At 72.8% G+C, this 457,586-nt stretch carries 408 protein-coding genes, 6 tRNA genes, 2 pseudogenes and 2 riboswitches (2 of these 418 running past the window's edge); of the genes and pseudogenes, 194 read left to right on the top strand and 222 right to left on the bottom strand.

The annotated features are described in order from the left end of the window. The 9 genes from ATJ97_RS03980 to ATJ97_RS03940 form a co-directional block, all read left to right on the top strand. On the top strand, window positions 1-245 hold the end of the coding sequence (locus ATJ97_RS03980; RefSeq protein ID WP_098482632.1) for an NAD kinase. 595 nt of this gene lie to the left of the window's left edge; only the last 245 of its 840 coding nucleotides appear in the window; its start codon lies beyond the left edge, outside the window; the stop codon is at window positions 243-245. Beyond that, complete coding sequence (gene recN, locus ATJ97_RS03975; protein ID WP_098485208.1) at window positions 242-1,963, top strand: DNA repair protein RecN; 1,722 nt, start codon at window positions 242-244, stop codon at window positions 1,961-1,963. The genes ATJ97_RS03980 and recN overlap by 4 nt, the downstream gene beginning before the upstream one ends. Window positions 1,964-1,967: 4 nt before the next feature. Next, complete coding sequence (gene steA / locus ATJ97_RS03970; protein ID WP_245862095.1) at window positions 1,968-3,173, top strand: putative cytokinetic ring protein SteA; 1,206 nt, start codon at window positions 1,968-1,970, stop codon at window positions 3,171-3,173. Between the two features lie 21 nt (window positions 3,174-3,194). Next, a complete protein-coding gene (locus ATJ97_RS03965; RefSeq protein ID WP_098482630.1) occupies window positions 3,195-4,235 on the top strand; it encodes a copper transporter in 1,041 nt (346 codons plus the stop codon). Further along, entirely contained in the window at window positions 4,232-5,095 is an 864-nt protein-coding gene (locus ATJ97_RS03960) for a hypothetical protein (protein WP_098482629.1), read from the top strand. The genes ATJ97_RS03965 and ATJ97_RS03960 overlap by 4 nt, the downstream gene beginning before the upstream one ends. A 4-nt stretch (window positions 5,096-5,099) precedes the next feature. Beyond that, a complete protein-coding gene (murJ, locus tag ATJ97_RS03955) occupies window positions 5,100-6,707 on the top strand; it encodes a murein biosynthesis integral membrane protein MurJ (RefSeq protein WP_098482628.1) in 1,608 nt (535 codons plus the stop codon). Window positions 6,708-6,760: 53 nt separating this feature from the next. Continuing rightward, a complete protein-coding gene (locus ATJ97_RS03950) occupies window positions 6,761-7,924 on the top strand; it encodes a glycosyltransferase family 4 protein (protein WP_098482627.1) in 1,164 nt (387 codons plus the stop codon). Window positions 7,925-8,000: 76 nt separating this feature from the next. Further along, window positions 8,001-9,779 carry a CTP synthase gene (locus tag ATJ97_RS03945; protein WP_281254923.1) on the top strand — a complete coding sequence of 593 codons (1,779 nt, stop codon included), beginning with the start codon at window positions 8,001-8,003 and terminating at the stop codon, window positions 9,777-9,779. Beyond that, the gene (locus tag ATJ97_RS03940) at window positions 9,776-10,441 is read left to right on the top strand and encodes an NUDIX domain-containing protein (RefSeq protein ID WP_098485207.1); all 666 of its coding nucleotides are present in this window, start codon (window positions 9,776-9,778) and stop codon (window positions 10,439-10,441) included. The genes ATJ97_RS03945 and ATJ97_RS03940 overlap by 4 nt, the downstream gene beginning before the upstream one ends. 183 nt (window positions 10,442-10,624) lie before the next feature. Here the strand turns inward: ATJ97_RS03940 and ATJ97_RS03935 are convergent, their stop codons facing one another. From ATJ97_RS03935 to ATJ97_RS03925, 3 genes are all read right to left on the bottom strand, one after another. Then, window positions 10,625-11,623 (bottom strand): COX15/CtaA family protein, encoded by a 999-nt coding sequence (locus tag ATJ97_RS03935; RefSeq protein ID WP_245862093.1) that lies wholly within the window; start codon window positions 11,621-11,623, stop codon window positions 10,625-10,627. Window positions 11,624-11,721: 98 nt separating this feature from the next. Next, on the bottom strand, window positions 11,722-12,465 hold the full coding sequence (locus tag ATJ97_RS03930) for an ABC transporter permease (protein WP_098482626.1): 744 nt from the start codon (window positions 12,463-12,465) through the stop codon (window positions 11,722-11,724). Beyond that, the gene (locus ATJ97_RS03925) at window positions 12,462-13,481 is read right to left on the bottom strand and encodes an ABC transporter ATP-binding protein (RefSeq protein WP_098482625.1); all 1,020 of its coding nucleotides are present in this window, start codon (window positions 13,479-13,481) and stop codon (window positions 12,462-12,464) included. Before ATJ97_RS03925 ends, ATJ97_RS03930 begins: the two co-directional genes overlap by 4 nt. Window positions 13,482-13,705: 224 nt before the next feature. Between ATJ97_RS03925 and ATJ97_RS03920 the strand changes: the two genes are divergently transcribed. From ATJ97_RS03920 to ATJ97_RS03880, 9 genes are all read left to right on the top strand, one after another. Continuing rightward, window positions 13,706-14,494, top strand: a complete 789-nt coding sequence (locus tag ATJ97_RS03920; protein ID WP_098482624.1) for a helix-turn-helix transcriptional regulator — start codon at window positions 13,706-13,708, stop codon at window positions 14,492-14,494. Window positions 14,495-14,538: 44 nt separating this feature from the next. Continuing rightward, window positions 14,539-15,948: a Fe-S cluster assembly protein SufB gene (gene sufB / locus ATJ97_RS03915; RefSeq protein ID WP_098485205.1), complete on the top strand. Its 1,410-nt coding sequence runs from the start codon at window positions 14,539-14,541 to the stop codon at window positions 15,946-15,948. Further along, complete coding sequence (gene sufD / locus ATJ97_RS03910) at window positions 15,948-17,168, top strand: Fe-S cluster assembly protein SufD (protein ID WP_098482623.1); 1,221 nt, start codon at window positions 15,948-15,950, stop codon at window positions 17,166-17,168. Before sufB ends, sufD begins: the two co-directional genes overlap by 1 nt. Continuing rightward, window positions 17,165-17,512, top strand: a complete 348-nt coding sequence (locus ATJ97_RS03905) for a non-heme iron oxygenase ferredoxin subunit (protein ID WP_098482622.1) — start codon at window positions 17,165-17,167, stop codon at window positions 17,510-17,512. The genes sufD and ATJ97_RS03905 overlap by 4 nt, the downstream gene beginning before the upstream one ends. 45 nt (window positions 17,513-17,557) lie before the next feature. Beyond that, the gene (sufC, locus tag ATJ97_RS03900) at window positions 17,558-18,316 is read left to right on the top strand and encodes a Fe-S cluster assembly ATPase SufC (protein WP_098482621.1); all 759 of its coding nucleotides are present in this window, start codon (window positions 17,558-17,560) and stop codon (window positions 18,314-18,316) included. An 11-nt stretch (window positions 18,317-18,327) separates the two neighbouring features. Then, window positions 18,328-19,671: a SufS family cysteine desulfurase gene (locus ATJ97_RS03895; protein ID WP_098482620.1), complete on the top strand. Its 1,344-nt coding sequence runs from the start codon at window positions 18,328-18,330 to the stop codon at window positions 19,669-19,671. Further along, the gene (gene sufU / locus ATJ97_RS03890) at window positions 19,664-20,149 is read left to right on the top strand and encodes a Fe-S cluster assembly sulfur transfer protein SufU (protein WP_098482619.1); all 486 of its coding nucleotides are present in this window, start codon (window positions 19,664-19,666) and stop codon (window positions 20,147-20,149) included. Before ATJ97_RS03895 ends, sufU begins: the two co-directional genes overlap by 8 nt. Continuing rightward, a complete protein-coding gene (locus ATJ97_RS03885) occupies window positions 20,146-20,496 on the top strand; it encodes a metal-sulfur cluster assembly factor (protein ID WP_098482618.1) in 351 nt (116 codons plus the stop codon). Before sufU ends, ATJ97_RS03885 begins: the two co-directional genes overlap by 4 nt. Before the next feature lie 264 nt (window positions 20,497-20,760). Then, on the top strand, window positions 20,761-22,236 hold the full coding sequence (locus ATJ97_RS03880; RefSeq protein WP_170037116.1) for a nucleobase:cation symporter-2 family protein: 1,476 nt from the start codon (window positions 20,761-20,763) through the stop codon (window positions 22,234-22,236). Window positions 22,237-22,441: 205 nt separating this feature from the next. Here the strand turns inward: ATJ97_RS03880 and ypfJ are convergent, their stop codons facing one another. Next, window positions 22,442-23,323, bottom strand: coding sequence for a KPN_02809 family neutral zinc metallopeptidase (gene ypfJ, locus ATJ97_RS03875; protein ID WP_098482617.1), 882 nt, complete (start codon window positions 23,321-23,323; stop codon window positions 22,442-22,444). 147 nt (window positions 23,324-23,470) lie between these two features. Here ypfJ and ATJ97_RS03870 point away from each other — a divergent pair, with 147 nt between their 5' ends. Further along, on the top strand, window positions 23,471-25,084 hold the full coding sequence (locus ATJ97_RS03870) for an ABC-F family ATP-binding cassette domain-containing protein (RefSeq protein WP_098482616.1): 1,614 nt from the start codon (window positions 23,471-23,473) through the stop codon (window positions 25,082-25,084). Between the two features lie 251 nt (window positions 25,085-25,335). On the opposite strand, the gene ATJ97_RS03865 is transcribed toward ATJ97_RS03870, so the two are convergent. The 3 genes from ATJ97_RS03865 to ATJ97_RS03855 are packed head-to-tail and all read right to left on the bottom strand — an operon-like array spanning window position 25,336 to window position 26,971. Next, window positions 25,336-26,433, bottom strand: coding sequence for an SURF1 family cytochrome oxidase biogenesis protein (locus ATJ97_RS03865; RefSeq protein WP_098482615.1), 1,098 nt, complete (start codon window positions 26,431-26,433; stop codon window positions 25,336-25,338). After that, on the bottom strand, window positions 26,430-26,645 hold the full coding sequence (locus ATJ97_RS03860) for a hypothetical protein (RefSeq protein ID WP_098482614.1): 216 nt from the start codon (window positions 26,643-26,645) through the stop codon (window positions 26,430-26,432). Before ATJ97_RS03860 ends, ATJ97_RS03865 begins: the two co-directional genes overlap by 4 nt. Beyond that, complete coding sequence (locus tag ATJ97_RS03855; protein WP_211287037.1) at window positions 26,642-26,971, bottom strand: DUF3099 domain-containing protein; 330 nt, start codon at window positions 26,969-26,971, stop codon at window positions 26,642-26,644. The genes ATJ97_RS03860 and ATJ97_RS03855 overlap by 4 nt, the downstream gene beginning before the upstream one ends. A 162-nt stretch (window positions 26,972-27,133) precedes the next feature. Here ATJ97_RS03855 and fabG point away from each other — a divergent pair, with 162 nt between their 5' ends. From fabG to ATJ97_RS19660, 5 genes are all read left to right on the top strand, one after another. Next, on the top strand, window positions 27,134-27,850 hold the full coding sequence (gene fabG, locus ATJ97_RS03850; protein WP_098482613.1) for a 3-oxoacyl-ACP reductase FabG: 717 nt from the start codon (window positions 27,134-27,136) through the stop codon (window positions 27,848-27,850). A gap of 41 nt (window positions 27,851-27,891) precedes the next feature. Beyond that, window positions 27,892-28,659, top strand: a complete 768-nt coding sequence (fabI, locus tag ATJ97_RS03845; RefSeq protein ID WP_098482612.1) for an enoyl-ACP reductase FabI — start codon at window positions 27,892-27,894, stop codon at window positions 28,657-28,659. 1 nt (window position 28,660) lies between these two features. Then, window positions 28,661-29,161 carry a SixA phosphatase family protein gene (locus ATJ97_RS03840; protein ID WP_098482611.1) on the top strand — a complete coding sequence of 167 codons (501 nt, stop codon included), beginning with the start codon at window positions 28,661-28,663 and terminating at the stop codon, window positions 29,159-29,161. 101 nt (window positions 29,162-29,262) lie between these two features. Further along, entirely contained in the window at window positions 29,263-29,868 is a 606-nt protein-coding gene (locus ATJ97_RS03835; protein WP_098482610.1) for a dihydrofolate reductase family protein, read from the top strand. A 92-nt stretch (window positions 29,869-29,960) separates the two neighbouring features. After that, window positions 29,961-30,119, top strand: coding sequence for a hypothetical protein (locus ATJ97_RS19660; protein WP_170037113.1), 159 nt, complete (start codon window positions 29,961-29,963; stop codon window positions 30,117-30,119). A gap of 74 nt (window positions 30,120-30,193) precedes the next feature. On the opposite strand, the gene serB is transcribed toward ATJ97_RS19660, so the two are convergent. After that, entirely contained in the window at window positions 30,194-31,096 is a 903-nt protein-coding gene (gene serB, locus ATJ97_RS03830) for a phosphoserine phosphatase SerB (RefSeq protein WP_245862091.1), read from the bottom strand. 65 nt (window positions 31,097-31,161) lie between these two features. Continuing rightward, the gene (gene glgC / locus ATJ97_RS03825; RefSeq protein ID WP_098482609.1) at window positions 31,162-32,403 is read right to left on the bottom strand and encodes a glucose-1-phosphate adenylyltransferase; all 1,242 of its coding nucleotides are present in this window, start codon (window positions 32,401-32,403) and stop codon (window positions 31,162-31,164) included. Between the two features lie 154 nt (window positions 32,404-32,557). On the opposite strand from glgC, the gene glgA reads away from it, so the two are divergent. Next, the gene (glgA, locus tag ATJ97_RS03820; RefSeq protein ID WP_098482608.1) at window positions 32,558-33,784 is read left to right on the top strand and encodes a glycogen synthase; all 1,227 of its coding nucleotides are present in this window, start codon (window positions 32,558-32,560) and stop codon (window positions 33,782-33,784) included. A 40-nt stretch (window positions 33,785-33,824) separates the two neighbouring features. Here the strand turns inward: glgA and ATJ97_RS03815 are convergent, their stop codons facing one another. Then, window positions 33,825-34,628, bottom strand: coding sequence for a hypothetical protein (locus ATJ97_RS03815; RefSeq protein ID WP_098482607.1), 804 nt, complete (start codon window positions 34,626-34,628; stop codon window positions 33,825-33,827). Between the two features lie 124 nt (window positions 34,629-34,752). Between ATJ97_RS03815 and ATJ97_RS03810 the strand changes: the two genes are divergently transcribed. From ATJ97_RS03810 to ATJ97_RS20250, 9 genes are all read left to right on the top strand, one after another. Beyond that, window positions 34,753-35,547 (top strand): ABC transporter ATP-binding protein, encoded by a 795-nt coding sequence (locus ATJ97_RS03810; protein WP_098482606.1) that lies wholly within the window; start codon window positions 34,753-34,755, stop codon window positions 35,545-35,547. A 187-nt stretch (window positions 35,548-35,734) separates the two neighbouring features. After that, on the top strand, window positions 35,735-36,184 hold the full coding sequence (locus ATJ97_RS03805; RefSeq protein WP_098482605.1) for an NfeD family protein: 450 nt from the start codon (window positions 35,735-35,737) through the stop codon (window positions 36,182-36,184). 46 nt (window positions 36,185-36,230) lie between these two features. After that, window positions 36,231-37,595 carry an SPFH domain-containing protein gene (locus ATJ97_RS03800; protein WP_170037110.1) on the top strand — a complete coding sequence of 455 codons (1,365 nt, stop codon included), beginning with the start codon at window positions 36,231-36,233 and terminating at the stop codon, window positions 37,593-37,595. A 261-nt stretch (window positions 37,596-37,856) separates the two neighbouring features. Next, the gene (locus tag ATJ97_RS03795; protein WP_098485201.1) at window positions 37,857-39,605 is read left to right on the top strand and encodes an ABC transporter ATP-binding protein; all 1,749 of its coding nucleotides are present in this window, start codon (window positions 37,857-37,859) and stop codon (window positions 39,603-39,605) included. Beyond that, window positions 39,602-41,542, top strand: coding sequence for an ABC transporter ATP-binding protein (locus ATJ97_RS03790; protein WP_098482604.1), 1,941 nt, complete (start codon window positions 39,602-39,604; stop codon window positions 41,540-41,542). The genes ATJ97_RS03795 and ATJ97_RS03790 overlap by 4 nt, the downstream gene beginning before the upstream one ends. Before the next feature lie 46 nt (window positions 41,543-41,588). Further along, window positions 41,589-42,467: a TrmH family RNA methyltransferase gene (locus ATJ97_RS03785; RefSeq protein ID WP_098485200.1), complete on the top strand. Its 879-nt coding sequence runs from the start codon at window positions 41,589-41,591 to the stop codon at window positions 42,465-42,467. A gap of 120 nt (window positions 42,468-42,587) precedes the next feature. Then, window positions 42,588-43,049 (top strand): MmcQ/YjbR family DNA-binding protein, encoded by a 462-nt coding sequence (locus ATJ97_RS03780; RefSeq protein WP_098482603.1) that lies wholly within the window; start codon window positions 42,588-42,590, stop codon window positions 43,047-43,049. A 261-nt stretch (window positions 43,050-43,310) separates the two neighbouring features. After that, window positions 43,311-44,723, top strand: a complete 1,413-nt coding sequence (locus tag ATJ97_RS03775) for a DUF222 domain-containing protein (protein WP_098482602.1) — start codon at window positions 43,311-43,313, stop codon at window positions 44,721-44,723. A 186-nt stretch (window positions 44,724-44,909) separates the two neighbouring features. Continuing rightward, a complete protein-coding gene (locus ATJ97_RS20250; RefSeq protein ID WP_245862089.1) occupies window positions 44,910-45,188 on the top strand; it encodes a hypothetical protein in 279 nt (92 codons plus the stop codon). Between the two features lie 161 nt (window positions 45,189-45,349). Here the strand turns inward: ATJ97_RS20250 and ATJ97_RS03765 are convergent, their stop codons facing one another. Next, entirely contained in the window at window positions 45,350-45,733 is a 384-nt protein-coding gene (locus ATJ97_RS03765) for a nitroreductase family deazaflavin-dependent oxidoreductase (protein ID WP_098482600.1), read from the bottom strand. Window positions 45,734-45,865: 132 nt separating this feature from the next. Here ATJ97_RS03765 and ATJ97_RS03760 point away from each other — a divergent pair, with 132 nt between their 5' ends. Together ATJ97_RS03760 and ATJ97_RS03755 are read left to right on the top strand one after the other, a co-directional pair. Then, the gene (locus tag ATJ97_RS03760) at window positions 45,866-46,144 is read left to right on the top strand and encodes a DUF2277 domain-containing protein (protein ID WP_098482599.1); all 279 of its coding nucleotides are present in this window, start codon (window positions 45,866-45,868) and stop codon (window positions 46,142-46,144) included. Between the two features lie 140 nt (window positions 46,145-46,284). Then, window positions 46,285-46,860 carry a hemerythrin domain-containing protein gene (locus ATJ97_RS03755; protein WP_098482598.1) on the top strand — a complete coding sequence of 192 codons (576 nt, stop codon included), beginning with the start codon at window positions 46,285-46,287 and terminating at the stop codon, window positions 46,858-46,860. Window positions 46,861-46,878: 18 nt separating this feature from the next. Here the strand turns inward: ATJ97_RS03755 and ATJ97_RS03750 are convergent, their stop codons facing one another. Both ATJ97_RS03750 and ATJ97_RS03745 read right to left on the bottom strand, forming a co-directional pair. Further along, window positions 46,879-48,615 carry a SulP family inorganic anion transporter gene (locus tag ATJ97_RS03750; protein WP_245862087.1) on the bottom strand — a complete coding sequence of 579 codons (1,737 nt, stop codon included), beginning with the start codon at window positions 48,613-48,615 and terminating at the stop codon, window positions 46,879-46,881. Next, on the bottom strand, window positions 48,612-48,959 hold the full coding sequence (locus ATJ97_RS03745; protein WP_245862085.1) for an ArsR/SmtB family transcription factor: 348 nt from the start codon (window positions 48,957-48,959) through the stop codon (window positions 48,612-48,614). Before ATJ97_RS03745 ends, ATJ97_RS03750 begins: the two co-directional genes overlap by 4 nt. Before the next feature lie 234 nt (window positions 48,960-49,193). Between ATJ97_RS03745 and ATJ97_RS03740 the strand changes: the two genes are divergently transcribed. Beyond that, a complete protein-coding gene (locus ATJ97_RS03740) occupies window positions 49,194-50,135 on the top strand; it encodes a hypothetical protein (RefSeq protein ID WP_098482596.1) in 942 nt (313 codons plus the stop codon). Here the strand turns inward: ATJ97_RS03740 and ATJ97_RS03735 are convergent. The 6 genes from ATJ97_RS03735 to ATJ97_RS03710 all read right to left on the bottom strand — a co-directional run bounded on the left by ATJ97_RS03735 (window position 50,062) and on the right by ATJ97_RS03710 (window position 53,408). Beyond that, entirely contained in the window at window positions 50,062-50,532 is a 471-nt protein-coding gene (locus ATJ97_RS03735) for a tRNA (cytidine(34)-2'-O)-methyltransferase (RefSeq protein WP_098482595.1), read from the bottom strand. The two genes, ATJ97_RS03740 and ATJ97_RS03735, sit on opposite strands and share 74 nt — an antisense overlap. A 16-nt stretch (window positions 50,533-50,548) precedes the next feature. Then, window positions 50,549-51,091, bottom strand: a complete 543-nt coding sequence (locus ATJ97_RS03730; RefSeq protein ID WP_098482594.1) for a ferritin — start codon at window positions 51,089-51,091, stop codon at window positions 50,549-50,551. Between the two features lie 34 nt (window positions 51,092-51,125). Further along, complete coding sequence (locus ATJ97_RS03725; RefSeq protein ID WP_098482593.1) at window positions 51,126-51,593, bottom strand: hypothetical protein; 468 nt, start codon at window positions 51,591-51,593, stop codon at window positions 51,126-51,128. Window positions 51,594-51,622: 29 nt separating this feature from the next. Next, entirely contained in the window at window positions 51,623-52,105 is a 483-nt protein-coding gene (locus ATJ97_RS03720; RefSeq protein ID WP_170037104.1) for a GyrI-like domain-containing protein, read from the bottom strand. 62 nt (window positions 52,106-52,167) lie between these two features. Then, complete coding sequence (locus tag ATJ97_RS03715) at window positions 52,168-52,758, bottom strand: YbaK/EbsC family protein (RefSeq protein WP_098485197.1); 591 nt, start codon at window positions 52,756-52,758, stop codon at window positions 52,168-52,170. 122 nt (window positions 52,759-52,880) lie between these two features. Continuing rightward, a complete protein-coding gene (locus tag ATJ97_RS03710; RefSeq protein WP_098482592.1) occupies window positions 52,881-53,408 on the bottom strand; it encodes a YbhB/YbcL family Raf kinase inhibitor-like protein in 528 nt (175 codons plus the stop codon). Window positions 53,409-53,574: 166 nt separating this feature from the next. Here ATJ97_RS03710 and ATJ97_RS03705 point away from each other — a divergent pair, with 166 nt between their 5' ends. Genes ATJ97_RS03705 through ATJ97_RS03690 form a run of 4 tightly spaced genes read left to right on the top strand, consistent with a single transcriptional unit; the run spans window position 53,575 to window position 58,208 of the window. Next, entirely contained in the window at window positions 53,575-54,171 is a 597-nt protein-coding gene (locus ATJ97_RS03705) for a 2-oxoacid:acceptor oxidoreductase family protein (protein ID WP_098482591.1), read from the top strand. Then, window positions 54,164-55,402, top strand: coding sequence for a pyruvate ferredoxin oxidoreductase (gene porA, locus ATJ97_RS03700; RefSeq protein ID WP_098482590.1), 1,239 nt, complete (start codon window positions 54,164-54,166; stop codon window positions 55,400-55,402). The genes ATJ97_RS03705 and porA overlap by 8 nt, the downstream gene beginning before the upstream one ends. A 9-nt stretch (window positions 55,403-55,411) precedes the next feature. Continuing rightward, window positions 55,412-56,590, top strand: a complete 1,179-nt coding sequence (locus tag ATJ97_RS03695) for a thiamine pyrophosphate-dependent enzyme (RefSeq protein ID WP_098482589.1) — start codon at window positions 55,412-55,414, stop codon at window positions 56,588-56,590. Between the two features lies 1 nt (window position 56,591). Then, window positions 56,592-58,208, top strand: coding sequence for an NAD(P)-binding protein (locus ATJ97_RS03690; protein ID WP_098482588.1), 1,617 nt, complete (start codon window positions 56,592-56,594; stop codon window positions 58,206-58,208). Here the strand turns inward: ATJ97_RS03690 and ATJ97_RS03685 are convergent. From ATJ97_RS03685 to ATJ97_RS03660, 6 genes are all read right to left on the bottom strand, one after another. Then, a complete protein-coding gene (locus ATJ97_RS03685) occupies window positions 58,133-59,461 on the bottom strand; it encodes a HAMP domain-containing sensor histidine kinase (protein WP_098482587.1) in 1,329 nt (442 codons plus the stop codon). The genes ATJ97_RS03690 and ATJ97_RS03685 overlap by 76 nt on opposite strands. Further along, window positions 59,454-60,182, bottom strand: coding sequence for a response regulator transcription factor (locus tag ATJ97_RS03680; RefSeq protein ID WP_098482586.1), 729 nt, complete (start codon window positions 60,180-60,182; stop codon window positions 59,454-59,456). Before ATJ97_RS03680 ends, ATJ97_RS03685 begins: the two co-directional genes overlap by 8 nt. Further along, on the bottom strand, window positions 60,097-60,567 hold the full coding sequence (locus tag ATJ97_RS03675; RefSeq protein WP_098482585.1) for a hypothetical protein: 471 nt from the start codon (window positions 60,565-60,567) through the stop codon (window positions 60,097-60,099). Before ATJ97_RS03675 ends, ATJ97_RS03680 begins: the two co-directional genes overlap by 86 nt. Continuing rightward, a complete protein-coding gene (locus ATJ97_RS03670; RefSeq protein WP_098482584.1) occupies window positions 60,567-62,378 on the bottom strand; it encodes an Ig-like domain-containing protein in 1,812 nt (603 codons plus the stop codon). Before ATJ97_RS03670 ends, ATJ97_RS03675 begins: the two co-directional genes overlap by 1 nt. After that, a complete protein-coding gene (locus ATJ97_RS03665) occupies window positions 62,375-62,959 on the bottom strand; it encodes a signal peptidase I (RefSeq protein WP_098482583.1) in 585 nt (194 codons plus the stop codon). Before ATJ97_RS03665 ends, ATJ97_RS03670 begins: the two co-directional genes overlap by 4 nt. Before the next feature lie 125 nt (window positions 62,960-63,084). Beyond that, window positions 63,085-63,675, bottom strand: a complete 591-nt coding sequence (locus tag ATJ97_RS03660; protein ID WP_098482582.1) for a TasA family protein — start codon at window positions 63,673-63,675, stop codon at window positions 63,085-63,087. A gap of 189 nt (window positions 63,676-63,864) precedes the next feature. On the opposite strand from ATJ97_RS03660, the gene ATJ97_RS03655 reads away from it, so the two are divergent. Together ATJ97_RS03655 and ATJ97_RS03650 are read left to right on the top strand one after the other, a co-directional pair. Further along, on the top strand, window positions 63,865-65,499 hold the full coding sequence (locus tag ATJ97_RS03655; RefSeq protein WP_098482581.1) for an SNIPE associated domain-containing protein: 1,635 nt from the start codon (window positions 63,865-63,867) through the stop codon (window positions 65,497-65,499). Between the two features lie 15 nt (window positions 65,500-65,514). Continuing rightward, window positions 65,515-65,748, top strand: coding sequence for a hypothetical protein (locus ATJ97_RS03650; RefSeq protein ID WP_098482580.1), 234 nt, complete (start codon window positions 65,515-65,517; stop codon window positions 65,746-65,748). Here ATJ97_RS03650 and ATJ97_RS03645 read toward each other — a convergent pair whose 3' ends face one another. Next, complete coding sequence (locus ATJ97_RS03645) at window positions 65,749-66,219, bottom strand: NUDIX domain-containing protein (protein ID WP_245862081.1); 471 nt, start codon at window positions 66,217-66,219, stop codon at window positions 65,749-65,751. 172 nt (window positions 66,220-66,391) lie between these two features. On the opposite strand from ATJ97_RS03645, the gene ATJ97_RS03640 reads away from it, so the two are divergent. The 4 genes from ATJ97_RS03640 to ATJ97_RS03625 all read left to right on the top strand — a co-directional run bounded on the left by ATJ97_RS03640 (window position 66,392) and on the right by ATJ97_RS03625 (window position 70,882). After that, the gene (locus tag ATJ97_RS03640; RefSeq protein ID WP_098482578.1) at window positions 66,392-67,342 is read left to right on the top strand and encodes a hypothetical protein; all 951 of its coding nucleotides are present in this window, start codon (window positions 66,392-66,394) and stop codon (window positions 67,340-67,342) included. A gap of 1 nt (window position 67,343) precedes the next feature. After that, entirely contained in the window at window positions 67,344-68,969 is a 1,626-nt protein-coding gene (locus ATJ97_RS03635) for a Y-family DNA polymerase (RefSeq protein ID WP_098482577.1), read from the top strand. A gap of 97 nt (window positions 68,970-69,066) precedes the next feature. Then, entirely contained in the window at window positions 69,067-70,002 is a 936-nt protein-coding gene (locus ATJ97_RS03630; RefSeq protein ID WP_098482576.1) for a hypothetical protein, read from the top strand. A gap of 58 nt (window positions 70,003-70,060) precedes the next feature. Next, window positions 70,061-70,882, top strand: coding sequence for an MBL fold metallo-hydrolase (locus ATJ97_RS03625; protein WP_098482575.1), 822 nt, complete (start codon window positions 70,061-70,063; stop codon window positions 70,880-70,882). 164 nt (window positions 70,883-71,046) lie between these two features. Here ATJ97_RS03625 and ATJ97_RS03620 read toward each other — a convergent pair whose 3' ends face one another. Beyond that, the gene (locus ATJ97_RS03620; protein ID WP_143426869.1) at window positions 71,047-73,056 is read right to left on the bottom strand and encodes an LTA synthase family protein; all 2,010 of its coding nucleotides are present in this window, start codon (window positions 73,054-73,056) and stop codon (window positions 71,047-71,049) included. A gap of 442 nt (window positions 73,057-73,498) precedes the next feature. Between ATJ97_RS03620 and ATJ97_RS03615 the strand changes: the two genes are divergently transcribed. Both ATJ97_RS03615 and ATJ97_RS03610 read left to right on the top strand, forming a co-directional pair. After that, window positions 73,499-74,836, top strand: a complete 1,338-nt coding sequence (locus ATJ97_RS03615) for a hypothetical protein (protein WP_211287035.1) — start codon at window positions 73,499-73,501, stop codon at window positions 74,834-74,836. 34 nt (window positions 74,837-74,870) lie between these two features. Continuing rightward, a complete protein-coding gene (locus tag ATJ97_RS03610; protein ID WP_143426867.1) occupies window positions 74,871-78,380 on the top strand; it encodes an error-prone DNA polymerase in 3,510 nt (1,169 codons plus the stop codon). Between the two features lie 5 nt (window positions 78,381-78,385). Here ATJ97_RS03610 and ATJ97_RS03605 read toward each other — a convergent pair whose 3' ends face one another. Continuing rightward, the gene (locus tag ATJ97_RS03605) at window positions 78,386-79,786 is read right to left on the bottom strand and encodes an LTA synthase family protein (protein WP_170037100.1); all 1,401 of its coding nucleotides are present in this window, start codon (window positions 79,784-79,786) and stop codon (window positions 78,386-78,388) included. Between the two features lie 751 nt (window positions 79,787-80,537). On the opposite strand from ATJ97_RS03605, the gene ATJ97_RS03600 reads away from it, so the two are divergent. From ATJ97_RS03600 to ATJ97_RS03590, 3 genes are read left to right on the top strand one after another with little or no spacing between them, the layout of a single operon-like run. Next, window positions 80,538-80,852 carry a WhiB family transcriptional regulator gene (locus ATJ97_RS03600; RefSeq protein WP_098485196.1) on the top strand — a complete coding sequence of 105 codons (315 nt, stop codon included), beginning with the start codon at window positions 80,538-80,540 and terminating at the stop codon, window positions 80,850-80,852. A 10-nt stretch (window positions 80,853-80,862) separates the two neighbouring features. Further along, window positions 80,863-82,284 carry an amidase gene (locus ATJ97_RS03595; protein WP_098482570.1) on the top strand — a complete coding sequence of 474 codons (1,422 nt, stop codon included), beginning with the start codon at window positions 80,863-80,865 and terminating at the stop codon, window positions 82,282-82,284. Window positions 82,285-82,296: 12 nt separating this feature from the next. Next, window positions 82,297-83,658, top strand: a complete 1,362-nt coding sequence (locus ATJ97_RS03590) for a wax ester/triacylglycerol synthase family O-acyltransferase (RefSeq protein WP_098482569.1) — start codon at window positions 82,297-82,299, stop codon at window positions 83,656-83,658. Between the two features lie 36 nt (window positions 83,659-83,694). Here ATJ97_RS03590 and ATJ97_RS03585 read toward each other — a convergent pair whose 3' ends face one another. Genes ATJ97_RS03585 through ATJ97_RS03575 form a run of 3 tightly spaced genes read right to left on the bottom strand, consistent with a single transcriptional unit; the run spans window position 83,695 to window position 87,090 of the window. Then, the gene (locus ATJ97_RS03585; RefSeq protein WP_098482568.1) at window positions 83,695-85,338 is read right to left on the bottom strand and encodes an AI-2E family transporter; all 1,644 of its coding nucleotides are present in this window, start codon (window positions 85,336-85,338) and stop codon (window positions 83,695-83,697) included. 28 nt (window positions 85,339-85,366) lie between these two features. Beyond that, complete coding sequence (locus ATJ97_RS03580) at window positions 85,367-86,377, bottom strand: aminoglycoside phosphotransferase family protein (protein WP_098482567.1); 1,011 nt, start codon at window positions 86,375-86,377, stop codon at window positions 85,367-85,369. A gap of 14 nt (window positions 86,378-86,391) precedes the next feature. Further along, window positions 86,392-87,090: an HAD hydrolase-like protein gene (locus ATJ97_RS03575; protein WP_098482566.1), complete on the bottom strand. Its 699-nt coding sequence runs from the start codon at window positions 87,088-87,090 to the stop codon at window positions 86,392-86,394. Between the two features lie 172 nt (window positions 87,091-87,262). Between ATJ97_RS03575 and ATJ97_RS03570 the strand changes: the two genes are divergently transcribed. The 6 genes from ATJ97_RS03570 (at window position 87,263) to ATJ97_RS03545 (ending at window position 92,195) form a co-directional block, all read left to right on the top strand. Continuing rightward, a complete protein-coding gene (locus ATJ97_RS03570; RefSeq protein ID WP_143426866.1) occupies window positions 87,263-87,658 on the top strand; it encodes a hypothetical protein in 396 nt (131 codons plus the stop codon). Further along, entirely contained in the window at window positions 87,643-88,488 is an 846-nt protein-coding gene (locus ATJ97_RS03565) for an HTTM domain-containing protein (RefSeq protein WP_098482564.1), read from the top strand. The genes ATJ97_RS03570 and ATJ97_RS03565 overlap by 16 nt, the downstream gene beginning before the upstream one ends. Window positions 88,489-88,581: 93 nt before the next feature. Next, entirely contained in the window at window positions 88,582-89,034 is a 453-nt protein-coding gene (locus ATJ97_RS03560) for a hypothetical protein (protein WP_098482563.1), read from the top strand. A 104-nt stretch (window positions 89,035-89,138) separates the two neighbouring features. Beyond that, window positions 89,139-90,053, top strand: a complete 915-nt coding sequence (locus ATJ97_RS03555) for a D-hexose-6-phosphate mutarotase (RefSeq protein ID WP_170037097.1) — start codon at window positions 89,139-89,141, stop codon at window positions 90,051-90,053. Between the two features lie 184 nt (window positions 90,054-90,237). Further along, window positions 90,238-90,678, top strand: a complete 441-nt coding sequence (locus ATJ97_RS03550) for a Fur family transcriptional regulator (protein WP_098482561.1) — start codon at window positions 90,238-90,240, stop codon at window positions 90,676-90,678. Beyond that, on the top strand, window positions 90,675-92,195 hold the full coding sequence (locus ATJ97_RS03545) for a catalase (protein WP_098482560.1): 1,521 nt from the start codon (window positions 90,675-90,677) through the stop codon (window positions 92,193-92,195). Before ATJ97_RS03550 ends, ATJ97_RS03545 begins: the two co-directional genes overlap by 4 nt. Before the next feature lie 140 nt (window positions 92,196-92,335). Here the strand turns inward: ATJ97_RS03545 and ATJ97_RS19380 are convergent, their stop codons facing one another. Beyond that, entirely contained in the window at window positions 92,336-92,698 is a 363-nt protein-coding gene (locus ATJ97_RS19380; RefSeq protein WP_143426865.1) for a hypothetical protein, read from the bottom strand. On the opposite strand from ATJ97_RS19380, the gene ATJ97_RS03535 reads away from it, so the two are divergent. Both ATJ97_RS03535 and ATJ97_RS03530 read left to right on the top strand, forming a co-directional pair. Next, a complete protein-coding gene (locus ATJ97_RS03535; RefSeq protein WP_098482558.1) occupies window positions 92,697-93,464 on the top strand; it encodes an enoyl-CoA hydratase-related protein in 768 nt (255 codons plus the stop codon). The genes ATJ97_RS19380 and ATJ97_RS03535 overlap by 2 nt on opposite strands. Window positions 93,465-93,650: 186 nt before the next feature. Continuing rightward, a complete protein-coding gene (locus ATJ97_RS03530) occupies window positions 93,651-95,642 on the top strand; it encodes a SpoIIE family protein phosphatase (protein ID WP_098482557.1) in 1,992 nt (663 codons plus the stop codon). 31 nt (window positions 95,643-95,673) lie between these two features. On the opposite strand, the gene ATJ97_RS03525 is transcribed toward ATJ97_RS03530, so the two are convergent. Continuing rightward, window positions 95,674-96,273, bottom strand: a complete 600-nt coding sequence (locus tag ATJ97_RS03525) for an SACE_7040 family transcriptional regulator (protein WP_098482556.1) — start codon at window positions 96,271-96,273, stop codon at window positions 95,674-95,676. Between the two features lie 69 nt (window positions 96,274-96,342). Here ATJ97_RS03525 and ATJ97_RS19985 point away from each other — a divergent pair, with 69 nt between their 5' ends. Genes ATJ97_RS19985 through ATJ97_RS03510 form a run of 4 tightly spaced genes read left to right on the top strand, consistent with a single transcriptional unit; the run spans window position 96,343 to window position 102,076 of the window. After that, window positions 96,343-97,920, top strand: a complete 1,578-nt coding sequence (locus ATJ97_RS19985; RefSeq protein WP_143426864.1) for a carboxyl transferase domain-containing protein — start codon at window positions 96,343-96,345, stop codon at window positions 97,918-97,920. A gap of 5 nt (window positions 97,921-97,925) precedes the next feature. Then, complete coding sequence (locus ATJ97_RS03520) at window positions 97,926-99,860, top strand: ATP-binding protein (protein WP_245862079.1); 1,935 nt, start codon at window positions 97,926-97,928, stop codon at window positions 99,858-99,860. Beyond that, complete coding sequence (locus ATJ97_RS03515; RefSeq protein WP_098482554.1) at window positions 99,860-100,909, top strand: hydroxymethylglutaryl-CoA lyase; 1,050 nt, start codon at window positions 99,860-99,862, stop codon at window positions 100,907-100,909. The genes ATJ97_RS03520 and ATJ97_RS03515 overlap by 1 nt, the downstream gene beginning before the upstream one ends. 15 nt (window positions 100,910-100,924) lie before the next feature. Then, window positions 100,925-102,076, top strand: a complete 1,152-nt coding sequence (locus tag ATJ97_RS03510; RefSeq protein ID WP_098482553.1) for an NAD(P)H-dependent flavin oxidoreductase — start codon at window positions 100,925-100,927, stop codon at window positions 102,074-102,076. Window positions 102,077-102,300: 224 nt separating this feature from the next. On the opposite strand, the gene ATJ97_RS03505 is transcribed toward ATJ97_RS03510, so the two are convergent. The 8 genes from ATJ97_RS03505 to ATJ97_RS03470 all read right to left on the bottom strand — a co-directional run bounded on the left by ATJ97_RS03505 (window position 102,301) and on the right by ATJ97_RS03470 (window position 109,198). Then, entirely contained in the window at window positions 102,301-103,188 is an 888-nt protein-coding gene (locus ATJ97_RS03505; RefSeq protein WP_098482552.1) for a type II secretion system F family protein, read from the bottom strand. Window positions 103,189-103,216: 28 nt separating this feature from the next. Next, window positions 103,217-104,167: a type II secretion system F family protein gene (locus ATJ97_RS03500; RefSeq protein WP_245862077.1), complete on the bottom strand. Its 951-nt coding sequence runs from the start codon at window positions 104,165-104,167 to the stop codon at window positions 103,217-103,219. Beyond that, window positions 104,164-105,651, bottom strand: a complete 1,488-nt coding sequence (locus ATJ97_RS03495; RefSeq protein ID WP_098482551.1) for a TadA family conjugal transfer-associated ATPase — start codon at window positions 105,649-105,651, stop codon at window positions 104,164-104,166. The genes ATJ97_RS03500 and ATJ97_RS03495 overlap by 4 nt, the downstream gene beginning before the upstream one ends. Next, on the bottom strand, window positions 105,648-106,868 hold the full coding sequence (locus ATJ97_RS03490) for a CpaE/TadZ family protein (protein ID WP_098482550.1): 1,221 nt from the start codon (window positions 106,866-106,868) through the stop codon (window positions 105,648-105,650). Before ATJ97_RS03490 ends, ATJ97_RS03495 begins: the two co-directional genes overlap by 4 nt. Next, window positions 106,865-107,560 carry a Flp pilus assembly protein CpaB gene (cpaB, locus tag ATJ97_RS03485; protein WP_143426863.1) on the bottom strand — a complete coding sequence of 232 codons (696 nt, stop codon included), beginning with the start codon at window positions 107,558-107,560 and terminating at the stop codon, window positions 106,865-106,867. The genes ATJ97_RS03490 and cpaB overlap by 4 nt, the downstream gene beginning before the upstream one ends. 60 nt (window positions 107,561-107,620) lie before the next feature. Then, window positions 107,621-108,565, bottom strand: a complete 945-nt coding sequence (locus ATJ97_RS03480; RefSeq protein ID WP_098482548.1) for a pilus assembly protein TadG-related protein — start codon at window positions 108,563-108,565, stop codon at window positions 107,621-107,623. Further along, entirely contained in the window at window positions 108,553-108,909 is a 357-nt protein-coding gene (locus ATJ97_RS03475) for a TadE/TadG family type IV pilus assembly protein (protein ID WP_245862075.1), read from the bottom strand. Before ATJ97_RS03475 ends, ATJ97_RS03480 begins: the two co-directional genes overlap by 13 nt. A gap of 112 nt (window positions 108,910-109,021) precedes the next feature. Beyond that, a complete protein-coding gene (locus ATJ97_RS03470) occupies window positions 109,022-109,198 on the bottom strand; it encodes a Flp family type IVb pilin (RefSeq protein WP_483866840.1) in 177 nt (58 codons plus the stop codon). A 443-nt stretch (window positions 109,199-109,641) separates the two neighbouring features. Between ATJ97_RS03470 and ATJ97_RS03465 the strand changes: the two genes are divergently transcribed. After that, window positions 109,642-110,274, top strand: coding sequence for a TetR/AcrR family transcriptional regulator (locus ATJ97_RS03465; RefSeq protein ID WP_098482546.1), 633 nt, complete (start codon window positions 109,642-109,644; stop codon window positions 110,272-110,274). 66 nt (window positions 110,275-110,340) lie between these two features. Here the strand turns inward: ATJ97_RS03465 and ATJ97_RS03460 are convergent. Both ATJ97_RS03460 and ATJ97_RS03455 read right to left on the bottom strand, forming a co-directional pair. Continuing rightward, a tRNA-Leu gene (locus ATJ97_RS03460) sits at window positions 110,341-110,426 on the bottom strand. Between the two features lie 138 nt (window positions 110,427-110,564). Next, entirely contained in the window at window positions 110,565-111,425 is an 861-nt protein-coding gene (locus ATJ97_RS03455) for an SDR family oxidoreductase (protein ID WP_098482545.1), read from the bottom strand. Between the two features lie 77 nt (window positions 111,426-111,502). Between ATJ97_RS03455 and ATJ97_RS20245 the strand changes: the two genes are divergently transcribed. The 3 genes from ATJ97_RS20245 to ATJ97_RS03440 all read left to right on the top strand — a co-directional run bounded on the left by ATJ97_RS20245 (window position 111,503) and on the right by ATJ97_RS03440 (window position 115,902). After that, entirely contained in the window at window positions 111,503-112,615 is a 1,113-nt protein-coding gene (locus ATJ97_RS20245; protein WP_098482544.1) for a bifunctional GNAT family N-acetyltransferase/nucleoside triphosphate pyrophosphohydrolase family protein, read from the top strand. A gap of 89 nt (window positions 112,616-112,704) precedes the next feature. Beyond that, window positions 112,705-113,643, top strand: a complete 939-nt coding sequence (locus ATJ97_RS03445; protein ID WP_170037094.1) for an NYN domain-containing protein — start codon at window positions 112,705-112,707, stop codon at window positions 113,641-113,643. Window positions 113,644-113,781: 138 nt separating this feature from the next. Next, on the top strand, window positions 113,782-115,902 hold the full coding sequence (locus tag ATJ97_RS03440) for a M3 family metallopeptidase (RefSeq protein ID WP_098485193.1): 2,121 nt from the start codon (window positions 113,782-113,784) through the stop codon (window positions 115,900-115,902). A 55-nt stretch (window positions 115,903-115,957) separates the two neighbouring features. Here ATJ97_RS03440 and ATJ97_RS03435 read toward each other — a convergent pair whose 3' ends face one another. Continuing rightward, window positions 115,958-116,308, bottom strand: a complete 351-nt coding sequence (locus ATJ97_RS03435) for a hypothetical protein (RefSeq protein WP_143426862.1) — start codon at window positions 116,306-116,308, stop codon at window positions 115,958-115,960. A 294-nt stretch (window positions 116,309-116,602) separates the two neighbouring features. Between ATJ97_RS03435 and ATJ97_RS03430 the strand changes: the two genes are divergently transcribed. The 3 genes from ATJ97_RS03430 (at window position 116,603) to ATJ97_RS03420 (ending at window position 119,280) form a co-directional block, all read left to right on the top strand. Continuing rightward, on the top strand, window positions 116,603-116,884 hold the full coding sequence (locus ATJ97_RS03430) for a hypothetical protein (protein WP_143426861.1): 282 nt from the start codon (window positions 116,603-116,605) through the stop codon (window positions 116,882-116,884). 87 nt (window positions 116,885-116,971) lie between these two features. After that, window positions 116,972-117,298 carry a hypothetical protein gene (locus tag ATJ97_RS03425; protein ID WP_098482540.1) on the top strand — a complete coding sequence of 109 codons (327 nt, stop codon included), beginning with the start codon at window positions 116,972-116,974 and terminating at the stop codon, window positions 117,296-117,298. Between the two features lie 224 nt (window positions 117,299-117,522). After that, window positions 117,523-119,280, top strand: coding sequence for a PxKF domain-containing protein (locus ATJ97_RS03420; RefSeq protein WP_143426860.1), 1,758 nt, complete (start codon window positions 117,523-117,525; stop codon window positions 119,278-119,280). A gap of 103 nt (window positions 119,281-119,383) precedes the next feature. Here the strand turns inward: ATJ97_RS03420 and ATJ97_RS03415 are convergent, their stop codons facing one another. Both ATJ97_RS03415 and ATJ97_RS03410 read right to left on the bottom strand, forming a co-directional pair. After that, window positions 119,384-120,031, bottom strand: coding sequence for a response regulator (locus tag ATJ97_RS03415; protein WP_098482538.1), 648 nt, complete (start codon window positions 120,029-120,031; stop codon window positions 119,384-119,386). Then, window positions 120,025-121,449 carry a sensor histidine kinase gene (locus tag ATJ97_RS03410; RefSeq protein WP_098482537.1) on the bottom strand — a complete coding sequence of 475 codons (1,425 nt, stop codon included), beginning with the start codon at window positions 121,447-121,449 and terminating at the stop codon, window positions 120,025-120,027. Before ATJ97_RS03410 ends, ATJ97_RS03415 begins: the two co-directional genes overlap by 7 nt. Window positions 121,450-121,790: 341 nt before the next feature. Between ATJ97_RS03410 and ATJ97_RS03405 the strand changes: the two genes are divergently transcribed. Next, the gene (locus tag ATJ97_RS03405; RefSeq protein ID WP_098485192.1) at window positions 121,791-123,134 is read left to right on the top strand and encodes a M20/M25/M40 family metallo-hydrolase; all 1,344 of its coding nucleotides are present in this window, start codon (window positions 121,791-121,793) and stop codon (window positions 123,132-123,134) included. Between the two features lie 21 nt (window positions 123,135-123,155). On the opposite strand, the gene ATJ97_RS03400 is transcribed toward ATJ97_RS03405, so the two are convergent. Then, the gene (locus ATJ97_RS03400) at window positions 123,156-123,395 is read right to left on the bottom strand and encodes a DUF5703 family protein (RefSeq protein WP_245862073.1); all 240 of its coding nucleotides are present in this window, start codon (window positions 123,393-123,395) and stop codon (window positions 123,156-123,158) included. A gap of 104 nt (window positions 123,396-123,499) precedes the next feature. On the opposite strand from ATJ97_RS03400, the gene ATJ97_RS03395 reads away from it, so the two are divergent. Beyond that, complete coding sequence (locus ATJ97_RS03395; RefSeq protein WP_098482536.1) at window positions 123,500-123,775, top strand: DNA primase; 276 nt, start codon at window positions 123,500-123,502, stop codon at window positions 123,773-123,775. 8 nt (window positions 123,776-123,783) lie between these two features. Here the strand turns inward: ATJ97_RS03395 and ATJ97_RS03390 are convergent, their stop codons facing one another. From ATJ97_RS03390 to ATJ97_RS03380, 3 genes are all read right to left on the bottom strand, one after another. Next, a complete protein-coding gene (locus ATJ97_RS03390; protein WP_211287029.1) occupies window positions 123,784-125,217 on the bottom strand; it encodes a serine hydrolase domain-containing protein in 1,434 nt (477 codons plus the stop codon). Further along, window positions 125,195-126,664 (bottom strand): serine hydrolase domain-containing protein, encoded by a 1,470-nt coding sequence (locus ATJ97_RS03385; protein ID WP_098482535.1) that lies wholly within the window; start codon window positions 126,662-126,664, stop codon window positions 125,195-125,197. Before ATJ97_RS03385 ends, ATJ97_RS03390 begins: the two co-directional genes overlap by 23 nt. A gap of 135 nt (window positions 126,665-126,799) precedes the next feature. Next, window positions 126,800-127,777, bottom strand: a complete 978-nt coding sequence (locus ATJ97_RS03380; protein WP_098482534.1) for an aldo/keto reductase — start codon at window positions 127,775-127,777, stop codon at window positions 126,800-126,802. Between the two features lie 547 nt (window positions 127,778-128,324). Between ATJ97_RS03380 and ATJ97_RS19370 the strand changes: the two genes are divergently transcribed. After that, complete coding sequence (locus ATJ97_RS19370; protein ID WP_143426859.1) at window positions 128,325-129,125, top strand: hypothetical protein; 801 nt, start codon at window positions 128,325-128,327, stop codon at window positions 129,123-129,125. 61 nt (window positions 129,126-129,186) lie between these two features. On the opposite strand, the gene ATJ97_RS03370 is transcribed toward ATJ97_RS19370, so the two are convergent. Next, entirely contained in the window at window positions 129,187-129,411 is a 225-nt protein-coding gene (locus ATJ97_RS03370) for a hypothetical protein (protein WP_170037088.1), read from the bottom strand. A gap of 315 nt (window positions 129,412-129,726) precedes the next feature. Between ATJ97_RS03370 and ATJ97_RS03365 the strand changes: the two genes are divergently transcribed. Continuing rightward, on the top strand, window positions 129,727-130,545 hold the full coding sequence (locus tag ATJ97_RS03365; RefSeq protein ID WP_245862072.1) for a rolling circle replication-associated protein: 819 nt from the start codon (window positions 129,727-129,729) through the stop codon (window positions 130,543-130,545). Between the two features lie 188 nt (window positions 130,546-130,733). On the opposite strand, the gene ATJ97_RS03360 is transcribed toward ATJ97_RS03365, so the two are convergent. Further along, complete coding sequence (locus ATJ97_RS03360; protein ID WP_245862070.1) at window positions 130,734-132,125, bottom strand: recombinase family protein; 1,392 nt, start codon at window positions 132,123-132,125, stop codon at window positions 130,734-130,736. A gap of 193 nt (window positions 132,126-132,318) precedes the next feature. Between ATJ97_RS03360 and ATJ97_RS03355 the strand changes: the two genes are divergently transcribed. The 3 genes from ATJ97_RS03355 (at window position 132,319) to ATJ97_RS03345 (ending at window position 135,729) form a co-directional block, all read left to right on the top strand. Beyond that, window positions 132,319-133,203: an undecaprenyl-diphosphate phosphatase gene (locus ATJ97_RS03355; protein WP_098482530.1), complete on the top strand. Its 885-nt coding sequence runs from the start codon at window positions 132,319-132,321 to the stop codon at window positions 133,201-133,203. Between the two features lie 161 nt (window positions 133,204-133,364). Then, window positions 133,365-134,636, top strand: coding sequence for a cysteine--1-D-myo-inosityl 2-amino-2-deoxy-alpha-D-glucopyranoside ligase (gene mshC / locus ATJ97_RS03350; protein WP_098482529.1), 1,272 nt, complete (start codon window positions 133,365-133,367; stop codon window positions 134,634-134,636). 124 nt (window positions 134,637-134,760) lie between these two features. Next, complete coding sequence (locus ATJ97_RS03345; protein ID WP_098482528.1) at window positions 134,761-135,729, top strand: Gfo/Idh/MocA family protein; 969 nt, start codon at window positions 134,761-134,763, stop codon at window positions 135,727-135,729. A 9-nt stretch (window positions 135,730-135,738) separates the two neighbouring features. Here ATJ97_RS03345 and ATJ97_RS03340 read toward each other — a convergent pair whose 3' ends face one another. From ATJ97_RS03340 to ATJ97_RS03330, 4 genes are all read right to left on the bottom strand, one after another. Beyond that, complete coding sequence (locus ATJ97_RS03340; RefSeq protein ID WP_098482527.1) at window positions 135,739-135,969, bottom strand: sulfurtransferase TusA family protein; 231 nt, start codon at window positions 135,967-135,969, stop codon at window positions 135,739-135,741. A gap of 45 nt (window positions 135,970-136,014) precedes the next feature. Then, window positions 136,015-137,073 (bottom strand): YeeE/YedE family protein, encoded by a 1,059-nt coding sequence (locus ATJ97_RS03335; protein ID WP_098482526.1) that lies wholly within the window; start codon window positions 137,071-137,073, stop codon window positions 136,015-136,017. Between the two features lie 219 nt (window positions 137,074-137,292). Continuing rightward, window positions 137,293-137,379 (bottom strand): putative leader peptide, encoded by an 87-nt coding sequence (locus ATJ97_RS20740; RefSeq protein ID WP_425432782.1) that lies wholly within the window; start codon window positions 137,377-137,379, stop codon window positions 137,293-137,295. Window positions 137,380-137,580: 201 nt separating this feature from the next. Continuing rightward, window positions 137,581-138,528: a proteasome assembly chaperone family protein gene (locus ATJ97_RS03330; protein WP_098482525.1), complete on the bottom strand. Its 948-nt coding sequence runs from the start codon at window positions 138,526-138,528 to the stop codon at window positions 137,581-137,583. A 32-nt stretch (window positions 138,529-138,560) separates the two neighbouring features. On the opposite strand from ATJ97_RS03330, the gene ATJ97_RS03325 reads away from it, so the two are divergent. Further along, the gene (locus ATJ97_RS03325; RefSeq protein ID WP_245862068.1) at window positions 138,561-139,268 is read left to right on the top strand and encodes an HAD family hydrolase; all 708 of its coding nucleotides are present in this window, start codon (window positions 138,561-138,563) and stop codon (window positions 139,266-139,268) included. Between the two features lie 7 nt (window positions 139,269-139,275). Here ATJ97_RS03325 and ATJ97_RS03320 read toward each other — a convergent pair whose 3' ends face one another. Next, on the bottom strand, window positions 139,276-140,271 hold the full coding sequence (locus ATJ97_RS03320) for a RecB family exonuclease (RefSeq protein ID WP_211287027.1): 996 nt from the start codon (window positions 140,269-140,271) through the stop codon (window positions 139,276-139,278). 131 nt (window positions 140,272-140,402) lie between these two features. On the opposite strand from ATJ97_RS03320, the gene ATJ97_RS20240 reads away from it, so the two are divergent. Together ATJ97_RS20240 and ATJ97_RS20235 are read left to right on the top strand one after the other, a co-directional pair. Beyond that, window positions 140,403-141,545, top strand: coding sequence for a site-2 protease family protein (locus tag ATJ97_RS20240; RefSeq protein WP_098482524.1), 1,143 nt, complete (start codon window positions 140,403-140,405; stop codon window positions 141,543-141,545). A 158-nt stretch (window positions 141,546-141,703) separates the two neighbouring features. Beyond that, the gene (locus ATJ97_RS20235) at window positions 141,704-142,732 is read left to right on the top strand and encodes a tRNA (adenine-N1)-methyltransferase (RefSeq protein WP_245862802.1); all 1,029 of its coding nucleotides are present in this window, start codon (window positions 141,704-141,706) and stop codon (window positions 142,730-142,732) included. A 31-nt stretch (window positions 142,733-142,763) separates the two neighbouring features. On the opposite strand, the gene ATJ97_RS19655 is transcribed toward ATJ97_RS20235, so the two are convergent. Next, on the bottom strand, window positions 142,764-142,940 hold the full coding sequence (locus ATJ97_RS19655) for a hypothetical protein (protein ID WP_170037085.1): 177 nt from the start codon (window positions 142,938-142,940) through the stop codon (window positions 142,764-142,766). 127 nt (window positions 142,941-143,067) lie between these two features. Between ATJ97_RS19655 and arc the strand changes: the two are divergent. The 6 genes and pseudogenes from arc to ATJ97_RS03280 form a co-directional block, all read left to right on the top strand. Then, window positions 143,068-144,678, top strand: a pseudogene (gene arc / locus ATJ97_RS03305) (proteasome ATPase); the annotation flags it as partial. A 262-nt stretch (window positions 144,679-144,940) separates the two neighbouring features. After that, window positions 144,941-146,578, top strand: coding sequence for a depupylase/deamidase Dop (gene dop / locus ATJ97_RS03300; RefSeq protein WP_098482523.1), 1,638 nt, complete (start codon window positions 144,941-144,943; stop codon window positions 146,576-146,578). Window positions 146,579-146,610: 32 nt separating this feature from the next. After that, window positions 146,611-146,802 carry a ubiquitin-like protein Pup gene (locus ATJ97_RS03295; protein ID WP_098482522.1) on the top strand — a complete coding sequence of 64 codons (192 nt, stop codon included), beginning with the start codon at window positions 146,611-146,613 and terminating at the stop codon, window positions 146,800-146,802. After that, window positions 146,799-148,238: a Pup--protein ligase gene (gene pafA / locus ATJ97_RS03290; RefSeq protein WP_098482521.1), complete on the top strand. Its 1,440-nt coding sequence runs from the start codon at window positions 146,799-146,801 to the stop codon at window positions 148,236-148,238. Before ATJ97_RS03295 ends, pafA begins: the two co-directional genes overlap by 4 nt. A 78-nt stretch (window positions 148,239-148,316) precedes the next feature. After that, on the top strand, window positions 148,317-149,282 hold the full coding sequence (locus tag ATJ97_RS03285; protein ID WP_098482520.1) for an FKBP-type peptidyl-prolyl cis-trans isomerase: 966 nt from the start codon (window positions 148,317-148,319) through the stop codon (window positions 149,280-149,282). Window positions 149,283-149,305: 23 nt separating this feature from the next. Beyond that, window positions 149,306-150,307: an FUSC family protein gene (locus tag ATJ97_RS03280; RefSeq protein WP_098482519.1), complete on the top strand. Its 1,002-nt coding sequence runs from the start codon at window positions 149,306-149,308 to the stop codon at window positions 150,305-150,307. Between the two features lie 56 nt (window positions 150,308-150,363). On the opposite strand, the gene ATJ97_RS03275 is transcribed toward ATJ97_RS03280, so the two are convergent. Next, window positions 150,364-151,008, bottom strand: a complete 645-nt coding sequence (locus tag ATJ97_RS03275; RefSeq protein ID WP_098482518.1) for a uridine kinase family protein — start codon at window positions 151,006-151,008, stop codon at window positions 150,364-150,366. A 73-nt stretch (window positions 151,009-151,081) separates the two neighbouring features. On the opposite strand from ATJ97_RS03275, the gene hisF reads away from it, so the two are divergent. The 3 genes from hisF to ATJ97_RS03260 all read left to right on the top strand — a co-directional run bounded on the left by hisF (window position 151,082) and on the right by ATJ97_RS03260 (window position 153,224). Next, entirely contained in the window at window positions 151,082-151,852 is a 771-nt protein-coding gene (gene hisF, locus ATJ97_RS03270) for an imidazole glycerol phosphate synthase subunit HisF (RefSeq protein WP_098482517.1), read from the top strand. A gap of 3 nt (window positions 151,853-151,855) precedes the next feature. Next, on the top strand, window positions 151,856-152,650 hold the full coding sequence (locus ATJ97_RS03265; protein WP_098482516.1) for a hypothetical protein: 795 nt from the start codon (window positions 151,856-151,858) through the stop codon (window positions 152,648-152,650). Window positions 152,651-152,759: 109 nt separating this feature from the next. After that, a complete protein-coding gene (locus tag ATJ97_RS03260) occupies window positions 152,760-153,224 on the top strand; it encodes a hypothetical protein (RefSeq protein WP_098482515.1) in 465 nt (154 codons plus the stop codon). 141 nt (window positions 153,225-153,365) lie between these two features. Here ATJ97_RS03260 and ATJ97_RS03255 read toward each other — a convergent pair whose 3' ends face one another. Next, window positions 153,366-155,798 (bottom strand): HelD family protein, encoded by a 2,433-nt coding sequence (locus ATJ97_RS03255; RefSeq protein ID WP_098482514.1) that lies wholly within the window; start codon window positions 155,796-155,798, stop codon window positions 153,366-153,368. A 97-nt stretch (window positions 155,799-155,895) separates the two neighbouring features. Between ATJ97_RS03255 and ATJ97_RS03250 the strand changes: the two genes are divergently transcribed. Continuing rightward, window positions 155,896-157,821 (top strand): hypothetical protein, encoded by a 1,926-nt coding sequence (locus ATJ97_RS03250; RefSeq protein ID WP_098482513.1) that lies wholly within the window; start codon window positions 155,896-155,898, stop codon window positions 157,819-157,821. Here the strand turns inward: ATJ97_RS03250 and ATJ97_RS03245 are convergent. The 4 genes from ATJ97_RS03245 to ATJ97_RS03230 are packed head-to-tail and all read right to left on the bottom strand — an operon-like array spanning window position 157,812 to window position 164,248. Further along, window positions 157,812-158,951 (bottom strand): ABC transporter ATP-binding protein, encoded by a 1,140-nt coding sequence (locus tag ATJ97_RS03245; protein WP_098482512.1) that lies wholly within the window; start codon window positions 158,949-158,951, stop codon window positions 157,812-157,814. The genes ATJ97_RS03250 and ATJ97_RS03245 overlap by 10 nt on opposite strands. Then, entirely contained in the window at window positions 158,948-160,570 is a 1,623-nt protein-coding gene (locus ATJ97_RS03240; RefSeq protein WP_098482511.1) for an ABC transporter permease, read from the bottom strand. Before ATJ97_RS03240 ends, ATJ97_RS03245 begins: the two co-directional genes overlap by 4 nt. Further along, window positions 160,554-161,582 (bottom strand): extracellular solute-binding protein, encoded by a 1,029-nt coding sequence (locus tag ATJ97_RS03235; RefSeq protein WP_483866839.1) that lies wholly within the window; start codon window positions 161,580-161,582, stop codon window positions 160,554-160,556. Before ATJ97_RS03235 ends, ATJ97_RS03240 begins: the two co-directional genes overlap by 17 nt. Next, window positions 161,579-164,248, bottom strand: coding sequence for an AMP-binding protein (locus ATJ97_RS03230; protein ID WP_143426858.1), 2,670 nt, complete (start codon window positions 164,246-164,248; stop codon window positions 161,579-161,581). Before ATJ97_RS03230 ends, ATJ97_RS03235 begins: the two co-directional genes overlap by 4 nt. 53 nt (window positions 164,249-164,301) lie before the next feature. Between ATJ97_RS03230 and ATJ97_RS03225 the strand changes: the two genes are divergently transcribed. Beyond that, entirely contained in the window at window positions 164,302-164,898 is a 597-nt protein-coding gene (locus ATJ97_RS03225) for a 4'-phosphopantetheinyl transferase family protein (protein ID WP_143426857.1), read from the top strand. 13 nt (window positions 164,899-164,911) lie between these two features. Here the strand turns inward: ATJ97_RS03225 and ATJ97_RS03220 are convergent, their stop codons facing one another. Continuing rightward, complete coding sequence (locus tag ATJ97_RS03220) at window positions 164,912-165,553, bottom strand: TIGR03085 family metal-binding protein (protein WP_245862066.1); 642 nt, start codon at window positions 165,551-165,553, stop codon at window positions 164,912-164,914. Window positions 165,554-165,672: 119 nt separating this feature from the next. On the opposite strand from ATJ97_RS03220, the gene ATJ97_RS03215 reads away from it, so the two are divergent. The 18 genes from ATJ97_RS03215 (at window position 165,673) to ATJ97_RS03130 (ending at window position 188,959) form a co-directional block, all read left to right on the top strand. After that, window positions 165,673-167,622, top strand: coding sequence for an ABC transporter ATP-binding protein (locus tag ATJ97_RS03215; protein WP_098482507.1), 1,950 nt, complete (start codon window positions 165,673-165,675; stop codon window positions 167,620-167,622). After that, a complete protein-coding gene (locus ATJ97_RS03210; RefSeq protein ID WP_098482506.1) occupies window positions 167,619-169,508 on the top strand; it encodes an ABC transporter ATP-binding protein in 1,890 nt (629 codons plus the stop codon). Before ATJ97_RS03215 ends, ATJ97_RS03210 begins: the two co-directional genes overlap by 4 nt. A 356-nt stretch (window positions 169,509-169,864) precedes the next feature. Next, window positions 169,865-170,230: a phosphoribosyl-AMP cyclohydrolase gene (gene hisI / locus ATJ97_RS03205; RefSeq protein WP_098482505.1), complete on the top strand. Its 366-nt coding sequence runs from the start codon at window positions 169,865-169,867 to the stop codon at window positions 170,228-170,230. 92 nt (window positions 170,231-170,322) lie between these two features. Next, complete coding sequence (locus tag ATJ97_RS03200) at window positions 170,323-171,867, top strand: anthranilate synthase component I (protein ID WP_245862799.1); 1,545 nt, start codon at window positions 170,323-170,325, stop codon at window positions 171,865-171,867. Continuing rightward, window positions 171,864-172,496 (top strand): Trp biosynthesis-associated membrane protein, encoded by a 633-nt coding sequence (locus tag ATJ97_RS03195; RefSeq protein ID WP_098482503.1) that lies wholly within the window; start codon window positions 171,864-171,866, stop codon window positions 172,494-172,496. Before ATJ97_RS03200 ends, ATJ97_RS03195 begins: the two co-directional genes overlap by 4 nt. 63 nt (window positions 172,497-172,559) lie before the next feature. Beyond that, window positions 172,560-172,844, top strand: coding sequence for an HGxxPAAW family protein (locus ATJ97_RS03190; protein ID WP_098482502.1), 285 nt, complete (start codon window positions 172,560-172,562; stop codon window positions 172,842-172,844). Between the two features lie 72 nt (window positions 172,845-172,916). Further along, entirely contained in the window at window positions 172,917-173,408 is a 492-nt protein-coding gene (locus ATJ97_RS03185; protein ID WP_098482501.1) for a DUF4190 domain-containing protein, read from the top strand. A 138-nt stretch (window positions 173,409-173,546) separates the two neighbouring features. Beyond that, on the top strand, window positions 173,547-174,362 hold the full coding sequence (gene trpC / locus ATJ97_RS03180; RefSeq protein ID WP_098482500.1) for an indole-3-glycerol phosphate synthase TrpC: 816 nt from the start codon (window positions 173,547-173,549) through the stop codon (window positions 174,360-174,362). Continuing rightward, the gene (trpB, locus tag ATJ97_RS03175) at window positions 174,359-175,699 is read left to right on the top strand and encodes a tryptophan synthase subunit beta (protein ID WP_245862063.1); all 1,341 of its coding nucleotides are present in this window, start codon (window positions 174,359-174,361) and stop codon (window positions 175,697-175,699) included. The genes trpC and trpB overlap by 4 nt, the downstream gene beginning before the upstream one ends. After that, a complete protein-coding gene (gene trpA, locus ATJ97_RS03170; RefSeq protein ID WP_098482499.1) occupies window positions 175,696-176,526 on the top strand; it encodes a tryptophan synthase subunit alpha in 831 nt (276 codons plus the stop codon). Before trpB ends, trpA begins: the two co-directional genes overlap by 4 nt. A gap of 132 nt (window positions 176,527-176,658) precedes the next feature. Further along, on the top strand, window positions 176,659-177,282 hold the full coding sequence (locus ATJ97_RS03165) for a dienelactone hydrolase family protein (RefSeq protein ID WP_098482498.1): 624 nt from the start codon (window positions 176,659-176,661) through the stop codon (window positions 177,280-177,282). Window positions 177,283-177,291: 9 nt separating this feature from the next. Next, window positions 177,292-178,371: a prolipoprotein diacylglyceryl transferase gene (gene lgt, locus ATJ97_RS03160; protein ID WP_425432724.1), complete on the top strand. Its 1,080-nt coding sequence runs from the start codon at window positions 177,292-177,294 to the stop codon at window positions 178,369-178,371. Between the two features lie 421 nt (window positions 178,372-178,792). Then, the gene (gene gltB / locus ATJ97_RS03155) at window positions 178,793-183,370 is read left to right on the top strand and encodes a glutamate synthase large subunit (RefSeq protein WP_098482497.1); all 4,578 of its coding nucleotides are present in this window, start codon (window positions 178,793-178,795) and stop codon (window positions 183,368-183,370) included. Further along, window positions 183,363-184,847, top strand: coding sequence for a glutamate synthase subunit beta (locus tag ATJ97_RS03150; RefSeq protein ID WP_098482496.1), 1,485 nt, complete (start codon window positions 183,363-183,365; stop codon window positions 184,845-184,847). The genes gltB and ATJ97_RS03150 overlap by 8 nt, the downstream gene beginning before the upstream one ends. Before the next feature lie 218 nt (window positions 184,848-185,065). Further along, window positions 185,066-186,499 (top strand): pyruvate kinase, encoded by a 1,434-nt coding sequence (gene pyk / locus ATJ97_RS03145; RefSeq protein WP_098482495.1) that lies wholly within the window; start codon window positions 185,066-185,068, stop codon window positions 186,497-186,499. Between the two features lie 125 nt (window positions 186,500-186,624). After that, window positions 186,625-186,706 (top strand) — tRNA-Leu (locus ATJ97_RS03140). Between the two features lie 145 nt (window positions 186,707-186,851). Then, window positions 186,852-187,469, top strand: coding sequence for an ANTAR domain-containing response regulator (locus tag ATJ97_RS03135; protein ID WP_245862796.1), 618 nt, complete (start codon window positions 186,852-186,854; stop codon window positions 187,467-187,469). A gap of 218 nt (window positions 187,470-187,687) precedes the next feature. Then, window positions 187,688-188,959 carry an ABC transporter substrate-binding protein gene (locus ATJ97_RS03130; RefSeq protein WP_098482494.1) on the top strand — a complete coding sequence of 424 codons (1,272 nt, stop codon included), beginning with the start codon at window positions 187,688-187,690 and terminating at the stop codon, window positions 188,957-188,959. Between the two features lie 65 nt (window positions 188,960-189,024). Here ATJ97_RS03130 and ATJ97_RS03125 read toward each other — a convergent pair whose 3' ends face one another. The 5 genes from ATJ97_RS03125 to ATJ97_RS03105 all read right to left on the bottom strand — a co-directional run bounded on the left by ATJ97_RS03125 (window position 189,025) and on the right by ATJ97_RS03105 (window position 193,791). Continuing rightward, window positions 189,025-189,903, bottom strand: coding sequence for an ABC transporter ATP-binding protein (locus ATJ97_RS03125; RefSeq protein WP_098482493.1), 879 nt, complete (start codon window positions 189,901-189,903; stop codon window positions 189,025-189,027). A gap of 10 nt (window positions 189,904-189,913) precedes the next feature. Beyond that, on the bottom strand, window positions 189,914-190,789 hold the full coding sequence (locus tag ATJ97_RS03120) for an ABC transporter ATP-binding protein (RefSeq protein WP_098482492.1): 876 nt from the start codon (window positions 190,787-190,789) through the stop codon (window positions 189,914-189,916). After that, a complete protein-coding gene (locus ATJ97_RS03115; RefSeq protein WP_098482491.1) occupies window positions 190,779-191,765 on the bottom strand; it encodes a branched-chain amino acid ABC transporter permease in 987 nt (328 codons plus the stop codon). The genes ATJ97_RS03120 and ATJ97_RS03115 overlap by 11 nt, the downstream gene beginning before the upstream one ends. A gap of 13 nt (window positions 191,766-191,778) precedes the next feature. Next, window positions 191,779-193,218, bottom strand: coding sequence for a branched-chain amino acid ABC transporter permease (locus tag ATJ97_RS03110; protein ID WP_098482490.1), 1,440 nt, complete (start codon window positions 193,216-193,218; stop codon window positions 191,779-191,781). A 141-nt stretch (window positions 193,219-193,359) separates the two neighbouring features. Then, a complete protein-coding gene (locus tag ATJ97_RS03105) occupies window positions 193,360-193,791 on the bottom strand; it encodes a hotdog fold thioesterase (protein WP_098482489.1) in 432 nt (143 codons plus the stop codon). On the opposite strand from ATJ97_RS03105, the gene polA reads away from it, so the two are divergent. Continuing rightward, window positions 193,790-196,492, top strand: a complete 2,703-nt coding sequence (gene polA / locus ATJ97_RS03100; RefSeq protein ID WP_098482488.1) for a DNA polymerase I — start codon at window positions 193,790-193,792, stop codon at window positions 196,490-196,492. The genes ATJ97_RS03105 and polA overlap by 2 nt on opposite strands. A 22-nt stretch (window positions 196,493-196,514) precedes the next feature. Here polA and ATJ97_RS03095 read toward each other — a convergent pair whose 3' ends face one another. Then, window positions 196,515-197,333, bottom strand: a complete 819-nt coding sequence (locus tag ATJ97_RS03095; RefSeq protein WP_098482487.1) for a class I SAM-dependent methyltransferase — start codon at window positions 197,331-197,333, stop codon at window positions 196,515-196,517. A gap of 223 nt (window positions 197,334-197,556) precedes the next feature. On the opposite strand from ATJ97_RS03095, the gene rpsA reads away from it, so the two are divergent. After that, a complete protein-coding gene (gene rpsA / locus ATJ97_RS03090; protein WP_098482486.1) occupies window positions 197,557-199,035 on the top strand; it encodes a 30S ribosomal protein S1 in 1,479 nt (492 codons plus the stop codon). A gap of 110 nt (window positions 199,036-199,145) precedes the next feature. Here rpsA and ATJ97_RS03085 read toward each other — a convergent pair whose 3' ends face one another. Beyond that, entirely contained in the window at window positions 199,146-199,577 is a 432-nt protein-coding gene (locus tag ATJ97_RS03085) for an OsmC family peroxiredoxin (RefSeq protein WP_098482485.1), read from the bottom strand. Window positions 199,578-199,728: 151 nt separating this feature from the next. On the opposite strand from ATJ97_RS03085, the gene coaE reads away from it, so the two are divergent. After that, window positions 199,729-200,406: a dephospho-CoA kinase gene (gene coaE / locus ATJ97_RS03080; protein ID WP_245862061.1), complete on the top strand. Its 678-nt coding sequence runs from the start codon at window positions 199,729-199,731 to the stop codon at window positions 200,404-200,406. Here coaE and ATJ97_RS03075 read toward each other — a convergent pair. Further along, the gene (locus ATJ97_RS03075) at window positions 200,385-202,058 is read right to left on the bottom strand and encodes a BCCT family transporter (RefSeq protein WP_098482484.1); all 1,674 of its coding nucleotides are present in this window, start codon (window positions 202,056-202,058) and stop codon (window positions 200,385-200,387) included. The two genes, coaE and ATJ97_RS03075, sit on opposite strands and share 22 nt — an antisense overlap. Window positions 202,059-202,155: 97 nt before the next feature. On the opposite strand from ATJ97_RS03075, the gene ATJ97_RS03070 reads away from it, so the two are divergent. Further along, window positions 202,156-202,776 (top strand): cob(I)yrinic acid a,c-diamide adenosyltransferase, encoded by a 621-nt coding sequence (locus ATJ97_RS03070; protein WP_170037080.1) that lies wholly within the window; start codon window positions 202,156-202,158, stop codon window positions 202,774-202,776. Between the two features lie 10 nt (window positions 202,777-202,786). Here ATJ97_RS03070 and ftsH read toward each other — a convergent pair whose 3' ends face one another. Further along, the gene (ftsH, locus tag ATJ97_RS03065; RefSeq protein ID WP_098485181.1) at window positions 202,787-204,634 is read right to left on the bottom strand and encodes an ATP-dependent zinc metalloprotease FtsH; all 1,848 of its coding nucleotides are present in this window, start codon (window positions 204,632-204,634) and stop codon (window positions 202,787-202,789) included. 266 nt (window positions 204,635-204,900) lie between these two features. Here ftsH and ATJ97_RS03060 point away from each other — a divergent pair, with 266 nt between their 5' ends. The 3 genes from ATJ97_RS03060 to ATJ97_RS03050 all read left to right on the top strand — a co-directional run bounded on the left by ATJ97_RS03060 (window position 204,901) and on the right by ATJ97_RS03050 (window position 208,971). Further along, window positions 204,901-205,428: a MarR family winged helix-turn-helix transcriptional regulator gene (locus ATJ97_RS03060; protein WP_098482482.1), complete on the top strand. Its 528-nt coding sequence runs from the start codon at window positions 204,901-204,903 to the stop codon at window positions 205,426-205,428. 47 nt (window positions 205,429-205,475) lie between these two features. Beyond that, the gene (gene uvrB, locus ATJ97_RS03055) at window positions 205,476-207,572 is read left to right on the top strand and encodes an excinuclease ABC subunit UvrB (protein ID WP_098482481.1); all 2,097 of its coding nucleotides are present in this window, start codon (window positions 205,476-205,478) and stop codon (window positions 207,570-207,572) included. A gap of 313 nt (window positions 207,573-207,885) precedes the next feature. After that, a complete protein-coding gene (locus ATJ97_RS03050; RefSeq protein WP_098482480.1) occupies window positions 207,886-208,971 on the top strand; it encodes a TerC family protein in 1,086 nt (361 codons plus the stop codon). Window positions 208,972-209,094: 123 nt separating this feature from the next. Here the strand turns inward: ATJ97_RS03050 and ATJ97_RS03045 are convergent, their stop codons facing one another. Genes ATJ97_RS03045 through ATJ97_RS03030 form a run of 4 tightly spaced genes read right to left on the bottom strand, consistent with a single transcriptional unit; the run spans window position 209,095 to window position 213,056 of the window. Next, on the bottom strand, window positions 209,095-210,057 hold the full coding sequence (locus ATJ97_RS03045; RefSeq protein WP_098482479.1) for a bile acid:sodium symporter family protein: 963 nt from the start codon (window positions 210,055-210,057) through the stop codon (window positions 209,095-209,097). Then, window positions 210,057-210,344 carry a YciI family protein gene (locus ATJ97_RS03040; protein WP_098482478.1) on the bottom strand — a complete coding sequence of 96 codons (288 nt, stop codon included), beginning with the start codon at window positions 210,342-210,344 and terminating at the stop codon, window positions 210,057-210,059. Before ATJ97_RS03040 ends, ATJ97_RS03045 begins: the two co-directional genes overlap by 1 nt. Before the next feature lie 46 nt (window positions 210,345-210,390). Further along, window positions 210,391-211,071 carry an MBL fold metallo-hydrolase gene (locus tag ATJ97_RS03035; protein ID WP_211287025.1) on the bottom strand — a complete coding sequence of 227 codons (681 nt, stop codon included), beginning with the start codon at window positions 211,069-211,071 and terminating at the stop codon, window positions 210,391-210,393. A gap of 8 nt (window positions 211,072-211,079) precedes the next feature. Beyond that, entirely contained in the window at window positions 211,080-213,056 is a 1,977-nt protein-coding gene (locus tag ATJ97_RS03030; RefSeq protein ID WP_098485180.1) for a glycoside hydrolase family 15 protein, read from the bottom strand. Between the two features lie 112 nt (window positions 213,057-213,168). Between ATJ97_RS03030 and uvrA the strand changes: the two genes are divergently transcribed. The 11 genes from uvrA (at window position 213,169) to ATJ97_RS02975 (ending at window position 226,264) form a co-directional block, all read left to right on the top strand. Continuing rightward, window positions 213,169-216,027, top strand: coding sequence for an excinuclease ABC subunit UvrA (gene uvrA / locus ATJ97_RS03025; protein WP_425432722.1), 2,859 nt, complete (start codon window positions 213,169-213,171; stop codon window positions 216,025-216,027). Between the two features lie 40 nt (window positions 216,028-216,067). Further along, window positions 216,068-216,547 (top strand): OsmC family protein, encoded by a 480-nt coding sequence (locus ATJ97_RS03020; RefSeq protein WP_098482475.1) that lies wholly within the window; start codon window positions 216,068-216,070, stop codon window positions 216,545-216,547. A 69-nt stretch (window positions 216,548-216,616) separates the two neighbouring features. Continuing rightward, window positions 216,617-218,929 (top strand): excinuclease ABC subunit UvrC, encoded by a 2,313-nt coding sequence (uvrC, locus tag ATJ97_RS03015; RefSeq protein WP_098482474.1) that lies wholly within the window; start codon window positions 216,617-216,619, stop codon window positions 218,927-218,929. A 4-nt stretch (window positions 218,930-218,933) separates the two neighbouring features. Next, the gene (gene rapZ / locus ATJ97_RS03010) at window positions 218,934-219,884 is read left to right on the top strand and encodes an RNase adapter RapZ (RefSeq protein WP_098482473.1); all 951 of its coding nucleotides are present in this window, start codon (window positions 218,934-218,936) and stop codon (window positions 219,882-219,884) included. Beyond that, window positions 219,881-220,906 (top strand): gluconeogenesis factor YvcK family protein, encoded by a 1,026-nt coding sequence (locus tag ATJ97_RS03005; RefSeq protein WP_098482472.1) that lies wholly within the window; start codon window positions 219,881-219,883, stop codon window positions 220,904-220,906. The genes rapZ and ATJ97_RS03005 overlap by 4 nt, the downstream gene beginning before the upstream one ends. A gap of 17 nt (window positions 220,907-220,923) precedes the next feature. Then, complete coding sequence (gene whiA / locus ATJ97_RS03000) at window positions 220,924-221,904, top strand: DNA-binding protein WhiA (RefSeq protein ID WP_098485179.1); 981 nt, start codon at window positions 220,924-220,926, stop codon at window positions 221,902-221,904. A 369-nt stretch (window positions 221,905-222,273) separates the two neighbouring features. Beyond that, window positions 222,274-223,281 carry a type I glyceraldehyde-3-phosphate dehydrogenase gene (gap, locus tag ATJ97_RS02995; protein WP_098482471.1) on the top strand — a complete coding sequence of 336 codons (1,008 nt, stop codon included), beginning with the start codon at window positions 222,274-222,276 and terminating at the stop codon, window positions 223,279-223,281. 168 nt (window positions 223,282-223,449) lie between these two features. Continuing rightward, window positions 223,450-224,640, top strand: coding sequence for a phosphoglycerate kinase (locus tag ATJ97_RS02990; protein ID WP_098482470.1), 1,191 nt, complete (start codon window positions 223,450-223,452; stop codon window positions 224,638-224,640). Next, window positions 224,641-225,438 carry a triose-phosphate isomerase gene (gene tpiA, locus ATJ97_RS02985; RefSeq protein ID WP_098482469.1) on the top strand — a complete coding sequence of 266 codons (798 nt, stop codon included), beginning with the start codon at window positions 224,641-224,643 and terminating at the stop codon, window positions 225,436-225,438. Between the two features lie 222 nt (window positions 225,439-225,660). Beyond that, window positions 225,661-225,906: a preprotein translocase subunit SecG gene (secG, locus tag ATJ97_RS02980; protein ID WP_098482468.1), complete on the top strand. Its 246-nt coding sequence runs from the start codon at window positions 225,661-225,663 to the stop codon at window positions 225,904-225,906. Window positions 225,907-225,916: 10 nt separating this feature from the next. Continuing rightward, window positions 225,917-226,264: an RNA polymerase-binding protein RbpA gene (locus ATJ97_RS02975; RefSeq protein WP_098482467.1), complete on the top strand. Its 348-nt coding sequence runs from the start codon at window positions 225,917-225,919 to the stop codon at window positions 226,262-226,264. Window positions 226,265-226,610: 346 nt separating this feature from the next. Here ATJ97_RS02975 and ATJ97_RS02970 read toward each other — a convergent pair whose 3' ends face one another. The 6 genes from ATJ97_RS02970 to tkt form a co-directional block, all read right to left on the bottom strand. After that, a complete protein-coding gene (locus ATJ97_RS02970; RefSeq protein ID WP_098482466.1) occupies window positions 226,611-228,479 on the bottom strand; it encodes an HNH endonuclease signature motif containing protein in 1,869 nt (622 codons plus the stop codon). A 163-nt stretch (window positions 228,480-228,642) separates the two neighbouring features. Then, on the bottom strand, window positions 228,643-229,566 hold the full coding sequence (locus ATJ97_RS02965) for a glucose-6-phosphate dehydrogenase assembly protein OpcA (RefSeq protein ID WP_098482465.1): 924 nt from the start codon (window positions 229,564-229,566) through the stop codon (window positions 228,643-228,645). Window positions 229,567-229,681: 115 nt separating this feature from the next. Continuing rightward, complete coding sequence (zwf, locus tag ATJ97_RS02960; RefSeq protein WP_245862057.1) at window positions 229,682-231,199, bottom strand: glucose-6-phosphate dehydrogenase; 1,518 nt, start codon at window positions 231,197-231,199, stop codon at window positions 229,682-229,684. After that, window positions 231,196-232,875 (bottom strand): glucose-6-phosphate isomerase, encoded by a 1,680-nt coding sequence (locus tag ATJ97_RS02955; protein ID WP_425432721.1) that lies wholly within the window; start codon window positions 232,873-232,875, stop codon window positions 231,196-231,198. Before ATJ97_RS02955 ends, zwf begins: the two co-directional genes overlap by 4 nt. Continuing rightward, window positions 232,872-234,011 (bottom strand): transaldolase, encoded by a 1,140-nt coding sequence (gene tal / locus ATJ97_RS02950; protein WP_098482463.1) that lies wholly within the window; start codon window positions 234,009-234,011, stop codon window positions 232,872-232,874. The genes ATJ97_RS02955 and tal overlap by 4 nt, the downstream gene beginning before the upstream one ends. A gap of 44 nt (window positions 234,012-234,055) precedes the next feature. Beyond that, window positions 234,056-236,236: a transketolase gene (gene tkt / locus ATJ97_RS02945; protein ID WP_098482462.1), complete on the bottom strand. Its 2,181-nt coding sequence runs from the start codon at window positions 236,234-236,236 to the stop codon at window positions 234,056-234,058. Window positions 236,237-236,697: 461 nt separating this feature from the next. Between tkt and ATJ97_RS02940 the strand changes: the two genes are divergently transcribed. After that, entirely contained in the window at window positions 236,698-237,597 is a 900-nt protein-coding gene (locus tag ATJ97_RS02940) for a heme o synthase (RefSeq protein WP_098485177.1), read from the top strand. A 10-nt stretch (window positions 237,598-237,607) separates the two neighbouring features. Continuing rightward, window positions 237,608-238,540, top strand: coding sequence for a site-specific tyrosine recombinase XerD (xerD, locus tag ATJ97_RS02935; RefSeq protein WP_098482461.1), 933 nt, complete (start codon window positions 237,608-237,610; stop codon window positions 238,538-238,540). 113 nt (window positions 238,541-238,653) lie between these two features. On the opposite strand, the gene ATJ97_RS02930 is transcribed toward xerD, so the two are convergent. Further along, window positions 238,654-239,625: a type IV toxin-antitoxin system AbiEi family antitoxin domain-containing protein gene (locus ATJ97_RS02930; protein WP_143426855.1), complete on the bottom strand. Its 972-nt coding sequence runs from the start codon at window positions 239,623-239,625 to the stop codon at window positions 238,654-238,656. A gap of 299 nt (window positions 239,626-239,924) precedes the next feature. Here ATJ97_RS02930 and ATJ97_RS02925 point away from each other — a divergent pair, with 299 nt between their 5' ends. The 9 genes from ATJ97_RS02925 (at window position 239,925) to ATJ97_RS02885 (ending at window position 248,497) form a co-directional block, all read left to right on the top strand. Continuing rightward, window positions 239,925-240,752, top strand: coding sequence for a ParA family protein (locus ATJ97_RS02925; RefSeq protein ID WP_098485176.1), 828 nt, complete (start codon window positions 239,925-239,927; stop codon window positions 240,750-240,752). An 8-nt stretch (window positions 240,753-240,760) separates the two neighbouring features. Next, window positions 240,761-241,720: a segregation and condensation protein A gene (locus tag ATJ97_RS02920; RefSeq protein ID WP_211287023.1), complete on the top strand. Its 960-nt coding sequence runs from the start codon at window positions 240,761-240,763 to the stop codon at window positions 241,718-241,720. After that, complete coding sequence (gene scpB, locus ATJ97_RS02915) at window positions 241,717-242,343, top strand: SMC-Scp complex subunit ScpB (RefSeq protein WP_098482458.1); 627 nt, start codon at window positions 241,717-241,719, stop codon at window positions 242,341-242,343. The genes ATJ97_RS02920 and scpB overlap by 4 nt, the downstream gene beginning before the upstream one ends. After that, window positions 242,340-243,083: a pseudouridine synthase gene (locus ATJ97_RS02910; protein WP_098482457.1), complete on the top strand. Its 744-nt coding sequence runs from the start codon at window positions 242,340-242,342 to the stop codon at window positions 243,081-243,083. The genes scpB and ATJ97_RS02910 overlap by 4 nt, the downstream gene beginning before the upstream one ends. Before the next feature lie 16 nt (window positions 243,084-243,099). Further along, window positions 243,100-244,230 (top strand): prephenate dehydrogenase, encoded by a 1,131-nt coding sequence (locus ATJ97_RS02905; RefSeq protein ID WP_098482456.1) that lies wholly within the window; start codon window positions 243,100-243,102, stop codon window positions 244,228-244,230. Window positions 244,231-244,331: 101 nt separating this feature from the next. Then, window positions 244,332-245,072 carry a (d)CMP kinase gene (gene cmk, locus ATJ97_RS02900; protein ID WP_245862055.1) on the top strand — a complete coding sequence of 247 codons (741 nt, stop codon included), beginning with the start codon at window positions 244,332-244,334 and terminating at the stop codon, window positions 245,070-245,072. Further along, window positions 245,069-245,809, top strand: coding sequence for a lysophospholipid acyltransferase family protein (locus ATJ97_RS02895; protein WP_245862053.1), 741 nt, complete (start codon window positions 245,069-245,071; stop codon window positions 245,807-245,809). Before cmk ends, ATJ97_RS02895 begins: the two co-directional genes overlap by 4 nt. Window positions 245,810-245,813: 4 nt before the next feature. Then, complete coding sequence (gene der, locus ATJ97_RS02890) at window positions 245,814-247,457, top strand: ribosome biogenesis GTPase Der (RefSeq protein ID WP_245862051.1); 1,644 nt, start codon at window positions 245,814-245,816, stop codon at window positions 247,455-247,457. Then, window positions 247,457-248,497: a hypothetical protein gene (locus ATJ97_RS02885; protein WP_098482455.1), complete on the top strand. Its 1,041-nt coding sequence runs from the start codon at window positions 247,457-247,459 to the stop codon at window positions 248,495-248,497. Before der ends, ATJ97_RS02885 begins: the two co-directional genes overlap by 1 nt. A 13-nt stretch (window positions 248,498-248,510) precedes the next feature. Here ATJ97_RS02885 and ATJ97_RS02880 read toward each other — a convergent pair whose 3' ends face one another. Further along, complete coding sequence (locus tag ATJ97_RS02880; RefSeq protein WP_098482454.1) at window positions 248,511-248,798, bottom strand: zinc-ribbon domain-containing protein; 288 nt, start codon at window positions 248,796-248,798, stop codon at window positions 248,511-248,513. 326 nt (window positions 248,799-249,124) lie between these two features. Here ATJ97_RS02880 and ATJ97_RS02875 point away from each other — a divergent pair. Both ATJ97_RS02875 and ATJ97_RS02870 read left to right on the top strand, forming a co-directional pair. Then, a tRNA-Pro gene (locus ATJ97_RS02875) sits at window positions 249,125-249,198 on the top strand. Window positions 249,199-249,357: 159 nt separating this feature from the next. Beyond that, window positions 249,358-250,131, top strand: a complete 774-nt coding sequence (locus tag ATJ97_RS02870) for a ribonuclease H family protein (RefSeq protein WP_098482453.1) — start codon at window positions 249,358-249,360, stop codon at window positions 250,129-250,131. A 34-nt stretch (window positions 250,132-250,165) separates the two neighbouring features. Here the strand turns inward: ATJ97_RS02870 and arr are convergent, their stop codons facing one another. After that, window positions 250,166-250,594 (bottom strand): NAD(+)--rifampin ADP-ribosyltransferase, encoded by a 429-nt coding sequence (arr, locus tag ATJ97_RS02865; RefSeq protein ID WP_245862049.1) that lies wholly within the window; start codon window positions 250,592-250,594, stop codon window positions 250,166-250,168. Window positions 250,595-250,742: 148 nt separating this feature from the next. On the opposite strand from arr, the gene ATJ97_RS02860 reads away from it, so the two are divergent. The 5 genes from ATJ97_RS02860 (at window position 250,743) to ATJ97_RS02840 (ending at window position 257,199) form a co-directional block, all read left to right on the top strand. Next, complete coding sequence (locus ATJ97_RS02860) at window positions 250,743-251,387, top strand: hypothetical protein (protein WP_098482451.1); 645 nt, start codon at window positions 250,743-250,745, stop codon at window positions 251,385-251,387. A gap of 257 nt (window positions 251,388-251,644) precedes the next feature. Continuing rightward, complete coding sequence (locus tag ATJ97_RS02855) at window positions 251,645-252,862, top strand: sugar ABC transporter substrate-binding protein (RefSeq protein ID WP_098482450.1); 1,218 nt, start codon at window positions 251,645-251,647, stop codon at window positions 252,860-252,862. Between the two features lie 102 nt (window positions 252,863-252,964). Further along, the gene (locus ATJ97_RS02850; RefSeq protein WP_098485172.1) at window positions 252,965-253,747 is read left to right on the top strand and encodes an ATP-binding cassette domain-containing protein; all 783 of its coding nucleotides are present in this window, start codon (window positions 252,965-252,967) and stop codon (window positions 253,745-253,747) included. A gap of 5 nt (window positions 253,748-253,752) precedes the next feature. Further along, window positions 253,753-255,033 carry a sugar ABC transporter permease gene (locus ATJ97_RS02845; protein ID WP_098482449.1) on the top strand — a complete coding sequence of 427 codons (1,281 nt, stop codon included), beginning with the start codon at window positions 253,753-253,755 and terminating at the stop codon, window positions 255,031-255,033. Window positions 255,034-255,039: 6 nt separating this feature from the next. Beyond that, complete coding sequence (locus ATJ97_RS02840; protein ID WP_245862044.1) at window positions 255,040-257,199, top strand: multicopper oxidase family protein; 2,160 nt, start codon at window positions 255,040-255,042, stop codon at window positions 257,197-257,199. A 15-nt stretch (window positions 257,200-257,214) separates the two neighbouring features. Here the strand turns inward: ATJ97_RS02840 and ATJ97_RS02835 are convergent, their stop codons facing one another. Beyond that, window positions 257,215-257,529, bottom strand: a complete 315-nt coding sequence (locus ATJ97_RS02835; RefSeq protein WP_170037036.1) for a hypothetical protein — start codon at window positions 257,527-257,529, stop codon at window positions 257,215-257,217. A gap of 203 nt (window positions 257,530-257,732) precedes the next feature. On the opposite strand from ATJ97_RS02835, the gene ATJ97_RS02830 reads away from it, so the two are divergent. Continuing rightward, complete coding sequence (locus ATJ97_RS02830) at window positions 257,733-258,389, top strand: dihydrofolate reductase family protein (RefSeq protein WP_098482447.1); 657 nt, start codon at window positions 257,733-257,735, stop codon at window positions 258,387-258,389. 68 nt (window positions 258,390-258,457) lie between these two features. Here the strand turns inward: ATJ97_RS02830 and ATJ97_RS02825 are convergent, their stop codons facing one another. The 6 genes from ATJ97_RS02825 to ATJ97_RS02800 are packed head-to-tail and all read right to left on the bottom strand — an operon-like array spanning window position 258,458 to window position 265,098. Then, complete coding sequence (locus ATJ97_RS02825; RefSeq protein WP_098482446.1) at window positions 258,458-259,279, bottom strand: HpcH/HpaI aldolase family protein; 822 nt, start codon at window positions 259,277-259,279, stop codon at window positions 258,458-258,460. After that, on the bottom strand, window positions 259,264-260,049 hold the full coding sequence (locus ATJ97_RS02820) for a 2-keto-4-pentenoate hydratase (protein WP_098482445.1): 786 nt from the start codon (window positions 260,047-260,049) through the stop codon (window positions 259,264-259,266). The genes ATJ97_RS02825 and ATJ97_RS02820 overlap by 16 nt, the downstream gene beginning before the upstream one ends. Window positions 260,050-260,103: 54 nt before the next feature. Continuing rightward, complete coding sequence (gene hpaD, locus ATJ97_RS02815; RefSeq protein ID WP_170037073.1) at window positions 260,104-261,270, bottom strand: 3,4-dihydroxyphenylacetate 2,3-dioxygenase; 1,167 nt, start codon at window positions 261,268-261,270, stop codon at window positions 260,104-260,106. A gap of 35 nt (window positions 261,271-261,305) precedes the next feature. After that, window positions 261,306-262,877: a 5-carboxymethyl-2-hydroxymuconate semialdehyde dehydrogenase gene (hpaE, locus tag ATJ97_RS02810; RefSeq protein ID WP_245862041.1), complete on the bottom strand. Its 1,572-nt coding sequence runs from the start codon at window positions 262,875-262,877 to the stop codon at window positions 261,306-261,308. Next, window positions 262,874-263,617: a GntR family transcriptional regulator gene (locus ATJ97_RS02805; RefSeq protein WP_098482444.1), complete on the bottom strand. Its 744-nt coding sequence runs from the start codon at window positions 263,615-263,617 to the stop codon at window positions 262,874-262,876. Before ATJ97_RS02805 ends, hpaE begins: the two co-directional genes overlap by 4 nt. Continuing rightward, window positions 263,599-265,098 carry a fumarylacetoacetate hydrolase family protein gene (locus tag ATJ97_RS02800; protein ID WP_098482443.1) on the bottom strand — a complete coding sequence of 500 codons (1,500 nt, stop codon included), beginning with the start codon at window positions 265,096-265,098 and terminating at the stop codon, window positions 263,599-263,601. The genes ATJ97_RS02805 and ATJ97_RS02800 overlap by 19 nt, the downstream gene beginning before the upstream one ends. A gap of 153 nt (window positions 265,099-265,251) precedes the next feature. Between ATJ97_RS02800 and ATJ97_RS02795 the strand changes: the two genes are divergently transcribed. Next, on the top strand, window positions 265,252-266,631 hold the full coding sequence (locus ATJ97_RS02795; RefSeq protein WP_098482442.1) for an MFS transporter: 1,380 nt from the start codon (window positions 265,252-265,254) through the stop codon (window positions 266,629-266,631). Between the two features lie 137 nt (window positions 266,632-266,768). Beyond that, a complete protein-coding gene (locus ATJ97_RS02790) occupies window positions 266,769-267,962 on the top strand; it encodes an MFS transporter (protein WP_098482441.1) in 1,194 nt (397 codons plus the stop codon). A gap of 10 nt (window positions 267,963-267,972) precedes the next feature. Here the strand turns inward: ATJ97_RS02790 and ATJ97_RS02785 are convergent, their stop codons facing one another. Continuing rightward, window positions 267,973-268,689, bottom strand: a complete 717-nt coding sequence (locus ATJ97_RS02785; RefSeq protein WP_098482440.1) for an IclR family transcriptional regulator — start codon at window positions 268,687-268,689, stop codon at window positions 267,973-267,975. Between the two features lie 194 nt (window positions 268,690-268,883). Between ATJ97_RS02785 and ATJ97_RS02780 the strand changes: the two genes are divergently transcribed. The 3 genes from ATJ97_RS02780 to ATJ97_RS02770 all read left to right on the top strand — a co-directional run bounded on the left by ATJ97_RS02780 (window position 268,884) and on the right by ATJ97_RS02770 (window position 274,259). Beyond that, window positions 268,884-270,794, top strand: a complete 1,911-nt coding sequence (locus ATJ97_RS02780; RefSeq protein WP_098482439.1) for an FAD-binding monooxygenase — start codon at window positions 268,884-268,886, stop codon at window positions 270,792-270,794. A gap of 134 nt (window positions 270,795-270,928) precedes the next feature. Continuing rightward, window positions 270,929-272,398, top strand: coding sequence for an NAD-dependent succinate-semialdehyde dehydrogenase (locus ATJ97_RS02775; protein WP_098482438.1), 1,470 nt, complete (start codon window positions 270,929-270,931; stop codon window positions 272,396-272,398). A 217-nt stretch (window positions 272,399-272,615) separates the two neighbouring features. Continuing rightward, entirely contained in the window at window positions 272,616-274,259 is a 1,644-nt protein-coding gene (locus ATJ97_RS02770) for a thiamine pyrophosphate-binding protein (RefSeq protein WP_098482437.1), read from the top strand. Window positions 274,260-274,313: 54 nt separating this feature from the next. Here ATJ97_RS02770 and ATJ97_RS02765 read toward each other — a convergent pair whose 3' ends face one another. Then, on the bottom strand, window positions 274,314-274,706 hold the full coding sequence (locus ATJ97_RS02765) for a VOC family protein (RefSeq protein WP_098482436.1): 393 nt from the start codon (window positions 274,704-274,706) through the stop codon (window positions 274,314-274,316). A 585-nt stretch (window positions 274,707-275,291) separates the two neighbouring features. On the opposite strand from ATJ97_RS02765, the gene ATJ97_RS02760 reads away from it, so the two are divergent. The 7 genes from ATJ97_RS02760 (at window position 275,292) to ATJ97_RS02730 (ending at window position 284,628) form a co-directional block, all read left to right on the top strand. Then, entirely contained in the window at window positions 275,292-277,640 is a 2,349-nt protein-coding gene (locus tag ATJ97_RS02760) for a coiled-coil domain-containing protein (RefSeq protein ID WP_098482435.1), read from the top strand. A gap of 210 nt (window positions 277,641-277,850) precedes the next feature. Continuing rightward, a complete protein-coding gene (locus ATJ97_RS02755; RefSeq protein ID WP_098482434.1) occupies window positions 277,851-278,621 on the top strand; it encodes a cyclase family protein in 771 nt (256 codons plus the stop codon). Between the two features lies 1 nt (window position 278,622). Continuing rightward, window positions 278,623-280,317 (top strand): thiamine pyrophosphate-binding protein, encoded by a 1,695-nt coding sequence (locus tag ATJ97_RS02750; RefSeq protein WP_098482433.1) that lies wholly within the window; start codon window positions 278,623-278,625, stop codon window positions 280,315-280,317. A gap of 31 nt (window positions 280,318-280,348) precedes the next feature. After that, the gene (locus ATJ97_RS02745; protein WP_098482432.1) at window positions 280,349-280,774 is read left to right on the top strand and encodes a DUF1810 domain-containing protein; all 426 of its coding nucleotides are present in this window, start codon (window positions 280,349-280,351) and stop codon (window positions 280,772-280,774) included. Window positions 280,775-280,795: 21 nt separating this feature from the next. Next, window positions 280,796-281,920, top strand: a complete 1,125-nt coding sequence (gene rlmC, locus ATJ97_RS02740) for a 23S rRNA (uracil(747)-C(5))-methyltransferase RlmC (RefSeq protein ID WP_098482431.1) — start codon at window positions 280,796-280,798, stop codon at window positions 281,918-281,920. 70 nt (window positions 281,921-281,990) lie between these two features. Beyond that, window positions 281,991-283,124: a serine hydrolase domain-containing protein gene (locus ATJ97_RS02735; RefSeq protein WP_098482430.1), complete on the top strand. Its 1,134-nt coding sequence runs from the start codon at window positions 281,991-281,993 to the stop codon at window positions 283,122-283,124. Between the two features lie 82 nt (window positions 283,125-283,206). After that, a complete protein-coding gene (locus ATJ97_RS02730) occupies window positions 283,207-284,628 on the top strand; it encodes a pyridoxal phosphate-dependent decarboxylase family protein (RefSeq protein ID WP_098482429.1) in 1,422 nt (473 codons plus the stop codon). Here the strand turns inward: ATJ97_RS02730 and ATJ97_RS02725 are convergent. Together ATJ97_RS02725 and ATJ97_RS02720 are read right to left on the bottom strand one after the other, a co-directional pair. Then, on the bottom strand, window positions 284,625-286,148 hold the full coding sequence (locus ATJ97_RS02725; RefSeq protein ID WP_143426854.1) for a SpoIIE family protein phosphatase: 1,524 nt from the start codon (window positions 286,146-286,148) through the stop codon (window positions 284,625-284,627). The two genes, ATJ97_RS02730 and ATJ97_RS02725, sit on opposite strands and share 4 nt — an antisense overlap. Then, window positions 286,145-286,942, bottom strand: coding sequence for an alpha/beta fold hydrolase (locus tag ATJ97_RS02720; protein ID WP_483866791.1), 798 nt, complete (start codon window positions 286,940-286,942; stop codon window positions 286,145-286,147). Before ATJ97_RS02720 ends, ATJ97_RS02725 begins: the two co-directional genes overlap by 4 nt. 169 nt (window positions 286,943-287,111) lie before the next feature. Between ATJ97_RS02720 and hrpB the strand changes: the two genes are divergently transcribed. Both hrpB and ATJ97_RS02710 read left to right on the top strand, forming a co-directional pair. Next, window positions 287,112-289,697, top strand: a complete 2,586-nt coding sequence (gene hrpB, locus ATJ97_RS02715; protein WP_098485167.1) for an ATP-dependent helicase HrpB — start codon at window positions 287,112-287,114, stop codon at window positions 289,695-289,697. Window positions 289,698-290,267: 570 nt separating this feature from the next. Continuing rightward, on the top strand, window positions 290,268-291,971 hold the full coding sequence (locus tag ATJ97_RS02710) for an HNH endonuclease signature motif containing protein (RefSeq protein ID WP_143426853.1): 1,704 nt from the start codon (window positions 290,268-290,270) through the stop codon (window positions 291,969-291,971). On the opposite strand, the gene ATJ97_RS02705 is transcribed toward ATJ97_RS02710, so the two are convergent. The 5 genes from ATJ97_RS02705 to ATJ97_RS02685 form a co-directional block, all read right to left on the bottom strand. After that, window positions 291,955-292,917, bottom strand: coding sequence for a ferredoxin family protein (locus ATJ97_RS02705; protein ID WP_098482426.1), 963 nt, complete (start codon window positions 292,915-292,917; stop codon window positions 291,955-291,957). The genes ATJ97_RS02710 and ATJ97_RS02705 overlap by 17 nt on opposite strands. Window positions 292,918-292,927: 10 nt before the next feature. After that, window positions 292,928-294,250 carry an AI-2E family transporter gene (locus ATJ97_RS02700; RefSeq protein WP_098482425.1) on the bottom strand — a complete coding sequence of 441 codons (1,323 nt, stop codon included), beginning with the start codon at window positions 294,248-294,250 and terminating at the stop codon, window positions 292,928-292,930. A gap of 166 nt (window positions 294,251-294,416) precedes the next feature. After that, entirely contained in the window at window positions 294,417-296,729 is a 2,313-nt protein-coding gene (locus tag ATJ97_RS02695; protein WP_098482424.1) for a transglutaminase TgpA family protein, read from the bottom strand. Beyond that, the gene (locus tag ATJ97_RS02690; protein WP_098482423.1) at window positions 296,726-297,955 is read right to left on the bottom strand and encodes a DUF58 domain-containing protein; all 1,230 of its coding nucleotides are present in this window, start codon (window positions 297,953-297,955) and stop codon (window positions 296,726-296,728) included. Before ATJ97_RS02690 ends, ATJ97_RS02695 begins: the two co-directional genes overlap by 4 nt. Continuing rightward, a complete protein-coding gene (locus ATJ97_RS02685; RefSeq protein ID WP_098482422.1) occupies window positions 297,952-298,929 on the bottom strand; it encodes an AAA family ATPase in 978 nt (325 codons plus the stop codon). Before ATJ97_RS02685 ends, ATJ97_RS02690 begins: the two co-directional genes overlap by 4 nt. Before the next feature lie 126 nt (window positions 298,930-299,055). Here ATJ97_RS02685 and ATJ97_RS02680 point away from each other — a divergent pair, with 126 nt between their 5' ends. Together ATJ97_RS02680 and ATJ97_RS02675 are read left to right on the top strand one after the other, a co-directional pair. Next, complete coding sequence (locus tag ATJ97_RS02680) at window positions 299,056-299,418, top strand: VOC family protein (RefSeq protein ID WP_098482421.1); 363 nt, start codon at window positions 299,056-299,058, stop codon at window positions 299,416-299,418. Window positions 299,419-299,601: 183 nt separating this feature from the next. Then, window positions 299,602-301,341 (top strand): helix-turn-helix transcriptional regulator, encoded by a 1,740-nt coding sequence (locus ATJ97_RS02675; protein WP_143426852.1) that lies wholly within the window; start codon window positions 299,602-299,604, stop codon window positions 301,339-301,341. A 53-nt stretch (window positions 301,342-301,394) separates the two neighbouring features. Here ATJ97_RS02675 and ATJ97_RS02670 read toward each other — a convergent pair whose 3' ends face one another. The 5 genes from ATJ97_RS02670 to ATJ97_RS02650 all read right to left on the bottom strand — a co-directional run bounded on the left by ATJ97_RS02670 (window position 301,395) and on the right by ATJ97_RS02650 (window position 304,408). After that, complete coding sequence (locus tag ATJ97_RS02670) at window positions 301,395-301,844, bottom strand: methyltransferase family protein (protein WP_098482419.1); 450 nt, start codon at window positions 301,842-301,844, stop codon at window positions 301,395-301,397. A 16-nt stretch (window positions 301,845-301,860) separates the two neighbouring features. Then, window positions 301,861-302,286, bottom strand: coding sequence for a VOC family protein (locus tag ATJ97_RS02665; RefSeq protein ID WP_098482418.1), 426 nt, complete (start codon window positions 302,284-302,286; stop codon window positions 301,861-301,863). Between the two features lie 67 nt (window positions 302,287-302,353). Further along, window positions 302,354-302,779 carry an alternative ribosome rescue aminoacyl-tRNA hydrolase ArfB gene (gene arfB / locus ATJ97_RS02660; RefSeq protein ID WP_098482417.1) on the bottom strand — a complete coding sequence of 142 codons (426 nt, stop codon included), beginning with the start codon at window positions 302,777-302,779 and terminating at the stop codon, window positions 302,354-302,356. Further along, a complete protein-coding gene (locus ATJ97_RS02655; protein ID WP_342746855.1) occupies window positions 302,776-303,429 on the bottom strand; it encodes a DUF6328 family protein in 654 nt (217 codons plus the stop codon). Before ATJ97_RS02655 ends, arfB begins: the two co-directional genes overlap by 4 nt. Before the next feature lie 91 nt (window positions 303,430-303,520). Next, window positions 303,521-304,408 carry a universal stress protein gene (locus tag ATJ97_RS02650; protein WP_098482416.1) on the bottom strand — a complete coding sequence of 296 codons (888 nt, stop codon included), beginning with the start codon at window positions 304,406-304,408 and terminating at the stop codon, window positions 303,521-303,523. A 189-nt stretch (window positions 304,409-304,597) separates the two neighbouring features. Here ATJ97_RS02650 and pepN point away from each other — a divergent pair, with 189 nt between their 5' ends. The 3 genes from pepN to ATJ97_RS20230 all read left to right on the top strand — a co-directional run bounded on the left by pepN (window position 304,598) and on the right by ATJ97_RS20230 (window position 309,550). Beyond that, the gene (gene pepN, locus ATJ97_RS02645; RefSeq protein WP_098482415.1) at window positions 304,598-307,246 is read left to right on the top strand and encodes an aminopeptidase N; all 2,649 of its coding nucleotides are present in this window, start codon (window positions 304,598-304,600) and stop codon (window positions 307,244-307,246) included. A gap of 46 nt (window positions 307,247-307,292) precedes the next feature. Continuing rightward, the gene (locus tag ATJ97_RS02640; protein ID WP_098482414.1) at window positions 307,293-308,447 is read left to right on the top strand and encodes a glucose-1-phosphate adenylyltransferase family protein; all 1,155 of its coding nucleotides are present in this window, start codon (window positions 307,293-307,295) and stop codon (window positions 308,445-308,447) included. A gap of 158 nt (window positions 308,448-308,605) precedes the next feature. Then, window positions 308,606-309,550, top strand: coding sequence for a ribonuclease H family protein (locus ATJ97_RS20230; protein WP_245862037.1), 945 nt, complete (start codon window positions 308,606-308,608; stop codon window positions 309,548-309,550). A gap of 55 nt (window positions 309,551-309,605) precedes the next feature. Here the strand turns inward: ATJ97_RS20230 and ATJ97_RS02630 are convergent, their stop codons facing one another. Beyond that, complete coding sequence (locus ATJ97_RS02630) at window positions 309,606-310,595, bottom strand: TIGR03560 family F420-dependent LLM class oxidoreductase (RefSeq protein ID WP_098482413.1); 990 nt, start codon at window positions 310,593-310,595, stop codon at window positions 309,606-309,608. 28 nt (window positions 310,596-310,623) lie between these two features. Beyond that, window positions 310,624-311,256, bottom strand: a complete 633-nt coding sequence (locus ATJ97_RS02625; protein ID WP_098482412.1) for a DUF4126 domain-containing protein — start codon at window positions 311,254-311,256, stop codon at window positions 310,624-310,626. Between the two features lie 81 nt (window positions 311,257-311,337). Here ATJ97_RS02625 and clsA point away from each other — a divergent pair, with 81 nt between their 5' ends. From clsA to ATJ97_RS02585, 8 genes are all read left to right on the top strand, one after another. Then, window positions 311,338-311,949, top strand: a complete 612-nt coding sequence (gene clsA, locus ATJ97_RS02620; protein ID WP_245862033.1) for a cardiolipin synthase ClsA — start codon at window positions 311,338-311,340, stop codon at window positions 311,947-311,949. A 2-nt stretch (window positions 311,950-311,951) separates the two neighbouring features. Further along, on the top strand, window positions 311,952-312,941 hold the full coding sequence (locus ATJ97_RS02615; RefSeq protein ID WP_170037067.1) for a DUF881 domain-containing protein: 990 nt from the start codon (window positions 311,952-311,954) through the stop codon (window positions 312,939-312,941). Next, window positions 312,942-313,274 carry a small basic family protein gene (locus tag ATJ97_RS02610; RefSeq protein WP_098482409.1) on the top strand — a complete coding sequence of 111 codons (333 nt, stop codon included), beginning with the start codon at window positions 312,942-312,944 and terminating at the stop codon, window positions 313,272-313,274. Beyond that, the gene (locus ATJ97_RS02605; RefSeq protein ID WP_098482408.1) at window positions 313,271-314,263 is read left to right on the top strand and encodes a DUF881 domain-containing protein; all 993 of its coding nucleotides are present in this window, start codon (window positions 313,271-313,273) and stop codon (window positions 314,261-314,263) included. The genes ATJ97_RS02610 and ATJ97_RS02605 overlap by 4 nt, the downstream gene beginning before the upstream one ends. Before the next feature lie 145 nt (window positions 314,264-314,408). Then, window positions 314,409-314,900 (top strand): FHA domain-containing protein, encoded by a 492-nt coding sequence (locus ATJ97_RS02600; RefSeq protein ID WP_098482407.1) that lies wholly within the window; start codon window positions 314,409-314,411, stop codon window positions 314,898-314,900. A gap of 110 nt (window positions 314,901-315,010) precedes the next feature. Beyond that, a complete protein-coding gene (gene ftsR, locus ATJ97_RS02595) occupies window positions 315,011-315,679 on the top strand; it encodes a transcriptional regulator FtsR (RefSeq protein ID WP_098482406.1) in 669 nt (222 codons plus the stop codon). Between the two features lie 73 nt (window positions 315,680-315,752). Continuing rightward, entirely contained in the window at window positions 315,753-316,316 is a 564-nt protein-coding gene (locus ATJ97_RS02590; RefSeq protein ID WP_098482405.1) for a bifunctional nuclease family protein, read from the top strand. 298 nt (window positions 316,317-316,614) lie between these two features. Then, on the top strand, window positions 316,615-317,136 hold the full coding sequence (locus ATJ97_RS02585) for a MerR family transcriptional regulator (RefSeq protein ID WP_170037599.1): 522 nt from the start codon (window positions 316,615-316,617) through the stop codon (window positions 317,134-317,136). A 60-nt stretch (window positions 317,137-317,196) separates the two neighbouring features. Here the strand turns inward: ATJ97_RS02585 and ATJ97_RS02580 are convergent, their stop codons facing one another. Next, entirely contained in the window at window positions 317,197-318,306 is a 1,110-nt protein-coding gene (locus ATJ97_RS02580) for a hypothetical protein (RefSeq protein WP_098482403.1), read from the bottom strand. A 93-nt stretch (window positions 318,307-318,399) separates the two neighbouring features. On the opposite strand from ATJ97_RS02580, the gene ATJ97_RS02575 reads away from it, so the two are divergent. From ATJ97_RS02575 to ATJ97_RS02565, 3 genes are all read left to right on the top strand, one after another. Beyond that, window positions 318,400-319,323: a S1C family serine protease gene (locus tag ATJ97_RS02575; protein ID WP_098482402.1), complete on the top strand. Its 924-nt coding sequence runs from the start codon at window positions 318,400-318,402 to the stop codon at window positions 319,321-319,323. 251 nt (window positions 319,324-319,574) lie between these two features. Then, on the top strand, window positions 319,575-320,477 hold the full coding sequence (locus tag ATJ97_RS02570; RefSeq protein ID WP_098482401.1) for an ornithine carbamoyltransferase: 903 nt from the start codon (window positions 319,575-319,577) through the stop codon (window positions 320,475-320,477). Between the two features lie 81 nt (window positions 320,478-320,558). Beyond that, window positions 320,559-320,978, top strand: a complete 420-nt coding sequence (locus ATJ97_RS02565) for a DUF2695 domain-containing protein (protein WP_098482400.1) — start codon at window positions 320,559-320,561, stop codon at window positions 320,976-320,978. A gap of 60 nt (window positions 320,979-321,038) precedes the next feature. Here ATJ97_RS02565 and ATJ97_RS02560 read toward each other — a convergent pair whose 3' ends face one another. The 6 genes from ATJ97_RS02560 to ATJ97_RS02535 form a co-directional block, all read right to left on the bottom strand. After that, on the bottom strand, window positions 321,039-321,962 hold the full coding sequence (locus ATJ97_RS02560; RefSeq protein ID WP_098482399.1) for an RNA polymerase sigma-70 factor: 924 nt from the start codon (window positions 321,960-321,962) through the stop codon (window positions 321,039-321,041). A gap of 44 nt (window positions 321,963-322,006) precedes the next feature. Next, complete coding sequence (locus ATJ97_RS02555; RefSeq protein WP_098482398.1) at window positions 322,007-323,023, bottom strand: NAD-dependent epimerase/dehydratase family protein; 1,017 nt, start codon at window positions 323,021-323,023, stop codon at window positions 322,007-322,009. A 75-nt stretch (window positions 323,024-323,098) separates the two neighbouring features. After that, a complete protein-coding gene (locus ATJ97_RS02550) occupies window positions 323,099-324,244 on the bottom strand; it encodes an RNA polymerase sigma factor (protein ID WP_098482397.1) in 1,146 nt (381 codons plus the stop codon). Between the two features lie 2 nt (window positions 324,245-324,246). Next, window positions 324,247-324,654 (bottom strand): YciI family protein, encoded by a 408-nt coding sequence (locus tag ATJ97_RS02545; protein ID WP_098482396.1) that lies wholly within the window; start codon window positions 324,652-324,654, stop codon window positions 324,247-324,249. A gap of 163 nt (window positions 324,655-324,817) precedes the next feature. Further along, a complete protein-coding gene (locus ATJ97_RS02540; protein WP_098482395.1) occupies window positions 324,818-325,072 on the bottom strand; it encodes a hypothetical protein in 255 nt (84 codons plus the stop codon). A gap of 276 nt (window positions 325,073-325,348) precedes the next feature. Further along, window positions 325,349-325,741, bottom strand: a complete 393-nt coding sequence (locus ATJ97_RS02535; protein WP_098482394.1) for a hypothetical protein — start codon at window positions 325,739-325,741, stop codon at window positions 325,349-325,351. Window positions 325,742-325,854: 113 nt separating this feature from the next. Between ATJ97_RS02535 and ATJ97_RS02530 the strand changes: the two genes are divergently transcribed. Further along, on the top strand, window positions 325,855-326,418 hold the full coding sequence (locus ATJ97_RS02530; RefSeq protein WP_098482393.1) for an RNA polymerase sigma factor: 564 nt from the start codon (window positions 325,855-325,857) through the stop codon (window positions 326,416-326,418). Beyond that, window positions 326,415-327,263, top strand: coding sequence for a hypothetical protein (locus ATJ97_RS02525; RefSeq protein ID WP_098482392.1), 849 nt, complete (start codon window positions 326,415-326,417; stop codon window positions 327,261-327,263). Before ATJ97_RS02530 ends, ATJ97_RS02525 begins: the two co-directional genes overlap by 4 nt. 856 nt (window positions 327,264-328,119) lie before the next feature. Here ATJ97_RS02525 and ATJ97_RS02520 read toward each other — a convergent pair. After that, on the bottom strand, window positions 328,120-328,398 hold the full coding sequence (locus ATJ97_RS02520) for a putative quinol monooxygenase (RefSeq protein ID WP_098485166.1): 279 nt from the start codon (window positions 328,396-328,398) through the stop codon (window positions 328,120-328,122). Between the two features lie 216 nt (window positions 328,399-328,614). Here ATJ97_RS02520 and ATJ97_RS02515 point away from each other — a divergent pair, with 216 nt between their 5' ends. Further along, window positions 328,615-329,268, top strand: coding sequence for an FMN-binding negative transcriptional regulator (locus ATJ97_RS02515; RefSeq protein ID WP_098482391.1), 654 nt, complete (start codon window positions 328,615-328,617; stop codon window positions 329,266-329,268). 481 nt (window positions 329,269-329,749) lie between these two features. Here the strand turns inward: ATJ97_RS02515 and ATJ97_RS02510 are convergent, their stop codons facing one another. The 9 genes from ATJ97_RS02510 to ATJ97_RS19650 form a co-directional block, all read right to left on the bottom strand. Next, window positions 329,750-331,105 carry an ABC transporter permease gene (locus ATJ97_RS02510; RefSeq protein WP_098482390.1) on the bottom strand — a complete coding sequence of 452 codons (1,356 nt, stop codon included), beginning with the start codon at window positions 331,103-331,105 and terminating at the stop codon, window positions 329,750-329,752. Then, window positions 331,105-331,818 carry an ABC transporter ATP-binding protein gene (locus ATJ97_RS02505; RefSeq protein ID WP_245862788.1) on the bottom strand — a complete coding sequence of 238 codons (714 nt, stop codon included), beginning with the start codon at window positions 331,816-331,818 and terminating at the stop codon, window positions 331,105-331,107. Before ATJ97_RS02505 ends, ATJ97_RS02510 begins: the two co-directional genes overlap by 1 nt. 167 nt (window positions 331,819-331,985) lie before the next feature. Next, a complete protein-coding gene (locus ATJ97_RS02500) occupies window positions 331,986-333,560 on the bottom strand; it encodes an efflux RND transporter periplasmic adaptor subunit (RefSeq protein ID WP_211287021.1) in 1,575 nt (524 codons plus the stop codon). Between the two features lie 69 nt (window positions 333,561-333,629). After that, on the bottom strand, window positions 333,630-334,598 hold the full coding sequence (locus ATJ97_RS02495; RefSeq protein WP_098482388.1) for a hypothetical protein: 969 nt from the start codon (window positions 334,596-334,598) through the stop codon (window positions 333,630-333,632). Window positions 334,599-335,148: 550 nt separating this feature from the next. Next, the gene (locus tag ATJ97_RS02490) at window positions 335,149-335,439 is read right to left on the bottom strand and encodes a hypothetical protein (RefSeq protein WP_098482387.1); all 291 of its coding nucleotides are present in this window, start codon (window positions 335,437-335,439) and stop codon (window positions 335,149-335,151) included. Window positions 335,440-335,962: 523 nt separating this feature from the next. Continuing rightward, complete coding sequence (locus tag ATJ97_RS02485) at window positions 335,963-336,397, bottom strand: hypothetical protein (protein ID WP_143426849.1); 435 nt, start codon at window positions 336,395-336,397, stop codon at window positions 335,963-335,965. Window positions 336,398-336,487: 90 nt separating this feature from the next. After that, window positions 336,488-336,886 carry a GNAT family N-acetyltransferase gene (locus ATJ97_RS02480; protein WP_245862027.1) on the bottom strand — a complete coding sequence of 133 codons (399 nt, stop codon included), beginning with the start codon at window positions 336,884-336,886 and terminating at the stop codon, window positions 336,488-336,490. Window positions 336,887-337,288: 402 nt separating this feature from the next. After that, complete coding sequence (locus ATJ97_RS02475) at window positions 337,289-337,837, bottom strand: hypothetical protein (protein ID WP_098482385.1); 549 nt, start codon at window positions 337,835-337,837, stop codon at window positions 337,289-337,291. A gap of 230 nt (window positions 337,838-338,067) precedes the next feature. Then, a complete protein-coding gene (locus ATJ97_RS19650) occupies window positions 338,068-338,223 on the bottom strand; it encodes a hypothetical protein (protein ID WP_170037064.1) in 156 nt (51 codons plus the stop codon). A 156-nt stretch (window positions 338,224-338,379) separates the two neighbouring features. On the opposite strand from ATJ97_RS19650, the gene ATJ97_RS02465 reads away from it, so the two are divergent. Beyond that, window positions 338,380-338,697 (top strand): hypothetical protein, encoded by a 318-nt coding sequence (locus ATJ97_RS02465; RefSeq protein ID WP_143426848.1) that lies wholly within the window; start codon window positions 338,380-338,382, stop codon window positions 338,695-338,697. A 94-nt stretch (window positions 338,698-338,791) separates the two neighbouring features. On the opposite strand, the gene ATJ97_RS02460 is transcribed toward ATJ97_RS02465, so the two are convergent. From ATJ97_RS02460 to ATJ97_RS02405, 12 genes are all read right to left on the bottom strand, one after another. Then, window positions 338,792-339,181, bottom strand: a complete 390-nt coding sequence (locus tag ATJ97_RS02460) for a cupin domain-containing protein (RefSeq protein WP_098482382.1) — start codon at window positions 339,179-339,181, stop codon at window positions 338,792-338,794. A 77-nt stretch (window positions 339,182-339,258) separates the two neighbouring features. Continuing rightward, window positions 339,259-339,753 (bottom strand): hypothetical protein, encoded by a 495-nt coding sequence (locus ATJ97_RS02455; RefSeq protein ID WP_098482381.1) that lies wholly within the window; start codon window positions 339,751-339,753, stop codon window positions 339,259-339,261. A gap of 51 nt (window positions 339,754-339,804) precedes the next feature. Continuing rightward, window positions 339,805-339,990, bottom strand: coding sequence for a hypothetical protein (locus ATJ97_RS02450; RefSeq protein WP_098482380.1), 186 nt, complete (start codon window positions 339,988-339,990; stop codon window positions 339,805-339,807). Window positions 339,991-340,148: 158 nt separating this feature from the next. Beyond that, complete coding sequence (locus ATJ97_RS02445; RefSeq protein ID WP_098482379.1) at window positions 340,149-341,051, bottom strand: DMT family transporter; 903 nt, start codon at window positions 341,049-341,051, stop codon at window positions 340,149-340,151. A gap of 80 nt (window positions 341,052-341,131) precedes the next feature. Then, entirely contained in the window at window positions 341,132-343,540 is a 2,409-nt protein-coding gene (locus ATJ97_RS02440) for an ATP-binding cassette domain-containing protein (RefSeq protein WP_098485165.1), read from the bottom strand. A gap of 14 nt (window positions 343,541-343,554) precedes the next feature. Further along, complete coding sequence (locus ATJ97_RS02435; protein ID WP_098485164.1) at window positions 343,555-343,965, bottom strand: VOC family protein; 411 nt, start codon at window positions 343,963-343,965, stop codon at window positions 343,555-343,557. 5 nt (window positions 343,966-343,970) lie between these two features. Next, window positions 343,971-344,420, bottom strand: a complete 450-nt coding sequence (locus ATJ97_RS02430) for a helix-turn-helix transcriptional regulator (protein ID WP_098482378.1) — start codon at window positions 344,418-344,420, stop codon at window positions 343,971-343,973. A gap of 61 nt (window positions 344,421-344,481) precedes the next feature. After that, entirely contained in the window at window positions 344,482-345,054 is a 573-nt protein-coding gene (locus ATJ97_RS02425; RefSeq protein ID WP_098482377.1) for an MOSC domain-containing protein, read from the bottom strand. Between the two features lie 162 nt (window positions 345,055-345,216). Further along, the gene (locus tag ATJ97_RS02420; protein ID WP_098482376.1) at window positions 345,217-345,903 is read right to left on the bottom strand and encodes a hypothetical protein; all 687 of its coding nucleotides are present in this window, start codon (window positions 345,901-345,903) and stop codon (window positions 345,217-345,219) included. A 16-nt stretch (window positions 345,904-345,919) separates the two neighbouring features. Further along, window positions 345,920-346,300, bottom strand: coding sequence for a VOC family protein (locus ATJ97_RS02415; protein ID WP_098482375.1), 381 nt, complete (start codon window positions 346,298-346,300; stop codon window positions 345,920-345,922). A gap of 1 nt (window position 346,301) precedes the next feature. Then, on the bottom strand, window positions 346,302-347,069 hold the full coding sequence (locus ATJ97_RS02410) for an alpha/beta hydrolase (RefSeq protein ID WP_098482374.1): 768 nt from the start codon (window positions 347,067-347,069) through the stop codon (window positions 346,302-346,304). A gap of 28 nt (window positions 347,070-347,097) precedes the next feature. Next, entirely contained in the window at window positions 347,098-347,706 is a 609-nt protein-coding gene (locus tag ATJ97_RS02405; RefSeq protein ID WP_098482373.1) for a biotin transporter BioY, read from the bottom strand. Window positions 347,707-348,009: 303 nt separating this feature from the next. On the opposite strand from ATJ97_RS02405, the gene ATJ97_RS02400 reads away from it, so the two are divergent. Next, window positions 348,010-348,363: an RNA polymerase-binding protein RbpA gene (locus tag ATJ97_RS02400; protein ID WP_098482372.1), complete on the top strand. Its 354-nt coding sequence runs from the start codon at window positions 348,010-348,012 to the stop codon at window positions 348,361-348,363. A gap of 101 nt (window positions 348,364-348,464) precedes the next feature. Here the strand turns inward: ATJ97_RS02400 and ATJ97_RS02395 are convergent, their stop codons facing one another. From ATJ97_RS02395 to tatA, 6 genes are all read right to left on the bottom strand, one after another. Beyond that, a complete protein-coding gene (locus tag ATJ97_RS02395; protein WP_098482371.1) occupies window positions 348,465-349,229 on the bottom strand; it encodes a polyprenol monophosphomannose synthase in 765 nt (254 codons plus the stop codon). Continuing rightward, entirely contained in the window at window positions 349,226-351,013 is a 1,788-nt protein-coding gene (gene lnt / locus ATJ97_RS02390; protein ID WP_211287020.1) for an apolipoprotein N-acyltransferase, read from the bottom strand. Before lnt ends, ATJ97_RS02395 begins: the two co-directional genes overlap by 4 nt. A gap of 394 nt (window positions 351,014-351,407) precedes the next feature. Beyond that, window positions 351,408-354,266: a DEAD/DEAH box helicase gene (locus tag ATJ97_RS02385; protein ID WP_098482370.1), complete on the bottom strand. Its 2,859-nt coding sequence runs from the start codon at window positions 354,264-354,266 to the stop codon at window positions 351,408-351,410. Beyond that, window positions 354,263-355,279: a diacylglycerol/lipid kinase family protein gene (locus tag ATJ97_RS02380; protein WP_098482369.1), complete on the bottom strand. Its 1,017-nt coding sequence runs from the start codon at window positions 355,277-355,279 to the stop codon at window positions 354,263-354,265. The genes ATJ97_RS02385 and ATJ97_RS02380 overlap by 4 nt, the downstream gene beginning before the upstream one ends. A 2-nt stretch (window positions 355,280-355,281) precedes the next feature. After that, entirely contained in the window at window positions 355,282-356,061 is a 780-nt protein-coding gene (gene tatC, locus ATJ97_RS02375) for a twin-arginine translocase subunit TatC (protein ID WP_342746851.1), read from the bottom strand. A 3-nt stretch (window positions 356,062-356,064) separates the two neighbouring features. Beyond that, window positions 356,065-356,442, bottom strand: coding sequence for a Sec-independent protein translocase subunit TatA (gene tatA / locus ATJ97_RS02370; protein ID WP_098485163.1), 378 nt, complete (start codon window positions 356,440-356,442; stop codon window positions 356,065-356,067). Window positions 356,443-356,629: 187 nt separating this feature from the next. Between tatA and ATJ97_RS02365 the strand changes: the two genes are divergently transcribed. Then, window positions 356,630-357,613 carry a glycerophosphodiester phosphodiesterase family protein gene (locus ATJ97_RS02365; protein ID WP_170037061.1) on the top strand — a complete coding sequence of 328 codons (984 nt, stop codon included), beginning with the start codon at window positions 356,630-356,632 and terminating at the stop codon, window positions 357,611-357,613. Window positions 357,614-357,699: 86 nt separating this feature from the next. On the opposite strand, the gene ATJ97_RS02360 is transcribed toward ATJ97_RS02365, so the two are convergent. The 7 genes from ATJ97_RS02360 to ribD all read right to left on the bottom strand — a co-directional run bounded on the left by ATJ97_RS02360 (window position 357,700) and on the right by ribD (window position 363,783). Next, entirely contained in the window at window positions 357,700-358,059 is a 360-nt protein-coding gene (locus tag ATJ97_RS02360; protein WP_098482366.1) for a hypothetical protein, read from the bottom strand. 24 nt (window positions 358,060-358,083) lie between these two features. Then, window positions 358,084-359,058, bottom strand: a complete 975-nt coding sequence (locus ATJ97_RS02355; RefSeq protein ID WP_098482365.1) for a helix-turn-helix transcriptional regulator — start codon at window positions 359,056-359,058, stop codon at window positions 358,084-358,086. Beyond that, the gene (locus ATJ97_RS02350; RefSeq protein ID WP_245862024.1) at window positions 359,051-360,100 is read right to left on the bottom strand and encodes a helix-turn-helix transcriptional regulator; all 1,050 of its coding nucleotides are present in this window, start codon (window positions 360,098-360,100) and stop codon (window positions 359,051-359,053) included. The genes ATJ97_RS02355 and ATJ97_RS02350 overlap by 8 nt, the downstream gene beginning before the upstream one ends. Before the next feature lie 140 nt (window positions 360,101-360,240). Continuing rightward, window positions 360,241-360,744, bottom strand: coding sequence for a 6,7-dimethyl-8-ribityllumazine synthase (gene ribH / locus ATJ97_RS02345; protein ID WP_098482364.1), 504 nt, complete (start codon window positions 360,742-360,744; stop codon window positions 360,241-360,243). After that, window positions 360,741-362,033, bottom strand: coding sequence for a 3,4-dihydroxy-2-butanone-4-phosphate synthase (ribB, locus tag ATJ97_RS02340; protein ID WP_245862020.1), 1,293 nt, complete (start codon window positions 362,031-362,033; stop codon window positions 360,741-360,743). Before ribB ends, ribH begins: the two co-directional genes overlap by 4 nt. After that, a complete protein-coding gene (locus ATJ97_RS02335; RefSeq protein ID WP_098482363.1) occupies window positions 362,030-362,623 on the bottom strand; it encodes a riboflavin synthase in 594 nt (197 codons plus the stop codon). The genes ribB and ATJ97_RS02335 overlap by 4 nt, the downstream gene beginning before the upstream one ends. Beyond that, window positions 362,623-363,783 (bottom strand): bifunctional diaminohydroxyphosphoribosylaminopyrimidine deaminase/5-amino-6-(5-phosphoribosylamino)uracil reductase RibD, encoded by a 1,161-nt coding sequence (gene ribD / locus ATJ97_RS02330; protein ID WP_245862017.1) that lies wholly within the window; start codon window positions 363,781-363,783, stop codon window positions 362,623-362,625. The genes ATJ97_RS02335 and ribD overlap by 1 nt, the downstream gene beginning before the upstream one ends. An 84-nt stretch (window positions 363,784-363,867) precedes the next feature. Continuing rightward, a riboswitch (FMN riboswitch) is annotated at window positions 363,868-364,002 on the bottom strand. Between the two features lie 133 nt (window positions 364,003-364,135). Between ribD and ATJ97_RS02325 the strand changes: the two genes are divergently transcribed. Then, window positions 364,136-365,284: a DUF3866 family protein gene (locus ATJ97_RS02325; protein WP_245862013.1), complete on the top strand. Its 1,149-nt coding sequence runs from the start codon at window positions 364,136-364,138 to the stop codon at window positions 365,282-365,284. 147 nt (window positions 365,285-365,431) lie between these two features. Here ATJ97_RS02325 and ATJ97_RS02320 read toward each other — a convergent pair whose 3' ends face one another. From ATJ97_RS02320 to fmt, 9 genes are all read right to left on the bottom strand, one after another. Then, complete coding sequence (locus ATJ97_RS02320) at window positions 365,432-365,896, bottom strand: PH domain-containing protein (protein ID WP_170037055.1); 465 nt, start codon at window positions 365,894-365,896, stop codon at window positions 365,432-365,434. Window positions 365,897-365,900: 4 nt separating this feature from the next. Beyond that, a complete protein-coding gene (hisG, locus tag ATJ97_RS02315; protein ID WP_098482362.1) occupies window positions 365,901-366,743 on the bottom strand; it encodes an ATP phosphoribosyltransferase in 843 nt (280 codons plus the stop codon). A 54-nt stretch (window positions 366,744-366,797) separates the two neighbouring features. Continuing rightward, a complete protein-coding gene (locus ATJ97_RS02310) occupies window positions 366,798-367,061 on the bottom strand; it encodes a phosphoribosyl-ATP diphosphatase (RefSeq protein WP_098485157.1) in 264 nt (87 codons plus the stop codon). A gap of 10 nt (window positions 367,062-367,071) precedes the next feature. Next, a complete protein-coding gene (locus ATJ97_RS02305) occupies window positions 367,072-368,112 on the bottom strand; it encodes an ABC transporter substrate-binding protein (protein ID WP_211287019.1) in 1,041 nt (346 codons plus the stop codon). 95 nt (window positions 368,113-368,207) lie between these two features. After that, window positions 368,208-369,113: an ABC transporter permease gene (locus tag ATJ97_RS20525; protein ID WP_281254910.1), complete on the bottom strand. Its 906-nt coding sequence runs from the start codon at window positions 369,111-369,113 to the stop codon at window positions 368,208-368,210. A 91-nt stretch (window positions 369,114-369,204) separates the two neighbouring features. Then, window positions 369,205-369,330, bottom strand: a riboswitch (FMN riboswitch). Window positions 369,331-369,600: 270 nt separating this feature from the next. Continuing rightward, window positions 369,601-371,124 (bottom strand): sodium/proline symporter PutP, encoded by a 1,524-nt coding sequence (gene putP, locus ATJ97_RS02295; RefSeq protein ID WP_098482360.1) that lies wholly within the window; start codon window positions 371,122-371,124, stop codon window positions 369,601-369,603. Between the two features lie 220 nt (window positions 371,125-371,344). After that, window positions 371,345-372,010, bottom strand: a complete 666-nt coding sequence (gene rpe, locus ATJ97_RS02290; RefSeq protein ID WP_098482359.1) for a ribulose-phosphate 3-epimerase — start codon at window positions 372,008-372,010, stop codon at window positions 371,345-371,347. A gap of 62 nt (window positions 372,011-372,072) precedes the next feature. Further along, the gene (locus ATJ97_RS02285; protein WP_281254982.1) at window positions 372,073-373,656 is read right to left on the bottom strand and encodes an RsmB/NOP family class I SAM-dependent RNA methyltransferase; all 1,584 of its coding nucleotides are present in this window, start codon (window positions 373,654-373,656) and stop codon (window positions 372,073-372,075) included. Window positions 373,657-373,778: 122 nt separating this feature from the next. After that, complete coding sequence (gene fmt, locus ATJ97_RS02280; protein ID WP_098482357.1) at window positions 373,779-374,723, bottom strand: methionyl-tRNA formyltransferase; 945 nt, start codon at window positions 374,721-374,723, stop codon at window positions 373,779-373,781. A 333-nt stretch (window positions 374,724-375,056) separates the two neighbouring features. On the opposite strand from fmt, the gene ATJ97_RS02275 reads away from it, so the two are divergent. Further along, on the top strand, window positions 375,057-376,976 hold the full coding sequence (locus tag ATJ97_RS02275) for an HNH endonuclease (RefSeq protein WP_098482356.1): 1,920 nt from the start codon (window positions 375,057-375,059) through the stop codon (window positions 376,974-376,976). Here ATJ97_RS02275 and ATJ97_RS02270 read toward each other — a convergent pair. From ATJ97_RS02270 to ATJ97_RS02125, 31 genes and pseudogenes are all read right to left on the bottom strand, one after another. After that, window positions 376,952-377,626: an HAD family hydrolase gene (locus tag ATJ97_RS02270; RefSeq protein ID WP_098482355.1), complete on the bottom strand. Its 675-nt coding sequence runs from the start codon at window positions 377,624-377,626 to the stop codon at window positions 376,952-376,954. The two genes, ATJ97_RS02275 and ATJ97_RS02270, sit on opposite strands and share 25 nt — an antisense overlap. Before the next feature lie 102 nt (window positions 377,627-377,728). Next, window positions 377,729-379,234, bottom strand: a complete 1,506-nt coding sequence (locus ATJ97_RS19965) for a primosome assembly protein PriA (protein ID WP_211287418.1) — start codon at window positions 379,232-379,234, stop codon at window positions 377,729-377,731. A 579-nt stretch (window positions 379,235-379,813) separates the two neighbouring features. Then, window positions 379,814-380,206: pseudogene (locus ATJ97_RS20220) on the bottom strand (primosomal protein N' family DNA-binding protein); the annotation flags it as partial. A gap of 357 nt (window positions 380,207-380,563) precedes the next feature. Beyond that, entirely contained in the window at window positions 380,564-381,763 is a 1,200-nt protein-coding gene (gene metK, locus ATJ97_RS02260; protein WP_098482354.1) for a methionine adenosyltransferase, read from the bottom strand. After that, entirely contained in the window at window positions 381,760-382,992 is a 1,233-nt protein-coding gene (coaBC, locus tag ATJ97_RS02255; protein WP_098485154.1) for a bifunctional phosphopantothenoylcysteine decarboxylase/phosphopantothenate--cysteine ligase CoaBC, read from the bottom strand. The genes metK and coaBC overlap by 4 nt, the downstream gene beginning before the upstream one ends. A 104-nt stretch (window positions 382,993-383,096) precedes the next feature. Then, window positions 383,097-383,360 (bottom strand): DNA-directed RNA polymerase subunit omega, encoded by a 264-nt coding sequence (rpoZ, locus tag ATJ97_RS02250; RefSeq protein WP_043503010.1) that lies wholly within the window; start codon window positions 383,358-383,360, stop codon window positions 383,097-383,099. An 83-nt stretch (window positions 383,361-383,443) separates the two neighbouring features. Next, complete coding sequence (gene gmk, locus ATJ97_RS02245) at window positions 383,444-384,040, bottom strand: guanylate kinase (RefSeq protein WP_098482353.1); 597 nt, start codon at window positions 384,038-384,040, stop codon at window positions 383,444-383,446. A 302-nt stretch (window positions 384,041-384,342) separates the two neighbouring features. Beyond that, window positions 384,343-384,654, bottom strand: coding sequence for an integration host factor, actinobacterial type (mihF, locus tag ATJ97_RS02240; protein WP_098482352.1), 312 nt, complete (start codon window positions 384,652-384,654; stop codon window positions 384,343-384,345). A 194-nt stretch (window positions 384,655-384,848) separates the two neighbouring features. Continuing rightward, window positions 384,849-385,655, bottom strand: a complete 807-nt coding sequence (pyrF, locus tag ATJ97_RS02235) for an orotidine-5'-phosphate decarboxylase (protein ID WP_245862782.1) — start codon at window positions 385,653-385,655, stop codon at window positions 384,849-384,851. Window positions 385,656-385,783: 128 nt separating this feature from the next. After that, the gene (gene carB / locus ATJ97_RS02230) at window positions 385,784-389,116 is read right to left on the bottom strand and encodes a carbamoyl-phosphate synthase large subunit (protein ID WP_098482350.1); all 3,333 of its coding nucleotides are present in this window, start codon (window positions 389,114-389,116) and stop codon (window positions 385,784-385,786) included. Then, entirely contained in the window at window positions 389,116-390,294 is a 1,179-nt protein-coding gene (gene carA / locus ATJ97_RS02225) for a glutamine-hydrolyzing carbamoyl-phosphate synthase small subunit (RefSeq protein ID WP_098485153.1), read from the bottom strand. The genes carB and carA overlap by 1 nt, the downstream gene beginning before the upstream one ends. A gap of 164 nt (window positions 390,295-390,458) precedes the next feature. Further along, complete coding sequence (locus ATJ97_RS02220) at window positions 390,459-391,772, bottom strand: dihydroorotase (RefSeq protein ID WP_098482349.1); 1,314 nt, start codon at window positions 391,770-391,772, stop codon at window positions 390,459-390,461. Further along, window positions 391,769-392,755, bottom strand: coding sequence for an aspartate carbamoyltransferase catalytic subunit (locus ATJ97_RS02215; protein ID WP_098482348.1), 987 nt, complete (start codon window positions 392,753-392,755; stop codon window positions 391,769-391,771). Before ATJ97_RS02215 ends, ATJ97_RS02220 begins: the two co-directional genes overlap by 4 nt. Further along, window positions 392,752-393,348, bottom strand: a complete 597-nt coding sequence (pyrR, locus tag ATJ97_RS02210) for a bifunctional pyr operon transcriptional regulator/uracil phosphoribosyltransferase PyrR (protein ID WP_098482347.1) — start codon at window positions 393,346-393,348, stop codon at window positions 392,752-392,754. Before pyrR ends, ATJ97_RS02215 begins: the two co-directional genes overlap by 4 nt. A gap of 172 nt (window positions 393,349-393,520) precedes the next feature. Next, window positions 393,521-394,030: a CinA family protein gene (locus tag ATJ97_RS02205; protein WP_098482346.1), complete on the bottom strand. Its 510-nt coding sequence runs from the start codon at window positions 394,028-394,030 to the stop codon at window positions 393,521-393,523. A gap of 143 nt (window positions 394,031-394,173) precedes the next feature. Beyond that, entirely contained in the window at window positions 394,174-394,596 is a 423-nt protein-coding gene (nusB, locus tag ATJ97_RS02200) for a transcription antitermination factor NusB (protein WP_098482345.1), read from the bottom strand. Between the two features lie 296 nt (window positions 394,597-394,892). Further along, window positions 394,893-395,453 (bottom strand): elongation factor P, encoded by a 561-nt coding sequence (efp, locus tag ATJ97_RS02195; protein ID WP_098482344.1) that lies wholly within the window; start codon window positions 395,451-395,453, stop codon window positions 394,893-394,895. Window positions 395,454-395,535: 82 nt separating this feature from the next. Continuing rightward, window positions 395,536-395,913: a hypothetical protein gene (locus tag ATJ97_RS02190; protein ID WP_098482343.1), complete on the bottom strand. Its 378-nt coding sequence runs from the start codon at window positions 395,911-395,913 to the stop codon at window positions 395,536-395,538. Continuing rightward, window positions 395,910-396,530 carry a hypothetical protein gene (locus ATJ97_RS02185; RefSeq protein ID WP_098482342.1) on the bottom strand — a complete coding sequence of 207 codons (621 nt, stop codon included), beginning with the start codon at window positions 396,528-396,530 and terminating at the stop codon, window positions 395,910-395,912. Before ATJ97_RS02185 ends, ATJ97_RS02190 begins: the two co-directional genes overlap by 4 nt. A 165-nt stretch (window positions 396,531-396,695) precedes the next feature. Further along, window positions 396,696-397,265, bottom strand: a complete 570-nt coding sequence (locus ATJ97_RS02180) for a shikimate kinase (RefSeq protein ID WP_098482341.1) — start codon at window positions 397,263-397,265, stop codon at window positions 396,696-396,698. 4 nt (window positions 397,266-397,269) lie between these two features. Further along, window positions 397,270-398,994, bottom strand: coding sequence for a 3-dehydroquinate synthase (gene aroB / locus ATJ97_RS02175; RefSeq protein WP_098482340.1), 1,725 nt, complete (start codon window positions 398,992-398,994; stop codon window positions 397,270-397,272). Then, window positions 398,991-400,208, bottom strand: coding sequence for a chorismate synthase (gene aroC, locus ATJ97_RS02170; RefSeq protein WP_098482339.1), 1,218 nt, complete (start codon window positions 400,206-400,208; stop codon window positions 398,991-398,993). The genes aroB and aroC overlap by 4 nt, the downstream gene beginning before the upstream one ends. A 232-nt stretch (window positions 400,209-400,440) precedes the next feature. Beyond that, window positions 400,441-401,208, bottom strand: a complete 768-nt coding sequence (locus tag ATJ97_RS20210) for a prepilin peptidase (protein ID WP_098482338.1) — start codon at window positions 401,206-401,208, stop codon at window positions 400,441-400,443. After that, window positions 401,201-402,172, bottom strand: a complete 972-nt coding sequence (locus ATJ97_RS02160) for a shikimate dehydrogenase (protein ID WP_098485152.1) — start codon at window positions 402,170-402,172, stop codon at window positions 401,201-401,203. The genes ATJ97_RS20210 and ATJ97_RS02160 overlap by 8 nt, the downstream gene beginning before the upstream one ends. 120 nt (window positions 402,173-402,292) lie before the next feature. Continuing rightward, window positions 402,293-403,456: an endolytic transglycosylase MltG gene (gene mltG / locus ATJ97_RS02155; RefSeq protein ID WP_211287018.1), complete on the bottom strand. Its 1,164-nt coding sequence runs from the start codon at window positions 403,454-403,456 to the stop codon at window positions 402,293-402,295. Beyond that, window positions 403,453-403,926: a Holliday junction resolvase RuvX gene (gene ruvX, locus ATJ97_RS02150; RefSeq protein WP_098485150.1), complete on the bottom strand. Its 474-nt coding sequence runs from the start codon at window positions 403,924-403,926 to the stop codon at window positions 403,453-403,455. Before ruvX ends, mltG begins: the two co-directional genes overlap by 4 nt. Before the next feature lie 80 nt (window positions 403,927-404,006). After that, complete coding sequence (gene alaS / locus ATJ97_RS02145; protein WP_098482337.1) at window positions 404,007-406,709, bottom strand: alanine--tRNA ligase; 2,703 nt, start codon at window positions 406,707-406,709, stop codon at window positions 404,007-404,009. A gap of 34 nt (window positions 406,710-406,743) precedes the next feature. After that, a complete protein-coding gene (locus tag ATJ97_RS02140; RefSeq protein ID WP_143426847.1) occupies window positions 406,744-407,100 on the bottom strand; it encodes a hypothetical protein in 357 nt (118 codons plus the stop codon). Next, window positions 407,097-407,453 (bottom strand): DUF948 domain-containing protein, encoded by a 357-nt coding sequence (locus ATJ97_RS02135; RefSeq protein WP_098482335.1) that lies wholly within the window; start codon window positions 407,451-407,453, stop codon window positions 407,097-407,099. The genes ATJ97_RS02140 and ATJ97_RS02135 overlap by 4 nt, the downstream gene beginning before the upstream one ends. 235 nt (window positions 407,454-407,688) lie before the next feature. Continuing rightward, on the bottom strand, window positions 407,689-408,312 hold the full coding sequence (rpsD, locus tag ATJ97_RS02130; protein ID WP_098482334.1) for a 30S ribosomal protein S4: 624 nt from the start codon (window positions 408,310-408,312) through the stop codon (window positions 407,689-407,691). A 132-nt stretch (window positions 408,313-408,444) separates the two neighbouring features. Next, window positions 408,445-409,800: a replication-associated recombination protein A gene (locus ATJ97_RS02125; RefSeq protein ID WP_098482333.1), complete on the bottom strand. Its 1,356-nt coding sequence runs from the start codon at window positions 409,798-409,800 to the stop codon at window positions 408,445-408,447. 97 nt (window positions 409,801-409,897) lie between these two features. Between ATJ97_RS02125 and ATJ97_RS02120 the strand changes: the two genes are divergently transcribed. Both ATJ97_RS02120 and ATJ97_RS02115 read left to right on the top strand, forming a co-directional pair. Beyond that, window positions 409,898-412,165 (top strand): MMPL family transporter, encoded by a 2,268-nt coding sequence (locus ATJ97_RS02120; protein WP_245862007.1) that lies wholly within the window; start codon window positions 409,898-409,900, stop codon window positions 412,163-412,165. 241 nt (window positions 412,166-412,406) lie between these two features. After that, window positions 412,407-414,272 carry an FAD/NAD(P)-binding protein gene (locus ATJ97_RS02115; RefSeq protein WP_098482332.1) on the top strand — a complete coding sequence of 622 codons (1,866 nt, stop codon included), beginning with the start codon at window positions 412,407-412,409 and terminating at the stop codon, window positions 414,270-414,272. 243 nt (window positions 414,273-414,515) lie between these two features. Here the strand turns inward: ATJ97_RS02115 and ATJ97_RS02110 are convergent, their stop codons facing one another. The 4 genes from ATJ97_RS02110 to aspS form a co-directional block, all read right to left on the bottom strand. Continuing rightward, complete coding sequence (locus tag ATJ97_RS02110; RefSeq protein WP_098482331.1) at window positions 414,516-415,136, bottom strand: L-threonylcarbamoyladenylate synthase; 621 nt, start codon at window positions 415,134-415,136, stop codon at window positions 414,516-414,518. Between the two features lie 83 nt (window positions 415,137-415,219). Beyond that, window positions 415,220-416,563: a glycoside hydrolase family 3 N-terminal domain-containing protein gene (locus ATJ97_RS02105; RefSeq protein WP_170037049.1), complete on the bottom strand. Its 1,344-nt coding sequence runs from the start codon at window positions 416,561-416,563 to the stop codon at window positions 415,220-415,222. Then, entirely contained in the window at window positions 416,560-417,429 is an 870-nt protein-coding gene (locus ATJ97_RS02100) for a GNAT family N-acetyltransferase (RefSeq protein WP_098482329.1), read from the bottom strand. Before ATJ97_RS02100 ends, ATJ97_RS02105 begins: the two co-directional genes overlap by 4 nt. Beyond that, window positions 417,426-419,234: an aspartate--tRNA ligase gene (gene aspS, locus ATJ97_RS02095; protein ID WP_098482328.1), complete on the bottom strand. Its 1,809-nt coding sequence runs from the start codon at window positions 419,232-419,234 to the stop codon at window positions 417,426-417,428. Before aspS ends, ATJ97_RS02100 begins: the two co-directional genes overlap by 4 nt. A gap of 227 nt (window positions 419,235-419,461) precedes the next feature. On the opposite strand from aspS, the gene ATJ97_RS02090 reads away from it, so the two are divergent. The 5 genes from ATJ97_RS02090 to ATJ97_RS02070 all read left to right on the top strand — a co-directional run bounded on the left by ATJ97_RS02090 (window position 419,462) and on the right by ATJ97_RS02070 (window position 427,952). Next, window positions 419,462-420,895, top strand: coding sequence for an MFS transporter (locus ATJ97_RS02090; protein WP_170037048.1), 1,434 nt, complete (start codon window positions 419,462-419,464; stop codon window positions 420,893-420,895). Between the two features lie 259 nt (window positions 420,896-421,154). Further along, window positions 421,155-422,975: a glycosyltransferase family 2 protein gene (locus ATJ97_RS02085; protein ID WP_245862005.1), complete on the top strand. Its 1,821-nt coding sequence runs from the start codon at window positions 421,155-421,157 to the stop codon at window positions 422,973-422,975. Beyond that, on the top strand, window positions 422,972-423,703 hold the full coding sequence (locus ATJ97_RS02080; RefSeq protein WP_098482326.1) for an efflux RND transporter periplasmic adaptor subunit: 732 nt from the start codon (window positions 422,972-422,974) through the stop codon (window positions 423,701-423,703). Before ATJ97_RS02085 ends, ATJ97_RS02080 begins: the two co-directional genes overlap by 4 nt. 56 nt (window positions 423,704-423,759) lie before the next feature. Then, window positions 423,760-425,739, top strand: coding sequence for a glycosyl hydrolase (locus ATJ97_RS02075; RefSeq protein WP_143426846.1), 1,980 nt, complete (start codon window positions 423,760-423,762; stop codon window positions 425,737-425,739). Window positions 425,740-426,008: 269 nt separating this feature from the next. After that, window positions 426,009-427,952: a DEAD/DEAH box helicase gene (locus tag ATJ97_RS02070; RefSeq protein ID WP_211287295.1), complete on the top strand. Its 1,944-nt coding sequence runs from the start codon at window positions 426,009-426,011 to the stop codon at window positions 427,950-427,952. Between the two features lie 303 nt (window positions 427,953-428,255). Here ATJ97_RS02070 and ATJ97_RS02065 read toward each other — a convergent pair whose 3' ends face one another. Genes ATJ97_RS02065 through ATJ97_RS02050 form a run of 4 tightly spaced genes read right to left on the bottom strand, consistent with a single transcriptional unit; the run spans window position 428,256 to window position 433,797 of the window. Beyond that, entirely contained in the window at window positions 428,256-429,881 is a 1,626-nt protein-coding gene (locus ATJ97_RS02065) for a GTPase (RefSeq protein WP_098482323.1), read from the bottom strand. Beyond that, window positions 429,878-431,647, bottom strand: a complete 1,770-nt coding sequence (locus tag ATJ97_RS02060) for a dynamin family protein (RefSeq protein ID WP_098482322.1) — start codon at window positions 431,645-431,647, stop codon at window positions 429,878-429,880. The genes ATJ97_RS02065 and ATJ97_RS02060 overlap by 4 nt, the downstream gene beginning before the upstream one ends. After that, window positions 431,644-432,993 (bottom strand): histidine--tRNA ligase, encoded by a 1,350-nt coding sequence (gene hisS, locus ATJ97_RS02055; RefSeq protein WP_098482321.1) that lies wholly within the window; start codon window positions 432,991-432,993, stop codon window positions 431,644-431,646. The genes ATJ97_RS02060 and hisS overlap by 4 nt, the downstream gene beginning before the upstream one ends. A gap of 60 nt (window positions 432,994-433,053) precedes the next feature. Next, window positions 433,054-433,797 (bottom strand): MBL fold metallo-hydrolase, encoded by a 744-nt coding sequence (locus ATJ97_RS02050; protein ID WP_098482320.1) that lies wholly within the window; start codon window positions 433,795-433,797, stop codon window positions 433,054-433,056. A gap of 243 nt (window positions 433,798-434,040) precedes the next feature. Between ATJ97_RS02050 and ATJ97_RS02045 the strand changes: the two genes are divergently transcribed. Then, complete coding sequence (locus ATJ97_RS02045) at window positions 434,041-435,975, top strand: DUF349 domain-containing protein (RefSeq protein ID WP_211287017.1); 1,935 nt, start codon at window positions 434,041-434,043, stop codon at window positions 435,973-435,975. Between the two features lie 237 nt (window positions 435,976-436,212). Here the strand turns inward: ATJ97_RS02045 and ATJ97_RS02040 are convergent, their stop codons facing one another. The 22 genes from ATJ97_RS02040 to ATJ97_RS01935 form a co-directional block, all read right to left on the bottom strand. Then, window positions 436,213-438,552 carry a RelA/SpoT family protein gene (locus ATJ97_RS02040; RefSeq protein ID WP_098482319.1) on the bottom strand — a complete coding sequence of 780 codons (2,340 nt, stop codon included), beginning with the start codon at window positions 438,550-438,552 and terminating at the stop codon, window positions 436,213-436,215. Window positions 438,553-438,752: 200 nt separating this feature from the next. After that, the gene (locus ATJ97_RS02035; protein ID WP_098482318.1) at window positions 438,753-439,301 is read right to left on the bottom strand and encodes an adenine phosphoribosyltransferase; all 549 of its coding nucleotides are present in this window, start codon (window positions 439,299-439,301) and stop codon (window positions 438,753-438,755) included. After that, window positions 439,301-440,416, bottom strand: coding sequence for a protein translocase subunit SecF (secF, locus tag ATJ97_RS02030; RefSeq protein WP_098482317.1), 1,116 nt, complete (start codon window positions 440,414-440,416; stop codon window positions 439,301-439,303). Before secF ends, ATJ97_RS02035 begins: the two co-directional genes overlap by 1 nt. Then, window positions 440,416-442,611: a protein translocase subunit SecD gene (gene secD, locus ATJ97_RS02025; RefSeq protein ID WP_098482316.1), complete on the bottom strand. Its 2,196-nt coding sequence runs from the start codon at window positions 442,609-442,611 to the stop codon at window positions 440,416-440,418. The genes secF and secD overlap by 1 nt, the downstream gene beginning before the upstream one ends. 54 nt (window positions 442,612-442,665) lie before the next feature. Continuing rightward, window positions 442,666-443,112: a preprotein translocase subunit YajC gene (yajC, locus tag ATJ97_RS02020; RefSeq protein WP_098482315.1), complete on the bottom strand. Its 447-nt coding sequence runs from the start codon at window positions 443,110-443,112 to the stop codon at window positions 442,666-442,668. A gap of 102 nt (window positions 443,113-443,214) precedes the next feature. Continuing rightward, on the bottom strand, window positions 443,215-444,216 hold the full coding sequence (gene ruvB / locus ATJ97_RS02015) for a Holliday junction branch migration DNA helicase RuvB (protein WP_098482314.1): 1,002 nt from the start codon (window positions 444,214-444,216) through the stop codon (window positions 443,215-443,217). Between the two features lie 13 nt (window positions 444,217-444,229). Next, entirely contained in the window at window positions 444,230-444,838 is a 609-nt protein-coding gene (ruvA, locus tag ATJ97_RS02010; RefSeq protein WP_098482313.1) for a Holliday junction branch migration protein RuvA, read from the bottom strand. Between the two features lie 85 nt (window positions 444,839-444,923). Then, window positions 444,924-445,544, bottom strand: coding sequence for a crossover junction endodeoxyribonuclease RuvC (gene ruvC / locus ATJ97_RS02005; protein WP_098482312.1), 621 nt, complete (start codon window positions 445,542-445,544; stop codon window positions 444,924-444,926). A gap of 102 nt (window positions 445,545-445,646) precedes the next feature. Further along, on the bottom strand, window positions 445,647-446,408 hold the full coding sequence (locus ATJ97_RS02000) for a YebC/PmpR family DNA-binding transcriptional regulator (RefSeq protein WP_098482311.1): 762 nt from the start codon (window positions 446,406-446,408) through the stop codon (window positions 445,647-445,649). 10 nt (window positions 446,409-446,418) lie between these two features. Then, window positions 446,419-447,087 (bottom strand): pyridoxal 5'-phosphate synthase glutaminase subunit PdxT, encoded by a 669-nt coding sequence (pdxT, locus tag ATJ97_RS01995; protein WP_098482310.1) that lies wholly within the window; start codon window positions 447,085-447,087, stop codon window positions 446,419-446,421. Window positions 447,088-447,281: 194 nt separating this feature from the next. Then, the gene (locus ATJ97_RS01990; protein WP_245862003.1) at window positions 447,282-447,836 is read right to left on the bottom strand and encodes an NUDIX hydrolase; all 555 of its coding nucleotides are present in this window, start codon (window positions 447,834-447,836) and stop codon (window positions 447,282-447,284) included. Beyond that, window positions 447,833-448,750, bottom strand: a complete 918-nt coding sequence (gene pdxS / locus ATJ97_RS01985; RefSeq protein WP_098482308.1) for a pyridoxal 5'-phosphate synthase lyase subunit PdxS — start codon at window positions 448,748-448,750, stop codon at window positions 447,833-447,835. Before pdxS ends, ATJ97_RS01990 begins: the two co-directional genes overlap by 4 nt. Before the next feature lie 123 nt (window positions 448,751-448,873). Further along, complete coding sequence (locus ATJ97_RS01980; protein ID WP_098482307.1) at window positions 448,874-450,175, bottom strand: PrsW family intramembrane metalloprotease; 1,302 nt, start codon at window positions 450,173-450,175, stop codon at window positions 448,874-448,876. Between the two features lie 39 nt (window positions 450,176-450,214). Then, the gene (locus ATJ97_RS01975; RefSeq protein WP_098482306.1) at window positions 450,215-450,826 is read right to left on the bottom strand and encodes a hypothetical protein; all 612 of its coding nucleotides are present in this window, start codon (window positions 450,824-450,826) and stop codon (window positions 450,215-450,217) included. Further along, a complete protein-coding gene (locus ATJ97_RS01970) occupies window positions 450,817-452,007 on the bottom strand; it encodes a glycosyltransferase family 4 protein (RefSeq protein WP_098482305.1) in 1,191 nt (396 codons plus the stop codon). Before ATJ97_RS01970 ends, ATJ97_RS01975 begins: the two co-directional genes overlap by 10 nt. Beyond that, complete coding sequence (locus ATJ97_RS01965) at window positions 452,007-452,987, bottom strand: phosphatidylinositol mannoside acyltransferase (protein WP_098482304.1); 981 nt, start codon at window positions 452,985-452,987, stop codon at window positions 452,007-452,009. The genes ATJ97_RS01970 and ATJ97_RS01965 overlap by 1 nt, the downstream gene beginning before the upstream one ends. Further along, window positions 452,984-453,634, bottom strand: coding sequence for a phosphatidylinositol phosphate synthase (gene pgsA / locus ATJ97_RS01960; RefSeq protein ID WP_098482303.1), 651 nt, complete (start codon window positions 453,632-453,634; stop codon window positions 452,984-452,986). The genes ATJ97_RS01965 and pgsA overlap by 4 nt, the downstream gene beginning before the upstream one ends. Continuing rightward, on the bottom strand, window positions 453,634-454,218 hold the full coding sequence (locus ATJ97_RS01955; RefSeq protein ID WP_245862000.1) for an HIT family protein: 585 nt from the start codon (window positions 454,216-454,218) through the stop codon (window positions 453,634-453,636). The genes pgsA and ATJ97_RS01955 overlap by 1 nt, the downstream gene beginning before the upstream one ends. Further along, window positions 454,215-456,239 carry a threonine--tRNA ligase gene (thrS, locus tag ATJ97_RS01950; RefSeq protein WP_245861998.1) on the bottom strand — a complete coding sequence of 675 codons (2,025 nt, stop codon included), beginning with the start codon at window positions 456,237-456,239 and terminating at the stop codon, window positions 454,215-454,217. The genes ATJ97_RS01955 and thrS overlap by 4 nt, the downstream gene beginning before the upstream one ends. 244 nt (window positions 456,240-456,483) lie before the next feature. Further along, a tRNA-Val gene (locus ATJ97_RS01945) sits at window positions 456,484-456,555 on the bottom strand. A gap of 18 nt (window positions 456,556-456,573) precedes the next feature. Beyond that, window positions 456,574-456,644, bottom strand: a tRNA-Cys gene (locus ATJ97_RS01940). A gap of 33 nt (window positions 456,645-456,677) precedes the next feature. Continuing rightward, a tRNA-Gly gene (locus ATJ97_RS01935) sits at window positions 456,678-456,750 on the bottom strand. A 117-nt stretch (window positions 456,751-456,867) separates the two neighbouring features. Here ATJ97_RS01935 and ATJ97_RS01930 point away from each other — a divergent pair. Further along, window positions 456,868-457,586 carry the 5' portion of an aminotransferase class IV gene (locus ATJ97_RS01930; protein ID WP_098482302.1) on the top strand. The gene runs 127 nt beyond the window's last position, so 719 of the gene's 846 nt are visible here — the first part of the coding sequence; it begins with the start codon at window positions 456,868-456,870; its stop codon lies off the right edge, out of view.

Raw genomic sequence — 457,586 nt, 5'->3', positions numbered from 1 at the left:
CCATGGTCGTCGGGCCGCGCTCCGTGCTGGAGGTCGAGGTGCTGCCGTACGAGAACAAGCACGCCGTGGTGTGGTGCGACGGCCGGCGACGCATGGACGTCGTCGCCGGGTCCCGCATCACCGTGTGCCGCGGCGCCCAGCCCGTCCGCCTGGCCCGCCTGACCGAGGTGCCGTTCTCCGGGCGGCTCGTCGCCAAGTTCAACCTGCCCGTGCAGGGGTGGCGGGGGGTGCGCACGCGGCCGTGATCGAACAGGTCCGGATCGAGAACCTCGGGGTCATCGCGGCCGCCGAGCTCGACCTCGCGCCCACCTTCACCGTCATCACCGGCGAGACCGGTGCGGGCAAGACGATGGTGCTCACCAGCCTCGCGCTCCTGCTGGGCGGCAAGGCCGACCCGGCGCTCGTGCGCCGCGGGGCGGAGCGCGCGGTGGTCGAGGGCACGTTCGCCGTCGCCCCCGCCGGTCCTGCCGCCACCCGGGCGGAGGAGGCCGGCGCCGCCGTCGAGGACGGCGAGCTCATCGTGGCCCGCACCGTCCCGGCCGCGGGGCGCTCGCGCGCCCACCTCGGGGGACGCACCGTCCCCCACGCCGTGCTCGGCGAGATCGGCGAGCAGCTGGTCACCGTCCACGGGCAGTCCGAGCAGCTGCGCCTGCGCGCACCCGCCCAGCAGCGGGCCGCCCTGGACGCGTTCGGCGGCGAGGACCACGCCGCGCTGCTGGCGGCCTACCGCACCGCCTGGGCGACGGCCGTCGCCGCCCGCGAGGAGCTCGCCGCCTGGGAGGAGGCCGCGGGGGTGCGCGAGCAGGAGATCGCGCAGCTCCGTGCCGGCCTGGCGAGGATCGAGGAGCTGGACCCGCAGCCCGGCGAGGACCACGCCCTGCGCGAGGAGGCCGGCCGGCTCGGGAACGTCGAGGAGCTGCGGGAGGCAGCCGGCCGTGCCTACCAGGGGCTCACCGGCGGCGACGACGTCACCGGGCCCGGCGCGGTCGACGCCACCACGCTCATCGAGGACGCCCGCCGCAGCCTCGAGCAGGGCGCCGACGACGACGCCGCGCTCGGCGGCTGGGCGGAGAGGCTCGCCGAGGCCTCCTACCTCGTCTCCGACGTCGCCACCGAGATCGCGTCCTACCTCTCCGGCCTCGACGCCGACCCGCAGCGCCTCGCGTGGGTCAACGAGCGCCGCGCCGTCCTGGCGGAGCTGACCCGCGTCCACGGCCCCGACGTCGACGGCGCCCTCGCCTGGGCGGAGCGGGCGCGGGAGCGTCTGGCGTACCTCGACGGGCCGGAGGACACCGCCGAGAAGCTGCGGTCAAGGGTCGCGGACGCCGAGGAGGGCCTGGCACGGGCCGCGGCAGCCCTCACCGACTCCCGTCGAGCCGTGGGGGAGCGCCTGGCCACCGCCGTCGACGAGGAGCTCGCCGGCCTGGCGATGGCCGGGGCGCACCTCAGCGCCCGCCTGACCCCGCTGGAGGAGCCGGGCCCGTCCGGCGCCGAGGCCGTCGAGCTGCTCCTGGCCGCCCATCCGGGCGCCCCGGCGCGGCCTCTCGGCCAGGGCGCGTCGGGTGGCGAGCTGTCCCGGGTCATGCTCGCCATCGAGGTGGCGCTGGCCGCGGTGCCGGGCGGCGAGCCGGAGTCGCGCACGTTCGTCTTCGACGAGGTCGACGCCGGGGTCGGGGGCAAGGCCGCCGTCGAGGTGGGCCGGCGACTCGCCCGGCTCGCCCAGGGGGCCCAGGTGGTGGTGGTCACCCACCTGGCCCAGGTCGCCGCGTTCGCCGACCGTCACCTGGTGGTGAGCAAGCACACACCGGGCTCCGGCGACGCCATCACGGCCACCGACGTGACCAGCGTGGACGGCGAGGATCGCCTGCGGGAGCTCGCCCGGATGCTCTCCGGGCAGGAGGAGTCGGAGACCGCGCTCCGGCATGCCGCTGAACTGCTCGAGCGCGCGACCGTGCAACGATGAGGCGGTGAGTGCTCTTTTCCGGCGTCGTCGTGATGCCGTCGTCAACGGCTCCGGGACCACCGGGCCCGCCCGTGTGGACGCGCGCACGAAGAACCTGACCAAGCGGCTCCAGCCCGGCGACGTCGCCGTCATCGACCACGAGGACATCGACCGCGTCTCGGCCGAGGCGCTCGTCGCCTGCCGGCCGGCCGCGGTGCTCAACGCCGCCCGCTCGACCTCGGGGCGTTACCCCAACCTCGGCCCGGAGATCCTCCTGGAGGCCGGGATCCCGCTCGTCGACGACCTCGGCCCTGCCGTGATGTCGCTGCGCGAGGGCCAGCCCCTCCTCGTCGACGGCGCCGAGGTCCGCTCCGGCGACACCCTGGTGGCCGAGGGCACCGTGCAGGACGCCGCCACGGTCGAGGCGAACATGGCCGCCGCGCGCGAGGGCCTCTCCGCCCAGCTCGAGGCGTTCGCCGCGAACACCATGGACTACGTCCAGCGTGAGAAGGACGTCCTCCTCGACGGCATCGGTGCGCCCAAGCTGCGCACGAAGCTGGAGGGCCGGCACGTCCTGGTGGTGGTGCGCGGCTACCACTACAAGGAGGACCTGGCCATGCTGCGGTCCTACATCCGCGAGTACCGGCCCCTGCTCCTCGGGGTCGACGGCGGGGCCGACGCCATCGTCGAGGCCGGGTACAAGCCGGACCTGATCGTCGGCGACATGGACTCCGTCTCCGACCAGACCCTGCGGTCGGGTGCCGAGATCGTCGTGCACGCCTACCGCAACGGCAAGGCCCCCGGGCAGAAGCGGGTCGAGGACCTCGGCGTCGAGCACGTCGTCTTCCCCGCCACCGGCACCAGCGAGGACGTGGCGATGCTCATCGCCGACGACTCCGGCGCCGAGCTCATCGTCGCCGTCGGCACCCACAACACGCTCATCGAGTTCCTCGACAAGGGCCGCTCCGGCATGGCGTCGACCTTCCTCACCCGCCTGCGCGTGGGCAGCAAGCTCATCGACGCCAAGGGCGTCTCGCAGCTGTACCGCACCCGGATCTCCACCTGGCAGCTGGTGCTGCTGGCGCTGGCCGGCCTGCTCGCGCTGTTCGTCGCGCTCTCCGCGACGGTGGTGGGGCAGACCATCTTCGGGCTCTCCGGCGCCTGGCTCGACGACCTCGTGAACTTCTTCCGGTCGCTGGTGGGGCTGGCCCCCTCCGCACCGACGACCTGAGCAGCTGGAGAGAGAACTTCCATGATCGACTTCCGTTACCACCTCGTCTCGCTCATCGCGGTGTTCCTGGCGCTCGCCGTCGGCATCGTGCTGGGGGCGGGCCCGCTGCGCGACACCATCGCCGAGACCCTCACCGGGCAGGTGCAGGACCTCCGCGAGGACCGCGAGCGGCTGCGCGCGGAGCTCGAGACGGCGCAGGGGGACGTCAACGAGCGCAGCACCTACCTGGAGGAGTCGGCCCCGGTGCTGCTGGCGGGCGCGCTGACCGACCAGCGGGTCGCCGTCGTCACCCTGCCGGGCACGGACGCCGCGGACGTCGAGGCCGTCCGGGAGCGGCTCGTCCAGGCCGGCGCCCAGGTGGTGGGCCAGGTGGCCGTCACCGAGGCCTGGACCGACCCGGAGAGCCAGTCCTTCCGGCAGACCTTCGCCGGGCAGCTCGCCGGCTACCTCGAGCCGGCCCCCGCCGACGACGCCTCCACCGAGGCCGTCATGGGACTCGCCCTGGGGGCCGCGCTGACCGGCGCCACCGGTGACGCCCTGAGCGAGAACGCCACCACCCTCATGGACCTGCTCACCTCCGCCGACGCCCCGCTCGTCTCCGTCGACGAGGAGATCGCCGGCCCCGCCGACGCCACCGTCCTCGTCGGGCCCCGTGCCGCCCAGCCGCCCGCCGGCGAGCCGGACCCCGAGGAGACGCAGGCGGCCACCGACGCGCTCGCCGCGCACGTCGCCCTCGCGGAAGGACTCGCCGACAGCGGCCGCGGGTCCGTCACCGTCGGGGCCGCCGCCGGCGACCAAGACCTCGTGTCCGCCGTGCGCGCCGACGACCAGGCCCGCGAGGTCGTGACCACCGTCGACTCGGTCGGCGAGGTCACCGCGACCGTCTCCACCCCGCTCGCCCTGGCGGTGTCCATCTCGGGCAGCACCGACGCGTACGGCTTCCAGAACGGTGCCGAGCAGCCCGTGCCGCCGCGCGTGGAGCTCCCGGCCGAGGAGCCCGCCGCGAGCGGGACGGCGCCGCCCGCGGCGGAGGAGCCCACCGAGGAGCCGACGGACGCATGAGCCGGCTCGTCGACGTCGCGCTCCCCGCGGCCCTGGGGGCGGCAGCCACCACGGCGGCGACCGCCGTGCTGGAGTCCCGCCCGCCCGCCGGCCGGGAGCGCTGGGAGCGGACCAACTACGCCGGGCGGACCGTCACCCTGCTCGGCGGCGCCGCCGTCGGCGCGGGGGCCTGCGCCGCCGCGCTCGCGACGACGGCGACCGCGCCCGCCGCCGGACGGGCCGCCGTCGCCGGGGCCGTCGCAGCCGGCGCCGGGGCCGCGATGGGACTGGTCGACGACCTCCGCGAGGACACCGCCGAGCCCGCCAAGGGCCTGCGCGGCCACCTCGGCGCGCTGGCACGCGGCCGCGTGACCACCGGCGCGCTGAAGATCGCCGGCATCGGGGCGGGCGCGCTCGTCGCGTCCTGGCTCGTCACGCCCCGGCAGGGCGCCGGCGTCGCCCGCGCGGCCGAGGTGCTCACCGGCGCCGCGCTCGTGGCCGCCACCGCCAACCTGCACAACCTCTTCGACCTCCGGCCGGGCCGGACGCTGAAGGTGGCCACGCTCGTGTCGGCGCCGCTCGCCGTCGGCGCCCCCGGCACGGCCCCGGGCGCGCTGGCCGCCGCCGCGTTCGGCGTGGCTGGTGCCGCGCTGCCCGACGACCTCCGCGAGACCGCCATGCTCGGCGACACCGGCGCGAACGCCCTGGGCGGGCTCGTCGGCACGGCCCTCGCGGCGCAGCCCTCCCGCGCGGTGCGTGGCGGGGCGCTGGCCGCCGCCGTCGCCCTGACGCTGCTCAGCGAACGGGTCAGCTTCTCCCGCGTGATCGAGCGCACGGGACCGCTGCGCCGGCTGGACGCACTGGGCCGCCGGGCCCGCTGACACGATGACCGCTCGCAGGCTGGCCGGCGGGGTCCTCGGCGCCGCGGGACTCATCACCGTCCTGACGCTCCTCTCGCGCGCCGTCGGGTTCGTCCGCTGGCTCGTGCAGTCCTGGACGCTCGGCTCCTCGGCCTCCGCACAGGCCTACGAGACGGCGAACCGCATCCCCAACGTGCTCTTCGAGGTGGCCGCGGGCGGGGCGCTCGCCGGCGCCGTCGTCCCGCTCCTCGCCGTCCCGCTCGCGCGACACCTGCGCGCGGAGGTGGACCGCACCGCCTCGGCCCTCCTCACCTGGACCCTGACGGTCCTGGTGCCGCTCGCCGCGGTGGTCGCCCTCGCCGCCGGCCCGGTCGCCCGCGCGCTGCTGGGGGACGACGCCGGGGCGGGCACCCTGAACCTGACCGTCACCTTCCTGCGCATCTTCGCGATCCAGATCCCGCTCTACGGCGTCGGCGTGGTCCTCTCCGGCGTCCTGCAGGCCCAGAAGAGGTTCTTCTGGCCCGCCTTCGCCCCGCTGCTCTCCTCCGTCGTCGTCATCACCACCTACGTGGCCTTCGGCGCGCTGGCCGTCGGCCGGCAGGACGACCCCGCGGCCCTGCCCGGGGCGGCCGTCGCCTGGCTCGCCTGGGGGACGACGGCGGGCGTGGCGGCGATGAGCCTGTGCCAGCTCGTCCCCGTGCTGCGCACCGGCGTCCGCCTGCGCCCGGCGCTGCGGATGCCGCCCGGGGTGGGACGGCGCGCGCGCCACCTCGCCGCCGCCGGCCTCGGGGCGCTCCTCGCCCAGCAGGCGAGCGTCCTGGTGGTGCTGTACCTGGCGAACACCCACGGCGAGACCGGCACCATCAACGTCTACGGGTACGCCCAGGCCGTCTACTTCCTGCCCTACGCGGTGCTGGCCGTGCCGTTGTCCACGGCGGTGTTCCCGCGGCTGTCCGAGCGGGCCGGCACCGGGGACCGCGCCGGGTTCGCCCGGATGGCTGCCGGGTCCACCCGGCTCGTCGTAGCCGCCTCCCTGGTCGGGCTGGCGCTGCTGGTCGCTGTCGCCCCCGCCGCGACCGCCGTGTTCTCCCTGCGCGACGAGATGGCGGGGATGACCGACGCCATCACCTGGTTCGCCCCGGGGCTGGTCGGCTACGCCCTGATCTTCCACGTCTCCCGCGCGCTGTACGCGGTGGACAACGGGCGGGCGGCGGTGGCGGCGACAGCGACCGGCTGGCTGGTCGTCTCCCTCGCGTCTTGGGCGCTCGTGTCCCTGCTCGCGCCGGCCGACGGCGACGGACCCGCCACGCTCACCGCGCTGGCGGTCGCGTCGAGCGTGGGCATGACGGTGGCGGGCGTGCTCCTCCTGGCGGCCCTGCGCCGGACGGCCGGTCCGGGCGTGCTGGCCGGCCTCGGGCGCACGGTGGTCGTGGGCGCGGCCGGGGCCGCGGCCGGGGCGGTCCCGGGGCGTCTGTGCGTGGACGCCGTCCTGGCGGCCCTGGGCAGCGGGCCGGGAGGCGCGGTGCTCGCGGCGGCGGCGGGCGCCGTCGTCGCCGTGGCGGTGCCGGCGGCGGCCGTGCTGCTGCTCGACCGCGGGACGCTGCGGGTGGGGCGCTGGAGCCGGGAGGCCTGAGGCGCGCCGCCTCCTGGGCGATACTGAAGGCCGACGAGGAGAGGCGGGCGAGCATGCGCGTGCTGCAGGTGACCGGGTCGAGCGCGGGCGGCGTGGGGCGTCACGCCCGGGAGATCAGCGCGCTGCTGGCCGCGGGGGAGCGTGCCCTCGGGGAGCTCCCGAGCCCCGACGACAGCCCGGACACGGTCGTCCTCGCCGGTCCCGCCGAGGTCGTGGAGCCGCTCGCCGACGAGCCCTTCCGGGGCGCGGACCGGGTGCGCACCGCCGTCGTCGACATCGCCGACCGGCCCCGCCCGCACGACCTCGCCGCCGTGCTGCGGCTCCGCAGGCTCGCGGCCGGCGCGGACGTCGTCCACGCGCACGGGCTGCGCGCCGGTGCGCTGACCGTCGCGGCCCTGGCCACGCTGCCGCGCCGGCCGCGGCTCGTGGTGACCCTGCACAACCTCCCGGTCGGCGGCCCACGGGTGAGGGCGGTGGCCGCCGTGCTCGAGCGGATCGTCGCCCGGGGCGCCGACGTGGTGCTGGGGGTCAGCGGCGACCTCGTCGAGCGTATGCGCCGCCGCGGTGCCCGGGAGGTCGACCGCGCCCTGGTGCCCGCGCCCGTCCGCCGGCCCACCGGCGCGGAGCCTGCCGCCGTGCGTGCCTCCCTCGGCCTGGCCGACGGCGAGCACCTCGCCCTGACGGTCGCCCGCCTGGCCCCGCAGAAGGGGCTGGGCCTCCTCCTGGACGCCGCCGCGCTGGTCGCCGGCCCGGCCGAGGAGGCCCGGCCGGGCCGCCACGCCGCCTCCGCGACCGGCTGGCGCTGGGTCGTCGTGGGGGACGGGCCGCTGCGGGCGGAGCTGTCCACCCGGATCCGGGCCGAGGACCTTCCCGTCCTCCTGGCCGGCCGCCGCGACGACGTGCCGGACCTCCTCGCCGCGGCGGACGTCGTCGTCTCCACGGCCACCTGGGAGGGGCAGCCGATCGCCGTCCAGGAGGCGCTGCGGGCCGGCGCCGCCATCGTGGCCACCGACGTCGGCGGGACGCGGGAGGTGACCGGCGACGCCGCGGTCCTGGTGCCCGGCGGCGACGCCCACGCCGTCGCCGACGCGGTGCGTACGGTGCTGGCGGACCCGGCGCGCCGGGAGGAGCTGCGGACCCGCGCCCGGGCGCGGGCGGAGGAGCTGCCGAGCCCCCACGACGTGGTGGCGCAGCTGCGCAGGATCTACGCGGCGTAGGCCGTGGGCCAGCCCACACACGCAGTCTGCGGAGGACGCGGGCGTGTCGCCGGAGCGGGTGATAGTTTCTAAGTCCGTGGTCAACCATTCGACCCGGCTCCCCGGGAACCAGGCCAGCATCCCCCGCCAGATCTTCGTGACGGGCGGCGTCGCCAGCTCGCTGGGGAAGGGACTGACGGCCTCGAGCCTCGGTCATCTCCTCCGCGCCCGAGGGCTGCGGGTGGTGATGCAGAAGCTCGACCCCTACATCAACGTCGACCCCGGGACGATGAACCCGTTCCAGCACGGCGAGGTGTTCGTCACCGACGACGGCACCGAGACCGACCTGGACATCGGTCACTACGAGCGCTTCCTCGACGTCGAGCTGTCCGGCAAGGCGAACGCCACCACCGGGCAGGTGTACTCCACCGTCATCGCCAAGGAGCGGCGCGGCGAGTACCTCGGCGACACGGTCCAGGTCATCCCGCACATCACCGACGAGATCAAGGCGCGCATGCGCGCCCAGGCCGAGCCGGCCGACGGCGAGGAGCCGCCGGACGTCATCATCACCGAGATCGGCGGCACGGTCGGCGACATCGAGTCCCTGCCGTTCCTCGAGGCCGCCCGTCAGGTCCGCCAGGACATCGGCCGTGACAACGTCTTCTTCCTGCACGTCTCCCTCGTGCCGTACCTCGCAGCCTCCGGCGAGCTGAAGACCAAGCCCACCCAGCACTCCGTCGCCGAGCTGCGCTCGATCGGCATCCAGCCCGACGCCGTCGTCTGCCGTTCCGACCGGGACCTCCCCGAGGGCGTCAAGGCCAAGATCGCGGCGATGTGCGACGTCGACCGCGAGGCCGTCGTGACCTGCCCGGACGCGCCGAGCATCTACGAGATCCCCGCGGTGCTGCACCGCGAGGGCCTGGACGCCTACGTGGTGCGCCGCCTCGGCATGAGCTTCCGTGACGTCGACTGGACGGTGTGGGACCGGCTCCTCGAACGGGTGCGCCACCCGAAGGACGAGGTCGAGATCGCCCTGGTCGGGAAGTACATCGACCTGCCCGACGCCTACCTCTCGGTCACCGAGGCGCTGCGGGCCGGCGGGTTCCACCACCGGGCGCGCGTGCACCTGCGCTGGGTCGCCTCCGACACCTGCAACACCCCCGAGGGTGCTCGCAAGGCGCTCGAGGGCGTGGACGCCGTCCTGGTCCCCGGCGGGTTCGGCGTGCGCGGCATCGAGGGCAAGCTCGGCGCCCTGCGCCACACGCGCGAGAACCAGATCCCCACGCTGGGCATCTGCCTCGGCCTGCAGTGCATGGTCATCGAGGCGGCCCGCAACCTGCTGGGCCTGCCCGAGGCGAGCTCGACCGAGTTCGACCCCGGCACCCCCGACCCGGTGGTGGCGACCATGGAGGAGCAGCTGGCGATCGTGGGCGGCGAGGGCGACCTGGGCGGCACGATGCGCCTGGGCCGCTACGAGGCCGTCCTCGAGCCCGGCTCCCTCGCCTCGGAGGTCTACGGCTCCGAGCGCGTCACCGAGCGCCACCGCCACCGCTACGAGGTCAACAACTCCTACCGCGAGGCGCTCGACGGCGTCGGCCTGAAGATCTCCGGCCGTTCGCCCGACTCCTCCCTGGTGGAGTTCGTCGAGCTCGACCGCGCCCTCCACCCGTACTACATCGCCACCCAGGCGCACCCGGAGTTCAAGTCCCGGCCCACCCGCGCCCACCCGCTGTTCGCGGGCCTGGTGGGGGCGGCCCTGGAGCGCCAGCGCGCCACCCGCCTGCTCGAGGTCGACGAGCCCGAGGTGATCGGCGAGGAGCACGAGCGCGTCGCGGAGGAGGCGCTCGCCGTCGCCGCCGAGCGGGACGAGGCGTGAGCCGCCCGGAGGGCGGGACCACGTCCGACGACGCCGCCCTCGCCGACGTCAAGGACGAGGGCCGGGAGGTCGTCGAGCGCACGCGCCTGCACGAGGGCAAGGTCTTCGACCTCGTGGCCGACCGCGTCCGGCTCGACCCGGACGACGGCGACCCCGTCGTGCGCGAGTACCTCGACCACCCCGGCGCGGTGGCGGTCGTCGCGCTGCGCGGCGAGCCAGGGGAGGAGGAGGTCCTGCTCATCCAGCAGTACCGCCACCCCGTGGGCGCGCTGCTGTGGGAGATCCCGGCGGGCCTGCTCGACGTCGAGGGCGAGGACTACGTCACCGCCGCCGCGCGCGAGCTCCACGAGGAGGCCGACCTGCGCGCCGAGCGGTGGGACGTCCTGGTGGACTACTTCACCTCCCCGGGCGGTTCTGACGAGTCGCTGCGGGTCTACCTCGCCCGCGACCTCACCGAGGTGCACGAGGACGACCGGCACGAGCGCGAGGACGAGGAGCGGGACATGCCCACGCGGTGGCTCCCGCTCGACGAGGCCGTCGCCGCCGTCCACGCGGGCCGGGTGCACAACCCGAGCGCCGTCGTCGGCATCCTCGCCACGGCGAGCGCCCGGGCCCAGGGCTGGGCGCCGCTGCGGCCCGCCGGCGCGACCTGGATGCGCTGAGGGACGCCGGAACCCGCAGCGGCCCGGCCCCCCCTGCTTCACCCGCCGCCTGGTGACTCACCCGACACCTGGTGACCCAGGCGACGCCTGGTGACATGTCAACTCCTCCGTGAGACGTCAGGAATTCATGACGTCTCACGGAGGAGTTGACGTCTCGCGGGAGGGGGAGCGGGGAGTGTAGGGTCAGGCGGCGAGCTCGCGGCGCGCGTACAGGGCGCTGCACGCGAACGTCGTCGCCACGACGACCAGCGCGGCGCCGAGCATGTGCAGACCGACGAGGATCTCCGGCAGGCCGGTGAAGTACTGGGTGTACCCGATGACCCCCTCGAGCACGGTCACCGCGAGCAGGCCCCACCAGGCACGGCGGGCACCGTCGAGCGAGGTGTCGCCGCGGCGGCGCACCAGCAGCACCGCGCCGGCGGCGATGACGGCCACGAAGACCCACACCGACGCGGCGTGCGCGCGCGTGACAGGCAGCGGGTCGACGGCGTAGCGGAAGGCCTGCTCCTGGTCGCCCGAGTGCGGCCCGGCCCCCGTCACCACGGTGCCCAGGACGACGACGGCCGCGGCGGCCAGCGCGAGCACCCACGGCAGCGGCCGCCAGGACGACGGCATCAGCGCCGCGGCCGGCCCGTCCGCCGACCGCAGCCGCACCAGCAGGTAGGCGGAGACGGCCACGAGGGCCAGCGAGATGAGCATGTGCGACCCGACGATCGCGGGGTGCAGGTCGTACCAGACCGTGATCCCGCCGATGACGGCCTGCAGCGCGATGCCCACCAGCGGCACCCACGCGAGGCGGCGCAGCCGTGCGGGCCGGGACGCCGTGGGCTCGCGGCGGTAGACCGCCACCAGCAGGGCGACGGCGATGACGCTCAGCACCCCGGTGAGGGTGCGGTTGCCGAACTCGATGTAGGGGTGGATCGACGTGGCCTCGTGGAAGACCGGCGTGAAGGAGCCCGGCTCGCACATCGGCCAGGACGAGCACCCGAGCCCCGAGTCGGTCAGGCGCACCGCGCCGCCCGTGACGATGATGCCGATCTGAGCGACGAGGTTCGCCACCGCCAGGCCCCAGGTCAGACGGTCGACCCGGACCGCGCGGTCCGACGGCGGGACGCGGTCGGCCGGTGCGGTGAGGTCGGCGGGACGCCCGTCGCGGCGGGTGGGATCGGTCGCGGTGCTCACCCGACAAGGGTACGTGTGCGCCGGGCGGGGAACCGGGCTCCGGCGGCGTGGTCCGCACCACCGCCGGCACGGTCCGTGACCCGCGTGCGGCTACGCGCTCACTCCCAGCGGAAGGTGCGGGAGGCCACCCACGCGCACAGTGCGGCCCACACCGCGAGCACCACGGCCGCGCCGACGTCGAACGCGCCGGTCGTCGCCAGCCCGCGCAGCCCCTCGCCCAGCGCCCCCGAGGGCAGCAGCCGCACGACGGCGGCGAGCGGCCCGGGCAGGGAGTCCACGGGGATGAGCAGACCGCCCCCGGCCGCCATGAGGACCCACAGCAGGTTCGCGACGGCGAGCACGGCCTCCGGCCGCAGCGTCCCGCCGACCACCATCGCCAGGGCGACGAAGGCCGCGGTGCCCAGCAGCATCAGCGCGGCCGCGCCGAGGAAGGAGCCCAGGGACAGGCCCTGCGCCCGCCAGCCCAGCAGCGCAGCGGCGGCCACGAGGACCGCGGACTGCACGAGGAGGACGCACAGCACCGCGCCCAGCCGCCCCGCCAGCAGCCCGCCGCGTCCCAGCGGCGTGGTGGCCAGCATCCGCAGCACGCCCCACCGGCGGTCGAACGCGACGGCGATGGCCTGGGAGGTGAACGTGGACGCGACGGCGAGGGCGAGCACGCCGGCCAGCGCGGCGGCGGTGCGCTCGTCGCCGGGCAGCGGCACGACGTCGGTGCGGACCAGGACCACCAGGGCGATCAGCGGGAGGACGAAGGTGAGCAGCAGCTGCTCGCCGTTGCGCAGGATCGCGGCGGTCTCGAACCGGGTCTGGGCGAGGACGCGGCGGACGGCACCGCGGGTCATGACGGCTCCTCCTCGCCGCGCAGCTGGCGGCCGGTCAGGTCCAGGAAGGTGTCCTCGAGGGTGCGGCGGTGCGGCGCGACGGTCGCGTCGTGGTGGCCGGCGTCGTCGAGCGCGGTCGCGACGCGCGCGAGGGTGCGGGCGTCGACGGCGGACCCGGTCGTGCCGGGGGCGTCGGTGGCGACGGCGACCCAGCGTTCCGCCACGCGGACCTGCAGGTGGCCGTCGGACGCCAGCGCGGCGGTGAGCGCGCCGGCGAGGGCGGCGGGGGAGGACCCCGGCGGCGGCGTGACGCGCAGCTCGGGCGGCCCGACGAGCTCGGCGGGGGTGCCCTCGGCGACCACCCGGCCGGCGTCGATGATCACGACGTGGTCGGCGAGCTCCTCGGCCTCGCTCATGAGGTGCGTGGTCAGCACGAGCGAGGTTCCGCCGTCGCGGAGCTCGCGCAGCAGGTCCCACACCGCCAGGCGCGACTGGGGGTCCAGGCCGGCGGAGGGCTCGTCGAGGAAGACCAGCTCCGGGCGGCCGACCAGCGCCACAGCCAGGGCCAGGCGCTGGCGCTGCCCGCCGGAGAGCCGGCGGACCGGCGTCGCGGCGACGTCGGTCAGCCCGAGCCGGGCGAGGAGCTCCCCGGGGTCCACGGGCCGGTCGTGCAGGCGCGCGACGTGCGCGAGCACCGACCGTGCCCTTGGCGCGAGCGGCAGGCCGCCGTCCTGCAGCATGACCCCGACCCGGGACCGCAGCGGGGCGTCCGAGGAACGCTGCAGCCGGTCGAGCCCGAGGACCTCCACGGATCCGCCGTCGGGACGCCGCAGGCCCTCGCAGCACTCGATCGTCGTCGTCTTCCCCGCCCCGTTCGGTCCGAGGACCGCGGTGAGCTCGCCGCGCGCGGCGGTGAGGGACAGGCCGCGCACCACCTCGCGCGAGCCGTAGGTCTTGCGCAGACCGGACACGCGCAGGGCGGGGGCCGGCGCGGCACCGGGAGGCGCGCCGGCAGGGGAGTCGAGCGGGAGTGGCACGCGGCCAAGCGTAGGCAGATTTGCGCCACCCCCGGTCCAGGCGGTGGAGCGACGAGGGGCCCGGTGCGGAGCCTCACAGGCGAGGTGAGGCTGACCTTCCTTGCGGGGAAGGATTTAAGGAAGGAGACTGTTACCTAAAGAGTGCCAGGGGTAGGCATGCCCCGCGGACCACCGTCCGGCGTCACTTGCGGCAAGACCCACGGGACCGAGGGGAGGAGAACGCTTTGACCACGGCCGAGCGCCACACCCCCGAGATCGAGGCTTCCACGCGTGAGCGCGTCCTCGAGCTCGTCGTCGAGCAGGGGCCTGTCTCCGCCGCGACCCTCGCCCGCGTCCTCGACCTGACCCCGGCGGCCGTGCGCCGCCACATCGCGCACCTCGAGGACGCCGGGCAGATCGTCGTCCACGAGCCCGGCGGTCCCGGCGTGCGGCGCCGCGGCCGCCCCGCCCGGCACTACGTGGCCACCGACGCCGGCAGGGCCGTGCTGACCAACGCCTACTCCGACCTCGCGACCCACGCGCTGGACTTCATCGTGCAGGTGGCCGGGCCCGAGGCGCTGGAGAACTTCGCCGAGGCCCGGGTCACCGAGCTCGAGCGTCGGTACCGGCCGCTCGTCGAGCAGGCCGGCCGCTCGCTGCCGGACCGTGTCCACGCCCTTGCCGGCGCCCTGACCGCCGACGGGTACGCGGCGACGACCCGCACCGTCGGCGCCCAGGGCCTCGCGCTGCAGCTGTGCCAGGGGCACTGCCCGGTCCAGGACGTCGCCGAGGGTTTCCCCCAGCTGTGCGAGGCTGAGACCCAGGCGTTCTCCCGGCTCCTCGGCGTGCACGTCCAGCGCCTCGCCACGCTCGCCGCCGGCGGCCACGTGTGCACCACGCACGTGCCGCTCGCCGTCGCCCCGGCGAAGATCCCGGTCCGACCGGGCGCGGCGCCGGAGAGCAGGCCGGCACCGAACCCGTCCGCCACCTCCCAGACCACGTCGCCGAACGCCGGCGTCACGGAAGGAAACTGATGACAAGTCCCACCCAGCAGGACGTCACGGCGCCCGACGCGTCGATGACGGACGACGAGAAGATCATCGCCTCGATCGGCAGCTACAACTACGGCTGGCGCGACTCCGACGACGCCGGTGCGAACGCCCGACGTGGTCTCAGCGCCGACGTCGTGCGCAACATCTCGGCCCTGAAGAGCGAGCCCGAGTGGATGCTCAAGCGCCGCCTGAAGGGCCTGAACCTCTTCGACAAGAAGCCCATGCCGGGCTGGGGCGCCGACCTGTCGGGCATCGACTTCGACAACATCAAGTACTTCGTGCGGTCCACGGAGAAGCAGGCCACCAGCTGGGAGGACCTGCCCGAGGACATCAAGAACACCTACGACCGCCTGGGCATCCCCGAGGCCGAGAAGCAGCGTCTCGTGGCCGGCGTCGCCGCGCAGTACGAGTCCGAGGTCGTCTACCACCAGATCCGTGAGGACCTCGAGGCGCAGGGCGTCATCTTCCTCGACACCGACACGGGCCTGAAGGAGCACCCGGAGATCTTCGAGGAGTACTTCGGCTCCGTGATCCCCGCCGGCGACAACAAGTTCGCCTCGCTCAACACCGCCGTGTGGTCCGGCGGCTCGTTCGTGTACGTGCCCAAGGGCGTTCACGTCGAGATCCCGCTGCAGGCCTACTTCCGGATCAACACCGAGAACATGGGCCAGTTCGAGCGGACGCTGATCATCGCGGACGAGGGCTCGTACGTGCACTACGTCGAGGGCTGCACCGCCCCGATCTACCAGTCCGACTCGCTGCACTCGGCGGTCGTGGAGATCATCGTGAAGAAGGACGCCCGCGTCCGGTACACGACGATCCAGAACTGGTCGAACAACGTGTACAACCTCGTCACCAAGCGCGCCACGGTCGAGGCCGGCGGCACCATGGAGTGGATCGACGGGAACATCGGTTCCAAGGTGACCATGAAGTACCCGGCCGTCTACCTCATGGGCGAGCACGCCCGCGGGGAGACGCTGTCCATCGCCTTCGCCGGCGAGGGCCAGCACCAGGACACCGGCTCCAAGATGGTGCACCTCGCGCCGAACACCTCCTCCTCGATCGTGTCGAAGTCGGTGGCCCGCAGCGGCGGCCGTGCCTCGTACCGCGGCCTGGTGCAGGTGCTCGAGGGCGCCACGCACAGCAAGTCCAACGTGCTGTGCGACGCGCTGCTGGTGGACCAGATCTCCCGGTCCGACACCTACCCGTACGTCGACGTCCGCGTCGACGACGTCGAGATGGGCCACGAGGCCACCGTCTCGAAGGTGAGCGAGGACCAGCTGTTCTACCTCATGTCCCGGGGCATGGAGGAGACCGAGGCCATGGCGATGATCGTCCGCGGCTTCGTCGAGCCCATCGCCCGTGAGCTGCCGATGGAGTACGCCCTCGAGCTCAACCGCCTGATCGAGCTGCAGATGGAAGGATCCGTCGGCTGATGACCGCCACCACCGAGAAGAACCTGAGCACCGACCACACCCGCGCCACGGCCGACACCGCCCACAGCCACGGCGGCGGCACCGTGCCGGAGGCCTCCCGCGCCGACCGTGCGTCGTCGTTCGCGCTGGCCGACTTCCCCGTGCCGACCGGGCGCGAGGAGGACTGGCGCTTCACCCCCGTCAACCGCCTGCAGAAGATCTTCGCCGGCGAGCTGCACGGGACCGGCCCGGTCGTGACGGTGGACGCCGACGAGCAGGTGCGCGTCGAGCGCGTCGGGCGCGACGACGCCCGTCTCGGCGTCGCCGGCGCCCCCGGCGACCGCTCGGCCGCCGCGGCGTGGGAGTCCTTCGGCGAGGCCCTGGTCCTCACCGTTCCCCGCGGCCACACCGGCGGCCGGCACACCACGGTGTCGGTCAACGGCGACGCGGCGGCGGCCGAGGAGGCCTCGGCCCAGCACGTCCTCGTGGTCGCCGAGGAGCTCAGCGAGTCCCTCGTCGTCCTCGACCACCGCGGCTCCGCGCAGGTCTCGCAGACCGTGGAGATCGACGTCCGCGACGGCGCCCACCTCACCCTGGTCTCCGTGCAGGACTGGGAGGACGGTGCCGTGCACCTGTCCTCGCAGCGGGCGAAGGTCGGCCGGGACGCGCGCCTGAAGCACATCGTCGTCACCTTCGGCGGCGACGTCGTCCGGATGACCACAGACGCGGCGTTCACCGCCCCCGGCGGGGACGTCGAGCTGCTCGGGCTGTACTTCACCGACGCCGGCCAGCACCAGGAGCACCGCCTCTTCATCGACCACGCGGTGGAGAACTGCAAGTCCCGCGCCACGTACAAGGGCGCGCTGCAGGGCCAGGACGCGCACGCCGTGTGGGTCGGGGACGTCCTGATCCGCAAGGAGGCCGAGGGCACCGACACCTACGAGCTCAACCGCAACCTCGTGCTGACCGAGGGTGCCCGCGCGGACTCCGTGCCGAACCTGGAGATCGAGACCGGCGAGATCGAGGGGGCCGGGCACGCCTCGGCCACCGGCCGGTTCGACGACGAGCAGCTGTTCTACCTGCGCTCGCGCGGTGTCCCGGAGGCCGACGCGCGCCGGCTCGTGGTGCGCGGCTTCTTCGCCGAGCTGATCAACCAGATCGGCGTCCCGCTGGTCCAGGAGCGGCTGATGGCGGCCATCGAGGCCGAGCTCGACCGCACCATGGAGGCAGCCCGCCGATGACCGCCGAGCACGTCGCCGACGTCGCGGACCTCGAGCCCGGGGAGGCCATGCGCCTCGAGCTCGACGGTCCGGACGGCTCGCCCCTGCCGGTCGCGCTCGTGCGCGACGAGGAGGGTGCGTTCCACGCCATCTCGGACATCTGCTCCCACGGGCAGGTGAACCTCTCCGACGGCGAGGTCGAGGGCTCGACCATCGAGTGCTGGCTGCACGGGTCGACCTTCGACCTGAGCACCGGCCGACCGCTCAGCCTGCCCGCCACCCAGCCCGTCCCCGTCTACCTCGTGACCGTGGACGGCGAGCGAGTGCTGGTCGACGTCGACGCCACCGCCGACGTCACCAGCTGACCGCCGCCGCCCGCCCCCAGACCCCAGGAAGAGAAGAAGCCACAGATGTCCACCCTTGAGATCAAGAACCTCCACGTCTCCGTCGAGACCAACGACGGCCCGAAGCCGATCCTGCGCGGCGTCGACCTCACCATCAACTCGGGTGAGATCCACGCCATCATGGGCCCCAACGGCTCCGGCAAGTCGACCCTCGCCTACTCCATCGCCGGGCACCCGAAGTACACCGTCACTGAGGGCGAGGTGCTCCTGGACGGCGAGAACGTCCTGGAGATGAGCGTCGACGAGCGCGCCCGCGCCGGCCTGTTCCTCGCCATGCAGTACCCGGTCGAGGTCCCCGGCGTGACCGTGTCGAACTTCCTGCGCACCGCCAAGACCGCCATCACCGGCGAGGCCCCCGCGCTGCGGCAGTGGGTCGGCGACGTCAAGGACGCCATGGGCAAGCTGCGCATGGACCCCGAGTTCGCCCAGCGCGACGTGAACCACGGCTTCTCCGGCGGTGAGAAGAAGCGCCACGAGATCCTGCAGATGGAGCTGCTGCAGCCGAAGTTCGCCGTGCTCGACGAGACGGACTCCGGTCTCGACGTCGACGCGCTGCGGGTCGTCTCCGAGGGCGTCAACCGCGTCCACGAGAACACCGGCCTCGGCGTCATGCTGATCACGCACTACACGCGCATCCTGCAGTACATCAAGCCCGACTTCGTCCACGTCTTCGTCGAGGGCAAGGTCGCCGAGCAGGGTGGCGCCGAGCTCGCCGACCAGCTCGAGGCCGAGGGCTACGACAAGTACCTGACCGCCACGGTCTGAGAGGTATCCGCATGAACGCTGCCGGAACCCCGGTGGCCGGTCAGCTCGCCGCACCGGCCGCCAGCCCCTCCCGCTCCCTGAGCGCGGAGGAGCTGGCGGCCGTGCGCGCCGACTTCCCGCTGCTCGGTCGCACGGTGCGCGACGGCAGGCCGCTGGTCTACCTCGACACCGCCGCCACGTCCCAGAAGCCCCAGTGCGTCCTCGACGCCGAGCAGGACTTCTACCTCCGTCGCAACGCGGCGGTGCACCGCGGGGCCCACCAGCTGGCGGAGGAGGCGACCGAGGCCTACGAGGCCGCCCGCGCCGCCGTCGCCGCCTTCGTGGGGGTCGAGACCGACGAGATCGTCTGGACGAAGAACGCGACCGAGGGCATCAACCTCGTCGCGTACGCCATGTCCAACGCCTCGCTCGGGCGCGGCGGGGACCGTGCGCGCGAGCTGTTCGGGCTCGGACCGGGTGACGAGGTCGTGGTCACCGAGGCCGAGCACCACGCCAACCTCGTGCCGTGGCAGGAGCTGTGCGCCCGCACCGGCGCCACCCTGCGGTGGATCTCGCTGACGGACGACGGCCGCCTCGACCCGGCGACCTTCGACGTGATCACCGAGCGCACCCGCGTCGTCGCGCTGACGCACGCGTCCAACGTCACCGGCGCCGTCAGCCCCGTGGCCGACGTCGTCGCGCTGGCCCGCAGGGCCGGCGCCCTGGTCGTCCTCGACGCCTGCCAGTCGGCGGCGCACCTGCCGCTGGACCTGAGGGCGCTCGACGTCGACTTCGCCGTCTTCTCCGGGCACAAGATGCTCGGCCCCACCGGGGTGGGGGTCCTGTACGGGCGTCGCGAGCTGCTCGAGGTGCTCCCGCCGTTCCTCACGGGCGGGTCCATGGTGCAGGTGGTGACCATGGAGTCCACCACCTACGCGGACGCGCCCACCCGCTTCGAGGCCGGCACCCAGATGGTCTCCCAGACCGTCGGGCTGCACGCCGCGGTCGGCTACCTCGCCGAGCTGGGGATGGACGCGCTGGCCGCGCACGAGGCCGAGCTGACCCGGCTGCTGCTGGACGGCGTCGCCTCCGTGCCGGGCGTCCGGGTGCTGGGCCCCACGGACCCCGCCGACCGGCTCGCCGTCGTGGCCTTCGAGGTCGACGGCGTGCACCCGCACGATGTCGGGCAGGTGCTCGACGACGCCGGGATCGCCGTGCGCGTCGGTCACCACTGCGCCCAGCCCATCCACCGCCGCCTCGGCGTCAACGCCTCGGCACGTGCGTCGGCCGGCGTCTACACGACGGCGGAGGAGATCGAGGCGTTCGTCGACCAGCTCGGTCGCGTGCGCCGGTTCTTCGGGGTGGACCATGGCTGACGCGATGGAGCAGCTCTACCAGCAGGTCATTCTCGACCACTCGCGCGAGAAGCACGGCGCGGGGGAGATCGACCCGTTCGACGGTGAGTCCTTCCAGGTCAACCCGACCTGCGGGGACGAGGTGCGACTGCGGGTCCGCCTCGACCACGCCGACGGCCCGCCCAGGGTCGCCGGGATCGGCTGGGTCGGCCAGGGGTGCTCGATCTCCCAGGCGTCGCTGTCGGTGCTCAACGACCTGGTCACCGGCCAGGACATCTCGACCGTCGACCGCCTCAACGAGACGTTCCGCGAGCTCATGCACAACCGTGGCAAGGAGCTGGCGGCCGAGAAGCAGGACTCCCTGGAGGACGCCGCGGCGTTCGTGGGCGTCGCCCGTTACCCTGCCCGCATCAAGTGCGCCCTGCTCGGCTGGATGGCCCTGCGCGACGCCCTCGCCCACGCCCTGACGGCAGAGCCGTCCCAGAAGGAGGATTCATGAGCGAGACGACCAACCCGCCCTCGGCGACGAACCCGTCGCCCACCACCGCGGCCGACGTCGAGGAGGCCATGCGCGACGTCATCGACCCCGAGCTCGGGATCAATGTCGTGGACCTCGGCCTCGTCTACGGCGTGACCGTGGACCAGAACAACCACGCCGTCATCGACATGACGCTGACCTCGGCGGCCTGCCCGCTGACCGACGTCATCGAGGACCAGGCAGCGCAGGCGCTCGAGGGCCTCGTCGCCGGCCAGCGCATCAACTGGGTCTGGATGCCGCCGTGGGGCCCGGAGAAGATCACGCCCATCGGGCGCGAGCAGCTCCGCGCCATCGGCTTCAACGTCTGAGTCCTGCGCCCTGAGCCCGGCGCCCGTCGCTGCGCGGGCCCCCGCTCGGTAGCTCTGGGACGCGTAACTGCGGCCCCGCACCTCCTCACGAGGTGCGGGGCCGCAGCACTTTGTCGGCATTTCCCTCTTCACGTGCGCAGCCGGACGCTGTAGCGTTCCCTCTCGCATGCCGGAATAAGACTTTCACCACCGCGGGGCTTCACCCGGGCCCACGCGGTGCGCTGGACGTCTCGCCGATCCGGCGGGCTTCAACGAGGAGGTCATGTGTCCACCAGCAGTGCCGTCAAGTCCAGACATCCTGTCGACGAGATCCCCCGCCTCGACAGGCTCTTCCCCCTGGGGCTGCAGCACGTCCTGGCGATGTACGCCGGCGCCGTCGCGGTCCCCCTGATCGTCGGCGGTGCCCTGGGGTACTCGCCCCAGGACATCGCGTTCCTCATCAGCGCCGACCTCTTCGTGGCCGGCGTCGCCACCCTGATCCAGTCGATCGGCTTCTGGCGCTTCGGGGTCCGCCTGCCCCTGATGCAGGGCGTGACGTTCGCCGCCGTCGGCCCGATGATCGCCATCGGCAACCAGTACGACATCACGGCGATCTTCGGCGCCACGATCGCCTGCGGCCTGTTCATGATCGCCCTGGCGCCGGTGTTCTCCTCGATCCTGCGGTTCTTCCCGCCCCTCGTGACCGGCACGGTCATCATGATCATCGGCCTGTCGCTCATGGGCGTGGCCGGAGGGTGGATCACCAACAACCAGGACACGGCGGAACCGCGTGACCTCGCGTTCGCGGCCGGGACCCTGATCTTCATCATCCTGCTGGAGCGGTTCGCCCCGCCCGCGGTCGCGCGCGTCTCGGTGCTGCTCGGCCTCGTCGTCGGCACCATCGTCGCGATCCCGTTCGGGCTGGTGGACTGGTCCGGGGTGGGGGCGGCCGGCTGGTTCGCGGTCATCACGCCGCTGCACTTCGGCCTGCCGACGTTCCCGATCGCCGCCGTCATCTCCATGCTCGTCGTCGGCCTCGTGATCATGACCGAGACCACCGGTGACATGGTCGCCGTCGGGGAGATCGTCGACCGCCCGGTCGGCAAGCGTCAGCTCGCCGACGGCCTGCGCGCCGACGGCCTGTCCACGATGCTCGGCGGGTTCTTCAACACCTTCCCGTACACGGCCTTCGCGCAGAACGTGGGCCTCGTCAGCCTCACCCGCGTGAAGTCGCGGTGGGTCACCGCCATGTCCGGCGTCATCCTGATCGCGCTCGGCCTCGTGCCCAAGGTGGCCGCCATCGTCGAGGGCGTGCCGCGGTCGGTCCTCGGCGGCGCCGGGATCGCCCTGTTCGGGATGGTGGTCGCCTCCGGCGTCCGCACCCTGGCGCGGGTGCACTTCACCAACACGAACATCCTCGTGGTGGCGATCTCGGTCGGCGTGGCGCTCATGCCCACCGTCCGGCCGGACATCTACGCCGCGTTCCCCGACTGGTTCCAGCTGATCTTCGACTCCGGCATCAGCGCCGGTGCGCTCACCGCGATCCTGCTGAACCTGCTGCTCAACCCGGCGCAACGTGCTGTGGACGACGCCGAGGCGGTCCAGGACGCCCGGCGCATCACCAAGAGCCTCAACAGGCCGGAGGTGGTGCGCGACGCGGAGGCCGCTCAGGCAGGGCGTGCGTCGGCTCGGGAGGGCAACGGTCATCGCGAGCGTGAGGTGGTCACCACCGAGAGCCCGGAGGCGGACCCCCACCGCTGATCCCCGCTCGGCCGCCCTCTTCGCCGAGTGAGCCCGTAGGCGGTGCCCCCGCACCGACTGCGGGTGAGAACGCCCACCGCGTGCAGGAACGCCGACCGCTACCGGAACCCCCGGTAGCGGTCGGCGTTTCTCACAGCAGTGGGCGACTCACAGCAGTGGGCGACTCGCGGCGTGGAGCCGGCCGCGACGCCCCGCGGCCGTCGGCTCAGAGCTGTCCGGCCGAGAACGTGTCGCAGGCGGCCAGCGAGCCCTGCTCGTAGCCGGTCGTGAACCAGCGCATGCGCTGCTCGGCAGAGCCGTGGGTCCACGCCTCGGGGTTGACTGCCTGGCCGGCGCCCGCCTGGATGCGGTCGTCGCCCACCGCGGCCGCGGCGTCGAGGGCGTCCGAGATCTGTGCGGCGGCGGGCTGCTGCAGCAGCGGTGCGCCGTCGGGGGAGTCCGGGTCCGGCACCGTGGCCGCGTGTGAGAGCCACATGCCCGCGTAGCAGTCGGCCTGCAGCTCGAGACGCACGCCGTCGGACGTCGGGCCGGTGTCCTGCCGGTCGATGGCGTCCATGATGCCCTGCTGGTTGGAGATGTGGTGGCCCCACTCGTGCCCGACGATGTACAGCTGCGCCAACGGGGCGTTCTCGGCACCGAGCTGCGTCTCGAGCTGGTCGAAGAAGCCGGTGTCGAGGTAGACGCTCTCGTCCGGCGGGCAGTAGAACGGGCCGACGGCGGAGGTGGCGTTGCCGCAGCCGGTCGCCACCGAGCCCTCGAACACCTCGAAGCCCGGCTCCCGGTACTGCACGCCCGCCTGCTCGGGCAGCGCCGTCTGCCAGAACGCGTCGAGCGACTCGGCTCCCGCCACCATGCGGCACTCGACGTACTGGTTGGCGTCCGCGCCGGTCCGGCAGTGCTCGAGACTCATCCCGGTCTCCTGCTGAGAGGCGTCCCCGCCGCCGACGACGCCGGAGAGGTCCTGCCCCGTGAACAGGTAGACGAGCAGCACGAGCACGCCCGCGCCGCCCCCGACCGCTATCCCCTTGCCGCCACGCGACGTGCGCACCCGGCTGGAGTCGATCCGGCCGCCCCTGTTGAAAGTCATGCGCCTCAAGGTAGTTCGGCCGGCGCGACCCGGCGCGTCGGCGGGGGTGAGAGCAAATTCTCTCGGCCCGCCCGGGGCGGCCACGTAGACTGGAGCGCGCACCACATCGGTGCCCCACACCCCCGTCTGCGTCTTGAGGTCTGCCCTGTGATCACCGCCCACGACGTCTCCATGCGCATCGGCGCTCGTGAGCTCCTCCACGAGGCCACCTTCCGCATCGACGCCGGCATGCGCATCGGGCTCGTCGGGCGCAACGGCGCCGGCAAGACGACGCTGACGAAGCTGCTGTCCGGCCAGGACGAGACGGCCTCGGTGGTCCAGCACACCGGCCAGATCGTGCGGTCGGGCGAGATCGGCTACCTGCCGCAGGACCCGCGCACGGGCGACCTGCAGGTGCTGGCGCGGGACCGCGTGCTCTCCGCCCGCGGCCTCGACGAGATCGTCCGGCGCATCCGCCGCGCCGAGCACACCATGAGCACCGCCGAGGGCGCCGCCCAGCAGAAGGCCATGGAGAAGTACGTGCGCCTGGACGCCGAGTTCGCGGCGCAGGGTGGCTGGGCCGCGGAGTCGGAGGCCGCCCGCATCACCTCGAACCTCGGGCTGCCCACCCGGGTGCTGGAGCAGCCGCTGGAAACCCTCTCCGGCGGTCAGCGCCGCCGGGTGGAGCTCGCGCGGATCCTGTTCTCCGGGGTCGACACCCTGCTGCTCGACGAGCCGACCAACCACCTGGACCACGACTCGATCATCTGGCTGCGCGACTACCTGAAGAGCTACTCGGGCGGCTTCGTGGTGATCTCTCACGACGTCGAGCTGCTGCGCGAGACGGTCAACCACGTGTGGCACCTCGACGCCAACCGCGGCGTGCTCGACGTGTACAACATGGGCTGGGACGCCTACGTCAAGCAGCGCGAGGCCGACGAGCGTCGTCGCCGCCGCGAACGGGCCAACGCGGAGAAGAAGGCCGGTCAGCTGATGGCCCAGGCCGACAAGATGCGTGCCAAGGCCACCAAGACCGTCGCCGCGCAGAACATGGCCCGACGGGCCGAGCGGCTCCTGTCGGGGCTCGACGAGGTCCGCCGCGCCGACAAGGTCGCGCACCTGCGCTTCCCCGACCCGGCGCCGTGCGGGAAGACCCCGCTCACGGCCGAGGGGCTGAGCAAGTCCTACGGCTCCCTCGAGGTCTTCACCGACGTCAACCTCGCCATCGACCGCGGCTCCAAGGTGGTCATCCTGGGCCTGAACGGCGCGGGCAAGACCACCCTGCTGCGCATCCTCGGCGGCGTGGAGGAGCCGGACACCGGCGAGGTGATCCCCGGGCACGGCCTGAAGGTCGGCTACTACGCCCAGGAGCACGAGACCCTCGACGTCGAGAGCACCGTGGTGGAGAACCTCCGCTCGGCGGCCCCCGACCTCGACGACACCGGTGTGCGCAGCGTGCTCGGCTCGTTCCTGTTCTCCGGGGAGGACGCCGACAAGCCCGCCAAGGTGCTCTCCGGCGGCGAGAAGACCCGTCTCGCGCTCGCGGTCCTCGTGGTCTCCTCGGCGAACGTGCTGCTGCTGGACGAGCCGACGAACAACCTCGACCCGGCCAGCCGCGAGGAGATCCTCGGCGCGCTGCGCTCCTTCACCGGCGCCGTCGTCCTCGTCACGCACGACGAGGGCGCGGTCGAGGCGCTCAACCCCGAGCGGGTGCTCCTGCTGCCCGACGCGGACGAGGACCTTTGGAGCGACCAGTACCTCGAGCTCGTCACCCTCGCGTGAGGAGCGTGCGACCTCGCGTGAGCCGAGTCCGGACTCACGTGAGCCGCGGTCAGGTTCGCTGATCAGTCAACGGTGAGGATTCGGTGCCCCAGAGGCATCGGATCCTCACCGTTGTTCGTCCAACGCCGAGTGGGGATCACGGCGAAGGTTTGGCGGCCGACGCTCCGCGGCGAAGATTGGCCGGCGACGCGCTCCGTCGGCGATAGCGGGCGGGCCGGGCCGGGACGACGGCGGAGCAGGGTTCCGGGCGGTCAGCTCTCGGGCCGCGACGACGGCGGAGCCTGACCTGACCGGCCGGCGGACCGGTCGGCCTCGGCCTCGGGCGAAACCTCGAACGCCGTCGCCTCGATCACCCGCTGCCCGCGCAAGGTGTCGTCCGGCGCACTCGATGCGTCGACGAGCCGGTCACCTCGAGGGGCGCCGGCACCGAGATCGGCGCCACGGGCCCCGGCCGGGAGCGCGGCCCGCGCCTGCAGCTGCGTGTAGATCTCCAGGTCCTCGTCGAACTCCGCGCGGCTCAGGCGCCGCACGGGCCCGTGCCCGGACCGCTCGGCGGCCTCGCGCCGCGCCAGGACCACCAGCGACAGCAGGAACCCGGCCGCGAAGATCCACCACTGGAACGCGTACGAGATGTTCATGACGTGCTTCGACTCCGGCCGCGTGTAGCCGCCGACCGCCACCGCGGGCGCCGGGTCCTCGGCGGACGCCACCACGTACCCGTCGAGCACCGGCAGGCCGGCGACCGGGGCGAGGTCCGTCACCCCGCGCACCGCCTGGAGCACCTGACCCGGGTCGAGCGTGTACACCTGCCCGTGGGGCTGGTCGCGGTCGCTCGGCTGCTCCGGCTCGCGCAGCCGGGCGGTGAGCGTCACCTCTCCGGCCGGTGGCCGGGGCACCTCGCCGCCGGTGTCGGCGACCTCGGCGGGGATCCACCCGCGGTCGACGACGACGAGCACCTCACCCGCGCCGGTCTCCGCGACGAACGGGGCGATCACGTGCACCGCCGGGGTGCCGTCGACGGGCCGGTTGCGCAGCAGGACGGTGCCGTCCTCGACGTAGTGGCCGCGCAGGCGAACCGGCTGCCACTCGTCGCCGGGCCCGACCGTAGGGGTGGGCGAGCCGCCGGCGGCGGTGCCGAGCGCCTCGTCGAGGGGCAGCGGCTGCGCGTCGTACACGGCGTTGACCTGCTCGGCCTCCGCGTGCCGCTCGACGTACCGGCCCCACTGCCAGTGCCCGAGCAGCACGCACGCCACCGAGGCGGTCACCAGGAGCGCGATCAGGCCGACCCAGCGACGGGTGCGCAGGAACGCGTACCGCCCGCTCGGCGCCGCCTCACCGTCTGCGCTCACCCGTGCGTCTCGTCCAGCTCGCCGACCCCGACGACGTCACGCAGGAAGGACCGGTCGGACAGGAACCGGCTGAGGTGCTCGCGGTGGGCGTCGCACGCCAGCCACACCTTGCGGCGGCCGGTGGTGTGCAGGCGGGGGTTGTTCCACAGCAGGGCGTGGACGGCCTCGGCGCCGCAGCCCTTGGCGCTGCAGCGCAGAACCTCCTCGGTCATCGCAGATACTCCGTCGTGGGGTCGTAGGGGAGCTGGGGCGGGGGCGGGGGCCCCGGCGGCCCGATCAGCGTGGTCGGAGGCTGCGGTCGCTCGCGGCCGGCGTTCGCCACCAGCACCGCCACGGCCGGCAGCACCACGGCGCCGGCCACGCACACCCACTTCCACGGTCCCGGAACCACCAGGAGAAGCAGGAAGCAGGCGGTGCGGATCCCCATGGAGATCAGGTAGCGCACGGTGCGGTCGTGCACGTCGTCAGCCAGGGCGCGGGGGGCCGAGGTGATCGCCTGGACCTGCGATCCCCGTGCGCGACGACCGGGCATCCTCATCCCTCAAGGCTACGCCGCACAGCGCCCGCAGGGACCTTCGTCCCCTCCAGCCCGGACGGCTGTGGGATGCCCCACTGGCCCGCCGCCGGGACGCCTTTTCGCCCTCGCCCGGGCGTCGGCTACGGTTTCCCCGCAGCGACAGGCGGATGAAGAGGAGATGTCGTGGCCGAGAAGGTCGGACGCAGTGTCCTGGTGACCGGGGCGAACCGGGGCATCGGCCGCGCGATCGCCGAGCGGTTCGTCGCCGCAGGCGACAGGGTCGCCACCATCTACCGCTCCGGCGACCTGCCCGACGGCGTCCTCGGCGTCGTCGGCGACGTGCGCGACACCGCCTCCGTCGACGCGGCCTTCACCAAGGTCGAGGAGGAGCACGGGCCGGTGGAGGTCGTCGTCGCCAACGCCGGCGTCACCCGCGACCAGCTCCTCATGCGCATGAGCGACGAGGACTTCGACACGGTCCTCGACACCAACCTCGCCGGCGCCTTCCGCGTGGCCCGCCGCGCCTCCAAGGGGATGATCCGCGCCCGCGCCGGGCGGATCGTGCTCATCTCCTCGGTCGTGGCCCTCTACGGCGGCCCCGGCCAGGTGAACTACTCCGCCTCCAAGGCCGGCCTGGTCGGCATGGCCCGCTCGATCACCCGCGAGCTGGGCGGTCGGGGGATCACCGCCAACGTCGTCGCCCCCGGCTTCATCGACACCGCGATGACCCAGGCCCTGCCCGAGAAGCAGCAGCAGGCCTACCTCGGGGCCATCCCCGCCGGCCGGTTCGGCACCGTCGACGACGTCGCGTCCGCCGTCCACTTCCTCGCCTCGCCCGAGGCCGCCTACATCTCCGGGGCCGTCGTCCCGGTCGACGGCGGCCTGGGCATGGGCCACTGACCACAACCACCGGCGCCCGCCGCGCCAGCGAAAGGAGACCCATGGGACTGCTCGAGGGCAAGACGATCCTGGTGACCGGGGTGCTGAAGGACAACTCGATCGCCTTCCACGTGGCGCGGCTCGCGCAGGAGCAGGGCGCCAAGGTCGTCCTGACGTCCTTCGGGCGCCAGTTCCGGCTCACCGAGATCACCGCCCGGCGTCTGCCCGCGCCGGCCCCGGTGGTCCAGCTGGACGTGCAGAACCAGGAGGACCTCGACAACCTCGCCGACGCCGTCCGCGAGCACGTCGACCACCTCGACGCCGTCGTCCACTCCATCGGCTTCGCCCCGCAGTCCGTCATGGGCGGGAACTTCCTCGCCGGGCAGTGGGAGGACGTCGCCACCGCCGTGCACGTCTCCGCGTTCTCCCTCAAGGCCCTCGCCGTCGCCGCCCAGCCGCTGATGGTGCCGGGTTCCGCGCTCGTCGGGCTCACCTTCGACGCGAGCTTCGCCTGGCCGGTCTACGACTGGATGGGCGTGGCCAAGGCGGCCTTCGAGTCCACCGCGCGCTACCTCGCCCGCGACCTGGGACCGTCGGGCATCCGCGTCAACCTCGTCTCCGCCGGCCCGGTGCGCACCACCGCGGCGACGTCGATCCCCGGCTTCGACCAGGTCGAGGGCGGCTGGGACGAGCGCGCCCCGCTCGGGTGGGACGTCTCCGACGCCGAACCCACCGCCCGGACCGTCGTCGGGCTGTGCTCGGAGTGGTTCCCGAAGACGACGGGGGAGATCGTCCACGTCGACGGCGGCGTCCACGCCATGGGGGTCTGACGTGGCGCGGACCCTCGTCCTGCTGCGCCACGCCAAGGCCGAGCCCGAGGCCGACCTCGGCGACGCCCGCCGTCCGCTCGCCACGAAGGGCCGCAAGCAGGCCACCGCGCTCGGCCCACGTCTGGCGGAGGTGACCGGCACGGTCGACGTCGCGCTCGTCTCCTCGGCGCTGCGCACCACCGAGACGTTCAAGCTCGTCAGCCAGCAGCTGCGCGTGCGCACGCACGAGGTCCGCGACGAGCTCTACGAGGCCGGTCCCCGTCAGGTGCTCGCCATGCTCCAGGAGCTCGACGCCGAGACCGCGACCGTGCTCGTCGTCGGCCACGAGCCCACCATGTCGCACCTCGCGTTCCTCCTGCACGACACCCAGGACGACCTCGCCCGGCAGGTCAGCCTCGGCATCCCGACCGCTGCCGCGTGCGTCATCGAGGTCCCGACGGCGTGGGCCGAGCTGGACCGGTCGACGGCGCACCTGACCCAGCTGGTCCGCCTCGCCGACTGAGCCGGGGAACGCCACGACGACAGCGTGGCGAGCGGGGCCGCCGGTCCGGTCTGCCGGAATTCTCGTGGACGACGGCGCAGCCGGCCGGGCACGCTCGCGGCATGGAGCCCCAGCCTGCGCCGTCGTCGTCACCGCGTCCCGAGGGCGGGCCGCGGTTCGTCTACTACACCGCCTCGACCCTCAACGGGTTCCTGGCCGACGAGGACAACTCCCTGGCCTGGCTCTTCGCCGTCGACTCCGCGGAGATGCCCGACCTCTCCGCCCAGCTCGGCGACGTCGGCGTGAACGTCATGGGCTCGACCACCTACGAGTGGGTGCTGCGCGAGGAGAAGGTCCTCGAGACGCCCGGCCGTTGGCAGGAGCTGGACTACCTCGGTGACCGGCCCGCGTTCGTCTTCAGCTCCCGGGAGCTGCCGCGGCCCGACGGGGCGGACGTCCGCCTCGTGCACGGCGACGTCGCGCGGGCCCTCCCGGAGATCGTCGACGCCGCGGACGGCCGGGACGTCTGGCTGCTCGGTGGTGGTGACCTGGTGGGCCAGTTCTGGGAGGCCGGTGCTCTGGACGAGCTCCAGGTCACCTTCGCGCCCGCCACGGTGCCGTCCGGCAAACCGTTGCTGCCCCGGCGCATCGGCCCGGACGGGCTGTCGCTGCGGAGCGTGGAGCGGTTCGGCCAGTTCGCGCACCTGACCTACGACGTGGGGCGCTGACGGCGCTGCCAGCGCTGACGGCGCTGCCGGGCCTGGTGCGTGCGCGCCCGCGGGTGGACAATCGGAAGTGCCCCGCAGGGAAGGAGTCCGCGATGTGCTACGACCGGTACTACACCGAACGCTGGGCAGAGAGGGAGCGGGAACGCCGCGCCCGTGAGAGCGGTCCGGCCGAGAAGCCGGCGGACGGCACAGAGGTACCGTCCGAGGTCCCGACCGAGATGGTCGAGGAGCAGCTCGAGAAGACGCGCTGACCTGCGCCACCGACGCCGGACCGGTGCCGACCGGTCCGGCGTCCCACGTCCCGGGAGTGCTGAGCGGACCGAGCTCAGCGGCCCAGCAGCCCCAGCACGGCGTCCAGGCGCGGGAAGGTCACGGCCGCGTCCGCCTGCTCCTGGACGACAGGCTTGGCGCAGAACGCGACCCCGAGGCCCGCGGCGTCGAGCATGTCGAGGTCGTTGGCGCCGTCGCCGACGGCGACGACCCGGTCCAGCGGCACGCCGTCGGCCTCGGCCCACGCGCGCAGATGACGCTCCTTCGCGGCCCGGTCGACCACCGGGCCGGACGTGCGTCCGGTGAGCCGGCCGTCCACGACCTCGAGGGTGTTCGCCACCACGTGCCGGATGCCCAGCGACGCCGCGAGCGGCTCCACCACCTCGGCGAAGCCGCCGGAGACCAGGCCGACGCTGCCGCCCGCCTCGTGGACCGCGGCCACCAGCTCCCGGGCACCCGGGGTGAGCGCCACGCGGGCGCGCACGTCCTCCAGCACGCCGGCGTCCAGCCCGGCCAGGGTCGCAACCCGCTCGCGCAGGCTGGCGGCGAAGTCCAGCTCGCCGCGCATCGCGCGCTCGGTGACGGCGGCCACCTGCTCGCGCGTGCCGGCGTGCTCGGCCAGGAGCTCGATGACCTCCGCGGTGATGAGGGTCGAGTCCACGTCGGTGACGAGCAGCCCGACGCCCTCGGCGGCGAGCGGGCCCGCGGTGACGGCGACGTCGACGCCGAGCGCCGTGGCCGGTCCGCGCAGCTCGGCGGAGGCGGCGTCGGCGCTGGTGCCGGGGCGCAGGGTGCCCGTCAGGGCCAGTCCGAACCAGCCGTCCCGCGAGGTGTCCGCCACGGTCACGTCGTCGGCCACGCGGGCGAGGACGGCCGACGCGTGGCTCACCAGGGACTCGGGGACGGGGCGGGGGGAGACCAGGCCGGCACGGACCAGGGAGGGGACGGGATCGTTCACGACCGGAACCCTACGGGCAGATTCGGGACGGGGACGCGCCCGTCCGTCATCGTGCGCCCGTCGGCTCAGCGCTCGACGGTCCAGCCCTTCGGCACCACGGTGATGCCCGACTCCGTGACGGTGAACCCGCGGGCGAGGTCGTGCTCGTGGTCGATCCCCACCTGTGCGCCCGGCTCGACCCGGACGTTCTTGTCCAGGATCGTGCGGTTGACGGTGGCGTTGCGGCCGACGTCGACACCGTCGAAGAGCACCGAGTCGCGCACGGAGGACCAGGAGTTGACCCGGGTGCCGGGGGAGAGGACCGAGCCGATGACCTCACCGCCCGAGATGATCACCCCGGGGGAGATGAGCGAGTCCAGGGCGTGGCCGAGCCGCTCGCGGTGGGCGTAGACGAACTTCGCCGGCGGCAGCCCCGTGTAGCCGGTGAACAGCGGCCAGGAGTCGTTGTAGAGGTTGAAGACCGGGTAGACGGAGATCAGGTCCTGGTTGGCGTCGTAGTACGCGTCCACCGTGCCGACGTCGCGCCAGTAGTTCCGGTCCCGGTCCGTGGAGCCGGGGACGTCGTTGAACGTGAAGTCGTACAGGCCCGCGGCGCCGTCGGCCACGAACGCCGGGACGATGGAGCCGCCCATGTCGTGCTTGGAGGACTCGTCCTTGGCGTCGGAGGTGACCGCCTCGACGAGGGCGTCGGCGTCGAAGACGTAGTTGCCCATCGAGGCCAGGACCTCGTCCGGGGAGTCGGCCAGCCCGACGGCGTCCTTCGGCTTCTCGAGGAACTCACCGATCTTGTGCGGGTTGTCCGCGTCGGCCTGGATGACCCCGAACTGGTCCGCCAGGGACAGCGGCTGACGGATGCCGGCCACCGTCAGCGGGAAGCCGGAGTCCATGTGCTGCTCCACCATCTGGGAGAAGTCCATGCGGTAGATGTTGTCCGCGCCCACGATGACGACGATGTCGGGCCGCTCGTCGTCGATGAGGTTGAGCGACTGGTAGACGGCGTCGGCGCTGCCCAGGAACCAGTGCTTGCCGACGCGCTGCTGCGCCGGCACCGGCGCGACGTAGTTGCCGAGCAGGTTCGACATGCGCCACGTCTTGGCGATGTGCCGGTCCAGGCTGTGGGACTTGTACTGCGTCAGCACGACGACCCGCAGGTAGCCGGAGTTGACGATGTTGGACAGCGCGAAGTCGATGAGGCGGTAGATGCCCCCGAACGGCACAGCGGGCTTGGCACGGTCGACCGTGAGCGGCATGAGCCGCTTTCCCTCGCCGCCGGCCAGGACGATCGCGAGGACGCGTGGGGCTGCCATGCCCCGACCATAGGGCCGGTCCGCGGTTCCCGTCGTCCGGTGGCAACAAATTGCTGCGTGTTGCGTGGATCACGGGCGGACCGGGCATGCTGGACCCCTCGCACCGGTGCGACGGGGCTCCGCGGCTCCCGTCCGACGAAGGAAAGCAGGAAGCATGAGGGTCGACCTCCTCACCCGTGAGTACCCGCCGCACGTCTACGGCGGCGCCGGGGTGCACGTGACCGAGCTGGCGCGGGTGCTGAGCCGCAGCGTCGACGTGCGCGTCCACGCCTTCGACGGCCCGCGCCCGGCGGACGACGCCGACGGCGAGGTGCCGGTCACGGGCTACGACGACCTCCCCGAGCTCCAGCAGGCCAACGCCGCGCTGCGCACGTTCGGCACGGACCTGACGATCGCGGCGAACCTCGCCGGCACCGACCTCGTGCACTCCCACACCTGGTACGCCAACCTCGCCGGGACCCTCGGGGCGCTCCTCAACGACGTGCCCCACGTCCTCACGGCGCACTCGCTCGAGCCGCTGCGCCCCTGGAAGGCCGAGCAGCTCGGCGGCGGGTACGCGCTGTCGAGCTGGGCCGAGCGCACCGCCTACGAGGGGGCCGCCGCCGTCATCGCCGTCTCCGGCGGCATGCGGGAGGACATCCTGCGCGCCTACCCCCAGATCGACCCGGACAAGGTCGTCGTCGTCCACAACGGCATCGACCTGCAGGGCTGGCAGCGCCCCACCACGGACGAGGAGCGGGACGCCGCGGCCGCCACCCTCGCCCGGCTCGGCATCGACGCCGACCGGCCCACGGTCGTCTTCGTCGGCCGCATCACCCGCCAGAAGGGCCTGCCGCACCTGCTCCGCGCCGTCGAGCACCTTCCGGAGGACGTGCAGCTCGTGCTGTGCGCCGGGGCGCCGGACACCCCCGAGATCGCCGCCGAGGTCACCGGCCTGGTGAGCAAGCTGCAGGAACGGCGCCAGGGCATCGTCTGGATCGAGGAGATGCTCCCGCGCCCCGAGCTGGTGGCCGTCCTGGCGGCCGGTACCGTGTTCGTCTGCCCGTCCGTGTACGAGCCGCTCGGCATCGTCAACCTCGAGGCCATGGCGGTCGGGCTGCCGGTCGTCGGCTCGGCCACCGGCGGCATCCCGGAGGTCATCGACGACGGCGTGACAGGCACCCTGGTCCCCATCGAGCAGGCCGACGACGGGACGGGCACGCCCATCGACCCCGCCAGGTTCGAGCGGGACCTCGCCGAGGCGCTCACCGCGCTGGTCACCGACCCCCAGCGCGCCGCGCAGATGGGGGTGGCCTCACGCCGCCGCGTCGAGGACCACTTCTCCTGGGACGCCATCGCCGACCGCACGTTCGAGGTCTACGAGAGCGTGCTGCGCGGGTAGCTGCGGGGAAAGCCGCGCACCGCCCCGAGGGCGGCCGCCCTCAGGCCCGGCGCGTGGCGCTGGCGGCCGCGAGAGCGTGGCGCGCGGAGCGGGCGACGTGGGCCAGGGCGCCCGCCCGGGCGCCGGCCTGGCCGGCGGTGACGGCCGCGCCGTCGTCGCTCGTCGCGAGGTCGACGATGGCCAGGAGGCGCGCCGCCCGCTCGAGGACGTCCAGGCGGCGTGGGTCGAGGTGCGGCGGGAGGAGCTCGTCCGGGATCGTCGCCAGCGACAGGTCGAGCAGCTCCTCGGCGAGGTCGGGCCGGTCGCGGGCGACGTCGAGCGCCTCGAGGGCGTCCACGGCCTCCGACATCGCGAGCTGGATGTCCCGGCGGGCCTGCGAGAGGGAGTCGACGCCCGCCAGGAGCAGACTGGGGGCCGGCAGGTGCTCGGTGATGTCGTGGTCGACGACCCATGTGACGAGCTCGCCCTGCTCCAGGACGCTGCCGTAGACCTCCCGCTCCGGGACGACGACGCCGCAGCGTTCCGTCGGGTTCCCCGGGCGGCGCAGGAGCAGCCCCTCGCCCGCGTCGAGCAGGTCCGCCGACCGGATGGCGGGCGCGCCCATCGGGTCGCCCGGGCGGGGCAGGATCGCGGCGACCTCGTCGGCCGCGGACAGCTCGACGAGAAGCTCACCGAGCGTCGTCGTCCCGGTCAGCACGGCGCCGCGCTCGCGCACGTGGTGCACCTCGTCCGCACCGGTGACGGCCAGGGCGGCGCGGCGCGCGGCCTGCGGTCCGTCGACCGCGGGCAGCCACAGCGCGAGGACCACCGACGCGGGGAGGGTGAGGATCGCCGGACCTGACATGGGGAACAGCGTAGTTCTGCGTCCGTCGCTCCCCGGCACGCGGTGGCGGCGCGGGACCGACGGTACGTCCGTCCTTCGGCGTGCACGCGCGGCCGGGGGCCGCCGGTGTTCTAGGGTCGAGCCCATGGGTGATGTGCTGGAGCTGAACGACGTCCTCGTCCGCCGCGGGAGCAAGACGATCCTCGACGGCGTCGACTGGTCCGTGAACGAGGGCGAGCGCTGGGTGGTGCTCGGGCCCAACGGCGCCGGCAAGACGACCGTCATCCAGCTCGTGGCCGGACGCCTCCACCCGACCAGCGGCACCGTGCGGATCATCGGCGAGGAGGTCGGGAAGACCGACCTGAACGAGCTGCGGCCCCTGGTGGGACTCGCCTCGGCCGCCCTGGACCAGCGGCTGCCGGCGGGGGAGCGGGCGATCGACGTCGTCGTCACGGCCTCCTACGGCATCACGGGCCGCTGGCGCGAGCAGTACGACGAGCTCGACCTGGACCGCGCCCAGGTGCTCCTTGACGTGTTCGGCGTCGGCCACCTCGCCGAGCGGACCTACGGCACCCTGAGCTCCGGGGAGCGCAAGCGCGTCCAGATCGCCCGCGCGCTCATGCCCGACCCCGAGGTGCTGCTCCTCGACGAGCCCGCCGCCGGGCTCGACCTCGGCGGGCGCGAGGAGCTCATGGCCGCCCTGTCCGAGCTCGCCGGTGACGGCCGCTCCCCGGTGATGGTGCTGGTCACCCACCACGTCGAGGAGATCCCCTCCGGCTTCACCCACGCCCTGCTGCTGCGTGACGGCACGGTGGAGGCGGCCGGGCCGATCGAGGACGTGCTGACCCCGCAGCACCTCTCCGCCGCCTTCGGGCTCGAGCTCGAGGTCGAGCGTCACCGGGACCGCTACAGCGCGCGGGCGGCCGGCTCGGCGCGCTGACTCGCGCACGGCAGCAGCTGCCGCACGGACGCCGGCCGTTACGGACGCGGCCCGTTACCGACCCGAGACCTGGCCCGTGCGCGTCGGCGGACAGGCGTGTCACCCGGCCCGACTAGGATCGTTCTCACAACGACGACGTCGGCGCTGGTCAGCCGCGCGCGAGGTGCGCGGCGGGGAGTGAGGGAACATGGCCTGGCTCTGGTGGCTGGGGGCCGCGCTCGTCCTCGGCGTCGTCGAGATGCTGACCGTGGACCTGATCTTCCTCATGTTCGCGGGCGGCGCGCTGGCGGCCATGCTCGTCTCCCTGCTCGGGGCGCCGTTCTGGGTGCAGATCATCGTCTTCGCCGGCGTCTCCGCCGCCCTGCTGTTCGTCGTGCGGCCCTGGGCGAAGAAGCTGCTCGACCGCTCGACGCCGGACACCGCCACGAACATCGCCGCGCACGTCGGCCGTGAGGCCACCGTGCTGATCGACGTGACCGAGCACGCCGGGCGCGTCAAGCTCGCCGGCGAGGTCTGGACCGCACGGGCGGCCCAGCGGGGCGCCGTGCTGCCGGCCGGGACCACCGTGCGCGTCGTCCGCATCGACGGCGCGACCGCCGTCGTCGACGCCGTCGAGGACCGCTCGTACCTGCCCTGACCCACCGAACCGACCGACCTACCGACCGACCCGCAAGAGGAGCACCATGGCCGAGAGCATCGGCGGCATCATCCTGATCATCGTCCTGGTCCTCATCGGGATCTTCGTCATCGTCGCGATCACGCGCGCGGTCCGGATCGTGCCGCAGGCGGTGGCGCTGATCGTCGAGCGCCTGGGCAAGTACCAGACGACCATGTACGCCGGCCTGCACTTCCTCATCCCGTTCGTGGACAAGGTGCGCGCCGGCGTCGACCTGCGCGAGCAGGTGGTCTCCTTCCCGCCGCAGCCCGTGATCACCTCCGACAACCTCGTGGTCAGCATCGACACGGTCATCTACTTCCAGGTGACCGACCCGAAGTCCGCGACCTACGAGATCGCCAACTACATCACCGGTATCGAGCAGCTCACCGTCACCACGCTGCGCAACGTCATCGGCTCGATGGACCTCGAGCAGACCCTGACCAGCCGCGACCAGATCAACGGCCAGCTGCGCGGGGTGCTGGACGAGGCGACCGGCCGCTGGGGCATCCGCGTCAACCGTGTCGAGCTCAAGGCCATCGACCCGCCCGCCTCGGTGCAGGGCTCCATGGAGCAGCAGATGCGTGCCGAGCGTGACCGTCGCGCCGCGATCCTGACCGCCGAGGGTGTCAAGCAGTCGCAGATCCTCACCGCCGAGGGTGAGAAGCAGGCCGCGATCCTCCGGGCCGAGGGGCAGGCGCAGTCCGCGATCCTCAAGGCCCAGGGTGAGTCCCGGGCGATCCTGCAGGTCTTCGACGCGATCCACCGCGGCAAGCCCGACAGCCGCCTGCTCGCGTACCAGTACCTCCAGATGCTCCCGGAGATCGCGAACGGCTCCTCCTCGAAGCTGTGGGTCGTCCCCACCGAGTTCACCGCGGCCCTGGGCGGTATCGCCAAGGGCTTCGGGGTCGACGGCAAGGCCGACGGCGGACCGGACCTCGACGGCGGCGAGCACCCGACCGTCGACTTCGGCGACTACGGCTCCGGCATGTCGAAGAATCTCCAGGAGACGACCCTGCAGGACCCGGACGAGGCGCTCGCCCAGGCGCGTGGCGAGGCACAGCGCGCCACGTCCGAGGCGACCCATGCGGGCGAGGCGTCCGGCGCGCCGTTCTCGCGGTCTGCCGAGGTGGGCCAGCGGCCTGCCGAGTCCGGGCCCACCCGCGCGCAGCGGAGGGCCGCCTCCGAGGCAAGGGTCGAGGAGGCCATCGCGGCCGGCGGCGAGCGGGCGCGCCGGGAGGCGCAGCGCCAGGCCGAGGAGCTGACCGAGCGGGCGCACACCAGCCCCGCCGGGCCCGGGCCGCAGGAGGGTGCGCCGGACGACACCTCTCGCTTCGCGCCGCCGCAGCAGCAGCGGCCGGAGGACCAGGGCGAGGAGCCCGGGCAGCGCTGAGGCTACTGCGACGCGGCGGCGGGCTCCGGCCCGCCGCCGTCGGTCGTCCCGGCGGTGTCAGTCGTCCCGGCGGTGTTGGTCGTCCCGTCCCTCTCGCCGGTCAGCAGAGCCGTGGGCTCGCGGACCAGGAGCCGCTCGGCGGTGATTCGGCATCCGTCCGTAATCACCCGCGGAGCGCCCGGAAACGTGATGACGGACGTCATCCGTGGCGCGTACGCTGATGCGGCCGCGGCAGCCCGTGGCAGTAGAGAAGTGGGTCCGATGCTCCTCAGAGTCCTGCGACGCTTCCTGCGCCCCTACCGGCGCGACGTGGCGGTCATCGTCGTGCTGCAGATGGTGCAGACCATCGCCGCACTGTCCCTGCCCACCCTCAACGCCGACATCATCAACAACGGCGTGGTGCAGGGCGACACCGGCTACATCGTCCGCATCGGTGGGCTGATGCTCGGCATCAGCGCGGTGCAGGCGGTCTGCGCGGTCGCGGCCGTCCGCCTCGGTGCCCGGACGGCCATGGCGGCGGGCCGGGACATGCGCGCCGCCGTCTTCGACCGCGTCCAGCGGTTCTCCGCCGCCGAGATGGGCCGCTTCGGCGCCCCCAGTCTCATCACGCGCACCACCAACGACGTCCAGCAGATCCAGATGGTCACCGTGCTGACGTTCACCATCATGGTGATGGCCCCGATCATGATGGTCGGCGGCGTCTTCATGGCCCTGCAGCAGGACGTCGGCCTCTCCGCGCTGCTGCTGGTCGTCATCCCGGTGCTCGCCGCCGTGATGGGGCTGGCCATCTGGCGGATGGCCCCGCTGTTCAAGGTGATGCAGAAGCGCATCGACCGGATCAACCTCGTGCTGCGCGAGCAGATCGCCGGCGTGCGGGTGGTCCGGGCGTTCAACCGGCAGCCCACCGAGCGGGTCCGCTTCGACGAGGCCAGCACGGAGCTCATGGCGACGGCGCTCGGCGTCGGGAAGATCATGGCGGTGGTCTTCCCGGCGGTGCAGCTGATCATCGGGGCCTCGTCGGTGGGCGTGATCTGGTTCGGCGCCGGCCGCATCGACACGGGCGAGATGGAGGTCGGCTCCCTCGTCGCGTTCCTCAACTACCTCATGCAGATCCTCATGTCCGTGCTCATGGCGGTCATGATGTTCGTGATGGTCCCGCGCGCCGAGGTCAGCTCCGAGCGCATCAAGGAGGTCCTGGACGTCGAGCCCGAGATCGTCGTCCCGGCGGAGCCCGTGCCCCTGCCGGTACCACCGAACGGGAACCGCGGCCTCGTCGTCGAGCTCGACGGCGCGAGCTTCGGGTACGCCGGCGCGGAGTCGCCGGTGCTGTGCGACGTCGACCTGCGTCTCGAACCCGGACGCACGACGGCGGTGATCGGGTCGACCGGCTCGGGCAAGACGTCCCTGGTCAACCTGATCCCGCGCCTGGTGGACGTCACCGCCGGTGCGGTGCGGGTGGCCGGGGTCGACGTGCGCGAGCTCGACCCCGGTGCGCTGCGCGCGCGGGTGTCACTCGTGCCGCAGAAGGCGTACCTGTTCTCGGGCACCGTCGCCTCCACGCTGCGGCACGGGCGGCCGTCGGCCACCGACGCCGAGCTGTGGCGGGCGCTCGAGATCGCCCAGGCCCGGGACTTCGTCGAGGCGCTGCCCGGTGGGCTGGACGCGCCGGTCGAGCAGGGCGGCACCAACTTCTCCGGCGGGCAGCGGCAGAGACTCGCGATCGCCCGGGCCCTGCTGCGCCGCGCGGACGTCTACCTGTTCGACGACTCGTTCTCGGCCCTCGACTTCGCCACGGACGCCCGCCTGCGGGCCGCCCTGCCATCGGCCACCGGCGGGGCCACCGTGCTCGTCGTCGGCCAGCGGGTCGCCTCCATCCGTGACGCCGACCAGATCGTCGTCCTCGACGAGGGGCGCGTGGTCGGCGTCGGGACGCACCACGAGCTCATGGAGACCTCGGAGACGTACCGCGAGATCGTGCTCTCCCAGCTCAGCGCGGAGGAGGCGGCATGAGCGGGCACGGGCCGGGGCCGCGCGGTCCGGGCATGGGACCGGGCATGGCACCCGCGCAGAAGTCGCTGCACTTCGGCGACTCCCTGCGGCGCCTGATCGGCGAGCTGCGGCCGGAACGGGCGTGGATGGTGCTCGTCGTCGTCCTCGGGGCGGGGTCGGTCTTCCTGCAGGTGCTCGGGCCCAAGCTGCTCGGCGACGCGACCAACATCGTCTTCAACGGCGTCGTCGGCAAGATGCTGCCGGAGGGCGTCAGCAAGGCGCAGGCGATCGCCGGCCTGCGTGCGGCCGGGCAGGACCAGGTCGCTCAGATGGTCTCCGGGATGGACGTGGTGCCCGGGCAGGGCATCGACTTCGGCGCGCTCGGCACCACCGTCCTCGTGGTCCTCGCGGTCTACGCGGCCGCCGCCGTGCTCGGCTGGGGGCAGGGGTTCATCCTGGCCCACGTCGTCCAGCGCACCGGTTACCGGCTCCGGCGTGACGTCCAGGCCAAGATCGACCGGCTCTCCCTCTCGCATCTCGACTCCCAGGCCCGCGGGGACACGCTCTCCCGCGTCACGAACGACATCGACAACGTCACCCAGTCGCTGCAGCAGACCCTCTCGCAGCTGATCGTCTCGCTGCTCACCGTCGTCGGGGTGCTGGGCATGATGTTCTACCTGTCCTGGCAGCTGGCGCTGATCGCGCTCGTCACCGTGCCGCTCTCCGCCTGGCTCACCATGACCATCGCCAAGCGGGCGCAGCCGCACTTCGTCGCCCAGTGGAAGTCCACCGGCGACCTCGGCGGCCAGGTCGAGGAGGCCTTCACCGGCCACGAGCTGGTCACCGCGTTCAACAGCCAGGACGCGTTCGCCACCGCGTTCACCGAGGAGAACGAGCGCCTGTACCGGGCGAGCTTCCGGGCGCAGTTTATCTCCGGGACGATCATGCCGTCGATGGCGTTCGTCTCGAACCTCAACTACGTGCTCGTCGCCGTCGTCGGCGGGCTGCGAGTGGCGTCGGGGGCCCTGACCCTCGGCGAGGTGCAGGCCTTTATCCAGTACTCGCGCCAGTTCAGCCAGCCGCTCGCCCAGCTCGCGTCGATGGCCAACCTCGTCCAGTCCGGCGTCGCCTCCGCGGAGCGGATCTTCGAGCTCATGGACGCCGAGGAGGAGGCGCCCGACCCGGTGCCGGGCGCCCGCCCGGCCGCGGTGCGCGGCCGCGTGGAGTTCCAGGACGTCAGCTTCCGCTACGAGCCCGACACCCCGCTCATCGAGAACCTGGACCTGGTGGTCGAGCCGGGCCAGACGGTCGCCGTCGTCGGCCCCACCGGGGCGGGCAAGACCACGCTGGTGAACCTCATCATGCGGTTCTACGAGATCGACTCGGGCCGGATCCTGCTCGACGGCGTGGACACCCGCACGATGACGCGAGCGGACCTGCGCGACCAGATCGGCATGGTCCTGCAGGACACGTGGCTCTTCCAGGGCACCATCGCGGAGAACATCGCCTTCGGCCGCGACGGCGCCACGGACGCCGAGGTGGAGCTCGCCGGCCGCGCCACGAGCGTGGAGCGGTTCGTCCACTCCCTGCCCGACGGCTACGGCACCGTGATCGACGACGAGGGCGGCGGCGTCTCCACCGGCGAGAAGCAGCTCATCACCATCGCGCGTGCCTTCCTCTCCGACCCGCAGATCCTCATCCTCGACGAGGCCACCAGCTCGGTGGACACCCGCACCGAGGTGCTCGTGCAGCAGGCGATGAACGCGCTGCGCCAGGGCCGGACCAGCTTCGTCATCGCCCACCGGCTCTCCACCATCCGCGACGCCGACGTCATCCTCGTCATGGAGGAGGGACGGATCGTGGAGAAGGGCACGCACGCCGAGCTGCTCGAGGCGCGCGGTGCCTACGCGCGGCTGTACGAGTCCCAGTTCGCCGCCCCGGTGGTCGAGGAGACGTAGGCCGCGGCGCTGCGCCTGGACCGGAGCGGCCCCGAGGCACGGAATGATGGTCCCCGTGCCGCTGATCCGTCTCACCGACCCCGCCGACGACCGGCTCGGGGACTACACCAACCTCACCGACGTCGCGCTGCGCTCGAAGCACGAGCCCGAGAAGGGCCTGTACATCGCCGAGAGCTCCAACGTCATCACCCGCGCCGTGGAGGCGGGGCACCGCCCCCGGTCGTTCCTCATGGCGGAGAAGTGGCTCTCCTCGATGGCGCCCGTCATCCAGGCCGCAACGGGGGCGGACGACGGCGGGGCCGAGATCCCCGTCTTCGTCGCCGAGGAGCCGGTGCTGCGTGCGATCACCGGCTTCCACCTGCACCGCGGCGCGCTGGCGGCCATGCACCGGCCGCCGCTTCTCGGCGTGCGTGAGCTCCTCGCCTCGGCCCGCGGGGGAGAGGGCGCGCGGCGGGTCGCGATCCTCGAGGACATCGTCGACCACACGAACGTAGGCGCCATGTTCCGCTCGGCCGCCGGGCTGGGGGTGGACGCGGTCCTGGTGACGCCGCGCTGCGCCGACCCGCTGTACCGGCGCAGCGTGCGCGTCTCGATGGGCACCGTCTTCCAGGTGCCGTGGACCCGGATGACCGTCTGGCCCGGCGGCGTGGACAAGCTACGCGAGGCCGGCTACACCGTGGCCGCCATGGCACTGTCCGACGACTCTGTCAGCCTCGACGACTTCGCCGTCTCCCCGGCCGTGACCGGGCCGGACTCGAAGGTCGCCATGGTGCTCGGCACCGAGGGCGACGGGCTCGCCCGGACCACCGTCGAGGCGGCCGACCTCGTCGTACGCATCCCGATGGCGGGCGGCGTGGACTCCCTCAACGTGGCCGCAGCCTCCGCCGTCGCCTTCTGGGCGACACGGGCCCAGGGCGGCGTCTAGAACCTCGTCGCCTTCCACCTCTGCGCGGCCAGGGCGGCACTCCCTCGCTCCGTCCCCGTCGAGGGTGGTGATCGAGTCCCTGGATTGCCTGTGCTCGCTACCCTGACCGCGGGAGGAACCGTGGCGCACCCGATCATGTTCGACGACGACGATCCGTTCCTTGCACGGTTACGTGCCCTTGCGCTCTCGTTCCCCGACGCCGAGGAGACGATCGCGCACGGTCGCCCGCACTTCCGGGTGAAGAAGGTCTTCGCGGTGTACGGGTCGAGCACCAAGGGCGCGGCCGACGTGCGGGTCAGATACCCCCACGGGCTGCTGGTGCTGCCGGAGGAGTCGGAGCGGGCGGCCCTGGCCGACGACGCACGGAGTTTCGTGCCCGCCTACCTCGCTCCGTCCGGCTGGATCGGCCTCGACCTCGCCGCCGGTGGGGCCGGTCCTGACGACGTGGACTGGCAGGAGGTCGCCGAACTTCTGGACGGTTCCTACCGCCAGGTCGCGACCCGGCGGCAGCTCGAACAGCTGGACGCCGACGGCGGACCGGCAGCTAGCTCGAACGACTCGGTGCGCCCTCGCGCGGTCTGACTGCTCACCGCGCGAAGCGCGTCGACCGCCTGGTCGTCCACCGCCACGCCTGCTGCCAGTCCAGCATCACTGCTCCGGCCACAATCCGTCACCGCCCCATCGCCTCCCGGTCCGTCCCCCGGCACGCAAACCGCCGTCCTGTCCACAGATCTCCGACAGCCTGAGCGGATGTCGGTGGGTCGTACTAGTGTTCGATGCATGGTCAGGGGCAGGGTTGGCGGGGTCGGCGGTCAAGGTGCCGCCGGGGCCTCGAGTGCCTTGGTGTCGGACCTGGAGCGTGCGTTCGCCGAGGTCGTGAGCGGCTGGGCGGAGGCCGGCGTCGCGCTGTACCCGCCCTCCTCGGAGCTGGTGTGGGAGGTCGGAGCGCCGGCCGACCCGGCAGAGGACGCGCCCGCGACCTCGGGCGACGACGTCTCGGCGGACGCCATCTCGGCCACGACACCGGATGGCGGCGGTTCGGCCACGGCGACCGATGACGGCGCCTCGGCCGTCGATGAGGACCCCACTGCCGACGTCGCTCCCTCTCCCGACTTCGCTCCCTCTCCCGACTTCGCTCCCTCGCCCGGCTTCCCTCCCTCGCCCGGCTTCCCTTCCTCTTCCGGCTTCCCTCCCTCTTCCGGCTCCTTGCTCTCTCCTTCCGGCGGTGGCTCGTCCGGGGAGGGCGCCGCTGCTGCTGATGGTGCGGTCTCCTCGGTGCCGTGGTGGGCGGTGGTGCCCACGGGGGCGGCGCCGGCCCCGACCACCGTGCCGGTGCCCGCGCCGGGGGACCCGGGCCTGGCCGAGGCGTTCGGGCGGGGGCTGGTGGACGGGGAGGCGGACGCGGCCGGGGCCTCGGCCCTGGAGGCCCTGCCCGGCGGGCCGGTCCTGGCCGGGCTGCTGGGTCCGTTGGTGCCCGGGGAGGTCGGGGCGGCGACGTTGGTGGAGACGATCGCGGCGTTCGAGCGGGTGGCGTCCTGGGCGACGGCGATGCAGGCAGTTCATGTGCGGGAGCTGACGGATCGGCAGGGGATGACGTCGCGGGCGGCGGACCGGGCGGCGGCGGAGGTCGCGGCCCGGCTCGGGTCGACGAACGCGGTCGGGGCGGCGAAGGTGAGCCTCGCCGCGGCGCTGGACTCCTTCCCCGAGGTCGCCGACGCGCTGACCACCGGGCGGATCGATTCCCGCAAGGCGACCGTGCTGACCACGAGGGAGCCGGGCCTGACCACGGGTCAGCAGCGCCGGGTCGTCACCGACCTGCTGAAGGACGCCGACCGGCTCTCCGGGCCGAAGCTGCGCAACCGGCTCCGCGCCGCAGCGCTGAGCGTGAACCCGGACGCGGGGGTGGAGCGGCGCCAGCGCGAGCACGCCGCGCGGAAGGTCACCATCACCCCCGCCCCGGACGCGATGGCCTGGATCACCGCCTACGTGCGCGCGGACCACGCCCACACGATCAAGACCGCCCTGCGCGCGCTGGCCGATGCCGCCGTCGACGGCGACCAGTCGGACGAGCGGTCCCGGGAGCAGGTGGAGGCGGACGCGTTCGTCGACCTCTTCGCCTCCGTCCTGGACCGCGGCGTCGACCTGGCCGGGCACCCCCTCCCCACCGGGCGCCTCGCCCGGGCCGGGGCGCAGATCACCGTCGGCGCCGGCACCCTGCTCGGCCTGGACCACCAGGCCGGCTATCTGGCCGGGTAAGGGCCGATCCCGGCCGAGCTCGCACGCGAGCTCGCGCAGGACGCGACGTGGCGGGCACTGCTGACCGACGAGCACGGCCACTTCAAGGACCTCTCCACCAAGGCCTACCGGCCCGGGGCGGACCTGACCCGCACCGTCCGCGCCCGCGACATCACCTGCACCTTCCCCGGCTGCACAAGACCGTCGGTGGTGTGCGACCTGGACCACCGCATCGCCTACGACCCCGCGATCGCGCACCTCGTGGCGCAGACCAGCGTCTGCAACCTCCACCCGCTGTGCCGGCGGCATCACAACCTCAAGACGTCGAAGCACTGGGACGTGGTCCGGGAGAAGGACGGCACCCTGCTGTGGATCCCCGCCCGGACCGGGCACCGGTACCGGCACACCCCCGACCCACCCGCCGGCGCACCGGCCGCCGTCAACCGCTGGGCCGACCTCTTCGCCAACACCGACCCACCCTTCTAGCACCGCAGCAGTCTGCGGCACCGCAACGCGGCATGACCGCACCGCCCACGTTCTCCGTCCACCACCCAGGCCAGGAGCCGACGCGCACCCGCGCGCCGGCTCCGAGCCATGCTCCGACCAACTGCCCATGATCAGTCGCGACGCGTGCCGGCTCGGGCGCTTCAGCGTTTCCGCATCACCAGAACGTCGGGCGCACGGATGAGGCCGAGGATCTGCCGGACCGGCACGGGAGCCCAGGATCGCCAGGGGTCGTGCACGAGCGTCGGTTCGACGAGCTCGACCACGCGCCCCCGGGTCCGCAGCGTGCAGCGGCCGGCTGCGCGCACGTTCCGGACCCACTCGGCGTCGCGGCCGTAGGTGAGAGCGATGCGGAAGCCGCTCTCGCCGTCGCGGAAGACGTTGACCGGAATCGTGTACTGGCGTCCCGTGCGCCGGCCGACGTGCGTGAGCAGCCCGAAGCCCGGGAGGTGCGGGGCGACGAGACGCATCGCCGGGTTCAGCACACGCCGGTTCGCACGAGCGACCGCCCGCGGTATGGGACTCATCGCGCCTCCTCCGACAGGTGCCGCCCAAACTAGCCCTCGTCGGCAGAGCCTGAGGCATCTGTGCGGTGGGTCGGCCCTCGGCCCGAGCCCCGGGGTCTTCTGCACAAGGTGAGCCCGTGGCACCCTGGCGTCATGTGCCGAAACATCCACACGCTGCACAACTTCACCCCACCTGCGACCACGGACGAGGTGCAGGCCGCGTCGCTCCAGTACGTCCGCAAGATCGCCGGCATGACGAAGCCGTCCCAGGCGAACCAGGAGGCGTTCGACCGCGCTGTCGAGCGGATCGCGACTGCCACCCAGGAACTGCTCGACTCCCTGGTGACCTCCGTGCCGCCCAAGGACCGCGAGGTGGAGGCGGAGAAGGCCCGCGAGCGCAGCCGCCGCCGCTTCGCCACGCAGTCGGCCTGACGTCCTCGACGGAAACAGGCAGGCGCTCGATCGGGTCGCGAGGCGAGCCGCCCAGTTCGGTGTTCCCCGCTCGTGGGGGTGCCCGAGCGGTCACGCCCGCCTACTCTGATGGGACTGACGACGCCAAGGGAGGCGCTGACATGACACAGCCACAAGGTGGTGGCGCGGGCACCGATGTCGTGGACATCCTGACCAGCGACCACCAGAGCATGCTCGAGCTGATCGGCCAGATCGAGGCCGCGGCGGACGCCGAACGGCGCCGCGATCTGGCCGACACCGTCATCGCCGAGGTGATGCGCCATGCCGTCGCCGAGGAGATGTACGTCTACCCGGCGATCGAGAAGCACGTGCCCAACGGTGCTCAGGAGGTCGAGCACGACAAGAAGGAGCACGACGAGATCGTCCAGCTCATGAAGCGCCTCGAGGACGTCGACGCCTCGTCCGCCCAGTTCATGGAGCTGGTACGCGAGCTCGAGTCACAGCTGCGCCATCACGCGAACGACGAGGAGACCGACCAGTTCCCGTCGCTCCGCGCGCACATCCCCGCCGACGAGCTCGTCGACCTCGGAGAGAAGGTCGAGACCGCCAAGAAGCTGGCGCCCACCCGCCCGCACCCCAGCGCTCCTCACTCCGAGCTGTTCCACAAGACCGTCGGTGCGGGCGTGGGCATGGTGGACCGGCTCCGCGACAAGCTCTCCGGGCGCAGCACCGGCTGACGGCGGACCCTGGGCCGGTCAGCGCACCGCCCGCAGGTCGCACTGCAGCGACCAGATGTCGGCCAGCTCGTAGCGGACGTGGTTGCGGGCGTGCGCGACGGCGGCACGCAGGTCGGTGAAGTAGTGCTCGGGCGAGCCGAGGGTGCTGAGCACGCCCACCGCGCCTGCCATCCGGAGCTGCTCGGGGTCAAGGCCCTTGAGCAGCACGGTGACGCCGCGCCGCTGGAGGTCGGTGATGATCTCGGCCAGCGCGTTCGCGCCCGAGGTGTCCATGACGCGCACCTCGGTGAGCACGAGGACGATGACGTGGACGTCCTTGACCGCTGCGATCTCGTCGAGGAACCGCTTGGTGCCGCCGAAGTACAGCGCGCCGTGGAACCGGTAGACCGCGACGCGCTCGTCGAGCAGGGCGTCCTCCTCGGCGGCGTCGATGTCGTCGCTCACCTTGACCCTCTGGAGGCCCGAGACCCGGGACATCGCCCGGAGCGCCAGCAGGGCGGCGACGGCGACGCCCACCTGCACGGCGACGACCAGGTCGAAGACGATGGTGACCGCGACGGTGACGAGGTAGACCGTCCCGTCGGCGCGGGTCGCCCGCAGGATCGACCGAGCAGTGTGCAGGTCGATCATCCGCAGCGCCGTGACGATCAGGACGCCCGCGAGCGCGGACATCGGGATCAACGCCACGACCGGCGTCGCCACGAGAACCACCGCCACCAGCACGAGCGCGTGGCTGGCGGAGGCGACACGGGTGCGCGCCCCTGCCCGGACGTTGACCGCGGTCCGGGCGATGGCGCCGGTCGCGGGCATCCCGCCGAACATGCCGCTGGCGACGTTCGCCAGCCCCTGACCCACGAGCTCACGGTCGGCGTCGGTGTCCGGCACGCCCTCGACCATCCCGTCGGCCACGCGGGCGGAGAGCAGGCTCTCCAGGGCCGCCAGCGCGGCGATGGCCATGGCCGAGGGCAGCATCTCGGCGAGGGCCGAGGAGTCCCAGGCGGGCAGCGACGGCGTGGGCAGGCTGGCGGGCAGCGCGCCGATCCGGTCGATGTCGAGGTGGGCGAGCTCGGCGACGACGGTCGCGACCGCCACGGCGATGAGCGACGCTGGGAGGGAGCGGCGCACCCGGCCCAGAACGAGCATGAGAAGGATGACGCCCACGGTCATGGCCAGCGGGACCGTCGCCGCCGACCAGTCCGCCGCCCGGGCGGTCTGCCACGCGACGAGGGCGGCGTTCTCGCCGTCGGCCTTGGGGGTGTCCAGCGCGAGCGGCACCTGCTGGAGAAAGATGATGACGCCGATGCCGAGGGTGAACCCCTCGACCACGGGCCAGGGGATGACGGAGACCAGCTTGCCCATCCCGAGCAGGCCCATGAGCACGACGATGAAGCCCGCCAGGATCGCGAGCGCGAAGACGGCGTCGACGCCGTAGCGTGCGACGACCGGGACGAGCACGACCGTCATCGCCCCGGTGGGGCCGGACACCTGAAGGTGCGAGCCGCCGAAGACGGCGGCGACGAACCCGGCGATGATCGCCGTGATGAGACCGGCGGTCGCGCCGACGCCGGAGGCGACACCGAACCCGAGGGCCAGCGGCAGGGCGACGATCCCGACGGTGACGCCGGCGACGAGATCCTTGCGCCAGGAGCGCGGGAGCTCGGCTAAGTCGGAACGGCGGGGGATGGTCAGGCCCGCGAGCCGGCGGACGGCGCCGCGCCAGGTGAAGCGCGGCTGCAGGGCGGGGATGGTGCTCACGCGCGCGCCCCACCGGCGAGGTCGGCGAGCGCGCCGGTGGTCGCGTCCAGCCGGTGCAGCAGGAACGCGCGGGCCGCCGCGAGCATCTCCGCGACCGACGGGTCCGCCAGGGCGTAGGTGACCGTGTTGCCCGCCCGCACGTTGGTGACCACGCCGGCCCGGCGCAGCACCGCCAGGTGCTGAGAGAGATGCGAGGCCTCGATCCCCATGTCGGCCAGCAGCGCGCTCACCGGTTGCTCCTGCTCGGCGAGCAGCTCCAGCGCGCGGACGCGAACCGGGTGGGCGAGCGCCTTGAAAAGGTCTGCCTTGATCTCGTAGATGGGGACGGCGGCACGTTGGGGCACGGCGGGGCTGCTCTCTGCGAACACGGATTGACGACTTGATGAATATATCAAGTCATCCATAGTCGTGGCTGTGAGATGTCGGTCGCACGCACGGGACCTTCGCCCCTGGCGCGGGACCGCTCCGGCGCGGAGCGTTGAGGCTGAGCCCCCGGCAGCGCGGCAAGCACCGCCGACCGAACAAGGGCCAGCGACGCCGTGGTCGACAACTGGGGCAGGTAGGAAGGTGTGACCCCGATGTCGCAGCTGGCTGAGCACCCTGTTTCCGGCGAGCGGCGTGACACGGCCCCGACGGCGACGCGGTGGGCCCGTCGCCTGTCCGTGCTGGTCGCCGTGCTCCTGACGATCTCGTCCCTGGCGGGGGTGCTGGTGCCCGGGCTCTACCGGGACCCGGACGCCGTCGTCGCGATGCTGCGCGCCAACGACCTCATCACCCTCACCCTCGCCGTGCCGCTCCTGGTGTGGTCCCTCGTCGCGGAGCGGTACGGGTCCCCGCGGGCGCAGCTGGTGCGTGCCGGCATGCTCGCCTACTCGGTCTACACGTTCGCGACTGTCGTCTTCGGCACCGCGTTCAACGCGCTGTTCCTGGTGCACGTCGCGCTGTTCTCGCTCTCGGTGGCCGCGCTGGTGCTGTCGCTCGTCGCTCTGGACGTCGAACGTCTGGCACGCGCGGTGTCCCCGCGCACCCCCCTCCGGCCCGTCGCCGTGCTGCTCGGGCTGCTCGGTGCCGGGCTGGGCGGGATGTGGGTGTACTACGCGTTGCGGTTCGCGCTGATCGGCGAGCCGCCGGAGGAGAGCCAGCTGGTCCTGCCGATCGCCAGCCTGCACCTCGCGTACGTCCTCGACCTGGCCCTGCTCGTGCCGGGCTATCTCGTCGCCGCGGTGACGCTGTGGCGGCGCGCGCCGTGGGGGTACGTCATCGCCGGCGTGCTCCTGACCTCGGGCACGCTGCAGCAGCTCCAGTACATGACCGGCCTGCTCGTCCAGCGCACGACGGGCGTCCCCGGTGCGGTGGCCTACGACCCGGCCGAGCCCTTCATCATGCTGGCGTTCGTCGCGGCTACGGTCGTTCTCCTCGCAGGCCTGCCGGCTGACAGCGGCGCCGTCACACCCCCTCGGCGTAGCCGTGCTGGCGCCACGCCTCGTACACGGCGATCGCTGCCGAGTTCGACAGGTTGAGCGACCGGATGCCGGGGATCATCGGGATGCGCAGGCGGTCGGTCAGGCGCTCGTCGGCGAGCACGTGCGCGGGCAGGCCGGTCGGCTCGGGGCCGAACAGGAGCGCGTCGCCGGGGACGTAGTCCACGTCGGCGAAGCTGCGCGTGGCGCTGCCGGTGAACGCGAACACCCGTCCCGGCAGGGCGGCCAGGGCGGCGTCGAGGGTCGGGTGGACGACGACGTTGGCCAGGTCGTGGTAGTCGAGCCCCGCCCGCCGCAGGTGGGCGTCCGTCAGCTCGAAGCCGAGCGGCTCGACCAGATGGAGAGTGGCGCCGGTGCAGGCGACCATCCTGATCGCGTTACCCGTGTTGGGCGGGATACGGGGCTCGTAGAAGACGACGTGGAACACGCCGGTCATCCTCGCACCCGGTGGGCTACAGGGCGCCGCCGGCGGCCGGGGGAGCGCCGTCGGAGAGCCCGCCGTCACCGATCTGCTCGCGGGCGACGTAGTTCTCCAGGTCGAAGAGGTTGTCACCGGCGCGCTCGGCCACGGTGAGCAGTGTCGTCGCCGAGGCGACCTCCTCCACCTGCTCCTTGAGGAACCACAGCATGAACTGCTCGCCGAGGGCGTCGTCCTCCTCGCGGGCGGCCCGGAAGATCGCCTCGATCTGCGCGGTGACCTGCTGCTCCTGCGCGAGCGCGAGCCGCAGCGGGTCGGTGACGTCGGTGAAGTCGTTGCGCACCGCGGAGCCGGCGGGGATCTGGACCTGAAGGTTCCGGTCGAGCATGTACTGCACGAGCATCATGGCGTGGTTGCGCTCCTCGACGGCCTGGCGGTAGTAGTGCCGGGCCAGCTGCGGCAGGTCGTGGGAGTCGAACCACACCGCGATGGCGATGTACTGCTGGTGCGCGTCGAACTCGTGGCCCACCTGCTCGCGCAGCAGGCGCAGGAACGTCGACGCCGTCGTCTCGGTCATGGACGTCACGCTACGCGCGTGACGACGGCGGCGGTCACGGATCCGCGGCAAGGACCGTCGCACGCAGCCGTCCGAGCTCGCGGAACATCCAGACCGCGAGCCCGCCCAGGACGGCTCCCGCGCCAAGGGTGACCAGGCCGAGCACGAGGACCAGCTCGCAGAACATGGTGCAGCCCGAGGCGCCGGACGCGGACGAGACCCAGTTCAGCCCGGCGATCCCCAGGCCCGCAGCAGCCACGAGGAGAGGCCACAGCCACCACGCGGCCCGCCGGGCGCGGGGGCGCCTCGCGGAGACCAGGGCGAGGGTCGGCCAGGCGGGAAGGGAGAGGCTGCCCAGCACCACCGGGACGGCGAGGAGCTGACGCGTCCCCACGATGTCGGCCCCCATGAGGCCGACGACGCCGAGGACGAGGAGCGTGACGACGGCGGCTGCCAGGACGGTCAGCCCGCCGGAAATCTTCAGCGGCCGCGGCAGGGCGACGCGGCCGTCCGCGTGCGTCACGGTGCTGCCTCCGGCGCCTCGACCGCCGCTCACGGCCCCTCGGAATGATCCGGCGGAGCCGCGGGGGCGCACGGCATGAACACCTCGGTACGTGGTTGCGCGACCTCGGGGCCGTCGAGATAGCACTCCCACGGTGTCTCGCGCACGCGATAGCCGGCCTGGGCGAGCCAGGACGTCGCCGCCCCGTACGCCTCCGCGATGCCCTCGTACGGGCCGACGTACCGTGTGCGCGCCACCAGCCCGCCGGGAAGCTCGCCCGGTTCGACGCGGCCCTCGGGGGTGACCCTGCCGGAGCACGGGAACCCCGCCTCGACGTCGAAGCTGCCGTCGTCCAGCGAGCGGTAGCGCCCGAAGGGAGGCCCTGCAGGAGCAAGCCCCTGGCGACCGAGGGCACCGATGATCTCCCCGAACGCGGGCCCGATGAAGCCGGGGATCTCCTGCGTCGTCAACCGCGCGCAGACGACGGCGACGCGTTGCACCGGCAGCTCGACCAGCTCCGTCGCGGGGTCCACGGCGCCATCGTAGGGCGGGCCCTCGCGGCGACGGAGCCGTTCAGTCCGTCGGTGCTCGTAGGTCAGTCCGTCGGCACTCCCAGACCCTCGACGACCTCGGCGCCGGGCAGCGCGGCCAGCACCTCGCCGGGCACCAGCAGCTTCGAGCGGCGCACGCCCGAGCCGACGATCGACTGGCCGTGGGCCACCCGCGCGTCCAAGAGCAGGCGCCAGCCGTGGGGGATCCCGAACGGCGTGATGCCGCCGTACTCCATCCCCGAGGCCTCGACGGCGCGGTCGGTGGGCCAGAACGACGCCTTCCGCACGTCGAGCAGCTTGCGCACCGTCGTGTTGACGTCCGCCCGGGTCGTCGCGCGCACGACGCAGGCCGCCACCCGCTCCTCGCCGGCCCGCTTCCCCGCGACGATGACGCAGTTCGAGGAGACCTCCGCGGGCAGGTCGTACGCCTCGGTCATCGCGGCGGTGTCGGCCAGCTCCGGGTCGATCTCGGCGACGAGCACCTGGGCGGCGGCGTCCGAGGGCAGCGCGGCCAGCGCCGCGTGGACCGGCGGGGCGAGCAGGTCGGGACGCTCGCGCGCGGGCACCCACACGAGGGCGCCGAAGACGACGTCGTCGAGCTCGCCGAGGACCGCCGTCGGCTCCGCGGGGTCCAGCGGGGGCGAGCCGAGATCGGTGCCCGGTCCGGGCGTCCCGGGCTCGCGGCCCGGCTCCGGCGCCGCGTGGTGGACCGGCGCGGGGCCCGGCTCGCGGCCCGACCCCTCCGGCTCCGTCGTCGTCACGCCTGGAAGGTGGCGGTCAGGGTGGCCCGGGCGATCGTGTGGAAGAGGGTCTGGATCGCCGCCTTGGTGGGCGTGGTGTCCTCGTCCAGCTCCAGGGTCTCGGTGTCCAGGGCGTGCACCGCGAAGTAGTACCGGTGCGCGCGGTCGCCGGGCGGCGGGGCGGCGCCGGTGTAGGCGTGCTCGCCGCCGTCGTTGCGCAGGTGGAACGCCGCCCCGGGCAGCATGAGGTCGGACTGGCCCGCGCCCTGCTCCAGCTCGGTGGTGTCGGCGCCGAGGTCCACCACGGTCCAGTGCCACCAGCCCGACGGCGTCGGCGCGTCCGGGTCGAAGCAGCTGACGACGAAGCCGCGCGTCTCCTCGGGGAAGCCCGACCACGACAGCTGCGGGGAGACGCTGCCGCCGCGCTGACTGTGCTGGGCGTCCATCGGCGAGCCGTCGGTGAGGTCGCTCGAGGTAAGCGTGAACGACGGCACGGCGGGCAGCTTCTCGTAGGGGTCCTGGGCCAGAGGGCGGTCGAGTTTCACAGCAGTCCTTCCGTCGGTCGGTTCTCGTGCTGGGACCAACCTATGGCCTCCTCCGTCGGCGCGTCCTCCCACGTCACCGGCGTGCCACGGCGCGCGGGTGACCTTGGTCCCCGCTTTCGGCGTGATCAACGTCATAGAAAGGGAGGAAAGCGACGAGGAGGTCGGTGTGTTCCAGATCCGCATCCACGGGCGCGGCGGTCAGGGCGTGGTCACCGCCGCCGAGCTTCTCGCCGACGCCGCCTTCCGGCAGGGCCGCCACGCCCAGGCCTTCCCGAGCTTCGGCTCCGAGCGCACCGGCGCACCGGTGGTCTCGTTCTGCCGCATCGCCGACCGGCCCATCCGGGTCCGCGAGCCCGTGCTCGCCCCGGACGCCGTCATCGTCCAGGACCCGACCCTCCTGCGCGCCGTCGACGTCTTCGACGGCCTGCGGCCGGAGGGGTACGCCCTGGTCAACTCCCGCCGCCCCCTGGACGAGCTCGGGCTCGGCGAGCGGCTGGCGGCGCTGCCGCCCGGGCACGCCGTCACGGTGCCGGCCACCGAGATCGCCCTCGAGCACGTCGGGCGCCCGCTGCCGAACGCCGTCCTCCTCGGTGCGTTCGCGGCCCTGTACGAGGCGCTCGACCTCGACGCCGTCGTGGCCGCGCTGCGGGACCGGTTCCCCGGCGACGTCGGGGATAGGAACGTCGCCGCCGCCGTCGCGGCGCACACCGTCGTCGCGGGCACCACCCGAGACGCCGTAGCGAAGGAGCAGATCCGTGCGTGAGCAGATCGAGGGATCGAGGGCCGTCGCCCGCGCGGTGGCCGCGGCACGTCCGCACGTCATCTGCGCCTACCCCATCTCGCCCCAGACCCACATCGTCGAGGAGCTCTCCCGCCTCGTGAAGGCGGAGGAGCTGGTCAGCGAGTACGTGAACGTCGAGTCCGAGTTCGCCGCCATGTCCGTCGCGATCGGCGCCTCGGCCACCGGCGCCCGCGCCTACACGGCCACCTCCAGCCAGGGGCTGCTGTACATGGTCGAGCCGATCTACAACGCCGCCGGGATGCGGCTGCCGATCGTGATGACCGTGGCCAACCGGGCCATCGGTGCGCCCATCAACATCTGGAACGACCACTCCGACGCCATGAGCCAGCGCGACTCCGGATGGCTCCAGCTCTACGCCGAGGACAACCAGGAGGCCGCCGACCTCCACGTCCAGGCCTTCCGCATCGCCGAGGAGCTCTCAGTACCGGTCATGGTGTGCATGGACGGCTTCGTCCTCACCCACGCCTTCGAGGAGGTCGACGTCCCCGAGCAGGCGCGGGTCGACACCTTCCTGCCGCCCTTCCGTCCGCGCCAGCGGCTGGACCCCGACGAGCCCGTGACCATGGGCGCGATGGTCGGCCCGGAGACGTTCACCGAGGTCCGCTACCTCGCCCACCAGGTCCAGCTCGACGCCGTCGAGGTGATCGAGCGCGTGGCCGACGAGTTCGCCGCGGCGTTCGGCCGCGAGACCGGCGGCCTGGTCCGCCCCTACCGCACCACGGGCGCCGAGACCGTCGTGGTGGCCCTCGGGTCCGTGCTCGGCACCCTCAAGGACGCGGTCGACGACGCGGACGCCGCCGGCGAGCGCATCGGCGTCCTGGGCATCACCTCCTTCCGCCCCTTCCCCTACGAAGCCGTCCGCGAGGCCCTCGCCGGGGCCCGCCGGGTCGTGGTGATCGACCGGGCGCTGGCCCCGGGGGTGGGCGGCGTGGTCGCCCAGGACGTGGCGACGGCGCTCGCGGGCACCGGCACTGACGTGCGCTGCGTGGTCGCCGGGCTGGGCGGGCGCCCGATCACCCAGGGCGCGCTGCTCGGGATGCTCGACGACGCCCTCGCCGGTCGCCTCGAGCGTCTGTCGTTCCTCGACCTGGACGAGGCGGTCGTCGAGCGGGAGATCGCCCGCGACCGTGCCGAGCGGCACGAGCGCGAGGAACGACGCGGCCGGGCCGACGCCGTCGGCGCGGCACGCTGAGGAGGAGAGATGACCACCACGCCCGTGCGGTTCTACCAGGTCGGCAGCTTCGCCGTCGGCAACCGGCTGCTCGCCCCGGAGCTCGCCAGCGTCCAGTCCGACCCGGACCGGGCCAACGCCCTCACCTCCGGGCACCGCGCCTGCCAGGGCTGCGGGGAGGCGCTCGGGGCCCGCTACGTCCTCGACGCCGCCATGGCCGCCGCCGGCGGCCGGATGGTCACCGTCAACGCCACCGGCTGCCTCGAGGTCTTCTCGACGCCGTACCCCGAGTCGTCCTGGCGCGTGCCGTGGCTGCACTCCGTCTTCGGCAACGCCCCGGCCGTCGCCACCGGCGTCGCCGCCGCGCTGCGCGCGCTGGGACGCGACGACATCCGCACCGTCGCCCAGGGCGGCGACGGCGGCACCGTGGACATCGGGTTCGCGTGCCTGTCGGGCATGTTCGAGCGCAACGACGACGTCCTCTACATCTGCTACGACAACCAGGCGTACATGAACACGGGCGTCCAGCGCTCCGGCGCCACCCCGCCTGCGGCCCGCACCGCCACCACCCAGGCGGTCGGCCCCCACCCCGGCAACGTGTTCGGGCAGGGCAAGGACGTCCCCCGCATCGCGATGGCCCACGAGATCCCGTACGTGGCCACCGCGACGGTGGCGGACCTGCGCGACCTCGAGGCGAAGGTCGCGAAGGCCATGGCGATGCACGGCGCCCGGTACCTGCACGTGTTCGTGCCGTGCCCGCTCGGCTGGGGCGCCGCGTCCAGCCACACCGTGCGCATCGCCCGGCTGGCCACCGAGTCCGGGATCTTCCCCGTCTTCGAGGCCGAGCACGGCGAGGTCACCTCGGTGCGGAAGATCCGCCGCCAGGTCCCCGTCGAGGAGTACCTGCGGCTGCAGGGCCGCTACGCCCACCTGTTCCGGCCCACCCGGAACGAGGAGGTGCTCACCCGGCTGCAGGCCGCCGCGGACCGCAACATCGCCCGGTACGGGCTCCTTGGTGACGACGCCGTGCCTGAGCCGGCCAGCGGCGAGCCCGTCCTGGTCGGCGCCGCCCCGCACCTGGAGCACCCCGCCCGGCCCAGCGACCACCACGCACCGTCCACGTCCGCCGGGCCGGGCCTGGACCTGCACGGCAACCCGGCGCCGGACCCCCGCAGCGACCCGGCGCCGCGCGCGCACGAGGAGGCATGAGATGGACAAGCCGTTCGCCATCACCCTGGACCTCGGGTCCTCGCTCGCCAACCGCACCGGCGCCTGGCGGGTGGAGCGGCCCGTGTACCGGGACTTCCTCCCGCCGTGCAACAAGGCGTGCCCGGCCGGGGAGAACATCCAGCAGTGGCTCTACGACGCCGAGGACGGCCACTACGAGCGGGCGTGGCGCACCCTCATGGCCGACAACCCGCTGCCCGCCGTCATGGGCCGCGTCTGCTACCACCCGTGCCAGACCGCCTGCAACCGCGGCCAGCTCGACGAGGCCGTCGGCATCAACGCCGTCGAGCGGTTCCTCGGCGACGAGGCGATCCGGCAGGGCTGGACGGTGCCGGTGACCGCTCCGCCGTCGGGGAAGCACGTCCTGGTGGTCGGGTCCGGGCCCACCGGGCTCGCCGCCGCCTACCACCTGCGCCTGCTCGGCCACGACGTCACCCTGCGCGACGCCGCGCCCCGGCCCGGCGGCATGATGCGCTACGGCATCCCCGCCTACCGGCTCCCGCGTGACGTCCTCGACGCCGAGATCCAGCGCATCGTCGACATGGGCGTCACCCTCGAGCTCGACACCCGCGTCACCACCGTGCAGCCGGACCTGGAGAGGTTCGACGCCGTCCTGCTGGCCGTCGGCGCCCAGATCGGCCGGCGCGCGTACGTCCCCGCCGGGGAGGCGGCGCGCATCCTCGACGCCGTCCAGGTGCTGCGCGACGTCGAGGACGCCGACGCCCCGCAGCTGGGCCGTCGCGTGGTGGTCTACGGCGGCGGGAACACCGCGGTCGACGCCGCGCGCACCGCCAGGCGGCTCGGCGCCGAGGAGGCGATCATCGTCTACCGGCGCACCCGCGAGCGGATGCCCGCCCACGACTCCGAGGTCGTCGAGGCCCTCGAGGAGGGCGTGCAGATGAAGTGGCTCTCCACCATCGCCCACGCCGACGAGGGCAGGCTGACCATCGAGAAGATGGAGCTCGACGAGACCGGCTTCCCCCGGCCCACGGGCGTCCTGGAGGACCTGGAGGCCGACTCCGTCGTCCTCGCGCTGGGCCAGGAGGCCGACCTCTCGCTCGTCGAGGGCGTGTCCGGGCTCGTGGTCGAGGACGGTGTGGTCGCCGTCGACGAGCGCCTGATGACCGGCCACCCGGGCCTGTTCGCCGGCGGGGACATGGTGCCGTCCGAGCGGACGGTGACCGTGGGTGTCGGGCACGGTAAACGGGCCGCGCGCAACATCGACGCCTACCTGCACGGCGTGGCCTCCGAGGCGGCGCCGCCCGCGCCGGACGCCGAGTTCGGGGCGCTGAACACCTGGTACTACGCCGACGCCCCGCACCAGGTGCGCCCACGCCTGGAGGGCCCGCGCCGTGCCGGCACGTTCGACGAGGTGGTCCAGGGCCTGACGGCCGAGACGGCCCTGTTCGAGGCGCGCCGGTGCATGTCCTGCGGCAACTGCTTCGGCTGCGACAACTGCTTCGGGGTCTGCCCGGACAACGCCATCATCAAGCACCCGGACGGCACGTACGAGATCGACTACGACTACTGCAAGGGCTGCGGCCTGTGCGTGGAGGAGTGCCCCTGCGGTGCCATCGAGATGGTGCCCGAGACACCGTGACCGCCTGAGGCATCCCGGGCGGGGGAGCGGGGGAGCTCCAGCACGAACGCCGTCGTCGTGCCCGGCGCCAGCGCGAGCCGGCCCCCGAGCGCGCCGGCCAGGTCGCGTGCGACCGCGAGCCCGATGCCCTCCCCGCCCGAGGAGCTCCCCGAGACCCGACGGCGGAAGAGGTCGCTCGACGTCGGCCGCGCCCCCTCGTTCTCCACCGCCACGGCGAGGTGCGTGCCCTCGTCCCGGGCTGACACCGTGACCGTGCCGGCGCCGTGCTTGAGGGCGTTGTCCACGAGGACGTCGAGGATCTGGCCCACGGGGCCGGCGGCCACCTGGCACGGCACCGGGCCGCCCGCGTCCGGGACCACCCGCCGACCCTCGGGCGCCAGGACGGACCAGCGAGCGACGGCGGCGTCGACGAGGTCGGCCAGGTCCAGCTCGACCGCCGAGGCCGTCAGGCGCCCGCGCGACATCGCGAGGAGCTCGGTGACGGCGCCGGAGAGCCGGTCCAGCTCGCCGAGCGAGTGCTGGAGCTCCTCGCGCACCGACTCCGGGGTCTCCGGCCACAGCGAGATGTCCTCCAGCTGCAGGCGCAGCGCCGTCACGGGGGTGCGCAGCTGGTGGGAGGCGTTGGCGGAGAACTCCCGCTCCCGGCGCACCACGTCCGCCAGCCGCTCGGCCGCGGTACGCATGGACGCCCCGATCTGGTCCGCCTCCGGGACGGCGTAGCGCGGGACGTCCAGGTCGAACTGCCCGCGGCCGAGCCTCTCGGCGCTCGCGGCGAGCTCGCCGAACGGCCGGGCCAGGCGGCGGGCGACGACGACGGCGACACCGGCCGAGACGAGCACGAGCCCCACACCGATCGCCACCAGCGGGTACACGGCCTCGGAGACCCGCTCGTCGATCAGCCCGCCCGCCCGGGTGAGCGTCACGGTGCCGCCGCCGTCGACGTCGCGGCTCATGACGATGTCCGACGGGGCGGGGTTGAAGCGGGGGCCGGCGACGGTCTCGGTGCCGTCGGGGGCGACGTAGCGCAAGGTCTCGGCCTGGTTGAGCATCGGCTCGAGATACTCCTCGGTCACCACGTCACCGTCCGCCAGGTGCTCGGCGAGGACGACGGCGACGAGGTCCACCGAGCGCTCGATCTTGCGCTCCTCCTGGGCCCGGACCATGCCCGCGACCTGGTAGGCGCGGGGGATGCCGTACAGGGCGACGATCAGGACCGTCAGGGTGACGAACGCGGCGAGCAGCCGGTCACGCATCGACGTCCTCGAGGCGGAACCCGACCCCGCGTACCGCCACGACCCGCGCCTGGGCGCCGCTCGACTCGAGCTTCTGGCGCAGCCGGCCGACGGTGACGTCGAGGGTCTTGGTGGAGCCGTACCAGTTCTCGTCCCAGACCCTGTCCATGAGGGTCTCCCGGGTCAGCACGGCGCCGCGCTCGGAGTCCAGCAGCGCGAGGAGGTCGAACTCCTTCGAGCTCAGCGCCAGCTCCTCGCCGTCGACCCACGCCCGCCGCGAGCGCGGGTCGACCCGCAGGCTCGGCGGCCGCTCGGGGGCGGGCTCCTGCGTGGGGGCGGCCGTTGGCCGGGCGGCGGCCATGCGGGCACTGCGGCGCAGCAGGGCGCGGGCCCGGGCGAGCAGCTCGGAGAGCGCGAACGGCTTGGCCAGGTAGTCGTCGGCGCCGACGTCCAGGCCCACGACGCGGTCGAGCTCCTCGCCGCGGGCGGTGAGGATGATGATGCCGTCGTCGTAGCCGTCCGCCCGGACGCGGTGGCACACCTCGAGGCCGTCGACGTCCGGCAGGCCCAGGTCGAGGATGATCAGCTGCACGCCGCCGGCGGCCACCCGCTCGATCGCGGGCAGACCCTCGGCGACGCGTTCGACGGCGTAACCCTCACGGCCGAGGGTCCGGACGAGCGGGAGCGCGATCCCGTCGTCGTCCTCCACGATGAGCACGGTCGGCTGCACGGGACCGAGCATAGGGGCGACGACCGTCCGAAGGTACTCCGGGCGCGCGTCCGCGCCGGAGGCGGTCGGCGAGCAGGAGCGCCAGCGTGGCGACGGCGAGAACCGCGGCCAGCAGCTCCCACCAGCCGACCGTCAGGTGGCCGATGCCCGGCAGGCCCAGCGTGGCACGCAGCACGGTGCCCAGCAGCGAGCCCGCCGCGACGAGCGTCGTCAGGAGCCGCGCCTCGAAGCTGCCGTCCCGCCACAGCTTGACCGCCGCGAGGGCACCGACCAGCCCCATGACGCCCAGCAGCAGCGAGAGGTAGCCCGCCGAGGAGACGCGGACGAGGCTGGCGACGGCGAGGGCGGCGCCGGCGGCGGCCGCGGACCGCGCGAGGGGGGTGGGGGAGCGGTGCATCAGAAGTCCTTGTCCAGCGTTCCGGTCTCGGTCACGGGGGCGGTGGACGAGGAGACACCGGCGAGGCTCTGCACCGCGGCGGAGGGGGTCCAGACCATGTGGGCGCCCGTGGTAGGCGTGCGGAGCTGACCGCTCGGGCTGGGGGTGGCGAGCAGGACGACGGTGACCACCGTGCGGGCCGTGCCGTTCACGGTGACCGTGGTGGCGGTCATCCTCGCCGTCGCGGTGGCGGTGTTCTTCTTCAGGTAGTCGCCGTTGAGGACGACCGAGCCGAGGTTGACGGTGGAGCCCGCGAGCTGGATGTCGATGGTGTCGCCCGAGTTGCCCAGCCCGAGGAGGTTGCCGTCGCGGAGGCGGAGAGTGACGTCGACGCCGCCGCCCGTCCATCCGGCGAGGATCGTGGCGGGGTTGACCTGCTGGCTGAACGTGTAGGTGATGGTGTCGCCCGCGTCCAGCCGTCCGGCGGCCGGGCCGCCGTTGGTCGCCTGGATGTCGAGCCCGCGGAGGGGGAGGTTGTCGACCTGGCGGCCGGCGACGGTGGCCGACGTGGTGGTCGCTCCGGTCCCGTCCACGAGGACGGCGCGCAGGTCGTAGAGCCCGTTGGTCACGCCGACGGTGCTCCAGGCGCACGTGTACGGGGCCGTGGCCGCGGTGCACACGTCCGTCCAGGTGGTCGTGCCGGCGGGGGCGCGCTGGATCGTGACGGAGCGGACGCCGGCGGTGGAGCTCGCGGCCGCCCGCAGGGTGACCGTCCCGGTGAGGAAGGCGCCCGGGTCCTCGAGGGACACGGAGGAGACCTTGTTGTCGACCACGCGGTTCGTCACCGCGGCCGAGCTGGTCACGTTCCCCGCGGCGTCGGTCGCGACGGCCCGGAAGGAGTAGGTCCCGTCCGTCAGGGTGGTGGTGTCGAAACGGCACGAGTACGGCACGGCGGTGCGCGTGCAGAGGTCCGTCCAGGCGCCGCCGGCCGGCTGTGCCTGCAGGGTCACCGTGGCGATGCCGGAGACGTCGTCCGTGGCGGTGGCCTGGAACGTGCGGGTGCCGCTGAGGGGGGTGCCCGGGTCGCTCATCGTCACCTTCGGCAGCTCGTTGTCCACGAGGACGTTGGGGACGACGTCGGAGGTGGCCACGACGGTGTTGCCGGCGAGCGCGACGGCCCGCAGGTCGTACTCGTCGTTGCTGACGCCGCTGGTGGTGTTCCAGGCGCACGTGTACGGGGCGGAGGTCCTGCTGGGGCAGACGGCCTTCCAGCCCGTCGTGCCGGCGGGTGCGTACTCGATACGCACGGCGTAGGTGACGCCGCCGGTCGCGTTGTACAGCGTCGCGCTCAGCGCCACGGTGCCGCGGACGATGTCGCCCGGCTCGGCCAGGACCACGAGCAGCTTGTTCGCCACGGTGGTGCGCACGGTGTCGGAGACGGCGGAGTAGCCGGCGCGGTCGGTCGCGCGGGCGCGAAGGCTGTAACCGTCGTCGCCGACCTTCGTCGTGTCCCACGCGCAGCTGTACGGCGCGGTCGTCACGGTGCACACGGTCGTCCAGGCGGAGCCGTTGACGGGCAGGAACTCGATCGTCACGGACGCGACCCCGGTCTCGCCGTCGGCGGCGTCCGCGGTGAGCGTGACGGAGTTCTGGGAGGGGACGGCCGGCGCACGCAGCGAGACGGTCGGGGGAGTCCAGTCCGGGGCGGCGACGACGGTGGAGGGCGCGTGCGTCGTCGTCGACGTGAAGGCCGCGGTGGAGAACGCGGGACGTCCTGCCGCCACGACCAGGACGGTCGTGACGAGCAGGACGAGGAGCCGGAACCTGGTCACGCCGCCACCTCCGTGCCGTGCCCGCCGCGGAGGGCACGGACGACGTCGACGAGGCTGCGCAGGGCCACGAGGCCGGCCGGGACGCCGATCACGAGGACGCGGACCGTGGGGTCCGCGAGCGCCATGAAGACGTAGCCGAGGTAGGGCACCGTGAACGAGACGACCGGCTGCAGATCGTCGACCAGCTGGAAGGCCCACGGGTCGACGTCGGCGTTGGCGTCGCCCTTGGTGCGCAAGAGCGGGGTGCCGTTCTCGCCCGTGGTGATCTCGCTGATGCGGTGGGTGACGAGGTTGTCGACGCCGGAGTCCGCGGGCGGCATGTAGGTGATGACGTCGCCGACCTCGAGCGCCGCGACGGGAACCGTGCGCTCGAAGGCGATGGAGCCCTTCTCGAACGTGCCGGACATCGAACCGCCGGTGATGACGTAACGCTGGTACCCCAGGAGCCCGGGCAGCAGGTAGATCGCTGCGACGACCATGATCGCGACCAGCAGCACGTTCCCGACCTGGGGGAGTGCGCCCGAGAGCCCGGGGGCTCGACGCGGCGCGGTGCGGGAGGTGCGGATGGCGGTGATGGTCATCTCGGGCTCCTGGGAGTCTTCTGGAGGTTTGGCCGGCCCGCCGGAGGGAGCGGGCCGGCCGGGAGTGCGGGCTGCGCGGCCGGTAGCGTCAGGGGGGCGCTACCGACCGGTCAGCGGCCCGCGAGTCAGTTGCCGGCAGCGGCGAGGAGGCCGTCGACGAAGTTGGTCTTCTCGGCGCCGAGCTGCACGGAGTCCCAGCGGTACGTGGCGCTCGCAGCCTTCCCCTGGTCCGTGTTAAGGGCGGAGTCCTTGAGCGTCACCGTGAAGACGTACGTGCGGGCATCGTCCTTCTTGAAGGTGCCGAGCGGGGTCTTCGCGCCGTCATTGAGTCCGCCGAAGTTACCGCTGTAGATCTGGGCGCCGTTGGCCTTGTCGGTGATCGTCAGCGTGAGGTTGTCGTTCGAGAACCCGTTGGTCGAGCTCTCCTCCACGAGGGAGAAGGCGGCGTCGAGGGAACCGGTGTTCGTGAGGGTCAGCTGACCGGTGACCGTGTCGCCCGGCTTCATGTTGGTGAGCTCGAAGATTGCCTTGCCCTCGGCGGAGTTCGACTGCTCCAGCGTGCCCGACGTGACGGCGCTGACCGTGTTCTGGGACGTCGACGTGAAAGTAGCACCCGACCCGACGGCGACGGCGCCGGCGGCGAGGAGGGTGGCGAGCGGGACGAGGACGCGGCGACCCCGGCGGGCGGGCCTGGCGGTGGTGGCGGTAGCGTTCATGGGTCTTCTCCGATTCGGTGCTGTGGTGGTCCGGAAGGCTTGGTAAGAACGTTACGGACGGCCGTTCCACCGTTCGGTGACAGCTGGTGCCCGCCTGATCCACAGCTCGGTAACGGTTTTGCGGACGGCTCCCGTTTCCGTGAGTTACCTTGGGCGAAATGAGGCGAGGGGGGCCGGAAAGGGCAGATCGTGGCTGAAAAGGTTGACGACGGATACCCGCCGCAGGGCTGGTACCCGGACCCGGAGGACTCCTCCTACCTGCGCCGGTGGAACGGTGCGGCGTGGACCGACGAGCGGGTTCCCGCCTCGCGCGGACGTCGCCGGCTGCGCGCACACGACGCCGAGCCCGTTCCGTCGTCTGGTGCCTCGCCCGCCGACGTCACGTCGGCCCCCGTCCTCCACGCCGACGACGAGCAACCCGACGCCCCCGCGCCGACGACCCACGACCTCGACGCCGAGCTCGTGCGCCGTCAGGCCGAGATCGACCGCCTCGTGGAGCGCGAGGAGGGGCTGGCGCGCGCCGTCGAGGACCGCCGGGCCGAGATCGACCACATCGCCGAGCGCGAGGAGCAGCTCGTCCAGCGCATCGGGGACGCCCGCGCCGAGCTCGCCGGCATCGAGGAGCAGGTCGCGGCGGCAGAGGCGGCACAGGGCCGGCTCGCGGAGCTGACGGCCGCCGAGGCCGTCGCCACGGAGCAGCTGGCGCAGCGCCGGGCCGAGCTGACCCAGTTCGACCAGCAGATGGTCGAGGCGCAGCGCCTCGCCGAGGCCGAGCTCGAGGAGCTGCGGGCCGCCGTCGAGGAGACCCACCAGGACCACGCCGCAGCCACGGCACAGGCTGAGGAGACCTCTCGCCAGCTCGAGGAGCTGACCCGGCGGCGGGAGGACCTGGCGCGAGAGCACGAGGAGCTCACCCGTACGTACGAGGCGCTCGCCCGCGAGCACGAGCAGCTGACGCACGCGCACGATGCGCTGACGCGCGAGCACGAGGAGCTCGCCCACCGGCACGCCGGGGCGGTCGCCGAGTACGAGGAGCTGACTCGCGTCCACGAGGAGCTCGCCGGCCTGCTCGAGGCCCGGCGTGCCGAGCTGGCCGAGGTCGAGGCCGGCGTGGCCGCGGCACGTACCGAGCTCGTCGACCTCGGCGAACGGGTCGCCGCCCAGGACCTCGGGCTGTACGACTACCGCCATCCCGCCGAGGACTCCGTCGCGCTCGCCACCCAGCTCGCCGCCCTGCGCGAGACGATCGTGGAGACTCTCCGCTCGGGCGAGGCGATCACCGCGCCCAAGAGCTTCAAGCTCGGCCACTCGTCCTCCAAGGGCCAGCAGGTGCTGGCAGAGGTGACGGCCCTCAGCCTGCGCGCCTACAACGCCGAGGCGGAGAACGCGGTGCGCACCGCGGGCCCCGGTGGCATCGACGGGGCTCTCACCCGCCTGATCCGCGCGCGCGACGCCGTCGCCCGCCACGGCGCCTGGATCGGCGTGGCGATCACCGACAGGTACCACGCCCTGCGGGCCCAGGAGATCGAGCTCGCGGGCGAGCACAAGATTCGCAGGGAGCGGGAGGAGGCCGCCGCGGCTGCCGCACCCGCGGCGCGCGCGCCTCTGCCTCCCGAGTACGTCCCCGGTACCGGCACCCCGGCATACGGCGCGGGTGCTCCCGGGTACGGCACGGGTGGTGGGTACGACTCAGGCGCCCCCGGGTACGGCGCGGCCCCGGGGTACGGGACCGGTGCCGCGGGGTACGGCGGTGGTCCTGGCTACACGCCCGGTTCGTCCGAACCACCCTCACCAGTGACCACCAACGGCCGGTACAGCCATTAGCCGGAAGGAGCGAACGTGGACAACGACGTGCACAACAGCTTCCCTCCGCCGACCGCCGCAGACAGGGTCGACGACGTCGACATCAGCGACGACGGTGCTGCGGCGACCGGGAGGATGAGGTCCCGCAGATCCCGCCTCGCCCCTCCTGCGGCGGACGAGCGGGTAGAGCTGCCCCGGCGGGACTACCTGCCGTGGGTCGTGATGGGCGTGCTCATGGGCATGGCTGTGGCGGTCTACTTCCTGCTCTGATCAGAACCCCGCCAGGGTGACGGCCGGAACGGCTCCCTCGCCGAGGTGCGTGAGCACCTTCAGCTCGTGCGGGACGACGGGGCTGGGGAGGTCGTCGAGCGGGAACCACTCGACGGCGGCGGACTTGTGCGGCTCGCGGCGCGCGGGATCGCCGGTCCAGGTGCGTGCGGCGAAGAAGAAGTCGACGCGCTCGTCGATCGGGTCTCCGTTGCCGGCGGTGCGGTGCATGACGGTGAGCGGCTCCAGGTCCGAGGCACACAGCTCGACCCCGAGCTCCTCACGGGCCTCGCGAACCGCCGCGGCGAGGACGGACTCGCCGGCCTCGACGTGCCCGGCCGCACCGACGGCCCAGTGCTCGTCCATGTACCCGGTGCCGCGTCGGTAGGAGAGCAGGACCCGGTCCGCGGTGCCCTCGGGGCCGTGCTCGAGAAGCAGGACGTAGGCGGCCGGGACGACCTGGAAGCGGTTCACCCGCCCACGGTAGACGGTGCCCGGGGGCACCCGCCGATGTGGGTGGCGGTTGCCAGACTGCCTCTTCCCGGGGCGCTCGAGCGCAGTTGACAAGCGTTGTTCCCGGACGAACACTGGGAGGTGGATCGAACGTGCGTTCGAGAATGTGCTGGCTGTGGTGTGAGGAGGAGTCATGAAGACCTCGCTCGCGGCCGTCCCCGCCACCGCGAGCCATGCCGGCGGCCGTGACCCCCACGCCCGCCTGGCCGCCGCCCGCGCCGCCCTGAACCGTGCGGAGACCGCCGCCGGGCTGCGCACCCGCCTCGGCGGCCCCGGGCTCAGCACCAGCCCTACTCTCACGGGCGAGCCCGACCGGCCGGTCGCGGACGCACCACCGGTGGTCGGTCCCGCCCTCACCAGCGTCGCGCCGGCCGCCCAGGCTCATGCCCAAGGCGGGACCGCCCACCCCGGCCATGACCCGTTCGGGCCCGGCGCGGACCGGAGCCTGCCCGTCCCGCAGGTGCTGGCCCCGCTCTTTCCCGGCGGCGCGCTCGCCCGCGGCAGCGTGGTCCAGGTGTCCGGGTCCACCTCCGTGCTGCTGGCCCTCGCCGCTGCCGCCGGTTCGGACGGTGCCTGGTGCGCGCTCGCGGCCATGCCGGACGTCGGGTGGCGCGCCGCCGCCGGGGCCGGACTGGCCCTGGACCGGGTGGCCGTCGTGCCCGCCCCGGGCCCCGACGCCGCCGCGGTCGTCGGCGCGCTGACCGACGGGTTCGACGTCCTCGTCGTCGGCCGTTGTCCGGCGCTGGGGGAGCGGGACCGCCGCTCGATCGCCGCCCGCGTGCGCACCAGGGGCGCGGTCCTGCTGAGCACGCACGACTGGCCCGGCGCGCACCTGGTGCTGCGCGCCACCCGCTCCGGCTGGGAGGGGCTCGGGCAGGGCTGGGGCCACCTGGTCGACCAGGAGCTCACCGTCCGGGCGACCGGCCGCGCCGGTGCCGCCGTGGCGCGCGAGGTCCACGTCCGTGTCGGCCCGGACGGGCTCGGCGGCGCCGAGGAGAACCGCCGGGACACGGGCCTGACCTCCGACGTCGGGGCCGAGGTCGCGGAGCTCGTGCACGAACCGCCTCTCCTGCGGGCGGTGTGAGGTGCCACCCGCAGGAACCGCGCGCCGGGTGGTCCTGTGGGTCCCCGACTGGCCGGTGGCGGCCGCTGTCGCCGAGGGACTGGTGGACCCCCAGCTCCCCGTCGCCGTCCACGACAACCGGGGCGTCGTCGTCGCCTCCGCGCCAGCCCGGGCCGCCGGGGTGCGCCGGGGCATGCGCCGGCGCAGCGCCCAGCAGCTCTGCCCCGAGCTGGTGCTCGTCCCCGTCGACCCGGTCCGCGACGCCCGCGCCTTCGAGCCGCTCGTGCAGGCCGTGGAGACCGTCGTCGCCGAGGTCGAGGTCGTCCGCCCGGGCATGGTCGTCTTCCTCGCCCGCGGCCCCGTGCGGCACGTCGGGTCCGAGGACGCCCTGGCCGAGCTGCTCGTCGGGACGGTGGCCACCGAGACCGGCGCCGAGTGCCAGGTGGGCGTCGGCGACGGGCTGCTCACCGCCATGCTCGCCGCCCGCGCCGGTGTCCTCGTCCCGGCCGAGGCCTCGGCGGCGTTCCTCGCCGGGCAGGACGTCGCCGCGCTGAGCCTCGCCGCCAGCACCCGGCAGGCGGCCGCCGAGACCGCCGAGCTGGTGGACCTGCTGCGCCGCCTCGGGCTGCGCACCCTCGGTGCCTTCGCGTCCCTGGAGCCGGGCGACGTCGCGGCCCGTTTCGGCGGCCGGGGCCTGGTCGCGCACCGGCTCGCGCGCGGGCTGGACACCCTCCCGCCCACCTCAGCCCGGCCCGAGGACGACGTCCTCGCCGCCACCGAGCTCGACCCGCCCGCCGAGCGCGCCGACGTCGCCGCCTTCGCCGCCCGCACCCTCGCCGAGCAGCTCTCCGAACGGATGCTGCGCCGCGGGGTGGTCTGCGCCCGGCTCCAGGTGGCGGCCCGCACCGAGGACGGCACCGAGCTGGTCCGTACCTGGAGCATCGACGGCGCCCCCACCGCCGCAGAGCTGACCGACCGGGTGCGCTGGCAGCTCGAGGGGTGGCTGTCCGGGCGCAGCGGCCGTCCGCCGTCGGCCCCGCTGACCCACCTCGAGCTCGTGGCCCAGGAGGTCAGCCCCGCCGGGGCGGTGCAGGACGGCCTCTGGGGCCGGGCCCGCCGCGGCGAGGCGCAGGCCGGCCGCGCCGCCCTGCGCGTGCAGGGCCTGCTCGGTGCGGAAGGGGTGCTCGTCCCGGTGCTCCAGGGCGGTCGTGACCCGCGGGCCGCCGCCCGCCTGGTGGCCTGGGGCGACGACGCCGCCCCGCTGCGCCGCACCGACGCGCCCTGGCCCGGGCAGGTGCCCACCCCGTGGCCGGCCACCGTGCCCACTGAGCCGGTGCCCGTGCGGCTGGTGGACGCCGTCGGCGAGGATGTCCGGGTGGACGCGCGCGGCACGGCCAGCGCCCCGCCGGCCCGCGTCCTGGTCCCGCCGCCACCGCCTGCGTCGAAGCGGGGTGCGGTGGCCCCGACGCCGGTCGACGCGGGGGAGTACCCGCTGCTCGCGTGGGCCGGTCCGTGGCACGGGACCGAGCGGTGGTGGTCGGACCAGGGGCGGCGCCGGGCCTACGTCCAGGTGGTCCCCGACGGGGCGCCGGCGCTGCTGCTCGCCGTCGAGCGCGGGCGCTGGCAGGTCGAGGGGGTCTACGACTGATTCCGGAGAGGCAGCGGCGGCAAACCGCCCCGGCGACCACCGCTCGACTGGTAGACCTTCCGGGAGCCAACGGTGGCGACGACACGGAGGTGCGGCGATGGGATGGTTCGGACGGCGACGTGAAGAGCGGACCGACGACGCGCCTGACTCGGCGCTGCCGTTCCTCACCGCCACCGACGCCGCTGAGATCCGGCGCCTCACGCAGCAGGCCTTCGCCGCTGCCGGTATCGACGCCGTCATCCACGAGGACCACCTCGCCGGGACCGACGGCCACAAGTACGGGCTGTGGAACGTCGCCGCCAGCTGCCACAACGCCCCCGGCGGCCGACGGGAGTGGCCGGCCGTGGTCGAGCGGCACGTGCGGGCGCTCCTCGCTCCCACGGCCGGGACCGCGGACCTTCCCGACGAGGAGGTCCGCGCACGCACCTTCCTTCGCCTCTACGGTGCCGGAGCCCTGCCGGCAGACCCCACGTCCCTCTCGTACACCCGACCGGTCGCGGACGACCTCGTCGAGGCGCTGGCACTCGACTTCCCTGACTCCGTGGTCACGCTCACCGACGGCGACGTCGCCCGGTTCGACCCAGAGGAGCTACGCCGGGCAGGGCTCGAGAACCTGCTCCGCGAACCCGTCGACGAGATCGAATCGATCGACCTGCCCGCTGGGGGATCCATCCAGGTGGTGTACGGCGAGTCGGTCTACACCGCCAGTCGGATCCTCGCGATGCGCGACCTGCTTATGCGTGTCTACGGCGAGCGGGAGTACCCGAACGGCGTCCTGGTCACGGTCGCGCACCGCCACCAGATCGGGCTGCACCCGCTCGACGGGCCCGAGGCTCTGCCGGTGATCAACGCGCTTGCAGGCTTTGCGAAGAACGGCTTCGACGACGCCCCTGGTGGCATCTCTCCGCACCTCTACTGGTGGCACGGGGGCGCCTTCGAACGGATCAGCCGCGTGAGCGACGACGGCGCCATCGGGATCGAGGTCCGCCCAGGGCTGGCGGAGGCGCTGGAGCGGGTCGTCGGCCGAGGCTGATGCCGACTGCGGTCGGAAAGGTCTGGTGCCAGGTGGGCCCAGGCGCAAGGATCACCCCATGACCGTCTGGATCTGCCGCACCTGCGCCGTCGAGCACGCCGACACGGACTCCCCGCCGGAGATCTGCGAGATCTGCGACGACGAGCGGCAGTGGGTGCCGGCCACCGGGCAGTCGTGGACGACGTTGGAGGAGATGGCCGAGCTCGGGCACCTCGTCGCGATGCACGAGGTCGAGCCGGGGCTGTTCGGGCTGGTCGCCGAGCCGCACGTGGGTATCGGCCAGCAGGCGCTGCTCGCCTGCACCCCCGAGGGCAACGTGCTGTGGGACCCCATCGGTTTCATCGACGACGACTCCGTGCGCCGGGTCCGCCGCGAGGGCGAGGTGGTCGCGATCGTGGCGAGCCATCCCCACATGTTCGGCGCCCAGGTGGAGTGGAGCCGGGCCCTCGGCGACGTCCCGGTGCTCGTCAACCAGGCGGACGCCCGCTGGCTCGCCCGCGAGGACGACGTCGTGCGGTTCTGGTCCGGCCGGGTCTCACCGGTCTCCGGTGTGGTGGTCCACCAGATCGGCGGCCACTTCCCGGGTAACGCCGTCGCCACCTGGCGGGGGGCCGACGGCGTCGGCGTGCTCCTGTGCGGGGACACCATCGGGCCGAACCCCGACCGGGAGACGGTCGCGTTCATGCGCAGCTACCCCAACCGGATCCCGCTCTCGGGCGCGGTGGCGCAGCGGGTCGCGCGCGACGTCCTCCAGCTGGACTTCGACCGGATCTACGGCAACTTCGGCAACACCATCCCCCAGGGCGGGAAGTCGGCCGTGCGCCGCAGCGCCGCCCGGCACGCCGCCTGGGTGCGCGGCGACCACGACCACCTCACCTGAGCCCATCCCCGCACCCGCGAGAGGTCACGAACTCCTCGAGATGTCACTTCTTCCGTGATCGCCGCGGGAGTTCGTGACCTCTCGCGGAGGACTTGACCTCTCGCGGAGGACTTGACCTCTCGCGGAGGACTTGACCACTCGCGGAGGAGTTGACCACTCGTGACTCAGGGGGTGGGCACCTCGTACAGCTCCGCCTCCGCGTAGCCCTTGCCGACGGAGAGGTCGTACTGCACGAGCCGGTAGTCCTCGAGCAGCTGCTGCGCCCGCGGGGAGAGGTCCTCCGCGCGAATCTCGCGGCCGTCCGGGTCCAGCATGATGCCACGCTCGGCGGCGGGGACCTCCTCGGCGATCTGGGCGAGCATCGCGTCGTACGGGGTCACCGGCGCGTTCGCCGCGGCCTGCAGCTGGCCCAGCAGGTGGTTGGGCCCGAGGAGCTCGGCGGCCGGCTCGACCGGCGCCGTCTCGAAGTTGGCCCAGACGAACCACGGCGTCTCGTACATCGCCTGGCCCGGGTTGCGCGCCCACACCTGGCTGGACCACACGGCGGGGGAGTGGTCGCCGTAGAACAGCACGATCGTGCGCTCGTCGAGCCCCTGGAGATCGGTGACCAGCTGCTCGACCGCCGCGTCGCTGTAGCGCAGGCCCCGCAGGTACTGGCCGACCATGCGCTTCTCCATCGGCGTCATCGCACCCTCGACGTCGATCGGCTCGTCGTACTTGCCGTCGTAGGGGCGGTGGTTCTGCATCGTCACCACGTTGACGACCATCGGGTCCTCGGAGGCCCTCAGCTCGTCCACCACGCGCGTGAAGGTGCCCGCGTCGGAGACGAACGGGTTCCGCTCCACCCGCTCGGCGTCGGCCATCTCGTCCTCGAACGCGGCCCGTGAGAAGCCGAAGGTCGCGTACACCTCGTCGCGCTTGTAGAAGCTGCGCTGGTACGGGTGGATCGCGATGGCCTCGTGCCCGGCGCCCACCGTGCGCAGCAGGGACGGGAAGTCGTCCTCGTACGGCACGAGCATCTGGTACGGCGTGTGCATCTGCTCGCGGAAGTTGCTCAGCGACATCCCGGTGAGCACCTCGAACTCGACGTTGGCCGTGCCGCCGCCGTAGTCGGAGCTGAGCATCGTGCCGGACGGGGTCCGCCCCATGAGGCCGCGGGTGAAGGGGATCGGGTCCTCCGCGACCTCGACGCCGTTCAGCCGGGTGGGGTCGGTGAAGGACTCGCTGAGCACGACGACGACGTTGGTGTCCGCCAGCGCGCCCGCGTCGCGCGTGGCGTTCATCTCCGCGGCGACGGCGGAGTACCGGTCCGCGATCTCGCGCAGCGCCGCGCGGGAGTAGCCGGCCGGCCGCTCCATCGCCGTGCCCGGCATGTTGTAGAGCAGGCCGGAGACGAACCCGTTCTCCGCGTAGTTCTCCACCTGGTTCCACCGCGCCCAGGTGGGGCCGGAGCGTTCCCACAGCGCCCGCAGCGGGTTGCCGTCCTCGTTGAAGGTGACCGCCGCGGCCAGCACGCCGAACGCGAGGAGGCCGGCCGTGACGCGCGGGGCGTGCGCGCGCCAACGACGGCGCAGCGGCAGCCTTCCGGACCGGCCCGGCCGGGCGGGGCCCGCCCGCCGTACCGACCGCCGTCGTCGGTGGGTCCGCACGACGAGGGTGACCACCACGGCCGCGAGGACGAGCAGTCCCGCCAGCACGTAGGCGGGGTCGACGCCGATGCTGTGCAGCAGCAGCCCGGCGTCCTTGAGGTACTCGATGTCGGTGGGGTACAGCGGCTCCCCGCGCATCAGCATCTTCTGGTAGTCCGCGAAGGCGATCACGCCGCCCACCGCGACGCTGATGAGAGCCGCCAGCCACAGCCGGCCGACGACCGCGTGGATCAGCACCACCACCGCCCAGACCACCAGCACCTCGAGCGCCAGGCGGTCCGCCCCCCAGGTGTCCACGCGCTCGAGCGGCTCCAGCCACGGCTCGGTCTGCACGTGCGTGAGCTCGACGATCATCGTGACGACGACGGCGACCGCCAGGCTCAGCGCCGCGACCGGGACCGCCCGTCCGGCGGCGTCCAGGGCGCGCCGCAGCCTCGACGGCGGCCGAGGACCTCGCTCGGAGGGCGTGTCGGCCGGCGGGACGTCGGCGTCGACGACCCGGGGGGCGCTGGAGGTCTGGAGCATGGAAACCGTTCGGTCGGGGCGTGCGTGTCGGTGGGCCGGCGTCATCCTGCGCCGTCGCGTGCGTAAACGCTATCTGAACGGCAGGTGAAGACGCCCAGCGCGCTGCAACCATCGTCTGGGGGCGCCGCTGCCCGGAGCGCCCCCGCGAATCTCCGGTGGTCTGAGCAGTCTGATCGCCGTCGGCTGCAGATTTCATTTCATGTCGCCCCGAAACAGCCACGTCTGGGGGGTCTCTACGTCATGATGTTTCGAGGGCCTGACCTGAAGCAGTCAAGCCAAGCAACCGGCGCGTCCGCCTACCGCTTCTTCGTGGAACGGGTCTGGCCGCCGACCTCCTTACTAGTCGGGCTGATAGGTCATGCAATCGTTGAAGTTGCTCGAGGCGCCGGAGCGGACGAAGGCTCGGCGTGCGGGATGGCCCTGGGGGCTCGCATGGCTGGTGATGCTGCCGGTTGCTCTTTTGCGGGCCGGTGAACTTACTGAATCCGATACCTTCTGGCAGATCCGTACGGGCCTCGTAACTTTGGCGGAGAAGGCCATACCCGCAACTGACCCGTTTTCCTGGACCGCTCTAGGCGAGTCCTGGACACAGAACTCCTGGGCTTTCAATGTGGTGCTCGCCGGTGCTTACCACGTTTGGGGGCTTCCGGCCGTTGCCCTTCTCTGTGCCACGCTCATTATGGGTATCGGGGCTCTGGTCGTGCACCTTGCTCGGCAACTCGGCGGGCACCCGATCGGTGCGGGACTGGCCCTGTTCGTCGCGTCCCCGCTTCTGATCGGGTTCTTGCAGGCGCGCCCCCAACTCATCGATTACATCGCGGTGCTGGCGCTAGTCCTCGTCCTGCAGAGGTTGACTCACGGCAGTGTCCGACCGCTGCACGCGGTGGCCGTCGTTTCTGCCATGTCTATTGTGTGGGTAAATCTCCACGCCGCAGTTCTGCTCGGTGTGGGGATCTTGGGTGCGTGTGCCGGTTTGCTCATCCTTCGGCGCCGGACCCGGGAACTAGGCTGGTGGTGTGCAGCCGCAACCGCTTTGTCCTTTTTAGGTGCGGCCGCTAACCCCCGTGGATTCGGGCTTCTCAGCCAGACATTGGGTGTGAGGGACGCGTCGACGGGCGTGGTGATGGAGTGGCAGCCGTTCAATCCTGGAGATCTTCAGCAGTTGCTGATGTTTGTGCTTGGCATGCTTGGTCTGCTCCTTGCGGTGCGGAGACGGGAGGTCCCGTTCGTCGCGGCACTTACCGTCGCGGCTGCTGGATCCGTGGTTGCCATGCGCCTGCTGCCCGTCCTGCTCCTAGTCGCTCTGCCGTTACTCGCGTCGGTGAAGGCACCCGGCTGGCTCTCTCGCTACGCCGACAGCCGCCAGGATCTGCTGAGGTTCGGTGTCACGTTGTTCATGGCCGGGTGGCTCGCGGTTGCCGTTCCGCAACTGACGCACCTCGGACGCCCAAGTCCGTCGATCTACCCATCCGCATCGATAACGGATGCCATACCTGCTGGGTGCAGGCTCTTCAACTCCTATGTGCTGGGTGGCTGGGTGATTCTGGAACGTCCGGACGTTCCGGTCTCTCTCGACTCCCGCAACGATCTCTACGGGGTGGAGAGAGTGGTGACCTTCGAGAGTGCAGTGCGAGGTCAGGGTGACCTCGACGAAGCACTGTCCGGGGCAGAGTGCGTTCTGGTGCCACTCGAAAGTGGGTTGGCAGAGGCGCTGAAGGATGACCGCGGATGGGTAGAGGGGGCCGCTGACGACGTCGCTGTTCTCTACGTGCGGGGATAGCCCGCCTCGAACGTTCGTTCGATACGATAGGGGTGTGCCGGACGTCCCCTACGCCGAGCTGCACGCGCACTCGGCATTCAGCTTCCTCGACGGCGCGAACCTCCCCGAGGAGCTCGCCGCCGAGGCGGCCCGGCTGCGCCTGTCCGCCCTGGCGCTGACCGACCACGACGGCCTCTACGGCGTCGTGCGCCTGGCCGAGGCGGCCCGCACCCTCGGCCTGCCCACCGTGCTGGGGTCCGAGCTCAACCTCGGCACCACCGGCCGCGCCGGCGCGCACGAGGGACCGGGCGGCGTCCCCGGCATGAGCGGGCGCCCCGACCCCGACGGCACCCACCTGCTCGTCCTCGCCCGCGGCCCCGAGGGCTACCGGCGCCTCTCGCGCGCGATCGCCCGCGGGCACCTGGACTCCGGGGCGAAGGGACGGGCCGCGTTCGACCTCGAGGACCTCGCCGCCCAGGCGGGCGGGGAGTGGCTCGTCCTCACCGGGTGCCGCAAGGGCGCGGTGCGGAAGGCCCTGGAGGGGGACGGCCCAGGCTCCGTCGTCGGCCATACCGACGGCGAGCGGGCCGCTCGTGCGGAGCTGGACCGGCTCACCGCCCTGTTCGGGCGCGAGAACGTGGCCGTGGAGATCACCGACACCGGGGCGCCCCTGGACTCCGCCCGCAACGACGCCCTCGCAGACCTGGCCCGCGCCGCCGGGCTGCCGCTGGTCGCCACCGGGGCGGTGCACTGCGCCCGCCCGGCGGACCAGCGCCTCGCCGACGTCCTCGCCGCCACCCGGGCCCGCGCCTCCCTGGACGAGATCGACGGCTGGCTGCCCGCGGCCCCGGCGCACCTGCGCTCCGGCACGGAGATGGCGGCCCGCCACCACCGCCACCCCGAGGCGGTGCCGACCTCGGTGGCGCTCGCGGCAGAGTGCGCGTTCGACCTGCAGCTCGTCGCCCCGAACCTTCCCCCGCACCCCGTGCCGGACGGGCACACCGAGGCCACCTGGCTGCGCGAGCTGACCTACCGCGGCGCCGCCGAGCGGTACGGGTCGCGCGGGGCGGAGCGGGTGCCCGGCGCCTACGACATGATCGAGCACGAGCTCGAGATCATCACCGACCTGGACTTCCCCGGCTACTTCCTCATCGTCCACGAGATCGTCGAGTTCTGCCGGGCGCGGGGGATCCTGTGCCAGGGGCGCGGGTCGGCGGCGAACTCGGCGGTCTGCTACGCCCTTGGCATCACCGCCGTCGACGCCGTGACGCACCGGCTGCTGTTCGAGCGGTTCCTCTCCCCGGGGCGCTCCGGCCCGCCGGACATCGACCTCGACATCGAGTCCGGCCGCCGCGAGGAGGTCATCCAGTTCGTCTACGGCCGCTACGGGCGCGAGCACGCCGCCCAGGTCGCCAACGTCATCTCCTACCGGCCGCGCTCGGCGGTGCGCGACGCCGCCCGGGCCTTCGGCTACGACGTCGGCCAGCAGGACGCCTGGTCCAGGACCATCGAGCGCTGGCGCTCCCTCGTCCGCCCCGACGACACCGCCGAGGCGTCCCGCACCCGGGACGGCTGGGCGGGCGGCCCGGCCGACGACGTCGCCGGCATCCCCGCGCCCGTGATCGAGGTGGCCGAGCAGATGCTGCGCCTGCCGAGGCACCTCGGCATCCACTCCGGCGGCATGGTGCTGTGCGACCGGCCGGTCATCGAGGTCTGCCCCGTGGAGTGGGCCACCATGCCCGGGCGCACCGTGCTGCAGTGGGACAAGGACGACTGCGCCGACGCCGGCCTGGTGAAGTTCGACCTGCTCGGCCTCGGCATGCTCACCGCCCTGCGGCTGGCGTTCGAGACCGTCAACGCCCACGGCCAGGCCGCCCGGTGGGGGATCGACGGCGAGCTCGGCCTGCACAACCTGCCGCAGGAGGACCCGGCGGTGTACGACCTGCTGTGCGCGGCGGACACCGTGGGGGTGTTCCAGGTGGAGTCGCGCGCCCAGATGGCCACGCTGCCCCGGCTGCAGCCGCGGTGCTTCTACGACATCGTCGTCGAGGTCGCGCTCATCCGCCCCGGCCCCATCCAGGGCGACTCCGTCAACCCCTACATCAGCCGGCGCCGCGGCCGGGAGAAGGTCACCTACCTCCACCCGCTGCTCGAGCCAGCGCTGTCCAAGACACTCGGGGTGCCGCTGTTCCAGGAGCAGCTGATGCAGATCGCCATCGACGTGGCGAGCTTCAGTCCCGCCGAGGCCGACCAGCTGCGCAAGGCCATGGGCTCCAAGCGCTCGACCGAGCGGATGGAGGCCCTGCACGCCCGGCTGCTGCGCGGCATGGAGGACAACGGGGTACCGCCGGACGTGGCGGAGAAGATCTACGACAAGCTCAAGGCCTTCGCCGACTTCGGCTTCCCCGAGTCGCACTCCTTCTCCTTCGCCTACCTCGTCTACGCCAGCTCCTGGCTCAAGGTCCACCACCCGGAGGCGTTCTACGCCGCGCTGCTGGCGTCCCAGCCCATGGGCTTCTACTCGCCGCAGTCCCTCGTGGCCGACGCCCGCCGCCACGGCGTCGCGGTGCTGCGCGCCGACGTCAACGCCTCCGCCTCGCAGGCCTGCGTCCAACCCCTGACGACGGCGGAGCTGCGGGCGGCCGCGGCGCGTCGCCCGGCCGCGGACGACGTCGCGCACCTGGTCCACCCCGACCCCGACCTGGCCGTGCGCCTGGGGCTGGCGCCGGTGCGCGGGGTGGGGGAGAAGGTGGCCGGGCGGATAGTCGCCGAGCGGGAGCGGGGCGGGCCGTTCGCGGACCTGCCCGACCTCGCCCGCCGCGTCGACCTCACCGCCGCCCAGCTCGAGGCGCTGGCCACCGCCGGGGCGCTGGGCTGCTTCGGCCTCGAGCGGCGCGAGGCGCTGTGGTCCGCGGGCGTGCTGGCCGGGGAGCACGGGCGCCGGCACACCGGTGGACGGCGGCGCGGCGCGGGGCCGGCCGGGGGCGGTGGGCGAGGCGCGACGGCGCAGCGCCCTCCCCTGGGGGCCTGGCAGGTCTCCGGCGGCACCCGGAAGGTGGCGGTGCGCGAGGAGTGGCCGGCCGAGGACGTCTGGTTCCAGCCGCCGCTGCCGTTCACCGCCGTCGGAGTCGAGGCGCCGGCGCTGCCCGAGATGGGGCAGGTGGAGACCGCAGTCGCCGACGTGTGGGCCACCGGGGTCTCGCCGGACTCCTTCCCCACCCAGTTCCGTCGGGCCGACCTCACGGCGGACGGCGTGCTCACCGTGGCCGAGCTGGCGAACCGGCAGCCGGGGGAGCGGCTACGGGTCGGCGGGGTCGTCACCCACCGCCAGCGCCCCGGCACCGCCGCCGGGGTCACATTCCTGTCCCTGGAGGACGAGACCGGACTGCTCAACGTGGTCTGCTCGGCCGGGCTGTGGGCGCGGTACCGCCTGGTGGCCCGCACCAGCGCCGCGCTCGTGGTGCGCGGGACCCTCGAACGGGCCGACGGGGTGACGAACCTCGTCGCCGACAGGATCGAGCCGCTCAGCCTCATGGTGCCCTCCACCTCGCGGGACTTCCGGTGATTCGCCTACCCTCCCGAAGATGAAAAATAATCACCGGAAATTATCAAATTTGCGACTCGAAGCCCCTCCTGAAGGTGTTCGGCGTCATCGGCTTCTGGCAACACGTCACCTGACGACAGAATCGCGGACCCTGTATGGGGCCCGAGTAAATTGCGGCCCATCGCCCATGCATATTCCTCCGGGTCGAACCCGAACAAGTAGGCAAGCGTCGGCAACATATCGACCTGTCCGCCAGGGTTTTCCACAGTAATTCCCTTCAGGTCAGGGGTGTGGATGATGAACGGGACGCGAGCGTTGTTGTCGGGTAACCACGTTGAGTCTGCGTACTTGTGGATGCCTTCGTGATCGCCATAGACCACCAGTACTGAGTTCTCAAGCAGTCCCCGGCGTTTCAGGTCTGCATAAAATTCGCCGAATGCCTCGTCTGCGTAGCGCACGCTTTGCAGGTAGTTGCTGGTCTGGTCCGAACGCTGCATCTCTAGCAACTTCATTTCTTCGGGCAACTCGAAGGGAGTGTGAGAGGTCATGGTCGTCAGGTGCAGATAGAAGGGCTCCTGCAGCCTCTGCAACTCGATGATGGACTGTTTGTAGAGGGACTCGTCGATGATTCCCATCCCGACCTCGCGACGATCCTCGAATCGGTTCTCGCTCACGTAGTCGGAGAATCCCAGGCTCGGGTAAGTTCGATCACGATTCCAAAATTCTTCTGCGTCTCCCTGAATTGCTATAGGGGTGTACCCGTCTGACGATAAGAGCTTCGGAAGTGTTTGGAAGTTGTTCTCCGGGAACCGAAGGAAGGCGCTACCTGACCTCAACGGGTATGTGGACGTGTTGAAGAGCAACATAGCGTCGGAAGTGTTTCCATCCTTAACCTGTTGCACCACGTTCGGAAAATAGATGCTCTCGCCGATCAGGCGATTGAGGTTCGGTGTTATCGCTTCACCATTGACTCGCTGCCCGAGCAGCGATTGCTCTAGCGACTCAATTTGGACGACTATCAGGTTCTTGCCTGTGACGTTACCATGGAGGGTTTTAAAAGCGTGGTCCGGCGCCTGGTAACGGGCGTTTTCACCGAGCCATGCCCTGATGTCTGAAAGATCCTCTCGGCTTAAGTCTCTGTCCCGGTTGCTGACCGCGCTTGCTACGTCGTAGACATGAAATCCCACAGGAGACAGCGTCAGGGGCAGAAATCGCCGGTCCGACAGGTGTGAGCCGACTCCGATCTGAAGTATCTGGGTCAGCACGACGGCGGCGCTCAGTGTGCCCACTACTGCAAATGTTCCCAGTCTGCGTGAAGAGTGAGTCATTGCGTCGCGGGATGCAATGATCGCAGCAAGGGCAACGGGCAGGTCTGCAAAGTAGGCGAGGTCCGTCCAATTCAGCATCGCCGTAATCGAGCCCGCCATGTCATCCATGGTTCGCGCGGCTGCGAGGGTGTGAAGACCGAGTGGCTCCTGAAACGCGCGCGCGTAGACGGCGTCGCCTGCAAGTAAAAAGGATAAGAGCCCGTTGAGCAATAGTAGGTACGTCGCTTGGCCTCGCCGTCGCAGAGCGAGGGCGGGTATGCTAAGGAGGCAGAGCAGCGGAGGCGCCACAATAGCGGTCGCAAGCGAGCCCAGAATGCCGTAAAGGGAGCCGGTTAGCAGCCCCGATTTCGCGACCAGAGCGACAAGAGTTATTACCCAAAGCCGTGGTATGCGGTATTCAGCGAACCGCGCACTCGTAAACGTTGGAAAGATCCTGCCAATGATTTTGGACATCGTACTCATATTCTGGGACGTCCGGGCGTGTGCAGAGGGCGTCGCGTTGATGGCGGTAGGTTGCTCGCCGATGGCGGGCGCTGCACATGTGAGGTTACTTGTGGACGACGGCAACGCGTGCCGTTTTCGAGCCGGTCTGTTGTGAAACTCTCTGACTCCCTCGGTGTGCAGTCAGCGTTTCAATACGCCAGGAGAGTCGTCCATGCGGCAACCCATGGGTGACTGTACGGAGAGGGCGATGCCGACACGGTCGACTTCCTCAGCGCCCTGGAGGACACATGCCGGATCCTCGAAATCGGTTCCGGGCGGGTCTTCCCCAGAGCGGTATCGGGTGACTAACGTCCTCGCACCGGCAACGATGCCGCACCCCCCAAGGAGGTCACCCGTGACCCAGCCGATGCCGTGGGCCGCCGACGCGGCCTGCGCCAGCACCCCGCCCGACACCCTCTTCGTGCGCGGCGCCGCCCAGCGCAGCGCCCGCGAGCTCTGCTTCACCTGCCCCGTCCGCACGGCCTGCCTCGTCGAGGCCCTGGAGACCGAGACCGAGTTCGGCGTCTGGGGCGGGATGACCGAGCGTGAGCGCCGCGCCCTGCACCGTCGCCATCCCGACGTCACCGACTGGGCCGCCTGGCTCGCCGAGAACGGCCACGAGATCGAGACCCCGTCCCTCAGGTCCGCCCGGACACGGGCGGCACGGGCGGTCGCCAGCTGACGGCGCCGAGATGGCGGCCGCGATCGACACCGAGCTGTGGCGACCGGGTGCCACCGCGCTCGCGGGCCTCATCAGGTCCGGGCAGGTCTCGGCCGTCGACGTGGTGGAGGCGCACCTCCGGCGGATCGAGCAGGTGAACCCGGCCGTCAACGCCGTCGTCCACGTCATGGGGGAGGAGGCGCTCGACCGCGCGAGGGAGGCCGACCGCGCGGTCGCGGCCGGCGCCGAGCTACCGGTGCTCCACGGGGTGCCGTTCACCGTCAAGGAGATGATCGACGTCGCCGGCACGCCCGCGACACAGGGCCTGACGGCGTTGGCGGACGCCTACCCGGCCCGGGACGCCCCGGCGGTCGAGCGGCTGCGGGCCGCCGGCGCGATCCCGATCGGCCGGACGAACATGCCGAGCGGCGCCGTGCGGTGGCACTGCGAGAGCGAGCTGTGGGGCGCCACCCTCAACCCCTGGGACCGCACGCGGACGCCCGGTGCGTCCAGCGCGGGCGAGGCGGTCGCCGTCGCGACCGGCATGAGCCCCCTGGGGCTCGGCACCGACGGGCTGGGGTCCTTGCGCCACCCGGCCCAGTGCTGCGGGGTCACGGTCCTGAAACCCACCCTGGGCCGGATCCCGGCCGCCAGCTCCGTCGGGCCCGGGGAGATGACCACCATCGGCATCCAGCTGACCGGTGTGACCGGCCCGCTGGCGCGGCACGTCGCCGACCTGCGGGCCGCCCTCGAGGTCATGGCCGGGCCGACGTGGCGCGACCCCTGGACCGTCCCGGCCCCGCTCGCCGGTCCCGCTCGCGCCGGCCCGCTCCGCGTCGCCCTCGTCGTCGACCCGGGCGGCCGGGGGACCGCCGAGCAGGTGCAGGACGGCGTCCGGCGGGCGGGAGAGGCCCTGCGCGACGTCGGCTTCGCCGTCGACGAGATCGAGCCGCCGGGGATCGACGCCGCGGCGGACGCGCTGCTGGTCATGCTCAGCACCCCGGGCACCCGTCTCGGCTACGAGCAGGTGATGGAGCCGCTCGCCCCTGCTCCGGTTCGCCGCTTCATGGCGGAGTTCTTCGAGGCCGCCGGCCGGCCGGACGAGTCGGCGGCGGAGCAGGCGTTCATGACCCGGCACGCGCTCCTGCGGCAGTGGGGCGAGTTCCAGGAGACGCACCCGCTCGTCGTCGCCCCGGTCGCCACCGACGTCCCGGCACCCGCCGGCACCGACCTCGAGGAGGGGCAGGTGGCGGAGACGATCCGCGCGATGCGCATGACGATGGCCGTCAACACCCTCGGCCTGCCCGCCGTCGCCCTGCCCGTCGGAGTCTCGGGCGGCCTCCCGCAGGCGGTCCAGGTGATCGGGCCCCGCTACCGGGAGGACCTGTGCCTCGACGCCGCCGCCGCGATCGAGGACCGGCTGGGAGTCCTCACCCCGATCGACCCGAGATAGCGGCGGTACGTCATGCCGGTCAGACGGTTGAGCCCGGAGGACGAGCTGATGCTGCGGCTGGACGCGCGCTGGCCGCAGGACATCGGCGCGATCGCGATTCTCGACGGCGAGGGCCTGCTGGACGCTGACGGTCGCCTCCGCGTCGAGGTGCTCCGCAAGGCGATCGGCGCCCGGCTCCACGGGGCGCCGCGCTTCCGGCAGCTCATCCACCACCCCGGCCGGTTCCAGGGCGGCCCGGTGTGGGTCGACGCCCCCGTCGTCGACCTCGACCACCACGTCCGGGTCCTTCCGCTCCCGCCGGGCAGCGGCGAGGCGCAGCTGCTGGACGCCGTCGAGAAGCTGCGGGCCCGACGTCTCGACCCCTCACGGCCGCAGTGGGAGATGTGGTTCCTCCCGGGCCTGCCGGGCCGCCGGGTCGGGCTGTTCGTCAGGTGGCAGCACGCCCTCGCCGACGGCCGGGCCGCCATGTCCCTGCTCGCGGCGTTCCTGGACCCGGCACCGGACACGGTCGTCCCGCCGGTTGCGTGGGCGCCGGCGCCCACGCCGACCACGGCTGAGCTCCTGGTGGACAACGTGCGCCGCCGCGTTCGTCGGCTCGCCGTCGTGCTCAAGACCCTGACCCGGCCACGGGCCACCGCGCGTCGTGTGCGCGGCGCCCTCCCCATGGTGCGCGAGACGCTCGCCCAACAGCCCGGTCCGGAGACGAGTCTGAACCGGGTCGTGGGGCCGGGCCGCCGCTTCGCACTCCTCCGGACGACGCTGGAACAGGTCCACCAGATCGCCGCCGCGCACGGCGCGACCGTCAACGACGTCCTCCTGGCGGTCACCGCCGGAGGGCTTCGCGCGCTCCTGTCGGCACGGGGCGAGCCGGTCGGGAGCGTCCCCGTCTACGTCCCGGTCTCGCTGCGCCGCGGCGGTCAAGGAGGGACCGAGGGAAACCTCATCAGCCAGATGGTCGTGCCCCTGCCGCTCGGCATCGCGGATCCGGACAGCCGGTTGCGCCGGATCGCCCAGGAGACCGCACGGCGGAAGTCGGTGGCCCGGCCCTCGCTCGGCACCCTGTTCCGCAGCCGGTGGATCAGCCGGCCGATGCTGCGGGCGGTCAACCGGCAGCGGGTCAACGTCGAGACGGGCAACGTCGCCGGACCCGCCCGGCCGGTCTACCTCGCCGGCGCGCGACTGCTCGAGGTCTTCCCGGTGCTCAACCTCATCGGCAGCGTCGGGCTGGGGGTCGGCGCGCTGTCCTACGCCGGCGCGTTCGAGATCTGCGTCACCGCCGACCGGGACGCCTGTCCCGACCTCGACGTCTTCGTCGACGGCGCCCGTGCCGAGCTGGACGACCTCGCCGCGCGCGCCTCTCAGAACCGTCGGTGACGCCCTGGTCGTCGCCACTTCCAGCGCCACCGTTCGCTACGAGGTCGGCTGCTCCGCGTCGTCGGCCGGCGTGGCCTCCCGCCGGGAGGTCTTCGTCGGAGGCCGCCGGACGAACGGACGGTGCACGGGCACCGGCTGGACCCGCGCCGGGTGGGCGGGCATCCGTGAGCCAACTTCTTGTTCCCCGGACCCGGCGTCGGAGCGCCCCACGCCCGAGCGGCCCGAGCCCGCACCGGAGTCGCCCGTCTCGGAGGCGGCCAGCTCCTCGACGAGGGACCGTCCGTCGTCGGAGCCGCGCCCGCCCCTGCCCAGGGCCGTGCCGCCCCTGGCGGGCGCGGTGGGCATCTCCTCCATGGGCGGGTCCACGCTCCGGATCGCGGAGTACACCGCCCAGGTCACCGCCAGCACCGGGATCGCGATGATGGCGCCGAGCAGGCCACCGAGGAACGTGCCGGCGGTCACGCCGAGGGCGACCACCACCGGGTGCAGGGACACCTGCTTGCCCATGACCAGCGGCTCGAGGATGTGGCCCTCGATCTGCCCGATCAGCGCGACGCCGATGGTCACGATGATCGCGTCGACGAACCCGTTCGCCGCCAGCGCCACGACGGCGGCGATGATCATCGCGGCCGGGGCGCCGATGAGCGGGATGAAGGCGCCGATGAAGACCAGGACCGACAGCGGGGCGGCGAGCGGCACGCCCACGATCGACAGCAGGATGAAGGCCATCACGCCGTCGGCCAGGGCCACGATCATCGTGCCGCGCGCGTAGCCGGAGAAGGTGTACCAGCCCGCCGTCGCGGCCACGTGGGTGCGCTCACGGTTCTTGGTGGGCAGCTGGTTGAGGAACCAGCGCCACATCGAGCCGCCCCGCGCGAGGAAGAAGATCGTGAGGAAGAGGCTCAGGGCCAGCACCGTGAAGACGAGCGCCACCGCACCGGCGTTGCTGAGCACCTGGCCGGCGAGGTCGCCGGCGTTCTGCTGCACGTAGGTGGTCGCCTGCGTGACCGCCTGGTTGATCGCGTCGTTGATCTCGGCCTGGGTGAAGTGGAACGGCAGCGGGCCGGTCTCGAAGAACTGCAGGATCGTGTCGATACCGTCGGAGAACCGGTTCGCCAGACTCTCCCACTGCCCGGCCACCGAGGAGATCACGTAGGTGAACAGGCCGGCGACGACGAGGAACGAGCCCAGCAGCGCCAGCACCGTCGCGAGGCCGCGCGGCACGTATCTCGCGAGCCAGGTGACCACCGGGTCCAGGACCGAGGTGACCACGAGGGAGATGAACACGGCGATGAAGACGATCTGGATCCGGCTCGTCGCGAAGACCACCATGCCGACGACGATGACGATGCCGATGAGCAGCCAGGCGATGGTGCCGTACTTGCGGATCCAGCGGGGGACGCCGTCGGCCGGGGCGTCGGCGTGCGCGGCGCGCTCCGGCATGCGCCGCACGCTCACGCGGGCGGCGTGCGAGGGCCGGAAGCTGCGAACGGGCGTGCCGTCGCCGGGAACGGAACCGCCGGCGAGGCCCCCGGTCGGAGCCGCGGGGCCGAGCGCCGCCTGGGAGACCACCTGGTCCACCGACGTGGTCGGGGAGGGACGGACGCGGCGCTGGACGCGCCTGCCCACCTGCCGGCTCACCTGACCCAGCAGCTTCCGCGGACCACGCCTCGCACTCATCGGCTTCAGTCTGCCCCAAAGAGGCAGGTCACACCGCCAGGCGCGACCAGATCCTGGCCTGCGCGAGCTCCTCCACAGCCGCCGTCCGGTCGCGCTGCTCGGCGGCGCGCCACAGCGCCGACTCCACCGCGCGGGCCATCGCCCACGCCGCGACCCGTGAGGCGTCCAGCCCCGCCGCCGCGCACACGATTCTCGACCGCGCCCGCAGCACCCCGGCGGCGCTCGCCTCCCGGAACGGATCGCCCACCTGCGTCAGCAGCGGCCACGGGTCGAACGCCGGGTCGCCGAGCATCGGCTTGGGGTCGATCGCCACCCACGTGCGGGTGCCGGTCGAGTCGTCGGCCAGCAGGTTCCCGGGGTTGTAGTCGCCGTGGAGGACGACGGCGGAGCCCGCCGTGGCGGGCAGCTCTTCCAGCAGGGCGGCCGCCTCGGCGACCAGGCCAGGGTCGGCGCCGAGCGCGGCGCCGTGGCGCTGGGCGCGCTCGCGCACGAGCACCGCGAGGCGCTCGGCGTAAGCGGTGAGGGGCGCGAGACCGTCGGCGGCGCCCGCGGCCCCGGGCGTCGCCGCGTGCAGGTGGCCGAGCAGCTCCCCGGCGACGGCGAGCCGGTCCTCGACCCGCCGCTCGAGCAGCGCGCGGTCCTGCTCCAGCCCGTGCCCGGGACGGACCCGTCGCAGCAGCAGCGTCCAGGCCTCGGCGTCGTGGTCGAGGAGCTCGGGACCGCCGCGCCCGGACCACAGCCGGAGCGCGGCCGGCTCCCCGGCGGCCTCGTCGTGCGGGAAGACGATCTTGACGACGGCGTCCTCCCCGTCCCGCGTGCGGGCCGGCGCGGTCCACCCGGCGACGCCCGAGGGGAACGGCTCGCCGAGGCGCAGCCCCCAGCGGGTCCGGGCGCGGTCGACCAGGGCGGGCAGGCGCCTCAGCCAGGCGGCGCCGTCGTCCGTGCTGCCGACCTGGCGGCCCAGGCCCGGCGGGACGGTGACCGGCTCCGGGCCGGACCCCGCGGTGCCCGGGTCCGCTGCGTCGTCGGCGATCGTCATGCGCGGTGCGGTGCTCAGGCGGCGGCGAGGACGGCGGCGAGCTCGTCGGCGTCGCGGACGAGGGCGTGAGCGCCCTGCTCCTCGCCCGGTGCGGCGTAGCCCCAGTCCACGAGGACGACGGGGATGCCGTGCTCGGTGGCGCCGTCGACGTCGTGGTGACGGTCGCCGACCATGACGGCCCGGGAGATGTCGGCGCCGGCGGCGTCCAGCCCGGCGAGGGCGTCCTCGACGATCTGCCCCTTGGTGGAGCGGGACTCGTCGGCCGTCGCGCCGCAGATGACGGTGAACTCGTCGGCGAGGCCGGCGTGCTCGAGGATCGGCACGGCCATGTGGCGCATCTTCGACGTCGCCACGGCCAGCGGGACGCCGGCCGCGCGGAGGGAGCGGATGAGCTCGGGCACGCCGGGGAAGAGCGGGACGTCGAGCATGCGCTGGGCGTAGAGGGCCCGGTAGTGCTCGACCATCGCCTCGAGGTCCTCCTCGCGGACGCCGCCGAACTCCAGCAGGCCGTCGCGGATCGGCGGGCCGACGTGGCGCAGGAGCTGCTCCGGCGTCTCGGGCGGGTACCCGAACGCGGCGAGGGTCTCGGCGATGGCGCTGGTGATCGCGGGTGCGGAGTCGGTGATCGTGCCGTCGAGGTCGAACAGCACGGACGTGGCGCGAAGGGCCTCGGGTGCCTCCGTCACGGGCGCGGCGGAGTAGGTCGAAGTCATGAAAGGTCCTCCAGGAGGGGCAGGGATCTACCCCCAGGGTAAGCCGGGGGCGCAAGGAGGCCGGTCACACGGCGGGGTAGGGCCGGCCGTGGTGTCGTCGTGCGCCGACGTAGGACTCAAGTGGCGTCCGAAAACAGGGACGTTGGTGAGGTGTCGTCGGTACTGTCCGGCCATGAGCTCTGACTTGCCTCTGCGCCCCACGCAGGCGCGGACGCATCTCAGGTCGGGAGGATCGGAGCCGAAGCGGCTGCTCCGCGGTGTCGCAGTAGTTCTGCTCGGTGCAGTGATCGTCGGTCTTCCCGCGCACTCGTTGCCGAAGCCCGGCTTTGTGAGGTTTGGGTGGCAGATGTTCGCGATGAGCAGGCCGGCTCCGGAGTTCACGGTGACGGACAAGGACGGGTCGGAGACAGAGATTTCAACGTTCGAGATCGCGGCGAAGGTCCGCCCTGACGTGGACTACGTCGTGCCAGGAGTCCAGTGGATCTGCAAGCACGACCCTGAGGCACTTCACGTGAGCGCCACGATCGCGGAGCAGGGTGTCGGGACCTTCTCATGCGCAGACTTCTGACGGGGGAGGTGCGGCCCGGCGGCTTGGCAGCCGCGAGGATCCTCGTTGCCCTGGCCGCATTCCCACTGATTCTTGAGTGGTGGTTCGCGCTCCATCGGGTGGCCTCGGGTTCGTATCTGGTGATCCCGGTGGTGACGTGGACGCCGGTGCCCACGCCGATCATGGTGCAGGCATTGGTGTCCCTCGCCTTGCTTGCGGCGGTTTTGCTGCTGCTCGGCGTCTTCGCCCGTACATCGGCCGCTCTCACGGCGACGGTGGCCGGAACTGCCCTGCTGCTGGACCAGCAGACGTACAGCAACCATCTGGTCTTGTTCGTCTCCCTAGCGGCACTGCTCTCGTGCAGCCGGTGCGGCGAAGTTCTGACGTTCCCGCGACGGCGGGGCCTCTCATGGGTCCCGTACTGGCCTGTCTTCCTCATCAAGCTCCAGATCTCAGCCGTCTACGCATACACGGCGACGTCAAAGATCAACGAGCAGTACCTGTCTGGCGAAGTCATCGGGATCCACCAGAACGGCGTGATCGAGTTCCCTGACGCGTTTCTCCCGATCGTCGCCGTCTCCAGTGTTGTGGCCGAATACGTCCTCGCTGTCATGCTGTGGTTCCCTCGCGGGAAGTTCGTCGCGACCGCGATCGGCGCCGGACTGCACGGTGGAATTCTGCTGGTCTTTCACGACCCGATCGCCCTGGTTCCTTTCGCCATGCTCATGGCGGCCGGGTACATCCAGTTCTGGGCTAAGCCCTACGAGCCCGGCTCACCAGAGATTGGAGCGCGCCGGACGGCGGGAGACGTGTTCACAGGAGACCGGCCGGTCGCGCCCTCTACCGCCTGATCTCCTCCGCGGTTCCACATGGACCTCCGTGCCTGCGCGGTTCTGCGGGCGCCGTGGCACGCTGGAGGCCGGACGTCATCAGGGAGGGAGACCATGGGTAAGTTCTCGGCACTGGTCAAGTTCGCGGCGGTCGCCGGGCCGGCCGTGGTGAAGGTGGTGCAGAAGTACGGACCTACCCTGACGGAGCTCAGGAAGAGCAACCCCGAGGTCTTCGACGCCGTTCAGAACCAGGTGCGCAAGATGGCCGAGGCCCGCAAGGCGGGCAAGAGCCCCGAGGTCCTGCACCGCCGCATTGCCGCCTTGCGTGACCAGGTCGCCTACCTCCGTCAGTCCGCCGACGACGAGGGCGAGCGCCAGCGCGCCGAGGACTGGCGAGTCAAGCTCGACAAGATCGAGGCGTCCCTTCCGCTGCTTTCGGCGATGAGCTCGAAGGCGGCGGCGCGCGAACGGGCCCACATCGACGCCCGGATCGACGAGCTGTCCAGCGAGATCCTCTCCGCGTACATCGACGAGCAGGAGGAGGACGCGCGCCAGCTCGAGAGCTGACGCGGTCAGGAACTGGCGGTCGGGCAGTCCGGCGCGCTCAGTGCCGGCGGGCAAGTTCCGACAACCGGATGGTCGGCCCGGTGCGGCGGGGCTACGTTCGGGGCATGACCTCCTCGCTGATCGCCGTCGATCTTCCGTCGTCCGTCAGGCTCGTCAAGGGTGAGGGCGGGCTACCCGCCCTGGACGTCTCCACGCCCGTGGCCGCCGGGCGGCTGTACCTCCACGGCGCGCACGTGACCGCGTGGACCCCCAGCCGGCAGGACCCGGTCATCTGGATGAGCAGGAAGAGCAGGTTCGCGGAGGGTGAGCCCATCCGCGGCGGCGTCCCGATCTGCTGGCCGTGGTTCGGTGCCGGACGGGAGCCGGGTCTCGCGCCTGCCCACGGCTTCGCCCGCCTCGCCGACTTCACCCTCGTCGGGGCCGAGGTCGACGCCTTCGGTGCCGTGACCCTGACGCTGCGCCTCACCGACGCCGACGTCGCCGGCCTCCCCGGCGCTGAGCACTTCACCCAGCCGTTCGAGCTGACCTACACCGTGACCTTCGGTGCCGAACTGACCCTCGCGCTGACCGTCCGCAACACCGGCTCGGAGGAGTTCTCCTTCGAGGAGGCGCTCCACACGTACCTGGCGGTCAAGGACGTCACCGCCGTGACCGTCGAGGGCCTCGAGGGCGTGCGATACCTCGACAAGGTGCCCGGCGCGGGTCAGGACCTCGTCACGCAGACCGGCCCGGTCACCTTCACCAGCGAGACCGACCGCGTCTACCACTCCACGGGGTCTGTCACCGTGGTCGACCCGGCGCTCGCCCGGACGGTCACCGCGGTGAAGGAGAACTCGGCGAACACCGTCGTGTGGAACCCCTGGACCGCCAAGGCGGCGGCGATGCCGGATTACGACGACGCCGAGTGGCCCACCATGGTGTGCGTCGAGGTCGCCAACGCACTAGAGAACGCCGTCACCCTGGCCGCGGGGGAGAACCACACCATGACAGCCCGGTACGCCGTCGGGCCGCGCGTCTGATGCTGGGACTCCCGCCCGACCACAGAACCACCGACCCACACAACCACTCGACGGACCCACGACCGGACAGGTTGTGGGTCCGTCGTTCTATGGTCTGCGCTGGTCCCACTCATACGGACGGACATCGTCACCTGAATCGGTTCTGAAACTTGAATAGTTCCAGAAAACCTGTTTTGATGACACCATGTCCGTTACCCACACCGAGCTTCTGCGCGAGGCGCAGCTGCGGGTGACGGCGCCTCGTCTGGCCGTGCTGGCGGAGGTCGCCGAGCACCCGCACGCAGATGCCGAGTCCATCCGGGCCGGCGTGCACGCGCGGCTCGGGACCGTCTCCACGCAGGCGGTCTACGACGTCCTCCACGCGCTCACGGGCGCGGGGATCCTGCGCCGCATCGAGCCGGACGGCTCGCCCGGCCGCTACGAGCTGCGCCGCGGCGACAACCACCACCACGTCGTCTGCCGCAGCTGCGGCGCCGTCGCCGACGTGGCCTGCGCCGTCGGCCACGCGCCCTGCCTCACCGCGAGCGAGGACCACGGCTTCGTCATCGACACCGCCGAGGTCATCTACTGGGGCACCTGCCCCTCCTGCCTTTCCGCACACGCACCATCGAAGGAGATCTCTTGAGCGAGACCACCGGCTACCAGCCGCCCTCGACCACCCAGTTCGGCGCGCCCGCCGTCTCGGACCGCAACTCCCTGAGCGTCGGGTCCAACGGGCCCCTGCTGCTGCACGACGTGCGCCTGGTCGAGACCCTTGCCAGTTTCAACCGCGAGCGTGTGCCGGAGCGCAACCCGCACGCCAAGGGTTCCGGTGCGTTCGGTGTCTTCGAGACCACCGAGGACGTCTCGCGCTACACCAAGGCCGCGCTGTTCCAGCAGGGCGCCCGGACGGACATGCTGGCGCGCTTCTCCACGGTCGCCGGGGAGCAGGGCTCGCCCGACACCTGGCGCGACGTCCGCGGCTTCGCGCTGAAGTTCTACACCACCGAGGGCAACTACGACCTCGTCGGCAACAGCACCCCGGTGTTCTTCGTGCGCGACCCCATGAAGTTCCCGCACTTCATCCGCTCGCAGAAGCGCACGCCCGCCTCCGGCCTGCGCAGCGCCGACATGCAGTGGGACTTCTGGACGCAGAACCCCGAGTCGGCCCACCAGGTCACCTATCTCATGGGTGAGCGCGGCCTGCCCCGCACGTGGCGCCACATGAACGGCTACGGCTCGCACACCTACATGTGGGTCAACGAGGCCGGCGAGAAGTTCTGGGTCAAGTACCACTTCCACACCGAGCAGGGCATGGAGTTCCTCTCCAACGAGGAGGCCGAGAAGCTGGCCGGCTCGGACGCCGAGTTCCACCGCCGCGACCTCTTCGACGCCATCGAGCGCGGCGAGCACCCCAGCTGGACCCTCTCCGTACAGGTCATGCCGTACGCGGACGCCAAGACCTACCGGTTCAACCCGTTCGACCTCACCAAGGTGTGGCCGCACGCGGACTACCCGCTGATCAAGGTCGGCCGCATGACGCTGAACCGGAACCCGAAGAACTTCTTCGCGGAGATCGAGCAGGCCGCGTTCGCGCCGTCGAACACCGTCCCGGGCATCGGCGTCTCCCCGGACAAGATGCTGCTCGGCCGCGTGTTCGGCTACGCCGACGCCCAGCGCGCCCGCATCGGCACCAACTACCAGCAGCTGCCGGTCAACAAGCCGATCGTCAAGACCAACGACTGGACCTTCGACGGCAACATGACGTTCGAGCACTCCGGTGACGCCCCGGTCTACGCCCCGAACTCCTTCGGCCGCCCGTGGTCGGACGAGCAGGGCGCGACCGACGACGGTTGGGAGTCCGACGGCGAGATGGTCCGCAGCGCCTACGCCCTGCACGCCGAGGACGACGACTTCAGCCAGCCGGGCACCCTGCTCCGCGAGGTGTTCGACGACGCCCAGCGGGCTCAGTTCGTCGAGACCGTGGCCGGCGCCCTCTCCGGCATCACGCACGACGTCGTCCTGCAGAACGCCTTCCAGTACTGGAAGAACGTCGACAAGGAGATCGGTGACCGCATCCAGGCCACCGTGCTCGCCGGCAAGGGCGACCCGCAGGTCGGCATCGACAACGAGGCTGCCGAGGAGCCCCTCGGCGTCCGCTGACGATCTCACTCACTCACGAGACGTCACGACCTCGCGCGTCCTCGGGCGGTGAGACGTCAAGTTCTCCGTGGGTTGTCAGCAAGGCTCTGGCACGCATGGGCCCGGTGACCGTTCCGACGGTCACCGGGCCCGTCGCCGTTTCAGAGTCGCTCGCGGTCCCAGCCGTTGCTCGCCCAGGCGCTCCGCGCGCGCTGCCTGTCTGCGGCGAGGATGCCGTGCTTCACGCCCATGCGGATGATCCAGTACTGGATCAGCAGACCCAGAACCGCAGGCACGACAAGGAGCACCACAGTGACCGCGCCGAACCAGGCGAACGGGTCCGGTGACAGGGTTGAGCTCATCAGCAGCATTGGTGTCGTCCTCCGACCGAAATAGCGGGCTGTGGTGGAGCGTATTCGTGGTGCCTCTCGGCGTCCGGAGAATTGACGATCCAGATGGCTCCGCGGCAGCGCATGCACGACGGCGGTACGGTCGGTGACGGCACCGACGAAGGGATCCGGCATGGCCGAGCTCGTTCACCTCGACGTCGACGGCGGGGTCGGCACCATCACGTTGGACTCCCCGGAGAACCGCAACGCCCTCTCAGCCGGCTTGCGCCGCGACCTGAACCGGCACCTGGCGACTTCGATCGACGACGACGCCGTCCGTGTCATCGTTCTCACTCACACCGGGACCGTCTTCTGCGCCGGGGCCGACCTCAAGGAAGCGCGGGGGACCGACGCCGAAGCACAGGGTGTCGGTGAGCTGCCTGACCTGCTCGTCACGCTCATGAACGCACCCAAGCCCGTGGTGGCCAAGGTCGCCGGAACGGCAAGGGCCGGTGGCATCGGCCTCGTCGCCGCCTGCGACCTCGCCGTCGCAGCCGACGGCGTCACCTTCGCCTTCCCCGAGGTTCGGCTCGGTCTGGTGCCCGCCGTCATCTCGGTGCCGCTGCGCCGTCGGGTCCAGCAGCAGGCCCTGCGTCGGCTCTTCCTCACCGGGGAGGTCTTCGACGCGACCGAGGCCCAGCGGATCGGCCTTCTCGACGCCGCGGTGGGCCGCGACCGCCTCGACGAGCAGGTCGCCCGCTACACCGACGCTCTCGTGCGCGGGGCGCCGCGGGCCCTGGCCGCCACGAAGGCCGTGCTCGCCGATCCGCCGGAGGACGACGCCCGCGAGCTCGAGGTGCTCGGCCGGCTCTCGGCAGCGCATTTCGCCTCGGCAGAGGGGCAGGAGGGCCTCGCGGCCTTCGCCCAGAAGCGTCCGCCGTCGTGGGCACCGACGAACTGAACGGCGTGTTCCCTACCACGTGCGCGGTTCTCGGCGCCGTGCGTGCCATACGCTTGCCGGACGGGCCCGGGTAGTTCTTCCGAGGGAACGGCTCTGAGTGGAGGACTCCTGTACACCGAAGACCCCGCCTCCGGCGGCGACGTCGCCTTCCGGACGCACCGCGATCCCGGCCGTCCGCCGGCCGGCATGCCCGACGCCTACGCGCTCGACGCGATGGCGCGGGCCGGCATGGGCGCCTACCGTGCGGACCTCTCCTCGTCCGTGCTCTGGCTGGACGATCGCGCGGCCACGCTTCTCGGGATCCCTCCCGTCTCGGGTCCCCTCCCCACCGGCACCGTCGAAGCGCAGATCCACCCCGACGACCGTCCCGTCCTGGGCGAGCTCGTCACCGGCGCACTCGACGCCGGTTCGTTCGAGGCAGAGTTCCGGATGGCCGGCTCGCCCGACCGGTGGATCGCCACCCGCGGTCGGGTGACGTGCGAGCCGAGCACGGGTCACCTGACCGGCGTCGCCGGCGTCATCTTCCCCCGGGTGCGCACCAGCCTCCACCATGCCGCGGAGCTGGTCGAGGACCTGCCCACGACGTTCTTCTCCCTGAACCGGAACTGGCGGTTCTCCTACGTCAACACCGAGGCGGAGCGCGTTCTCGGCCGGCCGCGTGCCGAGCTTCTCGACGGCGACATCTGGGAGCTCTACCCGGCCGCCCTCAGCAACGCCTTCGAGACCTACTACCGTCGCGCCATGAGCTCCGGCGAGCCGGTGAGCTTCGACGCGTACTACCCCGAGCCGCTGAACGCCTGGTACGAGGTCCGGGCGATGCCCACCGCCGAGGGCCTGTCGGTGTACTTCTTCGACGTGACCGAGCGGCGCCGGCTCCAGGAGGAGACCGAGCGCATCGCGCGGCGCGCCCAGCTGACCGCGGCCGTGACCACCTCGCTCGCGCAGACCCTCGACGCGGAGGAGGCCGTCGCGGCGCTCGCCCGGACGCTCGTCCCGCAGCTCGCCGACTGGTGCGTCGTCACGCTGCTCGACGCCGACGGCGCGATCAGGCCCTCGGCGATGCGGGACATCGGCTGGTGGCACGCCGACCCCGCCGCTCGCCCGCTGGTCGAGGAGTACACCCGCCACCGCATGGATGCGCTCATGGGTGAGTCGTTCCTGATGCGCACGCTCCGCACGACCGACGTCGTCCGGGTGCCCGACGACGCCGCCGCCCGCATCCGGGCCGTGCTCCGGCCCGGCCGCGCCCAGGACCTCATCACCGAGCTCGCGCCCGAGTCCGGAACAGTCCTGCCGCTCCGCGGCCGCGGCCGCACTCTCGGTGCGATCACCCTGTTCAACGGCGCGGACCGTCCGCCGCTCGACGGTGCGGACCTGCTCACCGCCCAGGACATCGCCGCCCGGGCCGGCCTGGCGCTCGACAACGCCTACCTCTACGCCAGCCAGCGCGGCGTGGCCGAGGAGTTGCAGCGCTCCTTCCTCACCGAGCCGCCGCAGCTGGACCACCTCGACGTGGCGGTGCGCTACGTGCCCGCCGCGCAGGCGGCCAAGGTGGGCGGCGACTGGTTCGACGTCTTCCAGCACCCTGACGGGCCGACCGTCGTGGTCATCGGCGACGTCACCGGTCATGACCTGCACGCCGCCGCCACGATGGGGCAGCTGCGCTCGATGCTCCGGGGCATCGCGACGACGACGGTGCCACAGCCCGCCGCGCTCCTCACCCAGCTGGACCGGGCGATCGAGGCCGTCGCTCCCGGGACCGTAGCCACCGCCGTCGTCATGACGCTCGAACCGGTGGGGCCCGACGGCGACGTGCTCGTGCGCTGGTCCAACGCCGGCCATCCGCCGCCCATGCTGCTGGACGGCGAGGGCGACGTCGTCACCCTCAGCCGGACGAACCTTCTCCTCGGCATCCGTGCGGAGACGGTGCGCACCGAGCAGACATTCGCGGTCCGCCCGGGCAGCACGCTGCTGCTCTACACCGACGGTCTGGTCGAGCGCCGGGACGACGGCGGTCTCCGCGGGGGCCTCGACCGGCTGCGCGCGACGTTGCGCGACCTGCGAGGCGAGCGCGGGACGGACCCGCTGTGCGACGAGCTGGTCCAGCGGCTCCTGCCCGCGGCGCCCGAGGACGACATGGCCCTCGTCGCGGTGCGGCCGCGGCGCACCGCTGGCTGACCCCGTCGCAGCACCCGCGGGCGCCTGAGCACTACAACACTCGCTGAGCCGGCACTCCGGTCGCCGCGCCCAGGGCCGCGACGGCCATGTCGTGGAGCAGTCGCGTCATCTCGGCACGGCCGACGCGTGCGCTGTGCGGGGTTGAGTTGAGCAGGCCGAAGGTGGCGTGCGCGGCTGCCCGGGCGCGCTGCGCGTCGAGACCGGGGGAGCGGCGGCACAGCACGTCCACCCACGTCTCGACGTAGTCGTGCTGCAGCCCGCGCACCCGTCGGCGCTCCGATTCGGCGAGCCGGTCGAGGTCCCGCGACTGGATGGTGATGAGCGCCGGGTGGTCGAGCGCGAACGACACGTGCCAGTCCACCAGCGCCCGCAGCGCCGCCTCCGGGTCGCCGTCGGCCGCCGCCACCCGCGACCGGCCCTCACGCAGAAGCTCCTCCGAGATCCCGACGAGCAACTCGGTAAGGATCGCTTCCTTGCCCGGGAAGTGCTTGTAGAGCGCCGGACCGGAGATGCCGACGGCGGACCCTATGTCGCCGACGGAGACGCCCCCGAACCCTGCACGGGCGAACAGGTCCGCCGCGGCTGCGAGGATCTGCTCCCGCCTCGAAGGCTTGCCGTCCGGCTCCGACATGGGCACGATGGTACCCACGCAGGTTAACGATCGTTAACAAGAGTGGTTCTTCGACGGGGAAGGACGCCGATGGCGACAGCGACGCCGACGACCTCGCCGGGGCTCGCCGACCTGACCGACGAGCTGCGCGAACGTCTCGCCGCCGTGCGCCTGGGCGGCAGCGAGAGCGCCCGGAAGCGTCACGTCGAGCGGGGCAAGCTGCTCGTTCGCGACCGCGTCGACCGCCTGCTCGACCCCGGCTCGCCCTTCCTCGAGCTCTCGCCGCTCGCCGCCTACGGCATGTACGACGACGAAGTCCCCGCCGCCGGCATCGTCACCGGGATCGGGCGGGTGGCCGGGCGCGAGTGCGTGGTCGTCGCCAACGACGCCACCGTCAAGGGCGGCACCTACTACCCGATGACGGTGAAGAAACACCTGCGCGCCCAGGAGATCGCCGCCGAGAACCGGCTGCCGTGCCTGTATCTCGTCGACTCCGGCGGCGCTTACCTGCCCATGCAGGACGAGGTCTTCCCCGACCGCGACCACTTCGGCCGCATCTTCTACAACCAGGCACAGCTCTCGGCCCGCGGCATCCCGCAGCTCGCCGCCGTCATGGGGTCGTGCACCGCGGGCGGCGCCTACGTCCCCGCCATGTCCGACGAGACCGCCATCGTCCGGGGCCAGGGCACGATCTTCCTCGGCGGCCCGCCACTGGTGAAGGCCGCCACCGGCGAGGTCGTCACCGCCGAGGAGCTCGGCGGGGGAGACGTTCACGCCCGCCGCTCCGGCGTCGTCGACCACCTCGCCGACGACGACGCCCACGCCCTCGCCATCCTCCGCTCCGCCGTCGGCACGCTCGAACGCCGCGAGCCGCCGTCGCTGCGGCAGGAACCGCCCGAGGAGCCGCTCGAGGACCCGGCGACCCTCTACGACGTCGTCCCCGCCGACACCCGCACCCCGTACGACGTGCGCGAGGTGATCCGCCGCATCGTCGACGGCTCGCGGCTGCACGAGTTCAAGGCCCTCTACGGCGAGACCCTGGTGTGCGGGTTCGCCCGCCTCTGGGGCTACCAGGTGGGCATCGTCGCGAACAACGGGATCCTGTTCAGCGAGTCCGCGCTCAAGGGCGCGCACTTCATCGAGCTGTGCAACAAGCGCGGCGTCCCGCTCGTGTTCTTGCAGAACATCGCCGGCTTCATGGTCGGCCGGGACTACGAGACCGGCGGCATCGCCAAGGACGGCGCCAAGCTCGTCACTGCCGTCGCCACCACAGTGGTCCCCAAGTTCACCGTCGTCATCGGCGGCTCTTTCGGCGCCGGCAACTACGGCATGGCGGGCCGCGCCTACGACCCGCGGTTCCTGTGGATGTGGCCCAACGCCCGCGTCTCCGTCATGGGCGGCGAGCAGGCCGCCTCGGTGCTGGCGACCGTCCGACGCGACGGCCTCGAGCGCGCCGGGCAGGAGTGGTCGGCCGAGGACGAGGAGGCGTTCAAGGCCCCGATTCGCGAGCAGTACGAGCGCCAGGGCTCTCCGTACTACTCCACCGCCCGCCTGTGGGACGACGGCATCATCGACCCCGCCGACACCCGTCGCGTTCTTGGCCTGGCCCTCGCCGCCGCTGCGAACGCGCCCGTGCCGCCGCCCGTCGCCGCCATCTACCGGATGTGAGCGGCGTGTTTACCTCCGTCCTGATCGCCAACCGCGGCGAGATCGCCCTGCGGATCATTCGCTCAGCCCGCGCCACAGGTCTGCGCACGATCGCCGTCTACTCCGCCGCCGACTCCGGTGCGCCGCACGTGCGTGCCGCCGACGTCGCTGTGTGCCTCGGCCCCGCCCCGGCGGAGGAGTCCTACCTGTCCATTCCTGCCCTGCTCGACGCCGCCCGCCGCACCGGCGCCGAGGCCGTCCATCCCGGGTACGGGTTCCTCTCCGAGAACGCCGACTTCGCCGCGGCCGTCGAGGACGCGGGGCTCGTGTGGATCGGGCCGCCCACGGAGGTCGTCGCCCGCATGGGCCGCAAGGACGAGGCCCGCCGCCTCGCTGTCGCCGCCGGCGTTCCCGTGCTTCCGGCGGTCGAGGGGGACGACGACGCAGCCCTCCTCGCCGCGACGGCGGACCTGCCGTTCCCCGTCCTGGTCAAGGCCGCCGCTGGGGGCGGCGGAAAGGGCATGCGCGTGGTGCACGACGCCGACGCCCTGCCAGGCGCACTGGCTGCCGCCCGCCGTGAGGCCCGCGCCGCGTTCGGCGACGACACCCTATTGGTGGAGCGGTACGTCGAGCACGGCCGTCACATCGAGGTCCAGGTGCTTGGCGACACCCACGGCACGGTGCTGCACCTGGGCGAGCGCGACTGCTCCGTGCAGCGCCGCCACCAGAAGGTGGTGGAGGAAGCTCCTGCCGCAACCATCTCCGACGCCGTTCGCGACCTGGTCACCCACGGTGCCGTGCGCCTGGCGCGCGAGGTGGGGTACGTCGGTGCTGGGACGGTTGAGTTCCTGGTGGCGGGGGAGGAGGCGTACTTCCTCGAGATGAACACCCGCCTTCAGGTCGAGCACCCGGTCACCGAGCTCGTCACCGGGCTGCACCTGGTTGCCCTGCAGCTCTCGGTCGCGCAGGGAGAGCCGCTGCCGCTGGCGCAGGAGGAAGTCGAGCTCCGCGGTCACGCCATCGAGGCCCGGGTCTACGCTGAGGACCCGGCGGCGGGTTTCCTGCCGCAGGCCGGGACGGCGGTTGCGGTGCGCTGGTCAGCGCGGGCGCGGGTCGACGCCGCGCTCGAGAGCGGCCAGGAGGTCACCACCTGGTACGACCCGCTGCTCGGCAAGATCATCGCTCACGGTGCGACGCGCGAGGCGGCCCGCCGGTCTCTGGTCGCCGCGCTCGACGACACCGCCGTCCTCGGGCTCACCACCAACACCGGGTTCCTGCGCCGGCTCGTGGCCTCCGACGAGTTCCGCGACGCCGCGATCGACACCGCCTGGCTCGACCGGACGTCCAACGCCTTCCCGGCCGCGGCCGACGATGTCGCTCTGTGCGCGGCGGCGTGGGTGTTTGCCGAGACGTTGCGGCGGGCGGTGCCCATGCACCCGTTCGGCGCCGGCGACGGCTGGCGCCTCGGCGGCCCGCCCGCGCCCGTGGTGCTAGAACTCGAGCACGACGGCGTCCGGGAGCAACTGCGCGTCGACCTCACCGCCAACTGCGTCGCGACGGGCGAGAGGTCGTGGTCCGTGCGCGTCATCGCCCGTGACGGCGTCGTCTGGAGGTTCCAGATCGAGGGCCTGACTCGGGACGTCGTCATCGAGGTCGACGATCTTGGTGTCTGGGTCGCGCAACAGGGGCAGTCCCGCCACTTTGCGGTACCCGACCGGCTGGCCGCTACGGCGTCCCACCACTCCGACGGGCTCGTCACGGCACCGATGCCCGGGCTGGTGCGCGACGTGGCCGTGCGCGAGGGGCAGCACGTAAAGGCTGGAGAGGTCCTGGGTGTTCTCGAGGCGATGAAGATGGAGACCTCGTTGACCGCCCCACACGCGGGCGCTGTCGTTGTGCAGGTCCGCGCCGGCGACCAGGTGACGCTCGGGCAGACACTCTTCGCCGTGGGGGAGGACTGATGACGGTTCCCGCGACGGACGGCACCCCGACCGCGCACCCCACTGCGCCCGCAGGTGCCATTCCGTCGGCCGCCGATCCCGGCACCCGGCCCGTGCCGGTTCCTCTCAGTGGCCTTCCCTCACGTGTGGAGATCTACGAGGTCGGCCCGCGTGATGGACTGCAGAACGAGGCGACGATCCTTTCCGTCGAGGTCAAGGCGGAGTTCGTCCGGCGCCTGGTCTCGGCAGGGCTGCGAACCGTGGAGCTCACGAGCTTCGTCCGGCCCGGGCTGGTTCCCCAGCTCGCAGATGCCGAGGAGCTGCTCGCCGCCGTTGGCCGGACAGACGGGGTGCGGTTCCCCGTCCTCGTGCCGAACGAGCGTGGGCTCGATCGCGCGCTCGCCAGCGGCGTCAGCGAGATCGCGATCTTCGGCTCGGCCACCGAGTCCTTCGCGCAGCGCAACCTCGGCCGCTCCGTCGACGAGTCCCTCGCGATGTTCGCGCCCGTCGTCGACCGAGCCCGTGCCGAAGGCTTACAGGTCCGGGCCTATCTCTCGATGTGTTTCGGCGACCCGTGGGAGGGGCGCGTGCTGATCGCACACGTTGTCGCCGCAGCAACGCGTCTCATGGGACTCGGCTGTACCCAGCTCTCGCTCGGCGACACGATCGGCGTCGCCACGCCCGGCCACGTCGTCGCGCTCATCGACGCCCTCGCCGAGGCGGGTCTCGGACCGGATCTGCTCGCGGTGCACTTCCATGACACCTATGGTCAGGCGCTCGCCAACACCGTGGTCGCCCTGCAGCACGGCGTCACGACCGTCGACGCGGCCGCGGGCGGACTCGGCGGCTGCCCGTTTGCGAAGAGCGCGACTGGGAACCTCGCGACTGAGGACCTCGTCTGGCTGCTTCACGGCCTCGGCATCGACACCGGTGTGGACCTCGCAACTCTCGCACGTACGTCCCTCTGGTTGGCTGAGCAGCTCGATCGCCCTAGCCCTTCGCGCACCGTCCAGGCACTGGCACCCCAGTTGTCGACCACCGAGCGGCGCCACCCCAGCCGCGCGTCCTGAGGAGAGAAAGCGAATATGCGCACTGCCTTCACTGAGCTGGTTGGTGTCGAGCACCCGCTCGCCGGTTTCAACCGCACCCCCGCCGTGGTTGCCGAGGTCTCACGGGCCGGTGCGCTCGGAGTGCTGGGAGCCACGATGTACTCCCCGGAGGAGCTCGACGAACAGCTCACCTGGATCGAGGAGCAGCTCGGTGGGCGACCCTATGGCGTAGATCTGATGGTGCCCGCCAGCACCACTCAGCAAGACCTCAACACGCTGGTGACCGATCTGCGCAGCCAGATCCCCGACGATCACCGCCGGTTCGTCGACGGGCTCCTGGAGAAGTACGACATCCCGCCAGTGAGTGAGAACGATGCCCTCGACCGGCTCGGCCGGATCGATGCCAGCCTCGAGACCAACATGGACACCGCGATCGTCTCGGAACTTCTCGACGTGGCGTTCTCCCACCGCATCGCGCTGGTCGCCAACGCCCTCGGTACGCCGCCGCCGGCGATGCTCGAGCGCGCGAAGGCGCAGGGGGTGCCGGTCGCGGCCCTGGTGGGCAAGCGTGAGCATGCCGAGAAACAGCTCGCCGCCGGCGTCGACCTTATCGTGGCCCAGGGGACTGAAGCCGGCGGGCATACCGGCAACGTCGCCACCATGGTGCTCACGCCGGAGGTGGTCGAGATCGCCGGCGACGTGCCGGTGCTCGCCGCGGGAGGGATCGCGAGCGGCCCGCAGCTCGCGGCCGCACTGGCGCTGGGTGCGGCCGGTGGGTGGGCCGGTTCCGTCTGGCTCTCCAGCCACGAGGACGCCGCAAGCCAGGTGATCAAGGAGAAGCTGCTCGAGGCGACCAGCTCGGACACCGTCGTCTCGACGACCCGGACGGGCAAGTCCGCCCGGCAGCTGCGCAGTGCGTGGACCGACGAGTGGCAGGCGCCGGGGGCGCCGTCCCCCCTGCCGATGCCGCTGCAGTCCATGCTCGTCCGGGAGGCGTGGGAGCGGATCGACGTCACCGCCGAGAAGGGGAGTGGGCCCGCCCGCGAGCTGGAGTCCTTCTTCGTCGGGCAGGTGGTGGGCAGCTTCCGAGGGCTCCGGTCGACGGCCGAAATCGTGCAGGACATCGTCGAGGTGTGCGAGGCACGGCTCGCGGAACTCGGACGGCTCGTGGAGCCCGTCCAACGCTGAAACTGCTAGGCGCAACTGCCGCCGGACGGCGTGTTCCCGGGGCGCACTCGACCCTCGTCCTTGCTGTGGTTACGTCCGCCTGCAGCGCCCAGCGCAGCGATGGACGCCACGTCAACAGGCGAACCACTTGGACTTAGCTGGGGCGGCGGTAGTGCATTCGGTCCGTGACGGTGAGGTAGCAATTCCGACGAGTGAGGCGCTGAGGGCGGATGGCGGGCGCCGTTTCAGTTTGTGAACACCTGGATCATGTTCATCGCGACCGGGCCGAGGAGCACGATGAACAGCACGGGGAGGATGCAGACCATCAACGGGAAGATCACCTTGACGGGGATTTGCATCGCCTTTTCCTCCGCCCGCTGGCGCCGTTTCATCCGCATCTCCGATGCCTGGGTGCGGAGCACGTCAGCGATGGCGATGCCATAAGCGTCGGCCTGGATTATCGCTCGGATGAACCGGCGAAGGTCTGGGACGTCGGCACGCCTAACGAGGGACTCGTAGGCCTGCCGGCGGGACTGCCCCAGCTGGATGTCCTGCAGCGTGCGGACGAGCTCTTCAGCGAGCGGGCCTTTGCCGTTCTTCCCGGCTCTGGCCATCGCTGAGTCGAAGCCCAGGCCCGCTTCGACAGCGATCATCATCTGGTCCAGGGTGTCGGCCAGTTCCAGGGTGATCTGCTCCTGACGTTCGATGCTGCGACTGTAGAGCAGGAGCTCGGGCAAGAAGTAGCACACGATCATGACGGCGATGCCCAGGAGGAGCAGGATCGGTTTGCTCGCCAGAAGCAGGGTCAGCCCCATGCCGGCCGCCGGCAGCACGATCTTGGCCACGAGCAGTCGCTCCATCGGCCATGCCGCCGGCCGCCCTGCACGGCCGTGGAGGTTGTCCAAGTGCCGCGCAATACCGGCCGGAGTGAGCCGGCGGGCTAGCGAGGCCAGACCGCCTGGCTCGTTATCTCGTACCTCTGCAGCCGTGGATTTCGCGTCGCGATACAGCCCGCGACGGAGGTTGTTCACCACGCGCTGGCGGGTCACGTCCGGGCCCGCGGTCAGCGCCCAGACCAGCACGCCTGTCGAGACGCTTGTGACGACGGCGGCCAGCAGTATCAGCGGCGGCACGCTCGGCACTCCTTTCCAGCTCGGGCGGTCAGAACTTGATCCTGACGGTCTTGCGCATCCACACGCCTCCGATAATGAACAGCACGACGCACATCCCCAGCAGACCGTAGCCAATAACGCTCTCGGTGAAGGGAGCCATGTAGGAGGGATTGGTGACCCCAAGGAAACCGGCGATGCCAACAGGGAGGGCCATGAGGACGTAGACGGAGATTTTTCCCTCGGCTGCCAGCGCCTTTACCTGACGGCGTATCTGGTTGCGTTCTCGGATCGTGTGCCCGACGCCGTCGAGAACCTCGGCGAGGTTTCCACCGACCTCCCGATTAATCGCGATGGCCTGGGTGACCCAGGTGAAGTCCTCGCTGCCCATGCGCTCGGCCGTCTCATCGAGGGCGTCGTTGAGGGGACGGCCCACGCGAGTCTCATTGATGATGCGCGCAAACTCGACGGAGGTCGGTTCCTCCGCCTCGTTGGCGACCGAGGCCAGAGCCTGCAGGAGGCTGTGACCGGCCCGCAGGCTGGAGGCCATGAGCTGCAGGGAGTCGTCGAGCTGGTCGGCGAAAGCGGCACGCCGCCGGCCCGCGAGCACGCTGAGCCAGATTTTCGCCGCGAGCGGCGCTAGCGCGGCGACCAGCAGTGCGACGAGCGGGCCCGCCAGAAGCAGACCGGTCGTGGCGGCGACGAGGCCGCCGACGCCGACAAGGAAGGCAAAGTCCTGTACACGCGTACTCAGGCCTGCGCCTTCCAGTGCTGCCGCGATCTTGTCGACAGCACCCCGGCGCCGCAGGACCTGATCCACAAGGTTCGTGGCCGTGGAGGCGGCGCCCGTCAGGGCACCGGGACGCGATGCCGTGGCCGGTCTGCGCCGTTCCCGAGGCAGTCCCGGCGGACCTGGACTGATGAGCAGGTACACGCCGATGAGGAGCGCGATGGCGCAGGCGATAACCCCAACGACTGCCGTTGACGACAGGACCTGGGTCACCGGAAGCCACCGCTGTTGGCGGGAACGCCGAAGACACCGGGGGAGAGCGTGATGCCGAGCTCGGCGAAGCGGTCGGTGAAGGTCGGGCGGATGCCGGTGGGCATGGGTTTGCCGAGGAACCTCCCGGAGGGATCCACTCCAGCGGAGTAGTCGAACAGGAACGCGTCCTGCAGGGTTACCGTCTGGCCCTCCATGCCCTGGAGCTCGGTGACCGCCGTGACGCGGCGGCTCCCATCACGGAGGCGCGTGAGCTGCACGATCACGTCCACGGCCGATGCGATCTGCTCTCTGATGGCACGCAGCGGAAGGTCCATGCCGGCCATGAGCACAAGGGTCTCGAGGCGGGCGACGGCATCGCGGGGGGAGTTAGCGTGGACGGTGGAGAGAGATCCGTCGTGGCCTGTGTTCATCGCCTGAAGCATGTCAAGGGTCTCCCCGCCGCGGACCTCACCGACGACGATGCGGTCTGGGCGCATACGCAGAGAGTTCCGGACGAGGTCGCGGATGCTGATCTCCCCCTTGCCCTCGATGTTGGGTGGGCGGCTCTCGAGGCGGACGATGTGCTCCTGCTGGAGCTGCAGCTCGACCGCGTCCTCGATGGTCACGATGCGCTCGCCCTCGGGGATGAAGGACGAGAGGACGTTGAGCAGGGTGGTCTTCCCCGTCCCGGTGCCGCCGGAGACGATGATGTTGAGTCGGGCCTCGACGCACGCCTGGAGGAGCTCTGCCATCTCCGGGGACAGAGTGCCGAAACCGATGAGGTCGTTGACCTTGAACGGGTCCTTGGCGAACTTCCGGATCGTCAGCGAGGACCCGCTGAAGGCCAGCGGTGGGATGACGGCGTTGACGCGGGATCCGTCGGCGAGGCGCGCGTCGACCAGCGGGGAGGACTCGTCGATTCGACGCCCGACGCGGGACACGATGCGCTCGATCACGCGCCGCAGCTGCTCTTCGGAGGTGAAACGGGTGTCGCTGCGCGTGAGTTTGCCCTGGTGCTCGACATAGACCATGTCGGGGCCGTTGACCATGATCTCGGTGATGTCCGGGTCGTCGAGCAGTCTTTGGAGAGGGCCGTGGCCGAGCACGTCGTCCTGGACCTCGCGGATGAGCCGTTTCCGCTCGTCCCCGGAGAGTGGAACCTTCTCCTCTTCCACGACCTGGTTCAGCTCGGTGCGGACGAGCTGGTGGAGCTGATCCTCGCTCAGCGAGGGGTCGTTCAGGCGGGCGCCCATGCGCTCGAACAACGCCGAGGCGGCGCGGTCCTTGAGTCTGGCGAGCGCGTCGTTCCCGGATGGCGTCGGCGCAGATGTCCCGCGCGGCGTCGGGCTCACGGAGGGCCGTCGCGGAGGCATTCGCGTCCCGGCAGCCACGCGACTGACCGCCTGCGGCTGAGGTGTCTGGCGCGTCGAAGCGGGCCCGGCTGGGCGGGAAGCGGACGCGGGTTGCTGACCGCGCGCTGCCTGCAGCCGTTCGGACAGATTCATCGTGCGTTCCCTCGTCCGCCGCGGTGACGGGGCAGCCGCGGTTCAGGTCCAAAGCCAGCAGGATGGGGGTGGTCGGCCGTGACGCGGTCAACGAGTAGCCGTAGCTGTTTCGTGACGGAGCCGCGCCCTCCGGACTGCAGAAGCGGGATCCCCTTGTTCATTGCAATCCGGACCGCAGGTGAGACCGGCAGTTGGACGTCCACCTTGGTCCCGATGGTCGCCTCTACGTCGGCAACAGAGAGTCCACCGCGGTTGTCGGCGAAGTTTATGACGACATGCCGGGCGGGCGTGAGCATGCCGAGCTCGGTGAGCGTGTCAAGCTCTTTACGCAGTCCCCTGACGCCGGGTACGTCCATGCTCGTGAGCAATATGTGGTCCGTGGTGTTGTCCAGGGCGGCCAACGTGTGCTCTGACAGGCCTGGAGCGGTATCGACGACGACGTAACGAAATTCAAGAGCGAGCATCTGGAGCAGGCGTGAGACGTCCTCACCCGTGATGGTGTCGGCCGCTGCGGGAGAGTCCGGGCCACAGATGACGTACAAACCTGTTTCGTGCAGCGTGAGGAAGGTCTTAAGGACCATCGAGTCGCGGGTGGCTGGGCCGTGCGCTGCGTCGATAAGGGAGAACTCCGGTGCCAGATCTAGGGCGGTGGCCACGTCGCCGAACTGGACGTCCAGGTCGACGAGCACGGTGGAGTTCGGAGCGCTGCGAGCCAGTCCCACGGCAAGGTTCGTCGCCACGGTAGTCTTGCCAACGCCACCTTTGGGGGAGACAACGCTGATTACGCGGCCTGTTGCCGCCGGGGCACTACCCATCACGGCCGGGGCGCCAACCTGTGTGCGGGTTTGGGCAGCTACTGCTGCACGGTCCAGCACCCCCCGGATGTCCGCGAGGTCCGCTGTAGGGTGCAGGAGATCACGGACGCCGACGCGCATCGCGGCCAGGCTTAATTCGGGCCCCTGGTCGGTGACCAGCACCACGGCGATCTGCGGGCATTGCTCGTCGAGCAGGCCAGCAAGGTCGAGGGCGTGTTCGGCGGCCAGCTCAGCGTCCAGCACCACCACGTCCGGTGGGGGGGCGCCGTTCAGTAGGGCGAAGAGGTGCGCAGGATCGTTTGGGAGCGGTGCCGGCGGCAGGGCAAGGAACGCTCCGCCGGTGGCGGCGTGGAACCTGGCTTCAAGGTCGGCGGAGGCGGTGGCCAGCACGATACGGGTCATTCGTAGAGGTTCTCTCGTGTCACGATCCGGGTGCCGGTCTCTGAGGCCTCGGCGGCCTCGATCGACAGCCAGATCCGCTCGTACTCGGCGGCGTAGACGATCTCCTCCGCTGCAGCCGCGTCGAGAGCAAGTGTCACCATGATGCTCTCGGCCGGTGCAGCCGCGGCCGCCTGTGCGGTGTCTGACTCTGACTCGTCCGCTGGCACTGGCGGGGTGATTCCGCCCTGCACGCGTGTCACCAGTACCTTGTGGTCCATCAGGTGGGTCTGCGGGGACTCGTCGTCGTTGAAGGAGACGAACACCCCGACTGTGTCACCGGCGGTCAGGTGCCCACCGATCACTCGTGTGCGGTCGAGTTGGACCGTAAGCTGGTGCATCCCCGCGGGCACCTCCACCTCATCATCTGCCTCGAGGCTTTCCGGCTCGACAAAGCGGTGGGCGAGCAACTGCTCACCGGGCACGAGGTCAGTCTCGGCGACCCGGCCCGCGATCTCGTCCAGGGCCGCCATGGCACCTGGTGCGACGGCCGAGGCCGGCACCGACTCGAGGGCGACGTATTCTGCCAGGTCCTCCGCCGGTGTCCCCTCCGGGACGGGCTGAGTGACGAACAGCACCTGTGTGGGTTGCAGGTCCGCCATGGCTCGTTGATCCGCGCCACCCACATAAGCCACGATCAGGACCGTGCCGACCACGGCGAGCACAATGGCCGCAACGGCGGCGACAATACGACGAGACACAGTCGACGGTTCCTCTTATCCGGTCAGGGCGACGACGGCGGCACCGAGCTTCGGCGCGGTCGGGCTGTAGTCGAACGCGTCCGTGAGGTCCACGAACTGGGTGAAGTACCCTCTGATGCAGCGGTTGTCACCAGTGCACGGCTCATTCCACTTGTACGAGCCAGCGAAGTTGTAGCCGGTAATCTTGAATGCGGCATAACCGTAGACGCGATACGTGGCGCCAGATCCCGTGCCTACCGCATTGTCGAAGATCGGTAGGAGCACCGTGACGTTCCGCAACGCGACGAGGTCCGCAACCGTACATCCGTTCGATACCGAGACGCCTGGGTCTGACAAGAGAACCTGTGAAATCACGGAGGTGGCGCTGCACGTGCCGTCGGTGGCCAGCCACCCAGCGCCGCCGGGCACGGTGCCGGACGGGCCCGGACACCCAGGAGTAGGGCCTCGGCCAGCTAGGTAGATGGTGCGCGGCGTAGTGCCGGACGGGGTTCCGCCGCCGGTCTGACCCCACCACTCGCAATACGACAGTGCCAAGGGCAGCACAGAGATGCCGCCGCTGGGGTAGCCCCAACGCGCAGTGCTCTCAGCGGAGACCAGGGTGCTATCGTGCCCGAGCACGGGAGCGAACCAATGCTCGCTCGTGCCCTCGTTATTCACAGTGACCTCACCCGCCACGGGGTCAAAGCTAACGACAGTGGCGGTGGGGTCGCCGTCGTTGCTGTTAGGCACGGCGAGGTTCTGTGCCGTCACACCGGGGTCACCGCAGGAGTCCCGGGCACAGTCTTGCGCGATGGCTAGCGCAGCGGCGTCCGCGCCCGTCTGCAACTGCTGACGCTCGGCGTAGGTGGCAGCGACATCGATGGAGATGGCTGCGAAGCCAATCAACGCAACCATGAGTAAGGCAAGACTCACGGCGACAGCGCCGCGTTCGTCGGCTTCGCCTCGAGTTAACCGTTGCATCGCATGGTCCCCTTACCGGTGAGGGTGACGGTGAAATCGTCCGGGAAGAGCATGAGATTCATCTCGTGCTTGATCGTCACCGTGGCGGTGGCCGCAGGTGTGGCTGCGGTGGTCACACAGTTGGTCGGGGTCACGGCGATCTGGGCGTCCGTCAACGTCAGGAGCGGCGAGGCGGACGCCTTGGCGGTCGCACGTGCGTCCGCCGGCTTGTTTTGCAGCGCCATGACGCGCACGCCGTCGCGAGCGGCGGCAGACAAAGTGGTCTGGATGTTGTAGGCCCGCCCGAACTCGGCGATACCTAGAACCAGGGCGACCAAGAGGGGGAGGACGAGAGCGAACTCCACGGCCGCCGCCCCGCGATCACTCCGAAGCCTTTTCACACGCCGCTCCAAAAGTCGGGACCGGCGCAGTAACCACAAGGCCACTGCGCCGGTGTCCGCTTTGAAGGTTGGGGGATCAGGTGGCCGGGATCTCGTTGGTGACCTTCTGGAACAACCCGTCGAGCTTGGGGCCAAGGATCACAAGCGTTCCGATGATGGCCACGGCGATCAGACCAACGAGCAGGCCGTACTCGACGGCTGTGGCGCCACGCTCCTTGCGGTTCTCGAAGCGGTCGCCGATGGCGATGAACATGGTTGTGAAGAATGCGGCTGCACGGTTCATTTCTGAACTCCCTGTATGAGGTTGGTCAGCCCTGGAGGGAGTCCAGAGCCGGGGATGCACGCTGGAGCAGGGGGTGACCGGCGTGACAAGGCGACATTTGCAGAACTTTTCGGTTCCTGCAACCACTTTGGGCGTGTGAACTTGCGGACGAGGCAACGTCTGCTACGAGTCTCACCCCGGCCTCACCCTCCGTCGCCCTCGCCTCCCACGGCCGCAGCTCGCATGAATCCGCGGCTCCGGGCGCGAGACGGTGGAGCCCCACCTCTGCTATCAAGGACCTACGCGCAGATTCGATGTAAGCAACGCAACAGCGCGCCTGGTGGGACCAAAGGCCTGCTAGCCCCGGGGGAGACGTCATCTTCTGGCGTCGAGGGAGAAGTGCCGATACCGAACTTCCACCCGGGAGGAACGTCATGAGTGACTCCGGCGAGATGGGGCTGCGTGCGCTGAAAAAGCAGATGACCCGCGAGGCCATCGCTGAGGCCGCGCTGAAACTCACCATCGAAAAGGGTCTTGACCACGTCACGATCGACGAGATTGCACGGCAGGCCTTCGTGTCGCCGCGAACCTTCTCAAACTACTTCTCCTGCAAGGAGGAGGCGGTCATCGCGGCCGACGACCACTACACGGATGACGTGGTTGCGGCTCTCCACCGACGGCCGGCCGGCGAACCACCGCTCGAGTCGCTCAGACACATCCTCGTCGATCTCGCCCGCTCCCAGTCCCGTCAACAGCTCCGCGCCTACGTCGAGCGGGTCGAGCTCGAGGAGCAGTACCCAACACTCCGCCCGTTCCGCATGGCCCAGTACGACCACCTCGAGGAGGAGCTCCGTAACGCCGTCGCCCAACGCACCGGCACCAAGGTTGCTACGGACCTCTATCCGTGGCTCGTCGCCGCCGCAGCCGTCAGCATCGTCAAGACGACCACCCGGCTGTGGGCCAAGCCGAGGTCTCCGCGCGTGCGCCTGATCGAGAAGATCGAGGACGCGTTCGACCAGGTGGCGGCCGGCCTGCCCGGACCCGCGCCGGCCAACGACGCGACCTGACCAACGACAAAGCCCCCGGCCGCGTTTCCGCGGGCCGGGGGCTGTGTCGTCGCTGTCTCGAACGAGTGTCCGGAGGGGGACTTGAACCCCCACGCCCGATAAAGGGCACTAGCACCTCAAGCTAGCGCGTCTGCCTATTCCGCCACCCGGACAGGTGGTGCTTCGCCTCGCGAACTGGCCTTGCGGCTTCGTTCGCCCGGCTGGGCAACGACGAAAAAGATAGCACGGTGGAGGAGGGCCTCTCGACCACCAAAGGCCGCTCCGGCGTCGTTCGTGAGGGAAGCCACAACCTAGAAGACCGGCTTGCCTCCGGTCACCCCGAGGACGGTGCCGGAGACGTAGCTGGCCTCGTCGCTCGCCAGGTACACGAACGCCGTCGCCACCTCGATCGGCTGCCCGGGCCGCCCGAGCGGGGTGTTCATCCCGAAGTCCTTGACGCTCGGCTTGGTCGAGGGCTGCAGCGGCGTCCAGATGGGTCCCGGCGCCACGGCGTTGACCCGGATGCCGCGCGGGCCGAGCTCAGCGGCCAGGTTCACGGTCGCGTTGTTGATCGCCGCCTTCGTCGAGGCGTAGTCGAGCAGCGTCTCCGACGGCTGGAACGCCTGGATCGACGCGCAGTTGATGACGCTCGCGCCCTCCTTGAGGTGGGGGAGCAGCGCCTTGGTGAGGAAGAAGATCGAGAAGATGTTCGTCTCATAGGTGCGGCGGAGCTGCTCGTCGCTGATCTTCGCGAGCCCGTCCTGCGCCATCTGGTAGCCGGCGTTGTTGACGAGGATGTCGATGCCGCCGAGCTCCTTGACCGCCTTCTCGGCGAGCTCGATGTTGGCCTGCTCGGTGCGCTGGTCGGTGGGGCACAGCACGCATGTCCGACCGGCCGCCTCGACCTGCTTCCTGGTCTCCTCGGCGTCGTCCTGCTCCTGCGGCAGGTACGCGATGGCGACGTCGGCGCCCTCCTTGGCAAAGGCGATCGCCGTGGCGCGGCCGATCCCGGAGTCGCCGCCGGTGATCAGCGCCTTCTTGCCGACCAGCCGCTCGCGCCCGCGGTACGACTCCTCGCCGTGGTCGGGGACCGGATCCATCTGGTCCGTGCGGCCGGGCCACTCCTGGCTCTGCTCGGGCAGGTTCTTGATCGACTCGGTGTCCACGTTCATGGCCCCAGCCTCCGGGAGGTCCGCGAGCCGCGCACGCCGAGCGGGAGTGTCCCCGGCACGCACTACGGTCTTCTTCCATGGACCGCTTCGACCTCCGCTCGCCCGACGGCACCCTCGTGCTGTCCGCACCCACGCCTGACGACATCGACCGCGTCACCGAGATCTGCGTGGACCCCGAGATCCAGCGCTGGACCACGGTCCCCAGCCCCTACACCCGCGACGACGCCGTCACCTTCCTCACCGAGGTTGTCCCGGAGGCGTGGGACAAGGGCGCGCCCACCTGGACGATCCGCACCACGGCCGACGACCGCCTCGTCGGCATGGTCGACCTGCACGACGTCGCCCACGGCCGCGGCGAGATCGGCTACTGGATGGCCCCGGACGCGCGCGGCCACGGCTACCTCACCCGGGCCATCGAGCTCGTCCTCGACGCCGCCTTCGGCCCGATCGGGCTCGAGCTGGTCCACTGGCGCGCCGACGTCGGCAACTGGCCGTCCTGGCGCGCCGTCTGGCGGCACGGCTTCCGCAAGGAAGGCACCGTCCGAGGCCTCAACGTCCAGCGCGGCGAGCTCAGGGACTCCTGGATCGGCTCGCTGCACAAGGACGACCCGCGCACGCCCGTCGCCCCCTGGGACGGCCCGGAGACGACGGCGGAGCCGGAGACTTCCCTGACCGCAGACCTTCCGAGCACGACGGCGGAGCCGGTGGCCGCGGGCGCCTCGCCGTCGCCGCGGGACCCGGAGGCGCTCGTCCGCCAGTTCCACGACACCTACGCCCTGCCCGTGGTCGCGGACCCGCCGAGCGTGGACCGCGACCGCGTGCACATGCGCATGGCGCTGGTGGCCGAGGAACTGGCCGAGCTTGTCGAGGCGGTCTACGGCAAGGCAGCCGGCGCGGAGATGTCAGCCGCGTTCACCCGCGCCATGGCGGCCGACGACGGCACCCGCGACACCGTCGAGGCCGCCGACGCCCTGGGCGACCTCACGTACGTCATCTACGGCATGGCGCTCGAGTGCGGCATCCCGCTCGAGGACGTCCTCGCCGAGATCCAGGCGTCCAACCTGTCCAAGCTCGGTGCGGACGGCAAGCCGATCTACCGCGAGGACGGCAAGGTCCTCAAGGGCCCGGGCTTCTTCCCGCCGGACATCGCCGGGGTGCTGGCCCGCCACGGGTTCAAGCCGCGGTCCTGACGGGCGTCTTGCGCCGTGGACGCTGGTGCCTGAGCAGCGCGTCGCCGAAAGTCGTATTTCTCTCTTGTGTCGGAAGATATGTTCTTCGTGTGCCCCAGGAGACCAACATCGCCGTCGACGAACCTCGCACGCTGCGCGCAGTTCTTTTCATCGACTTCGACAATCTCTACTCGGGTCTGCGCCAGCTTAATCCTGCGGCCGCTGAGCTCTTCGCCACCGAGCCGGCACGTTGGGTCGCCACCCTCGGGGATGTAGGCCAACAAGAGGGCGTTGGGCGGCGCTTCCTGATCCGTCGTTGTTATCTGAACCCGCGAGTTCACGGTCGCTTTCGTAAGTTCTTCACCCGAGCTGGGTTCAGGGTCATCGACTGTCCGTCCCTGACCCAGCAGGGTAAAAGCAGTGCAGATATCAACCTGGTGCTAGACGTGGTCGACGCGCTGTCCGCTAACACGCGGTACGACGAGTTCATCATCGCGTCCGGCGACGCCGACTTCACGCCGCTCGTCGACCGCTGCCGCGCATTCGATCGCAGGGTTGTCGCTATCACGGCCGGCCCGTCCGCCAGCGCTTACAGGGCCGTGGCGGACGAGGTCATGGCGGCCGATCGGCTGGTGGAGGCGTCCGTCCCTCAGGTGCGCGGGTCGGACGGAACGCTGCCGAAGCAGGTGCCCAGTCACGAACGGACAGTTCCTGACGAAGGGCGAGTATTCGGTGGACCTGGAGGCAATCCGATCCTCGCAAGCGCGGATTCGCGGGTGGACACGGCTGCCGTTGAAAGGGTACTTACGGTCCTTCGAACGGCCCCCGGACCGGTGTACAGCTCGGTAGTAGCCCAGGCGGCCCAGGACGCGGATCCCGGTCTCCGGCCTGCGAATTGGGGCGGCATGGGGACATTTGGGGCGTGGCTCCGAAGTCGTGTTCCTGGAGCGGGCTATGCACCCAGGCCGGGCCCGGGATACGTCTGGGACGCCCAGCGGTTCACGGAGGACGACATTCCCAGAAGAACGCCCGCTGGCGTGGCCCCGTAAGTCTCGACGCCCGTGCGACAACGGATCGCTCGTCGTTCTTGAGTCGACGGAGCCTCGGTGCCGTTATCGCTGAGAGCGGCGTGACCTGAAGTAGACATCGTTGGGTGGACGACGGTGACAGGCGGCACAATGACCCGCATGTCCGACGTCACGGCCACCACGGCCGCAACTCAGCTCGACCCTGCCAACCCGTTCGCTGCGCCGTCGTCGTTGCCTTACGGGCTCCCCGACTTCGCGGCCGTGCGCCTCGAGCACTTCCGGCCCGCGGTCGCGGCCGGGATCGCCGCGCAGCGGGCCGAGTGGGAGGCCGTCGCCACGGACCCGACCGTGCCCGACGTCGTCAACACCCTGGACGCGCTCGAGCGCTCCGGCGAGCTGCTGCGGCGCGTGCTGGCCGTGTTCTACACGCTGGCCTCCTCGGTGGGCGGGGACGAGATCCACGCCATCGAGTCGGAGATCGCCCCGCAGCTCGCCGCGCACCGTGACGCCTTCTGGCTCGACCGCCGCATCTACGCCCGGCTCGAGTCCCTCGCCAGCGCCACCCCGCTGCTCGACCTGGACGAGGAGACCACCTGGCTGCTGGAGAACTACCGCAAGGACTTCGTCCGCGCCGGCATCCGCCTCTCCGACGCCGAGATGGAGCACCTCCGCGAGCTCAACGCCCGCCTGGTCACCCTGGAGACCGAGTTCTCCCAGCGCGTGGTCAAGGGCATGGAGTCCGGCGCCGTCGAGGTCGAGGACCCGGCCCGGCTCGGCGGGCTCGACGAGGGCACCCTCGCCGGGCTGGCCCGCAACGCCCGCGACCGCAGCGTCGCCGTCAACCACCTCATCACCCTCGTGCTGCCCACGCAGCAGCCACTCCTCGCCCGCCTGCACGACCGCGAGCTGCGCACACAGCTCCTGGAGGCCTCCGAGCAGCGGGGGACCGGCCTCGACGCCGAGTCGGACGCCCGGGCCATCCTCCTCGAGGTTGCGCGGCTGCGCGCCGAGCGCGCCCAGCTGCTCGGGTACGAGCACCACGCCGCCTACGTCGCGGAGGACGGCACCGCCGCCACCACCCCGGCGATCAACGAGATGCTCGCCCGCCTCGCCGCCCCGGCCGCCCGCAACGCCGGCAAGGAGGCCGCCGAGCTGCAGGAGATGCTCGACGCCGACCCCGACGTTCCCGGCGGCGCCACCCTGCGGGCCGCGGACTGGTCCTACTACGCCGAGCGCCTCCGGAAGGAGCGCTACAGCATCGACGACGCCGTCCTCGCGCCGTACCTCGAGCTCGACCGGGTGCTCAACGACGGCGTCTTCTACGCCGCCAACCGCCTCTTCGGCATCACCTTCCACGAGCGCACCGACCTCGCCGGCTACGCCGACGGTGTGCGCGTGTGGGAGGTCAAGGAGGAGGACGGCACCGGGCTCGGGCTGTTCCTCGGCGACTTCTACGCCCGCGCCGGCAAGCGCGGCGGGGCGTGGATGCACAACCTCGTCGACCAGTCCCACCTGCTCGGCCGCAAGCCTGTGGTGGTCAACAACCTCAACGTCACCCCGCCGCCGCCCGGCGAGCCGACCCTGCTCACCTGGGACGAGGTGCGCACCTGCTTCCACGAGTTCGGGCACGCTCTGCACGGGCTGTTCTCGGACGTGAGGTACCCGACGCTCTCGGGCACCAACGTGCCGCGCGACTTCGTCGAGTTCCCCTCGCAGGTGAACGAGATGTGGATGTCGAACCCCGACGTCGTCGGCCGGTTCGCACGCCACCACGAGACGGGCGAGCCCCTGCCCGCCGAGCTGCTCGAGAAGGTGCTCGCGGTCGCCGAGTACGGCGAGGGCTTCGCCACCACCGAGTACCTCGGCGCCGCCCTGCTCGACCAGGCCTGGCACCAGGTCACGCCCGAGCAGGTGCCCACCGAGGCCGAGGACGTGGCGGCGTTCGAGCTCGAGGCGCTCCAGCGCGCCGGCGTCGGGCTCGAGCTTGTGCCGCCGCGCTACCGCTCGACGTACTTCAACCACACCTTCGGCGGCGGTTACGACGCGGGGTACTACTCCTACATCTGGTCCGAGGTGCTCGACGCAGACACCGTCGAGTGGTTCGAGACCGAGGGAGCGGTGGACGGCGACGGCGGGCTCAACCGGACCGCCGGGCAGCGCTTCCGCGACGCGCTGCTCTCGCGCGGCTACTCGCAGGACGCGCTGCAGTCCTTCCGGGACCTGCGCGGCCGCGACGCACGGATCGACCCGCTGCTGAAGAGGCGTGGCCTGACGGACTGACGACGGACGTCGGCCGGCCGGGACGGTGCACGTACCGGCCGGCTGGTGCGGCGAGTCAGGGCTTGAGACGGAAGCCGCCGATCGAGCTTTCGAGCGTCACCTTCGCCGGGGCCTCCGCTTCCACCAGGACGCAGCCGGCGGTCCTCACGACTCCCTGGTACTCGTCGCCGAGGCACAGGTAGCGGCCCGGCTCCGGCCACGGCACCTGGAAGCGGCCTTCGCTGACCTCGGCGACGCCGCCGGGCGGGAGGTCGTCGACGTTCACGTTCATCCCCACGTATGCGATGTCGTGATCGTCCGGTGCGTCGCGCCCTGGCCAGGTGGTCTCGAACGCGGCGAGCAGCTCGTCATGGGTGAGGACGATCACGCGGGACCACGAGTCGACTGTGCCGCCGTCGAACGGCATGGGGTGGTCGCCGCGCGAGACCACCACGGCGCTGAGCTCACCGGCGGCTGGTTCCGCGGGCGAGGGACTGCACGCGGCCAACAATGTGGTCGCTACGCCGACAAAGACGACGCTGAGGGCAACGTGAGGACGCCTCCGCCGCGCATGCTTCCTCGAAATGTCCTGGATTCTTCCGCGCATCGCGCCTTCCCCCTGCGGGTTGTTGGATTGGCCTGATTGCAGATCCAGCGGTCGGTATGGCGACCAGTTCACTCGACATTCACGCGTGACGTCCCGTATTTGGATGCCGCCGTCGTGGTAAACATCTTCGTGCTGGTCGATTTCTCGCCGGACGTCCGGGTCGGCCCGGCCCCAGGAAGCGCCGATGGAGGAGAACGTGAGGCGTCGCTGGACCTGGCGCTCTACGTGCGGGACGCCCTCCGGCTGGACACGTCCACCGACCCGTTGGCACCGCCGCCGTTGACGAACCCTCCACCGGACCGGAGCGACCTGCTCGACGACGCTGACCCTGTCGCCGTCGGCGAGCACTGGGCGGCGTGGTGGCGGACCGCCCTGGCGTTCGAGGCGCGGTGGTGACGCCGGACGCCAGGACCCAACTTCGAGGGCTGGGTTCGCGAACGGGCAGAGGATCGGGCACGAACGGTCGGCGAGCCGCCGAACTTCGTGGCACTGGCCGACGGTCCCGCGTTACGCCAGACAGTTGTCGCGCTGCACGAGGAGGCCAAGCGGTGGTCCGCCTCGAGCGACCGTAAGGAGGTCGAGGGTGGAGCGCCGTACGACCTCGTGCGCGCAACGGCCGAGGAGACGATCTCGCGCCACGGCGTACCACCCGACCAGGTCAGCGGCATCGTGTTCGTGGTTGATGTCGACGGTGCCTGGTGGCGGCTGGTCGAACCCGGTGTCGTGGTGTGCTCTGCGTCAGCTCTCCGCGATCACGCGACCGCAGAAGGCCTCCTGCGCGAGGTGTTTGAGTCGGGTCTGGACATCTGACCTGCTCCCGTGAGGGGCTCTCGGGGAAGCGGAAGCTAGGTGACGAAGCGGGGCTTTCTGGAGCGGCGCGGCAGCGCCTTGCTGGCGGTCAACGCCGCGCTGACCTGGAGTGATGTTGCCGTTTAGGACGTTGAACGCGGGAAAGGCTGTGCCGAAATTGGTGACGATCTAGCGTCAGGATGCGCCCTCCCCCCGGGCTCTCTCGATGATGAAGGACTCCCCCCATGCGCAGAACACGACGCCTTGCCGCCACAGCCGCGGCGATTCCACTTCTCCTCGGCTGGATGGCCGGTAGCGCCCTCGCCGACGACATCAGCAACGACCTCGACACCACCATCGATGCGACGGCAGAGATCATGACGTTGAACGTCGGTAGGGCCGTCGGGACCACCGACCTGTACGTGACCCCAAGGAACGGCGACGGGAAGAACGGGTGCAACCTCACGGGTGGCACCAGCCTCGGCCTCGCCGTGTCATCTTCGGATGTTGCGGTGGCCACGGTGTCACCCGGCTCACTCACCTTCACGAGCTGCGGTGACGTCAAGACCCTGACCGTGACGCCGGTCGCCGCGGGTACTACGACCATCTCGGTCCGGCAGACGTCCAACACCAGCGAGGGAACGTTCAACCTGGCGCCCGCGACGTTCACCGTCAACGTCGTCGCTCCCACCCCCGTCAACACCGCGCCGCAGATCGCGGTCGAGGGCGTCACGGGCGGCGCCAACTACGCCAAGGGTGCCGTCCCGGTTGCCATGTGCAACGTCACCGACGCCGAGGACGGTTCGCAGACCTTCGCCGCCACTCTGAGCGCCGTCAGCGGGCCGTACGCGACCGACGGCATCGGCGAGCAGACCGCCTCCTGTTCCTACACCGACAAGGGCGGCCTCACGGCCGAGGCCTCCGTGACCTACGGCATCACCGACCCGACCGCGCCGTCGATCACCCCCGTGCTCTCGCCCGCAGCCCCCGACGGCAACGACGGCTGGTACACCGGTGACGTCTCGCTCACCTGGAAGGTCGACGAGCCCGAGTCGCCCAGCTCGCTGAAGAAGACCGGGTGCGAGGCCCAGAACATCAACGCGGACCAGGACGCCACCGTCTACTCCTGCGAGGCCACGAGCGCCGGCGGTGTCGCGACGTCCCAGACCGTCACCATCAAGCGCGACGGCACCGCCCCGACAGTGACCCTCGGCGAGGTCTCCGGCACCAAGGGTACGAACGGCTGGTACACCTCCGACGTGACGGGCACGTTCATTGCCACCGACGCGACGTCCGGCCCCGCCACCGCCAGCCAGACGGCCACGACGAGCGGCGAGGGCGAGGTCCAGCTCACCAGCCCGGCCTTCTCCGACGTCGCCGGCAACAAGACCCCTGCCGGGGCCGTGACGCAGGCCTACAAGGTCGACCAGACCGCGCCGGCGACGCCGACCTTCGTGGGCGGCCCGACCGGAGACTACTTCTACGGCAGCGACCCGGCCGCCCCCACCTGCACCTCCACCGACGAGGTGTCCGGCCTGGCCTCCTGCGTCGTCACGGGCGGCGGTACGGCCGTCGGCGCGCACAGCTACACCGCGACGGCCACGGACAACGCCGGCAACACCTCGACCGCGACACTCACCTACGAGGTGCTGCCCTGGACCCTGAAGGGCTTCACCTCGCCCGTCAACATGGGCGGCGTGTGGAACACCGTCAAGGGCGGCAGCACCGTGCCGCTGAAGTTCGAGGCGTTCGCCGGTACGGAGCTCACCTCCACGACGGTCGTCAAGAGCTTCACCGTGAAGGCGGTCACCTGCCCCGGCGGCAACGCGCCGGCCGATGAGGTCGAGTTCGTGACCACCGGCGGCACGAGCCTGCGCTACGACGCCACGGCCGGCCAGTTCGTGCAGAACTGGCAGACCCCGAAGAAGCCGGGCACGTGCTACGCGGTCACCATGACCACGCAGGACGGCTCCGCGATCAGCGCCAACTTCCATCTGAAGTAGCGAACGGCCGCACCACGGCTCGCGAGAAGGTCCCCGCCGGTGATCCGGCGGGGACCTTCCCGTTCGTGCCGTCGTACGCCGCCCGGCGGAGACGTCCGCCCCGTCACTCGCCGCGGAGGACCCTGAGCGCGCTGTCCCGGTCGCTGACCCGCAGCTTCCGCAGCACGGTGGACACGTGGACCCGGACCGTGGTCGGGGAGAGGAACAGCCTGGCGGCAACCTCGTCCGTCGACAGCCCGTCGCCGAGCAGCTGCATGACCTCCCACTCACGGGGGCTGAGCCGGCCCGCCGCGGGGGAGTCGCGCCAGAACCGGCGCTTGGCCGGCGCGCGGAACTCGTCGAGGATGCGCGCGACGAGCCGCGGCGGCATGGCGGCCTCTCCCGCAAGGACTCCGCGGAGGGCGTCGGCGAGCGTGTGCGGGTCCGCGTCCTTCAGCAGATAGCCGGCCGCACCGGCCCGGAGAGAGTCGAAGAGGTCGCCGTCCGCGCTGGAGTGCGTGAGCATCACGACGGCGGTCTCCGGTGCGGACTGACCGATCGCCTGCGCGGCCCGGATACCGCTGCCCGGCATCTGGATGTCGAGAAGGGCAGCGTCCGGCCGGTGCTCCCTCACCAGCGCGATGGCACCGTCCGCCGACGCCGCCTCGCCGACGACGGTGCAGCCGCCGCCCTCGAGGGCCTGCCGCACCGACGCCCGCGTCGGAGCATGGTCGTCCGCGAGCACCACGCGAATCGGACCGGCACTCACCATGTCACCGAAACCTCCGTGCCTTCCCCGTGCCGGGACTCGATCGTCAAGGTGCCGGGCAGGGCCGACGCCCGGTCGCGCATGCTGGTCAGCCCGTAGCCGCGGGCCTGCCGGCGGGCCGCCTCGACGTCGAACCCGAGCCCGTCGTCGCGGACCGTCAGCCGCCGGCCCCGTTCGCCGTTCTCGACCGTCAGCACGACCTGCTGGGCTCGGCCGTGCCGCAACGCGTTGGACACCGCCTCGCGGGTGATCCGGACGAGGGCATGGCGCTGCTCGGCGTCGGCGGTGACGGACAGGTCCAGCTCGGTGTCGAGGCGGCCGCCGTGCCGTTCCGACACCTGTCGCGCGGCCCGCTGGAGCATCGCGCCCAGCGGCTCGTCGACGCTTCGCCCGAGCGCGTCGATCGCCCCGCGCGCCTCATCGAGCGCCCGATCCGCCGAGGCGACGATCCGCTCGGCACTCCCGGGGGCGCTGACGCGGGCCTCGGCCCGGATGTAGCCGAGCTCCTGGACGACGCCGTCGTGCAGCTCACGCGCGAGCCGCCGTCGGTCCTCCAGCACCGCCGCCTGCGCCTGGGACGACCAGTACTCCCCGATCTCCCGGCCGGCGCCGACCAGGAGCAGCAGGTAGCACCCCGTCCGAAGCAGGTCACCGGTGTAGAGCCAGTCGCTGTAGAGAGAGGGGAAGAGCAGGTAGTTGAGGCGGGCGCAGGCGCCGAGGGCGAGAGCCGGGCCGACCCATCGGAGCAGCTCGTCATGCCGCCGCGCGGCGTGAACCGCGAACGCGACTGACGCGATGCCGAAGCACAGGGCAGTGAGGCCGTGCGACACGAGCAGCAGCGAGTGCCCGGTGATGACCGGCCGCTGCGCCGACGGCGGAGGGCTGGCGTCCAGGGCCGGGGGCAGCAGCTCGTGGTTCACAGCGAGCAGCCCGAAGACAGCGATCAGCACCAGCCACGGCACCACGCGGCCCCAGACGGCGAAGCCGGGGTGGGCCCTGCGGTCACCGGCGAGGGCCGAAGCCAGGACGAACAGTGCCCCCAGCAGCCGCAGGGTCAGCGCCAGCCAGACGCCGAGAGTCTCGGGGCGTGCGGCGGGCAGGACGTCGAGCAGGAGCGTCAGCCCCAACCCGGCGAGCGCGAGGAGGAACAGGCCCTGGGCGAGCAGGACGTCCTGCAGCCTGCCCGTGCGGACGAAGCGCCCGTGCAGCAGGTACGCCACCAGCAGGGCGACGCAGGCGTCGACCGTGTCCAGCACCAGGTGCAGGGAGGGACTGTGGTAACCGAACACCAGGTACGGCGTGCCGAGGATGAAGGAGGTGACGACCAGCCCGACGCCCCAGCCGCCGGCCGTGAGGGCACCGCTGGGCAGCGCCCGGAAGACGTCCGCGCGGCGGCGTCCCGCGGTCCCCGGTGACCACATGGCCCGGAGTGTAGGGACTCTCTCCGGTCCGAATCCGCCGCTTGGAGACGGTCGTCGCCCCGGTTCGTACCCGCGCACGTGTTCGGGCCGCTGCACCTCCCCGGAGCCGGCCGGAGGTGCCGTCACCCGCCCGGGTGCCGTACCGCCAGTGCGCGTCATGGACCGTCCTTCATCTGTGCGCGGCTGGTTCTCACCGTGACGCGCGTCTGGCGCGGAGCCTTCTTGCCCACGTCGGCAAGTGGTCCGAGTGTGTCCGAGAACGACGCGTTACGGACGTGATTGCGCCGTCATCAGCAGGGGAAGGACGACGGCGCCCCTCACGTGGGTAGCCTGCGACCATGATGACGACGCAGCCCACCACCTCCGCCGAGACCCCTGCCGTGCGCCCCGAGGACGAGGTGGTGCAGATCTGCCGCGACCTCATCCGCCTGGACACCTCCAACTACGGCGACGGCTCCGGACCGGGGGAGCGGGCCGCGGCCGAGCTGGTCATGGAGCTGCTCACCGAGGTCGGCTGGGACCCCGAGCTCATCGAGTCCGCGCCCGGGCGCGCCAGCGTCGTCCTGCGCATCCCCGGCACCGACCCGACGCGTCCGGCCCTCGTGCTCCACGGGCACACCGACGTCGTCCCCGCGGCCGCCGACGACTGGTCCGTCGACCCCTTCGCCGCCGAGGAGCTCGACGGCATGATCTGGGGCCGTGGCGCCGTCGACATGAAGGACATGGACGCGATGATCCTGGCGGTCGTGCGCGACATGGCCCGCACGGGCTGGCGCCCGCCGCGCGACGTGATCGTCGGGCTCTTCGCGGACGAGGAGGCCGGCAGCAAGATGGGGGCCCACTGGCTCGTCTCGAACCGGCCGGACCTGTTCGAAGGGGCCACCGAGGCGGTCAGCGAGGTTGGCGGCTACTCCGTCGAGATCGACGGCCGCCGCGTCTACCTGCTCCAGACCGCCGAGAAGGGCCTCGCCTGGCTGCGCCTCCTCGCCGACGGCACCGCCGGCCACGGCTCGCAGGTCAACCAGGACAACGCCGTCACCCGGCTCGCCGGCGCGGTCCACCGCATCGGCGAGCACTCGTGGCCGCTGAACCTCACGGGTACCGTCCGCCAGCTCCTCACCGGCGTCGCGGATCTGACCGGCACCACGTTCGACCCCGAGGACCCGGACGGCATCGACCGCCTCGTCGACGCGCTCGGCCCGGCGAAGAAGTTCGTCGGCGCCACGCTGCGCACCGGCGCGAACCCGACGCAGCTGGACGCCGGCTACAAGGCGAACGTCATCCCCGGCTCCGCCAGCGCCTCCGTCGACGTGCGGTTCCTGCCGGGGGAGGAGCAGGAGGTCATGGACACCCTCGCCCGCCTCGCCGGCCCCGGCGTGCGGTTCGAGGACATCCACCGCGACAGGGCGCTCGAGGTGCCGTTCGAGGGCGGGCTGGTCGACGCCATGATCGGCGCGATCGACGCCGAGGACCCGGGCGCCACGGTGCTGCCGTACATGCTCTCGGGCGGCACGGACAACAAGGCGCTGTCCCGGCTGGGCATCACCGGCTACGGGTTTGCGCCGCTGCGGCTGCCGGCCGACCTGGACTTCGCCGGCATGTTCCACGGGGTCGACGAGCGCGTGCCAGCGGACGCGCTGCGCTTCGGCTGCCGCGTGCTCGAGCGGATGCTGCGCACCTGCTGAGCCGGCGGGGCGGTGCGGGGGTCAGAGCGTGCTCGGCACCCGCATCGCCTTGCGGCGCAGCCACACCTTCCGCGTGCCACCGAGGTAGAGCCGGGTCCGGGCCAGCTCCCACCGGCCGTACTCGGCCTCGTCGGTGAGGAGCTTGCGCACGTCACCACGGCTCAGGTCGCGGGGGAGCGTGACGGTCCGGTACTCGTAGTAGGCGGTGGACGAGGCGGTGCGGCGCCTCCCGGCGGCCATCTCGTGGTTCTTGCCCGGCATCCCCATATGCTCCCTCGCGTCGGCGGTCAAACTCAAAACTGGGCGCATTTCCGCAGGTCAGAGACGGTGGTGTGCCGCTCCGACGGGACCGCTAGGCTCATGCCATGGCTAACGACCCGCGCGCTGCTCTCGACCGACTCATCGCTGCGTTCGAAGCACACTACGACGCCGTCGCCGCGGCGCAGGACAGCGACGCACCGGCGGTCGTGGCAGCTGCGAACACGCTCATGGATGCATTCGACACCTACGACGACGCGTTGTTCACCGGTTTCGGGGTCGATACCCCGTTCGACATCTACTCCGAGGACGACGACGAGGACGACGACGACCTCGAGTACGACGACGATGACGACGACGACGAGGAGTACGAGGAGGCCTGAGCCCTCTCTCAGCGCAGGTCGGGCAGCCGCGGGTAGGAGATCCCGAGCAGGCCGGTGTGCATGGCCGTCACCCGGCCGTCGGGCCCGCGGCTGAAGGCGACGGGGACGACGCCAGGACCGATCTCGGTCAGGTCGACGCGGAAGAGGTCTGGGTCCTCGCCGTCGGGATGGAGGCGTAGACCCCTGCGCACGGCTGGGACCGGTCGCCGCCCGCGCACCACCAGCCGGCCCCGCCGCACGAGCACCTCGACGGCGGAACCCAGCACCATCCGCGGCTGCGGGTCCAGCAGCGGGCCGGGCCCCAGCGAGTAGCGGCCGCAGAGGTCGCCCCACGTGGCGGGCCGCTGCGGGACGTCCGTCCGGATCTCCGCCGCGGACACACCGAGGAGCTGGCGGAGCACCGCCTCCGCCGCGGGCACGGGCGCCCCGCGAGGGTCGAACGAGCTCGTGTTGCCCAGGGCGACCACCCCCACGCCGTCGTCCGGGGCCAGGAGGAGGTCGGCGAGGAAGCCCTTCCAGATCCCGTCGTGGCCCACCGTGCGGTGACCGCCGACCGTGCCGGGGTAGAAGCCGAGCCCCACGCCCGGCACCCGGGGGTCGGGCTGGTGGTGCGGCTGGAACATCAGGGCCAGGCTCTCCGGTCGCAGGACCCGGCCGTTGCCGTTGGCGCCGCCGCCCAGCAGCGCCGCGGCGTAGCGAGCCAGGTCCCGGGCCGTCGAGTACAGGGCGCCGCCGCCCGCCGTGACGACCTCGAGGTCCTCGACCGGGTGCAGGCCGCGGCGGCGCAGCTCGTAACCGGTCGCCAGATGGGCGAGCACCCGGTCGGACCGGACGACGTCGGAGCTGTCCATGCCCAGCGGGTCGAGGACGTGCTCGCGCAGGTAGCTCGCGAACGGGACGCCCTTGACGTCCTCGACGAGCTGGCCCAGCGCGGTGAACCCGTGGTTGGTGTAGGCCCACTTGGTGCCCGGCTGGACGTCGAAGCGCAGCCCGCCGCGGTAGTACTCGGCGGGCGAGGGCGCCCGGCCGGGCGGCGCGCCCCAGCCGAGCACGGGCCGGAGCAGGTCCGGCGCGGTCCGCACCGCGCGGACCCCGGCGGTGTGGGTGAGCAGGTGGCGCACCGTCGGCGGGCGGAGGTCCGCCCGGCCGGGCACGAGCTCGAACGCGCGCAGGTAGTCGGCCACCGGGGCGTCGAGGTCGATGACCCCGCGCTCCCACAGCTGCATCACCGCCACCGCGGTGAGCGTCTTTGTCACCGAGCCGACGCGGAAGACGGTGTCCTCGTCCACGGGCGTGCCGCTCGCGACGTCGGCGACCCCGTGGTGGTGGGACCAGACCAGCTCGCCGCCCCGGACGGCCGCCACGGCCAGCCCCGCCGTGGGCCAGCGGTTGAGGACCTGGCCGACGGCGGTGGTCAGCTCACGCGTGTCGAGCCGCGGCACGGCTGCCTCCCCGGTAGGCGGTGAGCGGCATCCCGTCCAGGTGCAGCGCCGCGGGCGAGTCCGCGGACGGCGGCGTGAACACCACCCGCAGGCTCCCGAGCTGGGGCACCTCGATGCGGAAGGCGTAGGGGTCGCCGTCGTCGTCGGGGTGCAGGACGAGGCCGCGGTAGAGCGCCCGGACGGGCGTGAGGGCCCGCAGCACGAGCCGGCCGCCGCGCACCCGAAGCTGGAGGCCGGCGCCGACGACGCCGCGCACCCGCACGTCGGTGAGCGTGGCCGGGCCGGGGAGGGTGTAGCGCCCGCAGAGGTCGGCCCAGACGTCCGGGCGCTCGGGGACATCGGCGCGGACGGTCGGCTCCGGTACGCCGAGGAGGGAGTCGAGCAGCGCGCCCGTCTCCGCCGCGAGCCAGGTCGACCCGCCCCGGGTGCCGTTGGTGAACGCGACCAGGCCCACGTCGTCGTCCGGGGCGGCGTAGAGTTGCGCGAAGTACGGCGGGATGACGCCCTGGTGCTCGACCGCGCGGTGCCCGCCGGCGTCCACGCGCCAGAAGGCGAGCCCGAGCCCGGGCAGCCGGGGGTCCGACCGGTACTGCGGGGCGAACATCGCCTCCAGCGACTCCGCCCGCAGCACGGCGCCGTGCTCGTTGCCGCCGCCGGCGAGAAGGGCGACGGCGTAGCGCGCCATGTCCCGCGGGGTGGAGAAGGCGGCGCCGGCCCCCGCCGGGATGTACTCGAAGGCCGGGACCTCGACCGGACCGTGGCGCCCGATCCGGTAGCCGGTGGCCAGTCGCTCCCGGTCCACCTCGGAGGGCAGCATCGTCGTGTCGGTCATGCCGAGCGGGGCGAAAACGTGGTCGTGCAGGTACCGGTGCAGCGGCTGCCCGCTCACGTCGGCGACCAGCTGGCCGAGCGTCGCCGGACCGTGGTCGGTGTACCGGAACCGAGTGCCGGGCTCGGCGGCGAGGCGCAGCTCGCCGCGGTAGTACTCCGCGAGGGACGGCACCGGCCGCCCGGCCGGGACGGTCTCGCCGAAGTTCGGCCGGAGCAGCCCCGAGCGCGGCACCTGCTCGCTGACACCGGCGGTGTGGGTGAGCAGGTGGCGCAGCGTGGCTGGCCGGTGGGCCGGGTCGGCGGGCACGAGCTTGTAGGCGCGCAGGTAGTCGTTCGCGGGGGCGTCGAGCTCGACGAGGCCCCGCTCGACCAGCTGCATGACGGCGATCGCGGTGAAGGTCTTCGTGATCGAGCCGACGCGGAAAACCGTGTCGAGGGTGACCGAGCGGCGGGTGGCGATGTCGGCGAGCCCGTGCGCGGTGAAGGACTCCAGATCGCCGCCGCGGACCACCGCCAGGGCGAAGCCCACCGCCGGCCGCCGGTTGAGGATCTCGTTCACCCTCACCCGGACGCGCGGTTGCTCTGTGGTGAGGTCGGCCTGCTCGACGCTGGGCATGGTGCCTCCTGGGGGTCGGCCCCCGGGCTGCTTCCCATGGTGCGCCATGGCGAGCGCGCGGTGAAGAGGGCTGCCGCGTAAGAGGTTCGCGGCAAGGGAGCGTGGAGGCGAGACCAGCCGAAGTAGCCAGGCCCCTCAGAAGCGCTCGGGGTAGCCGATCTCCGGCGCCGTGACCTCGTCGAGCACGGAGCGGATCGGGGCAGGCAGCTCGAGGTCCACCGCCGCCAGGACGCCGCGCAGCTGGCCCGCGGTGCGCGCGCCCGCGATCGCGCAGCTGACGCCGGGCGCGTCCCGCACCCAGGCGAGGGCCACCTCGAGCGGGGTCCGCCCGAGCCCGGCGGCCGCCGTCGTCACCGCCTCCACCACGCCGTGGGAGCGGTCGTTGAGGTACGGCTCCACGAACCCGCGCAGGTGCGGCGACGCCGCCCGCGAGCTCGCCGGCACCGTGGCGCGGTACTTGCCCGTCAGCACCCCGCGCCCGAGCGGCGACCAGGCCAGCAGCCCCGCGCCCAACGCGCCCGCGGCGGGCACGACCTCGCGCTCGACGCCCCGCTGCAGCAGCGAGTACTCGACCTCGACGGCGGCCAGCCCCGGACCGGACGGCGGCGCCAGCATGGTGGCCGCCTGCGCCGTCGTCCACGCCGGGTAGTTCGACAGCCCGACGTACCGGGTTCGCCCTGTCGCGACGGCGTGCTCGAGCGCGCCGAGCGTCTCCTCGAGCGGGGTGGCCGGGTCGGGCGTCTGGACGAGCCAGAGGTCGAGGTGGTCGGTGCCGAGCCGGTCGAGGGAGTCGTCGAGGCTGTCGAGCAGGGAGCCGCGCGAGGCGTCGACGACGCCTCCGCCGTCGGCCGTGCGGCGCGAGCGCACCCCGGCCTTGGAGACGAGCACGACGTCCTGGCGGTCCACGGACGCACCGAGCAGCTTGCCGATGAGCGCCTCGGACGCGCCGGCACCGTAGGTCGCGGCGGTGTCGAGCAGGGTGCCCCCGGCCTCGAGGAAGACCTCGAGCTGCTCGGCGGCGTCGTGCTCGTCGGTGTCCCGGCCCCACGTCATGGTCCCCAGCCCGATGCTGGAGACCGTCAGGCCCGTCCGGCCGACCCTGCGCTGCTGCATGGCACCACGGTAGTGGGCGGGCGCCGTCCGACCGTACGAGGCTCTAACGCCGAAGTCATTGCGCCATCACATGGAAAGACGCCCTGGGGACCCGGTCGCTATCCATATGCGCCGTCGGTTCGTCCGCTAACGTCTCCGTTGTCATGGCCTTCAGGTCTAAACGGCGTCGCGCATATGAGGCAGACCCAGGTGTGGACTGGTCAGTAAGCCAACGCGCACCTCTCGTCAGGGGTGCTTCGTGTCTGGTTGCCACAAGGTTTCGTATGCAAGTCCGCGGCTCGCGGCCTCTGCGCTTCGCAAGGTCGTGCGCCGACGAACTGCGCGGGGACTCGGGGTGTCCCTGTGGGTGCATCGTTGCTCCGCCTGTCGTGCGTGGCACCTGACGTCCCGCAGACCGTCCGGGAGGTTGGCTCGCCACTGGCAACGGCTGGCTGGGCTTCATCACCTGTCGGGCGTGACGTAATTCGGCAAGCCCGCTATGCGTTAAGACCCCTGCTGGTACGGTTGTGGACGTTCTGTTATGACGCACTGAATACTGGGGACGGACGTGCCGCTGAAGCGTTCCATCGCGCCGGAGAAGCATTACAAAAGAACCGTGCCCGGTGCCGAGGTGTATCTAGACGACATCGAAGTAATCGTGGCGGCGATGGAAAAGGCTAGCGTCGAGGCGCATCGTGATATGGATGCAGCTTTCGCTAGTAAGTACAGCGAACTCTCGGCCGAGGAGCGGGATCAGCTCACTCAACTGATGGGGAAGTTGCCACCGTCGAGTCCAGAAGACGGTGAAGTCCACCGGTGCGTAGAAATTCGTGCCGGTTCAGCCGTGGCGGACAACTCTCACGACCTGAAGGATGCAACTCCAGAAGAGCTTGCAGACGTGCAGATTGCCGTATCCCACCCGTTCGTCACGGTCACGCTTGCCCGTAGTGTTTCTTACATCTGGGCCGTGGCACGTGACCCTGGAGGGCGCGAACTGGCCGACAGTATCGGTGACTACCTTGCTGAAAGGCGCAGCGTGCGCGCAAGTCTCGCCGTCGGTGTCAGGAACCTATGGGTGTTCCTCGTTGCTGGCGCCGTTCTCGGCGCGGCTAGTTTTCTAAGTGCAGAAGAACAGTCCCTGGGGCAGTTGCTGGTCTCCGCGATTCCATTCACTTTGATGTCGCTCACGCTGGTGATGTACGTGTTTTACAAGAATCGCACGTTCGGTGGTGCGCTTGTGCACCCGAGACGCAGAAGTGAAGCGCGGCGGCTGAGCGGCCAGCAGAAGCAGGGCATTGGTATTGCGCTCGTGAGCGCCGTTGCGGGAGGCGTTGCTACCGGAGTGTTTGAGCTGTGGGGCGGATCCTGACCCGTTACGCGGCGTCGAAGACGCCGCGCTTGACTTGATCTAACAACGTAACTCGGGAGGGTCAGGCGGGGTCTGCCTGGGCGTCGGTCTGATGGTCGTCGTATGCGTGTGGCCACTGGCGACGCACCGCTGTTTCATCCCAACCTGCCTGGAGGCGGTTGTACGCCCGGCTTGCGAGAGTCTCCAGCGACAAGACCACCTCGCGCGGGGGCAAGTCGCCCTTGCCGACCATGTACCCGAGCAAGACGTTGACGGCGGTAGCTTCCTTCTGCGTCATCCTGGCCATGGTCAGCACGGTACGGCCCGATCCTTCGCGGCGGCTGCGTTCCGGCACTTCCGGTGGCAAGGGACGCAGCGCCCGCAGGCCGCGCCAGCGGGCGAGGACGAACGGTCCCGCGGCAGCCCTGGTGACCGCTAGTCCGAAACCCTTGCGGCGACTTACGCGACTGTGGTTCGCTGTGCCTGCGGACGTCGACCGACCGGTGACGAGACAAAAAATTGAAAAAGGCCCTGGTCCCGGGGTCTGGCGCGAGTGGCACGGACGGCCACAGGGACCATCGGAGTCACGGGGGCGCGCGGTCCGCAGCACGCGCCACTGCCGATGAACCACGATGACGAAAAAGAGACGCCGGTCTTCCTTGTCGGCGTCTTTTTTGGGGTCATCGTGGTTGATTCAAGTCTCAGTCGTGGCGCGGGTTGGCGTCTGTGGGTGTACCCGCAGGCGGGGGAGGCATCTGGTGCCTTCCGTCCCTCGATCCCGCCGCAGTGTGCGTTCGTGCCAGCGGGTCAGTCCCGTGACGCGCACCGGTCCAAGCAGGTAGCGGGGGGCCGCGCTCGGAAGAAGTTGCGCCTGTACTGCGCGGCTAACCGGCTCAACCGGCTCGGCACACTCACCTACCGTGGCGAGGGGTGCCACGACCCTGCGGCGATCCGGGCGGACCTGGGCGAGTTCTTCCGTACGGTCCGGGACCGGATGGGCGGCGGGGCGTTCCCGTATGCGTGGGTGCCTGAGTGGCACAAGAGTGGGCACGGAATGCACGCGCACTTCGCGGTGGGCCAGTTCATCCCGCAGCGGCTCATCCGGGACGTGTGGGGGCACGGGTTCGTCTCCATCAAGTTGATCGGTGACCTGCCGGTGGGGTCGGGGCCGCTGGAGGAGGCGCGTCGGGCTGCGGGCTACCTGTCGAAGTACGTCGCCAAGGACTTCACCGACGATCCGCGCCGCGACCTCGGCAGACACCGGTACGACGTGGCCGAGGGGTTCCAGCCCGAGATGTTACCGGTCTACGGGCGCTCGGCGGCAGAGGCGTTGAGTAAGGCGTCGGACTTCTTCGGCAAGCCGCCGGCGCGCCAGTGGTCCTCGGCCGACTCACCCGACTGGGGCGGGCTGCCGGCCGTCTCGGCAACGTGGGCCGGGTGATCGCGGTGGCGGTGGATCGCGCTGCGCTGCGGGCATGGCTCACTGCCTCTCGCGACTCCCAGGGGCTGCCGGACCAAGTCTCCGACGAGCTCGTACTTGCCCGGGTCGGGGTACTGCTGGGGGCGCGGGCGGAGGGGACGCGGGCGCAAGGCGCGCCAGCGCCGAGCGCGCGGCCCCCCGCAGCGCCGTCAGAAGGCCCAGTCGGGCTGGACGCGCTCGGGGTCGAGGCCGTGGCGACCGGGAACGGCGGCGGGCTGGATCGTGACGTGGTTTATGACGGCCTGGATGATCGCGCGCTGACGGGTGAGGTTGAGGCTCTGCCACTGACTGCGTAGCCGGTCGCCGTGGCCGATGTAGGCATCGGCGGCGGTGCGGTTGGTCAGAGTGGCCAGGCGCGCCTCCTTAGTGCGGAGTTGTGGCTCGATGGTCTTTCGGATGACGCTCCACTCGGCCCTGTCGATGTCACCAAGGGCGAACATCTGCGCAGCGTCTGCGCGGCGTTCCTTCAGCCCGACGAGGTCGGCGCGGAGCTGTGCGGCTTCTTCGTCCCCGGTCTCACCCCCTGTGGTGAGCGTCGCCGTGAGTTTCGGGTCATCGAGCAGTTCCAGCACCGCTTCGGTCACCCACTCCTCGAGCGGCGCTGCGGTGATGCTCAGTCGCCCGCAGCCCTTTCGGTTGGCGATCGGGCGGCACTCGTACTTCCGCACGCCCTGCTTGGGGTGGGAGACCAGGACAGCACCGCAGCGACCGCACCGGCACATGCCCGAGAGCAGGTAGCGGCGCGCGCTGCGATTTGTGCGCCTGGCGGGGTCGGTGAGTTTCTGGGTCAGGCGCTCGCCGTCGCGCGCGCTGATGATCGGATCCCAGACCGCCTTGACCGGATCACCGTCTTGGCGTGTACGCATGCCCCAGTTTCGCGGACTGAGAAGCATCTGCCGTAGGGCGGTGGTCGACCAGGGCTTGCCGGTGACCGTCTGCACGCCGTCCGCTTCCAGTGAGCGCACCAGGGACGTAAGAGTGTCCCCGGCGAGCAGGCGCTCTGCGGCGGTCCGGATGACCTCGGCCTCGGCGGGTTCATGGGTGACCTTGTCGGACTTGAAACCGAACGGTCGCGGACCGCCCATGTGCGGCTTCCCGGCCTCGGCGATCTCCTGCATCTTCCGCTTCCCGCGGCGGCTCTTGGCGTCGCTCTCGTTGGCAGCGACGATGCCCAGCAGTCGCGCGAGCAGAAGGCCGTCTCCGGTTCCGAGGTCCACGTCGCCGTGGGCGGTGGCGAGACTCCGCATGCCCGCGCGCTCGCACACCTCCACGAACCGCTCCAGCTCGATCGGACGCCGGTGCAGCCGGTCCAGGTGATAGACCACCACGCCATCGCGAAGTCCGTCGCGCAAGTCGGCGAGCATCCGCTCGTAGGCAGGCCGCTTCTTGCGCGGGTTGTAAGCGCTCTGGTCGTTGTCGATGTACTCCTCGGCGACGATCCAGCCGCGCTGCTTGGCGACCCTTCGGCAGTCCTGCAACTGCCGTTCCACGCCCATCGCCTCCCCGCCACGGTCTTGGGAGATGCGCGCGTAGATCGCCACTGCCTGCCTCGTCGCCAGGGGGGGGGCACACTAGCCGATAGCGGGGAAGACCGCCATGGTGGCGGCTCTCCCGGGTCCGTAGGACCGCAACGTCACGCTCGAAAGTTCTCCGCCTGGCGGACCACGTGAACCTGCGCACGCTCCGCCCGTCGTGGGATGGCGCGGTCGGGTGGGTGCCCTATCGTTGCCGACCGTGACTTGGTGGGAAGCAATCGTCCTCGGGCTCGTGCAGGGCCTGACAGAGTTCCTCCCGATCTCCTCGAGCGCGCACCTGAGGATCGTCGGCGAGCTGCTCCAGAGCGGTACCGACCCCGGCGCCGCCTTCACCGCCATCACGCAGATCGGCACCGAGACCGCCGTCGTCATCTACTTCCGCAAGGACATCTGGCGGATCATCAAGGCCTGGTTCGGGGCTCTGCCGGTCGGGCCGTGGAAGAACACGGTGCCGCGCACCGACCCCGACGCCCGGCTCGGCTGGTTCGTCATCCTCGGCTCGATCCCCATCGGTGTCCTGGGTCTGCTCTTCGAGAGCGCCATCGACGACACGCTGCGGCACCTGTACATCACCGCCGCGATGCTTGCGATCTTCGCCCTGCTGCTCGGCTGGGCCGACCGCGTCGGGCGGCGCACCAAGACGCTGGACCACATGAGCACCAAGGACGCCGTCTTCTTCGGCCTCGCCCAGGCGCTCGCGCTCGTGCCCGGCGTCTCCCGTTCCGGCGGCACCATCACCGTCGGGCTGCTGCTCGGCTACACCCGCGAGGCCGCCGCCCGGTACGCGTTCCTCCTCGCCATCCCCGCGGTGATGATCTCCGGCTTCTACAAGCTCTTCTCCGACGTCATCTTCGGCGAGCCCGCCCCAGGCAGCGCCGCAGTGCCCGGGTCGCTGATCGCGCTGGCGACCGCCGTCGCCTTCGTCGTCGGGTACGCCGTGATCGTGTGGTTCCTGCGCTACGTCTCCACCAACAGCTACAAGCCGTTCGTGATCTACCGGCTGGTGCTCGCCGTGCTCGTCGTCGTCCTCGTGACCGCCGGGGTCATCGACGCCGTGCCGTCCGGCCACACCACCGGCGGCTGACGACAGGCCTCCCGCGCCTGACGGCAGGCGTCCCGACGGCGGAGCCCGGTTCCCGAGGGCGGAGCCCGGTTGCCGACGACGGGGCCGGGCTTCCGTCGTCGGGCCTCCGCGTCCGTGGACGCCGGGGATGCCGGACCTCGCGCGCCGGATAGCATCACCTGGTGCATTCCTGGTCCGCGCCCGACGTCCCCGCCCTGCCCGGTCACGGTCCCGCCGTGCACCTCCACGACACCGCCGCCGGGGCGCTGACGCCCACCCGGGGCGCCGAGGAGCCGGCCACGCTCTACGTGTGCGGCATCACCCCGTACGACGCCACCCACCTCGGCCACGCCAACACCTACGTCAGCTTCGACCTGCTCGTGCGGGCGTGGCGGGACGCCGGCCGGGACGTCACGTACGTCCAGAACGTCACCGACGTCGACGACCCGCTGCTTGAGCGTGCCATCGCGACCGGGGCCGACTGGCGTGAGCTCGCCGAGTCGCAGACGGACCTGTTCCGGTCCGACATGACGGCCCTGCGGGTGCTGCCGCCCGACCACTACGTCGGCGCCGTCGAGGCGATGGACCTCGTCGTCGCGGCCGTCGAGCGCATGCTCGCCGAGGGCAGCGCCTACCGCGTGCCCCTGCCCGAGGGTGCCGGGGGCGACACCCCCGAGCTCGGCGACGTCTACGCCGACCTCAGCGTTGACCCGCTGTTCGGGACCGGCGCCCACCTCGACCTCGACACCATGGTGGAGGTCTTCGCCGAGAACGGCGGCGACCCCGACCGGGAGGGCAAGCGCCACGCGCTGGACCCGCTGCTGTGGCGCCGCACCCGCGTCGGCGAGCCCGACTGGGACGGCGGCACGCTCGGGCGCGGACGCCCCGGCTGGCACATCGAGTGCGCCTGCATCGCGCGCAAGCACCTCGGCCCGCTCGTGGAGGTGCAGGGCGGCGGGAGCGACCTGATCTTCCCGCACCACGAGATGAGCGAGTCCCACCTGCGGGTGCTGGGCCACACGCCGTCGCCCGTGATGATCCACAGCCACGGCGGCATGGTGGGCCACGACGGCGAGAAGATGAGCAAGTCGCTCGGCAACCTCGTCCTCGTCTCCAGGCTCGTCGAGGGCGGGGCCGACCCGATGGCGGTCCGGCTCGGTCTCCTGGCGCACCACTACCGCTCGAACTGGGAGTACACGGACGCCGGCCTCGCCGCCGCCACCGAGCGGCTTCAGACCTGGCGGCGGGCGACGGCGGGGGAGCGCGGCCCGGCCGCCGAGCCCCTGCTGCAGCAGGTCCGGGAGGCCCTGGCCGACGACCTCGACTCCGCCCGCGCGCTGGAGGCCGTCGACGAGTGGGCGCGCGCCGCCCTCGCCGGCGAGGGGGAGCAGATCGAGGGCGCCCCCGATCTGGTCCGGCGCACCGTCGACGCGCTGCTCGGCGTCGCCCTGTAGGACGCTCGTCCGTCCCGCGGGTGCCGCGCTCTGCGGCCGAGGTCCCGCTCCGTCCGTCCGGCGCACGATTACCCTGAAGTCCGGTCCGCAACGTGGAGGTTGCCAGTCAGAAATCAGGTGGGGCGTGCTCGGGGCGGCCCGGATCGCCCGCAAGGCCGTGATCCCGGCCATCCGGCGCGCAGGTGCCGGCGAGGTGCTCGCGATCGCGTCGGCGAGCGGGAAGGCGGAGGCGTTCGCCGCCGAGCTCGGGATCCCGCGCGCCTACGCCGACTACGACGAGCTCCTCGCGGACCCGGACATCGACGCCGTCTACATCGCCCTGCCGAACGCCGCCCACGCCCGGTGGATCATCGCCGCCGCCCGCGCCGGCAAGCACGTCCTGTGCGAGAAGCCGGTCGTGCTGAGCACCGCCGAGCTCGACGACGTCGAGGACGCCTGCGCCACGGCCGGCGTGCAGCTGGCGGAGGCGTTCATGTACCGCCACCACGCCCAGCTGCAGCGGCTGCGCGAGCTGCTCGACGCCGGCACGATCGGCGACCTCGTGACCGTCGAGTCGTCCTTCCACTTCACCCTGGCGCGCACCGAGCCGCTTGACATCCGGCTGCGCCCGGACCTCGGCGGCGGCTCGCTGCGGGACATCGGCTGCTACCCGGTGGACCTGCTGGGCTGGCTGACGGGCGCCGAGCCGGACGAGGTCGGGGTCGTCGCCCACCGCGACCGGCCCGGCGGCGCCGACACCCGCATGGCCGTCGCCGCCCGGTACGGCGACGTCACCGCCAACCTGCACTGCTCCTTCGACGCGCCCTTCCGGGCCGAGGCCCGGCTGATCGGCACCGGCGGGAGCATCTGGCTGCCGGACGTCTTCCGGGCCGACAACCGGGGCGGGACCGCCCGGATCCAGATCGAGCGGGACGGCGAGAGCTCCGTCGTCGAGGTGGAGAGCGACCAGTACGGCAACCAGGTCGCGGCGTTCGCCCGGCGGGTCGAGCACGGCGTCCCGGAGCCCGGCGGCGCGGCGCTCACGCGCCGGACGGCGGCCGCGCTCGAGCGGATCGAGGCGGCCGCCGCCCGGGCGGTCCCTGCGGGTCGGTGACGGGGAGGCTCAGGCTTTCTGCACCGTGATCGTCCAGCTGGCGTCGCCACGCCGGTCGAACTCGGTGACCGGGTAGCCGTTCTCCGCCGCCCACCGGGGGATGGACTCGGTGGCCTGGGTGCAGTCGAAGTTGATGACGAGCTCGTCGCCGGCCTCGAGGGCGGCGATGGCCTCCTTGGCCTCGACCAGCGGGAACGGGCAGACCTGGCCGTCGGTCTCGAGCACGGTCTTCGTGGGCATGGTGGTCCTTCTCTCGTGTCTTCTCTGGGTTGGGACGGGGACGGGTCAGACGCCGGCGGTGGCCGGGGCAGGGGTCCGGGTGGCGGTGCGCGGGCCGCGCAGGACGAAGATCTTGGTGGCGATGCCGGTGCCGAGGAGCATGAAGCCGAACGAGAGCCAGCCCTGGTAGGAGAACTGCGCCGTCGCCACCATGGCGTTGCCGATCGTGCAGCCGCCGGCCAGCGCCGCGCCGACGCCCATGCCCACGCCGCCCACGATCGAGCGGACCGTGGTGGTGGCGTCGGGGACGCGGATGCGGAACTCGCCCGAGCCCTTCGCGGCGGCGAAGGACCCGAGAAGGATGCCGACCACGAGCAGCACGCCCCAGTCGACGAGCTCCACGTCCCCGGTGACGAGAAAGGCCACCGTGTTGGCGGACGGGGTGGTGATGCCGAGGCCGGCCTCGCGCCCCGTGGCGGTGCTGAGCGGCCAGGCGAGGATCGCGATGACGCCGATGACGACGGCCGTCGGCAAGGCTCCCCACGTCTTCTCGAAGAACACGTGCGCCAGGCCGGTCCGGCGCGGCGGCAGACTCGCGAGCTTGAGCGCCGGCCGGGACAGGTGGTGGTGGACCAGGTACAGCACGGCGGCGCCGAGGGCGGCGACGAGGAACCAGGAGCTGACGCCGAGGGTCTCGTGGATGGTGGTGGCCGGCACGGTGATGCCGCGCGCCCAGGTGGTGAAGTCGCCGAGCACGCCGTACTTCATGACCGCGGCGGAGAGGGCGTAGAAGATGAGGGCGAACCACGAGCCGACGAGCCCCTCGCCCGAGCGGTAGTAGGTGCCGGTGGCGCAGCCGCCCGCGAGGACGATGGCGAAGCCGAAGATCAGTGCGCCGATCACGGTGGCGGGAAGGGCGAGCGGCTTGTCGGCCGCGCCGATGACCCCCATGCCCTGCATGGCGGCGATGCCGACGGCCTGGATGGCGATGACGACGAGGAAGGCGGTGAGCCAGCGCGTGCTGCGGGCGACGAAGACGTCGCGGAACGCGCCGGTGACGCAGAAGCGTCCGCGCTGCATGGCGAAGCCGAGGGCTGCGCCGAGAAGAAGCCCGGTGAGGAGCATGGGTGATCCTGTCTGCCTGGCATGCCGGCGGTACGCAGGCACGCTGAACCGCGCGCTGCTGGTGCGGCTCGGAGTTCGGGAAGTGAGGCGAGGGCCCGGGAGGGACGGGCGGGTCCGGCGTTGGTAGGCCGGTGCTGCGGCGCGCGCTCACGGCGCCGGGGAACCGACGCCGGGGAAACGGCGTCGGGGACACCCGCGCGCCGGTGCGTCAGCGGCTGGTCAGGGCCGACACGCTGCGGAGGAGACCCGCATGAGGTCGACGTGGCGACGGGAGTGCAGCAGCGCCGTCGTGCGCGAGCGGTGCATGAGATCTCCCTCCGGTCGTCCGCGGCCGGGCCGTGGTCGAGCGTCCGCCGTCGGCCGGACGTGCTCGAGGATTACGGACGCGCGGGCCGGTGGTCGAGAGAAGTGCCCGAAATGTCCGTCCCGTCCCGTGGGTCGGACACCACGCCGGGGTTCGTCCCGCGATGCGGACGACGCTTGCGTCGTCGTGCCGTGAGCGCGGCCTCAGAGGCCGGCCGGCCCCTGGCCGCCCTTGTCACCCTTGTCCCCGCGGATGTCCCGACGGCGTAGGTACCGCTCGAACTCGCGGGCGATCGCCTCGCCGGAGGCCTCCGGCAGCTCGGCGGTGTCCTTGACCTCCTCGAGCTGCTGGATGTACTCGGCGACGTCGGGGTCCTGGCCCGCGAGCTCGTCGACGCCGGCCTGCCAGGCGCGGGCGTCCTCGGGCAGGTCACCGACCGGGAGCGGCTCGCCGACGAGCTCCTCCAGGCGCAGCAGGATCGCGAGCGTCGCCTTCGGCGAGGGCGGCTGCGCCACGTAGTGGGGCACCGCCGCCCAGACGTTGAGGGTGTGCAGGCGCTGCTCCGCCGCGAAGTGGGTGAGCACGCCGACGATCCCGGAGGGGCCCTCGTACTCGGAGCCCTCGATGCCGAGGAGCGCCTGGACCTGCGGGTCGCTGGAGGTGGTCTGCACGGGGATGGGCCTCGAGTGCGGGACGTCGGCGAGCAGCGCGCCGACGCCGACGACGGTGCCCACCTCGAGCCCCTGGGCCACCTCGAGGATCTCCTCGCAGTAGTCCCGCCAGTGGAACGACGGCTCGACCCCCTGCACGAGGACGACGCGACGGCCCGAGATCGGGGCCCGTGCCACCGACACGGTGGTCGACGGCCACGTCAGCACGCGGTTGCCGTCCTCGTCCATGCTCACGTGCGGGCGGTTGACCTGGAAGTCGTGGTAGTCCTGCGCGTCGAGCTCGTGGACCACCTCGGCGTCCCAGGCGTCGGCGACGACGTCGAGGGCCTGCGACGCGGCGCCGCCGGCGTCGTTCCAGCCCTCGAAGCTGGCGAGCAGGATCGCGGGCGGCAGCTCCTTGCCCGCGACCTTCTCCTCGGGAGCCTCCACCGGTGTCTCGCCGCCGGTGGTGTCCTTCTTGCTCGGCTCGCTGGTGGTCATGAGGCCACATTAGGCGCGGATAGGGTCGTCGGGTGAGCGACAGGCAACTTCCGGACGCCGTGCTGTGGGACATGGACGGCACCCTCGTGGACACCGAGCCCTACTGGATGGCCGCCGAGACGGCGGTCGTCGCGCGGCACGGCGGCACGTGGACCCAGGAGCAGGGGCTCCAGCTGATCGGCAACGACCTGATCACCTCGGCGCGGATCATCCAGGAGCAGACCGGCATCGGCGGGGAGCCGGCCGACCTCGTCGAGGAGATCCTCGCCGGTGTGGTGGCCCAGGTGCGGGAGCACGGTGCGCCGTGGCGCCCGGGCGCGCTGGAGCTCCTCGGGACCCTGCGGTCCGCGGGGGTGCCGTGCGCGCTGGTGACCATGTCGTACGAGAACTTCGCGGGCGCCGTCGTGCAGGCAGCGCCCGCAGGGTCGTTCCAGGAGGTGGTGACCGGCGACCAGGTGACGCGCGGCAAGCCGCACCCGGAGGCGTACCTGACCGCGGCCGAGCGGCTCGGGGTCGACCCGGCCCGCTGCATCGCGATCGAGGACTCCACCGTGGGCGTGACCGCGGCACTGGCCTCGGGCGCCCGGACCATCGCGGTGCCGCTCATGGTCGAGGTGGACGCTCAGGACACGCTGAGCCGGCTGCGCTCCCTCGAGGGCGTGGACCTGGACCTGCTGGCCCGGATCCTCGAGGGTGAGGTCGTGGACGAGCTCGCCGCCGCGAATCGCACCGGGCGCTGAGCCAGCCTCACACGGCCTGGACGGTGAGCAGGTGCTCGACCCCGCCGGGCGGCAGGGGCGGCACCTCGCCGCCGAACGCCGGGCACAGCGACTGGAACGAGCACCACGAGCACAGCTTGGACGTGCGGTAGGCGAACCTCTGGCTGCGGGCCGACTCGGAGATCGTCGCCCACAGCGACTCCAGGTCCCGCTCGAGCGCGACGAGCTCCTCCTCCTTCGGGTCGTGGGTGAGGGTGCGCCCGTCACCGAGGTAGACCAGCTGCAGGCGGGCGGGCACCCGGCCGTGGAGGCGCCAGATCATCAGCGCGTAGAACCGCATCTGGAACAGCGCCTCGTCCTGGTACCGGGGGTGCGGGGACCGGCCGGTCTTGTAGTCGACCACCCGCACCATGCCGTTCGGGGCGACATCCATGCGGTCCACGAACCCGCGCAGCAGGATCCCCGACGCCAGCTCGGTCTCCACGAGCATCTCGCGCTCGGCGGGCTCCAGCCGCGTGGGGTTCTCCATCCGGAAGTACTGGGTGAGCAGGCTGCGCGCCTCGGCGAGCCACGCGCCGAGGTCCTCCGGGCCGGAGAACATGCTCAGCACGTCGGGGCGTGAGGCCTGCAGCTCCTGCCACTGCGGGTCCAGCAGCTCCTGCGCGGCCTCCTCGGTCCGCCGGGGCGCGGGCAGGTCGAAGAGGTGCTCGAGGACGGCGTGCACGAGCGAACCCTTGACGGCAGCCTGGCTCGGCGGCTCGGGCAGCCGGTCGACGGCCCGGTAGCGGAACAGCAGCGGGCACTGCCGGAAGTCCTTGGCGCGCGAGGGGGAGATCGCCGCACGGCGACGCTCCACCGCCTCGTCCGGCGTCGGCGCGTCCGGGGTGAGCGCGTCCGGCGTCGGCGCCTCGGGGGAGAGCACCTCGGGCGAGCTGAGGGTGGCGACACCGGACGCGAGGGAGTCCGCCGGGAGATCGGTCGGAACGGGTACCGGCGAGGCCTCGCGCTGGGTCGTCTGCGTCATGCCGTTCACGTTAACCCTGGCCACCGACACAGCCGGTCAACGCCCCACAGGGTGTCCGGCACGCTGCACCCCTGGGGAAGCAGACGTGAGCGGTGGCCGCCCGGTCTCCCCCGCCCGCATAGGCTGGGGCGATGAGCCGCTCCAGCACGCCCGTGGGCACGCGCACCGGGTCGGGCTGGGTGATCGGCCGGGTCGGGGGCATCCCCGTGGTGCTGGCGCCGTCCTGGGTGCTGGTCGCCGCCGTCCTCGTGACGCTGTACTTCCCGGTCGTGCGACGGCTCGTGCCGACGGCCGGCATGGGCACCGTCGTGCTCACGACGCTCGCGTTCGTCGTGATGCTCCTCGTCTCGGTGCTCGTCCACGAGCTCGCGCACGGGCTGACCGGGCAGCGGCTGGGCGCCCGGCCGCGCGAGTACGTCCTGACCTTCTGGGGCGGGCACACGTCCTTCGAGACGGAGCTGCCGGGGCCGGGCTCCTCCGCCGTCGTCTCCGCCGCCGGCCCGCTCGCCAACGCCGCGCTCGCGCTCGCCGCCTGGGGCGCGGTGGTCTCCCTCGACCCCACGGGACCCGGCCTGCTGATCCTGTGGGGCGCAGTGCTCTCCAACGGGCTCGTCGCCGGGTTCAACCTCCTGCCGGGCCTGCCGCTCGACGGCGGGCAGATCCTCGAGGCGATCGTGTGGGCCGCTACCGGCGACCGCAACCGCGGGACGGTCGTGGCCGCCTGGGGCGGCCGCGTCGTCGTGGTGGCCGTGCTCCTTTGGGTCCTCGGCCGCCCGCTGCTCGAGGGCCGCCAGCCCAACCTCTCCTCCGCCATCTGGATGATCCTGCTCGGCGCGTTCATGTGGTCCGGGGCGGGCCAGGCGCTACGTCGTGCCGAGGCGCGGCGCAGCGCCGAGGGGATCGACCTGCGCCGGCTCGCCCTGCCGACGCTCGTGCTCGACGACGCCGCCACCGTCTCGCAGGTGGAGAACGCGCTGGCCGGGCAGGGCGCCGCCGTCGTCCTGGTCCACGCCGGCCGCCCCGTGGCCGTCGTGGAGCCTTCCGCCGTCCGCGACGTGCCGTACGAGCACCGCTCGGTCACGCCGGTGACCGCCGTGGCCCGCCCCCTCGCGCCCCAGCAGGTGGTGACCGCGCTGACCGGGCCCGAGGCCGTCACCGCGGTGAGCGTCGCCCAGCGGCACGGGCCCGTCGTCGTCCTGCACGACGGCGTCACCGTCCTCGGTGTGGTCGAGGTCGCCGCGGTGGCCCGGGCCCTGCAGTCGCGCCGCCCGTAGACTCGCCCGTCGTGACCAGCGAGCCCGACCTCCAGCCCACCGCCCCCGACGGCGACCTCGAGACCGCGACCGTCCCCGAGGACGCGGCGCTCCCCGAGACCACGACGGACCCCGAGGACGCGGCGGGCCTTCCCGGCGCCGGGCGCCGCCGCGGACCGCTGCGCGCGGGGGAGCGGGTGCAGCTGACCGACTCCAAGGGCCGCCTGTACACGGTCCTGCTGACCGTCGACGGGTACTTCCAGTCCCAGCGCGGCTCCTTCCGGCACACCGAGCTCATCGGCCGGCCGGAGGGGACCGTCCTCACCACCGCCACCGGGCACGAGCTGCTCGCGCTGCGCCCGCTGCTCAGCGACTACGTCCTCTCGATGCCGCGCGGCGCCGCCGTGGTCTACCCCAAGGACGCCGGCCAGATCGTGCAGATGGGCGACATCTTCCCGGGCGCCACCGTGGTCGAGGCCGGCGTCGGCTCCGGCGCGCTCAGCATGAGCCTGCTCTCCGCCGTCGGGGAGCGCGGGCACCTCATCTCCGTGGAGCGGCGCGAGGACTTCGCCGACATCGCCATCGGCAACGTCGAGTCGTGGTTCGGCGGCCCCCACCCCGCGTGGGAGGTCCGCACCGGGGACCTCGCCGACGTGCTCCCCGACGCCGTCGAGCCCGGCTCGGTGGACCGCATGGTGCTCGACATGCTCGCCCCGTGGGAGAACCTCGCCGTCGCGGCCGACGCGCTGACGCCCGGCGGCGTCCTCACCGCCTACGTGGCCACCACCACGCAGCTGAGCCGGTTCGTCGAGGACCTGCGCGCCACCGAGCAGTTCACCGAGCCCCAGGCGTGGGAGTCGATGGTGCGCACCTGGCACGTCCAGGGGCTCGCCGTGCGCCCGGACCACCGGATGATCGGGCACACCGGCTTCCTCGTCACCACGCGCCGGCTGGCGCCCGGGCACGTGCCGCCGCAGCGCACCCGCCGCCCGGCCAAGGGCGCCTACCCGGCCGACGGCGAGTGGAGCCCGGTGGACGTGGGCGAGCGGGCCGTCTCGGACAAGAAGATCCGGCGCGTGCGGCGCGACATCCACCGCCGTGCCGAGATGGAGCAGACGGGCATGGCGTCGCAGCCCGGGCCGACGGCGCAGCCTGGATCGCCGTCGCAGCCGTCGCAGCCGTCGGCCGCCACGCCCGACGAGGCCTGACGCCGGGCCAGGTCTGACGCCGGGCGGCGGCTCAGACCGTCGTGCCGGTGGAGCCGGCCCGGGCCACCCGTACGAGCACCAGCAGGGCCAGGACGGCGGCGACCGTGAGCGCGGGGTGCTGCTTCGCGACCCCCACGAACGCCGCCACCGCGGTTCCCACGGCCTCGATCGGCCGGGAGCCGCTCCCCGGCTTCTTGTTGCGTGCCATCTGGAGCCTCCTGCCTCTTCCCGTTCAGGAAAGCGCGACACCGGCCGCCTGTCGAGAGGTGGACGCCGCGGTCGACGTGTCCGTGCCAGCGCCTAGGCTGGACGAGTCGATCGACGAAGGGAACGTCATGACACAGGCCGACCGCTTCAGCGAGGGCCGCGCGCGCGAGCTCGAGCAGCAGGCCATCTCGCTCGCGGGCAAGAACGAGCGGCTGGCGCAGGCGCTCGACACCGCGCGCCAGCGGCTCGTCCAGCTCCAGGAGCAGCTCGACTCGATCTCGAAGCCGCCGGGCTCCTACGGCACGTTCCTCGCGGGCCACCTCGACGAGCGCGAGGCCGACGTCTTCGTCGGCGGGCGCAAGATGCGCCTCGCCGTCTCCGCGGCCGTCCCGCTCGGGGCGCTCCGCCCCGGCCAGGAGGTCCGCCTCAACGAGCAGCTGCTCGTCATCGGCGCCGGCACCTACGAGACCACCGGGGAGATCGTCACCGTCAAGGAGATCCTCGACGGCGACCGCGTCCTGGTCCTGGCGCGCACCGACGACGAGCGCGTCATGCGGCTGGCCGGCCCGCTGCTCACCTCCGGCGTACGGGTCGGCGACGCCCTGACCGCGGACCCGCGCACCGGCTTCGTCACCGAGCGTGTGGTGCGCTCCGAGGTCGAGGAGCTGCTGCTGGAGGAGGTGCCGGACACCGAGTACTCGGACATCGGTGGCCTCGGCCCGCAGATCGAGCAGATCCGCGACACCGTCGAGCTGCCGTTCCTCCACCCCGACCTCTACCGCGAGCACGGCCTGAAGCCCCCGAAGGGCGTGCTCCTGTACGGCCCGCCCGGCTGCGGCAAGACGCTCATCGCCAAGGCCGTGGCCACCTCGCTCGCCGTGACGGCGGAGAACAAGCGTGTCGAGCGCGGCGAGGAGCCGGCCGGCCGGTCGGAGGGGCCGCGCAGCTACTTCCTCAACATCAAGGGCCCGGAGCTGCTCAACAAGTACGTCGGCGAGACGGAGCGGCAGGTCCGGGTGATCTTCGCCCGCGCCCGCGAGAAGGCCGCCCGTGGCATCCCCGTGGTGATCTTCTTCGACGAGATGGAGTCGCTCTTCCGCACCCGCGGCACCGGTGTCAGCTCCGACGTCGAGACCACGGTGGTGCCGCAGCTGCTCAGCGAGATCGACGGCGTGGAGAAGCTCGAGAACGTCATCGTCATCGGCGCCTCGAACCGCGAGGACATGATCGACCCCGCCATCCTGCGGCCCGGCCGCCTGGACGTGAAGATCAAGATCGAGCGGCCCGACGCCGAGGGCGCACGCGAGATCTTCGCCAAGTACCTCACCCCCGACCTGCCGCTGCACGAGGACGAGCTCGCCCGCTACGGCGGCGACCCGGCGGCCACCGTCGAGGCCATGATCGGCACGGTCGTGGACGCGCTGTACGCCACGACCGCCGAGACGGAGTTCCTCGAGGTCACCTACGCCAGCGGCGACAAGGAGGTCCTCCACTTCAAGGACTTCGCCTCCGGCGCGATGATCGCCAACATCGTCGACCGCGCGAAGAAGCGGGCCATCAAGGACCTGCTCGCCTCCGGCGGCCGCGGCCTGCGCACCGAGCACCTGCTCGGCGCGCTCGCGGCGGAGATGCGCGAGAACGAGGACCTGCCCAACACCACCAACCCCGACGACTGGGCCCGCGTCAGCGGCAAGAAGGGCGAGCGCATCACCTACCTGCGCACCCTGGCCCGCGCCGAGGGCATGGCCCCGCGGGGCCTGGCCGGGCGGGTCGGGCACCACTCGACGGCGCCGACCGCCCTCGCGGGCACCGGAGGACCGGGCGCGGACGACGGCGGACCGGGCGCGGGCGACGGCGGGGCCGAGGATGCGTCGTCGTCCTCGGGCGGGTCGAGCCCAGCGCACCGCAAGGGCGGCGTGGCGCTCGGCGGGGAGATGTCCGAGGACGGCATCGAGACGATCACCCCGGTGCCGGGGTACCTGTAGAGCACGAGGGAGACACGTGAGCGTCCACCGCCCGATGGGCATCGAGACCGAGTACGGCCTCATCGAGCCCGGCAACCCCCAGGCGAACCCGATGGTGCTCTCCTCGCACGTCGTCGCCGCGTACGCCGCGAGCCCGGGCAGCGCGGGGCGCGGCGGGCACGTGCGGTGGGACTACGCCGGGGAGGACCCGCTCGCGGACGCGCGCGGGTTCCGCCTGGACCGGGCCGCCGCCCACCCGTCCCAGCTCACGGACGACCCCTCGGCCCCCGCCCCCTCCGCCGAGGACGGCGCCGACGCGGCGCCGGGCGTGCGGACCAGCCACGTGCGCCGCCCCAGCGAGGCCGAGGCCGCCCTGCCGACGGCGAACAACGCCGTGCTCAGCAACGGTGCGCGCCTGTACGTCGACCACGCCCACCCCGAGTACTCCAGCCCCGAGGTCACCAACCCGCTGGACGCGGTGCGGTGGGACCGGGCCGGCGAGCTGGTGATGCGCGGCGCCATGGACGCGCTGCGGGCCGTGACCGGCCTGCCCGAGGTGGTGCTCTACAAGAACAACGTCGACGGCAAGGGTGCCGCGTACGGCACCCACGAGAACTACCTGGTGAGCCGGTCGGTGAACTTCGGCGACATCATCCGGTACCTGACCCCGTTCTTCGTCACCCGGCCGATCTTCTGCGGTGCGGGCCGGGTCGGCATCGGCCAGCGCAGCCAGACGCCCGGGTTCCAGATCTCCCAGCGTGCCGACTACGTGGAGAACGACGTCGGGCTCGAGACGACGTTCAACCGGCCGATCATCAACACCCGCGACGAGCCGCACGCCGACGCCGAGCGGTACCGGCGCCTGCACGTCATCGGCGGCGACGCGAACCTCTTCGACGTCTCCACGTACCTGAAGATGGGCACCACCTCGCTCGTGCTGTGGCTCCTCGAGCAGGACGCCGTGCCGATGACGCTGGACGCGCTGATGATCGCCAACCCGGTGGGCGAGACGTGGGAGGTCAGCCACGACACCACGCTGACCCACCGGCTCACGCTCAGCGACGGGCGCGAGATGACCGCGCTCGAGATCCAGCGCGAGTACCTGCGCGTCATCGCCGACGCCGTCCACCAGGCGGCACCGCCCGCCGGGGTGGACCGGGCGACGGCGGACGTGCTGGAGCGCTGGGGCGGCGTGCTCGACCGCCTGGCGACCGACCCGGTCAGCGCCGCGGCCGAGGTCGAGTGGGTGGCCAAGAAGCAGCTGCTCGACGGCATGCGCCGGCGCGAGTCGCTGCCCTGGGACCACCCGAAGCTGCAGGCTCTCGACCTGCAGTGGGCCGACCTGCGCCCCGAGCGCTCCATCGTCAACCGCCTGGCGGCCGCCGGGCGGCTCGAGCGCCTCGTGCCCGACGCCGACGTCGCCGCCGCCGAGCACGACCCGCCCACCGACACCCGGGCGTGGTTCCGCGGTCAGGTGGTCGCCCGCTACCCGGGGCAGGTGGCCGGCGCCAGCTGGGAGTCCGTGGTCCTCGACGTGCCCGAGAACGAGCACCTCGTCCGGGTGCCGATGAACGACCCGCTGCGCGGCACCCGCGAGCACGTCGGCGCACTCCTGGAGCGGTCCGCCACGGCCGCGGAGCTCCTCGAGAACCTCACGGCGCCCCCGGCGTCCTAGTATCTGATCAACCCCGAGGGAGGGAGCACGACATGGCAGAGCAGGAGCAGCGCCGCACGACCCGCCGGGACGACCCGGGATCCGAGCCCATGGGCCCGCCCGTCGCCGCCGGCGGCCAGGTTCGCACCCAGGAGGTCGACGACCTCCTCGACGAGATCGACTCCGTGCTGGAGGCCAACGCCGAGACCTTCGTGCAGGGTTTCGTGCAGAAGGGCGGGCAGTGACCGCCAGGCGGATCTTCGGCATCGAGACCGAGTACGGCATCACGTGCGCCCCGCCCGCCGGGCGGGGCGCCGCCGTTGAGGCCGCGGGCGCCGACGCCGCCGACGGGGAGGGCGCCCCGCGTGTGATCACCGCCGACGACGCCGCCCGCTACCTCTTCCGCAAGGTGGTCCAGTGGGGCCGCTCGTCGAACGTCTTCCTGCGCAACGGGGCCCGGCTGTACCTCGACGTCGGCTCGCACCCGGAGTACGCCACCGCGGAGTGCGACGACGTCCACCAGCTCGTGGTCAACGACCGCGCCGGCGAGTCGATCCTCGACGAGATGACGGAGGACGCGAACGAGCTGCTCGCCGAGGAGGGCGTGCCCGGCACGATCCACCTGTTCAAGAACAACGTCGACTCGTTCGGCAACTCCTTCGGCTGCCACGAGAACTACCTCGTGCGCCGTCGTCGCGACTTCCAGGCCATGGGAGACGCGCTCGTGCCCTTCTTCATCACCCGCCAGATCCTCACGGGCGCGGGGCACATCCGGCCCCGCGCGGCCGGCGGCGCCTCCTACGCGTTCTCCCAGCGCGCGGACCAGATGTGGGACGCCATGAGCTCGGCCACCACCCGCTCCCGGCCCATCATCAACACCCGCGACGAGCCGCACGCCGACGCAGACCTCTACCGGCGCATGCACGTCATCGTCGGGGACTCCTCCGTGGCCGAGACGACCACGATGCTCAAGGTCGGCATGACCGACCTGCTGCTCGCCATGCTCGAGGACGGGGTGCGGCTCCGGGACCTGGCGATGGCCGAGCCGATGCGCGCCATCCGTGAGATCTCCCACGACATGACGGCGACCGTCCCGGTCGAGCTCTCCTCCGGGCGGCGGATGAGCGCCCTGCAGATGCAGGAGGAGTTCCTCACGCGGGTGACGGGCTACCTCGACTCCACCGGGCAGACGGCGGAGCTCACCGAGATCCAGCGCCGCGTCCTGGAGCTGTGGGAACGGGGCCTGCGGGCCCTGCGCGAGCAGGACCCCTCGCTGGTGGAGACGGAGCTCGACTGGGCGATCAAGGGCCGCCTCCTCGAGCGCTACCGGGCCAGGCACACCCTGGCCCTCGACGACCCCCGCGTGGCGCGCCTCTCGCTGGCGTACCACGACATCTCGGCGCGGTGGGGCCTGGCCACCACGCTCGCCGCCCGCGGGCTCATGGCGAGGATCACCACCGACGAGGAGGTCCGCGAGGCGATCGTCACACCGCCGCCGAGCACCAGGGCACGGCTGCGCGGCGAGTTCGTCGCGGCGGCCCAGGAGCGGCGCCGCGACATCACGGTGGACTGGGTGCACCTGAAGATCAACGACGCCGCCCAGCGCACCGTGGTCCTGAAGGACCCGTTCTCCCCGACCGACGAGCGGGTGGACAAGCTCCTGGCGGCCCTGCAGGCCTGACGTCGCACCCCCGCCGGAGGCACCCAGGACCGGCGGGGCATCGGCCGGGCACCGGCGGGTGCAACGTAGGCTGCTCGGGTGAAGCAGTACCTGAACCGACGTCGCACCGCCCGGAGCCGGATCGCGGCTCTCGTGGCGACGCTCCTGACAGCGGTGCTCCTCGTGGCGTGCACCGAGGACCCCGTGAAGAACGAGGAGAACGTCGGTGAGGTCACCGTCTCCGGAGCCTTCGGGTCCGTGCCGGTGGTCACCTTCGACCCGCCCCTTCCGCTGCGCGAGTCCGAGGTCGAGACCCTGATCGAGGGCGACGGGCGCGAGCTGGTCGAGGGCGAGCCCATCCTGCTGAGCCTGGCCGCGTACGACGGCGACGACGGAGCTCTCGTCGAGGGCAGGGACGTCGGCGTGGCCAGGACCCTGATGCTCACCCCGGAGGACGTCGGCGAGGACCTGTTCCCCGTGCTGTCGGGCGCCGCGGAGGGCAGCCGCATCCTCGTGCAGCAGCCCGTCGAGGAGGACGGCGAGGACCGCATGCTCGTGCTCGTCCTCGACGTGCTCTACACCCAGGCCCGCGGCGAGGCGGTCGCCCCGCGCGAGGGGCTGCCCCAGGTCACGCTCGGCGCCGACGGCGCACCCTCCATCGCCGTCCCCGACGCCGAGCCGCCCGCCGAGCTCGTCGTGGCCCCGCTGATCCGCGGCGAGGGCCAGCAGGTCCGGCCCGGGCAGGACGTGACGGTGCAGTACACCGGCGTCGAGTGGGAGTCGGGGGAGCCGTACGACTCCACCTGGGAGGGCGGCAAGGTCCCGCAGACCGTCCGCCTCGACCAGACGATCGACGGTCTGCGCGACGGGCTGGTCGACCAGCCGGTCGGCTCCCAGGTGCTGCTGGTGATCCCGCCCGGCCAGGCGCACGGCACGGACACGCTGGTGATCGTCGTCGACATCCTGGCCGCCTCCGGCGGGGACGAGGACTCGGTGGTCGGCGGGGCCGAGGGCACCGCGCCGCCGATGGAGCGCCCCACGGCCGCGGAGACCAGCGCCGGCTGAGGCCGCAGGCGTAGCCTCGGACCATGGGCGACGAAGCGTCGCGCTCGTTCCTCCGGCGGCTGCTCGGTGCCGCCGTGCTGCTGTTCGTCGCCGTCGGGGTCCCGATGCTGGCGACGCTGCCCCTGGGGGTGGAGTTCGCGGCCCCGGCGGTGCTGGTCGCCGCCTTCTCGCTCGTGCTGTCGATGAACGCCGGCTGGAGGCGGACCCTCGCGGCCGCGCCGGCGATGGTGGTGGCGTCCGCCCTGACCGCCTGGACCGGCGGCTCCGGATGGTGGGTGCTGGTGATCGCGCTGCTGGGCGTGTGCGTCGGGCTCGCCGCCCGCTACGGGTGGGCGGCCGCGGCCGTGCTGGTCGGGTTCGTCGCCTCCGGCATGGCGCCGGCGGAGGACGTGTCGTGGACCCGGCTGGCCGTCATGGCCGCAGCCGCCCTCTACGCCGTCGCCGTGGCGCGGGCGCTCCACCTGCCCGAGTCCGTCCCGGGCGTGAGTTTGCCGTGGCGGCAGGCCCTCATCGCGGCGGGGGTCTTCGGGGCCGTCACCGGGCTGGCGGCGCTGGTGGCGCGGGCGGTGGAGCTGCCGATCGCCAGCTGGCTGCCCGCCACCGCGTTCATCCTGGTCCTGCCGACGGCCGAGCTCACCCTGGGGCAGCGGGCGGTGCACCGGGTCGCGGGGACCGCCCTCGGTGCGCTCGTCGCCGTCGCGATAGGCGCCGTCCCGCTCGTGCGGGGCCTGGCCGCCTCGCTGGCCCTGCTGGCACTCCTGCTGTGCCTCGTCTTCCCCCGACCGCTGTGGCGCTCCGCCGCGTTCGCCACGACCGCCGTCATGCTGCTCCTCGGGTCCACCATGGGCACGTCGGCCGCCGCGGCCGAGCGGGTCTGGGCGGTCGTGGTGGCCGTGGTGCTCGTGCTGCTCGGGGCCGCGCTGGCGGCCGGGCTCGCGCGGATCATCCCCCACGAGGCCGCCGAGGTGGCGGCCGACGGCGCGCGGGCCCGCCGTCGGGAGGTCGAGGCAGAGCCGGCCGGTTGACGGTCTGGGGGCCGACGGCGACCGGGTGAGGCCCCTATTGGCGCCGCTGCGCAGCCTCAGCCGGTGTGCAGCACGAGGTCCGCCGCCGCACGGGCGTCCCGCGCGTCCAGGAGGGCCCGCTCCTGCCCGGCCCAGTCGTCCCACAGGTGCGCCCAGCTGCCGTCGTCCCGGGCGAGGGCCCGCTCGCGCCGCACGTGCGCGGGGGCGTCGAGCCACACGAGCACGTCGAGGAACGGCGCGCACACCGCCGAGCCGGCGCCGCATCCCTCGATCACGACCACGCGGGGCGCCGGGTCGCCCGGCGCGGGCACCTGGAGCCGGTCGCCGAGGGTGCCGCGGTGCCAGTCGTAGGTCCGCACCGAGCCGGGCAGCCCGCGGCTGAGCGGCTCGAGCACCCCGGAGGCCACGGCGCCCACCCCGACCGCCAGCCCGTGCCAGCCGCGGTACGCGTCCTCCAGGGCGATGACGACGACGGCGCCCGGCTCGCCCAGGTCCGGCTCGCCCAGGCCAGGCTCGGCCCGGAGCCGCCCGGCCACGTCGGCGGCGAGGTCCGACTTGCCCGAGCCCGAGCGGCCGTCGATGCCGACGACCACCGGACCCCGCGCCCCGGACGTGCCGCGCTCCTCCAGGGCGGCACGCACGAGCGGGAGGACGGCTGCGCCGTCGGGACGTGGCGTTGGTCGCGGTTCCTGGACGGTCATGTCGAAGGACGCTACCCGGCGGCTAGCCTTCTCATGCGGCGCTTGAGGTGCAGGCGGCGCGGAGGAGGGTGTGATGAGTGTGGCGGTCCGGGTCATCCCGTGCCTGGACGTGGCGAACGGGCGCGTGGTCAAGGGCGTGAACTTCCAGGGCCTGCGCGACGCCGGCGACCCGGTCGAGCTCGCGCGGCGCTACGACGCCGAGGGCGCGGACGAGATCACCTTCCTCGACGTCTCCGCCTCCGCCGAGGCGCGCGAGACCACCATGGAGGTCGTCTCCCGCACGGCCGAGCAGGTGTTCGTGCCGCTGACCGTGGGCGGCGGGGTGCGCTCGGTCGAGGACGTCTCGCGGCTGCTGAAGGCCGGCGCGGACAAGGTCGGCGTCAACACGGCGGCGATCGCGCGCCCCGAGCTCATCAGTGAGATCGCCGAGCGGTTCGGCCGCCAGGTGCTGGTGCTGTCGGTGGACGCCCGCCGGACCACCGGGGACACCACCACGGCGTCGGGCTACGAGGTCACCACGCACGGCGGCCGCAAGGGCACCGGCATCGACGCCGTCGAGTGGGCGGTGCGCGGCGCCGAGCTCGGCGCCGGGGAGATCCTCCTGAACTCCATGGACGCCGACGGCACCACCGACGGCTTCGACCTGAGGATGCTCGACGACGTGCGCGCCCGCGTGGACGTCCCCCTCATCGCCTCCGGCGGGGCGGGCACGGCCGATCACTTCACCCAGGCGGCGCGCCACGGCGCGGACGCGGTGCTGGCGGCCTCGGTGTTCCACTTCGGCACGCTGACGGTGGGCCAGGTCAAGGACGAGATGCGCGCCGCGGGCCTCGAGGTGCGCTGAGCGGTGACCTGGTGGCCGTGGGCGCGGACCGAGAAGGAGCGTGCGCACGACGAGCTGTTCGCGCGTGTGACCCTCCTCGTGCAGAGGGACCACAAGCGCCAGCTCCCGGCCGAGCGCGCCGAACGGGCGGCGAGACCCACCCGGACATGGGGCGGCAGTTACGACCCCTACCCGTACGTCATGCGGTCGCTGCGAGAGTTCGCGCCCCTCACGCTCCGGATGCTCGAGCAGGCGGCGCCGCGCCTGTCGGAACCGGCAGGGCCAGGGATCTACCGCTTCCTCCGGGTGCAGCTCCGCAGGCGCGTATGGGCGAGAGAGATGGCGACGCCCGAGGCCAACGTGCTCGACGGACTCGTCCTCCATGAGCTCGCGCCAGAGCTGGTGAACAACTGGCGTGTTCGTCGTCGGCTGCGTCGGGCCTTAGAGCTCGATGAGAGCGGCAGCCTGTACGAGGGCGCCCTCGAGCCCTACGGCCGGGCGCCTCTGACCACCGTGCTCAGCACCGCCGTCGCCCTCGACGAGGTGCTCAGGCTCCGGGCCATGCGGGACATGCCGGACGGGTTCGGCTACTCGAACATGGACGCATGGGGAGACCTCATGGACGGCGTCGTGCCGATGACTCCCGGACTGGTGAAGGTGATCCACGAGGTCCAGCCGTCGCCGGAGGAGCTCGTCGCGATGTCGCGGAACGGTCGGCTCGCAGAGCTCGGCCTGCACCCGGCCGATCTCGACGACCGCCTTGACCGCCTGCACCAGCGCCTGCTCTCCGAGCTTCGGCAGCGATTCCCCGAGGCGTGACCTTGCCCGCCGCGTGACCCTGATGCCTGAGGCATGACCTTGGGCCCTCGATGGCGCGTGACCGCCGTGCCTAGCGTGGAGACAGGTGGGCGACCCGAGGGAGGTCCACATGTCCAACGCAACGGTGCGCGAGCGCCCCGCCGTCGGTGCGCGGCGTCTCGGCTACACGATCGCCGTGGTGGTCAACGCGGTGATGCTCTACGCGGTCAACGCCTGGCCCGGCTGGCAGGCGGTGCCGTTCCTGACGGCCGACACCGCCGCGGTGATCCCGCTCGTGAACGCGTCGATCCTGGTGAGTCTCGTCGTCAACGCGGTCTACGTGGTCCACGACCCCGCCTGGGTCAGGGCGCTCGGTGACCTCGCGACGAGCGCCGTGGGCCTGGTCGCCCTCGTCCGGATGTGGCAGGTGTTCCCGTTCGACTTCGGCGGCGCCACGTTCGACTGGGAGCTCCTCACCCGCTGGGTCCTGGGGCTCGGGATCGCCGGCAGCGCGATCGCGATCGTCGTCGCGCTCGTGTCCTTGGTCCGGGCCCTGACGGAGGGTGGCGGCGGCCGCACCATCGCCACGCCCTGACCATCGCGACCGGTGAAACCACCGCGCCACTGCGCCGACTTGCGGTGCACCTTCGTTCGTCTGGTGCGTCCTGCAACGTGCACCGAGGGCAGGAACGTGCACCGAACGCGCGGACGTGCGGTGGGGACGTGCCCGGTGTTCTCACACGCTGCCGACGGGCATGTGCGCCAGCACCGCGGGCGGCTCGCCGGTGTGCACGACCGTCAGCGTCGACGTCGGCCGGGTCATCGCCACGTAGAGGTCGTTGAGACCCCGCTCGGCCGCCAGGATCTCGGCAGGCTCTGCGACGACGACGGCGTCGAACTCCAGCCCCTTCGCCTCGGCGGGGGAGAGGACGACGACGTCGGCGCGCAGGTCCGTCGCCCCGGCCCGGGCGCCCAGCGCCGCCGCCAGCTCGGCCACCCGCCCCTCGGGGGCGACGACGCCGGTCCTGTCGCCACGAGCGAGCGCCCGGCCCACCACGGCGGCGACAGCCCGGGGAAGCGGGCCCGGCGCCGCATCGTCCACGTCCACGTCCACGTCCCCGTCCCCGTCCTCGGCCGCCGGGCCGTCGTCCACGTGCTCCGCCGCCGGGCCCTCCTCGCCGACCGGCACGCGCACGGGCACGGCGCCGGTCGAGCGCGCGCACAGCGGCGCCGGGGCCGCCGGGTCCAGCGCGCGGAGCACCGGCAGCGCGGCGTCCATCACCTCCTGCGGCGTGCGGTAGCTGACGGTGAGCTCCGCGCGGCGCACCCGGGCCGAGGTGTGCGGGGCGAGCGCGACCTCCCAGCTCTCCACCGCCGTCGGGCCGGACGCCTGGTGGACGTCGCCGACCACGGTCATCGACCCGGCCGGGCACCGGCGGAACAGCGCCCGCCACGTCATCGCGGACAGCTCCTGGGCCTCGTCGACGATGACGTGGCCGTACACCCACGTGCGCTCGGCCGCCGCCCGCTCGGCGAAGCTGCGCCGGTCGGTCTCGGCGTGGCGGCGGGCGAGCTCGTCGTCGCTGAGCAGGGCGCCGGCGCTGACGGCGTCGCCGTCGCCCTCCTCGACGAGCAGGTCGTTCGAGCGGAGCACCTGGCGTGCGAAGCGGGCGTTCTCCCGCCGCCTCCGCTCCTCCCGGGCGCGGGCGGCGGACTCGTCGACGCCGAGCAGCTCCGCGGCCTCGTCGAGGAGCGGGACGTCGGCGACGCACCACTCGGTCCCCAGGTCCCGCCGCAGGAGGTTCCGCTCGTCGACGTCGAGAAGGCCGGCGGACGCTGCCGTGAGCAGCTGGGGCCCGGCGAAGAGGTCCCGCAGCAGGGCGTCCGGGGTGAGCGTGGGCCACAGCTCCTCGAGCTCGGCGGCCACGGCGGGGTCGGCGAGCAGCTCCCGCTCGACGTGCGGCACCTCGTGCGCGGCGGCGAGCCCGTCGATCTGGGTGCCGACGGCGTCGACGCGCGCCAGGACGGCGTCCGGGTTCTTGGCCAGCGAGGCGTCGACCGCGGCGAGCTCGTCCTCGAGCCCCTCCTCGACGTCCTGCATGAGACGGAAGCCGGCACCGACCACCTCCAGCGCCAGCGCGGTGACGATCTCGGCGCGGAAGTGCCGCCGCGCGACGTTGTGGGGCCGGCCCGCCCGGCGGGCCCGCTCGGCGGCGGCCTGGAGCACGTGCCCGGGCAGGTGGTACTCGTCGCCCTCGAAGGTGATCGTGACGTCGTCCGCGGCAGCCTGCCGTGCCAGGACGGCGCGGGCGAGGACCTCCGCCATCACGACGTCGCCCTTGAGCCGTTCCACCGCCGGCTCCTCCCGGCGGACCGGGATCACGCCGGGCACGAGGTGCTCGGGCGTGGTGAGCACCACCTGCGTCTCGCCGAGGGAGGGCAGGACCTGCTCGATGTAGTCGAGGAACGTCGGGGTCGGCCCGACGACGAGCACGCCGCGGCGCGCGACCGAGGGCTGGGCGTAGAGCAGGTAGGCGGCGCGGTGCAGGGCCACGGCGGTCTTGCCGGTGCCCGGCCCGCCCTGGACAACGAGCACCCCGTCGACGCCGGCACGGACGATCTCGTCCTGCTCGGCCTGCAGGGTGGTGACGATGTCCTTCATGCGGCCGGTACGGTGCTCCGCCAGCGCCGCCATGAGCGCGCCCTCGCCCTGCAGCTGCACGCTGCCGGGGGCGACGTCGAGGTCGAGCAGCTCGTCCTCGATCCGCTCGACCCTCCGGCCCTCCGTGCGCAGGTGCCGGCGCCGCACCACGCCGTGGTTGTCCGCCGGGGTGGCGACGTAGAAGGGGCGGGCGCCGGGGGCGCGCCAGTCGAGCAGGAGCGGGGTGCGCTCGGGGGCCGGGCCGCGCAGGCCGGTGCGGCCGACGTGGCGGACCTGCCCGTCCGCGAGGTCCAGCCGGCCGAAGCACAGCCCGTTCTCGGCGTGGTCGAGGGCGACCGCCCGCTCCGTCAGCCGGTCCACCCGGGCCTCGCGCTCGACCAGGTCGCGGGCGGAGGCACCGCGCTCGCGCAGCGCGCCGGCGAGCTCCTCGGCCACCTGCGCGCGCAGCTCGTCGACCCGGGCGTACAGCCGGTCGACGTACTCCTGCTCGCGCTCGAGCTCGGTCATCCTCCACCCTCCTGGCCCGGCCGGACACTGACGTCGCGGTGGCGCGCCGTCGAGGCTACCCGCACCGCGGGGCGGCGCCTGGCAGGATCCGACTCCCGTGAGCACTTCCTTCCCGCCGCTGACGCCGACCCTGGGCGGCCGGGTGCTGCAGGCGGCCACCCATCCGCGGTACCGCACGCTCGGCCCCGTCCTCCTCGCCCTCGTCCTCGTCGGTGCGGTGGCCGTCAGCACCGACGGGTCGGTGTGCACCGCCGCGGCGCCCTGCGGACCTGACCACGCCGAGGCCGTCGGTTTCGGCCTGCTCCTCGCGTCCGCGCTGGTGGTGCGAGTCTCCGGTCCCGTCGGCGTGGCCCTCGGCTCCGTGGCGACGGCGTGGGCCCTGGCCGGCAGCGGCCTGAGCGCGACCGGGTCGTCCCTCCCTGCGGTCAGCCTCCTCGGGTACACCGGTGTGCTGGCATGGGTGGCGTGGCGCCGGCACGAGGCACGCCGCGCGCCGCGGGCGCTGCTCCTCGAGCGCGGGGCCCCGGCCGTGGTCCCGTCCCAGCTGGGCGTGCCCACCGGACGTGCCCGCTGGCCCCGCCGACTGCTGGCCGGCGCCGCGGCCCTGCTCGCCGCGGCGGTCGCCACCACGTGGTACGGCGCCGGGCTCGGGCGCGAGGCGGCCGCCGCGGAGGCGGCCGCCCAGGTGGTGGTCGCCACGGTGGCGGACCACGTGGACGAGTACGTCATCGCCGTGGAGGTGCCGGGGGTCGCCGGCACCACGGAGATCGACACCTTCGGGTCCGAGCAGTACCCGGTCGGCTCGCGACAGCAGGTGTGGCTGCTGCCCGAGGGCGACGTGCGCCTCCTCGCCGAGCCGTACGACGCAACCGTCCTCGACGTGCCCGCCGTGGTCGCCGCGGCACTGGCCGCCGCCCAGGTGGCGAAGGCGGTGCGACTGCGCCGTGAGCGGGCGGCCTTCGACGCGGAGCCCCAGCCGGTGAGCTCCGCGCTCGGCCGCCGCATCGTGGGCGAGGACGCCCTCGTCTACCCGGCGCCGAGCGCCGCCCCGACGACGCCGCTGGTCGCACTGCCCACGAACCGGCCGGCCGACGCCCGGGGCGAACAGACCGACGACGCGGACGAGGACGACGACGAGGAGCTGCCGCCGCTCGAGCCGGTGACGGTGATCGGCGTCCCTGCGCCGGACCACTGGGTGGCGGTCCGCTGGCCGGACGGCACCGTGGAGGGCCCCGTGCGGGCGGAGCTCGACGGCCTGCAGCTCCCGGCCGGTGCGGACGAGGACATGGAGGAGCTCGCGCTGCGGGGCTTCTCCCCGGACGACCTCGCCCCGCGCGACCGGACCGGACTGGTCACGGAGGGCCGGCACCAGGTGCCGGGGTGGGCGCAAGGGGTCCGGGTGGTCCTCGCGCTGCTCCTGGTCGTCGCCGGGCATCCCCTGCTGGACCTGGTGCTGGGCTGGACCGGCCTGGGGCCGCGCGCCGTCGCCGCGCTCGCCGGCCTGCTCGCCCTCGAGCTGACCTGGCGGTTCGCGATCCGGCCCCGGCTGGCCTGGGACGGCGCGGGCGTCTCCGTCGTCGGCCCGTTCGGCCCGCGGCGCTCCGTGCCCTGGGCTGCGCTGGACGGGGCCTTCGCCGACGGGAGGGACGTGCACCTGGTCCTGGCGGAAGAGCCGGACGGGCCGAGGCCGGACGGACCGACGCCGGACGGGCCGACGCCCGTCGCTCCGGCTCCCGCCGACGATCTCGACGAGGTCGGCGGTCCCGGCGCCGACCACGACGACGAGGAAGACTTCCGCGAGGTGGTGACCGTCGTCGCCGCCGACCCGCGAAAGGGGCCGCTGCACGCCGGCTGGCGCACGGCGGCGCAGCTCCGCGCCGTGCTGCTCTCAGCCCGCCGGTACGGGACGACCGGTGCCGCGCACGGGCACGTCTCCGTGACCACCGGACCGGCGCCGCGGCGACCGTGGGCGCTGCTGGTGCTGTGGGTGCTCGTCGTCTCGGGGACGTTCCTCTACGGCTGACGGGCCTCCCGGACGCGCGGGGCAGGGACCGGCACCGGGACGACGGGACTCGCCTCCGGGCGCACGTCGTCGCTGCCGGACGTCCGGCCGGCCGCGGGGAAGGCACGCACCGGCCCGGCCACGTCGAGGCCCACCCGCTCGCCGGGCTCCGGCGGCTGCAGGCCGACCACGCGGGCCCTGACCTGCTCGGCGAGCCCGGACCCGTCCAGCTCCAGCTCCACCACGGCGTCGTGGCCGAAGTAGGCGACGCTGCGCACGGTGGCGTCCAGCCTGCCGGTGCCGCCGGGCGTGAGCGTGATCTGCTCGGGCCGCAGCATGACGGTCACCGCGCCGCGGGGGACGTAGCCCCGTACGGGGAGCGTGCCGAGGAGGCACTCCACACGGCCGTTGCGTGCGGTCCCGGGGACGAGCACGGCGTCGCCGAGGAACTCCGCCACCTCGACGTCGGCGGGCTCGCCGTAGACCACCCTCGGCGGCGCCGCCTGACGGATCGCGCCCGCCCCCAGGATCGCCACCTGGTCGGAGAAGGACAGCGCCTCGCCCTGGTCGTGGGTGACCAGGATCGCGGTCGCACCGGTGGCGCGCAGGGCACGGGCCGTGGCCTCCCGGGTGGCCGCGCGCAGGGCGGTGTCCAGCGACGAGAACGGTTCGTCGAGGAGCACGAGCCCCGGTCGGGGGGCGAGTGCCCGGGCCAGGGCGACGCGCTGCTGCTGACCGCCGGAGAGCTGGTCGGGTCGCCGGTCGGCGAGCTCGGCGGGCAGGCCCACGAGGTCGAGCAGCTCCAGCACGCGGTCGCGGTGCCGGCGCCGTGGCCACGGAAGCCCGAAGGCGATGTTCCCCTCGACCGACAGGTGCGGGAAGAGGCCGCCCTCCTGCCGGACGTAGCCGACGCCGCGCCGCTCAGGCGGCACCCACGTGCCGGCCGCGGCGACGGTGCGGCCGCCGATGAGGACCTCGCCCCCGAGCGGCCGCAGGAACCCGGCGACCGTCCGCAGCAGTGTCGTCTTGCCGCTCCCGGAGCCTCCGAGGATCGCGGTGGTCGTGCCTGTCGGCACGACGAGGTCGACCTCGTCGAGAACGGCCTCCCGGCCGTAGCCCGCCGTGACGGCCCGCAGTCGGACCTCGGTCATCGCTCCTCCAGGAGGTGTCGCCGCAGCAGCATGGTCAGCGGTACGGACAGGACGATCATGGCGGCCGCGTACGGGGCCGCGGCGGCGTAGTCGAGCTCGCCGGTCTCTCTCCAGAAGGCCAGGGCGAGGGTGTCGGTGCCGGTGGGGGCCAGCAGCAGGGTGGCGGTCAGCTCGGTGCTGATCGCGAGAGCGACGAGGACGAAGCCGGTCAGCACCGACGGGCCCATGAGCGGGAGCACCACCCGGGCGAGGGTGGCCGGGCCACGGAGCCCGAGCGACCGCGCTGCCTCCGACAGCTCCGGCGGTGCGGCGGCGAGGCCGGCGCGCAGCGAGACCATGGCGCGGGGCAGGAACAGGATGGCGTAGGCCAGGACGGCCAGCCAGACGGTCTGGTAGACCGGCCGCGCCCAGTTGACGGCGAGGGTGACCAGCGCGAGCCCGACGACGACGCCGGGCAGGGCGCTGGCGAGGTAGGTGGCGCGCTCGAGCAGGAGCGTGAGAGCGGAGCGGTGGCGGTTCAGCAACCACGCCCCGGGGAGGGCGGCCACGACGGCCGCCACGCCGCCCAGGAGCGCCAGCACGAGCGTGTTGGAGGTGACGCGCAGCAGGTCGCCGCCCACCTCGCCGTCGGCGACGGCGGAGACCAGCCAGCGCGTGACGGTGGCGACGGGGACGACGAGCGAGAGCCCGACGACGGCGGTCAGCACCAGCGCGGCGGGTGCCTTCCACACGCCGAGGGGAAGCTGCGGGGCGGGGTGCTGGGCCCCGGAGCCGACCCGGGCCACCCGCCGGCGCCCCTGGGCGGCCACCTCGAGGGTGAGGGTGAGCAGGCACAGCGCCAGCAGCACGGAGGCGAGGAGGCTGCCGGAGCTGTCGCTGAACCCCACCGCGTACCGCTGCATGATGGCGGTGGTGAACGTCTGGAAGCGCATCATCTCGAGCACGCCGTACTCGGCCAGCAGGTGCAGCGCGACCAGCAGCGCCCCGCCGCTCAGGGCGGGCCGGAGGCGGGGGAGCACGGTGCGGGCGACGACGGCGGCGGGTGAGAGTCCCAGGGACCGGGCCACCTCCTCGTCCGCGGGGTCGAGCGCCCGCAGCATGGCCGCCACCGGCAGGAACACGAACGGGTAGTACGCCAGTGTCGTGACCAGGGCCGCGCCGGCGAACCCGGTGAGCCACGGCGCGACCGTCGCCCAGGCGTAGGCGCTGACGAACGCGGGCACGGCCAGCGGCGCCAGCAGGAGAGCCCGCCAGAGCCCCGCCCACGGCAGGTCGGTGCGTTCCACCAGCCAGGCGGCGAGGGTGCCGACGACGACGGTGGCGGGCACGGTGACGGCGACGAGCATGCCGGTGTGGCCGAGCAGCTCGGCCACCCGGGGCCGGAGGAGGTACTCGGCCGCCCCCGCGCCGCCCGCGGAGATCGCGTCGGCGAGGACCACCAGCAGCGGCAGGACGGTGAGCGCGGCCACCGCGGCTGCGGCGAGCGCGACGCCCCGCACGCGGACGACGCCAGGCGCCCGGACGACGCCGTGAGGGGCGACGCCCCGCGCCCGGACGACGCCGTGAGGGGCGACGCCCTGCGCCCTGCTGGCGCTTCGGGTCCTAGAGGATGCCGGCATCTGTCATCAGCGTCAGGACCTCGTCGGAGTTGAGGGTGAACGGGTCCACCGGGGGCGCCTCCAGCTCGTCGAGCGGGGGAAGAGCCGGGTCGGACTCGACGCCGGCGCCGACCGCGTACTCCATCGACCCGCTGTCGACGAGCACCTTCTGCCCCTCCGGGCCGGTGACGTAGGCGAGGAACTGCTGGGCCTCGTCGGACATGTCGGACGAGGCGAGCACCCCGCCCGCGGAGAGGCTGACGAACGCGCCGGGGTCCTGGTTGCCGAAGTAGTGCAGGGCCGTGCTGGCGCTGCTCTCCTTCTCCCCGGCCTGGTCGCGGTACCAGTAGTAGTGGTACATGATCCCGACCGGTACCTCGCCGGCGCTGACCGCCTTCATCGTGGCGATGTTGTTCTGGTAGACCTCGGCGTTCTCGGCGAGCGCCTCGAGCCACGTGCGCGTCTCGGCCTCCCCCCGGTCGGCCAGCATGCCGGCCACGATCGCCTGGAAGTCGGCACCGCCCGGTGCCGCCCCCCACCGGCCGGCCCACTCCGGGTCGGCGAGGTCCATCAGCGAGGCGGGCAGCTCCTCCTCGCTGATCAGGTCGGTGTTGTAGACCAGCACGGTCGAGCGGGCCGCGATCGCCGTCCACAGGCCGGAGGACGGCGCCGTCCCCTCGCGCAGCTGCCCCCGGGTCTCCTCCGCCACCGGCGCGAGGAGACCGGCGCGCTCGACCACGGTCATGGCCGGGGAGTTCTCGGTCAGGAACACGTCCGCCGGAGAGCTCTCGCCCTCCTCGACGATCATGTGGCCCATCGAGGAGTCCTGGCCCTCGCGGATCTGGGTCTCGATGCCGGTGCTCCGGGTGAACTCCTCGGCCCACGCCTGCGTGACGTTGCGGTGCTGCGAGGAGTAGATCTGCAGGGCGCCGGCCTCGGCCTCGAACGGCTGCTCGCCGTCGCCCCCGCCGGCGCAGGCGGTCAGCGCGAGGGGAAGGGCCAGCAGGGCGCCCAGGAGGGGGCGTCGGTTCAGGGGCACGTGATCGTCCGTTTCGTCGGCTCGAGCGGGGGGACAAGATCCTGGAGGCGCCGGACCGGGCGGTCGGCCAGGCGCCACAGGAGGCAGCCGGCGGCGATCGCCACGGCGGTGGCGCCCAGGGGCGCGGAGATGAGGTCGAGGATCTGGAACTGGACCAGGTAGACGTACAGCGACGCGGCCGCGAGCACCCCGATCACCGGCACCCACCGGCCGGGCAGCCGCACCTCGGGCATGAACGCGAGGGCCGCGACACCGGCCAGGACCGTCGCGTTGCGCACCGGGTCGTCGGGGAAGTACGTCGCGCCGCCGACGACGGCGACCGCGACGGTGAGCAGGCGTCGCCGACGGGTGTCGGCGAGGGCGACCGCCGCCCCGACCGCGAACAGCCAGAACGTCGTCGGCATGATGCCGCGCAGCACGCCCTCGCCGAGGTGGAGGATCACGAACCGGGGCACCAGGGCCAGGACCGCCGCCGCGGCGGCCACGACCCACGGGTCGCGGCGCCAGGCCCGGGACAGCGCCGGCACCGACAGGACGGCGGTCATCAGCAGCGTGCTCGCGACGAGCGCGTCGACGAACCACAGCTCGTTGCGGAACCCGTACGTGACGTCGCCGACCATCCAGTTGGCGAGCGCCACGTTGGCCCACCCGTAGCGCTGCTGCGTCACCAAGCCGACCAGGGCCACCGCCATCGTGGGGACCGCCACCCCGACGAGCGTGCGGCCCGCCGCCCGCCAGCGACCCCGGGCGGTGGCCATGGACAGGCCGAAGCGGGCGGCGTTGAAGCCGGCCACCGCGAGCAGGGTGTGCGCGCCGCCGAGGATGCGGAACAGGTCGGCGTGGGAGCCGCAGATGATGACGACGGCGATCGCGCGCAGCAGGACGGAGGTCTCGACGCTGCGCCAGCCGCGCCGCCGCTGGCGCCACCAGCCGAGCGGTCCGCCCGGGCGTGCGCCCCCTGCAGGCTCCGCGGAGCGGGCACGGGAGCGTCCCACCTCGACGAGCTCGGCCAGGGGGCGGTGGTGCCAGCCCCGCGGCAGCGGCCCGAGGAGGCCCTCGAGCCGGACGGAGGCCTGGACGTGGCTGAGGGAGTCCCCGCCCGCCTGGACGAAGGTGCGGTCGAGGTCGATCGCGTCGAGGCCGAGCACGTCGCAGACGGCGCGGGCCACGCGGACGGCGAGGGTGGGGCTGGCCCCCATCGACTCGGCGGTGCGGAGCCGGGTCTCCTCGCAAGCCTCGGGGGAGCCACCCCGCGCGAGCGCGGCGCAGCCGAGGCGGTCGACCTTCCCGTTGTCCAGACGGGGCAGCTCGACGACGGCGACGGCCACTGCCGCAGGGCCGAGGCCCGACGCCTCACCGGCCAGGCGCCGGGCCCGGCCGGCGGTCTCGACGGTGCTGACGCCTGCCTCCGGCTCGACCGCCACGGTGACGCCGGTGTCGTCACCGCCGACGCACGCCGTGAGACCGGCGGACTCCAGGGCGCCCTCGACGGTCGCGAGGTCGACCCGCAGGCCCATCACCTTCACGAACCCGGACCGGCGCCCGACGAGCCGCAGCAGGCCGTCCGGCCCCACCCGGCCGAGGTCTCCGGTGCGCAGCTCGCTCAGCATCGGGCCGAGCGCGAGGTCGTCGGGGTGCTCGGCGTAGCCCATCATCACGCCGGGACCGCGCACCACCACCTCGCCGGCGCCGTCGGCGGCCTCCGGCACCGTGAGGTCGAGGTGGAGGGAGGTGCCGGCGACCGGGCGCCCGACCGCGTCGGGATTCTCCGCCACCAGCGCCGGGTCGAGCACGCAGATGCGCGCGGTGGCCTCCGTCTGGCCGTACATGACGGCCAGCTCCCAGCCGTGCTCCCGGCCCAGGGCCGCGGTGCGGACCACGCGGTCGGGGCTCATCCGCCCGCCCGCCTGGGCCAGGAGGCGGAGCGAGGGGTGCGGCCGCGCGAGCACGCCGGCGGACTCCATGAGCTCGACCATGTGCGGCACGGCCGCGAGCGTCGTGACCCCGAGGTCGTCCACCGTGTCCCACAGGGTCTCGTCGAGGACGGACCCCTCGTGCAGCACCACGGAGGCGCCTGCCACCAGGTGCGAGTGGAGCACGGACAGCCCGAAGCAGTAGTGCAGGGGCAGGCTGGTGACGGCGCGGTCGGCCGCGGTGATCCGCAGGGCCTCGGCGATGGCGGTGGCGTTGCTGACGACGTTGTGGCGGGAGAGCCGGACGAGCTTCGGGGAGCCGGTGCTGCCCGAGGTGCTCAGCAGCAGAGCGAGGTCGGGGTGGAGCAGGTGCCGCGGGGCCGGTGAGATCACCTCGAACGGGTCCGCCGGGTCGCCGGTCGCCGTGACGTCCGGGCGGTAGCGCTCGACGATGCCGGCCGTGCGGGCGTCCGCGGTGACCAGCGCAACGTGACCGGCCTCCAGCGTCGCGAGGTACGCCGTCACGCTCTCGAGGTCGGCGCGCAGCGGCAGGTGCACGAGCCGTCGGCCGTCGGCGGCGTCCGGGAGACGGCGGGCGACGTCTGCGACGCGTGCGTGCAGCTGCTCGTAGGTGAGGAGGTCCCCCGATGCGGAGAGCAGCGCCGGGCGCCCCACCATCGCCGCGGCCGGGGACGGCAGCAGCGCAGCACCGGGCGGTGCAGGGGAGGTGTCAGTCAACGTCGGCACGACGAGTGAGGCTAGCCTTACCTACTTACGTCAGACAAGTGTGAGGTTAATCGGTGGCTGTTGAGGTGTGGTGGTCGTCCCTCGCTGCCGCGGACGTCGAGCTGCTCGCCGTGCTCGACGCCACGGAGCGGGCGCGGGTCCGGTCGCTCGAGCGACCGGCCGACCGCGGCCGTTCCCTGGTGGGCGCGGCGCTGCTGCGGGTCGCGGCAGCCGCCCACCTGGGGGCCGAACCGGACCAGGTGGTCGTGGACCGCACCTGCAGCGAGTGCGGCCGGCCCCACGGCGCGCCGCGGATCGTGGGTCCCGGCGGGCCGGTGCCCTGGGTGTCCGTCTCGCACTCCGGCGTGCTCGTCGTCGTCGCCCTCAGCCCGCACGGGCCGGTGGGCGTCGACGTCCAGCGGGTGTCCGACCTGCCCGACGCCGGCGCCGACGCCCACGCCGCCTTCGAATGGGTACGCCGGGAGGCCGTGGTCAAGGCGCGGGCCGGTGCCCGGACCGGTGCCCCGGTTCCCGGACGTCCCGACCTCCGGCCGGCCGCCGAGGAGGACGAGGTGACCACGGAGCTCGAGCCGCCCGTGACCGGCTACGCCGCCGCCCTGATCACGCTCGGCCGGCCCGGCGCGGAGCACACGTCCCGGCACTGGCCGTGATCGCGACGCCGTCCTAGGAGCGGCCGGCGAGGAACCGGTCCACCACCTCGTCCCGGCCGAGCACGTCGACCTCCGCGACCCGCTCGCGGCCGAGGGCGTGCAGCGCGAGCTCGACCGGGTCGCCCAGGACGACGACCGCGTCCGCCCGCCGGCGCACCACGCGACGCGGGCCGCCGGGCACGGCCATCACCACGCCCACCGGGCTGGACCGGTACGCGATCCGGGCCAGCGGGGCGAGCCGCTCCCACACGGCCCGGACCAGGTCAGTGGGGAGGGTCCGCGGCTCGGCCGGGTCGGGCCCCGCCCGGCGGACGTCCTCGTGGTGGACGACGTACTCGATCAGGTGCGCGGCGTCCCCGGCCCAGGCCATCGGCGAGCGGGCCGGGATGCCGGCGGCGAACCGGTCGACCAGGGCGCGGTAGCCGTCGGCGGTGCGTGCGCCGTCGGCCAGGCGGCCCTGGAACCGCTCCTGGCCGGGGGCGCGGCGCTCCAGCTGGTCGAGCGCGTGCCGCAGGGGCAGGTGCTCGCGCGCCACCAGGTGCGCGGTCAGGTCCCGCACCGTCCAGCCCTCGCACAGCGTCGGCGCGTCCGGGTCCGCCGCCCGCAGGGTCTCGACGAGCGCGGCGCGCTCGACCTCCATCCACGCCCGTCCCATGGGCCACCTCTCCTCGTGCGTCGTGCGTCCGGGGACCAAGGTGCCACGACGGCGGAGCGGGCGCGTGGTGTGCGAGGATCGTCCAGCCCACGCAGCGGTAGTGACCGGAAGGACCCGTCGTGCCCGTCCCAGCGTCCGAGGGCCCGTCCTCGCGCCGCCAGGACGGACCGCGGCCCTACGCGCTGCCCGGCGGCACGCTGCGCCGCAGCCTCTCCCTGATCGCCCGCGGCATCGCCGACTCCCCGCGCACCTCCACGATCGCGATCCTCGGTGCCGCTGTGTACGGCGTGGGCACCGTCGCCTCCGGGTGGCTGCTCGGCCGCATCACGGACCGCGTCATCGCCCCGGCCCTGACCGACCGCGAGCTCGACCCGGCGCAGCTGTGGGGCGCGGGCGGGGTGCTGCTGGTGGTCGGGCTGCTCACCGCCGCCAGCGTCGCGCTGCGCCGCATCTACGGCGGCTGGGCCTCCTTCGAGGTGCAGGCCGCGCACCGCCTGCGCGTGACCCGCCAGTACCTGCGGCTGCCGGTAAGCTTCCACCGGCGCCACCCCACCGGCCAGCTGCTGTCCAACGCGAACGCCGACGCCGAGGCCGCGTCGGGGGTGTTCTTCCCGCTGCCGTTCGCGCTCGGCGTCGTCGTCATGATGGTCGTCGCGGCCGTCGCGATGTTCCTCGCCGACCCCTTCCTCGGACTCATCGGCGTCACCGTCCTGCCGCTCGTGGTCACCGCCAACGCGATCTTCCGACGGCGCATGACCCCCGCGGCCACCCGCTCCCAGCGCCTGCGCGCCAAGGTCTCCGACGTCGCCCACGAGAGCTTCGAGGCCGCCCTCCTCGTCAAGAGCCTCGGCACGGCGGACGTGGAGCAGACCCGCTTCGCGGCCACCGCGGACGAGCTGCGCGACGCCAACGTCACCATGGGCCGCATCCGGTCCGTCTTCGACCCGGTCATCGAGCTCCTGCCCTCGGCCGCCACCCTGGCGGTCATCGCCGTCGGGGCGCTGCAGGTGCGGGCGGGCAACGCCCGGACCGGGGACGTCGTCACCGTCGCCTACCTGCTCACCGTCATGACGATGCCGATCCGCGCGATCGGCTTCGTCCTCGGCGAGCTGCCGCGCTCGCTGGTCGGCCACGAGCGAATCGCCCGCGTCGTCGACGCCACCGGCGCCCTGCCGGCCGGTGACCGGCGGCTCCGGGGCGAGGGCGGGCTCGACGTCCGCGTCGAGCGCGTCACCGTCACCGTGCCGACCCGGCTGGCCGAGGGGGCCGACGGCGCGGCCCCCGGACACTCCGGCCACGTCCCCGGACACCCCGGCCAGGTGCCCGGCACCACGGACCTGCTGGCCGACGTCTCGCTGAGAGTCCCGCCGGGACGGACGGTCGCGCTGGTCGGCCCGACCGGCGCCGGCAAGTCCACGCTGACCGCCGTCGTCGCCCGCCTCATGGACCCCACGAGGGGCCGGGTGCTGCTCGACGGCCACGACGCACGGGACCTCGACCCGGCCGACCGCACCTGCGCCGTCGCCCTGGTCAGCCAGTCCGCGTTCGTCTTCGACGACACCGTGCGCGGCAACGTCACCCTCGACGACACCGGACGCTTCGACGACGCGGAGGTCTGGGCCGCCCTGCGTACCGCCCGCGCCGACGGGTTCGTGCGCGCCCTGCCGCAGGGCCTGGACACCGTCGTGGGGGAGCGGGGCGCCACCCTCTCGGGCGGGCAGCGGCAGCGCCTCGCCATCGCGCGCGCCCTCGTGCGGCGCCCCCGCCTGCTGATCCTCGACGACGCCACCTCCGCCGTCGACCCCGTGGTGGAGCAGCAGATCCTCGCCGGCCTCGGCGCCACGACGCTCGGCGGGCCGTCGGTCCTGCTGGTGGCCTACCGCACCTCGACCATCGCGCTGGCCGACGAGATCGTCCATCTCGACCGCGGCGCGGTGGTCGACACCGGTACGCACACCGAGCTGCTCGCCCGCGACGCCGGCTACCACGAGCTGGTGACCGCCTACGCGGCCCGCACCGCCGAGCGTGAGGCGGAGCGGGCGGCACGCGTGGCGGGGGAGGGCCGATGAGCTCGCAGATCTCCGCCGCCTCCGAGCTGGGCGTCGTCGCCACCGTGCGCCGCGGGCTCCAGCTGTCCCCGGCGATGACCGAGGGGCTGCGGGTCACGCTGCTGCTGGCGCTCGTCGCGACCGCGGGCCGCGTGGTCGTGCCCGTGGTCGTCCAGCAGGCCACCGATCACGGCATCCTCGCGCCGGGCGGGCCCGACGTCACCCGGGTCGCCTGGCTGTGCCTGGCCGGGCTCGGGGTGCTCGTGGTCACGGGGCGGGTGAGCGCGGTCGTGAACGTCCGGCTGTACCGGGCCAGCGAGACAGGCCTGGCGCAGCTGCGGGTGCGGACCTTCCGCCACGTCCACGACCTGTCCACGCTGACGCAGTCCGCCGAGAAGCGCGGCTCGCTGGTCTCCCGGGTCACCTCGGACGTGGACACCATCTCCATGTTCGTCCAGCGCGGCGGGCTGATGCTCATCCTCAACGCCGGGCAGCTGCTGCTCGCCAGCGTGGCGATGTTCGTCTACTCCTGGCGCCTCGGCCTGCTCGTGTGGCTGTGCTACCTGCCGATGGTGCTGCTCGCGCCGCGGGCGCAGCGAGCCGTCTCCGCCGCGTACGGCGCGGTGCGGGTCAAGGTCGGCGCGATGCTGTCGGCGGTCTCGGAGTCCGTCGTCGGTGCGGAGACCATCCGCGCCTACGGCGCGGCCGACCGCACCCAGGAACGCATCGACCGCTCGGTGCGCGCCCACCTGCACCAGGCCGTCCGCGCCCAGACCCTCGTCGCGCTCGCGTTCTCCACCGGGGTGGTGCTCTCCGCCGTGGCGCTCGCGGCCGTCGTCGTCGCCGGGACCTACCTGGGCGTCCGGGGCGAGATCTCCGTGGGGACGCTGCTCGCCTTCCTGTTCCTCGTGCAGATGTTCACGGGCCCCGTGCAGAACGCCACCGAGGTCCTCAACGAGCTGCAGAACGCGGTGGCCGGCTGGCGTCGCGTCATCGCCGTGCTCGAGACTCCCGTGGACGTCACTGATCCCGGCGGATCGCCGCTGTCGCTGTCGCTGCCGCTCCCCGACGGCCGGGACGCCTCCCCGGCCGCCCCGGACCCCGGCATCGACCCCGCCGCCGACCACCGCGCCGACGCCCGTCGCGCCGACGCCCGTCGCGGCGGCCACCGCGCCGCGCGCGTCGAGTTCCAGGGCGTGCGCTACGCCTACCCCGGCGGCCCCGAGGTGCTGCACGGCGTCGACCTCGAGATCGAGCCCGGCACCCAGGTGGCGGTGGTGGGGCAGACCGGGTCGGGCAAGACCACCCTTGCCAAGCTGCTCGCCCGCCTCATGGACCCCACGGCGGGCCGCGTGCTGCTGGACGGCACCGACCTGCGCGACCTCCCCCTGGCCCGGCTGCGCGAGCGCGTGGTTCTCGTCCCGCAGGAGGGCTTCCTCTTCGACACCACGATCGGGGCCAACCTGGCCTACGGCCCCGTGACGCTCAGCCCTGGGGAGGTGCGCGCCGCCGTCGCCGACCTCGGCCTGGACGGATGGATCGCCACCCTGCCGGCCGGGCTCGACACCCCCGTCGGCCAGCGCGGGGAGTCGCTCTCCGCGGGTGAGCGCCAGCTCGTCGCGCTCGGCCGCGCCTACCTGGCCGACGCGGACCTGCTGATCCTCGACGAGGCCACCTCCGCCGTCGACCCCGCCACCGAGACCCGGATCAACCGCGCCCTCGACCGGCTCACCCGTGGCCGGACGTCGGTGACCGTCGCGCACCGCCTCTCCACCGCCGAGGCGGCCGACCTGGTCGTGGTCGTCGACGAGGGGCACGTGGTCGAGGTGGGCGGGCACCACGAGCTCCTCGACGCCAGGGGCACGTACGCGCGGATGTACGGCTCCTGGGTCGCCCAGACCCGCTGAGCCCACGAGTCCGTCCGGTGCGCGCAACGAGCCACGAGCCGGCGCCGCGACGCACCGGCGCACCGGTGGACCGCCGGACCGACGGACCGACGGACGGACGGAACGACGCAACAACGCAACGACGAGATGGCCAAAGTGGTGAGGAAAGGCGGTCCTGCGAACCAGAACGACCATCTCGTCAGGACATCTCGCCGGGATCGTCGTGACATCTCGCCGGGATCAACGTGGCATCTCCCTGGGTTCGTCGTGACATCTCCCTGGGTTCGGCGGGACCCTTCCCCGGACCGGCGTGATACTCGCCGGGAAGACGGCGTCTCACGCCCGTCGGGGGCGCGTGGCAAGATCGTCCGGTGCCCGTGAACACCTCCCTCGACCCCGACATCTCCTCCCGCCTCAAGCGTGACGAGCACGGCCTGGTCTGCGCCGTCGTCCAGCAGCACGACACCGGAGAGGTGCTGATGGTCGGCTGGATGGACGACGAGGCCCTCCACCGCACCCTCACCACGGGGCGGGCGTGGTTCTGGTCGCGCTCGCGGGAGGAGTACTGGCGCAAGGGCGACACCTCCGGGCACACCCAGCACGTGAAGTCCGTCGCCCTGGACTGCGACGGCGACGCCGTCCTCGTCCGCGTCGACCAGGTGGGGGTGGCCTGCCACACCGGCACCCGCACCTGCTTCGAGGCCGGGGGAGACCTCGGCGCCGTGGTCGGGGAGCGCCCGTGAGCGGCGCGACGGTCCCCGGCACCTCCGAGGCCACGACCCCGGTCGCCGTCGGCTGGGGGCAGACCTGGCCGGCGCTGCCCGTCTTCCGCGAGATGGCGGCAGACCGGCGCGTCATCCCCGTGGTCCGCCGCCTCCTTGCCGACGACGTCACCCCCGTGGGCCTGTACCGCCAGCTCGCCGGTGGTCGCCCCGGCACCTTCATCCTCGAGTCCGCCGAGCACGACGGCGCCTGGGCGCGCTGGTCCTTCGTCGGCGCCGCCTCGCGTGCGACGCTGACCAGCCACGAGGGTCACGCCCGCTGGACCGGGGACGTGCCCGTCGGCATCCCCGCGGAGGGGCCGGTGCTCGAGGTGCTCGCCACCACGCTGGAGAAGCTGCGCACCCCGGCGATCCCGGGGCTGCCGCCCCTGACCGGTGGGCTCGTGGGGTCGCTCGGCTGGGACGTGCTGCGCCAGTGGGAGCCCACCCTGCGCGCGCTGGCGCCGGTCGAGCACGACACCCCCGAGGTGGCCCTGTGCCTGGCCACGGACATGGCCGCCGTCGACCACCACGACGGCTCCGTCTGGCTCATCGCCAACGCCGTGAACTTCGACGACACCCCCGAGCGGGTGGACGAGGCGCACGCGGACGCAGTCGCCCGGCTTGACGCCCTCGAGGCCGCGCTCACCACCCCGGTGGTGAGCAACGCCGCCGTGCACGTGGCGACGACCGAGCCGGAGCTGCGTTTCCGCACCCCGCGCGCCGACTTCGAGAACGCGGTGCTGGCCGCCAAGCAGGCCATCGTCGACGGCGAGGTCTTCCAGGTCGTGCTGTCCCAGCGCCTCGACATCGACTGCGCCGCCGACCCCCTCGACGTCTACCGCGTGCTGCGGACGATCAACCCCAGCCCGTACATGTACTACCTCCAGCTCGACGACGGGGCGGACGACGGCGAGGGCTTCGCCGTCGTCGGCTCGAGCCCGGAGACCCTCGTCCGGGTGCAGGACGGCCAGGTCACCACCTTCCCGATCGCGGGCTCCCGCCCGCGCGGCGCCACGCCGGCGGAGGACAAGGCGCTGGCGGAGGAGCTCCTCGCCGACCCCAAGGAGCTCTCCGAGCACGTGATGCTCGTCGACCTCGCGCGCAACGACCTGACCAAGGTGTGCCGGCCCGAGACGGTGGAGGTGGTCGAGCTGATGGAGGTCAAGCGCTTCAGCCACATCATGCACATCTCCTCGACGGTGGTCGGCCGGCAGCGTCCGGACGTGACGGCGCTCGACTGCCTCACGGCGACCTTCCCGGCGGGCACGCTGTCCGGTGCGCCGAAGCCGCGCGCCATCGAGCTCATCGACGCCCTCGAACCCGCGCGCCGCGGCGTCTACGGCGGGGTGATCGGCTACCTCGACCTCGCCGGCAACGCGGACCTGGCCATCGCCATCCGCACCGCCGTGATCCACCGCGGCCAGGCGTCCGTGCAGGCCGGTGCGGGCATCGTCGCGGACTCGGACCCCGCCACCGAGTACGAGGAGACCCGGAACAAGGCTGCGGCGGCCGTGCGCGCGGTGCAGGTCGCCGCCGGGCTGCGTCCCGCGGTGGCGGGCGGCTCCGACGGAAGCCGCTCCGCCGTCGTCCCGTCGCCTACCGCGGCACGACCGTGAGGGCGCCCCGGCGTGGCCAGGTGGTCCTGGCGGTGCTCGTCCTCGGCGTGCTGGTGCTCGCCACGGCGGCCGCCGCGTGGGCCCACGGCGAGGTCAGCACGGTGCTCGGGGTGCAGGAGGTCTCGGTCAGCGGTACCTCCGCGGCGCCCGGCGTGAGCGCGGCCGCTCTGGTCGTCGGCGCCGCGGCGCTGGCGGCCGCGATCGGTCGGCGCGTGGGCGCCGTCCTGGCCGGGATCGCGCTGGTCGGTGCGGCGGTTCTCGTCGGCGTCTCCGTGGTCGGCTTCCTCGCCGACCCGGCCGCCCCCCTGGAGGCGGCGGCCGGTCAGGTGAGCGGCGTCCCGGAGCTGACCGGCGGGGCGACGACGACCCTGTGGCCCTACGCGGCCCTGGTTGTCGCCCTCGCGGTCGCCGCGGCAGGCGTGGTGACTCTCGTGGTCGGTCGGCGGTGGCAGAGTGCTGGGCGCCGGTTCGAGCGGCCCGCCGCGGCCGCACCCCGGTCCGCCGCCAGTGCGGCGACCGACGAGCGTGACCGCGCGATGGACGACTGGGACGCCCTCGGCCGCGGCGAGGACCCGAGCACCGACGGCGGGGATGCGCCCGGCCCGGCCGGTCCCGCCCCGCGAGCCTGACGCGGTGGTTCAGGTTCTTAACGGATAGGGTGTCGGCGACCGTTTCAACCGAGGAGCACAACCATGGTCCAGACCCCCGAGCCGCACACCTACGAGCTTCCGCCGGCCGCGCCGTTCTCGAACCACGGCCGCACCAAGGCGGCGTGGGTGCTGATGTGGGGTGTCTGCCTCGGGTTCCTCGTCGCCGGCGTGGGTCTGATCCTCGCCAACGACATGGTCGCGATCGCAGGGGCCGCCGTCGTGGTCGTCTCGGTCATCCTCTCTGTGGTCATGCGCGGCATGGGGCTCGGGCAGCCGGCCCCCCGCGTTCCCGAGGAGACGGCGAACAAGGACTGGTACAGCGCCTGAGGCGCCTCGCCGCCACGACCTGACCGAACTACTGACCCGGGGCGGCCGAGGCGCGCACCCGGTGGAGGACGCATGAGCGCCGACGACCCGCAGCCCCGCTACGGCCAGAACCTCCCGCCCCACGGCGGCCACGCTGAGCAGTACGGGCAGCAGCAGTACGGGCAGCACGCACCCGCCGCACCGCAGTACGGGCAGCAGGTCCCCCAGTACGGCCAGCCTCCGGCTCCCCAGCAGTACGGACCGGGCTACGGCGAGCAGTACGGCTACGGGCAGAACCCGTTCGCCTCGCCCACCACCGAGAAGAACAGCCTCGGCACGACCGCGCTCGTGCTCGGCATCGTCGGCGTCGTCGGTTTCCTCGTCCCGATCCTCTCGATCGGGCTCGGGATCGCGGCCGCCGTCGTCGGGACGAAGGCGAAGAACGCCGTTCAGCAGGGCCTGGCCACCAACGGCGGCGCCGCCAGGGCCGGCTTCGTGCTCGGGATCGTGGCGATCGTGATCGGCGTCGTCATGTGGATCGCCAGCGCCGCCTTCATGTTCTCGGACCTCGGGGCAGGCGTCTGACCCCGGTCCCACGGCGGTCCGCGCTGCGGACCGGCCCAGCAGCACCGTGCCCGGTGCGCCAGTCCTCGGACGGCGCACCGGGCATGTCTGTCCCTCGTCCTACGATGGGGGCAGTTTCGACCTGGAGGGAAGTGCGCCGTGACCGTGCTCGAAGACATCGTCGCCGGGGTTCGCGAGGACCTGGCCGAGCGGGAGGCACAGCGACCGCTGGACGTCCTCAAGGAGCTGGCGCAGCGCCGGCCCAGCGCCAAGGACGCCGTCGCCGCCCTGCGCGGCGGGGACGGCGCGGTGACCATCATCTCCGAGGTCAAGCGGTCCAGCCCGTCCAAGGGCGCCCTGGCCACCATCGCCGACCCGGCGGGCCTGGCCGCCGAGTACGAGGCGGGCGGCGCCGCCGTCGTCTCGGTCCTGACCGAGCGCCGCCGCTTCGGGGGCTCGCTGGAGGACCTCGAGGCGGTGCGTGCCGCCGTCGACATCCCGGTGCTGCGCAAGGACTTCGTCGTCACGCCGTACCAGGTGTGGGAGGCGCGCGCCGCGGGCGCCGACCTCGTCCTCCTCATCGTCGCCGCGCTCGAGCAGACCGTCCTGACGTCGCTGGTCGAGCGGGTGCACTCGCTCGGCATGACGGCGCTGGTCGAGGCGCACGACCGGGACGAGGCCCGGCGCGCGGTGGACGCCGGCGCGAGGGTCGTGGGCATCAACGCCCGCAACCTCCACGACCTGCAGGTCGACCGCTCGGTGTTCGCGAATGTCGTCGACGTCGTGCCCGAGTCCCTCGTGCGCGTGGCCGAGTCCGGCGTCCGCGGGCCGCACGACGTGCTCGACTACGCCCGCTCGGGCGCCGACGCGGTGCTCGTCGGCGAGGCCCTGGTGACCGGCGGCAACCCGCGCTCCGCCGTCGCCGACATGGTCGCCGCCGGCTCCCACCCGTCGCTGCGGGCGGTGCGCAAGTGACCGCGACCCCCAGCCGTGAGCACCCGCAGCACCTGGCCGACGCCGCCGGGCCGTACTTCGGCGAGTTCGGCGGGCGCTTCGTCGCCGAGGCGCTTGTCGCCGCCCTCGACGACCTCACCGCCGCGTGGGAGGAGCTCAAGGTCGACCCCGGCTTCCTCGCCGAGATGGACCACCTCAACCGCACCTACACCGGCCGGCCGAGCATCATCACCGAGGTGCCGCGCTTCGCCGAGTACGCCGGCGGGGCCCGCGTCATCCTCAAGCGCGAGGACCTCAACCACACCGGCTCGCACAAGATCAACAACGTGCTCGGCCAGGCGCTGCTGACCCGCAAGGTCGGCAAGAAGCGGGTCATCGCCGAGACCGGCGCGGGGCAGCACGGCGTCGCCACCGCCACCGCCGCGGCCCTGCTCGGGCTCGAGTGCACCGTGTACATGGGCGAGGAGGACGTGCGCCGGCAGGCCCTCAACGTCGCCCGCATGCGGCTCCTCGGCACCGAGGTCGTCCCCGTCACCACCGGCTCGCGCACGCTCAAGGACGCCATCAACGAGGCGTTCCGCGACTGGGTGACGAACGTCGACACGACCAACTACATCTTCGGCACCGCCGCCGGTCCGCACCCCTTCCCGGCCATGGTGCGCGACCTGCAGAAGGTCATCGGCGAGGAGGCGCGCCAGCAGGTGCTCGACCTCACCGGCGCCCTGCCCGACGTCGTCTGCGCCTGCGTGGGCGGCGGCTCCAACGCCATCGGGATCTTCAACGCCTTCCTCGACGACGAGGGCGTGCGCCTGGTGGGCCTCGAGGCGGCGGGCGACGGGGTCGAGACCGGACGTCACGCCTCCTCCATCACCGGCGGCGAGCCGGGGGTGCTGCACGGCGCGCGGACCTTCATCCTCCAGGACGAGGACGGCCAGACGGTGGAGTCCCACTCGATCTCCGCCGGCCTGGACTACCCCGGGGTCGGGCCCGAGCACTCGTGGCTCGCCAGCATCCACCGCGCCGAGTACCAGCCGGTCACGGACGCGGAGGCCATGGAGGCCTTCCGGCTCCTGTGCCGCACCGAGGGCATCATCCCCGCCATCGAGAGCGCCCACGCGCTCGCCGGTGCCATCCGCATCGGGCAGGAGGCCGCGGCGGCCGGGCAGCCGGCACCGACGATCCTGGTCAACCTCTCCGGGCGCGGTGACAAGGACGTGGAGACGGCGGCCGCCTGGTTCCACCTCCTCGACGAGGACCAGCACGACGACGTCCCGGAGGCCGCCGGCCCCGAGGACGCCGCCAAGACGGGCGCCGTGGACGACGCCCCCTACACCGCGACCGGGAGCGTCGAGAAGTGACCGAGACGACCGCCAGCCCCACGACCGTCTCGAGGACAGCCGCCGCCATCGACGCCGCCAAGGCGCGCGGGGGAGCGGCGCTCGTCGGCTACCTCCCGGTGGGCTTCCCCGACGTCGACACCTCCGTGCGCGCGGCGAAGACCCTCGTCTCCGCCGGCGCCGAGGTCATCGAGCTGGGCTTCCCCTATTCCGACCCGGGCATGGACGGAGAGGTCATCCAGCGCGCCACCCAGACGGCCCTGGACCGGGGGACGCGGACGGCGGACGTGCTGCGCGCCGTCGAGCAGGTCGCCCAGACCGGCGCCGCGGTGCTCGTGATGACGTACTGGAACCCGGTGTTCCGCTACGGCGTCGACCGCTTCGCCCGCGACCTCGCCGCCGCTGGCGGGGCCGGCCTGATCACCCCCGACCTCATCCCCGACGAGGCCGCCGAGTGGATCGCCGCCTCCGACGCGCACGGCCTGGACCGGGTGTTCCTCGTGGCCCCGAGCTCCACCGACGCCCGGCTCCGCATGACGTCCGCGGCCTGCCGCGGGTTCGTCTACGCCGCGTCGACCATGGGCGTGACCGGCGCCCGGACCAGCGTCGACTCCCACGCCCGGGGACTCGTGGAGCGCACGCGCGCCGCGGGCGCCGAGCGCGTCTGCGTCGGTCTCGGGGTCTCCACCGGCGCGCAGGCCGCAGAGATCGCCGAGTACGCGGACGGCGTCATCGTCGGCTCCGCGTTCGTGCGTACTCTCGCCCGGGAGGACGGCGACGTCGAGGCCGGGCTCCGAGACCTCGGCACGCTCGGCGAGCAGCTGGCGGCCGGGGCGCACCGCGCCTGAGGGCGGTGCCACGCGGGGAAGGCGGCACCGCCGTTCTCCGCTTGCCGGGGCCGACCCTTTCCGCCGTCGGCCGTCCGCGCTAGCCTCCCTGCAGCCCGCCCGACGGCGGACGGGCCGGAGGAGGAGCAAGAAATGACGGACGTCGTTGTCTTTCACCACGCGCTCGGCCTGACCGACGGTGTCCGGGCCTTCGCACGGACCCTCGAGGACGCCGGGCACACCGTGCACCTGCCCGACCTGTACGACGGCCGGGTCTTCGAGTCCCTCGACGAGGGCGTCGAGTTCGGCGCCGGGACGTTGGGGATGGAGGAGATCGTCGCCCGTGGTCGCGCCGCGGCCGCGGACCTGCCCACCGAGGTGGCCTACGTCGGCTTCTCCCTCGGCGTGGTGCCCGCCCAGCAGCTCGCCCAGACGCGGGACGGTGCCGTCGCCGCCGTCCTCGCGCACTCGTGCCTCCCGCCCGACGCCTTCGCGGACGCCTGGCCCGGCGGCGTCCCCGTCCAGATCCACGGGATGGACGCCGACCCGTACTTCGCCGGCGAGGGCGACATCGACGCCGCGCGGGCACTCGTCGCCTCCACCGAGGACGCCGAGCTCTTCGTCTACCCGGGGGACGGCCACCTGTTCACCGACCCGAGCGCCCCGGACCACGACCCCGCCGCGGCGAAGCTCTTCACCGAGCGGGTTCTCGCGCTCCTCGACCGGGCCGGCGGGGCGCCGGGCGGCGCGGATCTGGCGGCCGACCCGGTCCCGTAGGCTGGCGGCGTGCCCGCCAGCGTCCTCGCGTCCCTGACCGTTCTCCCGACGGGCATCCCCAGCCCGCCGCAGGGTGAGTGGCAGCTCGGGCCCTTCCCGGTGCGCGCCTACGCTATCGCGATCCTCCTCGGCATCGTGGCTGCCTGGTGGATCCTGGACCGTCGCTACACCGCCAAGGGCGGGCCGAAGGACGCCGCGCTGGACGTCGCCTTCTGGATGGTGCCGTTCGGCATCGTCGGCGCCCGCCTGTACCACGTCTTCTCCTCGCCCGACGCCTACTTCGGACCCGACGGCGACCCCGTCCGCGCGCTGTACATCTGGCAGGGCGGCCTGGGCATCTGGGGTGCGGTGGCGCTCGGGGCCGTCGGTGCCTGGATCGGGCTGCGGCGCCGAGGCCTGCGGATGGCGCCGTTCGCCGACGCCCTCGCCCCGGGCCTGCTGGTCGCCCAGGCGATCGGCCGTCTGGGGAACTACTTCAACCAGGAGCTCTACGGCGCTCCCACCACGCTGCCGTGGGGCCTGCAGATCGACGACGCCCACCGCGTCCCCGGGTACGCCGCGGGCACGCTGTTCCACCCCACCTTCCTGTACGAGATGCTCTGGAACCTCGCCGCCGCCGCCGTGCTGATCTGGGCAGAGCGCAGGTTCCGGCTCCGGCACGGGCGCGTGTTCTGGCTCTACGTCATGCTCTACACCGCCGGCCGCGTGTGGATCGAGTACCTGCGCATCGACGAGGCCGAGACCGTGCTCGGGCTGCGGCTGAACGTGTGGACCTCCATCCTCATCTTCCTCGTCGCGCTCGTGGCGTTCGTGGTGGTCGGCCGGCGCACGCGCGGCGTGCCGGAGAACATCTGGCTGCCCGGACGTGAGCCGGCACCCGAGGACCCGTCGACCGCCGGGCAGACTCCGGCGAGTACGGCCGCCGCGACAGGTGCGACCGGCGCCGCAGCGCCCGGCACGACTCCCAAGACCGCCGTGCCCAGCACGACTACGGAAACGGGCGCGTCCGACGCCGAGCACCGGTCGGGCGAGACAGGCGCACCCGGTCCCACCACGGCGACGGCAGAGGGCGCCGACCGCACGTCCTGACCTGCTGCTGCTCGGGACCGCGGCCGCCGGCGAGCAAGTGGTCCTGTGCCGAGCAAGCCGATCTCAACGCTCTTGCTCGGCACAGAGAGCTGCTTGCGACTGGCGACTGGCGACCGGCGACGCGCGGCGCAGGGCCCGTCGGGTGCATCGTCGGGGGCGCTTCGTGGTGCTCCCGCGCGCCGTCGATCGCGCGTTGTCAGGCACGCGGGGGTCTTGACACAGAACGGCCTGTGGCCGTTCGCTGGGGTTCCCAGCCGGTGGCTTTCGTGGCCGAGTGTCAAGAATGTGGACACATTGCGTTAGCTGAGTGTCATCGGCGAGTAATATCTGCCCTCCACGGGACGACGACGACCCACCACATCAGCACCATGACGATGCGGAGCCGTCCTCCATGGGCCTCCGCAGTGAGGACAGCACGCGGATGGAGTCACCTCAGGTCTCTGGGCCTTTCCCCGTGCGCCCGCGCACGGGTCTGTACTCGCCCGACCGGGAGCACGACGCCTGCGGGGTCGCGTTCGTCGCGACGCTGCGCGGCACGCCGGGCCGCGACATCGTGGACGCCGGTCTGACGGCCCTGCTCAACCTGGACCACCGCGGCGCCGTCGGCGCCGAGGAGAACACCGGCGACGGCGCGGGCCTGCTCACCCAGGTCCCGGACGCCTTCCTGCGCGAGGTCGTCGACTTCGCGCTGCCGCCCGCCGGCCGCTACGCCGTCGGACTGGTCTTCCTGCCCGGCCCGGACGAGGACGACGCCGCCCGCACCGGTGCGGTCGAGCGGATCGAGGCCCTCGCGGCCGAGGAGAGCCTGACGGTCCTCGGCTGGCGTGACGTGCCGACCGACCCGTCCATGATCGGCCCCAGCGCCCTGGACTCCATGCCGACGTTCCGCCAGCTCTTCGTGGCGGCGGCCGACGGCGCGGCCGAGGGGATCGCCCTGGACCGGATGACCTTCCGGCTGCGCAAGCGCGCGGAGCACGAGACCGGGATCTACCTGGCTTCGCTGTCGGCCCGCACCCTCGTCTACAAGGGCATGCTCACGACGACGCAGCTGCGCCCGTTCTTCCCCGACCTGTCCGACCCGCGGTTCACCTCAGAGATCGCGCTGGTCCACTCCCGCTTCTCCACCAACACCTTCCCGTCCTGGCCGCTCGCCCAGCCGTTCCGCCTCGTCGCCCACAACGGCGAGATCAACACGGTGCGCGGCAACCGCAACTGGATGTCGGCCCGCCAGGGGATGCTCGCCTCCGAGGTGCTCGGCGACCTCGAGGACCTCCTGCCCGTGTGCACGCCGGGCGGGTCGGACTCGGCGACGTTCGACGAGGTGCTCGAGCTGCTCCACCTCGCGGGCCGGTCGCTGCCGCACGCGATGCTGATGATGGTCCCCGAGGCGTGGGAGAACCACACCTCGATGGATCCGGACCTGCGCGCGTTCTACGAGTACGCCTCGACGATCATGGAGCCCTGGGACGGGCCGGCCGCCCTGACCTTCACGGACGGCCGCGTGATCGGCGCGGTCCTGGACCGCAACGGCCTGCGGCCGGGCCGCTTCTGGGTCACCGACGACGGTCTCGTCGTCCTCGCTTCGGAGTCCGGCGTGCTCGACCTCGACCCCGAGCGGATCGTGCGCAAGGGCCGCCTCGAGCCCGGCCGCATGTTCCTCGTCGACACGGGGACCGGCCGCATCGTCGAGGACGAGGAGGTCAAGCGCAGCCTCGCCGAGGCGCACCCCTACCAGGAGTGGCTGGACGAGGGCCTCATCCACCTCGAGGACCTGCCCGACCGCGACCACGTCGACCACTCCCGCCTCTCGGTGGTGCGCCGTCAGCAGACCTTCGGGTACACGGAGGAGGAGCTGCGCCTCCTGCTCTCGCCGATGGCCGCGAACGGCGCCGAGGCGATCGGCTCGATGGGCACGGACACCCCGCTGGCCGTGCTCTCCGCCCGCCCGCGGCTGCTGTTCGACTACTTCACCCAGCTCTTCGCCCAGGTGACGAACCCGCCGCTGGACTCCATCCGGGAGGAGCTCGTCACCTCGCTGGCCGGCGCGATCGGCCCGGAGCCCAACATGCTCGTCGACTCGCCCAGCCACGCCCGCAAGGTGGTGGTGCCGTTCCCGACGATCGACAACGACCAGCTCGCCAAGATCAAGAAGATCGGCCGCACGCCGCGGCAGGGCAAGGGCTTCTCCGCCGTCGTCATCGAGGGTCTGTACCGCGTCTCCGGCGGGGGAGCGGCCCTCAAGGCACGGCTGGAGGAGATCTTCGACGAGGTCGACAACGCGATCGACGCCGGCGTGAGCTTCATCGTGCTCTCGGACCGCGAGTCGACGGCGGAGCTCGCCCCGATCCCGTCGCTGCTTCTCACCTCCGCCGTCCACCACCACACCCTGCGCCGGCAGACCCGCACGAAGATCTCCCTGATCGTCGAGGCGGGGGACGTGCGCGAGGTCCACCACGTGGCCCTGCTCGTCGGGTACGGCGCCGCGTGCGTCAACCCCTACCTCGCGATGGAGTCGGTCGAGCACCTCGTGCGCGACGGCGTCCTCGAGGGCGTGACGCCGGAGCAGGCCGTGAAGAACGTCATCAAGGCGCTCGGCAAGGGCGTGCTGAAGGTGATGTCCAAGATGGGCATCTCCACGGTGATGTCCTACCGCGGCGCCCAGGTGTTCGAGGCGATCGGCCTGTCCGAGGACCTGGTGGAGGAGTACTTCACGGGTACGCCCACGCCGCTGGGCGGCGTCGGCCTCGACGTCATCGCGGCGGAGGTGGCCGCCCGCCACGCGACCGCCTACCCGCCGTCGGGCATCTCCCCGGCGCACCGCACCCTGCGCATGGGCGGGGAGTACCAGTGGCGCCGCGAGGGCGAGCCGCACCTGTTCGACCCGGAGACGATCTTCCGGCTCCAGCACTCCACGCGCAGCCGCCGCTACGACATCTTCCGCAAGTACGCCCACGGGGTGGACGAGCAGTCCCGCCGGCTGATGACCCTGCGCGGGCTCATGAAGCTGCGCACCGGCGTGCGCGAGCCGATCCCCGTCGAGGAGGTGGAGCCGGTCAGCGAGATCGTCCGGCGCTTCTCCACGGGCGCGATGAGCTACGGCTCCATCTCCGCCGAGGCCCACGAGACCCTCGCGATCGCCATGAACATGCTGGGCGCGAAGTCCAACACCGGCGAGGGCGGCGAGGACACCGACCGGCTGCACGACCCGCGCCGCCGCTCGGCGATCAAGCAGGTCGCGTCGGGCCGGTTCGGCGTCACGGCCGACTACCTCACCAACGCCGACGACATCCAGATCAAGGTGGCCCAGGGGGCCAAGCCCGGCGAGGGCGGCCAGCTGCCCGCGCACAAGGTCTACCCCTGGGTGGCCAAGACCCGGCACTCCACGCCCGGGGTGGGACTGATCTCCCCGCCGCCGCACCACGACATCTACTCGATCGAGGACCTCGCCCAGCTCATCCACGACCTCAAGAACGCCAACCCGTCCGCCCGCATCCACGTCAAGCTCGTCTCCGAGATCGGCGTGGGCACCGTGGCGGCCGGCGTGGCCAAGGCGCACGCCGACGTCGTCCTCGTCTCCGGGCACGACGGCGGGACCGGCGCCTCCCCGCTGACCTCGCTCAAGCACGCGGGCGGCCCGTGGGAGATCGGCCTGGCGGAGACCCAGCAGACCCTCGTCCTCAACGACCTGCGCGACCGGATCGTCGTGCAGACCGACGGGCAGCTCAAGACCGGCCGCGACGTCGTGGTGGCCGCGCTCCTGGGCGCCGAGGAGTTCGGGTTCTCCACCGCGCCGCTCGTGGTGGAGGGCTGCATCATGATGCGGGTCTGCCACCTCGACACCTGCCCCGTGGGCGTGGCCACGCAGAACCCCGAGCTGCGCGAGCGCTTCACCGGCAGGGCCGAGCACGTGGTCACGTTCTTCGAGTTCGTGGCCCAGGAGGTGCGCGAGTACCTCGCCTCCCTCGGCCTCCGCTCGCTGGAGGAGGCGATCGGGCAGGTCGACCTGCTCGACGCCCGTGACGCCGTCGACCACTGGAAGGCCTCCGGGCTCGACCTCTCCCCGCTCCTGGTCAAGGTCGAGCCGAGGGAGGGCTCCGCCCTGCGGCAGGTCCGCGGCCAGGAGCACGGCCTCGAGCGGGCCCTGGACAACGAGCTCATCGCCCGGAGCGCGCCGGCCCTCGAGCGCGGCGAGCCGGTGCGGATCGACCTGGGGGTCCGCAACGTCAACCGCACGGTCGGCACCATGCTCGGCCACGAGGTCACCCGCCGCCACGGCGGCGACGGCCTGCCCGACGGCACGATCGACGTCACGCTGACAGGTTCTGCGGGGCAGTCCTTCGGGGCGGTCCTGCCCCGCGGGATCACCCTGCGTCTGGTCGGGGACGCCAACGACTACGTCGGCAAGTCCCTCTCCGGCGGCCGCATCGTCGTCCGTCCGGACCCGCGCAGCGTGTTCGCCGCGGAGGACAACGTCATCGCCGGGAACGTCGTCGGCTACGGCGCCACGTCCGGCGAGATCTTCCTGCGCGGCCGCGCGGGCGAACGGTTCGCCGTGCGCAACTCCGGCGCCACGCTCGTCGTCGAGGGGGTGGGGGACCACGCCGCGGAGTACATGACCGGCGGGACCCTGCTCGTCCTCGGCGGCACCGGGCGCAACCTCGGTGCCGGCATGTCCGGCGGCACCGCCTACGTCCTCGACCTGGACACCGCCAAGGTCAACGCACCGGCGCTCGCCGACGGCGACCTCATCCTCTCCCCGCTCGACCCCGAGGACGTCTCGATCGTCGCGGACCTGCTGCACCGCCACGCCGAGCTGACCGGCTCCACCGTGGCCGAGCAGCTGCTCGAGAATCTCGACGACCTCCCCGCGCGGATCACCAAGGTGCTCCCGCGTCAGTACGCCGCCGTCTCCGCCGCCCTCGTCCGGGCGGCCGAGGACGGCCTCGACCCGGCCTCGCCCGACGTGTGGGCCACGATCATGGAGGCGACCCGTGGCTGACCCCCAGGGCTTCCTGAAGTACCGCGAGCGCGAGCTCCCGGCCCGCCGGCCGGTGCCCGTGCGCATCCTCGACAACCGTGAGGTCTACACCAGGCGGCTCGAGGACTCCCCGGCGCTGACCCGGCAGGCCAGCCGCTGCATGGACTGCGGCGTGCCGTTCTGCCACAACGGCTGCCCGCTGGGGAACCTCATCCCGGAGTGGAACGAGCTCACCCGGCGCGAGGACTTCGCCGGCGCCATCGAGCGCCTGCACGCGACCAATAACTTCCCCGAGTGGACGGGACGGCTGTGCCCCGCCCCGTGCGAGACGGCGTGCGTCCTCGGCATCAACCAGCCCGCGGTGACCATCAAGCAGATCGAGCAGTCCATCGCCGACAACGCCTGGGACCTGAGCCTCGTCGAGCCGCAGATCCCCGAGCGCCTGACGGGCTCGACGGTCGCCGTGATCGGCTCCGGCCCGGCGGGGCTGGCCGCGGCCCAGCAGCTCACCCGCGCGGGGCACACGGTGGCCGTGTACGAGAAGGACGACCGGGTCGGCGGGCTGCTCACCTACGGCATCCCCGACTTCAAGATGGAGAAGGTCCAGGTCGACCGCCGGATCGAGCAGATGGAGGCGGAGGGCACCCGGTTCCGGCCCGGCGTCGACGTCGGCGGCACCGGCGAGGGCGCGCTGAGCGGGCAGGACCTGCTGGAGCGCTACGACGCCGTCGTCCTCGCCGTGGGCTCCACCGTCCCGCGCGAGCTGCCCGTCCCCGGCCGCGACCTCGGCGGGATCCACCCCGCCATGGAGTACCTGGTCCAGCACAACCGGGTCGTCGCCGGGCAGGACGTGCCCGACCAGATCCTCGCCACCGGCAAGGACGTCGTCATCATCGGCGGCGGCGACACCGGGTCGGACTGCCTGGGCACCGCGCTGCGCCAGGGCGCCAGGTCGGTCACCCAGATCGACATCAACCCGCTGCCGAGCGTCGAGCGGCCCGGCGACCAGCCGTGGCCGACCTACCCCAAGATCTACCGGGTCTCCACCTCGCACGAGGAGGGCGGGGAGCGGGTCTACGCCACCTCCACGGTCGAGCTCCTCTCGGACGGGTCGGCGGGCGGGGGCCAGGTGACCCACCTGCGCCTGGTGAACGTCGACCGCACCTCGGGCACCGCCGTCCCGATCGAGGGCACCGAGCGCGTCGTCCCGGCCCAGCTGGTGCTGCTGGCGCTCGGCTTCGCCGGGGTACCGCGCGGCGGGCTCGTCGAGCAGCTCGGCGTCGAGGTCGACGAGCGCGGGCGCGTCGTGCGGGACGAGACGTTCGCCACGTCCGTGCCCGGCGTGTTCGTCGCCGGCGACGCCGGACGCGGCCAGTCGCTCATCGTCTGGGCCATCGCCGAGGGACGCGCGGCCGCGGCGGCGGTGGACACCTACCTCGGCGGGGAGACCGACCTTCCCGCGCCGATCCTGCCCTCCACGGTGTCCGTCTCGGCCTGACCGGGTCCGCGAGACGGCCCGGAGCTCTTCCCGAAGGGAGCTCCGGGCCGCCGTGCGCCGGGCCGCGGACGTTCCCTGCGCCGTCGGCGAGGGCGGTCGGCGGGGAGGACGTTCGTCCGCCCTGGGCCGCCGCGGGTCCCAGATGTGGGCGAGGCCATAGGCCGCACCCGGTGGTCGCGCCGGGTGCGTCCGCACCCCCAGGCCCTAGGCTGGGGGCCATGCGTAGAGCGAAGATCGTGTGCACGATTGGCCCAGCCACAGCCTCACCCGAGAAGGTCCAGGAACTTGTCGACGCCGGGATGGACGTCGCCCGGATCAACCGGTCCCACGGATCCGTCGAGGAGCACGAGGCGGTCTACAACAACGTCCGGGCCGCGGCCCAGGCCTCCGGGCGCGCCGTCGCCGTCCTGGTGGACCTCCAGGGCCCGAAGATCCGGCTGGGCAACTTCGCCAACGGCAAGGAGGAGCTCCGCGAGGGTGACACGTTCACCATTACCACGGAGGACGTCCCCGGCAGCCGTGAGCTCGCCTCCACCACCTATGCCGGCCTGCCCGGCGACTGCACGCCCGGCGACCGGATCCTCATCGACGACGGCAAGGTCGCGGTGCGCGTCCTCGAGGTCGACGGCCCCCGCGTCATCACCCGCGTCGAGGTGCCCGGCCCCGTCTCCGACCACAAGGGCCTGAACCTGCCCGGCGTCGCCGTCTCCGTGCCCGCCCTGTCGGAGAAGGACAAGGACGACCTGCGCTGGGGCCTGAAGGTCGGCGCCGACCTCATCGCCCTGTCCTTCGTCCGCTCCGCCGCGGACATCGAGGACGTCCACGCGATCATGGACGAGGTCGGCCGTCGCGTGCCGGTCGTCGCCAAGGTCGAGAAGCCGCAGGCCGTGGACAACCTGGTCGAGATCGTTGACGCCTTCGACGCGATCATGGTGGCCCGCGGCGACCTCGGCGTGGAACTTCCGCTGGAGCAGGTGCCGCTCGTGCAGAAGCGCGCCATCGAGCTCGCCCGCCGCAACGCCAAGCCGGTCATCGTCGCCACGCAGATGCTCGAGTCGATGGTCACCAACCCGCGGCCGACCCGCGCCGAGGCCTCCGACGTCGCCAACGCCATCCTCGACGGCGCCGACGCGGTCATGCTCTCCGGCGAGACCTCCGTGGGTGACTTCCCGATCGAGACCGTGCGCACCATGGCCCGCATCGTGGAGAACACCGAGGAGAACGGTGGCGAGCGCATCGCCCCGCTCGGCTCCAGCCCGCACACGCGCGGCGGCGTCATCACCAAGGCCGCCATGGAGATCGGCGAGATGCTCGAGGTCAAGTACCTCGTCACCTTCACCCAGTCGGGCGACTCCGCGCGCCGGATGTCCCGCCTGCGCTCGCCCATCCCGCTGCTGGCGTTCACCCCGGACACGGACGTGCGCAACCGTCTCGCCGTGAGCTGGGGCGTGCAGACGTACACGGTGCCCGAGGTCACGCACACCGACGACATGGTCAACCAGGTCGACCAGATCCTGCAGACCTCCGGGCTGGCGGACGAGGGCGACCGCGTCGTCATCGTCGCCGGCATGCCGCCGGGGCAGGTCGGGTCCACCAACTCGATCCGCGTGCACAAGATCGGCGAGACCTACGCCAAGGCCACCCGCGCCTGATCACCCGCCACGGCCCCGCCCGGCAGCTGCCGGGCGGGGCCGTCGCTGTCCGACGGCGACGGTCGCTGGGCGGGCGCCTGTCCGGCGGCGGCCGCCGGGCGCGGTAGCCTGAGCGCCGCCGTCACGCTCCTGTGGTGGAACTGGCAGACACACCGCACTCAAAATGCGGCGCCGAGAGGCATGCGGGTTCGAGTCCCGCCGGGAGCACTTGGTGAAGCCTGTCACGTGCGGGCTTTGCGGTGCTGCCCCCGTCAGGACCTCGCTATAGGCTTGCCGCGTGACAGACAACGAGAACGACGCCGCGACCAGCGCCGACGCGGTCGACATCACGACGGAGGACGCCCCCCTCGACCTGCCCGGCCCCGAGGCCGGGGCCGCGGAGGAGACCGGTACGCGCCGCCGTGTCGTCGTCGCGGAGGACGAGACCCTGATCCGCCTCGACATCGTCGAGTCGCTGACCGAGGCCGGCTTCGACGTCGTGGGTGAGGCCGCCAACGGCGAGCAGGCCGTCGCCCTGGCCGACGAGCTCGAGCCCGACGTCATCGTCATGGATGTCAAGATGCCTGTGATGGACGGCATCACCGCCGCGGAGCGGATCATCGCCAACCGCACCTGCGCTGTCGTCATGCTCACGGCCTTCTCCCAGAAGGAGCTCGTCGAGCGGGCGCGCGACGCCGGCGCGATGGCCTACGTGGTCAAGCCCTTCACGCCCGCCGACCTCCTGCCGGCCGTCGAGATCGCGATCTCCCGCCACCAGGAGATCACCTCCCTGGAGTCCGAGGTCGCCAGCCTCGCGGAGCAGTTCGAGACCCGGAAGCGCGTGGACCGCGCCAAGGGCCTCCTCATGACGAAGATGGGCCTGAGCGAGCCGGAGGCCTTCCGCTGGATCCAGAAGACGTCGATGGACCGCCGGCTCACCATGCGTGAGGTCGCCGACGCGGTCATCGAGCAGGTCGGCGGCAAGAAGTAGCCGTCCGCCCGTCTGTCGTCCGGCCCGGCCCCTCGAGGGGCCGGGCCGCCGTCGTCGCGTCAGGGCCGTCCGAATGTGACGTACGCCACAATCGTGACCGTTCTGTTACACAGTTGCGACATGACGCCCTGACACGGGCGGTGCCCGTGAATAGGTTGGCGCGCACGAGACACGCGCGGTCGCGGGGATCGAGGCGTGACGCAACCTGAGGAGACGGCATGACTCGCAAGACCACAGCTCGTTCCTTGGCCCTCGTCGCCGCGCTGTCGATGACGCTCGCCGCCTGCTCCGGAGGAGGTGGCGGGGACGAGGGCACCGCCGCTCCGGGTGCGACCGGGGGCTCGGGCGGCCTCAAGATCGGCACGCTGCTGCCCGTCACCGGGTCGCTCTCGCAGCTGGGTCCGCCCGAGATCGCCGGCGTCGACCTGGCGGTCAAGGAGATCAACGACGCCGGCGGCGTGCTCGGCAAGGAGGTCGAGGTCTCCCACAAGGACTCCTCCGACGCGGACAACGCTCAGGTGGCCACCCAGTCCGTGACGGAGCTGGTCCGCGAGAACGTCTCCGCGATCGTGGGCGCGGCCTCCTCGCAGGTCACGCTGAACGTCGTCGACGACGTCACGGGGGCGGAGATCGTGCAGATCTCCCCGGCGAACACCTCGGCGACGCTGTCGGGGTACTCCCCGTTCTACTTCCGCACCGCGCCGCCCGACACCGTCCAGGGTGACGTGCTCGGCAATCTCATCGTCAACGACGGCCACGCGAACGTGGGCGTCCTCGTGTTCAACGAGGACTACGGCACCGGTCTGCGCGACGTCGTGAAGAAGGTGGTCGAGGACGCCGGCGGCACCATCACGTACGGGAACCCCGGCGACGAGTTCGACCCCACCGAGCAGAACTTCTCCACGATCGTCGGCAACGCCCTCGCGACGAAGCCGGACGCCATCGCGATCATCGCGTTCACCACGCAGACCCCCCTCATCGTGGCGGAGCTGGTCAACCAGGGCTTCGACATGTCGAAGACCTACTTCGTGGACGGCAACCTGCAGAACTTCGGCACCGACTTCGACCCGGGCACCCTCGAGGGAGCGCAGGGCACGCAGCCGGGGGCGTTCCCCAGCGACGAGTTCCGGGCCCGTCTGAAGGAGGTGAACCCGGACCTCAAGGACTTCAACTACGCCGCGGAGTCCTACGACGCCGTGATGCTCGCCGCGCTGGCCGCCGTGCGGGGCGAGGGCACCGACGGCCCCACCATCCAGAAGAACATGGCCGCGGTCTCGGGCGCCGACGGCGGGACCGAGTGCACCGGCTTCTCCGAGTGCGCCGACCTGCTCGGCAAGGGTGAGGACATCAAGTACCAGGCCGTCTCCGGCATCGGGCCCTTCAACGAGGAGAACGACCCCTCGGCGGCCAACATCGGCATCTACCTCTTCGACGCGGAGAACAACAACCACTTCCAGCGCGTCGAGTACGGCGAGGTCGTCGAGTCCTGATCCGCCGACGGCGAGGGCGGCGACGGCGCAGCCCGAATCAGCCCACGCTGGTCCAGCGCAGTGGGTCAGCCCACGTGGGCGCCGGGAGCGTCGTCGTCGCCCTTACCCGCCCGCTCGCCCTTGTCCGCCCGCTCGCCCTTGTCCGCCTCTTCGACGCCGCGCTGCGCCTGCTCGACGTCGGCGGCGAGGGTGCCGAGGTAGAGCTCGATGACCTTGGGGTCGTCCATGAGCTTCCGGCCGGGCCCGGAGTAGGCGTTGGCGCCCTGGTCGAGCACGTAGGCGCGGTCGCAGATCTGCAGGCAGCGGCGGGCGTTCTGCTCGACGATGACGACGGAGACCCCGGACCTGTTGATCTTGCGGGTACGGATGAACGCCTCGTCCGCCCGGACCGGTGACAGGCCCGCGGAGGGCTCGTCGAGCAGCAGCACCTTGGGGTCCATCATCAGGGCCCGGGCCATGGCGACCATCTGGCGTTCCCCGCCCGAGAGCGACCCGGCGCGCTGGCGCCGCCGGTCGCCGAGCGTGGGGAAGATGTCCACGATCGCCGCGAAGCGCTCGATGAAGCGCCGTGGGTCCTGGTAGAGCCCCATCTGCAGGTTCTCCTCGATCGTGAGCGAGGGGAACACGTTGTTGTTCTGGGGCACGTAACCGATGCCGCGGCGTACGAGGGTGTCGGCCCGCTCGTTGGTGATGTCCTCGCCGTCGAGGAGGACGGTGCCGGAGCGGACCTTCACGAGGCCGAACAGGGCCTTGAGCATCGTCGACTTCCCGGCGCCGTTCGGCCCGATGATGCCGACGAGCTCGCCGGGGTGGACCTCGAGGTTGCAGCTGTTGAGGATGTTGACCCCCGGCAGGTAGCCGGCCACCAGCTCGCGGGCCTCGAGGATCGGCCGTCCCGGGGGCGCACCGGCGTGCAGGGCGCTACCGCTCGTCGACGTCGTCATCGCTGTCCTCCTAGTCCTCGAGCAGCGAGTCGTCGCCGAGGTCGCGGTCCTGGTGCGACCCGAGGTAGGCGTCGACGACCGCCTGCTCGTGCATGACGCTGCGCGCGGGTCCCTCGGCAACGATCCGGCCCTCGGCCATGACGACCACCCAGTCGGAGATGTGGCGGACCATGTGCATGTCATGCTCGACGAAGAGGACGGTCATGCCCTCGTCACGCAGGCTGGTGATGTGGCCCAGCAGCGACTGCGTCAGGGCCGGGTTCACGCCGGCCATGGGCTCGTCCAGCATGATCATCACCGGGTCGCTCATGAGCGCCCGCGCCATCTCCAGCAGCTTGCGCTGCCCGCCGGAGAGGCTGCCGGCGAAGTCGTCCTTCTTGGCGTCGAGGCGGAACCGGGCGAGAAGCTCCAGCGCCTTGTCGGTGATCTCCCGCTCGCGCGAGCGCCACAGGCCGGGCAGAAGCGCCGCGCCCAGCCGCTCGCCGGGCTGGTCGCGGGCGCCGAGGCGCATGTTGTCGAGCACGGTCATCCGGCTGAGCGCCTTGGTCAGCTGGAACGTGCGGACCATGCCCTCGCGGGCCACGCGGGCGGCCCCGTCGCGCTCGACGGACCGGCCGTCGAACGTCCAGCGGCCGGAGTCGGCCCGGTCGAAGCCGGTGACGAGGTTGAAGAACGTCGTCTTGCCGGCGCCGTTGGGGCCGATGAGTGCCGTGATCGCGTGCCGGGCGATCTCCAGGTGCGCGACGTCGACGGCCTTGATCCCGCCGAAGGTGCGGGTGACGTCGTCGGCCACCAGGATGGGGTCCGGCTTCGCCGCGCCAGGGACGCGCTCGACGGCGGTGAGGTCGGCGCGGGGCGGCCGGGTGGCCGTGGTCTCATCGGGCATCGATCGCCAGCTCCTTCTCGTCCCCGAGGAGGCCCTGCGGTCTGAAGACGATGAGGAGCATGAGGGTGATGCCGACGAGGATCCAGCCGAAGTTCTCGATCTCGCCGACCGTCATCACCTGCTCCGGCACCGCGGCCCGCATGAACGACTTGATGAGCATGAGCGTGGCCCAGAACAGCATGGAGCCGAGGATCGGGCCGAACACCGTGGCGGCCCCGCCGAGCAGCAGGATCGTCCACACGTAGAACGTCGTGGGTCTGCCGAGGGCGTCCGGCTGCACGGCCCGGGGCAGGACGTAGAGAATGCCGGACAGCGCGCCGATGACGCCCCCGAGCACGAGCGCCTGCATCTTGTAGGCGAAGACGTTCTTGCCGAGGGACCGGACGGCGTCCTCGTCCTCCCGGATCCCCTTGAGCACCCGGCCCCACGGGCTGCGCATGAGCCGCCAGACGAGCAGGGCGCCGAGGATCACGACCACCCAGCCGACCAGGCGCAGCCACCAGCTGTTCGAGGCGTTCATCGCGTACGTGAAGGGCCCCAGCGTCAGGCTGCCGTCCGGGAACGGCGAGGCGCCGTGGAAGGTGGTCTTGAAGGCGTTGCCGAGCAGGCCGTTCGACGCGCCGGTCAGCTCGGTCAGCGCGGTGGAGCGGCCGACGAGCCGGACGATCTCCGCCGCCGCGATGGTGACGATCGCCAGGTAGTCGCCGCGCAGCTTCAGGGTCGGGATGCCGAGGATCAGCGCGAAGACGACGGCGCACGCGATCGCCACGGCCACCGCGAACCACAGCGGGTGGCCCGCGATCGTGGAGATAGCGAACCCGTACGCGCCGAGCAGCATGAAGCCGGCCTGGCCCATGTTCAGCAGCCCCGTCAGCCCGAAGTGGACGTTGAGGCCGATGGCGGCGAGCGCGAAGGCGGCGGTCGTGGGCGCGAACAGCTCGCCGGCGACGTTGGTGACGAGGTTGGACCATTCCACGGGTGCCTCCGGGTCAACCGATGCGTTCGGCGCGGCCGAGGATGCCCTGGGGCCGCAGCAGCAGGACGAGGATGAGGATGAGCAGCGCCGCGGCGTAGCGCATGTCGCTGGGGATGAGCAGCGTCGAGAGCTCGACGACGAGGCCGATGACCAGCGAGCCCGCCAGCGCCCCGAAGGCGGTGCCCAGGCCGCCGAGGGTGACGGCGGCGAACATCAGCAGCAGCAGCGCGGTGCCCATGTTCCACCGGGTGGCGTTGAGGTAGAGGCCGAGCAGCACGCCGCCGAGGGCCGCCAGCCCGGCGCCCACGGTCCACACGAGGCGCACGATGCGGTCGACCGCGATCCCGGAGGCCGCGGCGAGGGCGGCGTTGTCGGCGACGGCGCGGGTGGCGCGCCCGATGCGGGTACCGGTGAGGAAGTAGCCGACGCCGGCGAGCACGAGCACGGCGATGACCACCGAGACGGCCGACTGCTCGGTCAGGCGAACCGGGCCGATCTGGACGATGCCGGGGCTGGAGGTGACGATGCGCAGGCTCCCGCCGCCGGCGAGCAGGTTGAACGTGTACTGCAGGCTCAGCGAGAGGCCGATCGTGACGATGATCTGCTGGACCAGGCCGATGCCCTTGCGCCGCAGCGGCCCCCAGATGCCACGGTCCTGCAGGTAGCCGGAGAGCAGGCCGCCCAGCACGGCCAGCGCACCGGCCACCGGCAGCGGCAGGCCCTGCACCTGCACGAAGAAGTACGCCAGCAGCGCCCCGAGCGTCACCTGCTCCCCGTGGGCGAAGTTGCTCAGCCCCGTCGTGCCGTACAGCAGCGAGAGTCCGACGGACGCGAGCGCCAGGAGCAGGCCGAAGATGAGGCCGGAGGCGACGAGCTGGACGAACCGGCCGCCGGCGCCGCCGCTCCCGGCCGCCGCGCTCTCCGGTGCCACGTCGGCCTCGTCGCCGCCCTGGCCGTCGGGCGGGACCGCAGCTCCGCCGTCGTCCGTGGTCGGTGCCTCGGACGTGGGGGCGCCGCCCGCGCCGCCCGCCACCGGAGCGCCGAGCGGGAACAGCGCCCCTGTGGTGCCGCCGAGCTCCACGGTGACGGTGCGGGGGTTGGCGCCCGGGTCGCGCAGCGTCTCGCCGGCGGGCAGCGTCCCCTCGTCGAGGGTGACGGTGTACTCGCCGGCGGCGGTCACCGCGGCGCTCCACCGGCCGGTGTCGTCCGTCCTCGCCTCGACCGACTGCCCCTGGCCCTCCACCTTCAGGACGACGCCGGCCGCGGGCTGACCCGCGGCGCTGCGGATGGTGCCGCCGATGCAGCCGGTGCTCGCGTCGGCGACGCACGCCGCGGACGCCGCGGCCGCGCCTGGCGTGGACCACAGGGGCAGGACGAGCAGCAGGGCGCCAAGGAGCGCGACGACGGCCGGGAGGAGTGCGCGTCGCGGAGCGCGGGGATGACCCGATGTCACCGGGGTCTCCGTCCTGTCGGCCGACCTGGCCCGCGACCGTCAGGTGGCCCCGGGTGAGGGAAGCCTAGGGGAGAAGCGGACCCCCGGTGTGGCGTTCGTCATACGTGCCACACGACTTCTGCGGTCCGGCCTGAGGTCTCGTCATGACTGCGCCGGCCCGCCGGGCTCGCCGAGGATCATGCAGCTGAGCCTCGCGGTGCAGACCCGCCGGCCGTCGTCGTCGAGCACCGCGACGTCGTAGGTGGCGGTGCGCCGGCCGAGGTGGAGGGGCGTGGCCGTGGCGGTGACGTGCCCCTCCCGCGCGGAGCGGTGGTGGGTCGCGCTCAGCTCCGTCCCGACGGCGGTCCGCCCCGTCCCGGCGTGGATGGTGGCGGCGACTGAGCCGACGGTCTCGGCGAGCGCCGCGGTCGCCCCGCCGTGCAGCAGCCCGTGGGGCTGGGTGTTGCCGGCCACCGGCATCCGTGCCACCACACGCTCCGGCTCGGCGACGACCAGCTCGATGCCGAGCCGTTCGACGAGGGTGCCGGCGAAGCTCGCCAGGAGGGCGGGGAGGAGGTCGTCGCTGTCAGTCATGGAGCCTAGGGTTGCACCCGTGACAGACACCCAGCGCCCGCGCCTCCTGCTCGTCGACGGCCACTCGATGGCCTTCCGTGCCTTCTACGCCCTGCCGGTGGAGAACTTCTCCACCTCCACGGGTCAGCACACCAACGCGGTCTACGGGTTCCTGTCGATGCTCATCAAGCTGCTCGACGAGGAGCGGCCCACCCATCTCGCCGTGGCGTTCGACCTGTCCGAGCCGACGTTCCGCACCCAGGAGTACGCCGAGTACAAGGGCAACCGGGACGCCGCCCCGGAGCCGTTCCGCGGCCAGGTGCCCCTCATCCGCGAGGTCATGGACGCCATGAACGTCGCCGTCCTGGAGAAGCCCGGCTTCGAGGCCGACGACGTCCTCGCGACGCTCGCCACCGCCGGTGCCGGCGCCGGCATGGAGGTCCTGGTCATCTCCGGGGACCGCGACACTTTCCAGCTCGTCCGCGAGGACGTCACCGTGCTGTACCCGGTCCGAGGTGTCTCCACCCTCACCCGGATGACGCCGGACGCCGTCGCGGAGAAGTACGGCGTCCCGCCCGAGCGGTACCCCGACCTGGCCGCGCTGGTGGGGGAGACGAGCGACAACCTGCCCGGCGTGCCCGGCGTGGGCCCCAAGACGGCCGCCAAGTGGGTGAACCTCTACGACGGCCTGGACAACGTCATCGGCCGGGCCGGCGAGATCGGCGGCAAGGCCGGCCAGAACCTGCGCGACCACCTCGATCAGGTGATCGTCAACCGGCGCCTGAACGGGCTCGTCACCGACGTCGAGCTGCCCCTCGGCGTCGACGACCTCGCCCGCCGCCCGTTCGACCGTGAGGCGGTCCACCAGCTCTTCGACACGCTGGAGTTCGACGTCCTGCGCGAGCGGCTCTTCGCCACGTTCCCGGACAAGGACGAGGCCGCGCCTGCGGAGACGCTCGAGATCGACGTCGTGGCCGTGCAGGACCTCGCCGGCGGGCTCGGGCCGTGGCTGGCCGAGCGTCGCGACCAGCTCCTCGGGCTCGACGTCACCGGCACCTACTCCCAGGGCTCCGGTGACGCGTGGTCGCTGGCGGTCGCGGACGACGGCGGGAACGCCGTCTCCGTCGACCTCTCCGAGCTGCCGCCCGAGGAGGAGTCCGTGCTGGCGGCGTGGCTCGCCGACCCGGCCCGGCCCAAGGCGGTCCACGAGGCGAAGCGGGCCTGGCACGCCCTGGGCGGGCGTGGCCTCACCCTCGCCGGCGTCACCTTCGACACCGCGCTGGCCGGCTATCTCACCCACCCGGACCAGCGCCGCTACGCCCTCGCGGACCTGACCGTGCGGTACCTGCGCCGCGAGCTGGACCTGGACGAGGCCGGCGACGGCCAGGGGATGCTGGCGCTGGACGGCGGGAACGCGGACCGGCCCGCCGGCGTCCGCGCGGGCGCCGTCGTCGAGCTCGCGGGGGCGCTCGGCGCCGAGCTGGCCGACCGGGGCGCCGCCCAGCTCCTCAGCGACCTCGAGCTGCCCGTGCAGCAGGTGCTGCAGGAGATGGAACGCGTCGGTATCAGCGCCGACGCCGAGAACCTCGAGTCGCTGCGTGCCGACTTCGACCGTGAGGTGGAGCGCGCCGCCGAGATGGCGTTCGAGACCATCGGCCACGAGGTCAACCTCTCCAGCCCGAAGCAGCTCCAGGAGCTGCTGTTCACCGAGCTGGAGATGCCCAGGACGAAGAAGACGAAGACCGGCTACACCACCGACGCCGACGCGCTGGCGGACCTGTACGCGAAGACGGAGCACCCGTTCCTCGAGCACCTGCTCGCCCACCGCGACCAGATCCGGCTGCGGCAGACGGCCGAGGGGCTGCTGCGCTCGATCTCGGACGACGGGCGCATCCACACCACCTTCCACCAGACGATCGCCGCCACCGGCCGGCTGAGCTCGACCGACCCCAACCTGCAGAACATCCCCGTGCGCACGGAGGACGGGCTGCGCATCCGCGAGGGCTTCGTGGTCGGGGAGGGGTACGAGCAGCTCCTCACGGCCGACTACTCCCAGATCGAGATGCGCATCATGGCGCACCTCTCCGGGGACGAGGGGCTCATCGACGCGTTCAACTCCGGTGAGGACCTCCACTCCTTCGTCGGCAGCCGCGTCTTCGACGTCCCGACCGACCAGGTGACCTCCGCCCAGCGCAGCAAGATCAAGGCGATGAGCTACGGCCTGGCCTACGGCCTGAGCGCCTTCGGCCTGTCGAAGCAGCTGCGCATCGAGGTCTCCGAGGCTCGCACGCTCATGGAGGGGTACTTCGAGCGGTTCGGCGGCGTGCGGGACTACCTCACCGGCGTCGTGGACCAGGCGCGCAAGACCGGCTACACCGAGACGATCATGGGCCGGCGCCGCTACCTGCCGGACCTGACCAGCGACAACCGCCAGCGCCGCGACATGGCGGAGCGGATGGCGCTCAACGCCCCGATCCAGGGGTCGGCGGCGGACATCATCAAGGTCGCCATGGTGGGCACCAGGCGCGGGCTCGAGAGCGCCGGGCTGCGCTCCCGCCTGCTGCTGCAGGTCCACGACGAGCTCGTGCTCGAGGTGGCGCCGGGGGAGGCGGAGGACGTGGAGGCCCTGGTGCGGCGCGAGATGTCCGGCGCGGCCGAGCTGTCCGTGCCGCTGGACGTCTCCGTGGGCACCGGCCGGTCCTGGCGCGACGCCGCCCACTGAGAGGCCGTGCGGGCACCCGCCCCTACGGGCGCCTGGTCACGAAGATCGCCGTCCCCGGCAGGAGCGCGCCGCGCTCCGGCCCCCACCCGCCCCAGACGTTGTGGTTACCGTCGGGCCACTCCGGCTCGACCAGGTCCTCGACCACGAGACCGGCGGCGACGACGTCCCGGACGTGGTCGCCGACGGTGCGGTGGTACTCGGCGTAGAGAGGGGTCCCGGCGGCGTCCAGCTCGACGTAGGGGGTGCGGTCGAAGTACGAGCGGGTGACGGTGAGCCCGTGCGCCGTCGGGTCGTCCGGGAACGCCCACCGCACCGGGTGGGTGACGGAGAAGACCCAGCGCCCGCCCGGTCGCAGCACCCGCGCCGCCTCGGCGTGGACGCGCGCGGCGTCCGGCACGAACGGCAGCGCGCCGAACGCGGTGAAGACGACGTCGAAGGACGCGTCCGGGAAGGGCAGTGCCCGCGCGTCGGCGAGGAGCGTCGGGACGGTGACGCCGGTCGCGACGTCGAGCTCGCGGGCCCGCTGGAGCATGCCGGCCGCCACGTCCGTGGCGACGGCGTCGACCCCCTGCGCGACGAGCCACCGGGAGCACTGCGCGGCGCCGGCGCCGACCTCGAGCACCCGCGCCCCGCGCAGCTCCTCGACCGGCCCGAGCAGGTGGGCGTCGGACTCCCGCAGGCCCTCGGGGCACCAGCAGAAGTCGGCCGGTCCGAGGAACGTGCCGTGCTCGGCGAGGTAGGCGGCGGACTCCTCGCTCCACCAGGTGGCGTTCGCGCGGGCGGCGGAGTCGCCGTCGACCGGCTCGTACCCTGCTCGGGCGGGCGTGCTCTGGGCGGACATGCCCCCAGTGTGCGGGACGCGGCCGGGCGGGGGACACCGCCGGCGTGAGTCAGGTCACCGGGCGGGGGCGTCCCCAGGGGGCGGCGGTGGTTGCCGCGCCGAGCGTGGCGTCGGTAGGATCAACCCTTGGTGCAGTTGTGCCTATACGGCTGCTCCTGCGTCGAAACATCCAGAACAAACCTGTCCGCACTAGTTTCCTGTCCGCATCGGAGTCCACCTCTCAATGACCACCACTACGCCCACGCAGCCGACGTCCCCCCAGGTTGCTGTCAACGACATCGGTTCCGAGGAAGACTTCCTCGCCGCGATTGACGCGACCATCAAGTACTTCAACGACGGGGACATCGTCGAGGGCACCATCGTCAAGGTCGACCGGGACGAGGTCCTCCTCGACATCGGTTACAAGACCGAGGGCGTCATCCTCTCCCGCGAGCTCTCCATCAAGCATGATGTGGACCCCGAGGAGGTCGTCTCCGTCGGAGACAAGATCGAGGCGCTCGTCCTCCAGAAGGAGGACAAGGAGGGCCGCCTGCTCCTGTCCAAGAAGCGCGCCCAGTACGAGCGCGCCTGGAGCACGATCGAGAAGATCAAGGAGGAGGACGGCGTCGTCACCGGCACCGTCATCGAGGTCGTCAAGGGCGGCCTGATCCTCGACATCGGTCTGCGCGGCTTCCTCCCCGCCTCCCTCGTGGAGATGCGTCGCGTCCGCGACCTCCAGCCCTACGTGGGCAAGGAGCTCGAGGCCAAGATCATCGAGCTCGACAAGAACCGCAACAACGTGGTGCTCTCCCGCCGCGCCTGGCTCGAGCAGACCCAGTCCGAGGTCCGCTCGCACTTCCTGCAGACCCTGCAGAAGGGCCAGGTCCGCCACGGTGTGGTCTCCTCCATCGTCAACTTCGGTGCGTTCGTGGACCTGGGCGGCGTGGACGGGCTCGTGCACGTCTCCGAGCTGTCCTGGAAGCACATCGACCACCCGAACGAGATCGTGGAGGTCGGCCAGGAGGTCACCGTCGAGGTTCTCGACGTCGACATGGACCGCGAGCGTGTCTCCCTGTCGCTCAAGGCGACGCAGGAGGACCCGTGGCAGGCCTTCGCCCGCACCCACGCCATCGGGCAGGTCGTGCCGGGCAAGGTCACCAAGCTCGTCCCCTTCGGTGCGTTCGTGCGCGTCGAGGACGGGATCGAGGGCCTGGTCCACATCTCCGAGCTGGCCCAGCGCCACGTCGAGGTGCCGGAGCAGGTGGCCAAGGTCGGCGACGAGGTCTTCGTCAAGGTCATCGACATCGACCTGGACCGCCGCCGCATCTCGCTGTCCCTCAAGCAGGCCAACGAGGGCGTCGACCCGACCAGCGACGACTTCGACCCGTCGATGTACGGCATGGCCGCGGAGTACGACGAGCAGGGCAACTACAAGTACCCCGAGGGCTTCGACCCGGAGACCAACGAGTGGCTCGAGGGTTACGAGGCCCAGCGCGAGGCCTGGGAGAACGAGTACGCCCAGGCGCACGCCCGCTGGGAGGCCCACAAGAAGCAGGTCGCGGCCGCCATGGAGGCCGACACCGAGGCTTCCGTGTCGACGAGCGCCAGCAGCAGCACCGCCGGCCCGACCACGTACAGCTCGACGGCCCCGGCCGAGGCGCAGGGCACCCTGGCCTCGGACGAGGCGCTCGCCGCGCTGCGTGAGAAGCTCACCGGTCACTGAGTCCCGCGCCGCCGCAGGCGGCAGGGCCGGGTCACCACGACCCTGACCGACGACGAGGCCCGTCGTTCCCCGAGGGGAGCGACGGGCCTCGTCGTACGCCCGGGGACCTGTCAGACGAGCTTCGCGGTGAGCTCGATCGGGGTGGCCTTCAGCGCCTGGCTCACCGGGCAGCCGGTCTTGGCGGCGTCGGCGATCCGCTGGAAGTCCGCCTCGGAGATGCCCTCGACCTGCGCCTCGCAGGTGAGCTTGATGCCCGTGATGCCCTCGCCGGCCACGAAGGTCACCTCGGCGGTCGTCCGCAGCTCGGTGGGCGGGGTGCCGTTGGAGTCGAGCTCGTTCGAGAAGGCCATCGAGAAGCAGCTCGAGTGGGCGGCCGCGATGAGCTCCTCGGGGTTCGTCCTGCCGCCGTGCTCCTCGGTGCGCGCCTTCCAGTCCACGTCGAACGTGGCGAGGCCCGAGCTCTCCAGGCTGGTGGTGCCGGACCCCTGGAAGAGGTTGCCCTTCCAGGTGTTGGTGGCCTTGCTCGTGAGGGGGTTCGGCATCGTGCGCTCCTGTCTTCTCGCGCCCGTGGGCGCGACCGTTTTGTCCTTGCCCTGCCATCCTGCCGTGACCGCTGCAGGTTGGCCACGCCCAGTACGCTCGACCCGTGACCCAGCTCCGCCCGCCCGGCCTCGTCCCCGTGGACGCCGGCTGATGCTCACCGTCGGCCTCACCGGGGGCATCGGCTCCGGCAAGTCGACCGTGTCCACTGAGCTCGCGCGCCTCGGCGCGGTGGTGATCGACGCCGACCGGATCGCCCGCGAGGTCGTGGCGCCGGGCAGCGACGGGCTGGCCGCCGTCGTCGCGGAGTTCGGCACGGAGGTGCTGGCGCCCGACGGGTCCCTCGACCGCGCCGCCCTGGCCGCGCGGGTCTTCGCCGACCCGGCCGCCCTGGAGCGCCTCGGGGCCATCACGCACCCGCTGGTCGCCGCGGAGAGCCGACGACGCCAGGAGCGGGCGCCCGACGACGCCGTCGTCGTCCACGACGTCCCGCTCATCGTCGAGAACGGGCTGGCCGACGACTACGACCTCGTGGTCGTCGTCGGCGCTGACGAGGAGGTCCGCGTCCGGCGGCTGGCGACCCACCGCGGCATGTCGGAGGAGGACGCCCGCGCACGGGTCCGGGCCCAGGCCGACGACGCCGCCCGGCGCGCCGTGGCGGACGTGTGGCTGGACAACTCCGGCACACCTGAGGAGCTGGTCGAGGCGGTCCGACGGCTGTGGGACGACCGGCTCGTGCCCGAGAGGGACCGGCGCCGGAGCGGCAGCGGGACGGTCCGCGCGCCGTCGCCAGGCGCCTCAGCCGCGCGCTACGGCGAACCGCCCGCCTGATCCTCCGGGTCCTGGGTCGGGGCGGGGTCGGCGAACGGCACCTGGGAGGGCACGGCCGTGGCCTGCCGGACGGGGCTCGGCCTGCGGAGCCGGAGCGGGTCCCGTCGCAGGTCCACGTACAGCGAGACGCAGAGCCCGAGCATGATGACGATGAACGGTGTCGCGGCGAGGATCGTGAAGGTCTGCAGCGCGCCGAGCCCGCCGACGAACAACAGGACGGCCGCCACCGCGCCGGTCAGCACGGCCCAGACGATCACCACCGGGGTCCACGGGGTCGTGCGTCCGTACGAGGACAGGGTGCCCATGACCAGGGACCCGGCGTCGGCGCCGCTGACGAAGAAGACCGCCGTGAGCACCATGACCACGAGCGCGGCGCCCGTGAAGAACGGGTACTGGCTCAGCATCGCGAAGAACCCGGCGGCCTCGTTCCCGGTGCCGGCGATGTCGACGCCGCTGTGCTGCAGGTTGATGCCGGCACCGCCGAACACGGAGAACCAGATGATGCTGACGGCCGTCGGCGCCAGCAGCACGCCGAGGACGAACTCGCGGATGGTGCGTCCGCGGGAGATGCGCGCGATGAACGTCCCGACGAACGGTGTCCAGGAGATCCACCACGCCCAGTAGAAGATCGTCCAGCTGGCGAGCCAGTCACCGCCGCCGAAGACGGCCGACTGGAAGCTCATGGGGATGAGGTTGGAGAAGTACGCCCCGAGCGACTCGGGCAGCAGGTCGAGGATGAAGACGGTCGGCCCGACCACGAAGACGAACACCAGCAGGACCGCGGCGAGGACGACGTTGGTGTTGCTCAGCCACTTGATGCCCCGCGAGACGCCGCTCGCCGCCGAGATGACGACCCCGACGGTGAGCACGCAGATGATGATCACCGGCAGCTGAGTGCCCGGGTCGTCCACGAACTCGCCCGTCCGCAGGAGCGAGATGCCGGCCGCGATCTGCAGGGCGCCCAGGCCGAGCGAGGTGGCGGAGCCGAACTTCGTGCACAGGATCGCCAGGATGTCGATGGGCCTGCCCCAGCCGCGTCGCTCGATCCGGTCCTGGCCCAGGATGGCCTGGAAGGGGGCGCTCATGAGGTTGCCGCGGCCCATCCGGTGGGTCGAGTACGCGAGGGCGAGGCCCACCACCGAGTAGATCGCCCACGGGTGCAGACCCCAGTGGAACAGCGTGTAGGCCATGGCGTTCTGGGCCGCCCCGGCGCTGTCGGGCGCGGCGTCCACGAACGGCGGCGGGGACGCGAGGTGCGTGACGGGTTCGTAGACGCCGAAGAACATCAGCCCGATGCCCATGCCGGCGCTGAACATCATCGCGATCCACGAGATGCGGGAGAACTCCGTCTCCTCGCCCTCCCGCGAGATCGGGATGCTCCCGAAGCGCCCGAACGCGAGAACCACGGAGAAGACCACGAAGGCGGCGGACCCGAGGATGAACACCCACCCGAAGGTGGACGTGACCCAGTTGAGGGCGGCGCCGGCGACCTCCCCGACCGTCTCCGTGAAGAGCACGCCGAGGAGGCAGATCGCGACGACCAGCCCGACCGAGATGTAGAAGATCGGTTTGTCGACGGTCGCCCACCCCCGGGCCGGCTGCACCGAGCTGGCGGTTGCGGTGGTGCGGTCCTCCGACGGTTGGGTCCCCATGCGGTTCTCGGTTCCTTTCCCCCCGGGCGACACGAAGTGTCCTGCGGGCCCCGGCGGCCGGGAGGCACGCCGCCCCGCGGTCAGTATCGTGACACCCATGACTGACGACGGCGACCCAGGACCGACCGCGCACATCGGCGACACCGGCCGCATCTTCCTCGGCACGCACGGCGAGGTCTCCAAGACCGACCTGCGGGTCGCCGCCTACACCGAGACCGACGCCGCGAACGCGGCGATCGGGGTGGCGACGGCGGCCGCGTCGCTCTCCCGCGACGTGGCGACGATGCTGCTGAGCGTGCAGAACGACCTGCTCGACCTCGTCACGGACCTCGGCGTGTCGACCTACGGCACCCCCGTCGAGGTCACGATCGTCCCCGCCTACGTCGAACGGCTGGACCGGGCGATCGAGCACTTCTCCGAGCAGGCCGGGGACCTCGGCGGGATGGTGCTGCCCGGCGGCACCCTGGGGGCCGCGCTGCTCTACCAGGCGAGGGCCGCGGTCCGTCGCGCCGAGCTGGCCGTCTGGAGGGCCGTCGAGGCGTACCCGGACGTCGTCAACCGCGAGGTGGGCCGGTACCTCAACCGCCTGTCGACCTTGCTCTTCGTCGTCGCCCGTGGGGTCAACTTCGAGCTGGGTGACGTCCAGTGGGTCCCGGGGTCCTCGACCCAGGCGGTCGCCCCGGCCCCCGACGAGGAGGACGGGGCCACCGCCGGGTAGCAGATCCCGGTCAGGCGCCGCCGGAGTCGTGCGAGCCGGAGGACGCGCCGACGAGGTGCCGGTCGGCCGGGGCTCGGTCGATGCCGGCGGCCGCGTAGGCGTCGGCCTCGTCGAGGGTCTCGTGCTCCATGAGGGCGGCGACGATGGCCTCGTGCTTGTCGCGGTTCTCGCGCAGGAGCCGTCGGGCCTGGGCGTAGCACTTCTCGATCAGCGCCCGGACCTCGCGGTCGACGGCCTCGAGGAGCGCCTCGGAGGCGCCGTTCTGCCGGGCGTCGCCCTCGGTGGGGTAGACCTGCACCGGGCCGATCTTCTCGGACATGCCCCAGTGGCCGACCATCTGGCGTGCGATGGCGGTGACGGTCTGCAGGTCGGACTCGGCGCCGGTGGTGACGACGCCGAAGATCTCCTCCTCGGCGGCCGTGCCGCCGAGGGCGCCGATGATGCGGCCCTTGAGGTACTCGGCGTCGTAGCCGTACCGGTCGGCGTCGGGGGTGGAGAGGGTGACGCCGAGGGCGCGGCCGCGGGGGATGATCGAGATCTTCCGCACGGGGTCGGCGCCGGGCTGGAGCATGCCGAGCAGGGCGTGCCCGGCCTCGTGGTAGGCGGTGCGGAGCCGTTCCTCCTCGGGCATGACCACCGCGCGTTCGGAGCCGAGCTGGACCTTCTCGAGGGCGTCGGCGAAGTCCTTGGCGTGGAGCTGGTCCTGGCCGCGTCTGGCGGCGAGCAGGGCGGCCTCGTTGGCGAGGTTGGCAAGATCCGCGCCGGTCATGCCGGGGGTGGACCTCGCGACCGCGTCGAGGTCGACGTCGCCGGCGAGGGGCTTGCCGCGGGTGTGCACGCGGAGGATCTGCGCCCGCCCGGTCTGGTCGGGCGGGGAGACGGTGATCTTGCGGTCGAAGCGGCCGGCCCGGGTCAGGGCGGCGTCGAGGACGTCGGCGCGGTTGGTCGCGGCGATGACGACGACGCCCTCGGTGCCGTCGAAGCCGTCCATCTCGGTGAGGATCTGGTTCAGGGTCTGCTCCCGCTCGTCGTTGCCGCCCACGGAGCGGCTGCCCGAGCGGGAGCGTCCGATGGTGTCGATCTCGTCGATGAAGATGATGGCGGGGGCGACCTTGCGGGCCTCGGCGAACAGGTCCCGTACGCGCTGGGCGCCGACGCCGACGATCATCTCGATGAACTCCGACGCGCTGGCGGAGAAGAACGGCACGCCGGCCTCGCCGGCGGTGGCCCGGGCGAGGAGGGTCTTGCCCGTGCCGGGGCCGCCCTCGAGGAGGACGCCCTTGGGCACCTTCGCGCCGAGCCGGGTGTACTTGTCCGGGTTCTTGAGGAAGTCGACGACCTCGGAGACCTCGGCCTTGACCTCATCGATGCCCGCGACGTCGTCGAAGTTGACCCGCACGTTCTCGGGGTCGACCGGCCTGGCCTTCTTGCGGCCCATGCCGCCGAGCATGCCGGCGCCCGCTCGGCGGGCGCGGCGGAAGAGCCAGACGTAGAACCCGACCAGCAGTGCCAGGGGCAGCAGCGAGATCAGCAGGTTGGGCAGCAGCCCGCGCTGCTCGGTGACCGGGGTCGCCCGGACGACGGCGTCGCCGTCCTCCAGGGCCGTGAGCAGGTCGTCCTGGGCGAAGGTCGGCCGCTCGGTGGTGAACTGGAGGTAGGTCGCGCCGTCCGGCCCGTCCGGGAGCGGGGCCTCCTCGGCCAGGACGCCCTCGATCGTCTGCCCGCGGGAGTACACCTCCTCGACGTTCCCCTCTTCCACCTGCCGGGTGAACTCGGTGTAGGAGATCGGGGCGGCCTGCGACCCCATGACGTCCTGGGCCGTGGTGAGCCCGAAGAGCACCAGCCAACCCACGAGCATCCACGCCACGATCCGGCCCCAGCGCGGAGGCTCCGGCCTGTTCTCCTCCGGGACCCCCTCCGTACGCCACGGCTGCGAGGGCGGCCTCGTCCGATCGTCGGGGTTCCGGCGGTGGTCACGAGCTTCGCCGGTGGACGGCGGTACGGCAGGTTTCTCTGGCAAGGCGGGGACCAGCCTTTCCGGGCGCAGATAGTTGGTGTACGCAAACTAGTTTAGATATTCGGGGCGACGGCGTCAACAAGTTGGTTTGTGTAACCTCACTAACCATGACCTCCGACGTGGCTGATGTGGACGCCGTGAACCAGAAGACCGGGCCCGAGGACGACCTCGTGAGTCCGGAGACCCGGTTCGCGGAGGAGCTCCAGGTGGCACTCACCCGCGTGCTGCGGTGGGCGAGCCGCGCAGGGGTGCGCGGCCGCTGGCTCGCGCGCGACGTGACCGGCGGTCTGACACCCACGGACGCCTGGCTCGTGGAGGCCCTCGGCGAGCAGGGGCCGATGCGCGTCACCGCGCTGGCCGCCTGGCAGGGCGTCGACAAGTCCACCGTGACGCCCCAGGTCCGCCGGCTCGAGCGCGCCGGTCTGGTGGACCGCTCGCCGGACCCGGCCGACGGACGAGCGTCCCGACTGACGCTGTCGGCGCGCGGCGAGGCGGTGCGGGAGCAGGTGCGGCGTTCCGGGGCGAACGTGATCGAGGAGCAGATGGCCACGTGGAGCGAGGAGGACCGGCGCACCTTCGCAGCCCTGCTGACCCGGTTCGCCGCCGGGCTGGACCAGGCTCCGCCGGGCGGGTGAGCGCTGCCCCGTGGGGCGATGTCGGTGCTCCGACGTAACGTTGACCCATGCGTCCCGTGACCGATCTGCAGCGCACCGTCGCCCCGTTCGAGGTGGTGTCCGAGTACACCCCCTCGGGCGACCAGCCGACGGCGATCGCCGAGCTCACCGAGCGGCTGCGGGCGGGGGAGAAGGACGTGGTCCTGCTGGGCGCGACCGGCACCGGCAAGTCGGCCACCACCGCCTGGCTCGTCGAGCAGGTGCAGCGCCCCACCCTGGTGATGGCGCCGAACAAGACCCTCGCCGCCCAGCTCGCGACGGAGTTCCGCGAGCTGCTGCCCAACAACGCCGTCGAGTACTTCGTCTCGTACTACGACTACTACCAGCCCGAGGCGTACGTGCCGCAGACGGACACGTACATCGAGAAGGACTCCTCGATCAACGACGAGGTCGAGCGGCTCCGGCACAGCGCCACCAACTCGCTGCTGACGCGGCGGGACGTCGTGGTGGTCGCCTCCGTCTCCTGCATCTACGGCCTCGGGACCCCGCAGGAGTACGTCGACCGCATGGTGCAGCTCAAGGTCGGGGACCGGGTCGAGCGGGACGACCTGCTGCGCCAGTTCGTCACGATGCAGTACGTCCGCAACGACGTGGCCTTCACCCGCGGGACCTTCCGGGTCCGCGGGGACACGATCGAGATCATCCCGGTCTACGAGGAGCTGGCGATCCGCATCGAGCTGTTCGGGGACGAGATCGACGGGCTGAGCACCCTGCACCCGCTGACCGGCGACGTCGTGCGCTCCGAGGAGGCCGTGCACCTCTTCCCCGCCACCCACTACGTGGCCGGCCCGGAGCGCATGGAGCGAGCCATCACCGGCATCGAGGCCGAGCTCGCCGAGCGGCTGGAGGAGCTCGAGCGCCAGAACAAGCTGCTCGAGGCGCAGCGCCTGCGCATGCGCACCACCTACGACATCGAGATGATGCGGCAGATCGGCACCTGCTCCGGGATCGAGAACTACTCCCGGCACATCGACGGCCGTGCGCCCGGCAGCGCCCCGAACACCCTGCTCGACTACTTCCCGGAGGACTTCCTCCTGGTCATCGACGAGTCGCACGTGACCGTCCCGCAGATCGGCGCGATGTACGAGGGCGACATGTCCCGCAAGCGCACCCTCGTCGACTTCGGGTTCCGGCTGCCCTCGGCGATGGACAACCGTCCGCTGCGCTGGGAGGAGTTCCTCGAGCGCATCGGCCAGACCGTCTACCTCTCGGCCACGCCCGGGCCCTACGAGCTGAGCCAGTCCGACGGCGTGGTGGAGCAGATCATCCGGCCCACCGGCCTGGTGGACCCGGAGATCGTCGTCAAGCCGACGAAGGGCCAGATCGACGACCTGCTCGGGGAGATCCGCGACCGCGTCGAGCGTGACGAACGGGTTCTCGTCACCACCCTGACGAAGAAGATGGCGGAGGACCTCACCGAGTACCTGCTCGAGCGCGGGGTCCACGTCCGCTACCTGCACTCCGACGTCGACACCCTGCGCCGGGTGGAGCTGCTGCGCGAGCTCAGGCTGGGGCAGTTCGACGTCCTCGTCGGCATCAACCTGCTCCGTGAGGGACTCGACCTGCCCGAGGTCTCCCTCGTGGCGATCCTCGACGCGGACAAGGAGGGGTTCCTGCGCTCGTCCACCTCGCTGATCCAGACGATCGGGCGTGCGGCGCGAAACGTCTCCGGCCAGGTGCACATGTACGCCGACAGGATCACGGACTCCATGGCGCACGCGATCGAGGAGACGACCCGGCGCCGGGAGAAGCAGGTCGCCTACAACGAGGCCAACGGCATCGAGCCGACGGCGCTGCGCAAGCGGATCGCCGACGTCACCGACATGCTGGCGCGTGAGGACATCGACACGGCGGAGCTGCTCGAGGGTGGCTATCGCGGCGCCGGCAAGGGGCCCGGGGGGAAGGACCGCCGGAAGACGGGGGAGTCGGTGCGCGAGAAGCTTGCCGGGGCGGCGGCGAGCGACCTGGCCGACCTCATCCAGGAGCTCTCGCAGCAGATGCACGCCGCGGCGGAGGAGCTCCAGTTCGAGCTCGCCGCCCGGCTCCGGGACGAGATCGCGGACCTCAAGAAGGAGCTGCGGCAGATGACGGCCGCCAACGCCTGAGACCGGCACTGCGGCCGCGCACCGACGGACGCACAGGCCGGTATGTCCGGCGCTGTCCGGTTCTGTGCGGCCCGCGACACCGGCAGGTCCGCTGGTCGCGGCAGGCCGGTACCTGTCGTATTGTGGCCGTCGCGGAGGGGAGTATTCCCCGAACAGTGGCGCCGTCATCACGGCGGGCGATAGATGCCTGCTCGGTGCCACCGGCCCGGACCATCGACGGTCGTCCCTGCGCTCGGGCAACACCGGCGCGCGGACGGTCACGGACCAGGCGGAAGAGACCTCCGGTACCTGGCCCCTACGTACCGGAGGAACCGTGGAAGTCCACGCCCTTGGTTGGATCGTCCTCATCGCGATCATCGTCGTGATGATCACCGTCGACATCGTCGGCCACGTGAAAGACCCGCACGCGCCGACCATGAAGGAGGCCGCCTGGTGGTCGGTGGCCTACGTGGCCATGGCGATCGTCTTCGGCTTCATCGTCTGGGCCGTCTACGGCGGGCAGTACGGCACCGAGTACTTCGCCGGCTACGTGACGGAGAAATCGCTCTCGGTCGACAACCTCTTCGTCTTCGTCATCATCATCGCGGCGTTCAAGATCCCCCGGAAGTACCAGCAGGAGGTCCTGCTCGCCGGCATCGTGATCGCGATCGTGCTGCGCGGCATCTTCATCGCCCTCGGCGCCGCGGTGATCGCGAACTTCTCGTGGGTCTTCTACATCTTCGGCGCGTTCCTGATCTGGACCGCCATCTCGCAGGCCCGGCAGGGCGTCGAGGACCCCGACGAGCACGAGGAGTACGAGGAGAACGGCTTCGTCCGTCTCGTGCGCCGGTTCGTGCCCGTCACGCCGGGCTTCGTGGGCGGCAAGCTGATCCACCGCCACCACGGCAGGACGATGATCACGCCGATGCTGCTCGCCATCCTGGCGATCGGCAGCGCCGACCTGCTCTTCGCGGTCGACTCCATCCCGGCCATCTTCGGCCTCACGCAGGAGCCGTACCTCGTCTTCGCGGCGAACGCGTTCTCGCTCCTCGGTCTGCGCCAGCTGTACTTCCTCATCGACGGCCTGCTCGACAAGCTCGTCTACCTGCACTACGGGCTCGCCGCCATCCTGGGCTTCATCGGGCTCAAGCTGGTGGTGCACGCCTTCCACAAGAACGAGCTGTCGTTCATCAACGGCGGGGAGCACTGGACCGCCATCCCCGAGCCGTCCATCCTCGCGTCGCTCGCCTGGATCGTCGGCGTCCTCGTCATCACCGTCGTCGCCAGCCTGCGCAAGAACAAGCGCGACGCCCGCATCGCCGCCGCGGAGGAGTCCATCCGCCGCCGGGGCGAGTCCGAGGAGGACCGGCGGCCGCACATCCCGCCGGTCGAGCCCGTCGAGCGCGCCTCGGAGGACTGACGTCCGGGCCGTCCCGACACGACCAGGCACCGCCCGGCTCTCGCAGGAGGGCCGGGCGGTTCCGTGCCCGGCACGGATCCTCACAAGTCCCGCAGGGCCGTCCTCACGAGTCCCGGAGGGCCCCTACGAATCCCGGAGCGCCAGGTGCCGGGCGAGCACCGCGCAGACGACGAGCTGCAGCTGGTGGAAGACGATGATCGGGACCGCCACGACGGCGGCGGTCGCGACGGGGAAGAGCACCGCCGCCATCGGCAGGCCCGTGGCGAGCGACTTCTTCGAGCCGCACATCAGCAGGGCGATGCGGTCGGGCAGGTCCAGCCCGAGGGCACGGCCGCCCCACCACGTGGCGCCGAGCATCGCGGCGAGCAGCACGGCGCAGATCACCAGCAGGGCGAGGATCATCGCCCAGGACACCGACTCCCAGACGCCCGCCGCGGTGGCGGCCGTCACGGCACCGAGGACGACGACGAGGATCGTCCCGCGGTCCACGCTCACCGTCAGCCACCGGCGGGCCCGGATCCAGCCACCCACCAGCGGCTGGAGGAGCTGCCCGACGACGAAGGGGAGGAGCAGCTGGAGCAGCACGTCCCGCAGGCCGCCCAGACCCACCGCGCCCGACCGGTCCATCAGCACGAGCACGAGGACCGGCGTGAGGACCATGCCGACGACGTTCGAGACCGTGGCGGCACAGATCGCCCCCGCCACGTTGCCCCGGGCGATGGACGTGAAGGACACGGACGACTGCACGGTGGAGGGCAGCAGCGTCACGTAGAGCAGCCCCGTCGCCAGCGCCGGGCCGACGAAGGATCCGGTGACCGCGTGCAGGGCGAGGCCGAGCAGCGGGAAGAGGACGTACGTGGAGAGCAGGATCGTGCCCTGCAGACGGACGTTCCGCAGCCCGGCCAGCACCTCCCGGGTCGACAGGCGCATCCCGTAGACGAGGAACAGCACGGTGACCGCGACGTCACCGGCCACCGCGATGCCGTCGCGCACGGGTGCGGGCACCGGGACCACCAGGCCGACCACCATCGTGACCAGCAGGGTGAGGACGAAGGGGTCCGCGAAGGATCGGAGTGCCCGACCCATCACCCGAGGGTGCCGACGACCGGGCTCCAGGCTCGCGCGGTCCGGCGCACGATGAGGTGTGCGCGGTGGAACGGGTCGGAGTCGAGGAGGTGGATCGCGGCGTCGTGGTTCTCGGCGCGGACCAGCAGCAGGGCGCCCGGCGCCGCCGCGTCCAGCCACGGCCCGGAGGCCACGAGCGACCCCGCCTCGTGCAGCCCGCCGAGGAACGTGCGGTGCTGAGGACGCAGGGCGTCGAGATCGCGCGTGCGGTTCTGGTCGTAGACGTACTCGACGGCGAAGAGGGTCATGGTGGTCAGGGTAGCGACCTCCTCCGGCCGCCACAGACGATGACCCTCACCAGCCGCGGGCGCGCCACTGGGCCAGAAGAGGACGTTCCCGGCCGAGCGTCGTGTCGTCCCCGTGCCCGGGGTAGACGCGGGTGTCGTCGCCGAACCGGGCGAAGACCCGGCTTTCGACGTCGTCCATCAGCGAGGTGAAGTCCTCGGGCGCCCACGTCCGGCCCACGCCTCCCGGGAAGAGGGAGTCGCCGGTGAAGAGGTGGACCCGGCCCGGGCGGGGCCCGTCGTCACCCTCCCGCAGCGCCAGCGCCACGGAACCGGGCGTGTGGCCGCGCAGGGCGACGACCTCCAGCTCGACGTCCCCGACCGTCACGACGTCCCCGTGGGCCAGGGTGCGGGTGGCCGCGACGGGCAGCTCGGCGGCGTCGTCCGCCCCGGCCAGCACGGCCGCGCCCGTGGCCTCGACGACGGCGGGCAGGGCCCGGTGATGGTCCCAGTGGCGGTGCGTGGTGACGACCGTGTCCAGCCGCCCGGAGCCCTCCGCCACGAGGGCGAGCAGGCGGCCGGCGTCGTCGGCGGCGTCGACGAGCAGCTGGGAGCCGTCGCCGGCCGTGACCAGGTAGGCGTTGTTGTCCTGCTCGGAGACGGAGGCCTTGCGCACCGTCACGGACCCGAGACGGTGGACGACGGCGGGGCCGCCGGGCTCGACGTGGGCGTCGGTCAGGTCGTCGGTCATGCCCCGCATCATGCCTGGCCGGCGCCGCCGGGGCGACGTCCGGGCACCGAGAGCGGCGCGTGCGCGCCGACCGGTGTCGGGCTGGCGCAGGCCGCGCTGAGCGCGTGCGCCGCCCGCACGAGCGTGAGGTGGGAGAAGGCCTGCGGGTAGTTGCCGGTGTAGCGGCGGTTCACCGGGTCGTACTCCTCGGCGAGGAGACCGAGGTCGTTGACCGCGCCGACGAGCTCGTCCATGTGCCGGGTGGCGGTGTCGACGTCGCCGATGCGGGCGAGCGCGTCGACCAGCCAGAAGCAGCAGGCGAGGAAGGGATGCTCCCCGCCCCCCAGGCCGTCCACCCCGGTCTCCGTGCGGTACCGGCGGACCCACGGCCCGTCGGCGAGCTCCTCCCGGACACGGGCGACGGTCCCGACGATCCTGGGGTCGTCCGGAGGCAGGAACCCGACCTGCACGAGCTGCAGCAGCGAGGCGTCCGTGGTGCGGGCCCCGTAGTACTGGACGAACGAGTTGAGCTCGGGGTCGTACCCGTGCCGGAGAACGTCGGAGCGGATCTCCTCGCGCACCCTGCGCCAGGTCTCCAGCGGCCCGTCGCAGCCGAAGTCCTCGACCGCCCGCACGGCGCAGTCCACGGCCGCCCAGCACATCACCTTCGAGTGGGTGAAGTGCCGGAGCGGCCCGCGGATCTCCCAGATGCCGTGGTCGGGGGTGCGCCAGCGCGCGGTCATGTGGTTCACCAGCACGCGCTGGAGCGCCCAGGCGTCGTCGTCGGCCGGCAGGTCGCAGCGGCGGGCGAGGTCCAGGGCCAGCATGACCTCGCCGAGGACGTCGTTCTGGTGCTGGTCGACGGCGCCGTTGCCGATGCGCACGGGTCGCGACCCGGCGTAGCCGGTGAGGTGGTCGAGGGTCCGCTCGGGCAGGTCCCGTGCGCCGTCCAGGCGGTACATGATCTGCAGGTTCTCTGGGTCGCCGGCGGCCGCGCGGAGCAGCCACTGCCGCCACTCGTCGGCCTCGTCCCGGTACCCGACGTCCACCAGCGCCTCGAGCGTGAGCGCGGCGTCGCGCAGCCACGAGAACCGGTAGTCCCAGTTGCGCTCGCCGCCGATCTCCTCGGGAAGCGACGTCGTCGCGGCGGCCGCGATCCCGCCGGTCGGCTCCTGGGTGAGCAGCCGGAGCGTGAGCAGCGACCGCACCACGGTCTCCCGGTACGGGCCCTCGTACGACGTCGCCCGGGCCCAGTCCGACCACAGGTGCTCGGTCTGCCGGAGCTCCAGGTCGACGTCCGGGCGGCAGGGCACCGGTTCCCAGGACTTGGTCCACGTCAGCACGTGGTCGACCACCTCGCCCGCCGTCACCTCGAACCTGCCCTCGTGCCGGCCCTCCCGTCCCCGGGGCAGGCGGTCACCGGCCAGCGTGAGCGAGTCCGGGCCCGCGACGGCGCGGATCACCGTGGTGCCGTCGGTCGCGTGGTCGCGGTGGACCCAGGGCTTCGTCCTGCCGTAGCCGAAGCGGACGACCCACTCCTCCTCGAACGTCACGGTGCCGGTCAGGCCCTCGACCCTCCGGATGAGGTCGGACCGGTCGTTCGCGAGGGGCATCGCGTCGATCACCCGGGCGGTGCCCGTCGGTGTCGTCCAGGTCGTCTCGAGCACGAAGCTGTCGCCGCGGTACCGGCGGCTGGCCGTCACCCGGGCGTCGGGCCCGCCCCGCCCCTCCCCGCCCCGGCGGCCGTCGGCGCGAGGGCCACGCTCGCCGTCGTCGTCGGCGTCGTCCCGACCCGCGACGGCGGCCAGCCGCCAGCGCCCGTTCTCCGGGTTGCCGAGCAGGGCCGCGAAGAAGGCGGGCGAGTCCAGCCACGGGAGGCACAGCCAGTCGACGGAACCGGCACGGGAGACGAGCGCGATCGAGTGGGCGTCGCCCACCGCCGCGTAGTCCTCGATGGGGGTGGGGCCGGGACGTTCGGGCGTCACCCGCGGCGAGGTGCCGGTCATCGTCTCGATGGTCTCAGACGGCCGCCGGCGAGGCCACGGGAGGCGCGCGCCACGAGTGAGGTCGAACACACGTGCGGCGCGGATGTCGCACCTGGCGCCTATGATTCTGCGGGTGAGTGATCAGCTACTCGTGCGCGGCGCGCGCGAGCACAACCTCCGCAACGTCAGTCTCGAGCTTCCCCGCGACAGGCTCATCGTCTTCACCGGGCTCTCCGGCTCGGGCAAGTCGTCGCTGGCGTTCGACACGATCTTCGCGGAGGGGCAGCGCCGCTACGTGGAGTCGCTGAGCTCCTACGCGCGGCAGTTCCTCGGTCAGATGGACAAGCCGGACGTCGACTTCATCGAGGGCCTGTCGCCGGCCGTCTCGATCGACCAGAAGTCCACGAACCGCAACCCGCGCTCGACGGTCGGCACCATCACCGAGGTCCACGACTACCTGCGCCTGCTCTTCGCGCGCGCCGGCACGCAGTACTGCCCGGTGTGCGGCGAGAAGGTCACGGCGCAGACCCCGCAGCAGATCGTGGACCGGCTCCGCGAGATGCCCGAGGGCACCCGCTTCCAGGTGCTGGCCCCGATGATCCGTGGGCGCAAGGGGGAGTACTCCGACCTCTTCCGGAACCTGCAGGCCCAGGGTTTCGCGCGGGCCCGCGTCGACGGCGAGGTGGTCCCGCTGGCCCAGCCGCCGGTGCTGGACAAGAAGCTCAAGCACGACATCGACGTCGTGGTCGACCGCCTCGTCATCCGCGAGAACGTCCGCCAGCGGCTGACCGACTCGGTGGAGACGGCGCTCCGGCTCGCCGAGGGCCTCGTGGTCGTCGAGCTCGTCGACCTCGACGCGGACGACCCCGGCCGCGAGCACCGCTTCTCGGAGAAGCGTGCGTGCCCGAACGACCACCCGCTCACGCTCGAGGAGATCGAGCCGCGGACGTTCTCCTTCAACGCCCCATACGGCGCGTGCCCCGAGTGCACGGGGATCGGGTCGCGCCTGGAGATCGACCCCGAGCTCGTGGTGCCCGACGAGGAGCTGAGCCTCGCCGAGGGTGCCGTGGCGCCCTGGGCGTCACAGGGCGAGTACTTCCTGCGCCAGCTGCGGGCCCTGGCCGAGCAGCTCGAGTTCTCCGTCGACGTGCCCTGGCGTGCGCTGCCCAAGCGGGCCAAGCAGGCCGTGCTGCACGGCAAGGACTACGAGGTCAAGGTCCGCTACCGCAACCGGTGGGGCCGGGAACGCTCCTACACCACGGGCTTCGAGGGCGCCGTCGACTTCATCAAGCGCAAGCACGACGAGACCGAGTCCGAGTGGTCGCGGGAGCGCTACGAGGGCTACATGCGCGAGGTCCCGTGCCCCGTGTGCCGCGGCGCCCGGCTCAAGCCGGAGGTGCTCGCCGTCCGGCTGGGCGACCTCAACATCGCCGAGCTGAGCGACATGTCGATCGAGTCCGCCAAGCGCTACCTCGACGGCCTGACGCTCGGCGTGCGCGAGGCGGCCATCGCGGGCCAGGTGCTGCGCGAGATCCACGTCCGCCTGCAGTTCCTCCTCGACGTCGGGCTCAGCTACCTCACCCTCTCCCGCGCCGCGTCCACCCTCTCCGGCGGAGAGGCGCAGCGCATCCGGCTCGCCACGCAGATCGGCTCCGGCCTCGTCGGAGTGCTGTACGTCCTCGACGAGCCGAGCATCGGCCTGCACCAGCGCGACAACCGTCGCCTCATCGACACCCTCACCCGCCTGCGCGACCTCGGCAACACCCTGATCGTCGTCGAGCACGACGAGGACACGATCCGCGTCGCGGACTGGATCGTGGACATCGGCCCGGGAGCCGGGGAGCACGGCGGCAAGGTGGTCCACTCGGGCGACCTCCCGGGCCTGCTCGCCGCCGAGGAGTCCGTCACCGGCGCGTACCTGTCCGGCCGCCGGTCCATCCCGACGCCGGCCAAGCGGCGCAAGGTCGACAGGAAGCGCCAGATCACCGTGGTCGGCGCACGGGAGAACAACCTCCAGAACGTCAGCGTCTCCTTCCCCATCGGCACCTTCGTGGCCGTCACGGGCGTGTCCGGCTCGGGGAAGTCGACCCTGGTGAACTCGATCCTGTACCGCGTGCTCGCGTCCGAGCTCAACCGGGCGCGCAACGTCCCCGGCCGGCACACCCGGGTGACGGGTCTGGACGAGCTCGACAAGGTCGTGCACGTCGACCAGTCGCCCATCGGCCGCACGCCCCGGTCCAACGCGGCCACCTACACCGGGGTGTGGGACAACATCCGCAAGCTCTTCGCGGAGACCACCGAGGCGAAGGTGCGCGGCTACGGCCCCGGGCGCTTCTCGTTCAACGTCAAGGGTGGGCGCTGCGAGGCCTGCAAGGGCGACGGCACCATCAAGATCGAGATGAACTTCCTCCCCGACGTCTACGTGCCCTGCGAGGTCTGCGAGGGCGCGCGCTACAACCGAGAGACGCTCGAGGTGCACTACAAGGGGAAGACCGTCGCCGAGGTGCTCGACATGCCGATCGCCGAGGCGGTCGACTTCTTCGGCGCCGTGCAGAAGATCAAGCGGTACCTGCAGACCCTGGTGGACGTCGGGCTCGGGTACGTCCGGCTCGGGCAGCCCGCCACGACGCTGTCCGGCGGTGAGGCGCAGCGCGTCAAGCTGGCCGCGGAGCTGCAGCGGCGCTCGACCGGGCGCACGGTGTACGTGCTCGACGAGCCCACGACGGGCCTGCACTTCGAGGACATCCGCAAGCTCCTGCTCGTGCTCCAGGGCCTGGTCGACAAGGGCAACACGGTGATCGTCATCGAGCACAACCTCGACGTCATCAAGAACGCCGACTGGGTGATCGACATGGGCCCGGAGGGCGGCTCCGGCGGCGGCACGGTGGTGGCCGCCGGCACGCCGGAGCAGGTGGCCGAGGTGGAGGAGTCCTTCACCGGGCAGTTCCTGCGCGAGGCGCTCGAGAGCTCGCTCGTCCACGCCGCGACCTGAGGTCTGCCCGCGCCGGGGAGGTTGTCGCTAACGTGGGTCCATGGGAGCACTCCAGACGTACAGCGTGACGGTGGACTGGACCGGGGCCGACGAGCGCGGCACCGCCAGCTACACGAGCTACTCGCGCGACCACGAGGTGCGGGTGGAGGGCAAGCCCACCCTGCTGGCGACGTCGGACCTCAAGGTCCGCACCGACGTCAGCCGCTACCGGGCGGAGGAGCTGTTCGTCGGCTCCCTCTCCCAGGCCCAGATGCTCTGGTTCCTGCGCACCGCCGCCAAGCACGACGTCGTCGTCCTCAGCTACTCGGACAAGGCCACCGGGACCCAGCGCGTCGAGGGCGCCGGCTCGGGTCCGTTCGTCGAGGTGGTGCTGCGCCCGCAGGTGACGTACGCCGAGCCGGTGAGCGAGGAACGGGCCGCGCGCCTGCACCACGAGGCCCGCGAGTACAACCACCTCGCGCGCTCGGTCGGCTTCCCAGTGCGGGTGGAGCCGGTGCAGGTGGCGGTCGCGACGGCGTGAGGCGGCGGTGTGAGGCGGCGGCCGTGCCGTCGACCGGGGGTGTCGGCCCGCTGACGTAGGCTCGGGAGCATGGCCGACCCGTCCACGTACCGCCCCCGGCCGGGCGAGGTTCCCGACCTGCCGGGCGTGTACCGCTTCCGCGACCCGCACGGTCGCGTCATCTACGTCGGCAAGGCGAAGAGCCTGCGCAACCGGCTGTCGAACTACTTCCAGGACCTCTCCGCGCTCCACCCGCGCACCCAGCAGATGGTGACCACCGCGTCGTCGGTGGAGTGGACCGTCGTCGGCACCGAGGTCGAGTCGCTCGCGCTCGAGTACGCCTGGATCAAGGAGTTCGACCCGCGGTTCAACGTCAAGTACCGCGACGACAAGTCCTACCCGTTCCTCGCCGTGACGATGGGGGAGGAGGTGCCCCGCGTGCAGGTCATGCGCGGCGCCAAGCGCCCCGGCACCCGCTACTTCGGGCCGTACACGCACGCCTGGGCCATCCGCGACACCGTCGACCAGCTCCTGCGCGTCTTCCCCGTCCGCACCTGCTCGGCCGGGGTGTACCGGCGCGCGCAGTCCTCCGGCCGGCCCTGCCTCCTCGGGTACATCGACAAGTGCTCCGCCCCGTGCGTAGGCCGCATCTCCGTCGAGGACCACCGCGAGCTCGCCGAGGAGTTCTGCCGGTTCATGGAGGGCGAGACCGGCCCGCACCTGCGCCGCCTCGAGCGCGAGATGAAGGAGGCCTCCGCGGCGCTCGACTTCGAGCGTGCCGCCCGCCTGCGGGACGACGTCGGCGCCCTGCGCCGCGTCGTCGAGAAGAACGCCGTCGTGCTGCCGGACGGGACCGACGCCGACGTCTTCGGCCTCGCCGCCGACGAGCTGGAGGCGAGCGTCCAGGTCTTCCACGTCCGGGGTGGCCGGATCCGCGGCCAGCGGGGCTGGGTCGTGGAGCGGGTCGAGGACCTCGACGACGCGGGCCTGGTCGAGCACCTGCTCCAGCAGGTCTACGGCGACGCCCAGCCGGCGGTCGCGCCGAGGGACGAGAAGTCCGTCGGCAAGGCGCGCGCCCGCCGCACCGACGGCCAGGCCACGAGCGTCGACGACGTCCGGCACACTCCCACCACCGCCGTGCCGCGGGAGATTCTCGTGCCCGTCATGCCGACCGACGCGGAGGGGATGACGGCCTGGCTGACCGGCCTGCGCGGCGCCAAGGTGCGCATCCGGGTGCCGCAGCGGGGCGACAAGAAGCACCTCGCCGAGACGGTCCGCACCAACGCCGAGCAGGCGCTGAGCCTGCACAAGAGCCGCCGGGCCGGGGACCTCACCAGCCGGTCGCGGGCGCTGTCCGAGCTGCAGGAGGCGCTCGGCCTCACCGACTCGCCGCTGCGCATCGAGTGCTACGACATCTCCCACACCCAGGGCGCGCACCAGGTCGGGTCCATGGTGGTGTTCGAGGACGGGCTCGCCAAGAAGTCCGAGTACCGCCACTTCATCGTCCGCGGCGAGGACGGCCAGGGCGCCCGGGACGACACCGCCGCGATGGACGAGGTCCTGCGCCGGCGGTTCCGCCGCTACGTGGCCGAGCGGGACGCCGAGGAGCAGGCGCGCCGCGGCCTCGCCGCGACCGACGCCGGTGCCCGGGCCGTCGGGGCGGCGCTGGCGGGGGACGACCCGGACCGCCCCGGAGCCGTCGACATCGACAACCTGGACGACGACGGGGTCCCGCTGCGCTCCGGTCCGGTCGACCCCACCACGGGGCGGGCCCGCAAGTTCGCCTACCCGCCGAACCTCGTCGTCGTCGACGGCGGGCAGCCCCAGGTGGCCGCAGCCCAGCGGGTGCTCGACGAGCTGGGCATCGACGACGTCGCACTGGTCGGCCTCGCCAAGCGGCTGGAGGAGGTCTGGCTGCCGGACGACGACTTCCCCGTGGTGCTGCCCCGGACCTCGCCCGCGCTGTACCTGCTCCAGCACCTGCGCGACGAGTCGCACCGGTTCGCGATCACGCACCACCGTTCCCGGCGCGCGAAGGCGATGACCCGGTCGGTCCTCGACGACGTCCCCGGGCTGGGGCCGACGCGTCAGCGCGCGCTGCTCAAGGCCTTCGGCTCGGTGAAGAACATCCGGGCCGCGAGCGTGGAGGAGGTGGCCGCCGTCAAGGGGATCGGCCCGCGTACGGCACAGGCGGTCCTGGAGGCGCTCGGCGCCCCCGGCGCGTCCGCCGCGTCCGGCGCGTCCGCCGCGGACTCACCGGACGCCGGAGCCACTCCCGACACCGCCACCGCCACCGCCACCACACCGGACGCCGGAGCCACCCCCGACGAGGCAGCCACCAGCCTCGACGGCTCGGTCGAGGTGCACCGCGTCCCTGCCGGCCGTGACCACCTGGCATCCTGAGGGCATGGAGAGACCGGGGAACAACGAGAGCAGGCCACCGACCGTCCCGGAGGGCATCCCCCTCCTCGACGAGGAGGCCAGGCTCCCGAAGAACGACCCGCCGGAGCTCCTCATCATCACCGGCATGTCCGGGGCGGGCCGCTCACGCACGGCAGCGGCGCTGGAGGACCTCGACTGGTACGTCGTCGACAACCTGCCGCCCCGGATGCTCGCGGCGCTCGCCCGGATGATGACCCCCGGCGAGGGTGGCGTGCACCGACTGGCGGCGGTGGTCGACGTCCGCTCGCGGGAGTTCTTTGCCGAGCTCGTCAGCGTGCTCGACCAGCTGCGCATGCAGGGCACGGGATACCGCATCGTGTTCCTCGACGCCGCGGACGAGGAGCTCGTGCGCCGCTACGAGTCCGTCCGCCGCCCCCACCCGCTGCAGGGCGACGGCCGCCTGCTCGACGGCATCCACGAGGAGCGCCAGCTGCTCGCGCACCTGCGTCGCCGGGCCGACGTGCTCATCGACACCACCGACCTGTCCGTCCACGACCTGGCGCGCAAGGTCCGCGAGGTCGTTGCCGGGGAGTCCGACCGGCCGCTGCGTCTGACGGTCCTGTCGTTCGGCTTCAAGTACGGCCTCCCGCTGGACGCCGACCACGTCGTCGACGTCCGCTTCCTCACCAACCCGTACTGGGTCTCCGAGCTGCGCCACCTCACCGGCACCGACGAGCCGGTCCGCGACTACGTGCTCGGCCAGGACGGCGCCTCGGAGTTCGCCGACCGCTACGTCGACGCGATCGCGCCCGTGCTGGACGGCTACATCGACGAGCTCAAGCCGTTCGTCACCATCGCGGTCGGCTGCACGGGCGGCAAGCACCGGTCGGTCGCCATGGCGGAGGCCATCGCCCAGCGGCTGCGGGATCGGGGGCAGTCGGTCCGTACTCTCCACCGGGACATGGGGCGCGAATGAGTCTGGTCCCCGGCGACGGCGAGCAGCGCCAGGCCGGCCTCCAGCGTGGCGCCCGAGGGCCGGCGGTCGTGGCTCTCGGTGGCGGCCACGGGCTCGCGGCGACCCTGGGCGCGCTGCGCCACCTGTCGCAGAACCTCACCGCCGTCGTCACGGTCGCCGACGACGGCGGATCCTCCGGTCGGCTCCGGCACGAGCTGGGGGTGCTCCCGCCCGGTGACCTTCGCATGGCCCTCTCGGCCCTGTGCGACGACGGCGAGTGGGGCCTGACCTGGCGTGACGTGCTCCAGCACCGGTTCGTCTCGGACGGACCGCTCAACAACCACGCGGTCGGCAACCTGCTGATCGTGGCGCTGTGGGAGCTGCTCGGCAACGAGGTCGCCGGCCTGGACCTCGTGGGCCGCCTCCTCGGTGTCCACGGCCGGGTGGTGCCGATGGCCGCCGTGCCCCTCGAGATCGAGGCCGAGGTGCACTCCGGCGAGAGCACGTGCACCGTCCGCGGCCAGTACAACGTGGCCGTGACCCCCGGGCGGGTCGAGCGGATCCGGCTCATCCCGGAGGACCCGCCCGCCTGCCCCGAGGCGGTCGAGGCCGTCCGGGCCGCCGACTGGGTCGTCCTCGGCCCGGGCTCCTGGTACACCTCGGTCATCCCGCACCTCCTCGTCCCGGAGCTCGCCGAGGCGCTGCACGCCACCCCCGCCCGTCGCGCGCTGACGGTGAACCTGTCGGCGCAGGTGGGGGAGACCGACGGGATGACGGCGGCCGACCACGTCCGCAGCCTCCACGAGCTCTCCCCGGGGCTGCGCCTGGACGTGGTGCTGGCCGACCCCTCCGCCGTCGAGGATCTCGACGACCTCACGGAGGCGGCCGCGGCGTGCGGCGCCGAGGTGCTCCTCCGCCAGATCGGTGTGGGGGATGGCACAGCCCGTCACGATCCGCTCCGCCTGGCCGCGGCGTACCGTGACGCGTTCGAAGGTGTGCTGGGGGATGTGGACCGGTCCCGGCAGGAAAGCGCGGGGGAATGAGTGCGAAGATGGCCGGCATGTCGTTGACCTCTGCCGTGAAGGACGAGCTGGCCCGGGTACGGGTGGACAAGGTGTCGGCCCGCAAGGCCGAGGTGGCCGCGACCCTCCGCTTCGCGGGCGGGCTGCACATCATCTCGGGCCGCATCGTGGTGGAGGCGGAGCTGGACGCCGGCATCGCCGCCCGTCGCCTCCGCCAGACGATGCAGGAGGTCTACGGCCACCACTCCGACATCATCGTGGTCTCCGGCGGCGGGCTGCGCCGCGGCAACCGCTACGTGGTCCGCGTGGTGCGCGACGGCGAGTCCCTCGCCCGGCAGACCGGTCTGCTGGACAACCGCGGCCGCCCCGTGCGCGGGCTGCCGCCCCAGGTCGTCTCGGCCGGCGTCGCGGAGGCCACGGCGGCGTGGCGCGGTGCGTTCCTCGCGCACGGTTCGCTCACGGAGCCGGGACGGTCGAGCTCGCTCGAGATCACGTGCCCCGGGCCGGAGGCCGCCCTGGCGCTCGTCGGTGCCGCCCGGCGCATGAACATCGCGGCGAAGGCTCGCGAGGTCCGGGGCATCGACCGTGTGGTCATCCGGGACGGCGACGCCATCTCGGCGATGCTCACCCGCATGGGGGCGCACGACGCCGTGCTGGTGTGGGAGGAGCGACGCATGCGGCGGGAGGTGCGGGGGACTGCCAACCGTCTCGCGAACTTCGACGACGCCAACCTGCGTCGGTCGGCCCGCGCCGCCGTCGCCGCCGGCGCCCGTGTGGAGCGTGCCTTCGAGATCCTCGGCGAGGACATCCCGGAGCACCTCGTGACCGCGGGGCGTCTGCGCCTCGAGCACAAGCAGGCGAGCCTCGAGGAGCTGGGTCAGCTCTCGGACCCGCCGCTGACCAAGGACGCCGTCGCAGGGCGGATCCGCCGGCTCCTCGCGATGGCCGACAAGCGTGCCCACGAGCTCGGGATCCCCGACACCGAGGCCACGCTGACCCCGGAGATGCTGGACCTCTGACCGATCGCCTTCCGTCAGCCGTTTCCCCGGAAATGGCGATGAGGCGGTCAGCCTGACGCCGCGCTGAAGCAAAAACGGTTCGCTGGTGGCAAACCCCCCGGTCCGCCGTCGTGCCGGTGACGAGCGCAGGGTGAGCGCACCGGCCCCGCAGTTCCGGCATTTCGCCGGCCTCCTGTGAGTGCCTTCACAGCTCCACCCCTGACCATGGTCCCCGGGCGTTTTGTCCCTCCGTGGGTAAACTCGGGGGTGCTGGTCGAGGTGATCGTCGCGCTCCGGTGCTGACGAGATCGCTCGCCCGGGAGCACCCAGCGAGGTGCTCACGAATTCCAGACAATGTGTGCGCCGAGCGGCGCACTCCAGGAGGACACTGTGACCATCCGCGTCGGCATCAACGGTTTCGGCCGCATCGGTCGTAACTTCACCCGCGCCGTGCTCGAGTCGGGCGCCGACGTCCAGATCGTGGGCGTCAACGACCTGACCGACAACAAGACCCTCGCGCACCTGCTGAAGTACGACTCTGTGTTCGGCGTCCTCAAGGAGGACGTGTCCTACACCGAGGACAGCATCACCGTGGGCAACCAGACCTTCAAGGCGCTGGAGGAGAAGGACCCCGCCGCTCTGCCCTGGGGCGAGCTCGGCGCCGACATCGTCATCGAGTCCACCGGTCGCTTCACCGACGCCGCCAAGGCCAAGGCGCACATCGACGCAGGCGCCAAGAAGGTCATCATCTCCGCGCCCGGCAAGAACGAGGACGCCACCTTCGTCATCGGCGTGAACCACACCGACTACGACCCCGAGAACCACCACATCATCTCCAACGCGTCCTGCACCACCAACTGCCTCGCCCCGATGGCGAAGGTGCTCGACGAGGAGTTCGGGATCGTCCGTGGTCTCATGACCACGATCCACGCGTACACCGCGGACCAGAACCTCCAGGACGGCCCGCACAAGGACCTCCGCCGCGCACGCGCCGCCGCGCTGAGCATCATCCCGACCTCCACGGGTGCGGCCAAGGCCGTCTCCCTGGTCCTCCCGCAGCTGAAGGGCAAGCTGGACGGCTACGCGCTGCGTGTGCCGACGCCCACCGGCTCGGCCACCGACCTCACCTTCACCGCCGGCCGCGAGGTCACGGTCGAGGAGGTCAACAACGCGATCAAGAAGGCCGCGGAGTCCCCCGAGCTCAAGAACGTCCTCCAGTACACCGAGGACCCGATCGTCTCCAGCGACATCGTCGGCAACCCGCACACCAGCATCTTCGACGCGGGCCTGACCAAGGTGATCGGCGACCAGGTCAAGGTCGTCTCCTGGTACGACAACGAGTACGGCTACGCGAACTCCCTCGTGACGCTGGCCCAGTACGTGGGCGAGCGTCTCTGAGCCTCGCAGCTCGGCAGCAGTGACGGACGTCCGCGTGCGCAGCATCTCGCTCGCGCACGCGGACGTCCGCGCGTCAGGGCCCGCGCGGGTCCCACGCGCCGACGGCCCAGCAGAGGCCGTGCCCGTGAAGAAGAACCAGAAGACGTCGAGACCTAAGGAACGATCTTCGTGAAGACCATCGAGGACCTCGGAGAGCTGCGCGGCAAGCGCGTGCTCGTCCGCTCCGACTTCAACGTCCCGCTCGACGGGACGACCATCACCGACGACGGCCGCATCCGTGCCGCGCTCCCCACGCTCCAGCAGCTGCTGGCCGAGGGCGCGAGGGTCGTCGTCACCGCCCACCTGGGGCGCCCCAAGGGCAGCCCCGACCCCAAGTACTCCCTCGCGCCCGTCGCCGACCGCCTCGGTGAGCTCCTCGGCGCCAAGGTGACCCTCGCAAAGGACACCGTCGGCGAGGACGCGAGGTCCGTCGTCGACGGCCTGGCCGACGGCGAGGTCGCGCTGGTCGAGAACGTGCGCTTCGACGCCCGCGAGACCTCCAAGGACGACGCCGAGCGCGGCGCCTTCGCGGACGAGCTCGCCGCCCTGGCCGACGCCTACGTCTCCGACGGCTTCGGTGTCGTCCACCGCAAGCAGGCGTCCGTCTACGACGTGGCGCAGCGGCTCCCGCACGCCGCCGGCAAGCTGGTCTTCAAGGAGATCGACTCGCTGAGCCGCGCGACGGAGAACCCGGAGCGGCCGTACGTGGTCATCCTGGGCGGGTCGAAGGTCTCCGACAAGCTCGGCGTCATCGCCAACCTGCTCGGCAAGGCCGATAGGCTGCTGATCGGCGGCGGCATGGTCTTCACGTTCCTGGCGGCCAAGGGCTACGGCGTCGGCAAGTCCCTCCTCGAGGAGGACCAGATCGAGACGGTGAAGGGCTACCTCGCCGAGGCGGAGGAGAAGGGCGTCGAGATCGTCCTGCCCACCGACATCGTCGTGGCCCCCGAGTTCAAGGCGGACTCCCCGGCGACCACCGTTGCTGCCGACGCGATCCCCGACGACCAGATGGGTCTCGACATCGGCCCCGAGTCGCAGCAGGCGTTCGCCGCCAAGATCGCCGACGCGAGGACGATCGTCTGGAACGGCCCGATGGGCGTCTTCGAGTTCGAGGCGTTCTCGGCCGGCACCAAGGCCGTCGCCCAGGCGATGTCCGACGCCGACGGCTTCACCATCGTCGGCGGCGGCGACTCCGCCGCGGCCGTGCGCACGCTCGGCTTCGACGAGTCGACCTTCTCCCACATCTCCACGGGCGGCGGCGCGTCCCTGGAGTTCCTCGAGGGCAAGACCCTCCCCGGCATCGCCGTCCTGGAGGACTGAATGGCAACCGCACGCACCCCGCTCATGGCGGGCAACTGGAAGATGAACCTCGACCACCACGAGGCCATCGCGCTCGTCCAGAAGCTTGCCTGGACGCTGAAGGACGCGAAGCACGACTACGGGTCCGTCGAGGTCGTCGTCGTCCCGCCGTTCACGGACATCCGTTCCGTGCAGACGCTGGTCGACGGCGACAAGCTCGACATCCGCTACGGCGCCCAGGACGTCTCGGCGCACGAGTCCGGCGCGTACACCGGTGAGATCTCCGCCGCGATGCTCGCGAAGCTCGGTGTGAGCTACGCCGTCGTCGGGCACTCCGAGCGACGGCAGTACCACGCGGAGGACGACGCGCTGGTCGGCGCGAAGTCGAAGGCTGCCCTCGCCGCCTCGATCACGCCGATCATCTGCGTGGGCGAGGGGCTCGACGTCCGCAAGGCCGGCGAGCACGTCGCGTACACGCTGGCCCAGGTCGACGGCGCGTACGACGGCCTCTCGGCCGAGCAGGCCGCGAAGACCGTCATCGCGTACGAGCCCGTGTGGGCGATCGGCACCGGTGAGGTGGCGACGCCGGAGGACGCCCAGGAGGTGTGCGGAGCCATCCGCGGCCGTCTGGCCGAGCTGTACGACGACTCCGTGGCGCAGGCCGTGCGGGTGCTCTACGGCGGGTCCGTGAAGTCCTCGAACGTCGCCTCCATCATGGAGAAGGAGGACGTCGACGGTGCCCTCGTGGGCGGCGCCAGCCTGAAGGCCGAGGAGTTCGCCGCCATCGTGCGCTACCAGGACCACCAGGTCGGCGCGTAGTCGCAGGACCGTCAACCGCGACGGCCGCACGACGGCCGCACAACGGCTGCCCGAGAGGGCGCCGCTGTGCGGCCGACGTCGTCGTAGGGTTCCACCAGCTACCTGGCGGCCGGAGAAACTCGGCCCGCACGCGCGGGGACGGTCCCTCGGACGTTCTCGATCGCTTATCCTTGGTGACGGCGCCTCGGCGCCCACCGCTCGACACGACGAAACGGACTCACCTTGGACGTACTGCGGATCGCTCTTGAGGTGGCGCTGGTGCTCACCAGCATCTTCCTGATCCTCACCATCCTCATGCACAAGGGAAAGGGTGGCGGCCTCTCGGACATGTTCGGCGGCGGCCTCTCCAGCTCCGTCGGTTCCTCGGGGGTTGCCGAGCGCAACCTCAACCGGATCACTGTCGGCGTCGCGGTGGTCTGGGGGATCACGATCATGTTGATCGGACTGATCCAGAAGTTCGAGATCTGAGGAGATCGTCGTGGCTGGTGGAAGTGCGATCCGTGGGTCTCGCGTGGGCGCGGGGCCGATGGGGGAGACCGAGCGAGGCGAAGCGGCCCCGCGTGTCTGGGTGAGCTACTGGTGCTCCAACGGGCATGAGGTCCGGCCGAGCTTCGCCAAGGAGCCTGACATCGTCATTCCCGAGCAGTGGGACTGTCCGCGCTGCGGGCTGCCGGCGGGGCAGGACAAGGAGAATCCTCCGCTGCCTCCCAAGAACGAGCCGTACAAGACGCACCTGGCCTACGTGAAGGAGCGGCGGTCCGACGAGGACGGCGCCGCCCTGCTGGAAGAGGCCCTCGCGTCGCTGCGCGAGCGTCGCGGCGGCTGAGTCACATCTCGACGCTCCCCGCGCACCTCTGACCCGTGGTCAGAGGTGCGCTGTCGTTTGCCCCTGATCAGAGGGCGCTCGTCGCGACGCTGCTCGCGCGCAGGAGAGCCGCGAACGCGGGTGTCGTGGTGAGCGGCGAGACCATCCACTGCCGGCTCGACACAGAGCGATAGCCGGGCATGCGCAGGAGCCGGCGCGCGGGTGCGCGTCGGCTCCTGGCCTCGGTGGTGGACGGCGGGCGGTGCTGCCATGGTGCGGTGCCCTGCTTCGTTGGCGTGCCGCGAGGGATCGGTGAGGCCGCTCTGGAATCGCCGAGTGCGTGAGGCACCGCGGGACTGCGGCGGTGTTAGAAGGGTGGGTCGGTGTTGGCGAAGAGGTCGGCCCAGCGGTTCGCGGCGGCCGGTGCGCCGGCTGGCGGGTCGGGGATGTGGCGGTACTGGTGGCCGGTGCGGGCGACGGTCCAGATGACGGTGCCGTCCGGCTCGCGGCGCACGTGCCAGCGTTTGGTGGTCTTGAGGTTGTGGTGGTGGCGGCACAGCGGGTGGAGGTTGCAGACGCTGGTCTGCGCCACCAGGTGCGCGATCGCGGGGTCGTAGGCGATGCGGTGGTCCAGGTCGCACACCACCGACGGTCTTGTGCAGCCGGGGAAGGTGCAGGTGATGTCGCGGGCCTTCACGGTGCGGGTCAGGTCGGCGCCGGGCCGGTAGGCCTTGGTGGAGAGGTCCTTGAAGTGGCCGTGCTCGTCGGTCAGCAGTGCCCGCCACGTCGCGTCCTGCGCGAGCTCGCGGGCGAGCTCGGCCGGGATCGGTCCGTACCCCGCCAGGTACCCGGCCTGGTGGTCCAGGCCGAGCAGGGTCCCGGCGCCGACGGTGATCTGCGCCCCGGCCCGGGCGAGGCGCCCCGAGGGCAACGGGTGCCCGGCCAGGTCGACGCCGCGGTCCAGGACCGAGGCGAAGAGGTCGACGAACGCGTCCGCCTGGACCTGGTCCCGGGACCGTGGGTCGGTGTCGTCGCCGTCCACGGCGGCATCGGCCAGCGCGCGCAGGGCGGTCTTGACGGTGTGGGCGTGGTCGGCGCGGACGTAGGCGGTGATCCAGGCCATCGCGTCCGGGGCGGGGGTGATGGTGACCTTGCGGGCGGCGTGCTCGCGCTGGCGCCGCTCCACCCCGGCGTCGGGGTTGATGGACAGGGCGGCGGCGCGGAGCCGGTTGCGCAGCTTCGGCCCGGAGAGCCGGTCGGCGTCCTTGAGCAGCCCGGTGACGACCCGGCGCTGCTGACCCGTGGTCAGGCCCGGCTCCCTCGTGGTCAGCACGGTCGCCTTGCGGGAGTCGATCCGCCCGGTGGTCAGCGCGTCGGCGACCTCGGGGAAGGAGTCCAGGGCGGCGGCGAGGTCAACCTTCATGGCGCCGACGGTGCCGGTGGAGCCGAGGCGGGCGCCGATCTCGGCGGCGGCGGTCTTGGCGGCGGTGCCGGTGGTGCCGTGCCGGTCGGTCAGCTCGCGGACCAGGACGGCCTGCTGGGCCGTGGCCCAGGAGGCCAGGCGCTCGTAGGCGGCGATGCCCTCGATCAGGGTCGCGTCGCCGACGTCGGCGGGGGAGAGGGCGGCGAGAGCGGTGGCCAGCCCGGGCCCGCCCGGCAGGGCCTCCAGGGCCGCCGCGGCGACCGCGTCCGCCCGCCGGGCCCGTGCGGCGGGGTCGTCCCCGGGGATGTCGGCCGCGGCCGGGACCGCGCCGACCGGCACCGCCGCCCACGCCGGCACCGAGGCCGACGAGGCCCCGTCCCCGTCCCCGGCGTCAGGTCCGACGTCGGGCAGACCTTCCCCGACGGAGACGGGACGGTCCGGACCCGCGGCGGGATCGTCGTCGTCTGCGGTGGGGCGGTCGGGAAGCGGGGCGGCATCCTCGTCGTCGGCTGCGGTGAGGCGGCTGGAAGCCGTGGTGGGGCGATCGCCGGTGGGGGCGTCGGCTGCGACATCGGCAGGGTCCTCGGGACCGCCGTCGTCGGAACGAGCCGGGGACGCCGGGCGGCGGCGCAGCAGTGCGAGCAGGCCGGGGTCGAGAAGGAGCACCGGCCCGTCCTCGCCGAGGTCGACCTTCGGGGTCCGTGGTGCGGAGACGAACGGGTACAACGCGGTCGTGAGTCGGCGCTCGAGCACCGACACGTCGGTGCCGCGGTCAGCGCCAGCACCGGCGAACCCGGACCCGTTCTCGAACATGAGTACACACTATGGCGACCCACCGACATCGACCCCCGACGGGAGCCGAACCTGTGGACAGGACGGCACCTGATCCGCCTGAGCGCCGATCGCACGCGCCAGCCGCGCCGCCGCGGCATCGAGCCGGCTCCTTGAAGACGCGGGCAGAGACGACTGCGAGTCGCTACGCCTGTGCGAGCTCTCGCAGACCCTTGGTCAGCACACGCCCGTAGGTGAGGTCCGGGTCGAGCCGCCGCAGCTCCTCGATGAGAGTGTTCTCCGTGTTGCGCTGCGGCAGGTTCACGTGCTGGTCGGGCCGGCCCGGTCGGCTGAGGACGGCGACGGTCGACCCCTCGGGCCGGATGATGCTGATCGGCCCGGACGCCTGCTCAAGAACAACCGACTCGATGGCGTCGTGCCCCTGGTCCACCACGGTCACCGGGCAGTCGAGCGACACCCGCAGCCACGCGGCGAGCAGGTCCACGCTGGGGTGCTCGGGCGCGCCGGCCACGCGCGCGGCGAGCACCGGCTCGGCCGGAGGCTCGTCGAGCGCCGCCGCCAGGAGCGCCCGCCACAGCGTCAGCCCGCCCCAGGCGAGGTCGGTGTCACCCGGCGCATAGCCGTCGGCCAGGGAGTGCAGCGTGCGCACGGGAGCCTCGCACCGCACCGACTCGGTGATCCGGCGCTGCGCCATCGCACCGATCGGGTCGGCCGACGGGGTCGCCGGCGGCGCGGACGGCCACCACGCGACGATGGGAGCGTCCGGCAGCAGCAGCGGCATGACGAGCGTGTCGGGGGCCGTGCCGGCGCCGCCCCGCGGACGCAGGACGACGACCTCCGAGGCGCCGGCGTGCCCACCCACGCGGATCTCGGCGTCGAGCCCCGCCGGCTTCTCCGGGTCGTCGGGGAGCACGACGATCACCCGCATGGGGTGCTCGTGGGACGCGCCGTTGGCCGTGCGGATCGCGCGTTCGGACGAGGCCTCGTCGTCGGGCAGGATCACGAGCGTGAGCACGCGCCCGAGGGCGACGGCGCCGCCCTCGTCCCGCAGGGACACCAGGCGTGAACCGACCTCGGCAGAGTTCGTGCTGCGGAGGGTGACGATCATCCGTTGCTCCTTGTCGTGGCCGACGTCGTCCTGAGCGACGTCGTCATCACCGACGCCTCTGTCATGACCGACGCCCGCGTCGTGGCTGCCGTCCTGATCATGGCTGCCGTCCTCGTCACGGCCGGCGCCAGGTGCGGCCGTCGCGCGCCAGCATGGCGTCCGCCGAGGCGGGACCCCACGAACCGGGCGCGTACTGCTCCGGCTGGCCCCGCCGTGCCCAGTGCTCGAGGATCGGGTCGAGGATCTGCCAGGACAGCTCGACCTCCTTCTGGCGCGGGAACAGCGGCGGGTCGCCGAGGAGGACGTCCAGGATGAGGCGTTCGTACGCCTCGGGGGAGTCCTGCGTGAAGGCGTGGCCGTATCCGAAGTCCATCGTGACGTCGCGAACCTCCATCGCGGTCCCCGGCACCTTGGCGCCGAAGCGGATGGTCACGCCCTCGTCCGGCTGGACCCGGATGACGAGCGCGTTCGCCCCCAGCTCCTGCGTGGACGTCAGGTCGAACGGCAGGTGCGGCGCCCGCTTGAAGACGACGGCGATCTCCGTGACCCGCCGCCCCAGGCGCTTGCCGGCACGCAGGTAGAACGGCACCCCCGCCCAGCGTCGGGTGTCGATGTCCAGGCGCACCGCGGCGTAGGACTCGGTCTCGGAGGTCGGCGGGATCCCGTCCTCCTCGAGGTAGCCGCGGACCTCCTGGCCGCCCTGCCAGCCACCGGCGTACTGCCCGCGGGCCGTGTGGGCGTCGAGGTCCTCGGGGACCTTGACGGCCGAGAGTACCTTCTCCTTCTCGGCCCGCAGAGCGTCGGCCTCGAAGGAGACCGGCTCCTCCATCGTGGTGAGGGCGAGCAGCTGCAGCAGGTGGTTCTGGATCACGTCCCGCGCCGCGCCGATGCCGTCGTAGTACCCGGCGCGCGAGCCGATGCCGATGGACTCGGCCATCGTGATCTGCACGTGGTCGACGTAGTTGGCGTTCCAGATCGGCTCGAACAGCTGGTTGGCGAAACGCAGCGCCAGGATGTTCTGGACCGTCTCCTTGCCGAGGTAGTGGTCGATGCGGAACACCGAGTCCGGCGGGAACACCTCCGAGACGACGGCGTCCAGCTCACGTGCCGAGGTCAGGTCGTGCCCGAACGGCTTCTCGATGACGACGCGCCGCCAGCTCCCCGGCTCCGACCCGGACAGCCCGGACCTGGCGAGCTGGCGCAGCACCAGCGGGAACGCGTTGGGCGGCACCGACAGGTAGAACGCGTGGTTGCCGCCGGTGCCCCGCTCGGCGTCCAGCTTGGTCACCGTCCGGGCCAGCTGGTCGAAGGCGGCGTCGTCGTCGAACTCGCCCTGGACGAACCGGAAGCCGGTCACCAGCTGGCTCCAGGTCCGCTCGTCGAAGGGCGTGCGGGCGTTGTCACGCACCGCGTCGTGCACGACCTCTGCGAAGTCCTCGTCGCTCCAGGAGCGCCGGCCGAAGCCCGTCAGCGCGAACGACGGCGGCAGCAGGCCGCGGTTGGCGAGGTCGTACACCGCGGGCATGAGCTTCTTCTTCGCCAGGTCCCCGGTCACCCCGAAGATGACCAGGCTCGACGGACCGGCGATGCGTGGGAGGCGCCGGTCGAGCGGGTCGCGGAGCGGGTTGCTCACCGTGCGGGTCCCGTGAGGACGCCGGCGAGCCACGCGAGCGCGTCCCGGTTGACCACGTGCAGGCGCAGCACCGGACGCCCGGCCTCGGCCAGCACCCGCGCGTCGCCGGCCGCCTGGGCCGAGATGAGCGTGGCGAAGTCGAAGTCACGCCCGGGGATCTGCACGGACGCGGTCGGCGTGCCCGTGATCTGCAGGAAGACGCCGTTGGCGGGACCGCCCTTGTGGTACTGGCCGGTGGAGTGGAGGAAGCGGGGCCCCCACCCGAAGGTGACCGGCCGGCCGGTCCGCCCGGCGAGCCCGTCCCGTACGTCGTCGAGGATGCCGGCGGCGCGGCCCTCCCGGTCCAGGTACGCCATGACCGCGAGGTAGCCGTCCTCGCCGACCTGGGCGAGGAGCTTCTCGACGGCCTCGTCCACGGAGGACGCGCCGTCGAGCAGGCCCGACGACGCCCGCACCTCGACACCGGAGTCCTCGAACGCGGCCGGCTGGGGCGCCGGCGTGGACTCGAGCACACCGCGGGCGGCCGCCTTGGCGGACTCGACGTTGGGCTGGTCGAACGGGTTGATGCCCAGCAGCCGGCCGGCCACCGCCACGGCGTGCTCCCACAGCAGCATGGTGCCGCCGAGGGTGCCGGAGACGGTGACCTCCGTGCGCGAGTCCTCGGCGTCCTCGTCGCGGTCCGTCTCGTCGGTGAGCGGGGTGAGCAGGACGGGCAGCACGTCGTGCGCGATGTCGGCGAGCTCGGGGGCCTTCGCCCCGACGACGACGGGCAGCAGCCCGGTGCCCTCCTTGCCCGTCGACTCCGCGACCAGCTGCTCGGCCCAGTCGCCGAAGTGGAACAGCCCCGAACCGGCGTCACGGATCACGATCTTGTCGCGCAGCGGCTCGGTGCCCGCGAGGGCGGCGCCCAGCACGAGGGCGGGGTTCGCCTCGGAGTCCTCGGCGAAGAAGTCCGCGACGGCGGCCGCCTCGTCCAGGAGCTCCTCGACGTCGACCCCGGCCAGCGCCGCCGGCACGAGACCGAAGGCGGTCAGCGCGGAGAAACGCCCGCCCACGCTGGGGTCCGCCTCGAACACGGCCCGGTAGCCGGCCTCCTCCGCCGCCTGCTGCAGCGGGGAGCCGGGGTCGGTGACGACGACGATCCGGCTGGCGGCGTCGATGCCGGCGGCCGTGAAGGCAGCCTCGAAGGTGCGGCGCTGGGAGTCGGTCTCCACCGTCGAGCCCGACTTCGAGGAGACGACGACGACAGTCGCCCTCAGGTCCCCCTCCAGCGCCCGGTGGACCTGGTCGGGGTGCGTGGAGTCGAGCACGACCAGCTGCTCGCCGGACGTGCCGGCGATGACCTCGGGGGCGAGGGAGGACCCGCCCATGCCGCACAGGACGACGCGGTCGACGCCCTCCGCGAGGAGCTCCTCGCGGAGCTTCGCCAGCGGCTCGAGCAGCGGCCGGGAGGTCTCGTGCAGCTTGGTCCAGCCCAGGCGGACGGAGGCCTCCGACTCGGCGGCCTCACCCCACAAGGTGGGGTCCTGGCCGCTGAGCCGGCTGGCGACCTTGTCCTCGACGAGCGTGGGCAGGTGGGCGGAGACGGCGCGGGCGGCGTCACCGGTCGCGCTCACCTCGATGACGGCACCCTCCTCGGGGCCGGCCCACGCGATCGTCGCTGCGGATGCGCTCACTTGGCGGCCTCCTGCGTGACGGTGCGGCCCTGGAGGGCGGCCTCGACGGTCTCGAGCAGCTCGGACCAGCTCTTCTCGAACTTCTCCACGCCCTCCTCCTCGAGCACCTGGACGACGTCGGTGTAGGAGACACCGACGCGCTCGAGCTCGTCGAGCAGCTGCCGCGACTCGGCGTAGGTGCCGTGGATCGTGTCGCCCCGGAGCTCGGAGTGGTCGGCCACCGCCTGCATCGTCTTCTCGGGCATGGTGTTGACCACGCCGTCGACCACGAGCTCGTCCACGTACATGGTGTCCGGGTACGCCGGGTCCTTGACACCGGTGGAGGCCCACAGCGGACGCTGCGGGTGGGCGCCCGCCGCGGCCAGCTCCTCCCAGCGCGGCGTGGAGAAGATCTCCTCGTACGCCTCGAAGGCGAGCCGCGCGTTCGCGATGCCTGCCTTGCCGCGCAGCGCCCTCGCCTCGTCGGTGCCGACGGCGTCGAGGCGCTTGTCGAACTCCGTGTCGACGCGGGAGACGAAGAACGACGCCACCGAGCGGATCCCGCCCAGGTCGAGACCGGCGGCGTGCGCGCGCTCGAGGCCGTCGAGGTACGCGGCGGCCACCGCGCGGTAGCGGTCGAGCGAGAAGATCAGCGTCACGTTCACGCTGATGCCCTCGCTGATCGCCTGGGTGATGGCCGGCAGACCCTCCATGGTGGCGGGGATCTTCACGAAGAGGTTCGGACGGTCCACGGTCTGCCACAGCACGCGGGCCTGCTCGATGGTCCTCTCCGTGTCCTTCGCCAGACGCGGGTCGACCTCGATGGACACCCGGCCGTCCTGGCCGCCGGTGGCGTCGTAGACGTCCTTCAGCAGGTCGCAGGCGTGGCGGACGTCGTCCGTGGTGACGGCGAGGACCGCCTCGTCCACGCTGACGCCCTGCCCGGCGAGCGTGCTCATCTGCTCGTCGTAGGAGTCCCCCTTGGACAGGGCGCCGGCGAAGATCGTCGGGTTGGTGGTCACGCCCACCACGTGCTTCTCGTCGACCAGGGCCTTCAGGCCCCCGCCGGTCAGACGCTCACGGGAGAGGTCGTCCAGCCAGACGGAGACGCCGAGCTCGCTGAGCCTGCCCAGCCGGTCGGTGCTGCTGTCACTCATTGCTGCTCCTTGTTCGCGAAAGTTGTGGTGGACGTGACCGTCGATCACTTCGGCAGGTCGCCGGTGCCCGCCTGGGTCGGGACCTGCTCGCCCTGCGGCGCGGCGTCGCCACGGGCGGCGGCGATGGACTCCTTCGCGGCGGCGGCGACGGCCTCGGCGGTGATGCCGAACTTCTCGTAGATGACCTTGTAGTCGGCCGAGGCGCCGTAGTGCTCGATCGAGACGGCACGACCGGCGTCGCCGATGAGGTGGTGCCAGCTCATCGCGATCCCGGCCTCGACGGAGACCCGGGCCCGCACCGAGGAGGGGAGCACCTGCTCACGGTAGGCCTGGTCCTGCTCGGCGAACCACTCCTGGCTGGGCACCGAGACGACGCGCGCCGCGACGCCCTCGCCGGCCAGCTGCTCGCGGGCGGCCAGCGCCAGCTGCACCTCGGACCCGGTGGCGAGGAGGATGACGTCCGGCTCGCCGCCGTCGGCCTCCGCCAGGATGTACGCGCCGCGCAGGGTGCCCTCGGCGGACGCCAGGGTCTCGCCGTCGGCCGCGCCGTCCCCGCGCTCGGGGTTCGGGACGTCCTGACGGGTCAGGACGATCCCGGCGGGGCGGTCGGTGCGCTCGAGGATGCCGCGCCAGGCGTAGGCGGTCTCCGCGGCGTCCGCGGGACGCACGACGTCCAGCCCGGGGATGGCGCGCAGCGCGCTGAGATGCTCGATCGGCTGGTGGGTCGGGCCGTCCTCGCCGAGACCGATCGAGTCGTGCGTCCAGACGAACGTCGACGGCGCACCCATGAGCGCGGCGAGGCGCACGGCCGGGCGCATGTAGTCGGAGAAGGTGAGGAACGTGCCGCCGTAGGGGCGGGTGAGCCCGTGCAGGGTGATGCCGTTGAGGATCGCGGCCATGGCGTGCTCACGGATGCCGAAGTGCAGGGTCCGGCCGTACTCGTGGCCCGGGAACATCTTCGTGGAGCGCTCCACGGGCTGGAAGGACGGCTCGCCCTTCATCGTGGTGTTGTTCGAGCCGGCGAGGTCGGCGGAGCCGCCCCACAGCTCGGGCAGGGTGCCGGCGAGCGAGGAGAGGACCTCGCCGGACGCCTTGCGGGTGGAGACCGCCTTGCCGCCCTCGAAGGCGGGCAGGGCCTCGGTCCAGCCCTCCGGGAGCTCGCGGGCACGCAGCCGGTCCAGGAGCGCCGCGCTCTCCGGGGAGGCGGTGCGCCAGGCCTCGTAGGCGCCGTCCCACTGCTCGTGCGCCGCGGCCGCGCGGGCCGCCGCGTTGCCGCGCGTGTGCTCGATGACCTCGGGGGCCACCTCGAAGTCCTGCTCCGGGTCGAACCCGAGGACGTCCTTGAGCGCCCTGACCTCGTCGGCGCCCAGGGCGGAGCCGTGGATGGCGCCGGTGTTCTGCTTGGTGGGGGAGGGCCAGCCGATGATGGTGCGCAGCGAGATGATCGACGGGCGGTTCGTCTCCGCCTTCGCCGCCTGGATCGCGGCGTGGAGCGCGTGCACGTCCTCGCGGTACTCCGTGTCGCCGTGGGTCCAGTCCACGCGCTGCGTGTGCCAGCCGTACGCCTCGTAGCGGGCGAGGACGTCCTCGGTGAAGGCGATGTTGGTGTCGTCCTCGATCGAGATGCGGTTGTCGTCGTAGATGACGACGAGGTTGCCGAGCTGCTGGGTGCCGGCGAGCGAGGAGGCCTCGGAGGTCACGCCCTCCTGGAGGTCGCCGTCGGAGGCGATGACGTAGACGAAGTGGTCGAACGGGCTCTCGCCGTGGCCGGGCTGGGGGTCGAGCAGGCCGCGCTCCTTGCGGGTCGCGTACGCCATGCCGACGGCGGAGGCCAGACCCTGGCCGAGCGGGCCGGTGGTGATCTCGACGCCCTTGGTGTGGCGGTACTCCGGGTGGCCCGGGGTCTTCGAGCCCCAGGTCCGCAGCGCCTTGAGGTCCTCGAGCTCCATGTCGACGCCGGCCAGGTACAGCTGGATGTACTGGGTGAGCGAGGAGTGGCCCGCGGAGAGCACGAAGCGGTCACGACCGAGCCACTGGTCGTCCGCCGGGTCGAACCGCATGACCTTCTGGTAGAGGAGGTACGCCGCGGGGGCGAGCGACATGGCCGTGCCGGGGTGCCCGTTGCCGACCTTCTGGACGGCGTCGGCGGCGAGCACGCGCGCGGTGTCGACCGCACGGTCGTCGAGCTCGGACCACTCGAGGGCGGGGGCGGGCGTTGTGTTCACTAATCCTCGTTTCCGTCCCGGCAGGGCCCGGGACCTCGTCGGACGGTGGCTCGCTCGTCCGCAGACGGCAGGCGTCACGATCTGTACTTCTGCGACTTTACCGTTGCACGAAGCGGTCAGCCTCGGGTGGCCATGAGTTGTCCCGGGGGCCGGGACCTGGGGTGGTGACGGCCGTCACGTGCCTGCCGCCTGCGCCGTCGACGGGTCTCCGGGAGGAGCCGCGGCCGGACCCGTCCGGCGAGGCGGACGTGACCGCTTCGACATGCCGGGATGCCCGTTTCCGGTGCCCGCCCCCGTACCATGGGCGGACGGAGGACGGGCGGGACACGCCCGCCGTCACGAGCCGGTGCGCCGAACCGGCGGAGCAGGAGCGAGAGATCCGCGTGCACAGTGCCCAGCCAGCCGCGAGCCACCCCGTGGCCGACGTCACCCCGACTGGGGCCGGGACGACGGCGGGCCCGCTGCACCCCACGGCAGCCCGCCGCCCGAGGTGGCGTGCCTACCTCGCGCTGACCAAGCCGCGCATCATCGAGCTGCTGCTCGTCACCACCGTGCCGACGATGATCCTCGCCGCCGACGGCTGGCCCGGGACCTGGCTGCTGCTCGCGACGCTCGTGGGCGGCTCGTTCGCCGCGGGCTCGGCGAACGCGTTCAACATGTACCTCGACCGGGACATCGACCGGCTGATGAACCGGACGAAGCAGCGGCCCCTGGTCACCGGCGAGCTCACCGACCGCCAGGCCCTCGTCTTCGCCACCGCCCTCGGCGTGCTCTCCATCGGCTGGTTCGCCGCGCTCGTCAACGCCGCCTCGGCGTGGCTCGCGCTGGCGGCGATCCTGCTCTACGTCGTCTTCTACACGATCCTGCTCAAGCGGCGGACGTCCCAGAACATCGTCTGGGGCGGGGTGGCCGGGTGCATGCCGGTGCTCATCGGCTGGGCCGCCGTGACGGGCACCGTGGGCTGGGCGCCGGTGGTCCTGTTCCTCGTCATCTTCTTCTGGACGCCGCCCCACTACTGGCCCCTGTCCATGAAGTTCAAGAAGGACTACGCCCGCGCCGGGGTGCCGATGCTGCCGGTGGTGGCCGACGACGTGCGCGTGGCCCGGCAGATCCTCGCCTACGCCGCCGCGATGATCGCCTGCACGCTCGCCCTCATCCCCGTGGCGGGGATGGGCCTGCTCTACACCGCGGTGGCGGTGGCCGCCGGGGCCTGGTTCCTCACGGCCTGCATCAAGCTCTACCGCCGGGCGCTGAACCCCGAGCGCGGCAAGCTCGCCGCGATGAAGGTGTTCCACGGCTCCATCACCTACCTGTCCGTGGTGTTCCTCGCCGTGGCGGTCGACCCCTTCCTGCCGCTCTGACGCGTCGGCGATGACGTCGGGGCTCGATCACGCGCGGGCGGAGTACCTCGCCCACCTCGCGGTCGAGCGCGGCGTCAGCGACCACACCCTCGCCGCCTACACCCGCGATCTCGAGCGCTACTGCGCCTTTCTCGCCGACCGCGGACACAGCGGTCTGGGCGAGGTCAGCGAGGGTGACGTCGTCGCCTACGTCGAGGCCATCCGGACGGGGGACGACGGCGGGTCCGCCCTGGCGCCGTCGTCCGCGGCACGTGCCGTCACGGCGGTGCGCGGCTGGCACCGCTTCGCGCACGCCGAGGGGACGACGGCGCAGGACCCCAGCGCGGCCGTGCGGCCGCCGTCGACCTCGCGTCGCCTGCCCAAGGCGATCCCGGTGGACCGGGTCGAGGCGCTGCTGGAGGCGGCGTCGCTGGGGGAGGGGCCCGTCCCGCTTCGTGACCGGGCGCTGCTGGAGGTCCTCTACGGGACCGGCGCGCGCATCAGCGAGGCCGTCGGCCTGGCCGTGGACGACCTGGACCTCGACGGCGACGTCGCGGCGCTGCGCCTGTTCGGCAAGGGCCGCAAGGAGCGCGTGGTGCCGGTGGGCAGCTACGCCGTCGAGGCCCTCGAGGCCTACCTGGTCCGCGGGCGGCCGGAGCTGGCCCGCGCGGGCCGCGGCAACGCCGCGCTGTTCCTCAACACCCGCGGCAACCCGCTGAGCCGGCAGAGCGCGTGGGCGGTGCTGCAGACGGCGGCCGGCCGCGCCGGGCTGACCGAGCACATCTCCCCGCACACGTTGCGGCACTCCTTCGCCACGCACCTGCTCGCCGGCGGGGCGGACGTGCGGGTGGTGCAGGAGCTGCTCGGCCACGCCTCCGTGACCACGACCCAGATCTACACGCAGGTGACCGTGCAGACCCTGCGCGAGGTCTACGCCGCCGCGCACCCCCGCGCCCTCGGCTGACCTCCCCGCCCTCCCTCCCTCGCCAGCTCTCCCTGCGGTGAGATGTCATCTCCTCCCCAGCCCTCCCTGCGGTGAGATGTCATCTCCTCCCCAGCCCTCCCTGCGGTGAGATGTCATCTCCTCCGCGAGAGGTCATTTCCTCCGCCAGGAATGTCCCACCGGCGGCGGGACGGCACCACGCTCAGGCCCAGCGCCTCGCTGACGGTCGACTCCAGGACCGGTTGCCGCCCCAGGACGTGGCCGGCGTGGAAGGCGTACGTGGCCCACCCCCACCGTGCCTCGATGTCGGCACGCCGCAGGTCGTCATGCCGGCCCTGCTGCGTCGTCGTGCGGTGGCGCTGCTCGCCGTCGAACTCGAGCGCCACCATGACGTCGTAGTACCCCATGTCCAGGCGGTAGGCCTCTCGCCCCGACTCGTCCCGCAGCCGGATCTGGAGGTCGGGGAGCGGGAGGCCGGCCTCGTGGATGCGCAGGCGCATCCAGGACTCTCCCGGCAGCTCGGTGCGAGGGTCCGCGAGTGCGAGCACCGACCGTGCGCGCGCGATCCAGCGGTGGCCCTTGAGAGCGCGGACGCGTTCTGTGATCTCGTCCAGGCTGACGAGGCCCCGATGGCTGAACATGTCGAGCGCCGCGAGGCCCATGTAGCGCTCGGTGTAGCGGGCCAGGTCGAGGGCCGTGCGCGCCGGAGAGGTCACCGGCACCCCGTGCACCGTGACGATGTCCTCGGCCGGCAGGTGGGCAAGATGGCCCTCCAGCTCCGGACGACGCACCGCATTGAGCAGGAGCCGGGAGTCGCTGACGCACTCCAGCAGCGGCGCCTGCCGGTACCGCTCTGGGGGACGGACGTCAACGCCGTGCAACCACGCCGCCGACTCCTTCGCCAGCGCCGCGCCGTCGGGAAGCAGCAGCCCGACCGCGCGAGCACGCGCCTCCGGATCGGCGGCGACGGCGGCCGGCAGGTAGACCCCACGGAAGGGGCGCGCGAGGACGCCACTTCCGACCAGGTCGGTCAGGTCGTTGGGGCGTACACCGAGGGCCTGGGCGGCGGCCGTCGTCACGGGCTGGTCGGGTGGGAGGTCCTCCATCGGGACAAGGTGCAGCGTGGCCGCGGCGGCCGGCAGGCGCAACCGCGGGACCTGTGCACACGCCGGCGCCTGTGGATGGGTGAATCGTGGTGCTCCGAGCGACGGAGAACGTGACGTCTCGCGGAGGACTTGACCAGTCAGGGAGAAGTCGACCACTCAGCGAGAAGTTGACGACTCGCGGAGAAAGTGACGTGTCGCGCGTGGGGCGTGCCGTGTTGGGAGGCCGCCCCGCGTCGGCTAGCGTGACGTGGGTGAGAAGCGAGCAACCAGGCCTGATCCCGGAAGGCGCCGTGGGCACCATGCCCGACGCCGACGCCGACTTCCCGGTCCCCGCCCCGCTCGACGGTCACGGGCCCGCCCGCATCATCGCGATGTGCAACCAGAAGGGTGGCGTGGGCAAGACGACCACGACCATCAACCTGGGTGCCGCGCTGGCCGAGTACGGCCGCCGCGTCCTGATCGTGGACTTCGACCCGCAGGGTGCCGCCTCCGCCGGGCTGGGCATCAACGCCCACGAGCTCGACCGCACCATCTACAACCTCATGATGGAGCCGCGCGCCGACGTGCGGGAGATCATCGAGCACACCGACGTCGAGGGGCTCGACGTCGTGCCCGCCAACATCGACCTCTCCGCCGCCGAGGTTCAGCTGGTCTCCGAGGTCGCCCGCGAGCAGGCGCTGGCGCGGGTCCTGCGCCCGGTCCTCGACGACTACGACGTCATCCTCATCGACTGCCAGCCCTCGCTCGGGCTGCTGACCGTCAACGCCCTGACCGCGGCGCACGGCGTGCTCATCCCGCTCGAGGCGGAGTTCTTCGCCCTGCGCGGCGTCGCGCTGCTGGTCGAGAGCATCGAGCGCGTGCAGGACCGCATCAACCCGCGCCTGCGGATCGACGGCATCCTCGCGACCATGGTCGACCTCCGCACGCTGCACTCGCGTGAGGTCATCGAGCGCGTCCGCGAGGCGTTCGGGGACAAGGTGTACACCACGATGATCTCCCGCACCGTGAAGTTCCCCGACGCCTCCGTCGCGACCGAGCCCATCACGACCTACGCCCCGAACCACCCCGGTGCGGAGGCCTACCGGCGCCTGGCCCGCGAGCTCGTCGCGCGCGGCGACTCGGCCTGACGCCGGCCGTGCCGCCCGCGGACCCGCCGGCGACCGCCGACCCCGCGACGACGGCGGACACGCCGCGCCCCGGCGTGGGCTCCTTCGCGGTCACCCTGCACAACTTCGAGGGTCCGTTCGACCTGCTGCTCTCGCTCATCGCGAAGCACAGGCTGGACATCACCGAGGTCGCCCTGGCCGAGGTCACCGACGACTTCATCGCGTACATCTCCGCCCAGAGCGACTGGGACCTGGGGCAGGCCAGCGAGTTCCTCGTCATCGCGGCGACCCTCCTGGACCTCAAGGCGGCGCGGCTCCTGCCGCGCGGGTCCGTGGAGGACGACGACGACCTCGAGCTGCTCGAGGCCCGGGACCTGCTCTTCGCGCGCCTCCTGCAGTACCGCGCGTTCAAGGAGGTGGCGGCCTACCTGGCCGAGCGCTGGCGCGTGAACGCCCGGTCGTACCCGCGCAGCGTGCCGCTGGAGCCCCAGTTCGCGGCCCTGCTGCCGGAGCTCGTCATGCAGGTCGGGCCGGACGAGCTCGTCCGGCTCGCCGCCGGCGCCCTCGCCCCGCGGCCCGGGCCGCCCACCGTCGAGCTCTCCCACCTGCACAACCCGGTGGTGCCGGTGCGCGAGCAGGCCGCGATCGTCGTCGACCGGCTGCGCCGGCTGCGCAGCGCCACCTTCCGGGCGCTGACCGAGGACGCGGAGAGCACCGCCGTCGTCGTCTCGCGGTTCCTGGCGCTGCTCGAGCTCTTCCGGGAGGGCGCGGTCGCGTTCGAGCAGGCCGAGGCGCTCGGCGAGCTCACGGTCCGGTGGTCGGGCTCCGAGGAGGGCGACATCACCGTCGGCGACGACTTCGACGACCCGGGTGACGACGCGTCTGGCAACCGACCCGACGACGCGCCCGAGGACCGACCCGACGACGCCGCCCAGGCGCCCGCGGCGCCCGAGGACCAGGCCGGGCAGCCCGGCGAGGAGGAGCGATGAGCGAGCAGGACGGCACCGCGGCAGGGGCACCGTCGTACGAGGCGGTGCCCGACGACGTCCTGCCCGAGGAGCACCTCACCGCGCTGGAGGCGGTGCTCATGGTGATCGACGAGCCCGTCCCGGCCGCCGACCTCGCCAGCGTGCTGGGCCTCCCCACCGGCCAGGTCACGGAGCTCCTCACCGAGCTCGCGGCCGAGTACCGCGGCGAGCGCGGGGGACGCGCCCGCGGCTTCGAGCTGCGCGAGGTGGGCGGCGGGTGGCGCATCTTCTCCGCCCCCTCCCACGCCGACGTCGTCGGCCGCTTCGTGCTGGACGGCCAGACGGCGAAGCTCACCCAGGCCTCCCTGGAGACGCTGGCCGTCATCGCCTACCGCCAGCCGGTGACCCGCGGCCGCATCTCCGCCATCCGTGGCGTGAACGTGGACGGCGTGGTGCGTACCCTGCTGGCGAGGGGTCTGGTCGAGGAGGCCGGGCCCGACGAGGAGGGCGGTGCCATGCGGTACCGCACCTCCGCCTACTTCCTCGAGCGGATGGGCCTGACCTCCCTGGAGGACCTGCCCCCGCTCGCCCCCTACCTGCCCGACATGGGCAGTCTCGACGACATCGACGGAGAGTTCAGATGACCGACCAGCACGTGCCCGAGGGCGTCCGCCTCCAGAAGGTCCTGGCGGGTGCCGGCCTGGGGTCGCGGCGCGCCTGCGAGGACATCATCGCCGCCGGCCGGGTGACCGTGAACGGGCAGAAGGTGCGCGAGCTCGGCACCCGCGTGGACCCGCGCACGGCCGTCATCCACGTCGACGGGCTGCGTGTCCAGCTCGACGACTCCGTCGTGACCCTCGCGCTCAACAAGCCCGAGGGCGTGGTCTCCACCATGGACGACGAGCTCGGCCGCCCGTCGCTCGCGCAGTACGTCGAGGACCGGCCCGAGCGGCTGTTCCACGTCGGCCGCCTGGACGCCGAGACCTCCGGCCTGCTCCTGCTGACCAACGACGGCGAGCTCGCGCACCGCCTCACGCACCCGTCCTACGAGGTGCTGAAGACCTACCTCGCCACCGTCGAGGGCCGCGTGCCGCGGGGGCTCGGCAAGCGCCTGCAGGAGGGTGTCGAGCTCGAGGACGGACCGGTGCAGGTGGACTCCTTCACCGTCAAGGAGGTGCTGCCCGACCAGTCGCTGGTCGAGGTGGTGCTGCACGAGGGCCGCAACCACATCGTCCGCCGCCTGATGGAAGAGGTCGGGCACCCGGTCGTGAAGCTGGTCCGCACCCGGATCGGGCCGATCGCCCTGGGCAACCTGCGTCCGGGTCGCACCCGCGTGATCGCGGGCACGGAGCTGGGCACCCTCATGAAGGCCGTCGACCTGTAGGCGGTACCCTCCTCTGGTGCCCGAGAACGTCCCTGCTGCCCACCCCGTCGCCACGACGGGACCGGTGAAGGTGGTCGGCACCGGACTCCTCGGCGCGAGCCTCGGCCTGGCGCTCCGCGCCGCCGGCGTCCCCGTCCAGCTCGCCGACGCCTCGCCCACCGCGCTCGCCCTGGCCCGGGACGTCGGGGCCGGCACCCCGGCGGCCGACGGCGACCCCCAGCCGGCGATGGTCGTCGTCGCCACCCCGCCCGACGTCGCGGCTGAGACCGTGCTCGCGGAGCTCGCCCGGCACCCCGTCGCCGTGGTCACCGACGTGGCCAGCGTCAAGGCGGTCATCGCCGAGGAGGTCGCCCGGCACGCCGGTGCGCACGCGGCCCGGTACGTCGGTTCCCACCCCATGGCCGGGCGCGAGCGCTCCGGCGCCGCCGCCGCGGACGCCGACCTGTTCGTCGGTCGCCCGTGGGTCGTGGTGCCCGGGCCGGAGAGCCTGCCCGAGGCCGTGCTGGCCGTGCGCTCCCTGGCGGCCGACGTCGGGGCGACCGCGGTCACCCTCGGCGCGCAGGACCACGACGACGCCGTCGCCCTGGTCTCGCACCTGCCGCAGCTGGCGGCGTCGTTCGTGGCGGCCCGCCTCCGGGAGGCGCCCGAGCCGGCCCTCGGGCTGGCGGGGCAGGGTCTGCGCGACGTCACCCGCATCGCCGCCTCCGACCCGCAGCTGTGGGCCACGATCCTGGTCGGCAACGCGGCCCCCGTGGCCCGTGCGCTGCGCGAGGTCCGCGACGACCTCGACGCCGTCGTCGCCGCCCTCGACCGTGCCGCGCAGGACGGTCCCCTCGCGCCCGGCTCCACCGGGCCCCTGGCGCGGGTCGTGGCGGCCGGGAACGTCGGCGTCGGGCGCATCCCCGGCAAGCACGGCGGCGCGCCCCGCCGCTACGGCGAGGTCACCGTGCTCGTCCCCGACGAGCCCGGAGAGCTCGGCAGACTCTTCAGCGAGGTCGGCGAGGCCGGGGTCAACATCGAGGACCTCCAGCTCGAGCACTCCGCGGGGCAGCCCGTCGGCCTGGCGGTGCTCTCCGTGCTGCCGTCCGCGGTCGAGCCGCTGGAGGAGGAGCTCGACCGGCGCGGGTGGCGCGTGGTCGCGCGGTGAGCGCGGCGCCGCAGCGGCGGCACGGAACGACGACGGACGGCGCCCCGGCGCACGGACGACCAGCAACGAACCAGAGCGCCTCGGCGCGGCAGGAGGACAGCGTGGAGCAGGGCAGGCAGGACCGCGGGATCGTGGTGGCGATCGACGGACCCTCGGGATCGGGGAAGTCCACGGTGTCCCGCCGCCTCGCGCGCGAGCTGGGCCTGGCCTACCTCGACACCGGCGCGATGTACCGGGCGGCCACGTGGTGGAGCGGCCGGTCCGGCGTCGACCTCGACGACGTCGAAGCGGTCGCCGAGGCCGTCCGGGCCATGCCGCTGACCATGGTGACCGACCCCGACGAGCCGCGCGTCGTGTGCGACGGCGTCGACATCACCGACGCGATCCGCGAGGCGGAGCTGACCGCCGTCGTCTCGAAGGTCGCCACGAACCTCGAGGTCCGGGCGGAGCTGAAGCGCCTCCAGCGCGAGATCATCGAGCACTCCGCCGGAAGGGCTCCGGGCACCGCCCGCGAGCCGGGCGAGCTGCGCGGCATCGTGGCCGAGGGGCGCGACATCACCACCGTCGTGGCGCCCGACGCCGACGTGCGGATCCTCCTCGTCGCCGACGAGCGCGAGCGTCTGGCACGCCGGGCGAAGGAGCGCCACGGCACCGCCGACGCCGACACGATCGAGGCCACCCGCGACGAGGTCGTGCGCCGCGACGCCGACGACTCCACCGTGTCCACCTTCCTCACGGCCGCGGACGGGGTCGTCACCGTGGACTCCTCCTCCTTCGGGGTGGAGGAGACCTTCGCGGCCGTCCTCGCCGTCGTCACCGAGGCCCAGGAGGCACGCCGGTGAGCCGCGCGACCGGCACGGGGCAGACCCGCGGGCAGCGTGTGCGCCCCGAGGACGTCTACCGGTGGGGCCCGGTCTGGGCGCGCCAGGTGGGCCGCTTCCTCGACCACGTCTGGTGGAGCACCACCGTCCACGGCGCGGAGAAGGTGCCCGCCGAGGGGCCGGTCATCATCGCCTCCAACCACGTCGGGATCGTCGACGGCCCGGTCGTCTTCGGCGCCGTGCCGCGCGGCTCGCACTTCCTCGTCAAGCAGGAGTTCTTCGACTCCAGGATCGGGTTCCTCATGACCTGGGCGGGGCAGATCCCCGTCGACCGGTCCTCCGGACGCGCCGCCCTCGCCACCGGCAAGGCGTTCCTCGAGGAGGGACGCGTCGTCGGCATCTTCCCCGAGGGCACCCGCGGCGCGGGCGACGCCAGCTCCGTGCGGGCCGGTGTGGCGTGGCTCGCCGTGAACACCGGCGCGCCCATCGTCCCCGCCGCCTGCCTGGGCACCCGGCTGCCCGGCGACCGCCGCAGCCACGTCCCCGGACCCCGCTCGAAGCTCCACGTCGTCTTCGGCGACCCCATCCGCCTCGACAGCCCCGACGGCGTCAGCCGGCGCGAGCAGATGGCCCGGGCGATGGAGGTCATCGGGACCGGGCTCGCCGCCCACGTCCGCGGCGCCGTCGAGCTCACCGGGGTCCCGCTGCCCGCCTCCGAGAGGCCTGGTCGTGGCGACGACGGCGGCAGGGGAGAATGAGCGTATGAGCACCGACCCCGCGCGCCAGTCAGCCGCCCGCCCGGACACGAGCGCCGAGGACCTGCCCACCAACGACCGCACCCACGACCTGGACGAGAGCACCGACGGGAGCGCCGAGCGCACCCACGAGCTTCCTGCCGTGCAGGCGCCCCAGGGCGCGACCGACGCCGGCGCGACGCCCGGTGCGGGCCCGGCGACCGAGGCGGACGCGGCCGACGAGGAGCGCCGCGCGGAGGCGCTGCGTGCCGGGCTCGCCGACTACGTCCTGGAGGACGAGGACCTCGCCGTGCTGGCTGCCGGGGAGGTGGCCGCCGAGCAGGCCGCGCCCGCCGGACTGCCGGTGCTCGCCGTCGTCGGACGGCCGAACGTCGGGAAGTCGACCCTGGTGAACCGCATCCTCGGCCGTCGCGAGGCGGTCGTGCAGGACACCCCCGGCGTGACCCGCGACCGTGTGAGCTACCCCGCGGAGTGGGCGGGGCGGAACTTCACCCTCGTCGACACCGGCGGCTGGGAGGTCGACGTCGCCGGGATCGACGCCTCCGTCGCCCAGCAGGCCGAGGTCGCGATCGCCATGGCCGACGCGGTGATGTTCGTCGTCGACGCCACCGTCGGCCCGACCGACACCGACGAGCAGGTCGTGCGCCTGCTCCGCCGCTCTGGCAAGCCCGTGGTCCTCGTGGCCAACAAGGTGGACTCGCCGGTGCAGGAGGCTGACGCGGCCATGCTCTGGTCGCTCGGGCTGGGGGAGCCGTACCCCGTCTCCGCCCTCCACGGCCGCGGCTCCGGCGACGTCCTCGACGCCGCCATGAAGGTGCTGCCCGAGGTCTCCGCCGTCGCCGGGAGGCTCCCCGCCGGCGGGCCGCGACGCGTGGCCCTCGTCGGACGCCCCAACGTCGGGAAGTCCTCCCTGCTGAACTCCCTCGCCGGCTCCGAGCGGGTCGTGGTCCACGAGACGGCGGGCACCACCCGCGACCCGGTGGACGAGCTCGTCGAGCTCGACGGGAGGCCGTGGTGGTTCGTCGACACCGCCGGGATCCGGCGCCGCGTCCACCAGACCTCCGGCGCCGACTTCTACGCCTCCCTGCGCACCCAGGCGGCGCTGGAGAAGGCGGAGGTGGCCGTCGTCCTCATCGACGCCTCCGTGCCGCTGACCGAGCAGGACACCCGCGTCATCCAGCAGGTCATCGACGCCGGGCGGGCGCTGGTCATCGCCTACAACAAGTGGGACCTCATGGACGAGGACCGCCGCCCGTACCTGGAGCGGGAGATCGAGCTGGACCTCGTCCAGGTGCAGTGGGCGCCGCGCATCAACCTCTCGGCGAAGACCGGCTGGCACACGAACCGCCTGGCACGGGCGCTGGAGACGGCGCTGGAGTCGTGGGACACCCGGATCCCCACCGGACGCCTCAACGCGTTCCTCGGCGAGCTCACCGCCGCCCACCCGCACCCCGTGCGCGGGGGCAAGCAGCCGCGCATCCTGTTCGCCACGCAGGCGTCGAACCGGCCGCCCCGGTTCGTCATCTTCGCCACCGGGTTCATCGAGGCCGGCTACCGCCGCTTCATCGAGAACCGGCTGCGGGAGCACTTCGGCTTCACCGGCAGCCCGATCGAGATCAGCGTCCGGGTGCGGGAGAAGCGGCGGCGCTGATGGGTGCGCGGAGCGGGGCCGGCCCGGCGCCCGAGCGGCCCCACCGGCTGCTGCGCTGGGGGCTGCCCCGCGACCCGCGCGCCTCCGAGCACCTGCTCGGGTTCGTCGTCGTCACCGTCCTGACCATCGCGGTGACGCGCGGGTTCCTCCAGCTGACCGGCTTCCCGCAGATCGGCGGCGAGGGCCTGCACGTGGCGCACGTGCTGTGGGGCGGGCTGCTCATGGCGGTCGCGGTGGTCCTGGCCGTGTCCTTCGCCGGGCCGGTGGTCCGGCCGCTCGTCGCCTTCTTCGGCGGCATCGGCTTCGGGCTGTTCATCGACGAGGTGGGCAAGTTCCTCACCCAGGACAACGACTACTTCTTCAGTCCCGCCCCGATGATCATGTACGTCACCCTCGTGCTGGTGATGCTCGCGGCCGACGCGCTGCACGGGCGCCGCGCCCACCACCCCACCGAGTACCTCGCCGCCGCGGCCGACCACGCCGTCGCGGGGCTGGCCGGCGGGCTGAGCCAGGAGCGACGCGCCGTCGCCGAGGAGCTGCTCGGGAAGGGGCGCGAGGCGCGCGGGGCGGCCGAGACCGCGGCGCTGCTGCGCCAGATCCCCGCCGACGACGCGGAGGCGCCGGACCCGATCGACGCCGTCTCGCGCCGGTTCCGCTCCCTGTTCCGTGCCGTGGTGACCCGGCGCTGGGCCACCCGGACGACGACGGCGCTGCTCGCCGTCGTCGCCGCCGGCACCCTCGTGACCGTGGTGGCCTCCTGGGGCGAGAGTCCCGGCTGGGGAGAGGTCGGTGCGCTGGCCTCCGTGGTCCTCTCGCTGGCCGCCGGCGTGCGTGGCTGGACGCTGCTGGCGGCCGACCGGTACCGCGCGTTCCAGTGGCTGCGCAGGGCGGTGCTCGTGAACCTGCTGCTGACCCAGGTGGCGCTGTTCCGGATCGAGCCGTGGCCGGCGACGCTCGGGCTGTTCCTGGCGCTGGCGACCCTCGGGGTGATCGGTGCGGAGAAGTACCGGCTCGAGCGGCTGCGTCAGGTCGAGGTCTGAGAACTCGAGGCGTTCAGGCGGCGGGGTCGCCCGGCTGCCGGAGCGGGGGCGCCAGCGGCTCGCCGGTCTCCGCGAGCCGTTGCAGCTTCTCCGCCTGCGCGCGGGTCGGGGTGCGCCGCAGCCCGCAGAACGTGCAGTCGATCACGTACTTCCTCGACACGGGGAAGAGCGGGACGAAGAAGAGCGTGAACCTGTTGACCGTCCGCAGCAGACGGTGCGCCGCGGGGTTGTGGCACTGCGGGCACACGAGGGTCATCGTCGCGAGCAGGCTGGTGGAGCCCCGCAGACCGAGAATGATCACCCGGCCAGCGTAGAGGGGTGGCACTGACAGGCAGATGGATGGTCACGCCGGACGGGTGGCCGGCATGGAGGTGTGGGCGGCTGCCGTCAGCCGTTCCGTCAGTGCTCTTGCGCAGATGCAGTGAGCCTGGGCGGACTTCACCTGCGCAATCCCGCTTACCCGTGGATCGGGTGGTCGGCCCGGGGTTGACGACCGCGGCGCGACGCGTGGGACCGGCCGGGCGCAGTGTCGCGAGTCACAGCGGCGCGGGCGCCGGCGGATTCGGATCACCGGTCGCGGCTGGGGTAGCATCTTCGAGTCCCGACCGGCCGGTTGCTGGTGGGAGACGGGCTGTGGCGCAGCTTGGTAGCGCACTTGACTGGGGGTCAAGGGGTCGTGGGTTCAAATCCCGCCAGCCCGACGTAATGTCGCAGGTGAGAGGCCGTGCCGGAACGCGGAAGCGCTCGGCATGGCCTTTCTTGTTCCCTGACAACAACGCTGGGGGCACCGGTCGGACGCGACACCTGCTCGCGCGCGACAGGCCGGGTTCGGGTCGCATCGGCAGCGGGAAGGACGAGTCATGGAGACGTGGGCCACCCAGGACGAGCTCGGCAAGCAGCTCGGTATCGACGCCCAGGCCGTGGGCCAGCTGCTCGTCGTGGCGGGCCTGAAGGCGGGGCGTGAGGCGACGGACGACGCGCTGGACCGGGGGCTGGCGGAACCGGACATGACCCCGCTCGGGCGGCCGTTCGTACGGTGGCGCTCCGAGGAGGTCCTGCCGCTGCTCATGCCGCTGGCGGAGCAGATGAAGGCTGCGGCGGCCACCGAGTCGAAGGCGGGAGCGCGGCGGAAGCCTGCCGGCAAGCAGCCGGCCACCGGACAGCCCGCGTCCAGGAAGTCCGTGCGCGGGGTCGCCGGCACGACGTTCGACGTCGTCGTCGCGCTGCACGCCTTCGCCGAGCCGAACCCCGGCCCCACCGGGTGGGCGTACGTCAACCAGGAGACCTGGGAGACGACCACGGGCGGTCTGCCGAACGGCACCGACCGCGAGGGTGAGCTGGTCGGCGCGCTCGAGCTGCTGGACCACGTCGCTCCTGAGGCGCACCTGCTGGTGCGGTCCTCGTCCGAGAACCTCGTCAGGACCGCGACGATGTGGGCGCCCAGCTGGCGGCGCAGCGGGTGGAAGATGCGCGACGGGCAGCCCCCGCAGCACCTCGACCTGCTCAAAGCGCTCATGGCCAAGATCGACGGCCGGAAGGGACGCACCCGGTTCGGCCTCGGCGCGCCCGACGACGAGCTGATCATGGCCGCGGCCCAGGCTGCCGTCGTGGCGGCGCGCGGCCAGACCGCGTAGCCGGCGGCTGGCCTCAGAGGGCCGGACCGAGGGCTCAGTCGTTGATCGCCTCGACACCGAGGCGCCGGAGCTCCTCGACCCTTGCCCGCATCTCCGCGAGCACCTCCGGGGGGTGCGGGTCCCAGTCGTGCACCTCGCCGACCACCCGCAGCGGCTCACGGGTGCGGTACGACCGCGTCGGGTTGCCCGGGAACTTCTTGTCCGTCAGGTTCGGGTCGTCCTCGATGGCACCCGTGGGTTCCACGACGTAGATCCGGCCGGGCCCGTCGCCGTCGGCCAGCTCCGCCCCCCAGGTGGCGGCGTCCAACGTGGCGGTCAGGTAGACGAAGTTCGCCCTCCTCCGCTCGCCGAAGTTGGACCGGTAGCCGGGATCCAGCAGGTCTCCTGGCCGCCGGTCGACCTTCGTGCCGTGGTAGAACGGGCCCCGGTCCTCGGGCGCGGACGGTTTCTGGTCGTCGCTCACGGCCTCCTCCTTCGCGGTCGGTCCGCAACTGTAACGGCCGCCGGGGCGCCCGAGCGGTGAGACTGGGTCCGAAGTCCCCACGCCGCCGGCCGGGGCAGGGTGATGATGTGGTGTTCCCCTCGTCGTCCCCGTCCTCCGAGCCAGGCCCATGAAGAACGTCGACAACCCCCCGCCGGCCCTCATCACCGACCGCCGGCACGTCCCCGCCGTCGGGGGCGCCACCCTCACCGCGGTCCTCGCCGTCAGCGCCCTGGCGCTGATGGTCGAGGGACTCAACCCCTTGTTCAAGGTCGCCGGCGCGGCCGCCATCGTCACCCAGCAGGTCTACGACTACTGGGACGCCGGCCGGCAGGTCCGCGCCCGGCGCCCGGGGGCCGACCCCGCTGCCGCGGCACGCCTCCAGCGGTACGGCACCGGTGACTTCCAGGGCGTCACGACCGCCGCGGTCCTCGCGGTGGTGGCCGTCGTCGGCGTCGCCACCAAGCTCGCCGCCGACGGCCGCCTGGTCGTCGACCTCATGTCGTGGGGCGTGCCGGGCGCGGTGCTCGTCGGGCTCGCCGCCGTCGACGTCGGCGTGGCCCTCGTGCGGGACTCCGTCAACAGCGCCCGCGCGGCGCTCCGGCAGGAGCCCGTGCCGGCGGACCGGACCGGCCCGTCGCGAACCCCCGCCGCACCGCCGCCCGCGTCCGCGAGGATGGTGAAGGCGCCGCGGTACGGACTGATCCTCGAGCCGGGAGAGCAGAGCCGCCGGAGCGAGCACCTCCAGGACGACCAGGCCGGCCGGAGGGGCTGACCGGGCACCCACGCGAAGAGGGAACCCGCCCGTCACGGTCGCGTCACGGGTGTCGGGGCAGACTCGTCCTGGCGGCCGGAGCGTGCGCTGTCCCAGCGGCTGTCCCGGCCGTGTCTGTTGCGCGTCGTCCGGTCCGGGCACGCGGTGCACGCGACGGTGCGTGCGCCGCGGCGCCGCGACCTTCCTCCCTCCGCTCCTCACCGGGAGCGGAGGGTCCACCGCAGTACGGGGGCCAGTCACCAACGGAGGAAGACCCGATGAGAAGGACCGTACGCGAGGGACTCGTGCTCACGAGCGCGACCCTCTGTCTCGGGCTCGTGCTCACGGCCTGCAGCTCCACCGGCACGACGTCGTCGTCGACGACGCAGTCCACGTCGACCAGCTCGGTGCCCCAGATCGCCGCGACCGACTTCACGGCCGACTTCGCGGCCATGAAGCAGCTGACGGACCTCGCGGCGCAGGGCAAGGGCATGATCGGCGTCCTCCTGCCCGACACGACGACGTCCACCCGCTACGTGCAGTACGACGCGCCCTACCTCACGAAGGCGTTCGAGGCCGCGGGCCTGACGTCGGGCGACTTCAAGATCGACAACGCCAACGGCAGCGCCGCGACGATGCAGACTCAGGCCGAGGCGGACATCAACGCGGGGGCGTCCGTGCTGCTCGTCGACCCGCTCGACCCCGGCAGCGGCGCCGCGATCGAGTCCAAGGCCGAGGCCGCGGGCGTGAAGGTGATCGACTACGACCGGCTGGTCACGGGCGGCCCCGCGGACCGGTACTACGTCAGCTTCGACAACGTCGAGGTCGGCAAGCTCATCGGGCAGGGCGCGGTGGACTGCATCTCGGCCTGGAAGGTCTCGAACCCGAACGTCCTCGTCATGGACGGCGACCCGTCGGACAACAACGCGAAGCTCTTCGCCGAGGGGTACAACGGCGTCCTCGACCCCAAGTTCAAGGACGGCACCTTCACCAAGGTGGGCGAGCCGGCCGGCACCTGGACGCCGTCGGTCGCCGCCACGACGTTCGAGCAGCAGCTCACCGCCAACCCGGCCATGAACGCGGTCGTGACCCCGAACGACGACAACGCCAACGCCGTCATCGCGGTGCTGAAGAAGAACGGCACCCCGGCGAAGAAGTTCCCGACCACGGGGCAGGACGCGTCGCTCCCGGGCCTGCAGAACATCCTCACCGGGTACCAGTGCGGCACGGTCTACAAGCCCATCTACCTCGAGGCCCAGGCCGCTGCCGCCCTGGCCATCTACCTCCGGGCGGGGCAGGAGCCACCGGCGTCGCTGGTCGCCGACACCACCAAGGACACCGTGCTGAACAAGGACATCAAGTCGGTCTACACCAAGCCGATCTGGGTGACTCCCGAGAACATGGCGGACACGGTGGTCAAGGACGGGGCGGTGAAGGTCGCCGGCCTGTGCACCGGTGCGGTCGCGGCCGCGTGCACGCAAGCCGGCATCAAGTAGGTCAGGCTGAGGGACGTGGTGGGCCTCGCCCGCCACGTCCGCCTCATCCGTGAGGAGGACACCACGGACGCGACGACAACCCAGCCCGCCGGCTCGGCCCCGGTGCCGGGTGGCGACGACGAGACGCCGCTGCTGCGCCTGCGCGGCGTCAGCAAGCACTTCGGCCCCGTCCGGGCACTGACCGACGTGGACCTGGACATCCCCGCCGGCCAGGTGACGGCGCTGGCGGGCGACAACGGGGCCGGGAAGTCGGTCCTCATCAAGTGCATCTCGGGCATCCACCCGCCGGACGCGGGACGGATGTGGTGGAACGGCGAGCAGGTCCACGTGCGCACGCCCGGCGAGGCGGCCGCCCGGGGGATCGAGACCGTCTACCAGGACCTCGCGCTGTGCGACAACCTCGACGTCGTCCAGAACATGTTCCTGGGCCGCGAGCGGGTGCGGTTCGGCCAGCTCGACCAGGAGTCGATGGAGCACGCGGCCCGGGAGACGCTCTCGAGCCTCGCCGTGACGACCGTCCGGTCGGTCCGCCAGGTCGTCGCCTCCCTCTCCGGCGGTCAGCGCCAGTCCGTCGCGATCGCCAAGGCCGTGCTCTGGAACTCCCGGCTCGTCATCATGGACGAGCCCACCGCGGCGCTCGGCGTCGCACAGACGGCGATGGTGCTCGACCTGGTGCGCCGGCTCGCCGACCGGGGCCACGCCGTGCTCCTCGTCTCTCACAACCTCAACGACGTGTTCGCCGTGGCCGACCGGATCGCCGTGCTGCACCTCGGCCGGATGGTCGCCGCACGCCCCACCGCAGATCTCGACCGCCAGATCGTGGTGGACCTCATGACGACAGGTGCCTCCACGCGCACCGTGCAGGCACCCGGGACAGCGGGGTAGAAGCCATGTCGAAGCTCCAGGACGCCGAGAGGCCGGAGGCCCGGCGGCCCCCGGGCGGGGGTGCCGCCGTGGCAGGTGCGGCCGCGCAGCCGTCGGTCGGGGACTACCTGCGGCTCTCCCTCGAGCGCATCAGGGGCGGGGAGACGGGCGTCCTGCCGGTGGTGGGGGGCCTCCTGCTCGTCGCGATCCTGTTCCAGTCGCTCAACAGCCACTTCCTCACCGCCGGCAACCTCGTCAACCTCCTCGTGCAGGCGGCCGTGTTCAGCCTCCTGGCGATGGGGGAGGTGTTCGCCCTCCTGCTGGGCGAGATCGATCTGTCCATCGGCTTCGTGGCGGGCATGGGCGCCGTCGTCATGTGCGAGCTGGTCCTGCCGAGCACGGGCTGGCCGTGGTGGGCGGCGGTGGCCGCGGCGCTGGTGGTGGCCGCGCTCATCGGTCTCCTGCAGGGCACTCTCATCACCCGGATCGGGCTGCCCTCGTTCGTTGTGACGCTCGCCGGTCTGCTGTTCTGGCAGGGCGTCATGCTGTGGATCCTCGGCAGCGGCGGGTCGATCCTCATCCAGGACGACGTCATCAACGCCATCGGCGGCGGCACCCTCACCCGGGCGGCGGGCTGGGTGGTGATGCTCGTGATCGTCGGCGTCTTCGCGCGCCAGACCTGGCGCCACGACCGACGACGGCGGGAGTCAGGCCTCGTGGCACCGCCGCCCCAGCTGACGGTCGCGAAGATCCTCGCCGCCCTCGCCGGAGGCGTGGCGCTGGTGCTGCTGTGCAACGCCGACCGCGGCGTGCTGGCCCCCGTCTACGGGATGCCCTGGGTCGTGGTGCTCGTCTTCGCGGTCCTGGCCGCGTGGACGTACCTGCTGGGCCGGACGCGCTTCGGCCTGTACGTCTACGCCATCGGCGGCAACGCCGAGGCCGCCCGCCGCGCCGGGATCCGGCTCCCGCGCACCCGGACGCTGGCCTTCATGCTGTGCTCGTTCACGGCCGGCATCGGCGGCATCGTCTACGCCTCGCGTCTGCGGTCCATCTCCACCGCGCTCGACGGCGGCACGCTCGTCCTCTACGCCGTCGCCGCCGCCGTCATCGGCGGGACGAGCCTGTTCGGCGGCCGCGGCAAGGCACTGCACGGGGTGCTCGGCGGCGTCGTCATCGCGGCCATCGACAACGGGATGGGGCTCCTGGGGTTCAGCGCCGCGGCGAAGTACGTCGTCACGGCGATCGTCCTCGTCGTCGCCGTCACGATCGACGCCGTCGCCCGCCGCAACCGTCCGGACGGCAGGTGAGGTCCGATGAGGAGTGAGCGAGAGGGTGCGCCGGCCACCGCGCCGACGCCCGGTGCGACGCTGAGCAGGCGGACGGTCCTGCGCGCGGGCGGCGCCGGCATGGGCCTGTTCCTGCTGGGCGCCGTGGGCGGCCGGGCCGTGGCCGTGGAGGTGCCGGCGGCCGCGCTGCCCGGCGGCACCCTCGACCCGGCCAGGATCCCGAAGTACGTCACCCCGCTGGCCGTCCCGCCGGTGATGCCGCGGAGCGGCAGGGGCACCGACCGGGCGGGGGAGAAGGTCGACCACTACGTCATCGCGGTCCGCCAGGTCCGGCAGCAGATCCTGCCGGCCGGACTGCCGGCGACGACCGTCTGGGCCTACGGCCCGGTGGATCCGGGGAACGCGCCGGACGTCCACCACACCCCGAGCCCGACGATCGAGGCCCGTCACGGCAGGCGGGTCCGGGTCACCTGGGTCAACGACCTGGTCGACGACGCCGGCGGTCACCTGCCGCACCTGCTCCCGGTCGACCCCACCCTGCACTGGGCCAACCCGCCGGGCGGCACGGCGGGGCGCGACAGCCCGCCCGTCCTCACCGCCACGCCACCCGCCTACGACGGGCCCGTCCCGATGGTCACCCACGTCCACGGTGCGGTCGGCGTGGGCGACGAGTCCGACGGGTACGCCGAGGCCTGGTACCTGCCCGACGCGGACGACATCGACCCCGCCTACGCGCGCGAGGGCACCTGGTACGCCTTCTTCGCCGAGAAGGCCCAGGCGCTCCAGGGCTCCGGCTGGTCCCCGGGCACCGCGACGTTCGAGTACCCCAACACGCAGCGCGCCTCGACGCTCTGGTACCACGACCACACGCTGGGGATGGCCCGGGTCAACGTCTACGCCGGACCCGCCGGCTTCTACCTCGTCCGCGGCGGTCCGGACGGCGACCGGGCGGTCCGCGACAGCCGGACCGGGAGGCGCGCGGTGCTGCCCGGCCCCGCCCCCGGACGCGGCGACCGGCGCTCCGCCACGGGGCCGTACCGCGAGATCCCGCTGGTGGTCCAGGACCGCTCCTTCAACACGGACGGGTCGCTCTTCTACCCGGACACCCGGCGGTTCTTCGACCAGGTGCCGGGGCCGTACGTCCCGCACAGCGACGTGCCGCCGATCTGGAACCCCGAGTTCTTCGGCAGCACGCTCGTGGTCAACGGCCGGACCTGGCCCTATCTCGACGTCGAGCAGCGCCGGTACCGGTTCCGCCTCCTCAACGGCTGCAACTCGCGGTTCCTCATCCTCGACTTCTCGGCCGTCCCCGGCGCGAGCGTGTGGCAGATCGGCTCGGAGGCCGGGTTCCTTCCCCGGCCGGTGGAGATCACCGGCGCACGGAACCGCTCACGCCTCCTCCTCGGCCCGGCGGAGCGGGCCGACGTCATCCTGGACCTCACCGGCGTCCCGGTCGGGCACCACGTGCTGCGCAACGTCGGCCCCGACGCGCCGTTCGGCGGCGGCGAGCCGGTCCCGGAGCCGCCGGACGAGGACGACGACGCCCGGTTCCTCGCCGCCGACCCGGGCACCACGGGGCAGGTCCTCCAGCTCCGCGTCACGCCCGCCCGTGGCCCGGACCGCACGACCCCGCCACAGTTCCTCGCCCTGCCGCCGATCGCGCCCCTGACCGGAGGGGCCGTCCGCCGGCTCGCGCTGGTCGAGAGGATGTCGGGGCGGTTCGAGGACGCGCCGTCCGCCGCCCTCCTCGGCCGGGTCGAGGAGGACGGGCACTGGGTCGCTCACGACGTGACGGACCCCGTCACCGAGAACCCCGGCGTCGGCTCGACGGAGACGTGGGAGCTGTACAACACGACCGGGGACGCCCACCCGATCCACGTCCACGCCGTCGCCTTCCAGGTGCTCGGGCGTCAGCCCGTCGTCGTGGACGAGGGCAGACGCACCGTCGTCGTGGCGAGCGGCTCGCAGGTCCGGCCTCCCGAGCCGGGGGAGGAGGGGTGGAAGGAGACGGTGATCGCCTACCCCGGGGAGGTCACGCGGCTGCGGATGCGGTTCACCGTGCCCGGGCAGTTCGTCTGGCACTGCCCCATCCTCGAGCACGAGGACAACCAGATGATGCGGCCCTACCGGGTCGGCCCGCCGCAGGAGGGGCAGCCGGGCCACGGAGGAGGTCACCCCGGGCACTGAGCGGACACCCGGCCGTCACCGCACCGCGGACCGGGCCTTCTTCAGCGTCTTCCTGCCCTTCCGCCGGAGCTGCCTCGTGCCGCCCCTGACGGACCGGCGGGCGTCCCTGCCCTGGCGCCGGGCTGCCCTGCCCGCCTCCTGCGCAGGGTGTCGCGCCGCCCTGGGAAGCATCAGCCGGGCAGACACCGAGACGAGCCGCCGGGCCAGCATGAGGACCCCGAGCCCGAGAGGCAGCAGGACGATCGTGACGCACAGCAGCGCACCCACCAGACCGAGCAGTGCGGCCACGGTCCACACCAGACCACCTGCCAGCCAGCGAAGCGGCTTCATCGCCATCCCCTCCTCCGCGCACCGTACGCCGTGCGGTGCGCCTGCGCCCGCCGGCCCTCGGCCCGTGCGCGGGGCGGCGGTCGCCGCTCCCGTCCAGCACGCGACGGTGGGACCGGCGGGACGCAGGTCCCTGGACGCCCACCGTCTCTGCCGGTTGGGTGGAGGTGGCTGCTCGGACGACGGCGCCAGAGAGGATCTCAGAGATGGCCCGACCGTTCGTGGTCGTCCACGTCGCCGTCGCTCTCGACGGGGCGACGACCGGGTTCCCGGTCGACGTCGAACGGTTCTACGCCCTCGCGGCGACCTGGCACGAGGACGTCACCCTCACAGGAGCCGACACCATCCTCGCCCAGGAGGCGGTGCTGCGGGCGTCGCCAGGGCCCGGTCCGGCTGCCGGAGGCCCGTTGCTCGCCGTCGTCGACGGCCGCGCCCGCGTGAGCGCGTGGCGGGAGCTCCGCGACGCAGGCTACTGGTCCGCCGTCCTCGCGCTCCGGTGCCGGGCCACACCGCCGCGGGAGGACGGCGGGTGGCGGCCGGAGGAGCTTGTCGTCGGGGAGGACCGGGTCGACCTGCGTGCGGCGCTCGAGGCGCTCGGCCGCCGGGCCGGGACGAAGGTCGTGAGGGTGGACAGCGGCGGCGGGCTCACGGGCGCGCTGCTCGCGGAGGGACTCGTGGACGAGGTCAGTCTCCTGGTGCACCCGGCCTGGTCGGGAGCGTCCGGTCGGGCCTGGCACGGGCAGGCCGTGGCGCCCGCCGCCGAGCTCCGGCTCGCGGCAGCCGAACGACTGGGCGATCTCGTCTGGCTGCGGTACCGGTTCGGCGGAGCGGCGTCACGCGACGGCGCCACGGGCGAGCGGTGACGGGCGGGGGCCCCGCAGGTCACGGGCCTGCGGGCCCCCGGCCGACTCGAGCGGCGTGACCGCGCGGCTCAGTAGCTCTCGCGGGCGCCGTCGTCGGAGGTGGTGACGAACGCCGCGGCGAGCGCCTCCGAGCCGCGGGCGAGGAGCGCCACGTCCGCGCCCACGAGCACGAAGGAGGCTCCGGCGTCGATGTACGAGCGGGCCACGGCGTGGTCGAAGGCGTTGACCCCGACCGGCTTGCCTGCCGCCCGGACCGCCTCGAACGCGCGGTGCACCGCGGCGACGACGTCGGGATGGCTCTGCCGGCCGATCAGTCCCATGGACGCCGCCAGGTCGGACGGCCCGACGAAGACCCCGTCGACGCCGTCGACGGCCGCGATGTCCGCGGCCGCCTCGACGCCCTCGGCGGTCTCGATCTGGACGAACAGCGAGACGTGCTCGTCGGCGTCCGCGAGGTACCCCTCGACCCGGTTCCACCGCGCGGACCGCGCCAGCGCCGAGCCGACGCCGCGGCGCCCCCGCGGGGGGTAGCGGACCGCCTCGACGACGGCGCGGGCCTCCGCGCCGGAGGAGACCATGGGCACGAGCAGGTTCTGCGCGCCGAGGTCGAGGACCTGCTTGATCGTCACCACGTCCCCGATCGGCACCCGCACGAGCGGGGTGACGGGGTAGGCGGCGACGGCCTGCAGCTGGGCGAGCACCGACTCCAGGCCGTTGGGGGAGTGCTCCATGTCGATCAGCACCCAGTCGATCCCCGAGCCGGCGACGATCTCGGCCACCAGCGGGCTGCCGCTGCAGACCCAGATCCCCGCCAGCGGCCGGGCCGCGTGGCCCTTCGCCTGCTGGCCCGTCAGGGCGTGGCGGAAGGTGGGCGTCAGACGAAGCGGCACGAGATCGTCCCCAGCTCTCGGAAGTCGGCGAGCACGGTGTCGCCCGGGTGCACCCACATGGGGCGGGTGAACGAGCCGGCGAGGACGAGCTCACCGGCCTCGAGGCGGTCGCCGTGCTGGGCGAGCTTGTTCGCCAGCCACGCCACCCCCATGGCGGGGTGGTTGAGCACGGCGCCCGCGACGCCCGACTCCTCGATGGTCTCGTTGCGGTACAGCAGGGCCGAGACCCACCGCAGGTCCACCTCGCCCGGCCGGACCGGGTTGCCGCCGTAGACCATCGCGCCCATCGCGGCGTTGTCGCTGATGGTGTCGACGATCGTGCGGCCCTCGAGCTCGATGCGCGAGGACAGGATCTCCAGCGCCGGCACCACGTACTCGGTCGCCCGGAGCACGTCGAACACGGTGGCGTCCGGGCCGTCGACCGGCTCGGCCAGCTTGAAGGCCAGCTCGACCTCGATGCGCACGTTCGAGAACCGGTCGTGCTCGATGACGGAGCCGTTGTCGAAGACCATGTCCGCGAAGATGGCGCCGTAGTCGGGCTCGTCGATGCCGGTCGCCGCCTGCATGACCTTCGACGTCAGACCGATCTTGCGGCCCACCGGCCGCCGGCCGGCGTCGATGGCCCGGCGCCGCCACTCGTTCTGCACGGCGTACGAGTCCTCGACCGTCATGCCGTCGTACCGCTTCGTCAGCAGCGGCACCATCGTGCGGTCCCGCTCGGCGGCGGCGAGCTCGTCCGCGATCCCCGCGATGGTCTCAGCCGGCAGCATCCGTTCCTCCTAGTCCTGGGTGCGTCCCGCCGTCGGGACGGCGCGAGCGGGTGGTCACAGCTGGTGGCCGAGCTTGTACTCGCCCTGCTTCCAGCTCGGCATCGACTCCTCGCCCTCCTCGCGGCGGGTGTACGAGAAGCCGTCGGCCCCGATGGTCACGGCCATCTCGCTGGTGTCGGTCCGCTCGCGAACCGGCTGGGGGTTGCCGTCCAGGTCGAGCACGAGGGACGCCTCGGTGTACCAGGACGGGACGACCGGCGTGCCCCACCAGTCACGCCGCTGGTTGTCGTGGACGTCCCAGGTGACGACCGGGTTGTCCGGGTCGCCCGTGTAGTAGTCCTGCGTGTAGATCTCCACGCGGTGACCGTCCGGGTCGCGCAGGTAGAGGTAGAAGGCGTTGGACACCCCGTGCCGGCCGGGGCCGCGCTCGATGCGGTCCGACATGCGCAGCGCGCCCAGCTTGTCGCAGATCGCGAGGATGTTGTGCTTCTCGTGCGTGGCGAACGCGACGTGGTGCATCCGCGGACCGTCCCCGCCGGTCATCGCGGTGTCGTGGACGGTCGGCTTGCGGCGCATCCACGCCGCGTAGACCGTGCCCTCCTCGTCCTGGATGTCCTCGGTGACGCGGAAGCCGAGGTCCTGCATGAACTTCGTCGCGCGCGGCACGTCCGGGGTGACCTGGTTGAAGTGGTCGAGGCGCACGAGCGCCCCCGGGGTGTAGAGGTCGTAGCGCCACGCGAGACGCTCGACGTGCTCGACGTCGTGGAAGAACTCGTACGGGAAGCCGAGCGGGTCCTCCACGCGGACCGAGTCCCCGATGCCCTTGGTGAAGCCCTCCGCACGGCGCTCCACGCGGCAGCCGAGCTCGGTGTAGAAGGCGACGGCCTTGTCCAGGTCCTCCGGGCTGCGCACCCGGTAGGAGAACGCCGCCACGGCGGCGACCGGTCCCTTGCGCAGCACGAGGTTGTGGTGGATGAACTCCTCGATGCTCCGCAGGTAGACGGTCTCCTCGTCCTCCTCCGTCACCGTGAGGCCGAGCACGTCGACGTAGAAGTTCCGGGAGGCCGTCAGGTCGGTGACCACGAGCTCCATGTAGGCGCAGCGCAGGATGTCCGGCGCCGGCACGCTCGGGGTGGGGACGGGGTTGTCGGTGTGGATGGGTGCCTCCTGCGACACGAAGAAGCCGGAGGTGGTGGGGGTCATCTGGTCACGCTTGGTCACGTCAGCGTCCTTGCCTTCCGTACGGGTGGGGGTGCTCAGCGGGGGTCCGGGTCGTCCAGGTCCGTGGGCTCGTGGGTCTCGACCTTGCCGAAGGTGGGGTTGTGCACCTTCCCGAGGGTGATGTGCACGGCCTGCTGGTCGGTGTAGAAGTCGATCGAGCGGTAGCCGCCCTCGTGCCCCAGGCCCGAGGCCTTGACGCCGCCGAACGGCGTGCGCAGGTCACGGACGTTGTTGCTGTTGAGCCAGACCATCCCCGCCTCGACGGCCTGGGAGAAGTTGTGCGCCCGCTTGAGGTCGTTGGTCCAGATGTACGCGGCGAGGCCGTACTTCACGCCGTTCGCGAGGCGCAGGGCCTCCTCGTCTGTGTCGAACGGGGTGATCGCGACGACCGGCCCGAAGATCTCCTCCTGGAAGATGCGGGCGTCGGGGGCGACGTCGGCGAAGACGGTGGGGGCGACGTAGTTGCCCGTGGGGAAGCCCTCCGGCCGACCGCCGCCGGCGACGAGGCGCCCCTCGGTCTTGCCGATCTCGATGTAGCTCATGACCTTGTCGTAGTGCTCGGGGTGCACGAGCGCGCCGACCTCGGTCCTCGGGTCGTGCGGGGGGCCGACGACGACGCGCTTGGCCTGGGCGGCGTAGCGCTCGACGAACTCGTCGTAGATCTCGCGCTGGACGAGGATGCGGCTGCCCGCCGTGCAACGCTCGCCGTTGAGGGAGAACACCCCGAAGATCGTCGCGTCGACGGCGGCCTCGAGGTCGGCGTCGGCGAAGACGACGGCGGGGGACTTGCCGCCGAGCTCCATGGACAGGCCCTTGAGGTACGGGGCGGCGTTGCCGAAGATGATCTGCCCGGTCCGGCTCTCGCCCGTGAAGGAGATGAGCGGCACGTCGGGGTGCTTGACGAGCGCGTCGCCGGCGTCCTCGCCGAACCCGTTGACGAGGTTGAACACGCCCTTCGGCAGTCCGGCCTCCTCGAAGATGCCGGCCCACAGCGACGCCGAGAGCGGCGTGAACTCGGCGGGCTTGAGCACCACGGTGTTGCCGGTGGCCAGCGCCGGGCCGAGCTTCCACGACTCGAGCATGAACGGCGTGTTCCAGGGCGTGATGAGCCCGGCGACGCCGATGGGCTTGCGGTTGACGTAGTTGATCTGGCGGCCGGGCACCTTGTAGGTGTCGTCGGCCTGGGCGACGATCAGGTCGGCGAAGAACCGGAAGTTCTCGGCGGCGCGGCGCGCCTGGCCGAGCGCCTGGGTGATCGGCAGGCCGGAGTCGAAGCTCTCCAGCTCGGCGAGCCGGGCGTCGCGGGACTCGACGATGTCGGCGATGCGGTGCAGGACGCGGGAGCGCTCGCGCGGCAGCATCTTCGGCCACGGGCCCTCCTCGAACGCGCGCCTCGCCGCGGCGACGGCGCGGTCGATGTCGGCCTTCTTGCCCGCCGCGGCGTGCAGGTAGGTCTCGTTCGAGACCGGGTCGAGGACCTCGAAGGTCGCGCCGTCCGCCGAGTCGACGAACTCGCCGTCGATGTAGTGCTGGATCCGCTCGGGCAGGTCGGCAGGGACGTGACGGGGAACCGTCGTGGTCGCCGGGTCGGTGCTGATGTCACTCACTGGGTGCCTCCGGTCGGGTGGGGGTCGTGTGCGGGCCCGCCCAGGGACTGCTCCGGGCGCTCGCGGGTCATGTAGGCGTCGAGGGTGGCGAAGCGGTGCTCCCGGGCCGCCCTCTCGATCTCGGCGAGGGCGGCCCCGGCCTCGATCAGGCGGACGATGTTCTCGTGCTCACGCACGGACTCCTGCGCGCGTCCCGGCACGAAGCTGAAGGTCGAGGCGCGCAGGTGGCCCAGGCGCGCCCACTCCGCGTCGACGAGCTCGAGCATCCGCGGGTTGTCGCAGTGCTGGTACAGGATCGAGTGGAACTGCTGGTTCAGGCGTGTGAACGCCGGCGGGTCGAACTGGTCCAGCGCGTCGATCATCCGGGCGTTGACCTCCCGGGCGCTGCGCACGTCGGCCGCGCTGAGGCGCCGGGCGGAGAGCGCGGTCGCCGCGCCCTCCAGGATCGCCAGCGTCTGCATGCTGTGCCGGTACTGGGAGTCGTCCACCATCGACACGTGGGCGCCGACGTTGCGCTTGAACGTGACCAGGCCCTCCGCCTCGAGCTGGCGGATCGCCTCCCGCACGGGCACGACGCTCATGCCGAGGTCGTCGGCGAGCGCGGACAGGACGAGCCGGTAGCCCGGGGTGAACTCCTGGCTCGTGATGCGTTCCTTGATCCAGGCGTAGGCCCGCTGCGACTTGCTCAGGGCGCCGGCGGTCCCGGGCGCCACGACCTCCGTCAGCGGCTGGCGCGCCATGCCTCGTACCTCGCTCGCCACTCGGCGTTCATCGGGAAGAGCCCGTCGACGGGGTGGCCCGCCGTGACCTGCTCCGCGATCCAGGCGTCCTCGTCCTCCTGGGCGAGCGTCGCGTCGACGACCTCCTCGACGAGGGCCGGCGGGATGACGACGACGCCGTCCCTGTCCCCGACGAGGACGTCGCCGGGCTGCACGGTCGCCCCGCCGCAGGCGACGGCGACGTCGGTGTCCCACGGGACGTGCCGGCGGCCGAGGACGGCGGGGTGGGCCCCGTTGGAGTACACGGGGATGCCGACGGCGGCGACGGCGTCGTGATCCCGCACGCCGCCGTCGGTGACGATGCCGGCCGCGCCGCGCGCGTGGGCGCGCAGGGCGAGGATGTCGCCGAGCGTGCCGGACCCGGTCTCGCCGCGGGCCTCGATGACGATGACCTCGCCCTCCCCGACGGCGTCGAACGCACGCTTCTGCGCGTTGTAGCCGCCGCCGTGGCTCTTGAACAGGTCCTCGCGGTTCGGCACGAACCGCAGCGTGCGGGCGGTGCCGACGACCTTGGCGCCGGGGTGCATGGGCCGGACGCCGTCGATGCTGACGTTGTCGAGGCCCCGCTTGCGGAGCTGGGCGCTCAGCCCGGCCACGGGGGCGCGGCCGAGCTTCTCGCGGAGCTCCGCGCTGAGGCGGAAGGGCTCCGGCTCGGGCTCGAGGCCCGCGGCCGCCCGCGAGCCCCAGGCCTCGGCCCGCTGGTGGTCGTCGACCGCCGGGAGCGAGCCGACCGCGTCGTCGAAGCCGTGCTCGCCCTGCGTGACAGTGGTGAGGAGACGGCCGGAGGTGGGGGCGCCCGGTGCGTCGGGGGCGTCCACCTCCACCTCGACGACGTCGCCCGGGACGACGACGGACGAGCCGGCGGGCGTCCCGGTCAGGATGACGTCGCCCGGCTCGAGGGTGAAGTGCTGGGAGAGGTCGGCCACGAACTGGGCGAGCGGGAAGATCAGGCCGGCGCTGGTGTCGTCCTGCCGGAGCTCGCCGTTCACCCAGGTGCGCAGGCGTAGCGCCGCCGGGTCGACGGTGCGGGCGTCGACGAGCTCGGGCCCGACGGGGGTGAAGCCGTCGCCGCCCTTGGAGCGCACGTTGGAGCCCTTGTCGTTGGCGCGCAGGTCGTAGAGACCGAAGTCGTTCGCCGCCGTGACCCACGCGACGTGGTCCCAGGCGTCCGCGAGCGGGACGCGCCGGGCGGCGGTGCCGATGACGAGGGCGATCTCGCCCTCGAAGGCGAGCAGCTCCGTGCCGCCCGGCCGCTCGATCGTGCCCCCCGAGGCGGCGACGGAGCTCGACGGCTTGAAGAAGTACGACGGCGCGGCCGGACGACGCCCGCGCTGGTCGGCACGGGAGGCGTAGCTGAGGTGGACGGCGACGATCTTTCCCGGGCGGCCGGGAAGGCCGGAGAACCTCGGGTCGACGCCGGTGGTGATGATGTCTGCGGTCATGAGCTCCCTCGCCCCTTGCGTAGTAACTGAAATCGTATATCATCGGTCGCGACACGGCAAGCCGGCCAGCCGGCGGACGTGACGACCAGACGCCCGCCGCCAGCGCGGCTCTGGCGCGGACAACGATGTCGCTTCGACACAGGAGTCAAGAACATGAGCACCAACACCGCCCCCAACGGCACCACGCCGGGGCCAGTCGCCACCACCGCCGAGCGCCGCCGCGTCGTCTTCGCGACCGTCATCGGGACGACCGTGGAGTGGTACGACTTCTTCATCTACGCCTTCGCCGCCGGGCTCGTCTTCGCGCAGGCCTTCTTCGCCCCGCTCGGCTCCAACAGCATCCTGCTGTCCTTCGCCACCGTGGGCGTGAGCTTCCTCTTCCGCCCGTTCGGCGCGTTCATCGCCGGTCACCTCGGTGACAAGTACGGCCGCAAGCTCGTCCTGATGGTCACGCTCGTCATGATGGGCCTCGCCACCTCGCTGATCGGCATCCTGCCGACGTACGAGACCATCGGGGTCGCGGCCCCGATCATCCTCGTCCTCCTGCGCATCGTCCAGGGCATCTCCGCCGGCGGCGAGTGGGGCGGCGCGGTCCTCATGGCCGTCGAGCACGCGCCGAGCAACAAGCGCGGCCTCTTCGGTGCGGGACCCCAGACCGGTGTGCCGCTGGGTCTGCTCCTCGCGTCGGGCGTCATGGCCGTCATGGCGATGATCGCCCCCGGTGACGCGTTCCTCGCCTGGGGCTGGCGCGTCCCGTTCCTGCTGAGCGTCGTCCTCATCGTCGTCGGCCACTACGTGCGTCGGAAGGTGGAGGAGAGCCCGGTCTTCGCCGAGCTGTCCGAGCGGCGCGAGGAGGCCCAGATGCCGATCCTGCGGCTCTTCCGCAAGCACACGGTCCTCGTGGTCGTCGCCGCCCTCGTCTTCGCCGGCAACAACGCGGTGGGGTACATGACGACCGGCGGCTACATCCAGAACTACTCGACCAACCCTGACGGCCCGCTCGCCCTCGACCGCGGCCCGGTGCTCTGGGCGGTCACCGGCTCGGCCGTCACGTGGCTGCTCTCGACGATCGTCGCGGGCTGGGTCTCCGACCGCATCGGGCGGCGCACGACCTACCTCCTCGGCTGGGTCCTCCAGCTCGCCGGTGTCTTCGCCCTGTTCCCGCTCGTGAACACCGGCAACATCGGCCTGCTGTTCTCCGCGCTGGCGCTGCTCACGGTGGGGCTCGGCTTCACGTACGGCCCCCAGGCGGCGTTCTACGCGGAGCTGTTCCCGGCCTCGATCCGGTTCTCTGGCGTGTCGATCTCCTACGCGATCGGTGCCATCGCGGGCGGCGCCTTCGCGCCCATGATCGCCACCGCGCTGGTCAGCGCGACGGGGACGACGACCTCGGTGACGTGGTACCTCGCCGGCATGACGCTCGTCGGGCTGCTCGCGACGCTCGTGCTGCGTGACCGCAGCGGCATCCCGCTCGGCCCCGACCACGAGGACGAGCAGCAGGTGAGCCCGGTCCGCGGACTGGCGAAGGTCTGACCCGACCGACTCCTGGCCGCCCGCACCACCGCCCGGCCCGGCGCCCTCCGCGGGTGCCGGGCGGGCGGCGCGTCGGCGGGGCGACCAGCGGCCGTCCGACGGCGCGAGCGTCCGCGGGTGCGAGTGAGAGGAGCGCGATGACGCAGACAATGTCGAGCGGGCCGGCCGAGCGGCTGTGGACGCGCCAGTTCGCTCTGGCGACCGCGGTCAACGCCCTGGTCATGACGATCTTCTACCTGCTCATGACCACGATGGCGGTCTACGCGACCGAGCAGTTCGGTGCCTCCGCCACCGCGGCCGGCCTGGCGTCGAGCATGTACATCGTCGGTGCCGTGGGCGCGCGGCTCGTCGGCGGTCGGCTCGTCGAGACCGCCGGCCCCCGTCGCACCCTGCTCGCCAGCCTCCTGGTCTTCGTGGTCATGTCGCTCGTCTACCTGCCCGCGGACGGTCTCGGGCTCCTGCTCGCCGTCCGGTTCGTGCACGGGGCCGCCTACGGCGTCGGTCACACGGCCGTGACCACGCTGGCGCAGTCCGCGATCCCGCCCGGGCGCCGCGGCGAGGGCACGGGGTACTTCACGCTCGGGGTGCCGGTGGCCGGCGGGGTCGGTCCGCTGCTCGCCCTCTGGCTCGTCGGCAGGTGGGACTACGACGTCCTCTTCCTCGCGTGCGCGGCCGTCTCGGCGTCGGCCTGGGCGATGGCGGTGCTCATGAGCGAGGGCGCCCCGGGGCCGCGCCGCCGGGACGCCCGGCCCCTCCTTCGCGAGCTGGTGCACCCGCACGTCCTGCCCGTCGCCACGTTCATGCTGCTCGTCGGCGTGGCCAACGCCGCGATCATCACCTACGTCCACCCCTACGCCGAGGCCCTGGGCCTGGCCGGCGCCGCCGGGGCCTTCTTCCTCGTCCAGGCGGTCGCCGTCCTGGCCGCCCGGACGTTCGCCGGGCGTGTCCAGGACCGCCACGGGGACAACGCGGTCCTGTACCCGGCCCTCGCCGTGTACGCCGCGGGGATGGTGGTGCTGTCGCAGGCGGGGAGCACGGCGGCCCTGATGGTCGCCGGCGTGCTCGCCGGCCTCGGCTTCGGCACCCTCATGCCGGCCGCGCAGGCGGCCGCGGTCCGGATCGCCGACGGCGAGCGGGTCGGCCTCGCCGTGTCGACCTACTACCTCTTCCTCGACGCGGGGACCGGGCTGGGGCCGCTCGCGCTCGGGCTGGTCATCGGCGCCGCCGACCACCGGGTCATGTACCTGACGGTGGCCGCCCTCGTCATCGTCTCCGCCGGGCACTACCACGCCGTGCACGGCCGCCGCGCACGGCTGGCGGCTCGGGCGTGACGCGTGCCCCTCAGCCGCCGAGGGCGCCCCGGACCGACGCGGCACTCGCCGCCAGCCGCGCCGCGATCGCAGGCGGTTCGTGGTCGGTGGCGACGTAGACGACGGCGATCGCCGCCGGTTCGCGGCCGCGCAGCCCCAGGGGCACCGCCACGGACCGCACGCTCGGGATGACCTCGTCGCTGCTCTCGGCGAATCCCCGGGCCGCGGCGGCCACCGCCTCCTGCTCCAGGCGTGCCGAGATCCCGGCGGGCCACTCGGGACGGGGGAGCGCCGCCAGGATCGCCTTGCCCGGTGCCCCCACGGTGACGGGGTGGCGTGTGCCCGGGCGCTGCGCGACCGAGGCGACCGCGTGCCGAGGCTCGACGCTCGAGAGGGTCACGCACTCGTCCCGGTCCAGGACGGCGAGGAAGCAGGTCATGCCGAGCTCGTTGGCGACGGCGGTGAGCTCGGGCAGCGCCTCTGCCTGGAGGTCGTGCGCGACGCCTGCCGCCAGGGCGGCCATCCGTGCACCGAGGGCGACCCGGCCGGACGGGTCCCTGCCCACGAGGCCGTGGTCCTCGAGCGTGCGCAGGAGGCGGTAGGCGATCGAGCGGTGGACGCCGAGGTGGTCGGCGATGCCGTCGATGGTCAGTGGCTCACGCGCGTCGGCGAGCACCTCGAGGATGCGGATCCCGCGACTCAGCGTCTGCGAGGCGGGGGCGTTCCCGGCGGCCCTGGCGGCGGTCACGGTGCCTGCTTCCGGTCGGTCACTGTTCTCCCCGAGGTGTCGCGGGCACGGATGGTTGCTCCGTCTGGGCCCTTGCGTGTGGCGTACGTCATCGTATACGTTCCGTTCAATAGTAGAACCGCGTGTTCGAAAGTAGAACACGCGGTCGGCCCCGACAAGTACCTCGACAGTGATGTCCGAGGAGGGAAATCGCGATGCAGCAGTTTCACCACTACGGCTATGTCTCCGGCGATCCGCGGGTCGAGCCCGCCGCAGGGATCGGCCTCGACCGTCCCGAGGAGTTGCCTGACGAGGTCGACGTCCTCATCGTCGGCACCGGGCCGGCGGGGATGATCGCCGCCGCCCAGCTCTCGCAGTTCCCCGACGTCAGCGCCCGCATCGTCGAGCGCCGGGCCAGCCGGCTCGAGATCGGGCAGGCGGACGGCATCCAGGCGCGGAGCGTCGAGACGTTCCAGGCGTTCGGGTTCGCCGGGCGGATCATCGAGGAGGCGTACCGGATCACCGAGATGGCCTTCTGGCGGCCCGACCCGGAGGACCCGTCGCGCATCGTGCGCGGGGAGCGGCCGGTCGACGACCCGACCGGGATCAGCGAGTTCCCGCACCTCATCGTCAACCAGGCGCGTGTCCTCGACTACTTCGCGGAGTTCGCGGCCAACTCGCCCGGCCGGATCAAGCCGGACTACGGGTACGAGTTCGTTCGCCTGGAGGTCACGCAGGGGGAGGAGTACCCGGTCACCGCCCACCTCGTCCGCACCGCCGGCGAGCAGGTGGGCCAGGAGAAGGTCGTGCGGGCGAAGTACGTCCTCGGCGCCGACGGCGCGCACAGCCGCGTCCGCGACTCCATCGGCTGCAGGCCGCAGGGCGACCAGGCGTTCCACGCCTGGGGCGTCATGGACGTGCTCGCCGTGACCGACTTCCCCGACATCCGCACCAAGTGCGCCATCCAGTCGCACACCGGCGGGAGCATCCTGCACATCCCGCGCGAGGGCGGGCACCTGTTCCGCATGTACGTCGATCTCGGCGTCGTCTCGCCCGAGGACAAGGGCGCGATCCGGCGGACGACGATCGAGGAGATCATCGCCAGGGCGAACGAGATCCTGCACCCCTACACGCTCGACGTGCGCCACGTCGCCTGGCACAGCGTCTACGAGGTCGGCCACCGGGTGACCGACCGGTTCGACGACGTCCCCCTGGACGAGATCGGCACGCGCACGCCCCGCGTCTTCATCGCCGGCGACGCCTGCCACACCCACAGCGCCAAGGCCGGCCAGGGCATGAACGTCTCGATGCAGGACGGCTTCAACCTGGGCTGGAAGCTCGGGTACGTGCTGACGGGCCGCAGCCCCGAGAGCCTGCTGGCCACCTACTCCGCCGAGCGTCAGGTCATCGCCCAGAACCTCATCGACTTCGACCGGGAGTGGTCGACCCTCATGGCGAAGAAGCCGGAGGAGTTCACGGACCCCGCCGAGCTCGCCGACTTCTACGTCCGCACCGCCGAGTTCCCCGCCGGTTTCATGACGCAGTACGAGCCGTCGATGATCGTGGGCGAGGCGACCCACCAGGAGCTCGCCACCGGGTTCCCGATCGGGAAGCGGTTCAAGTCGGTCCCGGTCGTGCGGGTCTGCGACGCCAACCCGTTGCACCTGGGCCACCAGCACCGGGCCGACGGCCGGTGGCGCGTCTACGCGTTCGCCGACGGCGCCGCCCCGGGCCAGGCGTCCGCGCTGACCGAGTGGGCGGAGTGGATGGCCAGCTCGGCAGAGTCCCCGGTCCTCGCCCACACCCCTGACGGTGAGCCGCGTGACAGCGTCCTCGACGTGAAGGTCGTCTACCAGCAGAAGCACGTCGACGTCGACATCTCCCGGGTGCCCGAGATCTTCCTGCCCCGTACCGGGCCGTTCGAGCTCGTCAACTACGACAAGGTGTTCGCCGCGCACCCCGACGAGGACATCTTCGACCTGCGCGGCATCGACCGGAACGGCTGCGTCGTCGTCGTCCGTCCCGACCAGTACGTCGCCGCCGTCCTGCCGCTCGGCGCCACGGACGAACTCGCGGCGTTCTTCCGTCAGCACCTTCTCGTGACCGACCGCCAGCCGGTGGCCTGAGGCCGCGCTCCGCGGGGCCGGCCCGCGGCCGTCCACGTCCGCCCTTCGTGACGGCGGACATGGACGGCGTGGCGGCGGGTCGTTCCCGACCTGAATGATGGGTGCCACGGCATCCCGGACGACAAAGGAGTTCCATGAGCCACAACCACGAGGCCGAGCTGCTCGCGAGCGTGCCCGACCAGCTGTACATCGGCGGGCAGTGGCGCGACGCCGAGGGCGGGCGGACGCTCAACGTCTACGACCCCGCCACCGGTGACCTCGTCAGGACGATCGCGGACGCCTCGCCCGCCGACGGTCTCGCCGCGCTGGACGCCGCCGACGCGGCGTTCCCCGCCTGGGCCGCGACACCGGCGCGCGAGCGTGCGGAGATCCTGCGCCGCGCGTTCGACCTGCTCCAGGAGCGCAAGGAGGAGTTCGCCCTCCTCATGACGATCGAGATGGGCAAGCCGCTCGCCGAGGCGCGCGGCGAGGTTGCCTACGGCGGCGAGTTCGTGCGCTGGTTCAGCGAGGAGGCCACCCGCGTCCAGGGCCGGTACGGGCCCAACCCCGAGGGCACCGGCCGGATGGTCGTCTCCCAGCACCCCGTCGGGCCGTGCTTCCTCATCACGCCGTGGAACTTCCCGCTCGCGATGGCCACCCGCAAGATCGCCCCGGCGCTGGCGGCCGGGTGCACGGTCGTCATCAAGCCCGCCGAGCTGACGCCGCTGACGACGCTGTACTTCGTCAAGCTGCTCGAGGAGGCCGGGCTCCCGGGCGGTGTGGTGAACGTCTTCACCACCTCGACGTCGGGGAAGGTCTCCGAGCCGATCATCCGCGACCCGCGGCTGCGCAAGCTCTCCTTCACCGGCTCGACGCCGGTGGGCCAGCGCCTGCTGGAGCAGGCCGCCCAGGGGGTGCTGCGGACGTCGATGGAGCTCGGCGGCAACGCGCCGTTCGTCGTCTTCGACGACGCCGACCTGGACAAGGCGGTCGAGGGGGCGATCGCGGCGAAGTTCCGGAACATCGGCCAGGCCTGCACCGCCGCGAACCGGTTCATCGTCCACCGCGACGTCGCCGAGGAGTTCGCGCGCCGGGTCACCGAGCGCGTGAAGGGCTTCACCGTGGGCCGGGGCACGGAGGAGGGCGTGACGATCGGGCCGCTCATCAACGAAGGCGCGGTCGAGAAGGCCGCCGCGCTCGTGGGTGACGCCGTCCAGCGCGGCGCGACCGTCCACACCGGCGGCAGCGCGATCGAGCGGCCCGGTACCTTCTACGCGCCCACCGTGCTCGCCGACGTGCGCCCGGGCAGCGAGATCCTGCGCGAGGAGATCTTCGGGCCCGTGCTGGCGATCGTCCCGTTCGACACCGAGGACGAGGCGGTGCGCATCGCCAACGACACCGAGTACGGCCTGGTCTCCTACGTCTACACGGAGAACCTGGCCCGCGGTCAGCGCATGATCGAGCGCCTGGAGACGGGGATGATGGGCCTGAACATCGGCGTCGTCTCCAACGCCGCGGCCCCGTTCGGCGGCTGGAAGATGTCGGGTCTGGGCCGCGAGGGCGGTGCGGAGGGCATCCACGAGTACCTCCAGACCAAGTACACGCTGACGCCCAACCCGTTCTGACGGTTGCCGACGCGGACGGGCGGGTCGTGGAGCGCTCCACGACCCGCCTGTCGTCGTCGGGCGGCACGCCGTGCCCGGGCCGTCACGGACCGTCGGGAATGCCGTATACGATGCGCCGCAGAGTCGCTCATTCCCGAGGGAGGGAACCAGGGCCGGACGTCGTCGACCGGTCCGACGGGCTCCCGCTCCTCGCACCATGAAAGGTCAGCCCCACGTCATGAGCACCGTCTCCGAAGTCGTCGCCGTCGCCGTCGCCTCACTCACCGACGACGTGTTCGCGATCATGGGCAACGGCAACGCGTACCTGCTGGACGCCCTGGGGCGGACGTCGGTCCGGGTGACTGCGCTGCGTCACGAGGCCGCGACGGTCGCCTCGGCGGACGCCTACCACCGGGTCTCCGGACGCCTGGCGGTCGCGACGACGACGTACGGTCCGGGCTACACCAACACCATCACCTCCCTCGCGGAGGCCGCGAAGGCAGAGACGCCCCTCGTCCTCGTCGTCGGCGACGCTCCCACCACCGGGCCCCGGCCGTGGGACGTGGACCAGCCCGGGCTAGCGGCCGCCGTCGGCGTCCCGACCTTCGTCGTGGATCGCGCCGCGCCGGGCCGCACCGTCGTCGAGGCCGCCTTCCACGCTCTGGCCCACAGGGTCCCCGTCGTTGTCGCGCTTCCGTACGACCTCGGGAACGTTCCTGCCGACGACGACGCCGTTCCGGCGCTGCCTGCGCTGCCGACGCCGCCGTCGCCGGCGCAGGAGGCGGTCGAGGAGGCGGCGCGCCTCCTCTCCGCGGCCGAGCGCCCCCTGATCCTGGCCGGTCGCGGCGCCAAGGGCGCCGCGTCGGAGGTGCGCAGGCTGGCCGACCAGCTCGGGGCCCTGACGGTCACGAGCGCGCCCGCGCGCGGACTGTTCGCCGGCCGGCCCTACGACCTCGGCGTGTGCGGAGGGTTCGCCTCCGAACCGTCCGCGGACCTCGTCCGCCACGCCGACGTCGTCCTGGCGGTCGGGGCCGGCCTCAACCAGTTCACCACCTCGTTCGGCTCCGCCTTCGGCCCGGACGCGCACGTCGTGCAGATCGACGTCTCCGCCGCTCCCACCAACCCGCGGGTCGACCGCCACCTCCGCGGTGACTCCCGGGTCGCCGTGCTCGAGCTGCTGCGCGTCCTGGAGGGGCACGAGCCCCCGGCACGGCCGTGGGGCGGGGCGGCCGCCCACGCGAGTGACAGCCGCCTGCAGCACGCCCGACCGGAGGGCGACGGCGTCGCCGCGGACGGGCGCCTCGACCCCCGGTCCGTCATGGGTCGCCTCAACACCCTCCTGCCCGCGAACCGGGTCGTGGTCTCCGACGGGGGGCACTTCATCGGCTGGGCGAACACGTACCTCGACCTGCCCTCGGCGGACTCGATCACGCTCGTCGGCACGGCGTTCCAGGCCATCGGCCTCGGCTTCCCGTCGGCACCCGGGGTAGCGGTGGCGAGGCCGGACGCGCTCACCGTCATGGTCACCGGTGACGGGGGCGGCCTCATGGGGCTCGCCGACCTCGACACACTCGTGCGGACGGCCCGGAGCGCCCTGGTGCTCGTGTTCAACGACGCCGCCTACGGCGCCGAGATCCACCAGTACGGCTCCCGGGGGCTGGACCGCACGGCGATGCTGATCGACGAGGTCGACTTCGCCACCGTCGCGCGCGGGATGGGCGCCGCTGGCGCCAGGGTCGACCGGCTCGAGGACCTCCGCGCCGTGGAGGAGTGGCTCGCAGCAGGAGCTCAGGGCACCTTCCTGGCGGACCTCCGCGTGTCGCAGACGGTGGTCGCCCCGTACATCGTGGAGATCGTCGAGCGCAGCCTCGTCAAGAAATAGGTCGACGCGGTCTGCGGCTCGGCTGCCGGGTCGGTCAGCTGCTCACTGCGCCGGCTACCTTGCCTGCTCGTCGGGCTGGTGAATGCCGAAGACGTTGCCCTCGGTGTCGAGGTAGTACCCCTGCCAGGCCATCCCAGGGAGCGCCTGCTTGGCCCGCACGACCGTTCCGCCCGCCTGCTCGACGGCGTCGTGGGTGGCGTCGAAGTCCTCGACGCCCACCGTGAGCACCGCGCCGACCACCGGCGCGCCGGGCGCGGGGGAGTCGCCCTGGCGCTGCATGATCGCGCCGTTGATGCCGGGCTCGTCCTCGCCGGTCAGCACGCCGAAGTACGGGGTGCCGGCGAAGTCGCTCCAGTCCTCGAAGGACCAGCCGAACACCGCGCCGTAAAAAGCCCGGGCGCGGGCGACGTCGGACGCGTGGATCTCGAAGTGCACGGGTCGGGGCATGGTGTCGCTCCTCGGTCGGTGCAGACGGTGCCGGGTGGGGCGGCAGTGCTGTGGCTCCAGCGTGCCGCCTCCGTCCGGACCGCGGCAACAGTCGGCGTTCCTCGGTCGCGGGGCCACCCTGCCTCACCCTCCCTCCTCCTCCAGGTTTCATCCGGTCCTCATCCGTCCATTTTTGCTCGCGGCGGGGTTCGCAGACGGTGTGCTTGTCCCTGCGGGACGGCGCCTGGAGGCGGATCCCGCCGGGGGCCCCCGCCGGGGTCTGTCGAAGGCACGAGGCACCGGGGGACCGTTCACATTGGCCGTGCGCATGCCTGACCGCTCGCTTCCGACGGCGACACCTCTGCCGGACCCGGCGGCCCGCCGTCCCGTGCGTCCGAGCAGACCGCCCGCGCGCTGCGTCGGAGCCGCCTAGGCGGGTACGGACACCAGCAGGCTCGGGGGCTGCTCGCCGCGACACCCCGGTCCTTCCCCAGCACGCATCGACGGGCGCGCGCCATTGGACGCCCGCACCGCACACGGATGCCGCGGCACGTCAGTCCCCGGGATCTCCGGGGCCCCCCATGACGCTTTCGACGAGGAGTTGCGTTGAACCCCCAGAACACGAAGAAGTCCACCCGCCGTCGGTTCACCGGATCGCTGCTGGTGCCCGGGCTGGCCCTCGGCCTGCTCAGCGTCGGCCTGCCAACGCAGGCCGTCGCCGCCCCGCCGGCCGGAACCCCCGGCGTCTGCAACGGCGTGGTGAACCAGCTGGCGCACCGCGGCTCGGTGCAGGCCAACCTGCTGAGGAACGCCGCGAAGAAGAACGCCGACCTGATCGCGCAGCTCCAGGCTGAGAAGGCCGGCCTCGAGACGAAGGCCGGCGGCCTCGAGTCCGAGATTGCGGGCCTCAACAAGAAGATCGCCGACCTGGAGGCGGAGGAGGCGTCGATCGACGCCGAGATCGAGGCGACCGGGACCGAGCTTGCGAACCTCAAGGCGCAGCAGCTCAAGGTGCAGAGTGGCATCGACTCCGCCAAGAAGAATCTGGCGGATCTGGAAGGTGAGCGTCAGGACGTCGACGCGGAGCTTGCCCCACTCCAGGAAGAGCTCGAATCTGCCGAGATGGCCCTGCAGGAGCTCCAGGCCGAGAAGACCGATCTCGACGCAATGATTGCCTCGGCCGAGGCAGCGCTGGAGGCGGCGCAGCGCGAGCTCGCGACGTCGCAGGACGCGGCCGCCGATGCGGCCGAGGAGATGGCGGCGAAGAGCATCGCGGTCACCGACGCCGAGGCGGCGCTGAGAGCCGCTCAGGACGATGAGGCGGAGGCCCAGGCCGCGGTGGAGGCGACCCGCGCCGCGATCGCCGCCGCCGAGGGCGAGCTGACGCAGCTCGAGGCGGACGGTCAGACCGCGGCGGAAGTACTGGCCGCCAAGCGGTCCGAGATCGCCGACGCCAAGGACGAGCTCGCCCGTCTGGAAGCAGCGGCAGACGCGGCCTCATCAGCGCTCGCCGAGAAGCAGGACGAGCTGACCTCCGCGCAGGCCGAGCTGACCTCGCGGAAGGAGGCCGCGACCGCCGCTTCCGCCGCGCTGGCGGCCAAGGAGGGACAGGTCGACGCGGCGAAGGCCGAGCTCGCCGGTCTCCAGCAGGACGCGGCGGCAGCCGCCGCCGCGGTCGTCGCCAAGCAGGGCGAGCTTGACGCGGTCCAGGCGCAGATCGGTGGCCTCAACAGCTCGCTGGCCGAGATCGAGGCGCAGATGTCGAGCAAGGCCGCGGAGCTCGCCACGGCGCAGGCGGAACTCAAGGCGCTTGAGAGTCAGAAGGCAGCGCTCGAGAAGGAGATCGCAGACCTCAACGATCGCATCAGTAAGTTCCCTCCGAAGTCCCAGGGTAAGGAGAAGCAGGAGTTGGAGGCCCTGCGTGACGCGAAGCAGGCCGAGCTCGCGAGCGTGAACGGCCAGATCAGCGACAAGACTGCGCAGATTGCTGGTCTGAACGGTGATCTGACGAAACTGCAGGCCCAGATCACTGACCTCAACAGGCGGCTCGCCAGCAAGCAGGCAGAGAGCAGCCAGCTGCAGGTGCAGCTGAAGGCCCTCCAGGATGCCGCGGACGCGGCCGGCGAGGCGGTCATCGCCACGTCGGCCGAGCTCGCGGAACTGCAGGCGCAGCTTCCCGCCCTGCGCACGGCGGTCACGGAGGCCGACGCCGAGGTCCAGTCGCAGACCGAGACGGTCGCGGCGATCCAGGCACAGCTGCCCGTACTCCAGGCTGCCGTCGACAGCACCAACGCCGCCGTGGGCGCCCAGGAGGATGAGATCGCCCGGCTGGAGGCGGCGCTGCCCTCGCTCGTCGCGGACCTGGAGGTGGCGGAGGCCGAGATCACCGCCAAGAAGGCACAGCTGGGCGACCTGCGTATCACGCTCGGTGAGCAGGAGTCGGCGCTCGACACGGCGCAGCGGGCAGTGGGGGAGCGGCAGAGCGTGCTCTCCGACGCCCGGCGGGATCTGGCCGACGCCGAGCGTGCGCTCCAGGAGGCCGATGCCGCCGTGGCTAGCAAGAAGATCGAGGTTGCCGGCCTCGCGCGGACCGTCGACGGCCTCCAGACCCAGATGGGGCAGCTCAACGACCAGATCACTGGGAAGGAGCAGGAGATCCTCGACCTCCAGACCCGCATCGCCCCACTGCTGAGCCAGCTCAAGGACCTCGACGGCCAGATCACGGCCGAAGAAGCCCTGCTGACGGAGCTCCAGACGGAGCTGAACAGCCTGGACAAGCAGGTTGTTGACGCCCAGGTGAAGCTGCGCGACCTGGAGAGCGCGAAGAAGCGGAACAACGACGCCATCAAGGATGCGAGGGCCCTGGTCCTCAATCTGCAGGCACAGCTGGGTGATGTTCAGAATCAGATCGCCATGATCGATGGGCAGATCGCCATCGGCGGCTGCGTCGCCTGATCGCCCAGTCGCCGTCTCTGCGCGGCGTCACCGCTGACCGGCGCGACCGTGCGTCGGAAGACGGGAGTGCTCGGCAACAGCAGGAGCCCCGACCGACTCGTTCGGTCGGGGCTCCTGGCGTTCCGAGACCGTCGCCCCCGCTCCGCCGCAGTTCCGCTATGTTCCCGATCACACTGCCGCCACCACCAACGCCGCCTCGATGGAGCCGACATGCCAGTCCTCACCGATCTCGTCACCGCGCTGTCCTCCGGGGCGGTGCGCGTCGTCGACCTCACCGCCCCGCTCTCCGACGAGACCCCGCTCCTCGAGCTGCCCGAGCAGTTCGGGCAGACGGCCCAGTTCCAGCTGGAGGAGATCTCCCGCTACGACGACCGCGGCCCGGCCTGGTACTGGAACAACTTCCGCACCGGCGAGCACACCGGCACCCACTTCGACGCGCCCAGCCACTGGGTCACCGGCGCCGAGGGGGAGAACATCGACCAGGTGCCGCCGACGGCACTGCTCGCGCCCGCCGTCGTCCTGGACGTCACCGACCGGGTCGCCGAGGACCCGAACTTCCTCATCGAGGTGAGCGACATCGAGAAGTTCGTCGCCGAGCACGGGGAGCTGCCGGCCGGCGGGTGGCTGCTGTGCCGGACCGGCTGGTCGGCACGCGTGACGCAGGAGGAGATGATCAACAACACCGAGACCGGCCCGACGAGCCCCGGGCTGTCCGCGGAGGCCGCCCGCTGGGTGGCGGAGGAGTCGCCGCTGCAGGGCATCGGCGTCGAGACGGTCGGCACCGACGCCGGCGCCGCCCACTCCTTCGAGCCCGCCTTCCCGTGCCACTCCTACCTGCTCGGCAACGGCAAGTTCGGGCTCGCCCAGCTGCAGAACCTCGACCAGCTCCCGCCCACCGGCGCCGTCATCCTCGCCGCCCCGCTCAAGATCGTCGGCGGGTCCGGATCGCCCGCCCGCGTGCTGGCCCTCGTCGAGGACTGACGTGCGGGTCAGCGAGGCGGTCGGCGCGGCCCTCGTCCAGCTCGGCGTGGACCACGTGTTCGGCGTCGTCGGCTCCGGCAACTTCCACGTCACCAACGCCATGGTGGCCGCGGGCGCACGGTTCGTCGCCGCCCGGCACGAGGGCGGCGCCGCCACCATGGCCGACGCGTACGCCCGCACCTCCGGGAGCCCCGCGGCGTTGAGCGTCCACCAGGGCTGCGGTCTGACGAACGCCATGACGGGCATCGCGGAGGCGGCCAAGAGCCGGACCCCGCTGGTCGTGCTGGCACCAGAGGCGACCTCGCCGACGTCGAACTTCGCCGTCGACCAGGACGCCCTCGCCCGCGCCGTCGGTGCGGTCCCGGCGCGCGTCACCTCGGCCGCGACCGCCGTGGCGGAGACGGTCGCGGCCGTCGCCACCGCGGTCCACGGCCGCCGCACCGTCGTCCTCAACCTCCCGCTCGACGTCCAGGACGAGGAGACGACGGCGCACCAGCCGGTCCGTCTGCCCGACGCGCCCGCACCCCGGGCGCCGGACCGCGAGGCCGTGGCCCGGTTCGCGGACGTCCTGCGGACCGCCCGCCGGCCCGTCTTCGTGGCCGGTCGCGGCGCCCGGTCGGCACGCGCGAGGGACGCCGTCGCCGCCCTCGCGGCGCGGTGCGGGGGCCTCCTCGCCACGTCCGCCGTCGCCAAGGGGCTCTTCCACGACGACGCCTGGTCGCTCGACGTCTCCGGCGGCTTCTCGACCCCCGCAGCCGCCGACCTCGTCCGAGGCGCCGATCTCGTCGTCGGCTGGGGCTGTGCGCTGAACATGTGGACCCTGCGGCACGGCCGGCTGCTCGGGGAGAGCGCCGTCGTGGTGCAGGTCGACGACACGGCCGAGGCCCTCGGCCGCCACCGCGCCGTCGACCTCGGCGTGCTGGGTGACGTGAGGACGACGGCGGAGGCGGTGCTGGCCGCCCTCGGGAAGGGAATCGCCGGCGAGGTCGGCCCGGGCGGCGCCGTGGGCTACCGCACGGAGGAGGTCCGCCGACGACTGGCCACCGAGGGCAGGTGGCGGGACGTCCCCGTGGAGGAGGGTGACGGCGGGGAGGAGACCCGCGTTGCGCAGCCCGGGGAAGCGGGGGAGCGCATCGACCCGCGGGTCCTGACGGCGGCCCTCGACGACCTCCTGCCCGCCGAGCGCGTCGTGGCCGTGGACTCGGGCAACTTCATGGGCTACCCGAGCATGTACCTTTCCGTCCCCGACGAGCAGGGCTTCTGCTTCACCCAGGCCTTCCAGTCCATCGGGCTGGGCCTGGCCACCGCCGTCGGTGCTGCGCTCGCACGCCCGGACCGGCTCCCCGTCGCCGCGCTCGGCGACGGCGGGGCCCTCATGGGCGCCGCCGAGCTGGACACCGTCCGCCGGCTGGGCCTGCCGATGGTGGTGCTGGTCTACAACGACGACGCCTACGGTGCCGAGGTGCACCACTTCGCCGGCTCCGGCGAGCCGATGGACACCGTCACCTTCCCGTCCACCGACATCGCCGCCGTCGGACGCGGGTACGGGTTCACGTCGGTGACCGTACGGAGCCTCGCCGACCTCACCGGTGTGCAGGACTGGCTCGCGGGCCCCCGCAGCACCCCGCTCCTGATCGACGCCAAGGTCCGCGGCGACCAGCCATCCTGGTGGCTGGAGGAGGCATTCGGGCACTGAGAGCGTTCAGGCACCGAGAGAGGAGATGGCCATGGAGGACCGGTTCGGGCTGGAACGCTTCGTCACCGCCCAGGACGACGGCGGAACCTACGACGCCGCGCTCGCCGAGCTCCGCCGCGGCCGGAAGACCAGTCACTGGATGTGGTTCGTCTTCCCCCAGGTCGCCGGCCTGGGGCACAGCCCGATGTCTCAGCGGTACGCCATCTCCTCCCTGGAGGAGGCGCGCGCCTACCTCGCGCACCCCGTTCTCGGGCCGCGGCTGCGGGAGTGCGCCGAGGTGGTGGCCGCGTCCGGGGCACCGAGCGCCGACGCACTGCTCGGCGGGATCGACGCCACCAAGCTCCGTTCCTCGATGACGCTGTTCGGGCGCGCCGCACCGGAGGAGCCGGTGTTCCGCCGGGTGCTCGACCGGTACTTCGGCGGTAGCGAGGATCCGGAGACGCTGACGCGGGTCTGACGCGCCTAGACTCGACGGGCTATGCAGTGCTCCTACTTCGACGCCGCGGCCTGCCGTTCCTGCACCCTCATGGGCCAGGCGTACACCGACCAGCTGGCCGCCAAGCAGCAGCACTGCGCCCACCTGCTCGCCGGGTACCCGGAGCTGAGCTGGCTGCCCGCCGTGCCGAGCCGTGAGTCGGGGTACCGGAACAAGGCGAAGATGGTCGTCTCCGGCACGGTGGAGGAGCCGACGCTCGGGATCCTCGACGCCGACGGCCACGGCGTGGACCTGACCAGCTGCGGCATCACCGCCCAGGAGCTGCGCGACACCTTCCCGTCGCTGGCGGCGTTCGTCACCCGCGCGCGGCTCACCCCGTACGACGTCCCGCGCCGCCGCGGCGAGCTGAAGTACGTCCTGCTGACCGCCTCGCCGGACGGCGAGCTCATGCTCCGCCTCGTGCTCCGTTCCACGGAGTCCGTCGTGCGGATCCGCAAGCACCTGCCGTGGCTGCTCGACGCACTGCCCCGCCTCGCCGTCGTCACGGTCAACCTCCAGCCCCAGCACAAGGCCGTCCTCGAGGGCGAGGAGGAGATCGTGCTGACCGAGCGGGCCACGCTGCGCATGCCGGTGGGCGACGCGGTCCTCCACCTGCGCCCCCAGAGCTTCTTCCAGACCAACACCGACATCGCCTCGGCGCTGTACCGGCAGGGCCGGGAGTGGGTGGACGAGGCGGACCCGGCCTCCGTGTGGGACCTCTACTGCGGCGTCGGCGGGTTCGCGCTGCACCGCGCGGGCCGGGGGCGGAGCGTGACCGGCATCGAGATCAGCGCCGAGGCGGTCGCCAGTGCCGAGACGAGCCGCGACGAGGCGGGGCTGGAGGGGCTGACGTTCCTGGCCGGGGACGCCACCGCCTTCGCGCTCGCCGCGCCCGGGCCGCCCGAGCTGGTGATCGTCAACCCGCCGCGCAGGGGCGTCGGAGCACAGCTTGCCGCGTGGCTGGAGACCTCCGGCGTGCGGCGAGTCATCTACTCCAGCTGCAACGCGCGCTCGCTGGCGTCGGACCTTGCCGCGATGCCGTCGCTGCGCCCGACCAGGGCCCGCGTGCTCGACATGTTCCCGCAGACCACCCACTACGAGGTCATCACCCTGCTCGAGCGCGCCTGAGGGTCTGGACCGCCCGCGGGCGCGACGCGCATGATGAGAAGGCCCCCAGCGTCGCGGCGAGGAGTGGGCCATGGCACCGTCACGGCTGTTGGTGGCGGCGGCGTCCGCGGCGCTCGCAGCGGCGCTGGTCGCATGCACGGGCGGGCCGCCCGGCACGGCCCCTGACGAAGGACGCGCCACGCCGTCGTCAGGTACGCCGTCGGCCCTGACCGGTGGCCTGGGACCCACCCTGGTGGAGACCCTCGCGCACGACCCCTCCGACCGCGGGCTCGACCACGTCCGGGCGTTCCTCGTGCTCCAGGACGGCCGGCCGGTCTTCGAGCACTACCGGGAGAGCACGCCCGAGGCCACCTACGACGTGGACGCGGTGACCATGAGCGTGGTGTCCGTCCTCGTCGGCATCGCCATCGACAAGGGGTACATCGAGGGCCTCCAGCAGACCCTCGGCGAGCTGCTCCCGGAGTACTCCGGCTCGATGTCCGAGGACGTCGCCTCGGTCACGGTGGAGGAGCTCCTGACGATGACCGGCGGGCTGCTGGACGAACCCATGGACCTCGGCGGCCCGGGGGACGTGGTGGCCCAGGTCCTGGCGGACGGGCTGAGCTTCCGGCCCGGCGACCGGTTCGTGCACTCGAGACGCAGCGCCCACCTCCTCTCGGCCGTCCTCGCGGAGGCGACGGGCTCGACCGTGCTCGAGTTCGCCCGCGAGCAGCTGTTCGACCCCCTGGGCATCGTCTCCGAGCCCGCCGCGGAGCCGGCGGCGGTCGAGCGCGGTTCGTCGGCCTACGACCGTGCCGGGTTCGCCTGGCCGGTGGACCCGCAGGGCCGGCACCTCGGCGCCGCAGGGCTGAAGATCACCGCGTCCGACATGGCGCGGGTGGGTCAGCTCATGGCCGACGGCGGCCGCAGCGGCGGGCAGCAGATCGTGCCGTTCTGGTGGGTCGCCGAGTCGACGAGCAGGCAGGTCACGAGGTCCGGGACCTTCCGTGCGACGAAGGGGTACGGCTACCAGTGGTGGGTCGCGACGGCGGACGGCCACCGCGCCTTCGCCGCGCTGGGCCACGGCGGTCAACTCATCGAGGTGGTGCCCGAGCTCGACCTCGTCGTCGCCGTCGCGAGCTCCGTGCCGGCCGGGGACCCGCTGGAGGCGACGGCGCTCCTCGCCCTCGTCGACGACGTGGTGGCCCCGGCTCTCGCCCGTTGAGACGCTCTCGCCGGGGACCGTTCCCCCTCGCGGACGGTCCGGCGGGAGCATGCTGGGGGTCCCGGCGACGAAGGAGTCCAGCATGGAGACGACGCAGCGGCCCGCGGACCGCGGACAGGGGAGCGTCACGGCGACCGACCTCGACGCCGCCCTCGAGAGCGCGTACGCGCACGCACGGGCCTGGCTCGGGACCCTCCCGGACCGACGGGTGCCGCCACGGGTCGGGGTCGACGCCGTCGCCGAGGAGCTCGGGCGCGCTCTGCCGGACGGGCCCACGGACCCGGCCGCCGTCGTCGTCGACCAGCTCGTCGCGGCCTGCGAACCGGGGCTGACCGCCATGCCGTCGGGACGCTTCTTCGGGTTCGTCGTCGGGGGGACGCACCCGGCGGCCCTGGCGGCCGACTGGCTGGTCAGCGCCTGGGACCAGAACGCCGTCCTGCGGCAGGTCACGCCCGCGGTGGCGGCGGTCGAGGAGGTCGCCGGCAGGTGGCTGCTGGAGCTGCTGGGTCTGCCCGCCGGCAGCTCCGTCGGGTTCGCCACCGGGGCCACGACCGCGAACGTCGTCGGCCTGGCGGCCGGCCGGGACGCCGTCCTGCGCCGGGCTGGCTGGGACGTCGAGCGCGGCCTCGCCGGCGGGCCGCGCGTGCGCGTGGTGGCAGGTGCCGAGCGGCACGCGTCCGTGGACCTCGCGCTGCGCTACCTGGGCCTCGGGCTGCCCGAGACCGTGGACGTCGACGACCAGGGCCGCGTCCGGCCCGACGCGCTGCGACGCGCGCTGGCGGAGGGGCGGCGCGGCGAGCCCACGCTCGTGGTGCTCCAGGCCGGCAACATTCACTCCGGCGACTCCGACCCCTTCGCCGAGTGTGTCCCCCTGGCGCACGACGCCGGAGCCTGGGTGCACGTCGACGGCGCCTTCGGGCTGTGGGCGGCGGCCGCACCGGGTCTGCGGCACCTCACCGCCGGGGTCGAGCTCGCCGACTCCTGGGCGACCGACGCCCACAAGACGCTCAACGTCCCGTACGACTGCGGCGTGGCCGTCGTCCGGGACGCGGAGGCCGCGCGCACCTCCATGGCCGTGCACGGGGCGTACCTCGTGCAGGACGTGGTCGGCGACCCGCAGGAACGGGTCCTCGAGCTCTCGCGGCGCGCCCGGGGCGTCCCGGTGTGGGCGGTGCTGCGCAGCCTCGGACGCGACGGCGTCGCCGAGCTGGTGGAGCGTCTGTGCGTGCGGGCCCGCCAGCTCGCCGAGGGCGCCGCCCGCCTCGACGGCGCGGAGGTGCTCAACGACGTGGTCCTCACCCAGGTCTGCGTGGCGTTCGGCGACGACGGACGGACCCGCCGGGTGGTGGAGCGGCTTCTCGAGGAGGGCACCACGTGGATGACCGGGTCCGTGTGGCACGGGCGGGCGGTGCTGCGGATCTCGGTCAGCAACTTCTCCACCACCGAGGGCGACGTCGCCCGCAGCCTCGACGCGCTCGCCCGGGCGGTGGCCGCGGCGGGCTAGGGGAGGGGCGCCGGTCCCCGCCAGGTCAGGAGGAGCAGGCACACGTCGTCGTGGCGCTCGCCCGCCGGGACGAGCCGCTCCATGAGGATCCCGGGAACCTCGCTCGCAGGCCGCCCGCCCTCCGCGGCCGCGACGGCGGTGAGCTCGTGCAGGCCGGCCGCCAGCGGCCGGTCCCGGCGCTCCACGAGACCGTCGGTGTACAGCAGCAGCTGGTCGCCCGGGCCGAGCTCGAGCACCGCCTCGGTCCGGCCGGCGGGCAGGGCGAACCCGAGCGGGGTCGAGCGCCCCTCCCACACGAGGCGCGCCGCGCCGTCGGCGGAGGTCAGCAACGGTGGGAGGTGACCGGCGCTGGCGTACCGCAGGTGCCCGGTGGTCAGGTCCAGCTCCCCGTACGCGAGGGTCGAGAAGCTCGCCTCGGGGACGTGCTGGACGAAGCGGTCGAGGCCGACGAGCACCTCGGCGGGTTCGATCCCGGAGGCCGCGAGGGCTCGCACAGCGCTGCGCAGCTGCCCCATGGCGGCGGCTGCCCGCAGCCCCCGTCCGACGACGTCGCCCACGACCACGGCGAGGACCGAGTCGGTCACGAGGAAGGCGTCGTACCAGTCACCGCCCACCTCCAGGGACTCGACGCCCGGGTTGTACACGGTCGTGACCTCGAAGCGCTCGTCCGTGGGAACGGCGGCCGAGAGCAGCGACTGCTGGAGCTGGTGAGCCACGGCAGCGCTGCGTTCGTAGAGGACCACGCGGTCCAGCGCGAGGCCGGCCTGCTGCCCGACGGCGGTCAGGACGGGCAGGTCCACCGGGTCCGCACCGGCACCGTCGAACGGGAGCAGGGAAAGGACCCCGTGCACGTCCGTGCGTCCGCGCAGCGGCACCAGCACGCGGCCCTCACGGCTCTCGGCACCCCGGCCGAAGCTCGCCGGCGCGGGACCGGCGCTCTCGAGCGTCTCGCCGGAGGAGGCCCGGGGCAGGAAGGTCCCGGTCTGGTCCCGCAACCAGCACGTGCCGGCCGCCGCGCCGAAGGACCGGGCGGCGGCGAGCAGCGCCTCCGCCACGGCGTCGGCCCCGGCTGCGCCGGAGAGGGCGGCGGTGACCTCCTGGAGGACCCGGGTCCGGGAGGCGGCGCGTTCGGCCTCCCGCCGCGCGTGGAGCAGCTCTCGCTCGTACCGTGAGCGGTCGCTCGCCCCCGAGAGGGCGACGTGTACCTCGGTCCCTCCGCCCGGTGCGGGCGTGGCGACGGCGGAGAGGAGCACCGGCACCCGGCCGCCCGGTCCGCGCAGCTCGAGCGCCACCTCGTCGACCCGGCCCTCGGCGTGCAGCAGCGGCGAGAGGTGGGTCTCCCAGTAGATCCGGCCGCCCACCGACAGGAGCAGGTTCAGGCGGAGCTGGCCGACGACCTCCGCCGACGAACGGCCGACCCAGTCGAGGAAGGTGCGGTTGGCGTCGAGGATGAGGCCGTCCCCGTCGAGGGTGAGCAGTCCGCTCGGCAGGACGTCCCAGGCGGTGGCGCGGTCGCTCACGCGGCGAGGTAGGACTTCATCGCCGTGACGAGCTGGTCGGGGGCGCTGAGGTTCGGGCAGTGGCCCACCGCGTCGAGAAGGACCATCTCGCTCACGGGCAGCCGGTCGTTGACGTAGGCGCCGACCTGGGGCGGTGCGATGACGTCCTCCCGGCACTGGACGACGAGTGCGGGGGTCCGCACGTCAGGCAGGTCGGCACGGTTGTCGGAGAGGAAGGTGGTGCGGGCGAAGCGGCGGGCGATGTGCGGGTCCGACCGGCAGAAGCTGTCGGTGAGCTCCTGCCCGAGCTCGGGGCGGTCGGGCCTGCCCATGATGACCGGCGCCAGGTGGGCGGACCAGCCGAGGTAGTTGTCGTCCATGGTGTCCAGGAGCTCCTCGATCTCCTCCTGGCTGAAGCCGCCCCGGTAGTCGCCGTCGTCCATGTAGCGCGGGCTCGGGCCCACGAGCACCAGACGGTCGAACAGGTCAGGGCGGTCCCGCGCGGCAAGGACGCCGATCATGGCGGAGACGGAGTGCCCGACGAACACCGCGGGCCCGGCGTCGAGGGCGTCGAGGATCTCGACCACGTCCTGCGCGTAGCCCTCGAGCCGCGAGTGGCGCACGGTGTCGTACGCCGACGCGTCGGAGCCTCCGGCGCCGACATGGTCGAAGAGCACCACGCGGTGCGTCGCCTCGAACGCGGGCGCGACGAACCGCCACATCTGCTGGTCGCAGCCGAAGCCGTGGGCGAAGATCATCGGCGGTCCCGCCGGGTCGCCGCAGACCCTGACGTTGTTGCGTAGCAGCACATTCACGTCTGCGACCCTACGGGAACACCGGTCCGGCGGCGCACACTCCCGGTCCGGCGGCGCACACTCCGGCCCGGCGGCGCGAACCTCCTCCGGCCGACGCGGCAGACTTCTTCTCGTGATCCTCCCTCCCGAGCCCGAGCCCGAGCCCGAGCCCGAGCCCGAGCCCATGCCCATGCCCGCGCCCGTGCCCGTGGACGGGGCGGACCCGATCGCCCGGTTGCTCGCCGCCCCGCCGGACCTCCCGGTACGAGACGCGCTTCCCGCCGTCACGGACGCCGTGCGGCGCGGCGGGACCGCCGTCGTCCAGGCGCCGCCCGGCACGGGGAAGACGACGCTCGTGCCGACGGCGCTCGCGGCCGCGGTCGAGGGGACGGTGGTCGTCACGCAGCCGCGGCGGCTCGCGGCCCGGGCAGCCGCGCGCCGGCTCGCGACGCTGCTCGGTGAGCCGGTCGGCCGCACCGTGGGCCACACCGTGCGCGCTGACCGGCGGACGAGCGGGCAGACCCGGGTGGAGGTCGTCACGACCGGGGTCCTGCTGCGCCGTCTCCAGCGGGACCCGGAGCTGCCGGGTGTCGGCGCGGTGATCCTCGACGAGGTCCACGAGCGTCATCTCGACGCCGACCTCGCCCTCGCGCTGCTCGTGGACGTGCGCACCAACCTCCGCGAGGACCTGCCCGTGGTGGCGATGTCGGCCACCGTCGAGGCGGAGCGCACGGCGGCGCTGCTCGGCGCCGGGGAACCTGCGCCCGTGATCGAGGTCGCAGGGACCCTCTACCCGGTGCAGGAGAACTGGTGCCCGGCGCCCGCCCGCGTCGCCCGCACCGACGAGCGCGGCGTGACGCCCGGGTTCCTCGACCACGTCGCCGCCACCACCCGGCGGGCGCTGACCGAGCGGGACGGCGACGTGCTGGTGTTCCTGCCAGGGGCGGGGGAGGTGGACGGTGTCGCCCGGCGCCTCGCGGGCGTGGACGCGGACGTGCGTCCGTTGCACGGGCGGCTGTCGCACCGCGACCAGGACCTCGCGCTCACCCAGGGATTTCGCCGGCGCGTCGTCGTCTCTACCGCGGTGGCCGAGTCCTCCCTCACGGTGCCGGGCGTGCGGGTGGTCGTCGACGCCGGGCTCTCGCGCGAGCCCCGCACGGACCACCGTCGCGGCCTGGCGGGCCTCGTGACGGTCGGGGTCAGCCGGGCGGCGGCCGAGCAACGCGCCGGACGGGCGGGCCGTGAGGGCCCGGGCGCGGTCTACCGCTGCTGGGCGGAGCACGACCACGCCCGTCTTCGTCCGCACCCGGAGCCCGAGATCACGACGGCGGACCTGACCGCGTTCGCGCTCGAGCTCGCCTGCTGGGGGAGCCCGGCGGAGGAGCTGGCGCTGCTCGACCCGCCGCCGGAGGCCGCGATGGCGGCGGCGAGGGAGACGCTCCGGGCGATCGGCGCCCTCGGGGCCGACGGCGTGGTGACCCGCCGGGGCCGGGCGATCGCGGGCGTCCCGGCCGACCCGCGGCTGGCCCGGGCGCTGCTCGACGGCGCACCGGTGGTCGGGGAGCGTCGCGCTGCGGAGGTCGTGGCGCTGCTCAACGGCGACCTGCGGGTCCCGGGCGGTGACCTCGTCGCGGGGCTCCGTGCTCTGCGCCGCGGCGGTCCGGACGCGCGGGCCTGGGAGGCGGAGGTGCGGCGGTTCCGCGGTGCCGCCAAGGACGGGGGCGGGCCCGGCGGGTCTCGCGGTGAGCGACCGGCGGTGGTCCGCACGAACGCGCAGGCGGACGAGCGGCCGGCCGACGGCCGCATGACCGACGACGTCGCCGTCGGCCTGGTGGTCGCACTGGCCCACCCGGACCGGATCGCGCGGCGACGACCCGGCGGCTCGGCCTACCTGATGACGTCCGGCACCGGGGCGGTCCTGCCGTCCGGATCCGCCCTCGCCGGGCTCCCGTGGCTCGCCGTCGCCGACGCGGACCGTAGGGCCGGGCGGCGGGACGCCACCGTCCGGTCCGCGGCACCGCTCGACGAGTCCCTTGCCCGCGACGCCGCGCCGTCGTTGCTTCGCGAGGAGGAGACGGTCACGTGGGAGGACGGCCAGGTGGTGGCGCGGCGGCGCACGCTGCTGGGCGCGATCGAGCTAGCCTCCGCCTCCGTTCCGGACCCACCGGCCGCCGCGGTCGTCGCCGCCGTCCGAGAGGGCTTGTCCCGCGACGGGCTCGACGCGCTCCCGTGGACCGCGGCCGCGACCGCGCTGCGTCGTCGGCTCGGCTTCCTCCACGCCGTGCTGGGCGCGCCCTGGCCCGACGTCTCCGACGACGCACTGCTCGCCGACGTCGATGCCTGGCTCGGCCCGGACCTCGCCCGGGTCCGCACGGCGCGTGACCTGCGAAAGGTCGATGTGCTGACGGCGCTGCGTCGGCTGCTGCCATGGCCCGACGCAGCTCGGCTCGACGAGCTCGCCCCGGAGAAGGTTCGGGTGCCGAGCGGCTCGGAGATCCGCGTCCACTACGACGGCGACCGGGCCGTGCTGTCCGTGCGCCTGCAGGAGGTCTTCGGCTGGCGCAGCGCCCCGCGCCTCGCTGGAGGCAGGGTCCCGCTGGTGCTGGAGCTGCTCTCCCCGGCGCGGCGCCCCGCCGCGGTCACGGCGGACCTGGAGTCGTTCTGGGCGGCGGGGTACGCACAGGTCCGCTCCGACCTCCGAGGGCGTTACCCGAAGCATGCGTGGCCGGAGGATCCGTCCACGGCGCCGGCGACGAGAGGGGTGCGCCGGGGCTGATCGGGTCGCGGTGCTCGTGCTGGTCCTGCTGCTGGTCGAGCAAGCCGCTGGTCGAGCAAGCCGCTGACCGGAGCCCAGGGGCGCGGCGGTCCAACCACCAGCCAATGAACTTCGACCGGATCGAGACCGGTAACTCCTTCGGGCTGCGCTTCGGGACGCTCGCGAGATGCCCTGTCCACATTTGTTCCGACCGCAGCGCACGAGTTGTTCAGCTGCTTAAGATGCGACTGTTTTCAAACCGTGCGCCATTCATCCCTGTGGGTGACAGTCGGCCGCATTCTTTCTGCGGCCCGCGGGTTATTCCAACGGCCAAGTTGTCGAGCTTTCCACAGCCTCCGATTGTCCACAGGCAGTCGAGATGCCAGTGTTTCCACACACCTCGACTATCCACAGCGGCCCCAAGCGCCACGGTTTCCACCGCCCTGATGATGCACAGGTGGCCGGGCTGCCACGGTTTCCACAAATTCCTCGGAATGGGCCGCCACGTCTTTACGTCCGAACAGGCGTTCGATAGCGTTGGTGAGAAGGAATTCGTTCCGGGACGGACCGCGGGGGGAGGGGGTGGTGGGGATGTCGCTGGTGGAGGAGGCCGGGAGCCCGGCCGCGGCCGTGACCGTGGGGCTGGACCGGGTGCGGGAGATGGTGGAGGAGCTGGCCGGGATCGACCTGCACACCGTGCCGGGCGAGGTGACCCTGGGGGTGCTGGACCGGGTCGAGGAGGTCCGGCGCCGGCTGGAGGCGCTGAACGCGAAGGCGCTGGCCACGGTGGAGGCGGACGGGCTGTGGGCGCTGGACGGGGCGCGGTCGATGGCCGCGTGGTACCGCACCCGCACGGGGAAGCACCGGGCGTCGGCGGCGCGGGAGGTGCGCCAGGCGCGGGCGCTGCGCGACCACCTGCCCGCCACCGCGCAGGCGCTGGCCGCCGGGGAGATCTCCGCCGACCACGTCAGCGCCCTGGTGCGCCACACCACCGGCACCGACGCGCGGCGGGCCACGCTGCGGGACGAGGCGGTGGGGGAGGAGTTCCTGCTGGGCCACGCCCGGGAGCTGGACGCCTCGGCGTTCGCCACCGCGGTGGAGCACTGGGCCCAGCGCGCCGACCCCGACGCCGCGGACCGGGCCTACGTGGCCGAGTCCGGCCGGGAGGAGTTCTACCTCGCGGAGACCACCGAGGGGTACGTGCCCGGCGGGTGGCTCTCCCGCGCCAGCGGGCAGCTGGTGCTGACCGCGCTGGCCGCCCGCGGCGGGGTCCCCGCCCGGGACGACCGCCGGACCCCGCGTCAGCGCAACGCGGCCAACCTGACCGGGCTGGCCCGGCTCGGGCTGGACTCCGGGACCCTGCGCCCCGGGGCCCGGATCCGCCCGCACCTCTCCGTCCACGTCCCCTTCGACACCCTCCAGCGCCTGATCGCCGCGACCCGGCCCGCCCGCCGCCACCCCACCTGCCCCCTCCCCGCCGCCCCTGCACCGACCGGGCACGACGCGGCCGGGCACGCCGGAGCCGCCGGGGCGGGACCGGCCGGGCACGCCGGAGCCGCGTTCGGCCTGCCCGCCCCTCCCGTCGCCGACGTTCCGCACCCCGCAGGGGCGGACCGGGCCGCAGGCGCGGTCGCCGCCGGTGCCACGCACCCTCGCACGGCGGGACAGGGCGGGGGTGGGGTGTGCGGGTGCGGGCAGGACCTGCCCGAGGCCGTCATCACCGCCGACCTCGACCCCGCCGCCCTGACCGACCTCGCCCCGGCGACCCTGCCCGACGGCACCGCCCTGGCCCCGACCCTGCTGGCCCGTCTCGCCTGCGACGGCGGCTTCCACCGCGTCGTCTTCGGCCCCGACTCCGAGGTCCTGGACGTCGGCCGCGAGGAACGCCTCTTCACCACCGCCCAGACCCGCGCGATCATCGCCCGCGACAAGAACTGCCGCTACCCCGGCTGCGACGCCCCGCCCGGCGAGGGCGAGATCCACCACTCCATCTGGTGGCACGACCACCACGGCCGCACCGACACCAAGCTCGGCGTCCTGCTGTGCTGGCACCACCACGAACACGTCCACCAACGCCGCATCAGCATCGAACGCCGACACACCCGCTGGAAGTTCTACCGCCGCGACGGCACCGAGATCGAACACCCCGACACACCACACCCCGACACTGAGCGGGCACCCCGAAGCGGGCCGTCTGGACGCCGTCTGTCCCTATGTCGGCGGCCGTTGCCTCAGGGCCGCTGTCGAGACTTCCTTACCGGCTCCAGTTCTGCGGTCATCAGTCTTCGGGGATGACTTCGAGCACGACGTACCTCGGCGATGGCGTCACCGGATCCTTCCCACAGCTGCTGGGACGGTCCAAGCCCTCGCCGGGACGAGTCTCCACCGCGACCCGCCAGTTCCGGCCTCGTGCCGACCATCGCGAGGACGTGAGGCCGCCTTCGTCGGTCACCTCAAGAAGGCTGACATCACGGTCGCCGTCAGCACGGGCAGCATCGCGAACGGCGAGCTCCGCTGCCTGGACAGGGCCGGGTAGGCCGGCGCGGCCGCGAAGGGCATCCGTGAGCATCCGACCGTCGGCGTGCGCGTCCAGGAGATCGCGGGCCCGCGAGGCACCGAGCCGCCCGTAGACCAGGCCGTCGGGCAGCACGAGCGTGTTGGGAGCGAACCGGTGCCCGCCGACGTGGCTCACCTCCCAGGTCCGCTCAGGATCTAGAGCCGCCAGCGCTGCCACCAGCGGGCGGCCAAGCTCGCCGCAGCAGGCGTCCCGTCTGGCGTGCGCGCACACGAGCAGCTGGGTGCCGAGCGGTTGCCAGCCCTGCGGGAGCACGCCGGAGCGGAGCTCGTCCAGCAGTGCAGGCCACTGCCACCCGAACAGACGAGAGACCGCTCCCACGGTGGTCCGGGCGCCGTGCGCCGTGGATCCGTCGAACGACACGAGCATGACGGTGACCTGACCGGGGATGCCGTGACGTGCGCCCGGCCGCCGGGCCAGCAGCGTCGTGACGCCGAGCGGCGCCAGGGCCGAGGTCAGGTACGCCCCCAGCGGGACCCCCGTGCCGTCCGGGTCCGCGAACGGCGCGTCGCGCAGCACCTTCGTGCCCCAGGGACCGCCGTGCTCGATGACGAGGTAGCCCGACACCGTGGACGCGGTGCCGGCAAGGTCCTCCTCGGCCTCCAGGCTCAGGCGGCTGCAGGCGAGAGGACGGTTGCTGGTCACCTCGGCGCTGGCGGTCGTCACGGGCCCGAGTCTAGGGGTGGTGGCGGGAGCCGGCTCCGTCCAGGGGGCCCTCCGAGCGTCCCCCGTCGTCGGCGTCGCTGTCGCCCTCTGCTATGCGGCGCCTCTCACCGCTATGGCCGTGCCCGGTGCCGCCCGGGCCGACAGCCCCGCCCTCGACGTCGGCGGCTGTCACCGTGGCCGGACCGGGTGCCTCGCGTTGCGGGCTGGACGTGCCGGCTGAGTCTGGTTCGGCCGGCTGTGGTGGGGGGCCGACCGGCGATCCGGGGTCCGCGGGGCCTGCGTCCCGGCCCTCGGACTCGAGGAACGCGTTGAGCCAGCCGGCGCGCGGATCTGTGGTGATGAGGAGGCTCTGGAAGAACAGGGTGAGCGGGACGGCCAGGATCGCGCCCAGCGGTCCGACGACGAAGGACCAGAACACCAGCGAAAGAAAGGTCACGGTGGGGCTGAGCCCGACGGCGTCGCCCACGAACTTCGGCTGGATGAGCGACTGGAGGGTGAAGTTGATGACCGAGTACGTGACGACGACCCACACCATCGTGGCGACGTCACCCTCGAGAAGCGCGAGCAGCGCCGGCGGCAGCAGGCCGAGGACGAACCCGATGTTCGGGATGTAGTTGGTGACGAAGGCGAGGATGCCCCAGGTCAGCGCCAGAGGGACGCCAAGGATCGCCAGCGCGACCACGTCCAGCGCCGCCACCACGAGCCCGAAGACAGTTGAGACGACCCAGTAGGTGCGCACCCGCCGGGAGAAGTCAGCCAGGGCCGCCGCCACGCGCGGACGGGCGGCCTCGAGCCGGACGGCGCGCTGTCGCACCGCCGCGAGGTCGAGCGACAGGAAGAACATCACCATGACGACGAGCAGCACCTGCGACGACGCCGCGCCCAGGTAGTCGAGGAGGTCGCCTGCGAGCGCCACGAAGTCGACCTGCGAGAGGATCTCCTCGACGCTGCCCACCTCGATGCCCCGCGTGCCGACCCAGTCCAGCCCCGACTGGTACAGGCCGCGGAACTCGTCGGCGTACCGGGGCAGGGCGCCGGAGAGCTGGACGACGGCGAAGCCGGTGGCCAGGACCAGCACCAGCAGCAGCGCGTACAGCCCGAGCAGGACCACGGCCGATGCCGCAAGAGGGTGCCACCGGTGCCTGACGAGGCGCTGCTGCAGGGGCCGGCCGGCCAGGACGAGCGTGAGGGCAAGGAACGCCGGCCCGAAGATGCCCGAGATCGCGTTCAGGCCGGAGACGGCCACCACGAGCGCGGCTGCCACGACCGCGAGCACCGCTCCGGCACCGAGCCGGGGCACCGGTGACGAGCCGGGGGCGTCGGTGGTGTTCACTGGCCCCTTTCCGGTCGGTCTGGCGGGCTCATGATCGCACGCTGCCTGGCCGCCCTTGCGCGCGGAGCCCCGCGTCTCGGCATGGTGTCGGCAGCCCCTGCCTCACGGTGCGGCCACGATTCGCGCCTCGGCGAGGTCCGGCTCCGGCTCCGGCGTGCGGGCGGTCTCAGGCTCCGGGCCGGAGGGAGCGGGAGCGCCCGACCGTGCCGGCCCGGTCCCCCCACGCACGCAGCTGCTCGAGTCCGCTGGCGGGGGCGAGGAGCGCGCGCAGACGTCTCCGCCAGGAACGGGTGGAGCGGACATGAGCGAGGACTGTGCGGACGTCCGCCGCCATCGTCCCCAGCTCCGCACCGCCGGGGGCGTACCGGGCGCGCTCGAGCCTGGCTGCGGCACCGGACAGGGCGTCCGAGGCCTCTCCGGTCAGACCGGCCGCACTGCGGTAGTGCTCGGCGGCCTGGCGCGGGGTGGCGCCGACGGGGGCGGGCACCCCGAGGTCGGCCAGGGTGGTGGTCAGGATGCGCCACTCGCCCTCGACCCGGGCGGCGTCGTCGGCAGACCGCCGTCGCCCTGCCTGTCGGCGCCACCGCCCTGCCAGCGGCAGGACGAGTGCGGCGCCGACCGCCGTGGCGAGCGGGGCGGCGACGCTGCCGAGCGCACGGAGGCTGCCGACCATCCAGTTCGACGCCGGCGCCGTCCCAGAGTTCATGGCGCCGCCCGGGTCGGTCACCGGGCGCTCACCCGCGGGCGGGGTCGTGGCGGCGGCGGTCGGCACAGGGGCGCCGACGTCCTCCTGGGTCAGGTAGACGGGCGCGGCTCCGGACCGCCCTGCCGGGGTGGGCTCGAAGCGTGTCCAGCCGAGTCCGGTGATGTACAGCTCCGGCCAGGCGTGCGCGTCGGCGGCGACCACCGTGTACGAGCCGTCGACCTCCTTCTCGCCGGGCAGGAACCCGATCGCCAGCCGGGCGGGGATCCCCGCCTCGCGGGCGAGCATGACCATCGCGGAGGCGAACTGCGTGCAGTAGCCGAGCTTGGTGGTCAGGAAGTGGCTCACGGGGTCCATCGGCTGGCCGTCCGGGCCGGGCAGCGGGTCGGCCAGGGTGAGCGAGTAGGTGAACTCGGGGCCACGCAGGTACGCCTGCAGCGCCCGGGCGACCCGCAGCTGGTTGGTCTCGTCCCCCGCCACGTCGGCGAGGACCTCCTGCAGGAGCGGGCGGGCGGCCTCGTCCACCTGCAGCAGGTCGGGGTCCACGGGCCCGGTCACCGGTCCGGCACCCACCTCGGCCGGGAGCGTCCCGGCCACCTGCGTGGAGACGGCCTCGTAGGACTGCGGCCGCGCGCCGACGGAGACCGTGCCGGTGTGGGTGTCGGTGCGCGACGTGATCTCCCCGAAGTCGGCCGCCACCAGAGGGTAGGGAAGAGCCACCTGGGGTGCGTCGAGGTGGTTCTCCACGACCGTGATCTCGAGGTCCTCCCGTGCGACCTCGACCGGGTCCCGAGGGAGCAGCGGCGGTCGCGCCTCGCCGCTCTGCCCTGCCACGGGCCACCACCGACCGCCCGAGTACCTGGTCGTCACGAGCACGCGCAGGGGCACGGGCCTGGCGGCGCCGTCGGCCCGGTAGCGCAGCACGGGCTGGTCGCTGCGGTCGCTGAGGTCCGCGGCGAGGTCGAGCGTGTCGGTGAACGCCACGCCGCCGGGCGCCGACCCTGGCGCCGTCCCCAGCCCCTGCAGGATCGCCGTCGGCGCGAGGTGGGGCACCGACCCCGCGAGCAGCGCCGCGAGAACGACGGAGGCGGCACCGAGCGACGCCGCCCAGGTGCGGTGGCGGTTCCCCGTGCGCCCGGCGTCGTCCTCGTCGTCGCACGGCACGGGCGCCGTCCGGGACCAGCTGTGCTGGTTGGGCCAGGTCCGCACCGTCGCGACGCTCTGGCGCGCGACGATCGCGAGCCACACCGCCGCCGTCGTCAGGAAGTACCGCGGGGAGAGCGGCTGCCCGGTGCCGGACGCGGTCACGGTGAGCACCACGAGCAGCGGGAGCCCGGCGAGAGCGGGCGAGCGCAGCGTCACAGCGACCGCGTCGACGGCCAGCGCGACACCGACCATGGACCCGGCCACGACGAGGAGCAGCCCCGTGGTTCCCGGGGCGGGCACCGTCTCCACCCGGATCGCCTCGAGGCCCTGCCGCAGCAGCGCTCCCGCCTCCGCCCACGCCGAGGTCAGGGGGATGCCGAGGATGTGGTTGCCCGGTACGAAGATCCAGCTGAGCACGGTGAACCCGGCGCCCGCCTGCGCCAGGACGACGAGCGGCGCGGGCAGCCGCAGCGCCCGGGCGATCATCCCGGTCGCGGTGACGGCGAGCGCGCCCGCGAGCATGGGGCCCGCCCACTCGCCGCCCTGCAGGAGCGGGCCCACCGCCCAGCTGGCCACCAGGGTGGCGAGCAGCGCGAGCAGGGCGTCGGGCCAACGGCTCCGCGCGATCACCGGACCACCTGCCTCGACGCGGTCACCCGGCGCCAGGCCGAGGCGACGTCGGTCCCGGCAGTCACCACGTGGGTGCGCCAGCCCGCCGCCCGGGCGACGGCCGCCGCCCGCTCGGCCCCGCCGTCGGCCGGGGCACCGGCGAACCCGGGCGCGTCGAGGACGAGCATGACCCCCACGGTCCCCCCGGGCCGTGCGCGGACGAAGGGCTGGAGCGCGGCGGGATCGCCGTCCGACATGACGGCGACGACGACCCCGGCCGTGAGCGGACGGGCGGTCCTCAGCACGGGTTCGAGGTCGGCGGCCTCGGGCAGGGCCAGCGCGAGGTACCGCAGCACGGAGCCGAGGGAGAGCACCGTGGCGGCGCGACCCTCCCGCACCGTCTCCGTGGAGACCAGGTGGAGGCCGTAGCCGCGGCCCGCGAGGTGAACGGCGGCGGAGGCGAGCGCGCTGACCGCCCACTCGAACGAGCTGGCGTCCCCCTGGCCCCGGTGGCCCAGGCGTCGAGAGTCCAGAACGAGCACCGCCCGCCGCCGGGCGGGCTGCTCCTCCTGGCGCACCATGAGCTCGGCACGGTGCGCGGTCGCGGGCCAGTGGATCCGGCGCAGGTCGTCGCCGAGCTGGTAGTTACGGGTGCTGACGTCGTCCTCGCCCTGCGTGGCCACCATGTGCGGCACGGGCCACTCCCCGGCACCACCCTGGCGGCGGACGCCGGCACCGTCGAGGGCGACGATGCGCGGCAGCACCACCACCTCGCCGGACCCCGGCAGCTCGGTGCGGCTGCACGCCAGACCGAACGGGTCGGTCAGGGTGAGGGTCAGCGGACCCGGCCGGTACGTCCCGCGCACCCGTCCCTCGACGCCGTAGGACACCGTCCGCCGTTCGCCGGGGGCCATGCGGGGCAGGACGAAGCGGGCGGGCGCGCCGAGCCGAGGGTCCAGGCGTTCCTCGGCGAGGTGCGGCAGGGTGGCGTGCCGCCCGACGTTGTGCAGCACCAGCTCGACGTGCCCGGAGTCCCCGCGCTGGACCTGCGCCGGGACGACCGTGCGCCGCAGCTCCAGCCGCGGGGCGCGTCGCCAGATCGACGCCGCGGCGAGGACGGGGAGCAGCGCGAGCAGGACGCCGATGCGCGTGACGTCCGGGAACCCGAGCAGCGCCGCCGCGCCGACCACGACCACGCCGAGGGCCAGGAACGTGCGGCCCCGGGTCGTCAGTCGCGGCGGGGTCATCGCGGTGCGGCGGGTACCGGGACGGCGGCGACGACGGACGCCAGCACGTCCGCCGCGGAGGCACCACCGAGCTCGGCGTCACCGGTGAGGATGATGCGGTGCGCCAGGACGGGGACGAGCAGGTGCTGGACGTCGTCGGGCAGGACGTGGTCGCGCCCCTCCAGGGCGGCGTGCGCGCGGGCCGCACGCAGCAGCTGCAGCCCCGCGCGCGGCGACGCGCCGAGCCGCAGGTACCGGTTGGCCCGGGTGGCCGTCACGAGGTCGACGACGTACTGGCGGACCGCCGGCGCGGTGTGCAGCCGTTCCACCGTCCGGACCAGGGTCGCGACCGTCGCGGCGTCCGTGGCCGGCCGCAGGTCCGTCAGCGGCGACCCGGACCCGTGGGTGCCGAGCATGCGCAGCTCCGCGGCGGGGTCGGGGTAGCCCATCGAGATCCGTGCCATGAACCGGTCTCGCTGCGCCTCCGGCAGCGGGTAGGTGCCCTCCATCTCGACCGGGTTCTGGGTCGCCATGACGATGAACGGGTCCGGGAGTCGGTAGGTGCGGCCGTCGACCGTGACCTGCCGCTCCTCCATGGCCTCCAGCAGCGCGGACTGCGTCTTGGGAGAGGCCCTGTTGATCTCGTCCCCGACGACGACGTTGGCGAACACGGCACCCGGCCGGAACTCGAACTCGTGGGTGTCCTGGTTGAACACGCTCACGCCGGTGATGTCGCTCGGCAGCAGGTCGGGGGTGAACTGGACCCGGCGCACCGTCGAGTCCACCGTGCGCGCCAGCGCCTTCGCGAGCATGGTCTTGCCCACGCCGGGGACGTCCTCGATGAGCAGGTGCCCGCCGCCCAGCAGGACCGTCAGCACGGTGCGCACGACGTCGTCCTTGCCCTCGATGACGGTCGTCATCGACCGCTGGACGTCCGCCGTCACGGCGTGCAGGCGATCGAGGTCGACGTCGATGTCGGCCACCGCTGGATCCATGCACCGATCGTGCCGCATCGGGTGCGGCCGTGGGAACCGATGCGGGCACGGACATTCTCGCCGCGAAGCCGCCCGCAGCCGGTCGAATCCACCCCGTCGGGGCGGGGCCCGGCGTAGCGTCCCGTCATGGACTTCCGCCTCGAGCTCGTCCAGGTCCCCGTCTCCGACGTCGACCGCGCCCTGCGCTTCTACGTGGACAGGGCCGGCTTCGTCCTGGACCACGACCACGACATCGGCGGCGGGGTGCGCTTCGTCCAGCTCACGCCACCGGGTTCACCGGCCTCGATCGCCATCGGCGACGGGCTCACCGAGATGCGCCCGGGGTCGGTCGAGGGCCTGCAGCTCGTGGTCGACGACATCGAGGAGGCGCACGCGCAGCTCGCCGGCCGGGGGGTCGAGGTCAGCGACGTCGAGGACTTCCCGTGGGGCCGCTTCGTGTTCTTCGCCGATCCCGACGGGAACGGCTGGGCGGTGCAGCAGATCGTCTGACCGGAGCCGGCGGAGGGGCAGCGGGTTCTCGAGCCGGGTGCGCAGGGCGGTGCAGCAATGTCGGAGTCGGGTGGGTGGAACGGGGCGGCGGGGCGTCCGCGCCGCTGGCGTCGCACGAGAGACGACTCGGGCCCCGGCGTACCGTTGGACCGCGCGACGGCGCGCGAGTCGTGGGAGCGTGCGATGGCGGTGGAGCAGCTCGACCGTGGGCGTCAGGCCTACGCGCGCCACCAGTGGGCCGCCGCCTACGCCAGCATGGCGGCCGCCGGCACCGAGACGCCCCTGCCGCCCGACGACCTCTTCCGCATGGCGACCTCCGCGTCGCTGCTCGGCCGCGACGACGAGTCCGACGACCTCTTCGCGGCGGCCTGCCGGGGCTTCGTCGCCGTCGCCCGGCACGACCGCGCTGCGCGGTGCGCGTTCTGGGCGGCGACGGCGCTGCTCGACCGGGGGCTGTCCGCCCGTGCCGCCGCCTGGGAGGAGCGTGCGCACGCGCTCGTCGACGCCCGGGCCGACGAGCTGGGCGAGCAGAGTGAACTGGGTGAGCTGGGTCGGGCGTACCTGCAGCTGCTCGAGGCCCGGCGGTCGGCGGTGGCGGGCCGGCTCGACGACGCGGCACGCTCGGCGTCCGCGGCCCTGGAGACGGCGGACCGTGCGGGTGACCCGGACCTCGCCGCACTCGCTCGCCTGGCGGTGGGCGCGAGCGACGTGCTGCGCGGTCTCACCAGCTCCGGCGTGGCCGTCGTGGACGAGGTCGTGGCCGCCGTGTCCGCCAGGGGAGTCTCCGCCCTGACCACCGGGACCGTGTACTGCGCCGCCATCGACCTGTCCGACGCCACCATGGACCTGGCCCGGGCACGCGAGTGGACCAGGGTGCTGACCCGCTGGTGCGACGCGCAGCCGGACCTCGTCCTCTTCCGCGGCGCGGCCCATCTCGCCCGGGCGCGGCTCCTGCGGCTGCGCGGCAGCTGGCCCGAGGCGGTGACCGAGGCCGGTCACGCCCTCACGAGACTCGGGGACCCGCCCGGGCAGCGCCGTGCCGGCGACGCCTGGTACGAGCTCGGCGAGGTCCTGCGCCTGCAGGGCGAGCTGGACGAGGCCGAGCAAGCATTCCGCAGCGCCGTCGACCACGGGCGCGGACCGCACCCCGGGCACGCCCTGCTCCTGCTGGGCCGGGGGAGAGCCGATGAGGCGGCGGACGTCGTCCGGCACGCCCTGGCGCGGACCGTGCGGCCGCCGGACCGGACGGTGCCCCGCGCGCACCGGGCGCTCCCCGCGCACCGGGCGGTCCCCGCGGAGCGGGGTGTGCTCCTCGCGGAGCGCGCGCTGCTCCTCGCGGCGGCCACGGAGATCCTGCTGCGGGCCGGGGACCTGGTCGGCGCGCGCCAGGCCGCCGCGGAGCTCGGCCGGTCCGCGCGGCCGGGCACCGGGACGATGCTCGCCGCGCTGGCCGACCACGCAGCGGGCGCGGTGCTCCTCGCCGAGGGACGTGCCCGCCCCGCGCTGGAGGCCCTCCACCGCGCCTGGGCGGCGTGGGTGCGCCTCGACGTGCCGTACGAGGTGGCGCGCACCCGCGTTCTGCTGGCCCGGGCCGGCTCCGCCGTCGGGGACGACGACGGAGCCAGGCTCGAGCTGGAGTCGGCGTGCCAGGCGTTCGAGCGGCTCGGAGCCGCGCCGGACCTGGCGGCGGCCAGGGACGAGCTGAGGCGGTTCGCCCCGGCGCTCGGCGCGAGCGGCCTCTCGCAGCGCGAGCTGGAGGTGCTCCGGCTCGTCGCCCTGGGCCGGACGAACCGGGCGATCGCCGCCGAGCTCTTCGTCAGCGAGAAGACGGTCGCCCGGCACCTGAGCAGCATCTTCGCCAAGCTCGACGTCCCCTCACGCGCCGCCGCCACTGTCTACGCCTTCGAGCACGGCCTGGTGTAGCGCTACGCCTTCGAGCCGGCCTGGTGCGGCACCCGGTGCGGGCGAACGGGACGCTACCGCTGACGCCGCCGCCCGAGCAGGCGGGGCGTTCTCGCGGCGTAGTCGACGTAGGCCTCGCCGAACACCTCGACGAGGGCGCCCTCCTCGAGCCTGGACTTCGCCGTGAGGACGGCCGTGAGGACGGCGGCCGCGACCAGCGGGCCGGGACGACGGCGGAGCACGGCCAGCCCCCACGCGCCCGCCGTGAGCCCGACGTAGATGGGGTTGCGGGTCAGCGCGTAGGCGCCGGTGGTGACCAGCGGCGCCCCCGCGGGCGGACGCACGCGGGGCGTGAGCCGGGTGTGCGGCGCCGCTCCCACCACTGCGAGCGCGCCGCCCGCGACCATCGACGCCGAGGCGACCGCTCCCGCGGCGACCGGCAGGTCCCAGCGGGCGCCTCCGGGCCACAGCACGCCGGCGAGCGCCGCGGCCTGGGCCACGACGAGGATGTCCGACCGGTCCATCTCGGGCCCGCCCGTCTCAGGCCTGCGTGTCGAGGAGGGTGGCGCCGTCGTCCGTGATGCGCCAGAACGGGTTGTGGGCGACCTCCCACGCGTGGCCGTCCGGGTCGGTGAAGATCCCGGACCAGCCGCCCCACTCCGTCGCGGCACCCCACCGGCGCACCTGCCCGCCGGCGCGCTCCGCCTCGGTGAGCACGGCGTCGACCTCCGCGGGGCTGCGCACGTTGTGAGCGAGGGTGATGCCGCCCCAGCCACCGGAGTCCGTGACCACGGTGTCGGCCGCCAGCGCCGCCCGGTCCCACAGGGCGACAACCATGCCGCCCGCCTGGTAGAAGACGACCTCGTCCAGGTCCTGCGTGGGTGTCCAGCCGAGGCCGGAGTAGAAGGCCCGGGCCCGGTCGAGGTCGGCGACGCCGAGGGTGACCAGGCTCACTCGCTGCTCCATGACGCGACGATAGAGCACGGCACGCCCCCTCACGGCGCCCGGCGTCCCGCACACGTCCCGACCGGGCTCACAGGTCCGGTCGGCGGCGCAGCTGCTTCGTGGCGCTGCGGCGCTGCTTCCCCTCCGCCCGACGCCGGAGCGCACCGCGCGAGGGCCGGGTGGGCCTGCGCCGGCGGGGCGGCGGGGCCAGCGCCCGCTGGAGCTGGTCGACGAGCCGGGCCAGGGCCGCGCGCCGGTTCTGCAGCTGCGAGCGCTGCTCCGACGCGACGACCGTCAGGACGCCCGAGGTCAGTCGGTCCTCCAGCCGCTCCAGGACCCGGCTGCGCTGGGCGTCCGAGAATGCCGCGGAACGTGCGACGTCCAGCGACAGCTCGACCCTCGAGTCCGTGGTGTTGACGCCCTGGCCGCCCGGACCGGAGGCGCGGGAGAAGCGCCACCGGAGCTCGGCCGGGTCGAGGTGGACGGTGGAGGTGACGCGGATCGGGTCGGTCACGCCCCGGCGCCCCTGCTCGCCGGCGAGGCGGCGTCCTTGCTCCCGGTGCTCGCGGCGTCCGCGGCGTGCTGACTCGCGGTCTCCTTGCCCGCGTCGTGCCCGGGAGCGCCGTCGTCGCTGCTGCTGTCCTCCGTCGCGCCGCCCTGACGCTCGAGCAGGTCCTCCTCACGCCGGGCCGCACGGCGCCCGAAGAGCAGCGGGCCCACCAGCCAGCCGAGGATGACCACCACCAGCACGGCGGACGCCACGCCGATCGCCGTCGACCGCCCGACGACGACGTCGAAGACCAGCAGCACGGTGCCGACCACGACCAGCGCCAGGGACGACAGCCCGGCCAGCGCGATCCGGTGCCCGGTGCGGACGGTGACCAGCTTCAGGCGGCGCTGGAACAGCAGCCGGTGGAGGCTCACGGGGGCGATCACGAGGACCGTGGTGAGGGCTGCCAGCAGGACGAGGGCGAGGTAGATGCCGACCTGGACGTCGTCGAGCTCGTCGAACCTCGCCTGGAACGGCAGGGTGAGCAGGAACCCGGTGAGCAGCTGCACGCCCGTCTGGGTGACGCGGAGCTCCTGCAGCAGCTCGTTCCAGTTCCGGTCCGCGCGTTCGTCGGGCGTCTCGTGACGGCCCTTGGTGATCTCCCGCTGGCTCATCCGCCCGCCCGCCTTCCGCCCGCCGTCGGTCCGCCGTCGGTCCGGGGGACCAGCGTAGTCCCGGGCCCTCCGGTCCAGCCCGCCGTACCTCTCAGACGCGCTCCTGGTGGACGCGCACCACGAGCACCAGCGGAGCCCGGTGCAGCACCCCGCGTGCCACCGACCCGAGCCTGACCCCGCGCAGCCCACGCCGTCCCCGGCTGCCGACCACCACGACGGACGCTCGGCCGGCGACCTGCACGAGGGCCTCCACCGGGTGCTGGTGCACGAACACCTCCTCCACCGGCACGCCCGGGTAGCGCGCCGCCCACGCCCGCACCTCCGCGCTGGTGCGCTGCCGGGTCTGCGTCGTCGCCTCCCGCAGCAGGTCGAGCACCTGGTCGTCGGCGTACGCGGGCGGGACGGACTCCCGCTCGGTGGCGAGCACCACCCGGACGCCGGTCCGGCGGCGCACCGCCTCCTCGAACGCGGACTCCATCACCTCCGGCGTCTCCCCGGCCGGGTCCGCCCCGACGGCCACCGGCCCGCCGTCCTCGACGGCCTCCTCCCGCACCACCAGCACGGGTCCCCGGGCGTGCGCCGCCACCTTCTGGGACACCGAGCCGAGCAGCTGTCCGGCCACCGGCCCGAGCCCGCGCGCCCCGACGACGACGACGAGAGAGGCCCGGTCCGACGCCTCGACCAGCACCACCGCGGGGTCGTCCACGACCACCTGACCGGTCACCGTCAGGTCCGCACGCATGGCGGAGGCCCTGTCCACGGCGTCCGCGACGACGCGCCCGGCCGTCTCCAGCGCGTCCGCCTCGGGGGCGAACTCCCACCCGTGCGCCGTGGCGAGCCACGGGAACGCGTACACGACGTGCAGTCCTGTCCCGCGGCGGGCGGCCTCGTGCGTGGCCAGCTCGAGGGCCCGACCGGCCCGCGCCGAGCCGTCGACCCCCACCACGACCGCACCGGCCGGGACGTCCAGGGCGTCCATGCATGTCCTCCTCGTCGCTCCGGGACGGCTCCGCGTCGCGCGAGGGCCCGGGGGCGCCGCGCGGCCCACGACCTCGTGGTGTGCCGCCGATCGCCGCCCAGTCTGCCGCCGCCCGGTGACCGACACGCCGCGGACGGGAGTGGTCCGCCGACGTGCGGCGCCCGTGGCAGGGATGGCTAACCTGCCCTGGTGACCACGACCGCGAACCTCACCCGCGCGGAGGCCGCCGAGCGGTCGGACCGCCTCACCGTCCACGACTACCACGTCGAGCTGGACCTGAGCCGGGCCCGCGATCTCGGCAGCCCCACCTTCGGCTCCACGACGACCGTGCGGTTCGCCGCCACGGCACCGACGACGTTCCTCGACTTCCTGGGACACGTCCGCTCCGTCGTCGTCAACGGGCGGGAGGTCGACCCGGCCGCCTGCTACGACGGTGCCCGCATCACCCTCGAGGGGCTGGAGGCCGAGAACGAGGTGACGGTCGTCGCCGACGCGCTCTACTCGCGCTCCGGGGAGGGCATGCACCGCTTCGTCGACCCGGCCGACGGCGAGACCTACCTCTACACCCAGTACGAGCCCGCCGACTCGCGGCGCGTGATGGCGGTGTTCGAGCAGCCGGACCTCAAGGCCCGCTTCGCCTTCGCCGTCGTCGCGCCCTCCGGGTGGCAGGTCCTGTCCAACCAGCCGGCCTTCGCCGCGGCGGGACGCGCTGACGGCACCGTGCGCACCGAGTTCGCCACGACCCCGCCCCTCTCGAGCTTCCTCACCGCGGTCGTCGCCGGGCCCTACCACCGGGTCGACGGGCACTGGTCCGGCCGACTCCCGGACGGCGGCACTCTCGACGTCCCCCTCGGCGTGCTGTGCCGCGCCTCGCTGGCCGAGCACCTGGACGCCGAGGCGATCCTCACCGTCACCCGCCAGGGCCTCGACTTCTTCCACGAGCACTTCGGCACCCCGTACCCGTGGGGCAAGTACGACCAGGTCTTCGTCCCCGAGTACAACCTCGGCGCCATGGAGAACCCGGGCTGCGTGACCTTCACCGAGGCCTACGTGTTCCGCTCCGCGGCCACCCGGGCCCAGTACCAGGCGCGCGCGAACACGATCCTGCACGAGATGGCCCACATGTGGTTCGGGGACCTCGTCACGCCCCGCTGGTGGGACGACCTCTGGCTCAAGGAGTCCTTCGCCGACTACATGGGCGCGCACGCCTCGGTCGCCGCCACCGAGTTCACCGACGCCTGGGTGTCCTTCGCCAACCGCCGCAAGGCCTGGGCCTACACCCAGGACCAGCTGCCGACGACGCACCCGATCGTCGCCGACATCCCCGACCTGGAGGCCGCCAAGCAGAACTTCGACGGCATCACCTACGCCAAGGGCGCCTCCGTGCTCAAGCAGCTGGTCGCCTACGTCGGCACGGACGCCTTCTTCGCCGGGGCGCGGGCGTACTTCGCCGAGCACGCCTACGGCTCCACCTCCCTGACGGACCTGCTCACGGCGCTCGAGGGCGCCTCCGGGCGCGACCTGGGGGAGTGGTCGAGGCTGTGGCTCCAGACCGCCGGCACCCCGACCCTGCGGGCCGAGGTGGAGGCCGACGGGGAGCGCGTCCGCTCCCTTGTCGTCCGCCAGCGGGGCGGGGACCCCCGCACCGGGCAGGAGGTGCTGCGCCCGCACCGCCTCGCCGTCGGCCTGTACGACCTCGTGGAGGACGACGGCGGGGCCGCGCTCGTCCGGTCCCACCGGTTCGAGGTTGAGCTGACCGGTGAGAGCGTGGCCGTCGCCGAGGCCGCCGGCCTGCCCCGGCCCGCCCTCGTGCTGGTCAACGACGACGACCTCACGTACGGCAAGGTGCGCCTCGACCCCGACTCGCTCTCCACCGTGCGGGAGCACCTCGGTGCGCTGCGCGAGCCGCTGGCGCGCTCGCTCGTGTGGTCGGCGCTGTGGAACGCCACCCGTGACGCCGTGCTGCCCGCGGCCGACTACCTCGACCTCGTGCTGCGGCACGGTCCGGCCGAGACCGACAGCGCGGTGCTCGCCGGCCTCACCCTCAACGCCGGCACGGCCGTGGAGCGCTACGCCCCGCCGGCGCGCCGCGACGAGCTGCGGCTGCTGCTGGGCAAGGGCTCCCTGGCCCACCTGCACGAGGCCGCACCAGGCTCCGACGCCCAGCTCGTGTGGGCGCGCTCCCTCGCCCGGTCCGCCGCCACCACGCCCGCCGCCGCACCGCGTCTGCGGGGGCTGCTCAGCGGGTCGGAGACGGTCGTGGGGCTCCCCATGGACCCGGAGCTGCGGTGGTCGCTGTGGCAGGCGCTGGCGGCCCTCGGCGCGGCGACGCTCGACGAGCTCGACGAGGAGCTGGCCCACGACCGCACCGCGGACGGCACCACCCAGCACCTCGCCGCGGTCTCCAGCTTCCCGGACGCCGACGTCAAGGCCGCCTCCTGGGAGACGCTCCTGACGCCCGGGGCGTTGAGCAACGACCACGTCGACGCGACGCTCACCGGCTTCACCCAGCCCTGGCACCGGGAGCTGACCGCACCCTTCACCGACCGGTACTTCGACGCCCTCCGCGGGATCTGGGCGCGGCACAGCATCGAGATCGCGTCCCGCCTCGTCCGGCGCCTCTACCCCGCGTACCAGGACGTCGTCCCCGGCCGGGCCCCGCAGGACGACCCGGTGGTCCAGCGCAGCACCCGGTGGCTCGAGGAGAACGCCGACGCGCCCGCCGCCCTGCGCCGCCTCGTCCTGGAGGCCCGCGACGAGCTGCTCCGGTCGCTGCGCGCGCAGGAGGCCGGGCTCCGTGCGCCGGAGGCGTCCTCCCGGGAGGGCGGCCAGGCCTGAGCCGTGCCGTCCGCAACCGCCCCGCCCCACCTTCGAAGGAGACGTCATGGCCCCCACCCGCACCCTGCTCGTCGTCCTCGCCGGCGGCGCCGGCGCGCGGCTGGAGGCGCTGACCGACCGGCGGGCGAGCGCCGCCCTGCCCTTCGGCGGCACGCACCGGCTCATCGACTTCCCGCTGTCCCACGCCGCCAACAGCGGCATCTCCGACGTGTGGGTCCTCGCCCAGCACCACCCCGTCTCGGTGAGCGAGCACCTCGCCGGGGGCCGGCCGTGGGACCTGGACCGCACGCGCGGCGGGGTGCTGGTGGTCGCACCCGAGCCGGGCGACCACCTCGGCACGGCCGACGCGCTCGCCCGGCGGGCCGACGCGATCCGCCGGCACGAGCCGGAGGTCGTGCTCGTGGCGTCCGCGGACGCGGTGTACCGCATGGACTTCGCCGACGTGGTGGCGCGACACGCAGCCTCGGGGGCCGAGCTCACCGTGGTGACGACCCGGCACGGCGGGGACCTGACCCGCCACGACGTGGTCCAGGTCCAGGACGGCCGGGTGACGGAGTACGCGCACCGTCCCGAGCGTCCGCGCGGCGACCTCGTCGCCAGGCAGGTGCTCGCGTTCGGCACCGCCGCCCTGCTCGCGGGCCTCGAGGAGGTCCGGCGCGGCCGGGGCGGTGACGGTCTCGGCGACATCGGCGACCACCTGCTCCCCGCCATGGTGGCCCGGGGCGGCGCCCTCGAGCACCGCCACCCGGGCTACTGGCAGCAGGTGGGCACCGTCGAGGAGTACTGGCGCGCCCACATGGCCCTCCTCGACCGTCCGCCCTTCGACGTGGACGACCCTGCCTGGCCCGTCACCACCCGGGTGCGCCGCCACGCGCCCGCCCGGCTGGTCGGTGACGGCCGCGCCGAGAACGCGGTGGTGGGACCGGGCACCGTGGTGGAGGGGACCGTGCGCAGGAGCGTCCTCGGCCCGGGGGTACGGGTGGCCGCCGGCGCCGAGGTCGTCGACTCCGTGCTGCTCGACGACGTCCGCGTCGGACCCGGCGCAGTCGTGCGCCGCACGGTCGTGGACGAGGGGGCTCGTGTGCGCGGCCGCGCCGAGGTCGGCGGAGCGGGGGAGAACGACGCCGTCGCGCTCGTCGCGGCGCACGCCGTCGTCCATTCGCGCAAGAGGGTCGCGGCGGGGGGCCGGTACCCGGAGTGACGGCGCCGTGAGGTGCCGCCCGGAGCTCGCGCCGGTGCCGTGAGGTGCCGCCCGGAGTCCGCGCCGGCGCCCCGCCGCGCCCGCTGCGGGTCGAGGCGGACGCGGCGGCGTAGGGTGGACGGTCGCCGGGCGCGCGCCCGCCTGCAGGAGGAGAGACGTTGCCCAGGAAGTGGTCCACGCAGACAGAGCTCGGTCAGCAGTTCGGGCTCACGGCCCGCCAGATCGGCACACACCTGACCGAGCTGGGTCTCAAGGACGGCCCCAGCGCCACCGAGAAGGCGCTCGCGGACGGGCTCGCCGCGGAGCGCACCCTCAAGGACGGCACGCCGTTCTTCGTGTGGCACGGCGAGAAGATCGCCGCGCTGCTCACCCAGCGCGGTCTGACGCCCTCCGCACCGGGGGCCCCAGCTGCGTCCGGGCGCCCGGCCACCTCCAAGGCGCCGGCCCGTGCCCGGAAGGCGGGGGCCGCCGCGGACACGCCGCCGCGCCCCACCGACGGCTACGACACGGTCATCGCCACCGACGGGTCCGCGCTCGGCAACCCCGGACCGACCGGCTGGGCGTGGGTCGACCAGGCCACGGGCGAGTCCGGCTCCGGCGGTCTGCCGCACGGGACCAACAACATCGGCGAGCTGCTCGCGCTGCGCGAGGCGCTGCGCCACGTCGGTCCCGACGCCGACCTGCTGGTCCGCGCGGACTCCCAGTACGTCATCAACATCGCCACCAAGTGGGCGAAGGGCTGGAAGCGTCGTGGCTGGCGCAAGGGTGACGGCAAGATCCCCGAGAACCTCGAGCTGATCAAGGAGATCGACGAGCTGCTCGAGTCCCGGCGCGGCCGCACCGACTTCGAGTGGGTCCGCGGCCACACCGGGGACGAGCACAACGAGCGCGCGGACGTGCTGGCGGTCGCCGCGGCGAAGGCCGCGTCATCCCGTGGCACCCCGTCGGAGGCGGCGGCCCTGACCGGCGGAGGGGCGGGCTCACGGGGCGCCGGCCCGGGTGCCGCGGTGGGAGCGGCGGGCGCCGCCGTCGGACCGGCGGGCGCCGCGGACACGGACGTGGCCGGCCCCGACGGTGCGGAGGAGCCGGCCACGCTCTGGTGAAAGGCCGGGAGGTCCCGGCCGTGACGTCAGGGTCGACGTCGCACGAGTCCTGCCGTCACATCAGTGCCGGCATGATCTCGCGCTCGAACAGCTCGATCGAGTCGGTGGTGTAGGCGGCGTCGGGGAAGTAGAAGATGCCGTACGCGAGGCCCTGCTCCTTCAGCGCGGTCAGCTTCTCGACCACCTGCTCGGGCGTGCCGTGCGCCGGCATGCCGCGGAACCCGCGCAGCTGCTGCTCGAGCCGGTCGGCGTCCATGTGCGGGCTCAGCCTCGCCACGAGCTCGGCCGTGCGCTCCTCCACCTCGGCCTCCGTCGACCCGATGAGCACGTTGTAGTTGGCCGAGCGGGTGATCTGGTCGAAGTCGGTGCCCACCTCGGCGCAGTGCTCGCGCAGGATCTGGCTCTTGCGGGTGAAGCCCTCCAGGGTGCCGTCGAAGTTGGTGTACCGGGCGTGCTGCGCGGCGATGCGGAGCGTGACCTTCTCGCCGCCGCCCGCGATCCACAGCGGCACGCCGCCCGGCTGGAGCGGCAGCGGCCGGCAGATGGCACCGTCGACGTCGTAGTGCTCGCCGTGGAAGGTGGCCACCCCCTCACGCCAGGCCTGCTCGAAGATCTGGACCCCCTCCTCGAGCATCTTCAGGCGCACCCCGGCCCGGGGGAAGCCGTACCCGTACGCGCGCCACTCGTGCTCGTACCACCCGGCGCCGATGCCCATCTCCAGGCGCCCGCCGCTGATGTGGTCGACCGTGGCGGCGACCTTGGCCAGGTACATCGGGTTCCGGTAGGCCATGCAGGTGCACATCTGCCCGAGCCGCACCCGGTCGGTGCTGGCGGCGAGGCCCGCCATGAGCGACCAGGCCTCGTGCGTCGCCTCCTCGCTCGGCACCGGGGTGGTGTGGAAGTGGTCGTAGACCCACACGGACTCCCAGAGGTCGCCGTCGTCGGCGCGGCGTGCGAGCGAGGTGATCGTCGGCCAGTGCTGCGAGTCGTCGATGCCCACGAGGTCGAAGCGCCAGCCCTGCGGGAGAAAGAGTCCGAATCTCATGGGCGACAGCGTAGGGCCGCGTGGTGACCTACGCGTCCGGGGGATGCCGGGTGACGCTGCGGGCGTGCCGCAGCGGACGGTCCGCCCGGGCGGCGAGCCGCCTGCGCACCGCCAGGACCAGCAGCGCCAGCACCACGACGACGAGGAGCGCCACCAGCGCCGGCAGCACCACGGAGACGAGGACGAGCGCCACCGAGGAGACGTCCTCCGCGGTGGAGACCACGGGTGCACCCGTGCCGGCAGTCGCCGTGTTCACCGCCGGCCGGGCAACCGCCTTGGTCAGATGGGTGGCCAGGGCCAGGAGCACGCCGAGCAGGACAGGGGCCCACCGCCAGTCCTGCACGAGCGTGGCGGGATCGCTCACCGCCGCCGTCTCGGAGGCCGACCCGGCCGCGAAGACCATGCCGCCCGCGGCCGGCCGCACCAGCGTCTGGAGCGCGTCGTTGACGGAGTCGACCACCGGGACCTTGTCCGCGACCACCTCGACGAGCAGCAGCACCGCCAGGATGCCGAGCGCCGGCGTGCTCTCCAGCCACTGCCAGCCCTGGGGCAGGGCGACCAGGTCGGTGTACCGCGACAGCAGGCCCAGCCCGATGAGAGGGACGTAGGCGTTGAGGCCCGCGGCCATCGCCATCCCGGACCCGGTCAGCAGCTCGAGCACCGGAGCAGCGTCCCACGCGCGAGGCCGCGACGCGCGCGCCGACGGCGCACCCCGGCCGTTCACGCCGCTTAGGCTGGGGCGGTGAGCTCCCGCACCCCACAGAGCCGGACCGGCGACGAGGTCTCTGACCGGGTGTGGACCGTCCCGAACGTCATCTCGGGGATCCGGCTGCTGCTCGTGCCCGTCTTCGCGGTGCTGATCTTCACCGAGCGGGACGCCGCCGCGCTGGTGGTGCTGGTGATCGCCGGGGCCAGCGACTGGTTCGACGGCGTCATCGCACGCCGCTTCAACCAGACCAGCCGCCTCGGGCAGCTCCTGGACCCCGCGGCGGACCGGCTCTACATCTTCGTGACGCTGGTCGGTCTGGCCTGGCGCGAGCTGGTCCCCTGGTGGCTCGTGCTCGTCATCGTCCTGCGCGACGTCGTGCTCGCATGCCTGCTGCCCGTCCTCAACAGGCACGGGTACGGCCCCCTTCCGGTCCACCTCGCCGGCAAGGCGGGCACCTTCGCGCTCATGTACGCCTTCCCGCTGCTGCTGCTGGCGAGCGTGCCGGGGGTGGTGGGCGCGCTGGCGTGGACGGTCGGCTGGGCGAGCGCCTGGTGGGGCGTCGGGCTGTACTGGGTGGCGGCGCTGCTCTACGTCGAGCAGGTGGTGCGCATCGTCCGGGCGGACCGCGGACGTTCCAGGGCGTGAGCGTGAGCCGGACCGACGACGACGGCGCCACCCCGGTCGCCGCGCCCGTGCCCGCGGGGCCGGGTGGCCGGCCGAGGCGGCCGGACGAGTCGATGTCGCTGCTGCGCGAGCTGCTGGAGAACCCGCTGGACGCGGGCTACCGCGACATGGCCGCCCGGAAGAGCGAGGCTCAGCAGCACCTGCCGTGGTGGCGCAGGGCGGCCGTGCTCGTGCTGTGCGTCGTCATGGGGATGGGCGGAGTCTGGGCCGCCAAGGCGCTGCGGGCCCCACAGTCCGGGTTCCTGCCGGCCCGCACGCTCCTGGTCGAGCAGATCCGCGAACGTGCGGCCGAGGGGGACGCCCTGCGCACGTCCAACGCCGAGAGCGCCGCGGAGATCGAACGACTGCGGGACGCCGAGCTCTCGGGCGCCGGCTCCGAGCTGCTGACGCAGGTGCGCCTGCTCGGCGTGGCCTCGGGCCACGTGGCGGTCACCGGACCGGGCATCGTCGTGACGCTCGAGGACTCCGCGGCCGCCCGGCGCGGGGTCGCCGGCACGGAGGACGAGCGCGTCACCGACGTCGACCTGCAGGTCCTGGTCAACTCGCTGTGGGCCAGCGGTGCCGAGGCGATCGCCGTCAACGGGCAGCGACTCGGGCCGACGAGCGCGATCCGCACCGCGGGGCAGGCGATCCTCGTCAACCTCGAGGCGGTCGTGTCGCCGTACGTCGTCGAGGCGATCGGCGACCCGGAGCAGCTGCAGACGCGCCTGGCGCGCACGCCCGCCAGCACGCACCTCGGCGTGCTGCGCGGCACCTACTCCATCGGGGTCAGCATCCGGACGGCCGACGACCTGGAGCTCCCGGGACTGCAGCAGCTCACCCCTGAGCTGGCCGAACCCCTCCCGGACGACGACGGCGGGGCCGTTTCTCCGCCGTCGCAGGATGTGCCACCCTCGGGGGACAGCACGGCGGCGGAGGACCGGGGACGACCGGCAGATGAGGAGGTGCGCTGAGTGCTCGCTCTGCTCGGTCTTGCGGTCGGGGTGCTCGCCGGGGTCTTCTTCGAACCCACCGTGCCCAGCTCCCTGCAGCCCTACCTGCCCATCGCGGTCATCGCGGCGCTCGACGCCCTCTTCGGCGGACTTCGTGCGCGCCTGGACGGGCTGTTCAACGAACGCGTCTTTGTCGTCTCCTTCGTCTTCAACGTGCTCGTGGCGGCGTTCATCGTCTGGCTCGGGGACCAGCTGGGCGTGGGGACGCAGCTGAGCACCGCCGTCGTCGTCGTCCTCGGCATCCGGATCTTCTCCAACGTCGCCGCCATCCGCCGGCACGTCTTCAACGCATGAGCGCATCACCGCAGGACCCGGCGAACGGTGGGCAGGGCGACCGGGGCACGCGTCCCGACCCGACCGGGCCTGGCGGACGCGCGCCGGACTCGGGGGCGCCGGCCCCGGAGGAGTCCGCCCCGGAGGAACCGGCTCTGGAGCAGCCGGCTCCGGAGCAGCCGGCCCCGACCGACGGTGGGCCGCGTCCGGACGAGGCTGACCTCGCGACCGGTGCGGAGGCGCAGCCGGCCGCGACGGGCACGGGGGAGACCGCCGGTCCCGGCGGGCGGGGGACGTGGCGTTCCCTTCTCGCGCCGCGCCTCACGCTCGGGCACGTGGCCGTCGCGCTGCTGTGCGCAGGGCTGGGTTTCGCCGTCGTCACGCAGGTGCGCCAGACGCAGGAGGACGTCCTCGCGGGCATGCGTCAGGACGACCTGGTGCGGCTGCTCGACGAGCTCACCCAGCGCAACGCCGACCTCTCCGACGAGCAGGAGGAGCTGCGGCGGGACCTCGCCGAGCTCCGGTCCTCCACCACCTCCCGGGAGGCGGCCCAGGAGGCGGCGGAGCTCCAGGCGCGCACGCGCGGCATCCTGGCGGGGACCCTGCCCGTGCACGGCCCCGGCGTGCGGGTGGACATCGACGACCCGGGCGGCGGGGTACGGGCCCAGGTCCTGGTGACGATCCTGGAGGAGCTGCGCAACGCCGGCGTGGAGTCGGTCGAGCTCTCCGGCCAGCGCCTGACCGCCAGCAGCTGGATCCTCGACGACCGTGCCGGGGGTGTCCTCGTCGACGGGGTGGCGATCGCCCCGCCGTACGAGTGGCTCGCCATCGGGGACCCCGACACGCTCTCCGGGGCGCTCGACATCCCGGGCGGCGCGCTCTCCTCGGTCCGCAACGCCGGCGGGGAGGTCACGGTCACCGAGGAGGACGACATCCGCATCACCGCGACCCGCGAGGTCCCGGAGCCCGAGCACGCCACGCCCGTGCCGCCCGAGGAGCCAGGAGGGTGAGACGGGACCGGATCGGGACGAAATGGCAGGTCCCGTGGGTGTGCGGAGGCTGCTCGTCCGGCAACCACGGTGACTTGACCCCTATTGTTGACCACAGGACGTCGGCCGAGGGCCGGAGGACTCAGACGACCCAGGAGGTAGCCCTATGACCACCCCGCAGCAGCCGGGGCGCCCGGGCGAGGGCGGCGAGCGCAACGACGTGACCAGCACGGCCAGGTTCGGCGCCATCGGCGCGGAGCCCGAGAGCGAGCTCGTCTACCAGGGGCTCAGCGCCGACGACGCGGCCGCCGTCGAGGCACTGCCGCCCGGTTCCGCGCTCCTCATCGTCCAGCGCGGTCCCAACGCCGGCGCACGGTTCCTCCTCGACGCCGAGCGCACGACCGCCGGGCGTCACCCGAGCTCCGACATCTTCCTCGACGACGTCACCGTCTCGCGAAAGCACGCCGAGTTCCTCACCGAGGGCAGCGGTTTCTCGGTCCGCGACGTGGGGAGCCTCAACGGCACGTACGTCAACCGGGAGCGCATCGACACCGCCCTGCTCCGTGCCGGCGACGAGGTCCAGATCGGCAAGTACCGCCTGACCTACCACCCCAGTCACCACCGCGGCGGCTCCACGGCAGGTGCGCAGCAGCGGTGAGCCCGGCAGCACGACGTCGGCCCGACGCCGCGCACGAACCTGCGCCGGCACCCCGGGCGCCGGCCGAACGGACCGGCACCTGGCCGCAGGAGGTCTCCCACGAGCCCTCGATGAGCATCGGTGCCGTCCTGGCCCTCCTCAAGCCGGAGTTCCCCGCCGTCACCATCTCCAAGCTGCGCTTCCTCGAGGAGCAGGGCCTGGTCAAGCCGCGCCGCACCGGGTCCGGCTACCGCATGTACTCCCGGGCCGACGCCGAGCGGATCCGCTTCGCCCTGACCGCCCAGCGCGACAGCTACCTGCCGCTGCGGGTGATCCGCGAGCAGCTCGCCGACCTCGACGCCGGGCGTCAGGTGGAGCAGCCCTCGCTCGCCCGCGTGGTCACGCGCGACGGCGAGCTCGTCCGGCCGGCCCCCGGGGCGCGGGTGAGTGCCAAGGAGCTCTGCGAGCTCACGGGCGCCACCGAGGCCGAGCTGGACGAGATGGCGCAGGCCGGGCTCGTGCTGGCCGACACGCGCGGGCGCTTCCCCGGGCGCTCGGTCCAGGTGGTCCAGGCGGTGCTCGCCCTGGGCCGGCACGGCATCAGCGCCCGCCACCTGCGGACCGTGCGCACCAGCGCCGAGCGGGAGGCCGACGTCATCGACCAGGTGGTTGCCCCCACGCGGGCGCAGCGCTCCGGCGCGGCCCGGGAACGCAGCGCCGCGCAGGCGGCCGAGCTCGCCGAGCTCTACGCGACCCTCCACACGGAGCTGCTCCGCTCCGCCGTCGAGCAGCTCGGCTGAAACCGCCGGGGCGATCACCCGATTGGGGTGTGTTCCGGGCGCGCCGCGCCCGCGTGCGACGTACCGTTGCGGCATGCGGGAGATGGTGGTGCTCGGCGTGCGGGTGAGCGTGCCCGGCAACGAGGTCGTCGTGGTGCTCGGTGAGCCGGGCGGCACCCGCGTGCTGCCGATCGTCATCGGCCCCCGGGAGGGGGCTGCGATCGCGTCCGCGCAGGCCGGGCTCGTCCCTCCGCGTCCGCTCACCCACGACCTGCTCGTCTCCGTCCTCGAGCACCTCGGGGTGGGGGTGAAGGAGGTGCGCGTGACGCAGGTGGTCCACGGCATCTTCCACGCCGAGCTGGTGCTCAGCGGTGGGCAGGTCATCGACGCACGCCCCTCCGACGCCATCGCGATCGCGCTGCGCGCCCACTGCCCGGTGCTCTGCGACGAGACGCTCCTCACCCTGGCCGGCGTGCCGATGGAGGAGGCAGGTCTGGACCAGGCTGACGAGGAGGCGGTGCAGGCGCCCTCGGCGCCCGCGCCGGAGGTGATGGAGGAGTTCCGCACCTTCCTCGAGGGCGTCGAGCCGGAGGACTTCGCCATCAAGCCTCAGGAGGGCAACGCGTCCGGCACGCCGGACGAGCCCGAGGACCGGTGAACCGGCGCCGGCGGCGGACCGAAGACGCGCCCCGGAGCGACGGCGCGTGGGGAAACTCTCAACCTGTGGTCGAGGGTGAGACACGCGGATCGGACACGCCGGACGGTTTACCGGTGCGCCTCGTTGACCGGGTACCGGTGCGGCCATAGCGTGGGCCCATCAAGAGCGAACGAGCGGTATCCTCGGCAGCGGCGGCAGTAGCGGTGGGTCGAGGGATCGCGGACGAACGGAGAACCCTGTGAGCGGCACTGATGCGACGGCGGACGCCGTTCCCGGCGTCCCCCAACGGGCCCAGGGCATGCTCTTCGGTGACACGCTGCCCGACCTCGACCAGGACACCGGCTACCGCGGGCCGACCGCCTGCCGCGCGGCCGGCATCACCTACCGCCAGCTTGACTACTGGGCGCGCACCGGTCTCGTGGAGCCGAGCATCCGCGGCGCCAAGGGGTCCGGGAGCCAGCGCCTGTACAGCTTCCGCGACATCCTCGTGCTCAAGGTGGTCAAGCGTCTCCTCGACACCGGCGTCTCGCTCCAGCAGATCCGCACCGCCATCCAGGCCCTGCACGAGCGCGGGGTCGAGGACCTCGCCCAGATCACCCTGATGAGCGACGGAGCCTCCGTCTACGAGTGCACGTCCGCCGACGAGGTCATCGACCTGGTCCAGGGCGGTCAGGGCGTCTTCGGGATCGCCGTCGGCCGTGTCTGGCGCGAGGTCGAGGGCGACCTTGCCGAGCTGCCGACGGAGCGCGCGCACGGCGAGGAGGAGCCCGCGGTCGAGGACGAGCTCGCCCGTCGCCGCGCGGCCCGCAACGTCGGCTGACCCACCGAGCGGTGCCCCCGGCCCCTGCCGCCGGGGGCTTTCTCTTGTCCGTGCCCGGTGCTACGCGTCCGGGCACTCGGTGGCCGTGGCACCGTCCTGCCTCGGCTCGCCGCCCGCCTCCACCCAGGTGCGCCACAGCTCGCGGGAGCGTCCGCTGCGGTCGTCCCAGGCCTCGGCGCAGTCGCCCGTGTAGAACCCGCCGACGTCGGCGTACCCGTCACGGCTCTCGAGGCGGACGTCGACGAAGGCGTCGGCACCCGGGAACGCGGCGGCCCGGGCGACGTGCCGTGCCGCGTCCATGACGACGTCGGAACCGAGGTGGTCCTCCAGGTCGCCCTCCGCGACGTCCCACATCGCCTGCGGGGCGAGGGTGGCGTCGATCGAGACGTACCAGTCGTCCACGTCGGTGCCGTGGCCGTTGACGTTGACGTAGACGTCCGTCGCGCCGGGCCACCCCGCCGGCACGGGCCGACGCAGGTAGGAGTCGGCCAGCGCCACCAGCTCCGCGGGAGCGGCGGCCGGGACGCTCAGGCTGTGGCTGTCGGTGGGCCGGTCGCGGTCGTAGTCCCCGTGGTAGCGGACGTCCAGGGTCGTCTCCTGCTGGGTGTCCGGCAGCTGCGTGACGAGCGCCTCGCGCACACGGGCCAGCGACCGGCTCGGCGAGCCGGCCGGCAGCGTGACGTCGATCGTCCGGCGGTACCGGGCGTCGAGCGCGGTGTCCGAGACGCTCAGCGCCGTGCGCTCGAAACCGTGCTGCTCGAGGACGGCCATGGCGCGCGCCTCGGTGGCCAGGGCGGCGAGGATCGGCGTCGTCCCGTGCGCGGTGAGGTCGAGGCGCCGGTCGTCGTCCTCCCAGCCGAGCGTGAGCATCAGGTCGACGTCGCGGTACGCCGAGCCCTCGACCGCGTCCCGGGCGGCGTCGACGACGGGCACCGCAGCCAGGGCGTGCGTCCCGGGCCGGAGGTCGAGGCTGATGCTGACGTACTCGTGGTCGCCCGGGTGGTGGCGCACGCGTGCGTCGTCGACCCCGGGCACGGCGGCCAGGGCGTCCTGCAGGTCCTGGGTCGTGGCGTCCTCGACCGGCGTCGTGCCCGAGTCGCACCCGGCGAGCACGAGGGCGGCGACCAGCGCGGTGACGAGCAGGCCCACCGGGCCGGGACGCTGAGGCATGAGGGCCAGCGTATCGGCGGGTCGTGGGACACCCGATCGCCCGCAGCGGAACTGCCGGCGGCATGACGGCGTCGGCGCCGGTGTTGCACAGGCATGGCCGATCCGTTCGACGCCTACTCCCGGGTGGTCACCTCGGTGGCCGAGGCGCTGCAGCCCCGGGTGCTTTCCGTCCTCGTGCGCAGCCGCCGCGGCAGCGCGACGGGCTCGGCGTTCGCCTTCACCGAGGACGGGCTCCTGCTCACGAGCGCGCACGTCGTCGAGGGCGTCACCGGGGGAGGGGTGGTGGCGGCCGACGGCGAGGAGGCACCCTTCGACGTCCTCGGTACCGACCGGCTCTCCGAGCTGGCGGTGCTGCGCACGCGCCCGGGACTGGCACGGCCGGCGGAGCTGGGCGACGCCGACACGCTGCGCGTGGGCCAGCTGGTGGTCGCCGTCGGCAACCCGCTCGGCTTCGCCGGCTCCGTGACGGCCGGCGTCGTGAGCGCGCTCGGGCGCTCCCTCCCCGTACGCACCGCCCGCGGTGCCCACTCGATCGACGACGTCATCCAGACCGACGCTGCGCTCAACCCCGGCAACAGCGGCGGGGCCCTCGCGGACTCCACCGCCACCGTCGTCGGGGTGAACACCGCCGTGGCCGGCGTGGGCCTCGGCCTCGCGGTCCCGGTCAACGCCACCACCCGGCGGATCCTCGGCGAGCTGATCAGCACGGGAAAGGTGCGTCGCGCGTGGCTGGGCATCGGCGGGGTGACCATGGCGGTCCCGCCGGCGCTGGCCGAGCGGCTCGGACGGCGCACGGGCCTCCACGTCACGGAGGTGGTCCCCGGAAGTCCGGCCGCGCACGCGGGCATCTACCTCGGTGACGTCGTCATCGCCTCCGGCGAGCACCCCGTCCGCACCGCCCAGGACCTGCAGCGGCTCATGCTCGGGACGGCGGTGGACCGTCCCTTCCCGGTCACCGTGTACCGGCGGGGAGCGCTGGTCGACGTCGTCGCCACGCTGGGCGAGCTGATCGCGTGAGCGTCGCCCGGCGTTTCCGCCGGCGCCGGATGGGAGTTCCCGGGAGACAGGCTTGAGTCCCCGGGAGACGGACGTGAGTCCCCGGGAGTCGGCATGACTCCCCCGGGGGACGGACGTGAGTCCCGAGTGCCGGCGCGAGTCGGTCAGGCACCCGCGCGGGTCCTCGCCCTGGGCGACCGGGCCCCTCGCGAGGTGCCTCAGACGCATCACCCCGTTCGGGCGTGCCGACCGGCCTGCGATAGGTTGGCACGGTGTCCCACCCCCGGAGTCTGCTGACGCTGCTTGACCTCTCGCGTCCCGACCTGGAGTCGCTGTGGCTCGCCGCCGCCGGCTGGAAGGACCAGCGCGCGAGGCGCCGGTCGCGCTTCGCCGACAGGCGCGTGGCCACGATCTTCGACGGGACCAGCTTCCGGACCAGGCTCGCTTACGACACGGCGATCGACGCCGTCGGTGCGCACCGCATCGACCTCCCCCTCGTCCTGGGGCAGCGCGAGCCGGTGAGCGACACGGCCGCGATCCTCTCCGGTGCCGTCGACGCGGTGGTCGTGCGTGCCCGCGACCACGCGGCGGTGACGGAGCTGGCGCGGGTGTGCGAGGTGCCCGTCATCAACGCGATGACGGATCTCGGTCACCCGGTGGAGGTCTTCTCGGAGGCGTACACCCTGTTCGAGCGGCGCGGGCCGCTGAACGACCTCACCGTCACGTTCGTGGGTGAGGACTCCAACGTGCTGCGCTCCTGGTGCGAGCTGACGGTGCCCTTCGGGCTGCAGGTGCGCCAGGTGTGCCCGCCCGGGCACGGCGTGCACGAGGACTTCCTCGCCGAGCTGGCGCACCACGGACAGCGGGGCAGCGTGACGGTCTGGCACGACCTCGCGGACGCGGTGCGGGGCGCCGACGTCGTCTACACCGACGTCTGGCCGACGGCGGCCCGCACGCCGGGTCGCCGGCGGACCGCGTTCGAGCCGTACCGCATCACGACCGAGGTCCTCGACGAGGCAGGGCCGGACGTCATGCTCATGCACGTCATGCCCGTGCACCGCGGGGACGAGGTCAGCGCGGAGGCGTTCGACGACCCTCGTTCGGTGACCTTCGCCGCCAAGCGCAACCTCGCCCCGACGCACGCCGCGATCGTGGAGTGGGTCCTCGGGGGCTGAGCGCCGATGTCGGTGGCTCCTGCCATCTTCTGCACAGGTGTTCGAACAAGGGGTTCGGACCGGTGAGCGGGGGAGAGGCCCATGTCCGTGGACGACGGCGTACGCACGCTGGAGATCGAGCTGGCCAGCCTGGCGCAGGACCTGACCGGGCCTGGGCCGCACGAGTGCGTGCTGTGCTACGTCAACCGGATGCTCGTGCAGTTCGGGTGCGACACGACGCTGCGGTGGACCAGGCGGTGGCGTGAGCTCCAGGCGCCGCTCGCGACGAGGCTGGAGCGCCGCATCGGCCGTGAGGGCTCCTTCTGCGACTGCGAGCTCTTCACGAACGGCTGGGACGTGACGGTGCAGGTCGCCCACGACCCGGTGACGGGTGAGGACCGCTGGCCGGAGGACGTGCACGGCTGCCGAGGGGTGCGCACCGGCACGACGCGGCCGTGCACGCTGTGGTCACGACGGCCGCCGCAACGCTGGCCGGCGCGGCGGCGCAGCGACTGGGACTGACCGCGGGTCGTCCCGGCCGTCCGGGCGTGCCGACGCCCCGGTGGCATGGGCCGACCGCCGTCAGTCGGTCGCCCTCCGGGCCTGCTGCGCCTCGCGGTAGACGGCCCACCCGTCCGCCACCGGACCCACGTGGCGGAGCTTGTCCGGGTTGAGCACCGCCCGGATGGCGTGGATCTGCCCGTCGAGCACGTCCAGCGTGAGCGCGCTGAGGACCTTGCCGTCCCGGTCGCGGAAGATCGCGCCCGGCTGTCCGTTGAGCTCCTCCTGCTCGACGCTGCCCCCGATCTGCGCGAACCACGGCATGGTGGAGGTCAGCACGCGGGCGACCTTGTCGGCGCCGAAGATCCCACGGCCCCACTGCGGTGCCTTGCCGCCGCTGTCGCCGACCATCTGCACATCGGCGGCCAGCAGCTCCCGCAGGCTCGCGACGTCACCCTCACGAAGGGCGTCGAAGAACCGAGCCGCCAGCTCCTCGCGTCCCCTGCGGTCGGCCTCGAAGCGGGGCCGACCGGCGTCCATGTGCCGTCGCGCGCGGACGGCCAGCTGGCGGCATGCGGCCTCGGACCGGCCCACGGCGGCCGCGACCTCGGGGAAGCCGAACCCGAAGACCTCGCGGAGCACGAACACGGCCCGCTCCAGCGGGCTCAGCCGCTCGAGCAGAAGAAGAGCCGCCGTCGACACCGAGTCGGCCAGCTCCGCCGCACGCGCCGGGTCCTCGTACGGGTCCGTGACGAGCGGCTCGGGGAACCACTGCCCGACGTACTGCTCGCGCCGGGAGCGGGCTGAGCGCAGGACGTCGATCGAGATCCGGGTGACGACGGCCGAGAGGAAGGCCTTGGTCGACACAGGCGTCGTGGAGGACGTCTCGTAGCGCAGCCAGGTCTCCTGGACGGCGTCCTCGGCCTCGCTCACGCTGCCGAGGATGCGGTAGGCGATCGCGAAGAGCAGCGGCCGAAGCTCCTCGAACTCCGTCGTCCTGCTCACCCGAGCTCCTCCCTCGCTGCCTGGCGCCACGAGCGTAGCGCCGCTCATGACGTCACCTCGTCCGACGCCACCTCGTCCGACGCCACCTCGTCCGACGTCACCTCGTCCGCGGGGCGGATGAGGCCCGCCAGCTGGAGCTCGTTCCTGAACCCCGTGCGCCACGAGGGGTGACGCAGCTGCCAGCCCAGCTCACGCCTGGCCTTGGCGTTGGAGAAGGCGCGGCCCTCGGTCATCATGATCACGACCTGGTCGCCGGCCAGCATGCGGGCGAGCCATACCGGCACCCGGCGTGGCGGCCTCGCACCCGCGCACGCGGCCAGGTGGGGCAGCCACTCGTTCGCGGGCGCCGGCTCGTCGTCGACGATGTTGAACACGCCGTTCGCGTCCTGCTCCACGGCCAGGACGGTGGCGGTCGCGGCGTCGTCAAGGTGCACCCACGAGCTGTAGCCGGTGGCCCGCCCGACGAGCGGGAACTGGCGTCGGCGCACGAGCTCGACCTGGTCGTCGACCGCGCCCGGGCCGTAGAGCGCGCCGTAACGCAGCACCGCGCCGCCGGCCGCGAGCACGACCCTCTCGAGGTGGGCCGTCGCGGCCATCGCCGGCTCCGCTGCTGTCCCGGTCATGGGGTTGAGCGGCTCGTCCTCGGTCTGGACCGGTCCACCCCGTGGGTTGCCGTTCCAGCTGGCGTAGCTCTGAGCCACGAAGGTGCGCACCCCGGCCGCCTGCGCCGCGGCCAGGAGGTGGTCGGTCCCCTCGGTGCGCAGCCGGTTGGTCACGGCGAACCACCGGTCGGGCCGCCGGATGTCCGGTTTCCCCGCGCGGACGGGCGAGATGGCGGTCATCTCATGGACGACGGCGTCCGGGCGGGCCACGGCTACCGCCTCGCCGACCGATGCCGCGTCCAGGCCGTCCATGACGACGCCGTCGGCACCCATCCGTGCCAGTACCCCGAGTCTGGCCCGGCCCGTCGTCGTCGCGGTCACCTGGTGACCGCGCGCGAGCAGCTGGGGGACCAGCCGCCTCCCGACGACCCCGGTACCACCCGCTACGAACACCCGCATGGTCCTCACCCTCTCGTCGATCCGTCCTGCCTCTGGGACGAGACAGCGCGGACGGCTGTGACACGGGCGAGGAGGTCAGCCTCGTAGGGTGGCGTTGAGCCGGCCAGCCTGCCGGGTGAGGTGCTCGCGTTCGGCCAGGTTCGTGGCCGACAGCGCCGCCTCCCCGTAGAGCCGTGCCGCGGTGAGCGGATCGCCGTCGCGTTCGTGGAGGTACGCCGCGACCGCGCCGTGGCGGGGCAGCGAGGGGTCGAGCGTCGCCAGGGCGGCCAACCCGGCCCGGGGACCGTCGGCCTCGCCGACCGCGACGGCGCGGTTGAGCCGGGCGACGGGACTGTCGGTCAGGCGCACCAGCTCGTCGTACCACTCGACGATCTGCACCCAGTCGGTCTCGGCAGCGGTGCGTGCGTCCGCGTGGAGCGCCGCGATGGCCGCCTGGGCCTGGAACTCCCCGAGCCGGTCGTGAGCGAGGGCCCGCTGGAGCACGTCGACGCCCTCGCCGATCAGGCGGGTGTCCCACAGGTCCCGGTCCTGCTCCGCGAGGGGGACGAGGCTGCCGTCGGACCGGGTCCGCGCGGGGCGTCGCGCGTGGTGGAGCAGCATGAGGGCGAGCAGCCCGGCGACCTCGTCGTGCTCGAACCGGGCCGCCAGCTCACGGGTGAGCCGGATGGCCTCGGCGGCGAGGTCGACGTCGCCGGAGTAGCCCTCGTTGAAGACGAGGTAGAGCACGCGCAGCACCGTCGCGACGTCGCCGGGCCGGTCGAGCCGGACGCCCGAGACGGTGCGTTTGGCACGGCTGATGCGCTGCGCCATGGTCGCCTCCGGGACGAGGTAGGCCCGTGCGATCTGGCGCGTGGTGAGCCCCGCGACGGCGCGGAGGGTGAGCGCGACCGCGGAGGCCGGCGTGAGGGAGGGGTGCGCGCACAGGAAGTAGAGCTTGAGGGTGTCGTCGGTGGCCACTCCAGGCGCGGGACCGGGTTCCGCATCGACCCGTACCTCCCGCCGGCGTCGCGAGACGTCCGCGCGGGTGGCGTCGAGGAACTTGCGCCACGCCACCGCGACCAACCAGCTCCTGGGCTCGCGCGGCGGGTCGTCCGGCCACACCCGCAGCGCCTCGATCAGGGCTTCCTGCACGGCGTCCTCGGCCGCCGCGAACTCTGCTCCGCGACGGACGAGGACGCCGATCGAGGCGGGGATGAGGCTGCGCAGGAGAGCCTCGTCCACGCTCACTCCGTGACGGTCGGCGGGGCGGTGAGGAAGGGCCGCAGCTCGAGCCACTCTCCGAGCGGCCTGCCGCCGGCGCCCGGAGCCGCGGAGAGCTCGCCGGCCAGCTCGAGCGCGCGGTCGTAGCTCTCGACGTCGATCACCATCCAGCCGGCGATGAGGTCCTTCGTCTCCGCGAACGGGCCGTCGGTGACCGGCGGGCGCCCCTCGCCGTCGTAACGCACGAACGTGCCCTCGGGGGAAAGCGCCTGCCCGTCCACGAACTCCCCGGTCCCCTCCAGCCGGGAGGCGAAGTCGCTCATGTACTGCAGGTGGGCGGAGATCTCCTCGGGCGTCCAGCGGTCCATCGGCACGTCGTTGACGGCTGCCGGCGCGCCGCGGTAGTGCTTCAGCAGCAGGTACTTGGCCATCGTCCTCGCTCCCTCGGGTGGGTACGGCCCATTGTGGCCGTGCTCACCCAGGGGACGGAGCGGTGCGGCGCTTCTCGACATCGTCGCCAGCAGGAATCCCTGTGGGGCCTCGGCACCGTCGCGTCAGCACCGTCGCAGGGACGCTACGCGGTTCGGGCACCGGTCACAGTTCTGAGACGAGCTTGATCCACTGTGGTGTCGACCTGCCGTCGCGAGCGTCCTCCACGACGCGCCGACCGGCCGCCAGCACCTCGGCGGCGGAGATCTCCACGACGTCGCCGTAGGTCGCCCTGGCGATCCGCCGCGCGAGCGGCCGGACCGGTCCGACGTGGCGTTCGACCCGCACGAGCCATACCTCCATCGGCCGGCCAGCCGTGACGAACCGCAGCACGGCGGTCACGGGCCGCCGTGCGTCCATGGTCGTATCCGTTCTCACAGCGTCAACACCTCGACTCGAGTCTGCGACGGGTACGAGCGTGCCGCCACCCGGCGGTGCGGCGTCGTCCGATAATCCAGCAGGGGAGTGGCAGGCACGACCAGATCTTCGGGCTCGCCGCTGTCCTCCACCTGGCGCCGGGTATCTTGCCCTGGCCACGTCGAAGGGACCGCCGGCCGCCCGCAGCGAGCGGCAGGCAGCGTCGGGGAGGCCGAGCGACGCGAGAGAGCTCGCGGGCGAGGTCGAGCCAGGGGGCTCCTACGCCGTCGCGGGGGAGGTCGACCGCGAACGGACCGCTCGGACGATCGCGAAGATGAGCAGCGCGAGCAGCAGGAGGATCGCCAGCACGGGTGCCAGCAGGAGGACGAGCACGGCGATCACGACGATGGCGACCCGCCACGGCACGCTGAGACCGTGCCAGGCGCCCTTGACGGCGCCCCAGACCGGGTTCTTGCCCTCGACGGTGGCCTCGACGCCCTCCACCACGGCACCCTCGATCGCGGAGTCCGGCTCGGTGACTCTCTGGCGGAGGCGGCCGACGCTGCGGCGCACCGTGGACGTGACTTTTCGGGCGGCGGTGCGCAGCCGGCGTCCGATCCTGCGGAACAGGCCCCCGCGGACCGCGGACGGGGTGCTGGACGTGGTAGTCATCGGCGGCCTCCTCCTGGCACACCGTACGCCCGCGATGCCTGGGACGCGGGCCGAACGGAGCGCGAGGAGGCCAGACGCGACACACTTGCGCGGGTGGTGGACAGGTACGGGGTATGAGCCAGGCATCGGATGCTCCTCAGCGTGAGCACACCTTCAGATCGCTGTACGAGGCGGTCTACCCAGACCTCCTGAGATTCGTGCAGCGGCGTGCGGCCCCCGATCACGCCGAGGACGTGGTCGCTGAGGCGTTCCTGGTGGTGTGGCGTCGGCTTGACGACCTGCCGCGCGCCCACCCCGACGCGCGAGCGTGGATCTTCGGCATCGCGCGCAACATCTTGCTCAACGAGCACCGGGGCGAGCAGCGTCGCCGCGCGCTGGGCGTGCGCCTTGCCGACGCCATGACGTCCTCCGACGAGATCGCCACCGAGGCAGTGGTGCACCGGGTGGATCTCGCCAGGGCGTGGCGTCGACTCTCCGAGAGGCATCAGGAGGCCCTGGCGCTGGCCGTCCTCGACGGGCTGAACGCGCCCCAGGCCGCGGGCGTGCTGGCGATCTCGCCGGTCGCGTTCCGGCTGCGGCTCAGCCGTGCCCGCCGTGCGCTCCGTCTCCACCTCGACCACCTGCCGCGGGCCGTAACGCCGACCCGTGACGCCGCTGAAAGGACCACCACGCGATGAACCGCATCGACGACGAGATCGACGCCACCCTGCGATCGCTGGACCCCGCCCACCCGCGCATCGACGCGTCGGGCCCTCGCGCCCGCGCCGACCTTCATACCATCCTCGCCACCGCCCCGGCGGTCCCGGACAGTGGTGCGGCGCTGCAGCACTCAGCCGTCACGGGGCGCCCCCGTGGCGCCGCGCGAACCACCCGCCGCGTGGCCGTGATCGGCGGCCTCGCGGCCACGGTTGCTGCCGGCATCGTGGCGCTGCCGCCTCTCATCGGCGGTGACGAAGCCTTCGCCACGTGGACGCCCGTCCCCGAGGCCGTGTCAGCGCAGCAGCGCCCGGAGGCTGGCGCCGAGTGCCGCAAGGAGATGGAGGACGGGGCGGGAGCTCAGTACGCGGACGACCTTGGCAGCGCCGACGTCGCCATCGCCGAGTCACGCGGCGTGTGGACCACGGTCGTGCTCGCGGGTGCGGACGGGTTCTCGGCGCTGTGCATCACCGATGGCTCCGCGGGTCTGTTCGCCGCGGGAATGATCGGCTCGATCGGCGCTCCCCACGGCCTCGACGGCGTCAGCCCGGGGGCTCGAGAGCTCTTTCCCACGGATCTCGGCGTGGGCAGCATGAACGACCGGGACATCTCCCTGGCGGCCGGGCAGGCCGGCCCGGACGTCGTCGGCGTCGTCTACCGCAGCCAGGCTCACGGTGACGTTGCCGCCACGGTCTCCCACGGCCGGTTCGCGGTCTGGCTGCCGGGCGACGAGTTCGAGGGTGCGTCGAGCGGCGGGGTGGAGGTTGACGTGACGTACCGCGACGGCTCGACAGCCGTCGACGTGCTGAAGCTGGATGACGTCTGACGCTGGGGGAGAGGGGGCAGCCGAGCGACGGCGTATCTGATCGGACTTCCGAAGATGGAGCCCCGGACCAGCCGACGAATGGTGAGGTTCACCTGCACCTCCCGCGTATTGCTTCAGAGATATTTCGATCAGGACAAGCGGGAATTGGTCTCAACACGGGTTAGCACCGACAGCGCCCCCTCTAGGCTTCGGTCATATCGCGAGGTCAGCAGCGTGTGCGGAGGTGCACAGCCGGTGCGTACGGGGGGAAGAATGCGTAGGAAGCGGTCCGCGCGTGTGTCGGCTGCAGCCGCTGCCGCTGTGGTCCTGGCCGGCTGCACCGCCAGTGGGGACGCCGAGGCGGTGTCGACGGGAGATGAAACGCCACAGTCAGCTCGCGCGAGCTCTTCAGCGACTGAGAATGTGTATGACGGTGAGACCTGTAAGGGGTTCAGCGACGTCATGACGATCGTGGAGAACGCGGATATCGGCGTACGTGAAGGACGAATGGACCCTCAGGAGCAGCAGGGCTGGTACGGGCCGCGACGCGGGCGCTCGACCGCCTGCCATCCGGCGGAGGCGGTGCCGTCGGCCTGGCGATCTCTGACCTTCAGCAGATCGCTCCGGCAGTCTCGTCGGGTGCAGGAACGGAAGCGCATGGCATCGGTTCCGCTGAGTGGCACAGGAGCATCGAGGCCCTCGGGCACGCGTGCCGGGACGCGGGCGTCGAGCTGACGATCGGTGTCTTCACCGGCGGGTGAGGCGACCACCGCCGACCCTGCCGTGATGGTTGTCGCCGGAGAACGTGCACTGGCCGCAGGGGAGATCGTCTGCCTGGTCGGTGAGGCGATCGAGCCGGGGATCCGCCCCTTAGCTTTCAGACGCCTTCCGTCACGTAGCGACGTTCTACAGCTGCGGTTGCTCGACCCCACTCGCTGTCCGTGACGCGGTCCTGGTGCGCCTTGAATGCCGCAGAGTCGGCAAACAGCTCATCGACCTGCCACACCAGGGGATCCTCGGTCGGGGACACCTCGAACGAGATGCACCCATCTTCGGCACGGCTCAGCTCCGTATGGAGCGGGAGGTGCTCCGCGACGAGCGCAGCGTCCCGATCGTCGTGGCAGATGAGCTGTCCACGCAGGCGCACCCTGGTCATGACCTCATATTCGCAGACCTTGTCGGACCGCCCTATGATGTGCTTGAGCCGGCGTGCTCTGAGCCACTCCCAGGGAAGGTGTTGCCGCACGCGGAAAGTGACGGGGCTCGTGAGCCTTCAGACAGTGGGGATTCTCGGCGGTTCCATGCTTCCGTCTCAGCATGGGCGGTTGAGACTTCTCGAACGATGAGCCACTCCCGGTGATAGAAGGGGAGCATGCCGTACACGCCTGCTCATGACGCCGTCGAAGACTCCGAGGTCGTCGAGAGCTTCATCAGGCGTCACCCTCTGGCCACGCTGATCACGCACGACGGCGCGCGCCCGGATGCGGACTTGATCCCCCTTCTGCTGCTCGAGGGTGATAACGGCCGAGAACTGGTTGGACACGTTGCGCGGTCGAATCCCCTCTGGCGGCCTGGTAACCAGAGGGGGCCGGTACTGGCTGTCTTCGGCCCCGCCGAGCACTACATCTCGCCGTCCTGGTACCCGTCCAAGGTTGAGCATCATCGCGTCGTGCCGACCTGGAACTACCTCGTAGTTCATGCCTGGGGAGATCTGGTCGCCCACAACGATCCCAAGTGGGTCCGTGGCGTCGTGGCGCGGCTGACGACCGCCATGGAGGCGGGGCGTGAAGAGCCATGGCGGATCGGTCAGGCACCGGCGGACTTCACTGAGCAGATGCTGCGGAACATTGTGGGCATCAGCATTCACGTCGAGCGGATCGCGGGGAAGTTCAAGGTTTCCGCGCATCGCACTGAGACGGACCGGCTCGGCGCGCGCGACGGGGTGGCCTCCGCAGCTAGTGGGCTAGCGTTCGAGGAAGTCGTTGCTGCGATGACCGCTCCGCCCCAGATCGCTTCGACCGACTGAAGCAGATGCCGCCGCGCGGACGACGGCTATTTGCGCCGTCCCGCGTAGCGGGCCATGGCTCAGCGGCGAGCAGCGCGCAGGCCGCTGACCTGTAGCTGTGCAGATTGAGGGAGACGTGGTGGCCGTCCTCTGTCTCATTGGAGGCTAGAAATTTCGCCGGCGGAGGCTGCTGGCCGGGCGTCGGTCGGTAAGCCAAATGGCCCGCCGCTGTACTGGCACACCGGCCGTGAGAGTCACCGGGCGCCACAGACCCGGGGGAGGCGCTGGACCTGCTTACCCGCCTGCCACACCGAGAGGAACGCAGACAGGTGCTCTTCTGTATCTACTTCCGGGAGCCCTACGTCTGCGGCATGGGAGAATTGACAGTTCTGGCTCTGTGGCTGGTAGGGCTCTTCGTTTCTTACTGGGTTGTCCGAGCGGCCGCACGATACGGGCAACCCCTGCTTATAGGGGCTGGAGGTTCTCGCCCGGGCGGAAGGGGTCAGGTTCCCCCGCCTCGCAGCGCAGCGATCGGCTCGATCTTCGCGGCCCGGATGGCGGGGTACGCGCCGGCGAGCAGGCCGATGACGCCGCCGAGCAGCGCCGAGAGGACGACCGTGACGTCGTCCAGGATCGGCGTCCACTCCTTGGTGAGTGAGACGACGACGACGACCCCGACCCCGAGTGCCGCGCCGACGAGCCCGCCGAGCAGCCCGATGGTCGCGGACTCGGTGAGGAACTGCCGCGCCACGTCACGCGTGGTGGCGCCGAGCGCGCGCCGCAGCCCGATCTCGCCGACGCGCTCGCGCACCGAGAGCAGAGTGACGTTGGCGATCCCGAGGCCGCCCACCAGCAGCGCGACCCCGCCGAGCGCGAGGAAGACCGCGTTGATGTCCGCCTGCACGTCGTCACGGACGGCCGACGGCGGAGGCGGCACCTGAACGTCGACAGCCTCCGGCGCCCCAGGGTCGAGCGCAATCGGGGCCTGGGCCGCGACCACCGGCCCGGCGCCGATGCTGATCGTCACCTGTGCCTGCTCCAGCCCACCCAGGGCGAAGTCGTGCCGGGCCGTCCCGACGGGCAGCACGACGGCGTCGATCAGATCGGAGCGGCGCTCGACCGTGCCGATGATCCCCATGACGGTGTAGGGCCGGTCCCCGATGAAGACGGACGGCTGCCTGTCGACCCGGGAGACCCCCAGCCGCTGCGCCGCACGCGAGCCCAGTACGACCACCCGGTCACCGCGCGCGTCGTGACCGGCGTCGAACCAGCGGCCGGTGGAGATTGTGCCGCGCACGGAGTCGAGCAGGCCCGGGGTCGCCGCCAGCACCGGTGGCCGGGCGAGGGCCGGCGCAGAGGGGTCGTTGACGGGGACGGCGGAGATAGCTGCGGTCCCGACGTCAACGGTGCTGACCGCGCCTACCTGCTCCACCCCGGCCAGACGGGAGATCCGGTCCTCGACGTCCCAGGGGATGCGCCCGACGGCGCGGCGCTGGCTGTCCGAGCCGGTGGTTCTCGGCTCGATCACCACCTGTGTGGCGGCCACCGCGTCGAACTGCCGGGCCACCTGACCGGCCGCCGTCTGGGCGAGCCCGACCGTGACGACGAGCGAGCCGATGCCCAGCACCGTGCCGACGATCGTCAAGAGCAGGCGCGCCGGACGGGCCCCGATGCCGTGCGCGGCCTCGGCAAGGAGGTCGCGCAGGCCGAAACGGTCGAGCGCGGCGCCGCGTGGCACGACGAGCGTGGGCCGTGCACGACGGCGGAGGAGACGCGGGGCACGCAAAAGGGAAACCGAACGCCGGAGCCGCGCCGGGCGCCTCAGGAACAGCGGTCGCTTTCGCGGGGCGCGGAGCATCAGCCCACCTCGCGCAGCGTGCCGTCGGCGATCCGCACCCGCCGCCGGGCCCGGGCGGAGACGGTCGCGTCGTGGGTGATGACCACGAGGGTGAGCCCGTCGGCGTGCAGCTCGTCGAAGAGGTCGAGCACCCCGGCGGAGGTGGCGGAGTCCAGGTTTCCGGTGGGCTCGTCGGCCAGGAGCACGTGCGGGGAGGCGATGACGGCGCGGGCCACCGCCACGCGCTGCCGCTCGCCGCCGGAGAGCACCGGCGGCATGAAGTCCAGGCGGTGGCTCATGCCCACGCGCTCCAGCGCGGCCAGCGCCCGCTCGCGCCGCTCGGTGCGCGGCACACCGCTGTACAAGGTGGCGAGCAGGACGTTGTCGAGCACGCTGCGGTGGGGGAGCAGGTGGAAGGACTGGAACACGAACCCGATCCGGCCGCCGCGCAGGGCGGAGCGGTCCTGCTCGGAGAGGTCACGGGTGGCGAGCCCGTCGAGCAGGTAGTCCCCGGAGGTCGGGCGGTCCAGCAGGCCGAGGATGTGCAGCAGGGTCGACTTGCCCGCCCCGGACGGGCCGACGACCGTCACGTAGTCCCCGCGCTCCACCACCAGCGAGACGTCGCGCAGGACGTGCAGCGGCGGGTCGCCGGGGAAGGTCCGACCCAGGCCGCGCAGCTCGATGACCGGCGCCGGCGTGGCGCGCTCCTCGGGACCGAGCGCAACGACGTCCACGGGGGCGGCTGCGACGGCGCCCGTGCTCCCGCCGTCTTCCACGAGCACCTCGAGGGGGCCCAGCCCGCCCGCCGTCGGACCGGGCGCCGCGGCCCGTGCCGCCACCTCGTCGACTAGGACCCCCGCCTCGGCGGCCGCAGCCGTCACCCGGCGGAAGCGGGGCTTCCTCATCCGTCGGCCCCGCCGGTCTCCCCGGCCCCGGCCCCGGCGCCCTCCGCGCCGTCGTCCTTCTCACCCTCCGCGTCCGCGGCGCCGTCCTGGCCGACGACGACCCGGTCGCCCTCGGCCAGCTCGCCGCCGACCGCGGTGACCTCGACGAAGCCCGCCGCGGCGAGCCCGGTGGTGACCTCGACGAGGGTGGTGGCCTCGCCGTCGAGCACCTCCACGCGGGCCTCGCCGCCTGGGCCGGCAGTGAGCGCAGCGAGCGGGACGGCGAGTACCTCGCCGTCGGTGGAGCTGACCGGGACGGTGACGCGCACGTTCGCGCCCTGCATGGCGGCGCGCTGCTCCTCCGTCAGCTCCCCGGGCGTGACCACCACCTGGGTGCGCCCCGCCGTCTCCTGGGCGTTGCCCTCGGGCTTCTCCCCGCCCACGGAGGTGACCGTGCCCGTGACCTCGCTCCCGTCCGGCAGCGCGACCACGGCCTCGGTGCCCGCGGCGAGCAGCTTGGCGTCGCCGTCGGAGACGGTCCCGCGGATCTGGAGGGTGGCGCCGGAGACGCTCATGACGGCGGTCCCGGCGACGGCGGCGCCACGGCCGACGGTCACCTGGTCCACGCGGCGCGGCATCGCGCTCAGGTAGACCACCTCGCTCGCGGGTAGCGGGGTCATGGCGTCGGCCTCGGCGGTGCGCAGGTCGGCCCGGGCGCGCTCGAGGGCGTTCTCGGCCGCGGTCACCGCGGCCCGCTGCGCGGACGTGTCGGGTGCCTCGCCGGCCTGGTCACGCTCGGCGATCGCCGTCGCCAGCGCGCCCTCGGCGGCGGTGATGTCGGAGCGGCGGCAGGTGGCCGGGTCGCTCGCGCAGGCCGCGCGTGTCTCGTCGAGGACCGCGGCGGCCGTGTCGACGGCGCTCTGCAGCCGGACCCGCTCGGCCCGGTTGGCGGGGCCGGCCTGCGCCGTCGCCAGCTCCGCGCGGGCGAGCCGGGCGCCCTCCTCGGCCTGCTCCACGCCGTCGCGGGCGGCCTGAACGGTGGCGGCGATCTCCTCGCCCGGTGTGGGCGCGGGGTAGCCGACCTCCGCGTACAGGGCGGCGACCGCGGCGGCCGTGGCGGCGTTGTAGACCGGGTCAGTCGTGTCCCCGCCGAAGACGCCCAGCTTCTTGAGGGCCTCCTTGAGCTGGACGACGTCAGGACCGGAGACGCCCGCGCGCAGCGTGCGGTACACCGGCAGCTCGCCGGGCAGCGCGACGACGGGGCGGCCGGTGACCTCGAGCAGCACCGAGCCGGCGTCGACCGTGGCGCCGACCTCGGGCACGCCGCCGGTGACGATCGCCGGGCCGCCCAGGTCCCCGGTCTCGACCGTGACCTCGACCGGGTCCTCGTAGATCACGTCGCCGCGCATGACGACGTCGTTGGCCAGGAGCCGGCGCTCCACAGGCACGGTGATGGGCCCGGCCTGCGGCGGGGCGGCGTTCGCAGCGGCCTCGCTGGGCGAGACGATCAGCCGGCTCAGGCCGAGACCCGCGGCGAGGCTGACGACGGCGACCACCGCCATGACCCAGATGGTGCGCGTCGCCGCGGACATCCGTGGCTTCGGACCTGCCTCGCCCGTGCCCGTACCGTCGGGCGGGAGGAGTTGCTCGGACACGGTCGCTCAGGAGTTCCGGGCGGAGATGGCCTCCACCCAGGCCTCAAGCTCGTCGCGGTGGGTGTCGACGAAGTCCTGCTCGAGCTCGAAGGAGACCTTCTTCCTCGTCTCGTCGACCTTCGCCTCCTCGCGGCAGTCGAAGTCCGCCACGGCCGTGGCGATCTCCTCCTCCTTGAGGCCAGCCAGCTTCTCCTGGATGCCGGCGTCGATAGCGCGGAAGTCCTCCTCGGTCATCTCCTCGCCCATGTCGGAGGGGTAGGCGTCCTCATAGACGGCGTTCACCTTCTCCGAGAACTGGTTCTGCGCGTCGTCGACAGCGGCGAGGCCGGTGTGTCCGGCGTCGCCCATGCAGTCGATCCAGGCGGTGGTGGCCTCGGTCATACGCGGGTCCTGCTGCGTGCGCTCCCACAGGGAGTTCATCTCCTCCTCGAGGGATGCGAACTCGGGGTTGTCCATACGCGACTCATAGACCTCGTACTGCGCCTTGCCCTGGCAGCCGTTCTGCTTCCAGTCGTACTCGAACTCCTCCTCAGACCCGTCCTCGGGGAACTGCTGGTCGCCGTAGAGCGCGAGGTAGTACGCCTCCTGCTCGGCAGGGGACATCGCCTCAACGTACTTCTGGTTCGGGTCGACGAACTCCTGCTCGGGCGGCGGGGCCGACTCGTGAAGCTCCGCGAACGGGTCGTTGGCGATGCCGTAGCCGTACGTCTCGGCGAACTCGCGCGACCCCCACTCGACGTCGAGATCCTCGTCGGAGTAGGAGACGCCGCCCTGGGAGTTCCAGTCCACCGGCTCGTACTCGAAGCCCTGCTCGGCCATGCACTCGGCCGTGACCTCCTCGACGCGCATCATGTCGCGGTCCGCCTGGTCGTCGTCGAAGCTGCCGTAGGCCCGCTCGTAGAACTCGCCCAGGGGGCCGAGCTCCTCCTCCCCGCGGCCGACGTTCGCCTTGTCACCGGCGCCACAGCCCGCCAACGCAAGAGATAGGAGGAGAAAAGGTACGGCCGCTCTACCGGTGATGGATCGAGTCACGATGTGAGCCTCTCGTCAGTGTTCGGCATCAAGCAGGCATGGGTACGACCGGCTTCGTCCGTCGGCCGCAGGATTCAGAACAATGCATATCGCATATCCAGGCGAGAACAGCCCCATTTGATGTCACGAAGCGTTAACACTTCGCAGCGCTTGCCCGGGCGGCTTTCGAAGTCGTCAACCCGGGTGCAGGAAACCACCGCCCAGTGTCTGTGCCTGTTCCCTGGTCGGTGTGGTGCGGCGGCGCCCGCGTGATGAACCGATACCTAGGCCCGGGCCGAGTTGCCCGGTCGTCGTTGTCGATCGCCTAGACGTGGCGGGGCCGGAGCGTGCTGTCGTTCTGGAGAAGGTCTTCAAGATATTGGCGGTGGCGACTGGATGTCAGGCGTGCAGGGCCGTGGTGCAGCGTCGAGGGCTCGTTCGGTCGATTAGGGGTCGGCGCCCGCGTTTTCGGGCCGACGGCTCTTCGGCTGCCTGGCTTAAGGGCCGATCAAACTCACGTCTGTTGCGTCGAGATGGGTTCCACTCGGGCTGTGCCGTCGCCGATCACGATCTGTTGATCAGGGCATACCGGTCCGGCCAGCAGGATCTCCTGATCAAAAGCGAACTTCACGGTCACATCGCCCGACGTGCAGCCGTAGTCGTGGAAAACGGCTCCGCCGTTTGCGTCGACAGTGACTTCGTCGTCACCGGTGTCGACGATGACATCGGTGGGGCCGTTGTTGCTGATGATCAGGTCGCCTTCGTCATTGCACGCCGTCAAAGTCACCATTAGGAGGACGCTCATGAGGCCGCATAGTGCAAGCCGGATCGGACTGTACGTTCCATATAGCGGCCTCTTTGTGTTGATCATTCTTTGACGTTAGCGCCCGGATGGGTCCTTGTCGTTTGCCTTCACGAAATCGTCACAAGTCCTGTGCAGAAACCACGGCCTGACGTCGCAGGCGCCACGGAGGGTGACGCCGAGGTCGCGCGGAGGCGGTCCATGATCGTGACGGGACGGATGTGCTGTCCGGCGCGGGTGCTGAGGAAGAGCCACGGGCTGTCAGACCCATCGCCGGTATTGAGGTTCGGCCGGTTGTTCAGGTGAGTAAGCAGCAGGTCGGTGAACGGTGCCGGGTCGGCGAGCGGGGTTTCAGGCTCAAGGGCAAGCTTTCGTCGCGTGTCTGGATGCGACGGACCGGGGCGGTGAGGGGAGGAGCGCCGGCCGGGTCGACCGGATGATGATGCATCAGACGAGTACGCAGACGTTGAAGTGACATAATGTGCATTATCGGATGATGACTACCGGGAGTTGCAGCCGACGTCCCTCACTCCTCGTCGTTCGGCTCCGGTAGGCGCTGGGGTGGAAATGTCTCACCGCTCAGAGGTGCGGACGCATACCACCCATCGGTGTCCCGGCTGTCTGGTAGTTGCGACGGTGACGGCATCGGCATGTCGACGTCGCCGTCCGGCGTATAGATCACCTCGATGCCGAGTTCCTCTCGCAAGTCCCGTGCCAGGGCGGAGCCGACCGCGGTGAACTTTTCCGCGGTGCGAGCGTCGGGCCACTCGAAGTTATGGGCCGACAAGACCCTGCCCGCGAAGGTGTTCCAGGCGTTAAGACGCTGCCTCAGGCCTGTTGAGAGAGACAGGGTGCTCAGGTCCACGGGACCGGCGTCCACTGCTGTGCGATACCAGATCGGTGACTCTGCCCACCCGAAGAACAGGGCAACTCGCGCTGGCACGTCCCGTTCGTTTCCCATGGGGCATCGTCCCTCGGACCTGGCTACTCCCGCCTTATCTATATCCGGCTCTACCAGTCAAGCAACGGGAGTCCCAACGCCCCTGTTCGGCTAGGGAGCCAGAGGGCGCATGCGCCAGACCACGTCAAGTGCAGGATCCTCCGTTGGGCCTGACTCGATTCGCTCCACGGTGAAACCCTCACGTTCATAGAACGCGCCTTCTCGCTCATTCGCTGCGAAATGCTCGATGTAGAGCCGATCAGCAGCCGTGGGCAACCGCTTGATGAGTGCGTCGAGCAACCGAGGGCCGAGCCCACGGCTCCGATGCTGAGAACTTACGTAGAGCTTGTAGACATCATGGTCCACTCCCCTGAGGCCACGCTGTGCGACGCCGATAATCCCGCCGTCCAGTTCGGCGACCACCACGAACCCTCTCGCCACGGCTGCGCCGATGTGCGTCTCGTTCCACCAGTCTCGAACCTGGCCTTCTGCGGCCTGCGAGCCGATCAACGGCGCATAGTGCCCATGAATCTACGTTTCCCGAACCGACAGATGCCAGCCACGTCGCCGAATCTCGCTTCCCTCACGTCCACCTCGGCCGACGACTCCATCGCAACCCTCCCCCTGCCCAACCCTTTCGCCTTGTCACTGCTGCGTGCTAGACGTGCCTGAAGAGTTCACCGATTAGGACGAATCCATAGATGCCGTCTCCTGAAGTGCGTTGCTACCAGAGAAGTAATGGGAGTTGCGCCAGCAGCACACCACGGCTTGGCCCCTAGCCGGATCGCCACTCGCCTGGTTACTCGTCCTACGTTGACACGTCTCGCTGCCAGTGAACCGACGGGAGTTGCAGCAGATGCAAGAACTCCCGTCCCACGCGGATCCGCGCGTCGTGGACTGGGGCAGCGTTTCTTACCGCGCGCACGCCAATGCTGGGATCAGCGTCTCGGCAAAGGCGCTGGCCTCCGCCGCTGCCCCGGAGCCGACCATATGGTCGCCGGCGGCGAGCAGCGTCACCTGGTAGCCGAGGTCACCGCACTGGAAGGAAACGACCTCGCCGAAGGCCTCGGTGCGCACGATCTGCGCGGGCACGTCGCCGATCGTGACGTCGCCCACGACGTCGCCAGGAGTGCCGCCGTAAGGGCCGGGGTATGCGTGTACCCACGCCGTCGTCCCTTCCCAGGCTCCCGAGACCGTCGCCGTGTTGAACCCATCCTCATCGACCCCGGGGTCCGAAACCCCGGCAGCCCTCATAGCCTCGATAACGTTCTGCTCAAGTTCCGAGGGCCCCGCTCCGGGCATCTCGCCGGGCGGCGAGGGGTCCGATGTCGCCTCGTCCACAGGATCCCCAGTCCAGCCCGGCGCGACCGATGCCATGTCCGCTGTCGAATCCTGCGCACCGCAGCCCGCTAGGAGTAGTGCGATAGCTAGAAGCGCGCTCCCGAGGATGCATCGCGTCATCGCGCCACCTCTCATGTGCTAGATCGAATTAAGGGCAAGATACCGACCGGTTATCTCAGCGAGGTAGACCTTGAAGTGCTCCGGGAGCCAGATCGTGATGGCTCGCAGCGCGCCGCCGCCGCGGTATGTCAAGCGAGTTTGTCGTAGCGGGTGGCCACGGTTCACCACTGCTTGAAGAACACCGAGGCGCACAAGTGCCGAAACGTCGTCGAACGCGGTGCGGCCGGCGATCAAAAGGGTTCGTAATGGAAGTGCGCGTTGAAGTGGGCGGCCCACGCCTTCAGCCGGCTGCTTAGCTGCGGCGAGATCGGCCACTCGCCCTCGTCGGCCAGTCCGTCGTGGCGCCAGAGCGGCCAGTCGGCGCCGTAGTCGTTCGTGAGTTTCACCGAGACCCTAGGCACGCTGACATTATGTTCCAACCGGCGGGCCACGCGTCTCCCCCGCGGAATTCGTCGCATTACCGAAACATGACATGGCGTCTCATCAGTTGCAAAGACTCGAAAGAGCCAAAAAGTCCGATGCGCGACGGATATGTTCGACCAATGAACCGACCCACAGCACGGGACGCCTACCGCGCCGAGCTCGTTCCTCTCGATGGTGAAGGGCGCATCGGTCGCATCGCTCGCGGACTCTGGGCCGCGGTGGCCTCGTGGCCGCCTGGCCTGCTCCCCTTGCCCGCCGTCGCAGAGCTCGTGATCACCGAGCGCACGACGGGACGCACGGTCCATCGCCGTCGTGTCGATTCCGGAGAAGCGAGCGGCGCCCTCGCCTACGTACACGAGCGCATGGCCGACGAGACACCCGAACAGTTCCGCAAGACCGTCGGCGACACCTACTACTCGGACGCCGACCGCACGTAGACACCCGACCGCGTGGACGCGATGTCTGCGGCACCAAGCACTACGAATACCCCAGCCGGTCAGAACCCGGCGACCCCAAGACAGACCCAGGCCGTCATTCCGGGGGCGGCGCCGGACCATCGACGTTGACCGTGAGCGGACCGGTACCGGAGCGGGTGATCACCTCCTGCGAGGAAGTCGCCCCAGCGTTGACCTCCCGGTGCACGACGTGTCGCGGGATATGGATGAAGTCGCCCGGACCGGCGTCCACCGCTCGGGCACCGCCGGGGCCGTACTCGATGCGCACCGTGCCGTCGATGACGTACACCGAGGTGTCGTGGTCGCCGTGATGGTGCCAGCCCGACGTGATGCCCGGCTCGTTGCGCACCAGGCCGGACCAGAGTCCGGTTACGTCAATGGCCTGCTCGCGCACCTTCCCGGGCGTGTGGTCCGAGATTCGACGCTCCGCACTGTGGATGCAGGACACCTCGCCCGGGTCGGCCATGGTCAGTCCCTCCCCTCACGGTGGCTCGCAGGCTATGGCGGCGGAACCAGTGGGCGTAAGTAGACCGGCGACCTGGGTTACGCGCGGGAATTCCCGACGTTCTCGCGCACAGGGGCTTCCTCGAGGGGTGAGAGACTCCAGCGAGCAGTCAGCGTCACAGCGCCTGCGGCTAGCGCCAGCGCACCGCCGATGACGACGACGGACCTTCCGGTGCCGTGGCTCGCGATCCCGGCGGCCCACGTCGACACGTACGTGACGGCGACAACCGGTACGCCCACACTGAGCAGCACCCCTGTTGTCCGAGCAAGGGCCGGTCGGATCGCTCGCGCGGCAATGACGAGGACGAAGGTGACGGCCTCGGTGAGCAGGCCGAGCACGATGCCGAGTGCCGCTCCTCCGGAGAGCCCCCCGACTGCATAACCCGGCGAGTCCGGAGACCATGTGGCCAGAGCCCCGGCGAAGCCGCCGATCACTCCCCCGGCGAGCATCCCGATGCCGAGGAAGCGGCCGAGCGCGCGATACTCGGCCATTGGGTCGGCGCCCGGAGCAAAGGAACTCTCGATCTGACTCATTCCCTTTCTCTGATTCCGCTCCATGCCGAGAAGTGGGTGTGCGACATACCGTCAGGCGAGAACGCCGTAAGCGACGAGCCCCACGATGGCCACCAGGCCGACAAGGATCGACATCAGGATGGGTCGCAGACGGCGAGGGGTCGAGCTGGTTCCGTCCCGGAAACTGGGCTGCATCGGATTGTGGTTGATGCCGGGCCGCAGACCGAAGGGGAGCTGGTCATCTCCATGGACGTCCATGCGGGCCCTCCTCGGGCGCTCGAGTCGTCGGCCGTTCCCAGACTGCTTCGTCCAGAGTGCCATATAGCTGAATCCGTTTGACCACGGATTGCTCACGATCCGAGCAGTTCATTCCGGGCCAGCCGAGAGCCGGCCCCGGTGCCTGTCGGAAGAATGCCTCACTCCCCCGCCGGGCGCTCCCGCGGCAGCAGAGCACGCCTCGACCGCAGCTTTCTCGGCGCGGCGAGAACCACGAGGGCCGCCGCGAGCAGACCCAGGCCGACGACGGTGCTGGTCCGGGCCGGCTCGCCCAGGAGGAAGAGGCCCAGCAGCGCGGCGGCGCCGGGCTCGGCGAGCGCCAGCGTGGCCGCGGTGGCGACCGGGACGCTGCGCAGGCCGAACCCGTAGAGCGTGTACGCCACCGCGGTCGTGACGAGAGCCAGATGGACGGCGACGACGGCGCCCGCCGGCTCGACCAGCCAGCCCGGGTCCGTGGCCAGAAGAACGGGCAGGAGGAGAACGCCCGCGCCTCCGAACAGCCCGCCCATGACCCCCGTGGAGGACGCGCCCCCGGTGATGAGCGACGCGGCGATGACGGCGTACGACGCGTACGCGGCCCCGGCGGCCAGCGCGAGGAGGACGCCGGCAGTGATGACGCCCGTGCTGGCGCCCCCGAGAACGAGGACGGCGCACCCGGCGACGGCGGCGAGCGTGGCGAGCAGCCACCGGGACGAGAGCGGCGTGCCGTGGAGCAGCCGGGTCAGCAGCCCCGCCAGGACAGGTCCCGAACCGATCGCGACGACCGTGCCGACCGCCACTCCGGTGATGTCGACGGCCGCGAAGAAACACAGCTGGTAGGCGGCGACCGCGACCGCCCCGGCGAGGATGAGCTTCCACCGGCCGGCGCCGAGCAGGCCGGTCAGCTGGCGGCGACCGGCCGCCCAGGCGAGGAGCAGCGCTCCCCCGAGCACGATCCGTGCGGCCCCGACGGACAGCGGGCCGGCGCTCTCAGGGCTGTACTGGCTCGTGGTCCCCGTGGTGCCCCACAGCACGGCTGCGGCGACCACGGCGGCAAGACCCACCCAACGAGGAGCGGGCCCGGGGGCGGTCGTGGGCGCCGTCGGTCGCGGGCTCCGGCTGCGGGTGGGCACGCCGTAGGTTCTCACGACCCCCCGCCGACGTAGGCCGCGAGGTGCTCGCCGGTGAGGGTGGACCGGGCGGCCACGAGGTCAGCGGGGGGACCCTCGAAGACCACCCGTCCGCCGTCGTGACCGGCGCCGGGGCCGAGGTCGATGATCCAGTCGGCGTGCGCCATGACCGCCTGGTGGTGCTCGATCACGATCACCGACCTGCCCGAGTCGACGAGCCGGTCGAGCAGGCCGAGGAGTTGTCGGACGTCGGCGAGGTGGAGGCCGGTGGTCGGCTCGTCGAGGATGTAGACCCCGCCCTTCTCCCCCATCCGGGTGGCCAGCTTCAGACGCTGCCGCTCTCCGCCGGAGAGAGTGGTGAGCGGCTGCCCGATGGTGAGGTACCCCAGCCCGACGTCGGCGAGCCGGGCGAGGACCTTGTGCGCGGCCGGCGTGCGCGCGTCCCCGCTGCCGAAGAACTCCTCGGCCTCGCTGACGGGCATCGCGAGGACCTCCGCGATATTCCTGCCGCCGAGGGTGTACTCCAGGACCGCGGCCTGGAAGCCCTTGCCCTCGCAGTCCTCGCAGGTGGACTCCACGGTGGCCATGACGCCGAGGTCGGTGTAGACGACGCCTGCGCCGTTGCAGGTGGGGCAGGCACCCTCGGAGTTGGAGCTGAAGAGCGACGCCTTGACGCCGTTGGCCTTGGCGAACGCCTTGCGGATCGGGTCGAGCAGGCCGGTGTAGGTCGCGGGGTTGCTCCGCCGGGAACCGCGGATCGCACCCTGGTCGATCAGCACGAAGCCGTCACGCCTGGCGACCGATCCGTCGATCAGCGAGCTCTTGCCGGAACCCGCGACGCCGGTGATCACGCACAGCACCCCGAGCGGGATGTCGACGTTGACGTCCTTGAGGTTGTTTGTGCTGGCGCCGCGGATCTCGAGCCTGTCGCTCGGCGTCCGGACGTTCTCCTTCAGGGTGGCGCGGTCGTCGAGGTGGCGGCCGGTCAGCGTGCCGCTCGCGCGCAGCTCCTCGACGGTCCCCTCGAAGACGACCTCCCCGCCCGCGGTGCCGGCGCCGGGGCCGAGGTCGACCACGTGGTCGCCGATCGTGATCGTCTCCGGCTTGTGCTCGACGACGAGCACGGTGTTGCCCTTGTCGCGCAGCCGCAGCAGGAGCGTGTTCATCCGGGCGATGTCGTGCGGGTGCAGGCCGATCGTCGGCTCGTCGAAGACGTACGTGACGTCGGTGAGCGAGGACCCGAGGTGGCGGATCATCTTGGTGCGCTGCGCCTCTCCGCCGGACAACGTGCCGGCGGGCCGCTCGAGCGAGAGGTAGCCGAGCCCGATCTCGGTGAAGGAGTCCAGGAGGTGCTGCAGCCCCTTCAGCAACGGCGCCACCGAGGGCTCGTCGAGGTCGCGGACCCACGCGGCGAGGTCGCTGATCTGCATCGCGCAGAGATCGGCGATGTTCCTGCCGCGGATCCGCGACGAGCGCGCCTCGGCGCTGAGCCGGGTGCCGTCGCACTCCGGGCAGGTGGTGAAGGTGATCGCCCGGTCCACGAAGGCACGCACGTGCGGCTGCATCGCCTCGCGGTCCTTGGAGAGCATGGACTTCTGGATCTTGGGGATCAGGCCCTCGTGGGTGAGGTTGACGCCCTCGACCTTGATCTTGGTGGGCTCGGCGTAGAGCAGCGTGTGCAGCTCCTTCTTGGTGAACTTCGAGATCGGCTTGTCCATAGGGATGCCCGCACCGCTGAAGATCCGTCCGTACCAGCCGTCCATGCTGTACCCGGGGACGGTCAGTGCCCCCTCGCTCAGGGACCGCGACGCGTCGTACAGCGCGGTGAGGTCGAAGTCGTTGACCGACCCCATGCCCTCGCACCGGGGGCACATCCCGCCGAGCCTGCTGAACGTCGCCCTCTCGGCCTTGGTCCGGTCGCCGCGCTCGACGGTGATCGCGCCGCTCGCCCGCACCGTCGGGATGTTGAAGGAGTAGGCGTTGGGCGAGCCGATGTGCGGGTCCCCGAGCCGGCTGAACAGGATGCGCAGCAGCGCGTTGGCGTCCGTGGCGGTGCCGACGGTGGAGCGCGGGTTGGCGCCCATCCGTTCCTGGTCCACGATGATCGCCGTCGTGAGCCCGTCGAGCAGGTCGACGTCCGGGCGCGGCAGGCTGGGCATGAAGCCCTGCACGAACGCGCTGTAGGTCTCGTTGATGAGCCGCTGGGACTCCGCCGCGATGGTGTCGAACACCAGCGAGCTCTTGCCGGAGCCGGAGACACCGGTGAACACCGTGAGGCGACGCTTGGGGATCTCGACGCTGACGTCCTTGAGGTTGTTCTCGCGGGCGCCCTCCACGCGGATGAGGTCGTGGCTGTCCGCGACGTGCGCGGCGGTCGGCTGCGACTCCGTCGTCTGCGTGTCCGGCGTCGTGGCGGTGCTCATGGTGTCTCCCCTCATCAGCGCTTCTCCTGGATGCGGACCAGGTTGCCGGCGGGGTCCCGGAAGGCGCAGTCGCGGACGCCGTACGGCTGATCGGTCGGCTCCTGCACGACGTCGGCGCCGCTGGCCTGGAGCCTGTCGAACGTGGCGTCGAGGTCGGGGGTGGCCAGGTTGATGCCGCCGTAGGTGCCCTTGGCCATCATCTCGACGATCGTCCGGCGCTCGTCGTCGGTGATGCCGGGGTCGACGGCGGGCGGGTGGAGGACGATCGCCGTGTCCGGCTGGCCGACCGGACCGACGGTGATCCACCGCATGCCCTCGTAGCCCACGTCGAGGCGGACCTCGAAGCCCAGGGTGTCGCGGTAGAAGGCCAGCGCGGCCTCGGGGTCGTCGTGCGCGAGGAAGCTCGAGTGGATGGTGATGTCCATGGCGCTCACGCTAGTTGCGGCGCGACCCCGCGGGCTTCTTGATTCCTGATCGGTCTGGTGACCTGCTTGGCGACGCAGGGCACCATCCCGACGGTCGCGCCAGCCGACTCCCGCCGGTAGGTGCTCGGGGGCACGCCGACCAGCTCGGTGAAGCGGGTGCTGAAGGTGCCGAGGGACGAGCAGCCGACGGCGAAGCAGACCTCCGTGACGCTGAGGTCGCCCCGCCGCAGCAGCGCCATCGCGCGCTCGATGCGCCGGGTCATGAGGTAGGAGTACGGCGACTCGCCGAAGGCGAGGCGGAACTGGCGGCTGAGGTGCCCGGCGGACATGTTGACGCCGCGGGCCAGCGCCTCGACGTCCAGCGGCTGGGCGTACTCCCGGTCGATCCGGTCGCGGACACGGCGCAGCAGCGCCAGGTCGCGCAGGCGGTGCGCCTGGGCAGATCCGCCGGTCATGGGCGAAATGCTGCCACGGGATGCCCCGCCTGCCCAGCGCCCTGCCCCGGTCCGAGCTGGTTCAGGGAAGTCGCGACGGGCGCCGCCACACCGCGTCCCCGGCCTTCGCGGCGTCGAGCGGTACCGGGCTGTGCAGGACGGCGGGACCACGGTGGAGGACGCCGTCGGAGAGCACCCGGCACCGCACTCCCCCGCGCCCTCGCATGGCGGCGTGGGCGCCGGGTGCGAGCATGCGGTCCATCCACGCGCAGGGGTTGGCGGGGCGGCCGACCAGCAGCCGGACGGCATCGCCCTGCGACTCCAGCACGACCTCCTCCCCCAGCAGCGGAGGCAGCTCGGCGCCACGTAGCACGACGTTGCGGCGCGCCAGCAGCGGGTCGAACGGGGCGACGTCGAGCTCCGCGGCCATGGCCTCGAGCCCCTCGACCGCGAGCAGGGTGACGGCCGCGTCCATGTGGGCGGCCCTGCCGAAGAACCGGTCCCCGACGATGCCCTTTCCGGCGACCAGCCGGGCCTGGTCGGCGTCCGTCGTGGGGACGACGGCGGCGCCGTCCCGGGCCCGCCCGAAGTAGGCGTGCTGCGGGGAGACGAGGAGGTGCAGGATCTCCACCACGTACCGGTACGTCTCGCTCACCCTGCCGAGTCTTCCATGGTCCGGCCCACAGGCTCCGGCCCACAGGCTCCGACCCGGTGCGGGGTGCCCGGTGCGGTGCGGCCCGCTGCGGGGATCCGGTGCGGTGCGGAACGGTGCGGCGCGGAACGGTGCGGCGCGGACCGGTGCGGCGCGGACCGGTCCTCAGGCGTCCGGGCGCAGCAAGATCCAGGTGGCACCCGCACGCCCCAGCTCGCGGCCGTCGGCCCCGTAGGCGGTGGTCGCGGTGAAGTACTTGCGGCCGTCCTGACCGAGCAGCTGCCCCATGACGACCACGTCCTCACCGTCCTCGGGGGCGGCCGTCACGTCCGCCGTCATCCGGCCGAGGACCATCGGGCGCCCCTCGATCGGTGCCGCCCAGCCCCCGGGGCAGTCGAGCGCCGCCCACACGACCTCCGCACGCCCCGCGAGGTCGGCGTGGACGGACCACACGCACGCGGTGCGGCCGTCGTCGAGGCGGCCGGGCTCCAGGCGCATGCCGTCACCGGGCGTGCGTGCCGGGCCGCAGACGAAGCAGTGCGGAAACGGGTGCCGGTGACGTCCGCCGAAACGCTCCGCCGTCGTCCGGGCGAGATCGGCAGCCACCGGTTCGACGACGGGGAGCTCCTCGCCGGCGTACCGGTGGCCCTCCGCGACGACGACGTCGCCTGCGGTCAGCCGGACGCCGTCGTCGGAGCGCGCGAGCGTCAGCGGCTCCTCGAGCGGCGGCGGCACCCGGAGCGTGACCGTCACGGGACCCGCGCCGAGCCCGGCCGCGACCCGCCCGGAGACGTAGCCGCCGTTGCCCGACCCGTCGGGTCCGCGAAAGCGACGGTCCACCGTGATCGTCATGCCGAGCACCGTAGCGTCAGGTTGGCTGGATGACGTCCCAGCGGTTGCCGTAGAGGTCCTCAACGATGATGACGCGGCCGTGGGGCTCCTCGCGGATGCTCTCCGTCGGCACGGCGCCGTGCTCGACGGCGGCGGCGAGGGTGGCGTCGAGGTCGTCCACGTGGAGGAAGAACCCGACACCGTCGCCGTTCTGGCGGCCGACGAGACTCTCCTGGGCGGGCTTGGCGACGGCGAGGCGCAGGCCGGCCCCGCCGTCGGGCGAGCCGACGACGACCCACCGCTTGCCCCCGCCCTGCGGACTGTCCTCGAGCAGGTCGAGGCCGAAGGCTTTGGTGTAGAAGGCGATCGCCTCGTCGTAGTCACGGACGAGGACGTTCACCAGTGCGACGCGTGCCATGTCACTCCTTCAGGGGTAGCCAGTCGAGCACGTCCTGGACGGTGGCGTCCCAGAACGCCCAGTCGTGCGCGCCGGGACGCACCACGCTGGTGAGGTCGGCCCCGGCCCGCTGCGCCGCCGCGGCGAACCGCTCCTGGTGCGCGACGAGCGGGTCCTCGGTGCCGCAGGCGGCGTACAGCCGGGGCAGCCGAGACGCGTCGCCGCGGTCGAGCAGCGCGAGCAGGTCGTGCTCGCTCCCGCGCACGGGCGTCGTCCCGAAGACCCGCTCGAAGAGCTCGGGCCGGTCGCCCTCGTCCTGCAGGGACGCGACGTCGAGAGCGCCGGAGAGGGTCGCGGCGGCGGCGAAGCGGTCCGGCCGGGTCAGCGCCCACCGCATCGCGCCGTACCCGCCCATCGACAGCCCCGCCACGAACGTGTCCTCGCGCCGGTCCGACACGCGGAAGAACTGGCCGACGACGTGCGGCAGCTCGTCCGTGAGGAACGTGCCGTACCGGTTGCCGTGCCGCTCGTCGACGTAGAAGCTGCGGTCCACCTGCGGCATGACGACGGCGAGCCCCCGGTCCGCGACGTAGCGCTCGATCGACGTGCGTCGCGTCCAGATCGTCGCGTCGTCGCTCAGGCCGTGCAGCAGGTACAGCACCGGGGGCGGACCGGCCGGGGCTGCCCCGGCCATGCCGATCTGCGCCGTCGTGGCCTGGGGCAGGATGACGGTCATCGACGTGCTGATCCCCAGCACGTCGGAGAAGAAGTCGCAGCGGAGCAGGGCCATGGGCGCCTCCGTGGTCAGGGCGCGGGCGTCAGCGGCGCGCGCCCGGGCGGCCGCGCTCGCCGATGAGCGCCCAGGCGCCCGGCAGCACGAGGGCGGCGGCGACTGCCTTGACGACGTCGCCGATGAGGAAGGGCACGACGCCGAGCGCGAGGGCCTCCGTCAGACCGACGCCGAGGAACACCGCGAGCCAGACGACGCCGGGGACGTAGACGAGCGCCGAGGCGCCGACCGCCCCGAGCGCGGTGCGCCACGGGGAGCGGTCCGCGCCGCGCCGGGCGAGGTGCCCCAGAAGGGCGGCCGCGGGCAGGTAGCCCAGGATGTAGCCGAAGGACGCCATCGCCCAGCCGCTGCCGCCGTCCGCGTACACGGGCGCCCCGGCGAGGCCGAGAGCCATGTAGAGCAGGACGCTCAGCGCGCCGCGGACCGGCCCCAGCGACGCCCCCACCAGGAGCACCGCGAACGTGCCCAGCGTGACGGGCACGGGGGTGAAGGGCAGCGGGACGGCGAGCTGGCCGATCCCGGCGATGAGCCCGGCACCGGTGAGCACGAGCGCGGCGTCGCGCACGCGGGCACCGGGGAGGACGTCGGCCAGGACGAGGGATCGCGGCGCGGTGAGGGCGGGGACGGCGACTGACATGCGGGCTCCTTGTCGAGACGGTGCTGGACCGGGCCCCAGCATGCCGCAATCGTCGCGCTGTGGCCGACCTCGTCCGGGGACCGAATGGGAGTGGTGGACGGCTCGCGGGCGTGGGGCTCCGCCCTCGGCACGGCGGCAGGGAGGTAGACCCAGGTCACAGAACTCGACGGGCAGAACCGGAACACCTGGAGGACCCTGGACGTTGGAGATGGTGGAACACAGCGGGTGGTGGGCCCGGGCCGGCCCCCACTATCCGGACGGCGCGGACCTGCCTCCGGACCACTCACGAGCGAGGGAGATGCCATGGCAGAACGCTCACTACGCGGTATGAAGATCGGCGCCAACAGCCTGGAGTCGGAGGACGGCGTCGAGCTCGCCCCCCGGATGATGGCCGAGTTCACCTGCCCCGACGGGCACGTGTTCTCGCTGCCGTTCTCGGTGGACGCGGAGCTGCCGCCGGTCTGGGAGTGCAAGGTCTGCGGCAAGGAGGCTCTCCTGCGCGACGCGACCAAGCCCGAGCCCAAGAAGCCGGTGAAGCCGCCGCGCACCCACTGGGACATGCTGCTCGAGCGCCGCAGCATCGAGGAGCTCGAGGTGCTCCTCGAGGAGCGGCTGGCGCTCCTGCGCAGCGGTGAGCTCCGCCGCCGCAGCGCCTGACGCAGCGACCACGCCACGGCCCGCCCGGTCCTTCGGACCTGGCGGGCCGTCGTGCGTCGCGGGGGCCGACGGCGGTCGACAGGGGCGGACGGCGGTCGAGCTCACCGCCTCACGCCGCGCGGGACGACGCGCCGCGCCAGGGCGGCGAGCTGCCGGCCGCGGTGGGCCAGTCCCCAGGCGGTGGTGCGCCACAGCGCCTCGAGGACGATCGCGCGACTCATCTTGCTCTGCCCCTCGTGACGCTCGACGAAGGTGATCGGCAGCTCCACGATGGACCCGCCGTCGCGGTGCACGCGCCAGGTCATGTCCACCTGGAAGCAGTAGCCCTGGGACTCGATCTCGTCCAGCGGAAGTCGGCGCAGCGTCGTGGCCCGGTACACGCGGAAGCCTCCGGTGGCGTCCTGCACGGGGACGCCCAGGGCCAGCCGCACCCACACGTTCCCGCCCCGGGAGAGCAGCTCGCGGTGCGCGGGCCAGTTGACCACCTCTCCCCCGGGCACCCAGCGCGAGCCCAGCACGAGGTCGGGCGCGTCGGGCTCGGCCGCGCGCGCCAGGAGGGCGGGCAGGTCCTCGGCGCGGTGCGAGCCGTCGGCGTCCATCTCCACGACCAGCTCGTAGTCGCGGGCGAGCGCCCACGCGAACCCGGCGACGTAGGCGCGCCCGAGCCCTTCCTTGGCAGCGCGGTGCAGGACGTGGACCGCCGGGTCCACGGCCGCGGCGGCGTCGGCCAGGTCGCCGGTGCCGTCGGGGCTGGCGTCGTCCACAACCAGGATGTCGGCCTCGGGCACCGCCTCGCGGGTCCGGCGGATGGCGTGCGGCAGTGCGTCCCGCTCGTTGTAGGTCGGGACGATGACGAGCGTCCTCATCGGCGCCCTCTCCCCCGGGCGGTCGTACCGGCCCGGGCGCCTGTGGTGGACCGGCCGGCGGCGCCGGAGCGGCTGCCGGTCGAGCGGCTGGTGCCGCCGGTGGATCGGCCGCCCGCGCCGGCCCGGTTTCCGGTGGACCGGTTCCCGCCGGTGGAGCGGCTGCCGGTGGAGCGGCTGCTGCTGGTGCGGTCGCTCGTGGAGTGGCCACGGGGGCGGGCAGGCTCCCTGCGCCGTCGGACCGACGCGACGACACCGGCCACCACGGCCAGCGCGGCGAGCAGGCCGGTGACCAGCGCGGGCCACTGCCCGAGCCGGTCGGAGACGGTCAACGTGGTCCGCAGCGGCAGCGACTCGACCATCTGCTCCGCGGTGAACAGTCCGGTCGTGTCCTGGAAGACCCCGTTCGGGCTGATGACGCCGCTGACGCCGACGGTGGAGACCTGCACGACGGCGCGGCCGTGCTCGACGGCCCGGAACCGGGACATGGCGAGCTGCTGCGTGGACTCCTGCGTCATCCCGAAGGAGGCGTTGTTGGTGGGGATCACGATGACCTCGCCGCCGGCCACCACCCCCTCGCGGATCAGCTCGTCGTACGCCACCTCGAAGCAGATGCCGACGGCGATCGGCACCTCCCGCCCGAGCCGCTCGACCGGCACGCGCATCAGGCCCGCGCCCGTGCCGGCCGCCATGTCGACGGTGATGAGGTCGACCGCGCTGGTGAACTGGCGGAAGAAGTCCCGGTGCGGCATGTACTCGCCGAACGGCACCGGATGCTGCTTGGTGTACACGAGGTCCGTCGGCCCCTGGGCGGTCCACAGGACCATCTCGTTGTAGCGCGTGCGCAGGCCCGGCTGCTCGGGGTCGTCGACGTAACGCTGGGTGCCCAGGAGGATCGGCGCCCCGACCGCGGCGGCGGCGTCCTCCACGACCGTGGCGACACCGGCGTCGGTGCGCGGGTCGATGTCCGCGGCGCTCTCGGGCCACAGCACGAGATCGAGGTCGCCGGGTGCCACGCGCCCCAGCAGCGCCTCGGTGCCCGCGGCGTGGTTCTCGGTCACCGCCCGGGCCTGCGAGACGGCGTCGGCGCCCGCCGTGGGCACGTTGCCCTGCACCGCGCCCACCCGCAGGGTCCCGGCCTCCGCCCGGGTGCCCAGCGGGACCAGCCAGGGTGCGAACACCAGCGCGGCGACGACGAGCAGGCGCGCGCTGGCACCGCCGACCTGACCCCCGCGCAGGCGGACGAGGGCACCGGCGAGGACGGCACCGATCACGACGACGACGCCGCTGACCAGCACGGTCGAGCCCACGGTGGCGAGCCGCAGCAGAGGCGCGTCGGTCTGGGAGAAGGCGAGGAAGCCCCAGGGGAAGCCCCCGAACGGCCACCGGGCCCGCAGCTGCTCCACCGCCACCCACAGCACCGCCACGACGAGGGGCTGCAGCCAGGGACGGTCCGCGACGAGCGGCACCCGGCGCACCAGCACCCAGGCCGCGGCGAAGACGCCCACGGCCCCGGCCTCGGCGACGGAGAGCGCGATCCAGCCAATTGGCTCGCCCACCGCCGCGTTCGCCCAGTACAGGTGGGGCAGGAAGAAGCCGAGACCCCACAGGAAGCCGATGAACCATCCCCACGGCACGGAGTCCCGGCGCAGCGCCAGCAGGAGCAGGGCCACGCCCACGTACGCCATGGGCCACCAGGAGCGGTCGGGGAACGCGGTGTCGGTGGCGAGCCCGCCGGCGACGGCGAGGACGCTCGTCCACAGGCGCGACGGGACGGGGCGGGGCACGGGTTCAGTCTAGGTGCGCCGTCGACCGCCCCCGGGCAGCGACAGACCCGCGTGCCCCTCGGTCCGGCTGGCACCCGTGAGGGCGCCGAGCCGTTTTCTAACGAGCACGCGGGCCTGGTCACTGTTGATCCCGCGGGCCGGACCGGACACAGCGAAGTGCCGCTGCGCGGTGCCTCCCGGCGGGGGAACAGGGGACGAACCTAGCGTCCCCGGGGCCCTCGGCACAAGCGCCCCGACGGCCCAGGTCACCGGTGAACCTGCAGGTCAGAACGGGTTGCCGGAAACGGCTTCCCTAAAAACTAACGGCGTGTCGGACCGCGTGTCGTGGCCGGTGAGGCAGAAGTGTGCACAGCCTCACGCGTTGGCGGCGTCCCGGCCGGTCGGTGCCGGCAGGTCACACGCTCGACCACGCGACCACGCCGCGGCGCACGAGGCCCATGGCCTCGTGCGCGCGGACGGCGAGGCGCCCGCTCGGGGCGGCGACGGACAGCTGGTCCAGCACGTCGAGGACCTGCTTGCACCAGCGCACGAAGTCGCCCGCCCCCAGCTCGGCGGCGTCGAGAGCCGCCGTCAGGTGGGAACCCGACGCCCACAGGTGCACCGCCGTCACCAGCCCGAGGTCGACGCCCTCCGTGACGGGCACGCCGTGGAGACGCTCGAGCTCGGCGAGGTCGTTGCCCAGGCTCACCGTGGCGGTCAGTGCCTGCCCCAGCACCCCGTGCCGGCCGCCGGGCAGCGTGCCGGGCCCGCGCGCCTCGGGGCTGCGGGCCTGGTAGACGACGGTCGAGACGACCGCCGCCAGCTCGGCGGCGGAGAGCTGGTCCCAGGCGCCCGAGCGCAGGCACTCGGCGAGCAGCAGGTCCTTCTCCGCGTACAGGCGCGCGAGCCACCGGCCCGCCTCGGTCACCTCGGTGGAGCCGTCGCGCCCCTCGAGGTAGCCCAGGTGCGCCAGCACGGCGCAGACCTTGTCGAAGTCCTTGGCGATGGACCCGGTGCGTTTCTCGATGCGGGACAGGAGCTCCTCGTGCTCGGCCTTCGCCCGTTCCCAGCGGTTCGCCCAGCGCGCGTGGTCCTCCCGCTCCGCGCAGCCGTGGCACGGGTGCGCCCGCAGCCGGCGGCGCAGCTCGGTCAGCTCGGCGTCCGGGTCCGCGGGCGCCGGACGTCCCCCGGCCCGCGGGTCCGCCAGGTCGATGCGGCCCTCGGTGAGGGCGTTGCGCAGCGAGGAGGCGAGGTCGCGGCGCTGCGCGGGGTTGCGCGGGTTGAAGTTTCGCGGGACCCGGACGGCGCCGACGCGCTGCACCCCGTGCGGGAGGTCCTGCGCCGTGAGCGTGCGCAGCTGCCGCTCGTCGGTCAGGACGTGCAGCTGCGGCCCGTCGAAGCCGGCGTCACGCGTCTCCAGCACGACCGCGTGGGCCGTGCGCCGCCCGCGCGGGTACGCGACGACCTCCCCGCGCCGCAGGCCGGTCAGCGAGCCCCGCACCGCCCGGCGCCGGTCGACCGACCGCTCCCGGGAGACGTCCGCCTCGCGCTGCTTGATCTGGCGGCGCAGGTCCGCGTACTCGGTGAAGTCGCCGAGGTGGCACTGCATCGCCTCGGCGTAGCCGGCGACCGCCTCGGCGTGCTTGCGTGCCTGGCGGGCGAGCCCCACCACGCCGCGGTCGGCCTGGAACTGGGCGAAGGAGGTCTCGAGCACCTCCCGCGCCTGCGACTGGCTCATGGTGGTGAGGAGGTTGACGGCCATGTTGTAGGTCGGGTGGAACGCCGAGCGCAGCGGGTACGTGCGCCGCGAGGCGAGGCCGGCCACGCCCACCGGGTCGATCTCGTCCGAGTAGAGGACGACGGCGTGACCCTCGACGTCGATGCCGCGCCGGCCGGCTCTTCCGGTGAGCTGGGTGTACTCCCCCGGGGTGAGCTGGACGTGGGCGCTGCCGTTCCACTTCACCAGCGACTCGAGCACCACGGACCGCGCGGGCATGTTGATGCCGAGCGCCAGGGTCTCGGTGGCGTAGACGACCTTGACGAGGCCGGCCGTGAAGAGGCGCTCGACCGTCTCCTTGAACACGGGGAGCAGGCCGGCGTGGTGGGCCGCGACACCGCGCTCGAGGGCCACCGCCCACGCGTCGTACCCGAGGACGGCGAGGTCCTCGGGCGGGATGCCCGCACCGGCGTCCTCCACGACGTCCCGGATCACGGCCGCCTCGGCCGCCGTCGTCAGCCGGATCCCCGAGGCGACGACCTGGTGGACCGCCGCCTCGCACCCGGCGCGGGAGAAGACGAACACGATGGCGGGGAGCAGGCCCTCGCGGTCGAGGCGTTCGACGACGACGGGGCGCGGCGCCGGCCGTACCCGCGCCGGGAAACGCGTGTCGCCGCCACGGCCCGCCTGGTGCCGGGAGCTGCCGCCGTGCCCGCCGCGGCCCCCGCCGCGCCGGCCGGAGCCCCGACCCGTCCCGGCGTGACCGCGCCCGCGACCGGGTGCCTCGCGCGCCGAGCCGGTGCGGTGGGCGCGGCGGATGGCCTCGAGCAGGTCCGGGTTCAGGGGCGGGTCCGCGCGGACGTCGGTCGGGTCGACGTGGGCGGAGTAGAGGTCGAGCAGGCGCTTGTCGACCATCATGTGCTGCCACAGCGGCACCGGCCGGCGCTCGGTGACGACCACCTGGGTGTTGCCGCGCACCATCGTCAGCCACTCGCCGAACTCCTCGGCGTTGGAGACGGTGGCGGAGAGGGAGACCACCTGGACGCTCTGGTCGAGGTGGATGATGACCTCCTCCCAGACCGGTCCGCGGAACCGGTCGGCGAGGTAGTGCACCTCGTCCATGACGACGAACCCGAGCCCGTCGAGGGTGTCCGAGCCGGCGTACAGCATGTTCCGCAGCACCTCGGTGGTCATGACCACCACGGGCGCGGAGCCGTTGATGGAGGTGTCGCCGGTGAGCAGGCCCACGTTCTCCTTGCCGTGCACCGCGGCCAGGTCGACGTACTTCTGGTTGCTCAGCGCCTTGATGGGCGTGGTGTAGAACGCCTTGCGTCCGGTCGCCAGGCCCAGGTGGACGGCGAACTCTCCCACGACGGTCTTGCCCGCGCCGGTGGGAGCGGCGACGAGGACCCCGTGGCCGGACTCGAGCGCCTCGCAGGCGCGGACCTGGAAGTCGTCGAGCTCGAACCCGAGCCGACGGCGGAACGCGCCCAGCCGGCTGCGTTCGGCCTGCTGGCGACGTCGGGACGCGGCGTAGCGCTCGGCCGGGGAACTCATGCCCCGAGACTACGTGTCAGCACCCCCACCGCACGCGGGTGGAGGTCGCACTGGAGCGGCAGCGCGTCCAGGCGCTCGCCGTCGGCGAAGGCGACGGGCGGGGCCGCGCCCCGGGACAGGAGCGGCTCGATCAGCACGGAGCGCACCCGCCGCACCTGCACGGCCGGGTGGGAGACGTGCGTGCCGCGGTAGAGGCGCGGGAAGATCCGGAGCAGCTGGCCCCGCCGCAGACCGTCGGCGATGACGACCTCGAGGAACCCGTCGTCCGGCTCGGCGTCCGGTGCGATGAGGAGGCCGCCGCCGAAGCTGCGGGTGTTCGCGACGGCGACCAGCGTGCCGTCCCCCTCCCAGACCTCCCCGTCCATCGTCACGCGGTACCCGAAAGGCCGGAACCCCCCGAGCTCGGCGAGGAGGGCGCGCACGTACCGTCCACCGTCGGCGGGCCAGGTCATCCGGTTCGCACGGTCGTTGACGGCGGCGTCGATGCCGCAGGAGAAGACCGCCATGAACCAGTGCTCGGTCGGTCCGCCCGGCCGGGACACGGCGACCGCGTCGACCATCCGGACACCCGCGGCGGCGGGGCCGTCGCTCGTGGCGGACCGCTCCGCCGTCGTCACGCCGGCCAGCGCGGCGAGACCGTCGCGGACCAGGGCGAGCGAGGCGTCGACGTCGTGGACGGGCAGGCCGAGGTCGCGGGCGACGTCGTTCCCCGTCCCGACGGCCACGATGCCGAGCGGCACGCCCGTCCCGGCCACGACGTTGGCGCCCAGGTGAACCATGCCGTCGCCGCCGACGACGACGAGCGCGTCGAGCCCCTGCGCGAGCCCCGCACGGGCGCGGGAGGTGGCGGCGGCGAGGTCGGGTCCGGACAGGTCGACGGCGTCGAGGCCCGCGGCGGCGAGGCCGGCGGTGACCCGCTCCCGGACCTTCGCCCCCCGGCCGCGGCCCGAGGTGGGGTTCAGGACGAGCCCCACGCGCCCCGTGGCCGTGCGGTGGGCCGCGGCGGCCTCCACCCTCAGATCCCGAGCGCCGCGTCGTGGGCGGCGCGGCGCTTGTCGGCGCGGCGGTCGTGGAGGAAGCACACGCCCACCGCGAGGAAGAAGAGCAGGCTGATCGCGCCACCCATGATGATCATCGACCACGCGTCGGGCAGCGGGTTCGCGATCGCGGTGAAGACGAACGCCAGCAGCACCGCCCACCGCCACGCCTTGAGGTACGTCCGGGCGCGCACCACGCCGAGGAAGTTCAGGCCGACCATGGCCAGCGGCAGCAGGAACGCCACCCCGAAGACCAGGATCACGCGCATGAAGAACGCGAAGTAGGTACGCGCGTCGAGCAGGTTGAGCGCCTGCTCGGGCGTGAACGAGGTGAGGATCTGCACGGCGTGGGGCAGCACCCACCAGGCCAGCGCCCCGCCCCCCACGAAGAGGACCGCGCCGGCGAGGATGAAGGACAGCGAGTACACCCGCTCCGTGCGCGTCAGCCCCGGGGTGACGAACATCCACAGCTGGCCGATCCACCACGGGCTCGTCAGGAACAGGCCGAGGAAGAGCGCCACCTGGATGCGCAGGTCGAACGCCTGCCCGACCGTGGTGAAGTTGAGGTTCCCGATCGCCTCGAGCGGGGCCACCATCGACGCGAACAGCGGCGGGTAGAGGAACCAGCCGCCCACCGCCCCCACGAGGATGCCCGCCGCGGCGAGCATGAGCCGCTTGCGCAGCTCGCGGAGGTGGTCCCCGAGGGGCATGCGCCCCTCAGGGTTCTTCTTTCGCGAGTGCGCGCCGACCGCGCTCACCCGTCAGGGCTGCTGGTGCGGAGGCTGCGGCGCGGACTGGTCCCCGGCCGGCGGCTGCGGCGCGGTCTGGCCCGCGGCCGGCGGCTGCGGCACGGGCTGCCCCCCGGCCGGTGGCTGCCCCTGCGGAGCCGTCGGGTTCTGCGCACCCGGGTACTGCGGCCTGGTGCCCTGCGGGGGCTGCCCGCCGGTCGCCGTGTAGGAGGAGGTGTCCACGTCGTTGTCGTCGGTGTCGTCCCGCAGCTCCTTGACCTCCTTCTTGAAGACCTTGAGCGACTTGCCGATGTTCGACGCGATGTCCGGGAGCTTGGACGCACCGAAGATCAGGATGATCACCAGGAGCAGGATGATGATGTGCGATGGCTGCAAGCCGTTGCGGAACATCGGGCACCTTCGTTCGTGGGAAGCACTTGCGACGAGGATAACGCCCGAGACTGGTGGCCCCGGCCGTTCACCTCGCCGTGGCCGACGGTGCGCGCGCCGTTCACGCGGGGACGACCGCCCGTTCACTCCCGCCGGACACCGTAGGACCCTGGACCCGACCGGACGACGACGCAAGGACGGACCGACGATGGACGCACCACAGACATCGGCCCGGGCCGGGACGCCCGGCCCGGTCCCTGGCCCGGGCACGCCCGGGCCCTGGCGCGAGGGGGTTGTCGACCTCGGCGGGCACCGCGGGGCACGCGGCCTCGTGGTCGAGAACACGGTGCCCAGCTTCCTGCGGGCCGTGGCGCTCGGCGCCGGCACGCTGGAGCTCGACGTGCAGCTGACCGCCGACGGCGCCCTCGTTGTCTGGCACGACCCGGTGGTCGGGGCGGACAGGGCCGTCGACATCGGCCCCGCCGTGCCGTCGGACCCCGCGTTCCCCTACGCCGGGACAGCGGTGGTGGACCTGGCGTTCGGGCAGCTCGCGTGCCTCGACGTCGGCCGGCGCACGCTCCCGAGGTTCCCGGGCCAGCAGGCCCGGCCCGGGACGCGCGTCCCCCTCCTGGCCGAGGTGCTGCACGCCGTGCGCGAGGTCGACCCGGACGTGTGGTTCCTCGTCGAGGTCAAGTGCGACCCGACCCGGCCGGAGCTGAGCAGCGCGCCGGCGGACCTGGTCGCCGCCGTCGCCGAGGTGGTGGAGGCGGCCGGGGCGGGCGACCGGGTGCTGCTGGAGTCCTTCGACTGGCGGGTGCTGGAGCATGCACGGCGAACGGCCCCGCACCTGCCGCTCGTGGCGCTCGCCGACGACCGGACCTTCTCCCCCGGCAGCCCGTGGACGGGCACGGTGCGCTTCGAGGACCACGACGGCGATCTCGTCTCTGCGGCGCTCGCGCTCGGCGCTGTCGCCGTTGCTCCCGCGTACGCGGCGCCCTCCGGGGCGACGTCGGCGGACCCGGGCTTCCGGCTCGTGACCGACGGCGCGTTCGTGGAACGCGCCCACGCAGCGGGGCTCGCCGTCGTGCCGTGGACCGTCAACGCCGAGGAGGACCTGGCCCTGGTGATCGCGGCCGGCGTGGACTGCCTGATCACCGACTACCCGGACCGGGCCGCCCGGCTGCTGCGGTAGCACTACCGGAGCTGGCGGGCGGCCATCCGTCGGCCGGGATCGGGGACGGGCCGTCCCGCCGCTGCGGCTGCGGGTCCGCCGCCCCCTCAGTTCCCGCGGTCGCGGACGACCGAGGGGGCCGGGGTGGTGTCGAGGAGCCCGTACCGGCGCCACCGGGCCGCGGAGCGGTCGAGCCGCCCCTGCCGCTGGACGGAGCGGGCGACCTTGACGCGCTCCCGCGTGGTGCGGGCGCGCTCCAGGCTCAGCGGGTCTCCCGCGACACCCGGGACGTGCACGGGCCGGACAGGACCGACGTCCTCCCCCGCGCCGTCGAGCCGGGCCGCGGCGTCGGAGAGAGCGCGCCCCTCACGGCCGAGCGCCTTGACCTGACGCCACAGGCGCAGCGCGAGCAGGACGGCGGCGCCGAGCGCCGCGAGGACGAGCACGATCCAGATGAGCCACCACACGCGCCCCAGGATAGGGGGCACCGGTCAGGCGAGGTGACCGTACTCCTCGAGCGCGCGCCGGGCCCGGGCTGCCACGTCCCGGGCGAGGTCCGGCGGGGACACCGCGAGGACGGCGTCGCCGAGGGAGAGGAGCAGGTTGCTCACCCACGCCGGGTCGCCGGCGCGGAGCGTGACGCGGAGGTTCCCGTCGGGCAGGTCGGTGACCTCCTCGACGGGGGTGTGCTCGGCCACCCACCGGGCCGCGGAGGTCAGGTGGAGCGTGACGAGGCGGCCGTCGCCCTCCCAGGGCCTGTCGTCCTGGGCGACGAGGTCGGGGTGCGGGTCGGCCGGGGCGTCGAGCAGCTCCACCGCGAGGATGCGGTCGAGGCGGAAGGTCCGGGCGCCCCGGGCGCGGTGGCACCAGGCCCGCAGCGACCAGGTCACCCCGTCGGAGCGGACCTCGACCGGGTCGACGTCGCGCTCGGTGACGACGTCGGCGGCCGAGACGTACCGCAGGTGCAGCTGCCGCCCGCGCGCGATCGCCTCACGGACGGTCCGCACGGTGCCGCCCGGTGCGTCGGTGCGCACGTCCACCTGGACGGACGCGGCCTGCTCGGCCGCGCGACCGGTGGCGGCGGCGAGCTTCTCGACGGCGGAGTCGAGCGCGCCCGGCTCGGTCTCGAGGCCGGGGTGGGTCTCGACGACCTCCTTGAGCGAGCGCAGCGCCAGCAGGAGCGAGATCGCCTCGGAGCTGGACAGGCGCAGCGGGCGGTCCATGCCGCGCGCCTCGGTGAGCGTGAGCCGCCCGTGGTCGAGGGCGTCGGCGGAGAAGTCGATGAGGTCGTCGGGGAAGTAGCCCGGGGTGCCGGTCACCCACAGAAGGTTCACGTCGGCGAGGACCTGCGCCTCGGTGGTGCCGAAGTGTGCGGCCACCTCCGCGACGGGGGCGCCGCGGTGCTCACCCAGGTAGGCCACCAGGGCGAGCAGGCGGGTCACGCGCTCGGCGGTCGTCTCAGCCACGGGGGACCTCCTGCACGTGGTCCGCGTGGTCAGCGTGGTCGACCTGGTCAGCGTGATCCGCGTCCAGGCGGGCGACGGCGCGCAGCCGGCGGAGCACGGCCTCGCGCAGGTCCTGCGGCTCGAGCACGAGTGCCGCCTCGGCGTAGGCCGCCAGCTCCTCGGCGAGCAGCTCGGCGTCGGAGTAGGGCAGCTCGACGACGTCCCGGTCGGCGAGCGGGCCCGCGCTCGCGGCCGCGTCTTCACCGGGGACGGGGCGACCCCGTGCCCGCAGGGCGGCCGCCCGGCCGGGCAGCAGCGCCACCCGGGCGGTGCCGGCCCGCGGCCGTGCCCGCGAGACGAGCCCGCTCACGTCCACGCTCTCGGGCGCCTCGAACGCGCCCGGGGCGCCGGTCGCACGGACCCGGCCCTGGATGCGGGAGAGCCGGAAGGCGCGGGGCGCGTCACGGTCGACGTCGTGGCCGACGAGGTACCAGCCGCGGTCCCGGCTGAGCAGGCGCCACGGCTGCACGGTGCGCCGGGCCACCTGGCCGGTGCTGGCGGCCCGGTAGGTGAACGTGACGACGCGCCGGGCGTCGATCGCCTCGAGCAACGGCGCGAACGCCGCCTCCGGGCCGCGGACGCGCAGCGCGAGCCCGGCGTGGGCGTCCGGCTCCGGTGCGGGCCCCACCGCCCGTAGCTTGGTCACGCCCCGGCGCGCGGACGAGCGCAGCGTGGCGTCCTGCCAGAGCTCGGCGGCGAGGGAGAGCACCCCCACCTCGGCCGGGGTGAAGGAGACCTCCGGGAGCGTGTAGCCGGCGGCGTCGACCCGGTAGCCGACGTCGTCCTCGTGCACCGGGTCGTGCTCGACGACCAGCGGGACGCCCATCTCACGCAGCAGGTCCTTGTCCCTCTCGAACATCCGCTCGAAGGCGGCGTCGCTGGCGGCGTCGGCGTAGCCGTTCACCCGGGTGCGGATCTCCTGCTTGGACATCCACCGGCGGGTGTGCGTCAGCGCGATCACCAGGTCGAGCAGCCGTTCCGCCGCCTCCACACGCTGAGCCACTCCCCCACGCTACCCGGCCGGGTGCGCGTCCTCGCCCGCCACGCTGGCCGGCGGCGTCCGTATCACCCGGCCGGGGAGGCCCGGCGGCGCCACGGCGGGATCCGTGGCGCCTCCCGACCTCCCTGGCGCCGCCGAGGGCCTCAGGGTCGCGGGCCGGTGGCCACGCGGCTCGTCGCAGCTCGTAGCTCCCGCAGGGCAACTGCGGTGGCGAGAGCGGCCTCAGCGGCCTCGGCCCCCTTGTCCTCCCGCGACCCGGGAAGGCCGGCGCGGTCGAGCGCCTGGGCCTCGTCGTCGGTGGTCAGCACGCCGAACCCGACCGGCACCCCCGTCCGGACGGCGACGTCGGTCAGGCCGGCCGTGGCGGCCTGGCAGACGTAGTCGAAGTGGGGCGTCCCGCCCCGGATGACGACGCCCAGGGCGACGACCGCGTCCGCGCCGGCACGGGCCGCCTCCGCGGCCGCGACGGGCAGCTCGAAGGAGCCCGGGACCCGGATCTCCGTGCAGTCGGCACCGGCGGCGTCGAGCACCCGGCGGGCACCTGCCAGCAGTCCGTCCATCACCTCGGTGTGCCACTGCGCCGCGACGACGACGACGCGCATGCCCGTCCCCTCGACGGTCAGCTTCGGTGCTCCTGCGCCGCTCATCGCGCCGCCTCCTCGTGCTCGGGCCCGTCCGTGGCGCCCATGGCGTCCAGACCGGGCAGGTGGTGGCCCATCGCGGACCGTTTGGTGCTCAGGTACCTGTGGTTGTGCTCCGTCACGGCGGTCTCGATCCCGAGGACCTCCTCGACGTCGATGCCCCCGCGGCGCAGACCCGCGACCTTGTCGGGGTTGTTCGTCAGCAGCCGCACGCTGCGCAGGCCGAGGTCGGCCAGGATCGCCGCGGCCGCGGCGTACTCCCGGGCGTCCGCGGGCAGGCCCAGGTCGACGTTGGCCTCGAGGGTGTCGCGCCCGGCGTCCTGCAGGGCGTAGGCGCTGATCTTTCGTAGCAGGCCGATGCCGCGCCCCTCGTGCCCGCCGAGGTAGACGACGGCGCCGCCCTCCCGGCCGGTGACCCCCAGGGCCGCCCGCAGCTGCGGACCGCAGTCGCAGCGCAGCGAGCCGAGCGCGTCGCCCGTGAGGCACTCCGAGTGCACGCGCACCAGCGGCGCCTGGCCGGGCGTGGCCCGGCGCTCCGGGGCCACCAGCGCGGTGTGCTCTGCGCCGGTGGTGAGGTCCCGGTAGCCGTGCACCGTGAACGTGCCGTGCTCGGTCGGCAGCGACGCGCTGCCTGTGCGACGCACGCGCGCCGCCGCGGGGGCGGGGCCCGGGTCGTGCTCGAGTCGCCAGGCGACCAGGTCCGCGATGGTCACGAGCACCAGGCCGTCCCGGGCGGCGAGCTCCGCCGCCGCCGGCAGCCTCAGCATCGTGCCGTCGTCGTGGACCAGCTCGGCGATCGCCGCGACCTCGCCGGCGCCGGCGAGGCGGCACAGGTCCACCGCCGCCTCGGTGTGCCCGCCCCGTTCGAGCACCCCGCCGGGCACGGCGCGCAGCGGCACCACGTGACCGGGACGGACGAGGTCCGACGGGATGGTCGCGGGATCGGCGAGCGTGCGCAGCGTCCGGGCGCGGTCGGCGGCCGAGATGCCCGTCGTCACCCCGTTCGCCGCGTCGACGGTCACCGTGTAGGCGGTGCGCAGGGTGTCCTGGTTGGCCGCGACCATGAGCGGGAGCGCGAGGGCGTCCGCACGGGCGGCGGGCATCGGCGCGCAGATGTAGCCCGAGGAGTGCCGCACCGTCCAGGCGAGCCACCGCTCGGTGGCCGCCGCCGCGGGGAGGACCACGTCCACCTCGTCCTCGCGGTCACGGGCGTCCGCCACCAGCACGGGCCGTCCGGAGCGGAGCGCCGCGAGGGCCTCCTCCACGGTGTGCCGGGCGGTCGTCACGGCGGTCACCGATCCGCTCCCGTGAGCCGCTCGACGTACTTGGCGACGACGTCGACCTCGAGGTTCACCGCGGCACCCACCGCGAGGCCGCCCAGGGTGGTGGCGGCGAGCGTGGTGGGGATCAGGGCGATCCCGAAGCTGGTGCTGCTCACGTGGGTCACCGTCAGGGACACGCCCTCGACCGCCACGGACCCCTTCTCGGCCACGTACCGGGCGAGGTGGGCGGGGAGCGCGATCTCCACCTCGTCCCAGCGCGGGCCGGGCGTGCGGGCGACCACGGTCCCCACCCCGTCCACGTGGCCCTGCACGATGTGTCCGCCCAGGCGGGAGTCGGCGCGGACCGCGCGCTCGAGGTTGACCGGGGCACCCGCGGCGAGCGCGCCGAGGGTGGTGCGGGCCAGCGACTCGGGCATCACGTCGGCGGTGAAGCCGCCGGGGTCGTGGTCCGTGACGGTCAGGCACACGCCGGCGACGGCGACGGAATCGCCGACGGCGAGGTCCTCCGTCACGGTGGTCGCGGCCAGATGGAGGCGGGCGGCGCCGTCGACGTCCTCGCGGCCGCGCACGGTGCCCACCTCCTCGACGAGTCCGGTGAACATCAGCTCTCTCCTTCTTCCAGCGGGTGGACGGGGTCGTCCGGGTTGTCCCGGTCGTTCGGGTGATCTCGGTCGTCCGGGTGGGTCTGCGGTCGGGCGGCGAGGAACAGGTCCTCCCCCAGCCGCAGGGTCGAGACGGTCCGCCAGCGCAGCGCGTCGGCGATGGTGCGGACCCCCAGGTCCCCGACGGCGCCCGCGCCGGTGCCCAGCAGCACGGGGGCGACGTACGCGTGGAGCTCGTCGACGAGGCCGGCGCCCAAGGCGGCGGTGAGCAGGGTGGGGCCGCCCTCGAGGAGGGCGTGGCGGACGCCGCGACGGTGGAGCTCCTCCAGCACCGCCCCGAGGTCCCGGGTGGCCAGGTGGACCCACTCGCCCGCGCCGTGCCGCACCCGGGCGTCCTGCGGCACTGGGCGCTCCCCCACGACGACGCGCAGCGGCTGGGGTGCCGCAGCCGGACGGCCGGCGCCGGTGTGCGGGCCGCCGGGGCGCGCCGTGAGCGCGGGGTCGTCGGCCAGCACGGTGCCCGTCCCGACGAGGATGGCGTCGACGTCGGCGCGCAGGGCGTGGGCGTGCTCGCGCGACTCGGCCGAGGTGATCCACCGGCTGGTGCCGTCGGCGGCGGCGACGCGCCCGTCCAGCGTGGTCGCCGTCTTCGCCACCAGCCAGGGACGGCTTCGGCGCACCGCCGTCCTCCACGTGTGCGTCAACGCCTCGGCGCGGGCGACGACCGCCGGGTCGACGCCGGCCGCGCGGGCGGTCAGCACCTCGACGCCCTGGTCACGCAGCCACGAGGACCCGCCGGTCGCGCGGGTGTCGGGGTCCGGCGTCGCGGTCACGACCCGGGCGATGCCGGCGGCGTGGAGTGCGCGGGAGCACGGGGGTGTGCGGCCGGTGTGGTGGCACGGCTCAAGGGTGACGACGGCGGTCCCGCCGACGAGCTTCCCGCGCCGGGCCGGGTCCACGCGGGAGAGCGCGTCGGCCTCGGCGTGGGCGGTGCCCGCCCCGCGGTGGTACCCCTCGGCGAGCACCTCGCCGCGGGCACCGAGCAGGACGCAACCCACCCGCGGGTTCCCGCCGGCCTGGGGGCCGCGCGCGGCGAGATCGGTCGCACGGTCCAGTGCGGCGGACTCCGTCGCGGCCCGGGTCGTCGTGATCGTCGACACTGCTCCTCCTGCCTGTCGGCACGGGCGGCCGGGCGTGGAGGTGCGACGAAAGAGTGGCGCCGGACGGACAGGTCCGTCACGGCGCCACGTGCTGCCTCCCATCCGGACTTTCACCGTCGGTCCTGGAGTTCCACCAGGTCAACCGGTACCGATGCTGCTGGTACCGGGTCGCGGACTGTCACCGCCGGCTCGGAATTTCACCGACCCCGGAGCACGTGCTTGCTCTGCCGGCGATCCTGTCACACCCCCCTCCCAGGTTGTCCAACCGGCCCGCGCCGCGCGCGGACCGGCCGGGGTGACGCAACGGTGGCCGCCGGGGTGCGGCGACGGGGCGGCCGGTACCGTGGCCGCCGTGATGATCTGGCGCGACGGTGTGGTGCGGGGCGTGCGTGCCTCCTGGGACGGCGTGGCCGAGCTCGACGTCGAGGTCGTGGGGGGCCCGGGCGACGAGCGGGCTCCCCTGGCGGCCGGGGCCACCGTCCGGGCGCTGGCGTACGTCCACCTCGTGGGCGAGCCCGTCGTCGGGGACCGCGTCACCCTCTCCGCCGCCGCGCTGGCCCGGGGGCTCGGCACCGGCGGCTACGCGATGGTCGTGGCCCTGCCCGACCGGTTGCCCGCCGACCCCCCGCCCGGGCCGGGGCACCTGGTCAAGGCCCGTTACACCCCTCTGCAGACGATGGTGCTCGGGGTCGACGAGCAGGAGTCCGAGCACCACGAGACCCTCCGCGACGCCGACGACCTCGGCGGCATGCCCGTCGTCGTCGCCGACCTCCACTCCGCCGTGCCCGCGGTCGTTGCCGGGCTGCGGACGGTCGACCCGGACCTGAGCGTCGCGTACGTGATGACCGACGGCGGGGCCCTGCCCGCCTGGTTCTCCCGCTCTCTCGCGGGGCTGCGGGAGGCCGGCTGGCAGGCGGGGTCGGTGACAGTCGGGCAGGCCTTCGGCGGCGACCTGGAGGCCGTCACGCTGCACACCGGGCTGCTCGCCGCGCGGCTGGTGCTCGGCGCCGACGTCGCCGTCGTCGTGCAGGGCCCGGGGAACCTCGGCACCGGTACGCGCTGGGGCTTCTCCGGCACCGCCTGCGGGGAGGCGGTCAACGCCGCCGCCGTCCTGCGCGGCGCACCCGTGGCGTCGTTGCGGGTCTCCGGCGCCGACCCGCGCGAGCGGCACCTCGGGGTGTCGCACCACTCGCTCACGGCGTACGGCCGCGTGGCGCTCGCGCCGGCGGACGTCGTGGTGCCGCGCTTCGACGCCGGCACCGAGCTCGAGCGGTCCCTGCCGCCCGGCCTGGGCGAGCGGGTGCGGGAGCAGGCGGCCGGGCTCGCCGCGCCGTCGGGGATCCACCGGCTCGTGGAGGTCTCCACGTCCGGCCTCGCCGAGGCACTCGAAGGCTCCCCGGTGCGGCTGTCCACCATGGGGCGCGGGCTGGCGCAGGATCCCGCCGCGTTCCTCGCGGCCGCCGTCGCAGGCGTCCACGCGGGCCGGCTCGCCCGGGGCTGAGGCTGCCGCGGGGCTGAGGCCTCCCGCAGGGACGCCTCCGGCGTCGGCGCGCCCGGCGTCGGCGCGCCCGGCGTCGGCGCGCCCGGCGTCGGGCGCGTCCCGCGTCGAGCGGGCGCAGCTGGCCCGGAGCCAGGATGTGTCCCGCCCTCAGCGGTCCGGAGGCCCTGCGCGCTCCTCGTGGAGGGCGACCAGGGTGGCGAGGCGACGCGCCTCGGAACGTCCGTGCTCGCCGTCGGCCCGCTGGATCGCCATGACGGCGATCGTCCCGCCGTCGGAGAGGTCGAGCTGGACCCAGGGTGCGCCGTCGCCGAAGCTGACCGAGAGGATCTCGGCCCACTCCAGCTCACGGGTGTGGATGATGTTGCGGACCACCATCCCGCGCTCGCTCGGGACGGCCGCGACCGAGCCCTGGCGGTACAGGAACCAGCAGATGCCCAGGGCCAGCACGGCGGTGCCGGCCTGGTCGGCGGGACCGAAGACGACGCCCTCCATCCGCGGCAGCGACACGATGATCACGAGCGCCCCCGCCACGGTGAGCAGGCCCAGGACCAGCGTCACCACGCGCGCCGACCGTGGCCGGAAGGGCGCGTGGAGGTCCTGGTAGCTGCTCACGACGTCAGATGCGGCAGGCGTGGATGGACGTGACGAGGATGGCGCGGGCGCCCACGTCGTAGAGCTCGTCCATGACCCGGTTCGTGGCGTCCCGGCGGACCATCGACCGCACGGCCACCCACTCGCCGTTGTGCAGCGGCGAGACCGTGGGCGACTCCAGGCCGGGCGTGATCGCCACCGCGGCCTCGACGTGCTCCACCGGCACGTCGTAGTCCATCAGGACGTACTGGCGGGCCACGAGGACACCCTGGAGACGGCGGTCGAGCACCGTGAGACCGTTGCTCGCCTCCCGCCCCGCCGGGTGGATGAGCACGGCCTCGGACTGCAGGATCGGCTCGCCGAAGGCCTCCAACCCGGCCGCGCGCAGGGTCGAGCCGGTCTCGACGACGTCGGCCACGACGTCCGCGATCCCGAGCTGGACAGCGGACTCCACGGCGCCGTCCAGGTGGACGACGGTCGCGTCGATGCCGTGCTCGGCGAGGTAGTTGCCCACGAGCACGTCGTAGCTCGTCGCCACGCGCCTGCCGGCCACCTGCTCGAGCGAGGTGACCTCCCCGGGCGGGCCGGCGAAGCGGAACGTGGAGCGGGCGAAGCCGAGGGCGCGGTGCTCGACGGCGTCGACCCCGGAGTCCAGCAGCAGGTCCCGGCCCGTGATGCCCACGTCCACCGTGCCGGACCCGACGTAGACCGCGATGTCACGCGGTCGCAGGAAGAAGAACTCCACGTCGTTCGCGGGGTCCGGGAGGACGAGCTCGCGCCCTCGGCGCTCGCGGTAGCCCGCCTCCGCGAGCATCGCGGTGGCGGGTTCGGACAGCGAGCCCTTGTTGGGCACGGCGATACGCAGCACGGCTGGCTCCTGTGGTGCGGTCGGGGTCGGACGGGTGAGGGTGGTGCGTGGCGGTCAGAGGTGCCGGTAGACGTCCTCGAGCGTGAGCCCCCGCGCGATCATCATCACCTGCAGGTGGTACAGGAGCTGGGAGATCTCCTCGGCCGCGGCGGCGTCGCTCTCGTGCTCGGCGGCCATCCAGACCTCGGCGGCCTCCTCGACGATCTTCTTGCCGATCGAGTGGATCCCCGCGTCGAGCTCCGCGACGGTCCCCGACCCCTCGGGTCGGGTGGCGGCCTTGTGCTGCAGCTCGGCGAAGAGCTCCTCGAACGACTTCACGCGCCCCACCCTAGTTGGTCGCACCCGGCAGGAACTTCGCGGTCCAGGCGTCGGTGGGGTCGACGGCGGACGCGAGCAGACCGTTGTCCCCCATGAGCTTGACCATCGCCTCCCAGGTCGCCGCGTCCTGGGCGCCGATCTGGTCCCCCTCCCCGTAGAGCGGGACGGTGGCCTCGAGCGTGGCGAGCGCCTCGTCCTGCTGCTCCTTCCGGTTCAGGTCCGGGACGTACTCGGCGGAGAGGTTCACGGCCTCCTGCGGGTCGGCGACGACGTCGCGCACCCCGCGCAGCGTGGCCTCGACGACGGCCGCGACGTCCTCGGGACGCTCGTCCGCCGTCGCGTCGAGGACCCCCAGACCGATGCCGACCAGCGGGACGTCCCCCTCGGTGACCGGGATGGTGCGGACCTCCTGGCCCGCTTGCGCGAAGCGCACGGCGTCGTTGTTGACGAAGCCCATCACCGCGTCGACGTGACCGGCCGTCAGCGCGGCCTGCTGGGTGAAGCCGATGTGCTCGACCGTGACGTCGCTCTCGCTCAGGCCGGCGCCGTGGAGCAGGGCGACCAGCCCGAAGTACGTCTCGCCGAACGGGCCGGGGATGCCGACCTTGTGGCCCTTCAGGTCGGCGGCGGTGCGGATCGGGGAGTCCGCGGGGACGATGAGGGCGACCGGGTAGTCCTGGTAGAGCGTCGCCACGTCGAGCAGCGGGACGTCCTGGGAGCGGGCCTGCAGCATCTCGTCACCGCCCGCGACCACGACGTCCTCCTGCCCGCCGCTCACGGCGGTGAAGAGACCCTCGCTGGCGCCGTGGTGGCGCAGGCTCACGTCGAGGCCGGCGTCCTCGTAGTAGCCCTTCTCGGCTGCGACGTAGAACGGGGCGAACTGGATGTCGGGGGTGTAGGTGAGCCCGATCGTCATCTCGGTGCCGGCGGCGGGGGCGGTGCCGGTGGCCGAGGTCGCGGTGCTGTCCGTCCCTCCGGGCTGCCCGGCGCAGGCGGCCAGGGCGAGGACGGTGGGGACGAGGGCGGCGACGGCGAGGCGGCGGCGTGACACGTGGGCTCCAGACATGGTCGAGTGGTTTCGGTCGAGGTTGGTGCGTTTGCAGGAGGGCCAGGCAGCGCAGTGGTGCGCCGCCGGGCGGTGGAGGGTCAGTGCTCGAGGTGCCTCTCCAGCGCCCCGAGCAGGCCGTAGACCGACATGGCGAGGCCGCACAGGACCACGAGGGCGGCGAAGATGCCGACCGTGTCGGCGGAGTCGCCCCGGGCGGAGACGAGCATCCCCAGGCCCTGGCCGCCCATGACGAACTCTCCGACCACGGCGCCGGTGACCGAGAGCGTGAACCCGTTGCGCAGGCCTGTCAGCAGGGCGGGCAGTGCCAGCGGCAGCTCGATGTGCCGGAGCAGGTGCCACTCCCCCGCGCCGTCGAGCCGTGCGGCGTCGACGACGTCGTGGTCGATGGTGCGCAGGCCGAGGACGGTCGCCAGGACGATCGGGAAGAAGACCGTGAGCGCGCAGAGCACGACGATGGGCAGCAGGCCGTAGCCCAGCCAGAGCATGAGGAGCGGCGCGAGCGCGACCGCCGGCACCGCCTGGGAGGCGGCGACGTACGGCTCGACGGCGGCCGCCGCGCGGGGGCTGCGGAAGATGAGGTAGCCCAGGGGCAGGGCGACGGCGGAGCCCAGCAGGCAGCCGAGCGCCGCCTCGAGGAGCGTGGGGCCGACGTAGCCGAGGAGGCCGCCGGCGGACAGGTCCTCCGCCAGGCGCACCGCCACCGCCGACGGCGGCGGCAGGAAGAAGGACGGGACCGCGCCGCTGCGCGACAGGGTCTCCAGGACGGCGAGGGCGAGGATCCCGAGCAGAAGGGGCGCGACGAGGCGGCGCCGGGCGGGGCGCGGCCTGGGCGTCGGGCGAGGTGCCGTCGCGGCGGAGTCGGTCAGGAGCGGGGCCGCGGACGCCGACGAGGCCGCCGACGCCGAGGCGGACGGGGCCGCCGACGCGGACTGCGCCGCCGGCGCGGGCGTCACCGCCACTCGGCGGATCTCCTGCGTGCTCACTTCTCGTCCCTCCGGTCCGGGCACGTGGACCGGGGACGGCGGGTACGGCTGAGAACCGTCGCCCGCGTCGGCACGCACCGAGGGTGCGCGCCGCGTGCTTCCTCCCATCCGGACTTTAACCGTCGGTCCTGGAGTTCCACCAGGTCAACCGGCACCGAGGTGCCGGCTCGCGGACTGTCACCGCCGGTTCGGACTCTCACCGACCCCGGAGCACGTGCTTGCTACACCGGGGATCATACCGTGACCGGAGCGTTCCGTGCCTCGTGCGGTGCCCTGCCCCCGCCGACGGCGCCCACGAAGCCGCAGGTCCGTGCTGCCGGGCCCACGCGCCGCGGTGCCCGAGGACGTGGCTGGCGGCTACGGACGGGCTCCTCGTGCTCGTCATGCTCGAGGTCGTAATAGAGGTTGTGAGAGAGACGTTCTCGCAGGAGACGGCTACGGCACGGCCCCCGGCAGGGGGCCGTGCCGTAGCCGGGCGAGGGACTGCTCAGATGCGGCCGCGGGCCCCGGCGGGCTCGTCGACCGAGGTGTCGCCGTCGAGCAGGCGCATCGTCTCGTCGAACTCGGCGGTCACCTCGCCGTGGTGGCGGTGCGTGGCCAGGCTCACGCCGACCGCGAGAACCAGGTTGAGAAGGAAACCGGGGACGATCTCGTACAGGTCGAAGATGCCGCCCTCGACGTTCCCCCAGATGCCCACCATCACCGCACCGGCGATCATGCCCGTGAGGGCGCCGGCGGTGCTGAGCCGCCGCCAGTAGAGGGCGAGCAGGATGGTCGGGCCGAAGGCGGCGCCGAAGCCGGCCCACGCGAAGGCGACGAGGCCGAGGATGGTGTCGTTCTGCGTCCACGCCATGGCGGCCGCGACGACGGAGATGAGCAGGACCGCGAGACGGCTGAGCATGACCTGCTGGCGCCCGGTGGTCTCACGCTTGAATCCGATGGTGAACAGGTCCTCCACCAGCGCCGAGGCGGTGACGAGCAGCTGCGACGACACCGTGCTCATGATCGCCGCGAGGACGGCCGCAAGCACGAACCCGGCGATCAGCGGGTGGAACAGAAGCTGCCCGAGGACGAGGAAGACGGTCTCGGGGTCCTTCAGCGTGAGCCCGGGGTTCTGCTGGAAGTAGGCGAAGCCGACCAGGGCGGTGGCGATGGCGCCGCCGACCGAGAGGATCATCCAACCCATGCCGATGCGGCGGCTGGCGCGGGCCTCGTCCACGGTCCGCAGGGCCATGAACCGGACGATGATGTGCGGCTGGCCGAAGTAGCCCAGCCCCCACGCGAGCGCGGAGATCACTGCCATGGCGCCGATCCCGCCGCCGACCATGCTGAGATGCTGCGGGTCCGCCTCGCGGACGGTCGAGAGGACCTCGCCGGGGCCGCCGGCCGCGAAGAGTCCCATGATCGGCACGGCGAGCAGGGCGAGGAACATCATCAGGCCCTGCACGAAGTCGGTGTAGCTCGCGGCGAGGAACCCGCCGCCGAGGGTGTAGAGCACGGTCACGCCGGCGACGAGGAGCATGCCGGTGCGGTAGTCCAGCCCGAAGGAGCTGGCGAAGAAGACGCCGCCCGAGACCATGCCGGCGGAGACGTAGAACGTGAAGAAGACCAGGATGATGGCGCCGGCCGCGATGCGGATCGTCCGCGTGGTGTCGCGCAGCCGGCTCTCGAGGAAGCTCGGGATCGTGATGGAGTCGGCCGAGACCTGGGTGTAGACGCGCAGGCGGGGCGCCACGAGCTTCCAGTTCGCCCAGGCCCCAATCGTGAGGCCGACGGCGATCCAGCCCTCGACCAGCCCGGCGGCGTAGATTGCGCCGGGAAGGCCCATGAGCAGCCAGCCGGACATGTCCGAGGCGCCGGCGCTCAGCGCCGCCACTGCTGGTGGCAGTCCCCTCCCGCCCAGCATGTAGTCGTCCAGACTGTTGTTCTTGCGGAAGAAGTACCAGCCGATCGCCAGCATGCCGGCGAAGTAGACGACCAGTGCGGCGATATGGAACGCCTGGTCACTCATGAAGATGGATCCGTCCTGTCAGGAAGTGTGGCGCGGGTGACCATACACGGGGTGCTCATCGACAGGTGTCTCGGATATCACAAGGTGAGAGGCAGCACTGTGCCGGCCGCGGGGCGCTCCTGCACGCCGACGCGGTCGTGACCTCGGGTCGGTGGCGTTGGCCTCGGGCCGGTGGCGGTGGTCGCGCCCGGTGGCGGTGGTCGCGGCCCTTAGCGCCGGCTCAGTGGTGGTGCGCGGCCGTCGCGAGGTCGCGGAGCGCCTGTACCTCGGCCGCGGCATCCTCGGCCTTGTAGACGGCGGAGCCGGCGACGAAGACGTTCGCCCCGGCGTCGGCCGCGCGCTCGATCGTCGAGCGGGACACTCCGCCGTCGACCTGGACCCACACGTCCAGACCGGCGTCCTGGATCGCCTTGCGCGTGCGAGTGATCTTCGGCAGCGTGCCGTCGATGAACGACTGGCCGCCGAACCCCGGCTCGACCGTCATCACGAGGATCATGTCGAACTCAGGGAGAAGGTCGAGGTAGGGCTCGATCGCGGTGGCGGGGCGGAGCGCGAGCCCGGCCCGGGCTCCCTGGGCGCGCAGCTCGCGCGCGAGCTTGACCGGTGCCGTGGCGGCCTCGGCGTGGAACGTCACGGATGCGCAGCCGGCCTCTGCGTAGGCGGGCGCCCACCGGTCGGGGTCCTCGATCATCAGGTGCGCGTCCACCGGGACGGGGCTCACCCGCAGGATCCCCTCGACGATCGGCAGGCCGAGCGTGAGGTTGGGGACGAAGTGGTTGTCCATGACGTCCACGTGGGCGTAGTCCGCCCCCGCGATCTTCGCCAGTTCCCCGCGCATGTCGGAGAAGTCGGAGTTGAGGATGCTCGGGGAGATGACGATGCTCACGTCCCCAACCCTAACCAGCGACGGGCACCCGGACCGTCCGGCGTGTCGACCTCACGACGGAGTCAGGCGGTCCGGCGCAGGAGTGCCAGGAACATCGCGTCCGTGCCGTGCGCGTGCGGCCAGAGCTGGACCAACGGGCCGTCGCCCAGACCGGGGGGCTCCGTGACTGCCACGTCCCGCACCACGGCGGCCGCGTCGAGGAGTTCGACGTCCTTGCGGCGCCGCAGCGCATCCTCGACGACCACCCGGGTCTCCGCCACGTGCGGGGAGCAGGTGACGTAAGCGACCACCCCGCCGATCCGTGTCGCCTGCAGGGCCGACGCGAGCAGGTCCCGCTGGAGGGAACCGAGCGCCGCCAGGTCGGCCGGCGTGCGGCGCCACCGCGCCTCCGGGCGACGACGCAGCGCCCCCAGTCCCGTGCAGGGCGCGTCGACGAGGACGCGGTCGAAGCGGCCGGGCAGCTCCTCCCCCGTGCGGCGCCCGTCCCCGACCTTCACCTCGACGGTCCCGGACGGCAGGGCCGAGACGGAGCCGCGCACGAGACCGGCCCGGTGGGGTGCCACCTCGTTGGCCAGCAGCGTGGCCCCGCGCTGATGGGCGAGCGCCCCCAGGAGCGCGGCCTTGCCGCCCGGACCCGCGCACAGGTCGAGCCACCTCTCGTCGTGGGGATGGCCCGGATCGGCATCGTCGCGGGCGGGTGCCAGCGGCGCGGCGGCCAGCGCCAGGGCGACGAGCTGCGAGCCCTCGTCCTGCACGCCCGCGGCGGCGCGCCGGACGGGCGCCAGGCGGGACGGGTCCCCACCCGTGAGCTGCAGGGCGAACGGCGACCACCGACCGGGTGCAGGGACCTCACCGGTCTCCCGGGCGCACTCCTCGGCCAGACGGCCGACGTCGACGAGCCCGGGCCGGGCGACGAGCGTGACGCGCGGGGACTCGTTGTCGGCGTCGACGAGGTCGGCGAGCTCGCTCTCCGGGCGGCCGTCGGCGAGCAGGCTCTGCCGCAGGGCGCGGGTCACCCACTCGGGATGGGACCCCGTCGCGGCCAGCCGGGCGACGACGTCGTTGCCGTCCGGGTCCGCCTGATCCGCTGCACGCCGGAGCCACTCCTCGAGGTCCGTGCGTGCGACCGTGCGCAGCACCGCGTTGACCATGCCGGCCGGACCGGGGCCGACGACGGCGCGCGCGAGGTCGACCGTCTCCGACACCGCCGCGTGGCTGGGGACGCGCATGCCGAGGATCTGGTGCGCGCCGAGGCGGAGCAGGTCGAGGACCTCGGGATCGAGGGAGGACAACGGTCGGCCCTTGGTGCACATCGCGAGGACGGCGTCGTAGCGTCCTCGCATCCGGAGGGTGCCGTACGTGAGCTCGGTGACGAACCCGGCGTCGCGACCGGTGATGCCGCGCTCGCGCAGCAGCCCGGGAAGGACGAGGTTCGCGTAGGCGTCGGTCTTGGCCACCTGCCGGAGGACGTCGTAGGCGGCGAGCCGGGCGGCGTCCGGGCGTCGGCCGCGGGACTGGTCCGACCGCGCCCCTCGGGCCCTGTTGCCGGGCCGAGCGCCCCCGCCCCGCCGGGGGCTCGTGCCAAGGGACGGACCGCCCTCTCGCTGGGGACCGTCCCCTCGTCGGGACCTCTCCCCTCGCCCGATCGTCCCGCCCTGCCGGGGGCTCTCACCGCGGGACGGCGCGCCGGGCGTGCGACCGCCGGAGCGTCCCCGGAGCTGCTGGCCGCGGCGCTCCGCTGACCTTCCGTCGTCGGGGTCCGTGGCGCTCACGCTCCACCCCCGTCCGCGCCCAGGACGAAGCCGTCAGGGCGTGCGCCGCGCGCCCAGGCCTCGGCAGGCATCCAGCTCCGCCCGGCCGGTGCGACCTCACCGAGGGCGACGGCGGACGAGCCCGTCCCCACGAGAACCTCGTGCTTGCCGGCACGGACGTGGCCGGGTCGCAGGTCCTCCACCTCCGGCCGGACCGTGACCGGACCGAGCTTGAGGCGGCCGCCGTCGGGCAGGGTCGTCCACGCTCCAGGCGCGGGGGTGCAGCCACGGACGAGCCGGTCCACGGCCATGGCCGGATCGGCCCAGCGCACCGCGGCGTCGGCGACGTCGAGCTTCGGGGCGAGGCTCACGCCGTCGGCCGGCTGCGGCTCGGGACGGGCGGTGCCGGCGGCGATGGAGTCGAGGGCCGCGACGAGCAGACCGGCCCCGCTCTCGGCGAGGCGCGCGAGGAGGTCGCCGGCGGTGTCCCGCGGGCCGACGGCCTCGGTGAGCGTGCCGTAGAGGGGGCCGGTGTCCAGCCCTTCCTCGAGCTGGAACACGCTGGCGCCGGTGATCTCGTCCCCGGCGATGATCGCGCGCTGCACAGGGGCCGCTCCGCGCCAGGCAGGCAGCAGGGAGAAGTGCAGGTTGACCCAGCCGTGCCGCGGGACGTCGAGGAGGTTGGCCGGGACGAGCCCGCCGTACGCCACGACCGGCGCGACATCGAGCTCGAGCGCCGCGAGCCGTTCGGCGACACCGTCCTCGCGCAGGCTGCGCGGGGTCAGAACCTCGATGCCCTCCTGGCGGGCCAGCTCGGCGACCGGGCTCGGATGGACGGTACGGCCGCGGCCCCGGCGCGCGTCGGGCCGGGTGAGGACGGCGACGACGTCGTGCTCGGAGTCGATGAGGGCACGCAGGCTCGGCAGAGCCACCTCGGGCGTGCCGGCGAACAGGAGGCGCATGGTGACTGAGTCTAGGTCCCGGGTCGGACGGCGGCTTCGTGCGGTGGCGTGGTGACGAGGAGGCGCCCGGCGTCGAGACGCGACCCGTCCTGACGCCCGGGCTCCAGTCCCAGCTGTCGACAGCTGCTTGGGGCCGACGCGCGTGCTCGTCCCGTCGCCACTCGGCTGGCCCCCGGTCATCCACGCCTGGACGCCCGGCCTTCCGCGGCCGCCCTCCACAATCACGCCCGCTGCCGAGCCATCCACAGCGCACCGACGCTCCACCGCGGATGTCGGACCGTGCCGATACTGTCTCATACAAGCGTTCGATCAACGTCCGAGGAGGGGCTGGCCATGGCAGTCGGGACCGCTGCAGAGAGTGAGGTGACCGGGGGTCCGGTCGCGCTCCTGCGAGCGGTCCGGCACGCGGTCGGCACTCTACGCGCACAGGCGGACGCCGCCGGAGCGAGAGCCTGGCGGCACACAGAACGTGAGGACGTCATCGGCACTCTGGACGCCGTCATCCGCGATCTGACGGTCTACCGCGGGCGAGTGCTGCTGGCGCACAAGGAGGACGGCCGTTGGGGCTCGGCCCGCGACCGTGACTTCGTGGACTGGCGCGCCAGGACCACCGGCGCCGGTCGGGGTTCGGCGTCCGGCGAGATCACCGTGGCAGCAGGGCTCGACGCGATGCCCGAGGTCGCACGGGCCGTCGACGCCGGCGCGCTCGACATCGAGCACGCCAGGGCGTTGGCTCGCCTGCGCGAGGGAGCCTCCGACGAGGTGAAGAAGGCACTGGACTCCGGTGTTGCCGCCGACCTGGTGGAGCACGCCAAGAGCAAGAAGCTCAGCGCACCCGAGCTGGCCAAGGAAGCGCGTCGGCGGGCCGCAACGATCGACGCGCAGGCGGCGCAGGAGACCTTCGACGCCACCTGGCGCCGACGGTCCGTGACCTTCGGAAGGTCAGCCGGCGGAGGACGCTCCGGCAGGTGGCAGCTCGACGATGTCGGCGGCGTGCTCGTCGAGACGGCACTGGACGCGGTCGCGGGGACCGTCGCCGCGGACGACTCGCGCTCCCGGGAGCAGCGACACGCCGATGCCCTCGTCACCCTCGCGTCGAGGACGCTCCAGGTCGGTGCCGACCTCAACGGGGCCCAGGTCCGGCCGCACGTGGCGCTCGTGGTGGACGAGGAGACCTGGGCTGCCTCACGAGCCCATGGCGGGAAGGTCGACGACGCGACCGCCCGGAAGGTCGACGACGTGCAAGGGGCGGGTGCGGCCTTCGGCCTTCTGCCTGACGGCACGGCTGCGGACGTGCGTGCGGTCGAGGACTCGGCGGTATGCGGTGTCTCGGGCCGACCTGCTGGTGTGCCGAGGCTTCCCGATGTGGAGCCCGCCGAGCTGGAGGACGGAACGATCGTGCCGCTGCGCGAGCTGCTGCGCCTGCTCTGCGACTGCGAGGTCACGCGTGTCGTCATGACGGCCGAGTCAGTTCCGCTGGATGTCGGCCTGACCCAGCGGACCTACACCCGTGAGCTCCGCCGAGCCGTCACCACCCGCGACCGGACGTGCGTCTGGCCTGGTTGCACGATCCGGGCGGCCTGGTCAGAGGTTCACCACATCGTCTGGTACTCCCGTGGTGGTCCGACGTCGGTGGGGAACGCGGCTACGTTGTGCACCTACCACCACCACGTCGTCCACAACGACAACGTGAGGCTCGTCCCCCTCACCGACGGCTTCGCCTTCTACCGTGCTGACGGCTCGCTGATCGGGACACGACGTCGTCCGCCACGCGGGCCGCGCAAAGCCGCGGCGGACAAGGAAAGGCGATCACCCTCGCCGCCTCCTGGCGCCGCGGAACTTGTTGCCGCCTGGAACACGGTGGGTGCGAGCGAGGGCGCGACCAGCCCGGAGTTGCCGGACATGCGCCCCGCCGGACCACGAGCTGCTTCACCGACCGGTTCGTCGGATCCGCCGGGATCCTTGTCCCCGCCCGGCTCTTCAGCCGTGCCGGGGACGTCATCCCCGCCAGGTTCGTCAGCCGTGCCGGGGACGTCATCCCCGCCAGGCTCGTCGGCCGTGCCGGGGGCGTCCTGCCCAGCCGCGTCTTCGGCGGTCCAGAGCACGTCGCTGCCGCCAGACACCGGGACAGCCAAACTCGAGCCCCAGCAGCCACAGCGTCCGCGAGCAAGTGTCCCGGCCGGGCGGTCACACCACGAGCCGTTGTGGAACGACGGAGACCTGCCGGCTCAGTCGGCCGAGCCACCGTTCTGACGAGCCGGCGCACCGTCACCGGGCAGGAGGCCGAGCTCGACAAGGTCGGCACGCAGCTGTGCCGCGTCGGTGAAGACGAGTCCGCGGATGCCGATTGCTTCAGCGCCCGCCACGTTCGCCGGAGAGTCGTCGACGAACACCGTCGCCTCCGGCCGGAGCCCGTGACGGTCGACGAGGATCCGGAAGATCGCGGGGTCCGGCTTGACGACGCCCTCACGCCCAGACACCACCACGCCCTCCAGGCGCTCGATCACCGGTGACGACACGGCCGCATGGTGGAAGGTCTCGGCCGACCAGTTGGTCAGACCGACGAGCCGGGTCCCGGCGCTCGCGAGCTCCCCGACGATCTCGGTCGTCCCGTCGACGGGCCCGGTCAGCGTGGCGGCGAAGTTGCTGCAGTAGCGAGCGAGGGTCGCCGCGTGCTCGGGGTGGCTCGCCTCCACACGCGCGATGGCGTCGGCGTGCGGCAGACCGGCGTCCATCGCGTGGTTCACAGCCGGGAAGTCGACGGCCGCCGAGAAGGTCTCCCACTCGTCCCGGGTCATCCTGTCCGCCAGGGCGAGATAAGGCTCCCAGCCCACCAGCACCCGGCCGAGGTCGAAAACGACCGTGTCGTAGGCGACGACCGTGCCGGAGTCGGCTCGGTGCATCTCCAGGTTCGAAGGTTCAGCGGCCCCTGAGGAAGTCATCACTCCCCCATCTTGCACACGAGGTCGTCGTCGCACCGATCAACAGGCGGTGATGGGCACAGGTCACCAGAGGTCCGGCGGGTCCACCTGGATGCGCACAGACCCCTCCTCCTTGCGGGCGCTGCGCACGGCTGAGGCCTGCGCGAGCCGCCTGGCGAGCTCGGCACCGGACCGGCGGGGGGTGCGCAGCAACGCGCGGACCTCACCGTCCTCCGCCTCGACCGGCCCCAACAGTTCGAGTCCCTCGAAACGATCGAGATGGTCGAGCAACGACCGCACGGCCCGCGGGCTCCCCTGCAGCGAGGCCATCCGTACGGCGGGCGGGAAGGCGAGCTCGCTGCGCTCCCCCAGCTCACGGGTCGCGAAGCCCGCAGGGTCCCACCTGACCAGCGCCTGCGCCGGTATCGGGGCGGGACGGCCCAGGAGCATCACCGTTCCTCCGTCCGCCGCACCCCGGACGAGGGCCGCCGCCCCGAACCATCGGCGGAGCGCCTCCGCAGATGCCCACAGTTCGGGTCGAGAAGTCGTCGCCGCCGCGTCGAGGATGAGGGCCGCGGCGTACCCACCGGCCGCCGTCGGCTCGGCGCCGGGCGTGGCGACAACGACCCGCGGCCTGTCGTCGACAGTCTCGACGACGCCGTGGCTGCCGCTCGCGCCGGAGACGACGACCGGTACGGACGGGAACGCCCTGCCGAGCTCCTCGGCCGTGCGTGATGAGCCGACGCGTGCGGCGCGCAGTGCCCCGTGGCCGCACGTCGGGCAGTGCCAGTTGGTGGCGTGACGCCCGCACCAGGAGCACGTCGGGGCGACCCCTGGACGGTCGAGTCGCAGGGGGCCGTGGCAGGCGGCGCAGCGAGCGGGCTCCCGACAGCGTGCACAGGCCACGACCGGCAGGTACCCGGCGCGGGCCACCTGGACCAGCACGGGGCCACGCTCCAACGCCGAGCGGGCAACCTCCCAGGCGGGAGGAGGGATCCGTGCCGCGGCCGCCGGCCCTTCGCGGGCGAGGTCGACGTCGGACGGTGCAAGCACACGGGGGGCCGCCGCGCGGACGACAGTTCGCGGTGCCTGCACCGGGTGGGCCCACCCCTGCTCGACGAGGAGCTGCGCCTCCACGGTGCGCGCGAAGCCGCCGACGAGCAGGGCGGCCTCCTCGAGGTCGGCGCGCAGGGCAAGTACCTGGCGGGTGTGGGGATAGGGCGCGCGAGGCTCCTCCAGGCGGTCGTCCCCGTCGTCGAAGACGACGGCGAGGCCAAGGTTGGCTACGGGCGCGAACGCGGCGGCGCGCGTGCCCACCACCACACGGACGTCACCCAGCAGCACCCTCAGGAAGGCGCGGTACCGGCGGGCTGGACCGTCGTCCGCGACGAGCCGTGCGACGGGTTCGCCCGGCAGCGCATCCTTGAGTGCAGCGACGACGTCGTCCACCTGCCGGTTCGTCGGCAGGACGATCAGGACGCCCCGACCCGAGGCGAGCGTCGCTTGTGCCGCCTCAGCGATGGTGGCGGGCCAGGGAGCGGGCCTGGGGACCGAGGAGGCCTCGCGGGCGTCTACCGACGTATCCCTCACGCCGGTTGGGAGGACCGGGCCGGACGCAGGCGCCTCGCCCTGAGTTGATACCGATGGAGCGGCGGCGGACGCCTCGCTGGCACCAGAGGAAGCCTCAGGACCTGTGCCTGACGCCTCGCCGCCACCGGAGGCAGCCGCAGGACCTGTGCCTGACGCCTCGCCGCCACCGGAGACAGCCGCAGGACCTGTGCCTGAGGCCTCCCTGGCACCAGAGCGAGCCTCAGGGCCGGTGCCTGACGATAGGCCATCACGAGGCGGGGCTTCACGACCGTCGCCCGACGGCACGGTGGGAACGGGCGCCGGCTGACGATCGGCGGACCGTGCCTCCTCGCGGCCCGAGCGGCGCACGACTGGCTTCTCCCCTGACGACCCGGTAGAGGCAGCCTGTGCCGGCAGCGCAGACCAGACGGCACGGGGGCTCTCCCCCGCGGCGAGGTGCCGCAGGAAGGCAGGCCCCCCGGTGTAGCACGCCCAGGCGTCGCCGACCGGGGCGGGCACCGCAGCCGGCACAGCGAGGCCCGTGGCGCGCTTCTCGAGGACCGACTTCTCAGTCGTGGCATGGCGTGGCGGCACGGCAAGACGCACGACGTCCATGAGGGTCCCGGCGTAGCGGTCCGCCACTGCCCGGCACAGCCGCAGCACCGCGGGTGACAGCACCGGGACCGGGGAGGCAGCACGGCGCAGCGGGGCCAGAGTGCCGCGATGGTCGGTCTCGGCCCGACGCTCGACGACGTACGCCGGCCGGTCCTGCCCGGCGAAACGAACCTGCACGCGCGCACCCGGGACTGCGTTGTCGTCGAGCTCCGGAGGGACGAGGTAGTCGAAAGGATGGTCGAGGTGCGGCAGCGGCACGTCGACCACCACGCGAGCGACAGGATTCTCGACGCCGTTGCCGTCCACCGGCGTCGCGGTAGGCGCCGGGAGGTCCAGGAGCGACCCCTGCTCGGGACGGGCGCCGCTCGAGGTGATCATGAACCGATTCCATCACGGACTGCAGACACGCCGTCACGCCCCTGCGGGAGGTCCCGGGCCGATGGCCGCACGGCGGGAGGAAGGCGCGGGCTCCAGGATCGGCGAGCCGGCCCGCGACGAGTGCCGAGACGGGCACCACTGCGAACGGCGAGCACCCGACGGGACAGACCGGCGACCACCCAGCCGTCGGACGGGCGAGCACCCGACGGGACAGACCGGCGACCACCCAGCCGTCGGACGGGCGAGCACCCGACGGGACAGACCGGCGATCACCCAGCGGTCGGACAGGCGAGCACCCGACGGGACAGACCGGCGATCACCCAGCGGTCGGACAGGCGAGCTCCCAGCGTCAGACCGTCAGCCGATGGCGGTGCGCAGGTCCTCGACCCGGTCGGTGCGCTCCCAGGTGAACTCGGGCAGCTCCCGGCCGAAGTGACCGTAGGCCGAGGTGTGCCGGTAGATCGGGCGCAGCAGGTCCAGGTCCCGCACGATCGCGGCCGGTCGCAGGTCGAAGACCTCCCGCACCGCCGCGACGATCCGCTCCACCGGCACCGTCTCCGTGCCGAACGTCTCCACGAACAGCCCCACCGGGTGCGCCCGCCCGATCGCGTACGCCACCTGCACCTCGCACCGGCGCGCCAGCCCCGCCGCGACCACGTTCTTCGCCACCCACCGCATCGCGTACGACGCCGACCGGTCCACCTTCGAGGGGTCCTTCCCCGAGAACGCCCCACCCCCGTGGCGCGACATCCCCCCGTATGTGTCCACGATGATCTTCCGCCCCGTCAGCCCCGCGTCCCCCATCGGGCCCCCGATGACGAACTGCCCCGTCGGGTTCACCAGCAGGTCATAACCCGCCGTGTCCAGGTCCAGCCCCGCCGCCTGCAGCACCGGGGAGACCACGTGCCGGTCCACCGCCACCGCCAGCAGGTCCTGGCGCACCCACTCATCGTGCTGGGAGGAGACCACCACCGTGTCCAACGACACCGCCCGGTCCCCGTCATACCCGATCGTCACCTGCGTCTTGCCGTCCGGACGCAGCCCCGCCACCAGCCCCTCCTTGCGCACCAGCGCCAGCCGCTCCGCCAGGCGGTGCGCGAGGAAGATCGGCAACGGCATCAGCTCGGGCGTGTCGTCGCACGCGTACCCGAACATCAGCCCCTGGTCCCCCGCCCCCTGGACGTCCAGCTCGTCGAACACCCCGACGCCGGTGCGGCCCTCCAACGACTTCGACACCCCCGCCGAGATGTCCGCCGACTGCTGCCCGATCGAGACCGACACCCCGCACGAGGACCCGTCGAACCCGATCGCCGAGGACGTGTACCCGATCCGGCGCACCTCGTCCCGCACGATCTGCGGGATCTCCACGTACGCGTCCGTGGTCACCTCACCCACCACGTGCACCAGACCCGTGGTCACCACCGTCTCCACCGCCACCCGGGCCAGCGGATCCTGCTCCAGGATCGCGTCCAGAATGGTGTCCGAGATCCGGTCACACACCTTGTCCGGATGCCCCTCGGTCACCGACTCGGACGTGAACTGACGCAGAGAAGTCACCGCTCGATCGTAGTGGCAGCGCGCAGGCGGGCCGCGACGGCGTCCCAGACCGCGTCCGCGACGTCGTCCTTGCTGCCGCTCCCCCGCCCGACGACGGAGCCCTCGGCGTCGAGGATCGTCACCTCGTTCGGGACGTCGCCGAAGCCGCGGCCGACGCCGACCTCGTTGACGGCGAGCAGGTCGGCGCCCTTGCGGCGCGCCTTCGCCCGCCCGTGGGTGAGCACGTCGCCCGTCTCGTCGCCGGTCTCGGCGGCGAAGCCGACGACGACCTGCCCGTCACGGAGCCGGTCGGCGGCGAGCTCGGCGAGGATGTCGGGGTTCGTCTCCAGCTCGATCGGCGCGGGACCGGACGAGGTCTTCTTGATCTTGTGCGTCGTCGTCGTGGCCGGACGGAAGTCGGCGACGGCGGCCGCCATGACGACGACGTCGGCAGCGGACCCGGCCTCGCGGACCGCGTCGCGCAGCTCCAGCGTGGTCTCCACCTGCCGCACGTCGACGGCCGGGTGGTCCGGCAGGAGCGCGTCGTCGACGTTGGCGGCCACGAGGGTGACGGTGGCGCCCCGGCGGGCCGCGGCGTGGGCCAGGGCGACGCCCTGGCGGCCGGAGGACCGGTTGCCCAGGAAGCGCACCGGGTCGAGCGGCTCGCGGGTGCCGCCGGCCGAGACGACGACGGAGCGGCCGGCGAGGTCCTGCCCCGTGACGTCGTCGTCCAGGAGGGCGAGGGCCGCGGCGACGATCGCGGCCGGCTCGGGCAGGCGGCCGGGGCCGGAGTCGGCGCCGGTGAGGCGGCCGGAGTCGGGGTCGAGGACGTGCACGCCGCGCCCGCGCAGGGTGGCGACGTTCGCCTGCGTCGCGGGGTGCAGCCACATCTCGGTGTGCATGGCCGGGGCGAGCAGCACCGGGCACGTCACGGTGAGCAGCGTCGTGGAGAGCAGGTCGTCGGCCAGGCCGGTGGCCGCCTTGGCGAGCAGGTTCGCCGTCGCCGGGGCGACGATCACAAGGTCTGCGCCGCGTCCCAGGGCGACGTGGTCGACGTGCTCGGCGTCGTCGAAGACGGACGTGCGGACGGGCTCACCCGACAGGGCCTCCCACGTCGGGCGGCCGACCATCCTCAGCGCCGACTCGGTCGGGACGACGCGGACGCGGTGCCCGGCCTCCTTGAGCAGCCGGAGGACGAGGGCGGCCTTGTAGGCGGCGATGCCGCCCGTGACTCCCAGGACGATGCGCAACGCGCCGCCCGACGTGGTCGTGGCGGCGCGTCCGTGTGTGCTGCTCATGCGAGCGATTGTGCCTCAGTCAGCGGCGCGGGCGGCGCCGGCGACGAGGCGGGTGCTCACTCCTCGATGCGGGTGAGGGTCAGCATGCCCTCGTTGACCTCGCGCATGGCGATGGACAGCGGCTTGTCCTCCTGCGCGGCCGGGACGAGCGGGCCGACGAACTCCAGCAGGCCCTCCTGCAGCTGCGCGTTGTACGTGTTGATCTGGCGCGCGCGCTTGGCGGCGTAGATCACCAGGGCGTACTTGGAGTCGACCTTGTCGAGCAGCTCGTCGATCGGCGGGTCGGTGATGCCCTCGGGGGCGGCGACGGTTCCGTACATGGGTGACCCTCTCCAGGTTCGATTTCTGCGGGTTCGTGGGTGGCCGGGACGGCGCGACGGACGACCCGCACACATACAGCGCCCTACTCTACCCGTTCCGCCACGCCCATGAGGGTGAGGAGCTCGTCCGTGGCGCGTCCCACGTCGTCGTTGACGATGACGTGGTCGAACTCGCCGACGGCGGCCAGCTCCTCCCGCGCGGTGCTGAGGCGACGCTCGCGCTCCTCGGGGCCTTCCGTGCCGCGCCCGGTCAGGCGGCGCACGAGCTCCTCCCACGACGGCGGGGCGAGAAAGACGAACCGGGCGTCGGGCATCGCCTCGCGGACCTGGCGGGCGCCCTGGAGGTCCAGCTCGAGGAACACCGGCCGGCCGGCGGCGAGCTCACGCTCGACGGGTCCGCGGGGGGTGCCGTAGCGGTTGCGCCCGTGGACCACGGCCCACTCGAGCATCTGGCCGGTGCTGACGAGCTCGTCGAAGCGCTCCGACGTGAGAAAGAAGTAGTGGACCCCGTCGATCTCACCGGGGCGCGGGGCCCGCGTGGTCGCCGACACCGAGATCCAGACGTCAGGGGCGCGGCGCCGCATCTCCGCCATGATGGTCCCCTTGCCCACGGCCGTCGGTCCGGACAGGACGGTCAGGCGGGCGTGGGACGTCTCGAGCGGGGGTACGGCGTCGGTCATTCCGCCATCCTGCCAGGTCGCGGAGCGGGCTCCGAAGGGGCTCCGAGAAAGGTGACCGAGGTCGCGCCGGTGGGCTGACGACCTGCTGTGCCGGTGCTCACGGCGGCGGCGCTTCACCGGGGACGACGGGCGGTGCATCACCGCGGAAGGCAGCGGCAATTCACCCGGGAGGACGGCGGTGCGTCACCGCCGAACGCAGCGGCGGTTCACCTGGGACGACAGCGGTGCGTCACCGCCGAAGGCAGCGACGGTTCGCCTGGGACGACGGTACGGTGCGGCCGCGTCGAAGAATCTGGGGTCGCTCAGCCGAACCGCTCGACGAGGGCCGCGCTCTGGTGCGGCCCCAGCCCGCGCACGCGTCGCGCCTCGGAGATGCCGATCTCGGCCATGAGCGAGCGCGCGGTGGCCTTTCCCACACCGGGCAGCGACTCCAGCAAAGAGACGACCTTCAGCTTGCTGAGCGCCTCGTCCTGCTTCGCCGCCTCGAGGACCTCCGAGAGCGTGACCTGCGAGTACTTGAGCTTGTTCTTCACCTCGGCACGGGTCGCTCGGGCGGCGGCGGCCTTCGCCAGGGCGTCGGCTCGTTGCTCGGGGGTCAACGGCGGCAGTGCCACGATCGGTCACCTCGTCAGCTCACGGATGGTGCGATGTCAGGACGTTAGCGGTCCCCCGGACGACGGGCAACGGCGGGCCGTCCCGGGTGGACCTGCAGGTCACCGCTCCGGGCGGCCCGGGGCCGACGGCGGACGGGCGGGTCACGGTGGCCCGCCCGTCCCCACGGACCGGTCGGCGACCGCGGTGCTCCGGCTCAGCGGCCGAGCGCCTGCCGGGCGTCCTCCACGGCACGGGCGAGGGCGCCCGTGAGCCCGCCCGGGCCGGAGCCGAGCACGCCTCGCGAGGTGCTCGCCAGCACCTGTTCCCGCGCCGCGCCGAAGACCTCGGCGAGCTCCGCGGCCCCCGCTCCCTGCGCCCCCACGCCCGGCGCCAGAAGCGGCCCGCGCACCGCGGCGAGGTCCAGGCCGAGGTCGGCGACGGCGGTGCCCACCGTCGCGCCGACGACGAGCCCGACCGAGCCGAGTCGCCGGTGCGGGAGCGACGTGTTCTCCGCCGCGGCGCCGGCAGCGATGTCGCCGGCGACCGTCCCGCCCGCCGTCCGGGCGTGCTGGACGGACGAGCCCTCCGGGTTCGACGTCAGCGCCAGGACGAAGACGCCGCGCCCGTTCTGCCGTGCGAGGTCGAGGGCGGGCCGGAGCGAGCCGAAGCCGAGGTAGGGCGAGAGGGTGACGGAGTCCGCGGCGAGCGGACCGTCACCGAGGTACGCCTCGGCGTAGCCGGACATCGTCGAGCCGATGTCCCCGCGCTTGACGTCCAGGATCGTCAGGGTGCCGGCGGCCCGGACGGCCGCCAGCACGTCCTCGAGCACCGCGACGCCGGCCGACCCGTGCCGCTCGAAGAACGCCGACTGGGGTTTGAGCGCGGCCACGCGGCCACCCAGCTCCTCGACGACCCGCAGGCCGAAGGAGCGCAGGCCCGACGCGTCGTCAGGGAGACCCCACGCCTCCAGCAGGCCGGGATGGGGATCGATGCCGACGCACACGGGGCCGTGGGCCTCCATGGCGTCGGCGAGGCGGTCGCCGAACGGGAGGGTCGACGCGGGGCCGGTACCGAGCTCCCGAGGCTCCGCGGCTGGCGGTTGCCCCACGACCGCCGGGCGCTCGACGGGTGCGGATGCCCCGTTGTCCGTCATCCCACCCCCACGGCCGAGAGGTCGAGGCGCGCGGCACGGTCGGCGTCGTGCGCCTGCAGGCTGCGGACGGCGAACGGGCCGGCCTTGACGACCTCGATGGCCTGCACCGCCGCGCCGAACTCCTGCACGGTGGTGATGATCGGCTTGTCCGCGGCGGTCGTCGCGGCCCGGATCTCGTACCCGTCCGCGCGGGCGCCCTGGCCGCTCGGCGTGTTGACGACCATGTCGATCGCACCGTCGGAGATGAGGTCGATGATGGTCGGCTCACCCTCCGGGCCGCGCCCCTGGGACGCCTTGCGCACGAGCGTCGGACGGATCCCGTAGCGGCGCAGCACCCCGGCGGTGCCCTCGGTGGCGAGCACTTCGAAGCCCATCTCGACCAGCCGCGTCACCGGGAAGATGATCGAGCGCTTGTCCCGGTCGGCGACCGAGACGAACACGCGGCCCGTGGTGGGCAGACCCCCGTAGGCGGCGGACTGGGACTTCGCGAACGCCGTCGGGAAGTCGACGTCGAAGCCCATGACCTCGCCGGTGGAGCGCATCTCGGGGCCGAGCAGCGTGTCGACCACCGACCCGTTGCCCGTGGCGAAGCGCTTGAACGGCAGCACGGCCTCCTTGACCGCCATCGGGGCGTCGAGGTCGAGGACGCCGCCGTCCTGCTCGGGCAGCACGCCCCGCTCGCGCAGGGAGGCGATCGACTCGCCGGCCATGACGAGCGAGGCCGCCTTGGCCAGCGGCACCCCGGTGGCCTTGGCCACGAACGGGACCGTCCGGGAGGCCCGTGGGTTGGCCTCGATGACGTACAGCACGTCCGAGACGAGCGCGAACTGGATGTTGAGGAGCCCGCGCACGCCCACGCCCTCGGCGATGGCCAGGGTGGAGCGGCGGATCCGGTCCAGCTCGGTGGCCGACAGGGTCACCGGCGGCAGCACGCAGGCCGAGTCGCCGGAGTGGATGCCCGCCTCCTCGATGTGCTCCATGACACCGCCGAGGAAGAGCTCGGTGCCGTCGTAGAGGGCGTCGACGTCGATCTCGATGGCGTCGTCGAGGAAGCGGTCGAGCAGCAGCGGGGCGCTGCGGCGCGACGCCTCCCACCCGCCGCCGTCGGACGTGCGGGCGAGGTAGTCGCGCAGGCCCGGCTCGTCGTAGACAATCTCCATGCCCCGCCCGCCGAGCACGTAGCTCGGCCGGACGAGGACGGGGTAGCCGATGTCCTCCGCGACCTCGAGCGCCTGCTCGTCGGACGTGGCGGTCCCGAACGCGGGCGCCGGGAGGCCGGCGCGGCCCAGGACGGCACCGAAGGCGCCGCGGTCCTCCGCCAGGTCGATGGAGGCCGGCGAGGTGCCGAGGATGGGCACCCCGGCGTCGGCGAGGCGCTGGGCCAGGGACAGCGGGGTCTGCCCGCCGAGCTGGACCACCATGCCGGCCACGGGTCCGGCCGCGAGCTCGGCGTGGTAGACCTCGAGGACGTCCTCGAAGGTCAGCGGCTCGAAGTAGAGCCGGTCGGAGATGTCGTAGTCGGTCGAGACCGTCTCCGGGTTGCAGTTGACCATGACCGTCTCGTACTTCTCGGCCAGCGCCATCGTGGCGTGCACGCAGGAGTAGTCGAACTCGATGCCCTGGCCGATCCGGTTCGGGCCCGAGCCCAGGATGATCACGGCCTCGCGCTCACGCGGCGCGACCTCGGTCTCGAGGTCGTAGGCGGAGTAGTGGTACGGCGTGCGCGCGGCGAACTCCGCGGCGCAGGTGTCGACCGTCTTGTAGACCGGGCGCAGGCCGTAGGCGTGGCGCACCTCGCGGACGACCTCCTCGCCCAGGTCGCGCAGGCGCCCGATCTGCAGGTCGGAGAACCCGTGCCGCTTGGCCAGGCGCAGCACCTCCGGCGTGAGCGCGGGGGCGGTGCGGACCTCGCCGGCGACCTCCTCGAGAAGGAGAAGCTGGTCGAGGAACCACGGGTCGATCGCCGTCGCCTCGAAGAGCTCCTCCACGGTCGCCCCGCCGCGCAGCGCCTGCTGGACCTGCACGAGGCGGTCCTCGGTCGGCGTCCGCGCGGCCTCGACGAGCGCCCTCGTCTGCTCCGCGTCCGGCGCCGGGCCCTCCCAGTGGAACGTCATGCCCTTCTTGTCGATCGAGCGCATGGCCTTCTGCAGCGCCTCGGTGAAGTTGCGGCCGAGCGCCATGGCCTCGCCCACGGACTTCATCGTGGTCGTCAGCGTGGGGTCCGCGGCGGGGAACTTCTCGAACGCGAACCGCGGGACCTTCACGACGACGTAGTCGAGCGTCGGCTCGAAGCTCGCCGGGGTCGAGCCCGTGATGTCGTTGGGGATCTCGTCGAGGGTGTACCCGACGGCGAGACGGGCCGCGATCTTCGCGATCGGGAAGCCGGTCGCCTTCGACGCCAGCGCCGAGGAGCGCGAGACGCGCGGGTTCATCTCGATGACGATGACCCGCCCGGTGGCCGGGTCGACGGCGAACTGGACGTTGCAGCCGCCCGTGTCGACGCCGACCTCGCGGATGATCGCGATGCCGACGTCGCGCAGCTTCTGGTACTCGCGGTCGGTGAGCGTCAGGGCCGGCGCGACGGTGATGGAGTCACCGGTGTGGACGCCGACGGGGTCGACGTTCTCGATGGAGCAGACCACGACGACGTTGTCCGCCTTGTCGCGCATGAGCTCGAGCTCGTACTCCTTCCACCCGAGGATCGACTCCTCCAGGAGCACCTCCGTGGTGGGCGAGTAGTGCAGCCCCGCCCCGGCGATGCGGTCGAGGTCCTCGGGGGTGTGCGCGAAGCCGGAGCCCAGCCCGCCCATGGTGAACGACGGGCGCACGACCAGCGGGTAGCCCAGCTCGGCGGCGATCTCGTGGCACTCCTCCAGGGAGTGCGCGATCGCGGAGCGGGCGGACTCGGCGCCGCAGCGCTCGACGACGCCCTTGAACTTCTCGCGGTCCTCCGCCAGGTGGATGGCGTCGATGGAGGCGCCGATGAGCTCGACGCCGTACTCCTCGAGCACGCCGTTCTCCGCCAGCGCGATCGCGGTGTTCAGCGCGGTCTGGCCGCCGAGCGTCGGCAGGAGGGCGTCCGGGCGCTCCTTGGCGATGATCGTGGCGACGGCCTCGGGGGTGATCGGCTCGACGTAGGTGGCGTCGGCCAGCTCCGGGTCCGTCATGATCGTCGCCGGGTTGGAGTTGACGAGGATGACCCGCAGGCCCTCCTCGCGCAGGACGCGCACGGCCTGGGTGCCGGAGTAGTCGAACTCGGCCGCCTGGCCGATGACGATCGGCCCGGAGCCGATCACCATGACGGATGAGATGTCTGTGCGCCGCGGCATCAGCGGGCCTCGCCTTCCGTGGTGGTGGTGCGTTCGCGCATGAGCCTCACGAACCGGTCGAAGAGGTGCTCGGCGTCGTGCGGCCCGGAGGCGGCCTCCGGGTGGTACTGGACGGAGAACGCGGGGACGTCGAGCGCGCGCAGGCCCTCGACGACCTGGTCGTTGAGGTTGACGTGGGAGACCTCGACGCGGCCGTAGCGTCCGCCGTCGTAGGGGGCGACGGACGGGGCGTCGATCGGGGCGTCGACGGCGAAGCCGTGGTTGTGCGCGGTGATCTCCACCTTGCCGGTGGTGCGGTCGAGGATGGGCTGGTTGACCCCGCGGTGGCCGTAGGCCAGCTTGTAGGTGCCGTACCCGAGCGCCCGGCCGAGCAGCTGGTTGCCGAAGCAGATGCCGAAGAACGGCAGCCTGGCATCCAGGACGCCGCGCAGCAGCTCGACCTCGTGGGTCGCGGCGCCGGGGTCGCCCGGGCCGTTGGAGAAGAACACGCCGTCGGGCTCGAGGGCGAGGACGTCCGAGAGCGACGAGGACTGCGGGACGACGTGCACCCGGACGCCGCGGGCCGCGAGCTGCTCGGGCGTGCGGGCCTTGATGCCGAGGTCGACGGCCACGACGGTGGCGACCGGCTCCTTCCCGGCGAACTCCCCGGTCGGCTCGACGACGTACGCCTCGTCGGTGCTGACCTCGCGGGCGAGGTCGGCGCCGGTCATGTGCGGGGACTCGCGGACGACGTCGAGGAGCACCTCCACGGCCTGGTCGCCGAGGTTGGCCGCGCCGGCGGGCAGCGCGTCGCCGGAGAAGATGCCGGCGCGCATGACCCCGCGCTCGCGCAGGTGGCGGGTGAGTGCCCGGGTGTCGACGTCGCAGATGCCGACGACTCCCTGGTCGGCCAGCTCGTCCTCCAGCTCCCGCACCGAGCGCCAGTTCGAGGCGCGGCGGGCGGCGTCGCGGACGACGTACCCGGCCACCCAGATGCGGGAGGACTCCGGGTCCTCGTCGTTGACACCGGTGTTGCCGACGTGCGGGGCCGTCATGACCACGATCTGCCGGTGGTAGGAGGGGTCGGTCAGGGTCTCCTGGTAGCCGGTCATACCGGTGGAGAAGACGATCTCGCCGACGGTGCGGCCCGTCGCCGCGTAGGCGCTGCCGCGCAGGACGAAGCCGTCCTCGAGCACGATGAGCGCCGGCTGGCGGACCGCGCCGCGGGGGGCAGCGGGCCGGCGGGGCGCCTGCGTGGTGGCGCCGACGGACGTACCGGTTCCGGCGCGGGCGGACGCGCCGGCGACCGCTCCGGCGGAGACGCCGGACGTGACGGGAAGGCCTGGTTCGTTGGTGGAGGCACTCACGCGCCCACCTCCTCTCGCGCCACGGGGGCGCCGTCGAGCACGGTGGCCCGTCCCCGCAGGAACGTGGCCATGACACGGCCGGGCAGCTCTGTGCCGGCGAAGGGGCTGTTGGTGCTGCGGGTCAGCTGTGCGGCCGGGTCGACGACCCGGCGCACCGACGGGTCGACGAGGGTGAGGTTGGCCGGCTCCCCCACCGTGAGCGGCCTGCCCTGGTCGCTGACCCGTCCGATCCGGGCGGGCGCCGTCGACATGACCCGCGCGACGTCCGCCCAGGTGAGGCGCCCGGTCTCGACCATCGTCTCGATGACCACGGGCAGCGCCGTCTCCAGGCCCGTCATGCCGAACGCCCCCGCGGGCCACTCGCAGTCCTTGTCCTCGACGGGGTGCGGGGCGTGGTCGGTGGCGACGATGTCGATGGTGCCGTCCTCGAGCCCCGCGCGCACCGCCTCGACGTCCTCCGCCGTGCGCAGCGGCGGGTTCACCTTGTAGCGCGGGTCGTAGGAGCGGGCGAGCTCGTCGGTGAGGATGAGGTGGTGGGGGGTCACCTCGGCGGTGACGTCGATCCCCCGCGACTTCGCCCACCGGACGATGTCCACGCTGCCGGCGGTGGAGAGGTGGCACACGTGCAGGCGCGAGCCGACGTGCTCGGCGAGGAGCACGTCGCGGGCGATGATCGACTCCTCCGCCACGGCGGGCCAGCCGGTGAGGCCGAGCTCGGCGGAGACCGCGCCCTCGTGCATCTGGGCGCCCTCGGTGAGGCGAGGCTCCTGGGCGTGCTGGGCGACGACGCCGTCGAAGGCCTTGACGTACTCCAGGGCCCGGCGCATCAGGACGGGGTCGGCGACGCACTTCCCGTCGTCGGAGAAGACCCGGACGCGGGCGGCCGAGGTGGCCATGGCGCCGAGCTCGGCGAGCATCTCGCCGGCGAGGCCGACGGAGACGGCACCCACGGGGTGGACGTCGACCCAGCCCGCCTCGCGGCCGAGGTTCCACACCTGCTCGACGACGCCCGCGGTGTCCGCGACCGGCGTCGTGTTGGCCATGGCGTGCACGGCGGTGAAGCCGCCGGCCGCGGCCGCCCGGGTGCCGGTGAAGACGGTCTCGGCGTCCTCGCGGCCCGGCTCGCGCAGGTGGGTGTGCAGGTCGACGAGACCGGGCAGGGCGACCAGCCCGTCGGCGTCGACGACGACGGCGGAGCCGGCCTCGCGGGCTGCGTCGGCGCCCGTGGCGGCGATGACGCCGTCGCGCAGCAGCAGGTCGGTCGCCTCTCCCCCGAGGGGTCTGGCGGAGCGGACGAGGTAGTCGGTCATGAGATCCCTCCGGGGGTCTCCTCGCCGCCGGCGAGGAGCAGGTAGAGCACGGCCATGCGCACGGAGACGCCGTTGGCGACCTGCTGGACGATGGTGGAGCGTGAGGAGTCGGCGGCCTCGGCACTGATCTCCAGGCCGCGGTTCATGGGTCCGGGGTGCATGACGATCGCCCGCTCCGGCAGCCGGGCGAGCCGGGCGCCGTCGAGCCCGTAGAGGCGGTGGTACTCCTGCGGGGACGGGAAGAACCCGCCGCCCGCCGAGGACATCCGCTCACGCTGGACCCGCAGCATCATCACGGCGTCCGGGCGCGCCTCGTCGAGCGCGGCGTCGAGGTCGTAGCTCACCGTGCACGGCCAGGACTCCATGCCGACGGGCAGCAGGGTCGGTGGCGCGACGAGCGTGACCTTCGCGCCGAGGGTGTGCAGCAGCTGCACGTCGGAACGGGCGACCCGTGAGTGCAGGACGTCGCCGACGATGACCACGGACGCGCCCTCGAGGGAGGAGCCCTCCGGCGCGGGCGCGTCGCCGCCCGTGGTGAGGTGGCGACGCATGGTGAAGGCGTCGAGCAGAGCCTGGGTCGGGTGCTGGTGCGTGCCGTCACCGGCGTTGAGGACGGGCACGTCGATCCAGCCAGAGTGGGCGAGCCGGTGCGGCGCCCCGGAGTCGTGGTGGCGGATGACCACCCCGTCGACGCCCATCGCCTGGAGCGTCAGCGCGGTGTCCTTGAGGGACTCGCCCTTGGAGACCGACGAGCCCTTGGCGGAGAAGTTGATGACGTCCGCGCTCAGGCGCTTGGCCGCGGCCTCGAACGAGATCCGGGTGCGGGTGGAGTCCTCGAAGAAGAGGTTGACCACGGTGCGCCCGCGCAGCGTCGGGAGCTTCTTGATCATGCGGTGCTGGGTGGCCGCCATGGCCTCGGCGGTGTCGAGCACGCCGACCGCCTCGTCGAGGGTGAGGTCCGCGGCGGAGAGCAGATGCCTCATCGTGCGGTCCGCCCCGCCGCCGGGCCGGCCGCCGGGGTGGAGATCGTCACGGCGTCGGGACGTCCGTCGTCGGTCTCGGCGAGCTGGACCCGCACCCGCTCGGCGCGCGCCGTCGGCAGGTTCTTGCCGACGAAGTCGGCGCGGATGGGGAGCTGGCGGTGACCGCGGTCGACGAGCACGGCGAGCTGGACGGCGGCGGGCCGCCCCAGGTCGTTGAGCGCGTCCAGGGCGGCGCGGATCGTGCGGCCCGAGTACAGGACGTCGTCGACGAGGACCACGACCTTGTCGTCGATGCCGCCGTCCGGGACGGTGGTGCGGCCGAGGGTGCGGGTGGGCTGACCACGCAGGTCGTCCCGGTACATCGTGATGTCGAGGGAGCCGACCGGGACGGACGTTCCCTCCGTCTCGCCGATCCGCCGGGCGATGCGCTCGGCGAGCGGCACCCCGCGGGTGGGGATTCCCAGGAGGACGACGTCCTCGCCGCCCTGGTTGCGTTCCAGGATCTCGTGCGCGATGCGGACGAGGGAGCGGGAGATGTCGGAGTCGGTGAGCACCGCGCGCTCTGCGCCGGCGCTCGTGGGCGTGCTGGCCACGAGGACCTCCTTCCCCGCCTCACGGGACGGGCCTTAAAGGATGTCGGACGCGGCGATGCTACCGCGCACGGTGGGCGGGCCCCGCGGCGCCACCGCCTGGTGGGACGGGGTGTGACGCGTCCCTCAGTCGCTCTCGCGGCTCTGTGGGGCGGGACGCGATGACGCGCGTCCCTCAGTCGCTCTCGCGCAGGAGGGTGACGAGCATGCGGAGGGCGTGGAGCGTGGTCTCCTCGACCACCTGGGCCGGGTCGCCCTCGAGGCCGAGCTCCTCGGTGACCTTGCGGGAGCCGGCACGGCCGCTGAGGTAGACGGTGCCGGCATCCTTGCCCTCCTCGGGGCCGGGGCCGCCCACCCCCGTCACCGCGACGGCGACGTCGGCGCTCAGCAGCTCCGCCACGCCGTCGGCCATCTGCTCCGCGCAGGAGGCGGTCACGACCGGCCCCGGGTCGACGCCCAGCACGTGGTACTTGGTCTCGTTCGTGTAGGCGACGACGCCGCCCGCGAACCACGTGGAGGAGGCCTTGGCTGCGCCCAGGTGAGAGGCGATCTTGCCGGCCGTGAGCGACTCTGCGACGGCCACGGTCACGCCTGCCCCGCCGTCCTGGCCGTTGCCGTCACCGCCGAGCCGGGAGGCGATCTCGTCGAGAAGGGGTTGGGCGCCGTCGATGATGCCGTCAGTCATGAGGAGGATCCTCACCCCTCGGGCGGTCGTCGGCACGTCGAGTCGGTCGTCGGCACGTCGAGTCGGTCGTCGGCACGTCGAGTCGGTCGTCGGCACGTCGAGTCGGTCGTCGGCACGTCGAGGCGGCCGTCGGGCCGCGCCCGTCAGAGGGTCGGCTTGAGGTCCAGGAGCCGGCCGAGCAGGCCGTTGACGAATGCGGGCGAGTCGTCGGTGGAGAGCTCGGCCGCGAGGTGGACGGCCTCGTCGACCGCGACGGCGTCCGGGACGTCGTCGTTGTGGAGCAGTTCCCACGCGCCCAGGCGCAAGATGCAGCGGTCGACCGTGGGCATCCGGTCCAGGGTCCAGCCCTGCGAGTAGGTGCTCAGGAGCTCGTCGATCTCGTCGCGGTGCGCGACGACCCCCTCGACGATCTCGACCGCGTACTGCGGGAACGCGCCCTGGGCGACCGTGACGTGCAGCCGCTGCTCGAGCAGCGCGAGCATCGCGTCAGCCGACGTGATGCCCTTCTGGTCGGCCTCGAACAGGACGTCCAGCGCCCGCCGGCGGGCCTTGGTTCGTGCGGCCACGGGAGGTCCTCTTCTCTGTCTTCCGGTGGAGCGGTGTCTTGTCTGTCTCGGCTCACTGCACGCGGACAGTGCACCCGATGCCGGTGGCGGTGGCGGTTCGGCACCGTCGGCAGCTGCTGCGGGAGCGCGGCCGGAGGCCGCCTTCGCGAGGCGCCCGCGCCACGCGGTTGCCTGTCCGTCCCGCTGCTCACGGCCCGCCTTGTGCCGGCGCCCGGTACGCCGATCGACGCACCGGGACGGCCGGCCTTCGGTCCTGGCGAGCGCGACTGACGCGGCCGGACGGACTCAGTGACGGATCAGTTGACGCGGCCGAGGTAGTCACCCGTGCGGGTGTCCACCTTGACCTTGGTGCCGGTTTCGAGGAACAGGGGGACCTGGATCTCGTAGCCGGTGGCGATGGTGGCCGGCTTGGTGCCGGCGGAGGAACGGTCGCCCTGGAGGCCGGGCTCCGTGTACGTGATCTCCATGACGACGGACGCGGGCAGCTCGACGAAGAGCACCTGTCCCTCGTGCATGGCGACGACGGTGTCCTGGTTCTCGATGAGGAAGTTCGCCGCGTCGCCGACCGTCTCCGCGGAGATCGGGATCTGCTCGTAGGTGTCGGAGTCCATGAAGACGAAGTCGTCGCCGTCGCGGTACAGGTACTGCATGTCGCGGCGGTCGACGGTGGCGGTCTCGACCTTGACGCCGGCGTTGAAGGTCTTGTCGACCGTCTTGCCGGAGAGCACGTTCTTGATCTTCGTGCGGACGAAGGCGGGGCCCTTGCCGGGCTTGACGTGCTGGAACTCGACGACGGACCACAGCTGCCCGTCGATCACGAGCACCATGCCGTTCTTGAGGTCGTTGGTCGAAGCCATGCGTGGGCCGTCCTCTATGTCGATTTCGTGTGGGGAACGGCGGCCCGTTGACGCATCTGGTCACCCGGCCGCTCGGCGCCCGTCAGGATACCGTGCCGAGCAGCAGCATGCCGACGACGCCGCACAGGCCCGCCCAGGAGTAGCTGGCCAGCGTGCCGATGATGAACCGCTCGGCGGCCGGGCTGCGCCGGTCCGGGTGCGCCTCGCGCAGCTCCGGGTAGCGGCCGAGCCCCTTGACCGCCAGCACGACGGCGACCGCCTCGGGGAAGTTGACCAGCACGGAGCCGGTGATGGCGAGCCGCTCGAGCATGCCGATCCACGCGCCTCCGCGCAGCACCCCGGGCACGGCCGGTCCAGGCTCGACCCGGCTCAGCACCGCCCACACGAGCACGCGCCCGACCAGGACGGACGCGGCGAGCACCGCGAGCACGATCAGCACCGTGGCGGTGGTGGAACTCACACGTCCTCCTTCTCCCCCGCGGCGCGGCGCAGGAGCCTGGCTGCCAGCGGGCGGACCCGACGCTCCTCCTCCAGCAGGGCCGACCGTACCCGTTGGCTGACCGCCTGCTCGGATATCCCCAGCGTGGCGGCGACGTCCTTCTGGCGTACCCCCGGGCCGAGCAGGTCGGCGACCTCCCACCCCGCTGCGGAACGCCGGCGGACGACGGCGGCGAGGAGCTGGACGAGCGCAGACGCGTCGCCGGCCGCCTCTGGATGGTCGCCGACGACGACGACGGGCATCGGCTCCCCGCGGCCACGGGCCCGCTCGACCGCGGTGCGGGCCTGCACGAAGGCGGGGCCCGAGCTGGCGCGGGAGGACTCGGCGAGCGGCTCGTGCACGGCACCGGCGCCGATCCCCACGGCCCAGTCCTGCAGGCGGACGAGATGGAGGGCGAGGTCGAGCGCCGCCTCGGCGGTGCTGAGGACCGTCTGGACCTCGTCGCCGACGGTTCGCTCGAGGGGCAGCGCGACGCCGTCGCGGTGCGCCTCCTCCCAGGGAGCGAGTCGCTCGAGAAGATCCGGGACCTTGTCGCCGCGCCGCCTGCTGGCGTGCTGGTCGGCCGTCACGACGAACATTCCTGAAGGCTACAGCGTTGATGTCAGCACATCAAAGGCGCAGCCTTGAGGGGGCGGCGCGACGGAAGCATCCGACCCGGCGTCGGCGGGGCGACGCCGAACTACACAAGCTCCGCGGGCGGGGAGGCAAGGCACCCGCCTTGATCCAGCCGGATCAAGGCAGTCTCAGGAGTGCCCGATGGTGGCCAGGACCGCCGCCGCGACGTCGTCGACCGTCAGCGACGACGTGTCCACCACCGTCCCGGCGACCCGCTCGTAGGACGGGCGCCTCGCCGCCGCCATGGCGGCGAACTGGGCGCGGGCGCTGCCGAGAGCGACCGAGCGAGGCGCGTTCAGCCCCACCCGCGGCACCCCGGCCGCCATCGAGACGTCGAGCATGACGACCGTCCCGCCCGCGGAGGCGTAGCGCTGGAGGCTCTCGGTGGCGTCCTCGACGGCGCCGCTGCCGAGCGCCAGCACACCGTCGGACCTCAGCGCGTCCGCGACGACGTCTCGCTCGAGCGCGCGGAACGCCTCCTCCCCGAGGTCGACGATCAGCTCGCCGACCGGAGCCCCGCCGCGCTCGGCGACCATCTCGTCGGTGTCGAGGAAGGCGACACCGAGCCGCTGCGCCACGAGTGCCCCGACGGTCGACTTCCCGCCCCCCGGAGGTCCGACGAGCACGACCTGCGGTCCGGCGGTGCCGCCCGCGGAGGAGGAGGTCGACGAGAGATCTGGACTCGCTGGGCTGCTCACCGGATCACCGTAGCGGCTGCTCGTGCTCCTGCGGCTCTGCGCCTTGGGCGCTGGGGCCCGGGCCGGACCGGCGCGCACCGGTGACCGCCGCGTACGCCGCCTCCAGGTGCTCGGGCGCAGGGCCCCGCAGCACGGTGGGCCGGGCGACGTCCTCGAGGACGACGAAGCGCAGGACGTTGCCGCGGACCTTCTTGTCGTGGGCCATCGCGTCGTGGAGGTCGGCCCACCGGCCGCCGCGGTACGTCGTCGGCAGCTCGAGGAGCCCCAGGACGCTGCGGTGACGGTCAGCCACGTCGGCGGCGAGGATCCCTGCCGCGCGCGCGAGCTCGGCCGCGAAGACCATGCCGACGGCGACCGCGTCACCGTGGCGCCAGCGGTACCCCTCCGTCCGCTCGACGGCGTGACCGAAGGTGTGGCCGTAGTTGAGGATCTCCCGCAGGCCGGCCTCGCGGAGGTCCTCCCCCACCACGCGGGCCTTGACGGCGACGGCCCGCTCGACGAGCTCGCGCAGCACGTCCGAGCCCGGGTCCTGCGCGGCGAGCCCGCCGTCGGCCTCGACGAGGCTCAGGATCCGTTCGTCCGCGATGAACCCGGCCTTGACCACCTCCGCCAGCCCGGCCCGCAGGTCCGCGACCGGGAGCGTGGTCAGCGCGTCGAGGTCGCACACCACGCCGGCGGGCGGGTGGAACGCGCCGACGAGGTTCTTCCCGTGAGCGGTGTTGATGCCCGTCTTCCCGCCCACCGCGGCGTCGACCATGCCGAGCAACGTCGTCGGGACGTTGACCAGGCGGACGCCACGCAGCCAGCTGGCCGCGACGAACCCGGCGACGTCCGTCGTGGCCCCTCCCCCGACGGCGACGACGACGTCCTCCCGGCCGAAGCGTTCGTCACCGAGCAGGTCCCAGCACCGGGCGACGACCTCGAGGGTCTTGGCGTCCTCGGCGTCGGGCAGGGTGTGCAGCACGGCGGTCACACCTGCCGCCTCGAGAGCCGCGGCGTGACGGCGTGCGAGGGGCGCGGTGGCCCGCGCGTGAAGGAGCAGGGCGCGGGACGCCTCGCCGACGAGACGGACCACCTCGTCATCGAGTCCGCGCCCGACGACGACGTCGTAGCCGGCCGTGCCCGTGACCGGGATGCGGGTCGGCGTCGCAGCGAGGGCCGGCCCCGAGGCCGCCGCGTCGAGGCGGGCGAGAACGTCCGCCGGCAGGCTGGCGGCTGCGCCCCACACGGCGCGCAGCACCTCGGCGGCCACGTCCTGCGGCCGGCGGTCGCTCGTGCTCACGGTGAGGGTGGACACCCGCTCGTACACGGGAAGCCGGTCGCGGCGCAGGGTCTCGAACCGGCCGGCGGGGTCGCCGGCCAGGAGCGGACGCTCCCCGGAGAGCGAGACGCGGGCGAGCGCACGCTCGGCGGCCACGTCGAGCAGCACGACGGTGTGGCCGCGCAGGGCCTCCTGCGTGCCCGGGTGGAGGACGGCGCCGCCGCCCAGGGCAAGGACGCCGTCGTGCTGGGCAAGCATCCGGACGACGACGTCGTGCTCGAGCTCGCGGAAGCTGGCCTCGCCGTGGGTGCGGAAGTACTCGGGCACGCTGGTGCCGGCGGCCCGCTCGACCTCGAGGTCGGTGTCGACGAAGTCGACGTCGAGGGCGCCGGCGAGGAGGCGGCCGACCGTGGTCTTGCCCGCTCCGGGCAGTCCGACAAGGACGACGCGTGGGCGGGTGCCGCTCACCGCAGGTGCTCCGGGATGGCGTCGAGGTAGCTGCGCAGGTTGCGCGCCGACTCCCCGACCGAGTCACCGCCCACCTTCTCGAGCAGGGCCTGCGCGAGCACGAGGGCCACCATCGCCTCGGCGACGACGGCCGCCGGCGGTACCGCGCAGACGTCGGAGCGCTGGTGGATCGCGCGGGCCGGCTCGCCGGTGGTGACGTCCACGGTCGCGAGCGCCCTCGGGACCGTGGAGATGGGCTTCATCGCCGCGCGCACGCGCACGACCTCGCCGTTGCTCATGCCACCCTCGGTGCCGCCGGCCCGGTTGGTGGCCCGGCGCAGGCGCTCGTCGGGGCCCGGGACGATCTCGTCGTGGGCCGCGGACCCGCGGCGCGCGGCCGTGCGGAACCCGTCACCGATCTCGACGCCCTTGACGGCCTGGATGCCCATGACGGCACCGGCGAGGCGCGAGTCGAGCCGCCGGTCGCCGGAGACGTGCGACCCCAGGCCCGGGGGCACGCCGTAGGCGAGCACCTCGACGACGCCGCCGAGGGTGTCGCCGTCCTTCTGGCACTGGTCGATCTCGGCCACCATGGCGGCCGAGGTCGCGGGGTCGAAGCAGCGCACGGGGTCGGTGTCGAGCGCGGTCACGTCGTCGGGTCCGGGCACGGGGGCGTCGTCGGGCACGGCCACGGGACCGATGGCGACGACGTGGGAGACCAGCCGGATCCCGGCGACCTGCTCGAGGAACGCGGCGGCGACCGTCCCGAGGGCCACACGCGCGGCGGTCTCCCGCGCGCTCGCCCGCTCCAGCACGGGCCGGGCGTCCCGCAGGTCGTACTTCTGCATGCCGACGAGGTCGGCGTGGCCGGGCCGGGGGCGGGTCAGTGGCCGGTTGCGGGCGACCTCACGCTCGTCGCCGGTGCCGGCGTCCACGAGGAGCGCCTCCGGCGGGACGGGGTCGGCCGACATGACCGTCTCCCACTTGGGCCACTCGGTGTTGCCGATCTCGATCGCGACGGGTCCGCCCATGCTGACGCCGTGGCGCACCCCGCCGAGGATGCGCACCTCGTCCTTCTCGAACTTCATGCGCGAACCGCGCCCGTGACCGAGGCGCCGCCGGGCGAGCGCGCCCTGGATGTCCTCGGTGGTGACCTGCACACCGGCGGGCAGCCCCTCGAGCACGCCGACCAGCGCCGGGCCGTGGGACTCCCCTGCCGTCAACCATCTGAGCATGAGGCGATCCTGCCACGGCCGGGCGGGGGCACCGCGGCGGCGTCCAGCAGGTGCGACCGCGGCGGCGACCAGCGGGTACGACCGCGGCGGCGACCGGCGGGTGCGACCGCGGCGGCGACCCGCGGGTACGACCGCGGCGGCGACCGGCGGGTGCGACCGCGGCGGCGACCCGCGGGTACGACTACGGCGGCGACCGGGTACGACCGCGGCGGCGACCAGCAGGTGCGACCGCTCAGACGAGAAGGTTCCCGGTGAGCGCCCCGGCCGTGGCCAGAGCCGCCCCGAGGATCATCCACGGTCCGAAGGCGAACTCGGAGTTCCGCCCGGCCCGGCGCGCCAGCAGCAGGACGCACGCGAGGACCCCGCCGAGCAGGAACGCGGCCATCGGCCCGGCGAGCACCGCGGACCAGCCGAACCAGCCCAGCCAGAGGCCGAGCACGCCGCCCAGCTTCACGTCTCCGAGCCCGAGCCCGCCGGTGCGGACGAGCCCGAGCACGAGGTACCCGAGCGCGGAGACCACCCCGGCGAGGACCACGCGGCCGAGTGCCCAGAGGTCGCCCTCGACCACGGCGGCGAGGGTCAGCATGACGAGCAGCCACACCGCTCCGGGACCGACGAGCTTGTCCGGCAGACGGTGGGTGCGGACGTCGATCACCGTCAGCAGCAGTCCGAGCGCGGCAAGTCCGGCACCGGCGACGACGACGGGCCAGGGTTGCCCCACCAGCGCGGCGGCGGCGAGCACGGCGACGACGCCGGCCGCCGTGAGGAGTGCCGGTGTGAACGTCCCCGCGGGGATCCCGGAAGGTTCCTCCTCCGTGACGGCGGGGGCACTGTCGGCCTCGTCGAGAGGCAGGTCCGTCGGGGCTCCGTCCGCCCCCGCCCGCACCCCCGCTCCCGCTCCCGCTCCCGCCCGCGACTGGTCCGCCCGGACGCCGTCGACGGCGGACGGCAGCTTCTCAGCCGGGACGCTGTCGGCGTCCGGGCGCGAACGCTCAGCCACGGCGCGCGAGGTCGAAGACGACCGGTGAGTCCGACACGGCCCGGCCGGCGTGGCGGCGGTCGAGCTCGGCGAGCAGGGACGCCCTCATGACCGCGACGTCAGGATCACGGCCGGTGAACAGCCGCACCTGGGCCTCCGCCTGGTGGAGCAGCATCGCCCAGCCGGGCGCGATCGCCCCACCGGCCTCCCGCCAGGCGCGGGCGAGCGGCGTCGGCCACGGGTCGTAGACCACGTCCAGGAGCACCGCCCCGGCCAGGGCGTCCTCGCTGCCGTCCAGGCGGGCGGCGAGTGCGGCGGCGACGTCGTCCGCCACCCCGGAGGGCACGGTGGAGACGACGACGTCCGCCGCGAGCAGGGCGTCCACCGCGACCTCGGCGGAGGTCCACGGCCGGTGCGTGGTCGCGACGCCCATCCGGTGGGCGGCCACCGCGGCCGACCCGGGGCCGGCGACACTCCTCGCGACGAGCGTCGTGCTCGTGGCGCCGAGCTCGCCGAACGCGGCCAGCGCGGACGACGCCGTGGCACGGGCACCGAGGACGACCGGCCGCCGCGGCTGCCAGCCCTGGGGGGCGACCTCGCGCAGGGCCGCGACGATGCCCCGGACGTCGGTGTTGAAGCCGACGAACGGCCCCGCGCGCCCGTCCCTGCCCGGCTGCACCACGAGGGTGTTGACGGCGCCGGTGACCTCCGCGAGCGGGTCGACGACGTCGAGCAGCGGGATCACGGACTGCTTGAGCGGCATGGTGAGCGAGAGACCGCCCCAGGTGCCGTCGAGCTGCTCGAGCACCGCCGGCAGCTCCGCCGCCGTGACGTCCTGCAGCCCGTAGGCCCAGCCGGTCAGGCCGAGCTGGGCGTACGCGGCCCGGTGCAGCACGGGTGAGAGCGAGTGGCGCACCGGGTGCCCGAGCACCGCGGCTCGGCGCCGGACCTCCGGCGCCGTCAGGTCCTGCCCGACCACGGACATGTACGCCCCCTTCTCGCCGACCGACAGCACAGGTCTACCAGGAGCGACCGCGCGAGCGGTCCCCCGGTCCACAGGCACGCCGTCCCAGGTGGGCCGACAGCGATACGGAGGGACCAGCCGTCAGCCGTCGGACTGCGGGTTCTCCTGCATCCACTTGCGCAGCTCCGCGACGTTGGCGTTGTGCTCCTCCAGCGTCGCCGCGAACTTCGTCTCCCCCGTGTCCAGGTTCACCGTGGCGAAGTACAGCCAGTCCCCTGCCGGCGGCTTGAGCACCGCGTCGATCGCGGCGGTGCCGGGCGCACCGATCGCCGTCGGCGGCAGGCCGGGATGCTTGTACGTGTTGTACGGGGTGTCGCTCTCGAGGTCCTCCCGGGTCGGCACGCCGCCGACCTTGCCGACGCCGTAGAGCACCGTGGAGTCCATCTGCAGCCGGTGGTTGACGTCCCCGCTGTCCGCGAGCCGGTTCTCGATGACCCGCGCGACGTGGCCGTAGTACTCCGGCAGGTTCACCTCGCGCTCGACGATCGACGCCTTCGTCAGCACCGCCTGGCGCTGGTCCGCCGGAACACCGCGCTCGTCGAGACGGGACACCGTCTGCTCGACCATGGTCGACAGGATCGTCGCCGCGTCGTCGCTGGGCTGGAAGGAGTACGTCGCCGCCGCGAGCCAGCCCTCCGGCTTGCCGCCCGCCTCGGCCGGCAGACCGATGCCGGCGGGGTCCGCGGCGGCAGCCTCGACCTCCTCCAGCGGGATCTGGGCGACGTTGGCGATGCGCTCGTAGACCTGGTCGGCGTGGAAGCCCTCGGGGACGGTGATGGTGACCTCGGCCTTGTTGGCCGGGTCGAGGAGCGCGGCGACGGCGTCGGCCGCGGCCATCTCCTTGAGCAGGGTGTACGTGCCCGGCTGGATGCGTGAGGCGTTGACGTTCTCCCGGAACGCCTCCGTGAAGGCGCGCTGCGACGCCACGACCCCGTCCTCCTCGAGGATGAGGCCGATCTCGGCGCCCGACGCCCCGGACGGGATCTGGACCTCGACCTCGCCCTGGCCCGGCCCGGGGAAGTCGGTCGCCGCGGCGGTGGGGCGGTCCGCGATCATCTGCCGCACCTGGGGCAGGGCCCAGACGGTCAGGGCGGTGACGAGGGCCACCGCGACGGCGAGCACGATGAACGATCGACGGCGGCGCCGGCGTCGGCGGGCCTCGGCGGCGCGTCGCTGCTCCCGCCGTTCCCGCCGGGGCTCGACGCGCTCGTCCTGCATCTGCGACCCCTCGAAGAGGTAGTTCACGCGTTCTCCTCGTCCTGCGCCGGGTCCTGGGGGTGGACGAGCTCACCCGCGGGGTTCCCCGAGCGTCGTTCGACCTCGAGCGCCTGCTCCACGATCATCACCGCCGCCACCTGGTCGACCACCTCTCGGTGCCTCCGGCCGGGACGGCCCGAGGCGTGCAGCGCCTGGTGCGCGCTGACCGTGGTCAGCCGCTCGTCGACGAGTCGTACCGGAACGTCGACGGCGGCCGCAACCCGGACAGCGTAGCCGCGTGCGGCCTGGGCAGATCTGCCCTCCCCGCCGGAGAGGCTGCGCGGGAGGCCGACGAGGACCTCGACGGCCTCGTGCTCGCGGACGATCTGGGCGATCTCGGCGACGTCCTTGCCGTCCTTGCGCCGCGCGACCGTGCGCACCGGGGTGGCGAGGATCCCGGACGCGTCGCACCGCGCGACGCCGACGCGGACCGTGCCGACGTCGATGCCCACCCGCACGCCGCGCCGGAAGGCCGGGGGCGCGCCGCCCGGGTCCGGCTCGCCGTGCGTCGGCGGGGGGCCGCCGGACGGCCCTGCGCTCACGAGCCCACCAGGGCCGCGACCTCGCCCCGGACCGCGTCCAGGGCCTCCTTCAGCGCGGCGGGGTTCGTGCCGCCGCCCTGCGCGAGGTCGTCCTTGCCGCCGCCGCCCCCGCCGAGCGTGGTGGCGGCCAGCTTCACGAGGGCGCCGGCGCGTACGCCGGCCTCGCGGGCCGTCGGGTTCGTGGCGACGACGACGGCGGGGCGGCCCTTGGCCACACCGCCGACCGCGACGACCGCGGGCGCGGCGTCTCCCAGCCGGGAGCGGACGTCGAGCGCGAGCGTGCGCAGGTCGTCGCCCGAGGCGACCTCACCGGCGTCGTGCGTGACGACGCGCGCGGTCCCGACAGCGGCCGCCCCGTCGGCGATCCGGCCGGCGCCGGCGAGCAGCTGGCCCTGCCTGAGCGTCGCGAGCTCCTTCTCGGCCGCCTTCAGGCGGTTCATCAGGGCGTCGATGCGCTCGGGCAGCTCGTCCGGGCGTCCGCCGACGAGGTTGGTGACCTGGCTGACCAGGGCGTGCTCCTTGGCCTGGAAGCCGTACGCCCCCTCGCCCACGAGGGCGTCGACGCGCCGCACGCCGGAGCCGATGGAGGCCTCGCCGAGCAGGGTGACGAGCCCGAGGGAGCCGGTCGCCGGCACGTGGGTGCCCCCGCACAGCTCCTTCGACCAGTCGCCGCCGATGGAGACCACGCGCACCCGCCGGCCGTACTTCTCGCCGAACAGCGCCATGGCGCCGGCGGCGCGGGCCTCGTCGATGTCCATGATCTCGTCGGTGACGTCGAGGTTCTCGGCGAGCTGGGCGTTGACCCGCTCCTCGATCTCGCCCAGGACGTTCGCCGGCACCGCCGAGCCGTGACGGAAGTCGAAGCGCAGCCGCGACGGCGCGTTCTCCGAGCCGGCCTGCGTCGCCTGGTCACCGAGGTGCTCGTGGAGCGCCTTGTGCACCATGTGGGTGGCCGTGTGCGCACGGGCGATCGCCTTGCGGCGCGCGGTGTCGATGGACGCGACGCCCTTCTCGTCGAGGGTCAGGGTGCCCTCGGTGAGCCGTCCGCGGTGCACCGACAGGCCCCGGACCGGCGCCTGGACGTCCGCGACGTCCACGATGGCGCCGCCCTCGAAGGCGATGGTGCCCTGGTCGGCGAGCTGCCCGCCGGCCTCGGCGTAGAACGGGGTCCGGTCGAGGACGACCTCGACGTCCGCGGGCGCGGTGGCGGCCGGGGCGGGGCGACCGTCCACCAGCAGGCCGACGAGGCGGGCCTCCGCCGTCGCGTCGGTGTAGCCGAGGAACTGCACGTTCCCGCCGAGGCGCTCCTGCAGCTCCGTGTAGAGCGAGGTGTCGACGTGGCCGGTCTTCTTCGCGAGGGCGTCCGCGCGGGCGCGCTGACGCTGCTCGTCCATCAGCTGCCGGAAGCCGGTCTCGTCGACGTCGACGCCGTGCTCGGCCGCCATCTCGAGGGTGAGGTCGATCGGGAACCCGTAGGTGTCGTGAAGGGCGAACGCCTCCTTGCCGCCGAGGACGGGCGCCTTCGGGGAGGCCTGCTTGGCCTTGGCGACGGCGGTGTCGAGGATCGTCGTGCCCGAGGTGAGCGTGCGCCGGAACGCCTCCTCCTCCTCGTAGGCGACCTGGGAGATGCGGTCGAAGTCCTGCTCGACGTTCGGGTAGGACGCCTTCATCGCGTCCTTGGACACGGGCAGGAGCACCGGCAGGCTGGGCTCGTCGACGCCCAGGAGGCGCATCGAGCGCACGGCGCGGCGGATGAGGCGGCGCAGCACGTAGCCGCGCCCGTCGTTGGCGGGGCGCACGCCGTCGCCGATGAGCATGAGGGAGGAGCGGACGTGGTCGGCGACCACGCGCAGCCGCACGTCGTCCGGGTCCTGGCTGTTCGTGCCGAGGGTGTAGGTCTTGCCGGACATCTCCTCGGCGGCCGAGATGACGGGGAAGACCTCGTCGATCTCGTACATGTTCTCCTTGCCCTGGAGCAGGTAGGCGACGCGCTCCAGGCCGAGCCCGGTGTCGATCGCCTTGTGCTCCAGCTCGCCCAGGAGCGGGTAGTCCTTGCCCCGGCCCTCGCCGCGCAGGTACTGGTCGAAGACGAGGTTCCACACCTCGAGGTAGCGGTCGCCGCCCGGGTCGACGGTGCCGCCCTCGGCGTCGGGGCCGTACTTCGGGCCGCGGTCGTAGTGGAACTCGGCGCACGGACCCGCCGGGCCGGGCTGACCGGTGTCCCAGAAGTTCTCCTCCCGGGGCAGGCGCACGATGTGCGCCGGGTCGACACCGACCCTCTTCAGCGCGTCGAGCGCCTCGGCGTCCTGGTCCCAGACCGTCACCCAGAGCCGGTCGCCCTCGAGGCCGTAGCCACCCTCGGCGTGCGAGCTGGTGAGCAGCTCCCAGGCGTAGCTGACCGCCCCCTCCTTGAAGTAGTCACCGAAGGAGAAGTTGCCGCACATCTGGAAGAAGGTGCCGTGCCGCGTGGTCCGGCCGACGTTCTCGATGTCGTTGGTGCGGATGCACTTCTGCACGCTGGCGGCCCGCGGCCAGGGTGCCTTCTCGGTGCCGACGATGTAGGGGATGAACGGGACCATGCCGGCGATCGTGAACAGGATCGAGGGGTCCGGCGAGACCAGCGACGTGGAAGGCGCGATGTGGTGGTCGTTCTTGGCGAAGTAGTCCAGCCAGCGGGTGCGGATCTCGGCGGTGCGCATGGTTCCTCGGGTCGGTGGGGCTTGGCGTGAAGAGTCAGAACTCGTAGGGCAGGTCGTCCGCGTCGTCGGGGCTGACGGCTCCGGACGGCCCGGACCCCGCCGCGCGGGGCCCCGCGGGGGCGGCCTGCCAGGTGGCGGGGACGGCGCCGAACCCGCGCCCGGAGGCGCGCCGGGCGGCGACGTCGGCACGGGCGGCCGCGGCGGCGTCGTCGTCGGGCAGGAGCGCGGCGCGCAGCTCCGCCTCACGCTCGCGGTAGGCGGCGGTGAAGTCCTGCGGGAGAGCACGAAGTCGCTCCAGGACCGACGGCGCACGGCCCGCCGCGAGGAGGATCGCGGTTCCGGCGAGCGTCACGCCGAGGAGGCCGACGCCGATGAGCACACGGGGGTTCATCGCTGCCGCCCGTTCCCGCCGAGCACGCTGCGCACCGCGTAGGAGAAGGCGGAGAGCTTGATGAGGGGCCCGCCGACGGTGGCGGAGACCAGCGTGGTCAGCGCGGAGACGTCCTCGGTGACCTGCGCGGCCGAGGTGGTGATGGTGTCGACCTTCTCCAGCTGGCCGTTGGTGGCCCGGATGGTCTGGGCGGCCTCGTCGATCGCGGGGAGCGTGTGCTCGGTGAGCTGACGCACGGTGCCGCGTGCCTCGTCCAGGACCTTGCCCAGCTTGAGCAGGGGCACGGCGAGGAAGATCACCAGCGCCACGAACGCGATCGCGGCGATGAGACCGGCGATGTCACCGACGGACATGTGGGCTCCTTGGAACGAGGGTCAGAGAGTCCGGCGTGCGGTTCCACCTGGGCCGACGCCGCCGGAAGGAATCTACCCTCCAACGGCGGCGGCGCGGGAACCGGGCCTCCGACGGCGGCGGCCACGGACCGGCTCTCCGACGGCAGCGGCCCGCGGACGGGGCCTCCAACGGCAGCGCCCCGGGAACCGGCATGGTGGGCCGGCTGCCCGGGGCGTCGCGTACGAGGGGTGCGGATCAGCGCGAGTAGTACTCGACGACCAGCTGCTCGTTGCAGGTCACGGGGACCTCGACACGCTTCGGGCGGCGGACCAGCTCGGCGCGTAGCTTCTCGACCTGGACGTCGAGGTAGGCCGGGACGTTGGGCAGCACGTCGCGGTGCGCGCCGGCGGCGGCGACCTGGAACGGCACCATCGTCTGGGAGCGCGGCTTGACCTGGATGACCTGGCCGGGCTTCACGCGGAAGGACGGACGGTCGACGAGCTTGCCGTCCACCAGGATGTGGCGGTGCACGACGGCCTGGCGCGCCTGGGCGATGGTGCGGGCGAAGCCGGAGCGCAGGACGAGCGCGTCCAGGCGCATCTCGAGCAGCTCGACGAGGGACTCACCGGTCAGGAACTGCTCGCGGCGGGCCTCCTCGAAGACGCGCTGCAGCTGCGCCTCGCGGATGCCGTACTGGGCGCGCAGACGCTGCTTCTCCTTCAGACGCACCGCGTAGTCGGACTCGGTGCGGCGACGGGCGCGCCCGTGCTCACCGGGGCCGTACGGGCGCTTCTCGAAGTACTTGACGGCCTTGGGGGTCAGCGGGATGCCCAGGGCGCGGGAAAGGCGCACCTGACGGCGCGTGCGGCTCACTGCCATGAATGAACTTCCTGTCGTTGTTGACGTCACACCGGCGACGGCGGATGCCGTGCGGCGCGGGGTCGACCCGATGGCCATGACCCCAGGGTGGCTACCTGCGCACCGGGCGCGGGCAACCGGAAAAGCCTAGCATCACCGGCCGGCCAGCAGCTGCCTGATCCTGTCGAGGCGGGCTGTGATCTCCCGCTCGTGGCCGTGCGTGGTGGGCTGGTAGTAGCGCGCGTCGACGAGGTCGTCCGGGGCGTACTGCTGGGCGGCGATGCCGTGCGGCGCGTCGTGGGAGTACTGGTAGCCGGCGCCGTGCCCGTGCCCCTTCGCGCCGGCGTAGTGGGCGTCGCGCAGGTGCGCCGGGACGGGGCCCATCTTGCCGGCCCGCACGTCGGCGATCGCCGCGTCGACCGCCTTGTAGGCGGCGTTGGACTTCGGGGCCGTGGCCACGTGGACCACGGCCTCCGCGAGGATGATGCGCGCCTCGGGCATGCCGATGAGCTGGACCGCCTGCGCGGCGGCCACGGCTGTCTGCAGGGCCGACGGGTCAGCCATCCCGACGTCCTCGGACGCGGCGATGACGATGCGCCGGGCGATGAACCGCGGGTCCTCCCCCGCCACCACCATCCGCGCGAGGTAGTGCAGGGCGGCGTCGACGTCGGAGCCCCGCATGGACTTGATGAAGGCGGAGATGACGTCGTAGTGCTGGTCGCCCGCGCGGTCGTAGCGCACGGCCGCGACGTCGATGGCCCGCTCCACGGACCCCAGGGTGATGGAGTCCTCCCCCGCGGCCTCGGCCGAGCCGGCGGCGGCCTCGAGGATCGTCAGCGCCTTGCGCGCGTCGGCGCCGGCGAGGCGGATCAGGTGGTCGGCGGCGTCGTCGTCGAGGGTCACGGCGCCGCCGAGGCCGCGCTCGTCGGTGAGCGCCCGGTCGACCAGGGCGCGCACGTGCTCCTCCGCGAGCGGGCGCAGGGTGAGCAGCAGCGAGCGTGAGAGCAGCGGGGAGATGACGGAGAAGCTCGGGTTCTCCGTGGTGGCGGCGACCAGGGTGACCCACCGGTTCTCCACCGACGGCAGGAGCGCGTCCTGCTGGGTCTTGGAGAAGCGGTGGACCTCGTCGATGAACAGGACGGTCTCCTCGCCGGAGGTGACGAGGCGCCGGCGCGCGTCCTCGACGACGGCGCGCACGTCCTTCACCCCCGCCGTGACGGCGGAGAGCTCGGTGAAGCGCCGGCCAGACCCGTGCGCGACCAGGTAGGCCAGCGTGGTCTTGCCCGTTCCCGGCGGACCCCACAGCACCACGGACGACGGCGCGATCCGCCGTCGGCCCTCGGGTGCGGGCTCCACCAGGCGGCGCAGCGGCGACCCCGGCTCGAGCAGGTGGCCCTGGCCGAGCACCTCGTCGAGGGTGGCCGGCCGCATGCGTACGGCCAGCGGGGCGCCCAGCCCGACGGCGGGCACGCCGACGTCGTCCGCGCCGGCCGCCTCGAAGAGATCCACCGCTCCAGGCTAGCCCGGTGCACCCGCTGGTCCGGGCGGTGGGGTGCACGTGGGACGTGTGCACGGGTGGTCCGAGCGGGATGGGAAACTGGCCCGTGTGTTCGCCCTGATCGGCCGGCTCGTCGCCCGGCGCCCGCGCACCGTGATCGCCGTCTGGGCCGCGGTCGCCCTCCTCGCCGGCCTCGCGGCCCTCACCGGGTTCGCCGGCCCGGGCCTGTTCGACCGGCTCCAGACCGGCGCACCGGTGGTGCCGGGCTCCGAGAGCCAGCAGGCGCAGGAGATCCTCGACGAGGAGGGCAGGGGCGGCGACCAGGTCTCGCTCCTCGTCCAGGGCACCGACCTGACCGACGAGCAGGTCGTGGAAGGGGTCGCCGCCGCCCTCGGCCCGGCCCGCGAGGACCTCGCCGCGATCGACGGCGTCGCGTCCGTCGTCGACCCGTTCGCCCTCCCGGAAGGACTGGCGAACCCCGCCGCCGCCGGTCTGGTCTCGACCGCGCAGGACGGGTTCCTCATGGCCGTCGTGCTGGAGGAGAACCTCGACGACGACACGGCCGACGCCGCGCACAGCGCCGTCGTCGAACGGCTCCGCGAGGTGCCCGGGGACCTGTCGGACGTCGCGCCCGACGCGACGGGCACCGTCAGCTCCGTCACGCTCTTCGCCGACGCCATCGTCAGCCAGGTCGAGCAGGACCTCGTCAGCGGCGAGGTGTTCGCCCTCCCGGTGGCGCTGCTCATCATGGTCGTGGTGTTCGGCGGCTTCCTCGCCGCTGGCCTGCCGATCATCGGCGCGCTCGTGTCCATCGTCGGCGGCCTCGGCATCCTGCTGGCGCTGACCTACACCGTCGACGTCGACTCGTTCGTGGTGAACGTCATCACCGTCATGTCGATGGCGCTGTCCATCGACTACGGCCTGCTGGTCGTCTCCCGCTACCGCGAGGAGCTGCACCGGCTCGACGCCGCGGACCCGGCCGACGTCCCCCCGCCCCCGGTACGGCGTCGTCGCCGCGGCCACCGGGACCCCGCCCTCCTCGAGGCGGTGCGCACGACCGTGGCGACGGCGGGCCGCACGGTGGTGTTCTCGGCGCTGACGGTGGCCTTCGCCATCGCCGGGCTGCTGCTCATGCGCCCCGAGGTGCTCCGCGCCATCGCCGCGGCGGGCATCGCCTCGGTGCTGCTCGCCGTCGCCTGCGCCGTCACGCTCGTGCCGGCGATCCTGCTGCTGCTCGGCGACCGCATGCGCCGGCCGTCCATGCTCTCCCGCGTGCCGGGGCTGCGCGTCCTGGTCCGCGGCCTCGGCGACGTCGCCCCGGCCGAGGGCATGTTCTCCCGTCTGGCCCGGCGCGTCCACGCGCACCCGTGGTTCTTCATGCTGGGCTCGCTCGGCGTGCTGCTGCTGCTCGCCTCCCCGGTCCTCGGGCTGTCGATGCGCAGCTCGACCACCGACCTGCTCCCCCGGGACTCCGACCAGCGCGACTACATCTCCGTGCTGGCCGAGGACTACCCCGGGGCCCGGACGCCGGAGATGACGGTGGTGGCCGACGCCGCCCCGGCCGACGTGGGCGGGCTGCGGGACGAGATCTCCGCCGTCGAGAACGTGGAGATGGTGGGCGAGCCGGCCGCCTCCGGCGGGCACACGGTCCTGCCCGTCTTCCTCGACGTGGCCGACGCCGCCGGCGAGGAGGCGACGCGCGCCGTCGAGGACGTCCGCGCGATCGACCCCGGCTACGAGACCTGGGTGACCGGCCAGGCCGCCGTGCAGCTGGACTTCAACGAGTCCCTCGTCGCCGGGCTGCCCGTCGCGGGCGCCGTCGTCGTCGTCGCGATCTTCGTGCTGCTGTTCCTCATGACCGGGTCGGTGCTCGTCCCGCTCAAGGCGCTGGTGGTCAACCTGCTCTCCCTCACCGCGTCCCTCGGCGTGACGGTGTGGGTCTTCCAGCAGGGCCACCTGACCGGCCTGCTGGACTTCACCCCGGTGGCCGGGCTGGAGGCCTACGTGGTGGCGATCGCGATCGCCTTCGGCTTCGGGCTCGCCATGGACTACGAGGTCTTCCTCCTCGCCCGCATCAAGGAGTACTGGGACGTCGGGCACGACAACGACGCCGCGGTCGAGCGGGGCCTGCAGCGCTCCGGGCGCATCATCACCTCCGCGGCGCTCATCATGGTCGCCGTCTTCGCCGGCTTCGTCACCGGCGAGCTCATCGTCATCAAGCAGGCGGGCGTGGCCCTGGCGGTGACCGTGCTCGTGGACGCCACGCTCGTGCGCATGCTGCTCGTGCCCGCGACGATGACCCTGCTCGGGAAGTGGAACTGGTGGGCGCCGGCGCCGATGCGAAGGCTGTACGAGAAGTTCCGGATCGTCCACTGACGAAGAGCCTGGATGCCGGCCCGACGGTCGGGCCGTGCCCGGTGGATCCGGACCGCATGGTGAGATTTCACCCACGGCGCCTTGGCCGCGCCGCCGCGGCCCCCGGATCGTGAGCACCCCGGACGGGCACGCCAGCGTGAGCGGGCCCGCCGGAACCACGCCCAGCCGGAGGAACAGCCATGACGTCCAGCACCGCCCACCCCGCAGGCGGTCCGGCCGGCACCGCCGCCGGGGACGTCGCGTGAGCACCCACGACCTGGTGGTGGTCGGCGGCGGCCCGCGCGGGGTCGCCGTCGTCGAGCGGCTGACCGCCCGCCACGACGGCACCGCTCCGGTCCGGGTGGCGCTCGTGGACGCCTTCGAGGTCGGCGCCGGGGCGACGTGGCGGACCGACCAGACCCCGCACTTCCTCAACAACACCTACGCGGCCCACACCACGATCTACCCCGACGCCTCCACGCCGATGGACGGCCCGGTCACGTCCGGTCCCGACCTGGTGGCCTGGGCGGCGTCGCCCGACGCACCGCCGGACCGGCCCGCCTGGGTGGCCGAGGAGGTCGCCGGGCTGCGGCCGTGGTCGTACCCGACCCGCCGGCTCCAGGGGGTGTACTACCGCGAGCAGCTGGCGGCGGTCGTGGCCCGCGGCGGTGTCGACGTGGACGAGGTGGTCGGGACGGTCGTGGACCTCACCGCCGACGACGGGACGCGCCGGGTCCACCTTGCCGACGGGACGACCCTGACGGCCCCGGTGGTCGTCCTCGCCCAGGGCATGGTCCAGGCGCGCCGCAGCCGGACGACCGAGGCGTTCGTGGACGCCGCGGCCCGGCACGGGCTCACGTACGTCGAGCCCGGGATGCCGGCGGAACGTGACTGGACCGTCCTCCCCGCCGGCGAGGACGTGCTCGTGGCGGGCCTGGGGGCGAACTTCTTCGACGTGGTCGCGCAGCTGACCGCCGGCCGCGGCGGCCGCTTCGTCGCCGGCGACTCACCGTTCGACCTGTCCTACGTGCCGTCCGGGCGTGAGCCCCACCTGCTGGTCGGCTCCCGGCGGGGACTGCCCTATCGCAGCAAGTCCTTCTACGGCGCACTGCCCCCGGCGTACGTGCCGCTGCTGGCCACCCGCGAGTGGTTCGACGCCGTGGCGCAGGTGCCGGGCCAGGACTTCGTCCGGGACGTCTGGCCGCAGATCGCCCGCGAGCTCGTCCTCGCCCACCTGCGCACGCTGCTCGACGTCCGCCCCGGCGTGGTCCGGGCCGGCGACGTCGACGAGCTCGTGGCCCGGCTCGCCGTGGTGCCCGCCGACGGGCTGGGGCAGACCGTCCGGGAGCTCGTCACCGATCCCGCCTGGTGGGTCGACGTCACCAGGCTCGACCGGCCCGAGGTGGCCCGGCCCGACGGCGCCGCCTGGGACGCCTGGGTCGAGCGCTGGCGGGCGGCCGAGCTGGAGTCGATCACGCAGCCGCTGCGCAGCCCGCGGGCGGCGGTCAACCGCGCCCTGGCCGCCGTGCGGGGGCAGGTGGGCCGGCTCGTGGCGGTGGGTGCGATCGACGCCCGGTCCGCCGTCGCCGACGTCCACGGGTGGTTCGACCCGCTGGGCCTGGCGCTCGCCTCCGGGCCTCCGCCGGAGCGCACCGCGCAGCTGCTCGCCCTCGTCGGCGCCGGCGTGGTCGAGCTCGTCGGCGAGGGCATGGCCGTGACCGTCGAGGATGGTGCGTTCGTCGCGCGGTCGCACGTGCAGGGGCGGGTCCACCGGGCCCGGGCGTTCGCCGAGACCCGCATGTCGAAGGGACAGGTGGACACCACCGAGGACCCGCTGCTGCGGCGTCTGCTCGACACCGGCCGCGCCCGGCTGCACGAGCGCCGGGCGTCCGACGGCACCGCCGTGACCACCCGCACGCTGGACGTGACGGCGGACCGGTACCTGCTGCTGGATGCCCGCGGCGACGCCGACGAGCGCGTCGTCGTGCTCGGCATCCCCGCCAACGACGTGCAGCCCGGCTCGGCCATCGGCGCGACGCCCGGCACGCCGTCGCCGCTCCTCGCCGGCGCCGACCGCGCCGCGGCGCACGTGCTGCAGCTCGTCCGCCCGCGCGTCCCGGCCGCCTGACCCGCACGCGAGTCGTCACGAGCTCCCCGAGTCGTCACGAACTCCCTGAGTCGTCACGAACTCCCCGAGTCGTCACGAGCTCCCCGAGTCGTCACGAGCTCCCTGAGTCGTCACGAAATCGCCGAGTCGTCACTGACCACCTGAACCCGCCCCACCGGTACGTCGCGGAGAAAGTGACTTCTCAGGGAGAAGATGACGTCTCGCGGAGAAGAGGGGGCGGGGGCGGGGGCGGCGAGTTCGTGGCTACTCGAAGCGGGAGGGGTCGCCGGCGCCGGCGCGCAGCACCTCAGGCGCCCCGGACGTCAGGTCGACGACCGTCGTCGGCTCGGCCGAGTCGACGTCGGAGTCGACGATCACGTCGAGCAGTCCCTCCAGCTCGTCCTTGACCATCCACCCCTCAGTCATGGGGGCGTCCTGGCCCGGCATGATCAGCGTGCTGGACAGCAGCGGTTCGCCGAGCTCCGCGAGCAGGGCCTGGGTGGCGCGGTGGTCCGGGATCCGCACCCCGACCGTGTGCTTCTTCGGGTGGAGCAGCCGGCGGGGCACCTCCTGGGTGCCGCGCAGGATGAAGGTGTAGGGCCCCGGGGTCACGGACTTCACGAGCCGGAAGACCGCGTTGTCGACGATGACGAACTGGCCGAGCTGCGCGAAGTCCCGGCACACGAGCGTGAAGTGGTGCTTGTCGTCCAGCCGGCGCAGCAGCTTGATCCGGTCCAGGCCGTCCTTGTTGCCCAGCGCGCAGCCGACGGCGTAACCGGAGTCCGTCGGGTAGGCGATCAGGCCGCCTCGGCGCACCACCTCGACCGCCTGCGCGACGAGCCGCGGCTGTGGGTCCTGCGGGTGGATCTCGAGGTAGCGCGCCATGCCGACATTGAAGCGGGAAGTGCCGCGGCCGGCCACCGCGGTCGTCGCGGCGGCGGCTCAGCCGGTCGCGTCCCGACGGCGGGTCAGCCTCCCGCGTGCTGCAGCGCCTGCGCGGCCCGGGCGCCGTCGCCGACCTCCCCGGGCGGCCCCGCCTCCTCGGCGAGCCGTGCCTGGTACCTCATCATCGCGATGACCCGTCCCGCGGACTGCTCGAGCCGCTCCCGGTCCAGCGTGCCGTCCTGGAGCGCCTCCACGACCCCGGCGTGCGCGACGGCGTTGTCCGCCGGGTTGAGCAGCAGGTCGGCGCCCGCGCCGAGGGCGGCCACGGCGACGTCGCCCGCGTCACCGACGGCGGCCAGCGCGCCCATGCCGAGGCTGTCCGTGACGGTCACGCCGGCGAAGTCGAGGTCCTCGCGCAGGATCCGGTACGCCTCCCGCGAGAGCGACGCGGGGACGCCGGGGTCCCAGGCGCGGACGTCGACGTGGGCCACCATGACCATCGGCACACCGGCCTCGACGGCCTCCGCGAACGGCGGCAGCTCCCTGCGGGCGATCTCGTCGGCGGTGCCGTCGTGGACGGGCAGCGCCAGGTGGGAGTCGGTGGTCAGCGACCCGTGGCCGGGGAAGTGCTTGACCGACGCCAGCACCCCGCCGCCCAGCAGCCCCTGCACCGCCGGGACGATGGCGGCCCCCACCGTCCCCGGGTCCTCGCCCGCGGCGCGGGAGCCGATCGTGACGTCCTGGTCGGGCACGGTCACGTCGGCGACCGGGGCCCAGTTGACGGTCACGCCGGAGGCCCGCAGCTCCCGGGCCATCGCCTCGTGGGCTTCCCGCACGAGCCGCGTCTCCCCCGCGGCCGCGGCCCGGCCGGCGGTGGCGAAGGACGGGAACGTCGTCCAGGGACCGACCCGCCCGGACATGCGCTGCACGGTGCCGCCCTCGTTGTCGGTGCTGACGACGCCGGGCCAGTCGCGTCCGTCGGCGGCGACGGCGTCGTGCACCCCCTCGCTGAGCGCGCGGACCTGCTCGAGCGAGGCGACCGAGTCCCCGGTGACCATGACACCGGCGAGGTGCAGCTCGGTGACGAGGTCCTCGGCGGTGGCGGGGTCGGTGCCGTGCAGCCGCCCGACGATCAGCTGGCCGGCGAGCTCGGCGTCGCTCAGCTCCGCCGCGTCGGCGGTGGCCTCGGCGACGTCGGCGGCGCCCGGGCCCCAGGCGTTCGCCGGCTCCTGGGGGACGGTGGCCGTCGGCCCGGGCGGCGGGCTCGTTCCCGCACCCTCGCCCGCGGGCGTGACGGAGGCCGAGCACGCCGCGAGGAGCGCGGCCGCGGCCAGGCCGGCCGCACCGGTGACCAGCGCGCGGCGCCGGGTGACGGCGGGACGCTGGTTCGAGGCGGCACGGCGGCTGACGGAGAGGCCGCGGCTCACGGCACCGGCCGGAGGTTCTCGACCCGGTGCTGGGTGGCGAACCCCAGCCGGGTGTACAGGCGCCGGGCGTCGTCGTTGTCGGACCAGATGCCGAGGTGGACGACCGGTCCGAGGCCGAGCCCCCACCGGGTCGCGGCGGAGGTCATCGCGGCGGCGACCCCGCGCCGGCGCCGTCCGGGCAGGACGGTCACCGCCTCGAGGTGGACGCCGGCACCGCGCGCCCGGGCCGGAGCCGGCGGCACGTCGGCTCCGAGCACACCGGCGAGGTCGCCGTCGTCGTCGACGTGGCCGAACCACGTCAGGTCAACGTCGTGGGCCCGCCGCCCCCGCTCCGGGTACCCCGCGTCGAGGCAGCGGTAGACCCGTTCGAGGCGCTCCTCTCCGGTCAGCTCGACCACGCGGTCCTCGCCAGGCACCGGCTGCGGGGCGGCCGCCGTGGCGAGCCAGTCCCAGGGCCGCGTCGGCTCGAGCAGCACCTGCCTGTCGGCCGGCAGGTGCTGCCAGGTGCCGCGCGTCAGCATGACGTGGCCGGCACCAGCCGGCAGCGCCGGCCTGCCGAGCGGCCCCGGCCGGAGGGGACCACCGGCGAGGAGCTCGGCGAGCCGGGCGGGGTCCCCCACGCCGACGAGCATGCACCCGTCCTGCCGGGGCAGCAGGACGGCGGCAGCGCCGTCGCCCTGCCAGACCTCCTGCGGCACCCAGTGGTGCCGGCGCACGCGCAGGAACGGCCAGCCGTCGATGACGTCCCCGGGCGCCGCGGGTGCGGACCTGGAGCGACAGGCGGACCGCCCGGCGTCGGCCGTGGTGGCAGGCCGCCCGACGTCGGCCGCCGTGACGGGCCGCAGCGCGGTCGGCTCGCCCGTCACCGTGCGGGTGCGGCCTGCTTCGCCGCGGCGTCCTGGTTCTCCTCCTGCTTCGGACGCGCGTCCACCCCCGCCTCCTTGCGCTGCTGCGCGGTGATCGGCGCCGGCGCCTGGGTCAGCGGGTCGTAGCCGCCGCCGGACTTGGGGAAGGCGATGACGTCGCGGATGGACTCCGCCTTCGTCAGCAGCGCGACGATGCGGTCCCAGCCGAACGCGATGCCGCCGTGGGGCGGGGCGCCGAACTTGAACGCGTCGAGGAGGAAGCCGAACTTCTCCTGCGCCTCCGCCTCGCCGATCCCCATGACGGCGAACACGCGCTCCTGCACGTCCCGGCGGTGGATACGGATGGAGCCGCCGCCGATCTCGTTGCCGTTGCAGACGATGTCGTACGCGTAGGCGAGGGCCTCGCCCGGCGACTCCTCGAAGCGGTCGATCCACTCCGGCGTCGGGGAGGTGAAGGCGTGGTGGACGGCCGTCCACGCGCTGTGGCCGACGGCCACGTCGTCGTCCTCGCCCGTGGGCTTGAACAGCGGGGCGTCGACGACCCAGACGAACGACCACGCGTCCTCGTCGATCAGCCCGACCCGGCGGCCGATCTCGAGGCGGGCGGCGCCGAGCAGGGCGCGCGCGTCCGAGGCGCGGCCGGCGGCGAAGAACACGCAGTCGCCCGGCTTCGCGCCGACGGCGGCTGCCAGGCCCTCGCGCTCGGCGTCCGAGATGTTCTTGGCGACGGGGCCGCCGAGGGTGCCGTCGTCGGCGATCGTGACGTACGCGAGGCCCTTGGCGCCGCGCTGCTTGGCCCACTCCTGCCACGCGTCGAAGGTGCGCCGCGGCTGGGCGGCGCCGCCCGGCATGACGACGGCACCGACGTACGGGTTCTGGAACACCCGGAAGGGGGTGTCCTTGAAGAACTCGGTGAGGTCCGTCAGCTCGAGTCCGAAGCGCAGGTCCGGCTTGTCCGTGCCGTACTTCTCCATGGCCTCGCGGTACGTCATGCGGGCGATGGGGCGCGGGATCTCGTGGTCGATCAGCTTCCAGAGCTCGGCGAGCACCTCCTCGGCGACGGCGATGACGTCGTCCTGGTCCACGAAGCTCATCTCGACGTCGAGCTGGGTGAACTCCGGCTGGCGGTCGGCGCGGAAGTCCTCGTCGCGGTAGCAGCGGGCGATCTGGTAGTACCGCTCCATCCCGGCGACCATGAGCAGCTGCTTGAACAGCTGGGGCGACTGCGGCAGCGCGTACCAGTTCCCCGGCGACAGGCGCGCGGGCACGAGGAAGTCGCGCGCGCCCTCGGGGGTGGAGCGTGTGAGGGTGGGCGTCTCGATCTCGACGAAGTCCTGGTTGTCGAGCACCCGGCGGGCGGCCTGGTTGACCTTCGCGCGCAGGCGCAGCGCGTGCGACGGGGCCTTGCGGCGCAGGTCGAGGTAGCGGTGCTTCAGCCGCGCCTCCTCGCCCACCTGGCCGGAGTCCTCGGCGTGCTCGGACACCTGGAACGGCAGCGGGGCCGCCGCGTTGAGGACGACGACGTCGCTCGCGATGACCTCGATCTCGCCGGTCGGGAGGTTGGGGTTCGCGTTGCCCTCGGGCCGCTTGGCGACCTCGCCGGTGACCTGGAGGACGAACTCGGCGCGCAGCTCGTGCGCGACCTCCTCGTCGCGGATGACGACCTGGGCGATGCCGGAGGCGTCACGCAGGTCGATGAAGGCGACGCCGCCGTGGTCACGGCGGCGGTCCACCCAGCCGGTGAGGGTGACGGTCTGTCCGATGTCACCGGCGCGCAGGGAGCCGGCGGTGTGTGTGCGGAGCACGAGGGTCCTTCCGATCGACGTCGCGCACCGCGAGACGGGCGGGCGCGGAGTCGATCCTAGTTCCCGTACCGACCGGCGCCGCCCCCACGGGCCTTCTGGCGCGCGGGCGTCGGTCACGGGTCGCGCGCGGACGACGGTCTGGTTCGCGCGCGGGCGCCGGTCGCCGGCCGCCCGCGTGCGCCGGCCCGGTTCGCACGGAGCGCGGGCGGTCGGCGATGATTCAGCGCGTGAGCGCCCAGGACAGCCCCGGTGCGGCGGCGTCGTCCGCCGGCGCTGCCCAGGACGCCGGCAGCGCCCGCGCCGAGGACGGGCAGTCCGCGCAGCTGGTCCGCCTGCTGCTGATCGCGTCGGTCGCGCTCATCACCCTCGCCGCGTTCGAGGCGCTCGCCGTGGCCACCGTCATGCCGGTGGTGGTGGAGGAGCTGGGTGGCCTCCACCTCTACACGGTGGCCGCGGGTGCACCGCTCGCGGCCCAGCTGGTGGCCACCGCCGTGAGCGGCGCGTGGTCCGACGCCCGTGGGCCGCGCGGCTCCCTCCTGCTGGGCATCCTCCTCTTCTGCGCCGGGCTCCTGGTGGCCGGCCTGGCACCGACCATGGCGGTCCTCGCGGTCGGGCGCGCCGTCCAGGGCTTCGGCGCCGGGCTGCTGATGGTCCCGCTGTACGTGCTGGTGGGCTCGATGGTGCCGGCCGCGCGCCAGCCCCGGTTCTTCGCCGCCTTCGCCGCCGCGTGGGTGGTGCCCGGCCTCGTGGGTCCGGCGATCGCCGGGACGGTGGCGGAGGCCGCGAGCTGGCGCTGGGTCTTCCTCGCGGTCCCCGTGCTCACCCTGGCGGCCTCCACGGTCCTGCTGCCGCTGCTGCATCACGTGCGGTCCGTCCCCCGTGGCCCGGCGGACGCCGACGGACGACGGCGGACCCGCACCCTCCTCCTGGCCGCCACCGGTGCCGGACTCGCAGCCGCCGCCCTGCAGGTGGCGGGGTCCGACGGCGGGACGACGGGGGTGGTGCTGGCGGTCGCCGGGGTGGCGGGCCTGGCGGTGACCGTGCGGCAGCTGCTCCCCGCCGGGACGCTGCGGCTGCGTGCCGGGGTGCCCTCGGCGGTGGCGTGCCGCGGGCTCCTCAACGCCGCCTTCATCACCGCCGAGACGTTCCTGCCCCTCCTGCTCGTCCGCGCCCACGACTGGTCCGCGCGGGACGCCGGTCTCGTGCTGACCGTCAGCTCGATCACCTGGGCCGCGGGCTCGGCCGTGCAGGGCAGGGTCCGCACGCCACTCCGGCGCGCCCTGCTGCTCTGGCTGGGACCGCTGCTGCTGGCCGTGGGCACGTTCGTCTCGGCAGCGGCTGCGCTGCCCGGCGCGGCCCCCTGGTGGGTGGTGGCCGGCTGGACCGTGGCGGGCGCCGGCATGGGGCTGATCTTCCCCGCACTGTCCGTCCTCGTGCTGCAGGCCACGCCCCGGGCCGAGCACGGCACGGTGAGCTCCGCGCTCCAGATCTCCGACGGCCTCGGCGCCGCCCTCGGGCTCGCCCTGGCCGGTGCCGTCTTCACGGCCCTGGTGGGGACCGGCGGCCGGGAGGCCTACCTGGCCGGGCTCGTGCTGGCCGGCGGCCTCGGGCTGCTCGCCCTGTGGGCCGGCGCCCGGGCGACGCCGCCCGAGCTGGAGTGAGCGCCCACCACCGGTGAGCCTCGTCACCGGGACGAGGACGGTGCTCCCCCGTCGCCAAACCGGGCGTCTCCGGCCGATATACCGGCTGGCCTGCAGGCATGGCGGCAACCGGTCCGGAAGGGCCGGCAGACCGCCGTTTTCGGACGGTAGGAGGTGTAGCGGGCGCCTCACCGTCCCAGGTTGGACGTGACCGTTCCGTTACCTACGGTCGAACGCTGACGCCCCGCGGACGGCCGCGGGTGAGCCAGTTAAGGAACGTATGCCAGCGAACAGCCCGCACCTCGCCGACCTCCGCCGCAGCCCCGCCTGGCGGCCCGTCGAGCCGGCCGCCGCCGCGCCCGCGCGCGTCGACGAGACGGCCGCCCCTCTCCCCCGTCGCGTGCTGCGCGAGCGGCACCGCGCCGAGCAGCTCGCCACCCTCGAGGTGGGGTCGCCGGTCCGCCGCGACTGGGAGGAGCGCCTGCGCGGCGTCGGCCAGGGGCAGCGGAACCTCGAGTCGCCGTCGCTGACGATGCTCGTGCTGCTCGCCACGATCGGGGTGCTCCTCTACGCCTCGTTCCTCATGCGCCCCGAGAACTCCGGCGACCTCCTGCCCTGGCTGATCGTCATCGTGTGCGAGTCGATCATGATGGGCCAGGTCCTCATCTCGCTGTGGACCCAGCTGTCCTCCACGCACAACCCGCGTGACTTCACCTTCAACGAGGCCAGCCGGAACCTGTTCGTGCCGGTCGACTGGGACCTCAACGCCCCGCTCGCCACGGACCAGATGCAGCTCGACGGTGTCCCGGTCACCGTCGACGTCTTCATCACCACCTACGGCGAGCCCGTCGAGACCATCCGCGCCACGGCCGCCGCGGCGCGAGCCATGCGGGGCCGGCACGAGACGTGGATCCTCGACGACGGCCGCTCCCCCGAGGTCGAGGCGCTCGCCGCCGAGCTCGGGGTCAGCTACCTCACGCGGCCGGACAACAAGGGAGCCAAGGCCGGCAACATCAACCACGCGCTCGGCCGGACCTCCGGGGACTACTTCGTCATCCTCGACGCCGACTTCGTCCCCTCCCCCGACCTGCTCGTCGAGACGATCCCGTTCTTCGCCCAGGAGAAGGTCGCCTTCGTCCAGACCCCGCAGGTCTACGGCAACATCCACAACTTCATCACCCGCGGCGCCGGGTACCTGCAGACGGTGTTCTACTCACTGATCCAGCCCGGCAAGAACCGGTTCAACTCCGCGTTCTGCGTCGGCACGAACGTCGTCTTCGCGCGGGCGGCGATCGCCGAGATCGGCGGCATGTACACGAGGTCGAAGTCCGAGGACGTGTGGACGTCGATGAAGCTCCACGAGCTCGGCTGGCGCTCGGTCTACATTCCCGACGTCCTCGCCGTCGGCGACACCCCGGAGACCATCGAGGCCTACACCAAGCAGCAGACCCGCTGGGCCACCGGCGCCTTCGAGATCCTCTTCCGAGCAAACCCGCTGCGGAACCGACGCCTGTCCGTGGACCAGCGCCTGCAGTACTTCGGCACCGCCACCTTCTACCTCGGCGGGCTGGTCACGTTCGCGCTGCTCCTGCTCCCGCCACTGCAGATCTTCCTCGACCTGACCCCGATCGCCACGGACCTGCCGCTGTGGGAGTGGGCGCTGTACTACTCGGGGTTCTACGTCATGCAGATCGTGGTGGCGACGTACACGATCGGCTCGTTCCGGTGGGAGACGCTGCTCCTGTCCACGGTGTCGTTCCCGATGTACATCCGCGCGATGGCCGGGGCCCTGCTCGGCCGGGACCGCGCCTGGCACGTCACCGGCCGGGCGGGCCGGGCGGCGTCCCCGTTCAACTACATCGTCCCCCAGATGCTGATGTTCCTCGCGCTCGTCGTCACGTCCGTCGTCGGCCTCTGGAAGGCGGAGTGGAGCTCGACGATCACGCTCGCGCTCGTGTGGAACACGGTCAACGCCCTCGCGCTCGCCGCCTTCCTCGGCATCGCCGTGCGTGAGGCCCTCGCCCTGCGCCGCACCGAGCGCCCCGTGCCGCCGACCCACGCCGCCACCCCTTCCCCCGCCACCCGACAGGAGCTCCTGTGAGTCTTCGCCGTTTCGCCTCCCTGCTGCTGGGCACCCTTCTCATCCTCGGCATCGGGGCGGTAGGCCTGGTGTACACCTACGGCCGCGCGCACACCCTGGACGCCGTCGAGGCGACCGTCGAGACCGACCTGTCCACGGTCGGCACGCCGTTCGCCGGCCACATCCAGTCCCTCGGCGTCCACGCAGGTGACCGGGTCACGGCCGGCCAGGAGGTCGCCCGCGTGCAGAGCCCGAGCCTCTCGCAGTCACTCGAGACGGGCTTCCCGGAGGAGGGCCTCGGCTACCGCGTCGACGGCGACGACGTCATCGTCCTCACGGCCACGGCGGACGGCGTGGTCGGCAGCGCCGAGCACGCAGCCGGCTCCTTCGTCACCGCGAACACCCAGATCGCGAGCATCGAGGTGCAGGGCACCTCGCGCGTCCGGGCCGAGGTGCCGATGAGCGCGGCGGACTACGCGCGGCTCCCCGCGGGGTCGGCGATGACGGCCAGGCTGCCCGACAGCACCGAGGTCGCCACCGAGGTCTACGAGGTCCAGTTCGAGGAGGCCGAGGACGGCGAGTCGGTCGCCGTCGTCCGGGGCCGCAGCCCCGAGCTGGCCGAGGCAGGCACGTTCACCAACGGTGCCCCCGTCACCGCGCAGGTCCACCTGGACGACGCCGAGGGCCTCGGCTCGTGGGCCGCACGGCAGCTCGCCGAGCTCATCACGCCCAGCGGAGCGTCGATCTGACGCCCGCCGACCACCGCGGCACCCACCGCCGCACCCGACAACCACTCAGGAGTCATGTGCCCCTCCGCCGTGTGACCGCCCTGCTCGCCTCCGCCGTCGTGCTCACCGGGTGCGCCCGGTCCACCGACGACGCCGCCCGGCCCGAGGAGACCGCCGACGCGTCCGCCGTCGACGCCACGGCCGCGGGCCTGCCGACGACGACCGGTCCCTTCACCGGCGAGATCGCGGTGGCCGACGGCGTCAGGCCGCCGACCAACTCCTGGCTCGCGCCGGCAGTCTTCGCACCCGCGGACCGGCCGGTCTTCACCGGCACCCTCAGCGTGCGCCTGCGGGCCGACGGTCTGAGCCTCGGGCTCCCGGCGCCGCAGGCGTCCGAGGGCATCCTCATGGGCGCCCACCCGGACCACGTCGACCTGGCGCTCGGCGCCGACGACTACGTGCTCGAGCGGGTCGACGAGCTCTCCGGCACGTTCGCCTACCGCCGGGACGGGCGGACCACCGGCCGGGTCACGATGGCGGAGGGCTGGCCGTACGTCGCGTACGAGGCGGCCGCCGCACAGAAGGTCGACCTGCCCGCGTCCACCGTGGCCGCCGACGGCGGAGCGAGCGCCGAGGTCGGCGGGATCACCTACCGCTTCGTCACCGACGGCTCCTTCTCCGGCACCACGCTCGAGCTCGCCGAGGGCGGCTCGCTCGTCGTCTACGCCGAGCCCGCCGGCGCCTCCGACGCCGACCGCCAAGCCCTGCGCGCGGGCGCCGTCCCGCTCACGGGGACGGACGTCGCCCACGCCGTCGAGGACGGACGGGCCAGCACGACCTTCACCTACGACACCGCCGGCGCCTCCACCGTGCTCGCCTCCCTCCCGCACCAGGAGACGACGACCGACGGCGAGCCGCTCGCCGCCACCGTCCCGTCCGTCTACGGCGAGCTCGCTCTGGCCTCCGGCAACGAGGCCACGTTCTCCGTGGCCGCCCGGGAGCCCGTGCCCGAGCTCGACCTCGCCAACCTCGACGACGCCGAGCGGTCCCGGGTGGCCGGGCGGGTGCGCGCGGACGCGGTCGCAGTGACGTTCGACGCCGCCGACAGCTACTACGCCGGCAAGCAGCTCCAGCGCGCCGCCCAGCTCTACCAGCTCGCGACCGGTCTCGGCCTGACCGACGAGGCCGCCGCGCTGAAGGAGAGGATGACCGGCGAGCTCGACAGCTGGTTCGACCCCGAGGGGTGCGCCACGCGCGAGGAGCGCTGCTTCGCCTACGACGAGAAGCTGGGCGGGCTGGTGGGCCAGGAGCCCTCGTACGGGTCCGACGAGTTCAACGACCACCACTTCCACTACGGCCACATGCTGTACGCGCTGGGCGTGCTCGCCGCCGACGACCCGGCGCTCGCCGAGCGGTACGCCGCGGTGGCGGACGCCGTCGCCCACGACATCGCCGCCCCCGAGCAGACCGCGGCGTTCCCGCAGCGGCGCTCGTTCGACGACTGGTGGGGCCACTCCTGGGCGTCCGGCACCGCACCGTTCGGGGACGGCAACAACCAGGAGTCTCCCTCCGAGGCCGTCAACGCCTGGGCCGGCCTCGCCCTGTGGGCGGACGCGTCGGGCGACACGGCCATGGGCGAGCAGGCCCGCTGGATGCTCGCGAACGAGACGGCCACGGCCCTGGAGTACTGGGTCGCGCCCGAGCTGCCCGAGGAGTTCGGGCACAGCAGCGTCGGCATCAACTGGCAGGGCAAGCGCGACTTCGCGACCTTCTTCGACGCGGCCCCCTCCGCCGTCGTCGGTATCCAGCTCATCCCGATGAGCCCGACCCACGCCGCGTACCTCGCCGAGGAGCCGGAGGCGGTCCAGGCCATGGTCGACGCCGCGGTCCCCGACGGCGACCCGGCCGGGCGGCCGCTCGTCGACTACGTGATCATGGCCCAGGCACTGACGGACCCGGACCGGGCGACAGCGATGCTCGAGCAGCTCCCCGCGGAGCAGGTCGACAACGGCAACTCCCTGTCCTACCTGACGGCGTTCGTCCTCAGCCAGGACTGAGTCGTCCGGGCGGGGGCGGGCGCCGTGCGGTGACGCAGCGGGCCCTCGCGACGGGCGGGACGGGTGCTGTGCGTGAGGTCACCGGGCCCCGACCTGCCCTTCCGGACGCGGGACCGATACGCTGGGGACTCCTGGAGTGCACTCACCGCCCAGGCCCGCTGCGGAAGTTCTCGCGTTCGTCCGGGCCTCACGAGCGGCCGGTGCTTCGCCGCCCCGGCGTCGCCATCCACACTCCGCCCTCGTGAGACAGGTTTTCTGTGAGCACCCCTGTGACTGACCTCGCCCCCGCACGCCCGGCCACCGACGACACGCCGGAGACCCCGGCCGCCGCCGTCGCGCTCGAGATCCCCGCCGACGCCGCGCCGGAGGCTGCCGGCCGCACCTTTGCCGACCTCGGGCTCCCCGCGGACCTCCTCGCCGCCGTCGAGGACCTCGGCTTCACCACCCCCACCGACATCCAGGCCGAGGCCATCCCGGTGCTGCTCTCCGGGCGCGACGTCGTCGGCATCGCCCAGACCGGCACCGGCAAGACGGCGGCGTTCGGCCTGCCGCTGCTCGAGGCCGTCGACGCCGCGGACCGGTCGGTCCAGGCGCTGGTGCTCACCCCGACCCGCGAGCTCGCCATGCAGGTGGCCGACGCCGTCGCCTCCTTCGCGCACCGCACCAAGAACCTCACCGTCCTGCCCGTCTACGGCGGCTCGAGCTACGTGCCCCAGCTGCGTGCGCTGAAGGACGGCGCCCAGGTCGTCGTGGGCACGCCGGGCCGCGTCATGGACCTCATCGAGCGCGGCAGCCTCAAGCTCGGCGGCGTCAAGTTCCTCGTCCTGGACGAGGCCGACGAGATGCTGCGGATGGGCTTCGCCGAGGACGTCGAGGAGATCGCCTCGCACGTGCCTGCCGACCGTCGCACCGCGCTGTTCTCCGCCACCATGCCGGCCGCCATCAAGCGGGTCGCCGCCACGCACCTGACCGACCCGGTGCGCGTGGCGGTCACCCGACCCGCGTCGACCGTGGCCACGGTGCGCCAGACCTACGCCGTCGTGCCGTTCAAGCACAAGACCGGCGCGCTCGCCCGCGTCCTGGCGACGACCGACGCCGAGGCAGCCATCGTCTTCGTGCGCACCAAGGGCACGGTCGAGGACGTCTCCCTCGAGCTCTCCTCGCGCGGCATCTCCGCCGCGGGCCTGTCCGGCGACGTGCCCCAGAAGGAGCGCGAGAAGCTCGTCGAGCGCCTGCGCGCCGGCAGCCTCGACGTCCTCGTGGCCACCGACGTCGCCGCCCGTGGCCTCGACGTCGAGCGGATCGGCCTCGTCGTCAACTTCGACGTGCCCCGCGAGAACGACGCCTACGTGCACCGCATCGGCCGGACCGGCCGTGCGGGACGGACCGGCACCGCACTGACGTTCCTCACCCCGCGCGAGCGCTCCCGCCTGCACCAGATCGAGAAGGCCACCGGCTCCTCTCTCGAGGAGATCGCCATCCCGACGCCGGCGGACGTCTCCGCCCACAAGGCGCAGCAGCTCTTCACCCAGATCTCCGCACGACGCGAGGCCGGTCGGCTGCACATGTACCGCGACGTCATCACCGCCCATCTCGAGGAGACCGGGACCGACCTGCTCGAGGTGGCCGCCACCCTGGTCGCTCTCGCCGTCGGGGACGAGGGGCCGCGCCGCCGCGAGGACGACGGCGAGACCTACCCCCGGATCCGGCGCGAGGAGCAGGTGGACGAGGACGGCACGTTCCTCGGCGCCAGCTTCGACGAGGGCTTCGCACCGCGCGCCTCCCGCGGGGGCGAGCGCGGTGCGGCCGAGCGCGGCGGACGTCGCCCGCGCGTGGCCGGCGCCCGCTACCGCGTCGAGGTCGGCCACAAGGACGGCGTGCAGCCCGGCGCCATCGTCGGTGCGATCACCGGCGAGGGCGGCCTGCGCGGCTCCGACCTGGGCAAGATCGACATCTTCCCCAGCTTCTCCCTCGTGGAGATCTCCGGTGAGATGACGCCCGAGACGAGCCGCCGCATCGGCGCCGCTCGAGTGGCGGGCCGTCCGCTGAAGATCCGCCCGGACGAGGGCCCCCGCTCCGGTGGTGACCGCGGTGACCGCCGTGGCACCGACCGCAAGCCGTTCAAGGCCAAGCGCCACGGCGCCGGCCAGGGCGACCACGGCGAGCGTCCCTTCCGCTCGTCCCGCCCGGTGGGTGCGCGTCGGGCGTACTGACGCACCGCCGTCGCCGGCGGCGGGCACGTCTGCGCGCCCTGACGCGCCGGTAGCCCGTCGGCTCGGGCGGAGCGTCCGCTCCACCTGACTGCTCTGCCAGAACGCCCCCTCCACTGGCTGCACTGCACGAGGTTGTCGATCTGGTCGTGGACCACGACCAGATCGACAACCTCGTCGCCGTCTCCGGGCCAAGGGGGCGTGAGCCGGCAGAGGCCGGCGCCCAGAGCGTCATCGGGCGGTGGGCAGGCGGGCGAAGTGTCAGCGGGCCGGAGCGCGAGCGCCAGTGGGCCGGGACGGGAGCCCTCAGCGCGCCAGTGCGGTGACGGTGCGGTGGAAGGTCGCGAACTCGGCGAGCTGCTCCTCCAGCGGCGTGACGACCTGCGCCTGCACCGTCTCCTGGACCACGGCGCGCAGGCGCTCGTCCACCCGCCGCGCGCGTCGGCGCGCCCCGAGGCGCGCGAGCACGGCGCCGACCACGGCGAGCACCAGCCCGACGGCGACCCCGCCGACCAGGAGGGCCGTCGGCCAGGGCACCGGCCCCGCCATCGGGGTGACCGGCTCGGGCAGGCGCAGGTAGGCGACCCCGGCCAGGACGCCCAGCCACCCCGCCCCCACGACCGCCGCCGCCAGGAAGAGCCACTGCAGGAGGCCCAGCACGCCCCACCACGCGGGACGCCGGGTCTGCTCGAGCTCCGCACCGGCGATCCGCTGGTCGAGGGAGTCGACCAGGGAGGGGATACGCGCCTCGACGTCCTGCAGCACGTCGTCACGCCAGGAGCCGGGGAGGTGCGTCGTCGACGACGCGACCAGGGCGTGCGCGGCCGAGCGGACGGCCGCCTCCTGCACCGGGGTGGGTGCGGGCAGCGACGTGCGGGTCAGGCTGCCGTCCTCACGAGCGGTGTCCAGGTGCAGGCGGCGCAGCGGGTCCGGCCGCAGCCGCGCGACCCAGCGCACCGGCGGCCAGCCCACGCGCCTGCGCGCGGCGCGCACGTACGAGCCCCGGACCGCCTCCCGGACCGCGTCGACGCCCGCTGCCTGCGCGGCCGCGGCGCTCAGCCGGGCGGCCGGCCGCTCCCCCACGTGCACCGGGGGTTCGCCGTCGATCCCGTCGAGCTCGGCCGCGCGGGCCAGCTCGGCGGCGCTGGTGCGTACGTCGGCCGCCAGGCGCAGCCGGGCAGCCCGGGTGGTCGCGACGACCGTCGCCACGCGGTCTCGCAGCTCGGCCACCCCCTCGCCCGTGCGCGCGGAGACCGGCAGCACCTCCACCCCGGTGAGGCCGTCCCGCGCCAGGATCGCGCCGAGGTCGCGCAGGACGCCCTCCCGCTCCCCGGCCGCGAGGGTGTCGATCTGGTTGAGCACCACGAGCGTCACGTCCGCGTGCGCGGCCATGGGGGCGAGGTAGTCGCGGTGGACGATCACGTCCGCGTACTTCTGGGGGTCGAGGACCCACACGAGCACGTCCACGGTTCCGGCCATGCGGGTGGCGATCCGGCGGTGCTCCCGAGCGGTGGAGTCGATGTCGGGCAGGTCCAGCAGCACGAGCCCGTCGAGCTCCTCCGGGCCGGTGGCGCCGGTGCGCTCGGGCACGTCGAGCCAGTCGAGCAGCTCTGCGGCGTCGTCGTCGCCCCACACCGCGGCGAGCGGGCGCGTGGTGGTGGGCCGGCGGGCGGCCGCCCGGGCGACCTCGCGCCCGACGAGGGCGTTGAAGAGGGTCGACTTCCCCGAGCCGGTGGCGCCGAGCAGCGCGACCACGGTCCGGCCGGTCGCGAGGTTCTGCCGCTGCTCGGCGCGCTGCACGAGGGCCTTCGCCCGTTCGACGGTGACGGCGGGAAGGTGGTCGGCGGCGACGTCGACGGCCTCGCGCAGCTTGTCGAGGTCCTCGGGCAGGCTGGCGGTCGGGTCCGCGCGGTGGCGGTGCAGGAGCCTCACAGGCCGGCCTCCGCCCGGCGGGCGGCACGCACGGCGGTGATCGCCCCGGCGATGCGTTCGGTGGCGGCAGGGTCGACACCGAGGTCCGCCAGCGCGTGCCGGTAGCTGTCGGCCTGCGCAGCGAGCAGCTTCCCCGCCCGTGCGTGCAGGTCCTTGCGGGCCGCGGTGGTCATCTTCCGCACCGCCTCGTCGCCGAAGACGGCCTCGAGGAGCTTCTGGGCGACTACGGCGGTCCCGCCCGCGATGGCGATCTCCGCCCCGGTCAGGCCGGCCGTCGAGGCGAACATGACCACCATGAGTGCGATCCCCAACCCGTTGACACCGAAGGAGAGCATCCGCGCGGTCAGCCGCTTGTCGGCGCCCTCGCGGCGGACCATGCCCAGCAGCTCGTCCTGCCAACCACGGACCTCGGCCGCGGCGTCCTCCGTGAGACGTTCCTCGCTCGGCAACGCCGCGGTGGCGGCCGCCAGCACGTCACGGGCGCCGGGCTCCCGCCGCCACAGGTGGTCCACCTCGGCCGCGGCCCGCTCGGCCTCCGCGACGAGCAGCGTCTGCAGCCCCGTCTCGATGGCGACCTCGACCTGCTCGGTGGGGGCCGGCCGCCCCCGGAGGAAGTTCCCGATGCGGTCCCGGACGCGCCCCACCTGCGCCTCGACGGACCGGAAGAAGTCCCCGGTCCCGACGAACTCCTGCCAGCGGGAGAGGACCTCCCCGCGCAGCATCGCGCCGTCGGCCGTCGCGGTCATGATCCGGTGGTGGGCCTGGGCGTAGGCCTCGTCCACGTGCGCGGCCAGGCGCACGAGGGCCTGGGTCTGGTGCTGGGTGCCCTCGGCGACGAGGGAGGCGCGGGCGAGGGCGGCGTCGACCGCGCCGCCGAGTGTCTGCCGGGCCACGGAGGCTCGGGAGCCGGCGTCGGCCGCGATGCCGCGCAGCCAGCCCTGGAGCGGGGCGACGTCGTCGGCGGGCAGGAGGCCGTCCTCCCCCATGGTGGTCTCGCTGATGACGAAGAGCGGGGCTCGGCCGAGCCCCTCGTCCTCCAGCCGCGACGCGAGGTCGTGCCGGACCTCGGCGCTGACGCCGTGCGGAACGCGGTCGAGGACGACGGCGACGACGATCCGCCGGTCCGCCGCCTCGGTCAGCAGCGCCCACGGGATGGCGTCGCCGTAGCGGGCGGCCGTGGTGACGAAGACCCACAGGTCGGCCGCGGCCAGCAGCTGGTTGGCGAGCTGGCGGTTCTCCGTGACGACGGAGTCGATGTCTGGCGCGTCGAGCAGCGCCAGGCCGCGCGGCAGGGCTCCGGAGGCGCGCAGCTCGAGCTCCCGGTGCACGCCGGCCTCGCCCGCCGTGCCGGGGGTGGGCGGCGAGCCGGGGGCGACGGTGACGCGGGCGAGCCCCGGGAAGATGCGGTCGTCCGCGAACCAGGCGGCGTCGTCGGGATGATGGACCAGGAGCGGCCGACGGGTGGTGGGCCGGATGGCCGAGGCCGTCGTGACGTGCTCGCGCACCAGCGCGTTGACGAGGGTCGACTTCCCCGCCCCGGTCGAGCCGCCGACGACGGCGAGCAGGGGCGCCTCCAGCTGCTCGTACCGGGGGATGACGTAGTCGGCGAGCTGGTCCAGGACCTCCTGACGGTCCGCGCGCGACATGGCGGCGTCCTCGATGTCGAGCGGGAAGGTCACGTCCTCGAGCACCTGGCGCAGCTCGCCCAGCGCTCCCAGGACCGCACGGGCGCCGTCGCCCGTGCCCGCCGGGATGGACGTGGTCATCGCGCCCCCGCGCCCTCGCCGGTCACCACGCGGGGCCACCGGTCCTCCGCCGGGGGTTCCCAGGCTCCGGCGTCGGCGGGGACCTGCTCGCCCGACCGGATGTCCTTGACCTCGTCGCCCTCCTCGCCGGGGAACCAGACGAAGGGGATCCCGCGCCGGTCCGCGTACCGGATCTGCTTGCCGAACTTCGCCGCCGCCGGCGCGACGTCGGCGGGGATGCCGCGGGCGCGCAGCGCCTGGGCGACGCGGTCGGACGTGCGCCGGTGCTCCTCGTCGGTGACGGCCACGAGCACTGCGGTCGGCACGGCGCGGGTGGCGCCGGCGAGCCCGTCGCCGAGCACACGGGCGAGCAGGCGGGAGACGCCGATCGACAGCCCGACGCCCGGGAAGGTGCGCCGCCCGTCCGAGGCGAGGGAGTCGTACCGGCCGCCGGAGCAGATCGACCCCAGGTTCTCGTGCCCCACGAGCGTCGTCTCGTAGACGGAGCCGGTGTAGTAGTCGAGGCCGCGGGCGATCTTGAGGTCGGCGACGACGGTGCCGGGCGAGCGCTCGTGGGCCGCCTCGACCAGGGTGACGAGCTCCTGCAGGCCGGTCTCGAGCAGCTCGGAGCGGGCTCCGAGGGCGAGGACCTGGTCGGCCACCGAGGCGTCCGTGCCGCTGATGGAGGCGAGCTCGAGCGCGAGGCCGGCCTGGTCGGGGGTCGCGCCCGCCTCGTCCATCAGCGACCGGGCGACCCCCTCGGGGCCGATCTTGTCGAGCTTGTCGATGACTCGCAGCGCCGACTCGACGTCCTCGAGGCCGATCGCCTCGTAGAACCCCTGCGCCACCTTGCGGTTGTTGACGCTGATGCGCACCGGCGGGATGGGCAGGGCGGCGAGGGCCTCGGCCATGACGAGCGGCAGCTCGACCTCGAAGTGGAAGGGCAGCGTGTCGGCACCGACGACGTCGATGTCCGCCTGGGTGAACTCCCGGAAGCGCCCGTCCTGGGGCCGCTCGCCGCGCCAGACCTTCTGGATCTGGTAGCGCTTGAACGGGAAGGCGAGCTGCCCCGCGTGCTCGAGGACCCAGCGGGCGAACGGCACCGTGAGGTCGAAGTGGAGCCCGAGCTGCTTGTCGGGGTCGGTCTCCTCGTCGACGTCCTCCTGGAGGCGACGCAGCAGGTAGACCTCCTTGGAGGTCTCCCCCTTCCGCAGCAGCTGGGAGAGCGGCTCCACCGCCCGCGTCTCGATCCCGGCGAACCCGTGCAGCTCGAAGGTGCGGCGCAGCGAGTCGAGGACATGCTGCTCGACCACGCGGCCGTCGGGGAGCCACTCGGGAAAACCGGACAGTGAGGACGCTCGTGCCATGGCGCCGATCTTTCCATCCTCCCGGCGCAGCGAGCGATTCGGCCCGCCGTACGGGTGCTCTCAGCGTGCGGAGAACGCCGCCCGCACGTGCGGGTTCGCGGCCAGCTCGCGGGACAGGACGGTCGAGGGTCCGTGGCCCGGCAGGAGCACCGTGGTCGGCGCGAGGGAGGAGGAGAGCGTGCGCAGCGTGGCGATCATCTCGCGCTCGTCTCCGCCGGGCAGGTCGGTGCGGCCGACGGACCCGGCGAAGATGACGTCCCCGCACAGCGCGACGAGGTACCGGCCGGTCGCGTCCGGGTGGACGTCCGGACCGGTCGGGATGGCGCCCGCGGTGACGGGCGCGCCGCTCAGGAGCAGGACCGTAGAGCCCTCGGTGTGGCCGGGCGCAGGCACGGCGCGCACCGTCACACCGGGCACGATCTCGGCGCCTCCGCCGGAGAACAGCTCGCCGGGCAGCGGCCGCACGTCCGTGGGGCGCCGCCACGGGTCGACGGCGAGGTCCTGGAACAACGTGGCGAGCGGCTCGCCGAGGGCGCCGGCCGGGTCGTCCAGCCGGTACAGGTCCGGAGGCGCCACGTAGACGGGCGCGTCACCGGCCACGGCCGCCGCGTCCCAGAGGTGGTCGGCGTGGGCGTGCGTCAGGGCGACAGCGCCCACCTGCAGCCCGTGCTCGGCGAGCAGCCGCCTGACCTCGGGGGCGGACCCGGCCCCGGGGTCGACGACGAGCGCCGCGGCGCCGTCGTGCGGCGCCACCACGTAGCAGTGGGCCTCCAGCACGGTGGTGGTCGTCCTCAGCAGAAGCATGGCGCCAGGCTATCCGGCGGGCGAGCCGGGCCGGCGCGGGACCGCCCGGGCCGTCGTGTTGTCCCGGAGGCTTGCGCGATTCCCTAGACTGAGAGCCGCGTCACGTGCCCGTACCGGCCCCTGCCGGCCCGGGAGACCCGCAGCCTCACGGCTGCGTCACGTGGACGGCCCGGTACGGACGTGCCGGGGAGTACCGAGAACGGTGTGGCAACCGCCTACCCCGTCATCCCGAAGGAGTGACCCGTGACCGAGCAGCCGACCTCGCGCGACAGCCAGGAGCCCACCACCGAACAGCCCTCGTCGCCGGGGGACGACCAGCCTCAGGACGTCCAGCCGCAGGACGTGGGCGCTGCTGCCGACGGTACCGCGGGCGCCGAGGACGGCGGCACGGCTGCCGAGGCGTCTGCCGACCAGGCGTCCTCCGCGACCGACGTCACCGGCAGTTCCGGGTCTCCGCTCGGCGCCGGGGACTCCGGTCCGGCGGAGGAGTCCGCGCCGGCCGCGACCGACGGCGTGCCGGCTACGGCGTCGGACGAGCAGTCCTCCTCGAGCGGGGACGTGCCGCCGAGCGGCGGTGAGGAGGTTCCCCCGACCGCGGGCGAGGACGTGCCGCCGACCACCGGCGAGGAGATTCCCCCGACCGCGGGTGCGGAGGCGCCTCAGGCAGCCGAAGCGGCGGCCGGCACGCCGGTCGACACGTCCGGCACCCCCGAAGCATCTAGTGCCACCGAGGCGCCGGCTGAGGGCGCCGGCGCTCCGGAGTCCCCGACCGGTTCGGAGCCGGCGGCTCCGGCCCCGTCGGCTTCGGCCCCGTCCGTCCCGAGCCCGTCCGCCATGCCGCGCCCGCGCCCGGTCCCACGTCCCGTGCCCACCCCGGCGGCGGTGGCGCCTGTGGCGTCGCAGCCCGCGGTGGTGCCGCCGGTCGACCCGCACGACGCTGCCGAGGCGGCTGCCTGGGGACGCGTCGACGACGACGGGACCGTGTGGGTGCGCGAGGCCAGCGGCGAGCGGTCGGTGGGCCAGTACACCGGTGCAGACACCGAGGAGGCGCTCGGCTTCTACGTCCGTCGCTTCCTCGACCTCCAGGCCCAGGTGGCGCTGTTCGAGGCTCGGCTCCCCCAGCTCGCCCCCAAGGAGATCGACCAGACCCTCGCCACCCTGTCCGAGTCGCTGGAGGCGCCGGCCGCCGTCGGGGACGTCGACGGGCTGCGCCAGCGGCTCGAGCGGCTGCGCGAGGGCGCCGAGGAGCGGCGCAAGCAGGCGGCCGCCGAGCGTGAGGCGGCCAAGGCCCAGGCCGTCGCGGAGCGCACCGCCATCGTGGAGAAGGCGGAGCAGATCGCCGAGCAGGACCCGGCCCGCACCCAGTGGAAGCAGTCCGGTCAGCGGCTCCGCGATCTGCTCGAGGAGTGGAAGAACGCGCAGCGCAACGGCCCGCGCCTCGACCGCGCGACCGAGGACAAGCTGTGGAAGCGCTTCTCGCACGCGCGCACGGCCTTCGACCGCCACCGTCGCCAGTACTTCTCCGAGCTTGACGCCGCCCAGAGCTCCGTCAAGGACACGAAGGAGCGGCTCATCGCCCGTGCGGAGGAGCTCTCGTCCTCGACCGACTGGGGCCGGACGGCCGCGGCCTACCGCCAGCTGATGGACGAGTGGAAGGCGGCCGGCCGCGCGTCCCGCAAGGACGACGACGCGCTGTGGGCACGCTTCCGGGCCGCGCAGCAGCGGTTCTTCGACGCCCGCAGCGCCCAGAACGCCGAGATCGACGCGGAGTACGGCGAGAACCTCAAGGTGAAGCTCGCGTTGCTGGAGCAGGCGGAGGCCCTGCTGCCGGTGACGGACCCGCGCGCCGCCCGTGCCGCGCTGCGGCCCATCCAGGACCAGTGGGACGAGGCCGGCAAGGTGCCCCGCGCCGAGGTTCAGCGCGTCGAGGGCCGCATGCGCGCCGTCGAGCAGGCGGTGCGCGACGCCGAGCAGGCCGAGTGGGACCGCTCGAACCCGGAGACCCGGGCGCGCGTCGAGGGTGCTGCCGCGCAGCTGCACTCGGCGATCGAGCAGCTCGAGGCCGAGCTGGAGAAGGCGCGCGCCGGCGGTGACGCCAAGCAGGTGGCGGACGCCGAGGCGGCGCTCGAGGCCCGCCGGGCCTGGCTCGACCAGATCCAGCGCGCCGCACAGGGCTGAGGCCGCACAGGGCTGGGAAAGGGCGTGCGGCGGAGCACCCGCTCCGCCGCACGCCGGACCCGGCAGGGGGCCAGCGCTGCACGCGCTGTCGGTCAGCGGCTGGTCGGCCTGCACGCGATCACGGGCGCGACCGATCAGCACCCGGTCGGGGCGGGGACCGATCAGGCCAGCGCCGATCGGCCAGCACCCGTCAGCGCACGGTCAGGCTTGCGCCCGTCGGGCAAGCACCAGGTCGGGTCAGCGGCCCAGGTCCGGCGCCGGGGTCCGCGCGCTGCGCGTACCGGTGACGCGGTAGGCGTCGAACACGCCGTCGATCTTTCGCACGGCGGCGAGGACGTGCCCGAGGTGCGACGGCTCGGCCATCTCGAAGACGAACTTGCTCAGCGCGACGCGGTCCCGCGAGGTGCTCACCGAGGCCGACAGGATGTTCACGTGGTTCTCGGACAGCACCCGCGTGACGTCCGAGAGCAGGCCGTTGCGGTCCAGCGCCTCCACCTGGATCTGCACGAGGAAGGAGCTCTGGGCGCTCTTCGCCCAGCTCACCCCGACCATGCGCTCCGGCTGCGACCGCAGGCCCTCGAGGTTGCCGCAGTCCGCCCGGTGCACCGACACCCCGGACCCGCGTGTGATGAAGCCGACGATGGGGTCGCCGGGCACCGGCGTGCAGCACCGGGCGAGCTTGACCCAGATGTCCGTGTCGGACATGCCCTCGACGACGACGCTCGTGTCTCCCGTGCGGGCACGCGGCCGGTGCTCCCCCGGCATGGTGGCCTCGGCGAGGGTCTCCTCCGCCCCGGACTCCCCGCCCATGGACTGCACGAGCTTCTGGACGACGTTCGTGGCTGAGATGTGGTTCTCGCCGATCGCCGCGTACAGCGCCGAGACGTCCGCGTAGCGCATCTCCGTGGCGAGGGCCGAGAGCGAGTCGTGGCTCATCAGGCGCTGGATCGGCAGGTTCTGCTTCCGCATCGCCTTGCCGAGCTGGTTCTTCCCGGCCTCGATGGCCTCCTCGCGCCGCTCCTTGGTGAACCACGCCTTGATCTTGTTGCGGGCACGCGGGCTCTTGACGAACGTCAGCCAGTCCTGGCTGGGGCCGGCGCCCTCGGACCGGGAGGTGAAGATCTCGACCGTGTCGCCGTTCTCCAGCATCGAGTCCAGCGGGACGAGCTTCCCGTTGACCCGGGCACCGACGGTCCGGTGGCCGACCTCCGTGTGCACCGCGTAGGCGAAGTCCACCGGGGTCGCACCGGACGGCAGCGCCATCACGTCGCCCTTCGGCGTGAAGACGTACACCTGGGCGCCCGACATCTCGAAGCGCAGCGAGTCGAGGAACTCCCCCGGGTCGGCGGTCTCGCGCTGCCAGTCGACGAGCTGGCGCAGCCAGCCCATCTCCTCCGTCGCGAGCGGCGTCTCGGCCTTGCCGCCCTTGGTGTTGGGGTTCTCCTTGTACTTCCAGTGCGCCGCGACACCGTACTCGGCGCGCCGGTGCATGTCGTGGGTGCGGATCTGGATCTCGACGGGTTTGCCGCCCGGGCCGACCACGGTGGTGTGGAGGGACTGGTAGAGGTTGAACTTCGGCATCGCGATGTAGTCCTTGAACCGCCCCGGGAGGGGGGTCCAGCGGGCGTGCATCGCGCCCAGGGCCGCGTAGCAGTCACGGACCGTGTCCACCAGCACGCGGACACCGACGAGGTCGAAGATGTCGTCGAAGTCGCGGCCCCGCACGATCATCTTCTGGTAGATCGAGTAGTAGTGCTTGGGCCGCCCGGTGACGATGCCCTTGATCCGTGCCGTCCGGAGATCGTCCTCGATCTGGAGCCGCACGGTGCGCAGGTACTCGTCCCGGGCCGGTGCCCGCTCGGCGACGAGATGGACGATCTCCTCGTACACCTTCGGGTAGAGGGTGGCGAAGGAGAGGTCCTCGAGCTCCCACTTGATGGTGTTCATCCCGAGACGATGGGCCAGCGGGGCGTAGATCTCGAGGGTCTCGCGGGCCTTGCGCTCAGCCGAGGCGGCCGGGACGTACTTCCAGGTACGGGCGTTGTGGAGCCGGTCGGCGAGCTTGATGACCAGCACGCGGATGTCCTTGGCCATCGCCACGACCATCTTGCGCACGGTCTCCGCCTGCGCGGCGTCGCCGTAGGTGACCTTGTCCAGCTTCGTCACGCCGTCGACCAGCAGGGCGATCTCGTCGCCGAACTCGCTGCGCAGCTGCTCGAGCGGGTAGTCGGTGTCCTCGACGGTGTCGTGCAGCAACGCCGCGGCGAGCGTCGACGGCGTCATCCCCAGCTCGGCGAGGATGGTCGCGACGGCGACGGGGTGGGTGATGTACGGGTCGCCGCTCTTGCGCATCTGGCCGCGGTGGGCCTTCTCCGCCACCTCGTACGCCCGGACGATCAGCTGCGTGTCGGCCTTGGGGTGGTTCGCCCGCACGGCACGCAGCAACGGCTCGATCGCGGGCGGGCTGGAGTGCCCGCGCGAGCCGAGCCACACCAGGCGGGACCGCACGCGGGAGCCGGGCACCACCGTGTCGGTGCCGCTCCCCTCGCCCGCCGCCGGGACCCGATCACCTGCCATTGGTCGATCCTACGGCGTACCCGCTCGCGGGCACGCATTCGTTTCCTGCGGGCGAAGGGCCGGCGGTACGTCCGGGCCCGGCACGGACGTCAGGAGCCCTCACCCCGCGCCCGGGCGGCGCGAAGGCACCGCCCGCGCGAGGAGCCCCGGAGATCCGGGCCGACGGGCAGACGAGCGGTCAGGAGATCGAGGCCAGGCGGTCAGTAGACCAGGACGGAGTCGACCTGGTAGCCGTCCAGCTTGCTCCGCCCGCCGAGCGCCGCGAGCTCCAGCAGCATCGCAAGGGCGACGACCTCGCCCCCGCTGCGCTCGACGAGCTCGATCGCCGCCGCGCCCGTGCCACCCGTGGCGAGCACGTCGTCGATCACGAGGACGCGCTGGCCCCGCTCGATGGTGTCCGGCCGCAGCTCCATGCGGGCGGTGCCGTACTCGAGGGCGTAGTCCACACCGATGACCGGGCCGGGCAGACGACCGGCCTTGCGGACGGTGATCATGCCGACGCCGAGCTCGATCGCGAGCGGCGCGGCGAGGATGAAGCCGCGCGACTCCAGTCCCGCGACGGCGTCCACCCGGCCCCGGTAGCTGTCCGCCAGGCCGCGGACGAGCCCCTCGAAGGCCGGACCGTCGGCGAGCAGGGGCGTGATGTCGCGGAAGAGCACGCCGGGTGCCGGGAAGTCCGGGATCTCCCGCACGTGCTCGCGCACGAGGTCCGTCAGCTCCGGCGAGAAGCTCGGCGCAGGTGCAGTCATCATCGTCCCTTCTTGCGGCGGCGCGGCTGGGCCGCGTTGCCGAGGTGGTGCCCGGCGACGATGCCGACGCCGGTCAGGTCCTCCGTGCGGGCGACGAGGTCCACCGAGCCGCCCTCGCCCGACTCGCCGGCGGCGGCGCGGCGCCGCTCACGGCGTTCGAGCACCATCTTGGTGTGCTTGACGACGGCCTCGTTCCGCTCCCTCAGCTCTACCTCGAGCGGGGCGGCGAGGAAGACCGACGAGAGCGAGGACAGCGTCATGCCGACGAAGAGGGCCAGCGCGATGTCGCGCAGGGTCCCGGCGCCGAGGAGGAACGCACCCACGAAGAGGATCGAGGCGACCGGGAGCAGTCCCGTGACGGAGGTGTTGATCGAGCGCACGAGCGTCTGGTTCACGGCGAGGTTGGCGCCCTCGGCGTACGTGCGCTTGTCCTGCGTGTACAGGTCGGCGTTGTTCTCCCGGACCTTGTCGAACACCACGACGGTGTCGTACAGGGAGTAGCCGAGGATCGTGAGGAACCCGATCACCGAGGCCGGGGTGACCTCGAAGCCGACGGCGGCGTAGACGCCGACCGTCACGACGAGGTCGTGCAGCAGCGCCCCCACGGCTCCGAGCGCCATCGTCCAGGTCCGGAAGTACAGCGACATCCCGACCGTGATGAGGACGAGGAAGATGACCAGGCCCTGCAGGGCCTTCTGGGTCACGTCCGCGCCCCACGTCGGGCCGACGAACGTCGCAGCGACGTCCTCCGGCGGCACCTGGTACGCCTCGGCGAGGGCGCCCTGGACCTGGGTGGTCTGGTCGTTCGTCAGGCGCTCGGTCTGCACGCGCACCGAGCTGCTGCCGACGGCGGAGACGCGCGGCGGCTCGCCGGCGCCGAGGTCCGCGAGCACCTTGTTCGCGGGCTCCTCGCTCGTGGTGGCGGCGCCGGAGACCGTGAACTGGGACCCGCCGCGGAACTCGATGCCCGGGTTGATGCCCTTGACGGCCAGGATGAGCACCGAGGCGATCATCAGCACGGCCGCGGCGATGAACCACGTCCGGCGGCGGCCGATGAAGTCGAAGGACCGTCGGCCCGTGTAGAGCTCGTTGCCGATCTGCGCGAACGACGCCATCACCGCTCACCTCCCGTCGTCGAGGAACCGTCGTCGTCACCGTTGGCCCGGCCCTCGTTCCCGGCCGGCGGGACCTCGTCCCCGGCCGAGGACGAGTCGTGCGCCGTCCCGGGCACGCCCTCCGCCGCCCTTGCCGCGTCGCCTGCCGGCGCGCCGTCGTCCGCGGGCGGTCCCGGCTCCTGGGCGGCCTCCTGCTCGGCGAGGCGGCGTGCCTCGGCCCGCTCGGCGGCGCGTCGCTCCGCGATCGTCATCCGGCGGCCCTCCTCGTCCACCCGTGGTGCGGGCAGCGGCGCCGCCGGGGCGCTCGCGCGGCGCCGGGTGCTCCCCGTAGCGGTGGAGTCGTCCGACGGGGTCTCCGACGCCGAGCTGCCGGTCGTCGTGCTGCCCCGGGTCGTCGACGCGGCGGAGGCGCCCGCCGAGGCGGCGACCCCTGCGCCGACGAGCTCGCGCTCGGGAGCCTTCTCGGTCGCGGGCGTGGACGAGCCCGGCGCCCGGAACTGTCCGCGGCCGCGGTAGGTCATGGACGTGGCGCCGAGGCTCTCGGGCGAGAGCCCGGAGAGCCTGTGGCCCTGGCCGAAGAACTTCGTCCGCACCAGCAGCTGCATGACGGGGTGCGTGAAGAGGAACACGACGATGACGTCCACGATCGTCGTCAGCCCGAGCGTGAACGCGAAGCCCTGAACGCCACCGACGGCGAGGAAGTACAGCACGGCCGCCGCGGTGAAGTTCACGGCGTCCGAGGCGAGCACCGTCCGCCGCGCGCGCGGCCAGGCGTGCTCGACCGCGGAAGCGAGGGTGCGGCCCTCGCGGACCTCGTCACGTATGCGTTCGAAGTACACGATGAAGGAGTCGGCGGTGATACCCACCGCCACGATGAGGCCGACCACGCCGGGCAGGGAGAGGCGGTAGCCGATCAGCCAGGACATCAGGGCGATGACGCCGTAGGTGATGATCCCGGCGAGGACCAGGCTCGCCACCGAGAGCAGGCCGAGGCCGCGGTACTGCCACAGCATGTACACCACGACGAGGGCCGCGCCGATGAGCCCGGCCAGAATGCCCTTCGAGAGCTGCTCGGACCCGAGGGTCGCGGAGATCTCCTCCTGCGACTGCACCTGGAAGTCCAGCGGGAGCGAGCCGAAGTTCAGCTGGTTGGCCAGGTTCGCAGCGGTCTCCGGCGTGAAATTGCCGCTGATCTGCGCACGGCCGTCGTAGATCGCGCTCTCCATCGTCGCGTTCGAGATGACGAGACCGTCGAGGACGATCGCGAACTGGTTCTGCGGAGGCTGCATGTTCAGCAGCCGCTCGCTGAAGTCGCCGAACGTCTTGGTGCCCGCGCGGTCCATCTCCAGGCTGACGACCCACTTACCGGTCGCGCCTCCCTGGCTGTTCACGCCCATGCCGGAGGACGCGGACGCCACGTTGGTCCCCTCGAGCGCGGTCGGGCCGAGGATGAACTTGGCACTGCCGTCCTCGGAGCACGTCACCAGGGGCGCGGCGGGGTTGTCCTGCACGCCGCCGACGAGGTTCTTCGGGTCGGTGCAGTCGAGGGTGTAGAAGTCGTAGCTGACCTTCTCGGTGATCCAGTTCAGGTCCGAGCTGTTGGCCGGCTCGGTGGCCGGCTTGTCCGAGAGCTTCCCGTCGCCGTCGGTGTCGGCGGCCTTCATCGCCGCGGCGTCGATCTCCTCCTTGGTGGGCGGCGTCGTCGACCCCTCTGTCGGCGCGGCGCTGGGCTCACCGGTGGCGCCGTCGGTGGGCGTCTCCTCGGACTGCGCCAGGGCCGCGGGGTCGATCGTGCCCGGGCCGGCGACGGTCAGCACCGGCCGGAACCGCAGCTGCGCCGAGCGGCGCACCAGGTCCAGCGTCTCCTGGTCGGGGTTGCCGGGCAGGGAGACGACGATGTTCGAGCCGCCCTGGCTCGTGATCTCCGCCTCGGCCACGCCGGAGGCGTCGACACGCTGGCGGATGATCGAGATCGCCTGCTGGACGTCCTCCTGGGTGACCTCCGAGCCGTCGGTCGTCTTCGGGGTGAGGATCAGCTGCGTCCCGCCCTCGAGGTCGAGCGCGAGCTTCGGCGTCATCGCCGCGTCCTCGGTCAGCTTCGTGCCCGCGAGCAGCGAGCCGAACAGCGCGATGACGAGGACGGCGAGGAAGCCGAGCGTGCGGCGAGGGCGTTCTCTCTTCTGGCGTTGCGCCACCGGATTCTTCTCTCGTGCAGGCGCGCCGAAGAGCGCGCGCGATGGTGGGCCGGGTCAGGCTCGGGGCGTCGCGCCCGGCTCGCCGCTCTCGTCGTCACGGGTGAGGCGGCCGCTGCCGTCGACCTCGGGGCCGCCCGGGCGGAACTGCGTGCCGGTTCCCGCGCCCGGGTCGAGGGAGGAGGCGTCGTCAGGGACGACGGCGGAGGCGCCGGTCACGCCCTCGTCCTCGTCGACCACGGCGAACGGCGGCTCCTTGACCTCCTTGATGGCGCTCTTGAGCCAGATCGTCTCCACCCCGGACGGGCTCTCGAGGGTGACCACGTCGCCGTCGATGTCCACCACGCGGCCGAAGAACCCGCCGATGGTCATCACGGAGGCACCCGGGACGACCGTCTTGGCCAGCATGTCGCGCTGGGCGGCCGCCTGCTTCTTCCCGCGGCTCGTGACGAACCACATCATGCCGATCATGAGGGCCAGGAAGATGATGATTGTGGGGTCCATCGGGAAAGGCTCCGGTAACGGTCGAGGGCTCGAACCACATGAGTCTAGGCGCAACCGCAACAGGGCCGGTACCAGCGTCCACGCCGCGTGGCGCGGGAGGGGTCAGCCGAAGAGGGTCGCGTCGCCGGGGCGCTCCATCCCGAGGTGCTCGTACGCGGCGGCGGTGGCCATCCGTCCGCGCGGCGTGCGCACCACGAGGCCCTCGCGCACGAGGAACGGCTCGGCGACCGTCTCGACGGTCTCGGGCTCCTCGCCCACGCTGACGGCGAGCGTGGTCAGCCCGACCGGTCCGCCGCCGAACCGGGCGCACAGGGCGTGCAGCACCGCCCGGTCGAGCCGGTCGAGGCCCAGCCGGTCCACCTCGAAGACGTCGAGCGCGCCGTGCGCGGCGGCGAGGTCCAGCACGCCGGTCCCCCGCACCTGGGCGAAGTCCTGGACCCGGCGCAGCAGCCGGTTGGCGATGCGGGGCGTGCCCCGGGAGCGGGACGCCAGCTCGTGCGCGGCGTCCTCGTGCAGCGTCGCGCCGAGCAGACCGGCGCTGCGGTGCAGCACCCGCTCGAGCTCCTCGGGCGAGTAGAACTCCAGGTGCCCGGTGAAGCCGAACCGGTCGCGCAGCGGCGCCGGCAGCAGGCCGGCCCTCGTCGTCGCCCCGACGACGGTGAACGGCGGCAGGGACAGCGGGATGGACGTGGCCCCGGGCCCCTTGCCGACGACGACGTCGACCCGGAAGTCCTCCATCGCCAGGTAGAGCATCTCCTCCGCGGGCCGGGCGAGCCGGTGGATCTCGTCGATGAAGAGCACGTCCCGGTCCTGCAGCGAGGACAGGATCGCGGCGAGGTCGCCGGCGTGCTGGATCGCGGGGCCGGAGGTGAGCCGGAGCGCACCCTCGACCTCGGCCGCGATGATCATCGCCAGCGTGGTCTTGCCGAGCCCGGGCGGACCGGAGAGGAGGACGTGGTCGGGCGGCGTGTCGCGGGCCTTGGCGGCGTCCAGGACGAGCGAGAGCTGGTCGCGCACCACCTCCTGCCCCACGAAGTCGGCGAGCCGGCGTGGTCGCAGGGCGGCCTCGGCGGCGCGCTCGATGTCGTCCGCGCCGGTGTCCATGACCTCCTGCTCCTCAGACACGCGCGTGCCCGCCCAGGTGCTGCAGCGCGGCCCGCAGGATCGCCGGGACGTCGGACGGTGCCTCGTCCCGGCCCATGACCGACGCGACGGCTCCGGAGGCGATCTTCTCGCTCCAGCCGAGCTGGACCAGGGCGTCGACCACCTCGGGCGCATCCCCCGCTCCCTGCTCCACCACCGGGGCGGCGGCCGCGCCGTCACCGGGGGCACCGAGCTTGTCCCCGATCTCCAGGACGATGCGCTGAGCCCCCTTGCGCCCGATCCCCGGGACGCGCTGCAGTGCCGCGAGGTCCTCGCCGGCGACGGCGCGGCGCAGTCCGTCCGGCGTGTGCACCGCCAGCATGGCCAGGGCCAGGCGCGGCCCCACGCCCGAGACCGTCTGGAGAGTCTCGAAGACGCCGCGCTCGTCGTCGTCCGCGAAGCCGAAGAGGGTGAGCGAGTCCTCGCGCACGACGAGGGAGGTGGCGAGCCGGGCCTCGCGGCCCACGGTCAGTCCGGCGAGCGTCGTCGGGGTCGCCCGCACGAGCATGCCGACACCGCCGACACCGACGACGGCATGGTCGAGGCCGACGGCCTCGACCGTCCCGGTCACAGACGCGATCATTCAGGTCCTTCCTCGGCCGCGACTGTCGCGGCCCCTCTCCGACCGGCACCGACGGCCGCGAACACGTGTACGACTGCGGACCAAACTACCCCTTGGGGGCGACGGCCCCGGCCCGGCGCGCCGAGCGCTCGGCCTCCGCCCACATGCGCTGGGCGGGGGTCAGCCCCGGGCCGGCGGCGCGCGGCAGGGTGTCCGCGCCGCCGTACTGCGCGCGCACCGCGCTGCCCACGCCGCCCCCTCTCCACGCGTGGCAGATGGCCAGCGCGAGCGAGTCCGCGGCGTCCGCCGGCCGGGGCTTCTCCTCGAGACCGAGGATGCGGCGGACCATCTCCTGCACCTGCGGCTTCTCGGCGCGACCGTTCCCGGTCACGGCGGCCTTGACCTCGCTCGGGGTGTGCAGGGCGAGGGGCAGGTGCGCCCGTGCGGCGGCGAGCATCGCGACGCCGGCCACCTGCGAGGTGCCGGTGATGCTTCGGACGTTGGCCTGTGCGAAGACGCGCTCCACGGCGACGACGTCGGGACGGTGCCGGTCGATCCACTGGTCGATCTCCTCCGCCACCGCGAGGAGGCGCAGGTGCGGTGAGAGCTCCGCCGGGGTGCGGACGACACCGACGTCGACGAGGCGGACCCGCCGTCCGGTCCCGGTCGTCTCCACGACGCCGAGGCCGCAGCGGGTCAGTCCGGGGTCGACTCCGAGGATGCGCACGGCCCTACTCTCGCACCCGCCACCGACGCACCGGGGCAGCGCCCCGCCCGCGGCGGGCGGTGTCGCTCACGCGGCAGGCGGTGATGGGACGGTGCCGCCGGGTCAGTCCTCCTCGTCGAGGGCGGCCATGACCTCGTCGGAGGCGTCGAAGTTGGCAAAGACGTTCTGCACGTCGTCGCAGTCCTCGAGCGCGTCGATGAGCCGCAGGACCTTGCGCGCACCCTCGACGTCGACCTCGACCTCCATCGAGGGGACGAACTGCGCCTCCGCGGAGTCGTAGTCGAGCCCGGCCTCCTGCACCGCCGTGCGCACCGCCACGACGTCGGCCGCCTCGGAGATCACCTCGAAGCTCTCCCCGAGGTCGTTGACCTCCTCGGCACCGGCGTCGAGCACGGCGGTGAGGACGTCGTCCTCGGTGAGGCCGTCGGTCTTGGGGACGATGACCACGCCGCGCCGGGTGAACAGGTAGGACACCGAGCCCGGGTCGGCGAGGTTGCCGCCGTTGCGGGTGAATGCCACGCGCACGTCGGAGGCGGCGCGGTTGCGGTTGTCCGTGAGGCACTCGACGAGCACGGCGACGCCGCCGGGGGCGTACCCCTCGTACATGATGGTCTCGTAGTCGGCACCGCCGCTCTCGGCCCCGGACCCGCGCTTGACGGCGCGGTCGATGTTGTCGGCCGGGACCGAGGCCTTCTTGGCCTTCTGGATGGCGTCGAAGAGGGTCGGGTTGCCGGCCGGGTCACCGCCGCCGGTGCGGGCCGCCACCTCGACGTTCTTGATGAGGCGGGCGAACAGCTTGCCGCGCTTGGCGTCGATCGCCGCCTTCTTGTGCTTGGTGGTGGCCCACTTGGAGTGACCGGCCAATGTGTGCTCCTCAGATGCTCGAGTGCTGCGTGGCGGCCACGGCGTTCTCGCGGACCAGCTCGACAAAGTACTGGTGCACGCGCGTGTCGTCACCGATCTCCGGGTGGAAGGCGGTCGCGAGCAGGCTGCCGTGGCGGACTGCGACGATCCTACCCGTGCCCTCGCCCGGCCCGCGGCCCGGCGGCGTGGCGGGGGTGTCGGTGGTGGCGAGGACCTCGACCCCGGGACCCGCCTCCTCCACCCACGGCGCCCGGATGAACACGGCGTGGAGAAGGCCGCCACCGGCCTCGAGCGCGGGGGCGTGCAGCGGCCGCTCGAAGGAGTCGACCTGCCGGCCGAACGCGTTGCGCCGCACCGTCATGTCGATCCCGCCGAGCGTCTGCTGGTCGGCCGGGCGGTCCAGCACCCGGTCCGCGAGCAGGATCATCCCGGCGCACGAGCCGAACACCGGCATGCCGGCCGCGATGCGCTCTCGCAGCGGGGCGAAGAGGCCGAACGCGCGCAGGAGCTTGTCCATCGTCGTCGACTCCCCGCCGGGCAGGACGAGCCCGTCGACGGTCGCGAGCTCCTCAGGTCGTCGGACCGGGACGGCGGCGGCGCCCGAACGGGTGAGTGCGGAAAGGTGCTCACGCACGTCGCCCTGCAGGGCGAGCACGCCGACGGTGGGGCGGACTGTCACGAACGGCCAGTCTAGTGCGGTCCGGCGCCCGCTCCTTCCACCCCGTCCTGGCGAGACGTCACTCCCTCCCCGAGATGTCACGAGCTCCCCCGCGAGACATCAGGCGTGACGAGGCCTCACCACGGTCCGAGGGACGAGTTGACGCCTCGCGGAGAACTTGACGCCTCGCGGAGGAGATGACCTCTCGCCGGGGGCTAGACCGAGAACTCGTCGAGGTGCTCGACGCTGCCGTCCCAACCCTCCAGCAGGCGGCGCACGAGCCGTGGCAGCGCTCCGGGGTAGACCACGGCACCGGCGGCGACGGCGGCCTCGAGCTCGTCGAGGTGCCACCAGCGCATCTCGTCGAGCACGTCACGCTCGAGCAGCGTCCAGCCCTCGTCGGTGACGGCGTCCGCGGAGTCCACGCGGGCGAGGAAGAACTCCTCGTCCTGCCGGCACGTCACCCGGGCGAAGTCGAAGAGCGCGCTGCGGGTCAGGACCGGCCCGACGAGCTCCTCGTGGGCGACGGCGAGGCCCGTCTCCTCGCGGACCTCCCGGACGGCGCCGTCGTGGGCGCTCTCCCCCGCGTCCAGCCCGCCGCCGACGGTGAACCACCAGCTGCGGGTGACCTCCCCGGCGTCGTGGCCGCGCACGAGCAGCACGCGGTCGTCGTCGTCGAGGAGGATCACCCGGGCAGCCCGGCGGAACGGCACGCCGTCGGGTCCCGGCTCCCACTCGGGGCCGAGGCCGTAGGTGGGAGCCTTCGTCACCAGCCGCGCTCGGCGAGGCGGTGCGGGACGGGGATGTCGTCGACGTTGATCCCGACCATGGCCTCGCCGAGGCCGCGCGAGACGTCCGCGACGACGGACGGGTCGTCGTAGAACGTCGTCGCCTTGACGATGGCGGCGGCACGCTCGGCCGGGTTGCCCGACTTGAAGATGCCGGAGCCGACGAAGACGCCCTCCGCGCCGAGCTGCATCATCATCGCCGCGTCGGCCGGGGTGGCGATGCCCCCGGCGGTGAAGAGCACGACGGGGAGCTTGCCGGCCTCGGCGACCTCCTTGACGAGGTCGTACGGGGCCTGCAGCTCCTTGGCGGCCAGGTAGAGCTCGTCCTCGGGCAGGGTCTGCAGGCGGCGGATCTCGTCGCGGATCTCGCGCATGTGCGTGGTGGCGTTGGAGACGTCACCGGTGCCGGCCTCGCCCTTGGAGCGGATCATGGCGGCGCCCTCGGTGATCCGGCGCAGCGCCTCGCCCAGGTTGGTGGCCCCGCAGACGAAGGGGACGGTGAACTTCCACTTGTCGATGTGGTGGGCGTAGTCGGCCGGCGTGAGCACCTCGGACTCGTCGACGTAGTCGACGCCGAGGGCCTGGAGGACCTGGGCCTCGACGAAGTGGCCGATGCGCGCCTTCGCCATCACGGGGATCGAGACGGCCTCGATGATGCCGTCGATCATGTCGGGGTCGCTCATGCGGGCGACGCCGCCCTGGGCCCGGATGTCGGCGGGCACCCGCTCGAGCGCCATCACGGCCACCGCGCCCGCGTCCTCGGCGATGCGCGCCTGCTCGGGGGTGACGACGTCCATGATGACGCCGCCCTTGAGCATCTCCGCCATCCCGCGCTTGACCCGGGCGGTGCCCTGCTGCGGGGCGGAAATCTCGTTGGCGAACTCGTTCTCAGACACGGTGACCTCGGTGTGGGGCGGCGGAAGGGCCGTGGTGCAGGCCCGCGTCCGAGTCTAGTCGGGCTCCGCGGACGCCCCGTCCGGGCGTTCACCTGCTGGCCAGGGCGGGCGGGCGAGCAGGCGTCAGCGCACCGGTGCCGTGTACCCGGCCCGGGCGCGCACGACGCGGTCCAGGAGCTCCTGCTCGTCGAGGCGGGCGCCGACGTCGTACCTGCCGGTCAGAGCCCGCTGGCGGGTGAAGGCCAGCGACGTCGACGCACGCTGGAAGTCCGTCATCGCCCGCGCCGCGCCGGCCCCGCGGGAGGCGGCCCAGCGCCGGGCCGCGCGCCGGCCGCCGAGCGAGGTGAGCATGTGGATCTCGTAGGGCGCGAACCAGCCGGCCTGGGCGTACTCGGTCAGGCGGTGCCCGATGGTGGCCTTCTCGTCGTTGCGCAGCCACACCACCAGGACGATGCCGGCGGCGAAGAGCGGGACCTGGAAGAGCCAGTAGAGGACGTCGTAGAGCGCCAGCGCCGCGGAGCCGTTCCACACGGCGTGCAGCATCACCGCCCCCAGCCAGCCGAGCGGGAAGAGCCAGAGCCACGAGTACCGGCCGGCGGTGCGGGAGGCGAAGCCGAGCGCGATGCCGATGACGGCGGTGAAGGTGACGTGGGCGAACGGCGACTGGATCGCCCGGGCGAGAAACACCTCGCTGAGGACGTCGCTGTACTGGACGAAGTACAGGATGTTCTCCGTGAAGGCGAACCCGGCCGCCACGACGGCGGCGTAGACGATGCCGTCGACCGGCCCGTCGAAGAACCGGCGGCGCAGCAGGAAGATCAGCAGGACGCCGAGGCCCTTCGCGCTCTCCTCCACCAGCGGGGCGCCCACCACCGTGCCGAGCACGGAGGCGGCTAGCGAGCTGCCCGTCGTGCCCATCACGTAGAAGGCGAAGGCCTCGTTGAGGATGAGCGAGACCGCGGTCGAGACCCCGACGCCCCACAGGAGGGCGGTCAGCAGCAGCCACCGAGGCTCAGGCTCCCACCGGTCCACCCACATGATCGCGGCGAGCACGCCGACGAGCGGGAGGAAGGCCAGGAACCCGGCGAGCACGGTCCCGCCCACACCGCCGCCCTGGCCGGCGACCACGGAGAGCAGCCACAGCGCCCCGACGAGTCCGAGGGCGATGCCGACGATCTCGAAGACGAGGGTGGAGGTCCGGCGCGGGCGGCGGTGCGGCCACTGCGGCGCGGCGGGGATCTGAGGGGCGCTCTGCCCGGCCGGCGTGACGAGCGGGGCGTAGGGCGACCCGGGCGCCGGCGACTGCCCGTACCGCGACCCGGGCGCCGGTGCGCGCCCGTACGAGCTCGCGCGGGGCTCGCCCCTCCGGCCGGGACCGCCCTGCGGATCCCGGGGCGCGAACGGTGACCGACCGTTTGACGACATGGGCCCAAGACTAGGGCCGGTGCGCCGCACCGTCGTGGCTCAGTCCGCGGGGAGGGCGTCGTCCATGTCGAACGGCTCGGGCAGCGGCGCGCGGCCGGCGAGGTGGAACGCCCGCACCAGCGAGTTGGCGCGGAGCCGGCGCACCTGCTCCACGTGCGAGTTGTGGAAGCGCCGGGCCAGCTGCAGCCGGTACCAGGCCTGGTGCAGCTGCGTCATGACGCCGGCGGCGCGCGGGTCTGCCGCGAGCTCGTCGCGCTCCTCGCGGGGCCCGAGCACGGTGCGCAGGGTCCGGCTCAGCTCGCTCTCCAGGAGCCCGCGGTCCGCGGCGCCGGCGGCGCCGTTGTCGACACCGGCCAGCGGCCCGGTCTCCGGGCTGCCCTCGAGGCCGTCACGCACGAGCTCACCGGCCGCGGCGTCGCAGGCCCGCAGGGCGACGTCGGCCACGACCATCGCCTCGGCCGGGTCGAGCGCGCCGCACGCCGCGAGCTCTGTCGCCGCGGTGGCGCGGCGCGCCAGCTGGGCCTCGAGGGTGGCACGGGAGCGCAGCACCGTGCGGTGCAGCCGGTCGACCCGCACCGCCTGCCGCCACAGCACCACCAGCACCACGGCGAGGGCGGCGACCACGACCAGCGTCCACTCCGTCAGGCCCATGTGCGCTCCGTGGCGGCCGCCCGCAGCCGGCCGAACATCGTGCGCGAGCGCGGGTCCTCCCGGACCCGGGCGTGGGCCGTGGACAGCACCATGTCGTAGACGGCTAGCACCTGGCTGGTGACCGTGGACCAGTCGTAGCGGCGCACGGCGGTGGCGGCCCGCTCACGCACCGGCGCGGTCTCGGCCCGGTGGGACAGGACGTCGACCAGCGTGCGGGCGAGGCTGGAGGAGTCGCCGCGCCGGAACAGCCGCCCGACGGCGCCGTCCTCGAGCACCGCCTGGAAGGCGGGGATGTCGGCCGCGACGGTCAGGGCCCCGCCGCTCATCGCCTCCACCAGCACGATGCCGAAGCTCTCGCCGCCGGTCTGCGGGGCGACGTAGACGTCGACGGACGCGAACAGGCTCGCCTTCTCCTCGTCGCTGACGCCGCCGAGGAACTCGACCGCGTCCCCGAAGGGAGCCAGCTGGGCCCGTTCCGCGGCGGCCTCGCCGCGCCCGGCGACGAGGAAGCGGGCGCCCGGCACCTGGTCGAGGACCGGTCCGACGGCGTCGGCCAGGATGGGCAGCCCCTTCCGCGGCTCGTCGAGGCGTCCGAGGAACGCCACGGTGGGACGCTCGTCCGCGCCGACCCACCGGGGGTCGCGCGGCGCGCGGGCAAACCGGTCGACGTAGACCCCGTTGGGGACGATGACCGCGTCGCCGCCGAGGTGCTGGACCAGCGTGCGGCGGGCCTCGGCGGAGACGGCGATGCGCCCGGTGATCTTCTCCAGCATGGGCACGACGACCGGTGAGATGGCCTGCAGGCCGCGGGAGCGCTCCATCGAGGTGTGGAACGTCCCGACCACGGGCCCGTCCGCCGCCCACAGCGCCAGCATGCTCAGCGAGGGGAGGAACGGCTCGTGGATGTGGAGGAGGTCGAAGTCTCCCTCGCTGACCCAGCGCCGCACCCGCGCCCCGACGACGGGGCCGAAGTTCAGGCGGGCCACCGACCCGTTGTACGGGATCGCCACCGTCCTGCCGGAGGGCACCACGTAGTCGGGCACCGGGGTGGAGTCGTCGGCGGGGGCGAGCACGCTCACCTCGTGCCCGAGGCGGATGAGCTCCTCGGCAAGGTCACGGACGTGGAACTGCACCCCTCCGGGCGCGTCGAAGGAGTACGGGCAGACGATGCCGATGCGCATCAGCTCTCCTCCCCCGCCCGGCCCGCCGGGCCGGCCGTGGCCGCGGCGCGGGCCAGCCGGGCCGGGTCGAGGTCGGCGAGGAACACGCGCTGCAGCATGTGCCAGTCGGCGGGGTGCTCCCGGACCCGCGCGGCGAGTGCGTCGACCCAGCGTTGCGTGAGCGTCGCGACGTCGGGGGCTGCGCCGTCGTCCCCCGGCAGGTCGACCCGGGGGAGGAACTCGATGACGATCCCCCACCGGGACCCGGCGGCGCGGCGGCGGGGGCCGCTGATGCGCTCGTGGCGGATCATCGTCGGGTGCAGCGGCAGCCCGGTGGCCAGGGCGAGCGCCGCCGGACCGGGTGCGACGCGGGCGCGGTGACCGAACAGGTCGACCTCGACTCCGGTGGCGGTGAGGTCCCTGTCGGCCAGGAGCGGGATCATGCTGGCGGAGGTCCGCGCGTGGCGGATGAGCTGACGGAAGACGCCGCCGTTCTTCTCGAACGGGATGATCGTCATGCCCAGGCCGGTGCGGAAGTCGAGGAAGCCCTGGAAGATCTCCTCCGGCTCGAGGTGCTCGGCGACCGTGACCACGGGGGCGAGATTCTTCGCCCCCCAGGCGCCGGCGAGGTCCCAGTTGCCGAGGTGGCCGAGGGCACACACCACGGAGCGGCCGCCGGCGAGGGTCTCGCGGACCGCCGCGTCGCCGACCACGCGGACGCGGGCCCGGACCTGGTCCTCGGTAAGACGCGGCAGCTGGAAGACCTCGCAGTAGTACCGCAGGTAGGCGCGCAGCCCGTCGCGGGAGAGGCGCCGGAGCCCACGCCGGCCGAGGTGGGGACGGACCCTCTGGAGGTTCCGCTCGAGCTGGGTCGTGCCGCCGAGCCGGAGCGCCCACGCGACGTCGGCGGCGGCGGTGAACAGGGCGCGGGCGGCCGGCTCGGGCAGGTGCTCGACGCCGGCCTTCGCCAGGGAGAAGACCTTGACGACGTCGAGCCTCACCGAGCCTCCTCCGTGCCCGTCCCGGCGCGGCGGGGGCCGCCGGACTGGACGTAGACGGCCCGCATGCGCTGCAGGACGGTCCAGGCGCTCGCCAGTGCGAGCAGCCCGAGCGCGACGGTGAGCACGGGGGCGGGGAGCCCGAGGCCGACCAGGAGGACGGCCGCGAGCACGACGACGACCCGGTCGGCCCGCTCGGCCAGGCCCACGTTCGCGGTCATGCCGAGCGACTCCGCCCGGGCCTTGGCGTAGGGGACCACCGCTCCGAGCACGAGGCAGACGAGGGCGAGGCCGGCCGTGAGGTTCCCCAGGGTGCCGTCGAGGTGGCGCAGCGCCCAGACGGCGACGCCGGAGAAGATCGCGGCGTCGGCGAACCGGTCCATCGTGGAGTCGAGGAACGCGCCCCACCGCGACTCGGTGCCGGTCAGGCGCGCCATCTGCCCGTCGAGGTTGTCCGCGACGACGAGCGCGCCGAGGACGAGGGCGCCGACGGTGAGATGGCCCATGGGCAGGAGCGTCAGGGCCGCCACCGAGGTGAGCACCGTGCCGGTGACCGTGACGACGTCGGGGCTGACGCCGAGACGCACGAGCAGGCGTGCCGCGGGGCCGAAGACGGCGCGCGCGAACCCGCGCGCGTTGGTGCTGAGCACTAGATCCCCTCCGGCGCGGCGGCTGACGCCCACTCCGCGGCGAGGAGGTCGCGCGTCTCGCCGAGCACCTGCGGCAGGGCCTTCGTGCTGGCGACCACGGGCAGGAAGTTGGTGTCGCCGCCCCAGCGGGGCACCACGTGCTGGTGGAGGTGGGCGGCGATGCCGGCGCCCGCGACAGACCCCTGGTTCATGCCGAGGTTGAACCCGTGCGGGGCCGAGACCGCCCGCAGCACCCGCATCGCGGCGGCGCTCAGCGCGCCGATCTCGTCGCGCTCGTCGTCGGTGAGGTCGGTGAGGTCGGCGACGTGCCGGTAGGGGCAGACCAGGAGGTGACCGGGGTTGTACGGGTAGAGGTTGAGGACCACGTACGCGGTCTCCCCGCGGTGGACCACCAGCCCGTCCTCGTCGGTGCGCGCGGGGGTGCGGCAGAAGGGGCAGGCGCCCTCGCCGTCGTCCTCCGGCTTGTCCTGGCCGCCGACGTAGACCATGCGGTGCGGCGTCCACAGGCGCCCGAAGGCGTCGGGCACGCCGGGGTGGCCGCCGGCCGCCTCAGCGGCCCGCGGGTCCAGGTGGTCCCCCGTCACACCTGCTCCCGGGCGGCGATCTTCCCGACGATCTCCTCGATCGCCTCGGCGACGGGCACCTGGTTGCGCTGCGAGCCGTCGCGGTAGCGGAACGAGACGGCGCCCGCCTCGACGTCCTCGCCGCCGGCGATGAGCACGAACGGCGCCTTCTCCTTGGCGGCGTTGCGGATCTTCTTGCCGAACCGGTCGTCGGAGTCGTCCAGCTGGACGCGGACCCCGCGGGCGCGGAGCTGGTCGAGAACGTCCCGCAGGTAGTCGTCGAAGACGTCGGCGACCGGCACGCCGATCACCTGAACCGGGGAGAGCCAGGCCGGGAAGGCACCGGCGTAGTGCTCGAGGAGCACACCGAAGAACCGCTCGATGGAGCCGAACAGGGCGCGGTGGATCATCACCGGGCGCTGCCGGGACCCGTCGGGGGCGGTGTACTCGAGCTCGAACAGCTCCGGCTCGAAGAAGTCGAGCTGGATGGTGGAGAGCTGCCAGGTGCGCCCGATGGCGTCCTTGGCCTGCACCGAGATCTTGGGCCCGTAGAAGGCGGCGCCGCCCGGGTCCGGCACGAGCTCGAGGCCGGAGGCGGTGGCCACCTCCTCCAGGGTGCGGGTGGCCTCCTCCCAGGTGGCCTCGTCGCCCACGGACTTCTCCGGGTCGCGGGTGGACAGCTCGAGGTAGAACTCCTCCAGCCCGTAGTCCTTGAGCAGGTCGAGGACGAAGGTCAGCAGGCTCGAGAGCTCGTCCTTCATCTGCTCGCGGGTGCAGTAGATGTGGGCGTCGTCCTGGGTGAAGCCGCGGGCGCGGGTCAGGCCGTGCACCACCCCGGACTTCTCGTACCGGTACACGTGCCCGAACTCGAAGAGCCGCAGCGGCAGCTCGCGGTAGGAACGCCCCCGGGAGTTGAAGACGAGGTTGTGCATCGGGCAGTTCATGGGCTTGAGGTAGTAGTCCTGGCCCTGCCGGGTGACGTTGCCCTCGGCGTCGCGCGCCTCGTCCAGGTGCATCGGGGGGTACATCCCGTCGGCGTACCACTCCAGGTGCCGGGAGGTCTCGAAGAGCTGCGCCTTGGTGATGTGCGGAGTGTTGACGAAGGAGTAGCCGGCCTCGACGTGGCGGCGGCGGGAGTACTCCTCCATCTCCATCCGGATCATGGCGCCCTTGGGGTGGAAGACCGGCAGGCCCGACCCGATCTCGTCGGGGAAGGAGAACAGGTCCAGCTCGGCGCCCAGGCGGCGGTGGTCACGCCGTTCCGCCTCGGCGAGGCGCTCGGTGTAGGCCTTGAGCTCGTCCTTGGTGGGCCAGGCGGTGCCGTAGACGCGCTGGAGCTGCGGGTTCTTCTCGCTGCCGCGCCAGTAGGCGGCGGCGCTGCGCATGAGCTGGAACCCGTTCCCGATGAGCTTCGTCGAGGGCAGGTGCGGGCCGCGGCACAGGTCCTTCCACGCCACCTCGCCCCCGCGCCGGACGTTGTCGTAGATCGTCAGCTCGCCGCCGCCCACCTCGACGGAGGCGCCCTCGGCCACCTCGCCCTCGGCGTCCCCGCCGGGGCCCTTCAGGCCGATGAGCTCGAGCTTGTACGGCTCCCCCGCGAGCTCGGCGCGCGCCTCCTCCTCGGTGACGACCCGACGGCGGAAGGTCTGCCCCTCCTTGACGATGCGGCCCATGACCTTCTCGAGGTTCTTCAGGTCCTCGGGGGTGAACGGGGTCTCGACTTCGAAGTCGTAGTAGAAGCCATTCTCGATGGGCGGCCCGATGCCGAGCTTCGCGTCCGGGTTGACCTGCTGCACCGCCTGGGCGAGCACGTGGGCCGCGGAGTGACGCAGGATCTGCAGCCCGGCGGGGCTGTCGATGGTGACGGGCTCGACCTTCGCGCCGACCGGCAGCTCGGCGAGGTCCACGGACAGGTCCTTCAGCTCCCCGTCCACGGCCAGCGCGACCACGTCGCGCCGGTCGGCGAAGAGCTCGGTCCCGGTCGTGCTCTCGGTGACCGTCTGCTCGACACCGTCGATGGTCAGGAAGTGGTCGATGGTCACCGGGAAAGCTCCTCGCAGGTGCGGACAGGACCTCACGATCGTACCGACGCACCACCCTCCTGCCGCGCACCACCACCGTGGGCACGGCGGCAGCACCTTGCGCCCCGATCCTGCGGAGCTGTGCGGGAGATCGTGCACACCTGGACGCGAGATCGCGCAGAGGCGGACCTGAGATCCTCGGTCCGGCCGAGAGACGGAAGAGGCCCCGGAGCCGGCTGGTGAGCCGGCCCGGGGCCTCGTTCGGTGGGCGATACTGGGATCGAACCAGTGACCTCTTCCGTGTCAGGGAAGCGCGCTACCGCTGCGCCAATCGCCCAGGTCGTGCACCGCAGAGAGGTGGCGACGGGATTCGAACCCGTGTATACGGCTTTGCAGGCCGCTGCCTCGCCTCTCGGCCACGCCACCCTGAGGGATGCCCACCGGGTGGTGGTGCCTCCGAGCGGATGACGGGACTCGAACCCGCGACCCTCACCTTGGCAAGGTGATGCTCTACCAACTGAGCCACATCCGCGTGTGCCATCCGGCTCGTTTCCGATCCGGTGGAACGTCCAGAACTTTAACCACCGTGCCGGGGAAAGTCCAAACCACGAGGTGGTGAAATCCTGGTGATCAGTGACACAGTGCCCCCATGACACCCGAGAACCGCGTGATCGTCTGGTTCGACGGCCGCCTGCGCGGACACGCCGAGCCGCTGGTGCTTGCCACCGACCACGGCCTGACGGTAGGCGACGGCGTCTTCGAGGCGTGCGAGCTCCTCGGCGGGCGCCCGTTCGCGCTCACCCGGCACCTGGAGAGACTGGAGCGCTCGGCGGCGGGGCTGGGGCTGCCGCTTCCCGACCGGGACCTGGTGCGCCGGGCGGTCACCGAGGTGGCCCAGGCCTGGGGAGACACGCTCGGACGGGTCCGGATCGTGTGGACGGCGGGGCCGGGCCCTCTCGGTTCCGACGCCGCCTGGGGCCCGGGCACGCTGCTCGTCGCCGCCTCCGCGGTCGGCGCCCCCCGCGCGGTCTCCGTGTCGGTGGTGCCGTTCACCCGCAACGAGCGCTCGGCGATCGCCGGCCTGAAGACGATCTCCTACGCCGAGAACGTGCGCGCCCTCGCGTGGGCGCACGAGCGGGGCGGGGACGAGGCGATCTTCGGCAACACCCGCGGGGAGCTGTGCGAGGGCACCGGCACGAACGTCTTCCTGGAGGTCGACGGCGCGCTGGTCACCCCGCCGCTGGAGTCCGGGTGTCTGGCGGGGGTCACTCGGGCCGTCGTCATCGAGTGGGCACGGGAGGCCGGCGTCGAGGTCCGGGAGGAGACGCTGCCGCTCGACGCCATCCACCGGGCGGAGCACGTGGCACT

It is taken from the genome of Georgenia soli (assembly GCF_002563695.1).
GTDB classification, from domain to species: domain Bacteria; phylum Actinomycetota; class Actinomycetes; order Actinomycetales; family Actinomycetaceae; genus Georgenia; species Georgenia soli.
The sequence above is the reverse complement of the archived record's forward strand: the minus strand, read 5'-3'. Positions and strand labels throughout refer to the sequence as shown.

Bases quoted from the DNA above. Each gene is read 5' to 3' on its own strand.
- ATJ97_RS03965 (WP_098482630.1), top strand. From the start codon at position 3,195: ATGATCGACTTCCGTTACCACCTCGTCTCGCTCATCGCGGTGTTCCTG.
- ATJ97_RS03960 (WP_098482629.1), top strand. From the start codon at position 4,232: ATGAGCCGGCTCGTCGACGTCGCGCTCCCCGCGGCCCTGGGGGCGGCA.
- murJ (WP_098482628.1), top strand. From the start codon at position 5,100: ATGACCGCTCGCAGGCTGGCCGGCGGGGTCCTCGGCGCCGCGGGACTC.
- ATJ97_RS03950 (WP_098482627.1), top strand. From the start codon at position 6,761: ATGCGCGTGCTGCAGGTGACCGGGTCGAGCGCGGGCGGCGTGGGGCGT.
- ATJ97_RS03930 (WP_098482626.1), bottom strand. From the start codon at position 12,465: ATGACCCGCGGTGCCGTCCGCCGCGTCCTCGCCCAGACCCGGTTCGAG.
- sufB (WP_098485205.1), top strand. From the start codon at position 14,539: ATGACGGACGACGAGAAGATCATCGCCTCGATCGGCAGCTACAACTAC.
- sufD (WP_098482623.1), top strand. From the start codon at position 15,948: ATGACCGCCACCACCGAGAAGAACCTGAGCACCGACCACACCCGCGCC.
- ATJ97_RS03905 (WP_098482622.1), top strand. From the start codon at position 17,165: ATGACCGCCGAGCACGTCGCCGACGTCGCGGACCTCGAGCCCGGGGAG.
- sufC (WP_098482621.1), top strand. From the start codon at position 17,558: ATGTCCACCCTTGAGATCAAGAACCTCCACGTCTCCGTCGAGACCAAC.
- ATJ97_RS03895 (WP_098482620.1), top strand. From the start codon at position 18,328: ATGAACGCTGCCGGAACCCCGGTGGCCGGTCAGCTCGCCGCACCGGCC.
- sufU (WP_098482619.1), top strand. From the start codon at position 19,664: ATGGCTGACGCGATGGAGCAGCTCTACCAGCAGGTCATTCTCGACCAC.
- ATJ97_RS03885 (WP_098482618.1), top strand. From the start codon at position 20,146: ATGAGCGAGACGACCAACCCGCCCTCGGCGACGAACCCGTCGCCCACC.
- ypfJ (WP_098482617.1), bottom strand. From the start codon at position 23,323: ATGACTTTCAACAGGGGCGGCCGGATCGACTCCAGCCGGGTGCGCACG.
- ATJ97_RS03860 (WP_098482614.1), bottom strand. From the start codon at position 26,645: ATGACCGAGGAGGTTCTGCGCTGCAGCGCCAAGGGCTGCGGCGCCGAG.
- ATJ97_RS03855 (WP_211287037.1), bottom strand. From the start codon at position 26,971: ATGAGGATGCCCGGTCGTCGCGCACGGGGATCGCAGGTCCAGGCGATC.
- fabI (WP_098482612.1), top strand. From the start codon at position 27,892: ATGGGACTGCTCGAGGGCAAGACGATCCTGGTGACCGGGGTGCTGAAG.
- ATJ97_RS03835 (WP_098482610.1), top strand. From the start codon at position 29,263: ATGGAGCCCCAGCCTGCGCCGTCGTCGTCACCGCGTCCCGAGGGCGGG.
- ATJ97_RS19660 (WP_170037113.1), top strand. From the start codon at position 29,961: ATGTGCTACGACCGGTACTACACCGAACGCTGGGCAGAGAGGGAGCGG.
- glgC (WP_098482609.1), bottom strand. From the start codon at position 32,403: ATGGCAGCCCCACGCGTCCTCGCGATCGTCCTGGCCGGCGGCGAGGGA.
- glgA (WP_098482608.1), top strand. From the start codon at position 32,558: ATGAGGGTCGACCTCCTCACCCGTGAGTACCCGCCGCACGTCTACGGC.
- ATJ97_RS03815 (WP_098482607.1), bottom strand. From the start codon at position 34,628: ATGTCAGGTCCGGCGATCCTCACCCTCCCCGCGTCGGTGGTCCTCGCG.
- ATJ97_RS03810 (WP_098482606.1), top strand. From the start codon at position 34,753: ATGGGTGATGTGCTGGAGCTGAACGACGTCCTCGTCCGCCGCGGGAGC.
- ATJ97_RS03805 (WP_098482605.1), top strand. From the start codon at position 35,735: ATGGCCTGGCTCTGGTGGCTGGGGGCCGCGCTCGTCCTCGGCGTCGTC.
- ATJ97_RS03800 (WP_170037110.1), top strand. From the start codon at position 36,231: ATGGCCGAGAGCATCGGCGGCATCATCCTGATCATCGTCCTGGTCCTC.
- ATJ97_RS03795 (WP_098485201.1), top strand. From the start codon at position 37,857: ATGCTCCTCAGAGTCCTGCGACGCTTCCTGCGCCCCTACCGGCGCGAC.
- ATJ97_RS03790 (WP_098482604.1), top strand. From the start codon at position 39,602: ATGAGCGGGCACGGGCCGGGGCCGCGCGGTCCGGGCATGGGACCGGGC.
- ATJ97_RS03785 (WP_098485200.1), top strand. From the start codon at position 41,589: ATGGTCCCCGTGCCGCTGATCCGTCTCACCGACCCCGCCGACGACCGG.
- ATJ97_RS03765 (WP_098482600.1), bottom strand. From the start codon at position 45,733: ATGAGTCCCATACCGCGGGCGGTCGCTCGTGCGAACCGGCGTGTGCTG.
- ATJ97_RS03760 (WP_098482599.1), top strand. From the start codon at position 45,866: ATGTGCCGAAACATCCACACGCTGCACAACTTCACCCCACCTGCGACC.
- ATJ97_RS03755 (WP_098482598.1), top strand. From the start codon at position 46,285: ATGACACAGCCACAAGGTGGTGGCGCGGGCACCGATGTCGTGGACATC.
- ATJ97_RS03740 (WP_098482596.1), top strand. From the start codon at position 49,194: ATGTCGCAGCTGGCTGAGCACCCTGTTTCCGGCGAGCGGCGTGACACG.
- ATJ97_RS03735 (WP_098482595.1), bottom strand. From the start codon at position 50,532: ATGACCGGCGTGTTCCACGTCGTCTTCTACGAGCCCCGTATCCCGCCC.
- ATJ97_RS03730 (WP_098482594.1), bottom strand. From the start codon at position 51,091: ATGACCGAGACGACGGCGTCGACGTTCCTGCGCCTGCTGCGCGAGCAG.
- ATJ97_RS03695 (WP_098482589.1), top strand. From the start codon at position 55,412: ATGACCACCACGCCCGTGCGGTTCTACCAGGTCGGCAGCTTCGCCGTC.
- ATJ97_RS03690 (WP_098482588.1), top strand. From the start codon at position 56,592: ATGGACAAGCCGTTCGCCATCACCCTGGACCTCGGGTCCTCGCTCGCC.
- ATJ97_RS03685 (WP_098482587.1), bottom strand. From the start codon at position 59,461: ATGCGTGACCGGCTGCTCGCCGCGTTCGTCACCCTGACGGTCCTGATC.
- ATJ97_RS03680 (WP_098482586.1), bottom strand. From the start codon at position 60,182: ATGCTCGGTCCCGTGCAGCCGACCGTGCTCATCGTGGAGGACGACGAC.
- ATJ97_RS03675 (WP_098482585.1), bottom strand. From the start codon at position 60,567: ATGCACCGCTCCCCCACCCCCCTCGCGCGGTCCGCGGCCGCCGCCGGC.
- ATJ97_RS03665 (WP_098482583.1), bottom strand. From the start codon at position 62,959: ATGACCATCACCGCCATCCGCACCTCCCGCACCGCGCCGCGTCGAGCC.
- ATJ97_RS03660 (WP_098482582.1), bottom strand. From the start codon at position 63,675: ATGAACGCTACCGCCACCACCGCCAGGCCCGCCCGCCGGGGTCGCCGC.
- ATJ97_RS03640 (WP_098482578.1), top strand. From the start codon at position 66,392: ATGAAGACCTCGCTCGCGGCCGTCCCCGCCACCGCGAGCCATGCCGGC.
- ATJ97_RS03630 (WP_098482576.1), top strand. From the start codon at position 69,067: ATGGGATGGTTCGGACGGCGACGTGAAGAGCGGACCGACGACGCGCCT.
- ATJ97_RS03625 (WP_098482575.1), top strand. From the start codon at position 70,061: ATGACCGTCTGGATCTGCCGCACCTGCGCCGTCGAGCACGCCGACACG.
- ATJ97_RS03620 (WP_143426869.1), bottom strand. From the start codon at position 73,056: ATGCTCCAGACCTCCAGCGCCCCCCGGGTCGTCGACGCCGACGTCCCG.
- ATJ97_RS03615 (WP_211287035.1), top strand. From the start codon at position 73,499: ATGCTGCCGGTTGCTCTTTTGCGGGCCGGTGAACTTACTGAATCCGAT.
- ATJ97_RS03605 (WP_170037100.1), bottom strand. From the start codon at position 79,786: ATGGCGGGCTCGATTACGGCGATGCTGAATTGGACGGACCTCGCCTAC.
- ATJ97_RS03600 (WP_098485196.1), top strand. From the start codon at position 80,538: ATGCCGTGGGCCGCCGACGCGGCCTGCGCCAGCACCCCGCCCGACACC.
- ATJ97_RS03595 (WP_098482570.1), top strand. From the start codon at position 80,863: ATGGCGGCCGCGATCGACACCGAGCTGTGGCGACCGGGTGCCACCGCG.
- ATJ97_RS03590 (WP_098482569.1), top strand. From the start codon at position 82,297: ATGCCGGTCAGACGGTTGAGCCCGGAGGACGAGCTGATGCTGCGGCTG.
- ATJ97_RS03585 (WP_098482568.1), bottom strand. From the start codon at position 85,338: ATGAGTGCGAGGCGTGGTCCGCGGAAGCTGCTGGGTCAGGTGAGCCGG.
- ATJ97_RS03580 (WP_098482567.1), bottom strand. From the start codon at position 86,377: ATGACGATCGCCGACGACGCAGCGGACCCGGGCACCGCGGGGTCCGGC.
- ATJ97_RS03575 (WP_098482566.1), bottom strand. From the start codon at position 87,090: ATGACTTCGACCTACTCCGCCGCGCCCGTGACGGAGGCACCCGAGGCC.
- ATJ97_RS03570 (WP_143426866.1), top strand. From the start codon at position 87,263: ATGAGCTCTGACTTGCCTCTGCGCCCCACGCAGGCGCGGACGCATCTC.
- ATJ97_RS03565 (WP_098482564.1), top strand. From the start codon at position 87,643: ATGCGCAGACTTCTGACGGGGGAGGTGCGGCCCGGCGGCTTGGCAGCC.
- ATJ97_RS03560 (WP_098482563.1), top strand. From the start codon at position 88,582: ATGGGTAAGTTCTCGGCACTGGTCAAGTTCGCGGCGGTCGCCGGGCCG.
- ATJ97_RS03555 (WP_170037097.1), top strand. From the start codon at position 89,139: ATGACCTCCTCGCTGATCGCCGTCGATCTTCCGTCGTCCGTCAGGCTC.
- ATJ97_RS03550 (WP_098482561.1), top strand. From the start codon at position 90,238: ATGTCCGTTACCCACACCGAGCTTCTGCGCGAGGCGCAGCTGCGGGTG.
- ATJ97_RS03535 (WP_098482558.1), top strand. From the start codon at position 92,697: ATGGCCGAGCTCGTTCACCTCGACGTCGACGGCGGGGTCGGCACCATC.
- ATJ97_RS19380 (WP_143426865.1), bottom strand. From the start codon at position 92,698: ATGCCGGATCCCTTCGTCGGTGCCGTCACCGACCGTACCGCCGTCGTG.
- ATJ97_RS03530 (WP_098482557.1), top strand. From the start codon at position 93,651: ATGCCCGACGCCTACGCGCTCGACGCGATGGCGCGGGCCGGCATGGGC.
- ATJ97_RS03525 (WP_098482556.1), bottom strand. From the start codon at position 96,273: ATGTCGGAGCCGGACGGCAAGCCTTCGAGGCGGGAGCAGATCCTCGCA.
- ATJ97_RS19985 (WP_143426864.1), top strand. From the start codon at position 96,343: ATGGCGACAGCGACGCCGACGACCTCGCCGGGGCTCGCCGACCTGACC.
- ATJ97_RS03515 (WP_098482554.1), top strand. From the start codon at position 99,860: ATGACGGTTCCCGCGACGGACGGCACCCCGACCGCGCACCCCACTGCG.
- ATJ97_RS03510 (WP_098482553.1), top strand. From the start codon at position 100,925: ATGCGCACTGCCTTCACTGAGCTGGTTGGTGTCGAGCACCCGCTCGCC.
- ATJ97_RS03495 (WP_098482551.1), bottom strand. From the start codon at position 105,651: ATGAATCTGTCCGAACGGCTGCAGGCAGCGCGCGGTCAGCAACCCGCG.
- ATJ97_RS03490 (WP_098482550.1), bottom strand. From the start codon at position 106,868: ATGACCCGTATCGTGCTGGCCACCGCCTCCGCCGACCTTGAAGCCAGG.
- ATJ97_RS03480 (WP_098482548.1), bottom strand. From the start codon at position 108,565: ATGCAACGGTTAACTCGAGGCGAAGCCGACGAACGCGGCGCTGTCGCC.
- ATJ97_RS03470 (WP_483866840.1), bottom strand. From the start codon at position 109,198: ATGTTCATCGCCATCGGCGACCGCTTCGAGAACCGCAAGGAGCGTGGC.
- ATJ97_RS03465 (WP_098482546.1), top strand. From the start codon at position 109,642: ATGAGTGACTCCGGCGAGATGGGGCTGCGTGCGCTGAAAAAGCAGATG.
- ATJ97_RS03455 (WP_098482545.1), bottom strand. From the start codon at position 111,425: ATGAACGTGGACACCGAGTCGATCAAGAACCTGCCCGAGCAGAGCCAG.
- ATJ97_RS20245 (WP_098482544.1), top strand. From the start codon at position 111,503: ATGGACCGCTTCGACCTCCGCTCGCCCGACGGCACCCTCGTGCTGTCC.
- ATJ97_RS03440 (WP_098485193.1), top strand. From the start codon at position 113,782: ATGTCCGACGTCACGGCCACCACGGCCGCAACTCAGCTCGACCCTGCC.
- ATJ97_RS03435 (WP_143426862.1), bottom strand. From the start codon at position 116,308: ATGCCGTTCGACGGCGGCACAGTCGACTCGTGGTCCCGCGTGATCGTC.
- ATJ97_RS03420 (WP_143426860.1), top strand. From the start codon at position 117,523: ATGCGCAGAACACGACGCCTTGCCGCCACAGCCGCGGCGATTCCACTT.
- ATJ97_RS03415 (WP_098482538.1), bottom strand. From the start codon at position 120,031: ATGGTGAGTGCCGGTCCGATTCGCGTGGTGCTCGCGGACGACCATGCT.
- ATJ97_RS03410 (WP_098482537.1), bottom strand. From the start codon at position 121,449: ATGTGGTCACCGGGGACCGCGGGACGCCGCCGCGCGGACGTCTTCCGG.
- ATJ97_RS03405 (WP_098485192.1), top strand. From the start codon at position 121,791: ATGACGACGCAGCCCACCACCTCCGCCGAGACCCCTGCCGTGCGCCCC.
- ATJ97_RS03400 (WP_245862073.1), bottom strand. From the start codon at position 123,395: ATGCCGGGCAAGAACCACGAGATGGCCGCCGGGAGGCGCCGCACCGCC.
- ATJ97_RS03395 (WP_098482536.1), top strand. From the start codon at position 123,500: ATGGCTAACGACCCGCGCGCTGCTCTCGACCGACTCATCGCTGCGTTC.
- ATJ97_RS03385 (WP_098482535.1), bottom strand. From the start codon at position 126,664: ATGCCCAGCGTCGAGCAGGCCGACCTCACCACAGAGCAACCGCGCGTC.
- ATJ97_RS03380 (WP_098482534.1), bottom strand. From the start codon at position 127,777: ATGCAGCAGCGCAGGGTCGGCCGGACGGGCCTGACGGTCTCCAGCATC.
- ATJ97_RS03370 (WP_170037088.1), bottom strand. From the start codon at position 129,411: ATGGCCAGGATGACGCAGAAGGAAGCTACCGCCGTCAACGTCTTGCTC.
- ATJ97_RS03365 (WP_245862072.1), top strand. From the start codon at position 129,727: ATGAACCACGATGACGAAAAAGAGACGCCGGTCTTCCTTGTCGGCGTC.
- ATJ97_RS03340 (WP_098482527.1), bottom strand. From the start codon at position 135,969: ATGCCCACGAAGACCGTGCTCGAGACCGACGGCCAGGTCTGCCCGTTC.
- ATJ97_RS03335 (WP_098482526.1), bottom strand. From the start codon at position 137,073: ATGCTCCTCACCGGGCTTCTTCTCGGCGCAGCCCTCGGCTTCGCCATG.
- ATJ97_RS20740 (WP_425432782.1), bottom strand. From the start codon at position 137,379: ATGCACCGCTCGCGCACGACGGCGCTGCTGCACTCCCGTCGCCACGTC.
- ATJ97_RS03330 (WP_098482525.1), bottom strand. From the start codon at position 138,528: ATGACCACCAGCGAGCCGAGCAAGAAGGACACCACCGGCGGCGAGACA.
- ATJ97_RS03320 (WP_211287027.1), bottom strand. From the start codon at position 140,271: ATGACGCAGACGACCCAGCGCGAGGCCTCGCCGGTACCCGTTCCGACC.
- ATJ97_RS20240 (WP_098482524.1), top strand. From the start codon at position 140,403: ATGAGCCGCTCCAGCACGCCCGTGGGCACGCGCACCGGGTCGGGCTGG.
- ATJ97_RS19655 (WP_170037085.1), bottom strand. From the start codon at position 142,940: ATGGCACGCAACAAGAAGCCGGGGAGCGGCTCCCGGCCGATCGAGGCC.
- ATJ97_RS03295 (WP_098482522.1), top strand. From the start codon at position 146,611: ATGGCAGAGCAGGAGCAGCGCCGCACGACCCGCCGGGACGACCCGGGA.
- ATJ97_RS03280 (WP_098482519.1), top strand. From the start codon at position 149,306: ATGGGCGACGAAGCGTCGCGCTCGTTCCTCCGGCGGCTGCTCGGTGCC.
- ATJ97_RS03275 (WP_098482518.1), bottom strand. From the start codon at position 151,008: ATGACCGTCCAGGAACCGCGACCAACGCCACGTCCCGACGGCGCAGCC.
- hisF (WP_098482517.1), top strand. From the start codon at position 151,082: ATGAGTGTGGCGGTCCGGGTCATCCCGTGCCTGGACGTGGCGAACGGG.
- ATJ97_RS03260 (WP_098482515.1), top strand. From the start codon at position 152,760: ATGTCCAACGCAACGGTGCGCGAGCGCCCCGCCGTCGGTGCGCGGCGT.
- ATJ97_RS03255 (WP_098482514.1), bottom strand. From the start codon at position 155,798: ATGACCGAGCTCGAGCGCGAGCAGGAGTACGTCGACCGGCTGTACGCC.
- ATJ97_RS03245 (WP_098482512.1), bottom strand. From the start codon at position 158,951: ATGACCGAGGTCCGACTGCGGGCCGTCACGGCGGGCTACGGCCGGGAG.
- ATJ97_RS03240 (WP_098482511.1), bottom strand. From the start codon at position 160,570: ATGCCGGCATCCTCTAGGACCCGAAGCGCCAGCAGGGCGCAGGGCGTC.
- ATJ97_RS03220 (WP_245862066.1), bottom strand. From the start codon at position 165,553: ATGGGACGGGCGTGGATGGAGGTCGAGCGCGCCGCGCTCGTCGAGACC.
- ATJ97_RS03210 (WP_098482506.1), top strand. From the start codon at position 167,619: ATGAGCTCGCAGATCTCCGCCGCCTCCGAGCTGGGCGTCGTCGCCACC.
- ATJ97_RS03200 (WP_245862799.1), top strand. From the start codon at position 170,323: ATGGCGGCAGACCGGCGCGTCATCCCCGTGGTCCGCCGCCTCCTTGCC.
- ATJ97_RS03190 (WP_098482502.1), top strand. From the start codon at position 172,560: ATGGTCCAGACCCCCGAGCCGCACACCTACGAGCTTCCGCCGGCCGCG.
- ATJ97_RS03185 (WP_098482501.1), top strand. From the start codon at position 172,917: ATGAGCGCCGACGACCCGCAGCCCCGCTACGGCCAGAACCTCCCGCCC.
- ATJ97_RS03165 (WP_098482498.1), top strand. From the start codon at position 176,659: ATGACGGACGTCGTTGTCTTTCACCACGCGCTCGGCCTGACCGACGGT.
- gltB (WP_098482497.1), top strand. From the start codon at position 178,793: ATGGAGTCACCTCAGGTCTCTGGGCCTTTCCCCGTGCGCCCGCGCACG.
- pyk (WP_098482495.1), top strand. From the start codon at position 185,066: ATGCGTAGAGCGAAGATCGTGTGCACGATTGGCCCAGCCACAGCCTCA.
- ATJ97_RS03130 (WP_098482494.1), top strand. From the start codon at position 187,688: ATGACTCGCAAGACCACAGCTCGTTCCTTGGCCCTCGTCGCCGCGCTG.
- ATJ97_RS03125 (WP_098482493.1), bottom strand. From the start codon at position 189,903: ATGACGACGTCGACGAGCGGTAGCGCCCTGCACGCCGGTGCGCCCCCG.
- ATJ97_RS03120 (WP_098482492.1), bottom strand. From the start codon at position 190,789: ATGCCCGATGAGACCACGGCCACCCGGCCGCCCCGCGCCGACCTCACC.
- polA (WP_098482488.1), top strand. From the start codon at position 193,790: ATGGAGCCTAGGGTTGCACCCGTGACAGACACCCAGCGCCCGCGCCTC.
- ATJ97_RS03105 (WP_098482489.1), bottom strand. From the start codon at position 193,791: ATGACTGACAGCGACGACCTCCTCCCCGCCCTCCTGGCGAGCTTCGCC.
- ATJ97_RS03095 (WP_098482487.1), bottom strand. From the start codon at position 197,333: ATGTCCGCCCAGAGCACGCCCGCCCGAGCAGGGTACGAGCCGGTCGAC.
- rpsA (WP_098482486.1), top strand. From the start codon at position 197,557: ATGACCACCACTACGCCCACGCAGCCGACGTCCCCCCAGGTTGCTGTC.
- ATJ97_RS03085 (WP_098482485.1), bottom strand. From the start codon at position 199,577: ATGCCGAACCCCCTCACGAGCAAGGCCACCAACACCTGGAAGGGCAAC.
- coaE (WP_245862061.1), top strand. From the start codon at position 199,729: ATGCTCACCGTCGGCCTCACCGGGGGCATCGGCTCCGGCAAGTCGACC.
- ATJ97_RS03075 (WP_098482484.1), bottom strand. From the start codon at position 202,058: ATGGGGACCCAACCGTCGGAGGACCGCACCACCGCAACCGCCAGCTCG.
- ATJ97_RS03070 (WP_170037080.1), top strand. From the start codon at position 202,156: ATGACTGACGACGGCGACCCAGGACCGACCGCGCACATCGGCGACACC.
- ftsH (WP_098485181.1), bottom strand. From the start codon at position 204,634: ATGCTCGTGGGTTGGCTGGTGCTCTTCGGGCTCACCACGGCCCAGGAC.
- ATJ97_RS03060 (WP_098482482.1), top strand. From the start codon at position 204,901: ATGACCTCCGACGTGGCTGATGTGGACGCCGTGAACCAGAAGACCGGG.
- uvrB (WP_098482481.1), top strand. From the start codon at position 205,476: ATGCGTCCCGTGACCGATCTGCAGCGCACCGTCGCCCCGTTCGAGGTG.
- ATJ97_RS03045 (WP_098482479.1), bottom strand. From the start codon at position 210,057: ATGGGTCGGGCACTCCGATCCTTCGCGGACCCCTTCGTCCTCACCCTG.
- ATJ97_RS03040 (WP_098482478.1), bottom strand. From the start codon at position 210,344: ATGACCCTCTTCGCCGTCGAGTACGTCTACGACCAGAACCGCACGCGC.
- ATJ97_RS03035 (WP_211287025.1), bottom strand. From the start codon at position 211,071: ATGACCGACGACCTGACCGACGCCCACGTCGAGCCCGGCGGCCCCGCC.
- ATJ97_RS03030 (WP_098485180.1), bottom strand. From the start codon at position 213,056: ATGACCGGCACCTCGCCGCGGGTGACGCCCGAACGTCCCGGCCCCACC.
- ATJ97_RS03020 (WP_098482475.1), top strand. From the start codon at position 216,068: ATGGGAGCACTCCAGACGTACAGCGTGACGGTGGACTGGACCGGGGCC.
- uvrC (WP_098482474.1), top strand. From the start codon at position 216,617: ATGGCCGACCCGTCCACGTACCGCCCCCGGCCGGGCGAGGTTCCCGAC.
- rapZ (WP_098482473.1), top strand. From the start codon at position 218,934: ATGGAGAGACCGGGGAACAACGAGAGCAGGCCACCGACCGTCCCGGAG.
- ATJ97_RS03005 (WP_098482472.1), top strand. From the start codon at position 219,881: ATGAGTCTGGTCCCCGGCGACGGCGAGCAGCGCCAGGCCGGCCTCCAG.
- whiA (WP_098485179.1), top strand. From the start codon at position 220,924: ATGTCGTTGACCTCTGCCGTGAAGGACGAGCTGGCCCGGGTACGGGTG.
- tpiA (WP_098482469.1), top strand. From the start codon at position 224,641: ATGGCAACCGCACGCACCCCGCTCATGGCGGGCAACTGGAAGATGAAC.
- ATJ97_RS02970 (WP_098482466.1), bottom strand. From the start codon at position 228,479: ATGTTCGAGAACGGGTCCGGGTTCGCCGGTGCTGGCGCTGACCGCGGC.
- ATJ97_RS02965 (WP_098482465.1), bottom strand. From the start codon at position 229,566: ATGATCGTCACCCTCCGCAGCACGAACTCTGCCGAGGTCGGTTCACGC.
- tal (WP_098482463.1), bottom strand. From the start codon at position 234,011: ATGAGTGACAGCAGCACCGACCGGCTGGGCAGGCTCAGCGAGCTCGGC.
- xerD (WP_098482461.1), top strand. From the start codon at position 237,608: ATGACGTCGGGGCTCGATCACGCGCGGGCGGAGTACCTCGCCCACCTC.
- ATJ97_RS02930 (WP_143426855.1), bottom strand. From the start codon at position 239,625: ATGGAGGACCTCCCACCCGACCAGCCCGTGACGACGGCCGCCGCCCAG.
- ATJ97_RS02925 (WP_098485176.1), top strand. From the start codon at position 239,925: ATGCCCGACGCCGACGCCGACTTCCCGGTCCCCGCCCCGCTCGACGGT.
- scpB (WP_098482458.1), top strand. From the start codon at position 241,717: ATGAGCGAGCAGGACGGCACCGCGGCAGGGGCACCGTCGTACGAGGCG.
- ATJ97_RS02910 (WP_098482457.1), top strand. From the start codon at position 242,340: ATGACCGACCAGCACGTGCCCGAGGGCGTCCGCCTCCAGAAGGTCCTG.
- der (WP_245862051.1), top strand. From the start codon at position 245,814: ATGAGCACCGACCCCGCGCGCCAGTCAGCCGCCCGCCCGGACACGAGC.
- ATJ97_RS02885 (WP_098482455.1), top strand. From the start codon at position 247,457: ATGGGTGCGCGGAGCGGGGCCGGCCCGGCGCCCGAGCGGCCCCACCGG.
- ATJ97_RS02870 (WP_098482453.1), top strand. From the start codon at position 249,358: ATGGAGACGTGGGCCACCCAGGACGAGCTCGGCAAGCAGCTCGGTATC.
- ATJ97_RS02860 (WP_098482451.1), top strand. From the start codon at position 250,743: ATGAAGAACGTCGACAACCCCCCGCCGGCCCTCATCACCGACCGCCGG.
- ATJ97_RS02855 (WP_098482450.1), top strand. From the start codon at position 251,645: ATGAGAAGGACCGTACGCGAGGGACTCGTGCTCACGAGCGCGACCCTC.
- ATJ97_RS02845 (WP_098482449.1), top strand. From the start codon at position 253,753: ATGTCGAAGCTCCAGGACGCCGAGAGGCCGGAGGCCCGGCGGCCCCCG.
- ATJ97_RS02840 (WP_245862044.1), top strand. From the start codon at position 255,040: ATGAGGAGTGAGCGAGAGGGTGCGCCGGCCACCGCGCCGACGCCCGGT.
- ATJ97_RS02835 (WP_170037036.1), bottom strand. From the start codon at position 257,529: ATGAAGCCGCTTCGCTGGCTGGCAGGTGGTCTGGTGTGGACCGTGGCC.
- ATJ97_RS02830 (WP_098482447.1), top strand. From the start codon at position 257,733: ATGGCCCGACCGTTCGTGGTCGTCCACGTCGCCGTCGCTCTCGACGGG.
- ATJ97_RS02820 (WP_098482445.1), bottom strand. From the start codon at position 260,049: ATGCTGCCGGCTGAGACCATCGCGGGGATCGCGGACGAGCTCGCCGCC.
- ATJ97_RS02805 (WP_098482444.1), bottom strand. From the start codon at position 263,617: ATGGCGCGCCAGCCGCTGACGGAGGTCGTGGCGCCCGGGACCGCCGGC.
- ATJ97_RS02800 (WP_098482443.1), bottom strand. From the start codon at position 265,098: ATGACCGCAGACATCATCACCACCGGCGTCGACCCGAGGTTCTCCGGC.
- ATJ97_RS02795 (WP_098482442.1), top strand. From the start codon at position 265,252: ATGAGCACCAACACCGCCCCCAACGGCACCACGCCGGGGCCAGTCGCC.
- ATJ97_RS02790 (WP_098482441.1), top strand. From the start codon at position 266,769: ATGACGCAGACAATGTCGAGCGGGCCGGCCGAGCGGCTGTGGACGCGC.
- ATJ97_RS02780 (WP_098482439.1), top strand. From the start codon at position 268,884: ATGCAGCAGTTTCACCACTACGGCTATGTCTCCGGCGATCCGCGGGTC.
- ATJ97_RS02775 (WP_098482438.1), top strand. From the start codon at position 270,929: ATGAGCCACAACCACGAGGCCGAGCTGCTCGCGAGCGTGCCCGACCAG.
- ATJ97_RS02770 (WP_098482437.1), top strand. From the start codon at position 272,616: ATGAGCACCGTCTCCGAAGTCGTCGCCGTCGCCGTCGCCTCACTCACC.
- ATJ97_RS02765 (WP_098482436.1), bottom strand. From the start codon at position 274,706: ATGCCCCGACCCGTGCACTTCGAGATCCACGCGTCCGACGTCGCCCGC.
- ATJ97_RS02755 (WP_098482434.1), top strand. From the start codon at position 277,851: ATGCCAGTCCTCACCGATCTCGTCACCGCGCTGTCCTCCGGGGCGGTG.
- ATJ97_RS02745 (WP_098482432.1), top strand. From the start codon at position 280,349: ATGGAGGACCGGTTCGGGCTGGAACGCTTCGTCACCGCCCAGGACGAC.
- rlmC (WP_098482431.1), top strand. From the start codon at position 280,796: ATGCAGTGCTCCTACTTCGACGCCGCGGCCTGCCGTTCCTGCACCCTC.
- ATJ97_RS02735 (WP_098482430.1), top strand. From the start codon at position 281,991: ATGGCACCGTCACGGCTGTTGGTGGCGGCGGCGTCCGCGGCGCTCGCA.
- ATJ97_RS02730 (WP_098482429.1), top strand. From the start codon at position 283,207: ATGGAGACGACGCAGCGGCCCGCGGACCGCGGACAGGGGAGCGTCACG.
- hrpB (WP_098485167.1), top strand. From the start codon at position 287,112: ATGCCCGCGCCCGTGCCCGTGGACGGGGCGGACCCGATCGCCCGGTTG.
- ATJ97_RS02710 (WP_143426853.1), top strand. From the start codon at position 290,268: ATGTCGCTGGTGGAGGAGGCCGGGAGCCCGGCCGCGGCCGTGACCGTG.
- ATJ97_RS02690 (WP_098482423.1), bottom strand. From the start codon at position 297,955: ATGACCCCGCCGCGACTGACGACCCGGGGCCGCACGTTCCTGGCCCTC.
- ATJ97_RS02685 (WP_098482422.1), bottom strand. From the start codon at position 298,929: ATGGATCCAGCGGTGGCCGACATCGACGTCGACCTCGATCGCCTGCAC.
- ATJ97_RS02680 (WP_098482421.1), top strand. From the start codon at position 299,056: ATGGACTTCCGCCTCGAGCTCGTCCAGGTCCCCGTCTCCGACGTCGAC.
- ATJ97_RS02675 (WP_143426852.1), top strand. From the start codon at position 299,602: ATGGCGGTGGAGCAGCTCGACCGTGGGCGTCAGGCCTACGCGCGCCAC.
- ATJ97_RS02670 (WP_098482419.1), bottom strand. From the start codon at position 301,844: ATGGACCGGTCGGACATCCTCGTCGTGGCCCAGGCCGCGGCGCTCGCC.
- ATJ97_RS02665 (WP_098482418.1), bottom strand. From the start codon at position 302,286: ATGGAGCAGCGAGTGAGCCTGGTCACCCTCGGCGTCGCCGACCTCGAC.
- ATJ97_RS02655 (WP_342746855.1), bottom strand. From the start codon at position 303,429: ATGAGCCAGCGGGAGATCACCAAGGGCCGTCACGAGACGCCCGACGAA.
- ATJ97_RS02650 (WP_098482416.1), bottom strand. From the start codon at position 304,408: ATGGACGCCCTGGACGTCCCGGCCGGTGCGGTCGTGGTGGGGGTCGAC.
- ATJ97_RS02640 (WP_098482414.1), top strand. From the start codon at position 307,293: ATGGCCCCCACCCGCACCCTGCTCGTCGTCCTCGCCGGCGGCGCCGGC.
- ATJ97_RS02630 (WP_098482413.1), bottom strand. From the start codon at position 310,595: ATGAGATTCGGACTCTTTCTCCCGCAGGGCTGGCGCTTCGACCTCGTG.
- ATJ97_RS02605 (WP_098482408.1), top strand. From the start codon at position 313,271: ATGAGCGCATCACCGCAGGACCCGGCGAACGGTGGGCAGGGCGACCGG.
- ATJ97_RS02600 (WP_098482407.1), top strand. From the start codon at position 314,409: ATGACCACCCCGCAGCAGCCGGGGCGCCCGGGCGAGGGCGGCGAGCGC.
- ftsR (WP_098482406.1), top strand. From the start codon at position 315,011: ATGAGCATCGGTGCCGTCCTGGCCCTCCTCAAGCCGGAGTTCCCCGCC.
- ATJ97_RS02590 (WP_098482405.1), top strand. From the start codon at position 315,753: ATGCGGGAGATGGTGGTGCTCGGCGTGCGGGTGAGCGTGCCCGGCAAC.
- ATJ97_RS02585 (WP_170037599.1), top strand. From the start codon at position 316,615: ATGCTCTTCGGTGACACGCTGCCCGACCTCGACCAGGACACCGGCTAC.
- ATJ97_RS02580 (WP_098482403.1), bottom strand. From the start codon at position 318,306: ATGCCTCAGCGTCCCGGCCCGGTGGGCCTGCTCGTCACCGCGCTGGTC.
- ATJ97_RS02575 (WP_098482402.1), top strand. From the start codon at position 318,400: ATGGCCGATCCGTTCGACGCCTACTCCCGGGTGGTCACCTCGGTGGCC.
- ATJ97_RS02565 (WP_098482400.1), top strand. From the start codon at position 320,559: ATGTCCGTGGACGACGGCGTACGCACGCTGGAGATCGAGCTGGCCAGC.
- ATJ97_RS02555 (WP_098482398.1), bottom strand. From the start codon at position 323,023: ATGCGGGTGTTCGTAGCGGGTGGTACCGGGGTCGTCGGGAGGCGGCTG.
- ATJ97_RS02545 (WP_098482396.1), bottom strand. From the start codon at position 324,654: ATGGCCAAGTACCTGCTGCTGAAGCACTACCGCGGCGCGCCGGCAGCC.
- ATJ97_RS02540 (WP_098482395.1), bottom strand. From the start codon at position 325,072: ATGGACGCACGGCGGCCCGTGACCGCCGTGCTGCGGTTCGTCACGGCT.
- ATJ97_RS02535 (WP_098482394.1), bottom strand. From the start codon at position 325,741: ATGACTACCACGTCCAGCACCCCGTCCGCGGTCCGCGGGGGCCTGTTC.
- ATJ97_RS02530 (WP_098482393.1), top strand. From the start codon at position 325,855: ATGAGCCAGGCATCGGATGCTCCTCAGCGTGAGCACACCTTCAGATCG.
- ATJ97_RS02525 (WP_098482392.1), top strand. From the start codon at position 326,415: ATGAACCGCATCGACGACGAGATCGACGCCACCCTGCGATCGCTGGAC.
- ATJ97_RS02520 (WP_098485166.1), bottom strand. From the start codon at position 328,398: ATGACCAGGGTGCGCCTGCGTGGACAGCTCATCTGCCACGACGATCGG.
- ATJ97_RS02515 (WP_098482391.1), top strand. From the start codon at position 328,615: ATGCCGTACACGCCTGCTCATGACGCCGTCGAAGACTCCGAGGTCGTC.
- ATJ97_RS02510 (WP_098482390.1), bottom strand. From the start codon at position 331,105: ATGCTCCGCGCCCCGCGAAAGCGACCGCTGTTCCTGAGGCGCCCGGCG.
- ATJ97_RS02500 (WP_211287021.1), bottom strand. From the start codon at position 333,560: ATGTCCGCGGCGACGCGCACCATCTGGGTCATGGCGGTGGTCGCCGTC.
- ATJ97_RS02490 (WP_098482387.1), bottom strand. From the start codon at position 335,439: ATGAGCGTCCTCCTAATGGTGACTTTGACGGCGTGCAATGACGAAGGC.
- ATJ97_RS02485 (WP_143426849.1), bottom strand. From the start codon at position 336,397: ATGGGAAACGAACGGGACGTGCCAGCGCGAGTTGCCCTGTTCTTCGGG.
- ATJ97_RS02475 (WP_098482385.1), bottom strand. From the start codon at position 337,837: ATGACGCGATGCATCCTCGGGAGCGCGCTTCTAGCTATCGCACTACTC.
- ATJ97_RS02465 (WP_143426848.1), top strand. From the start codon at position 338,380: ATGAACCGACCCACAGCACGGGACGCCTACCGCGCCGAGCTCGTTCCT.
- ATJ97_RS02460 (WP_098482382.1), bottom strand. From the start codon at position 339,181: ATGGCCGACCCGGGCGAGGTGTCCTGCATCCACAGTGCGGAGCGTCGA.
- ATJ97_RS02455 (WP_098482381.1), bottom strand. From the start codon at position 339,753: ATGAGTCAGATCGAGAGTTCCTTTGCTCCGGGCGCCGACCCAATGGCC.
- ATJ97_RS02450 (WP_098482380.1), bottom strand. From the start codon at position 339,990: ATGGACGTCCATGGAGATGACCAGCTCCCCTTCGGTCTGCGGCCCGGC.
- ATJ97_RS02440 (WP_098485165.1), bottom strand. From the start codon at position 343,540: ATGAGCACCGCCACGACGCCGGACACGCAGACGACGGAGTCGCAGCCG.
- ATJ97_RS02435 (WP_098485164.1), bottom strand. From the start codon at position 343,965: ATGGACATCACCATCCACTCGAGCTTCCTCGCGCACGACGACCCCGAG.
- ATJ97_RS02430 (WP_098482378.1), bottom strand. From the start codon at position 344,420: ATGACCGGCGGATCTGCCCAGGCGCACCGCCTGCGCGACCTGGCGCTG.
- ATJ97_RS02420 (WP_098482376.1), bottom strand. From the start codon at position 345,903: ATGACGATCACGGTGGACCGTCGCTTTCGCGGACCCGACGGGTCGGGC.
- ATJ97_RS02415 (WP_098482375.1), bottom strand. From the start codon at position 346,300: ATGGCACGCGTCGCACTGGTGAACGTCCTCGTCCGTGACTACGACGAG.
- ATJ97_RS02410 (WP_098482374.1), bottom strand. From the start codon at position 347,069: ATGGCCCTGCTCCGCTGCGACTTCTTCTCCGACGTGCTGGGGATCAGC.
- ATJ97_RS02405 (WP_098482373.1), bottom strand. From the start codon at position 347,706: ATGTCAGTCGCCGTCCCCGCCCTCACCGCGCCGCGATCCCTCGTCCTG.
- ATJ97_RS02400 (WP_098482372.1), top strand. From the start codon at position 348,010: ATGGCAGAACGCTCACTACGCGGTATGAAGATCGGCGCCAACAGCCTG.
- ATJ97_RS02395 (WP_098482371.1), bottom strand. From the start codon at position 349,229: ATGAGGACGCTCGTCATCGTCCCGACCTACAACGAGCGGGACGCACTG.
- ATJ97_RS02385 (WP_098482370.1), bottom strand. From the start codon at position 354,266: ATGAGTTCCCCGGCCGAGCGCTACGCCGCGTCCCGACGTCGCCAGCAG.
- tatA (WP_098485163.1), bottom strand. From the start codon at position 356,442: ATGTTCCGCAACGGCTTGCAGCCATCGCACATCATCATCCTGCTCCTG.
- ATJ97_RS02365 (WP_170037061.1), top strand. From the start codon at position 356,630: ATGGACGCACCACAGACATCGGCCCGGGCCGGGACGCCCGGCCCGGTC.
- ribH (WP_098482364.1), bottom strand. From the start codon at position 360,744: ATGAGCGGCGCAGGAGCACCGAAGCTGACCGTCGAGGGGACGGGCATG.
- ATJ97_RS02335 (WP_098482363.1), bottom strand. From the start codon at position 362,623: ATGTTCACCGGACTCGTCGAGGAGGTGGGCACCGTGCGCGGCCGCGAG.
- putP (WP_098482360.1), bottom strand. From the start codon at position 371,124: ATGAGTGACCAGGCGTTCCATATCGCCGCACTGGTCGTCTACTTCGCC.
- fmt (WP_098482357.1), bottom strand. From the start codon at position 374,723: ATGCGCCTCCTGTTCGCCGGCACGCCCGAGGTGGCTCTGCCGAGCCTG.
- ATJ97_RS02275 (WP_098482356.1), top strand. From the start codon at position 375,057: ATGGCAGTCGGGACCGCTGCAGAGAGTGAGGTGACCGGGGGTCCGGTC.
- ATJ97_RS02270 (WP_098482355.1), bottom strand. From the start codon at position 377,626: ATGCACCGAGCCGACTCCGGCACGGTCGTCGCCTACGACACGGTCGTT.
- rpoZ (WP_043503010.1), bottom strand. From the start codon at position 383,360: ATGTACGGAACCGTCGCCGCCCCCGAGGGCATCACCGACCCGCCGATC.
- gmk (WP_098482353.1), bottom strand. From the start codon at position 384,040: ATGACCGACGCCGTACCCCCGCTCGAGACGTCCCACGCCCGCCTGACC.
- pyrF (WP_245862782.1), bottom strand. From the start codon at position 385,655: ATGGAGGCCCACGGCCCCGTGTGCGTCGGCATCGATCCCCATCCCGGC.
- carB (WP_098482350.1), bottom strand. From the start codon at position 389,116: ATGCCGCGGCGCACAGACATCTCATCCGTCATGGTGATCGGCTCCGGG.
- ATJ97_RS02220 (WP_098482349.1), bottom strand. From the start codon at position 391,772: ATGACCGACTACCTCGTCCGCTCCGCCAGACCCCTCGGGGGAGAGGCG.
- ATJ97_RS02215 (WP_098482348.1), bottom strand. From the start codon at position 392,755: ATGAGGCATCTGCTCTCCGCCGCGGACCTCACCCTCGACGAGGCGGTC.
- ATJ97_RS02205 (WP_098482346.1), bottom strand. From the start codon at position 394,030: ATGACTGACGGCATCATCGACGGCGCCCAACCCCTTCTCGACGAGATC.
- efp (WP_098482344.1), bottom strand. From the start codon at position 395,453: ATGGCTTCGACCAACGACCTCAAGAACGGCATGGTGCTCGTGATCGAC.
- ATJ97_RS02185 (WP_098482342.1), bottom strand. From the start codon at position 396,530: ATGTTCGTCGTGACGGCCGACCAGCACGCCAGCAGGCGGCGCGGCGAC.
- aroC (WP_098482339.1), bottom strand. From the start codon at position 400,208: ATGCTCAGATGGTTGACGGCAGGGGAGTCCCACGGCCCGGCGCTGGTC.
- ATJ97_RS02160 (WP_098485152.1), bottom strand. From the start codon at position 402,172: ATGTCCGTGGTCGGGCAGGACCTGACGGCGCCGGAGGTCCGGCGCCGA.
- alaS (WP_098482337.1), bottom strand. From the start codon at position 406,709: ATGCGCACCGCCGAGATCCGCACCCGCTGGCTGGACTACTTCGCCAAG.
- ATJ97_RS02140 (WP_143426847.1), bottom strand. From the start codon at position 407,100: ATGAACCCCCGTGTGCTCATCGGCGTCGGCCTCCTCGGCGTGACGCTC.
- ATJ97_RS02135 (WP_098482335.1), bottom strand. From the start codon at position 407,453: ATGTCCGTCGGTGACATCGCCGGTCTCATCGCCGCGATCGCGTTCGTG.
- rpsD (WP_098482334.1), bottom strand. From the start codon at position 408,312: ATGGCAGTGAGCCGCACGCGCCGTCAGGTGCGCCTTTCCCGCGCCCTG.
- ATJ97_RS02110 (WP_098482331.1), bottom strand. From the start codon at position 415,136: ATGGCGCGCTACCTCGAGATCCACCCGCAGGACCCACAGCCGCGGCTC.
- ATJ97_RS02085 (WP_245862005.1), top strand. From the start codon at position 421,155: ATGCCAGCGAACAGCCCGCACCTCGCCGACCTCCGCCGCAGCCCCGCC.
- ATJ97_RS02060 (WP_098482322.1), bottom strand. From the start codon at position 431,647: ATGACCACGTCCATCCCGGCGGGCACGGGCGACGGCGCCCGTGCGGTC.
- hisS (WP_098482321.1), bottom strand. From the start codon at position 432,993: ATGGCACGAGCGTCCTCACTGTCCGGTTTTCCCGAGTGGCTCCCCGAC.
- ATJ97_RS02050 (WP_098482320.1), bottom strand. From the start codon at position 433,797: ATGCTTCTGCTGAGGACGACCACCACCGTGCTGGAGGCCCACTGCTAC.
- ATJ97_RS02040 (WP_098482319.1), bottom strand. From the start codon at position 438,552: ATGGCAGGTGATCGGGTCCCGGCGGCGGGCGAGGGGAGCGGCACCGAC.
- ATJ97_RS02035 (WP_098482318.1), bottom strand. From the start codon at position 439,301: ATGACTGCACCTGCGCCGAGCTTCTCGCCGGAGCTGACGGACCTCGTG.
- secF (WP_098482317.1), bottom strand. From the start codon at position 440,416: ATGGCGTCGTTCGCGCAGATCGGCAACGAGCTCTACACGGGCCGACGG.
- yajC (WP_098482315.1), bottom strand. From the start codon at position 443,112: ATGGACCCCACAATCATCATCTTCCTGGCCCTCATGATCGGCATGATG.
- ruvB (WP_098482314.1), bottom strand. From the start codon at position 444,216: ATGGACACCGGCGCGGACGACATCGAGCGCGCCGCCGAGGCCGCCCTG.
- ruvA (WP_098482313.1), bottom strand. From the start codon at position 444,838: ATGATCGCGTCTGTGACCGGGACGGTCGAGGCCGTCGGCCTCGACCAT.
- ATJ97_RS01980 (WP_098482307.1), bottom strand. From the start codon at position 450,175: ATGTCGTCAAACGGTCGGTCACCGTTCGCGCCCCGGGATCCGCAGGGC.
- ATJ97_RS01975 (WP_098482306.1), bottom strand. From the start codon at position 450,826: ATGGGCCTGACGGAGTGGACGCTGGTCGTGGTCGCCGCCCTCGCCGTG.
- ATJ97_RS01970 (WP_098482305.1), bottom strand. From the start codon at position 452,007: ATGCGCATCGGCATCGTCTGCCCGTACTCCTTCGACGCGCCCGGAGGG.